The organism is Luteibacter mycovicinus, from assembly GCF_000745235.1.
GTDB lineage: Bacteria > Pseudomonadota > Gammaproteobacteria > Xanthomonadales > Rhodanobacteraceae > Luteibacter > Luteibacter mycovicinus.
The window spans coordinates 3,427,922-3,889,294 of the sequence record NZ_JQNL01000001.1 but is presented as its reverse complement, the minus strand read 5'-3'; the positions used below and the strand labels follow the sequence as shown (position 1 = coordinate 3,889,294).

Here is a 461,373-nt window from a genome sequence, read left to right as displayed (position 1 = left end):
CGGTAGGCTCGGGCTGTCCGCCGGTGATCAAGCCGGCGTTAGGCGGTACGGTGTCGAACAAGGGCAACTGCAGCGAGAGCCGCAGCGAGGCAAGGTGCATTTCGGCAGCGACCAGCTGCTCGGGTGTCGGCCCATGCGCCAGCACGGCGGGCACGAGGGCGCGCGCGAGCTGATAGCCACGGGACGACTGGCGGTTCATGGGGTGAAGGCCTTTAGCGCGCGCAGCGTGGCGAACCAGAGGTTCCACTCAGCGGCCGTGTACGGCGAAACCATCAGCCAGCGCTCCGCATGCGCAGCACGTTGTCGTGCTCGTCGGGCAGCGCGGCTGCCAGCTGGGCTTGCATGCTCGCCAGGCTGGCCATGAGGTGAGAGACCGCCTCGAGCGCGGGCTTCAGGTACGGCTGGTCGCGCTCGTCGACACGACCGTCGGCAACGATCGGCGCCATGGTGTCGGTCATCCGAGCGGCGTGCTGGAGCACCTCGCTGAAGCACGACAGGCCCTCATCCGGGCGAAGCTTCTTCGCCGGCAGGCGGTCGTAGCGATCGAACAGCGCCAGCAAGGCACGCTCGCGCACGGACTCGGGCAGCGCCATGACCCACGGCTCCTCGAACTCGGCCGGGAACTCGTTTACCGCGCCGCGCAGCCAGCGATCGACGATCTGGCGGTTATGTGCGCGGTCCTTCTCGTGCTGCACGCCGTCGGTCGGGTGCGGAAGGCGCAGGTTCGACTCATCGAATGCCGCGGCGGACATCGTGTGCGCCAGCCCGACGAATGCGTCGGCGAAGGCCGTGACGACCAACACGCGATCAGCCTGGGCTTCCCGGGCGATGCGGCGCACCAGCTCGATACGGGTTTCGTGAAAACGCTTCGTCATGGTCGTAAATCTCACTGGTTGCGACACTCTCGCCATGGAGATCACGACGAGTAGGGAATCAGGGGTGAAACACGGTGGGCGTCAGGAGCGCCCTGCCCTCTCGCGCCACGCCTGCCAGACCAGCGGCGCCAGCGCGAACGGGGTAATGAATGCCAAGGCGAGGACGTCGCGGAGCACGTCAGGCCACCTTCTCGCCGAAGACATCGGGGCGGAGCTCGTATCGCAGCCGCAGTTCCTGCTTCTCGGGGATGGGCTGGTCGTCAGCCCACTGGGCTACGGCCGACCGAGACACGCCGAGAAGACGGGCCAACTGGGACTGGCGCATGCACAGAAGGGTGAGCAATTCGGACTTGGTCATGGTGGCACATGATAAGTCCACTAATCACTGCCCTGTCAAGCGACATAATCACTTTGCCAAGTATTCTTAGCAACATGAATACGTTCGCCGACAGATTTCGCGCAGCTCGTGAAGAGACAGGCTTGTCGCAACGCGCGTTCGCCAAGCGTATTGGCGTAACAGGCGCGACCATCAGCAACTGGGAGTCAGGGGTTACGGACCCTGACAATATTCGCAGCGCGCTGCTCGAGCTGGCTGCCGGGGTGTTAGGGAAACCGGTCGCGTTCCTGCGAACCGGAAAGGACCGGCGAGAAGCCGCTGACGCGCCTCCTGGCCTCACGCTGGCGGAAGACGCGGTGAGGATGGTTCCTGTGATCAGCTATGTGCAGGCTGGTTACGGCAAGGGTGCCGTGGATCCGTACGCCCTAGGCCAAGGATCGGAGCAGATAGGCGTGGATCGAGATATGGCCGCAGAACTCGGGCGTTTGGCCTTCGCCCTGGTCATCGACGGTGAGTCGATGATGGATGAGTTTCGCGAGGGCGACGTGGTCATTATCGATCCTGCAGTGAAGCCGCGGCCTGGGGACTTCGTCGTCGCGAAGGTAGACGACGACGAGTCGGCCACGTTCAAAAAGTACCGATCCCGTGGCATCGACCAAGCCACAGGTGTCGAGTTATTTGACTTGGTGCCGCTCAATCCGGACTGGCCTACAATCAGCGTCTCGCCATCGAATCCGGGCCTGATCATTGGCACGATGATGGAGCACCGGCGTCGCCGCCGACGCTAGCGTTGAGAGGTCGCGACCGCCATCCGTAGGACTGCAAGTGTCTTGGCAGGAGCCTTCGCTACAATGCGTCGCCGGTCGTGGAGGATCATCAGGAAGGTGACGTCTACGGTGTTGCGCGCGGCTCCGATGACCGCACCTGCGATCAATCCTGCGGGGCCGAATATGGCAAGGCCGCCCAGCGCCCAAGCCACTTGCGTGCGCAACTGAGGCACAGTCGCCGTATTCACTTCGTCGATGCTGTAGACCGACCCCGGATCAAGCTTTCCTGCATAGCCCGGCAGCCGCAGCCACCCGCCCTGCAGCAGCGCGGCGGCTCCAGTGAGGAAGTCACCCTCTAGGACGTCGACCCGCGGCCCGATTTCCGAGAAGTTGGTGGGCTCAATCACCACGTCTTCCAACCCCTGCTTGTCGTCGCAGGCAGGGCACTTGCCCGAAACATTGAGCACGCTGTCGCACCGATCACAAACCAGAATTTCCACGCTGCCTCCATTCATGAGCAGGGATTTTTACGTATCGAGTGATTAGAGTGCTTGACACGATGTGATTAGTTGTCTTATCGTTCCTGACAAGCCGGCTTGACGGCGATGGGAGAGGACGATGGGCACCAACGAACGCAACGCGAAGTACCAGGCGCTCGCCGAGAGGGCGCAGGCGCTGGTCACGATGACCAACCAGCTGATCGCGGATATCGAGTCCGACATCGCCGCTCCGGCTGATGCAGCTTTCCATGCCAAGGACGCGTTCGCGGGCCTCTGCCGCGTGCATCACGCACTGCTGGATGCCATCTCCGAAGTCCGCGTCTACCACTACGAAGCCATGGCACGTAATGCGCAGCAGGCGGCGGCATGAGCTTCTTCAACGGCATGAAGGTGCCTAGCTCGCTGATGGTGCTGGAAATCTGCCAGTCCTACGTCGACGACGCCGCGCAGTTCCCCGAGCAATTCAAGCCGGGCGTCGTCAAGGCGCACCAGAGGGCATACGCGCAGGCGCAGGCTGATCTGGCGGAGCTTCTTCTGGCGATCGAGCCATTCGCTCGTCACAACAGCAGCGAGGCGACGGTTTCTGTCACGCTGAATTCGAAGGACGTGACGCGCCTGCGCTCCGCCCTGGCTCGAGTGGAGGGCGTCGCATGAGCACCCAGACCGTCCAGCAGCGCCGCGCGCTCCGCTACGCCACCTTGAAGACCGAGGGCGATCGCGAAGTCCGCGCCGCCCAGCAGCTCATGCACTCGGAATCGTCCACGCCCACCCTGCAGCGGTACGGCGAGAGCCCGGTCGGCATCTTCCTGATGCTCATGATCGGCCTGGCGATCTTCGCCCTCGCCGCCTGCGGCAACTTCCGCCCGAGCACCACGCACCCGGCGTCCACGATGACGCTGCCGAACATCCACGCCAACTGTTCGCACGGGTTCAAGACGCGGCAGACCGGCTCTATCGGTGCGTACGGGACGCCTGTTGTCGAGGTGACCGACGAGCCGTGCGAGGGGCGCCGCCGATGAAGCGCGCAATCGCCTGGTGGATGTCCGCGCCGTTTGACGAGCGCACCGCCGCCCTTCTCGTCCTGACCATCTGGACCCTCGGCGCTCTCGCCTGGGTCATCGATCCCGCCGCTTCCCACTCCTCCCCCTGAGTGGCTGCGGGAACCGCGGCTGTATCCCCCCCCCCCTGCTGCCGCTGACGGCCCGGAAAGACGGGCAACTTTTTTCAACACGCCGGCCTCGCCGGCAAAGGAATTCGCACCATGAGCAAGACCCCGACCCGCATCTACGCCGTGAAGCACCAGAGCGAGAAAGGCCCGCGCCTGGTGCGCGCCACCTCGCAGGCTGCCGCGCTGCGCCACGTCGCTATGGATGAGTACCAGATCCGCGTCGCCTCGCAGGATGACCTGGTCATCGCGTTGCACGACGGCGCCGAAGTGGAGACCGCCTCCGTGACGACCGAGAGCGAGCCCGCCTGATGGCTCGTGGCATCAACAAGGTGATCGTCGTCGGCAACCTCGGACAGGATCCCGAGACGCGCTACACCGGCAGCGGCACGGCGATCACCACGCTCAGCATCGCCACGTCCGAAGCCTGGACCGACAAGCAGACCGGCGAGAAGCAGGAACGCACCGAGTGGCACCGCGTGAAGCTGTTCGGGAAGCTCGCCGAGATCGCAGGCGAGTACCTGAAGAAAGGTCGCCAGGTCTACATCGAGGGCTCGCTGCGCACGGACAAGTACACCGACCGCGACGGCATCGAACGCTACACCACCAACATCATGGCCAACGAGATGCAGATGCTCGGCGGCCAGCCTTCGGACCGTCCGGCAGACCGTTACGGCGAATCGAAGTTCGGCGGCGGTGAGCGCGCCAGCGGCAAGTCTGGCAAGGGCCGTGCGCAGCGCGACCACGACCAGCAGCGCAGCCACGACACCCCGCCACCGTCCAACGGAGCCCCGGTCAACGACGACTTCGACCGAGACGACATCCCTTTCTGAGTAACCGCCGGCCGAGCCGGCAAGGATTCCGCACGTGTACGTGACCGTGGACATCGACCCCGAGGAAGTCATCGACGCGATGGAAGCGTCAGACCTTCGCAAGCACGGCGTGGTCCGGATGGACGCCCTCGGCTGGGACGAAGTCGCGGCACGCATCCGGCGCCGCGACTTCTCCGGAGCGGCCGACGCCATCAACGAGATCGCTCGCAAGACCGGCACCTATCTGCCGTCCTTCGCCCTCGCCGACATTCACTGAGGACAGCCCATGTTCTACCGCAACCTCACCCTGTTCCGCTTCTCGCCGCCGGTCGCTGACGACCTGTCACGCCTTGACGGTGTGCTTGCCGAGCACCGCCTGCGCGCCGTTGGCCCGATGGAATGGTCCACGCGTGGTTTCGTCTCGCCCTTTGGCCGTTCCGAGGTGGCTCTGACGCAGTCGATCGCCGGGCGCACGCAGTTCATGGCGGGCTTCCAGGACAAGATGCTCCCGACCTCGGTGGTCAACGACAAGCTGGCCGAGCGCGTGCAGAAGATCGTGGACGACGAGGGCCGCAAGGTCTCCGGGCGCGAGCGGAAGCGCATGAAGGACGACCTGCTCAACGAGCTGTTGCCGCGCGCCTTCGTCCGTAGCAGTCGCATGGCCGCCTACGTCGACGTGCGCGGCGGCTGGCTGGTAGTCGACACGGCGAGCCGCAAGGCTGCCGAGAACCTCCTATCCATGGTCCGCGAAGCGCTAGGCAGCTTCCCCGCCGTACCGCTCGCCCCCGAAGAATCGCCGCGCGTGCTGCTGACCCACTGGGTCGCCACCGGCGAGCTGTCGCCCGGGTTTGTCCTCGGTGACGAGGTGGAGCTGCGCGACCCGGCCACCGCGTCCGGCGCGATCGCACGTTGCCGCCGGCAGGATCTGGATACCGACGAGGTCCGCGAGCACCTCCGCACCGGCAAGCAGGTCTTCAAGATCGGCCTGGTGTTCGAGGACCGCATCAGCTTCGTGCTGGGCGAAGACCTAGTCATCCGCAAGCTGCGCTTTACCGACGTCGTGCTGGACGAGCAGCCGGACTCGCCCGAGAGCGCCGCCGCCGAGGCTGACGCCAACTTCGCGCTCATGGCCGCCGAGTATGCGCGTCTGCTCTCGAAGCTGGCCGACCTCTTCAAACTGCCGAGGCCCGAGTAATGGCCGCGGCGCCGATCTACGCGAACGTCCGTGACCACGAGCGTGACCAGGCGATCGTCGCCGCGCGCTCCAGCGCCACCACGGCCGAAGTCGCCAACCAGTTCAACATTTCGCCCGGCGCCGTGCGCGCCGCCTGCCGACGCGTGACGAAGGCCAAGGTCTACGACCTGTTCCTCGAGCGGGACGACGGCACGCGCATGAGCATCGGGCCGGTGATCACCCATAAGGGCTTCACGGCCGCATGCGTCGGCGCCTTCCGCACCTATGGCGAGTTTTTCCGCGGCTGCGAACTGCCCGGTTGGCGCATCGCCGACAGCTCGGGCAGCTGCAACACCCTCGAAACCATTCGCGAGAAGGCGTCACGGCACGAAGTGCTGTGGGACGACCTCGCTGAGATCCCGGAGAACGTATGACCGTCACTATCCACACAGGCGACTGCCGCGACGTGCTCCGGTCCTTGGCGGACTGCTCGGTGAATACGTGTGTCACCAGCCCGCCTTACTTCGGCCTGCGCGACTACGACGTGCATGGACAGATTGGCCTTGAGCAGACGCCGGAGGCGTTCATTGCCGAGCTGGTGGATGTGTTCCGCGAGGTTCGGCGTGTCCTGCGTGACGACGGCACGCTCTGGCTGAACATCGGCGATAGCTACGCCAACGACGGGAAGTGGGGCGGCGCCAGCGGCGGAAAGCACGCGAAGGCACTGCACGGCGATACCGGTGTCGGTCGCCGAAAGGTCGTTACGGGCCTTAAGCCCAAGAACCTCATGCTCCTGCCGGCTCGGGTCGCAATCGCGCTTCAGGCCGACGGCTGGTACGTGCGCCAGGACATCATCTGGAACAAACCTAACGCCATGCCGGAGAGCGTCACCGATCGGTGCACAAAGGCGCACGAGTACCTTTTCCTGCTGAGCAAGTCGGAGCGCTACTACTTCGATGCGGAGGCCATCAAAGAGCCGGCGAAGGAGTGGAGCGGTCGCGCAGCCACCTTCGATCGCGTTGGCAACCCGGTCTCAGAACACGTCCTGCCTGGGCAGAACGCCGCGCAGCATCGTCCGCGACCGTCCGTTAAGCGTGGCGGCTTCAATGGCAAGACCGAAGCCATGGCTTCGAGTGGCCGCAATGCGTTCCGCGCGGTTGTCCCGATGCGTAACAAGCGAAGTGTCTGGAACGTTGCCACTAAACCCTACAAGGGAGCGCACTTCGCCACTTTCCCGAAGGAGCTCATCCGCGACTGCATCCTCGCCGGATGTCCCGCCGGCGGCACGGTGCTTGACCCGTTCGGCGGTGCCGGAACGACCGGTGTCGCGTCCGAGGAGCTTGGCCGTGACTCGGTCCTGATCGAGCTCAATCCGAAGTATGTAGGCATGTCGAACACTCGTCTCGGCTTGGCCGGGAGCGCAGCATGACCGTCTACTACCCCACCATCAGCCCCGCCGAGTTCGAGAAGGCCATGGCCCGGGCGTGCGTGCGCGCGATCACGAAGGCCGAGCGCTACGAACCACTGCGCGGCGGCGACCAGACGGCAGTCCAGTACGGACCGCTGATCCGCGAGATCGCTGACGAGGCCGACCTCTCGGTTCCACAGACGCGGCGCAGGCTCCAGGCGCTGCAGCTCGCCGGCAAGGTGATTCGCGACGACCGCCGCGGCGGCACGACGGCTTGGTGGCTCGTGGGCCTGGCCGATGCCCAGCGCCCGGTCGCCCCGGCGGCGGTCGCCGCTGTTGCGCCGCCGGTCCGTCAGGCCCTCACGGCCCCGGTCGCCGCGCGCCAGCACTGGAGCGACGTCCTCGGCGTGCCGTTCGACTGCTCGACGAGCGAAGCCCGCGCTGCTTTCCGGTCCGCCGTCGCAGCCCTTGACCAGGCCGACCCGGACTATCCCAACCAGAGCCGCCGCGTGCGTGACGCCATCGATGCGTGCTGCCGCGACCACGAAATCCAGATCGAGGAGTGAGCATGCGACCCGATGCCGACGCAAAGATTATCGATGGCGAAATCGTCATCCGCCTGTCCTTGGACACCATGGCGTTCGCCGCAGAGCGGTCGCCTGCCCTCGAATCCTATTCCGAGGAAGCATCCGGCTACCTGATGCCCCTCATCACCGACCGGGAAGCCTTCGCCAAGGAACTGGTGCACTGCCTCAACAAGGAAAGTGAGGACGGCTCGACCATGGTCACGGATATGTTCGACGCCGCATTCAGCGCAGCCGCCGACGCAGGCGCTGCGGGAATTGTTTTCCCGGACGAAGCCGAGTACCCCACTGCCGCCAAAGAAAGGGAGGACTGACCATGGATACCCCCATCCAGCCGATCCACTTGTTCGAGCAAGCTCGCCTCCCTGCACGCGATGCAAAGGGCTGGGTCGAACACCCGGACCTCGCCCGCTTCCACGCGGTGCCGTTGCGAGACGATGAGGGCTTCGTGGACGCGCAGCGTCTCAAGGAAGCCGGGCTGACCTACATGTGGGTCGAGTTCGAATCCGACGCGCCCGACGCGGTGCGTGACGCCTATGACGCGAATCCCGCGGCAGGCGCTCCCTCCTGGGGGCCCACGCCGCCGACCGACCGCTGCCTGCTCGCAGGGATCTGGGAATGCGAGTTCGGCCCGGTCGCCTACTTCGTTTTTCCGGTGTCCCCATGAAGCCGACCACCGAACGCCCCGAAGCCTGCGCGATCGACGGCAAGGTCCACGTCTTCGTCGGCGGCTACCACCAGGTGATGTCCGTCGAAGCTGCCGAAACCCTCACCACCAAAATTTCCGACGCCGTCGCCCAGGCGAAGGCCAGCGCCAGCGAGGAACAGAAGGCATGACCAAGTACGCCCAGGGAACCACCGTCAGCAGCGACAAGAGCCGCGCGGAGATCGAGGCGACGCTGCGCCGCTATGGCGCGACGTCGTTCATGTACGGCTCGGCGCCGGACCGCGCAGTGATCGCCTTCGAGGCGTTCGATCGCCGTGTGAAGTTCGAGCTGCCGATGCCTGACCCCAAGGCGCAGGAATTCTCCCGGACCCCAGGCCGTGGCGACGTTCGCAGCCCCGCGGCAGCAGCTAAAGCCTACGAGCAAGCCGTACGCCAGAAATGGCGCGCGCTGGCCCTATGCGTCAAGGCCAAGCTCGAAGCAGTGGATGCTGGCATCACCACCTTCGAGGCCGAGTTCCTCGCGCACATCGTGCTGCCCAACGGCCGCACCGTGCACGACGAGGTCTCGCCCACCGTAGCCATCGCCTACCAGTCGGGGAAGGTCGTCCCGCTGCTCGGCAAGTTCTGAGGTAACCCATGAACGATGCAACGAATGCCGTACACGGCAAAGCGGATGTGCCGAATGCCGAGCCCTCGCCCGAGCGCCGCATGCTTCACGTCATGCGCGCCTACAACGACAGTCTGCTCGACCAGGGCGACGAGGGTCGCGCCAACGCTCGCGCGATGAAGGCGGCGCTCGATGCCCACCAGTCCATGGCGGGTGAGCCGGTCGCCGAAGTGGTCGAGTGGGAGGAGGATGACGGAACCACGAAGCACGTCGTCTCCTTTCTTTGCCCGCTTGCTGAAATACCGGTCGGCGCGAAGCTTTACGCAGCCCTTCCGAACGCCGAGCCTGCGCAGCCTGTAGAGGCGGTGGATGGCCTCGCGGCGACGACGTTCATCTGCCACCTGATCGACAACCACGAGGGCGAGAAGGTGACCGAAGAGTCGCTGCAATCGTGGCTCGCGGAAGCCCTCGCCCATCCCCGCCCCACGGTGACGCCCGAGCTTCGCGACTCTGATCTACACGCGTCCGCACCGGGCCAGCACCACGAGATTGCGCTCGCGGTCAGGGAGCACATGAACCGCCGCTCGGCTCCGGGCGTCATCATGTCGATGGCGTACACGGCCGTACTGCACGCGCTTTCGAACGCCGCCCCCACGGTCGAGCAGGCTGGGGAGGTGGTGGGCTACTTCTGTAATGACACTGGCGACTTCCTTTCGGTGCAGGGGTACGCCTGGCATACAGAGAGCGTTAGGCCCCTCCCTGGGTATGTCCCCGTAGGGCCAATGCCGCGCCCCGTGGGCGTGCCGGATGGTTGGAAGCTCGTGCCGGAGACGCCTACCGAGTCGATGCTGGATGCTGGCTGGCCCTATCCGGACGTGCGCGACTTCGATCGCAAAGGCGCCTATGCGGATCTGTGGGCCGCCGCGCCCGCTCCGGGTAAGGGTGGTGAGGCATGAGCACCGACAGCGCCACCCTCACCCAGCTGATCGCCATGTTCCGCCAGCGCGAGCAGGTCGGCCTGGCCAAGTACGGGACCACCGTCGACCGGGCGGACCTGACGCCGGCACAGTGGCGCCAGCATCATCGCGAGGAACTCATGGACGCCCTGCTTTACTCGCTGGCCGACGAGCGGGAGCAGGCCGAGCCCTTCCAGGCTCGCGTGTCGATGTGGATGGACCAGTGCTTCCTGCCGTCCCTCTACAGCAACATGACCGAGCGCGGCGATCGACTGCTCGAGGAAGTGCTCGAACTGCTCCAGTCGAAGGGTTACGACCGCGTACGCGTGGCCACGCTGGTGGACTACGTCTTCAGTCGCCCTGCAGGCGAGCCTTCGCAGGAAGTCGGTGGCGTCATGGTCACCCTTGCCGGCTACTGCTGGATCGCAGGGCTCGACATGCACGCTGACGGCGAGCGCGAACTGGACCGCATCAACCAGCCCGAGGTCATGGCAAAAATCCGTGCGAAGCAGGAGGCGAAGAACGCTCTGCACTTCGACACGCCGCTGCCTGGCTCCGTGCCGGAGGTGCAGCCGTGAGCCTCGACTGGATCAGGCGCAATTACATCGTGCCGGCGCGTCGCGGCGCGCGCATCGCTTATGAAGGCGGTATAGGGGCTCCGAGGTACGGGACGGTGGTGGGCGCACGCCAGCAGTACCTGAAAATCCTGATGGATGGCGACTGCAAGCCGGGTCTATACCATCCGACATGGTCAATCCGCTTCCTGGACGCAACCGCGCCGGAGGTGCCCCGTGGCTGACCTCTCACGCTCCATGCCCACGGTCGCCCGGCTGTACACGCAGGGCCGATATCGCCGCGCCAGCGTCAAACCCGGCCCGGGCCGCGCGCTCGTCCTTCGGGAAGACGCTGAGCGGGAGGCGCGCGAAGCCTATGCGGCAGGTGTCGATGCTGGCCGTGCCGAGCGCGATCATCTGCATGCCGAATATCCGGCAGATATCGGTATAGCGAATAACGGGGAGGGTCAACGTTGACGCCTATCCAGAGGACGCTCCGCATGCTTGGACTCAATCTTGTCGTCGATCGAGGCCCGGAGCGCGCCCGTTACCTCGCCTCCCTCCACAGCCTTGAAGATGGTGGATCCGACCTGCCAATGAACATTCCACTCGTTGTCCGGGGTTCTGGCACGAATCCACTCCAGCACCACGTTTTCCCCGTCAATCCGGTACTCCGCCGTCCACGTGACCGTCGTGCCGTCCTTCAAGATCGTTGTATTCGTGGCCGTGACCATGCGTAAACTCCCCATCCTGATGAATGGCGCCATGGTGCGCGACCACGCGGAGGCCGGCAACCCGTGAATCACCACATCATCGACACCGCCGAGCTGCGACGCATATCCGGGCTGACGCAGTCGGCTGCGCTGAAACGCTGGGCCAGCAATCAGGGCATCCCGCTAGCCGACGGCGCCGACGGTCCGTGGACGACGCTCGAGGCGATCAACAAGGCGCTGGGGGTATCCTCGGCTGCCAACGACCGAACCTATTCAGCGGATATCGTGTAAATGCCCCGAGGACGTCCCCGGCGGCCGGACGCCACCATTCCGGACCACATCGACCAGGCGAAGCTGCCGAAGGGCTGCTACTGGGATCGACGTGACCGGGTCTGGTACACGGTCCTGCCCGGGGCGAAGGCGTCACGCCGGAAGGTGGCCGACGCCTCGGCGCTGATGTCCGACCTGCACCGCGTCATGGAGCAGCTATCCGGCATCGATCGCCGGTCGCTGGACTACGTCATGGAGCAGTTCGCCGGCAGCGAGAAGTTCCGGAGCCTCGCGCCATCCACCCAGGCCGGATACGAGAAGTGCCAGCGGATCGCCAGCGCTTTCCCCACGGCGGCCGGCAAGCTCGGTACGCTCGCCGTGCGCGGCATGACCGCGCCGCTGATGCAAAAGATCGTCGACAAAATCGCCGACCAGGGCACACCGACGAAGGCGAACGCGCTGCTCCGCTACCTAAGGCGCATGTTCCGGTGGGCGAAGAACCGCGGCTACTGCGAGATTAATCCCTGCGCCGGCCTCGAGCAGGCGACCGAACGGAAGCAGCGCCGCCTCCCCGATGACCGCGCGCTGGCCAGCCTGCTCGGTTTCGCCATGGCGCGGGGCGCCTACACGGCGCACCGCGAGGGCGCCGTGGCGCCTTACCTGTGGCCAGCCGTCGAACTCATGTATCTGTGCCGACTGCGGGGCATCGAGGTGATCACCCTCGCCGATGATGCCGAGCTGCCCAACGGACTGATGACCAACCGCCGAAAGGGCTCGCGAGACAACATCGTGGAGTGGACGCCGCGGCTCCGGGCGGCGTGGGACGCAGCGAAGGCCAGGCGAGACGAGATCCTCGGCGCGCGGCGCATGCCAGTGCCCATGCAGGCAAAGGATCGTGTGGTCTTCGTCAACCAGACGGGCGGTCCGCTTGCAAAGAGCAGCTTTGACAGCGCTTTCCAACGACTGATGAAGCTCGCGATCGCCGAGGGCGTGCTCACTGCCGAGCAGCGCTTCGGCCCGCACGACCTGAAGCGCAAGGGCATCACGGACACGAAGGGAACGCGCGGCGAGAAGCAGCAGGCCAGCGGCCATAAATCCCAGCAGATGCTGGACGTTTACGACTTCGACGTGCCGGTCGTCGGCACATCCGAGAAGCCATGACTTTTACGGTGATTTTTACGGGTGTGACTTACGGCGGTCGTTGCGATGCGCGAAACCCGTTGGTAGGACTGGTGCCCGGAGTGGGACTCGAACCCACATACCCGTAAGGATGAGGGATTTTAAGTCCCTTGCGTCTACCGATTTCGCCATCCGGGCGTCACAAAGAAAAAAGGCGCAACCGCGTTAGCGGATGCGCCCTGGAATGCGATGGAGGCCGAGGTCGGAATCGAACCGGCGTACGCGGATTTGCAGTCCGCTGCATGACCACTCTGCCACCCGGCCATCGCTTGCGCAGCGCGAAGAGTATCGCGTGGCGCTTAAAAAACAAAACCTCGGGTGACCGAGGCTTCGTAAAATCTTTGGAGCGGGAAACGAGACTCGAACTCGCGACCCCGACCTTGGCAAGGTCGTGCTCTACCAACTGAGCTATTCCCGCGTCGTTGTCCAGCTATTCTAAATCACGACGGCAATGTGTCAACCACCTTGCACGGGTTTTTTTTCATTTTCGTTCTCATCCTCCGCATCGCCCCGCAGCGCGGGCCACGCGGCGCGCAGGTAGTCCAGACCGGACCAGATGGTCAGGATGCCCGCGATGACCAGGAGGGCCTCGCCGATGTGGTACAGGCGCAGGGTTTCGGCGTCGTGCTGCAGAAGCAGGACGACGAGGGCGACCATCTGCATGGCGGTCTTCAGCTTGCCCAGGAAGGCGACCTTCACCCGTGAGCGCGCACCGATCTCGGCCATCCACTCGCGCAAGGCCGAGACACTGATCTCACGCCCCACAATCACCGACGCCGTGACCGCCAGCAGGATGCCCTGCCAGCCGCCGGGGTGCGACTGCACCAGCAGGAACAGCGTCACCGCCACCATCAGCTTGTCCGCGACCGGGTCGAGGAAGGCGCCGAAGGCCGAGGTCAGATTCATGCGACGCGCGAGGTAGCCGTCGAGCCAGTCGGTGAAACCGGCCAGGACGAAAACCAGCGCGGCGGTCAGGCTCGCCCCGCGGAACGGCAGGTAGAAGACGACAACCATCACCGGCAACAGCAGCACGCGGAAGAGGGTCAGCCAGGTCGGGAGGTTGATGCGCATAGGTCAGCCAGTACGGGAGAGGTCGGTGCGAGCCGACACCTCCGTTCGATCAGGGATGCAGCATGGCATAGATGCGTTCGGCGAGCCCGCGATCAATGCCCTTTACGCTCATCAGTTCTTCGACGCCTGCCGCTTCCACGCCGGCGAGCCCGCCGAAAGCCTTCAGCAGCGCCGCGCGACGACGTGCGCCGACACCGGCCACGTCTTCCAGCGTACTGCGTTCGCGGGCCGCCTCACGCCGACGGCGATGCCCGCTGATCGCAAAACGGTGCGCTTCGTCACGAACCGCGGCAACCAGATGCAGTGCGGGCGACGATGTGCCGGGATGCAGGGTCTTCCCGCTTTCCGCGAGAACCAGCGTTTCTTCGCCCGCGCGGCGACCCGGCCCTTTGGCCACACCCACGACGCGAATGCCTTCCACGCCCAGCTCGCGAAGGACGTCCACCGCCTGCGCCACCTGCCCCGTGCCACCATCGATCAGCAGGATGTCAGGCCTGACGCCGCCTTCGACGACCTTCTTGAACCGGCGCGTCAGCGCCTGGTGCATGGCGGCGTAATCGTCGCCCGGGGTGATGCCTGCGATATTGAAACGACGGTAATGGGATTTTTCAGGACCTTCGGGGCCGAAGACCACACACGAGGCCACGGTCGCCTCACCCATCGTATGGCTGATATCGAAGCACTCGATGCGACGCGGCATGACGTCCAGTGCCAACACCTTCTGCAGATCGTCGAAGCGCGCCAGCAGGGTGTGCCGACTGGCGAGCCGCGACGTGAGCGCGGCGCCCGCGTTACGCTGGGCCATCTCCAGGAAGCGCGCACGCTCACCGCGCACGCTCGGCTTCAGCGAAACCGTATAACCCGCATGCTCGGAGAGGACGGACGCGAGCACGTCGATGTCCTCGACGGTGTCGCTGAGAATCAGCTCACGCGGCACCTGCCGCTCGAGGTAGTACTGCGCGATGAACTGCGCGAGGACGTCGCCCAGCGACGCATCGGTACCCAGTCGCGGGAAGAAATCGCGCGATCCCAGGCTGACGCCATTACGGAAGAACAGCACGCTGACGCACGCCATGCCGCCCTCCATGCTGCAGGCGATCACATCCATATCGGCGCTCGCGCCTTGCACGAAGTGCTGTGCCTGGAGCCGGCGGAGGGCGGCGACCTGATCGCGTAGCGTCGCCGCGCGCTCGAAATTGAGCGACTGACTGGCGGTTTCCATGGCCACGGCCAGTTCATCGATCACCGCACTGCTGCGCCCTTCGAGGAACATCTCGGCGTGGCGCACGTCATTCGCGTAATCCGGCACGTCGATCAGGCGCACACACGGTGCGCTGCAGCGGCCGATCTGATGCTGCAGGCAGGGCCGGGAACGATTCCTGAAATAGCTGTCCTCGCACTGGCGCACCTTGAACAGCTTCTGCATGAGGCCGAGGCTCTCGCGCACGGCGAACGTGCTCGGGTACGGCCCGAAATAACGGCCGGGGCCCGTCTTCGCGCCCCGATGGAAAGCCAGTCGCGGGTATTCGTCGGTGCTCGACAGGTAGATGTAGGGATAGCTCTTGTCGTCGCGCAGGACGATGTTGTAGCGCGGTTTCAGCGACTTGATCAGCTGCGATTCGAGCAGCAGCGCCTCGCCCGCGGTGCGGGTCAGCGTCACTTCCGCGCGCGCGATCTGCGACACCATCGAGGCGATGCGCGGATCCATCGGCGGCTTGAGGAAATAGTTACTGGTCCGCTTCTTGAGGTTGGCGGCCTTACCCACGTACAGCAGCTCGTCCTCCGCGTCGAAATAGCGGTAGACGCCAGGCGAGGTGGTGAGATGACGAACGAAGGCCTTGCCGTCGAACGGATGCGACTCGGTGTGCTCCATACCGGTCATTTTACCGCGTCCGTGTACGCCGGACGCGAAAACGCCGGCATGGGATGAATCATGCCGGCGCCGGACCTTCCGTGGGAGCGTCGCCGTCCTTAGGGGGAGAGCTTGGCGACAGGGATAGGTTACGTCGCCGCCCTATGCGGCGCGCCCGGCGGAGGCCGACGCCGGGCCTAGGCAAGCGCCTCGGCCCAGCGTCAGCGATCCCCTACACGCCGGCGCGACGGGATCGATTCTTACGCAATACCAAGGCCTCGGCGGGCCAATCGCGCCGGCTCAGCCCTTCAGCTGCGCCGCCACCCAGCGCTCGGCCCGCTCCAGATCCTCCGCCGTGTCGATCCCCGGCGGGAACGGCTCCGGCGTCGGCCGGACCGAGATGGCATAGCCGTGCTCCAGCGCCCGCAGCTGCTCCAGGGACTCGATCCGCTCCAGCGGCGTACGCGGCAGAGCCGCCAGACGACGCAGGAAGCCCGCACGGTAGGCGTAGATCCCGATGTGGCGCAGGAACGGGACATGAGGCGGCAGGACGCCGCGGTCCTTCGCGAACTCGTCCCGGGCCCAGGGCGCGGGCGCCCGGGTGAAATACAGCGCCCGGCCGTTCCCGGACCGGACCACCTTGACGATGTTCGGGTCGAAGAATTCCTCGGCGTGCTCGATCGGGGTCGCCAGGGTGGCCATCGGCGCGTCGTCCCCGGCCAGGGTGGCCACCACGGCACGGATACCCGCGGCGGGCGCGAACGGCTCGTCGCCCTGCAGGTTCACCACGATGGTGTCTTCCGGCCAGCCGAAATGGTTGACCGTCTCCGCGATGCGGTCGCTGCCGGACGCGTGGTCCTCGCGCGTCATGCAGACGAGGATGTCGCCGCAGCCGCGCAGCTCCTTCGCCACGCGCTCGTCGTCGGTGGCCACCACGACCTGGGCGGCACCCGCCTGCCCTGCCCGCGCCGCCACCCGACGAATCATGGACTCGCCGGCGATCTTCAGCAGGGGCTTGCCCGGCAGGCGGGTCGACCCGAAACGTGCGGGTACGACGACGACGAACGGGGGAATCTTCTCGGCCATGAGGGCTTCCGGTCTCGGGGAGACGGAAGCGTACCCCCTATGACCGCACGGCGGAATCAGACGACCGAGAGATTGAAGCCCAGACCGTTGGCCAGCTCCATGAACCCCGGGAATGACGTGGCGACATTCGTACAGTCGCCGATCGAGATCGGCGCGGAAGCGACGAGGCCGGCGATGGCGAAACTCATCGCGATGCGGTGATCGCCGTGGCTGTCGACGTTGCCGCCACCGATCGTGCCGCCACGGATCATCGCGCCGTCCGGCAGTTCGTCGATCAGCACGCCGCAGGCCTTCAGGCCGTTGGCCATGCTGGCGATGCGGTCGGACTCCTTGACCCGGAGTTCGGCCGCGCCACGGATCGTGGTCATGCCCTCGGCCACCGCCGCCGCGACGAACAACGCCGGGAACTCGTCGATCATGTCCGGCACGATATCGAGCGGCAGCGCCACCCCGTGCAGCTTCCGATAGCGAACGACGAGGTCGCCAATGTCTTCACCGCCGCTGCTGCGCTCGTTCTCGACCGCGATGTCCGCACCCATGAGTTCGAGCGCAGCCAGCAGGCCGGTACGACGTGGATTGAGGCCCACACCCTTGATCCGTACATACGAACCGGGCACCACGCAGGCTGCGACGATGAAGAACGCCGCCGAGGAGAAGTCGGCCGGGACGTCCACGTCGACCGCGGTCAGGCGGTGACCGCCCTCCAGTTTCGCCTTGCCCGGCGAATACTCGATGGGCCAGCCGAACGCCTTGAGCATGCTCTCGGTGTAGTCGCGGGTCGGATGCGGCTCGATGACCTCCGTCGTGCCTTCGGCGTACAGGCCGGCCAGCAATAACGCCGACTTGATCTGGGCACTCGCCACGGGCGGCCGGTAGCTGATGCCCCTGAGCTTCGCGCCGGCGTGGATGCGTAGCGGCGGCTTGCCGTCCTCGGTGTCGATGGTCGCGCCCATCAGAGCGAGCGGATCCGTTACGCGCCGCATCGGCCGGCGCGACAGCGATTCATCACCGACCAGCGTGCTGCCGAACGCCTGACCGGCAAGCAGGCCGGCAAGAAGACGCATCCCCGTGCCCGCGTTACCGCAGTCCAGATGGTCCGCCGTGCCGCGCAGGCCGTGCAGGCCCACGCCGTGAACGACACGCTCGCCCGGCGCCGGCGTTTCGAAGCGCACGCCGAGCTTGCCGAGGATCGCCGCCGTGGCGCGGGTGTCCTCACCTTCCAGGAAGCCGCGGATATGGGTCACACCGTCAGCCAGGGCGCCGAACATCAAGGCGCGATGGGATACGGATTTGTCACCGGGTACGACGATGTCGCCGTGCAGGCCGGTGCCTGCGCGGCTTTGCCAGTCCATGCGGCTCATGGCAGGTTCTCCAGAAGACGTTGTAATTCAGCGCGACTGCCGATGCTGATGCGTACCGTGTCGGGCAGGCGATAGCCACCCATGGGGCGCACGATGACGGCGCGCTCGAAGAGGTGCGCCTCGAACGAGGCGGCGTCGCGACCGAGATCGACGAGCAGGAAGTTGGTCTGCGATGGGAGCACGCGCATGCCGTGCGCCGTGAGCTCCCCGGTCAGCCACGCGCGATCGCGACGATTGACCTCGCGCACGCGGGCGCGATGCTCGTGATCGCCCAGCGCCGCTTCGGCCGCGGCGAGCGCCACGACATTCACGTTGAAAGACTCACGCAGGCGTTCGCACACCGCGGCCACGGACGGATGACTCGACATGTAGCCGATACGCAGCCCGGCCAGACCATGCGCCTTGGAGAAGGTGCGCGTCACGACCAGATTGGGGAAGCGACCCAGCAGGTGCAGCGCCGTGCTGAGGCCCGCCGCGTCGACGTACTCGTGGTAGGCCTCGTCGACCACCACGATCGTTTCGTCTGGCACGCGCTCGAGAAAGGCTTCGAGCGCGGCGTCGGTGAACCAGGTGCCGGTCGGGTTGTTCGGGTTGGCCAGATAGATCAGCCGCGTCGTCGGCGTGACCGCCGCGGCGATGGCATCGAGGTCATGACCGTACGGCGCCTCCGGATGATCGGCCGGCAACGCCGGCACGGCGATACCCGGCGCGCCGGCGGCAGCCGCCGCGATGGGAAACACCGCGAAGCCATACTGCGAGAACACCACCGGGTGATCCGCATCGGCGAAGCACTGCGCCAGCAACATCAGCAGTTCATGCGAACCGTTGCCCAGGGTTATGCCGGCCAGCGGGACGCCCAGTTCCGACGACAGACGCTCTTTGAGCGACTTGCCGCTGGGATCGGGATAGCGCCACATCTCCTCGAGCACGCGCGTCGCCGCCTGCGTGGCGAGGCGGCTCGGGCCGAGCGGATTCTCATTGGACCCGAGCTCGGAAATCACCGCACCGAAACGACGGCGCAGCGCGGGCAGGTCATGACCGGGATCGTAGGCACGCAGTGCCGACGTCGCCCGGTTGGCGAGCGCCGCCGCGTCGAACACGCCGGTCACGGCAAGGCGACCGGGTAGGAACCGAGCACGCGCACGTCGGCAGCCGCGGGCTTCATTTCCTCGAGGGCGGCCTTCATCGACTCGTCTTCGACATGGCCGGAGACGTCGATGAAGAACGCGTACTGCCACTTGCCCGTGTGCGCCGGACGCGACTCGATGCGGTTCATGCTGATGCCGTGATGCGCCAGCGGGCTGAGGACGTCGTACAACGCACCTGGCTTGTCACGCACGGACACCAGCAGCGACGTGCGATCGTTACCCGACGGCGGGAAGATCGAACGACCGATGACGAGAAAGCGAGTCGTGTTGTCCGAGCGGTCCTCGATGGGGCCGGCCACGGTCTTCAGACCGTACACACGCCCCGCCGTCTCGCCAGCGATGGCCGCGGACTCCGGCGACAGCTTCGCCGTGCGCGCAGCCTCCGCATTGCTCGACACCGCGATGCGCTCGGCGTTGGGCAGGTTGACACGCAACCAGCCCTGGCACTGCTGCAGCGACTGCGGGTGCGAGTAGATGCGCTTGACGTCTTTGAGCTCGCCCGTGAGCGAGAGCAGGTTCTGGTGGACGCGCAGCTCCACTTCGCCGCAGATGGTGGCTTTGGACACGAGGAACATGTCCAGCGTCATCTGAATCATGCCCTGACCGGAATTTTCGACCGGGACGACGCCGAAATCGGCATTGCCCGCGGCGACTTCCTGAAAGACTTCCTCGATGCTGCCCAGGGGCAGACCGTAGGCGGCGTGACCGAAATGCTTGCGCACGGCCTGCTCGCTGAAGGTCCCCTCCGGGCCGAGGAAGCCGATCTTCAGCGGCTGCTGCTGCGACAGACACGACGACATGATTTCACGGAACAGACGGACCAGCTCGGCATTGGGCAGCGGGCCGTCGTTACGGTCGATCACGCCGCGCAGGACCTGGGCCTCCCGTTCGGGTCGGTAATACTCCACCGCAGCCTTCAACGGGCCTTTGGCCCGGCCGACCTGCTGTGCCCAACGGGCGCGCTCGCTGATGAGCGACTGCAGTTGCTGGTCGATGCTGTCGATGCGCGTACGCGCTTCGACGAGCGTGGCTTGCTTATCGGTGGGGGTCTTGCTCATGGACTTCCAGGCGGCTAAGTGGTTGCAAATGAAACGGTTATCACCGCAAACGGCATGCTGCAGTGCGGTGACTCCCGACTTTAACCGTGCCGCGCCATAAAGTCCCGCATGAAATTCACGAGGACGTCGACAGCCTCCTGCGGCACCGCGTTGTAAAGCGACGCACGCATGCCACCGACGGCCTTGTGGCCCTTGAGCGCCAGCAGGCCGGCTGCCTCGGATTCGGCGAGGAAAGCCGCATCCAGTGCGCTGTCGTGAAGAGTGAATGGCACATTCATGCGCGAACGAGCGCTCACTTCGACCGGGCTGCGATAAAAACCGTCCGAGCCATCGATCGCGTCATACAGCGTCGAGGCCTTGCGCGCATTGCGTTCGCCCATTGCGACGAGACCGCCCTGCTCTTCCAGCCATTCGAACGTGAGCCCGGCGAGATACCAGCCCCAGGTGTTCGGCGTGTTGAGCATGGAGTCGTTCGCTGCATGCTCCGCGTAGCGAAAAATCTTCGCCATCGGACGGCCCGCGCGTGCCAGCAGGTCGTCCCGCACGATCATCACCACCAGCCCCGACGGCCCGATGTTTTTCTGCGCGCCAGCGTAGATCATTCCAAAGCGCGAGACGTCCACCGGCTCGCTGAGGATGTTCGATGACATGTCCGCCACCAGGGGAACACCACCGGCATCCGGCACGTCATGAAATTCGACCCCATGGATCGTCTCGTTTGGCGTGTAGTGCAGGTAGGCCGCTCCCGGATCGAGATCCCACGTGTCACGTGCAGGCAGCGCAAGATAATTCGCCGATTCCGACGTCGCTGCCACGCGTGCCGTGATGTACGGCGACGCCTCACGTACGGCCTTCTCGCCCCAGTGCCCTGTAACGACATAGTCGGCCGACGCGCCCCCGGGTGCCAGGTTCATCGGTATCTGCGCGAAATGCTGGGTCGCCCCACCCTGCAGGAAAAGCACCTTGTACCCGGCCGGCACGCTCATCAGCCGGCGAAGACGCGCTTCGGCCTCCGCTGCGAGGATCATAAAGGCCTTGCCGCGATGCGAGAGCTCCATGACCGATGCCCCGGAACCGTTCCAGTCCAGCATCTCCGCTTGCGCCCGTCGCAGCACCGCTTCGGGAAGCGCTGCCGGACCGGCACTGAAATTCCATGCTCGCGACATTGTGAGTCCACTCAGAAGGGAGGCCTCGATTATGCCGAAAAGTGCCCTCGATCGCGCCTGACTTTGCGTCAGGACATTAGCGAATTTCACGACGGCTGAATGCTTTAAGGACTGTAATCCAGACCGTAAGCGGTAAAGGATGCCGCCCTCGACGCAAGGAAGCGAACATGCCGACCCATGCCATCCCGAGCACCGGGATCTCCGCGAGTGACCTGGCCTCGGGCCTTAGCCGCCTCGGATTCATCTCCTGCCTGGACGTCGTCCGCCAGGGACGACAAGCCTTTCTCGAACACGCCCGAACGATCGACACGCCTGCGGGCGCCGACACCCCGACCGACGCCGATGCGCTCTACGACGCCGCACTGAGCCGTGCCTCATCGCTGGCCCAGTGGCACAACCGCCTCATTGCCCGCCAGTCCCCGACCACTCGCGCCCTCCGCAAGCTGGACGCGGGGGACGCGAGACAGCGAACCGTCGCCACCATCGGCGATGGCACGCAATACGACGACTGGTTCGCACGCGCCGGGAATTACGCCGCCACGGACTCGGTGGCCAGCCTGTTCTCGCCTGCGAGTTACCTCGTCGACCTCTATCGGCAGGCGAAAAAGCTGCACCTTGTGAGCAGCGTGTTTCACATCGACAAACGCCGACCGGATCTGGCGACGTTCGTACTCAGCCAGGCCAATATGGATGACGAGGTACCCAACCTGACCCTGGTCAATGAGATCCTCGCTACCGCCGTCGACGCCAAATGGAATCTCAAGGAAGAAAAGTCCCCGCCCTTCGAGCTTCCGTACGATGCCGACGCCGATCTCGTCGACGAGTGGATCCGGGGCCTCGGAACCACGGAGGCATCCATACTGGATGCTTTGTTCGATGATGTTGCCGACGCATTTGAACCGGCGGTGTCTTACAACGACAGTGCGCCCTGGCGCGTAACGCCGGAACTTTGCCGGGCGACGCTGCGCTGGGCCCCCGCGCGTATGGCAACCTTGGCCAAGGGCGCGACGCCCTGGCGGACGCCGACTCCCGATAGGGTGACCGACCTGACGCGACAGACCGGGTTATCTGTCGGGCAAGTGCACGATCTCCTGGCAGTCGAGCCAGCGTTCGGACCCGACGGGTTGCGCACGAACCCGAAAACCTACGGCGCCTATTTCATCCACGATGGCAACCACCCCCTCCCGCACGCCGCGTTCGAAATCGTGCATGACAAACCCGGCGACCCTGGCAAGATCGTCAACGGAGGCAGTGGCAACTGGGACCGCATGCTATGGTCGATCGCCATCCAGCGATCTCTCGGCATCTCGTTCGAAGACATCGACTGGATAGGTCGACAAATCGATTATGACGTCACCGACCTCCGTGCACATGCAAGGCTCTATACGGCCTTCAGCCAGATTCGCGATCTCCACGGCCTTTCCGCAAACGCATTCGCCGGACTCGTGGGCGACCTGAACAGTTACGGTCGTCCGAGAGAAGCGTCGTTCCTGTGCACCGTCTATTCACCTGCCATTCTTCCCATGCTCGGCAAGAAGTACGATTTCCTGGCAAGTGCCGGTTTGGCAGAGAACAGTCCCATGAAGTGCATTTGCGAGGCACTGGGCATGCTCCCGGACCAGGTCGAACGTTGCATACGAGAGGGCTTTGCGACGACCAGACAGGTCGAAGTCAATGTGCACCTGCTCAGTGGTCTCTACCGCGCCTCCCTTATTGCCAGGCTCGTCGGCCTGACCATGGGTGAAACCCTGGCGTTGTGGGACCAGATGGAAACGACTCTCCTTCAGCAGCTCTTCGAAACACGCGCATCCAATCTCGCGGAACGGTCCATTCGCATCCTCAAATGCACGTACACCGTCGCCTGCTGGCTTCGCGAACAAAAAATGGACGTGGACACTCTCGTCCGCCTGACGGCGCAGACGCACGCGACGACCGTCGACGACAACATCCTGAAGTTTGTCGCCAATCTGCATCAGAGTGCGCAGGAGGGAACCGACGCGGAAGCGCACGGTTTGACTGGCGCGCTTACGCAGGCCAGGATGATCTCGCAGCTGTCCCGACACGTCGCCACGCATTTCGGCATGAAGGCCGAAGCGGCAGCAGCCATGCTCTCCTGGGTCGACGAAGTGATCGTGGAAGCGGATCCGGAGCTGGAGGGATACGGTTCCGCGACGTTCTGGAAAGACGCATTCGCCAACCCGCAGACCAAGCATCCGCTGGGCCGCGAGGACCTGCCTCCAAACCTGATCCGGTACGTGCGCGTGCTCACCCAGTTCGCCGAAGTCTGCTGCCGCTATGGATTCGAGGAACAGGACATACGCCTCATCATCGCACCGAACGGATATAGCTCACCGATTTACAAGGGACAGACACCCGCACTGCGCCTGCCCACGCTTTTTCATCTGGCCTGGTACGCAGCATGGCGAGACGGCATTAAAGGGGATATCAGCCAGGCCAGACTGAAGCTCGTCGAGGCGGTACAGGCGATGGAAGGCGAATACGACATCACCGAGTTCGCCATCCTGAACGCGTGGCCCGTCGACGATACGCGACATATTTTCACCGGCGAACTCGAATCGAAAATAAGCACCTTGTCCGATATACGCCGAATTCAGGCGCGACTGGCTCAGTGCGACCTGCTGAGAATCGACCATCCGCAACTCACCGTTTTCGAGTCGACGTTCGCGTTGAAGGACTCAGCCGAGCCGACTTTCACCGATCGCGGCCAGCACGCAGCCATCGCGCGTGCCGCTCTCAACCACGCGCCAGCCTCCGTGCAGCGCGGGGTGAGTGAGGCCTGCGCCGAGCGTCTGCGCGATGCGCGGCTCGCCTGCTACATCCGACTGAACGACTGGGGCACATTGAAAGGCCGCATCAACACGCCGGACGACCTCTACGAGTATCTCCTGCTCGATCCGCTCGTCACCGCGAAGCCCACCACTTCCCGGCTGGCCGAAGCGATCGCCAGCGTGCAGCTCTATTTGCATCGCTGCAGGGAGGGCATGGAACCGGACGTGATCGCATCGGCACTCGCCGAGCTGAAGCGGCCTGGAGGCTATTTTGACTACTGGGACGCCTATCACAAGCGCTACGGCACATGGGCGGGCCTCCAGCGGCTTCTCAGGTACCCAGGCAGTTTTCTCGATCCCGCACTGCGATACCGAAAAACCGAAGCATTCAGCAAGCTGGAGAATGCATTGGCATCAGCCAGGCTGAGCAAGGAGCACACCGAAAAGGTGTTTCGCGAATTCGTTGCCGCTACGTGCGATCGTCTCGACATGCGGTACGACTCGGCGTTCCTCGTGGAGGACGGAAAAAATACTCACATATTCATGTTAGGTCACATGGAACAGAACCCACGGCGGTACTTCTGGCAGCGCGTGGACAATCCCTACGTTTCGGCGTGGAAATGGTCTGACTGGCACGAAGTTACGTTTCAACCGGGCACCAGGGAACTGGTGCGACCAAGCATCTTCGTATATCGGTCACGGCTTCACGTTGCGTGGTGGTGCATCCGTCCCAGCAGCGAGGCCAGCACTGAGCCGACACCCCTTTACGACATAACCCTGATGATTGCCGTCCAAACGACGGATAGCGGATGGACGTCCTACACCTATGACGTGGTGCGCGGAGAGAAGTTCACGCTCTACACGGACGGGACCGTAGGCGTCGCCGGAGATTACAGCTTCGGCATCGTAGCGGCCTTGTTCACGGGAACGGTGATGACACGCTTTCTTATCGTCTCCCCCGACATGACGAAGAAACCCGAGAGCGAATGGCCTTTACATAATAATTTCTCACTCACCGTACGTGACGTCCCCGGGCGAATCCACGTAAGGCAAACGCTTCATTACAGAGAGCTTGAAAATAGTAGTGACGACGACGGAGTCGTAGCAGACGACGAAGTCAATTCAATGAAAGTATCGAATTACCACGATGACTTTCCCCATGCGAGCCTTGTTTTCGAGTACCCAGGAAAAGCCTTTGGCAAAGTAACTCTTGACCTGATCGGTACGAACATTGTCATCGCCCATCGCTCGGTTTCCAGCCACCTCATTGCAGCGCTATCCCGAGGCATCGAGACGTTTCTGGCTTATCGTACTCAGCACGACATGCCGTCCGACTGGCCTGCCTGGCATACTGGATATGGGTACTATCTGTGGGAGCTCTTCCTCCACGCCCCGCTGCTCATCGCGAGCCGCCTGATCGACGAACAGGATTTCGACGAAGCCACTACCTGGCTAAGCCGGCTTTTTTCTCCGTCCGGGTATATCGGCACCAACGGCGCCCCGCTGCTCGACAGTGCCAACAAGCCGCTCTACTGGAATCCACTCCCGCTGCAAGACGACGTCAGCTGGGGTTCAACGGGGACGGAAAGCACCGACGACCCCGACATCATCGCGATGCTCGACCCCATGCACTACAAGCTGGCCATCTTCCAGCGCTGGCTGAAGCTCTACCTCGACCGCGGCGATCGCGCCTACCGGCAACAGACGCGCGACACGCTGACCGAAGCGAAGATGTGGTACGTGCAGGCGTCGCAGCTGCTGGGTGAGCAGCCATACTTTCACGAGGTGCCCGGATCGCTATGGCCCAACCCCTCGCTCTCGAGAGCTGCCACATCGACCCTCGGCGCGCTGGATGTTCTCGAGGGCACGGTCGAACCCGGCGAGGAACTGCCTGCCGACCCGGGCCCTCGTGGCCAGATCGATCTCATCGACGGCATGTTTCTCTCACCCCTGGACGACGACACCTTGCAGTGGTGGCCACGAATCGCCATGCGCCTGCGTTATTTGCGTGCCGGTCTGTCGCTCGATGGCCGGCCACTGGTTCTGCCTCTCTATGAGACGCCCGTGTCGCCACGCGAGCTACAGCAACGGCGCCTGGCGGCCGGTGCGAATGGCCGCAACCTCGGTGGACCAGTGCCGGCCATGCCTGTCTACCGCTTCCTTTATGCGCTCGAACGCGCGCGCTCGATCGTTCGCGAGGTCATGCAATTCGGCATGACCTTGCAGTCACTGATGGAACGAAAAGACGGCGATGCCATGGGCGCGTTGCGCGAGGATCAGGCGGTCGCTATCCAGGCGCTGGTCAAAGACGACTACCTCGATCGTCAGCGGCAACTGCAAACGACCGAGCGAGGGCTGAAACAGAGCCGGGCTCGCGCCGAACAGCGACGGGACCACTACCAGTCCCTGATCGATCGCAACCTTCTGTCCGAGGAGACGGCGGCGCAGATCATTCGTTACGCATTGCCCCCGCTCTACCATCTGACGGCCGGCGCAGGCGCCGCGGCGGCATTCCTGGACACCGTACCGAATTCGTACACCGGGGGAATGTCGTTCGGTGTCGGCGGCAGCAAATGGTCGGCCGTCGGCAACGCCGTCGTCCAGGGCATGCAGCTCGAAGCGGCCGGCATGGAGTCGGTCGCAGCCGGCCTTGAACAGAAAGCGGCCTACGCCGTACGCCGCGACGAATGGAACACGCAAAAGACACTGGCCGAAGGCGACATCGAACAAATCGACATCCAGTTGGAAATCAACGCCAGCGAACAGCGACAAGCCATCGATGCGAGCGAACTGCTCGACCTGCAATACGAGCATGCCAGGGCAACGCGCGACCTGCTCGCCACCCGTTTCAGTTCGCAGGAGCTGTTCGGCTGGCAGGCGAGCCGCGCCAGCACGCTTTATTACCAGTTGTACGACATGGCACTTGGTCTGTGTGGTGAGGCGCAAAGTGCCTACGCCTATGAAACGAGGCAGCCGGAGGGGTTCATTCTTCCCGGGGTCTGGGATGACCTGCATCAGGGCCTGCTGGCTGGAGAGGGATTGCTGCTTGGTCTGCAACGTATGGAACAGGCATTCCAGCAGCAGAACATCCGCCCACTGGAAGTGGAACGGACGGTATCGCTGGCGGCGCTCGCCGACCAGCCACTGGCCGACCTGATCGCAGAGGTCATGGGGGCAGACGCGGGCGAGGGCATGAGCATTCGCGACAGTGGAGCGCTCAAGGTGGAGTACGGCAAGCAGGGACTCGATATCTCATTCTCGCTCAAGGATGCGGGCATCGCGACGGATTACCCGGCCTCGATGAACCTGGGCACCGCACGACGGATCAAGTCGATGGCACTGACCCTGCCCGCCCTCCTCGGTCCTTACGAAGATATCCGCGCACTGCTCGGCTATGACGGCGCTTACGCCAGCGACATGCCGCGTGGATGCCAGGCGGTGGCTATCTCGCGGGGGCTGGCCGACAGCGGGCAATTTGTCCTCGATTTCAACGATGCGCGCTACCTTCCGTTCGAAGGCATCCCGGTCGACGACCCAGGCGAGATCCGCCTGAGTTTCCCCGACCCTGCCGACCGGCCGCAACGGGAGATGCTGCTGAGTATCACCGACGCCATCCTGCATGTGAGGTACACGATCCAGGAGGACGCTACGACACGACGGGTCAGAGCTTGACGAAGAGCACCAGCGCGATGCCGAGCGCGAGCAGCGCGGCGGTGACGATCAGCCACCAGACATCCCCGCGGGCGCCGCCGGACTCGTCGTTCGCCGCGTCGGCTTCGACTTCCGGCTCCGGCATGACGACAACCGGTTCGGCCGACCAGCCGGGACCGTCGACGACGAAGCGATGCGCGGCCAGGCCGATCTGGTCGCCTGGCTGCAGCACGGCGCGGACGAGCTTGACGCCATTGACCCTGACCGCATGCCTCGCAGGCACACGGGACCCGTCGAGGATGAGTTCACCGCCTTCCCAGGCGAGTACGAGCAAGGCGGCATCGTTGCCGGGCAGCTCGAGCGGCAGCGCGCCATGGGTGGCACCGAGCTCGAGCCGGTCGCCCACGGCGATGACGCGGCCGGACAACGGCCCCGCCACCGGGCGCAAGGCGACGGTGCAGCGGGCTTCGGTGGGCTCGACCGTCTCGCGGGCATCGAGGTCGGCATCGTCGCGCAACAACATGCGGCAGTCGCCAAGCGACAGGCTGTCGCCCGGACGCAGCAGCGCACGCTCGCGCACGGGACGGGCATTGACGTAGACACGGCCCGTCTCCGGGGCCACCTCGAGGACGAGGCCGCGGCGGTCGCGATGGATGGTGACGTGACGCGCGGCCACCTGGGTTTCGGACACGACCAGGTCGTTGTCCTCACCACGGCCGATCGTGAGCACGGGCCGTGACCAGTGGAAATCACCGCGAGCCGAGCTGACGAATTCGATGCGCATGGAGGAACCGGGACGTTGACGAAGCGACTTTAGCAGAGTGCGGTATCTGTTTGAACTTAAAGGTGTCGACGTAGCGTGATGCCGGTCCTGCTAGACTCCGTCGCTTTCCACACACAGGAGACTCCCATGGCGAAGATCGACATCCGCCGCCCGCACGGCAGGACCGTGGCCGAGGCGCGCGCCGTGGTCGAGAAAGTGGCCGCCCGCATGAGCGAGAAGTTCGGCACCGAAGGCAGCTGGAACGGCGACACCATGAGCTTCGCCCGGTCCGGCGTTAAGGGCGCCATCGCCGTCTCGGATACCGACGTGCACGTGACCGCCGAGCTGGGCATGTTGCTCTCGCCGCTCAAGGGCACCATCGAGGAAGAAATCCGCAGGAAGCTGGACGAGCACTTCGCCTGAGACCGCCCCGTGGGGTGACTCGGGCGGGCGGGCATGGCATACTAAGGGACTTATGCGGCCATTCCGGCCGTTCATCGACCCGGAACACATGGCAAAAGACGACGTCATCGAAATGGAAGGCACGGTCCAGGAGACCCTGCCCAACACCATGTTCCGCGTGCAGCTCGAGAACGGGCATGTCATTACTGCCCATATCTCCGGCCGTATGCGCAAGCATTACATCCGCATCCTCACCGGCGACAAGGTGAAGGTCGAGATGACCCCCTACGACCTGACCAAGGGTCGTATCACCTACCGTATGAAGTAAGCGCGTCTCGCGCTGCACCGGGTAGGTGCCGAAAAAAAGCCGCAGCTTTCGCCGCGGCTTTTTTGTTGTCGCGATTCCTGAGGGAATCAGTCGCGGCGCACGTCTTTGCGATGCTCGACGATGCGCGAGACCAGGCCGTACTTCACCGCGTCTTCGGCCGACATCCAGAGATCGCGCTCGATGTCTTCGCGCACGCGCTCGATCGGCTGGCCGCTCTCACGGGAGATGACGCCAGCGATGCGCTCGCGCGCCTTCATGATCTCCTTGGCCTGAATCGCGATGTCGCTGGCCTGACCACCCGCGCCGCCGCTCGGCTGATGGATGAGGAAGCGCGTCTGCGGCAGGCAGACACGACGCTCGCGCGGCGCACCGAGGTACAGATGCGTGGCGGCGCTGCCGACCCAGCCGGTGCCGATCATGTTGACGGGCGCCGTGATGAAGCGGACCACGTCGTGGATCACATCGCCCGACTCCAGGTGACCACCCGGCGAGGACACGATCATGTCGATCGGGGCGTCGGATTCGGCATCCAGCGCCAGCAGGCGACGGACGGTATCGGCGGCGACCGAGTCGGTGATCGTGCCGAACACCAGCACGGTACGCGCGCGGAACGCTTTCTCTTCGAGGAACGTGCTGCCCTGGCCCTGACCGGCGGTCGGCTTGGGCTCGGTTTCGTTGCTGAACATGTGCGTTATCTCCATGGGGCAGTATTTACTTCTGGCGGCAAAAAAGGGCGGCCCGCAGGCCGCCCTTTCTCTCAAGCCAGCATGTCTTTCAAACCATCATTCCAACTCAAGCCGTCAGAGCCGCCGGCTCAGCCGACTCAGTTTCCACGTGAAGCTCGTCGCCGTCCACCGACAGCGTCACCTTGCCGCCATCGGCGAGCTTGCCGAACAGCAACTCGTCGGCCAGCGCACGCTTCACCTTGTCCTGGATCACGCGAGCCATCGGGCGGGCACCCATCTGCGGATCGAAGCCGTGTTCCGCCAGCCAGCGACGGGCCTCCGGGGTCACGTCCACGCTCACCTTCTTCTCGGTCAGCTGGGCCTCGAGCTCGATCAGGAACTTGTCCACCACGCGCAGGATATGGTCGAAGTCCAGTGCGTTGAACTGGATGACCGCATCGAGACGGTTGCGGAATTCGGGCGTGAACATCCGACGGATGGTCTCCATGGCGTCGGTCGCGTGGTTCTGCTTCACGAAGCCGATACCGCGGCGCGAAGCCAGCTGCGCACCCGCGTTCGTGGTCATGACGATCACCACGTTCTTGAAGTTCGCCTCGCGACCGTTCGTATCCGTCAGCACACCGCGATCCATGACCTGGAGCAGGATGTTGTAGACGTCCGGGTGGGCCTTCTCGATTTCGTCCAGCAGCAGCACACAGTGCGGATGCTTGGTGATCTGCTCGGTGAGCAGACCGCCCTGGTCGAAGCCGACGTATCCCGGAGGCGCACCGACCAGGCGCGAGACCGAATGCGCCTCCATGTACTCGGACATGTCGAAGCGCACCATCTCGATGCCCAGCTGCATGGCAAGCTGCTTGGTCACCTCCGTCTTACCGACACCCGTGGGCCCGGCGAGCAGGAAGCTGCCGATCGGCTTGGACGGATCGCCCAGGCCGGAACGCGCCATCTTGATCGACGAGGACAGGGCTTCGATCGCACCGTCCTGCCCGAACACGACCATTTTCAGGTTGCGCTCGAGATTGCGCAGAACGTCACGATCCGAGGCCGAGACCTGCTTGGCCGGGATGCGCGCCATCTTGGCCACGATGTACTCGATTTCCGGCACGTCGACCTTTCCCGTGCGCTCGTCTTCCGGGAGCAGCCGCTGGCGGGCGCCGGCTTCATCGATGATGTCGATGGCCTTGTCCGGCAGCAGGCGATCCGGGATGTGCTTGACGGAGAGGTCCACGGCCGCACGCAGGGCTTCACCGGTATATTCCACCGAGTGATGCTCTTCGAAGCGGGTCTTCAGGCCCTTCAGAATCTCGATGGAGTCGGCCACGGTGGGCTCGACCACGTCGATCTTCTGGAAGCGACGAGCAAGTGCACGGTCCTTCTCGAACACGCCCCGGAATTCCTGGAACGTCGTCGAGCCGATGCAGCGCAGCTCGCCGGAGGCAAGCATCGGCTTGATCAGGTTCGAGGCATCCATCGTGCCGCCCGAGGCCGAGCCCGCCCCGATGATGGTGTGGATCTCGTCGATGAAGAGGATCGCGTTGGGCTGCTTCTTCAGCTGACCGATGACCGCCTTCAGGCGCTTTTCGAAATCGCCGCGGTACTTGGTGCCGGCGACAAGGGCACCCAGGTCCAGCGACCAGATCGTGCAGTCTTCAAGCACTTCCGGCACCTGACCCTCGACGATGCGCTTGGCCAGACCTTCGGCCAGGGCGGTCTTACCCACGCCGGCTTCGCCGACGTAGAGCGGGTTGTTCTTGCGACGGCGGCAGAGCACCTGGATCGTGCGCTCAACTTCGTCCTGGCGGCCGATCAGGGGGTCGATCTTGCCCTGGATCGCCAGTTCGTTGAGGTTAGCGGCGTATTCGCTCAGGGGGTTGCCCTTGCCTTCGCCGCCTTCCTCGCCGTCACGCTCCGGGTTCTGAGCGGCCGCTGCCGACTCGTCGCCAATCTTGGCGATGCCGTGCGAGATGTAATTGACCACGTCCAGCCGGGTGATTTCCTGCTGATGCAGGAAGTACACGGCGTGGGAGTCCTTTTCGCCGAAAATAGCGACCAGCACGTTGGCACCGGTGACTTCCTTACGGCCCGACGACTGCACGTGGTAGACGGCACGCTGGAGCACGCGCTGGAAACCCAGCGTGGGCTGCGTGTCACGCTCGTCACCGGCCGGCAGTACCGGCACCGTTTCAGCGATGATTCGCTGAAGATCGGCCGAAAGTCGCGGAAGATCGACGCCGCAGGCGCGCAGGGCGGCCAGGGCTGAGGTGTTTTCAGTGAGCGCGAGGAGCAGGTGCTCGACGGTCATGAATTCGTGGCGCTGCTCACGGGCCTGCTTGTAGCAGTGCCCGATGGTGACTTCGAGATCCTTGCTGAACATACGGACCGTCTCCGATAGCTGTGGGCGGCGGGGACCAGCCCCATGTTTCATTGCCGCATGAACACCAGATGGGGGAGCGCCTACATTTTTTCCATAGTGCACAAGAGCGGGTGCTGATTCGACCGTGAGTACTCGTTGACCTGAGTCACCTTGGTTTCTGCCACCTCGCGAGTGAACACGCCGCACACGCCCTTCCCTCGCGTGTGCACATGGAGCATCACCTGGACCGCCCGCTCCTGATCCATGCCGAAAAACGTACGTAAAACCTCGATCACGAAATCCATGGGGGTGAAATCGTCATTCAGCAAAACCACCTGGAAGAGCGGTGGCTTTGCCGTTTCCGGACGAACGGTCTCGATCGCCAGCCCGTGGCCGCGATCGCTTTCCTGATCGTGTTCGTGTTCCTGGGACATTAATTGACAACCTGTCGGTACGCGATTCGATTATATACACCGGAATTCCGTCGTCCTCCGGCTCGATTTCCACAGGTGATGGCACAATATGCCTTTTTCCAGAGCCCACCCGACCTTTCCGCCGATGCCGCCGACTTCCAACCAGCCTGAAAACGTCTGGCGCCCCCGTGCCACGGTGGCGTGCGTCGTCGCGCGCGGCGATCGCTACCTGATCGTCGAAGAGGACGTCTTTGGCGAAGTCGCTTACAACCAGCCGGCCGGTCATCTCGATCCGGGCGAAAGCCTGCAGGCCGCGGCGATCCGAGAAACCCTGGAAGAAACCGGCCACACCATCGCGCTCGACGCTTTCCTCGGCGTCTGGCAGTGGGCCAGCCCGGAGCACGGCGAACAAGTGCTGCGTTTCGGTTTTGCGGGTCATGTCACCTCATACGATGAGCATCGCCCCCTGGATGAGGGGATTCGCAGGGCCATCTGGCTGCGACGCGACGAGATCGAGGCGCTGGGCTCGCGCCTGCGCAGCCCGCTCGTGCTCGAGACGATCGACGCCTGGCTGGACGGACGCCGTTTTCCGCTGGACGCCGTCACCAGCCGCCTGCCCGAGCCCTCCGCGTGAAGGTGATCCTTGGTGTTTCCGGCGGCGTTGACTCGTCGGTCGCGGCCCTCCTGCTCCAGCAGGCCGGACACGAGGTCGAAGGCATGTTCATGCAGAACTGGGAGGAGGACGACCGCTCCGGCCCCTGCACCACCGACGACGACCGCAAGGATGCCGTGGCCGTCTGCGGCCGGCTGGGCATTCCGTTTCACGCAAGAAATTTCGCCGGCGAGTACTGGGACGGCGTCTTTGCCTACTTCCTTGCCGAGTACGCGGCGGGCCGCACGCCTAATCCCGACGTGCTGTGCAATCGCGAGATCAAGTTCAAGACCTTTCTCGAACATGCGCAGGCCCTCGGCGCGGAGAAGATCGCGACGGGCCACTACGCGCGCGTGGATTTTCACGAAGGGCGCTACCGGTTGCTCCGCGCGGTGGACGCCGCCAAGGACCAGAGCTACTTCCTGCATGCGCTTGGGCAGAAGCAACTCGCCGCCACGCTGTTCCCGGTCGGCGAGATCGAAAAGCCGCTGGTGCGCGAGATGGCGCGCGAAGCCGCGCTGCCCACGCATGCGAAGAAAGACTCCACCGGCATCTGCTTCATCGGGGAGCGCGACTTCCGCGCCTTCCTGTCCGCCTACCTGCCGGCCAGGCCAGGTCCGATGGTCGATCCCGACGGGCGCGTCATCGGTGAGCATCAGGGCGTGATGTATTACACGCTGGGCCAGCGCAACGGCCTGGGCATCGGCGGCCGCGCCGACGCGCCTAACGAGCCCTGGTACGTGGTCGGCAAGGACGTCGCGGCCAACACGCTGATCGTCGCCCAGGGCGGCGAGAACCGCTGGCTGCAGTCCACCCGGCTCACGGCCACCGATCTGACGTGGGTGGCGGGCGAGCCACCCGCCCCCGCCTTCCGCTGCACCGCGAAGACGCGCTACCGGCAGGCCGATCAGGCCTGCGCCGTCGAGATCCGTGGCGACACCTTATATGTGTCGTTCGACGAGCCCCAGCGCGCCGTCACCCCCGGTCAGTCCGTGGTGCTCTACGACGGCGAGGCCTGCCTCGGCGGCGCGGTGATCGCCGCCACGGACGCCACCTACGGCGGCCTGACATGACCCCGCGCCCTTACACGCCCCCTCTACGCTGTAGGAGCGCGCCTTGCGCGCGATCCCCTCTCATTTTTTCCAGGCTTTACCCATGAACGAAGAACGCGTCCTCGCCCTCGCGGGGGTTTTCCAGGGTGCCTCACTGGCCCAGCAACTGGCTACCGAAGGCCGTTGCGAAGATGCCGCATTCGAGGCGAGCGTGGGTAGCGTGTTCCGTATCGACGCGGATTCCGTCGCGTCCGTCTATGGCGGCGTCAGCGGCGTGCGCCGTGGCCTGCGCACCCTCGTGGCTCAGTTCGAGGACGAGACCCGCGATATCGCGGTGATGCGGATGGCGATCACCGTGCTGCGGCTGGAGCGCTCGTTGTCGCGCCATCGCGGTCTGCTCGATCGCCTGCGCGAGGGCATCGTCGCCACGCAGCGGCAGGTGGAGCATTTCGGGATCGAGCACCCGAATGTCGCGGCGCGGCTTGCGGAGATCTATTCGACCACGCTGTCGACGCTGAAGCCGCGCGTGATGGTGACCGGCAACCCGACGCACCTGCAGCAGAAGCCGAACGTGGATCGGGTGCGGGCGTCGTTACTGGCGGCTGTGCGGTCGGCGGTGCTGTACCACCAGATCGGCGGGCGGCAGTGGCATCTGCTGATCTATCGCAAGCAATGCGCGATGCTGGCGAGGGGGTTGCTGACGGGGTCCACGCTGGACGACGGGGGTTAAGGGCTACGAAGCGGCCGCATCCAGGCCCGGAATCGACCCCGCCAGCTCCCGCAACAAGTCCCCGAACCGGCCCAGATCCTCACGCCATGGCGTGGCACTCCGCCAGTAAAGCGCGATGTGACGCCCCGGCCGCGCACCCTCGACCTGCGCCAGCACCACGTTGCGGATCGACCCCAGCCGCTCGTGCGCAAGAATCGGCACCAGGGTGTAGCCGCCGCGCATCGCCACCAGCGACGCCAGGCTTTCCAGGCTCAGGTCCTGAATCCGCTCCGGCCGCGCCGCGCCGGCCATGCCAAGATCCGACACGCCATTGCCATGGCTCTCGGCCATCAGGGTGGCATCGGCGGCATCCAGCTCGGTGAGCGCCACGGAGGCCCTTCCCGCCAGCGGATGCGACGCGTTCAGCATCAACTCGTACGGCTCGAAGAACAACGCCGCGGATTCGAGTCCGGTGGCAGTCGTGCTCGGCGGCGCCAGCACGGCATCGAGCTCGCCTTCGTGAAGGCGGCGCAGCAACCCGCGTGGCTTGCCCTCGGAGATCGTCAGCCGCGCGCCAGGAAAACGCTGCGGGAACGGCTCGATGAAATGCGGCAGCAGATACGGTCCCAGTGTGGACGGCACGCCGAGGCGCAGTTCCCCGCCAAACGCCACGTCCCCGGCACGCGCGGCGTGCTCCAGGTGTTCGGCCGACCCCAGCACGGCCTCGATATAACCCAGCAGGCGCTGGCCGCCGACGGTCGGAACGACCCGCCGGCCACCGCGCTCGAACAAGGGGACGCCGAGGGCCTGCTCGACCTTCTGCACCTGATGCGAGAGCCCCGACGGGCTGATGTACATGGCCCGCGCGGCGCTGGTGAAGCTGCCTTCGCGCGCCACCGCCTGGACCAGCGCGAGGTCGCGCAGCGACACCGACGACAGGGCCATCGAAATCATCGAACGCTGCGTGCCATCAAATACGTTTGCGCCCATCCGCTTACCGCTCCATCCTTTCGCCGCCGAATCATCGCCCGGCCCTGCCCCGAAGCCCGCCATTCTAGCCCGACGCCAGACTCGTGGCGGTCGCACAGGGGCGGCGGACTGCGCGATAATCGACGCTTTGGCGGAACCCCTGCGGGGTTTCTCCAGGCCTCCCCAGCTAAAGAACGTCACGCCAGGAGTACAGCATGAAAGATTCGTTCTCGGTACGAGACAGCATCGAAGTCAACGGCAAGCGCCACACGATCGCCAGCCTCGCCAAGTTCGGCGCGCAGCACGACATCAAGCGCCTGCCGTACTCCATGAAGATCCTGCTGGAAAACCTGCTCCGCCAGGAAGACGGCGTGAACGTCACCTCGAAGGAAATCGAGGCCGTGGCCAAATGGGACGCCAAGGCCGAGCCGGACACCGAGATCTCCTTCATGCCCGCCCGCGTGGTGCTGCAGGACTTCACCGGCGTGCCCTGCGTGGTCGATCTGGCCGCCATGCGTGACGCCGTCGCCAAGCTCGGCGGCGACCCGAACAAGATCAACCCGCTGGCGCCGGCCGAACTGGTCATCGACCATTCGGTGCAGGTCGACGCGTTCGGTTCGGAAAGCGCGCTGGAAGAGAACGTCGCCATCGAATTCGAGCGCAACCAGGAGCGTTACTCGTTCCTGCGCTGGGGCCAGAAGGCCTTCAACAACTTCAAGGTCGTGCCGCCGCGCACGGGCATCGTCCACCAGGTCAACCTGGAGAACCTCGCCCGCGTCGTCTTCACCAATGAAGTCGACGGCGAGTCGTTCGCCTATCCGGATACCGTCTTCGGTACCGATTCGCACACCACGATGATCAACGGCATCGGCGTTCTGGGCTGGGGCGTGGGCGGTATCGAAGCCGAAGCCGCCATGCTCGGCCAGCCGTCGTCCATGCTGATCCCGCAGGTCGTCGGTTTCCGCCTGAAGGGCAAGCTGCCGGAAGGCGTCACCGCCACCGACCTCGTCCTGACCGTGACCCAGATGCTCCGCAAGCTCGGCGTCGTCGGCAAGTTCGTCGAGTTCTTCGGCAGCGGCCTGCAGAACCTGCCGCTGGCCGACCGCGCGACCATCGCCAACATGGCGCCGGAATACGGCGCGACCTGCGGCATCTTCCCGATCGACCAGGAAGCCCTGAACTACATGCGCCTGTCGGGCCGCGACGAAGCGCAGATCGCGCTGGTCGAGACCTACGCCAAGGCTCAGAACCTCTGGCACGACGCGAACACGCCGGAAGCCGAGTTCACCACCGTGCTCGAACTCGACCTGGCCGACGTGCGTCCGTCGATGGCCGGCCCGAAGCGTCCGCAGGACCGCGTGCTGCTCGAAGGCGTGCAGCAGAGTTTCCTCGACGTGGTCGGCCCGCTCACCGCCAACCGCAAGCCGAAGAGCCACGGCGAAGCCAGCTTCAGCAATGAAGGCGGCGGCACCGCGGTCGGCAACGAAGCCAACAACGTCGGCGAAGACGGCGGCGTGCTGGTCGAGAAGGACGGCAAGTCGTTCCGCATCAACGACGGCTCCGTCGTGATCGCCGCGATCACCTCGTGCACCAACACGTCCAACCCGGCCGTCATGCTGGCCGCCGGCCTCGTGGCGAAGAAGGCGGCCGCGCGCGGCCTGACCTCCAAGCCGTGGGTGAAGCCCTCGCTCGGCCCGGGCTCGCTCGTGGTCACCGAATACCTGAAGAAGACCGGTCTGCTCGAAGAGCTCGAAAAGGTCAATTTCTACGTGGTCGGCTACGGCTGCACCACCTGCATCGGCAACTCCGGTCCGCTGCCGGCCGAGATCAGCAAGGGCATCGCCGAGGGTGACCTCGCCGTGGCGTCCGTGCTGTCGGGCAACCGCAACTTCGAAGGCCGCGTGCATCCCGAAGTCAAGATGAACTACCTGGCGTCGCCGCCGCTGGTGGTCGCGTACGCCCTCGCCGGCACGCTCAACATCGACCTGACCAGGGATCCCATCGCCAACGGCAGCGACGGTCAGCCCGTGTACCTCAAGGACATCTGGCCGAGCAACCAGGAAATCTCCGACGCCATCGCGGGCGCCATCAATCCGCAGATGTTCAAGGACAGCTACGCCGACGTCTTCAAGGGCGACAGCCGCTGGAACCAGATCGCCTCGCCGGATGGCCAGACCTACGCGTGGGATGACTCCACCTACATCAAGAACCCGCCTTACTTCGACGGCATGTCCGCCGAAGCCGGCACCATCGAAGACATCCACGGTGCGCGCGCCATGGGCATCTTCGGTGACTCGATCACCACCGACCACATCTCGCCGGCCGGCTCGATCAAGAAGGACAGCCCGGCAGGCCGTTTCCTGATCTCGCGTGGCGTCGAGCCGAAGGACTTCAACTCCTACGGTTCGCGTCGCGGCAACGACGACGTAATGGTGCGCGGCACCTTCGCCAACATCCGCATCAAGAACCTGATGCTCGACGGCGTCGAGGGTGGCTTCACCCGGTACATCCCGACCGGCGAAGAAATGGCGATCTACGACGCCGCCATGAAGTACAAGGCCGACGGTACGCCGCTGGTCGTGCTTGCCGGCAAGGAGTACGGCACCGGCTCGTCGCGTGACTGGGCGGCCAAGGGCACGCTGCTGCTGGGCGTCAAGGCGGTGATCACCGAGAGCTTCGAGCGCATCCACCGGTCCAACCTGGTTGGCATGGGCGTGCTGCCCTGCCAGTTCCAGGACGGCGAGAACGCGCAGACGCTCGGTCTGAAGGGCGACGAAGTGTTCGACATCACCGGCCTGAATCGCGGCGAGTCGAAGACGGCGACGGTGAAGGCCGTGCGTCCGGACGGTTCGGTCAAGGAGTTCACCGTGAAGGTGCTGCTGCTGACCCCGAAGGAGCGCGAGTTCTTCCGCCACGGCGGCATCCTGCAGTACGTGCTGCGTCAGCTGGCCAAGGCCGCTTAAAGCACCACCAGGAGGCTGGCTCCTGCCAGAGCAGGCATCGCGCCGCTCTGGCAGGAGCCAGCCCCGCTGGCGATCTCATTTACAACGCCCGCTTCCAGCTAGCCGTAAAACACCGCCACTCCCCACCGTCCTTACGCCATCCCGTCTCGACGTCATACGCCCCCGCGTTATCCGGCAACACGCCGCTACCGGAGGTAAGCGTCACGGTGAACCTCGCCACTCTCCGCTCGCCACGCGGCTCGACCGTCACCGGCCCCATCAGCACGTGGATGCCCTGCCCGCGCAGTGCGAACAGGCGAACCATGTTCGACAACGCCCGCTTGTCGAATTGTCCGGCGTTACCGTCGAAGTCATCGCTAAGCGCGGCGACCGTGTCGGACGCCTTGCCCGCTTCGGCTCCCGCTGCCGTCGTCGCGATGGCCTCACGAATCCGCTCGTCATCCGGGGTGCGATGACACCCGGACAGCGCGATGACAAGGGCGAAAACGAAGGCGAGGATCGACGGCAATCTCATGGCTTCTCCGGTTGATTTCACGCTGCGTTGCGGCTTGCCGCTATACGCACGCGTATGCTCCAATGCCGCATCGTACGGGACGTGTGCCGTGCGACAGTCATTTTACGGAGCGCGTCCGATTCATGAGCATTGAACGTCCCTGGCTTGCCCACTACCCGGCCGGCATCCCCGCCGATATCGACGTCAACGCCTACCGCTCCGTGGCGGCCGTCTTCGAAGAATCCTTTAAGAAATTTCGTGACCGTCCCGCCTACAAAAACTTCGGCAAGGTTCTGACCTACGGGCAGATCGACGAACTCTCGACCGCGTTTGCCGGCTACCTTTCCGGCGAACTCGGTCTGGTCAAGGGCGATCGCATCGCGATCATGCTGCCCAACCTCCTGCAGTACCCCATCGTGCTGTTCGGCGCACTGCGCCTCGGCCTGACGGTAGTGAACACCAATCCGCTCTACACGGCCCGCGAACTCCATCACCAACTGGAAGACTCGGGCGCGAAGGCGCTGGTCGTCCTCGACAACTTCGCGGCGACGGTGCAGCAGGCCCTTGACGGCACCAAGGTGCACCACGTCATCACCACCGGCGTCGGCGACCTGATCGGGTTTCCCAAGGGCAACATCATCAACTTCGTCGTCAAGCACATCCGCAAGGAAGTGCCTGCGTACAAGTTGCCGTCCAGCATCCGCTTCAAAGACGCGCTCGAGCGCGGCAAGTCGCACGCTCTGCCGCCCGTGGAAGTCGGTCACGACGACATCGCCTTTCTGCAGTACACCGGCGGCACCACCGGCGTGGCCAAGGGCGCGATGCTCACCCACCGGAACATGGTGGCGAACATGCTGCAGGCGGATGCCTGGATCAGCGGCTCGGCCAAGGCCGGCGAAGAGATCATCGTCACCGCGCTGCCGCTGTATCACATCTTTTCGTTGACGGCGAACGGCCTGGTCTTTACGCGCATGGGAGCGATGAACCTGCTGATCACCAACCCACGCGACATGAAGGGCTTCGTCAAGGAGCTCTCGAAAGAGCGCTTCACCGCCATCACCGGCGTGAACACGCTCTTCAACGGCCTGCTCAACACGCCGGGCTTCGCCGACCTCGACTTCTCGGCCCTGCATCTCTCGCTCGGCGGCGGCATGGCCGTGCAGCGCGCGGTGGCGGAGCGCTGGAAGAAGACGACGGGCGTGACGCTGGCGGAAGCCTACGGTCTCACCGAGACGTCTCCGGCCGCCTGCATCAACCCGCTGGATCTGAAGGAATACAACGGCTCGATCGGCCTGCCCATCTCGTCCACCTACGTGCAGATCTGGTCCGATGACGGTGACGTGCTCGGATTCGGCGAAGTCGGCGAACTCTGCATCAAGGGCCCGCAGGTGATGAAGGGCTACTGGAACCGTCCCGACGAAACCGCCAAGGTGCTCGACGCCAACGGCTGGCTGCGCACCGGCGACATCGCGAAGATGGACGAAAACGGCTACGTCTACATCGTCGATCGTAAGAAGGACATGATCCTGGTCTCCGGTTTCAACGTGTATCCGAACGAGATCGAAGACATCGTCGCTCGCCACCCCGGCGTGAACGAAGTGGCCGCCGTCGGTATCGACGACGAGCATTCGGGCGAAGTGGTGAAGCTCTTCGTCGTCCGCAAGGACCCCTCACTGACCGAAGCAGCCCTCAGCGAGTACTGCCGCGAGAACCTCACCGGTTACAAGCGTCCCAAGCAGATCGAATTCCGCGACAGCCTGCCGAAGACGAATGTCGGCAAGATTCTCCGTCGCGAGTTGCGCGACGAGGACCGAAAGAAACGCGCTGCCGCAAAAGCCTGACAAGTGTAGGAGCGCGCCCTGCGCGCGACGCCTTCTGACGCTGGCGCTGCCTTCAAGACTACGCGCGAGCTCCCGGACATGGCCCTGAAACATGTCGCGCGCAGGGCGCGCTCCTACTCGTCCTCCCAGCTACTCGTCTTGCCAGGCCTCAAGGGTGTCGGCGTAGCCGCCCAGCAGCTCCCACAGGGGGGCCTGCTTGTCTTCCGGGATCAGCGTGTATTCCAGGCCGATCTGGCGGGCGGACACCCGCGCGACGCACGCTTCCATATGAATGTGGAGGTCGTGGCCGAAGATCATGTCCAGCACCCAGGTCTGGCCGGCCTCGCCCCGCCAGCCCATCGGGCGACGAAGCAGTGCGCCGGTGGCCGAGATGTCGACAAGATCGGTCGGGTGCGCTTCACCGCCGCGACTCATGAGGACGGCACTGTGGACTTTCATGCGCGCGTGGCGATAGCGCGTTCCTTCCTTGTCAGACGACATCAACGTATTTGTCCATACCGGTTTAACGTCTGTACTCGTGGCAACGTGCATGAGCGCACCTCGACCGACTTACCTTGCGTGTCACAAACGGACACATTAGCGCAGTCGTAGGTTCCGCCCATACTGTCGGCGTTCACTCGCTACCACGCGTTTTCAACACACCAGCGCGGACCAGCGCCCCGGCGCCAAAGCGGCCGTTTATCAAATCCTGTACGCCATCCGAAGGCTTTTTAGAAGCCGGAGCCGCGAACATATCCTGTTGCTCGTCGCCGCGCCGTGCATCGAACCCCGAAAGCGTCACCCCGAGCAGCCGCAAACGCGGACGGGGGTGCTGGTCCCACCAAATGTGAAGCAAGCGGCGTGCCACCTCAAAGATTTCGGGGGTTCCGTTGCCGGGCACGGGAAGCTGGGCCTGTCGGCTGTGCGTCACGAACGGTGGCTCTCGCAGTTTTACCGAGACGGTCCGCGCCTCGACCGCCCTGCTCCTGGCGCGGGCGCCCACCCGCTCGCACTGGCGCAGCAACCAGGCTTCCGCCACACCGAACTCCTCGACGTCGTACTCGAAGGTCCACTCCGAGCCGATCGACACTTCGGGTGCGTCCGTAACCACCGGGCGGCGGTCCTCGCCCTGGCACAGCAGCCGCAGCTGAGCGGCATGTCGCTCGCCCACGGCCTTGTTCAGACGCCAGGCGTCGGAGCGGATCAGGTCGCCGATGGTGCGGATGCCGACCTTCTGCAGCGACTCTTCCGCCACCTTGCCCACGGTCCACATGCGCCCTATCGGCAGGGGGTCGAGGTAACCGCGCACCTGATCGGGCGGGATGACGAGAAACCCGTCCGGCTTGGACAGCTCGCTGGCCAGCTTGGCGAGCAGCTTGTTGTGCGCCATTCCGACCGAGGCATTCAGACCGGTCCGCGCCTTGATGGTTTCCTTCACCCTGCGACCGATGGCCTCGATCGATGCGAAAAGTCTCAGGCTGGCGGTGACATCGAGGAATGCCTCATCGAGGGACAGGCCCTCGATCACCGGCGTGACTTCGGCAAAGACACCGAAGACGATCGCGGAAATTTCCGCGTAACGTTCGTGCCTGGGGAAGATGTAGACCGCGTCCGGGCAGCGCCGACGGGCCTCGGCGGTAGCCATGGCCGACCGCACGCCGTACTTGCGCGCCTCGTAATTACAGGTCGAAACGACGCCGCGGCGCCCCAGACCGGCGACGACCACCGGCTTGCCGATGAGCGTCGGGTCGTCCAGTTCCTCCACGGACGCGTAAAAGGCGTCCATGTCGACGTGGATGATGGCGCGATCGGGAGCTGGCATAACGCGTATTGTGCCAAAACGATGAAGGACGGGCGTCTACGCCCGCTGGACTTGCGCGGAAACAGGCGATACCCTGTGTCCATTCGGGTGAACTTATTCGGGCGTCACGCCCTCACCGGTCCGACAGACGGGACCGGCGGCGGACAGCTTCCGACGATTCTTCACAGGCGGTGACCCTCCTGGGGTGTCCAGCGGCAAAGCCTTCCGCTCGTCGGCGACGATGCGAGGCATGGCCGGGCGAGGTGGCGGTAAAGCCGCCGGACGGCATCGATTGTTGCGTTCCCGGTCGCACTCGCGGCCCTTCTGACGTGTGCCGATGACTAACGAGACAACCGACGTCCAGGTGGTCGAAAACATTCAGGGTGCCTTCGCGGGCATTCCGCAGCAACAGGAAATGCCCCTTGCGCTCGTGCGCGGGCAGCCGGTGCTGCAGATGCCTCAGGACCTGTACATTCCGCCGGACGCGCTCGAGGTCATTCTCGAATCGTTCGAAGGCCCGCTGGATCTCTTGCTCTACCTGATCCGCCGGCAGAACCTGGACATCCTCGACATCCCTGTCGCCGAGATCACCCGGCAGTACATGGACTACATCGAGATGATGCGCGAGGTGATGCGGCTCGAGCTGGCGGCGGAATACCTGCTGATGGCCGCGATCCTGGCGGAAATCAAATCCAGACTGCTGTTGCCACGGCCGCCCGCCGAGGAAGGACTGGAGGAGGATCCCCGCGCCGAACTGGTCCGTCGGCTGCAGGAATATGAACGCTTCAAGAAGGCCGCGGCGGATATCGACGAACTGCCCCGGCTGGAACGCGATACGGCGGTGGTCCACGCCTTCGTCGGCGAGCAAAACGTGGTACGTGTGCCGCCGCCGCTGGACCTCAGGGAGATGTTGCTCGCGCTCAAGGATGTGCTCGGCCGTGCCGACCTGTTCACCCACCATGCGATCCAGCGCGAACCGCTCAGCGTTCGTCAGCGCATGGGTGACCTGCTCGGCACGCTGAGTGAAGGCGGCGGTTTCCGCCGGTTCGAAACGCTGTTCGACGTCAGCGAAGGCCGACTCGGAGTCGTGGTCACCTTTCTGGCCATGCTCGAGCTCGCAAAGGAAATGCTCGTCGAGATCGTTCAGGAAGAGGCCCTCGGGCCGATCTACCTGAAAACGAAGGTACAGACGGAGGCCGCGCGCGACGAAGCGCTCGCCTGACCCAAGCACGCATCCGAAAGGCCTATGCAACCCGAACAACTCAAACCCATCGTGGAAGCGGCGCTTCTCGCGTCGACCCAGCCGATGACGGTCGCGCAGTTGAAGGCGATCTTCGTCGACGAGGATGAAGTGACCGACGACGACCTGGTCGTGGCGCTTAAGTCGCTGACGCATGACACCGACGGTCGCGGCGTGGAACTGATGGAGGTCGCCACCGGCTGGCGCTACCAGGTCCGCCGCGACGTTCATCCCTGGGTTTCGCGGATGTGGGCCGAAAAGCCGAGCCGCTACTCCCGCGCACTGCTCGAGACGCTGGCACTGATCGCTTACCGCCAGCCCATTACCCGCCCGGAGATCGAACAGATCCGCGGCGTGGTGGTTTCCTCGAACATCATCAAGACGCTCGAAGAGCGCGAATGGATCCGTGTCGTCGGACACCGCGACGTTCCCGGCAAGCCGGCCTTGTTCGGCACCACCCGGCTGTTCCTCGACTACTTCAACCTGAAGTCGCTCGATGCCCTGCCCCCGCTCTCCGAGATCCGCGATCTGGAGGAGCTCAACCCCCAGCTTCGCCTGGGCGATGCGGACGGCGTTCCCGCCAAGGCGGCGATGCCGACCGATCTGCCCGTCGACGTGGAAGACGACGAAAGCCTGACGAATACCGAAGACAACGATGATGTCGTGGCCGAAGCCACGACGATCGAAGACACCGCCGCGGAGACCGCGCCCCCCGAGGGCGACGACGTCGAAGTCGCGACCCAGCTGCCAGCCGGCGACGATGACGTCGCCGCGGCTTCCCCCACTGCCGAAGAGGCAGAGAACCCCGAAGGCGACGTCGAAGACGACGACGCCGGCAAAGATACCGAGGAGTCACGCGCATGAATGCGCCGCAACGTTCCCTACTCAGCCTGAAGCGCGGCGAGAGCCGCACCACCGAAGACGGTCCGCAGCTCGAAGAGCGCCTGCACAAGGTCCTGGCCAACGCCGGCCTTGGCTCCCGCCGGATGCTCGAACAACGCATCCAGGCCGGCGAAGTCGAAGTCAACGGCACCGTCGCCACCATCGGCGCCAGCGTGCATGCCGGTGACCGCGTGGTCCTGGACGGCAAGCAGTTCGTCGTCGCCACCGACAACCGCAACGACGCCGAAGTGCTCGTCTACCACAAGCCGGAAGGCGTGGTGACCACCCGCGAAGACACCGAAGGCCGCCCCACCGTGTTCGAACAGCTGCCGCGCCTGAAGGGCGCGCGCTGGGTCGCCGTGGGTCGCCTCGACATCAACACCACCGGCCTGCTGCTGCTCACGACCGACGGCGAACTCGCCAACGCGCTGATGCATCCGAAGAGCGGCCTCGAGCGCGAATACCTCTGCCGCGTCCACGGCGAAGTGCCGGACGAGACGATCGAGCGCCTGAAGGCCGGCGTGGAGCTGGAAGACGGCCCCGCCCGCTTCGACGAAATCGCCACGATCAGCCGTGGCGGCAGCCACAGCTGGTTCCGCGTCACCATCCGCGAGGGCCGCAACCGCGAAGTCCGTCGCCTGTGGGACTCGGCCGGCTTCCTCGTCAGCCGCCTGAAGCGCATTCGCTACGGCACCGTCGAACTGCCGCGCGCCCTGCGCCGTGGCGACTGCGAGTCGCTCGACGAAACCGCCATCAAGGAACTGCGCGAGCGTTCGGGCCTGGGCGCACCCGCCCCGGTGCTGACGCTGAGCGCCGTGGTGCACCAGCGCCGCGCGCCGCGCCACGTCACCGAGTACAAGCCCAACGCCGGCGGTGCCAGCGCGTGGAGCTCGGCACGTCATGACGAAGCCCGTGAGCTGACCGCTTTCGATCGTCTGCGCGATGACAATCCGCGCGGCGGCCGTGGTGGTCGTGCCGGCGGTGCCGGTGGCCGTGGCGGCGCTCCGCGTCGCGAGGTCAACGGCAACGTCGATCGTCCGGAGCGCGGCAACGCCGCGGGTGGCCAGCGTAAGCGTCGCGTCGCCCCGGGCCAGGAACTGCCGGGCGTGCGCACGTGGTTCGCGGGCGACTCGCGCACCGGTGGCGGCCAGGGCAACGCCGCAGGCAACAGCACGGGCAACCGTGGTCCGCGTCCGGGTGGCCGCGCTGGCGGCAATACCGGCAACGCCGGTGGCGGCGGTGGCTACGGCAACCGTTCGGCCGGTCCGGGCGGCAGCCGCACGGGCGGTCCGCGCACCGACGGTAATCGTGCCGCTGGCGGCGGTCGTGCCGACGGCAACCGCGCTTCGTCCGGCGGTTCGCGCTTCGAGGGTGGCGGTAATCGCGCCGCTCCGGGCGGCGGCGCCCGCTTCGAAGGCGGCGGCAACCGCGGCGGTCGTCCTGGTGGCGGCGGCAACGCGGGCAACCGTGCCGGCGGCGGCAATCGTACCGGCGGCGGTCAGCGCCCCGGTGGCGGCGGCAATCGCGGTCCGCGTCCGGGTGGCAGCGGCGGTAATCGCAGCGGCGGCGGTGGCGGTAACCGCGGCGGCAATCGCTAAGCGGTAAACGCCGAACGCCCGTGTAGGAGCCAGCCCTGCTGGCGATTCAGGTCTCCCGAGAGATCGAATCGCCAGCAGGGCTGGCTCCTACAGAAGCCGACTACCGGAGGGTTTTACCCTCCCGCATCGGGTCAGCGGTGTCTCTCGATCAGCTTCTTCGCCACCGCGTCGAAGCCGATACCGCGGGCACGCAGTACCACCATCAGATGAAACACCAGGTCGGCCGCTTCGCCGATCAATGCGTCGTCGTCTTCGGCGACGGCGGCGAGCGCGGTTTCCACACCTTCCTCGCCGACCTTCTGCGCGATACGCCGGATGCCACCCTCGAACAGCTTCGTCGTGTAGCTGCCCTGGGGCCGCTCGGCATGCCGCGACGCGACCAGCGCGTCGAGCTCTCCCAGAAAACCGAGCGACGGCGCCACGTCATCGCCGAAACAGCTTGTCGTGCCGTTGTGGCAGGTGGGCCCGGCCGGCACCGCACGCACGAGAAACGTGTCCGCGTCGCAGTCCAGACGCACGTCGACCAACGTCAGCGTATCGCCTGACGTCTCGCCTTTCGTCCACAGACGCTGCTTGCTGCGGCTGAAGAACGTCACGAGACCCACCTCGCGCGTCTTCGCCAGGGCGGCCTCATCCATGTAACCCAGCATCAGCACCTCGCCGGTCCGCGCATGCTGCACGATGGCCGGGAGCAAACCGTCGCCCTTGGCGAAATCCGGTGTCGTCGTCTCGCTCATAGTCTTACCTCGATACCCTGCGCACGCAGTTCGCGCTTGAGCGCGGGAATGCCGATGTCGCCACTGTGGAAGACGCTGGCGGCGAGTGCCGCATCGACGTCCGCGAGGCGGAACACCTCGGTGAAATGATCCGGCGCGCCCGCGCCACCCGACGCGACCAGTGGCACGCGACTCAGTGCGCGCGCGGCTGCCAGTTGTTCGATGTCATAACCCCGGCGCACCCCGTCGGTGCCCATGCAGTTCAGCACGATTTCACCCGCACCCAGCGCCTGCACTTCCTCGATCCAGTCGAGAGTGCGTTTGCGCAGCGCTTTCGTACGCGACGGATCGCCCGTGTACTGGCGCACACGCCACTCCCCGTCGTCATCGCGCAGGCTGTCCACGCCGACGACCACGCACTGCACGCCAAAGGCGTCGGCGATTTCGGCGACCAGTTCAGGACGCTCCAGTGCCGGCGAGTTGATGGAAATCTTGTCGGCACCCGCATGCAGCACGTCACGCGCGTCATCGACGCTGCGGATGCCTCCGGCCACGCAGAAGGGAATATCGATTTCGCGCGCCACGCGTTCGACCCAGTCGCGATCCACACGGCGGCCTTCCGGGCTCGCGGTGATGTCGTAAAACACAAGCTCGTCGGCGCCCTCATCGCGGTAACGCAGTGCGAGCTCGACGATCTCGCCGACCACCACGTGATCGCGGAATCGCACACCCTTGACCACCTGCCCGTCGCGCACATCGAGACAAGGAACGATACGACGGCTCAGCATGATGCGTTCGCCTTCTCGGCGGTCACGAAGGCATCGGACAGGGCGAACGCCCCTTCCAGCAGCGCACGCCCGAGAATCACGCCGGCGACGTCCTGCAGCGCGAGCGTGGCGATATCTTCCAGCGAACGGACTCCGCCGGAGGCCTGAACATCCATGCCCGGCGCCAGCTTCGCCAGGTGGCGATACAGCGCGAGATTGGGCCCGGTCATCGTGCCGTCGCGGTCGATGTCCGTGCACAGCAGGTGGCGCGCACCGGCGGCGCGATACCAGGGCACCAGGTCGTCAAGCGTGCGCTCCTCGTCGGCGGTCCAGCCCGCACTCGGCAGCTTCCACAGGCCATCGCGGAAACGCGTATCCAGCGCCAGCACGATGCGTTCCGCGCCGTAGCGACCGATCCATGCGGCGACGGTTTCAGGATCGCGCATGGCGATGCTGCCGACCACGACGCGCTGTACGCCGGCGTCGATCAGGCGACGGACACCGTCTTCATCACGCACGCCACCACCGGCCTGTACGCGTAGACGTCCGCTGGAAGCGATACCCGCGAGGGTTGAAAGGTTCTCGAAGCGGCCCGTGCGGGCACCATCGAGGTCGACCACGTGCAGCCACGAAGCGCCCTCGTCGGCGTAATGCGCGGCAAGCGCTTCAGGCTCGAAGGCGAAGGTCGTCTGCTGGGCATAGTCACCCTTGAACAGACGCACGACTTTGCCTTCGCGCAGATCGATGGCAGGAATGGGAAGTGTCATAGCGAGAGAAAATTCCGCAGGAGCTGCGCGCCGACACCGGCCGAACGCTCGGGATGGAACTGCATACCCATGAAATTACCGGACGCGACGACGGCGGAGAACGGGGTCCCGTGCTCGCTCGACGCCAGCGTGTAATCGCCCGTGGGCACGGCGTAGCTGTGGACGAAATACGCGGTGTCGCCTTGCCTCAGACCGGCCGTCAGACGATGATCGCCGGTCGCCACCAGAGTGTTCCAGCCCATGTGCGGGACACGTAAACCCGGCTGCTCCGCGAAGCGACGCACCGTCGCGGGAATCATGCCCAGGCACTCCGTGTCGCTTTCCTCCGAACGGGCACACAGCAGCTGCATGCCGAGGCACACGCCAAGCACCGGCTGAGTCAGCCCGCGCATGACATCGACCAGGCCCGCCTCGCGCAGCATGCGCATGCCGGGAGCCGCCGCACCCACGCCCGGCAGGATCACGTGCGTGGCGTTACGGATGCGATTCGCGTCGGAGGTCAGTTCGGCATCGGTGCCGAGACGCTGGAGCGCGTACCGCACCGAACCGATATTGGTACCGCCCGCGTCGACGAGGACCACGCGCATCAGAGACTCCCCTTGGTACTCGGCAGGTCCGCACCCTCGCGACGGATCGCCTGGCGCAGGGTACGCGCGACCACCTTGAAGCAGCCTTCGACCATATGGTGCGCGTTATCGCCGTGCACGGTGAGGTGCAGGTTGGCGCCCAGCGTCTCGCACAGCGAACGGAAGAAATGCGGCACGAGCTCAGTGGGGACATCGCCGACGCGCTCACGCGGGAACTCGCCTTCGAACACGAAATACGGACGCCCCGACAGATCCAGCTCAGCGCGCGCCGCGCTCTCGTCCATCGGCAACGCGAAGCCGTAGCGGCCGATGCCACGCTTGTCGCCCAGGGCCTGCTTCAGAGCCTGCCCCAGCGCCAGCGCGGAGTCTTCGATGGTGTGGTGTTCGTCGATGTGGGTGTCGCCATCGCAGCGTAGCTGCAGGGCGAAGCCGCCATGCTTGCCGATCTGTTCGAGCATGTGATCGAAGAAGCCCAGACCCGTGTGAATCTCCGGATCCGCCACGCGGTCGAGATCGACCGACACGCGAATCGACGTTTCTTTCGTCTTGCGCACGACCTCGGCGGTACGCGGCGCATCGAGCAACGCGTGCGCCAGCTCGGCCCAGCTCATGCCCTCGGGACCGACGCGGAGACCCCGCACGCCCATGTTCGCGGCGAACGCCAGATCGGTCTCCCGATCCCCGACCATGGCCGACTGCGCACGGATCCAGCCGTCGTCCGCCAGCCAGTGCCGTGCGAGACCGACACCCGGCTTGCGCGTATCGAGATTTTCATGAGCGAAGCTGCGGTCGATCAGCTGCTCGCGAAAGGTAATGCCCTGCGAAGCGAGAATACGTAGCAGCAACGCATGCGGACCATCGAACGAGGCCTGTGGGAAGGCATCGGTTCCGAGGCCGTCCTGGTTGGTGACCATCACCAGTTCGTAGCCGGCCGCGACACAGCGCTGAAGCGCCGCGATCACGCCCGGCAACAGCGCCAGCTTTTCATAGCTGTCGATCTGCTGGTCCGCGGGCTCTTCGATGAGGCAGCCATCGCGGTCGACGAAGAGGATCTTGCGGCTCATGCCCCGGCTCCCAGCACGGCAAGCACGCGGTCGTTCTCGTTGCCCGTGCCGATGGTGATGCGCAACGCGTCGCCGAGGCCCGGGTATCTCGTGATGTCGCGCACCACGACACCGGCGGCGAGCAGTCGGCGATACGTACCCGCCGCATCGTCGAAGCGTACGGCGAGGAAGTTCGCGTGCGACGGGAGGACTTCACGCACACCCGGCTGCGCGGCGAGCGCCCTGGCCATCCGGGCGCGCTCGTTGAGCAGTTCGTGTACGTGATGGCGCTGCACGCGGCGTCCTTCGTACGACAGCGCCGCCAGCGCCGCGTCCACGCACGGGGACGGCAGCGGATACGGCGGAATGATCCGGCGAAGCAAGGCCACGACCTCGGCCCGTGCGATCAGGGTCCCGACTCGCGCACCTGCCAGCGACCAGGCCTTGGACAGGGTTCGCAGCACGGCGATATTGTCGAAGTCGTCGATCAGCGAGGCGGCGCTGCGCGTGCCGCTGAACTCGAGATAGGCCTCATCGACCACCAGTAACGCCCTGCCCTGCAGCTCGCGGGCCAGGCGTTCGATGGTGGCGAGTTCGACCAGGTTGCCGGTGGGGTTGTTCGGCGAGCAGACGAAGACGAGCTTCGTCGTGTCGGTGACGGCGGCGAGCAAGGCGTCGGGATCGAGCTTGCCGGACGCATCCAGCGGCGATTCGATCACCCCGGCCGCCTGCACACGTGCGCAGACGGCATACATGCCGAACGTCGGCGGCGAGATCGCGATCGAGTCCTGACCTGCCCGGCAGAACGCGCGGACCAGCAGGTCGATCGCTTCGTCGCTGCCCCGGGTGACCAGGAGGCGCTCGCTGGTGCTGCCGTAAAGATCGGCCAGCGTTTCGACGAGACCGCGCGGCTGCGGGTCGGGATAACGATTCAGGCCTTCGCCGCCTGGCACGTTCGGCGAACGGGCCGACTCATTGGCGTTGAGCAGCACCGTACCTCCCTGCGCTTCCATGCGGGCGCTGGAATACGGCGTGATGGCACGGATATCGGGACGGGCGAGATCGAGCACGCTCATGCGACGGCATCCATAACGGCAAGGCGCAGGGTCACCGCGCGACGATGGGCTTCGAGTTGTTCCGCTTCGGCGAGGATCGCCGCGCACGGACCGATGTTGCGCAGGCCTTCGGCGGTGACTTCCTGCACGGTGACCTGTTTCTGGAAGCTGCCCACGGAGACACCGCTGTAGCTGCGCGCGTAGCCGTAGGTCGGCAGGACATGGTTGCTGCCACTGCAGTAGTCACCGACGGATTCGGGCGTCCATTCGCCGAGAAAGACCGAGCCGGCGGATTCGACGTCGTCGAGCAGCGCGCGCGGTTCGGCCGTCTGGATGATCAGGTGCTCAGGGGCGTAGCGGTTGCTTACCTCGACGGCTTCCGCGAGATCGCTCACGAGGATCAGGCGGCTCTCGTACAGCGCCATGGCGGCGACATCGGCGCGCGGGAGTTCCCGGCGTTGACGCTCCACCTCCGCCTCGACGCGGTCGAGAAGACCGGCCGACGGACTGACCAGCAAGACCTGAGAGTCCGGCCCATGCTCTGCCTGCGACAGCAGGTCGGCGGCAACGAAGCGCGGGTCGGCGCCGGCGTCGGCGATCACCAGTACTTCCGACGGGCCAGCGGGCATATCGATGGCGGCACCGGAAGGATCGCCGGCCGCCTGCAATTTGGCTTCGGTCACCCAGGCATTGCCGGGACCGAACAACTTGTCGCAACGCGGAACGGACGCCGTGCCATAGGCCATCGCGGCGATCGCCTGCGCGCCGCCGAGCTTGTAGACGCGGTGCACGCCCGTCGTTTTCGCCGCGAACAGCACGGCATCGTCGCAGCGGCCGTTCGCCTGCACCGGCGTGCACAGCACCACATCGCGGCAACCGGCGATGGCGGCGGGGACGCCGAGCATGATCGCCGTCGACGGCAGCGGCGCGCCACCGGCCGGAACGTACAGGCCAACGCGGCGAATGGGACGAAGCACGCGTTCGACGCGTACGCCCGGCGCCGTATCCACACCGACTTCGGTCGGAGCGGCGGCACGGTGGAAGGTATCGATACGTTCCGCGGCTTCGCGCACCGCCGCTTTCAGTTCAGGCGACAGACGCGCTTCCGCCGCGGCGAACTCCGCCTCGGTGACCGCGAGGTCCTCGAGCGTCGTGCCATCGTAGCGTGCGGTGAGTTCGCGCAGCGCATCGTCACCGCGCGCACGCACGTCGGCGATGATCGCCTCCACGCCATCACGCAGTTCCGCCGCGCGGGACTGCGCCGGGCGGGCGAGCGCGGCGTCGCGGCCATTTTCGTCGAGGGTTTTCCAGTCGATCCGTTTCATGCCAGCATCTTCTCCACCGGCAGCACCAGCATGTCGCGGGCACCGGCGCGTTTCATGTCTTCCAGCTGGCGCCAGCTCACCGAGCCGGCACACAGCGCCTGCAGCACGACCTGATCGGGCGAGCCGTCGACCTGCGTGAGCGTGGGCACCGGCGTCCCTGGCAGGAGGCGGGTGATCTCCGCCAGCGCGGCGCGCGGCGCCTGCATCAGGATCAGGCGCGAGTCGCGCACCTGGATGACGCCATCCAGGCGACGCAGCAGCAGTTCGGCGATTTCACCGCGCTCGTCCAGCGGCAATTCCGCGTGGCCGGCGAGGACGGCTTCGCTCTCGATCACCACGGCGGTCTCGCGCAACTGGTTCGCGACCAGCGTCGCGCCACTGGAGACGAGATCGCAGATGGCGTCGGCGGTGCCGAGGCGCGGCGCGATTTCCACCGAGCCATTGAGCATGACGACTTTCGCATCCACGCCGTGCGCGCGCAGCCATTCGCCGGTCAGTCCGGGGTATGACGTCGCGATGCGCTGTCCTTCGAGCTGCGCCGGGCTTTCGTATGCGTCTTCCTGCGGCACGGCGATGGACAGACGGCAGTGACCGAAACCCAGTGAGCGCAGTTCGTCGATGCCCGTGCCGGCCTCGGGATTGGACAGCTGAAATTCGCGCAGGACATTGCGACCGACGATACCGAGGTCGCACACGCCTTCGGCGATCAGGCCGGGAATGTCGTCATCGCGAACGAGCAGGAGGTCCACCGGCTCGCCTTCGCCGAAGCAGAACAGCTTGTCGCGGCTCTGGCGGAACTTGAGGCCGCAACGGGCCAGCAACTCCTGCGCGGGCTCCGTGAGGCGCCCCGATTTCTGCATGGCGATGCGCAGTCGATCACGCGGCTTCATACGGCACTCCCGGCATTGCGGCGGGCGGCGGCGGCCATGTAGCCCCCGCTGCCCTGGTTGAGGTACCGGGCAACCCGGCCAATGGTGGTGATGCTGACGGCCGTACGCTCATGGATTTCGCGGTACGAACGGCCCTCGAGCAGGAATGGCACCACGCGCCAGCGATCGACCATGACTTCGATCTCGGCCGGCGTGCAGAGGTCATGCAGAAAGGCTCGCATCTCCTCGATCGTGGCCAGGCCGGCCAGGGCTTCGCACAGACTGGTTTCCGCCGAATCGGCGGGCGTCTCAGGGTCGAGTGAGCGACGCTTCATAGTGTACTAATGCGTTAATACGATAACGCATCCTAACTTGAGCAACCGGTTCGTGGCAAGCGCCGACAGAGAATTGCGCTTTTCTTCCATATACCGCATCGCAGCACCCGGCCAACATGGCGGCCATCTCCAAGCTGTGAGCCTTATCCATGCGTAGTACCGTGATCATCGCGGACGACCACCCGGTCGTGGTCGCGGGGGTCGAAACCGTGCTGAAGTCGCATCGCTACGACATCGTCGCGCGCGTCCACAACACCGACGCCCTCTTCCACGCCCTGGCCGATTACCCGTGCGACGTCGTCGTGACGGACTTCTCCATGCCCGAAGGCAGCCGCCCGGATGGCATGCCCATGATCCGGCGCATCCGTGCGATGCGTCCGGACACCGGCATCGTCGTACTCACCATGCTGTCGAACACGGCCATGCTGCGCAGCCTGCTCGACGCGGGCGTGGCGGCCATCTTCGACAAGCGCACCAATCTGCGCGACATCCCGGTCGCCGTGCATGCGGCCAACGTCGGGCGCTCCTACCTCAGCCCGGCCATCCGCCGCCTCTTCCACGAGGCGGACTGCGCGGCGGCGCAGGAAGAAGAACTCGCTACCCGGCTGTCCCCCCGTGAAATCGAGGTCCTGCGCGGGTACGCGCAGGGCTACCAGCTACCCGAGATCGCCTCGGCCATGGGGCGCAGCATCAAGACGATCAGCCGGCAGAAGCGCTCGGCCATGAGCAAGCTGGGCCTCGTCAACGACGCCCAGCTCTATCATTACCTGGCCGGCATCCGCGCCGACAAACTCGACGACTGGTCCCCGACAGACGAGGCCGCCGCCAGCCTCAACTTTTTCCCGCCGTGATCAGGCCGCGGCGACGAGACGCCCGGAGGCCACCAGTTCGCACATCAGGCGGACTTCGCCATCCATCGCACGATCGCGCTGCATGAAGGCGATGTGCTGGCGAAGAGCCGCCAGTGCCTCGCGCACGGCGACACCGCCATGGAAATCCTCGGCGACAGCGAGGGCGTCCATCAGCGCGCGCACTTCGGTTTCGAAGCGCGCGTAGTGCGGCGAGTCGGTACGCGGCGCTCCGGCGATTTTCGACGCCAGCGCCTGCCAGTCACCGCGCATCGCAAGGGTACGCGCGGCGTTGAGCATGTCCTGGCGGTATTCGAGCGCCTGCGCGGCGGTATACAGCTCCATCGCCAGCACGTGGCCGAGGTCCTCGGTCATCTCCAGCACGTGACGGGCCTCGTTGGCACCCATGGACACGTGGTCTTCCGCGTTGGCGCTGGTCGGCACCGAATAGACGGAGGCCGGGTGCGCGCGCGTGGCGAGGTCGTTGACCAGCGCCGCCGCGGTGTACTGCACGATCATGAAACCGGAATCCGTGGCGTCTTCATTGCCGATCAGGAAGGCCGGCAGGCCGTCGTTATTCGCGGGATCCACCAGCTTGGCGGTCCGACGCTCCGAGATCGAGGCGAGTACCGGAATCGACGCCTTGACGTAGCTCATCGCCAGCGCGAGTGGCATGCCATGGAAGTGACCGGCGGAAATCACCTGATCCTCGATGACCTCGGCGTTCTCGGCATCGGGGAAGACCAGCGGATTGTCGGTGACGGCGTTGAGCTCGACGTCGAACACGCGACACGCCTGCTCCCACGCGTCGCGCACGGCACCATGCACCTGCGGCGCGCAGCGCAGGCAGTACGCGTCCTGCGGCTGATGCTTCTTGCCGCCCTTGAACGGGAGGAAGCGGGAGTAGAACGCCTCCTTGCCATGCCGCTGCGTGGCCGGCACCCAGTCCCAGCCGATGTCGAAGCGATAGGCCTGGTCGGCGGGATCCGCCCACGAGTCCGACAGCCACGGACGGAAGCGCGGCACCATGTGGTACGCGATGTCCGCCAGCGTCGAACCTTCGAGCAGACCGCGTATGTTGCGTGCCGCCGCCACCTGCCCCGGATGGGGGCGCAGCGCATGCACCTGTTCGGCGTAAGCGCCCGTACGTCCAGCGAACGCGTCGAGCGTCATCGCGGCCGCCAAGTCCGCCGTGCGGATCAGCATGTCCATCGTGTCGAGCGCGAGCACGCCCGTGGCCAGCATCTGCGTCGTGCCGTTGTTGAGCGCAAGACCTTCCTTGAAGGACAGGCGCACCGGCTCGAGACCGGCACGCTTCAGCGCCTCGGCACCGGGCAGGCGCTCGCCCTGATAAAAGGCTTCGCCACCACCCAGCAGCACGATGGCCAGATGCGACAACGGAGCCAGGTCGCCACTGGCGCCGACGGAGCCCTTCTCCGGAATCACCGGGATGACGTTGCGGTTGAGCAGCTCGGCCAGCGCACCCAGGGTTTCCACGCGAATGCCGGAGTGTCCCTTCATCAGCGTGTTGACGCGGATGGCGAGCATCGCGCGTACGACGTCTTCAGCGAAGGGCTTACCCACGCACACCGCATGGGTGATGATCAGGTTGTGCTGCAGTTCTTCCAGCAACGTGCCTTCGCGCGGCTCCGGATTACCGCCGGGCAACTCGTCGCGCACGCGATGCGCGCCGAGCAGCTTGTCGGCATTGCTGCCGAAGCCCGTGGTCACGCCGTAGATCGGCTCGCCGCCACCGACCTTCTCGGCGAGAAAGTCGGCCGCGCGCCTGACCTTCACCAGCTGCGCGTCGTCGAGACGAATCGAAGCGCCGTGGCGAGCGATAGCGGCGACCTGGGCGCGCGTGAGGCTACGTCCGTCGAGAAGAATGCTGCTGGTCATGGGGATGCCGTGCGGTGGGGGTAAGAGAAAGCTCAGCGACCGATTTCGGCCTGGGCCAGTTCGACGCGCAACGTCTTGACCAGGTCGGCGCGAGCCACCTCGAACTGATCTTCGCGACGAAGATCCTTCACGGTGACCACGCCCTTCGCGATCTCGTCTTCGCCCAGCACCACGACGAAGCGAATGCCCGCCCTGTCCGCGTACTTGAACTGCTTGCCGAGCTTGCCGCCCTCGAGCACGACCTCGGTGGCGATGCCTGCGTTGCGCAGTTCCGTCGCGACGGCGAGATAGGTCGGCAACTGCGCCGCGTCCATCTGCGTCACCAGCACGTCCACCGTGCTCTGCGCGGTCGAGATCAGGCCGGCGTCACGCAGCTGCCAGTAAAGGCGCGTCAGGCCGATCGAGATGCCGACGCCCGGCAGATGCGACTTCGTGTACTGACCGGCCAGATTCTCGTAGCGGCCACCCGAGCAGATCGAACCGATGCCGGGATGATCGTTGAGCGTGGTCTCGTAGACCGTCCCCGTGTAGTAATCGAGGCCGCGGGCGATCGACAGGTTCAGTGCGAAATGCGTCTCCGGCACGCCGAAGTCGCGGATCATGGTCAGGACTTCCTTCAGCTCGGCCCTGCCCTGCTCGAAGGTTTCCGAACCGGCACCCAGCGCGTCGAGATGCGCGAAGGCGTTATCGACCGAGGTGGAACGTACCTGCACGAAGGCGAGAATCTTCGCCGCCACGTCGGCCGACAGGCCGAACGCCTCACCGGTCAGCGTGTCGCGCACATAGTCCGGACCGCGCTTGTCGAGCTTGTCGACTTCGCGCAGCACGAGCATCTGCTGCTCGGCGTCGGCGATGCCGAGGTTTTCGAAGTAACCGCGCATCAGCTTGCGGTTATTCAGCTGGATGGTGAACGGACCGATGTTGAGGTCGCGGAACACGCTGTAGATGACCGCCGGAATCTCGGCGTCGTAACGCACCGACAGCGAGTCCTTGCCGATCACGTCGATGTCGCACTGGTAGAACTCGCGGAAGCGTCCGCGCTGCGCGCGCTCGCCGCGATAGACGCGCTGCATCTGGTAGCGACGGAACGGGAAGCTGAGGTCGTGCTCGTGCTCGGCCACGTAGCGCGCCAGCGGCACGGTGAGGTCGAAACGCAGCGCCAGCTCGGGTACGCCGCCCTTGTCCTTCTCCGCCGCCGCGCCCAGCGCACCGGTGGACTGCACGAAGTAAACCTGGCGCTCCGTCTCGCCGCCGGTCTTGGTCAGCAGCACATCGCTGTGCTCGATCACCGGCGTCTCGATCGGCAGGAAGCCGAATTTCTCATAGTTACGGCGGATCGTGTCCAGCATGCGCTGAAACGCGATCTGATCGAGCGGCAGGAGCTCGAGGACACCGGGCATGGTGCGGGCCGGGGTGAGTGCCATGCAATTCCTCTTCGGACAGGCTTATACGGAGGCCGCCACGCGGCAGCCGCATAGATTAGCAGATGGCCACAGCCCGCCCCGGTAGGCAATGCGTGAAAAAAGTTGAAGCGACCTGTTGCCATTGATCGGGAGCATGGCTAATATACGCGGCTCCCGTCGGGGTGTAGCTCAGCCTGGTAGAGCGCTACGTTCGGGACGTAGAAGTCGCAGGTTCGAATCCTGTCTCCCCGACCAATGAATTCGTTCATTATGAAAACGCCGGCCTAGTGCCGGCGTTTTTGTTTGCGCGGGATCCGGCCTGCGAACGACCCGCAGGCACAGCCGCCTGGCGATCCGCGTCAGTAGGCGACGGCGAAGGCGTGGGTCACGGCGCTCATCGCCTCACGCCAGCGCGCCTCCAGTTCCGGCGTGAGCTGCTCGTCGCGCTCACGCACCGCCTGCAGCAGACTGTCGAGCCAGTACGTGTAGTACTCCGGCGGTACCGGCGCCCTGCCCGTGCGGGCATGGACGCGGATCATCTCGTCGACCGGGCGTTGCGCCATACCGTCGCCGGCGGCCCAGGAGATCGCCAGGCTGATGCCGCGGCGCAGGGCCATGTGTTGCTTCTGGAAGTCGGTCGTGGCGAACAGGAGCGCGAGACCAGGGTCGCGGGACAGGAGGATCTCGTAGAAGCGCCCGATGAAACCGCGCGTGCGCAGGCAGCGACCGTAGCTGACCTGAAGGTCGTCGTATCCGGAGGACATGGGAGGCTCGCTTTGGACAAAAGCTGCGAGCTTAGAAAGGTGCGGTGCGGGCTGCCCCGACCTCGGTCAAATTATGGGGCGCGAGCGTCACGGGTCGCGCGCGGGGCGCGCTCCTACATGACTCCGGAAACGGTGGTCTGGAAACGCAAAACGCCCCGTTAGGGGCGTCTTGCGTAACTGGCGGAGAGTGAGGGACATCATTTCCCCCTTCTCTCCCAACCCGTCCAAGCCCAGCCCGGGTGTTCCGGGTGGTGTCCCGGATTTTTGAGCGGATAAGACCCTAACGTCAAGGCACAAAAATTTTTCGACTACCAATCTATCTCTTGAAGAAATTTTCCGGCCACAAGGCTTCCGGCAAGTACTGCCTGATTAGCTTCGCTTGGCCGTGGTAGCCCCTAGCGTCGAGCTCTCTCAAGAAAACCGGCCAAGGCGGGATGTTGCTCATGTAGACATTCCCTGACGACGTAGACATGCCCCCGCCTTGTGACGTTGATAATCCGCCATATTGGGACGTCGAAAGCCCCCCATATTGTGAAGTCGACAGTCCTCCATACTGTGACGTGGACAATCCACCATATTGCGAGGTTGATAAACCACCGTACTGGGACGTCGACATACCCCCGTATTGCGAGGTCGACATTCCGCCATATTGGGATGTTGACATGCCTCCATATTGCGAGGTCGACATCCCACCGTATTGCGAAGTGGACAAACCGCCGCCCTGCGAGGTGCTCAGGTTGCGCGGCCACATCCTCACGCTGGGAATCACTGGTCTGTTCAAGGGCACTCCTTACTTTCAGGCTTACCTTCAAAACCTGGCAGTTCTAAAGGATGTAATTGGACACATTCTGCATTCGTCTTGGCAGGTTGGAAGGTCGCAACGCATGCGTCCAGCATGGCCTAGACTAGCCGCAAAAATCGGGCTGCTTCTCGTGCGAGTCACGGCCCACTGGCAGCATCGCTTTCTTGAAGAACGAAGACCCGCTCTCATAGATACAAACGAGAAAGCCGCCCCCTACGGGGCGGCCTGTTGGTTATGCAGCGATGACGTCAGGAGTCATGGCCAAGGCCGTTCCCACCGCCTTTCCGAAGGAGGTGTCAAAGTGCGCCATCGCCATCTCGATGAAACGACCGTGGTAGACGGCATAGACCTCCTTGGTCGCCTGATGCCCGCGCGGGAACAGGATTCCGAGCTGGAGTTCCCCAGCCACAACCTTAGGACGGAGCCATGCCTTGCCGCGCCACTGGTCGGGGGTATGGGTGAAATCACCGTCCGAATCGTACTTCCACGTCGTGACGTGGCCCTGGTCGATGGCCTTCTTCATCGCGGCGAGAAGCCCCTGGGGATTGCTGGTCGTAAAGCTAATCATGGTGTTTTCCTTTTGGGATGGAGGTCCCGGAATCCATGAAGCGACAACCTGTCTTTCATGCCCTGCGCTTGCCTATCGATACACAATAGGACTAATTTGCAGGGGCATGCCGTTCCCAAGACTGGCTGCGCCGCGCGCCTCCGGGTGCGCACCGGAGGGTTGAGTTCCTAGGCTCAACCCTCCTTTTTTTTGCCCCGAACCGGCGGCCCGTTCCTTCACCTGAACCTTATGCCCGCTGGCCGGTCTCGTAAAGACTTGACAGCAGCTTGATTTTTCTTCAAAAAAATGCTACTTAGTTCTTGTTTTTTCGCTCTTTGAAGGTGAGCTCAAAAAACAAGAACCTTCCCACATCGTGAAGGCTGAGCGAAACCTGAACAACTAGAGCGCCTTCTTGCCCGCAAGTCCGCCCTTCTTCTCCACGTCGGTCGACGCCTTCGCAGCCGCCTTAAATTCCGGGGCAAGAGCCTTGAGCCTAGAGACCAGACCGGAGAGGTCGTAGCCGTTGGGCCGTTTGCCGTGGTTGGTTATTTTCTCCACCCGCTGAACCAGTTTTGCCTTTTCCAATTGGGCCACCTGCCGTTGGAGCTGCCGTTCGGAAATGCCGATACGGACGGCCAGCGTTTCTTTGCTGGACCAGGGATGCTTTTTTGCATCCATCCACCAGTCGATGAGCTGGAGAAGAATGGCAAGCTGGGTCCCGGAGAGGCCAAGGCGTCCTTGGGCACGGAGCAGGATGGAGGGGACGATGACAAATCCCCTTCTCATGACCGCCTTGCCCCACTTGGCCTCTGCCGAGTTGGAAGAGGCGGCCTTTTTCGGTTTGGAAGATGCCGATGTTTTCTTTTTTAGAGTCGTCGCCATACAGTTATCCTTGCGTCACACCTTCAATCTAGGGCTGTGGAGACGCCGCCGCAAGGATTTGGGAGGAGGCAACCATGCCTCCTCCGACCAGACCTTAAAGCCTCCTTCTAGGAGGGGGCAAAAACGCCCGGTAAGCATTACCCCACTACCCACCACGGTTAGCAGGACCACAGAACCATAAGCGACTGGACACCAATGACCAGTCGAGAGGCACGAAGGGCACGCCAAGAAAGGAAAGTCTTTCTTAGACGGTCAGGCCCGGCTTTTGCAGCCGCTCCAGTTTTTCCAGTCGATGCACCAGCAGCTCCGCTCCTGAGTGGTCGACAAAGTCCTCATACAGGACTGTGGTGTCCCGGTAATGGTGATGGAGGGCGTTGAGAACCTTGCGCAGTGAATCGAGCATGCGTTCCACCTTAGCCCGACTGATGCCGGAAAGCGGATGGGCCTTTTGGTCTACTGCGTGACGATGGTCACGGTGGGCGATTCGCTTGTTCCGGTGTTCCCTGGCGAATTCACATTCATCCAATGCGTCCGCACACAGGGCATCGACTCGGGACCGGAAAGCCATATCGGCAATCAACGGACCAAGGGAGTGGATGGTGAGGTTCCTGTTGCTTCCGCTTTTGGCCGGGTCCGTCATCCGGGCAATCCCGAGCAGGACCCCATCCCATAGCTGGTCCTGGACAATCTGGAAAAACAGCCCTGCTGCACGGTTCAGGAGATGGACCGTGTCTTCGTTCGTGCCAAAGAGTTGCCGGTACTGGAGCCACACCACTTGCAGTTCAACCAGCTTGTTGTCGAGGACAGCCATAACCTCGCCAAGGTCGTCGCCCATGACTTCGGCAAACCTGTCCGGCCCGTCTGCGTACTGCATGTTCAACTCCTCGCGGTTTAGGCACGTGTACTGAAGGACTGTCGGCCGTGCAGGCCCGGCACAACCAGAGGCATCCGGAAATCAGGCAGCGGTATAGGGCGCCGTTTCGGGAGTGGTCCGGGTGACGGGCAACACGGATGACTGGAGGACTGAAAAGGGTTCCGGTTTGTTCGGAAACTTGCGCTTCAGTTCGGCGAAGGTGGCCTCAAGCTTGCCAGGCTCCCTGGAGCCGAAAACGACCGTCCCGAATGCCTTGCCGAAGACCGTCTGCAAGGCAAAGACCTCATGAGTCCTGTCCATGGTGAGCTTGTAGGAAAACTGGTCATTGAGGTGCCGTCCGGTCCTTACAAGGTCAGGCACCAGCCCATCGAAATGCTCCATCTGCTTGAGCATCGGATAGTGCCCCTTCTCATAGAGATGGACGTTGGTGAACCAGTGGAGCAACAGGCAGCCCTCCACCGGAAAAATCCGTTGTGAGTGGAGGAAATAAACGGCCTTCGCCAGCTTGGAGGAAAAGGTGCAGACAGCGTTGGTCATCTCGGGAGGAACCCGGACCACTCCGGCCTCCTGATGGAGTTGCCCCGGTGTCGGCGTGATACCAAGCTTGCGGTTATTGCGCCTTGCCTCGGCCGCAGAGAGTTCCATGCGGCTGAAGATGCCCGGGAACTGCTTGACCACCCTACGCACAATACCTTCCGTTTTCCCATCCGAGTCACTGGAATCATCAAACGGATTCATTCTCGCTAGCATGGAAAGCAGGAGGTCTTCATTCGACGTACCGCCATTGCATCCATGACATGCCGCAAATTCGAACCCTTCGGGCCATTGGCGGTTCTGGAAAAGGGCACGTGGTGGACAATGCTCCACCGTGGTCGCCAAGGCGGCCCCACCACAAAAGATGCAGTTGGGATTGGTCTTGAGAAGCGCCTGTTTGTGTTTGGTTGCAGCACCCATGGATTTCCCCTTTGAACTCTTACAGATTACCAAGGACCCTCGGTGACAATCCTTGTTGTTGGGGTGAGCCTTGTTCGACCCACTTCATCCGGACACCCAACCCATTCCTCATCCAATCCTCCTATCGGCTTATGTCAGATACAGGCGCCAGCACTCGGGCCACCCTGCGGTGCCCGTGCTTTGCCGCGCGCCAAAGGGCTTCGGCGTTATGGGCATTCGGGTCACTGACAGGCAGGAGCAGCTCGACACACCGCCAATGGCCCCGGTGGGGGGCGTGGAGCAGCGCGGCGTAGTGATGCGCGGCGGGGTCGACCCCGGGATGGTTGATGAGGGCGGACACGGTGACGTGGTCCCCGTCCCATGCGGCGTCCGCCAAGGCTCGTTGCATTTGGTAGTTCATTGAACGGGCCTCCCTGCCCTGGCTTCTGCCTGACAAAAAAACGTCAGCGCGACATTCTGTCTACCCTGGATTTTCGACCCGTCAAGTGGACAACCAGACGGGCTTTGCAGGGGAAGCGTCTGGATGTACAGAGCTAAATTAGCTTTGAAAATATGGGCTTAAAAAGTTTTGTTGGACCCATCAGTATTCCCTGTCTTTGGTCGGCCGATTGCTGGTGAGGTCCTCTGCGTGGCAGGGACTGTTCGCGTTGTTGTCCGTTCTCACAATGGGCACAGCAGTCCTATGGGCGGCGTCGTGCCTAACCCTGGCTCCGTAAGCTGAACCCCTTTCATACGCAAGCGGGGCCGGCCTTCCGGCCCCTTTTTTTGCCCAACGCCGCGCAGAGAAAAAGTACATGCCGCCGCCTCGACCGATATCCGTCTTGCCTAACATTGAGGTCGGCGACGACCGGCGAAGCCCCCCTTACCGGTTGTGGGGGACCCGGCCGCAGGCCTAGCGGTCTCGCCTGCAAGCCTCATGAAGAGCGGCGAGCTCCCTGGAGTGATGGCCGGACATCCAGCGGACAAGTTCAGCATCGTCGAGCAATGCCCGCACAACCCCAGCCAGCACCACGCCTTCGAGAACCGCGAGACCTTCTGCCCGCCCGTTCTCCGCGAGCCTCGTCGAACGGCCCAGCGCGACCCGGGAAATATCATGCTGGGCGAGCATGGGCGCAGCCCGGGTGTCGGCCAGAAGCACCCTAAGCGCAGCGGTCACGCTGGCAAAACGGGCCTCGGCGTCTCGGGCAGCGGCCGCAAGCCCCTCCGCCTCCAGCTTCCGCGTCCACTCGCGCTCGGACCGGGTCACCCACACAGTTGCGTGTCCTGCCGTGACAGACGCGCCAAGTCTTCGAGAACGGCCAGGGATGGGTACCGGCAGCTTTCGAGCAACGGACCGTTTCTTGTATAGATGCAAGAAGGCCAGGTCGGGAACATAACTCTTGGAAGAACAAAGTAGTCCTTGGGGCCGGGCTCCCCAAATTCGGAGCGCGCAAAGACGACAACGTCGGTGTCTTCGGGTTTCCGGTGGTTGAACCACTGCTGGCGTGACTCTCTCGGCCGCGCCCCGTGCACCACCATGAAAGACAGTGACCAAGCGTCATCGACTGTCAGGCACCACCCTTCCCGCGTCACTGTCGAACCCGCCTCTTCCAGTTGCCCAACGGCGAAGGCCGTCAGGCTTTCCCGCCACCGGGTGAGCCACAGTCGGATGTCGGCGTATCGCGGGTTCCTTCCAGGGACAAACCCTACTTCACGATACAGCGCGGTCAGGCCACCGAAGCGGCGGGCAAAGCCGTGACTCGACAGGATGCCTGGCTCCGCATCAAGGAGCGGAGCACTCAGCCTGCCTTCCCTCTTGAGCAACCGCCGCGCTTGGTCGAGCAGTTCGGTCCTCGTATCCCTTTTTCTCAGGGCAACCCGCCTGGCCGCGACCGCTCGGAACAGCTCTGGTGCAATCACTGCCTCGTAAGCGCCTTCCTTCCTGACCCAATCGGACTCCGGATTCTGGACAAGGGGCCCTGCGAGCTTCTTGCTCGCCCGGCAGTACACGGCGTGCCCGACATATTTCTCGCCGTCGAGAATGGTCCGCACCGTGCCATAGACCCAAGGCTTCCCCCTGTGCGTCGGCACGCCACGGTCATTGAGCTCCCGGGCAATGGCACTGCAGCCCAGTCCCTCCAAGTAGCGCTGGAACATCCAGCGAACGGTTTTGACTTCCTCCGGTGGGCCCGGGACGAGAATGATGCGGTCGGTGAGGATGCTCTTGTGGTCGCCGTCGCCAAGGAGGAACTTCGCCTCGCCGTCGGCACTGACAAGCAGACGCCGGAGCCCATAACCCGCAATTGCGCCCTGGCGGTAGCCGAGGCTTGCCAAGTGCCGCTGGCCCGCCGAGGTCTTGGCTGAGAGCTCCCGGCTGTACTCGGCGGCCATGGCCCTTTTCAGTCCTTTGAACACCATCGAAAAGGGCGACTGGTCATTCTCAAAGGGCTCACCAACGTAGATGACCTGGATGCCGGAGCGCCAGCACATGAATTCATGGAAGGCTGCCTCATCCGTGTTCTGGAACCGTCCCCATCGCGTGACATCGAGCACCAACACGCCATCGAATCCCGCACGGCCGCCCCGGACGTCGTCCATGAGCGACGTGAGCCCCGGCCGTCGCTCGATGGTCAGCCCGCTCCGCCCCGCGTCTTGATACACACGCACGATGTTCATGCCATGGCCGGCGGCATAAGCATCGATGGCGCGCGTCTGGTTTTCCAGCGAGTAGCGTTGCATGTCCGTCGACATGCGCATGTAGGCCGCGACGATGACGGGCTGGGCGGTGGATGCGGTTCTCGGTCGGATAAACACGGGCATGTCACCGTGCGGCCGTTCGACGGTCAATCTACCCACTCTAGGCCGAGTCGGCACGCATAAAAAGCCTGTAACAGTGGTGATACAGGTCCGGGCCAACCTTGACCGCGTGCCTTTTCAGCGCGGCGCAAAACTCCACGTACCATTCGCCGATATACTCTCGACATGGAATCCCGGGAAAGCCCCATCCTCGATGTTGCCGTCCTCGTCAGTGAGGCGGCTGCCATGGGTGATGCCGCGTTGGAAAAAGACATGGACGAAGCACGCTTCCGGGCGCAGCTGATTGCCGCCAAGGCAGACTTGGCGGGTTATGTCGACCTCGCCATTGCCGCCGCTCACCTCGTCGCGGTCCTCGGGCCAGTTGGGACTACGCCAGGCCCGGGATACGGCGCGGGCATTTTGCGCGTTGCCGATGAGCTCGATGCATTGGGCTTCGAGCCGCTTTGAAGCATCAAGGCCGGGCCCTCGGCAGGCCTGAAGCCAAGAGGCAGTAAAATCTCACCTGCAAGGCATCGCCGCCGAGAGCTCTGGCAGGGAAATGCCAAGTGCGCGTAGCTGAGCCCGCCCCAGCGTCACAACCAGGCTTTTCACGCCAAGGGCAAAGAGTGCCTTCGTTCGCTTGATGTAGCCCGCCCTTCTCAGGTCGTAGTCGTCCGGTGTCTCTCCCTCCGCCACGCCATAGGTGGGCATGACATGAAGAATGTCCTGGATGGAATTGAGGCTCTCGACCAGCGGTTTGAATCGGTCATCCACGAAGTCGACCTTCGCCTGGGAATGCGCAAATTCGTTTCGGATGCGGCGGATGAGCTCAAGGTCGTCGAACACTGCGCGGTCAATAAAGCCCATCCCGTACGCCATCTTTATTTTGGCCGAAAAGGTCGACAAAGGGCCGTTGGCGTCAAACAAGGCTTTTTCGACCTTGCCCACGATGGCGTTCTTCTTGAAAACCGCTTTGAACAGTTCGGCAAGGCTGTCTTCGAGCATCGCTGCGCCTACGAGGACGCATCCCCTGTCGGATTCTTCCATCAAGTCAGCGGCGGGAGCGGTGTCGGTCATGCCAGTCATGCCACCCTCGATATGGTCCTGGTTGCGCATCATGACCAGCCCCCACTTCAACATTGAAGGTCGGCGGGGGCCGGCGAGTGCTTTCCTTGCCGGGCCGCGCCGGCCACGACTGCACCGGCACGGTGCCCAGCGGGAAATCACGCGAGCAGGTGTTCCCTTCTAGGTGCCCCCGTAGACCGTGGGGCGGTGGGCATTGCCTCGACGACATCACAGTCAGGTGCACCGTTTTCTTGCCGGTTTGCAGGCAAACGGCGAGCGCATTGACCGCTACGATGCGCTTTTCTTTCGGAGACCAGCGATGTCAGACGAAGGTTTCGCCCTCGATGTCGAAGCACTTGTCCTCGATGCAGTTGCCTTGAACGAGGCATTGCTCGACGGCGACCTGCAGGAAAGCCGGTTTCGCGCGAACCTCATCGAAGCGGTTGCACGCGCCGGTGGTCTTCCCGCTTTGCAGAAGGCCGCCCAGGCGGTCATCAATCGCCTGGGAAAAGAGGGCGAGACGCCCAAAAACGGATACGCCAAAGCAGTGCAGGACCTCTCCGTGGAACTCAGCAAAACCTGACCCGTCTTCGCTGCTGACAAGTGTGTCGCGTTGCCCGGCAAGAAGACAGTCCAACGGAAGTCCGACAACCAGTGCGGCGCAAATAGAGGGTGGTGTCACTGCCCGCAGCTCATCCTGTGTCGAACGTTCCCACACAGATGTGCCCGATGGGCGCCAGCACGCAACCCAGTCCCGGGATCTTAATCCGGCAGTCCGCTGGCCAGGGGCCGCATAAAGGCGACGCTCCGCTTGGCCTGGACCGCAAGGTACACCGCCATCAGTGTCTCGGTCAGTGCCATGCCCCACCCAAACTCCGTGGTTACATATACCGCCTGCCCCTCTCTCGCCGTCATGGCATCAAGAACCCCCTGCACCAGGATGTTGTGGCTGGCATGGAGGAGCACACAGGGCCACACACTGCCGGACACTTCCCGCAGCCACGCCATGGATACCCCCATTGCCACCACCATGACCGTAAAGCAGCTGACCGCGTACAGCGGCGGCGTTCCTGCGTTGTAGTCGGCGCCCAGCAGAATCGGATAATGCCAGACCGCCCACACAAGGCCGACAACCAGCCCGGCACCCGTCACCCCCATGTGGTCCGCCAGACGGGGCGAGAGAAATCCGCGCCAGCCGAGCTCTTCCCCAAGCGTCCAGACCACGGTCGACAACACGCCGAAGGTCAAGGTGGAGGGAATGCCAAAGAGGGCCGAAAAGAGGGCCTGATGGGTCGCGATGTGGTACATGCCCGATTGGGACGCCACGTAAGACATCCAGCCCCATCCGCCCGCGACGAACGTCCAGACCAGAAGATACACAGGGATGGCATAGACCCATGGAATGAAATAGCCCGCCAGCCAGAATCGTCGTTCTGGCGCCCGCAAACCGAGAGCGCCCCACGGCAGGCGCAGTTGGACGGTGGTGATGACCGCCGCCACTCCCGGGCACCACATGCTGATGCGCGAGAGCATCGGTGGGGTGACGCCGGCATGGATGCTAAGGAGGTCGACCGGCGCGCTCAGGACCACCAGCCAGAAAAGAAACCAGCCGATGGGCTGCCATGTGCGTTGGGGAGTCACGACGCGTCTCACCGTAAGGACCGACGGGTGATGATGGCGTCCGGGAACGCCAAGGACGCCTGCCAATGGTCACGTCGTCTCGGGGAGGACCTTCTTCCGCATCCATGCCATACGCCCCGCGAGCGAGTTCACGGACGTGTAAGAGACTTTGACGCAAGAAATGTCGACTCCGGCCATAGTCGCACCACCCTTTACAAGTTTGCGTCCATGCGGGTCTTCGACATTCCGCTCGCCCCACCAGACCATACCTGGGCTGTTTCAATTCCCAACGGCGAGCGCAGGCAATTCGGTGCGCGGCACGAGGCCGTGGTCTACGCCGCCAAAGTTGCCGCCCAGATTGACACGATGAGTGGAGGCGCCTATCTGAGTATTGAAGGGGAAGACGGGAAGTGGAGGCTGTTTACGCCTGACCTCAAAGCGCCTCTTTGATTGGCATTTCCGGCGTCAGGCGTTGGTTTCCGGGTTCCTTCGCCTTCCTCCCCCGAGTCATTGACGAATGTCGGCCACGGATGGCGTTTCAGAGTATCCGGGCGTCTGCCAAATCGTGTTTTGCGCATGTTGTAGCGCCGCACTTTCGACTGGAGCCGGCCCGATGCATGCCGGCCGTTGCCGCTGTCGGGTATACCCGTTAAAAATGCCCTCAGCCAGAGCGAGGGGAGGCATCTTGGAACGCATCATCATAGTTACTTATCGTCCCCAGACCGGGCGACGCGAGGAGCTGTTGGGGCTACTCGCCAAACAACACATACGGGGGCGCGAGCTCGGGTTGATTGGCACCACCCCTCCGCTGCTGGGCGAGGGCGTTCACGGCGAGATACTGTATGTCGTCAAGCTGGCGGCGGGAGCCAACGTTGACCTTCTTTGGGAAGACCCTGTCTTTCAGGACATCGACGCGCAGGTGGCCGTGATTGCCCGCATGGTGCCGATTCGAACGCTCGATGAGGCGAGCGCCTCGTATATGGACCTCGCGTCCCTCCCCATCCTGGGTGGGCCCATGGGCGGGCACGCCTTCGGTCCTTAACTCGCCGGCCCCGCCCCTGAGGGCCGGCGAAATCGGAGGCTTAACGGTTAAAGCCGCCATCAGGGTCCTGCTGGCCGACTTGGTCGGGGTCGCCCTCTTCCGGCCCACCCCCCGAGCCGGGGGCACTTGGCCCGGGTCGCTGTCGGGTTACCTCGGCTTGCCGTCGCCGGGCTGTGCGGGCTCCTTGCCTGGATCCACGACGCCTGTTTCGCTCATTCTGGCTTCATCGCTCATGGTCTTTTCCACCGGTTGGGAGCTCGATGGGGCGCCGACCGCCGTGACGGGGACGGCAGGCTCGGGTCAGCAATGAGTGAGCAATGCATCATCAGGTGCTGACCTTCGCCCATGCCGCACCCGCTGCAAGGAAGTCAGGGCACAGGTGTAAGCACCGGCACCAAGGCGAGGATGAATCGAGGGACCGCCACGCTGGCGGCCGGTATGTACTCCGACCTGACCCGGTACCGGCCCGGACGAAGCGGCATCACTCGGGACTCGGAAATGCTGGCAACTTCAAGCTCCGCAATTCTGCCGATGTCAAGCATCACTTCGATAGACCGGACAGCGTCCGGTGCCGGCTCTGGAAAGGTGTCATCCACGATGACATCGACTTGATGGGCCCCATCCTCATCCGCGCTGAATGAGCAGCTTTCCGGTCGCCACGAGAAGCCAACGGCGAATGCTTCTTCCGTCCAGTCCTTGAACGGGTTGTCCAGGTCCGGCGAGAAAATTGCAAGCTGGCGGTAAGAAACGTCGATGTTGAAAGACTGTCTCATTGTGTCAGGTCCACCCTTATCCGGAACGCCTGGACCCACGCCGAATCAGGCTCCACATCAAGCACGGCAACACTGGGTTCACGCTTCTCGACCGACGGTCCCGCGCTGGGCATGTCGAATCCGGTGATTCGCGGCTTTCTTGGAATGTTCAACCCTTGCCCTCAGGGAAATGCGCGCTGAGAAGGTGATTGCGGGCTCTCCGAAGTTCAATCCCCCCCCGGCTTCGGCATGGCAAACAGACCGTGACCGCCGACCCCAGTCGAGCGACCCGGGCCGGGCAACCGACGTCAGCTCAGGCGCGCAACCGCCATCTGACCAAGGCTCCAGACACTGACCCATGCCTTTTGCAGGGTCGCGTGAGCCGCGGAATCCGTCCCGGAATCAACGATGGCCCCTTTCTGGTCAAACACCTCGAAAGCGCCTCGGAACCCCTCGCCTGATGTGGCGAGGACGGAGTATCCACATGTAAACCGGACGGACATTGTACAAATGTACCGCATCTTTTCTCGTTTCGTCATCCATCCTTGTCACCCAAGCCAAGCTCTGCGTCGAGTTTGCAGCAGCAGATATCTTGCAAAGCCCACCCCACTGGCACTGTGGTTTATCAGGCGGGGGACAACGCTTACCGGTCGACGCCCTTGCCAGTCCCGACGGCCGACCTGGTCTACATCTTCCTCATACGGGCCGCCGTTTGACCCTGGAAGAACGTCACCGGCTCAAGGCCTGGTGACTTCAACCGGCCACCCATGATTGCCCTTCGTGCCATGTGTGCATCCACGCTACCCGTTTCGCGACGCAAAGTCGGGCTGACTTCTTGGCGGGAAGACCACCGTGGCCGCCGGCTTTGATTGGCTTGGCGCGTGGCTTCATCCAGCGGGGTCACCGCGTGCATTTTCATCGTTGCAGCGAGGTCCCTGTTCCGGAAAACACCAGTGGGGCTTCAGGACCGTGTCGCCGGGTCACATCGGAATGTCGAAACTGGACCCGCCGCCATCACTTCAAAGGCGCGAGCGCTCAAAGGCTCGGCGTAAAAATACCCCTGGCCTTCCTGGCAACCGGCCACGAACAACGCGGAGTGCTCCTCGACCGTCTCGACCCCCTCAGCCACCGAGACGATGCCAAGCCTCGAACACAGCCGGATGATGCCGGTGAGCATCGCCTCCTGCCTCGCATTGGACAAGAATCCGCGCACCAGCGCCTGGTCGATTTTGAGGATGTCGAAGGGGATGGTGTACAGGTACGAGAAGTTGCTGTATCCCACGCCGAAATCATCGATGGCAATCCGCACGCCTTCCCGCCGAAGCTTCGCCAATTGCTCAAGCACGCCGGGACTGTGCTCGAGCCAGTCTCCTTCGATGATTTCGAGCTCGATGCAGCTTGGGGAGACCCCGCTTGCAACGCAAGCCAGAAACACCCGGTCCGGCAAGTCGCCGCCGTCGAAATCAGCCGCAGTGACATTGACCGACACCGTTGTGACCACGCCCTCGGCTTGCCAGGACGCCAACTGGCGGCAAGACGAAGTGAGAACCCAGTCCGTCACTTTTCGCATGAGGGCGGTGCGGGCCACGATGGGGATGAACTCGCCCGGGGAGAGGTCGCCAAGCTCCGGGTGCTTCCACCGAAGCAGGGCTTCGCATCCGCGAACGTCTCCGGAGGCAAGGTCGACACGGGGCTGGAAGAGAAGATGGAGCTGATGGTCTTCAAGCGCCTTTGGCACATCCGCTGCGAGGCGGTACTGGCGACGCATACGCTCGTCGCGGACAGCGTCGTACACCCGCCATGTGGCACGGTCATCGATGGCATCCTGGGTGGCCGAGACGGCCCGACGGAGCGCGTCAGCGGCGTCCCTTGCATCAAACGATACAAATCCGGCGTGGCACGTGGGGTGCAGGGCAATGCCTTCCGCATCAAGCGGCATGGCAACGGCACGGGCAATTTCATCGAGCAGCCATTCGCAGGAAGCGCCGGGCAGGGGCCGGAGAAAAAATGCAAACCGTGCCACGGCCACATGGTAGAGCGTTCCGAACGGGCGGACGATGGATTCAAGCCTCTGGGCGACTTGGCGGATGACCGACTCGACAGGGCCCATTCCGAGTGCCTGGGCAAGTCGGTGGGCAAGTGGCAAATCGATAACATCGACAAGCGCAAGGTCGAAGGTACCGGAAAAGCCGGCGCCGGCCATGGCGTGGATGTCGGCATAGTACTGCTGCCGGTTCGGCAGCCCGGTGATGGGGTCACGGCGTCCGACCATCTGGGCCAGGGCAATCTGGTCGAGAACCAGAGCGGCGAAATCGGTCAACCGCTGCTTGTCTCGGTCGGTGAAGCGGCGCGGTCGATGGTCGAGAACGCAAAGGGTGCCCACGGCATGACCGGAGCTGGTCACGAGGGGCGCTCCTGCATAGAAGCGAAAACCCGGCGCGCCGCAGACGAGGCGGTTGGATGCAAAACGGGTGTCTTTCGTCAGGTCGGCGACGACGAAGACGTTGTCTTGTTCGATGGCCACCGAACAGATGGAAGCGCCCCGCTCCGTGCCGGACTCCTCCATGCCCACCCGGGAGACGAACCGCTGTTCGGCTTCGCCAACGAGCGACACGAGGACGGTTGGCATATCAAAGGCCTCGGCCACCATCGAGGTAAGCCGGTCGAGGCCGGGCAGCGGTCGGCTGTCCCAGACCCTCAGACTGCCGAGGGCGCTCAGGCGCGCCCGCTCGTTCTCATCGACGCGCCCAGCGGCGGCGTCCGCCATCCCATCTCCTCGCTCCATTGTCGCCTCCGCCATGGCAGCCCCCTGCTGGGCAAATCGCACAAGCCCGTCCGGGACTCGCGTACCCGGGATGGAGCCCTTGCCGCCATCTTTGCGCAGCTCCAGGAGGAATTCATCCAGCACGCTCAGAACTCCCGCCACACCGAGGCGGCCAGGGCCAAAGTGGCCGGGGGGGTGGTCGACCTGACCGCCGGGGCGGGGACGGGGTGTACCAAAGGAGCCGTGGCTGGCGCGATGCTCGCATCGGTGTTGCCAGCAAAGCGGAAGACCGCAACCTGGGTCATCAACCCGTCCGCCAGTTCGCTCGCTTGCTGGCTGGCGGCACTGGCTTCTTCGACCAGGGCTGCGTTCTGCTGGGTAACGGCGTCGAGTTCGGTGACCGCCATGTTGACCTGGTCAATGCCGGCCGCCTGCTCGGCACTGGCGGTGGCAATCTCCCCGACAAAACTGGCGACCTTCACGGCCGCGCCCTGCATTTCAGACAGCGCAGCAGTCGTCCGCTCAAGCAGGACCACGCCTTCCTCAACCCGCTCACTGCTCGACGCAATCAGGTTCTTGATGTCCTTCGCTGCCACGGCACTTTGGTGTGCAAGGCGTCGGACCTCGCCTGCAACCACTGCAAACCCCCGGCCCTGCTCCCCTGCCCGCGCAGCCTCGACCGCCGCGTTGAGGGCAAGCAGATTGGTCTGGAAAGCAATCTCGTCAATGACCGACACGATACCGCTGATTTCCCGGCTGGCGGCACTTACCCGCCCCATGGCCTCGGAGGTTTCGCCGGCCAGCCCGCTGGTGGTCGAAGCCTGAGTGGCGAGATGTTCGGCGAGCCCCCGGGCGGCCACTGCAGAATCAGCATTCTGACGGACCGATGCTGTCATCTCCTCCATGGATGCGGCCGTCTCTTCAAGACTCGACGCCTGCTCTTGTGTTCTCGAGGACAGTTCATCATTGCCTGCGGCAATATCCCGGGCCGCAGCACTGACTTGCCCGGCGTTGTCACGGACCTTTCGGACGATGCCGGCAAGCGTCGTGTCCATGGCCACCAGCGAGCGGAGGGTGTCACTGACCTCGTCTTTGCCACTCACCGCGATGGCGTGCCCCAGTTCGCCATCGCTGATGGACGCTGCCAGCTCGCGGGCCTGCATCAGTGGACGCATGACGGAACGGGCAAGGAAGAAACCGGAAACGACAAGGCCGATACCGCCCAGCACGACGACGAGGGCGACCAAGACGACGGCCGTCTTTTCCCGGCGCTGGGTCTCGGTGTAGGCGACGGCTGCCTCATCCACATTGGCCTTGACGATGGCCTGGATAGCCCTGGATTCCTCGGTGAAAGCCGGGCCTACAGTCCCCAGCATGAACGCCACGGCCTCCTCGTGCCGCCCGCTGGCCATGAGTGGTTCAAGCTCTGCCTTTACGGCACGAGCGTGCTGACGGGTCTTGAGGAAAGCTTCGGCGGCCGCGCGTTCCGCACCCGACGACACCAGCGCCGGATAGTAATGGTCCCAGAGGGCGTCCATCCGGCTCACCGACTCGGCACTGCTTGCCTTCTCCTCGGCAGCTGCTTCGACAGTCCCTTTCAACAACGCGCGGTTGAGGCCGGTGCGGTTGTCGTTGAACAGGTCACGGATGGCTGTGACCTCGACGATGGGGACGAGGGAGGTCTTATACAGGTCATCGAGCTGCTGGCCGGTCTGGCGAAGCGCGAACAGCCCTGCCGCGCCCACGGCCAAGGCAGTGACCACGGCGGAAACAATTAGGAAGGTAATGCGTTGGCGAACGGTCATAGGTAACTCCTGACGGATATTCCCCTATCGGCGGTAACGCGCTCGACTGAAGCAAAAATGACAAAATTGACGATTCCGTTCATGCACGATTTAGTCGCACACGTACAGCCGGCCTGTCCGGTTCAGCCTGCGACCGTCTATCGATTGCCCTGAAGGCCACCGGTGCCCGCGCCGCTGACCGAACCGACAATGCGGCAACGGACGCGACGAGCTCATTGCCGGGACGTCAGTGCAGTGTTCGTGGACCTCGCCGATTCGCCTATGAAAGACGCCCAAGACCGGGCGCCACCACGGCTGCGAAAAGCACGAGCAGGACAAGGGTCGTGCCGATGAACGCATGACTTCGCCGAATGAGTTCACCCACCACGTCATTGCGCTTTATGAAAAAAAGAAGCAGGAGATGCCCGAAGGGTGCAACGGCAAAGGTCATCAACCCATCAACCGCCGAAGCAAGAACCCCGCCGTGCCAGAGCGCACCAAGAAGCGGCGCAGTGAGCGCAGCACCAAGGTAGGGAACAATTAAACGCAGCCTGCGGCCGTCAATCACTGAAACGGCTGCATGCCTGAGGAAACGAAGTGTCAGCCAATACCCTGAAATTCCGACGGTAGCAGCGACCATGTGCCATTGGCTCGCCCAGCTCAAATCTCTTGCGACATGACCCCAGTCGTCGCTCCCGTCGAAGGCCTCCTTGACCATCTGGGCGAAAAACCAGAAAAGAAGCATGCTTGCGACCGTAAACAGGGCCAGCCTATACAGCGGGTTTTTAGCCCGGCTTCGGTTGAGCGAAACCAGTGCCAAGCCTCCAACAATCAGAGCTCCGACTGGACCGCCCCCATCGGCAACCCACCCCGCCCCATCGCACCTGAAAACCAGAAAGGTCAGAAGGGTGACGGTCCCGCCATCGAGTGCACACCCCAGCCCATGACCGATGGCTTCATGGGCCACCGAGCCGACAATTGTCACGAGCGTGCCGAGCATGGCCAGCACGACCCAGTCATCCCGCATGCCGCTGTCGTCAGTCTTACCTGTCAAGACATACCTTCTTGTAAAGAACGCCATCCCGAATCCAGTGCCGGGCGCGTGCCAGGCACGTTAACGCAGAGGGATAAGGTATGCAGTCTTCGGGACGGCAGGGTTGTCGAAAGAATCGAACAGGCTGTCGAAAATCTGGATGACTGCACAATCACGTTTGACGAGCTTGTAGACGTCAAAGCGAATGGACAAGGTCCTGACCAGTGTCTGGAGCTCTCTTGCGAACTCTCCCAGTCGCCCCTGTCCGAGTTCGGAAGCATGGAGCCGGCTGACGCCAAGGGAGGCCCGCATCTTTTCAACGAATGGCCGGGCTTCTACGTCCAAATCTCTCGGGCTGCTGACCGTGCCGTAGAAAATTTCCGGCTGCGATGGGTCGAGAAGATTCAACCCGGTCTGCCCACTTTCGTCGATGTAAAAGTACATGTCCCGCCCTCCCTGACTCTATTCAATAATCCGGGCTTCGCCGAGGTTGGGACCGTCTTCCGCATAAATGGCCCACCGGCTTTGGGGAAGTTCAGCGATGTCCATCCCCTCGACTTGGTCGGCAAGCCTGCGGAAAATGCGCGCAAGCTCATCGCCGACCGGCTTTACCGCCTGGTCGAAGGCACGCCCCTCAATCTTGAATGACACTTCCATCTTCATCATCAAATCCCCTGTTGTGGTTTGCCGATGATGCCGGGCTATGCAGGTAACGTCTGTCAGGGAAGGCCTACACACGGAGGAGCATGGCTGTCGACGACGCAGGGAGTTCTGCCCACTCCCACGCCTCCCATTCCCGGGTATCTGACACCGGGGCGAGCAGGCGCAGGCACCGGCGATGCCCGGCCGTCCTTCCCTTTGCTGCCCGGTAGAGCGCCTCGGACTTGCGCTCCATTGGGTTGCTGACGGGAATCAGCATGCCCACGATGCGCCAATGTCCTCGATGGGCTGCATGCAGCAGTGCCGTGGAATGGTGGGCAGCAGGGTCGATGTCAGGGTGCTGGAGAAGATGAGCGACGAGATTGGCATCGCCATCCCAACATGCGTCTTCGAGCGTTCGTTGCAGGTCGTGGTTCATTGAAAAGGGCCTCCTTGCCCAACGGTCATCCATGAGAAAAATCAGAGCCGCCTTGCCCGCGCTGTCACCGGAGCGCCTGCCCTTGGCATCTTCCGGTCGAACATTCGGCGGCGCTCGGATTCGACCAAGGCCCGGATGGCAGCGGTGTACCGGGTGGCCGACTGTCTGTCGAACTCGGCAACCTTCAGCGCACGCCGTGCCCAGCCATTGCCATCGGACCGCTTGGTGCAACGGCGGATGACCGCAGGCGTCGGCGCATCGGACCAGGGCCAGCCCGGCGTACTCAGGCGGTCGCGACGGTCCATGGACGTGGTGGCGGAGGTCCACGGCCAGCAATCGACGTCCACCTCGTCGAACTGCGCAGCGCGGGCCGTCGCCTTGTAGTCGAGCCAGGCGTTGAAGGGTTCGACATGGTCGGGCTCGTTCCGGAGGTAGAAGCGGACAAGCCGGAGGGCCTGGGCATGCTGGAGGTGCAAGGAGAGCTGATGGGCCTGCCAGGCCGACCAGAGCTCGGTGGTCGAGACAAAGCGCTTCCGCTCGCCTATCCAGTAGGGCTTTCCGTTCTCTGTATGGCTCAGGGCCCACGCGGTGTGGGCGACGCCATCGGGGGTGAAGCTGGCAGCGGAATGGAGGGTCAGGCGGACCTTGGCGAAGTAGCGGGCAAGGTCGGGGGTGGATGGTACGTTCAATGGAAAGTCCTTATTCCGATTTGGATAGAGTTTAGCCAATTGGCATTTTTATTAGCTTTTTGGTTGGATTAGTCAAATCAGTGAGTTAGGTTGGAGAAGTAGCATGTATACGTTAGACTGCGAATACTGCCCGACTCCTTTTCTAGTCGCGATTTTCGAGATTTTTTCTCAGTTGCGGCACTGGAGTGGACCTTTCTGAATTGACTTCCCCAATCTGCCAACGAAGTGGTTTTTGTCAAGCCAGCAATTGGCGATTATTTGACCAAAACAGGTCAATTGCCTCGAATTATCTTGCCGAATTTGCCTATATTCGTGAACGGCCGTTTCCTGACGCGGACCAAATCCCAAAAACCTTGATCGCCAAAATGGCGTCAAACAAGGCCCAGAGCCGAATATTTCGTTAAATAAATGTTATTTTGATCGGACTGGAAAATGCTTGACAGGCCTATTTTTTTCTATAAACCAGCGGCCAATTCAACAAGGTTCCGCTGCCATGCACTCCCCCTCCATTACCTCTGTTCTTAATGCGGCAAAAAATGCGCCGCGCTGGGAACTCGAATATCACGGCTTCCGTCTGACGGCGTCAGAAACGGACAGTGCCGACACGCTGGCCCATTTGCTGGACCACCTGCTGCCGGTACTCGACCATGTGGCGAGGAATGCTGCGGTCGCTGGCAATGGCATGCCCCGTTCCGGAGTGTCCACTCCGGCCCCTCCCTCGCCCGCACCGACCATCCCGCCTGCGGCGGTGCTCCCGACGATGGTCGAGGTACCGGCGTCTCCGTCCGCTCTGGAGCTTGCCGCTCCGCCCGTGGCCGCTCTTGTACCTCAGGAAGACAGGTCCACCCCCGTCAGCGGCACGGCAGAACCCGATGCGGACGAGCTGCCCTACGACCTTCAGGGGCTCTCCGACATCCACATGATGCAATACAGCCGGGGCGGCAAAGAGGACTCGACGTCGCAGGCCATCCGCATCTGTCTTGACCTCTTCATTGCTGCCAACGGCAACAAGGACTCGTCGCGGGTCAATGTCCTCGACATGGAGCGGTTCCTCGATGCGCTCGCGGTCTGGCCGAAGAATCGCCAAAACATCGTGGGTTACAAGGACATGAGCATGACCGAGTTGCTCGCCTATTCCCGGAAGCACAAGTGCGAACCCATCGCGGTGAGCACCCAGGAAAAATACGTCCAGCATCTTTCCGCATTCTTCAACCGGCTCAAACCATGGGACAGGTCCCCCGCCAATCCCGTCTTGCTCATCAACCGGCGCAAACACTTTGGCCCCCAGGTCATCCATTCGAAGCGGTCGTACAACAACCCGGAGTGGCAGCGCCCTTTCGACAAGGATGAAATGGCAGAAGCCGATGCGCCGTGGAAGTTCTTTGGCCATCTCATTCCAGCTTTTACAGGAGCGCGTTCGAACGAAATCGGACAGCTCAAGCGGGCGGATGTGCGCATCGAGAAAATGCCCGACCGCGACGGGGTCATTCACGATGTTCTTTGCATGTACTTAGGTCGGGGCAAGAAGCGCAAGGGCAAGAATGCGGTTCGCGTGGTTCCCATTCCGAAACGTGTTCTGGACCTCGGGTTCGAGCGATACCTCCAAGACCTCGACGCCTTCGGCGAGAAGGACCTCTTTCCGGGCCTGCGGAAATCCCAAGGCCGGCCCGGAGGCACCATCGAAAGCTGGTTCAACGGCAACCTGCGGACGATTTGGAACATCCTGGACCCGAAGGTGACCTTCCACTGCTTCCGCCACACCATCGCTACCTTGATGCGAAATGCCCGGACGCCTGCCACCGTTCGCCGTGCCCTGCTCGGGCACAGCGGCAAATCGCGTCCTGGCACGGTGCCCAGCGGCAATGAGGTGGCGGAGAACTTCTACGAGGACGAAATCACACCGCTCGACATCCTCATGGAACTCAATCGCCTGCCCTTCCCTGAGCTCGACGTCGTCCCCTACGAGCGCGGCCGTTTTGACCATTACCTCATGTGTGAGAGTGTGCGTGGCCGGTCCAATGCGGTCTTGGTGGCGGCGGGAAAGGAGCCTAAAGCGAAACGGGGACCGAATCCGAAGCCAGCGACGGGAAGCAAGAAGAAGCCGACGCAGGACAGCCTGGAAACCTGCTCAGAAAAAGAAGCCTGGCCGGCCACGCCGGACGCCTGACACGGGTGGCAGCTTCATCACCGTCATCGGGACGTCTGACATGGGCAGCGTGTCGCACCCGCGCTGAACGGGAAGTCCAGCCGACGACGGGTGTCGCGTTTTCGGTATCCATGTTTCGTCCTATTGCCGAATAAGCGCACAGGCCAGCGCGACGTGCTGGGCGGATTCCCGGCAGCCCACCTTCGCCGTACCATCGTGATTCCACAAATCCAGGGGAAGGACATGGCGGGGAATGCGTTCGAGGATGTCGTGCACCAGCTCGACAGTCACTTCAGTACCGCCAACCAGGCATGGCTGCTGGGTGCGGGTATCAGTGTCGAAGCCGGATTGCCGCTGATGGGAGCCCTGACCACCAGGGTCAGGGCTCTTGGAGCTGAAGGCGACCACGGCGCACTGCTGGAGCTTCTCATCGGAGAGCTCCCGGAAAGTGCCCACATCGAGCAGGTGCTCAGCCAACTCGCAGATTACTCGGCGATTGCAACGCGGCTGGAGGCCAAGGCCATTTCAGTCGGCGGTGAGGAATTCACCACCGATGCCCTGCATGCTGCCCATACCGCCATCCTCGATGACATCGCAACCACCATCCGGTGGGGATATGTTGAGGCAAAGGGCGAAGTAGCCGAACAGATTGGTACGCCAGAAAAGCCGCTTCCCGTGGCCACGCACCACCGGGAATTTGTGCGCGCTCTTTTTGAGAAGCGGCAGGCCGGCCGTGCCAACCGGTTCAAGCCAACCCATTTTTTCACGACGAATTACGACACGCTTCTCGAAGACGCCCTGGCATTGGCCCGCATTCCCGCATGGGACGGTTTCGCGGGGGGTGCCGTTGCATATCGGGCGCACCAGTACGGACAGGAGCCGAAGGTTGGCGGGTCCCGCGCCCTGGTCATCAAGCTCCACGGCTCCATTGACTGGGTGCTCGGCGAAGACGGCGGCGTGTGGCGAGTGCGGGACAGCGATGTCTATCCCGAAAAGAAAGGCCGCGTTCTCATCCATCCCCAGTCGACCAAGTACCTGTCGACGCAGCGGGACCCGTTTGCCTCCCAATTTGACCTTTTCCGCAGAACCATCGGCGCGCGCGACGAACTTGTGCTCGGCGTGGCCGGCTACAGCTTCGGGGATGAACACGTCAACGAGGAAATTGAACGTGCCTTGCTCTCGGCCGACAGCAAGCTGACCCTGATTGCGTTCTGCATGGAGGGAGCCGCATTGCCGGAAATCTTGAGGGAGTGGCTGAGGTCGGACGCCGCAGACCGCGTGTTCGTCCTGACGGAGCACGGTGTTCATTGGGGTCGTCGGGCAAGAATTGATGACGGCAACGGCACCGTGTTTGGATGGTGGAAGTTCACAGGAACCACCGCGTTCCTTCGCACGGGGAGTGCGACAGCATGAACAATTTCGACGTCGTCAAGGAACTGCGCATCGGACATATCATCGAGGTGTCAGGAACGACCATCCGGGTCGAACTCGATGGGGATGTTGCAGAACTGAGCAGAAGCCATGCAGGTCGTGTCTATCCCATCGGACAGATGGGGAGCATCGTCAAGGTTCATTTCGGTCGGAGTCTGGTGTTCGGATTTGTGTCGCTGCTTCGCATGCGCTCGGAAGACCTCATTGAGCAAGGGAAGGTCATTCCTCCGGAGGCCGACCAGCGCATCATGGAAGTCGAGCTTTTCGCCGAAGGCACGTGGCTGTCGGCGACTGACAAGCTCAACTTCAAGCGCGGCGTAACGACCTACCCCCTGCCTCGCCAGGGCGTGTATCTCCTGACAAGGGATGAGGGCGTCGCACTCTATTCGGCCGCCGAAGGCAAGCTAGCAGAAGATGGCATTGATGCGCTGGTTGGATTCGGCACATACGTCGGTGCGGAAGGCGTTTCCTGCCGGGCCAACATCGACAAGATGTTCAGCATGCACTGTGCGGTCCTAGGCTCTACTGGCTCGGGAAAATCTGGCGCCGTATCTGCACTCCTGCACGCAACCCTGATTCACAGAGCCAACGGGCTGGATGAATGTCGCCCCTGCATCATCGTCGTCGACCCGCATGGCGAGTACGGCACCGCGTTCGGGAATCGGGGAGTCCGTTACCGCGCCTATGACCCCGTCGGCAATGAAAATGCAGCAGGCACTTCGGTTGCGCTGCCTTATTGGCTCATGTCTGCCGAGGAGTTTCGGCTGCTGACCATTGGGAAAACGGAACGGGAAGCCACAAGCCAGCATAACGTCATTTACAAGGCACTGACGCATGCCCGGATGCAGGCTGCCGGGCTGGTCGCCGCATCTCCAACGACGCATGGAGGTCCCGCCCCGACCGATGGCCTTCCCCACGATTATCCCCGTCCCGCAAACGGGCACACGCAGGAAGAACTGGACAATTTTGACCGCGACAAGCCGCGTCCATTCAGCTTGAATGAACTGGTTAATCACATCGTCTACCTTCAGGCCGCGCGGCCGACGAAGACAAATGTTCTGGAGAGCGTCCCTGCCGGACAATTCGCCGACGAGTTCAAGTCTATCCTCGACAAGATTTCCGTGTTGCGGCAAGACCCCCGCATCCGGTTCATGATGAAGGACTGGCAACCGGGCGACCCGTCTTTGGGGGACATCATCGGTCAGTTTGTCGGTGTCAGGGAAGACGATGCTGACATCAAGGTACTGGACATCTCCGGGCTGCCCAACGAGGTCGCCGGCCCTCTCACAGCGTCGCTCGCCCAATTGCTGTTCCGGTACAAGGTCTTTCAGGCACCCGAGGAGCGGGAGAGGGACCCTGTCCTTCTCGTGTGCGAGGAAGCCCACCGGTATGTCCCCGACCGGGGCGAGGCCGAATATGCCGCCGCGCAGGGTGCCATCCGTCGGATTGCACGTGAGGGCCGAAAATATGGCTTGGGATTGATGTTGGTCAGCCAACGACCCGCCGACGTCGAGAGTACGGTCATTGCCCAGTGCGGCACCTGGCTTGTACTCCGGTTGACCAACCAGGCAGACCAGCAACATGTGGCCCGGTTCCTGCCTGACGGCTTGTCCGGCATGACCAAGTCCCTGCCGAACCTCGGACAGCAGGAAGCCATCTTTGTCGGCGAGGGCGCGGCCCTCCCCGCCCGCGTACGAATCAACGACCTGACCGAGGCCCAGTTGCCTCAATCGCGGAATGCCCGATTTGCGAAGGGTTGGAGCATGGACAGGCTTTCGAAGGACGAACTGGACGTTATCGCGAACCGGATGGCTGGCTGATGACGCCCGGACCATTCAAATGGGCGTTGAGCGGCTAAGGAGAAACCCGCACCCAATAGCAGGGCTTAGCAGCAACGAGAAGTCCAGCACGGGAGTCAGCCTTTCACTGGCCGGGTGAAGATAAAAGTTGAGCTTGCCCCCGTTCTTTCCAGGGAATCGTCGATGAAATACGAAACGAACACTTGTTACCAGTGCAGTGCTGAAGCGACAGGGCAAGAACACGTGCCCCCCAAGTGCCTGTTTCCGAAAGGCAAGGATTGGAATAGACGGCTGAAGGTCCCGTCGTGCGAGCTCCATAACAATAAGACGTCTGACGCCGACGACTATCTGAAATTTCTTTTGAGTGCGATTGCTCCAAAAATCCCCATTGACGTCAGGGCGAGTGCCGCCAGAGGAGCCGTCAGAATGGCTTTGAAAAAAAGCCACACCCTTTCCATGTACGGACTTTCACTTGACGGAGAAACGGTGGTCACGAACGGAACATTTCCACTCCGAGATGACCTTCTCGCCATGTCTTTGGAGAAGATGACCAGAGCTCTATATTTTCACCATCACTGCGGAAGGCGGAAGCTATTGGGAAAAGTGGTCGCTTGTCCCCTCTTTCTTCCCATCGAGCCGCTCGCCCATCCAAGGCTCGCGCCGGTGGTCGAAAACATGCGCAAGTGGGCGACTTTAGACTTTGAGAGAGAGCCCAAGCTCGGCGGTCATCCGGAAATATTCGTGTACCAGGTTCTTGAAAGGCAGAACTTCGTGACAGTGAACATGGAGTTTTATGGCGCACACCGGGTATCCGCAATAGCGCCGCTAGGGCCCGTGGCCTCTTTGGGAGAATGGCGTCTGACGTTGTCGTCTGTATGAGCTGAGGCGCGAGTTCAAACAGCGCCCTTTTCCTCCTTCTCTTCAGCCACCACCGACTTGATGGCATCACTCAACACTGCCCGCCGGTAACTGGCCCGAGACACGGCGTGACGGCTCATGGCGGCCGCGACCACAATAAAGACCGCGAAGGCGAAGAGAATCTCCACGGCTTCCGAGTTTGAACTGTGGCCGGGCTTTGCATCCATCAGAATTTTGGCCACGCCAGCCACTGCACCAAGCGTGGTCATGGTGACGACGCCAGTCCCGAACAGCGAGCCCAGGAACCCCGGAAGCCCCGCCGGGCGACTCTCGTAAAAGCGGTCCACCGATTGCAGCGCGGACAACGGATGTTTTAGAAGCAACCGGATTTGTTTGTCCCGGTGTCTGTATTCACCTCCTACATGGCGTGTCCTGTCGTCATGCCGTTTTCGGTACCGGGCGAAATACAAAACCGGATAGGCCCCCATGCAAAGGCCGGCGAACAACATCGACGTGTTGACCAGCACGTCACCCGCACGCGGCCAGCCCAAGGGGGACGAGTCGGCTATCCACAGCGCAAACGTGCAGGCAAAGGCAACGACCACCCCACCCACGCCGACGATGAGGGCAGCCCAGATGAAGACCATTACGCGCCGCTCGAAGGGGATGGTGTTTTTAATGGCGTTGTAGGGGTGAAAGCTTTCCACCTTCCGGATGACCTCTACCTCATCCCCTGATGGATCCAGTTCCTCCCTCGCAGCGGGTGCGACCGACGACAGGTCGAAGGCGTCTTGGCTTTCCCTGGCACAGGCCTTTTCGTTCATTGCAGGCTCCTAGTTTCGTGGCAACACATGCAAAATCAGATCACGCAGTGACCCCGCCCCCGACTTCTCCAGCAACGCCCGAACCTGGCTCCTGACCGTGCTGATTTTGACCCCGCGCCCCTCGGCATGGGCCGCCGGACTGGTCCCGGCCGCCAGTGACCGCAGCAAGGCTTCCTCGGCTGGCGTCAGGCCCCACGCCCGCGCGACGCCCGCCACGTCCTTCCTTCCCTCGCCGCCCATGTCGGTGACGGAAAGGACCACGCTGGCCCGATGATGCAGTCCCGACAGGTCTCCGGACGCCGCCGCCATCTTCCCGAGACCACCCGCGACGCCTGACGAGCTCCGTGGCAGCGGGGACAAGGTCAAGGCGAGGGTTCGCCCACCGCGCCGAACAGACAGCGTCGAGGGAACCCGAGTGAGGGCCACAGCCCTTGCAATGGCGTCAAGGCTGGAACCGGCGACCGTCCCCGACAAGCCGAGATTGACCCGGCCCATCTGGTCACCGAGCAGCTGGACAGCAGATGGGTTCGCATGAAGAACCCTGCCTGCGTCATCGAGAAAAACCAGTCCCTTGTCGAGCATGTCGATGCCCGCCTGACTACCCGCCGCTGCGTCCCTGAGCCAATCAGCCCGCACCATCATCCGCATCCACCGGGCAAGGTGCAACATCACCCCGCCCAGTGCCTCGCGCTTGGCCCCCTCGAAGCGGGACCGGCCGACCAGATGATTGAAGGCGATGTGGACATTCCGGCCCTGCTCCCGATAAATGTTTCCGCCAGCCACGTATCTCGGCCCATGGGGAATCAGGAAATCCTGATAGAACTCCGACCCCGACACGTACTTGTCATCGAGCTCGTCATGGCAGGCGATGACAATGCCTGTCGGGGACTTCAGGCCCATCTTTCTGCGTGGGTCGATGGCCTGGAAGTGCGACAGGTAGGCAGCTTCCGCGCCCTGGATGTGGTTGCCCGACACCATGCTCATCAGGATTTCGTTCTTCGACTCATCCCAGCCGACCATGTGGACGCCGTCGCAATCCAGATAGGTGTTGATGCGGGCAATGACTGCCGGAACGTCTCCGGGTGACAGGACCGACTCATAGAGGTCCGCAATCAGCCCGTCCTTTATCCCTGCCTTCTCACGCCATCCCTGCCGCACGCTGACACCCCTGTCATCCACACTTTTGAGGATGAAGACCGTAATCCCGCGCCCTAGGCTTTGGCAAGGAATTTCAAAAGCCACAGGGGGCTTTCATGCGACAAATTGCGCATCTCTTCTTTCCGGTCTTGTTGTTTTCGAGTGCGCCTGTTCTCGCGGCCACGCCGACGCTGACTCTCATCAATGCCGGCGACAGCCGGATGACAGATGTTGCCTATGCACCGAGTGGCACCGACCGTTGGTTTGCCATGGCCGGGGACGCCATCGACAACGGTGGAAAAGCATCGATAGCCCTGCCGCCTTCTGCCTGTGTGTATGACTTCCACTTCCGGTTCAAAGACCAGGTCATGGTCACGGTCAAGGCGTGGAACGCCTGCAAGAACCCGGTGATGGAAATTGGGCGGCAGGAGAGCCCGCCGGGACCGGGGGCCCATTAGGGCACCTGGCCCCATGCGGGGTCCGGGCTCAGCCTTGGCGCTTGCGCCGCCCAGCTTTTGCAGCACGGTCCATCCGTGCATAGAGCTCACCGTGCCACCCGACGGGGTCCACATCGAGCGCCTGGAGCCAGCGGTAGAGCTGGACCGCGTCGACGCGGACATCCCCATTTTCGACGTGGGAGATGTAGGGCTGGGAGACCCCCAGTGCCTTCGCCAGCGCCACCTGGGTGACACCCTGCTCCGTCCGGGTCTCAGTCAGCCACACACAGAACGCCGCGTACTCGGCGCTGTGGATGGACTTGGGACCGGTCTGGCGTTTGGGCATGGGGTTCACCTGAGGGTGAAGCCAAGCTAAATGCCAGTTTCGAATATTCCGTCTGAGAATATTCGGTGTTGTTATAGAATCTGGAAAACAGGGAGATTCCATGAAGACGTTCAGGCTTTTTGTGGTCACGGCAATCGTGTCACTGCTTGCCGCATGCACTGATAGAAAGCCCGGAGAGGCGGCAGGTCCGGCCGAATCACCCCACCCCGTTGCCGGGGCAACCAGCCCGGAAAAGACTTCTGACACCACACCGGAACCACCCGCTGACGTCCCGCTCGACCAGTACACCGATGCTGCCAGTGTGGGCGGCAAAGACTTTTTCACCATCGTCTATCTGTCCCGCGCCAAGACGGCGACCGACGAAGACAAGCTCAACACGCTTGCCCCCGGCTACTTCGCCGAGATGGACACTTTCAAGAAAGCGGATATCAAAGAGAAGGAACTGCCCCGCATCAATGAGTTGCTTGGCCGAGCCAGAGCCGCCTCCTTCTTTGTCACCGGCCCGGCGGTGATGCTCGATTCCGTTGACTCCTACGTCATGGCACCAAAGTCATTTCCGCTCTACAGCTGCACCCACAACGGCTGGGTCGCCGCCAGCGACAAACACAATACGAACCTGGTCGTCCGAACCCCCAAATCCATGTGTGCCGTGGCGGTTCCGGACGAAGGCCTTGCCCGCCAGATAGAGGAACGGCGAAACAAGGGTGAGATGCGCGTCGAGTCGAAAGATTACTTCCGTGTCGACAGCGTTGATGAGGGCCAGGGGCGAGGCCACGGGACCATGATGCACCGCCACGTCGAGCTCATCTGGGAGCCCATCGGCAAGCCCCGACAAGTGTTGGTCACTGCTGACCTTCCCTGACCCTGAGCCATAACCAGTAAGGGCCTGGACTGACCGGGCCCGGCTTTTCAGGCCAAAAGGACCTCGCCATGCCCGTGCTCTTTTATGTTGCGTCCGCCATTGCGGTCGGTGGCGTGCTGCTGCTCGCCTATGCCTGGCGGACTCTTGTCACCCTGCCCAACCGGCACGAGTTTGAAGGAAAAACGCTCCAGGCGTGGCTCGACACCGACAAGCGTGTCCTTTGCCTGATGCCGAGGGGGGATGTGAATGTCCGCTCCATTCCCTTTGGCCGGATGGACATGGCGTTTCGCGACCAGTCTTATGTTGCAGCCCGGAATGTCTATCACGCAGGCAGCCCGGACCGGGTCGTAGGACGGGTGCTGCCGGGCGGCGTCATCAACAGCACCGTGTTTTCCGGGACCCAAGGCCAGATGGAAACGGTCTTCGAGAAGGAATACACGGGCCTTTCCACCGTCACCCTCTCGGCCATCGATGTGCCGGGTTATTTGCACCGGAAATGGTGTGGTGAAGACACGAAGGGCACGAAGGCGGAGGTCTTCTCGGGACACTTGGGCGGCCGTGAGTCCCAGGCGTTTGAGCGCTGGCTCTCGCGTCATGCCAAGGTGCTGCGGCCTGATGTCGACGGCCTTCGGAAACAATGGGCATCGACCTGTGCCAACTGGCTTGCCACGTGCCGCCGCCAGCGGACCCACAAGGGAAAACCGGTGATTGAAGCGCACGGATTTGGCAGTGCCGGCATCCGGTATCTGTGCGTCGAAGACGACGGGACCCTCCATGCAGCCAAGGGCGACGCACCACTGCTGGTCGACGTTACCCGACTGACCCGGTGGGATGCCGGAAAGCTCACGGTGTCCAGGGGCAATGCCGACGAGATGGCCTTTGACCTCAATGAGGTCGAGGTTGCGGCCCTCCAGAAGCTGGTCCGCAAGGGCAAGCTCCGCTTCGACTGAATCAGGGAGCGGCTGGCTTTGGCTGGGCGGGTTGGTAACCGGCGTCCAGCTGTGGGAGCGACGTCCCCCCTGCCAGCTCATCTTCGACCGCGCCCGCTGCTTTCATCGCCTCCCGGACGAGCTCTGCCGAGTCCTGGGGAAGGAACGACAGCACCTGTTGAAGCAGGCCGGCATTCTCGTTGGCGAGGTTGACCACCGCCTCCTGCAGCGATGCCTTCCGGCGGTCGAGCTCCGCCTTGGCAACCTTGGCTTCTCGAAGTGCCTGGGCCTCCGTCGCCTTCAGGGTACGAACGACCTTCTTGCCCTCTTGCACATGGTTGTCGTGGCGCGCGAGCAGAGCTAACTTCGATTGCCTCGGGTCCCTTACTGGTAAACCCGAATCGGCGAGGCGGATGCGGATGGGATGCAGCGCTGTCAGGTCACGAACAACACGGCGGGCAGATTCCCGCGCGGTTCGGCTTCGGTCAATCTCATGGAGCACATCCAGCGCGGAAGACTGTGCACGCCGGACCTGCTCGGCCAGGTTTGCATGCTCTTTCATCTGAGCCGCCGCCGTCTGGAGAAAGCCTTCCAGAATGTTGACCAAGGCGACAGCCCGCTCCAAGGCAAACTGCTCGGCTGCGTTTGTTGGCTTCGGCCCAGCAGCAGCCACTTTCTGAGCCAGGGTTTCCCGCTGGACGGCACTTGTCCGGACCATCCGTTGCGGCCGGGCCATGATGATTCTTGGATTGGCAACGATGGGGATGGCACCGGCGGGCCGGCCCTTGGCGGCTCCGACTGCGGCGGTGGCGGTCCGCTCGACGCTGTTGGCAAGGCTGACAACCCGCACATCCCGCCCGGCCTGTATGGCGGTCCTCGTGGCGTCCTGCACGCGGCGCTGGACTTCAGCCATGACCAAGGCTTCCCGGAGCACATCACCGCGTGCGGTCGTCATGCCCTTCCGTTCCATCGCCGTTGCAGCGACACCCATTTTTGGCTGGGGGATGACGACGGCGCCCTGGCGGACGTAACTACGGTGGTCAATGACCTCAGGCTTGTTTGCGGCGGCAAGGTAGACGTTGGACAGCTCTGCCCACCTCGCATTGAGCTGCTCGACCCACTCGGCCGAGGTTCTCTTGTTCGAGAGCATGGAAAGCTTGGGGCCGAACCCCGTGCTTCCACCGGCGGCTGACCCGTCCGCCTGCCCCATATCGACGGCGCGGGTTGGGAAAAAAAGATGTGCGTGAAAGCCCTGTTTGTCGTTCGGCTTCAGGTTTCCCAGAGCGTCGCGGTCCGCATCGCGGTGCAAACCGATGGACACCGGCACCAACAGCGCGTCACTGATGTATCGGGCGATGTCCTCAGCGAGATCCCCGGCTTGCTCGTCGGTCAGGCCAATGGGGATGGGCACGCGGTAGTCCCGGGCGACCTGCGCGTCCTTCCGGTGCTCGGAGGCTTCCACGCGGTTCCACAGGGCCTGGGGGTCACTCGCCCAGGCCGGGGCACCTGAGGGCGCCACCGTGACCGCGCGGACGATTTCCTCCCCTGCTTTTCGCTTTCGGAAATCGTGGGTTTCCCCTGTGCGCTCGTCCGTCAGCTTCAGACCCAGCCGGTAGGCGGCACCGGCCACCGAGGAATGGCCCTGGGCCCGGTTGTGGGTGGTGAGGTGGGGTCGTGCGTGTTTGAAGGGGGTGGGAGCAACAGAGGTGGGGGTACTGGTCATGGCCTTCCTTGGCTGGTTGCGTCCTCGATTCCATTTGGACGTCCATACACAAAAGCACAAAACTAGAGACTGTCAATACATGGCTGCTGTTTTCACACTAATCGATGGGGCGAACCGCCAGACGAGGGCCCGGAACCTCATGGAGCTGCCCGCTGCTGAGGAAAAAGACGCGGTCTGCCAGGGCGATGGTCTCTGGCCGGTGGGCCACCATGATTCGTGTGATGTTCATCCGGCCGATGGTTGTTGCAATCTGCTGCTCCCGGGCGATGTCCAGATGGCTGGTCGCCTCGTCAAGAACGAGGATATCGGGCTTGCGATACAGTGCGCGGGCTAAAAAGAGCCGCTGCTGCTGGCCACCGGACAAAGACGAGCCCATGTCGCCGACGAGCGTGTTGTAGCCCATCGGCATGGCACAGATGTCGTCATGGAGTCCGGCAGCCTCTGCTGCGGCTTGGACAGCCTTCGGAAGGGCGTTGTCATCGAAAAAGGCGATGTTGTCGGCAATCGAACCGGCGAAGAGCTTGTCGTCTTGAAGGACGCAGCCTACCCGTTCCCGGTAGGCCACCTTGCCGAGCCGGGTGAGCTCCACCCCGCCCACGGCCACCTGCCCGGACTGGGGGTCGAGCAGGCCAAGAAGGAGCCTCAGCAACGTGCTCTTGCCGCACCCCGAGGGTCCAACAATCGCCACGGCCTCGCCCCGTCTCACCTCGAAATTGCAGCCATCGATGACCCAGGGCTCGGAATCGGAGTAGCGAAAGCGCACGCCCTTGAAGGCAACGGACGCCTCGGGTGGTGGTCCTTGATAGGCCCCTCTTGCAAACGGCTCAGCAGGTGTCAGCACAATGTCCGACAAACGCTCCCCCTGCAGCCGCAGAAGCCTGACCTGGATGAGGTAATCGGCCAGCGCCATCGACCTCGAGGCAAACTGCTCACCGTAGGCAGCAAACGCCATCAACATGCCGGCCGTCATCTGTCCTTTCAGGGCGAGCCACGCACCGAGCCAAAGGACCCCGACCCGCTGGAGTCCACCGGTAAGCCCCTGCATCATGCCAAAGACCATGCCGAGCCGCTGGACCTCGACCTGGGTGCCCAATGCCTCGCCTGTCTGGTTGAGATACCGCGCCGACCTTGCTGCGCCCTTGTTGTTCAGCCGGATGGTCTGCACGCCACGCACCGATTCCATCAGTGCGCTCTGCTGGTGTGCGTTGACCATGATTTGGCTGAGGTTGGCCTCCTGGAATGCCTTGAAGTAGGCAAGACGCAAAAGGGTGTAGACGACGACACCACTGACGATGATGGTGGTCAGCATGGGGCTGTAGAGGAGGAGCACGACAAGCGTTGCCACTGCCATCAGACCATCGAGCACCGCTCCGACCAACTGTGTGGTCAGGTTCTGCTGGATGACGTTGATAGCTCCCATCCGGGAGACCACGTCCCCGAGATGGCGGTTCATGAAATAGATTTGCGGCAACCGCATCAGGTGCTGGAAGACATTGCCCGTCCAGTTCATTGTGAAATGCGTACCCAGCCACACCACCGACCACGTCCGGAAAGCGGTGATGACGACCTGGACGATGACGAGCAGCACAAACCCGGTGCCGAGCAAGGTCAAAAGGTCGCGGTCTGAATCCGCGAGCACCTGGTCGACGACCACCTGGAGGAACTGCGGCATCAGCAAAGCCACCACCTCCAGGGCAAGCGCAAAGCCGAAGATGTTGCCCAGTGCGCCACGAAGGCCCTTGACCGACCCGGCAAGTTTCCTGAGCGAAAGGGTGGGACTGGCTTTCTTGGTCGTGAACGTGGGACCTGCGGCCAGCTCAAGCGCGACACCGGTAAACCGTCGGCCGACTTCGGCGACGTCCAGGGTCCGGGGGCCATGGGCAGGGTCGTGAATCGTAACCTTTCGTCCAGAAACAGACTTCAAAACCACAAAGTGGTCGAGGTCCCAATGGACAATGCAGGGGGTGACCAATTCGCCGAGCTCATCGAGCTCAAGGCGGACCGGGCGCGAGACGAGGCCCAGTGCATCGCTCCAGCCAACGAGGTCTTCGAGCGTCGTGCCCTTGGCCGACACGGAAAATCGGCGGCGGAGTTCGCTCAGGGATTCATGCCGGCCCCACCATGCGAGAACCATGGCAAGGCATGCGAGGCCGCACTCGGAGGCCTCGACCTGGCGGACGTCCGGGAGGTGACGGCGCCGGCGCCACAGAAGATGCCCTGAGAAATCGTCCCCAAGGGTTTCAAACGAGGAAGCATCGCTCATTGGTCATTCCCATACCGGCTCTTTGCACCCATTAGGGGCTCGAATATCCATTCGATTATGCGTCGCTTGTCGAGAAGGAGGTCCGCATCAACCACCATGCCCGCGTGCATGGCCCGCCGCTCGCCATAGGCTTCGATGTCCTGCTGGGGGACGTTTACGTCAATGAGATACATCGGTTCTTGCTGGACCTGTGGCTGATGGAGCAGCATGGCCGCATCTTCGGGAGACAGGGCACTGGTGGAGACCTGGTCGACCATCCCCTTGACCACACCAAACTTCTGGAAGGGGAAAGCGCGAACGCGGAGCATCACCGGCGTGCCTTTCCTGACGAACCCCACTGCTTCACTGGCCACCAGAAGCTGGGCCTGCAGCCGTGCGCCTTTTGGCACAATTGTCACCAGCGCCTGGTTCGGCCCCGCCGTCTCGCCGGGCTTGATGAGCACCGAGGAAACAACGCCCTCACCAGGGGCCGGCAGGACAGTTGACCGGTCGACCTCGGCTGCGGCAAGCGCCTGACGACTCGACGACAGGCGGCCTCCGACATCGGACAGTTTCTCGGACAATTGCATCGACAGCTGGGCGAGCTGTGCACTGGCCGTGTTTCGCTGCTGGACCACATCCGACCGTTGACGGTACAGCGATTCAAGGTCGGTTCGCGACGTCAGGAGCTGGGCTTTTTGCTGCTGGACCTGGAGGGCAGACACATACCCCTTGTCGAGCAAGGGAGCAATCTTGTCGAGCATGGTCTTTTGCAGCTCTATCTGGCTTTTTTGCAGGTCGACCTGCGCATCGAGGCGGGAGAGCTGGTCGGCATTTGTTTGCAACTGCAGACGCAATGCCGCTGCCTGAGATGCGCTGAGCTCCTTTGCCGAATCGAGGTCGGCGGTCAAGCGCGACTGGTCGGCGGTCAGGGTGGCAACGATGCCGGCGGACGTGTTTCCGAGCGCACTGCTTTTGCGCTCACCGGAGACGACGACGAGAGGCGAGCCCTTGGAGACAACCTGACCGACGGAAACAAACACATCGACAACGGTCCCTGGGGTTTGTGCCGAGACACTGAGCAACCCCTTGCTCGGGACCAGGCGACCAACGGCGGGAACACGGCGGGTATAGGTCCCGATACAAAGCCAGAGCAACACCCCTAGGGCAAACGCCACGGCGGCGAGGGCGGCGTACCGTTGAGGTACTGGTGCAACAATGCGGGGGGAACCGAGCCAGCGGTGCTGACGGCTTTGGAATACTTCTTTGCGAAACAGCACGGCAGCGGTCCTTGCAAGCATCCGTCCGGCGCGTGCCGGACGGATGCCCTGATGCATTGGGCATGGGTCAGTCGGGTGATTCGTCAGGCAGCGGGGATGAAACGGAATCCGACGCGAGTGACACACCCCCGGTGGAGAGCTCCGGTTCCAAAGAAGCTCTCGACCCTCGGCGTCCTGTGAATCCGGTACATGCTCTCCATGTCGGGCGGAACATTTGCATTGGACTCGGTATCAAGCAGGCCCGTGTACAGCGCATCGACCTTTGACTGGTCAAAGCAGGGCTCAGGGGCGAGAACCAGGTCGGCGCTGACGACAGTGCCGTCAGCGAGGACGTCCGCATCCACCGTCACCACCTTGGTATTGTCTTGCATGACGAAGCCCTGACCGACCCACTTGCCCCGCCCGTTGACCTTTGTGCTCTCAGCAGGTGGCGAGAGAGAGGGAAAAACGGCAAGCAGCTGCGTGATGTCGAGCCTTGAAGAGCGCTCTCCCACGGCTTGCACCTCGGACAAGACTGATTTCATCGATGGGCTGGCACGCCCTTTGTCGGTCACGGGCGCATCCGTCGCCGACACCGAGAGAGTGGTTGCCAGCAGGCAAAGCACAAGCCGTCTCATGGTCAGGGCCTGATTTCGCCGACGGTCACCGTCGGATTCATCACGGGTGACCAGGGAGACAGTTGCCAGCCATCGAACGGGTTGACGCTGACGCCGCCGGTACCGCTGTGAACAAAGCTTCCGCCACCGCCACCGGTGGCGCCCACCGTATTTCCCCCATTGACCGGAAATGAATGGTTATCGTGCCAAAACTGGTCGTAATACTGCATGTAGGTCATGCCGTTAGCCAGCTTTTCGTTGGCCATGAACTTGGAAAACTGCTGCTGCAGTAGACCCATCGCCTGGGGCATCTGCATGTTGCCGGACTGGACCTGGGAAAGGATGCTCAGGTACGAATGCATCTCGTTGGTCAGCGCTTCCTGGCTGCCGGGCAGATGCACTTGCAGCCCCGCTCCGCTGAGCACGGACGCATACTGCATGGCGGTCGTCTGGGCGGACGCCTCATTGAGCACTGACAGGCGCATGTAGTCAGCTTCGCTCAACTTTGTCACATCAGGCGGAGCGCCTGCTTCAATGTGACCGAGCTCATGAAGAAACTGGCCTGTAGCAACACTCGCGTTGTCGGTGTAGCGATTGTCGATGTAAACGGTGTGTGTGCTGCCAAAGACCGTAACGCTGCCGTTGTAGGGCGAGTTCGCCGGCGCGTACTGGAAAGTCCAGTGGTTCGGGCCGTTCATGAGATTGGCCACATCTGTTGCAAGTTTTGGGGTGGCATTGACGATGCCGTCGACGCCGACACCAAGGCCGGTTGTTACACCACCGGCGACCAGGGCGAGTTCATGGGATTCCAGCTTGCGCACGCTCATCTCCTGACAAAAGGATTTCGGGTCATCCCCACCTTGGGGACACATAATGCTGTGTGCTCGTCCTTAGGCTGACCGGGCGTTCGCTCGCAGCAGCAAAAACCATAGCAGGCGACACAAGACGTCTGCAACGGATTTTGAGTATTTTCTCACGAAACCCACGACTGCGTCGCACCGCCCGTGGAGCAGACACAGGAAATTTTTGCGCCTGGGTACTGCACGCCAAATGGGCGAGAGGTGGGACTGGAATCGCGGGCACGGCCTTCCTTGTCTGGTCGACGTCGGACCCGCCCTGTCTCGGAGTGGGCAATGTGTCGCACCAATGCGCGACCTGTCGCAGCCATCAAAGCAGAGAACCGACAGCTGTCAAGCGTTTGGACGTCCAAATGAATCAATGGGACGACCGCGGAGCGCCTGCCCTTTTCTCAAGAGAAAGGGCGCCGGTTTTAAGGGCACCCCTGCTTTGAAGGCTTTTTCTGCTCTTGTGCGGACCAAAGGAGCGGGACCGGACGGGTCTGCGATGCTCTTAGTGTCGTGTTGGGCAAAGCCAAACACTAAGACGCGCTTTTGATTCTATTGTTTCAAGGCTTGACAGTTGCCAGAAGCTCGCTAAAACAGATTATCAATCCCGACAAGGAGCAACCATGGAATCAATTATTCTCACGAACGCCTTGCTTGGCATCATTGCCTTGTGTGCTCTCACATTAACCCTAAGGTCATTTATTGGAAGCCGACGTGTTGAATGAGAAAAACCTCGCGCTCATGGCGTACGCCTTTTGGCAACAAGCATCACTCCTCTGGTGACAGAGAACCCCGTCTCTCCCAAGTAGCTGACTTTGCTTCCGGACTGCGAATATTCCGGACGCGAATTGCCAATGCTTAGCGGCATGAGTTGAATCACATCATACCCGTCAACGTCGAAGTCTTCATAAGCAGCCTCGACTTCGGCTCCGAGCGTATCGTAATCAGCAAGCTCGGGTGCGTTTTTGACTTCTATCTTGACCGTTCTTCCCAAAAAACCAGTTGTCTTCTTGACCTCAATTGTGCCCTCTCCTACAACGACAACTCTCGTGAGAAACTTTGCGGATTTCGTCATTTTCTAAGCCCTTTTACAAATCGGGTTGAAAGTCCAAGAACAACATTTGCTCCCTCACCAACGTAGTTGTGACACCTCCGCCAGCAGCTCTCCCATCGTCGGCTTCCGGCTGTACGAGCCATGATGCTCGTCCCCCAACTCATGCCCGACATACGCCGCACGCAGTTCTGACGCGACACCCACTGTTTGAAGGCCCTGAACAACAGACTTTCGCAGACTGTGGAACCCAAACTTGCCCTTCGCCGGCAAGGCCAGGTTTTTCTCCACATGCCGGGTGAAGGCCTTCGACAGCCAGTTGCCGGCGCCGTTGACGCCATCGAGCTTCACTTTGGGAAACAGCCTGGTTTCGCCCGATGCTCTTAGCATTGCCACACGGTCCAACAATCCGCGCTCAATCAGCGCCGGGTGGATGGGAATCGTCCGGATGCTGGCGTCATTCTTGACGCTCTGCCCGATGCCCTCGTTCGTGATTCGAATCGAAGGGGTGCCGTCCTGAACAACAAAGTCAGCCAACGCCAGTTGGCCCACCTCCGCCACACGGGCGCCCGTGTATAGCCCAATCCATGCACCCCATTGAGCGGCTTCGGACAGGCCTTCGAGCGCTTCAGGCGAGAAAAGAATCCGGATTTGGTCGACGCTAAACGCTTTGAAGCCGAGCACCCGGCGTGCCCGCTTCTCTTTTGCCCGGAACAGGATTTGCCCGGCCGCCGGGTTATCGTCCTTCGAGAACGGCGGGTAGTACCCGCGTGCCTTGACCCAATCGAAAAAACCACGCAGGTAACCGGCCTTGTTGACGATGGTCGGTGTCGACAGACCCGATGCGCGCAGTGCTTCAATCCAGCGACCGACATCCAGGCGCCCTGCCTCATGCAGAGGCTTCTTTTCACCGTAATGCCGGGCGAAGCTCTCGACCGCCGCCGCCTTGATGCTGAGCGTCTTGGGCAAGGTCGAGGACTTGATGTCGGCCAGCCACTGGGTCACCACCTTGCCGATGGGCAACACGGGGACCAATGGCTTGGCGGCGGCTTCACGTTCCGCCGCCTCCCGCATCGTTTTCTGGACAAAGGGCTCGTTGGCGAGGATGCCGATGCGCTCGATGGCGGCCATGCCGAGGTCATGGTCCGCCTTGCCCTTGGCTTCAAATTCGACGGTGCCGTCCGCGTGGCGGATGAGTTTGTACTTCTTCTTCCCCGTTGACCGGAGGATGGATTCAATCGATGGCACATCCTTGTCCGACACGTGCATTCCCCTTGCCTGTTCGATGAGCCGAGCATACCGGTCGGCGAATGCCAAGGCGAGACGCTGCGCCGCCAACACATCCCGGGTCCTGAGGGAATGTTTGAGAAACCGCCTGTTGAAGACGGGTAAGAGGTCGGCGGGCACACGTTGGCGAAAGTGCCAAACACCTGACGGTGCAAGTTGCAGATAGGAAGGCAGGCGCATCGGGTCCTCAATGTGACCCGGGCCGTGACCCGATGGGTTGATGCGCCGCCCACAAAAAAGCCCTGTAAAAACAGGGCTTTTTGCAAACTGGCGGAGAGTGAGGGATTCGAACCCTCGATAAGGCTTTTGACCCTATACTCCCTTAGCAGGGGAGCCCCTTCGGCCACTCGGGCAACTCTCCGGGATGTTTCGTAAAGGACCTGCCTTCACGAGCCGGCAAGGATACTTAACCTTGGTCGACTCGTAAAGCCTCAGACCTTACTGGTCGTGGTCGTCCCCGGAATGGCCGCCGGCGTCGCCTTCGTTCTTGATGCGCTGGTAAATCTCTTCGCGATGGACTGCGACATTTTTCGGTGCATTGATGCCGATGCGCACCTGGTTACCTTTGACACCCAGAACGGTGACGGTCACCTCGTCGCCGATCATCAGGGTTTCACCGACCCGGCGGGTCAGAATCAGCATGATTGATACTCCATAAAATCAGGTATTGGCTTCCCCACCAACGACAACCTCACCCCGAGTGCTTGCCGTCGATGGATTGACGTTTCGACCATCGAAGGCCGAACTGCCTTCCCCGGCTCTAGTTGTGTGTGTCGCTGACCAGCTGTCCTGCCATTCCGATCCGAAGGACCGACACCGAAAATTACGTTCGGCATTCGGATCATACTAGCTGAGCCAATCCAGCGTAAGCAACGCACACAGCCGTGAAGACGTGTACCAAAGCGCCTTTACGGCACTTTGGTACGGGTCCATCTATCTCCCGTTCAGCGCAGACGAGCTTCCACCCACGCAGGGATGCTTTCGAGAATACCGGGAAGCGCCGGGCTGTCGACGCCGCCACCCTGGGCCATGTCAGGGCGGCCACCGCCCTTGCCGTCGATCTTCGAGGCCACTTCGCCCACCAGATCGCCGGCCTTGACCCGGCCCAGCGCGGCGCCGCCGACGCCTGCCACGAGTGCAACGCGACCATCGACCGCACCTGCCAGCACGATGGCGCAATCGCCGAGCTGCTGCTTGAGCACATCGACGCTGTCGCGCAGCGACTTGGCATCGAGACCTTCAATACGGGCGGCGACGACTTTGATACCGGCGACATTCACCGCCGAGGCGGCGAGATCGGCCGAGGCGGAGCTGGCCGCCTTGGCCTTGTAGGATTCGATTTCGCGCTCGAGCTTCTTCTGTCGATCGAACAGCTGACGGAGTTTTTCGACAACTTCGTCACCGGTCGCGGCAAGCAGTCCGGAGACCTCGCCGAGGACGCGTTCTTCATCCGAAACACGTGCCATGGCTCCCGCGCCGGTGACAGCCTCGATGCGTCGTACGCCAGCGGCGACGCCGGATTCCGCCACGATCTTGAACAGACCGATGTCGCCCGTCCGGGACACGTGCGTGCCGCCGCAAAGCTCCGTCGAGAAGTCGCCCATCTTCAGCACGCGCACTTCGGCACCGTATTTTTCGCCGAACAGCGCCATGGCGCCGAACTCGATGGCTTCGTCGTACGCCATGTTGTGCACTTCGGCGGCGTCGTTGTGGCGAATCTCGTCGTTGACCATGCGCTCGATCAGCGCGAGCTCGTCGGCGGTCAGCGCCTTGAAGTGGGAGAAATCGAAACGCAGGCGCTCAGGAGCCACCAGCGAGCCCTTCTGCGAAACGTGGTCGCCCAGGACGGTACGCAGCGCAGCGTGCAGCAGATGGGTCGCCGAATGATTCAGCACCGTGGCCTGACGCTGCGAGGCGTCCACCGCGGCGCCGACGATGTCGCCCTTGTTCAGCGGCGCGGACCCCTGCCAGGTTCCGAAGTGCGCGAAGAACGCGCCACCGACCTTCTGCGTATCGGCCACGGCCAGCGCGCCCGAAGGATTGCGCAGGACGCCGGTATCGCCCACCTGGCCGCCCGACTCCGCGTAGAACGGTGTACGGTCGAGCAACAGGAAAGCTTCTTCGCCGTCGGAGAGGCGATCCACCGACTTGCCGTCACGGACGATCGCGAGCACCCGGGCATCGCTCAGCTCGAGGCTGTCGTAGCCGGTGAAAACCGTCGGCGACACCGCACTGGCGACTTCCGCCGGCAACTGGGCCCTGGTCGAGAAGTTGCTGGCGGCGCGAGCACGCGTGCGCTGCTCGCCCATGGCCTGCTCGAAGCCGTCCATGTCGACGCTCATGCCGCGCTCGCGGGCGATGTCGGCCGTGAGATCCACCGGGAAGCCATACGTGTCGTACAGACGGAAAGCGTCGACGCCGGGAATCACCTTTTCCGCCCGAGATGCGATGTCGTCGAACAGACGCATGCCGTGCTCGAGGGTTTCGCCGAAGCGCTCTTCTTCGTTCTTGAGCGCCTGCTCAACGAACGCCTGCTTCTTCGCGATATCCGGATAGGCCTCACCCATCTCGGCGACCAGCGGCGCGACCATCTTCCAGAAGAAATCGCCGCGCACGCCCAGCATCCAGCCGTGGCGCAGGGCGCGACGGATGATGCGGCGGAGCACGTAGCCACGACCTTCGTTGGAAGGCAGCACGCCGTCGACGATGAGGAACGAGCAGGCACGGATATGGTCGGCGATGACGCGCAGCGACTTGTTCGACAGATCGGCGGTGGCGGTCAGACGACCGGCCTCGGCGATCAGGTGGGCGAACAGGTCGATTTCGTAGTTGGAATGCACGTGCTGCAGCACGGCGGCCAGGCGCTCGAGACCCATGCCGGTGTCGACGCAGGGCGCCGGCAGCGGCGTCAGCGTGCCGTCCGGGGCACGGTCGAACTGCATGAAGACCAGGTTCCAGATCTCGATGTAGCGGTCGCCATCCTCGTCGGGCGAGCCCGGGGGGCCACCGGCCACGTCGGCACCGTGGTCGAAGAAGATCTCCGTACACGGACCGCAGGGGCCTGTGTCAGCCATCTGCCAGAAGTTATCGGAGGCGAACGGCGCGCCCTTGTTGTCGCCGATGCGGACGATGCGGTCCACCGGGACACCGACCTCCTTGTTCCAGATATCGAAGGCCTCGTCGTCCGTGTGGTACACGGTGACCCAGAGGCGCTCGGCCGGCAGCTTGTAGACGTCGGTGAGCAGCTCCCAGGCGAAGCGGATGGCGTCGCGCTTGAAGTAGTCGCCGAACGACCAGTTGCCCAGCATTTCGAAGAAGGTGTGGTGGCGGGCGGTGTAGCCCACCGCGTCGAGGTCGTTGTGCTTGCCGCCCGCCCGCAGGCAGCGCTGGACGTCGGCCGCACGGACGTAGCCTGGCTTTTCGCTGCCGAGGAACACGTTCTTGAACGGCACCATGCCCGAGTTCGTGAACAGCAACGTGGGGTCGTTCGACGGCACCAGCGATGCCGAAGGCACGATGGTGTGGTCCTTGGAACGGAAGAATTCGAGGAAGGTCGAACGGATTTCGGCGGTTTTCATGAGCGATCGTGGCTTGGAAGCTGCGAGACGCGTTACGTCGACGCCCCGTCCAGAATCAAGGCTCGTTGCCTTCAATCGTCGTCGGCGTCTTCCGCATCGGCGTGGGTTAGACCACGTACTGTGGCGGCGGCGAAGCCGCGACGCAAGAGGAATTGCGCCCGCCGCGCCCGTTCAGCGGGGTCGGCCGAGGATCCGCCATAGCGCCGACGCAGCTGACCGGCGGCCAGATCGTCCCAATCGATGTCCGTTTCCTCCATCAACTGGCGGATCGTGGCATCGCTGACGCCCTGACTGCGAAGTTCGGCCCGGATCCGTGCCGGCCCGTAGCCCTGCCCGGCCCGACTGCGAAACAACGAGGCGGCGAAGCGATCGTCGTCCTGGTACCCCTGGTCGCCCAGCCGCTCGACGGCGGCAGTCGACTCGTCACGCGTAAAACCGCCGCGATCAAGCTTCTGCCTGAGTTCGCGGCGGGAGTGTTCGCGCCGGGCAAGCAGCCCAAGCGCCTTGTCGTACGCGGTACGGGTGGGGCGATCGGCCTTGCCGTCGCCCTTCCCCGCGCCTTTATCAGACTTCCTCAAGCTCGTCGGCCTCGGTCGAGGCTTCGGACTTCGGACCGGCCTTGACCAGCAGGCGCGCGCGCAGTTCCGCGTCGACTTCGTTGGCCATGGCCGGGTTGTCGCGCAGGAACTGGCGGACGTTTTCCTTGCCCTGGCCGATGCGATCGCCCTTGTAGCTATACCAGGCGCCCGACTTGTCGATCAGGTTCTCCCGCACGCCCAGCTCGATGATCTCGCCTTCGCGCGAGGTGCCCTCGCCGTAGAGGATCTCGAACTCGGCCTGGCGGAACGGCGGAGCCACCTTGTTCTTGACGACCTTGACGCGGGTCTCCGAACCGATGACTTCGTCACCCTTCTTGACCGCGCCGATACGGCGAATGTCCAGACGAACCGAGGCGTAGAACTTCAGCGCGTTACCACCGGTGGTGGTTTCCGGGCTGCCGAACATCACGCCGATCTTCATACGGATCTGGTTGATGAAGATGACGAGGCAGTTGGTCTTCTTGATGTTGGCCGTGAGCTTACGCAGGGCCTGGCTCATCAGACGGGCGTGCAGGCCGACGTGGGAGTCGCCCATTTCGCCCTCGATTTCCGCCTTGGGGGTCAGCGCGGCCACCGAATCGACCACGACCATGTCCACGGCGCCCGAGCGAACCAGCATGTCGGCGATTTCGAGCGCCTGCTCACCGGTATCCGGCTGGCTGACGAGGAGATCGGCGACGTTGACGCCCAGCTTCTCGGCGTAGCTCGGATCGAGCGCGTGCTCGGCGTCGACGAAGGCCGCCGTGCCGCCGTTGCGCTGGCAGGACGCGATGGCCTGCAGGGTCAGGGTCGTCTTACCGGAGGATTCCGGGCCATAGATTTCGACGACACGGCCACGCGGCAGGCCGCCGATGCCCAGGGCGATATCGAGGCCGAGCGAGCCGGTGGACACGGTATCGATGTTGTCGTCGACACGGTCGCCCAGACGCATGACCGCACCCTTGCCGAACTGCTTTTCAATCTGGCCGAGGGCACTCGCCAGCGCCTTGCGCTTATTGTCGTCCATCGTGGTATCCGGTCTCGTGTGTAGGTGAGTATCTTGCCGGACCGTCGTCTCAGGGACTGCGATCCGCAATCCCCAAGTTTGCCATAGCCCGGACGGTTCAGCCCTTCAGTTCCGCGGTCATTCCAGCAAGTGCGGCCGCGACCGTCTGCCGCCGCACCGCCTCGCGGTCACCATCGAAATGGTGAAGCGTGGCGTGGGCATAGCCCCCGCGGCGCTTCCAGCCGATCCAAACGGTGCCGACAGGTTTGTCTGGCGTGCCGCCGGACGGGCCCGCGATGCCGGTCACCGCCACCGCGACACCGGCGCCGTACCGGGCCAATGCACCGGACACCATTTCCAGCACGGTCTCCTCGCTGACGGCGCCCGTCCGCTCCAGTGTGCGCGGGTTGACCCCGAGCAGCGACTCTTTCGCGCTATAGCTGTAGGTCACGACGCCGGCTTCGAACCACGCGGAACTGCCGGCCAGGTCGGTCAGCGTCTTGGCGATCCAGCCGCCCGTGCAGGACTCGGCGGTCGCGACCATCACCCGGCGCTCCTGCGCGGCGGCGGCGACCTCCTGGGCCAGCGCCATGAGTTCGGCATCGGTGGGCATGAGGTCAACGGCCATCCGGGGATCCTGTCGGGCAAAGAGAGAACTTCTAACCCGGAAGGTGGCGGGCTGTCGATGCGAAGCCAACCCCAATCCGGACGATTTTTCAGAAAAGTTCTATGTACGACGCATTGTCGCGTCCGGCCAACGCCGCTACGATGGCAACCCATGATTGGCATGCAACGACGATCCTGAGTTGCCGACTCGTCGTCGCAAGCCGGTCCAGAGCGCCGCCCTCCCCTACCAACGCGTACTGCCCATCAAACCGTCTGCTTCGGCAGGCGCAGGAAGAAGCACCCTCATGAAAAGGAACGTCACTCGCAACGTGGCGCGGCTTCGCGTCGCTGTCGCCACCGCCCTGTTCGTCAGCACGCGGCCGTTCGCGCTGCCCGCGCCGCCGCTGCCAACTGTCCCCGACGACGTCCGCGCCGCTCTCGCGCCCGACGACCTGGTGCTCGCCTTCAAAACCGGCGAGTTGACCGGCAACGGCACGAAAGGGCTCGTCGTTGCCGTCTACCCCGGCGCACGTTACGTGGAAGAGCCCCGTCATGGCGGAAACAACCCATGCAAGCTGATCGTGTTCACCGATCACGAGGGCACGTGGAAGGAAACGGCTCGCAGCGACAGCGCGGTTGACTGCGTCAACAACCCTTACATGAGTCGCCCGCAGGAAATGATGGGCATTTACGACCTGGAAATCGCCGCCGGCACCATCCGCTGGGCAAACGCGACCCATCGCCAACATCACACGTTCGAGTTCACTTACGACGGCACCAGAAAGCGGTGGATCGTCCATGCGATGACCCAGGACTTCCCTGTTGAGCGCTCAGCCGACCCCGACGCGCCGCTGGGCGCCGCCCATGGCGAAATCGTCTCGCCTCGCGACTTTCCCGTCACTCCGATGGAAGACCTCGATCCCGACCGCCTCTGGCCTCTGCTCGTCAAACACACCATAACCACGTTCTGAGCGGAGGGAACCTTGAGCACATTCAACCAACACTCGACGACACTGCTGAAGCGCGCGATCGACAAAGGAATCACCTCGCCCGCCGAGCTGGCCAATCTCATGGGCCAGGCCTCGGTGGAGTCGATGAACTTTCATCGCGTGAACGAAAGCATGATGTATTCGAGCGCGGATCGCGCGCTCAGCCAGATCAAAGGCCTTAGCTCCAGACACACCCGCGAGGAGGTCGACGCGGCACTGGCTACCCGAGATCCCGAGACCATCGCAAACCTCCTTTACGACACCCACCCCACGCTTGGTAACCGGGAGCCCGGGGATGGCTGGCGATTTCACGGTCGCGGCGTAATCCAGCTGACCGGACGCTCCAATTACGAAAAGTTCGGGCGACTCGTGGGCGTGGACCTGGTCGAGCACCCGCACCTTGCGAGCGATCCCGACGTTTCCGCCGATGTCGCCATCGCCTACTGGAAGGAACGATGCAGAGACATCGATCCTTCGGATGTACGCGCGGCGACCAAGGCCATCAATGGCGGCAGCAATGGCTACGCCGAGCGCGTCGCGGCGGTGAATCACTGGTCGACCGTCATCACGCCCGAACTCGTCGAAGGGATCCGTAACCAGACCATCGGCACCGAAGACCTCATGGCGATGAGTGCGTCGCACCAGGCGCCGGCTTCTTCCACGCTGCGCGAAGGCGCTCGTGGGGATCGGGTGCGTGAACTCCAGACGCAACTGCATGACCTCGGCTACGCGGTGCGCCCGGATGGCGCTTACGGCAACGCCACGCGCCTCGCCGTCATGGCGTTTCAGCAGAACCACGACCTGGTCGTCGACGGGATCGCGGGAGTGCGGACCGTCGATCAAGCCAGGACGGCGCATGAAACGCTCATGCAGAACAGGGGCCCATATGTCAGCGCACCCGACAGACCTGATGGAAATGTCACGCGGCAGACGTCGACGCACGACATGTTCGAGGCATTGTGCCGTTCGGGCGCCGAGGGCGACGTGGACGCCTTGTGCCGGGTCGGTCGGACCTATGGCGAAACGTTGGACGGGCAGACCTGGCTGCTTCAGGGTGAACGGAGCAACCAGCAGGCCCTGACCGATTCGCTCCCGGTGCAGCCCACAGCGGAACAGGTACCTACTCAGGTCGCGGAGCAAAGCGCTCCAGCGATGGCGCTCTGACATGCTGCCGATGACCCGGACCGACGCTGAAGAGATCACGGTCAAACTCGGCATGTTCGCTTCCGGCCTGCAGGGCCTGGGCGAGCGCCTGACGCGACAGGCGGAGTTGTCGCACGCCGAACTCGTCCGCGCGGCGGAGTCGCTCGCACTGACCGCGGAGACAAGCGCACGCGACGCGACCGCCGAACTTGCCATGCGCGCTGGCGACGCGATCGTCGCCAGCGCCGCCGCTGCCGCCGGCGATCTCGAGCGTGCGATGACGCAGGCGTCGACCCGGCTGACACGTGCAAGTACGGCGCTGGAAGCGAACGTCCACGCCCTGAGACGCCTGCACGCCATCAGCGCGTGGAAGGCGCTGGCCGCCGCGGGCGCGGCGGCGGTCTTCGCGATCTGTGGCGCTTGCGTGCTCAGCTGGACTATTTACAAGCGTATGGACGAAGCCGCGTGGTTCGACGAGGTTCAGGAAGCGCGCGCGCACGGGCGCCTGCAACCCTGCCCTGAAGGCGGCGTGTGCGTCTACGTCGGTAAACGCTGGCACCGCCTGGGCCACTGAGGGCAACGGTTGGCCGTTGCTCACATGTTTTTCAGGGCGGCGCACATTGCCATCACCGGCGCTCCTCCTTCAGCATGGCACCCCCGTTTTTGAATGCGGCAAAAACTCAGCCAGAGACACGGCTGTCGCACGAGTGACATCGCAAAGTGACAACGTTTGCATCCGCGTGGAAGCGTGCGCCTTGGTTTCAAGCGCAACCTTCACGAGACATACACATTCCAAACATTCTCGTAAGCCGTAACGCACGGCAAGAATGTGATCTGCGTCAACTTTCGGTTAGTTCAAGACATGATAAGGGCTGAATTTGTGTGATATTCGCCACAGAAAACGGTTATACAGCCCACTAGCCAGGAATGCGACGTTGCGCTATCTTAACAACGTGGACTGAGATCCGCAGAAACGTTTTGGGGAATCACTGGTTCGGTGCGGCAACTGCGAGTGGCGATATCTCTATCGCTCCGGGGGTCGTGCGGCCATTCTTTGCTGGCACGTAATGCAAGGGCGCGCAGGCGCTCGATACAGGATGTTCTATGGATGATTTGCATATCGCTCGGGGCCGGTTGGCCCGAGGTTCCAGCTCCTCCAGGGGAGTCCTTTGCCGTTGGCGCGCGTCGCGCCACGGCTCATCGACCGATACCGGCCTGGCAAGTCGCCAGGCCGCACGTTCCGTCGTCATTTTCGTAGCGATGTAAACGGTTTCTCGACCCCGCGTCCGGGCTTCCGCGACGAGGGCCGCTGATGTTTTCTGTTTGCTTTTCATGACTTACGAGCCACGCGTGAAAAAAATCCTGCACCCTGCCCTTACTCTCTTCCTCGTCTCCGGGTTTGTCCTGCTGCTGTCCGCATGCGGCACGCCGCCGGCGAAGGACTTCGGCGGTCGCTGGCGTCCGGTCAACAAGTACGACGACAAGGTGGTCGAGATCCCGCTCGCCGTGCCGTACACGTACTACGCGGCGCCGATGGACGGCACGCTGAAGGTGATGCTGACGCGCTGGTCTTCGGACACCGGCATGAAGCTCAACTACAAACTTCGGTCCGACTTCACGCTGCCGAAAAGCACCTCGTCGATCCATACGACCGAAGGACGCGACGCTGCCTCTCAGCTGAGCGCCATCTACGCGCCGCAGGGTGTCGTCGTACTTATCGACGGCCCGGTCATCGTGGTCGAGGAAGCGAGTGCCATCGTCCCGGCCGCCGGCACCCCCGCGTCGGCCTCTGAACGCAAGGCCAGTGCCGACAACGCCACGCCAGATGCTCCGCAGACGAACCACACTTCCGCCGCACCGGTTCCTGGTGCGAAGACGGCCGCTAACTGATCCGATCCAGCGTTGTGACCAAGGCAGGCATTCGTTAAATGCGTAACAAAAAAGAATCTCCGAAGATCGACGCCGCGGTAGCGAAATCCGTCGATTTCGAAATCGCGGTAGGCGACCTCGCCCGGCGCAGCGAACGTCGCGCATGGATGGTGGCGTTCGCCTCCATCATCATGTCGCTGATCCTCCTCGGCGGCTATTTCTACATGCTTCCGCTGAAGGAAAAAGTGCCGTACATCGTCATGGCGGACGCGAATTCGGGCCTTAGCTCAGTCGCCCAGCTGACGGACGACGTGTTCAGCCGCCGCGTCACGGCCAGCGAGGCCGTGAACCGCAGCAACATTGCGCACTTCATTCTCGCGCGTGAATCGTTCGACGTCGCGATCATCAATATGCGTGACTGGGCCACGGTGCTGACCATGTCGTCGCCTTCCGTCGCGCAGGTCTATGTCAACCTGCACGCCCAGTCGAATCCCGACGCCCCGTTCAAGACTTATGGTCGCGAGCGCGCGATCCGCGTCAAGATCCTCAGCATCGTATTGATCGGCGGTGGGAACGGTGCGACGCCCAAGGGCGCGACCGTTCGCTTCCAGCGGTCTGTTTTCAACAAGCAGACTGGTGTGACGGTGCCTCTCGACAGCAAGATCGCGACAATGGAATTCACCTATAAGCCGAACCTGAAGATGGACGATCAGTATCGCGTCGAGAATCCGCTCGGATTCCAGGTCACCACATATCGCGTCGACAACGATTACGCCGAAGGCCCGCCGCCGGAGGTACCCGCCACGCAGGATCCTTCCGCTGCGCCGACTGGCGCGCCGTCGACCGCTCCAGAAACGTCGGGCGCACCCTCCGCCATCCCGCAGGGCGCGCAGGCTGCGCCTCTCTCGGCACCGCCCATTCCCGAATCTGCCGCGCCGGTCGCGCCGCAGGCCGTCCCGCAAAACGCCGCCAATGGAGGGCGCCGTTGATGAAAGGTTCCAGCACACTCCGACTGGCCATGCTCACCTGCCTCGCGATTACCTCGCTGGCAGGCGCCGTCAGCGCCCAGGTCGTCACCCCTCAGGTCGTGACCCCGTATGAATACCAGCCCGACCACATCTACACCGTGCGTACAGGCCTTGGCATCACCACGCAGATCGAGCTGAACCCGAACGAGAAGGTGCTGGATTTCAGCACCGGTTTCAGCAGCGGCTGGGAACTGACGCGCCGCGACAACGTGTTCTATATCAAGCCGAAGAACGTCGACGTCGATACGAACATGATGATTCGTACGGCGACGCACTCCTATATCTTCGAGCTCAAGGTAGTAGCGACGGACTGGAAGACGCTTGAACAGGCGCGCCGCGCCGGCGTGCAGTACAAGGTGACGTTCACCTATCCGTCGGACACCAGCTTCATCGCGGAGACCAAAAAGGTATCCGAGACCCCGGAACTGGATACGTCGCTGGTCAAGGGTCGCGACTACAACTTCGACTACGACTACGCCAAGACACGCAAGACCGCACCGTGGATCGTGCCAGTCAATGTGTACGATGACGGGCGCTTTACGTACATCAAGATGCCAGACCTAAAGCAGTTCCCGACGGGCAATTTCCCCACGGTGTACATGCGCGAAAAGGAACACGGTGAAGATCAGGTCGTTAACACCACGGTCGAGGGCAATACGCTCGTCGTCCATGGCACGTACAACTACCTTGTCATCCGACACGACTCGAACGTCGTGGGCCTGCGAAGGAACACAAAGAAGTGACCCCGAACAATCCTTATCATCCGGACGACGAGAACCAGGCCGGTCATGTCCCGCCGCACGAGGGCGTGGGCGACCGTCCCGATCCTCTGGCCAGCAACCCCTATTCACAACAGCGCCAGCAAGCGCCGCAGCCGGACCTGGACGCGGGCGCGCCGACACTTGCCGCGAACGACGTTCGGCGGATGAACAGGCGGGCGCTGGTATTCCTCGCCGGCATCATCGTTCTGCTGCTTACCGCGGGATACCTGCTTCTCAGCGGAGGTAGCTCCAAGCAGCAGGTCGTGGAGAAGCCGCGCGAGGAACAGGTCAACGTTCCCGAAGCGCCACGCGTCATGCCGACGCCCGCCCTTCCCAACACAGAGAACCGTGCGCAGCCTATCGCGCTGGCTCCGCCCCCGCCTCTGCCGACCCCCGAACAGTTGCGCCCCGCCTCCATGCCCGAGGCGTCGCGCGGTCCGACCCTGCTCGAGCGTCGCATCATGGCCGCAAACGACGCAGCACAGATCGCCGGCAATGCGAATGGCGGCGGTGGCGGTCAGGCCGGCGGTGGCCCGCAGGGCTTCATGGGAGGTGCTGGCATTCCAGGCTTTCCAGGCGGCCCGCTTCCGAACAACGGCGTACCGGTCAACAGTGCCTATGGCGCCAAGGAACTCGCCGACGTCTCGAGTGCCGAACCGTTGACGCATCCGGACACGCTGATGCTGCGGGGCACGTTCATTCGTTGCGTGCTCGAGACCCGCATCATCACCGACATCCCGGGCTTCACGTCCTGCGTGGTCACCGAGCCGGTGTACTCCTTTACGGGTAAGCGCCTGTTGCTCCCGAAGGGCTCGAAGGTGCTGGGCAAGTATGAGATGGAACCGAACGGCCCGCGCGTCGCGGTGATCTGGGATCGTGTCGTCACTCCGACGGGGATCGACGTCAAGATGGCCAGCCCGGGTATCGATACGCTGGGTGGCGCCGGTCACCCCGGTTACTACAACGCGCACTGGGGTAGCCGCATCGGCTCAGCCCTGCTCATTTCGCTGTTCAGCGACGCGTTCAAGTACGAGGCCGCCGAGCATGGTCCCAAGCAGACGACGATCAGCAATGGCGTCGTGACGCAGAACCCGTTCGAGAGCAACACCGCCATGACCATCCAACAGATCGCCAACAGCGCAGTACAACGCGCAGCGAATCGCCCGGCCACCGTGACGATCAACCAGGGTACGGTCCTGGCGATCTATGTCGCGAAGGACGTCGATTTCAGCGGCGTGGTCGCCCGGTATTGATGCGGATTCGATAGAGCATGAACGAATCCGCCCTCGCCGCTGTTGGTAACGAATTCCTGGACTATCAGTACGAAGTACTGGGCGTCCGGGACTTCCTTGCCTCGCCGGATGTGACTGAAATCTGCATCAACCGCCCAGGTGAGCTTTACCTGGAGCGGCGCGGTGCATGGGAGCGGGTCGACATTCCGTCGCTGACCTTCGAGCGTGCGCGTCAGTTCTGCACCGCGGTGGTCAACGAGAGCAACACCGGTCAGCGCATCACGGATACCGATCCGGTCGTGTCACTGACCTTCCCGACCGGCCAGCGTGCCCAGTTCGTCATTCCCCCGGCCGTCGAAGCCGGACGTGTGTCGATCACCATCCGCCTGCCTTCCAAGCACAGCAAATCGCTCGCCCAGTACCAGGAAGACGGTTTCTTCGACGAGATTCTGGAGGGTGGCAACGCGATCAGCCAGGTCGATCGCGAGCTGCTCGAGCTTCGTGCGGAGCGTCGTTACGCGGATTTCTTCCGCCATGCCGTCGTCAGCAAGAAGAACATCGTCGTCGCCGGCGCCACGGGTAGCGGTAAAACGACATTCATGAAGTCGCTGGTCGGGCATATTCCTGTCGATGAGCGGCTCGTCACCATTGAAGACGCCCGAGAACTCTTCATCGACCAGCCCAACGTGGTCCACCTGCTCTATTCCAAGGGGGGCCAGAGCACCAGTAACATCACCGCGAAGAGTTGCATGGAGGCCTGCCTGCGCATGAAGCCGGACCGGATCATCCTTGCCGAGCTTCGCGGCGACGAGTCGTTTTACTTCATCCGAAACTGCGCATCGGGGCATCCCGGTTCGATCACAAGCTGTCACGCAGGAAGTGTGGAGCAGACCTGGGACCAGCTGGCCCTCATGGTCAAGGCATCCAATGAAGGGTCGGGACTTGAGTTTTCGACCATCAAACGTTTGTTGATGATGACTATCGACATCGTCGTACACATCAAAGCCCATGCCGGGCGTCGACACATCACCGGCATTGACTTCAACCCGGCTCGCGCACTATCGGCGGACGGGGGGTAACGCTCGGACAACCGGTGATTAATCAGGAGTTGTAACGGTGGTACCAGGAATGGAAATGATGGCGTGTCCCAACCTTGCCGTACCGGCGGAGGTGATGCAGCACGTGGTCAATGTCGAGTCGTCGCGCAACCCGTTTGCGATCGGCGTCGTCGGCGCGCAGCTCGTTCGCCAGCCTCAGAATCTCGATGAGGCCGTGGCGACCGTCCGCATGCTCGAAGAAAAGGGCTACAACTATTCCCTGGGAGTGGCCCAGGTCAATCGTGCCAATTTCGGCAAGTATGGCCTCGATAGCTACGAAAAAGCCTTTGAACTCTGCCCCAACCTCGTTGCCGGTTCAAAAATCCTCGCTCAGTGCTACACGAGCGCCGGTGGCGACTGGGGCAAGGCATTCAGCTGCTACTACTCCGGCAACTTCACGACCGGCTACCAGGATGGTTACGTCCAGAAAGTGTTCGCCTCCATGTCCCGCCAGGCCATGGCGACCAATGCCAGCGCAATCCCGATCCAGTTGGTGAACAACGGTGCGAGCAAAGCCGCCACGCGCGGAACACCGGTGATCCGCGCTGACGACGGCGCCTATCGCGTCGCGATGCGGAGTGTGGTCGATGCGGCGCTTTCCACCACGGTCGCTCCTGCCGTCGCGTCCGCCGCCGGCGTCAACGGTCAGGTGCAGATGCCGATGGTCAGTGCCGACCCAGCGGCTGTCGTCTACCCGCAAGGTAACGGGCGGATTCCAGCCGATTCGGCCACCGCGGCAGCCATGGCGCAGGTCGGCGCAGCCTTGCCCACCAATCTCCCTGCCCCGCAGCCGGGACGGATCCCCACCGACGCGGCGACCGCTGCCGCGATGGCGCAGATCGGCATTTCGGCCAATCAGGTGGGCAATGCTCCCGCCGCCGCCGCGGACGATCCCAATTCGGTCTTCGTGCCCGAAGTCCACGGTCCCAACGATCCTGCACCGGCGATCAGTCCGTCATCCGGTAGCGGAGCACCGGGGCAGAGGCGGGATCAGGCCGACCTTCGACAAGGAGGGGGCGATGGCGCTTTCGTCTTCTGAGTACTCCGGATCATCCATGCAAAGGATGTCCACCATGTGTCGCACGGTTATCGGCATGTCCGGTAGTCGCGATGGCCTTTGGGCCGCCCCGTGCGGGAAGAGGTTTTTCCCGCATGTCGTTTCGTCAGCCGGTGGCCTTCGCGCCGCCACCACCGCGCGGCGGTCATCCGACTTCCGCATTCACGTTTACACTGTCCACTAAGGAACTTTTGAGATGGCCCTGCCCTCCCTCAACACCATTTACGATCCGTCGAAAACGTCGCTGTCCCGCAAGATCGCCTTCTTCGCCATCGTGCTCGCCATGATGCTGCCGACCATCGTTTTCGGTGCCGACGGCGACGGTACCGGCGAAACCGGCACGAAGGTCTGCGGCTTCTTCCAGAGCATCAACGGCCTGCTGAATGCGGCATCCATCGTCGTCGTGACGATCGCCGTGATCTTCTCCGGTTACCAGATCGCCTTTGCGCATAAGCGCATCGCCGACGTGGCCCCCGCCCTGATCGGTGGCGTGCTGATCGGTGCCGCGGCGCAGGTCGCCAGCATGGTCGTAGGCGGCACCGGTTCCGGCACCGGCACCACCGCCTGCACCTCGTCCAGCGGTAAGGTCGGCATGATCCTCGATGCCGCCAACGCCGCCATGAGCCTGCTGCACCTCAGTGTATAAGAACGCGCTTTTTCGCGGCTGCACGCGCCCGCCCATGTTCATGGGCGTTCCTTACGTGCCGTTCTTTGTCGGTGCGGGCGGTGGACTGCTGATGGCGATGTACTTCAACATGTGGTTTCTCCTGCTGATTCCGGTCAACGTCTTCATCATGCGTCAGATGGCGCGTCGTGACGAAATGATCTTCCGGCTGCTGGGGCTGCGCCTGCAGTTCCGCACGAAAATCCGGAACGTGCAGGAGCACGACGGCATGTGGGTGTTCACGCCGAACAACTATCGCGAGCCCGGGAAGGCGAAGCGATAAGCGACACAGACGCCCTGGCAGATTTCCTGCCAGGGCCTTTTCGAGTTTCCCTACGGTAACCAGCCATGTTCACTCCAGACGCTCCGATCGGCGAACACATTCCACTATCCACCCACGTCTCGCCGACCGTCCTCAAGACGACCGGGGGCGATTACATGCTGGTCTGGCGACTGGCCGGATTGCCGTTCGTAGGTCGCGAAGAGTGGGACCTCGAGCACCGCCACAATACATTCAACCGCATGCTGCAGACCCTGCGCGCGCCGGACTTCGTCAATGTGGCTTTCTGGGTCCATGACATTCGCCGCCGTCGCAGTCTGAAGCAGAAGGACAAGTTCAACCACGCGTTCAATCAGACCATGTCGGACGCGTACTATGAGGCGCTGTCCTCCCAGAAGCTCATGCAGAATGAGCTCTACCTTACGATGCTCTACCGCCCGGTCGTCTCGGGCAAGCGTTTCGCGGAAAAATCCAGCGACGCCGCCCGCCTGCTCTCGGAGCAGAATCAGGCGATCGCCACCATTCTCGAGCTCGCCGGTAACGTCGAGGCTGTGCTGAAAGACTACGCGCCATCGCGCCTTGGTATGTACGAGGCCCCGAACGGTATCGTGTTCTCCGAGGTGCTGGAGCTCTTCGGCTACGTGCTCAATCGCATCGACGAGCCCGTTCCGGTGCTCAGCGCCCCCGTGAAGGATTACCTGCCGGTGAGCCGCCAGCGCTTTTCGGCAAAGACGGGTGACTTCGTTCTGACCACACCCAGTGGCATCAACCATTTCGGCGCCATCCTCAACATCAAGGAATTCGTTGACGGGACGTTCCCTGGCATCCTCAATGGCCTGAAATACCTTGACTTCGAATATATCGTCACCCACTCGTTCAGCCCGATGGGACGCCAGGATGCGCTGAAGGCACTCGAACGCACCAAGGGCATGATGATCTCCTCCGGCGATAAGGCGGTAAGCCAGATCGTCGAGATGGACCAGGCGATGGACCAACTGGCCTCCGGCAATTTCGTGCTGGGTGAATACCACTTCTCGATGACCATCTACGCGCCTTCCCAGGAAGCCCTGTCGCAGCAGATTGCCGCCACGCGCGCGGAACTGTCGAACGCAGGCTTCGTTTCAGTGAAGGAAGACCTGGCCGTCACGGCAGCCTTCTACGCGCAGTTCCCGGGCAACTGGAAGTACCGCACCCGGCTGGCGAACATCAGTTCACTGAACTTCCTCGGCCTGTCACCGCTGCACAACTTCGCCACCGGCAAGAAGGAAAACAACCCGTGGGGTGACGCCGTCACCACGTTGCAGACGACCAATGGCCAGCCGTATTACTTCAACTTCCACGCCACCCATCCCGCCGAGAATTCGTTCGGCGAAAAAGCTATCGCCAATACCATGGTGATCGGTAAGTCGGGTACGGGTAAGACGGCACTGATCAACTTCCTGCTGAGCCAGGTGCAGAAGCTCGATCCGTCACCGACGATCTTTTTCTTCGACAAGGACCGCGGCGCCGAGATTTTCGTGCGTGCCTGTGGCGGCAACTATCTCGCCCTCGAGAACGGCAAGCCCACCGGCTTCAACCCATTCCATTGCGAGCGTACCGAAGAAAACGTCCAGTTCCTTGCCGATCTGATCAAGGTTCTGGCGGCGAAGAGCATCTACAGTTCGCGCGAGGAAGAAGATATCTTCCGGGCAGTCGAGAACATGCTCGACACCCCGATGCACCTGCGTAACATGACCAACTTCCAGAAGAGCCTGCCTAACCTCGGCGACGACGGCCTATTCATCCGCATGCGCAAGTGGACGGCTGGCAACTCGCTGGGCTGGGTATTCGACAACCCGAAGGACACGGTCGACCTCACCCGGTCCAACATCATCGGCTTCGACTACACCGACATCATCGACAATCCGGAAGTTCGCGCGCCGGTCATCAATTACTTGTTGCATCGTCTCGAAGCGCTGATCGACGGTCGCCGCCTCATTTACGTGATGGACGAGTTCTGGAAGATCCTCGACGGCAAGGGCGGCCTGAAAGAGTTCGCGAAGAACAAGCAGAAGACCATCCGTAAACAGAACGGCATGGGCATCTTCGCGACGCAGAGCCCGGAAGACGCCCTGGCCAGCGACATCTCCGCCGCCCTGATCGAACAGACCGCAACGATGATCCTGCTGCCGAACCCGAACGCGAGCCGCGAGGACTACGTCAACGGCCTGAAGCTGACCGAAGCCGAATACCAGGTGGTCGTCAGCCTCGACGAGCGTTCGCGTCGGTTCCTGGTCAAGCAGGGTCACGCATCGGCCGTCTGCCAGCTCAATCTGCGCGGCATGGACGATTCGCTGGCCGTCATTTCCGCGTCGACCGACAACATCGAGATCATGCACGAGATTCTCGCGCAGCGTGCCGCTGATGAAGGCATCTCGTCCGACGATCTCACCCCCGATCAATGGCTCGAATCGTTTTACGAGCACCGCAAGGGCAGCGGCAAGAAGCCCAGGCCCTCCGGCCCGCAGTCCACGCGCCCCGCGCGCAGCGCTGCCATCTGACATTCCCTTTGACGATGGAGACTCTCATGCCAACGATCAATTCCGCCTCGCTGCTGTCACAGGCCCCTGGCCGCCGCTTTTGCGGCGCCGTGGTGGCCGTGTTCCTTGCCTGTGCGATCACACCCTCCGTGCACGCGCAGGACGCATGGTCGGTGCGAGATAAGGATGCCAATGATAAGTTGTCCGACATCAAGGACAACACTAAGGGCACGAACACCGACACTACCGCACTGAAGACCGCCATCGGTGATACGAACGCTGGCGGCGGCAACACCGTCAACGCCAACCTCGATGCGATCAACAAGAAGCTGATCATCGGCAACAGTGAAAACAACCAGCCCTACAAGGACAGCCAACCGGGAGCACGCGTGGTCGATCCCGATGAGGTGCTGCCGGCATCAACGTCCACGGCGCTGGACGACGGCGCGGGTTGCAAGGCCGTAGCTGATGCGCAGCAGGCGACCTGTAACAAGATCGTTGCTATCCAGAACGCGAAGTACAAGTACATGCTTCTGATGTACGAAACCAACAAGAAGCGAGACGACATGCTCCGCGAGCTCCTGCTCGAGCGCTCGAAGATTACGGGGAGCGATGCCAATCAGTACGGCAAGCTCGAGGACAACACCAACAAGCTCACGGCCCTCTACAACCTGATCTCGCTCGACCAGCAACAGATGGCCACGGTCAACTATGCATACGATGCCAACATCGAGTACCTCCGTAAAACCCAGGCGCTGATGGCACGGGGCGCGAATACGGGCAAGAAGGCCGACTCCTGGACGAACATCTCGCTCCCGACTGGCGACACGATCGATCTCGGTCCGGCGATCAGCGGACTGATCAGTGGCGCCGCCCTCCAGGCCGCGCTGCAGAGCGTCAAGTCGACCGCGCCCAGCGGCATGCAGAGGCTGTCCATCGGCGACTCCAATGGCCTATAAGACTCGCCAGCACCACATCGGTGCAACTCAAACCTGTTCGTTGCATCACCGCGACGCGACACTTCATCCGGAAAGGAACTCGCTCACATGATCGGCATGATGGGAAATCTTGTGAGTAAGTCGGCCGTGGCGCTTGCCGACCCGCTCGGCGGTGCTACCAACTTCGTCTTCTTCACGCAGATCAACAATTTCTTGCGCGATGAGATCGACTACATGCAGTGGCGCCTGCTTTCCAGCGCAGCGTCCATCATCGGCCTCGTCGCCGTGGTCGTGCTTACCGTATGGATCATGTTCCAGGGCTTCCGCATCGTTACGGGTCAGTCCCGCCAGCCCATGATGGTGCTGGTAGGCGACGCGCTTCGCGCGACGCTCATCGTCTTCATCGCTACCACTGCCGCTTACTCGTCGAGCTCGGTCTACTGGAAACTCAGTGACGGCATGTCGTCGACAATCGCCAGCTACGTTACAGCCGATAGCAGCAGCCCATTTCAGTCCATCGACGACAACCTCGCCCAGATGGAAGTCGCACTGGCCATCATTGACAGCGTCGATCCTGGCAACTCGGGGAAGAACGACGAGGAACAGGCGTCCAAGGATCGCAACCGCTGGTTTACGGGCATCGGCATCGCCGGCCCCAGCGTCATCGCTGGCTCGATGCTCTTGCTGAACAAGATTGCTCTCGCGCTTTTCATAGGCTTCGGGCCCATTTTTATCATGTGCCTGCTGTTCGAGCAGACCAAGCAACTGTTCAGCAAGTGGTTGCTATACGGCATAGGTACGGTGTTTTCTCTTGCCGTTCTGTCCGTCATGGTCGCCATCGCAATGAAGATGATGAAAGCCATCACCGCCGCCTTCGCCGCGAAATACCTCGCGACATTCGCCGACATCGGCAGCACAGATGGCATCAACAGTATGGCCTTGCAGCAGGGCGGCGTCGGTCTCTTGTTGTCGACACTGATTGTCATGGCGCCACCGATGGCCGCCGCATTCTTCCAGGGCACGCTGGGGCAGTTTGCGTCGTATTCGTCGTTCGGTAACGTCGGATCCCAGCTCGGGGGGCAGGATCAGCAGGCGATGGCTCAGGGGAGAATGGGCGTGGGGAATTCGGGGTACACCCCACCCCCAATGGGTGGCCAGGATGTAGCAAGGAATCCAGGCGGTTCAAATCGAAACATCCATGTTAGCCCATTAGAGCTTGGGAGCGGGAACCCCACTGCGAACACCGACTCGGTGAAGATGGGCACTCAGAACTCCAACCGAGCTTAGAGTATGAAGTCCAAGATCCTACTGTGGTTTCTGGCAGTCGCTTACACACCGCTTGGGTGGGCACAGTGCGGCGCCGGAATCCCTGGCGCCGGCAATCCAGGGTGCATCCCTCCAACAGCACCGGGCTCCCCGTACGCGCAACCAGGCGATCCGAATCTTCCGCCTCCCAACGCAGGTCCTGCTCCAGTGTGGGAGGACCGTTGGGGTGCGATCGCCATTGACTATCAAAACGGGGCGGCGGGCGGTGCCTACAAGGGAGCGTCGAAAGACGATGCTATCCAACTGGCGATGCAAAGATGCGAACATTCCGGTGGAACACAGTGTGAGGTCACCGTGTCGTTCGTTAACCAGTGCGCCGCAATCGCTCAGAAAACAAGCGGTGGATTGGTCTATCCAGCCACAGCGGCAGATACTAATGAAGCATCTGCGCGAGCTCTTCGCAAATGCGGTAACAGCAAAGATTGCGAAGTGACATCTACGCTATGTGCACATCCTGTACGCGTTCAGTAAGATCCTTTGCTAATAATTGTAGTGGCTTATTTTCCGACGCTTGGCAGAGCTAGTGAACTGAACGAGAGCTTTCGCCAGCATCGGCAACACCGGCGGCATCAACAGCGTCGTCCTGCAACCCTTGAGGACAATGCCAGCTTTTATAAAGCGCTTGCAGGCAGTACACCTGCTCAAGGAGTTCCAACAGGGTGAGTCGCAGTCGAGTGAAGCTTACAAAAATCCTGCTACTGACGATCACACTATTTTTTAGCAATGCAGTCTGGTCGCAGTGCGCGCCGGGAATTCCCGGCGCCGGGAACCCGGGATGCATTCCGCCGACGCAACCTGGCTCCCCTTACGGCCAACAGGGAGATGCCAATTCGTCCTCGTATAGCTCTCCACCTCCCGCAGCGCGATGGGCAGAACGCTGGGGCGCCGTGGCCCTGGATGCCAGCACAGGAAGTGCCGGCGTATCGACAGACATGAAGACGCAGGCCGAGGCAAAGCGTGAGGCTTTGGACCAATGCCGCGAGAACCGAGGCCAGGCCTGCGCCATTTCCGTCGCGTATCGCAATCAATGTGCCGCCGTCGCTCAGCGATCCACGGGAGGAGTGATGGGAAGTGCTAGCGGTCCGACCCTTGAAGTCGCCAAGGCTGCTGCCAAGGAAGAGTGTGGAGATACGGCTTCGTGCCAAATCGTCTACAGTGCCTGCAGCCTCGCTGAGAGAGTCGACTAACGCCTCGCAGTGTCCGCCGCGCCTCGTCCGTCAAGAGGTTGCAACAAGTTGGCCGCATCAGAGTCGACTAGGTACCGCACGACGGATCGCGAGCTGGCAAGAAAAACTTCATAAATACCCTCGTCTATCTTGCTTACGCTCGTTGGCATGGTCGCAGTGTGCTTCCCGCATATCTTGTGCCGGAGGGCGCTTTTACAATGTGAGGAGCAAGGCGGAACTCATTGCGAGGTCGTACTCACGTATTACAGCCAGTGTGCCGCTATCACGCAGTTAGCCAAGGGTATCTTAAGCAGCGCGACAGCAGCTACAAGATCTCGTGCGGAATCGCGAGTCGTGACGAAATGTGGGGACGAGCGAACATGCAGATTTCCTTACAGTCCGTGCGCACTGCCCGTCCGCGTTCAGTAGATCTCAACGGTCAACGGAAGAAAACATCAAATGGGACATGAAATGATGCGGAACGGTTGCCGAGCCGCGCTGTTATTCGTACTGCTTTCACCTCTGGCAGCATGGGCACAATGCGGCGCCGGAATTCCTGGCGCCGGCAATCCGGGGTGCATGCCTCCAACAGCACCGGGTTCTCCTTACCATCAAGCTGGAGACGCGCCGGGCATTAACGCCCCGCCTGCCGTGCACTGGGTTGGCGGTTGGGGCGCGATAGCTATGGACGCAGAAAACAGAGGTGGAACGGTAGAGGACCGGGATACGAAGAGCGAAGCAGAACGTATCGCACTGGATATGTGCCGGAGGAACGGTGGAAGCAACTGTAAAGTGTTGGCGACTTTTAATAATCAGTGCGCCGCCATGGTCCAGGAGGCTGGTGGCGGTGCAATAAACGGTAACACTGGTGCGACCCAGGAACGGGCGGAGCGCCGCGCATTGGATGGTTGCAAATCAGGAACGACTTGCCACGTGATCTATAGCAAGTGCAGTGTCCCCCACCCCGTACGCTAAAAGCCTGAGATCCAGGTCGGATAACTATCGTCGAATTACTGCAGCAGGGCGGAGTCGGTCTCTTGTTGTCGACACTGCTTGTCATGCCGCCACCGATGGCCGCCGCGTTCTTCCAGGGCACGCTGGGGCAGTTTGCGTCGTATTCGTCATTCGGTAACGTCGGATCCCAGCTCGGGGGGGGGGGGGGCAGGATCAGCAGGCGATAGCTCAGGGTAGGATGGGTGTCGGGAGTCCGGGTATATGCCGTCTGTGCGCACTTCGGGCGACGCAGGGGGTGACTCCAGTGGATATCGTGCGAATGCAGCGCAGAATCTGAATGTCGGAAATAATCTGGGAAACAGCTCACAGGTTGCGCAAGCCGACTCTATTAAATATCGTTCGCCAAATAGTGATGGATCATTCCGTTCATGACATCTCTTAGGTTATTTGCGATTCTTATGATCGCTTACTCCCCGCTGAGTTTTGGACAGTGTGCCCCGGGAATTCCCGGGGCCGGCAATCCAGGATGTGTACCTCCGAGTGCCCCCGGATCACCGTACGGTCAACCGGGCGAGACCGGAGCTGTTGCGCCACCCGCGCCGCCAGCTATCTGGGAGGATCGATGGGGAGCTATCGCGATAGATCGTATGAATGGAGCTGCTGGTGGCGACATCGACGGCACCTCAAAGAGCGAAGCGGTAAAGGTTGCGACGCAGCGATGCGTCGAATCTGGTGGAAGCAGCGACCACTGCACAATAGTCGTCAGCTTCGTTAACCAATGCGCAGCGGTCGCTCAGGAACCGGGCAGCAGTGTGATTAGCAGCGCCACCGCCGCCGACGCTACTGAGGCGACCGCTCGGGTACTAAACCGATGCGGAAGAAGTCACTGCAGCGTCCTGTACAACGTGTGTACATATGCCGTTCGAGTGAACTGATATGGGCGCTCAACGCACGGTCATACCACTCCGCCTTTCGTGATGGAGTGCCGCCAAGATACCTCGCGCGCCGTATCGAGCAGTAAACCAAGCGGCAGACCGTACCAGCCCGTTCCAGTCCATACGACGACCTCGCCCAGATGGAGAACGTTGCCACAGCCGACGCGCTGCTACTAAATAAGGCCAACTTGGCCTTCGTCGCCGGCTTAGGTCCTATCTCATCAATCCGCCTGCTCTTTGAGCAGGCCAAGGTACTATTGGGAGATAGTTGGTATGCGGCATAGACACCGCGCGCTCACTCGCACCTCCTGACCGTCGTGCTCGTAAGCGCGCTAAAGTACCTCGCGACGTTCGACAATATCGGCAGCACAGACGGTATCAACAGCGTGGCCTTGCAGCAGGAGGCGCAGGCCTTCTGTTGTCGACGCTGATTGTCATGGCGCCGCCGATGGCCGCAGCATTTTTCCAGGGCACGCTGGGGCAGTTTGCGTCGTATTCGTCGTTCAGTGGCGTCGGATCCCAGCTTGGTGGGCAGGATCAGGCGGCCATTGCTCACGGTAAGCAGGCTGCGGTGACTACGCCGCCACCTCAGCCTGCAAATACCATTGTGGAAAATAGGCACGATGGGCAGTCTAGCTATGATTCGCTCGATTCCGCCGCATGTTCCGGAGCGAGTAGCTCCCGATTCGTCCAGGACGGCAGTAAATTTACGTCACTCACCGGAACCGGAAAGACTCCACAATGATGAAACAGGTCCTGGCATTCGTTAGCGCGACACTGATGACTTGCGCGGTGTGGGCGCTGGAATCCCAGGCGCTGGCAACCCGGGCTGCGTACCTCCTACCCAACAGGGATCGCCTTATTATCAGGGGAGCGATCAGCTTCCGGCCCAACCTGCTCCGACTGCCAGATGGGAAGACAGATGGGGGGCGGTCTCGGTCGACCCACGGGGACACGTAGGTATCGTTACCGGGGCAGTGAGTAAGTCTTCCGCCGAACACGACGCGCTCCAGAAGTGCAGTTCAAGTGGCGGGACGTCGTGCGACATCGCAGTGTCGTATTACAACCAGTGCGCGGCGATCGCGCAGAAGCCATCCGGCGGAATCATGGGCACATCAACTGCGCCAACCGTCAGCATGGCAAAATCGAACGCACTGACCGAATGCGGCGATTCATCTTGCCGCGTTGTTTATAGTGACTGCAGCATGCCGGAACGAGTGAACTAACCGACTGCGTTCGCGTCACAGCTTTGCCTGGCAAGTCGTCGCATCCGACAGTTCGTGCCCATGCGTATCGACGTGGATATGAACGTCAGGATATTGGCTTTTCGGGTAGCGAACGCTTGTTACGCAGAATTCGGAAGCACTCGGGGATTCGGATCAAGCATGAACAAGCACTTCTCGCATGCTCCACACGACAGATCGTGGTCAAACCGACGGCCAACGGACGAACACATCCGATGGGACATCGAATGATTCCGAACGGTTGCCAAGCCGCGCTGTTATTCGTACTGCTTTCACCTCTGGCACCATGGGCACAGTGCGGCGCCGGCATTCCTGGCTCTGGCAATCCAGGATGCATCCATCCAACAGTACCGGGTTCTCCGCAAATCAGGAACGACTGCCACGTGATCTTAAGCAAGTGCAGTGTCCCCCACCCCGTACGCTAAAAGCCTGAGATCCAGGTCGGATAACTATCGTCGAAGCACTACAGCAGGGCGGCGTCGATCTCTTGCTTTCCACTTTCATCGTCATGGCGCCGCCGATGGCTGCCGCACTCTTCCAGGGTAAGCTGGGGCCATTTGCAGCGTACTCGTCGTTTGATACCGTGAGCAATCCTAGCTCGGTGGCAAGATCAAGTGCCAATGCTCAGCGTCGGCCGGATGCAATGAGTACGCGTGCGCCGGGTTTGAGCGGTAACACGCAGCCCGCGCAGCGGGATCAAGCGCGGCCGGTGACTCACGTTGGGTCATGTGGGAATAATCGACCCACCAATTCAGATACGGTGAAAACCGGCAGCTCCACGTAATTTGGGAAATCGCGTGATGAAACAGGCTCTGCCCTTCTTGCTATTTGCTTGCGCCTATGCCTCGTCAGCCTGGTCGCAATGCGCGCCAGGAATCCCGGGCGCTGGTAACCCAGGCTGCATTCCGCCAACGGCGCCGAATTCGCCGTATTCACAAGGTTCTGACAGCGGTGCGTCAGGTATCCAGTCCGTCGGCCCCCAACCGGTATGGGAGGAGACATGGGGGGCGTTCGCTATGGATGACGTCACCGGTGAAGCGGGAACTGTAGAAAACAGGCAATCCCGCAGTGAAGCTGAGCGATTGGCCGTTGAAACGTGCGCCCGCGGAGGCGGCGTAAAGTGCGAAGTGATATTTGCTTTTCACAACCAATGCGCGGCGTTCACCCAAAAGATAAACGGGGGCGGCCTGAACTGGGACACTGGTGAATCCACCGGAGTTGCGGAACAGCGAGCACTTTCTGCCTGCCGGGGGACCTGCCAGGTTATTTACAGTAAATGCACGGTACCCCGGCGAGTAAACTAATAGCGTAACCGTCTGGACCACTGGATTCTCTCGCGCGGCCGGGGCGCCGCGCATTGCGTGGTTGCAGATCAGAAAATACTTTCCACGTGCTCTATAGCAAGTGCAGTACCCCTAGAACCTACGCTAACGTCGTACGATGTGTTCGGATCACTGTCGTCGATTATCAGGATAGGAACCATGTTCGCGCTCGTCGTACGGTCCAAGATAGTCACTACAGAGATGCAAATGATGAAGGCCATCGCCGCCGCGAGATACCTCGCGACGTTCTCTTGCTTTCCACTCTCATGTCATGGCGCCACCGATGGCTGCCGCATTCGTTCGGTGACGTAGGTTCGCAGCTAGGGGTGGGCAGGGCTGGCAGGCGCAGGCTCCGCGCAGGCGCCAGAAACCCGCTCGATGAACACTGGTGGCGCGAATAGTGCCGCGCAAGCAGATGCAATGAAATATGTAACCACGCAAAATAACGGCCAATTATGATGATCGATGGAAACGTATTAAGTTCGTGCTCCTGATTTTGCTGGTTCATGCGTCGACTGCTGCTGCCCAGTGCGCACCCGGTATTCCCGGGGCAGGCAATGCCGGTTGCATACCGCCTACAGCCATTGCCTTGGCGATGAAGCCGAATTGCCCATAGTCGTTCACACAGGCACCACGGTCACAATGTGACCCAACGCACAATGCACGGACCGGAAGACGTCCCTCCGCAACCTCTTCCGGCTAAACTCACGTCCTAATGCGGTTGGTCCGGCTCCGACGCGAAAAGGATGAACGTGAAGCTTTCCCCTCATTACGGTTTGCTCTGGGTCGCCGCGTTGTCGTGGACGGGCTGGGCCGTGGGCGCGCCTGCTCCGGCGGACGATCTCAAGGCGTTCGCGACCGGTGGTGCCCGCATCCTTGAGTCGCAAAAAGGCGATCTCAATGGCGATGGCCACGCCGATGAGTTGTTGGTGCTCGACCCACCGGCACCCGCGGACGCCAAACTCGGTGAAGGCCCGGCACGCGAGGTGGTAGTACTGGTGCGCGATGCCTCTGGGCAGTTGCAGAAAGTCGCGTCCAATGCGCACCTCGTGCCATGCGAGCAGTGCGGCGGCAGCTCGGGCGATCCCTTCGGCTACAGCAAGGTCGCCCCGGGCAGCTTCACCATTGTCAACGGCGGTGGTGGTCGTGAACACTGGTCGGACGAATACACGTTCACGTATTCGGCAGAAAAGAGAGATTGGTTCGTCACCCAGGTAGCGCGAAAAGTCGAAGACAGCGTAACTGGCAGGCAGAAGGCCATCCAGCTGTCGGCAAAGGATCTGGGCTCCGTGAGTTTTCAGGAGTTCGATCCGTCGAAGCTGCCGGAGGTGACGCTTCCCTGATCCCTCGTGACACCTCGCCTGGACGGCGGGTAACGGCAACGCAGGGAGCAAGGCCGGCCGAGAGTCAAACAGGAGCTACACATGACGATTGACCGCGAAACACAAGTGTTGTCCGACGCTTATGCGGCGGGTATACGCTCTCCGAAGGAACTGGCCAACTTTATGGCCCAGGTTACCCATGAGTCCAATGGGTTGAATCGCCTTCAGGAGAGCTTCCGCTATACCAAGGGGATCACCCAGATTCCCGTGGAGGCTGCGTGGCGTCAGGGTGCGCATGCGCTCGATGCGGCTCGCAAGGACGCCTTGCGCGGCCAGCCTGAGAAACTTGCCGAACTGATGTACGGCGGCCGCAACGGTAACGATGAGCCCGGTGACGGGTTTCGTTATCACGGACGCGGCTATATTCCGCTGACTGGCAAGGCCAATTACCTGGCGGCTGGCAATGCCCTCAATATGGACCTCACTACCCAGCCCGAACTGGCCGCGGATCCGACGCACGCGTCGAAGATCGCCGTCTGGTACTGGCAAAACCGCGTGCCCGAAGACGCGCGCACCGATGTCCGGGCAGCGACCCGCGCCGTCAACGGCAAGCTCAACGGCCTGCAGGATCGTGCCGACCGCTTCAGCGCTTGGGAAAAACGGCTCACGCCTGAAGTGATGGATCGCCTGGCCAGTGGCGAGGTGGGTCATCCCCTGCCCTCGCCCGGCCACGACGCGAAAGGTCGCGCCGCTCGCGAAATGGCCAAGGCATCGAAGCGCCGTCTCCTGCCCGACGATAACACTGGCCCTGACAACGACCCCCTGATCGAGATGGAGCAACAGCGCAGCGTCATGGAGGAATCGGGTGAGTTCACGCCCGAGCCCGTGAAGCCGCACCACCGTCACCGTCAAGCCCCCGGCTATGGGTACGCCGTCGGCGAAATGCCGGGCATGTGCCAGGCCCCGATGATGAGCCAGCCGGAACACCCGCACCACGCCCTGTTCTCGCAGGCGCGCGATGCCGTGCACCGCCTGGACAAGCAACACCGACGCGCCCCTGATACGCAGAGCGAGAATCTCGCGGCCGCGCTGACCGTCGCCGCACACAGGGAGGGCATGCAGCGCATCGATCACGCGGCGCTTAGCGACGATGCCAGCCGCGCCTTCGTCGTGCAGGGCGATCCCGCCTCACCCCTTAAACGCGTCGCCGAAGTTCCCACTGAGCAAGCCGTGGCGACCCCCGTGGAGAAAAGTACCGAGGTACTCGACCGCATTGTGAAAGCTCCGCAGCAAGGCACGGAACACGCTCATCAACCGTTGCCCCATCTACCGGGAACGGGGCACGGTATGTGACGGCGGCGGCCTCCGGGTCGCGGCGAAGCGTCTTTTTTCGACAAGCTCCGGGGTCCGGGGCTTGCCACACGGCTTGATACTTTCAACTTCAGGGAACATCCATGATCTCTCCACGCATCTCGGGCCTGCTCGCACTGTGTGTGTTCGCCGGCACCGCCCTCGCGGCGACGCCGCAGGTCCCGACCGTCGCTGCCCAGCAGGCGCTGCTTCTGAAAATGGATCCGGGCGCGCAGGCGGAGTGCCACAAGGACAGCTATGGCAATGCCGCCTGTACGTCAGGCAGTCATGCCGTTGAGATCTCCGGTTGCGACAACGACATGCTGTTCGGCCAGGTGATCGACGCCGCAGGCGCCACGCTCGGCACGCGACTCGACGCCGACCACTCGAAGCCGGTGGCGAAACTCAAGGCACATCAGTTTCTTTGCATTGTCGGCGTGGCGAAGAAGTCGGGTGAAGTGCAGCGCTACTATGTTGAGGCATTCCCGGCGGATCGCGTACCGGACTGCAAGGGCAATCATCTGTGCCAGAGCTTTCCGGTGGAGTGGGTGGGTGCGCCTCCGGCCACGAAGTGCGAGTGGATCGGCACCTCGGGTGACTTCACCGGAGGCTGCGTCGCCGGGTGGGTCGACGCGGACGCGATCGACGTTTATTCCATGGGCCTGAAGTGACCTCGACGGAGACAATGCCATGAGTCGCGATATCTACGAACACGCCAACGATCACTTCTTCAACTCAGGCGTTGGGTATGAGTATGGCCGGCCCGACATGCAGACCTGGAACAAGGTCGGCAACAGGACGACCGACAGTAGCCGTAACGAGCAGGACAACGATCACGACGGTCTTCGCGGCGTCGATTGCTCGGCCTTTGTCTGGCGCGGCCTCAAGGACGCCGGGTACGACGTCGGCAACGAGGCGTTCGCTACGTCAAAGCTGTACAACGGCCATCACGTGACTCCCTATAGCCAGCAGCATTTCGATGTGATCCCACCCGCCGCAGGCGGTAAGCCGCCCGGCAATCTCCAGGCCGGCGACATCATCATGCTGAAAAATCGTACCGGCTCGGACCAGCACGTCGGCATCGTCAAGGGCTATGACGCGAACGGCAACCTCGAGTTCATCGGCTCGCAGACCCACGGCGGACCGGGCAAGGTGACGATGAAAGAAGGCAGCTACTGGCACACCAATATGGAGGTCGTAGGCGCCCTGCGTGCCAAGCCCGAGTTCCGTACGCACGAACCCGCCCCGATGCATGGCACACCGGCGAAGGATCAGGCGCCGGTGCGCTCCGCACCCTCCGCGCCAGCGGCAGAAAAGGCAGCCGCGCCATCGGCGCCACACGCACCGGAACACGCGACCGATGTCCTGCGCAAAGGTGATGAAGGCAAGCGCGTGCAGGACATGCAGGAAGCGCTCAAGCGACTCGGCTATCGTGACGAAAACGGCCACGAACTCAAGCCGGACGGCCATTTCGGTGCGCATACCAAGGCTGCCCTCGAGCGTTTCCAGCAGGCAAACCACCTGGAAAAAGACGGTGTCGCGGGCGACAAGACGCTGGGCGCGCTCAACAAGCTCAATCACGCGGGCCCTCGCCTGGATTCCGCCGATCACCCTCATAACGGCATGTTCCTGCAGGCACGCGATGCTGTGCACAAGCTCGATGCTCAGTACGGGCGGACGCCCGATCAGCAGAGCCACCAGCTGGCCGGCTCGGTGACCGTGGGCGCGGTGAGGGAAGGCATGACGCGCATCGATCACATCGCACTCAGCGATGACGCCAGCCGGGCCTACGCGGTGCAGGGACAGCTCAATTCGCCCTTCAAGCAGATCGCCGAGGTGCAGACCCAACAGGCGATGGCGACCCCGCTGGAACAGAGCACCGCAACGCTAGCCCAGCACACCGCCAGCCAGCCCGCCGTCGCCGTGCAGGGGCAGATGCAGCAGCAGGATCTGGCCCTGCAACAGCAGCAACCGCAGCGGTCGGTCTGATGTACGCCGGGCAGGCCCGCTACCGGAAGGTACTGGCGAATACCGTAAATGCCATTCCAGAGTGGACAGGCGGAGAACCCGGTCCATTAGAATCGTGGGACGGACAGGACGGGAAACGTGCCAGATGGATGAACTGAAGGCGTTCGCAACAAAGGGGGCGAAAATCCTCGACATGTTGATCGGCGATCTCACCGGAGACGGAAGGCAGGGCGCCCTTCTCGTGCTCGATCCTCCCGTTTCCGGCCTGCCAAGGCTGGGCGACGGTCCCGCGCGCGAGCTGATGGTTCTCCTGCGTGACGCGCAAGGCCGGTTTGAACGGGTCGGGTCCAGCCTCGCCGTGATTCCCAGCTCGACCAGTGGTGGACTCGCCGGCGATCCTTACGGGTACACGCGCATCGACGAGGGCGGTTTCACCATCGCAAACGGCGGAGGCAGCCGTGAGCGCTGGTCGGATGAATTCACTTTTCGCTACACGCCCGCGGCCGGCACCTGGCTGGTCGCCCGCGTGGTTCGTCAGGTGGAAGAGAATGAATCGGGAGAGCACCGGCAACTGGTGCTCACACCCGAGACGCTGGGCGAGGTGACCTTCGCCGACTTCGATCCGTCGCACCTCCCTGAGGTGACCCTGCCCTGACCGGGGCGATGACATGCCCGTCATGGCCGATGGGTGCTGTACTCGCAGGATGCGATCTCGAAAGTGGGTGTCAGACAGGAGCTACATATGGCGATTGATCGTGAAACTCAGGTGCTGAACGACGCAGCGGCGGCGGGCATCACGTCACCGAAAGAACTGGCCAACTTCATGGCACAGGTTACCCATGAGTCCAATGGGTTGAACCGGCTCGAGGAAAGCTTTCGCTATACCCGCGACATCTCGCAGATCCCCGTGCAGTCCGCATGGCGCGAGGGCCCTAAGGTGCTCGAAGCCGCGCGGAAGGAAGCCCTGCAAGGCAAGCCCGAGCACCTGGCCGAACTGATGTACGGCGGCCGTAACGGCAACGACGAGCCCGGCGACGGATGGAAATACCACGGACGCGGCTATATCCAGCTCACCGGCAAGGACAACTACCGCGCTGCGGGCGAGGCACTTGACCTCGACCTGGTCAAGCATCCCGAACTGGCCGCCGACCCGAAGAACGCCTCCAAGATCGCCACGTGGTACTGGGAAAACCGTGTTCCCGAGAACGCTCGTGAGGATGTCAGAGCAGCTACGAAGGCGGTCAACGGCAAGTACAACGGTCTCGAAGACCGCGAGGCCCGTTTCGAGCAGTGGCAGAAAAAACTGACGCCCGAACTCATGGATCGCCTGGAAAAAGGCGAGCGTCAGCCGGCGCAGGCCGACGCGGCACGTCACACCATGAAGGCAGGCATGCAGGGTGAAGATGTCCGCATGCTGCAGGCCAATCTTGCAAGGCTCGGCTACAAGGACGGTGCCGGTAACGCGCTGCATACCGACGGCAAATTCGGCCCTGGCACCGAGGCGGCACTGAAGTCGTTCCAGCGCGACCACCATCTCGAGGCCGATGGCGTTGCCGGCCCACGGTCGTTGGCCGCCATCGACCAGCAGAAACATGTCGACGCTACCAGGCAGATCCCACCCGCCCTCCGGCTCGATGACAAGAGGCATCCCGACCATGCCATGTTCACCCAGGCCCTGGACGGAGTACACCGCATCGACGCCCGGCATGGGCGCACGCCCGACCAGCAGAGCAGCCAGTTCGCCGGCTCACTGACTGCGGAAGCCAGGACACAAGGGCTTAGCCGAATCGATCAGGTCGTTTTGAGCGAAGACGCCGCGCGCGCCTATGCCGTGCAAGGCGACCTGAACTCGCCGCTGAAGAAAATCGCTGAAGTCGAGACGCAGAAAGCCGTCAGCACACCGTTGGAGCAAAGCAGCGCCACAGCGTTGCAGGCTCCCGCACAGGACGAGGCGCAGAAACAGCCGACGCGTCAGCCACAGGGTCCGGCCACGCCGGGCTTGTCCTGACCATGGCGGAGAGCAGCAAGCGAGTCGGGGCGCGTAAGCCGCTGAATTGGATACAATCGGCATGCGTCGACCAATCAACGGTCGTCCAGGGTGAAAAAGCGCATAGCCCGGCGCCGGGCGTGATGACTTCGACATTTCCGGATCGGTGCCGAGTCGCACCGGACCGATCATGGGACGTACAGGGACTTGCCACATGAAATATTGGATAGCACTCGCCGGGCTGCTCTTTTCAGCTGGCACGGCGGCGCAATACGACACCATTCGTTATCGTGACAACGATCCGTTTGTGTTTTGTCGGTACGGAATGAATATTCCTGATCCGTGCTGGATACCTATTGCGCCTTACACCGGTCAGTGGATGTACACGCTTGCCTGCGACCCGCCCAACTACCCTGATGGGCGTTCCTGGACGCCCCAGGACACGGACGCGCTAAGACAGTTGGAGACCGTATGTCCGATGACGAGTTCCAGCGGTCCATGGAAGGGCGCGGGCACTGGCGAGAACTCGCCCTATTCACATTAACAGCAAAGTCGGCGTGCGCTGACTGATGCTGGAGTGGGCGGCCCGAGCGGGTCGCCCACCGGTTGTTGAGTTTGTCAGCGACACAGGGCGTGGGGCGTCAAACAGAAGTTCCACGCAACGATAGCTACGCGGCACTCGCTGCTTACATCCGCCGTGCTCGCGCCGAAGACTCAGAAATTCCGCTCACCCCGTAAGCGGATGAGCGTTACGGTCTGATGTCGCGAATCCACGATGCTTCCGGGGCACTTCCTCTTCGTTGTTTTTCTCTTCACAGGCGATGTAGCGCCTGTCGGAGCATCAGTCCTTATGATGCCACTTGCAGACACTGCTGAGCACAGGGAAGAACCGACCGTTACCCATAGGCTTTACTACCACCCCGTCGACTACCTGACCGTCCTGCTTCACCGTGACATCGGCCTGCAGGACATCGGTTGCCGATGAGGTGGATTCCTCCTGCTCGGTCCACTCGTACACGGTGTTTCGGGACGGGTCGTAGGACGAGCGGAGGTTGTTGTGGATCTTGGTGGCCGATCCGCTGAAGACCGTCATAACCAGATAGCGGCCAGGCTTTAAGCGGGTAAAACGGAAATCGCCATTGCTGTTGGTTTTGCCGTCGAGTCGGGTGTCGAAGACACGCTTGTCGATGTCTACCTTCACTTTGGCACCCTTGTAGCGATTCGCGTCGACGAGGTCGATCGCCTCTTTCAGATACGGGCTATAGGGGAACAGGGTAATGGTCTGATCAGCTGCGGGCTGCTGCTGGCCACCCACCAGACCGCACGTGAAGCCACTGATGGTAGCGGTGCCCTCGGCAAGCGCGCTGGCGTCGACCGCCTTCGGATCTAAAACAGACCTGGGCGTAAGTACCTTGCGCTTGTCGGGAATGGCAGGTGCCGCGCCACGCGCGTTAGCCGCCTCCGCAGCGTCCAGGCCCCTGGCTGCCTGGCTTGCCATCGTTGTGTCCTGCGCCCCCTGTGCTTCGTTTAGCGTCCCGTTGAGGCTGCCAAGCAGCGGAAGAGCCAGCTGAGCATTGGCGACGCTCTTTTCGCCGCTTGCATTTGCAGCGGTGCCTTTCAGGCCAGCCGCGTCGAAGAACGAGCAAATGTTGCGCATCGCCGTCGCCGCGGTAACGCCCTTGGCCAGCTGGAACGCGATGATTGCCGAGTCGGTCTGGGGCGAAACAGCCATGACGATCGGAAAGCCGCGCGCCGTGACGGATGCCTTTTGGGCGACCGCCATTGTGATGAGCCCGTCAGTAGCGACGTGGGGCTCGCCGAGCGATTGGAACCCGATCTTTCGTGCGCTGGATTCAAGGCTCGTCATGGCCTGAGCAGTGTCGGCGCCGTAGAGACCGACGAAGCTCTGATGGATGGTCCCACCGTCAGCGCTGGGCCTGGACGAATAATTTTGCTCACATTCGGTTGCGGCGTGAGCGGTCAATGCCATCAATGAAGCGCTGGCGACAAGGGCCCGTACCCACATAACAGATCGCGACACCATCTGATCCTTCCCCATGTTGATATCTAAAGCGTCCTGATACAGTCTTACGGAACCTTCAGCGCGTAACGAGATTCTCCCGTCAGCGGGTCGCCCGTGCCCTCCACCACCTTAGCGGAAGGGTTCAGGCTCACCGGTACAGGCTTAGCGTCGCGCCATACCTTTGCCAACGGATCTTTACTGTCACCGTACGCACGGCGCGCCATCGAGATCAGGTTGCCGTCCGCCGCATAGCGCCAGATGCTGAACTGCGCGAGAGCACACGTTGCAACCTCGGTGCCGGCACCCATGCACGCTTTGGGATCGATCGTCGCGGAGTCTGCGTCGACCGCGAAGCCATCCACATAAGCGACTTGTCCCGCGCCCACCTTGAACGTTGCGAATGGTTTGGAGAGTGATGCCGTCAGCGTCAAACCCGGCGCGGTCCGCTTCCCTACCGAATTATGATATCCCTCCTCAATCACTTTGGGTCGGTACACGAGCTTCTCGGTCACGGTGCTCACGCACCGTCCCGAAGGCACATGCTCGGCCACACAATAGACGTTCTCATAGGGGATCGCGTCGTACATGGCATCGTGCCACTCCTGTGTCTTGAAGAAGCCCACATCCTGCGTAGTCGCCAGAGCAAGGGTTCCCAGCGATGCCGACGCACGCCATCGCTCGCCGCTGGTTGGCGGCAACGTGGCACGGCGCATGTGGCTGACGGCACCCGTCAGTTCGTAGGTGCCGGGTTCAACGATATACACGCCGTAAATCTTGCCAGGGCCGACCAGGGATCCTACGAAACCCCGGAGTCCTGAGCTCGCGATACCGGTGTGATACCCCGTTCGCAGCGGGGGCTCTTTCGTACTTCCTTGGCGTTGCCACAGGACGACAGCCGTCAGATCCATCCAGTAGTCCACCATGGCATCGACGAGCCGGTCGCGCTCGCTCATTTGCCAGTACTTGCCACTCACGTCCAGATTGGGCGTGACCACGATGGCTTTGTTCGCGAAAAAGGCCCGTTGATAGAGCCTCGCTTTGGCATCGACCTGCTGGCGTTTTGTGTCTGCGAGTATCGCGGCCGGATCGCTGGCCTTCTTGAACGGATTGCTGAAAAGTGAGTGTTTGGAGTTGTCCTTGGGCACTTCAGGCATCGCTGCGTGATTGACGACCGCCGCAAGCGTGCATGCGACATAGCGCAAAGGCGGATCCCTGACGAGCTGCTCCTGGTTAGGACGAACGACCACCGACACCGCTCCCATAGACGCGTCGTACTCCAGTTCCAGCGGGAACGGACGCATGTCGGGCAACGAGTTATCCAGTGGCCTCACGACATAAGCGTCAGGCTGCACGACATCGATGGTCAGCAACCCTGCCCTGTCGTGGTACGTTTCGTTGCGAAGTTTGAGATCAGGCATCCCTGCCAGTGCCTGCTTTACGCGACCGAGGGCAACGGTTGCCTCGTCCGATCCGGACCCGAGAGTCCACGTGCCGTACGTTGTGTCCCTCATGGCCACGTCCGTCATGGTGTTGGTCCAGTTAGCCATGCACAGCTGCGTCGACGCCTGGGACGTCACCGGGCCGGGTAGCGGTCCCGACGAAGCAAGCGCCGGCCTCAGAAGGGCTGCAGGAACCGAGACAACGGGAGCGCTATCGGCGGGTATTGTTCTAGCCTGCGCCACCGACGCCTGGCCTATGGGCTTGATCTGACCGAGCATGCGGCACATGACAATACGGACATCCTCGTCCTTGGCCTTCATGCCAGCGGGCATGCCGACATGCATAGTCACGGGTCCCCGATCCTGCGCGCTTACCTGGAACTCGAAGCCGCGGGCGACGGAGGTCGCTTCCTGTACGAGAACGAGGGTGGCGTTGGCACCGTTGGCGTGAGCCGGTCCCACCGTGAATTCCTCCGCCGCACCGATGACTTTCATCTGTTCGATGGCGTCGTTGGCATTGACATTGCCCGCGCTGGTACGCGCGTCGAACATTAGTCCCGAGGCTGGGCTACCCGAAGACTTGAACGTCGATTCGCACGTGTCGGCGGCGCGTGCCGTTATCCAGGGAGCCGTGCCAAGGGCCAGAACGGTAAACGCAAGGCGTCCGAATTGGGCCGAGCGCGGCCTGCCCTTCTGGGAAGTGTCTGTCATCGTGCTGTCCTTGTTCCTTGATGTCGGTTCTGGCGGTGCGCGCCCACAGGCGAATGATAGCGGAGCACCGCCAAAAAGAGACGGAGAGTGGAGGCATGCGCTAACATCATCCGCACCTCAGAATTGCGATACAACTCACGGAACGTGCCATTAGTGCGGCCTAGAATCGCGCCGCGACAGCTCCAGGATCCGCGTCGGACAACCGGACGTCGTTTGCAACTGGTGGCGTGAAGGTTCAGGAGTCCATCAAGGGGGATCTGACCGGCGAAACCGCGCCGATGTGCTGCCGATGCCGAGGGCTGGCGGGCGACCCATATGCCTATTCGCGCATTGCAAATGGCACATCACCATCGTAATCGGAGGGGACAGCCCAGAGCGATGGTCGCACAAGTACAATTTTATATAACTCAGTGCTAAAAGGGACTGTTTCGTCTTCAGGGTCGTTCACAGGGTGGCCGACTCCAGTACCGACAAGGAAACGCACATCGAGCTGACGGCCCGGGAGTTGGGCGCCGTAGCCTTCGCGGATTTCGATCCGAGTCAGCTGCCGGAAGTGACACTACACTGAAGCACCAACCGCGATACCCTGCCAGGACGGTGGGTTATGCCAGCAGGAGGCCAGGCAGCGCAGCAAATCAAACAGGAGTTACACGTGACGATTGACCGTTCCCCGCTGGCAGCCGCCAGCATGGCGCGACTCCGCGCCTTGTTCATGCCATGCCTCGTCGTGGCCGTCGGCATGCTGGCAACTCATGCGGCTGACGCGGCCGTCGTGGTGCCGAAGGCCTTTAGCGCCTACGGTTCGACGCCCGTCCCGGGCGGTGAATGCATAGCCGGCGACACGACGAAGGAAGGCATGAATGGCCACGCCTACGTCTATGTCAAAGACACCGGCAGCCAGCGACCGCGATGGATTACCGCCATCCCGGTGCCCGAGCACTACTACCAGAACCGCGCGACGCATTGCTTCGCGATGAACGGCTCCCTGTACGTACTCGTGCAGAGCGATACCAGCCAGGCCAGCTCCCTCTCGCAGACCGTCCTCAACGTCGTCGAGCTTTCCCCCGACACCGGAACAATCCTGACCGATCGCTATGCGGACGTTCCCGGCATCGAGGAAGCCTATTCGTCGTGGGTGGACAAAGGCAGCGAGGGTTTTCACGAGAACCGCGGCCAGATCGAGGTCTCGGGGAAGTATTTCATGATGAACGATCCGACCAAGCGGATGCCGTTCACCGTGATCCTGCCCGCTCATTCAACGCCCTGACCGGAGGCAACCGGCCACATGCCGCTCGACAGCGAAACCCAGGTCCTGACTGACGCCACGGCGGCGGGTATTGCTCGTCCTACGGAATTGGCCAACTTCATGGCCCAGGTCATCCATGAATCCAACGGACTGAACCGGCTCGAGGAAAGCTTTCGCTATACGCGGAATATCTCCCAGATCCCGCTGCCGGCTGCGTGGCGCGAGGGTAACGACGCCCTGGACGCCGCGCGCAAACAGGCCCTGATGGGCAAGCCCGAGCAACTGGCCGAACAGATGTACGGCGGACGCCTCTGCAACGACGAGCCGGGCGACGGATGGAAGTATCACGGCCGCGGCTATGTCCCCCTCATCGGCAAGGACAACTACCGTGCCGCTGGCGAAGCGCTTGACCTCGATCTGGTTAGGCGGCCGGACGTCGCGGCCGACCCGCAGCACGCCTCGAAGATCGCCGCGTGGCACTGGGAGAAGCAGGTGCCGCAGGACGCCCGAGAGGATGTCCGCGCCGCTACCCAGGCACTCAATGGCCGACCAGCTGGGCTGGACGACCGCGAGAACCGCTTCGAGGACTGGCAGCGACGACTGACGCCCGAAGTGATGCAGCGTCTCGCGGACGGAAACGTGGGCCAGCCCCAGGAGACGCCACCTGCCTCACAGACCCAGACCAGACCCGCCCGCCTGGACAACCCCGCTCACCCAGACCATGCACTCTTCGAAACGACGCGCGCCGCCGTCCATCGCCTCGATGCTCACTACGGACGCATACCGGATACGCAGAGCGATCAGCTCGCCGGTTCCGTCGTCCTCGAAGCAAAGAAACAGGGCCTGACGAAGATCGACCACGTCGTACTCAGTGACGATGGCAGCCGTGCGTATGGCGTGCAGGGCGACCTCAATTCACCGCTTAAACGCATGGTGGAGGTGGATACGGCGAAGGCCGTCAATACGCCTATCGAACAGAGGAGCGCCGAGTTGGCAAAGCTGAGCTCCCCGACAGCTGACGAACAACGTTCGAAGCAAATGCCAGACGCACCAACACCCGGTCGCTGAGAGCCCTCCCTTTCCTCCATTGAGTGACCTTTCTGGAAATCCATGATGCTAGATCGCAACCCGCACCATGCCACCGCACGATCCATCCCGAGGTCGGCATTTGCCTTCCTACTGGCCATGTTTTTGCCGATGACGCAGACCTTGGCTTACGGCGCTCCCGCCACCGCCAGGCCCACACCCGCCGCGCTCCAGGCACGACTGGCAAAAATGGATACCTCGTCCACTGTGGAATGTCACGCGGATAAGTACGGCAATCCCGCCTGCACAGCCGGTGGCTATGACGTCGATGTGACCGGGTGCGACGATCGCGGCGACACCTTCTTCGGACAGGTGCTTCGTAAGCCGGGAGCGACCCTCGGCAACGCAATTTCTCCCGACAAGGCAAAACCGGTGGCGCAACTCGCTGACGGGCAATTCCTGTGCATTGCTGCGACCGCGGAGAAGGAGGGAGCCACTACTCGCCTCTACGTTGAGGCGCTTCCCATCGAGCGTGTCGCGGCGTGCAAGGGCAACCATCTGTGCGCCTCGCATGCAGTGCAATGGATCGCGCCTAAGCCAGCCGACGAATGCAAGTGGATTGGCCACGATGGCGATTTTTCAGGTAGTTGCGCCGCAGGATGGGTAGACGAGGACAAAGTCGAACAGTTCTCCATGGGCATGCATTGACGCATAAGGAAGACCGCGATGAGCAAAGACATCCTCGACGCCGCCGAAGAACATTTTTTCCGCTCCGGGCTAAAGTTCGAGTACGGACGACCGGATATGCGCCACAGCAACAGCCGCGGCAACCATCAGATCGACTCCAGCCGCACGGAACAGGATCTCGATGGCGACGGGTACCGTGGCGTCGACTGCTCCTCGTTCGTCTGGCGAGGCATGAAGAACGCCGGTTACGACGTGGGTGATCAGCCTTTTAGTACGCACACGCTGTACAACGGCAATCACACGACTGCGTATGCGGAAAAGCATTTCGATGTGATCTCGAAGGCCGACGCGGGGAAGACGCCGGGCGACCTGCAGCCCGGCGACGTCCTCATGCTGAAGAGCAAGCATGGCTCTGACCAGCACGTCGCCATATTCAAGGGCGACGACGCCGAGGGCCACATCCAGTTTATCGGCTCCCAGACCTCGACCGGCCCCGCTCCCGTCACGATCATGCCGGACAAGTTTTGGGGCAAGGACATGGAGATCGTCGGCGCCCTCCGCGCCAAGCCTGAATTCCGTACCCATGAACCGGTTCACGGCGAAGCCCCGGCCGATACAGCCGCCCCGGTCGCAACGCACGCAAAGGCGGAGCCCTCCCACGCGGCCGCAAAGGCTGCAAACACTCCGACTCATCATCCCGACACCCTGCGCAAGGGTGACGAGAGCACCAAGGTCACGGCTCTGCAGGAATCGCTGAGCCGCCTCGGTTACAAGGACGAGAACGGCCACGCGATCAAACCCGATGGTCACTTCGGCGAACACACCAACGCGGCGGTGGAGAAGTTCCAGCGTGCGCACGGCCTCGAAGCCGATGGCATCGTCGGCAAAGCCATCATGCAAGCCCTGCACACGGCGACGCCACGACTAGATAGCGCGGCGCACCCCGCCCACCCCGTCTTCCAGACGGCGCGTGACGCAGTACATCGTCTCGACGGGCAGCATCAGCGCACGCCCGATGTACAGAGCGACCAGATTGCTGGCGTCCTTACCGGCAAAGCCATCGCACAGGGCATGACCCGGGTCGACCATGCCGTCCTCAACGAAGACGCCAGCGAGGTCTACGCTGTCCAGGGCGAGCTGAACTTGCCGTTCAAGCAGGTTGGCGAAGCGACGACACAGCAAGCGGCAAACACGTCACTCGAAGAAAGCGGCAAGCAGGCATTGCAAGCTTCGGCTCAGCAGTCGCAGCTCGCAACTAACGTCCCGACGCAGGCGACGCCCTCGCATGCGCCGAGCCAGACCGCCTGAGGCCTTCCGGCCGTCAGCAAGGATGTAACAATGACTATCGCCAGGCATCGCCTCACCCTCCGCCTCTGCATCGCCGCACCACTGCTAGTGACGGCCGCACCGGCTTTCGCCGCCGAGGCCGATTCACAGAACTACCAATCGCTGCTCCAGTCGTCTTCAAACGGTTCCAAGGTGGCATGCGGAAAGGATTCGTACGGCAACGTCGCCTGCACTATCGATGGCGAGGCTGTCGACGTCGGCGATGACTGCACGTCGAACCTGGCCTTCGGTGGCATCGCTAACGATAAGGGAACGATACTGCAGGACAACTTCAGGAGCGCCGGGGCCAGACCGGTCGCTCACGTCGGCAAGAACCAGCTCGTATGCCTCGTCGCGTCCCAGCGCAAAGAAGGCGAACTCATCCGCGCCCTCGTAAAGGTGATCCCCACAGCCACCGTGAAGAACTGCAAGGGCAACGACGCCTGCAAGGGCGCGGACACGCATGTGGAGTGGAAACGCCCGGTGAGCGGCACCGCTTGCACGCTCAAACCTGATGGCCACTACGCGGGTGATTGCGCGACAGGATGGATCGACGGCAAGGACCTCGAGGAATACTCGATGGGGCTGAAACCCGAAGATACGGGCGCGTGACCGCGCCTGTCCTATGAACAGCATTCGCATCAACCGTTTCGCGCGATTCGTCCCTGGCGCGTTTACCTGGGCTACCCACGCAAAGGTGGCCAGGAAGATCGTGAAGGTCGCCGTCCCCGGCCTGTTTCTGTTACTGACTGCATGTGGTGGAAACATGGAAGATCCAAAGATCGAACTAAATCCGCATCCAGCGATGCATTACGTCGTGACCATTGTTTTTAACGGAGCACCGGGCGCGTTCGATACCATCAAAGCATCGGCGCAATACGAGGTAACCAATCGCGACTGCGTTCCTGAGCAGCCCATCTCGGGCGCAACGATTCTTCCCAGCAAGCAACTGTGGCTAGACCTTCATCGAGTCAATGAGGGGGTATACGAGACCGATCTGTACATCGATCAAATCAAGGACGAGAACTACTTCTCCAAGGGACGGTGCCGATGGTCGCTGGTTGCCGTAAGTGCAAAGGCATCGCACGGAAGAATGCAGTTTGTCACGCCATTATTCGTTCCGCGGTTCTTCGAAGAACGCGGGATAGCCAACTACTTTTCTTTCGCCTCGTACAACGACGCAAATACTGCATTGCTGAACACGGGCAACGAGAACCGTGCAGCGTACCCGCATCCTTCTGAAACATTTTCAGTGCAAGTGTCGGCCAGGGAGGCACGCCGATGAGTACGCGCACCGGGGAGTACGCGGCACTGGCTCTCGACAGCTATACCCTATCTACCGAGGTGAAGGAACTTCGGCGCGGCGATCACGATAGCCCTATGAACAGCATTCGCATCAACCGTTGCGCGCGATTCGTCCCTGGCGCGTTTACCTGGGCTACCCACGCAAGGGTGGCCCGGAAAATCGTGCAGGTCGCCGTCCCCGGCCTGTTTCTCTTACTGACTGCATGTGGTGGAAACATGGAAGAGCCAAAGATCGAACTAAATCCGCATCCGGCGATGCATTACGCCCTGGCCGTGGTCATCGACGGCGCGCCTGGAGCGTTCGATAGCGTCGACGCGTCCGCAGACTATGGGGTGACAGATTACGGTTGTGTGCCGGAGCAGCCCGTATCGGGTGCACGGCATCTTCCCGGCAAGCACGTCCCGCTGCGGCTCGTTAAGGCAAGCGATACCACTTACACCACGGAAATATATGTCGACTTACTCAAGGACGAAGACTATTTCGGCAAGGGTGTGTGTCACTGGAAGCTGGCGGGCATTACTGCTGAGGCCGCCAAAGGACGCATGAGATTTATCACCCCGGTGTCCGCGAGGACCTTTTCGGAACGGAAGAGCGAGACCCGATATTTCTCGTTCGATGCCTACTATAACGACGAGTTCGAAACTCGGAACATGGGTAACAGGGATCGTCACGCGTACCCGGATTCTCATAAAACGTTTTCAATTAGTGTCACTGCAAAGGAAATGCAGCCGTGAACCCATCGACCAGTGATTATGCTTTTCTTGCGAACAACGTTTACTCGACAGGCCCGATGGAGCGGACCATCACAAATGGCGACCGAACGTTCTCCATAGAAGACACGGCGATGGATGGAGCAACGGGCTTCTTCGCGACCGCGTATCGCGACGTCGACACAGGGCAGGTCGTCATTGCCTACCGCGGAACGGATGATCCGCTGGACGGCATCGTCGATATAACCATGGCGTCATCGCGTCTGGATATCCAACAGCTGGAGTCCGAGCTCTTCACACGCGACGTGCTAGCTCGTGCTGCACGGGATGCCAAAGCCGCAGGGAAACAACCGGACGTCACCCTGACCGGTCACTCCCTGGGCGGCGGCCTGGCCGAACTCAATGCAGCAAAGTTCGGCCTCAGAAGCGAGACCTTCAATGCATACGGCGCCGCAGGTCTGATAGGTGGCGCACCTGAGGGTGGCAACCAGGTCATCAACCATGTTCGCGCCGGCGACCCCGTCAGCGCTGCGAACCGTCATTTTGGCGAAGTGCGCGTCTACGCGACAGCCGATGACATCAGCACGCTGCAGCGTGCCGGTTACGGCCGTGAGAACACCACCTTGGGCGACACGGTAAGCGCGATAGCGCTCAAGTCGCATTCCATGAGCAACTTCGTTCCGAGGGAGGGAGAAACGGCGTTGATCGGCCCTGAGGGTGAAGCGCGTTACCGGGCCAACAGCGGGATGATCGACCGTTACCGGTCCGATGTCCTTCGTGCGCGCGAGACGTACACGCACGCCTTGGAAAACCCGGCCATCGTCGGCCCGTCCCTTGCCGTGCACGCCGCGGCGTTGTACGCCAACCGCGTTGAACGGGATCTCCACGAACTCGCCGACCGCTCCGCGCCAGCGGCACGAGCGGCTGGACAGGGGGCCATCGAAGCCTCCCGGGCGATTGACGCAGGTGCAAGCCACGTCGCTGCCGCAGCCGTCCACGGCGCCCGCGCGTTCGACATGGTCCCCGGGTCAGTTGCACGGAGCGTGTGGGGTTCAGACACGGGCTCAGCGGAGCTCGATCGCCTGCTCCATCCCCCAAGGCTTACCGACGCGAGTCACCCAGACCATGCCATGTATACCGATGCACTCAAGCGAGTGCATGCGATTGACGCCAGCACCGGCCGTAAGCCCGATCACATGAGCGAGAACCTGGCCGGTGCGCTGACAGCCGAAGCACGCCTGCGCGGGCTTAGCCGGATTGACCATGTCGTGATGAACGACGACTTCAGCCGTACGTTCGCCGTCCAGGGCGATATGAACTCCCCTTTTAAAAAGATGGTGGAGGTGCCGACAGAAACAGGCATATCCACGTCCATCGATCGAAGCACCGCCGTGCTTCAGTCCGTCGCGGCGCAGATGCCCGAGGTAGCGCACCACAACCCTCTGACGATGCAGCAAACCGCGCAGACCGAAGCGCCGACGATTCATCACGGCTCCGCCATGGGCCGATAGGAGCACGAGCCAACCATGAACCGACGACTCGCCCTACCCTTTCTTTCTTTATTTGCCATCCATCTCAACGCTTACGGTGCCAACATGACCCAGCCCGACATCAAGCAGAATCCGGCCCCCAAAATGCGGTACGAGATCACCGCGACGATCGATGGCGCGCCGGGTCCGTTCGACCGAATCCACGGCATCGCCGACTATCGCGTCACGAACGAGCGGTGCGTCCCGCCGACGCCGGTCATGGGCGCGCGCATCGTCCCGGAAAAACGCGCCGACATCGAATTCCGCCACGATCACGACAACATCTATCGCGCGACGGTATATCTCGACCTGCTCCAAGATGAAGATTACTTCGGCAAGGGCACCTGTCACTGGGCGCTGATGGCGGCAGGTATCGAACTTACCCATGCGACGGTAACGTTCAGCGCATCGCTGTTCCATGACGATGTCCTTGCCGGAAATGCCATCCCTCGCTACTTCGCGGAAGGTTCGTACACGAAGGCGCAGACGGTCCGAATCGACACCGGTATTGCCGACCGCAGCCAGTTCCACGGAGCCGGCCGTTTGTTCTCGGTCACGATGAAGGCTGAGGAGCGTAAGCCATGACATTCAAGTCGACCGATTACGCCTTACTCGCGCAGGACGTATATAACGACCCGGTGCTCGACAAGAGCACCATCCTGGACGGCGTCGAGTACAAGGCCATCGACACCATGAACAATCCGCGGACCGGCTTCCAGGCCACCGCGTACGAGCGCGTGGACACCGGCGAGGTCGTGATTGCTTATCGAGGCACCGAGTTCGATCGCGAACCGGTCCAGGATGGTGGTGTCGATGCCGCCATGGTGCTTACGGGCATCAACCTTCAAACCGCGGACTCCGAAGCATTTACGAAGCGCGTACTTGCGGCGGCGAAGGAAAAGTCAGAGACCTATGGCACGCCTCTGAATGTCACCGTCACCGGCCATTCGCTGGGCGGCACGCTGGCCGAGATCAACGCGTCGCGGTTCGGCCTGCACGGCGAAACGTTCAATGCTTACGGCGCGGCCGGCCTGAATCAGGGCATTCCGTCAGGTGGCTCGCAGGTCATCGACCATGTTCGCGCCGGCGACGTTGTCGCCGCAGCGAGTCCGCACTTTGGGGAAGTGCGTGTCTACGCGACCGAGAAGGACATCGACACCCTAAGCAAGGCGGGATACCGCGACGACAGCACGCTGCTGAGTCCTCGCAACCCGGTCAAGGCCATCGATTTCGATGCGCATGCCATCGACAACTTCACGCCGATCAATCCGCGCCTCGGTCACTCCATCATGGATGCGGAAAGCCAGGCTCGGTATCGCGCCCACGAAGGCATGGTCGACCGCTATCGCAACGACGTCCGCGACATCCGCATGGGCTTGTCGGCCGCGTGGGAAATTCCCAAGGCGATCGGCGAGTTCAAGGACGCCGTTGAGCACCGCGTCGTCGACGCCGTGGGCGCAGGCGTATTGGCTGTCGAACACGGCTTCGAGCACCTGAAGGAAGGTGTCCAACACGTCGGCCACGAAATCTCCCAGGGCATTCACGCTGTCGAGGAAAAAGCCCACAGCGCCTGGAACACCCTCACCCACCCCGGTTCCTGGTTCGCGCACGACAAGCCGAGCGTGCCCCTGAACGACCCGGATCACCCCGACCATCCGATGTTCAGGCAGGCGCGCAGCGCCGTTCACGAACTGGACCGTGCCCAGGGACGTCAGCCGGACGGCATCAGCGAGAACATCGCCGGTAGCATGGTGGTCAAGGCGCGGCAGGACGGGCTTGAGCGGATCGACAAGGCGGTGCTCAGCGACGACGCCTCGCGCATCTATGGCGTGCAGGGCGCGATGGAGTCGCCGCTCAAGCGCGTCGCCGAGCTGCCGACGGAGCAGGCGGCCCGCACCAGCGTGGCCGAGAGCAGCGACGCCTGGATCGCCGCGGCACAAGCCGCGCAGGGGCGGCAGAGCGCGCAGGTGGCGCAGCAACAACCGCCGTCGCGCGATCCCTCCCAACCGAGCCATGGGCTTTGAGATGAGCCCATGCCAAAAACCAATCGCAACGTTACACTTCCGCCCGCAATCCAACCGTGCCAGGAAGGTAAATAGAGCATGAGTAAGACCAGGGGATATTGGGCCGCCGGCCTGTTCGTCATCGCGCTCCTCGCAGGTGAGGTGCTCTCGGGGTACCTGACCCTGCTGTTTCTCGGCCTGGGGCAGATTCCGCTGAGGTTCGCCACCTACTACGAATACGTCCGGGCACTGGGCCTGCCGCAGGTCGCGCCCTATGCGTGGAAGATCAAGACCGCAGGTGGCCTGGGCTTCGGCCTGCCGCTGATCCTGTGGTTCGTGGCGCTTTACTTCCTCATGAAGAAGAAGCAGCAAGCCATGCACGGCGACGCACGCTTCGCCCATGCGTCGGACCTGCGCAAGCAAAAGATGCTCTCCCCCGCGGACAACGGCATTCTCGTCGGCAAGTTCAAGGGAGACCTCGTCCGCCTGCCGGGGCAGCAGTTCGTCATCCTCGCCGCCCCGACCCGTTCGGGCAAGGGCGTGGGCGTGGTCATCCCCAACCTGCTCGACTACCAGGAATCCATCGTGGTCCTGGACATCAAGCAGGAAAACTTCGACCTGACCAGCGGCTGGCGTAAATCCCAGGGACAGGAAATCTACCTGTTCAACCCGTTTGCGGAAGACCGTCGCACGCACCGCTGGAATCCTTTGAGTTATGTCTCAAAGGACCCCGCCTTCCGCGTGTCCGATCTGATGAGCATCGCCACGATGCTGTACCCGGACGGCTCCGATGACCAGAAGTTCTGGGTCAGCCAGGCACGTAACGCCTTCATGGCCTTCTCGCTTTACCTCTGCGAGAAGTGGGAGTTCGACGAGAAGAACAACCTGCCCTTGATGCTGCGCAGCAAGCCCACGCTCGGCATGATCTATCGTCTGTCGTCGGGCGACGGTACCGACCTGCGGGAGCTGTACACCACCCTGTCGAAGCAGCCGTTCCTGAGTTCGAATGCCCAGTCGGCCTTCGCCAACATGCTTTCGCAGGCGGCCGAAACGTTCGCCTCGATCCTCGGTACCTTCAAGGAGCCGCTGAACGCCTGGATCAACCCGGTGCTGGACGCGGCCACCAGCGAAGACGACTTCCTGCTGACCGATGTCCGCAAGAAGAAGATGACGATCTATATCGGCATCCAGCCCAACAAGCTGTCCGAAAGCCGACTGATCGTAAACCTGTTCTTCAGCCAGCTGATCAACCTCAACACGAAGGAACTGCCACAGAACAACAAGGAGCTGAAGCATCAGTGCCTGTTGCTCATGGACGAGTTCACTTCTATCGGCAAGGTCGAAATCATCGCCTCGGCCGTTTCGTACATGGCCGGCTATAACATCCGTCTGCTACCGATCATCCAGAGCATGGCGCAGCTGGACGCGACCTACGGCAAGGACGTCTCACGCACGGTCATCACCAACCATGCCTTGCAGATCGTCTTCGCCCCGCGCGAGCAGCAGGACGCCAACGACTACTCCGACATGCTGGGCTACACCACGGTGCGTCGCGAGAACATCACCAAGAGCAAGAAGGGTGACGTCTCGACCAGCCATACCGAAGAGAAGCGCGCGCTCATGCTGCCGCAGGAACTCAAGGCGATGGGCACGGACAAGGAAGTATTCCTCTACGAAGGCATTCCGCATCCGGTCCTCTGCGAGAAGATCCGTTACTACGAGGACAAGTACTTCACCTCGCGGCTGATGGAAAAAGCCAAGGTCGAGCCACTTAACATCTGAGGTCGGCGCGAACGTCCCGCCACCACGTCATCCAGGAGTCGAATTCGATCATGAAGACCTGTGCAAGCGCGCTTCTGGTCGCCGCCACCCTCATCGCTCCCGCTGTCGGCGCCGCGCCCGCGCCGACGATGTGCGCAAGGGGCGACCAGCCGGTCTTCTCGTGTCCCCTGGCCGGAAGCAAGAAGACCGTTTCACTTTGTGCCGCTGCTGGTGCACCCCATGGTGGAGGTCAGTTTTACTATGCCTACGGAAGCGACGTTTCGAAACCGGAGTTGCGGTATCCCGGTGCGGGCGACGAGGCCAAGTTCACTCGAACTCACTTGATGTTCGGCGGTAATACCGGCGGCTTTGCATACGCTTTCACCAATAGGGGATTCAAGTACGTCATCTACTCGATTTCTGGGTCAAACAATCTGGAAGACCAGGGGCTGGTCGTGTTGAAAGACGGCGAGACGAAGCCCATCAGGCAATCCCGCTGCGAAGCCGGCAAGGTCAGCGTTGCGCCGGACCGTTCTTTGATAGAAAAGACCCTGAAGTGGGAGAGCGACCCGGTGCTCGAGGATCAGGGCATACCCACGCCATAACGAACCATCGATTACGGCGTTCCAACAGGAGTTACACCTATGTGCGGCATGACCCTGCAAAATATGTGCGCCGCGGACACCGATTTATCGGCTGGCACAGAATCCAGGCGAACAATGATATGCGCAGGCACAGATGCGCGACTGTCGAAAAATCCGCCATAAAATGACCACGATTCATCCCGTCGAACAGGACGTCCGCAGCATGCGCGTTGCCCTGGTAACCATCGCAGCGATAGCCCTCCCCGCTAATCTGATAGCGGCGGCCGCGCAGCCCTCTGCGCCAACGGAGGTTGCCGCCTTTGCTCCCGCGGGTACGAAGCTCGTCGCCTTCAAATCCAGCGGCGACGCCGACGGTGCCGATGCCGTAGCCGTTTTTGAGAATGAAAGCGGCGGTGCCACCAGGCAGCGCGACATCCTCATCCTGCATAAGGAAGCGGGGCACATCGAGGGCAAGGAGGGTGACGTACATCCGTCACTACGAAGACAAGTACTTCACCTCGCGGCTGATGGAAAAAGCTAAGGTCGAGCCACTTAACATCTGAGGCCGGCGCGAACGTCCCGCCACTACGTCATCCAGGAGTCGAGTTCCACCATGAAGACCTATGCAAACGCGTTTCTGCTCGCCGCCGCACTCATCGCCCCCGCTATCGGCGTTGCCGCGCCCGCGCCGACGATGTGCGCCAGGGGCGACAAACCGGTGTTTTCGTGCCCGCTTGCCGGAGGCGGCAAGACAGTCTCCATGTGCGCGGCGGGCGACGTTACGCACGGCAGCGGCCATTTCTACTACGCCTACGGACGCGATGCGGCAAAGCCGGAGCTGACCTATCCCGCTGCCAATGCTCCGGCCGAATTCACGCGTACGCACCTGGGCTTCGCTGGTAATACCGGCGGTTATGCCTATTCGTTCACCAACGCTGGGTTCAAATACGTCGTTTATTCGGTTTCAGGCTCGAACAACCTGCAAGACGGCGGGTTGGTGGTGCTCAAGGACGGCCAGGACAAACCGGTGAAACAGAGCGCTTGCCAGGCGGGCAAGGTCACCGACACGGATGACGATGCACTGATCGACGCGACGCTCAAGCTCAAGAGCGATCCGGCGATCGAGAAGAACGGCGTCCCGGGGCAATAAGCCGCGGACGACCTTCCCTTTTAAGTCAACCAGGAGTTACACCATGTCCGCGAAAGAAAACGCCGACTATCTGATGGACGCCGCCACGAAGGCGGGCATTACCGACCCCAGGGAACTGGCCAATTTCATGGGCCAGATGCAGGTGGAGTGCGGAGGCTACTCGAGCATGAACGAAGGCCTGGGCTACTCCGGCAGTCGCCTGCTCGAAGTCTTCCCCGGCCGCAACGGGATGAACACGCTCGCTGAAGCCAACAAGGTCGCCGCGGGTGGTCAGGAGGCGATCGCCAACGAAATCTACGGCGGTGGCTGGGGCAAGAAAAATCTTGGAAACACCGAGCCGGGCGACGGCTGGAAATTCCACGGTCGCGGCTATGTGCAGCTAACCGGCCGTGCGAACTACGAGGCCGTCGGCAAGGAGCTGGGGCTTGATCTGGTCAACCACCCCGAGCTGGCCGCCGATCGCGATGTCGCCGCAAAGATCGCCATCCACTACTGGAAGGATCGCGTCCAGCCCCACGGTCATCAGACCGATGTCACAGGCGCCTGCAAGGACATCAATGGCGGCCACAACGGCCTTGCCGAGCGTAAGAACGCCGCGCAGGCATGGGAAGGCGCGCTCGACAAGGGATACAAGCCCGGCGGTCCGGATCCGATCCCGCTGGCCGGTGGCGGCGGCCACCGGATGAGCAAAGAGAAAGCCGAGCACGTCCAGACCCTGCTCAACGCCCATGGCTACACCGACACCAACGGCAAGCCACTGGTCGTGGACGGCCACGCCGGCAAGGAAACCAAGCTCGCCATCGAGCGGTTCCAGACGGACCATCATCTCAAGGCGGACGGCATCGTTGGACCGGCCACGCTGAAGGCGCTCGAACAGAACCTGCAGCATGACAAGGCGCAGCCCGCCGCAACGCCGGCAGCACCGGCGGCACCGGCGGCACCGGCACCGGCACCGGCAACACCCTCCGCAACACACTCGCCGACGGCGGCTTCGCTGCGCGAAGGCGCCACGGGCGCGTCGGTCGAAGCGTTGCAAGCCCACCTGCGCGATCAGGGCATCACCGGCTCGAACGGGCGCCCGCTTGCCGCGGACGGACACTTCGGTACGCAGACCAGGGAAGCGTTGCAGTCTTTCCAGCGTGCGCATGGCCTCGAGGCCGACGGTATTGCAGGCCCGAAGACCTTCCAGGCGATCGATAGCGCGCAACGCCAGGCGGGCGTACCGTCACTCGCCGACGCAAGCCATCCCGCCAACGGCATGTTCCGTCAGGCGCTCGACCGTGTGCAGGGTCTCGATGCACAGCATGGCCGCGAGTCCGGCCCGCACACCACCAACATCGCGGGCTCGCTCACGTCGGCAGCGACCGTCGCCGGGATGAGGAGCATCGATCAGGTCGTGCTCAACCAGGACGCGACCAAGGTCTATGCCATGCAGGGCGCCGAGAACTCGCCCTTCAAGCAGCATGCGGAGGTCGATGTGGTGAAAGCGGCCAATACACCCTTGGCGCAGAGCAGCGCCGAGGCATTCGTTGCGAGCGACCTGGCGCGCCAGCAGGCCCAGCCGTCGCAGTCGATCACGCAGAACCACGAAGCTGTGCAGAGCGCCCCCTCCCGGACATGACGGGAGGGTGACCCGAGGGACGATTTTCAATAAGCGGATGCCGGTCACAGCACGCCATCCGCTCGTACCTCAGAATGCACATAAATGGCACGACTGGGTTGACCAGTCGTGCCATCTGGTCGCGCATAGCGAACGAAACCAGACGCCCCCTCCGGGGGCGTCTTCACATGTGCGGCCTAAAGCCGAGCCGAAGTCGGCCGTCAATGAGCACTGCATCACACTTAAGTAGTAAAATTCGGCAAAATCACCTAAATCGATCCAATCGCACGCCGGACAGGGGTTACGCGAGTCATGGACTATCTGGAAGCAGAGAACGCGCTTCTTCGTGAGGGATTACGGGCCACCCGGCTCGGCCTCTGCATCACCGACGCATCGGGTCGGGTCGTACAGACGGCCGGTGATTTCGCTGATCGGCTGGGCATCAATGAAAAGGACCTGCTCGGCGCGGAGCTGCGCCTTCGCATGCCGGCCACCCTCATGCTGCCCCAGGCCGCCCCCTTGCTGGACATCGACAGTGCGGAGCTGAGCACCGAAGGCCAGCTTCGCCGCGATGGCGCGATTGAGAAATTTCTTCTCTTCCAGGCGCGTACCGTCACTCAGCGGGGCGAGCGGTTCCGCGTCATCAGCGTCATGGATGTCAGTCTTTTCGGCGTCAGCCGCGGACGTCTCAGCGATCTGCAGAGCACGCTCGAGGCGATCGGTGCGGGCGTCATCATGGTCGACGCACAGGCGGTCGATCAGCCCATCGCTTTCGTCAACCGTCGCTTCGAACAGCTGACCGGTTACACAGCCGCGGAGTGCATCGGGCGCAACTGCCGCTTCCTGCAGGGTCCGGATTCGGATCCCCAGGCGATTTCGGCGCTGCGTCGTGCGATCTCACTCAAGCAGGCCACCCAGGTCGTGGTCCGCAATTACCGCAAGAATGGCGAAGCGTTCGATAACGAGCTTTACGTCTCGCCGGTGTCGGACGATCACAACGAGGTGCGCTGGCTCGTGGGTATCGTCCGCGAGCGTCGCGATCGCACCCTGGTCGGAACGGGGGCCGCATGAGCGAGGCCGCCCTTGCCATCGCCTTTGGCCCCATGCCGCTGGGCGACGCCATGTTGCTACGTGCGGGACTCCGTCTGGCGGGCATCACATGGCACACCGCGCCACGTGAGAAATGCGACGTGTTCTTCGCGGTGAGCCTGGGCGACCTCCCGCCCGCCGTCCGTGGCGGCCCGCGCTGTGTCATCGCGGGTCCGCGTCGCGCCTCGTCGGTTCCCGCCATCTTCCTGGATCGCTGGCCCAACATCAGCCAGATGTCCGATGTGATGTCGCTGCTTCGCACGCCGGTGCGCGACCTGCCCGCCGCCGCGAATTCGCCTCACATGACCGCCGCCCTTCCTCCCAGCCCGCTCGATCGCTGGCTGGACGAAGTGGCACGAGCGGAAACGCGCGACCGCATGGTCCACGTGTCTACGGCATCGGGCCCGACCGCTCTGCTCGACCCGGCCAATCGCTGCGCCTGGCTGGCGCCGTCGGCCGTAGGTCGCCTCGCCGAAGTACTTGGCGAGGGTCAGGTGATGCTGTCCAGCGTGCCACGCGGCATTCCGCCGTCGACGGCCGTACGCTCATCGCTAGCGCACGTGTTGTGGGCGCTGGCGCTGACCGGCAACTGGCAACCCGACGCGCTGGGCATTCCCGGCGACCGCCGCCTCAAGCTGCGGCGCTGGCCGGACTTCGGTTCGCTCGAGCGACGCGACACCTTTCTTCATGTGGCGTCCCGCCTGACCCGTCAGCCGACCTCGCTGCATGCCCTGCTCACGACCTTTTCGAAAGATCGCGACGATCTCCTCGTTTTCCTCGCCGGCTGCCGACTGTGCGGATGGCTGGAGGTCACCGCCGACATCGACGACACACCACCCCCGGTCATCGCTGCCGCACCGAGCCGCCTGTATGCGGCGGTCGGTGCGATCCGCCGCGCCCTGGGCATGAAGGAAGCGAGCCGATGAGCAAGGATTACAAGCTCGTCTTCATCGGCCCCATGGGGGCTGGCAAGACGACCGCGATTACCGCGATCAGCAGCAAGCCACCGGTCGTCACCGAGGTGCGCAATACGGACCGCGAGGCGCACGCCAAGGCGTCGACCACGGTCGCTCTGGACTACGGCGAGGTCGTGATCGAGGGCGGCGGTCTGTTGCGCCTCTACGGCGTGCCCGGACAGACCCGCTTCTCCTTCATGTGGCCCATGGTCGGCAAGGGCGCGCTGGGGGCGGTCCTGCTGGCCGACGCCGCGGCGCCCGACGCACTGGCCGCCCTCGACCCGTTCCTGGAGGCTTTCGGGCACCTGCTGCGCGATCAGCGAGCCGTGCTCGGTGTGGGTCGCGGTGACGTGCCCGGTGCCGTCCCGACGGACGACTTCATCGAACATCTCGCCTCCCGCGGTTACACCACCCCGGTTTTTTCCGTAGACGTGCGCCAGCGCGCAGACGTCCACCTGCTTCTCGACGTACTGTTCGTGCAGCTGGAAGGCCGCACGGACGGCGCTGCCCTGGAACTCGCCCCATGAACACCTCATTTGCTGCGCCGATGTCGTCGTTGTCCCGTACCCAGCGTTTCGTGCTCGAGCAGTTCCTGTCGGGGATGATCGAACGGATCAATGGAGCCGAAGGGGCGATGCTGGCCACGGCTGACGGGTTTCCATCGGCCTTCTCGGGTGCGCTGGACGAGACCATGCAGAACCGCGTCGCGGCCGTGATGAGCTCGCTTTGCGCGCTGGGTGAAGCGGCCGGCGCGCAGATCGATGCGGGCGGGCTGGAAATCATCAGCCTCCAGTTCAGCGACCGGCAGATGCAGGTCGTTTCCATCCGTGGCGAACGAAGCGACTACGTACTCGCACTCGTCGCCCGCGCGGACGTGCTCCTGGGCAGCAGCCTGTGGGCTATCCGCGAATGCGCCACCCAGATCCGCGAATCGCTCCGGCCCTGACCGGAACAACCTACGAACACAAACAAGGGGAAACACCATGGCTACTCTGCAAGAATCGCTCGCCGAACTGATGACCACCGATGGCGCCGTCTGCGCCGCGCTGGTCGACTCCAACAGCGGCATGTGCCTCGGCACCGCAGGCAACACCGGCACCTTCGACCTCGACATCGCCGCCGCCGGTAACACCGAAGTGGTCCGCGCGAAGATGAAGACGATGCAGTCGCTGGGCATCAAGGAAGCGATCGAAGACATGCTGATCACGCTGGAAAAGCAGTACCACGTGATCAATCCGGTCGCGAAGTACCCGGGCCTGTTCCTGTACGTGGTGCTCGACCGCGCCAAGTCGAATCTGGCGCTGGCGCGTCGCCGTACGGCTGACGTGTCGGCGGCTGTCGCGATCTGATGCAGCGATACGAAGCATCTCTGGCGCCCCCGGCGTTCCGCGCGCGCCAGAGATGCTTCGTCGTCGCCTAGTTCGATGACGAACAGTGCATGTCGAACGGTATCTCACCGTTCTGCGGCTTGCGATTCAGCGAGACATACTTCTCGAAGACGTGGTCGGAGGCTGGTCCACTCGAGCGATACCAGACAAGCTTGCCGGCCTCCGGCACGAAGTAAGCATCTTCATTGCCATATGCGGAGCAAACGGGATAGCCGCCTCGCTCTGCCGCGTTGGCGCAAAAGCGAACATACAAGCGACCACTGCGCCACGCGCCGCTGAACTCACCGTCGTTACCCCCGGTATCCGTGCCGTCCGACCAGGTGCCTTTGACGTCGGTTCCCTGCTGCGTAGCCGCGAATTCGACGAAATGACCCATGTCGCATCGGCTGCGGTATCCCCACTTTCCCACCACCGACGCGTCACCGGGTCCGAAAGCGTTGAGCCGCCCGTCAATGACATGAGCGCGCTGTAGCGTCCGGCTGACCGCGCATGCGTTCTTCGCAACGCCCTCGGGTGTGTCCGCGACCCCGCAGCTTTTCGCCCGGTCGGCTACCCACCGCTTCTGCTCGGCATCCAGTGCTTGCTGGGCCGCCGGGTCGAGTTTGCTGAAAAGTACCGAATATTCGATATCCAGCGTGGCCTGATGATGGTCAAATTCCGACGCCAGGCAGACGTTATGGTCGCCTTTGCCGGCGGCAAGGAGACAAGCGGTATAGCCCTCCGTGACTCCGCCCTGGGTGGGCAGATAGGGGTTTCGTACCTGCTCCGCTACCGCACTGCCGACGAACAGCAGCAATAAGCACCCGATCAGAATCCTGCTCATTCACTTCTCCTTGTTTGCGCTCCGCAACGACTCAGCGCTGAGTCCACGCCTCGCGACGTCGGGCGACCGGAATCCTAACTCAGCGCGTGATCTGTAGAGAATCGCGCCGGGCGGTATCATGCACGGCCAGCGCGCCATCACAGGCGCCCTGCCCCATCGCAACCCCTCGGAAAATCATGGCTTTACCAGACGACGACCGCTCGGCCGCCGGGCATACGCCCTTCATGCGCCAGTACCTCGGGGCCAAGGCGGAGTATCCGGACATCCTGCTGTTCTTCCGGATGGGCGACTTCTACGAGCTGTTCTACGACGACGCCCGCAAGGCGGCGCGGCTGCTCGATATCACCCTGACGCAGCGCGGCCAGTCGGCGGGCGCCCCCATTCCGATGGCCGGCGTGCCCTATCACGCGGTCGAGAATTACCTGGCGCGTCTGGTCAGGCTGGGTGAGTCCGTGGCGCTGTGCGAACAGATCGGCGATCCGGCCACCTCCAAGGGGCCCGTGAAGCGCGAGGTCGTCCGCATCGTCACCCCGGGTACCGTGACCGATGCGGCGTTGATGGAAGAGCGCCGCGACAATCTGCTGCTGTCCATCGCCGCTGGCCAGACAGGCTATGGCCTGGCATGGGTCGACCTGTCGACCGGGCGTTTTCTGCTGACCGAAGTGGGCAGCGCCGAAGGTCTTGCCGCCGAACTCGCACGCCTGCAGCCGGCCGAAACGCTGGTCGGTGAGGACGTCGCATGGCCGAAGCTGGTCTCCTCGCTGCCGGGCCTGCGCAAGCGCCAGCCGTGGCATTTCGACGGGGATGCCGCCACGCGTGAGCTCTGCCGCTTCTTCAGAACGCGCGACCTGCGTGGCTTCGGCGTCGACGGTATGCCGCTTGCCGTTGCCGCCGCGGGTTGTCTGCTCGGCTACGTCGAAGAAACCCAGAAGGCCGCCCTGCCCCATCTCACCGGCATGGCCGTGGAAAACGCGGGCGAGACGATCGCCATGGACGCCGCCACGCGCCGTAACCTGGAAATCGACACGCACCAGAGCGGCCGCGTCGAGAACACGCTGCTCGGCGTGCTCGACGAGACGGTGACGCCGATGGGTGCGCGTCTGCTGCGTCGCTGGCTCAATCGTCCGCTGCGCGATCGCACCGTCCTGCGCGGACGCCATCAGGCGATCGGGAGCCTGATCGATACGCGCCGTCATGCGACGCTGCGCGAACGCCTTCGCGGTATCGGCGACCTCGAGCGCATCCTGGCGCGCGTGGCACTGCGTTCCGCGCGTCCGCGCGATCTGTCCACCTTACGCGACGGCCTGGCTGCCGCACCGGCATTGCGCGAAGACATCGCCGGCCTGGACAGCCCCTTGCTGCACAGTCTGGTCGAGCGTATCGGCGACCACGCGGAAACCGCGGCACTGCTCGCCCGTGCGGTGATCGCGCAACCGCCGGTGCTCCTGCGCGACGGCGGCGTGCTCGCCGAAGGCTATGACGACGAACTCGACGAACTGCGCCAGCTCTCCACCAATGCCGACCAGTTCCTCGTCGACATGGAGGAGCGCGAGAAAGCGGCCAGCGGCATCGCCACGCTGAAGGTCGGCTACAACCGCGTACACGGCTATTACATCGAAATCTCCAAGGCGCAGTCCGAGAAGGCGCCACAGCACTACACGCGGCGGCAAACGACAAAGAACGCCGAGCGCTACATCACCGAAGAACTGAAGCAGTTCGAAGACAAGGTGCTGTCGGCAAAGGAACGGTCGCTGATGCGCGAGCGAGCCCTGTACGAACTGCTGCTCGACAAGCTCACCGAACGCCTGCCGGAACTGAAGATCGCCGCCTCGGCGATGGCTGAACTGGACGTACTGGCGGACCTCGCCGATCGCGCGGAGACGCTCGACTGGGCCGCGCCCGAACTCACCGACGTGCCCGGCATCCGCATTGACCGCGGCCGCCATCCCGTCGTGGAGAAGGTGCGCGACGAGCCTTTCGAGCCGAATGACCTCGCACTGGACAGCGATCGTCGCATGCTCGTGATCACCGGCCCGAACATGGGCGGTAAGTCGACCTACATGCGCCAGAACGCGCTGATCGTCCTGCTCGCGCACGTCGGCAGTTACGTGCCCGCGTCGGGCGCGACGATCGGACCGATCGATCGCATCTTCACGCGTATCGGCGCGGGTGACGACCTGTCGCGAGGCCAGTCGACCTTCATGGTCGAAATGAGCGAGACCGCTAACATCCTGCATAACGCGACCGAGTGCAGCCTCGTACTGATGGACGAAGTGGGTCGCGGTACCAGCACGTACGACGGCTTGTCGCTGGCGCGCGCGGCAGCGGTGCATCTTGCGGCGACGAGCTGTGCGTACACGCTCTTCGCCACGCACTACTTCGAGCTCACGGAACTGGCCGGCGATTACCGCACGATCGCCAATGTGCATCTCGACGCGGTCGAATACGGCGAGCAGCTGGTTTTCATGCACACGGTGAAAGATGGCCCGGCCAATCGAAGTTTCGGATTGCAGGTGGCCGCGCTGGCAGGTTTGCCCAAGGCCGTGATCGCGGACGCGCGTCGTTATCTGGCTGCGCTCGAGCAGGGCCACGAGGTCACGGCGGCCGTCGCGACACCGCCTGCCGCGGCGCCGCAGATGGGGTTGTTCGCGCCTCCGTTGCCGTCGCCGGTCGAGGAGGCACTGCGGGCGGTCGATCCGGATGACCTCACACCCAGGGAGGCGCTGGATCAGCTTTACAGGCTGCGGAAAATGCTGCGCTGAACCATTGAAGGACCCTATGGGATCGATCTGAACAATCGAATTCCACTAAGCGACGTCTGTTCTTATAGTGGGGTCGTTCCATTTCACGGAGTCTTACGACTCTCCATCTTCGGCTCCGTGACGCCCCCCGCTCCCATCCCGAGTCAGCAGCCCGGGGTTGGAATTCGGGGGGCGGTTTTTATCTACCTGCCTTCCAGAGCGTAGCGCGTCGCCCAACCGGACTCGAACGTACCTGGCTTCTGAGGCAGGGCGCTAACGCCGGCACCGAGCGTCAGCCTGGCCGGCTTCGCCGCGCGGAGCAGGTCAGCCAGCGATGGAGCAAGCAAACCGCTTCGTTGCCATTCCGCAACATGCTCAGCCGTGGCGGGGATACGCAACAGGTTGAACGACTTCAGGGCGCAGGTCGCCATGTCGCCATCGGACTGCCTGCATGCGTCGTGATCGATGACGACACTGGCGCCGTCCACGACAAAACCGTCGACATAAACCACATCGCCCTTGCCGACCCGGAACGACGCAAACGGATGCAACAGCTGCGTCGTGACCAGCAGCCCGCTGACTTGCTTGTCGCGCAGCACGGTCTGGTATCCCCCTGCGGTCGCCTGCTTCGAATAGCTTCGGGTGCCGACGTCGAAGCCGGCGCATCCGCCCGTCGTGGCATCCATGAGGGCGCAATAGGTGCCGGTATAACTGCCGTTTTGATACGTGGCGCTCTGCCACACCTGGGTCTTGTAGTACTCGGTATCCTGCGTGGACACAAACGATGCCGTGCCCAACGGCGACCTCGCCGAAGCAGCCTTCCCCGACATGTCCGGCATGGGCGAACGGCGAAACTCTGCGCTGGTGCCTTTCAAGTCATAGGTGCCGGGATCCACGATAAACAGGCCATACTCCGAGTTGCCGCTGCCGCCCGGGTACCTGTACGCAAACCCATGCAAGCCCTGCTCGATCATGCTCGACATGGAGCCCGTACGCAGTACATCGGCCGGATCATCCGTACGACGCCACTCAGTCGTAGCCGTGAGGTCGATCCAGTAATTGACCAGTTGTTCTTCCCTGAGCTTGTCGACTCCCATGGCCTGGTATTTCTTGGATACGAACAGGGATGGCACAGCGACAAACGCCTTGCCGGCATGGATCGCACGCACGAAAAGCGCTTCGATACCATCGTTGCGGCGTTTCAGGTCGTCCGTGCGTTTCGCCATCGCAGGATCTTCGGCCTGCTTGAACGGGTTTCGGAACCGCGAGGCACTCCCAGTGCGGCTGGGTGATGACGGGGCGGCGCCAGCCACTGCGGCTGCCACCATGGCGCAAGCCGCAGTGCGAAGCACGTCGCGCGACCCTTGCTGCTTCGAGAACGTACGAAGCACGAGAGATGCCGCCCCCATGTCGCCATCGAACTCCACTCGCACGGGAAACGGCCTGACATCGGGCACATCCATGATCGTCGAGCGAACGTAGGCGGCACTAGTGAGCGCAATGTCCATGGCGCCCTTCTTGCCGTGATACTCCTCCCGAACCATGCGCGCGTCCGGGGTCTTGGCGAGGAACGCCTTGAGACGAGCCAGAGCTTGCCGCGCGTCTTCTCCGGACGAGGTCAATGTCCACGTACCGAAGACGGAACGGGTTCCACCGACCACATCGGTTTCGTCTGTGAAGTTCGCCTCGCAGAGGCGTGTGGAATCCTCTGGGGAAATGGGGTCGGGTAACGCGCCCGATCCACTTTGTAGCGCAGGTGCGCCGGAAATGCCTGCAGCCGCGACGGACGGCTGTGATCCGCCGGACTTTACCCGCGCAAGAATGCCGCACATTGACGCGCGCATGTCCTTTTCACTGGCCCCCATCCCGGCGGGCAGACTGGCCTTCAGTACGAGTTGCCCCTTGTCATCAGCTGAAAACTCGACAGGAAATCCTCGCGCATTGGCCTGCGCCTTGTTGGTGAGAGCAAGCGTGGCAGTCGATCCGGTCAGCATATCCTGGCCGACTTCAAAGTCCTCGCTCGGTGCGACGGCCTTCATCTGCGCGACTGCGCCCTGCGCCGTGACGCCAGGAGCGATCGAATGTGCCTCGAAAACCTTCCCGGAAAACAGACTTCCGGAGGACTTGAACGTGGACTCACACGTGTCCGCGGCCCGAACGGCAGGACAGAGTGACAGAAAAACTAGCGCCGCCACGCCCGATAGGCACGTTGAAGCGATGGATCGAGGGGATCGCTCGCGTAGACCGTAAAACATCATGCTGTCCTTGTTCCCTGAAAATGATCCTGCCAGCCGGCATCCGCCGATTGGACACTGAAAGGGTCACGGGAACAAGCGGCGCCGATCCCAGAGGGCAGTCAAGGGTCATCGAAGTTTTTTCCGCCGCCCTATCACCCTGCCATGACCGATGGGAACGGTATTTACAGGGTTTTCTTCAGGTCCTGGATCAGGCGCCGTGCATGCTTGTCAGGGCGCGAGTCCGGGCGCAGCAACGCACCGCCGGTGAGGCGGCGATCCTCGCGCTGACGTTCGCGTTCGGCAACGCTTTCGTCGGTTTCCGTATAGAGCTTGCGCGCCTCTGGTGCGGGTCCGCGTTTGCCCGACAACGCGGCGACGATGCAGGTCAGGCGTTCTTCCCCGCGGGTGATCTTGAACGTGTCGCCGACGGCCACTAGCTTGGCGGGCTTGCAGGTGCCCTCATTGAGCTCAACCTTCCCGCCTTCAATCGCCTGCTTGGCCAGGCTGCGGGTCTTGAAGAAGCGCGCGGCCCACAGCCACACATCGGCACGCACACCTGCGGAACTGGTCTGATCGGTCATGCGAAGAGTGTGCGGACGGCCCGCCCGAAATCCAAGCGGTCAGCCGGCGGGGAGAAACAGGTTGCCCAGCGGAATGGTCACGAGTGACAGCAGAATGCCTGCGCCCAGGACGGTGTTCGCCAGACGCGGCTCCAGTCCGTGCTGGTCGGCGAGAATCGCCGCCGAAATCATCGGTGCCATGGCTGCCTGCAGCACGCCCACGGTGAGTATCAGGCCGGTTACCCCAACGGCGAGGCCGATACTCAGGACGATCAACGGCGCCAGCAGCAGCTTCCAGCCGAGGCTGGCGGCGAGAGGCCCGGCCTCCTCCCTGCGCAGGTGCAGCTTGAACTGCAAACCGACAGAAAAGAGGGCCAGCGGCGTCAGGGTCTGACCGACTTGCAGAAGAACCTTCTCGATCGCCGACGGCCAGCCCCCAGACACGCTCACGACGATACCCACGAGCAAGGCCAGAAAGGCCGGAAAAGTCAGTACCCGCCGGACGATGGTCGGAACACTCGCACCCTTGCCGGAGTAGATCGACGCGACCACGATGCCGCCCGCCGCCAGCAGGGGGAAGCAGCCCAACTGGTCGGCGATGACCGCGATCGACAGACCCGGCTTACCGTGCAGGGCTTCCATCAACGGATAGCCCATGAACGAGGTGTTGCCCAGGCCGCTCACCAGCGTGAGGCAGCCGATCCGCTGCGCCGACCAGCCCAGCACCCTGCCAAGCAGCGCGAAAAGCGCCCATGCACCGAAGAAGGTGACGTACATCCCCAACACCGGGAACCACAGGTGCGCATCGACCGTCACATGCGGCACCAGCGCGAGAACCAGCGCTGGCAGCGCGACGTTCAGCACCCACCAGTTGATCCCCGGCACTATCCCCTCGGGCAGGCTGGCGTAACGCCGGCAAAGGATGCCGAGCGCCAGACAGACGAAGAGGATGAGCAAGGCTGACATGGGGCGAACGATAGCAGCCCGCCCCGTCAGATGTAGGAGCGCCTCGCGCGCGACATGGCTCACCATCGGCACGTGGTCGCCAGGTGTGTCGCGCGCAGGCGCGCTCCTACATTTTTCGGCGCGTTTAGCCGAGCAGCACCCGGTTCATCCGCTGCACGAAGGCGGCGGGGTCGGACAGCTGCGCACCGGCGGTGATCTCGGCCTGCTCGAGCAGCAACCCGGCGAGATCGGCCGCTCTGGTGTCATCGGCTTCCGCGGCGAGACGCTTCACCAGCGGATGCTCGGGGTTGAGCTCGAGCACCGGCTTGGACTCCGGCACGTCCTGCCCGGCTTCGCGAAGCAGACGAGCCAGATGCGGGGCGAGGTCGAAGTCGGCGAGCGCGAGGCACGACGGCGAATCGGTAAGACGTGCGGACACACGGACGTCGCCGACGCGGTCGCCGAGCAGCGCCTTGGCGCGATCGATCAGCGGCGCGGCGGCTTCGCTGGCGGCTTCCTGCTTCGCCTTGTCGGCCTCGTCCAGCGGGAACTCGCCCTTGGCCACGTTACGCAGGCGCTTGCCGTCGTATTCGGTGAGGTAGCCGAGCATCCACTCGTCGACGCGGTCGAACATCAGCAGGACTTCGATGTCCTTCGACTTCAGCGCTTCCAGCTGGGGGCTGCCGGCAGCGGCGGCGTAACTGTCGGCGGTGACGTACCAGATGGTGTCCTGACCGACCGCGGCGCGGTTGATGTACTCGTCGAACGATACCGTCTTGGCCGAGCCCTCGCCCTTGGTCGAGGCAAAGCGCAGCAACTTGGCGATGCGGTCGCGGTTGGCGGTGTCTTCGACGATGCCTTCCTTGAGCGTATTGCCGAAACCGGCGAGGAACGTGGCGAACTTCTCCGGTTCGTCGCGCGAGATCTTCTCCAGCAGATCGAGCACACGCTTGGTGCAGGCCGCTTTGATGCGCTCCAGCTGACGGTTCTGCTGCAGGATCTCGCGGCTGACGTTCAGCGGCAGATCGTCGGCGTCGACCACACCGCGCACGAAGCGCAGATAGGTGGGCAGGAGTTCTTTGGCAGCGTCCATGATGAAGACGCGCTTGATGTACAGCTTGAGACCCTTCGGCTCTTCGCGACCGCCACCGCCCATGAGGTCGAACGGCGGCTGTTCCGGCACGTAGAGCAGCGTGGTGAAGCTCTGGCTGCCCTCGACGCGGTTATGCGTCCAGGCCAGCGCGTCGTTGAAGTCGTGGCCCAGGGCTTTGTAGAAGTTCTGGTATTCCTCGTCCGTGATCTCGCTCTTCGGGCGTGACCACAGCGCGGACGCCGAGTTGATCGTGGTCCACTCGGTCGGGTCCGGCTTGCCGTCCTTTTCGACGGGCATCCTGATCGGGAACGCCACGTGGTCGGAATACTTGGTGACCAGCGAGCGCAGCTGCCAGGCCTTGAGGAATTCGTCCTCATCCGCCTTCAGGTGCAGCACGACGGTGGTGCCGCGCTCGGAGACCGTCATGTCCTCGAGCACGTACTCGCCCTTGCCGTCGCTCTCCCAGCGCACGCCTTCGACGTCCGCGGCGCCGGCACGGCGGGTGATCACGGTGACCTTGTCGGCCACGACGAAGGCTGAGTAGAAACCGACGCCGAACTGGCCGATCAGGCGCGCGTCGGCTTTCTGCTCGCCGGAGAGGGCTTCAAGGTAGCGACGGGTGCCGGAGCTCGCGATGGTGCCGATGTTGGCGACCACCTCATCCTTGCTCATACCGATGCCGTTGTCGCGGATGCTGATGGTGCGGGCATCCGGATCCCAGGTGATCTGGATGCGCAGGTCCGCGTCGTCGGCGCTCAGGTCGGGCTGCGCCAGGGCCTCGAAACGCAGCTTGTCGCAGGCGTCGGAGGCGTTTGAGATCAGCTCGCGAAGGAAGATTTCCTTGTGCGAGTATAGGGAGTGGGTGACCAGATGCAGGACCTGGGCGACCTCGGCTTCGAACTTACGGGTTTCCTGGCTCACGATGCCGTTCCTTCATGGGATGGACTGGCAGCGGATTATGGGGGCGGCTCCGTGAGGAAAAAAGGTTAGGCCGCCCTCTGCAGTGCCGCGATCCGCTCCTCGATCGGCGGGTGGCTCATGAACAGCCGCTTGAAGCCCGAGGCCAGATGGCCGGAGATGCCGAAGGCCTGGATCGTCTGCGGCAGGGAGGTATCGCCATGGTTGCCGGACAGGCGCTGCAAGGCCGAAACCATCGATGCGCGCCCCGCCAGGCTGGCGCCGGCGGCATCGGCGCGGAATTCGCGCCAGCGGGAGAACCACATGACGATCATCGAGGCGAACAGGCCGAAAACGATCTGCAGCACCATGACCACGACGAAATACCCGATGCCGCCCTCCCCGTCGCGCTCGCGGCCGCCGCTCATCCAGCTGTCGACCACGCGGCCGACGATCCGGGCCAGCACGATCACCAGCGTATTCAGGACGCCCTGGATCAGGGTGAGGGTGACCATGTCACCGTTGGCGACGTGCCCGATCTCGTGGCCGAGCACGGCCGAGACCTGCTCGCGGTCCATCTGCTGGAGCAGCCCGCTGCTGACCGCCACCAGGGCGTTGTTGCGGCTCATGCCCGTGGCGAAGGCGTTCATCTCCGGGGCGTCGTAGACCGCCACCTCGGGCATGCCGATGCCGGCTTTTTCGGCGTGACGGCGGACGGTCTCGACGAGCCAGCGCTCGGTCTCGTTGGCTGGCTGCGTGATCACCCTGGCACCGGTGCTCATCTTCGCCGTCCACTTGGAGATGGCCAGCGAAATGAAGGCGCCGCCCATGCCGAAGACGGAGGCGAAGACGATCAGGCCGCCGATACCCATACCGCGCTGCGCGGCCCACTGGTCGATACCCAGCACATGAGTCACGCACATCAGCAGAAGGATGACGGCGAGGTTGGTGGCAACGAAAAGAGCGATGCGTTTGAACATGGGTTTCTCTCTTATGACGGCTGGCTGTGTGGCGCCGCCCTGGCGAAGTTTTCGGGGCAGACGCTGAACGATTCAATGCCCGCGTGCGCCGCGTTCAGCCGGGCCGCGCCCCGACGCGGGTCCGTCGTCGGCGTCATCGCCTACACTGAGTCATCCGCGTCCCGCACGCCTTGAGAAACTGCTCAACTTTTCGTGTCATCGAACCCTCCACGCTACCGGGGACGCTTCGCTCCCTCCCCCACCGGCGCCCTGCATTTCGGCTCGCTGGTGGCAGCCGTGGGTAGCTGGCTGATGGCGCGGCGCGCGGGCGGTGACTGGCTGGTGCGCGTGGAGGACATCGATCCGCCACGCGAGGTTCCCGGATCGGCCATGTCGATCCTCGCCACGCTGGAGGCGTTCGGCCTGATCGCCGACGAAGCCCCGGCGTACCAGTCGCGCCGGAACGACCTCTATGAGTCCGCCTTCGCACGCCTGCAGGCGGCCGATCGGGTCTTCCCCTGCTGGTGCAGCCGTACCGACCTGGCCACCCACGGAGGCATTCATCGGGACGGACGTTGCATCGCGCCGCCGGACCCGTCACGCCCGCCCGCGTGGCGCCTGCGCACGCCCGACCGGACCGTCACGTGGCACGACGACCTCCAGGGACCCCAGCGCGAAAACCTCCGGGAAACGGCGGGCGACTTCGTGATCCGCCGTGTGGACGGGCTCTGGTCGTATCAGCTGGCCTGCGTCTTGGACGACGGCAACCAGGGCATCACCCAGGTCGTGCGTGGCGCCGACCTGCTCGACTCGACGGCCCGGCAGATTCATCTCCAGTGCCTGCTGGGCCTGCCCACACCGGATTATCTGCATTTGCCCCTGGTGCTCGACGCGGAAGGCCGCAAACTGTCGAAGTCGGCTGCGTCCCTTCCGGTCGATGCCGGGGATCCGCTGCCCGCCCTGCGCCGCGCCCTGGCGTGGCTGGGCGTGGACATCCGCTCCGCGGCCACCCGTCCGGAGCGGATCCTGCGCGATGCGCTCGATGGATTTTCGCCTGCGTCGCTTCGCCGCAGTAGTCTTACCCCCGCCCCGACGCTATAAAAGTCGTTTGCCCGAAAAACGGGCCACCATCGAAACAGGTCAGAAATGAAGCAAGGGATCACGCAACGCACGGCCCTGGTCACCGGAGGCACCGGCGGCATCGGTACGGCGCTCGTGCGCTACCTTGCCCGCCAGGGTCATCGCGTGGCGACCAATTACCGCGACGAAGCCCGTGCCGCCGCCTGGCGCGAGGACATGATCCGCGACGGCATCGACGTGGTCATGGTGCCCGGGGACGTCTCCGAGCCGCACACCGCCGAAGCCATGGTCCGCGAGGTCGAGGCGCTGGCCGGTCCGGTCGAGATCCTGATCAACAATGCCGGCATTACCCGCGACACCACCTTCCACAAGATGGACTACCAGCAGTGGACCGAGGTGGTGAACACCAACCTCAATGCCTGCTTCAACGTCACCCGCCCGGTGATCGAAGGCATGCGCTCGCGTCAGTGGGGCCGTATCGTGCAGATCAGCTCGATCAATGGCCAGAAAGGCCAGTACGGCCAGGCCAACTACGCCGCGGCCAAGGCCGGCATGCACGGTTTCACCATCTCGCTGGCACAGGAAAACGCGCGCTTCGGTATCACGGTCAACACGGTGTCGCCGGGTTACGTGGGCACCGACATGGTCATGGCCGTGCCGGAAGACATCCGCGCCAAGATCGTTGCGCAGATCCCCGTGGGACGGCTGGGCCGCCCCGAAGAGATCGCCCACGCCGTGGCGTTCCTTACCTCGGAAGAATCCGGCTGGATCACCGGATCCAATCTCGCGATCAACGGCGGCCATTACATGGGCTGGTAAGTCCTAGAGCCCGAGGTCGTCCAGCGAGTTCGGCTCACCGATGGTGCGGTGATTGTGGTGCGCACGAAACTTCGACATCACCATGTACGCCACGCGCCTGGCACGCATCACCGAACCCAGTGGGCGATGTGCGGCCACGCCATGCCACGGACTGAAAGACAGACCGTCGTCGATCGCCTGCTGGCGCACTTCGTTCCATGCCTCCTGTGGCTGAAGCACGATGCGCGCCACGTCGATGTACGGGCTCTTTTCTTCCGACCAGGCCACCGAGGCGTCCTCGATCGGCATGCTCTCGACATCGGTACAGAACTGGACGCGCAGATCCCACTCACCGCCTTCGCGGGCGAAGTGCTCGACCATCGCGTCACGCAGGCCGTTGGGCTTGCCGTTGACGTTGAGCTCCGCACCCGTGAGCGCGGTCAGGTTCGGCGAGTGCGGTGCGACCGACACCTTCACCACGTAGTCGCCGAAACGAATCGGCGCCTGGCTGTAGTAGGTGTCGCCCAGCGGATGGGTTTCCGGCTGACCGCCCAGGGCAAGCAGCGTGGAACTCTTGCCGCCAAAGGCCTCGATCACGCGCTCGGTACCGCGCAACACGGCTGACAAGGCTTTTTTCGCGCCCTCGGCACGATCGGTCGTGGCAGCCACGAGCTTCAGCGTGCCGGCGAACTTCTTCGCGTTTGGCGCGGAGAACGCCGGGCCATTGACCATGACGAAGTCCTGCGTGGCGTCGCCGACACTGCCGGGAAGACGTTCGCCTTCGACACCCAGGATCTTGATCGCCATGCCGCGGGGCGTCGAAACGCTGTCGTCGAGGATGTCGCCCGGCACTGTGGAAAGGCGCATGACCAGCGGATACCGTCCGGGCTTCGAAAAAATGCCCTGCGCCAGTTCCACGGGGAGATCGTCCGGGACGATCAGCTCACCGGTGAGCAACCCATGGCTTTTCGCGTGCACCGAGCGGAACGCGTGCTTCTCGTGCTCCAGCGTGGTCTGGTTGATCTTCGTCAGTGTCTCGACGAGCTGCTCCGCGGTCTCCGGCTCATCCGCCTCGATGTGCTCGAGCGATTCGTCGAAAAGGATCGGCGGCGGGGTCAACGAGAGGGGCATAGGGCGGCTTCCGGTCAGGTGGCGTCGGTGGATCGTGCCGCCGCCGCTGTGAACGTCCGGTCGGCACGAGGCACGCCACGTGAAGGCGCATCGCCGCCACTACATCAGCTTGTAGCTGAAGGTGAGGTTCCACCGGGTCTTGCGGTCGTCGCTTTCCGGGGGACGGTCGCCCGTCGGCCTGGCCAGAGCGAAATCCAGGGAGTAGTGCTTGTTGTCCGACACGCGTACGCCAACGGCCGCCGAATCCAGCTTGTCGATCAGCGGACGTGAGCCATTGAGGTAGACGCGAGCGGTCTGGTAGACCAGATAAGGCACCACGGACTTGATCCACTTCGTACCGGAGACAAAGCCGCGATTGACCTCGGCCGACGCCGCCCAGCCGCTGTCCCCCGCGGCATCGCCCGGGTCGTAGGCATAGGCGTAACTCGGGCCGCCGAAGTTGATCTGCTCGGTCGAGGGCAAGGCGTTGTCGCTGTACTGGCCGGTCCCGCGAACCACGGTACCGAACTTGTGTTTCCACTGCTCCGACCAGGCGAAGTTCATGGTGTAGCGGGTGAAGCTGACGTCGGGGGTGGATATCGCCAGCGGTCCGTTGTTGCTTACCGCACGCGAGTACGCACCCATGCCGGCGAAGCCATGCGTCGCCGCAATGCTGAACTGCCCGGTACGCTGCGTGCCTGCCTGAAGCCATGCCAGTTCCGCATTAAGTACCCGGATGCTGGACTGCAGCGCCACCATCGCACCATTGTCCGTGTTGCGATAACGGTCGTCCTGTCTGGACGCATAAATGCCCATCGTGAGGCTCAGCCGCCGGGTATTGGTCAGCACGACGGGGTAGACGGTGGAGAGCGCCAGACGATCCTGCGTCAGCCGGTGATCAAGATACGCCGGCAACTGGTTATCGGTATCGGGGGAGCCCCAATAGCGGGTCGCATCGATCTTGCCCTGCCAGCCTTCCGAGCCGAACGGCTCCATATAACCGAGCGAATAGAGTCGCTGTCCTCCCCCGTTCGGGAACAGCGTGGACAGGCTGAGCTGCTCACCGAGCGGTGTCGCTCCGTTTTCCAGCAGGGTAAAGACACCCTGCGCGCCAGGATGGTTGAAGTCCATACCGTAGTTGACGTCGTAGCGCTGGCGTTTGGCGACGAGCTCGAGCTTCGTCGCGCCATCCGTCGTCGTCGGCGGGGGGACGTTGGCACCGACCGTGAGCCCGGGCAGTTGCCCGAGCAACTGGGTATAGCGCTCGAAGGTCTCCTGCCGCAGCGGACGCTCGCCGACGACGTGCGATGCGATGGCCCGGACGCGTGAATCCATGTTGCCGGTGTCGCCGGTCACGCTGACTTCGGAGACGTAACCTTCGACCACGGCGATGTGCACGACGCCGCCGGCGAAGCTCTGGTTCGGCACGAAGGCGAACGACAACGCGTAGCCGGCCTGCTTGTACATCGCCGTGACACGGTCGGCCGCGGCGATCAGTTCGCGCACCGAGGTGTCCTTGCCACGCATGGGCGCGAATTCCGCCGCGACTTTCGCGAACGGAATGGACCTGACACCGGTCACGTCGAAACGCGTCGGTGTCAGGTGGCTCGCGAGCAGAGCTTCCACAGCCTGGGTGGGCGCCTCCACGTTGACCTTCACGGGCGCCTGCTTCGGCGCTTCCGTTCGGGGAAGGGTCTGCAACGGATTGGCAGGGGCGCGGACCTGCCCTTGCGCGGAACACACGACGGTCATGCCAAGAAGGCACCCAAACCATCGATTCATGGACTTTCCCCTGATTTTTTCCATGTTGCTACGACAACGGGCGGCGCGTGTGCGCCGCCCGTTTTTCCCACGCTTTCAGTTTTCAGCGGTTGCCACCACCCAGCAGGCCTTTGAGGCCGAGCTTCGGGTTGTCGTTGTTGTTCTGCAAAGCGCCACCGGTGAGGCCACCGACCAGACCGCCGACCGAGCTGCCCACGGTATTGGTCACACCGGCCAGCGCATTGCCGAGGCCTGCCGAACCCGTCGAGCCGCCACCTGCGGTGGCACCCACGCCAGTGGCCGCGGCCACGGTGTTGACGACCGTGCTGACGCCGCCGGTCACGCCTGACAATGCACCGCCGCCAGAGACCGCTGCCGTGGCGCCGTTGCCGACGGCGGTGACCGTATTGCCCAGACCCGTGGTGACCGGTGCCAGCGGAGCGAGCGCGCCGGTGCCGAGACCGGAGACCGTGGCGCCCACGCCGGATACGCCACTGGTCACACCCGCGAGCGTCGTGCCGACCGTGTCGCCTGCGCCAGTGCCCGCCTTGCCCAGGCCGTTGGAAAGCCCGCTGCCGATCGGAGCCAGCGCCGCTCCCACGTTCTGTACCGCCGTTCCCGCTGTCGTGGTGAGGCCACCGGCCGCGCCCGGTGCCTGCACCGCGGCGATACTGGCGCCCAGGGCACTGATGCCCGTGCTCGTGCCACTGACAAGATTGCCGCCGCCCGTACCGACCGCCGCGACCAGGTTGCCCGAGTTGATCGGCGACGCGCTGTCACCCAAAGCCATCGCAACCGGCGTGACGACATTGCTGAGCGTTTGCGTCAGCCCATTGGCCGAGTTGGAATTGAGCGCGCCACCCAGCGACGAACCGAGCTGCTCGACGCCCGTGCCGACCATCGAGACCGCCGTGCCGACCGCCGCCGTGATCGGGGTGATCGGCGTGCCCGCGCCCACCGTGCTGACACCGCCACCCAGATCGTTCACCGCGCCGCCCACCTGGGTCACGACGTTGTCCAGCGTATCCGTGGTCGTACCGACCGGATCCGAGGTATTGCCGATCTGACCGAGACCGCTGGTCACGCCGTTGCCCAAAGTGGTGACCGCTCCACCAAGGCCATCGACGGCGTTACCCAGACCGTCGGTGAGGCCCGTGGCGCCACCCAGGACGCTCACGCCGGGAATGGTCGAACCGACGTCGGATACCGTGTTGCCGATGGCGGCAATGATGCCGCCAAGCCCCGACGCCGCGGTGCCCGCGGTGGTGCGAACGACCGGAGGAGGAACCGTACCGCCGCCACCCGTTCCGCCGCCATCGCCACCGCCACCGGTTCCGCCGCCGGTGCCACCGCCGGTACCGCCACCATCGCCGCCACCGGTGCCGCCGGTGCCGCCCGCTCCGCCGCCGCCCGCTCCACCACCGGCGGTACCCCCGGTGCCTGCGCCACCCGTACCGCCGCCGTTGTCGCCGGCGCCGCCGGTACCTCCCGTGCCGCCACCGTTATCGCCGCCACCGCCGGTTCCACCTTGCCCGCTCGGATTGACACTGGTACCCGACCCGCCGCCGGAACGCGTCGAACCATGACCGCTGCATGCCGTCATCGACACCGCGCCTGCGAGCAGGCAGCTGACGAAGAAAGTACGGGTAAGAACCTTGCTGAATTTGTGCTCGCTCATGATTCACTCCTCGAGCGCACAGCGCTCTGGGTAGCGCCCCCTGCCATGTGGGAGCTGAACATCGAATGTGACCCACGTCACAGCCGGTGAATTCATGAGACTCGCAGGCCCTGCGCTGAAATACGCAAAATTGGCGGATAAACGGGCATCTTCAACGCGATTTCGGCCAAATGTCGACGGGCGCCAAAGCCACGACGCGCTGGATCGAGCGAAACGCGAAATTCGTGTAAGCGGCGTTTTTTCTGTCGGAAAATCGGCTGGCGGATGGGAGAAGCGACGTGTTCTTCGTCGGGCTCGGCTTCGCCGTCGCAATTCACCGGGCCACAAAAAAACGCCCCGGCAAGCCAGGGCGTTTCCGTGAAACCGAAGCCGGTCTTTGAGCCGCTTTTAGTGCACGGTGAAAAGCTTATCGAAGCCAGCGATGCGCAGCGTATTACGCAGGTCGGCACCGGCGTTGACGATGCGGATCTCGGCGCGGTCGCCGCCGGCGTGCTCGCGCAGAAGCATCAGCATGCCCAGCGCGGAGCTGTCCATGCTGGTGACCTGCTCAAGGTCCAGCACGTAGCTGCGGGCCGCTGCCACGTCGCCCAGGCAGGCATCGTGGAAGGCACGATGGATGGAGAAGTCGAAGCGCTCGCCCAGGTGCAGGGTCAGGCAGCCGTGATCGGTATCGTTGTGGACGTTGATGGCCATGGTGTCTTCCCTCAGAACAGGTCGATGTCGCCGGCAGCCATCGACTGCTGGAGGGCGGGGCCGCGGGCACGCAGGCGGGCGCGTTCACGCTGTTCGGCCAGTCGCGAGCGGACGCGCTGGGCGCGGGCGCCGAGCTCGGACGGATCGGACGGCGCGCAGGCGAGTTCTTCGATGTCACGTGTGCAGTCGGCGGTGATTTCCTGCAGCTCGACAAGACGCGAGCGCGTCTGGTGCAGCAGCTGGCTGAGGATATCCTCGAACTGCAGGGAGCGGATGGTCGTCGAGACGTCCGTGCCGAGGCCGCGGTTGATCATGGCCGCCTCGTCCGCCGCGGCGCTGGTGCGCTGGTTGGACTCGGTGATGGTCGACATCATCTGGTCGATGTCGCCCTTGGCCGACAGCGCCACGTTCATGTCCTGCGAGGCCATGTGGCCGACCAGCTCGCGCAGCTGTTCCATCGCGGTGCGCGAACGCTCCACGTGGGTACCGATCTTTTCGTTGAACTGGTTGCTGTGCTGGGCGAGGTTGCGGATCTCGCCGGCCACCACCGCGAAGCCGCGGCCGGACTCACCGGCACGTGCCGCTTCGATGGCCGCGTTCAGCGCCAGCAGGTTGGTCTCTTCGGCGATCGTGTTGACGTTCTTCAGCAGCGCGAACACGGCGTCCATTTCCTTCGCCATGCCATCGATGCGGTAGACGATGCGCAGGCTCTCGCGCGACAGCTGGACGATCAGGCCGACGAAATGCTCGAGCAGTCCGGCGGTGCGATCGGCGAAGTCCTGCACCGAGATGCCCTGGCCGCCGCTTTCGATGATCTGGCTGAGCAGCTTCTGCTGCTTGCCGGTCTTGTGCGACAGGCCGTTGAAGCCGCCGCCCAGTTCGGCGACCGCGTCGCGGACCAGGTCGAGTGCCTGATGGAGTTCGCGGCTGGCGTGACCGAGCTCGTCGACGATGGCGCTGCGAACGTCTTCCATCGCTTCGCGCACGGACGCTTCGTCGTTGGATGCCGTCGAGCTGAGCACGACCTCGACGTCGGGCAGCGGTGCGGGCACGAGGCTGATCGCGATCCAGGTGGCCGTCAGCAGCGCCACGACGACCGGGGCGACCCAGGCGGCGTGGAACACCAGGACGGTGACCAGGGCGATGGCACTGGCGATGAAGCCGATGCTGCGTTCGTTCTTGGGATTGACCATGATGACGTCTCGTTCTTCAGGTGCCGACGCGCGCGGCGGCGGAAACGGGGGTTTGGGCGAGCGCGAGCAAGCGCGCGGCGATGGCGTCCAGCGGCAGCATCTCGCTGGCGGCACCGGCTTTCCAGGCGGCACCCGGCATGCCCCAGACGACCGAACTGGCTTCGTCCTGGACCAGCGTGGGTGCGCCGATTTCTTTGAGTTCACCGAGGCCGCGTGCACCGTCATCGCCCATGCCGGTCAGCAGCACGCCGATGGTGGCGGCACCGACGCTGGCGGCCATGGAGCGGAACAGCACGTCGACCGCCGGCTTGTGGCGATTGACCGGGGGGCCGTCGTGCAGACGACACACGTGCCTGGCCCCGTCCCACATCACGAGGAGGTGCTGGCTGCCCGGCGCGATGTACGCGTGGCCAGGCTGGATCGGCTGCCCGTCGCGGGCCTCGCACACGCGCATCGCCGAGCAGGTATCCATGCGCGCGGCGAACGGACCGCTGAACGCGGCCGGGATGTGCTGGGTAATGACGATGGGTGGTGCGGTCGGCGGCATGGCCGCGAGCACCACACGAATGGCCTCGGTACCGCCGGTGGAGGCACCGATGGCGATGATGCGCGTGCCGCCACGACTGCCGGCGGTCTGTGCGCGCGGCAGCACCGCGTCGGCGGAAAGGCGCGGCGGCACTTCGAGGCGAGCGGCGTCGTGACGCGGTTCGTGGCGCGGATGATCCAGCTGCATCACCTCGGAGCGCTCGCGCGGCTTGGCGCCGGCGGCAAGGCGAACCTTGGCGCAGATCTCCGGCGCGTGCTCCATGAAGGTGTTGGCGAGGTCCGCCGACGGCTTGGTGAAGAAGTCGATGGCACCGAGTTCGAGCGCGCGCAGCGTGACGTCCGCGCCCTTCTCGGTCAGCGTCGACACCATCACCACCGGCATCGGACGCAGGCGCATCAGGTTTTCGAGGAAGGTCAGGCCATCCATGCGCGGCATCTCGACGTCGAGCGTGAGCACGTCGGGATTGAGCTGCTTGATCTTCTCACGCGCGATCAGCGGGTCCGCGGCGGTACCGACCACCTCGATGCCCGGATCGGACTCGAGCATGGTCGACAGCACCTTACGCACCAGGGCCGAATCGTCGACGATGAGAACGCGTACTTTCTGCATGGGCTCTGGCAACTCGGGTGGCGTAACGTCCCTGTCGGTGGACCGACCGGCACTGAATGTCTTGAGGAAAGCTTTCCGCGCGGCGCGTCAGAAAAGCTCCACCTCTCCCTTTATCGGATCGTCAGCCAATCGCTTGAGGTATCGTTTCTCGCGATCGGCAAGATTGTTGTCGTGTGCGGCACGCAGCTGGCGCACACGCACCTTGCCGCTGACCGGGAAGAACTGCACCTGACGCGGGTAGATGTCGCCGACGTCGGCCGCGCAGAGGCGCAGCTTCTCGGTGGCGATATAGCGCTGCACGAAGGCGATATTGCGCTGACCGATATCGGTCATGGTCGCCAGCACACGCCCGCCGCCGAAGATCTTCACTTCGAGATCGTCACGACGGCCGCCGGCTTTGAGGATCGAGTTGATCAGCTGCTCCATCGCGTCGTTGCCGTAACGCGCGGCACGACCGACGGTGGAACTCCAGCTGTCACGCTCGCCCGCGGGCTCGGGCAGCATGAAATGGTTCATGCCGCCGATGCGCTGTTTCGTGTCGCGCACGCAGGCCGACACGCACGATCCCAGTACGGTGGAGATCATTTCTTCCTGCGTGCTGACGTAGTATTCGCCAGGCAGAATCTTGACCGTCACCACTTCCTGCGCGGGATCCCAGAACCGGCGGACGTGTTCGAATCCCGGCAGCACACTCTTTGGATCGAAGCCGACGAACGTGCGTGGCAGGGTCGCGAACGCGTCTGTCATGTGCGTTTCCGATAAACGGTTCGACCGATGAGGTCGAAGTCTTCGGACAGTCCGTACATGGATTCCGAGTGACCGAGGAAAAGGTAGCCGCGGCTTTCCAGCATGCCGGCATAACGGGAGAACAGGCGCTGCTTGGTCGGCTTATCGAAATAGATGACGACGTTGCGGCAGAAAATGGCGTCGAACTTGCCCTGCATGGGCCAGTCGTGAAGCAGGTTGAGCGGCTGGATGGTGACGAGCTCGCGCAGGCGCGGGTGCACCTGGGCGAAACCGTCGAACGAGCCTTCGCCGCGCAGGAACCAGCGCTTGCGACGCGCTTCGCTCACGCCCGTCAGGCGGTCGACCGGGTAGACGCCTTTGCGCCCGAATTCCAGCGCCTGCGGTGACAGGTCGGTCGCGAGAATCTTCGCGTCGATGTTGACGCCCATCCGCTCCATGGCCTCGGCCAGCACCATGGCGATGGCGTACGGTTCTTCGCCCGTGGAGCAACCGGCCGACCAGATGCGCAGGCGTCCACCGTTGCGCTTTTCTTCAAGCCAGCGTGGCAGGAGCTCGTCCACGAGCAGGTCGTAATGGTGCATCTCACGGAAGAACGAGGTGACGTTGGTGCTGATGCAGCTGGCCAGTTCACCCAGTTCGCCGTCCGGATCGCGACGAAGCAGATCGCAGTACGCCGAGAAACCGTCGAGGCGAAGCGTGCGCAGCCGGCGGAGCAGACGCCCCTGGACGAGCTGGCGCTTGTGCTCGCCTAGCGAGATACCGCAATGCTGAAGCACGAAGTCGCGAAGGAAGGCGAAGTCCGCGTCGCCCAGGCTCGGGCCCGCTGCGCTCGCCGGTACGACGCTGTCGCCGTTGTTGACGAGCGCATTCATCGATCAGAACTCCTTCCACACGCCGGAGTCAGCCGACTCGGCGGGACGCGACGGTCGCACGGGGGCGGCCGGCGTGCTGCGCACCGCGGCGAACACCGTTTCCATCTCTTCCTGCGTGGCGTCCTTGCGCGGCGCCCTGGCGGCCGGCGCGGAAGCCACTGTACCGGTGACCTGGAAGAACGACACCTGACGGCTCAGCTCGGTCGCCTGCTCGTGCATGGCACGGGCGGCGGCGGCGGATTCTTCCACCAGTGCGGCGTTCTGCTGGGTCATCTCGTCCATCTGCAGCACGGCGTGGTTGACCTGGTCGATACCGGCCGACTGCTCGGAGCTGGCGGCGGCGATCTCGGCGACGATGTCGGTCACTTTCTTCACGCTCTCGACGATCTCGGCGAGCGCCTTACCGGACTGGTCGACCAGCTCGGAACCGGCCTTGACCTTGCTCGCGCTGTCGTTGATGAGGCCCTTGATCTCCTTGGCCGCACCCGCCGAACGCTGGGCGAGGTTACGCACCTCGGTAGCGACCACGGCGAAGCCGCGACCCTGCTCACCCGCACGCGCGGCTTCCACCGCGGCGTTGAGCGCCAGCAGATTGGTCTGGAAAGCGATTTCGTCGATGAGGCTGACGATGTCGGAAATCTTCTTGCTGGAGCTGTTGATCTCGCGCATGGCGACAACGGTCTGGGCAACGACTTCGCCGCCCTTCTCCGCCTGCTCACGTGCACCGCGGGCCAGCTGGTTGGCGTGGCTGGCGTTCTCGGCGTTCTGCTTGACGGTCGAGGTCATTTCTTCCATCGACGAAGCGGTTTCTTCCAGGCTGGACGCCTGTTCCTGCGTGCGCTGCGAGAGGTCGTCGTTACCGCGCGAGATCTGCTGCGCGGCGGTGCTGACCGACGAGGAACCGTGACGCACTTCGGTGACGATGGCGCTGAGGCGCTCGTCCATCGCGCGGAACGCGCCCTGCAGCTGGCCGAGTTCGTCCTGACGGGTGACCTGCACGTCGTGACCCAGCTTGCCTTCGGCAATCTGGTTGGCGACGTTCACGGTGACCGACAGCGTGCGGAGGATCGAGCGGATCACCAGCACGCCGATCAGCAGGCTGACGATCAGGCCGAGCGACAGCGCAATGATGCAGAAGGCACGGATCGTCTTGTACTGGGCTGCCTGCTTTTCGTAGATCGCCGCGGCCTCGTCGCGCTTGGCGGTGACCAGCTTGGCGAGCTGCGCCTGACGATCCATGAGGATCGGGCGGACGGACATCTCCATGACGTCGAGCGCGCCCTCGTCACCCTGCTTGAGGGCGTCGAGCATGTCGTTCTTGGCCGAGTTGTACTCGTCGTTGGACGACTGCCAGCGGTCGTAGAGCTTCTTGATCTCCGGCGACATCGGCATCTTTTTGTAGTCGTCCTTCAGCTTGGCCATCTCGTCCTGGAGCTTCTGGAACTCGGCAAGCTTCTGGTTGACCTGATCCTTCTCGGACACCTTCGCCGCGGCTTCACCCATGACCACGAAGGCCATCAGGGCGCGCGTGCTCACCTGGCTGAGCATCTCGGACGGAACGAGTTCTTCCTCGTAGACCTTGCGCAGGCCTTCGTTCTGAAAGTACATGGCACCGAGGCCGACGGCGGCGCCGCCGATCAGCATGACGCCCAAAAGACCGAGCACACCGTAAAGGCGTCCACGGACGGTCAGGGCGGGCATCTTGAACTTGAACTTATTCATTGCGATTCCAATCGGCAAAGTGCGGCAGTGGCAAACCGGGCATCTCACGCCACGGCGACCGAAGCCGCCACGGCGCCTCTACGCTCAGGCGACGGCTTTGACGTCGGTGGAAGCCAGCGCGGCTTCCAGCATCTGGGCGTCCTGCGGCTGCAGGAGACGGTCGACGTCGAGCAGCAACACCATGCGCTCGCCGACGGACGTGAGGCCCTTCAGGTATTCGGTATCGACGGTGGTGCCCATGTCGGGAACCGGACGGATGCCGCCGGGAGCGACCTCCACCACGTCGGAGACGGCATCGACCACCACGCCGAACTGGCGACCGTTGACCATGACGATGACGGTCACGGTGGTGGCGGTGTATTCCTCGCGCGCCAGATTGAAGCGCAGGCGAAGATCGAGCACCGGCACGATCGCGCCGCGCAGGTTCAGCACACCCAGCACATAGGACGGTGCCTGCGGGATGCGCGTCACCGGTGTCCAGCCGCGGATTTCGCGGACGGCGAGGATATCCACCGCGTATTCCTCGTTACCGAGGTTGACGGTCAGGTACTGCGCGGCCTCGTCGGACGCGTCGATGGCGGTATTGGCTGCTTGATTCATGTCGTTCCCACGGCGGATCGGATCGGCGGTTCGGGACCCCTTCCCTTGGGGTATCGGCTATTCCGGTGGGGACTTGAGGGGCAATTTTGCGGTGCCGCATCCGGTGGGGTGTGGGGCGTGATGGGGCGGGATGGGCGGGGATGGGGAGACGGAATGGGGAACCGGGGCGTGCCGCTTCATTGCTTTGTCGGCTTTTCGCGCGCAGGGCGCGCTCCTACCGCGCGGCGGTACCGCACGGGCTTACCGGTTGGGGCACCGCGCGGCGGGGATGGCCGGCGGTTGTAGGAGCGCGCCTTGCGCGCGACCCCGTTCAACCCACGGCGATCAGGCCGCCTTGCGACGCGCCTGCAGACGCACCAGCCCGGCGACGTCGGCGATCAGCGCGACGGAGCCGTCAGCCAGGATCGTCGCGCCGGAGATACCGGTGACCCGGCGATAGTTGGCTTCCAGCGACTTCACCACCGCCTGCTGCTGGCCGATGAGTTCGTCGACGAACAGACCGATGCGACTGCCCTCGCCTTCCACCACGATGACGATACCGTCGTCGATGGCACGGCGCTGACCGGCGCAGCCGAACGCGTCGAACAGCCGCACGATGGGCAGCCAGTGATCGCGGAAGCGGAACAGCTCGCCGCCGCCCGCCACGCTGCGAATCGCATCCGGCTTCACCTGCACGGATTCGACGATGGAAACCAGCGGCACGATGTAGGTTTCTTCACCCACCGCGGCCGTCAGGCCGTCGATGATCGCCAGCGTCAGCGGCAAGGTGATGGTGAAGGTGGTGCCTTTGCCCTCGACGCTGCGGATACTGACCGTACCGCCCAGGTCCATGACGTTGCGACGGACCACGTCCATGCCCACGCCGCGGCCCGAGAGGTCGGTCGTGGCGGCGGCGGTGGAGAAGCCCGCTTCGAAGATGAGGTCGGCCACGGCGTCGTCGGACATGTGATCGCCCGAGGCGATGATGCCGCGCGAGACCGCCTTGGCGACGATGGCCTCGCGATTCAGACCCGCGCCGTCATCGGCCACTTCGACCACGATGGAACCGCCGCGGTGGAAGGCTTCCATGCGCAGCGTGCCCGTATCGCCCTTACCAGCGGCCTGGCGTTTAGCCGGTACTTCGAGGCCATGGTCGATCGCGTTGCGGACCAGATGCACCAGCGGGTCGCCGATCTTCTCCAGCACCGTCTTGTCGAGTTCGGTGGTTTCGCCGCGCATGTCGAGCACGACTTTCTTGTCGAGCTTCTGCGCGAGGTCGCGGACCAGACGCGGGAAGCGGTTGAACACCGTGCTGATCGGCAGCATGCGGATGCTCATGACGCTTTCCTGCAGTTCGCGCGTATGGCGACCCAGCTGGGCCAGCCCCTGGCGGAACATTTCCAGCTGCGAGGCGTCCACACCGTCGTTGAACTGGGTCAGCATCGACTGCGTGATGACCAGTTCGCCGACGAGATTGATCAGGGTGTCGATCTTTTCGATGCCGACGCGAACCGAGCTCGACTCGCTGTTGACGGCGGGCTCGCGCACGGCACGGGGGGCGGCCGGGGCCGCGGCCACGGCGGCAACCGGTGCGGCGGCGACCGGCGCGGCCGCGGCGATGCGCGGCGTCGCCGTCAGCTCGCAATCGCCATCGACCCAGTCGAATACACCTTCGACGGCGGCACGTTTGGCACCGGCGGCGAGATGGAGTGTCCAGCCGAGGTAGGACGACTCGGCGTCCATATCGGCCAGCGCGGGAAGCTTGCTCGCGTCGCAGGTGACCGAGAGCGGGCCCATGGCCTCGAGCTCACGGAACATGCGCGCGGGATCGTTACCGGTCTTGAGCAGGTAATCGAACGGACGGAACGCGATGTCCCAGCCTTCGATCGCCTCGACCGGCGCGGCGGCCTTGACCGCCACCGGTGCCGCCACAGGCGCACCGGAGACCATCGCCGAGAGTTCCGCCAGCAGGGCCTGGCTCTCCGCCGTGGCGGCCGGCTGGCCGGCCATCGACAGCGACAGCATGTCGCGCACGGTATCGCCCGAGCGCAGCAGCAGCTCCACGACGGCCTTTTCCATCGGACGGCGGCCGCTGCGGACCTCGTCCATCAGGTTTTCGGCCACGTGGGTAAACGCCGCCACATCGGTGAAGCCGAACGTGGCCGCGCCGCCCTTGATCGAGTGGGCGGCACGGAACACGACGTTGATCAGTTCCGGATCCTCGGCGCCTTCGTCCAGCGCGAGGAGCGCCTGCTCCATGGCGTCGAGACCGTCGAGGCTCTCTTCGTGAAACGCCTTGTGGAATTGCGCCAGATCGACTTTGGACATGGAAGTAACCCTGGATTACCGGAACTTGAGGAAGAGCCGTTTACGAAGAATCAGCCGAGCACGCGGCCGACGGTAGCCAGCAGCTGTTCCGGATCGAACGGCTTGACCAGCCAGCCGGTCGCGCCAGCCGCCTTGCCTTCCATCTTCTTTTCCGGATTGGACTCGGTGGTCAGCATGAGGATCGGCACGCCACGGTAGTCCGGACGGGTGCGGATCTCGCGGACCATCGTGATGCCGTCCATCACCGGCATGTTCACGTCGGCCAGGATCAGGTCGAACTTGTGCACGGCAGCCGAATCGAGCGCCGCCTGGCCGTTATCGGCTTCTTCGACGTCGTGGCCGGCGCCACGCAGGGTGAAAGCAACCATGCTGCGCATGGAGGCCGAGTCGTCTACCGCAAGAATCTTAGCCATCGAAGCACCTTCAGTTCACGCCGGCGCGAGCCGGCAGTTCAATCAAGCCGTTGAGACCCAGCACGGCCACGCCGCGCTGGAGGGAGTCGCTGACGCCCGTCCAGGTGACCGGATGCCCCGCCGCCTTTGCGTCGCGGGAAAACGCGGCGAGCAGCTGCAGGGCGGCGGTGTCCACCTGGACCACCGCGCCGCCGTCGATCTCGACCGAGCCGCCGGTGGCGAGCGCCGCCAACAGGGTATCGCGCAGCGCAGGCGCCGCGGCGATGCGCAGGTCGGCATCGAGCGTGAGCGGCGCGCTGGTCGCGTCTTTGGAGGATTTCTTCGCCATCGTCCGTACCGTGGGTGGGTCGTTCGATGGGCTTATCGGCCCACCCTGGCAAAGCTTTAGGCCAGGGCGGCTGCCTTGCCGCTTATGCGGGCGTCGCTGCCGGGTAGATCAGCATCGCGTCGCCGTAGGAGAAAAACCGGTACCGCTGGAGCACCGCGTAGCGATAGGCGTCGAGAATCGTTTCCTTACCGGCCAGCGCGGAGACCAGCATCAGCAGGGTCGACTGCGGCAGGTGGAAATTGGTGATCAGCGCGTCGACGCTGGTGATCTTGTAGCCGGGGAAGATGAAGATCTGGGTCTCACCGGCGAAGGGGCGAAGCACCCCTTCCACCGTCGCGCTCTCCAGTGCGCGGACTACGGTCGTCCCCACCGCGATGACCCGACCGCCCGCGGCGCGCGTCGCACGGATCTTCTCGACCAGCGCCGCGCCCACATTCAGCCACTCGCGGTGCATCACGTGGTCACGCACGTCGTCGGCGCGCATCGGCTGAAACGTGCCGGCGCCCACGTGCAGCGTGACGTAACCCATATCGACGCCCACGTCGCGCAGGCGCTGTAACAGGTGCTCGTCGAAATGCAGGCCTGCGGTAGGCGCAGCAACCGCGCCGGGCTCACGAGCGAACACGGTCTGGTACCGCTCCATATCCGACTGATCGGCGGTGCGCTCGATGTAGGGCGGCAGCGGCATCTCGCCGAGACGGGACAGCAGGCGCTCCAGCGGTTCTTCGGACTCGAAGCGCAGCAGGAAGAATTCGCCTTCCCGGCCGAGCACCGTGATCATGCTGCCGTCGGCCAGTTCGATCCTGCCGCCTTCCTTCGGCTTCTTGCTGACACCCAGTTGCGCACGGGCCTCATGGGGTCCGGTGACGCGCTCGATCAGGATCTCCACGGCGCCGCCGGACTCCTTGCGGCCGTAAAGACGCGCCGGCAGGACACGGGTGTCGTTGAACACCAAAAGGTCGCCGGGACGAACCATTTCCGGGAGTTCGTCGAACTTACGGTCTTTTTTGCTGCGCGCGGCGACATCGACCACGAGCAGCCGACTGCCTGAGCGCCTGGCCAGCGGGGCCTGGGCGATCAGGTCGGGCGGGAGTTCGAAGTCGAAATCGGATTTCTTCACGGCAAGGGCAACATCGGGTAACGGGTGGGGATTATCGCCCACACCCGCCTCCGGGGCGACCTCGTCAGACGCGGGGCTTCCGTCGACGCCGGACGATGACCCAGCCGAAGCCTGCGGCAACGAGCGCCAGCACGATGATTTCGACGATCAGATGCTTACGGATGAAGTGCTTCACCGCCCTCACCTGCTGCGCACGCTTGAGTTCCCGAGCCCGATCGAAATCCGGCTGCTCGCACGTCCGACCGAAGTCGTCGGCCCATTCGACGTACGGGCCCTGCTTCACGTAACGCGCGTAGTAAGCCTCGGCGCGACGCTGACGTTCGCTGACCGGTTTGCCTGCCTCGCCCTCTTCCGGCTCGTCGTAACCGGGCGGACCGTCGAGCATCCATCCTGCGGCGACGCACAGGCTCGCGGCGAAGGCCTGGGAGCGCGGCGGCAGCAGGTCGGCGGCGGATACGGCTTCATCGGCCGCGACGTAACGGTAGTGGAAGCGCTGGTCGGGTTGCGCCGTGCTATCCGCGAAGCGCTGACGCTCCCCGCCGGTTACCAGGTCGTCCTTCAGCGTCGCCGCCGTCTGGCCACTGCCGCCCGGGTAGCTGCCGCCTTCGTCGCGATAGTCCGGGCCCTGCTCGTAACCGAGCAGTTCCATGCCGTGCTCGCGGGCGATCCTCGCCGCCGCGAAACGCGCCTCGGCCTTGCCGATATCGGTCCAGCGGCGATCGCCATCATGCAGGTCGTCGGCGTAGGCCTTCGCGGTGGCGCGCAGGTCGACCTCCGCGTAACGCTTGTCCACACCGCTGGGGAAATACGTATAAGCATCGTCGAAACGGCCGGCACGCATCAGGCGACGCGCGAGCATCCAGCGCAGGCGATCGCCCAGCGTGAGCGAGTACGGCGACGCGAGCGCAGCATCCTTGTCATCGGCCTTCGGCGCAGGCGTCGCCGTGGGCGCGTTCGTATCCACGAAGCTCTTCAGTTCATCGACGGTGAGAACGCGCTCGCCGATGTACATCGTGTCGTTGCCGTAGCCTGCGCCGACGCCCTCGCCATCTTCGCCATAAACGTTGCCGTCGCCACCGACGGCGGTGGAAGCCTCATACATGCGCGTCATCGCTTCGACGTAGTCGCCGCGGGCCAGCGCGAGCACGCCACGTTCGCCCATCAGCTGATGCACGCTGGCGGGCTCGAGCGCGGCCTTGGGATCGTCTGCGCGAGGGAAGGCCTTCGCCGCCTCCGCATAGGCCCCGGCGGCCGCGTTGCGATCGCCCTTGCGCAGTGCCAGCTTGGCGCGAACCCAGGCGGCGAGCGGACCGTCCGCGTGCGCAACGAGTTTCCCGGCGTCGTCGTACCTGCCCAGCGAGTAAGTCAGCGAGGCCAGGCGATCCGCCGCGGCGACCTTGTCCGGCGCCACCTTGCCGATGGCATCGATGAGCGCGCTGAGTGTGGGATCGGGCTGGCCGTCGGTCGTCTGAGGAGCGACCCGAGCCAGCGCGTAGGTAACGAGCAGGCGCTGGGAGATCGGACCGTCGACGAGTGCCTGCGCCTGCACCGGCACGGCGAGGACCGCGCCGGCCAGGGCGGCAAGCGATTCAACCGCGATGCCGGAGCCGTGACCGGCTTGCGCGGCGTACAGCGCGATCGCGTGTTTGAGATCGGCGGCCGGGATATCGGCGATGCAGTCGTCGCCGCTGACCATCTCGGCCCAGAGGCACGGTTTCCCATTGGCGTACAGGCTCTGGCGTGCCTCCTCACCGAAACTGGCGACCGCCAGGCCCTGCGCATCCGAGGCGCCGGCGAGCACGCGGGCACGCGTGTCCTGGAAGGCCTTCACCGCCGCCGCGCGTTCGGCGGCAAACGCGGGCGTACCGAACGCCTTGCCAGCGCGCAGCGCGTGAACCTCGCCAAGCATGTAAGCCGCCCACGCGCCGCGCGCTTTTGCCTGGTCCGGTGCCAGTGCCGCCGCCGCTTCGAACTGGCCCTGAGCCTTGGCGAGCGCGTCACCGTCAAAACCGGTGCAGAGCGGCCGGCCGGCGACGTCGGGGTAGTCGACCTCGGGCGCCTCCGGGCAGTCGGCCACCGCGCGCTTCCAGTCGACCGCGCCGGCCACGTAGCCCCGCACGTCCGCCGGGAGACCCTCGCCCGCGACGAAGGCATCCGCGCCGCTCGCCGATGCCATGAGCGTTTTCACCCGCTCCGCCTGATCCGGCGGAAGATCGGGCTTCGTATCCCGTTCGCCGTAGCGGCTGGCTTCGACGGCGACCAGCGCATCGGTCGACGGCAGCAGATGTGCAGCCTCGAAAGCAAAGGTGTTCTGCGGCACGGCCGCCAGGGTGGCGGCGCGGTCGTCCAGCATCTGGGACGGGAACCACGGCCCGCAGGCCAGGGCGACCGCGCCTGCCAGAGCCAGCGCCGTGCCGACGGCCAGCGAATGGGACTTCATCATGAAAGCGGCGCTCCTTCAGCGCGGATGGATAAGGTGACGGGCGAACCCGCCGGGCAGCGCGCCCAGCCGATCGGCCGCTGAACGTGTGCGGGCAGTGGACGGGCTTGCCGTGAAACGAGTTCGAGGCCGTCGTCGGTGCGACGTACGACATATCCGTCGACACCATCGGCGACATCGCAGCCATGCGGAAGCCGCACGGCGACGGGCGCGACGGCGTCGATACCGCCGGGGTTGTCGATGAGTACGTCGGCGGCCGCGTCGCCGGTGCCGGGACGAAGCGTGGCCCGCAGCGCCGGTGCGTCCAGTTTCCCCGTCACCACGCCGCGCCATGTGGCGAGGCTCCAGGCACGCGTGTCCTCCGGTGTCGGAAGGCGGAACCAGGCCACGCCGACCAGACCTGCCGGCCGGGCGCGAGCGAGTCGGTCGACCACCCCGCGCACCGCGACGGGTGAGGCGTAGAGTTCGGAAGCGACGGCACCCGCGGCGCGTGCACCCTGCTCGCTTTCGACCGCGAGCAAGGTGCCGTCGGCGTTCCAGCTCACCCGGGATCCGTACGTAGGCAGGGCGACCCGGAACGGCTTATGGGTATGTCGGGCGAAGTCGGCGATCCAGCCGATCGCCACGTCCGGATCGAACAGACCCGCTTGCGGTGCCTGCACGGCGTGCACCTGCAGGACGGACTCATCGGGTACCGCGAGCACGGTGTCGAGATCGGGCGACCCTATCCAGGTGGGAAGTGCCGTGATCGATAGTGGCACGCCGCCAAGCTCGCCTTTCAGATGGCGCAGAAAGCTGGCATAGGCCGGCAGGCGCGCCGTGGGGCAGTCGTAGTCGATCTCGACGCCCGCCGCGGCTGCCCCCGCGTCGTGCACCAGTCCGGCCACGCGCGACACCAGAGACGCCTCGTCGAAATGCGAAAGACGGCCGTCGATACGCACCACGAACACCACCGGGCGTCCGGTGGCGGCCAGCGCGGCGCGGTCCGGGGTGAAAACATGATAGCCGCCGTCGTTGTCGGCCTGTGCGACCAGTACGCGCCAGTCGCGAACCAGATCCGACGAGGACGCCACGGACTCACGCAGCGATGGAGTCCACTGGCGCTGCCAGATGTAGGCGTCGTGGGTGAGTGGCGCGGGCGGGTGGGTGCAGGCGGACAGAAGCGTCCACAGCGCCAGAGCGATCGCCGGACGAAGACGCGGAGGCCGCGACCTGTTCATGCGTGTGTTCGCGAGCGGGCTCGCTCCTACATTGGGCCCTGAGTGCCGCCGCATGCGAGTGGATCTCCGTGACGCCGGCTGGCGTGGGCAGGTGCATTCTACCCGGCGGATCGCCCCTCAGAGCCACCCTTTTTGGCGGGCCAGGCGGTAGGCCTCGATCCGGTTCGCGGCGCCGAGCTTACCGATGGCTTCTGACAGGTAATTCCGAACCGTGCCATGGGAGAGGTTCAGCTGCGTACCGATGTCGCTGGCCGACTGCCCCTCCCCTGCCAGGCGAAGAACCTGCCGTTCGCGATCGTTCAGCGGGTCGGCATCGGACCAGGCTTCCAGCGCGAGCTGGGGATCGATGGCGCGACCGCCGCGATGCACGGTGCGCAACGCATCGGCCAGATTCTCCGCCGGTGCGTCCTTGAGCAGATAGCCACTGACGCCCGCGTCGAGGGCACGACGGAGGAAGCCCGGACGAGCGAACGTCGTCACGATGACGACCTTGATCGGCAGCTCATGCCGATGCACCCGCTGCGCGATCTCCAGCCCGGTCAGCCCGGGCATCTCGATGTCGGTGACCAGCACATCGGGCTTCAGACGCTGGAGCTCGCGCCAGGCCGTCTCACCATCGGCGGCGGTACCGAGCATTTCGATATCGGACTCCAGGTTGAGCAGCGCCGACAACGCGCCGCGCACCATCGCCTGATCTTCCGCAAGAAGTACCCGGATCATGCGGAGCGCTCCACCAGGCCACGGGCGCGTGGCAGGTTGATCGCGAGCAGCGTGCCCTGGCGCGCCGGGGACTCGATGGCCAGCCGGCCACCGATCCGCCGGATGCGTTCGCGCATGCCCGATACGCCGTTGCCATGGGCCGCCAGTCCTCCGCAGCCGTTGTCCGTGATGCGCATCGAAAATTCCTCTCCATTCCGGGTAATGACGACACGTGCCTCGGTGGCACTCGAATGTCGGTGAATATTGGTGACGGCCTCACGCAGGACGAGGGCCAGTTCGGCCTCCGCCGTGGGTGCGAGATCGAAGCGATCGGGTAGCTCGGCGGACAAGGCGATACCGGACGCTTCCAGCATGACGCGTGCGGAAACGATTTCCCCGGCAAGGTCACCGGCACGAAGACCGGTCACCGCGCTGCGAACCTCGGCCAGTGTATGCCGCGCGACGCGCTCGACTTCCTCCATTTCCTGCTGCGCCCGCACCGGATCGGCCAGCGCGAGACGCTTGGCCAGCTCGGACTTGAGGGTGATCAGCGACAACGTATGGCCCAGCAGATCGTGGAGGTCGCGCCCGATGCGCTCGCGCTCGGCCAGCGTGGCGAGACGCTGCACCTCGTCCTGCGAAAGCCGCAGCGCCGCATCGCGGCGGGCGCCGCGCACGTAGAGGTAGTTGCCGCAACCTGAGATCAACCCGGCGGCGAACACGATCGATACATGGAGAAAAGGGATGCCGAAGGCGAACGCCCAGGCCAGGGTCATCGCCGTGGCGGCCAGCGTGCCCACCAGCCAGAACCACGGTCGACGGGCGTACGCCAACAGGGACACGCCGAGCACGACGTAGCCCAACGAGATGGGATTGACCAGCCACAGGACGAAACCGAGTGCGACGATGGCAGCGGCGTAAAACGGCAACCGGCACAACGGGCCGATGAAAACGCCCACCGTACAAGCCACGTAGACCACGATCGAGGCAAGTGTCGGCGCCATCCACGACCACTGAAAACCGTGGACGGCCAATGGCCCCTGGACCAGGCCGATCAGCCAGAACATCTGCACGCCCGCCTGCCAGCGCAGGTAGGTCGGGGAACGGAAACTCGCCAGCAGCGAATCCGGGTGGGTAGCCGGCCAGTACTTCATGACGCGAGACGCTGGTTACCGGGCAGCGCGCCCGGCAGTTCGCCACGAGGCGGCGTCACCAGCCGGTCGCCGGGGTTCAACGGGACCGTGATGCGCACGCGCGTGCCGGCACCGCGAGCCGACTCGAACGAAAGCGTGCCCCCCAGCTTGCGCACGCGCTCGCGCATGCCACAGATACCGTTGCCTTCATCCGATACGCCACCCTTACCGTCATCGATGACGGTGAGTAACAGTTCCTTGCCGTGCACCTCGACGCGCGCTTCGGCGATCGACGCACGCGCGTGACGATGCACGTTGGTGACCGCCTCGCGCAGGACGAGAGCCAGCTCGGCTTCGATCCGCTCGGAAAGGACGGGCAGTTCGGTGGTGTACTCGAAGCCGACCATCGACGCATTCAGCAGAAGACGCGCCGAGGCCAGTTCGGCGGCGATGCCCGAGGCGCGGATACCGGTGACCGCGGAACGCACCTCGGCGAGGGCATGCCGGGCTACGCGCTCGGCTTCCTCCATCTCACGGCGCGCCGCCGCTTCGTCTTTGTCGAGCAGTCGGCGCGACAGCTCGAGCTTCAGCGTGATGAGCGACAAGGTGTGACCGAGCAGATCGTGCAGGTCGCGGCCGATACGCTCTCGCTCGGCCATCGCGGCAAGGCGGCGGACCTCGTCGTGGGACAGCTTGAGTTCCGCGTCACGCTGCGCGTTGTACCGGTAGATCACGTTGATCGAGCCGACGCACAACGCAATGAAGGTGATGCCGGCGATGATCGCCGGAGGCCAAGAATAGACGTACCAGCCCACGAGGACAAACGCACCGAGCACGCCGCCCATGCCACTGAATGACCGTTTTGGCGAACCGTCGAAGCCGACCATCGCGCAGGCATAGATGACATAACACCCCCCGGCGCTCGCATTGACCCCCATGACGGCAAAGCCCAGCAGCGCGGCCGCGCCGCCAAGCCAGGGCGACCATCTCAGCGACCGCGTGTAACAGAGCGCATACAGGCCGAGGAACACCGGAAACGAAGTCGCCGTTACGAGCCACCAGTGCGGCGAAAGTGTCCTTGCGAACGCAAGATCGCCGAAGACGTAGACCGTCCAGACCAGATGAAACAGGCTGGCAACGCGCAGGCGCGGCTTGTCGCGGAAGCGATTCCAGAGCGAGTCCGGTGCTGGCGTTAACCACGAGCGGGCCATACGGGTGTCCGAGGAAAGGCGTGGCGTCATGCTACTTCAACCGTAGCGGCGCAGGCGGCGCGTCGCGATCAGGAGAAAAACCGCGGTGAACCCGAGCAGGACAAGCGCGTGGATCGCGTCACCGCCCTCTCCGAGACCTACCACCGAGAGCGCCAGCCGGTCGAGATGATACGCAGGCCACAACGGCGCGATGGACTGCAGGAACGGCGGCAGCACCGGCAACGGAATCCACAGGCCCGACAGGAAAGCCATCGGCAGGTAGATCAGGTTGACCACCCCGGGCGCGCCCTGCCCCTTCACCAGCGTACCGATCAGCAGGCCCAGCGCGCAGAAAGGCAGGACGCCGAGCACCTGGAGTACGAAAAAGGCGGCGATGCGCGATGCGGGCAACGATACGCCGGCGACGAAGGTCGCCAGGCAAAGCAGGATGATCGAGATGATGGCGGCCACCAGCACGGCCATGCACATCTTGCCGATGAGGTATGCGCCGGGAGGCATGGGCAAGGCGCGCTTGAGTGTCAGTAGCCCCGTATCACGCTCCAGCGCCAGCGATACGCCGAAGCCGAACAGCCCCGGCGCCATGACGCCGAACGTGCCGTACGAGGCAAGTAGATAGCGTGGCGCATCGGCGCTGTTCGAATGCGCGAGGAAGATGCCGAACATCACGTAGAACACCGACGGGAACAGCAGCGTCGGCAGCAGGAACCCTGGATTGCGCAGGTAGCGCAGGCATTCCGCCCGGGCTTCCTGGAGATAAGCGTTGATCAGGCGCCCGGCGGTCATCACCGGCACGGCGGTACTTTGGATCGTGTTCATGCGGCCTCCCGGGCGACGTCGCCGGCTTCGGATTCGCGGGTGATTTCGGTGAAGGCCTCCGCCAGACCGGCACGCTGCACTTCCAGTTCGGACAGTGTCGGATCCGCATCGAGCAGGCGGCGCACGACGCCTTCCGCCTGCGTCGTGGCGACGGTCAGACGCCCCTGATGCGTGTCGACCGAGGAGACTTCGGGCCACTGCGCGATGATGTCCACCGGTGTCGTGGTATCACAGCGAACACGGCGCACAGCCACATGCGCGCGTAGCGCATCGACCGTCCCTTCGGAGATCACCTTGCCTTTGGCGATGACGCAGACGCGGTCGGCCAGCGCTTCGGCTTCTTCCAGGTAGTGCGTGGTCAGCACCACGGCACAGCCGCCGGCGACCAGCGTGCGGATGGCGGCCCACAGCGCCTGCCGGGCCGTGATATCCATGCCGACCGTAGGCTCGTCGAGAAAGAGGATTTCGGGACGCCCCGCCAGCGCCATGGCGAACTGCACACGGCGTTGCTGACCGCCCGACAGATCGCTGTACTTCCGGCCAAGCAAGTCGACGATGCCGGCCAGCGCGGCGGACTCCGGGACGGGGCGCGGCTCCGGGTAGTAGCTCGCCGTGAGGGTGAGCAACTCGCGCACCTTCAAGGTGGGCGGCAGACTCGCCGACTGCAACATGACGCCGATACGCCGACGCGCGTCGATGTCCTGCGGATCGCGGCCGAAAAGGCTGGCGGTACCGCTGTCGGCGCGGATGAGACCCAGCAGCAGACCGATGCTCGTGCTCTTACCGGCCCCATTAGGCCCGAGCATTGCCAGCAACTCGCCACGGTGAATGGAAAGATCGATGCCGTCGAGCGCGACGAGGTTGCCGTAGCGCTTGCCGACTTGGTCCAGACGTGCAATGCAGGTGTCGTTGTTCATGAGTGCCCTCCCTTGCGTCGCAACATATTCGTACGTAACCCCTTGGTGGCAGTCGCTTGCGTCATTGTGCGAATGTGACAAGCGTCACCCGGGGGTTACGGGGCCAAAAACCGCATGCTATGCTGGGTCATTAAACCCTTTACATATAAACACTTAGCGGTCGAAGGAGTGCGTTATGGACGTTATCGGTCATCTGCGTGAGCTGCGTGAATTCGGTGGCTCGGCGCGTACGCGGGGCCTCCCGGATACGACCATCGCCCGCTTCGCCTCCTCCGACCCCGCGCTGGTCCGTGCCATCGAAGAGGCGGTCGCCTATCACCGCGCGCTGCGTACCGACATGGCCGACTTCCTCCGCCTGGACGAAGCCGAACAGATCCACCAGCTGCAGTCGAGCCTCGTCAACTTCTATCCCGACGACGGTCTCAATCCGTATGTGCCCGCCGCGGCTCGCGGCCCGTGGGTCGTCACGCTGAAAGGTGCCGTGGTCCACGACAACGGCGGCTACGGCATGCTCGGCTTCGGTCACAACCCGGAGGCGATCATCGAAGCGATGTCGCGTCCGCAGGTCATGGCCAACGTGATGACGGCCAACGTCTCGCAGACGCGTCTTTGCGCCGCGCTGCGCAAGGAACTCGGTCGCACGCGCGGCGGCAGCCCGTATACGCATTTCCTCTGTCTCAACTCCGGCTCGGAATCGGTCACGCTGGCCGGCCGCATCGCCGACGTCAACGCACGCCTCATGACCGATCCGGGCGCGCGTCACGCGGGTCGCAGCATCAAGCGTCTCGCCGTGAAGGGCGCCTTCCACGGCCGCACCGAGCGCCCGGCCCTCTACTCCGATTCCTCGCGTCGCAACTACCAGCAGCACCTGGCCAGCTTCCGTAACGAAGACTCGCTGATCACGGTCGAGCCCTATAACGTCGCGGGTCTGAAGGCCGCGTTTGCCGAAGCCGATCGCCAGGGCTGGTTCATCGAGGCGATGTTCCTCGAGCCGGTCATGGGCGAAGGCGATCCGGGCCGTGCGCTCACGCCGGAGTTTTACGCCGCCGCACGCGAACTCACCCGCGAGCACGGCACCCTGCTGCTGGTCGATTCGATCCAGGCCGGCCTGCGTGCGCACGGCGTGCTGTCGATCGTCGATTACCCCGGCTTCGAGTCGATGGAAGCGCCGGACATGGAGACCTTTTCCAAGGCGCTCAACGCTGGCCAGTACCCCCTCTCCGTCCTCGCCGTCACCGAGCGCACCGCCGGCCTGTATCGCAAGGGCATCTACGGCAACACAATGACCGCCAACCCGCGCGCCCTCGACGTCGCCGTCGCCACGCTGGCCGAACTGACCGACACGGTGCGCGACAACATCGTGGCGCGTGGCCGTGAATTCGTGCAGAAGCTCGAGGGCCTCAAGAACGAACTCGGCGGCCTGATCACCAAGGTCCAGGGCACGGGCCTGTTGTTCTCCTGCGAGCTGGCCCCCGAGTTCAAGTGCTATGGCGAGGGCTCCACCGAGGAATACATGCGCGAGCGCGGCATCGGTGTGATTCACGGCGGCGCCAACTCGCTGCGCTTCACCCCGCACTTCCAGGTGACCAGCGCCGAGGTGGACCTCATCATCGAGGAGATCCGCCATGCGCTGAAGGAAGGCCCGCGCCGGGCGGAATCGTCAACCAAGGCGGCGTAACAGTCCCTGTAGGAGCGCGCCTCGCGCGCGATCCCCGACCGCGATGAGCCCCGACCGCCATTGCGTAGCCCCGAAAAATCGCGCGCGAGGCGCGCTCCTACAGGTTAAGCTCGGACCGCCGGATTGGCCCGGCGTCACGTAGGGGTTCGCCATGCGTACGCAGATTCGTGTCCTTGCCGTAGCTTCGCTTCTCGCCTTCGCCACAGGCGCCCTCGCCGCCTCGCCACAAGCGCCCGCCAAAAAGGACCTCACGCCGCAACAACAGCGGATGAGCACCTGCAATACGCAAGCCACCGGCAAGAAGGGCGACGAGCGCAGAGCCTTCATGAGCGGCTGCCTGAAGGGTGAGCAGCCGGCCAAGGCGACGCAGCAGGACAAAATGAAATCGTGTAACGCCGACGCATCGGCAAAGAGCCTCAAGGGCGACGAACGCAAGCGCTACATGAGCACCTGTCTCAAGGGCTGATCAACAGACCGGGCGCCGCGTGCGAGAATGGCGCGTCGCCCACTGCCCCGTTTCCGTCCATGAAAATCGTCGAAGTCCGTCACCCCCTCATCCAGCACAAGCTCGGCCTCATGCGCGCCGCGGGCATCAGCACGAAGGAATTCCGTGAGCTGGCCTCCGAGGTCGCCGCGTTGCTGACGTACGAGGCCACGGCCGACATGGAAACCGAGTGCAAGACCATCCAGGGCTGGGCTGGCCCCGTCGAGGTCACCCACATCAAGGGCAAGAAGGTCACCATCGTTCCGATCCTGCGCGCGGGCCTCGGGATGCTCACCGGCGTGCTCGAGATGATCCCGGCGGCGAAGGTCAGCGTGGTCGGCCTCCAGCGCGACGAGGAAACGCTCGAGCCTGTCGCCTACTACGAAAAGCTCAGTGGCGGCATGGACGAGCGCACGGCGATCATCGTCGATCCGATGCTGGCGACCGCGGGCACGCTGGTCGCCACCGTCGACATGCTCAAGGCGGCCGGCGCGAAGCGGATCAAGGGCCTGTTCCTGGTCGCCGCACCCGAAGGCCTCAAACGCATCGAGGCCGCACATCCGGACATCGAGATCTACGTCGCCTCCATCGACGACCATCTCAATGAACTGGGTTACATCCTGCCCGGCCTAGGCGACGCGGGCGACAAGATCTTCGGCACCAAGCAGAAGACCTGAGTCCTGACGAACGTCGCACCGCGAATCAGCCGGTGACGGCTTCGCGGGCGTCGAGCGCGGCGGCCAGCCGGGAGGCATGCTGCCGCGTCGTGTAAAGCATCTGCCCGAGTCCCGAGTGAGTACCACCGGCGACGCAGACGACGACATCGAGATGCTCGCCGCGCGCCTGGCAAAGCACGACGTGCCCTCCTTCCGCTTCGATGCATACGTGCCGGCACGCCCCCAGATGCGCTTCGTGACTGCCCAGCTCGCCGAGCGCGGCGAGCGAGCCCGCGACGGCGGCCAGCCGGGCCGGATCGTCGCCCGGTTCGACCCGGCACGCCAGCTGCAAGCCATCGCTCGTGGTCACGATCACGGCGCGTACGCCCCGGACGTCACGCAGCAGGCGATCGGCCGTCCGTTCGCATAATGTGCGGGATTCCTCGTCGACCGTCAGCACGCGACCTCCGCATGGGCGGTCAGCTGCCAGAGCAGCAGATCGATCAGCTGCAGGACATCGTCCTTGCGCGTCGCGTTGGCCGCGATCACCGGACAGGTGACGCCGTGGCGTGCCGCCACGCGGACGAAGGCATCGAGACCCGGCAGCGGATGCCCTTCGGTGCGGCCGATGCCCACCACGCAGGGTGCCGTGCGCAACAGATCGGCGAAGCCGGCGAGGTAGCGCGAGAAGTCCTCCAGCGGCGCCGGCCGGCTGTTGTCGATGAGTATGATCAGACCGAGCGCGCCGCGGCCGATGATCTTCCACATGAAGTCGAAACGTTCCTGGCCCGGCGTACCGTAAAGGCGCAGCGTCTCGCCATCGGCGAGCACCAGTTCGCCGTAATCCATACCGACCGTGGTGGTCGCCTTGGCGAAACCCGCATCCATGTTGCGTGCTTCGGTGGCCATCGGCGCGACGTCACTGACCGCGGCTATCGCGGTGGTCTTGCCGGCGCCGGTGGTGCCGGTGAACACAAGCTTGAATTCAGGCATCGCTATCAGAGTCCCAGTCGTGCACGGATACGCCCGATCACGCCGACGCGCTCACGCACGGTCAGGCTCGACAGAAACGGATTCTGGATATCGCGTTTTCCGGCGGTGAGCGGCTCGCTGGACAGCAACCCCGCGTCATGCAGGTCGGTGAGCAACTGGCGGCATTCGCCGGCGGTGCAGCCGATCATCCGGGTGAGCTCGCCGGCGCTGACGTCCGCACGCAGCAGGACCGCGGACATGCGCATGCGCTCCCGCGTCGCGACCAGTCCGGCTTCGGGCCAGTGGCGCAGCCGGAAGCTGTTGGTCGCCATCGCATGACGGTCGATGCGTGAGGGCAGCGCCGGCGATGCCTGCTCGAGCAGGTCGCCCAGTTCGTTCAACGTATCTTCGAGCGTGTGATAGTTGAAGGGGAACGCCAGCACCCGGCTGTGTTGGGTCGCGTCCGCGTAGGCACCCCTTCCGACAGGCTGCAGTGCGATGCGATTGTCTTCGCTGCGTACCACCAGATCGCCTTCGACCGCCGTAGCGATCCAGCGCTGACGAAGCCGGCCATCGATCACCCGCATCAGCGAGCGCAGCACCATTTCATGTCGCGTCTCGACGTCCCGGCACTCGAACGTCAGCCCTCGCCGTTCCTGCCGGAAAAGCGCATCACTGTTCACGAAATCCCCCGATAACGCGCTGAAAACGGTGTTTTCGCCACCGTGCTGGGAGTGAGATTAGCCAGCACGGCAGGCGAATAGCGCGACATTCGTCACACATCCGGTGCGTCACATTCCACTGTCATAAATTTGCGTCAGACTCGCCGGTACGGACCTTCACGGGGGGAACGTCGCGCGAGGACCGGGCGACGCTGTGGGTCGCGTACAACCAACGACTCGAGGGGACATTCGAATGCGTTTGACCACGTCACAGCGCGCCACATGGGCGGCGCTGGCAGGCCTCATGGCCGTCCTTCCGCTGCAGGCGGCGGACCTTTCCATCACCCAGTTCCGCGTACGCGGGCCCGCCGGCGGCAACGACGAATTCGTCGAGGTGCAGAACACCGGCACCGCCGCGCTGGACGTGTCCGGCTACAAGTTCAACGCATCCAACGCGAGCGGCACGACCGGCACACGCTTCACCTTCCCTGCCGGGACATCGGTCGCTCCGGGCTGCTTCCTGCTGCTTTCCAACAAGGCGGCATCGGGCTATTCGGGCACGGTAACGCCTGACCTGAGCTACTCCACCGGCGTCACCGACGACGGTGGCCTCGCTCTGCTCGACGCCTCGGGCTCGGTCATCGATCAGGTAGGCCTCAGCGCGGGTTCGGCGTACAAGCTCGGCACGGCGCTGACGACGCTGGGTACCGGCAATTCGGACCAGGGTTACCAGCGCAAGGTCAACGGCGCAGGCCTGCCGCAGTCCACCGGCGACAACTCGGCGGACTGGGTGAAGGTCGCACCGACCGCTCCGCGCGCAAGCACATCGCCGTGCACGGTCCAGGGCACCAGCCTGTCGATCGCCGATGCCACAGTGAGCCTGCGTAACGGCGACGACGTGCCGATGCCGTTCTCAGTCACGCTGAGCGAGCCGGCGGACACCGACGTCACCGTGCATGCCCGGACCGCCGACGACACCGCCACCGTGGCGGCCGGCGACTATGACGCCGTGGATACGACGCTCACGATTCCGGCCGGTTCGACCACGACGACCCTCACGGTGAACGTGCACGGGGCTAGGGCGGCCGGACCGGACAAGGCGCTGCGCGTCAACCTGTCCAACGCGACGGGTGACGTGACGCTGGCGAAGGACACGGCCGTCGGCGCCATCCTCAATCAGATCCCCATCGCCGCCGAAATCTGGCAGGTCACCGGTCGCGGTCAGGTCTCGCCACTGGTCGGCAAGCGTGTCGCCACGACGGGTAACGTGGTGACCGCCGTCGGCCCCGCAGGCTTCACCATCCAGACGCCGGACAACCGTGCGGATGACGACCGCCTCACCTCCAACGGCATCTATGTGTTCACCAGTTCGGCACCGACGGTCAAGATCGGTGACCTGGTGAACGTGGAAGCGACGGTCGACAATTATTACAACCTGCCTGAGCTGAAGAGCGCCACGGTCGTCACGACGATGCACGGCGCGAAGCTGCCGGCCGCCGTCGTCTTCGATGACAAGATCCCCTCCACGGATCCCAACGCCCTTTCCTGCGGCGACACCAACTTCCAGTGCTATGTCGGCATGCGTGTCGCCATCGACAACGGCATGATCACCACAGGCAACCTGCGCTTCAGCAACGAACCGTTCGCCGAGGTGTACATCACCGCCAATGGCCAGCGTTCGCTGCGCAAGCCGGGCGTGCGCTACACGGTAGCCGTGCCCGACGGCGTCAACCTGCCGAACTGGTCGGGCAACCCGGAAGTGTTCAAGATGAACACCGCCGACTACGGTGCCGTGCCGGCCAACACGCCATTCAACGCGGGCACCACGTTCCGCGCGGAAGGCGTCATGTCGTACGCGTTCGGTGCGTATACGCTGATCCCGACCAAGGTCACGGTGAAGAAAGCGGTCGAACTGCCGCGTCCCGTGGACTCGCGTGCGTTCTACGCGGTGCGGGTGGGCGCGCTCAACACCGAGCGTTTCTGCGACACCAACTTCAACACGACCTTTACCTGCAGCGGCGGCGACACCGAGCCGACGGCGGATCAGGTCAAACTTAAGACGCAGCGCCTGTCCGCATACATCGGCGGCGTGCTCAAGCTGCCCGACATCCTCTCTGTGGAAGAAGTGAAGAGCCTCGCCGTGCTGCAGGGCCTCGCCAGGCAACTGGGTGACGACTACCCGGCACAGTACGAAGCGTTCCTGCAGGAAGGCCACGATCCGAGCGGTATCAACGTCGGTTTCCTGGTGCGTACCGACCGCGTACGCGTGCTCGACGTGCGCCAGCTGGGCGCGGATGAAACCTGGGAGGATCAGGGTTCGACCGCCTTCGTGCACGACCATCCGCCGCTGCTGCTGACCGCCGAAGTACCGTCGATCCTCGGCAAGATGCGCATCAACGTGATCTCGGTGCACCCGAAGGCACGCCAGAACGTGGACAAGACCGGCACCACCGCCGATCGCGACCGCGAAAAGCGCTTCCTGCAGGCGAAGTCGCTGGCGACCCAGGTCCAGGCGATTCAGACCGACCGCAAGAACCTTCTCGCGCCGCTGCTGGTCGTCGGTGACTTCAACGCGTATCAGTTCAGCGATGGCTTCACCGACGTAGTCGGCCTGATATCCGGTCGCTACGACGACAGCCAGAACCTGCTGAAGCTGGGCAAGAACCTGGTCAGGCCGGCACTGTGGAACGCCGTGGATTCGGTACCGGCGAACGATCGTTATTCGTTCCTGTTCACCGAGAACTTCGGCAACATCCAGGGCCAGGCCCCGCGCTCGGTGCCGACGCACCAGGTGCTCGACCATGCGCTGCTCAACACGGTGGCCCGTGGCCTGTTCCTCAAGATGCAGTACGGCCGCGGCAACCTCGACGCACCGGTACAGACGCTGGACGATTCCGCGTCGGCGACCGATGTGAAGAAGGCGCTGGGCTCATCGGACCACGATGGTTTCGTGGTCGACATGGTGACGCTGCCGCTGGGTTTGTTCTAAACCCCGTGTAGGAGCGCGCCCTGCGCGCGAAAGGCTCTGTGCGACGCTCTGTCGCGAACGGGCTTTTCGCGCGCGGGGCGCGCTCCTACCTGTTTTGTCAGCCGGCAAACCGATCCGTAGCCCGTACCAGCTCCTTGATGATCCCCGGCTCGAACGCCGAATGCCCCGCGTCCTGCACGATCTTCAGATCGGCTTCCGGGAACGCGCGATGCAGATCCCATGCGCTACGCACGGGACACACCACGTCGTAACGTCCCTGCACGATCACCGTGGGGATATGGCGAATCTTGCTCACGTCGCGCAACAGCTGGCCGTCGACCTCGAAGAAGCCGGCATTGACGAAGTAGTGGCATTCGATCCGGGCGAACGCGAGCGCGAACTCGTCCTCGCCGCTTGACGCGATATGCCCCTCGTCCTGGTAAAGGTAGCTGGTCGCGCCCTCCCACACCGACCACGCCCGTGCCGCGGCCACGCGGACCGCCGGGTCTTCACTGGTCAGCCGGCGATGGTAGGCGCTGATCAGGTCGCCGTGCTCCGCCTGCGGAATGGCCGACAGATACGTCTCCCAGGCATCGGGATAGAGCTGGTCGCAACCGCCCTGGTAGAACCACTCCAGTTCCGAACGACGCAGCATGAAGATGCCGCGCAGGACGAGTTCGCTCACGCGATCCGGATGCTTCTCGGCATAGGCCAGCGCCAGCGTGGAGCCCCACGAGCCGCCGAAGACCTGCCACGTGTCGATACCCAGATGCTCGCGAAGGCGCTCGATGTCGGCGACCAGATCCCACGTCGTGTTATCGGTCAGTTCGGCATGCGGTGTGGACTTGCCACAGCCACGCTGGTCGAAGAGCACGATGCGGTACTTCTTCGGATCGAAGAAGCGACGGCAACGCGGATTCGTGCCGCCACCCGGGCCGCCGTGGAGAAAGACCACCGGCTTGCCCTGAGGATTGCCGCTTTCCTCGAAATAGAGCGTGTGCAGCGGCGAGACCGCGAGCGTGCCGCTGTTGAAGGGCTCGATCGACGGGTAGAGGTCGGGAGAATCCTGGGCCATGGGGGCGGGTCCTGTGGAGAGGCGGGCCCAATAGGCTAATGGGCGCACCGCCGCCTGCCAACCTGAAGCGCTTCGGCTACCGGGCGTCCCGCAGGTGACCGGCGGTGACGAAGCTGAAACCCATCGTTCGCAGCGCGGGTACGACGAGCCTGACGACCTCGGCGATCGCGGGACGGGCCCTTTCGCCCTCGTCACCATCGTGAAGCAGCACGATCGCGCCGGGGTGCACCTGCTCGATCACGTGACGCACGACACGGCCGGTGTGGTCCTTTGCCTCGACCTCGTCCCAGTCGCGCGGATCGATCGACCAGCCGACGAGCGTCACGCCTTCTTCGGCGAGGCGCCCCGTCTGGGCCGCGGAAATCTCGCCGAAGGGTGGACGAAACAGCGTCACTGGCGTGCCCGACACATCCTCCAGCAGCGCGCGGGCCGGCAGAACCTCGGTCATCCAGAACGTCCCAGGATCGAGCGCTCGCAGATCGCGATGAGTGAAACCGTGATTGCCTACCTCGTGCCCGTCACGTGCGATGGCCCGCACCGTGTCGGTCGCACGGCGTGCCTTCTCGCCCACACAGAAGAAGGTGGCTTGCACGTCGCACTCGCGCAGCGTCGTCAGCAAGGCCGATGTCGCCCGTCCCGGGCCGTCGTCGAACGTCAAAGCGATCTCGCGTCGATCGGTGCGACCACGGCCGATGTACGTATCCGGAAACTGGGAGAGAAATGCGTGGTAATCCATGCCGTGTCGTCAGGTAGAAGGGCAGCGTAGCCTGGTCTCGCCTTGCATCCGGCGCTGATCAGCGGGTCAGCCAGCTCTTGCGTCCGCCGCGCAGTTCGTCGACCAGGCCGATCACATTGGCCGGCAGCAACAAGGTATCGATGCCGGTGTTGTAGAGCGAAACCAGCAGCATGTCCCGCCAGCCGAGCTTCAGCCTGTGGCGTGCCTGCAGACAGGCGACTCCGTTCAGCAGAGCCATCACCACCCAGTTCGCGACAGCCAGACCGAACAGCAGCCTGCTGTCGTAGAGCCAGGCGGCGGCGATGCTCAGCAGTAGCGTCGGCAGAAGGGCCGACTGCGCCCAGAGCAGCCACCAGGGCAACATCTTCATCGTATGCGCGCGGGATATCCGCCAGGCGACACGGAACGATTCCAGCCTGCCACGGGCCCAGCGACGTCGCTGCCGGAACAGTCCGAACAAGGTCGAAGGACAGACCGTATAGGCGATGGCATCCGGCGCGTAGCCGATGGTGTAGCCGTGTGCCAGTGCTCGCCAGGTCCAGGCAATGTCCTCCACCAGCCACTCGCCCCAGCCACCCAGCTCCCGAATCACGGCGGTCTTGTGCAAGGAGAACGCGCCGGCGACGACGTTGACCATCCCCATGCGGCTCTGAACGAATCGGATCGTCGCCAGTGCGCCGACATGCTCGTAAAACTGGAAGCTGTGCAGCCAGGAATCGTGGCGACCGGCTGGCACGATGAGGCCACAGGCCGCCGCGTGCGTGGGCGACGCGTACAGCGCCTCCACCGCCAGCCGCAGGGCTCCCGGCAGAATGACAGTGTCGCTGTCGATCACCGTCACGACATCGGACTCGGCCGAAATCAAGGGGAGCGCCGCATCGAGCGCTCGCCCCTTGGCACCACTGTTTCGCGCGAGCGAACACAGCACGTAGTGCTTCCGTCGGGGATGTCGCAACCATTCGGCAAGACAGCCGGGTGTCGCATTGCTCGAACCGTCGTCGATGAGGATGACTTCCATCTTTCCGCGATAGTCGGTCGCCTCGATCGCGTCGAGCGTACGCAGAAACGAGTCCTCGGGTTCGTTGAAGAACGGCACGAGAATGGAAACGAACGGATAGGTCGCCGCCCCCGGGGTGGCGACCTGCACGGGACGAAACGCCTTCACCACCGACCAGACAAGCAGAAACAAGAGACACAGCGCCAGAAGCAAAGTCGAAAAGCCGATAAAGCCCAGAAGCACCGATAGACTGATCATATTGACAACGATGTCATGAGGTCGGCGTCGAGCATGTCGTTCCGGTCTGCGGCAATCTGTGAGGAGCCGCACAGTTTCCATCCCCCGACGAGTGTCTTTTATCCGGGCACCTTTTACGGCGGCGAAAGCTGCACCTGCATTGATCATCCGTCCTCGCGGAGTCCGGCGACATGGCACCCTCTTCTCAAAAACTTCTTTCCGAAAACGTGCCTTGCACGCCGTCGTCCGCAGGAAGATTTGACATCGGTGTCATTCTCGGCGACTGCGGCATCGAGCCAACGGTCGAACGCCATAACGCGGCCGCGGATGCCATTTCATGGCCACTGATCGATTATTCGTCCTGCCCGCCTACCGACGACCAGATCGCCATCAATCGCTGGCTGACGCACGCTCCGCTGGCGGGCAAACGCATCCTGCATGTCGGGGCGGGCAATTCGTCTCTCGCCAGTCTGCTGGCGGACAAAGTCGGCGCCATTGTCGCGGTCACGGTCTCCGTCGATGAATTGCGACATGCACAGATGCTCGACCTGCCCGGCTATACGCCACTGCTCATGAACAAGCATGGCGAAGCCTTCGCCAACGCTTTCGATGCAGGGTCGTTCGATTACATCGTCGACAACAACCTGAGCAGCTTTGCCTGCTGCCAGAAGCACTTCGAGCGTTACTTCGCTGCGATCGCCGAAGCACTGGCGGAGGATGGCGTCATCCTCACGCATTGGCTCGGTATGCGATGGGTGCTCGATGTCGGCGTGGACGATGTCGAGCCCGCCTGGCTGCTCGACGAGCGTAAACTGCGAACGGTCGCCACCGCGTTCGGCCTGCGACTGGACAGCGACGGCGATGTGTTCTTCATGCGGCACGCGGATCGATCCAGCGGATCGTGAGCATGATCGGAGCGATGGACCGGTTGCGGCGGGTGTGGCGCATTGGCCGCAGGGAGCCACGTTTCAAGCTGCTGCTTCTGGACAATCTGACGACCACGCTCGGAGCCAGCTTCACGCTGGTCGCCTTGCCGTTTCTGGTCATGCGGCTGACCGGAAAAGCATGGGACCTCGGCATCACGATGGCGATCGAGGCTGCGCCGGGCCTTTGTCTGTTGCTGGCTTTCCCGCGTCTGCTCGATCGCGTCGACCCGTTGCGAACGCTGCGCCTGTGTCGGTGGTTCTTCGTCGTCGCCAATGCGGCGATCGCGTCGCTGGTCTGGCTGGGTGGCATGTCGATCGTCGCCGTATACGTGTCGACCGCACTCGGTGGCGTCGTCTGGGCCGTGGCATTTCCCGCCGGGCGCGCCGTGTTCACTTTGTATGTCCGCAAAGGCTGGCTGTCGATCGGCAACGCGATCTTCGCGCTGGTCTCGGCGGCGGCGACCGTGGTACTGCCGCTGGTTGCCGGATGGCTGGTTTTCGGCACCCGGGGAGATGCGGGATTGGCCGTGGCATTCGGCATCGACGCGATCTGCGTCTTCTGCTCCCTGCCATTGCTGGCTGCGCTGAGCCGCCATGCCCCGATCCGCCGATCGCCCGGCGGGCCATCGAGCCCACGGGTCACACCGTCGGACACGACCGGGGCCGCAGCCATCCCACGCGTGTTCCATGCCTATGTCTTCGCCAGCTCGGTGCTCGTGTTCGGTCCGGTGCAGGTCCTGCTGCCCTTGATCCTGGCCAGATATCGAGGCGGGAGTTATCTGCTGATCTATGTCGTGCAGTGCATCGGTGTCGGCGTGGCCAGCGCGGTCGCCCTGCGCGTCGCGCCTTCCTTCCGAGGTACCGTGCGCCGGATGCTGGCCTGCTGGGCCGTCGCATCTTCCGCCTACCTGGTTCTTCATCAGGCAAGCGGTCCGGCGATGACGCTGCTGGCGTTCTTCCTGCTTGCCGTCGCCGCCGCCCGCCATGGCGTCCAGTCGCAGTCGTGGCTGCAACGCCATGTTCCGTCACGCGATGTGGGCCAGGAGATGACACGTTTTGCGGCGGCCACGTTGTGTGGCACGCCCATCGCTGCCTTGCTGACCGGCGGTCTCATGGACGCGCTGGGTTTCGAATCCGCGACCCTGATCCTGTCGCTGGCGATCACGCTTGGCGTGCTCCTGGGGGCACTGCATGTGCATCGACTCGGTGCCGCTTTACACGCTGACTCCCGCGCTCATCGGTCGAGTCCTTCGACGTCGAGACCGGTCGGATGACACCGCAAGCGGGTCGCTCGCCCGCCATGGACGTCACACGAGCGGTCGCCTGCGCCATGGTGGTGCTGGTCCACACCGCCGCCACCTATTTCTATGCGTTCGGGCCGATGTGGCTGCCATCCGTGACATACGACGCCGTCGCCAGGGCTGCGGTTCCGATCTTCTTCATGTTGTCCGGGGCATTGCTGCTGTGGAAGGACGAGCCGATCCCGACGTTCTATCGCCGCCGCGCGTCGCGCGTCGTGCCGCCCCTGGTGTTCTGGACCGTCGTGTATGTCGTCGTCTTCGGTGACCGCTCCGTTTCATGGACCGCTCACGTCGCCCATTACCTCATGGAGCCGTACCGACACCTTTGGTACTTCTACGTGGCTTTGGGCCTCTATCTTTCCGCACCCTTCCTGAGCAGGATGTTGCGAGCGTCGACGCCAGCGGAGACAAGGGTCTTCCTGATGCTATGGTTCCTGGTGTCCTGCGTGCTCAACCAGGTGCGCCTGCTGGTGTCGGAAGACTGGGATCCGCCATCGTTCCTGGGCGTGCAGCTGTTCTCAGGATTCGTCGGCTACTTCGTGCTGGGAGCCTATCTCACTCGCTACGCTTCGGTCGTCTCGCCGGCCGACCGATGGCGATGTCTGCTGGTCTTCGTGGCATCGGTGGGGGGTATCGTCGTGGCGACGTGCCTGTATTCGGGATACCGGGGCGAGCCGAACGAGTTCTTCTTCGCGTACCAGACGCCTCTGGTCGCGATGTCGTCCGTGTCCGCTTTCGTATGGCTGACGACCATCACCCGGGTACCGACACCGCTGATGACGCCGATCCGGTGGATCGCCGACGGTTCGCTCGGCATCTATGGGCTGCATCCCATGATCCTGTGGCTCTATGTGGAACACTTGCGCGTCGACAACGATCTGACCACGCGGTGGGCCCGCATCCCGATCGTCTGGCTCGCGGTCTTCGTTTCGACGGCTCTCGTGATTCACCTGGCAAGGAAAATACCGCTGTTGCGGCGCGTCGCCTGACGCTTGGCTCGGAGCGCCTTAGAGCAGCTTCCCGGGATTCATGATGCCGTTCGGGTCCCACACCGACTTGATCCCGCGCATCAGGGCGATCTCGGCTTCGCTGCGGACACTACCTAGCCAGGGCTTCTTGACCAGGCCGATACCGTGCTCAGCGGAAATACTGCCCCCGTGGCGCTGCAGCGTGTCGACCAGCAGCGAGGTGACGTGCTCGCACTGTTCGACAAAGGCCGCATTGTCGAGATCGGCCGGCTTCAGCACGTTGATATGCAGATTGCCGTCACCGATGTGGCCGAACCAGACGACATCGAAGTGGGGGTATTCAGCGGACAGCAACGCCTGCATCTCCGCCATGAACGCCGGGACCGCGGAAATCCGCACGGAGACGTCGTTTTTATACGGCTTATGCGGCGCCAGCGACTCGGTAATCCCTTCGCGCAGACGCCACAACGACGCCGCCTGCGCATCGCTGGAGCTGATCGCGCCATCGACCACCCAGCCTTCGCCCAGACAAAACTCGAAGAACGCCAGTGCCGCGGCTTCGGCGGCCTCGTCCGGGGTATCGAATTCGGTGACGACGTAGAACGGGTAGTCCTCGTCGAACGGGCGCTGCGTACCGTGCGCCGTCACGTGCAGCAATGCACGATCGGTAAAGAATTCGAACGCGCCGAGTGGGAGACGGTGGCGCGCCTCGGCGAAGACCTTCATCAGTGCGTCCATCGCCGGAACCGCGAGCAGCATCACTTGCGAGGGCGGCGGCGGTGACGTGAGGCTCAGGGTGGCTTCGACGACGATGCCGAGCGTGCCTTCCGAGCCGATCACCAGATGGCGCAGGTCGTAGCCGGACGCGTTCTTGATCAGGCCCCGGTTGAGATCCAGCAGCTCGCCGGTCCCGGTAACGACCTTAAGACCCGCGACCCATTGTCGCGTGTTGCCGTAACGGATCACGCGGATGCCGCCGGCGTTGGTCGCGATATTGCCGCCGATCTGGCAGGAGCCCCGCGCGGCGAAATCCACCGGGTAAAGCAATCCGCGTTCCTTCGCCGCGTTGTGCACGGCCTCCAGGGCGATGCCCGGCTGGACGGTCAGGGTGCGGTCGATCGGGTCGAAGTCGAGCACGCGGTTCATCCGGTCGAGGGTCACCACCAGCTCGCCGTTGGCCGCCACGGCACCGCCGGAAAGGCCCGTCCGGCCGCCCGAAGGCACCAGGGCCACGCCCTGCCCGCTCGCCCAGCGGACGATGCCCTGCACCTCTTCCACGGTCGCCGGGTAGGCAATGGCGAGCGGCGCGGGCGTCCAGCGACGGGTCCAGTCGCGGCCATGGTGCTCGAGGTCGCCCGGATCGGTCGACAGCCTGAGTTCGGGAAGGAGGCGGGCCAGTTCGGCCAGGCGCGGGTCGGTCATGGGAGTCTCGCTCGGGTATCCACCGAGGGTGCCAGTCCGCCGGGTGCGCTGCAACATGGGCGTCACGATCTGGCATAGTGGTCAGCCCTGAATCCGCGAAGCAGAAGCGTCAGCCATGAAGCGCACGTCGTACCCGAAAGAAGACATCAAGGTGCTGCTCCTCGAAGGCGTCAGCCGCAGCGCGCTCGACACCTTCCGCCAGGCCGGCTACTCGCAGATCGAGTTTCACGAGAAGTCACTGCCCGAGGACGAGCTGAAAGAGCGCATCGCCGATGCGCACATCGTCGGTATCCGCTCGCGCACGCATCTCTCCGCCGACGTGCTTGCGGAGGCCCGCCGCCTGATCGCCGTTGGCTGCTTCTGCATCGGCACCAACCAGGTAGATACGGTCGACGCCGAGCGACTGGGCGTGCCGGTCTTCAACGCGCCCTACTCCAACACGCGCAGCGTGGCGGAGCTGGTCATCGCCGAAACGATCATGCTGGTCCGCCGCATCCCGGAAAAGAACGCCGAGTGCCACCGCGGCGGCTGGTCCAAGTCGGCCGCCGGCAGCTTCGAGGTCCGCGACAAGGTGCTCGGCATCGTCGGTTACGGCCACATCGGTACCCAGGTCGGCGTGCTCGCCGAATCGCTGGGCATGCGCGTGATTTTCCACGACGTCGAGCCGAAGCTTTCGCTGGGCAATGCACGCCCCGCGGCCAGTCTGGACGACCTGCTCGAGCGCGCCGACGTCATCACGCTGCACGTGCCGGAAACACCGCAGACAAAGAACCTGATCGGCGCCGCCGAGATCGCCCGCATGCGTCCCGGCTCGATGCTGATCAACGCCTCGCGCGGCACCGTGGTGGATATCGACGCACTGGCCGACGCCCTGCGTACGAAGCACCTCGCCGGTGCGGCGATCGATGTGTTCCCGGTGGAACCCAAGGGCAATACCGATCCGTTCGTCTCGCCACTGGTCGGCATGGACAACGTCATCCTGACCCCGCACGTCGGCGGCAGTACGGCCGAGGCGCAGGAGAACATCGGTATCGAGGTAGCGTCCAAGCTGGTCCGCTATAGCGACAACGGCAGCACGCTCTCGGCGGTGAATTTCCCCGAAGTGTCCCTGCCCGGCCACCCGACCAGCCGCCGCCTGCTGCACATCCATCGGAACATTCCGGGTGTGCTGTCGCGGGTCAACGAGGTGTTCTCCAAAGCGGCGGTCAACATCGACGGCCAGTATCTGCAGACCTCGCCGCAAGTCGGTTATGTCGTGATCGACGTGACCACCAGCGAGGAGCATGCCGTGGCGTTGCGTAACGAGCTGGCGGCGATCGAGGGTACGCTTCGGGCACGCGTGCTTTACTGAAATCCCATGACTGGAAAAGCCGGCTGGATCAGCCAGCCGGCCTCTCAGACGGTCAGGTCATCCGCAACCACCCGGGCACGACCCCGCTGCTTGGCCATGTAGAGCCGCTGGTCGGCGCGCTTGATGAAGGCCGACAGCTCATCGCCCTCCTTCGGCACGATGCTGTTGACGCCCGCGCTCATGGTGATGCGCTTGCCCGAACCGATGCCCGCGTGCGGGATCAATGCCTTGTCGACCAGATCGAGGCAGCGCCATCCCAGCGCCAACGCTTCGGCCTCATCGGTATCCGGCAACAACAGCACGAACTCCTCACCACCGAAGCGGCACAGGAGGTCGGCGGGTCGACGCACGATGCCGGACAGCGCTGAAGCAACACGCTTCAGGCACTCGTCGCCCTCCAGATGCCCGTAGTGATCGTTGTACTGCTTGAAGAAATCGATATCGAGGACGACGAGCGAAATGGACTTGTGACTGTCTTTGGCGTCGCGCCATTCCGTCTCCATCATCGTGTCGAAACGACGACGGTTGGGCACGCCGGTCAGGCCATCCTTGAAGGACAGCTCTTCGAGCTCGCGCTGCATGTTGAGCAGCTTTTCTTCCGTGCGCTTGCGCTCGCTGATGTCGAACATGAAGCCGACCAGCGCATTCGGGGTGCCGTCCTCATTGCGCACCACATGCACGACATCGCGAATCCAGACGAAGGTGCCGTCCTTGCGCAGCGCGCGATAATCGGCCTCGTGATCGATGCCCGCCATCGACTGCGAGACACAGAAGTCGAAAACCCACGCGCGGTCCTCGGGGTGCATGCGATCGGCCCAGTCCTGCACGGTCATCCAGGATTCGGGTGCCCAGCCGAGCAGCTCCTCGATCTGCGGTCCCACATAGGCAAAACGCAGCGTCGCCCAGTCGATCTTCCATGGAATGGCGCGCGTCGATTCGAGCAGCGTCTTGTAGACCGCGACGTCGTCGTCGCGAACGATGTCCTGGATACTCATGCATTCCCCCCATGCGGCAGGCTCGCCACGGACGGAATGATCGCCTGCTGTCGACGTGGGCGCCAGTGGATCCTCGCCAGAACACCGCGCGACCGCCTCGGCCAGGTCTTCCATGCCATCTGGCCGAAGGCTGGAGCAAACTCTCGGCGGGTCATGCGGCGGGCAACGGAATAGCGAACCAGCCCATGCATGCCAGCCCCTTCACCGTAACGGGATCGTCGGTCAGCTCCGGGAAGTCCACGCGCGCCGAAACGATATGGCAGCCGCCCGGTGACTCGAGCAGGAGCTGCGGCCCGGGCCCACAGGGGCCGATGATTTCGTCGACGTCGCCCGTCCGGGGCGCCGTGACCTGCCTCGCCAGACGCGGCGCGTAGCGCTCGGCCTCGCCCGAATAGGCGACGTCAACCACCACCGTCGCCTGCCCTCCGCCGCTATCCCTTCGGGTCACGATCCGTACCCCATCGGCCAATTCGATGGGCGATAGCGGCGGACCGACGGCAACGCGGACCGATGGGGCGAAGGTCGAACCGGGCTGCGCTGAGCCGGAGATGGCGATCTCGTATACATGGCCCGACCTGAAGCCGCCCTCGGGCGCGACGAGGTAGTAGCCATCCCGGTCCGGGCGTTTCAGGCCCACGACATGCGTATGAAGGCGTTCAGTGGTCGTGCGGTCGGTGACGATGAAATCATCCGGCGAGGGCGCGTGAGGCACACCATCGCGAACGTCCACATACAGGGCACCCCGCGCATTCGACGGCAGGTTCTGTTCGGCGCCGCTGGCCGAGTAGCCGACGGAAAAACCGGTGGGCTGCCAGAACACGGGCTGGCAGGCGAACACCGCCGGAGAGGCGACGAAAGAGGCTGCAAGCAACAGGCGGCTTACGAAAGACTTCATTGATTTCGCGACCTCGACGGGGTGACCTCCTGTTCAACGCCCCTGCCGCCCCTCCGGGGTTAAAACGCTTACGAAACAAAACCAGCTATGCGCAGCACGCCTATGCTGCGCTGCGTTCTGGCGAACGGGCGGCGCTGCAGAGCCGCTGCGCCATTCCTTCCGCACCGCAGCATAAAGACCCGCCACGAGCGCTTGCCTGACAGGAAATTATTTCGTTCAGGCGCAGCGACCGCCTGCCTAGCATCCGGCAGGTTTTTCGTTTCGATGGTCCAGCATGCCCACTCCGATCACCTGCGTCGCCGACCTTCGGCATCTCGCCCGCAAACGTGTGCCTCGCGCGTTTTTCGACTACGACGACCGCGGCTCTTATGAAGAAGTGACGCTGCGCGACAACCGCGCCGTCTTCGATCGCATCCACCTGCGCCAGCGCGTCATGATCGATGTCGATCGCCGTGATCTGACCACCGAAGTGATCGGCCAGCCGCTGTCCGTGCCGCTGGCGATCGCGCCGACCGGCCTCACCGGCCTGACCCACGGCTCGGGCGAGATCCTCGCCGCCCGCGCGGCGGCGGCCGCCGGGATCCCCTTCTGCCTGAGCACCATGTCGATCTGCTCGGTCGAACAAGTCGCCGCGGCGGTGAAGGACCCGTTCTGGTTTCAGATCTACGTGATGCGCGACCGGGGCTTTACCAGGTCGCTGATCACCCGTGCCCGCGAGGCGGGCTGCTCCGCGCTGATGGTGACCGCCGACCTGCAGATCCAGGGTCAGCGCCATCGCGAGATCAAGAACGGCATGACGGTGCCGCCGAAGCTGACGATGCGCAATCTCGTCGACATCCTCGGCAAGCCACGCTGGGTGAGCGGCGTCCTGTCCGCGCCGAGTCGCTCGTTCGGCAATCTGGCCGGGCAGATCGACGGGGCGGATGGCCTCACTACCCTCGCGCAGTGGATCGGCAACCAGTTCGATCCGCGACTGACCTGGGACGACATCGGCTGGATCCGCGACCTGTGGCCGGGCAAGCTGATCCTCAAAGGGATCATGGAGCCCGATGACGCACGCTCAGCGGTCAAGGCGGGCGTCGACGCGATCGTCGTCTCCAACCATGGCGGGCGGCAGCTCGATGGCGCCGTCGCTTCCGCTTACGCCCTGCCCCGTGTCGTCGACGCCGTCGGCAACGACATCGAGGTTCTTTTCGACGGCGGCATCCAGACCGGCCAGGCGCTTCTGAAATCGCTGGCCCTTGGCGCGCGTGCCGGCCTCATCGGCAAGGCCTTCCTCTACGGCCTCGGTGCCATGGGCCAGGAAGGCGTGACCAGGGTGATCGAGATCCTGCGGCGCGAGCTGGATGTCAGCATGGCGCTGACCGGCAACACCTCGGTGCGCGCCCTCGATCGTTCCATTCTTCTCGACGAACGCGGTGAGCCCTGGCTCCCGCTTCGCCCCACCGCTTGAACACCCCGCGCCGCATGGCGCGCGTACCCAAGGAAACGATATGAGCAGCAGCTACCAGAATTACATCGGCGGACGGTTCGTCAGCGACTCGTCCGATGGCAGCGTCGAGGTCACCAACCCGGCAACGCAGGCCGTGCTCGGCCATGTGCCGGAAGCCTCCGCCGGTACCGTGGCCTCCGCCGTGGACGCCGCGCGCAAGGCGCAGCCGGCGTGGTCGAAGCTGCCCGCCATCCAGCGCGCCAATGCACTGCGCGCGATCTCGGCCAAGGTGCGCCAGCATCGCGAGCGCCTGGCCGCGCTGATCGTCGCCGAACAAGGCAAGACGCAGGGTCTCGCCGCGGTCGAGGTCGACTTCACCGCCGACTACATCGATTACATGGCCGAATGGGCGCGCCGTCTCGAAGGCGAGGTGCTCACCAGCGACCGCCCGGGCGAAAGCATCTTCCTGCTGCGCAAGCCGATCGGCGTCGTCGCCGGCATCCTGCCGTGGAACTTCCCGTTCTTCCTGATCGCCCGCAAGATGGCTCCCGCACTGGTCACCGGCAATACCGTGGTGATCAAGCCCAGCGAAGAAACGCCGCTCAATGCGTTCGAGTTCGCGAAGCTGGTCGCGGAGACCGACCTGCCCGAGGGCGTGTTCAACCTCATCGGCGGCACCGGTGCCAAGGCCGGCGCGGCACTGACCGACAACCCGGGCGTCGGCCTGATCAGCTTCACCGGCAGCGTCGAGACCGGCAGCCGCATCATGCAGACGGCGGGCAAGCACCTCACCCGCGTGAACCTGGAACTGGGCGGCAAGGCGCCGGCGATCGTGCTGGCCGATGCCGACCTCGACCTCGCCGCGAAGGCCATCACCGATTCGCGCGTGATCAACACCGGGCAGGTGTGCAACTGCGCCGAGCGCGTCTACGTCGACCGCAAGGTCGCCGACGAATTCGTCGAGAAGCTTCGCCGGAACATGGCCGCCACGACCTATGGCGATCCCGGCGCGGATGCGTCCGTCGGCATGGGCCCGCTGATCAACAAGGCAGGCCTGGACAAGGTACGCGGTGCGGTCGAGCGAGCCGTCGCCGCGGGCAACGAAGTGATCACGGGCGGCAAGGTCGCCGACCTCGGCCAGGGCTTCCATTACGAGCCGACCGTGCTGATCGCGAAAAACAACGATCAGGAAATCATCCGTAAGGAGACCTTCGGTCCGGTCCTGCCTATCGTGCTGGTCGACGGTCTGGAACAGGCGGTCGCCTACTCCAACGACTCCGACTACGGCCTTACCTCGTCGCTGTATACGCGCGATCTCAACAGCGCCTTCCGTGGTGTGCGCGATCTCGAATTCGGCGAAACGTACGTCAACCGCGAAAACTTCGAAGCCATGCAGGGCTTCCACGCCGGTCGTCGCAAGTCGGGCATCGGCGGCGCCGACGGCAAGCACGGCCTTTACGAATACACCGAAACGCACGTCGTCTACATCCAGCACGACTGATGGCGCGACACACGAGGGGAGACACCATGAAACCAGCAAGCGGAAAGCCAGCCCGGTTCCTGACGATGACGACGGCACTCGCCCTCGCCCTCGTCGGCGGGTCCACCACTTTTGCCCAGGATGCCGCCAGGGGACCGGCCGCCGTCGACGGCGCGCGCATCGTCAATGCCGACAAGGAACCCGGCAACTGGATGACCACCGGACGCACGTACGACGAGCAGCGCTACAGCCCGTTGAAGCAGATCACCGACAAGAACGTCGACAAGCTAGGCCTGGCATGGACGTACAAGATCGACATCGATCGCGGCGTCGAAGCGACACCCATCGTCGTCGACGGTGTGATGTACACCACGGGCCCCTTCTCCATCGTTTACGCACTTGACGCGAAAACCGGCCAGCTGAAATGGAAGTACGACCCGAAGTCGGACCGTGCACGCGCAGGCGAAGCCTGCTGCGACGCGGTGAACCGCGGTGTGGCCGTGTGGAATGGCAAGGTCTACGTGGGCGTGCTCGACGGCCGTCTCGAGGCGATCGACGCGAAGACCGGCACGAAGGTCTGGTCGGTCGATACGCGCTACGACACCACGCGAAGCATCTCGATCACCGGCGCGCCGCGCATCGTCGAAGGCAAGGTGATCATCGGTAACGGTGGCGCCGAGTACGGCACGCGCGGCTACATCACCGCGTACGACGCCGAGACCGGCAAGCAGGACTGGCGCTTCTGGACGGTGCCGGGCGATCCGGACAAGCCGGCCGAGAACAAGGCGATGGAAATCGCCCGTCCGACGTGGACCGGTCGTGCGTTCGTCACGCAGGGTGGCGGCGGTACCGTATGGGATTCGATGTCGTACGATCCCGAGCTGAAGCTGCTCTACATCGGCGTGGGCAACGCGTCGTCGTGGAATCCGAAGTTCCGCAGCGAAGGCAAGGGCGACAACCTGTTCCTGTCGTCCATCGTGGCGATCCATGTGGACACCGGCGAGTACGCATGGCACTACCAGACTACCCCGGGCGACGCCTGGGACTTCACGGCGACCGCGCACATCATCCTTGCCGACATAAAGATCGACGGCAAGGTGCGCAAGGTAGCCATGCAGTCGCCGAAGAACGGCTACTTCTACGTCATCGATCGCACCAACGGCAAGCTGCTGTCGGCGAAGAACATCATCCCGCTCAGCTGGTCCAGTGGCGTCGACATGAAGACCGGTCGTCCGAAGGTCAATCAAAGCGCCGAATACTGGAAGGATCCGGAACACAAGCCGCATCTGGTGCAACCCGCGTTCTGGGGCGCGCACGACTGGCAGCCGATGTCGTACAGCCCGGATACGGGTCTGGTCTACATCCCGACGCACATCATGTCGGCGTACTACCAGGATCTGGCCAAGGAACCGCCGCGTCGCAAGTTCAAGAGCGCCTATCAGCTCGGCGCGGATGCCGGCATGGTGCCCGAGGCGGAGAAGGAGCTGCGCGAACTGGCCAACACCTGGAGCGGCAAGCTCACGGCCTGGGACCCGAAGACGCAGAAGATGGTCTGGGAAGTCCCGTACAAGACGATCTTCAACGGCGGCGTGCTGTCCACCGCGGGCAACCTCGTCTTCGAAGGCACCGCCGACGGTCGCGTCGTGGCGTACTCCGCCGACAAGGGTAAAAAACTCTGGGAGCAGCCGGCCAACACGGGCGTCATGGCCGCACCGATCACCTATACGGTGGACGGCGAGCAGTACGTGACTTTCATGGTCGGCTGGGGCGGCGCGTTCTCGACCTTTGAAGGCGGCATCTCGCTCAACGCCGGTGTGCTGCCTAACGCACAAGTCCTTACCTATAAGCTCGGCGGCACCGCCAAACTGCCGGACTTCAAGTACAAGCACGCCGACCACAAGCTCGATCCGCCGCCTCTCACGGGCACACCGGAACAGATCGCCGAAGGGCAGAAGGCGTTCGGTGCCAACTGCTCGCAGTGCCACGGTATCAACGCGGTCTCCGGCGGCGTGCTGCCCGACCTGCGCCTCCTGTCGAAGGAAAACCACGCGCGCTTCGCCGCCATCGTCTACGGCGCCCGCGTCATGGACGGCATGCCCTCGTTCGCCGACAGCCTCACCATGCAGCAGGTGGAAGAGGTGCATCAGTACCTGATCAAGCGGGCCCACGACCTGAAGGACTCACCGACCAGGGAACCGCGCGCCGCGCAACAGCCGTAATAAATCCCGGGGATCGCGCCCCACGCGCGATTCCCCTTGATCGGTAGGAGCGCGCCTGTAGTGGCCGGGTATTTGAGGACCACGCATAGGAGCGTTAAGCCGCCATCCTCTCAAACTCGGCTGGCGGGCGGTAGTCGAGCGCGGAGTGCAGGCGCTCGTGGTTGTAATAGCGAACCAGATAGTCGATCGCGTCTTGTGATGCCAGAGCTCGGGTCGGGAAGGTTTCCTCGCCGAACCACTCCTGTTTAAGGCTTCGGAAGACGCGTTCGACGACGGCGTTGTCCCAGCAGTTCCCCTTTCGGCTCATGCTTTGAACGATGCCGTGCCGGGCCAGATGTTGGGTGTAGCGATCGGAGGTGTACGAGGCGCCCTGGTCGGTGTGGATGACTAACCCGGGAGCCGGCTGGCGCAAGCCGATGGCCAGTTCGTTGGCCTTGATGGCCAGTCGTGAATCGGGCGTGTGGCTTGTGGCCCAGCCGACGATTCGCCGGGAGTACAGATCGACCACGATGGCCAGATAGAGGAAGCCCTGGCCCGTTCGGATGAAGGTGATGTCGCCGGCCCAGGTCTGGTTGGGACGCGCCGGATCGAACTGTCGGTTGACGATATTTTCGGCCGGTGCAGGTTTCGTGTTGCGTCTGGCGTAATGAAACCGCTTCTTCCTCAGTCGAATGTCCAGCCGGCGCATCAGTGTCGCCGCCCGTTCGCGACCCACACGAAAGCCGTGCCGGCACAGGCTGCGCGCAAGGCGGCGTGCGCCATAGCTGCGGCGACTATCCCGATGAATGGCCAGAGCGGTCTGGGCAAGCCCTTCGTCGATGGCGGGAGCCGCCTTGACGGGGGCGTAGTGCCGGCTCCGGGGCCAGCCAAGAATCGCGTAGACCTGTCGTATCGACAAATCCCCTCTCACCTTTTGGACGATCTCGGCTTTCGCAAGATGGCGGCCAGGTGAGAGGGCAACTGTTTTTTTAGGACGTCACGCTCCTGTGCCAACACCGCACGAGCGTCTTCAGAGGCTTTCAGCTGTCCCTGAAGCTGCGCGATGAGGCGCCGCTGCTCCACCGGATCGTCCGGTATCGCCGCTTGCCGTTCACGCCATTCCTCCACCCATCGCCTCAGGGCCGTCGGCCCCAGACCCATCATCTGAGCGGCTTGAGGCGGGGTATATCCCACCTCGACCACCAGTCGTATTGCCTCGGCTTTGACCGCTGCCGGAATTTTTCTATGAGCCATGATTCACCTCGCAGGAGATTTTGCTCCTACTTGGTGGTCCTGAAAAACCCGGCCATTACAGCCCTGCGCGCGATGCCTTTCCACACGGAAAAGCATCGCGCGCGGGGCGCGCTCCTACATTTGGGTCATCGCGATTAAGGCCTCTGCGCCTCCACACAGACCTCCCGCAACCACGCGATAAACGCACCTCGCGCCTCGTCGGGCTCCGCCACGCGGTGCCAGCACAGGTGATAGGCGTACGCCGGTTCCGCTTCGACCGCGAACAGCTTGATCAGCTTGCCGTTCTGCAGATGACGCCGCGCAAGACTGCGCCGGACCAGCGCCACGCCATGTCCATTGAGCGCCGCCTCCATCAACATGCCGAGGTCCATCAGCCGATGGCCGTCCGTCGGTTCGGCGGTATCGCCCTGCCCCGTCTCGGTGCGGGCGGCACGCATCCATGGCCCCCAAGGCTCGAGCGGACAGCGCAGCAGGATCGCGCGACGGATCATGTCGGCCGGCGAGTCGAAACGAATCTGCGCGAGGTAAGCCGGACTCGCCACGGGGAAAACCGTCTCGCTGGTGAGGCGCTCACTGTCCACGCCCTCGAAGCGTCCGTCACCGAAGCGCACTTCCACATCCCAACCCGGCGCCGTGATGTCGAGATACGGGATGGACGGCATCAGCTCGAGCTCGATGTCCGGATACCGCTGAGTGAAAGCATGCAGGTGCGGGACGAGAAGATCGCGCCCGAACGTCGGTGGCGTGGCGACACGCAGCCGTCGACGTGATGATGAATCGCGGCGGTGATACGCGGAGCGCGTCAGCAGACCGAGCGCGACGTTGACCTGCTCGAGGTATTCGCGGCCGATAGCGGTGGGCTCGACGCCGCGGCCTGTGCGCGAAAGCATCTTTACGCCGAGGAGGGACTCGAGTCCGGCGACGCGTTTGGCGACGGCGCTGGGCGTGACTGCCAGCTCGTAACTCGCGCGTTCGAAAGAGCCTAATCGTGCGGCGGCTTCCAGCGCCCTCAGATGCGCCGTCGAAGGCAGACGTACGTTGTTCTGCTCGAGCGAGTGCAGCCGGTGATCGAGCCCGTCATTCGACGGACGGCGTGGAAAATTCATCCGCGGGCCTCTGTTTTTCAGAAGGTCACATTACCAGCGTACGCAAGGAATTGAAGATCAGCGCGCCCACGTTGCCAGCAGCGCTGCGACGTCGCGACGGAGCATTCGCGTCTGGAGGTCACGACGGAGTTCCAGCGGAAGTCGAAAAAGGTGCCGGTGGTCCGGGAGTTCACGGCTGCGCCAGTGGCTGGTACGGCCCCAACGAAAAAAGGCGCCCCGTGAGGGACGCCTTTTCGAATAATGGTCGGGGTGGCGAGATTCGAACTCGCGACCACTACACCCCCAGCGTAGTGCGCTACCAGGCTGCGCTACACCCCGACGAGCAAACGATTGTAACAGCAACGCCGCGATCTGCGGAAGCGGGTCAGCGACGAAGCAGGGTCAGGACTTCTTCGAGCTCCAGGCGGACCTGGCGGACGATCTGGTGGGACATGCTCGCTTCCATACGGGCCTGGGGGCCCTCGAGGCGTGCGCGCGCACCCGTAATGGTGAAACCCTCGTCGTACAGCAGCGAGCGGATCTGGCGGATCATCAGCACGTCGTGGCGCTGGTAGTAGCGGCGGTTGCCGCGGCGCTTGACGGGCTTCAGGGCCGGAAATTCCTGCTCCCAGTAGCGAAGGACATGCGGCTTGACGCCGCAAAGCTCGCTTACTTCACCGATGGTGAAGTAGCGCTTCGCCGGGATCGCCGGAAGTTCGGTGTTATTCCCTGGATCCAGCATAGCCCTCGACTCTTACCTTGAGTTTCTGGCCAGGACGGAAGGTGACGACCCGCCGGGCAGAGATGGGAATTTCTTCGCCGGTCTTGGGATTGCGACCCGGCCGCTGATTTTTCTGACGCAGATCGAAATTGCCGAAGCCCGACAACTTGACCTGCTCGCCCCGCTCGAGAGCTTCACGAACGACTTCGAAGTACGCGTCAACGAACTCTTTGGCCTCACGCTTGTTGAGACCTACGTCGAGGAAAAGCCGCTCGGCCATTTCCGCCTTGGTCAGCGCCATCTTATCCTCGCAATCTTGCCTTGCATGTCTTCTCCAATGCCCCCACCGCTTCTGCCACACGAGCGTCGGCATCTTCGTCGGTAAGGGTGCGTGAAGCGTCCTGTAAAATCAAGCCCATAGCGAGACTCTTTCGCCCTTCGTCGATCCCTTTCCCGGCGTATCGGTCGAACAGGCGGATCTCACGCAGGACCTCGCCGAGGGCGCCACGAACGGCTGCCTCGACGGCCGACCAGGAGACGTCGTCAGGCAGTTCGACCGCGATATCACGACGCACGGCGGGGAACCGGGCCACGCGCGCCGCGCTGGGCAGGCGTCGGGCCAGTACCGGCTCGAGGGCCAGCTCCATCACATGAACATCCGGACCGAGATCCAGGGCCTTCGCGAGTGCCGGGTGCAGGGCACCTAAGTAACCGGCCGGCAGTCCGTCGCGAAGTACGCGTGCGCCACGCCCGGGATGCAGCCAGGACGGCAGATCGTCAGTGTCGACCGACCAGCGGGCCGGCTCACCCGTGTGAGCGATCAGCGCGTCGAGGTCACCCTTGAGGTCGAAGAAGTCGACCGTGCGGGACGCTTCGCCCCACTGCTCCGCCCGTGCATTGCCTGAAGCGACGACGGCCACCCGGCCGATCTCGTCCGGGGCACCGCCCGTCGCGTGGAAGCTGCGCGCCACTTCGAACAGACGAACGCGCTCCTGCTGGCGGGCACGATTGTGACGCAGCGCTTCGACCAGACCCGGCAACAGCGAGGTACGCATGACGGCGAGGTCGGCCGACAGCGGATTGGCGAGCGGTACCCAGGCGTGATCCACGCCCCAGGTTTTCAGCAGGTCGGCGCTGAGGAACGAGAGCGTGACCGCCTCGAAATAGCCACGCGCGGCCAGCTGGTCGCGCAGCGCCATCTCGCTCAGGCGCGCTTCCGGCTCGGACCGCAGGGCGATCTGACCGGCGGGGATATGGGTCGGGATGCGCTCGTAACCATGAATACGGGCGACCTCTTCGATCAGGTCCTCCTCGCGCTCGATGTCGAAGCGGCTGCTCGGCGGCGTGACTTTCCAGCCGTCCGCGATTTCCTCGACGCCCATGCCCAGCGCGGTGAAGATGCGGGTCACTTCGGCGGCGGCGACGTCGATACCGAGGATGCGACGCAGACGCGCATGACGGAGGACGACAGGCGCGTGCTCGCGCAGGTCTTCGAGCCGCTCGGCGACCGTCACCGGACCGGCCTGGCCGCCGGCAATCTGCAGCAGCAGTTCGGTGGCGCGTTCCATCGCACGCTTCGGCAGGGCCGGGTCGACACCGCGTTCGTAGCGATGCGAGGCATCCGTATGGAGGCCGAGCTTGCGTGCGCGACCCATGATGGCCGACGGCGCGAAGTGCGCAGCCTCGAGAAAAATATTGCGCGTGGCATCGGTGACGCGCGAGTCGAAACCGCCCATGACACCGGCGACGGCAAGCGGCGCCGCCTCGTCGGCGATGACGACGAACGACGGATCGAGCTTCGCGTCGCTGCCATCCAGCAGCTTCAGAGTCTCGCCCTGCCCCGCATGACGGACGACGATCGAGCCCGTCAGCTTGTCGTTGTCGAACGCATGCATCGGATGACCGAGCTCGAGCATCACGTACTGAGTGACGTCGACCACCGCGCTGATCGGCCGGATACCCGCGCGGCGCAGACGCTCCGCCATCCACAACGGCGACGCCGTGCTCGCGTCGATACCTTCGATGATGCGACCGAGGTAGCGCGGCGCGTCGGCACCGGCTTCGAGACGGACCGGACGCGTGGCGCTGGCGGTGACGGCGACGTCGCCCACACCGATCGCTTTGACGCGGCTGCCGAAAAGCGCCGCCACATCGTGCGCCAGACCGTTGAGGCCGAGTACGTCCGGACGGTTCGGAGTGATCTTGAGTTCGATGCTGGCGTCGGGAAGACCGAGGTATTCGGCGAGCGGCTTGCCGACCGGTGCATCCACCGGCAGCTCGAGCAGGCCGGAGGCATCCGCATCGAGGCGAAGCTCTTTCGCCGAGCAGAGCATGCCGAACGACTCGACGCCGCGCAGCTTCGCGGCCTTGATATGGATCTCGCCCGGCAGCGTGCTGCCAACGGTTGCCAGCGGCACGCGGATTCCCACGCGCGCATTGGGCGCACCGCAGACGATCTGCACCAGCTCGCCCGTGCCGGCGTCGACCTTGCACACCTGCAGGCGATCGGCTTCGGGATGTTTGGTGGCTTCGACGATCCTGGCGACGACCACGCCGTCGAGACCATCACCCAACTCGGTGACTTCCTCGACTTCCAGGCCGGACATGGTGAGTGCGTGAACCAGCGCCGCGCGATCCGCGTCGATGTCGACCAGCTCGCGCAGCCAGTTTTCGGAGAATTTCATGGGAGCGACTCTCTAATCCGGAGGGCTATCAGGCGAACTGACGGAGGAAGCGCAGGTCGTTCTCGAAGAACGCGCGCAGATCGCCCACGCCGTAACGCAGCATCGCGAAACGCTCGACGCCAAGGCCGAAGGCGAAACCCGTGTAACGCTCCGGATCGATGCCGCAGTTCTTCAGCACGGTCGGGTGGACCATGCCGCAGCCCAGCACTTCGAGCCAGCGCGTGGAGCCGCCTTCGGCGTCCCAGCGGATGTCCACTTCGGCCGAGGGCTCGGTGAAGGGGAAGTAGCTCGGACGGAAGCGCATCTCGAAATCGCGCTCGAAGAACGCGCGGATGAATTCGGCCAGGGTGCCCTTCAGGTCGGCGAAGCTCGAGGTCTCATCGACCAGCAGGCCTTCGATCTGGTGGAACATCGGCGAATGGGTCTGGTCGGAATCGCTGCGATAGACCTTGCCCGGGGCGATGATGCGGATCGGCGGCTGGCGCCCCTGCATCGAACGGATCTGCACCGGCGAGGTATGCGTACGCAGCAGGCGACCGTCACCGAAATAGAAGGTGTCGTGCATCGCGCGCGCGGGATGATGCGGCGGGAAGTTGAGCGCCTCGAAGTTATGCCAGTCGTCCTCGATCTCGGGACCGTCGGCACGCTGGTAACCGAGACGACCGAAGATATCGGCGATGCGCTCGAGCGCGCGGGTGATCGGGTGGATGCCACCGTACTCGCCGTCGCGCCCCGGGAGGCTGACGTCGATTCGCTCGGAAGCGAGGCGGCGATCCAGTTCGGCCTGTTCCAGAGCCTGCTTGCGCGCGGCAATGGCGTCCGTGAGACGCTCCTTGACCCGGTTCACTTCGGCGCCACGCGCCTTGCGCTCGTCACCCGACAACTGACCCAGGGCTTTCAGCGCGGCGGTCACCGCACCGTTCTTTCCCAGCAGGGCGACACGCACGGCATCCAGCGCCTCGAGGGAGGCCGCCGACTCGATGTCGCGCAGGGAGGCGTCGATATGCTCGATCGATTCCATCGGTTTTCCTGACTTTTTCGAGGCACACAAAAAAGTGTGGGGAGAAGGCAAGGCCTTCTCCCCACGTCATCCATCTTCGCGCGATAAGACTACCGCGCGTTTAAAGCGGATTACGCAGCCAGACTGGCCTTGGCCTTCTCTGCGATCGCGCCAAACGCCTTGATGTCGTGCACGGCGAGGTCGGCGAGGACCTTACGGTCGACGGCGATCTCAGCCTTGGCCAGACCGTTGATCAGGCGGCTGTAGGACAGACCGAACTGACGGGCGGCGGCGTTGATACGCACGATCCACAGCGCGCGGAACTGACGCTTACGCTGCTTGCGGCCGATGTAGGCGTACTGACCAGCCTTGATGACGGCCTGGTTGGCTACGCGGAAGACCTTGCGACGGGCGTTGTAATAACCCTTTGCACGGCCGAGGATTTTCTTGTGACGACGACGGGCGGTAACGCCACGCTTAACACGAGCCATGGTTCAACCCTCCCTTAGAGATACGGCAACATGCGAGCTACACCCTTGGTGTCGCACGCTTTGACGTGGTTGGGAGCGCGCAGGCCGCGCTTACGCTTGGTCGACTTCTTCGTCAGGATATGCGACTTGAAGGCGTGACCGGCTTTGAACTTGCCGGATGCGGTCTTGCGAAAACGCTTCGCTGCCGCCCGGTTGGTCTTGATCTTGGGCATCGGAATGCTCCGTATTCGGTGACTGACTGATCCGGCGGCAAGCCCTTGCGGGACAAGCACTTTCCTTCCTGCCGGGTACGGTGATTCGGCCCATCCATACGGGCCGAGCCGGCGATCATACATGAATTCAAACGAAAAAGGGCGCCGGAGCGCCCTTCTCGTTCGATCAGATCTTTTTCTTCGGTCCGATCATCATGACCATCTGGCGGCCTTCGAGGCGGGGGAAGGACTCCACCACACCGTCTTCGCCGATGTCCGTCTGGACCCGGCGGGCCAGATTCTGGCCGAGGTCCTGATGGGACATTTCACGACCGCGGAAGCGGATCGTGACCTTGACCTTGTCGCCTTCTTCCAGGAATTCGCGCATCTTGCGCAGCTTGATCTGGTAGTCGCCCTCGTCGGTGACGGGACGGAACTTCACTTCCTTGATCTCTACCTGCTTCTGCTTCTTCTTGGCAGCCGAGGCCTTCTTCTGGGCTTCGAACTTGAACTTGCCGTAATCCATGATCTTGCAGACCGGCGGATCGCCGTTCGGCTGGATTTCGACGAGATCCATGCCCAGCTCTTCAGCGGCCTTGATGGCGTCATCAGTCCGCATGATTCCGAGCTGCTCGCCTTCCGCGCCAAGCACGCGGACCTGCGGGACACGGATGTCTCTGTTCTTGCGATTGCCCTTGTTATCGGTCGTAGCGATACCGCTATCCTCCAGAAGAATGATCCAAATACCGGACCCCCGCTCAGCGGCGGGTCTCGGCTTCCAAACGTTCGACGAACTGGGCCACGGTCATGCTGCCGAGGTCCTCGCCGCCGCGGGTACGTACGGAGATGGTACCCGTTTCTTTCTCGCGATCACCGACCACGATCAGATAAGGCACCTTCTGCAACGTGTGCTCGCGGATTTTATATCCGACTTTTTCGTTGCGCAAATCGGAGTTTACCCTGAACCCTTGTCCGACAAGGGCTTGGGCCACGTCCTGCACGTAATCGGCCTGAGCGTCCGTAATGCTGAACGCAACTGCCTGAATGGGGGCGAGCCAGGTGGGAAGCAAGCCCGCGTGGTGCTCGATCAGGATGCCGATGAATCGCTCCATCGAGCCGACAATGGCCCGGTGCAGCATGACCGGGTGCTGGCGCTGGCTGTTCTCGTCCACGTACTCGGCGCCCAGACGCTCGGGCATCATGAAATCGACCTGCATCGTGCCCACCTGCCAGGCGCGGCCGATGGAGTCCTTCATGTGGTACTCGATCTTGGGACCGTAGAAGGCGCCCTCACCCGGCAGTTCCTCCCACTCGACGCCAGCCGCCTGCAGGGCCGCCCGCAGGGCGTGCTCGGCCTTGTCCCAGACCTCGTCGGCACCGATGCGCTTGTCGGGACGCAGGGCGATCTTCATGGCGATGTCGCTGAACCCGAAGTCCTCGTAGACCTTCATGGCCTGGGCGTGGAAGGCCGCGACTTCGCCCTCGATCTGCGCCGGGGTGCAGAAGATGTGGCCGTCGTCCTGCGTGAAGGCACGCACGCGCATGATGCCGTGCAGCGCGCCCGAGGGCTCATTGCGGTGACAGCCGCCGAACTCGCCGTAGCGGATCGGCAGGTCGCGGTAGCTGTGCAGGTTGGTGTTGAAGATCTGGATGTGGCCCGGGCAGTTCATGGGCTTCAGGGCGTACGTGCGCTTCTCCGACTCGGTGAAGAACATGTTTTCCTGATAGTTGTCCCAGTGACCGGACTTCTTCCACAGGCTGACGTCCATGATCTGCGGACCACGGACCTCCTGGTAACCGCTCTTCTTGTAAACGCCGCGGACGTACTGCTCGACGGCCTGCCAGATCGCCCACCCCTTCGGGTGCCAGAAGATCATGCCCGGCGCTTCTTCCTGCATGTGGAAGAGGTCGAGCTGCTTGCCGATGCGGCGATGGTCGCGTTTTTCGGCTTCCTCCAGTTGCAGCAGGTAGGCCTTGAGGTCCTTGTCGTTCAACCACGACGTACCGTAGATGCGCGTCAGCATCTCGTTGTTGGAATCGCCGCGCCAGTAGGCGCCGGCGACCTTCATCAGCTTGAACGCGCGGAGCTTGCCGGTGTTGGACACGTGCGGCCCGCGGCAGAGATCGGTGAACTCACCCTGCGTGTAGAGCGAAAGCTCTTCGTTCGCCGGGATGCTCTCGATGATCTGGGCTTTGTACTCTTCACCCAGACCGCGGAAGAAGGTGATCGCCTCGTCGCGGCTCTTGACCGAGCGCGTGACCGGAATCTGTTCCTTGACGATCTTTTCCATCTCGGCCTGGATGGTCTCCAGGTCGTCCGGCGTAAACGGGCGCTCGTAGGCGAAATCGTAGAAGAAACCGTTGTCGATGACCGGGCCGATCGTGACCTGCGCGCCGGGGAACAGCCGCTGCACGGCCTGACCCAGAAGGTGGGCCGTGGAGTGACGCAGGATATCCAGCGCCTCGGGGCTCTTTTCGGTGACGATCTCGAGGGCGGCGTCGTGATCGATCGTGAAGCTGGCATCGACCAGCTTGCCGTCGACCTTGCCCGCGAGGGTGGCCTTGGCGAGGCCGGCACCGATCGAGGCGGCGACGTCCTGCACGGATACGGGGTGATCGAACGGGCGCTGGCTGCCGTCGGGTAGCGTGATCTGGATCATGAATGCGAATTCCGGACAAACAAAAAGGGCGCCATGCGCCCTTCGACAATGACGAAGACGTGGCGGGGGGTCAGATTGAAGAGCGCGTAGTCCGCATGTCGCACACTCGGCCAGCGTTGCCGCGGGCCACCTCGTCGGTTGGATACCCGTAAAAGCTAGATCAGGGGCGCTGCCGTGTCAATCCGGGCGTCCGCTACAATGGTCAACTCGCTCCACTGGCAGGACATCCCCATGCGCATCCTGGTCACCGGCACCGCCGGCTTCGTCGGCTCGGCCCTCGCCGAGCGCCTCCTTGCGCGCGGCGATACCGTGCTGGGATTCGACAATCACAACGATTACTACGACCCGGGCCTGAAAGAGGCACGCGTCGCCCGTTTCGTGGATCACCCGAATTACACCCATGTTCGCGCCGACCTCGCCGGGCAGGCGGCCGTGGACAAGGCTTTCGCGGAGTTCCAGCCCGAGCGCGTGGTCAACCTGGCCGCGCAGGCCGGCGTGCGTTATTCGCTGACCCACCCGCATGCTTACGTGCAGAGCAACCTGGTCGGCTTCGTCAACATCCTCGAGGCCTGCCGTCGCCACGCCGTGGGGCATCTGGTCTATGCCTCGTCCAGTTCGGTGTACGGCGCGAACCGGAAGATGCCGTTCGCCGTCGAGGACGCCGTGGACCATCCGGTCAGCCTTTACGCCGCGACCAAAAAATCCAACGAGCTGATGGCGCATACCTATAGCCATCTCTTCGGATTGCCCACGACGGGCCTGCGCTTCTTCACCGTGTATGGCCCATGGGGTCGTCCGGACATGTCGCCGATCCTCTTCGCCAACCGCATCGTGCGCGGCGAGGCGATCGACGTGTTCAATCACGGAAATCACAGCCGCGATTTCACTTACATCGACGATATCGTCGAGGGGGTGATCCGTACGCTGGACCATCCGGCGCAGCCTGACCCCGCCTACGATCCCGTGGATCCCCATGCGGGGAGTTCGGCGGCTCCGTATCGCGTGTACAACCTGGGCAACGATGAGCCCGTGCAGCTGCTCGATTTCATCGGCCTCCTGGAGAAGCACCTCGGGCGGACGGTGGAGAAGCGACTGTTGCCGATGCAGCCGGGCGATGTACCGGATACCTGGGCCGACGTATCGGCGATTCGCCGGGATGTGGGTTACGCACCATCGACGTCGATCGACGAGGGGCTGCGAAAGTTCGCCGAGTGGTACAACGACTTTTACAAGGTCGGATGATCAGATAAGACGACGCAACAGTCCGGAGGCGCGGCGGGTCTTGCGAGCGATGGCATAACCGAGGATGTCGGCCGATGCCAGCAGGGTGAATGCCTTCCGCGCCCGCGTCACACCGGTGTAGACGAGTTCGCGCGTGAGGACGGGAGACGGTTCGGGCGGCAAAGCGAGCGCGGTGTGCTCGAATTCCGAGCCCTGCGATTTGTGCACGGTCATGGCGAATACCGTATCGACGGCGGAGAGCCTGCTCGGAACCACGAAACGGATGCGCTCGCCCGCCTGCTCGTCCGCGACGGAGAACGCCACGCGCAACGCCATAGCGCCCTGCCCGTCCGGCACCCAGAGCGTCACACCCACGTCGCCGTTCATGAGGCCGAGCGCGTAGTCGTTGCGCGTCACCATGACGGGACGGCCTTCGTACCAGCCCGTGACGGCATCGATCAGGCCGCGCTCGAGCAGTCCTCTGGCGATACGTTCGTTTTGTGCGTCGACGCCGGTGTCGCCATGGCGGGTAGCGCACAGCAGCTGAAAGCGCGCGTACGCCGCGAGTGCCCCGGCGCCCCACGCCTCGAAATCACCGAACGCCGCATCGAGCGCAGGCCGTCGCTTTTCGATCCAGTCCAGATAATGCCGGTATCCCGGTGCCTGCCCGCGCCCCTCGATGGCCAGGCTGGCGATGGCGGACGTCGATGGCGGAAGCATCGCGACATCACCCGACGCGGCGGAAAAACTGGCCATCGCGCCGGCCATCTCACCCCGATTTATCCCGAGCGCCAGTGCGCCGATGCCACTGTCGGCACCAAAGCGGCGACTGCGACGAAGCATGGTGACCTGCTGGTCGAGCGGCCGGGCGTCGTCTTCGACGGTCCAGGCGGTGACGTCCACACCGGCCACCTCGCTCAACCACTCGCGCGTACGCTCGTCGTAGTGCCCGCGGTCGGCGCGTGCGCAGAGGTCGCCGAGGACGGCGCCCGCCTCCACCGACGAGAGCTGATCCTTGTCGCCCAGAAGAATGAGGCGCGCCTGCGGAGGCAAGGCATCGAGCGTTGCCGCCATCATTTCGAGGTCGATCATCGATGCCTCGTCGATGACGAGCACATCGAGGTGAAGCGGATTATCGGCGTCGTGGCGGAACCGCCGACTGTCCGGACGACTGCCCAGCAGACGATGCAAGGTCGTCACTTCCGCGGGGATCGCCTGCTTCACCGCCTCATCGACCCGCAACTGCTCGATCTGCAGGGCAATGGACGCGTTCAGTCGCGCCGCCGCCTTGCCTGTCGGCGCCGCCAGACGAATACGCAGGCGCGGCTGACCGGCGCGATGCGCGATCGTCTGGAGCAGCCCGAGCAAGCGGATGACCGTCGTGGTCTTGCCGGTGCCCGGCCCACCCGTGATGACGGCAAATGCGGCGCGCGCCGCGATGGCACACGCGATTTTCTGCCAGTCGGGACCGTCGTCACCGGCGGGGAACAGCCGGTCGAGTTCCCCGGCCAGATCGTCCGGGACCGCCACACGCGTCAGACGACTCATGATCGATTCGGCCACCCGCGCTTCGTCACGCCAGAAACGGCGCAGGTAGAGCAGGTGTCCATCGAGCACCAGCGGTGCGGCCGGATCGCCTTCGGGCCCCGCCACCAGCGGCGACATGGCGAGCGCGGCGTCGACGCCTGCCAGCGCGTCGCCGTCTTCCGCCCAGTCACGTACGTCGACGCAGATATGTCCGTCGCCGAGCTCGCGACTCAGCAGCGCAGCCGCCAGGAGAACCCGACGGTCACCCTCCGGGTCCAGCGTGAGGAGAAAACGGGCGAAAGCACGATCGACCGCCCGGAGGCGGCCTTCCGCCACCCCGGTGTCGAGCCAGCCGATGGCGTCGACAAGACTGACCTCGGTCGTCATGCGACGCCTCCTTCGAAAAGCGCATCCAGTGCGTCGATCATGGCCCGGGGCGGCCGCTCGACGTGCACACCGTGACCTCGGCCATCCACGCCCCGCAGGTACAGATAGACCGCTCCGCCGATGTGGGTGTCGTAGTCGTAGACGTCGCCGAGGCGCGCACGCAGCTGGCGATGCAGGGCAAGGAGATAGAGCGCGTATTGCAGTTCGTAGCGCGCGTCGAGAATGGAGCGACGCATGGCCTCGGGCGTGTATGACCCCTCATCCGGCCCCAGCCAGTTGGACTTGTAATCCGCGACGTACCAGCGCCCCTGGTGTTCGACGATGAGATCGATAAAGCCCTTGAGCATGCCATTGACGCGGTCGGCGGCGAGCGCGGGACGGGCCGCGCTTTCCAGCGTGTGCGTCCGGACGATGCGGTCCAGTGCGAGGGTATCGACACCCTTCGCCTCGAACAGGAACTCGAGTTCCGCGCGATAGCGGGCGGGGTCGTCAAGCGCACCCAGCGTCTGTGAACCCCCGTCCGGCAGCGCAAGCGGCGTGGCCAGCAACACGAGCAACCAGTCGGTCAGAAGGTCGATGGCATGCGACCAGCCACGCCGCTCGCAACGACGCGCGACCATGTCGCGCAGGCGCGCGGGATCGGCGGCAATCGTGGCGAATCCTTCTTCAGCCATCCATTCGAGCAGGTCGTGGAGAAAGGTACCGGCTTCCGCGCCGCGCTCGAACCCGTGAATGCCTCCGCCCGCGACCGGGGCGGGCACCGCCATCGGCTCGGCCGTGTATTCGACGATGACGTCGTCGGTGGCCGTTTCCGGAGCGACGATCTCATCTTCCGCGTGTCGCAGCGCGCTGTAGCTTGCGATCCACCAGCGCTCCGCGCGCGAGGCGCGCGCCGTCCGTGCAGGCAGGGGACGCTCGATCCGCGAGGGCGGTGTGTAAGGACGGTCCTCGGGCGCGGGCATATAATCGACGTTGATGAAGGGCTTGCCGTCGGCAAGGCGGCGCAACAGCCCCTCGATGGCGCCGTTGTCGATTTCGGCGCCGCCCGTCAGGAGGTGCCCCAGCGCCGCCTTGTGCAGCTGGGGTTTTTTCGCCGCCTGATGACTGACCGGCGCGACGCCGACCCAGCAGGCATGGCGGGCACGCGTCAGTGCGACGTAGAGCAGGCGAAGGTCTTCCTGCAGCGCGGCGCGCTCGGCGGCGTCCTTCGCATCATGCACGGAATCACCGGCCCCTTCCTGACTGGCCGACAGCAACTCGAGCTGCGCGCCGGTGCCGTCGTGATAGCGGTAGCCCTGCCCCGCCCGGACGCCCGCGGCGGCGGAGGCGAACGGCAGGAATACCAGGGGGTACTCGAGACCTTTCGACTTGTGAATGGTGACGACCTTGACCAGATCGTCGTCGCTTTCCAGCCGCACGATCTGATCGTCCCCGGAATGCGTCGAGGTATCGGCGATACGTTCGGCCAGGTGGCGAATCAGTGCCTGCTCGCCGTCGATGGTCGACGACGCCTGCTGGAGCAACTCCGCCAGGTGGAGCAGATTGGTCAGACTTCGCTCGCCGCCCCGTTTTGAAAGCAGTCGTGCCGGCAGGTCGAAGACGTGCAGGAACCGGTGCAGCATGGCAAGCACGCCGCCACGTCGCCACGTCTCCCGCAACTCGAACAGTTGCTGGCCGCGATGCTCCCAGTGCCGCTCGTCGACGTTGAGCCGCTCCAGTTCGCCATAGCCCAGGTCGAGGCTGCGCGTGGCCAGCGCGGCGCGCATGGCCGTGTCCGATGACGGCTCCGCCACAGCCCTCAACCAGAGAACGACGTCATGGGCTTCGATGCCTTCGAGGACGGAATCGCGATCGGAAAGGAACACGCTGCGAACGTTACGTGCGGACAGCGCATCGCGGATTTCGGCCGCTTCGTTGTGACTGCGCACGAGGACGGCGATATCGGCCGGCTTCAAGGGCGTGAGCACACCCTCGCCACCGACGAACCCGCAGTCGCCGCGCTCCGCGGCCGTCAGCAGATCGACGATACGGGTAGCGCACGCGCCAGCCATCTGCTCGCGATAGATCCGGACGCCTACCGGTTGTTCGTCGTCGAGCAGCCAGACCTGGAGTGCGGCGGGTGTCGCACCATCGACGACGAAGCGCTCCGCACGGCCACGCGCCCGCACCGGCACAAAGGGCAGACCCCGGTCGGCGAAGTGGAAAGCGCCCGTCGCGTGCGCTTCCGCGTGGCCGAACACGGCGTTGACCGCCGCCACCATGCCCTCGCTGGAACGGTGGTTCGTATCCAGGCTGTAGTGTGGCGCGATCGCCTCCGCACGCGCGGCCAGATACGTCTGGATGTCGGCGCCGCGGAATGCATAGATCGCCTGTTTGGGGTCGCCGATGAGCAGCAGACCCGTCTCTTCCCGGACAGCGTAAATGCCTCGGAATATCCGGTATTGCATCGGGTCGGTATCCTGAAACTCGTCGATCAGCGCCAGGGGAAACTGGCGGGCGATGGTGTCGGCGACACCGGCGCCGGCGTCCGATGCGAGTGCCTGATCGAGGCGCAGCAGCAGGTCGTCGAATCCGATCTGCGCGCGACGGCGCTTCTGCGCGGCGAAGCGCTCGCGCACCCAGACGAGGGCATCCGCCAGTACGAGGTGTCTGATGCTGACCTTGCCGGCCTGCCACTCCTGCCAGTGCTCCAGCGCCGCGAAAGCCGGGTGTTCCGGCCGGCTCTTGCCCTTGCCGGTGGCGCGGCCCAGGCGCGTTACCGAATAACGGGCGATATCGAAGTCGGCCCGCTCCGCGCCTTCGGCCCAGCGCCGCATGGCGGCGAGGTCGGCAGGCATGCGGTCGGGCTTGTACCAGCCGTTATGCAGAATCTTGTCGCGCACGGCATCGACGATGATGGATTCGATGCGTTCGCGATCCGCCAGCCAGCTGCGCGCGGCCTCCTCGTTCCGACGCCGGTCTTCCTCGTCCCACGCCGCGCGCTCGGCCAGCGCGGCATCGGTATCGCCACCAGGCGCGAGCACCTCACCATTGACGCGCAAGGTCGCCTCGCCACCGAACAACAGCGGTCGCAGCGCACGGGCGAGCGCATCGGGGGTACGCCACTCTTCCAGAATCGGCGCGAGCCGGGCCTCGTCGAGAGGATAGAACGCCTTGCGCCAGTAATCGCGAACGCACTCGGCGAGCAGCTCGCTTTCGTCAGGCTCGAGCGTCTGCGCGAAGGCGTGACCGCTGCCGAACGCGTGCTGCACCAGCATGCGCTGGCTCCAGCCGTGGATGGTGAAGATCGCCGCCTCGTCCATCCACTGGGCCGCGAGGTCGAGCCGACGCGCGCATGCGCCGTGCAGATCCGGCGCGTACGCCTCCAGCAATTCGCCGAGAAAAGGCTCCGCCGCGTGTCCCGTGCGGAACGCGGCCGCGGCCTCGACGAGACGCGCCCGGATACGCTCACGCAGTTCCTGCGTCGCGGCCTCGGTAAAGGTGACGACCAGAATCTGTGGTGGAAGCAAAGGCTGCGCCAGCCCGTGACCGAGCACCGCGCGCACGTAAAGCGCAGCGATCGTCCAGGTCTTGCCGGTGCCGGCGCTCGCCTCGATCAGGCGTACCCCGTCCAGGGGCATCGAGAGGGGCCGCAGGGGCTGAATATCGATGCTCACGACCGATCCACCCGCAACAGACCGAGAAGATCGCGGTAGGGCTGCAACCAGCCAGAGAAGCCCGCCTGCGCCAGGGCATCGAAGTTCGGCCAGGCACGTGTCAGATAGGGGTCGCCGTCGACTTCGCCACGCGCGCGATCGTGTACGCCGTCATAGGCGGTTCGTGCCGCCTGCAGGGCACCGTCCTCCGGCGCGGAAAGCGCCGCGATCGCCGTGCGCGCGGCGACCGGCAAGGGCGTGCGCATGCCTTCGCGCCAGGCGTTCACCAGGGTGTGCAGCATCGTGGTGGCGGGATCGAGCGGGACGGGAGCGAGGACGATCGTCGCGTCCGGTCCGACATACCGCGTCTCGACGGCCAGACCCGCTGCCTGCGCCACGAGGTGATCGATCCAGGGCATGACCAGCCGATGCGCACGCGGGCTGCCGTCCACATCCAGCACGTTTGATGGCGACAGGAGAAACGACGCGAGGTCGCCCTGCGCGTTCGCGCGCAGATCGGCGAGCCAGTCCTCGATGACCACGCCATCCACTTCGACACGAATCTCGCGTTTACCGGCATCGACCGGCCATGCGCGGCGCTCGGTGACGAACCTGCCGAAGACCGCGGAAGCCGCCGCCGTCAGATCCCTGCGCACGGGGGCGGCAAAGGCGCCCATCGGCAACAGGCCGCTGCGTTGAAGACGCGACGCGGCGACATCGATCGCACCCGTGGCGTCACGCTCATCGTGGAGGGCTGCACGCAGCAACGTATCGGTCATGCCGAAGCGCCCGAGCGCATCGACCGCAAACGGCTCCAGGTCATCGCCCGCGACGTCCGCCAGTTCGAACCGCACGCCCAGCCTTGCCTGGAAAAACTCTCTGACGGGGTGACGAAGAAACCGGCGAAGCACCGCCAAGCCGACCGGACGCTCGACCGCCAGAGCGGGAAGTTCGACATGGTCCGCATGCGGCGCCGCATCGTGCGCCTGACGCCATTCGCTGGCGTAGGTGAACAACCGCGCATCGCCCTCGCGAAAGTAAGCGCGACTGAACGGCTGCAGCGGGTGCTCGACGGAGAGCCGGTTCAGCAGGGTCTCCCCGACGGACGACGCGCGCCAGGCCGTGGCCAGGTAGTCGCGCAGCTGGCCCACCAGCACCGAGGGCGCGCGCTCGCTGTTGTCGCGGGCGCTGCGCGCCACCCAACCGATGTGCAACGCATCGCGTGCCGAAAGCAACGCTTCGAGAAACAGGTAACGATCGTCCTCGCGCCGCGACCGGTCGCCGGGGCGCCAGGCGCCGGCGCGCGACATCAGGTCGAAGTCCATCGGCGGCCGCGCGCGCGGGTAGTCGCCGTCGTTCATGCCGAGCAGACAGACCACGCGAAACGGAATGGCGCGCATCGGCATCAGGGTGCCGAAGCTCACCGCGCCAGCGAGGAATCGCTTCGACAGGCCGGCATCGTCGAATTGCCCGAGCCAGGCCTCGCGAACGACGTCCACCGGGAGCGCCTCGTCGAAAGCGGCTTCGGCGCAGGCACCCTCCCATACGTCCAGGGCGTCGAGCAGGCGCTCGACAAGTTTCGCATCGTCGGCATCGGACCGGTCGAAGAAGTCGTCCAGAAGCTGGCGCAGGCGTGTGGCCCACACCGTCGGCGGTGCGGGATCCGCCATGTGACGCCAGTGACGGCCGAGCGCGTCGAGCAGGTCGGCAAGCGGGCCCACGAGCGCCGCGTCGAGACCGCCCACCTCGTCGAACGGCTCGATGTCGCCCCATGCCTCGCCGGCACCGACCGCGTAGCCCAGGAGCATGCGACGCAGCCCGAACGTCCACGTGTTCTGCCCGAGCGCCGGCAAACCCAGTGAACCACGCTGGGCGGCGTCCAGTCCCCAGCGAATCCCCGCGCCCTCGATCCAGCGGTGAAGCAACGGCAGGTGGTCTTCCTTCAATCCGAAACGGCGACGCACCGACGGAACGTCGAGCAGGTCGGCCATCTCCCCTGCCGCGAAGCGCGACTCGGTCATGCCCATGAGCATGTCGAGCGCCATGACGAGGGGAACGGTGCCGCGCGCCGCCCGATCGGCGACGCTGAAGGGTATGAAGCGCGGATCGTCGCGCGGCACGCGCCCGAAGACCGCATCGATATGCGGGCCATAGGTTTCGATGTCGGGCACCATCACGATGACGTCGCGGGGCAGAATGGGATCGCCCCGGTCCGCCGACGCCTCGAAACGCGCGAGCAGCTGATCGTGAAGGATCTCCACTTCGCGCTGGGGACCGTGAGCGAGATGGAAAACGATGGACGTGTCGTCCGTCGCGACGGGTCGCGGTTCGGCCGGTAGCGGCTCGAGGTCGAGAATCGCTGCCTGCACCTGGCCGAGCAAGGTGTCGGAGGCAGGCTCGGCGAACAGGTCGATCCGCTGATCCCACGCCGTGAAGCGCTCACGGTAACTTTCGGGATGATCGAATTCATCAAGGAGACGAATGTAATCCCGGCCCTGCTTGCCCCAGGCGGCCAGCAGCGGATTGGCGTAGAGATGCATGTCGGCGTCGGACGGCAGAGCCGGCATGCCCGGCTTCGCTTCCTGCCGGCGACGCTCGGCGCGAAGGAGCTCGCGGTCGTCGACGATATCGGCCCAGTAGTGCCGACAGGGGTTCATGACCACGAGGACGACCTGCGACCAGCGCGCCAGTGCGGAAAGCGCTTCGAGCGTCTGTCGCGGCAGCGTGGACATGCCGAATACGACGATGCGCCGCGGAAGCGCCGAAGGCCTCTCGCTCGCGGCGGCCACGGCGCGCAGGAAGCGCTCATGCACCGCGGCGCGATGACCGTCGGCCTCCCCGGGCCCTACATCCTCGAGCAGGCGGCGCCAGAGCAGGGCCTGCCACCGATCGCCCTCGGCCATCGCCGGCGCCGCGCCACGCGCGTCACGCAGCACATCGCGTCCAGCGGCCCAGTCGTCGAGCCAGTCGGCGCGATACACCTGATAGCCGTCATAGAGATCGGCGAGTCGCTCGGCGAGCTGGTGGCATTTGCGCGCGTCGCCATCCGAACCAAGGAATGCGGCCAGGGGCGCGAACCCGTCCTCGCCCGCCAGCGACGGTAGCAGCCGCATCAGTCGCCAGACGAGCCGCGACTTGTCGAAGGGGGATTCGGGCGGTACCGCGTCCTTGCCGAGCACGGCGCGATACGCCACCCATAGGAAACGACCTGGCAACTGCACGTTGACGGCGGCGGCGATTCCGAGGCCACCGTCTTCGACCGCGCGCGCCAGCGCCAGACGGAACCACTGCGCGATACCGTTGGACTGGACGAGGACCCACTCGTCTTCCAGCGGGCGCAACGGTGCACGGCGAAGCCACGCGACCAGAACGTCACGTAGCTCTTCCAGTCGGTTGCCATGCAGGACCATGAGGCCCGGGGCGACGTCGTTCCCTGCGCTCAAGGTCGGACTCCGGTGAACAAGGGGGCGGCACGAAAGCTCAGAACGGTTTCCCGACCACGAGGTAGACGATGCCAAGCAGGACGAGCACAGGCAGTTCGTTGAAGATGCGCAGCGTTCTGGACGGCGGCAGCGCCCCGCCCGCCATGCTCCGCTTCAGGAGACGCCCCGACCAGATGTAATACGCCAGCATGACGGCGACCAGCGCGAGCTTGGCGTGCAGCCAGGCGCCGTAGATATGAAAATAGAACCACAGCACGAGCCCGAAGAGAACGGCCATGCCAAACATGCCGTGGCCGAACTTATAGAGCCGCCGACCCATCAGTTCGAGCCGCGCTTTTACGGCCGGCTCGTTGCCCGCCTCGACGATGTTGATCAGGATTCGGGGCAGGTAGAACACCGTCGCCATCCAGGCGATGACGAAGACGATGTGCAGGGATTTGATCAGCAGGTAGCCCACGGATGCCGCTCCACCGGAAATAGCGTGAGTGTAGCGACTCTCCGTCGCGGCGACCGGCGGCGTGAGGACGCATCGATGCCACGACACTTGCGCCCATAAGCCCTGGAACCTACGGGCCGCGCCGGGAAGTGCCGCAGGCGTCGCACGCGATAGCGAGGATCCGGAAAACAGGCACAAAAAAAGGAGCCTCAGGCTCCTTTTTTCAGCTTCTTCGTGCCACTTCCACAAAAGAAAGTGGTGGGCGGTACAAGGATCGAACTTGTGACCCCTACCATGTCAAGGTAGTGCTCTACCGCTGAGCTAACCGCCCGAAGAGCTGCGCAGTTTACCGACGCCCGCACGCGTCCGCAAGAGGTTCGGGTGAAATATTTCACCCGAACCTTTCCGGCGGCTCAGCGCAGGGCGCGCTCACGCAGCTTGTGGATCTCATCGCGGAGCTTACCCGCCTCCTCGAACTCGAGGTTCTGAGCGTGCTTGTACATGCGGGTCTCCAGCTTCTTGATCGTGGAGCCCACCTGTTCCGGCGTCAGCGAGCTGTAGTCGGCCTGTTCCTCGGCGACCTTCTTCGCTTCCTTGCCCTTGCGCCCCTTACCGCCTCGCGAGCCCAGATCCGAGCGAGCCCCCTCCATGATGTCCGCGATGCGGCGGACGACAGTCGTCGGGGTAATGCCGTTGGCCGTGTTGTACTCGATCTGCTTTTCCCGGCGGCGGGCCGTTTCTTCCATCGCCTCCTTCATCGACCCCGTGATGGTGTCGCCATAGAGGATGGCCTTGCCACGCACGTTACGGGCTGCCCGGCCGATGGTCTGAATCAGCGAACGGTTCGAGCGCAGAAAACCCTCCTTGTCCGCATCCAGAATCGCCACCAGCGAGACCTCGGGCATGTCGAGGCCCTCACGAAGCAGGTTGATGCCTACCAGCACATCGAACTCACCCAGACGCAGGTCACGGATGATCTCCGTGCGCTCGACCGTATCGATATCGGCATGCAGATAGCGCACGCGCACGTCGTGCTCGGACAGGTAGTCGGTCAGGTTTTCCGCCATGCGCTTGGTCAGGGTGGTCACCAGCACCCGGTCGCCCATCGCCACGCGCTTGTGAATCTCGCCAAGCAGATCGTCCACCTGGGTGCGCACCGGACGCACTTCGACCTCGGGATCGATCAGGCCCGTCGGACGGACGACCAACTCGACGATGTTGTCGTCGGAGCGATCGAGCTCGTACTTCGCCGGTGTCGCCGATACGTAGATCGCACGCGGCGCCCTGCGCTCCCACTCCTCGAAACGCAGCGGACGGTTATCCATCGCCGACGGCAGACGGAAGCCGAATTCCACAAGGGTTTCCTTCCGCGAGCGGTCGCCCTTGTACATGGCGCCCAGCTGCGGCACGGTGACGTGCGACTCGTCCACGACCATCAGCGCGTCCGGCGGCAGGTAGTCGAACAGGGTCGGCGGCGGCTCGCCGGCACCCCGACGCGTCATATGCCTGGAATAGTTCTCGATGCCCTGACAGAACCCGACCTCCGCCATCATTTCGAGGTCGAACCGCGTGCGCTGCTCCAGCCGCTGCGCCTCGACGAGCTTGTTGTCCCGATACAACTGCTCCAGACGTTCCGACAGCTCGATCTTGATCGTCTCCATCGCGTTGAGCACGCTCTGGCGGGTGCTGGCGTAATGCGTCTTCGGATAGACGGTGTAGCGAGGCACCTTGCGCAGCACTTCACCCGTCAGAGGGTCGAAAAGCGAGAGGTTCTCCACGTCGCCATCGAACAGTTCGATGCGCAGTGCCTCCGCTTCCGATTCCGCCGGAAACACATCGATCACCTCGCCGCGCACGCGATACGTACCGCGCCGCAACTCCATTTCATTGCGCACGTACTGCAGCTCGGTCAGCTGCTTGATGAGCGCACGCTGGGCGATATGCTCACCACGCGACAGGATCAACCGGAGGCTCATGTAGTCCTCGGGGTCACCCAGACCGTAGATCGCCGACACCGTCGCCACGATCAGTGAATCGCGGCGTGAAAGCAGCGCCTTCGTCGCGGCCAGCCGCATCTGCTCGATGTGGTCATTGATGCTCGAGTCCTTCTCGATGAAGGTGTCCGAGGCAACCACGTAGGCTTCCGGCTGGTAGTAGTCGTAGTAGCTGACGAAATACTCCACGGCGTTATGCGGGAAGAACTCCTTGAACTCACCGTACAGCTGCGCCGCCAGCGTCTTGTTCGGCGCCAGCACGATGGTCGGCTTCTGAATCTGCTCGACCACGTTGGCGATCGTGTAGGTCTTGCCTGAGCCCGTCACGCCGAGCAGGGTCTGCGCGGCCAGGCCGGACTCGAAACCCTCGGTCAGGCGACGAATGGCCTCGGGCTGGTCGCCGGAGGGCTTGTACGGGGAAACGAGCTGAAAGCGATCGGTCATGGCTGACGATATGCTGGTTCGGAGGTCGAGTTTAAAGCTCCAGCGCCTACATGACGTGACGTCTTCCCCCTACAGCTGACAGCAGGTGTCAGCAGTCACGATCAGGCGCCCTCCCCTCCCGGACGCGAGCCGCCATGCCTCCCTGGCCCCCTAAGGGTTTCACCCTGCCGGAACTGATGACCGTCCTGGCCGTGACGGCCGTGCTTGCCGTGGCCGCGGTATGCGGTGCCGGGGAGGCCATCGGGCGATATCAGCTCAGGGCGACCGGGGATGCCCTTTTCGGTTCTCTGGAGCGGGCCAGGGCCACCGCCATCCGCCGCGGACATTCCACCCGTGTGTGCGCCAGTGCGGATGGGCGGACCTGTTCGTCCGCTTCGGGCTGGAATCATGGCTGGATTTCACGCGACCGGGATGTCCTCGCTCTTTTCGACGCGTCCGACGTTGTCCCAGCGCGCATCGCATCCGCCCGACACGGCAAGCCGCCCGTGATCGACTTTCAGCCGGATGGAAGCGCTGGCGGCGGCAACCAGCGGATCACCCTCTGCCTGCGCGGCAAGCCGCAGACAGCGCTCAGCATCGTCATATCCAATGCGGGTCGCGTCCGGCGCGACACCGCTCCGTCGGACGATGCCACCGCCTGCTCCCGCCGTCCTTCACGAAATGCTTAGAGACGCTTGACAGCCCCCACCGTTATCAACAAAATACGTGGCTCCCCGCCCGAATAGCTCAGCCGGTTAGAGCACTTGACTGTTAATCAGGGGGTCGTTGGTTCGAGTCCAACTTCGGGCGCCAGGTTTTGAAAGGGTCTGCAGCGATGCAGGCCCTTTTCTTTTGTCGGCACGATGTTCGCCTACGGACAAGCGAAAGCTGCGCACCTATAGTCGGGTCTCGCACACACACATGGAGAGCGCGCGGACATGGACACCTTTGCCAACGACCGGAATGCAGCCGCGAATGGCGAGTCGACCACCTCCCGAGGTCCATTCCTGACCGACAACACCGCAACGTCCATCCTGCTCCAGATCAAGGATGCGATTCCGCGCATCGAGACCGAGCTCAGATACCTGACAGACCTGGCAGCGGCGACGAAAAAAGACGTTGACGATCTGAAAACGTGGAAATCGCTGATTTTGGGTGGCGCCGGACTTCTGGCCATGCTGTTCGGGCTCTACAAAGCAGCATCCGGCTCCATCCACGTTACATTCGGAGATACGCCACCGGTCGCCGCGATCGTTCGGAAGGTCTCTTAAGCGTCGGCGCGCCCGAAGCCGACTTCGATAAGGCGAGCGCACAGGGCGCTTCGGCCATTCGTCCCATGGAGGAAAAGCCCTGGGGTCAGCGCGTCGGCCATCTGCGTGACCTCAACGGCGTGATCGTCGAGATCTGCTCGCCCATGGGTGCCTGACCGGGCACTACGCGCTTAAAGCGCCATCCCGCCAGCGACCTCGATGCGCTGCCCGTTGACCCAGCGATTCTCGTCACCGAGCAGCGCGGCGATCATCTCGCCGATATCGTCCGGCTGCCCGATCCGCGCAAGCGCCGTGTTCGCGATCACCATCTTCTGCACCTCGGGGTTGTCGCGAACCATGCCGCCGCTGAAGTCCGTCGCGATGGCGCCGGGAGCCACCGCGTTCACGGTGATACCGCGCGGACCCAGCTCCTTGGCCATGTACCGTGTCAGTGACTCGACAGCGGCTTTCATTGCGCCGTAGGCGGCCGTCGGTGCCGCCGAGACACGTGCCAGACCGGACGACAGGTTGACGATGCGTCCACCGTCGCGAATCAGCGGCAGCAAGGTCTGCGAGAGCAGGAACGTGCCTTTGAAGTGGACGTTGAACACCGCATCCAGCTCGGCCTCCGTGGTCTCGGCAAACGCCTTGTGCAACGAGATGCCCGCGTTGTTGACGAGGTAATCGAAGCGATCGGCGCCCAGGGACGACAGCGTAGAAGCCAGCTCGGTTGCGAAGGCGCCGAAGGACGACGCCACTCCCACGTCGAGCGGGAGAGCCATGGCCCGCGAACCGAGGTCGGCGACAGCGGCGACCACGGCCTCGGCATCCGCTCGACGGCTCTGGTAGGTGAACACGCTGTCGACGCCGCGCCTGGCAAGGGCGAGCACGGTCGCACGACCCAGGCCACGGCTGCCGCCGGTCACCACCGCGATACGGCGGGCACTGTTATTGTCTTTTGAAGTCATGACGCCATGTCCATCAGGGAAAGAGTCATCACAGCTTAGGCAGACGGGGCGTTGCCCTGAATGCCGGAACCCACCCGCTTCCTGCCCGATCCTGCACGACGATTCCGGAGCCCCCATGCTTGCAGCCCTGCGCGACGCGATTCTTCACCAGACCGATCGCGCCATCGGGCAAAGCCCTCTGTCGACGGGCGTACCGGGCCTTACGTTGCTACGCTCGCCTCACGAGAAGATGCCCGCCCTGCTGATCTACAAGCCCGCGCTCTGCATCGTCGCCCAGGGGTCCAAATGGGCGCTGTTCGGCGACCGCCACATCGAGTACGGCGCGGGACAGGCGCTGGTGGTCAGTGTGGAAACACCCGCTCTCGGGCGCGTGACCGCCGCCAGTCCGGACGAGCCGTATCTGGGCGCCATCGTGGAATTCGATCTGGGGATCCTGCGCGACGTCCTCGTGGCCGTCCAGCCGCCGGATGACGGCGACGAGGAAGCAGGCGTATTCGTTGCCGACCTGGACCGCGGAATCGGCGACTGCGTCACCCGGCTCATCCGCCTCATGGACACCCCCGCAGCCATCCCCGTGCTCTATCCGGCCATCATGCGCGAGCTCAGTTACTGGCTGCTCGCAGGGCCACAGGGTGGTGCCATCGCACGACTCGCATTGGCCAACGAGCATCAGGCCTCGATCATCGGCGCGATCCACGCACTGCGCGACCGCTACGCGGAAACGGTAAGTGTCGACGACCTCGCCGATATCGCGCGAATGAGCGCGTCCGCGTTCCATCGGCAGTTCAAGCGCATGACCTCGATGACACCGTTGCAGTACCAGAAGCAGCTGCGGTTGTTCGAGGCGCGACGGCTGATGCTCGCCGAAAACAGCAATGTGGAAACCACCGCGTACCGCGTCGGCTACGAAAGCGCTTCGCAGTTCAGCCGCGAGTACGCGCGCATGTTTGGGGCGCCGCCACGGCGCGACGTCGAGCAGCTTCGTAGCAGCGCCGCCTGACCGGCGCGACGATCAGCTGTCGATCTGCGTGATCGAGCGAACACGGCCGTTGACGATCTCGATCTGCACCGACTTACGGCCTTTAAAATACTCGAGACGATAGCCTTCGAGCCCGCCGGAAGACGATTCGATCGGCGTTTCGCGATCTGGCTTACCCGCGACACTGCGGAGACGACCTTCGCTGTCACCGGTGGTCACCACCTGCGAACCGAAGCGATAGGTATCCGCCGCGGCGGCACTAATGGACAGGGCAGTGAGAACGAATGTGGTGACGATGCGCTTCATGCGAGCCTCCTTGTCATGAGTACCGGGAGCTTATACCGACGCACCACCCGGGCCAACCGAATACCACGCCGCCCTTCGCTGCGCTCAGGCACGCGAGACGTTGACATTCCCCGCGACGAACCAGCGCCATAACAGATCCGTACCCTCACGGATGCCGATGCGCGCGGAGCCGGGCACCTCATCGGGAGGCGGCGTGCCATCGTCCAGGATGGTGTAACCGTCTCGCGCCGCGACAAGGTCGATACCGTTCTGCTCGCCGGTAATGCCCATCGCCTGGGTCAGTCGTGCGGGGCCGCTGCACAGTTCGCGATCCTTGCGTATGCGCGGTCGTGCGGCACGCATGCGTTCGATGCCGTTGACGGGTTCGAGCGCACGAATCAACACACCCGAGCCCTCGCCTTCGTCGCCACACACCGTGTTGCAGCACCAGTGCATGCCATAGGTGAAGTACACATACATGTGGCCCGGGGGGCCGAACATCACCGCGTTGCGTCGGGTCTTACCACGAAAGGTATGCGCGGCGGGATCGATAGCCCCGACATAAGCCTCGACCTCGACGATGCGCCCTGCGCGCCCGTCTTCGCTGGCGAGAAGTTTGTTCAGAAGTTGGGGCCCTACCTCGCGTGCATCGCGATGGAAGAAGGATCGCGGAACGATGTCCCCAGGCCAACGACGGCGACGAGCCAACGTTAAGGCTCCACCGGCGCGCCGTCGGTATCCGGATCGGGACCCGGGCGCTTCACGGGCTCAGGGTCGTAGGGAGGCGGCGCGGTTCCCGGTGGCACGCTGTCGGTGTCGGGAACGGGTCGATGAGTTCGATGCATGACATTCTCCGGTGGTCGGTGCCCGCGTCTGGCGGGCACCGACGACGCGAAGCCCGATCAGAATACGCCGAGCAACCAGCAAATGAGGACGATGGCGAGAATGACGCCGATACCGCCGCTGGGACCGTAGCCCCACGAGCTCGAATAACCCCAGGTCGGAAGACCACCGATGAGGGCGAGAACCAGAACGATGAGCAGGATGGTGACAAGCATGGTGACTCTCCGGGCAGCGGTGCGTGGGAGCCATCGTCGCTTGTGGAACCGTCTAGAGCATGTGACGCGGAAGCCCCGTTTCCACGTCACGTTCAGCTAATGGCAGGCCGGATCGCCGCGGGCGAATCCGGCCTGAAAGTACTTAAGTAGCGACTTCAGGTACGCACTACATAGCACGGCTCGTACGCCGTACCGCCGGGCAGCTTCATACGGTGCTGCTCGACGAACGCCTTCAGCATCTCGTCCAGTGCGCGCATGATTTCCGGCTCGCCGTCGATCACGAACGGACCGAACTGTTCGATCGCACGCACGCCCTCTTCCTTGACGTTGCCGGCGACGATGCCCGAGAACGCGCGACGCAGATCCGCCGCGAGTTCATGCTTCGGCCGGTCGCGATGCAGGGCCAGACCGGCCATCGCCTCATGTGTCGGACGGAACGGCTGCTGGAACGGCAGCGGGATGTCGAGCGCCCAGTTGAAGAAGAACGCGTCCTTGTTGTCGAGACGATGGTTACGCACCTTCTCGATACCCGACACCATGGCATGCGCGACCGCCGCCGGATCGTCGACGATGATCTTGTACAACCGGGACACGTCGTCGCCGAGCGTCAGACGAAGGAAGCGATCGATCTGCTCGAAGTACGCGGCGGAATTCTTCGGGCCGGTGAAGATCAGCGGGAACGGAATGCCCTTGTTCTTCGGCAGCAACAGAATGCCGAGCATGTAGAGGATCTCTTCCGCCGTACCCACGCCACCCGGGAACACGATGATGCCGTGACCCAGACGCACGAACGCTTCGAGACGCTTCTCGATGTCCGGCATGATCACCAGGTTGTTGACGATCGGGTTGGGCGACTCGGCCGCGATGATGCCCGGCTCGGTCACACCGATGTAGCGGTTGCCCTTGCGACGCTGCTTGGCATGCGCGATGGTCGCGCCTTTCATCGGGCCCTTCATCGCGCCCGGGCCGCAACCCGTGCAGATGTCCATCCCACGCAGTCCGAGCTGGTAGCCCACGCGCTTGGTGTACTCGTACTCATCGCGCGAGATCGAGTGACCGCCCCAGCAGACGACGAGATTGGGATCGACCTGCGGACGCAGGATGCGCGAGTTGCGCAGGATCTCGAACACCGCGTGCGTGATGCCCACGGTGTCATCGAGATCGAACGCGCCCGTTTCGAGCTGGGTCGACACGTAGACGATGTCACGCACGACGGCGACCAGCAGCTCGTTGATGCCGCGGATGATGCGGCCGTCGACAAACGCCTGTTCCGGTGCGTTCTTCAGTTCGATCTTGATGCCGCGGTCTTCCTGCAGCACCTGGATGTCGAAATCGGGGTACTGCTCGAACAGCGTGCCGGGATCGTCCGACAGGTTGCCCGAGGTCAGCACGGCCAGTGCGCAACGGCGCAGCAGCTGGTGCAGGCCGGAGCCGCTGGCGTCGCGCAGGCGCGCGACCTCATTACGGGACAGGATATCGAGGCCGCCGGCCGGGGACACCCGCGCGCTGACTGTCCTGCCGTTGACCGGATCCCCGAAATGGATGGCATTCATGGAGTTACTCGTCCTTCTGACCGCGAATTAGCGGCGAACCCCGCTCCGGATCGGGAGCGGACCGCCTAGGATCACCGTCCGGCGGCGGAGGGTCAAGACCGGGCCCGGGCGGCGCAAAAAAAGGCCGGCACCCTCACGGGTACCGGCCTCGGGATCGAGCAGCGAGTCCTTCGCTTAGAACGTGTACCTGACGGTCAGCATGGCGGACCAACGCGAGACCGGGTTGACCTTGGTCGCGCTGTTGTCGGTCGGGGCGTCATACACCGCCTTCGTGCCCGGCTGGTAGTTGCCGTTGGCGTCGGTCGGCAGGTTGTAGATGTACTTGCCCGTGGCCGGATCCACGCCGCCGAAGGCCGCGAAGTTACGGGTGTACGGGAAGCCGACGTACGACTGCTGGCCCCAGTCCTTGTTAACCAGGTTCAGGAAGTTGTAGACGTCGAGACGGATCTCGCCCTTGTTGCCCTTGAAGATGCCCGGGATTTCCTGGCTGATGCCGAGGTCGATCTGGTTGACCCAGGCGGCCTTGGTGGCATTACGGCCGGCGATCTTGCCCTGACGCTTACGCAGGTAGTTGTCGTCCTGGATGTACTGGTAGAACTGGTCCTGCAGCTGCTGCGAGGCGCCCGCCGTGCCGGCCGCGTTACGCAGAATCACGTCGCCACGGTTCGGGATGTAGGCCAGGTCACGCGAGTAGCTGTCGCCGTTGGCATCGTTCGAGAACACCCAGCTGTACGGCACGCCGTCATGACCGTCGTAGAACGCGCTGATGGTCGTGGCGTAGTCGCCGAAGAACTTGTGCTGCCACGTCAGCGACGCGTTGAGGCGCTTGCCGATGTTGGTGTTCGACGTCGACGCGATGTCTTCGTTCGGGTTGGTCCACGCGTTGTTCGAGTAGTTCGAGCTGGCCTGGCTGGAGGTGCCCGGATTGACTTCCGTGGCGTGGCCGCCGGTGGCCGACACGCTCCACGCCCAGCCGTTCTCCATCGCCTTGCTGAACGACAGGGTGACCGAGTCCGCCTTGCCCTTCGAGGTGTTGGTCAGGTAGGTAACGGCCTGGGCGAAGCGGTTGTCCGAACGCGAGCGAGCCGTGTTGGTCGTGCTCCCCGCGGAAGGCGCGCCCGCCGGGAACGCCGCACAGTTACGGCCGGTGGCGCCGCCGACGGCCTGCGCACCGCCGATGCAACCGAAGTACGTGTTGCGACCGTCCGGCAGGATACCCGTCGGATTACCGATGTTGAGGTTCTGATAGAAGATGCCGTCGCGCGTATCGAGATGCTGCCATTCGATGCTCGCGATGATGCCATCCCACGGCAGTTCACGATCGAACGCCAGCGACGACTTCCACACGCTCGGAAGCTGGAAGTCCTTGTCGACGGTATCGACCGCCATCTGCGGAACCGTGCCCGCGCCGCTCGTGTTCTGAGCGAGCGGATTCGCGCTGAACGCCGGGCAGGGAATGGCTGGGCCATTGCCGAGCGTGCAGTTGTTACCCTGACGGTTGTACGAGTAGGTAACGATGTTGATACCGTTGTTCTGGTACGGGTTGGTCATCCACACGGTCGGCGGATCGGACTGGAACAGGCCGACGCCACCGCGCAGCTGAGTCTTGTATTCGCTGTCGAAGGTGTAGTTGAACGACAGACGCGGCTCGACGAGCTGGCTGCCATTGATGGTGCTGGCATTGCTGAAGCCGTACTTCGACGCGAACGTCGCGTTGTAGAGCGGCTTGTCGTCGGTCAGGTACTTGTTGACGCGCACACCGAACTGCACCGAGAGGTTGTCGCTCGCCTGCCAGGTATCCTGCAGGAAGAACGTGTTGCGACGCAGTTCCCACTGAGCCGCGATGTCGTTGAGCGAATAGCCCGGCGCCGGCTGGTACAGCGAATAGTTGGTGTAGCGACCGGCGGCGAGGTTGGCGTAACCGTCGTAGAGGTACGAACCGAACTCGGTACGACCGAACAGGTTGTAGATACGGTTACGTTCCCACTCGAAACCACCCTTGATCGTGTGGTCGCCGAGGTACAGGGTGCCCGCCCACATGGCGTTCAGCGTCTTCACCGACGCCGAGTTGTAGTGGCTGAACTGGTCTTCGCCGAGGTAGACCGACGGACCCGACGTGCCGACGCCCTGATTCAGGCGAACCTGGACCATCGGCTGCTGCTGATCGACCGAACGGTTCAGCGAGTAATCGCTGTAGCCGACCTTGGCCTCCGACGAGAACACGTCGTTCCAGTCGTCGAACGACTGCAGCGTGTAATTCTTGATGTCGGTATTGACGGTGTACCAGTAGCTCGAGAGACCGACGCTGTTGGTCGAGTTGCCCTGCGGATTGGGCTTGACTTCCTTGGTACGCGAGTACGCAAGGTTCATGCGGTGACCGTCAGTGATGTTCCAGTCGATCTTGGCGATGTAACGCTTGTCGGTCAGGGTACCGGCGTTCGCGCCGGTCGTGCCGGGCGAAAGACCACGACCGGTGGCGGCGGCGATGGTGCGGTCGAGATCCGTCTGCGAGATCTTGTTGGCCGTGGAAAAGCCGGTCAGCGTCGGGTCGAGGCCGGTGACGGCGCCCGAGCTGAGGCCCGTGACTTCTTCCTTCTCATAACCGGCGAAGAAGAAGAGCTTGTCCTTGATGATCGGACCGCCGACGGTGGCACCCGCCGTCCAGTTGCGGTCGAACTCGGTGTAGTCCTTGCCGCGGTCGAGCCAGCCGGCTTCGCCGACCATGCTGCTCGCGTTCTTGAAGCCGTAGTACGCCGAACCGTGGAAGTCGTTGGTACCCGACTTGGTGACGGCGTTGATTTCCGCACCGATGGTGTCGGAGCCGACGTCATAGTTGGCGGTGGAGATGTTGAACGAGTCGATCGTGTCCATCGACACCGGCGAGCCGACGGTCGGCATGCCGGTGGAGTTCAGACCGAACGGGTCGCCGACGCCCAGACCGTCGACCTTGATCGAGTTCAGACGGGTGTTCTGGCCGTTGGCCGAGATCGCGCCGGTGCCGTGGTCGACATTGACGCGCGGATCGAGACGCGCGATGTCCGCGATGTTGCGGCTCGGCGACGGGGTGTTCTTCAGCTGCTGCTGCGAGATGTTCGTGCCCAGACCCTTGTTCTCCGAAGAGAACTGGCCCGACACGGCCGACACGGTGACCGCATCCAGCGCGGTCGCGTCAGCCGCGTTGGCGGCGGCGCCGGCGCTAAGGTTGACCGAGGTGTCCGAACCCAGCTGCAGGTAGACGTTGTCCTGGCGGGCCGACGGCGTGCCGTCCTTGGTGGCGGTGACGTCGAACGGGCCGCCGACGCGCAGACCCTGGGCCGAATAACGGCCGCTGGCGTCCGTGGTGGTCGTCTTCGTCGTGCCCGACGGCTCGTGGACGATGACGACGGTAGCGTTGGCCACCGGCTGACCGGCGGCGTCGAGCACGCGACCGCTGATCGTGGAGGACGTTTCCTGCGCAAATGCAGGTGCCGCGAAGAGCGAGGCGATCGCCAGCGGCAGGAGTTTGGCGCGGATTCGGCTATTCATCTAATGGTCGACCCTGTGGCTTGCAACGAAAAAAGTTTTTGCCAAACGAAGGGCGGCTCGGCCGGAGCCGGGCGGTGCGATTCGCTTGAGCTTTCCCCAATCTGTGGCTGTGTCGTCTCGTGTGACCCGGTTCACATCCTTGCGACCGGTGGCGACAGTTGTTAAGCCAACTTTAACGGCATTGTATGACAGATTTGTAACGTTTTCACGCCAGTTTGATAAATACCACTTTTTCCTAGCCAGGCCGTTTTGTCGTCTAACTTGCCGTTTTTGGTCGATATTTATTTTTCAAAGGCAGGTTACGCGAGCTTCGTGTAAGAACCACTACAGCCGGTCGCAACGAATCGCGGTCATGTGAGTCGCAACAACACGTGGGCGCGTCGTGGATTGTCACGATCCAAATCGCGAAACGCTGCGGTATCCGGCCCAACACGAGGCCAACCGGACCATGTAGGAGCGCGCCCTGCGCGCGACCGAGGTGTCGACGGCACCGGTCGCGCGCAGGGCGCGCTCCTACAAAAAGCCGAATCCGGCGCCCGGGGGAAAGCCGAATCGTGCGATCGGAGAAAAGCCGTATCGGGCAAGCGGGGAGACGCCGGAACGGTGCAAACGCCGGGCAAAAAAAATCGCCCCTCTTTCGAGGGGCGATCGTCGTGTCGCTGAGAAGGGAGGGCGGTATCGCCCTCCCCCGGCTTTCGTCAGAAGAACGAAGCGCCGACCGTGACCATGAACGTGCGGTCCTGCAGCACCGAGTAGTACGGCGCCGAGGTGAACAGCGTGGTGCCGTTCGCGTCCTTGATCTTGTTGGGGTTGCTGGCGAGGAAGGCGCCGGCGTTGCTGGCATACGTGAGCGCCTGACGGTTGGTCAGGTTGTACACGTTGATCTTGATGAAGGGCTTGCGGAACGTGGTCGAGAAATCCGGGAAATCCCAGCCCGCGTTGAGGTTGAGCGTGGTGTAACCGCCGACTTTCTCGGTGTTCGACCAGTCACCCCAGATCGCGCCCTGGTACTTCGCGTTCAGCGCAGCCCAGAACGGGCCGTTCTTGTAGTTCAGCGCGACGTAGGCCGCATTGCGCGGAGCATTCAGCAGGGTCTTGCCCTTGGTGTAATAGATGCCGTCGCCCAGCGAGTCGAGGTTGTCTTCCATGCGCGACTGCAGGTAGGTGTAGTTGGCGTACACCGACCAGTTTTCGTCGAACTTGAAGCTACCCTCGAGGCTCATGCCGCGGTTGTGCACCTTGCCCAGCTGCGTGTAAACGCTGAGGCCGGTGACCTCGTCGTAGCCCGACACCTGCTTGTTGTTGAAGTTGGCCGCGAACGCGTCGACGCTGAGCGACGCGCGCTCACCGTAATAACGCCAGCCGAGGTCGGCGCTGGTCGACGACTCCGGCTTGTTCGGCAACGCGCCGGCGTTGGCCGTGCCATAGCCGTACAGCGAGTTGCTCAGTACCGCGCCGTTGATCGGCGCACGGAAGGTCTTGCCGATGCCGAAATACAGCTGGTTCTCGTCGTTGAGCTGGTACTTGGCGCCCGCCGTCGGCGTCCACTTGTGGAAGGTGTCCACCGGTGACGAACCGTAACCGACGTTGGTCGGGGTGACGGTGACCTTGCCGGCGGCATTGATCGCACCGGCCGAGCCGGGGAATTCCGCCACTTCGCCATCACGCTTGGACCAGATGTACGCCACGCTGCCGGTCAGGGTCAGCTTGTCGGTCGGGTTCCAGTTGTCCGTCACGAACGCCTTGGCGTTGGTGGTCGTCGTGTACTGGCTGTACGCCTTCTGCGTGCTGCCGTCCGGGTACTTGATGCGCGAGCCCTTCTCGGCCCACGTATCGATCGGCACGCCGGTGGCGTAGTCGACCGGGACGAAGACCTGACCCTGGCTCTGACGCGGACGCTCGGCCCACACGCCGTATTCCAGGCTGTTGCTGTCCGAGAGATCCTGATTGAACTTGGCGATGATGCCCGGACGGTAGGTCGTCGAGTAGCTGTACGAGTTGACCAGCTGCGTGCCGCTGATCTTGCCGTCGCCGTTGAGGTCGTACGGCACCGACTTGTAGTAGTTACCGGTGGCGAGCGGGTTCTCGGTGAACGTGGAGCCGGAACCGCCGCCGCCCAGGCCGTACTGGAAGTACGGGACCACGGACAGGCGCAGGTTGTCGGACAGGGTGAACTCTCCGTCCAGGCTGGCCAGGTAGTTACGGAACGGGTTCTGGTGAAGCGCGTAGTAGTTGCTGCTGGTGCTGCCCGGCGTGTAAGTGCCGAGGTAGCTCTGCTTATAGTCAGCAGCCGCCTGTGCCTTGGTCAGCGACTCGTAGTTGGTCTTCACTTCGCGGTTGTACTGCACCGAGAAGGTCACCGAGTTCTTGTCGTCGATGCGCCAGACCGACTTCTCGTCGACCTTGGTCACCTTCGACTTACCGCGGCCGCGCCACAGGTTGGTCTCGTTGTCCGAGTACGACAACCAAGAACGCACCGGACCGATGTCACCGGTGTTCAGACGAATGAAGGTGCGGTGGTAGCTGTTGCTGCCGCCCGACTGTGCGACGTCCAGACCCGCCGTGTGCGACGGATCGACCGTCACCCACGCGATCGAGCCACCGGCCGCGCCCGAGATAGGGGTGCTGTTATCCGGAAAACCCTGCTGCACGGTCACGTCGCCCATGTTCTCGGCGTCGCCGTACTCCGAGGCGTAGATCTTGTAGTTGCCGCTGTCGTTGATCGGCGCACCGTTGACGGTGACGCCCACCTCGTCGAGACCGAAGCCGCGGACCGAGGCGTTACCGTCGTTCAGACCGGTGTAGTCATCGGTGGACGACACGACGCCCGGGATCGAGTCGATGGCCTGGGTGAAGTTGACGCCGGGCGCCGCCTGAATGATGGCATCGCGGGAAACCGTGGACACGGCCTTCGGTGCGTCCTGGATCGACATCAGACCACCGCCGAGCGACAGCGAGTCGGCCTTCACCTGCACGGCTTCCATCGCCTGTGATGCGCGACGCGTAGCGTTGTCATTGGAGGTGTTGGACGTGCTGGTCGCCGTGGCGCGCTGGCTCTGCGTGCTGCTGGCCTGGGTGCTCTGGGCGTCCTGGGCCGAAGCGGCGCCGGTGGCCACAAGAAGGGTCAAGGCGATCGCGGCCGAGAGTGAGTTACGGGTCATCGCAGTTTCCTGAAAGAACGTGGTTTTGAGGGTGAAATCGTGAGTTCGCGCCGCACACCCCTCGTGCGCGTCGCGGCAGTCAAGCCAAAAGCCTTCCCTGACGAGCCTCTTATGAGGCCGTTATTTAATTTCCGCGTTTATGCAGTTAATACCCTGATCGTAAATAAGTTCGATTATTTCTCTTCGATATTTATTACGATCGCCGCAAGAAAAAACGTTTTGACCGGCCACAGCGAATCGCCCACTTCAATGAGCGGGACGAAAGGAAACGACCGGATTGGGGAGCCTTCAGAGCCGTTGCGCACCAAGCGCCGCGACCGGAGCGCTAAGCCTCACCTTAGCCTCACATAATGACAGTTTAGCGATTATCTGACCTTTTTTTACAGATCGGGAATAGGCATTTTTCCAGCGCGGCAAATCAGCGCGGCCATCACCCCGTAACCCCGGCTAACTATTACCCCGCGCCACCTTGTAGGAGCCAGCCCTGCTGGCGACAGCCAACGAAGCAAAGAAGCAGCCACAAAAAAACCGCCCAGTCTCCCAAGCGGTTCTCCAGGCGACGTTCGCAAGAGGACCCAGTCAGCCCTTCCCCAGATACCTCGACCGCTTCGCCGGCTTCAGCGACGCCAGATCCAGCATCACGAGTCCATCCACGCAACCGGCGAAGTCCGGGTCCTCACCGAAGGCGAGGAACTGCACGCCCGTCGGCTCCACCAGATCGACGTACTGACGGTAGAGCACCGGCAAGGTGACACCCAGGGCATCGAGGCGATGCTTGAGGCGGCCCAGGCCGCTCACCGGATCCAGTCCCTCGAGCTCCGCGCGCACCGACTCGATGGTGGACTGCGGGATCACGAACGGCTGGCGGGCCGCCGCGAGCCCCTGCACACCGAAGAAATGCTGGTGGGCGGCAGCGATCCACTCACGCGCCTCGCGCGGCATGCTGACCGACATGCTCACCGGACCGAACAGGTAACGCACGTCGGCATGGCGCTGCAGGTACAGGCCGATGCCCTGCCACAGCTGATCCAGCGCACGTGAGCGCCAGTAAGCGGGAGCGATGAAGCTGCGGCCAAGCTCGAGGCCCTGCGCCAGACGCGATTCCAGCGCCGGAGAGTAATCGAACAGGCTCGACGTATAGAGCGAGGTCATGCCGCGCTCGGCGATCAGGCGACCGCCGTGACCGAAGCGATACGCACCCACGATGCGCAACGCCTTGGCGTCCCACAACACCAGGTGCTCGTAGTACGGATCGTAGGCATCGAGGTCACGGCGCTTGCCGGTGCCCTCGCCCACGCGACGGAAGGTGAGCTCACGCAGGCGCCCGATCTCGCGCAGCGCGTAACTGTCGGGCGAACCTTGCAGCAGCAGGATGCGTTTGCCATCCGCCAGCTCGGCCAGCAGTTCGGCCTTGTCCAGCTCCGCCGCGACGCGCTCGACGGGCTCCGGATGCGCCAGCGGGGTCTGCCCGCCGAAGACCAGATCGCGGCCGCGGCCGACACGGTAAACGTGGCGGCGCATGAGTTTGGCGGCCTGCTCGGCCGACCCACCACTGACCTGCTTGAGTTCGTCGGCATCGACCAGCTTGCCGATGCGGAAGGTCACGCGCTGGTGGCCCGACGTGGCTTCGCGCGGAAGCATGGCGGTGCTCAGCGGCTTGGCCAGCATCGACAGGCCGTAGAAAGCGACGGAGTTGCGCGCGGCGATGTGCACCGGCAGCACGGGCACGCCGGACTTCATCGCGATGCGCGCGAAGCCATCCGACCATTTGCCGTCACGCACGCCGGAGGGACCGACACGCGACACTTCGCCCGCCGGGAACATGACCAGCACTTCGCCGGCCTGGATGGCGCGGAAGACGTTGCGCATGCGCGACGCCGAGCCCTTGCCGAAGACGTCGACCGGCAGCAGCAGCGGGCCCAGCTGCGGTACGGCAGCCAGTACGTCGTTGCCGAGAATGCGGACATCGCGGCGCACCGAGCCGATCATCTGCAGCAGCGCGATCGCGTCGACCATGCCCAGCGGATGGTTGGCGACGACGATCAGCGGGCCTTCGACCGGAATGTTCTCGCGCTCTCGCTCCGTGATGCGACAGCTGACCCCGAGATAGTCGAGGGTGCGTTCGCAGAAGTCGAAGCCCAGGGCGGCGCCGGCGTGATCCAGCGTCTTGTTGAAGCGGGTCTCGTGCGCCAGCTTTTCCAGCATGCCGACGAGCGGCTTGCGGATAAGCGGGTGCTGGGCCAGCCAGGGCAGACGTTCCTGGAGGGTCTGATCGATGCTCAGCATGACTTAGGCTCCCTTGACGTCGAACGGATCAAACCGAACGGGGCCGGTGCGCAGTCGTGGTTTCTCATAAGCCTTCGAACGTCCTCAGCTGCCCCTCGTCAGGGCCATCGACGCATGCCCCGGACGGACCGCGCCCGTCCCGTGCATGCTCGCGGGCAATTATGACAGCAACCCTACCGCCGCGTACGTTCCTGCGACAATGGGCGGAAGGTCACACGGCAATGTGCAGGTAGGCGGACAGCCCGGTCAGGAACATCTGCACCGACAAGGCGATCAGCAGCATGCCCATCAGCCGCTCCAGCGCGGTCAGGACGCTCTCGCCCAGCCACTTGAACAGGAAGGTGGAGCTGAGCAGGATCACCGAGGTGGCGAGCCAGGCCAGGAACAGAGCGATGCCCCACTCCGCTGTACGGCCCGGCTGGGAGTTGGTCAGCAACAACAGCGCCGCCATGGCCGACGGACCCGCGACACCGGGGATCGCCATCGGCACTATGAAGGGCTCACCCTCGCCCGGCTTGCCGAATACGCCACCTTCCACCGGCGGGAAGACCATGCGGATGCCGATCAGGAACAGCACGATGCCGCCACCGATGCTCACCGACTCCTGGCGCAGCTGCAGCACTTTGAGGATGTACTGGCCGCCCAACAGGAAGCCGATCAGCACGCCGAGGGCAATGAGCAGTTCGCGCACCATCACCTTGCGGCGGCGCTGGGGGGGCACATCCTTGAGCAGGGCCAGGAACAACGGGATGTTGCCCAGGGGGTCCATGATCAGGAAAAGCAGGATGCCCGCGGACAACGTCGTCATCTGCGCTTCCATGGGGTAACTCCTATAACGCGGTCAGTGGGTCGGGCGAAGATCGAGTACGGTGCCGCGGGTTTCCGCCCCGGCACCGGAAAGAAGGTAGACGATGGCCTCCGCCGACGCGGTCGGCATGGGCTTGTCGAGGGTGTTTTCGCCGAAGTACGCGGCGCGGCGCAGGGCCGTGCGCATCGGCGGCGGCAGCACGGCATGCACGCGCAGGGCGCCGCGCGCGTTCTCCGCATGGAGCACCGACGCCATGCGCTCGACCGCCGCCTTGGACACGCCGTAGCCGCCCCAATGGGCGCGGGAAAGCAGGTCCGGGTCGTCGAGCACGAAGACCACCGCACTGTCCCCGGCCTTGCCCAGCAGGGGCATGCAGGCCTGGGTCAGCGCGAACGGCGCCGAGACGTTGACCTGCATCGCGCGCAGCCAGTCGTCCGGCTTGTGCATGGCGATCGGCGTCAGTTCGTTGAAGTGCGCGGCGGCATGCACGATGCCGTCCAGGCGACCGAATTCCTTCTCGACGCCGTCGGCCAGCGACGCGTAGTCAGCCGGCGTGGCGCTTTCGAGATCCAGCGGATGGATCACCGGCTCGGTACCGCCGAGCGCGACCAGCTCGTCATAAAGCTTCTCGAGCGCACGCACCTTGCGGCCCGTGATCACGACGGAGGCGCCAGCGCGGATCGCCGCCTTCGCCGTCTCGCCGCCAAGGCCGCCCGTGGCACCGGTGATCACCAGCACACGACCCGCGAGCAGGCCCGGCGCGGGAGACCAGTCGTCAGGAAGACGCGTTGACGGCAACGGACTCACGAATCGGCTCCGGCGACGTCGGCCGCCATGCGCTTGAGTTCACCGGCCGAATGCAGGTCTTCCACGATGTCGCAGCCGCCGATGAATTCGCCCAGCAGGAACAGCTGCGGGAAGGTCGGCCAGTTCGAGTAATGCGGCAGCCCCGCACGGATGCGCGGATCGGCCAGGACGTTGACCGGAAAGAAGACCGCACCCGCGGCGTCGAGCGCTTTCACGGCGCGATCGGAGAAGCCGCAGGTAGGGAATTCCGGCGTGCCTTTCATGAAAAGCACGATCGGATGGGCCGCCACGATGGCCTTGATCTCGTCTACGACGTCCATAGGTCGGGTTTCATCATTAGAATGCGATTAGTTGCGTAGTGTAGCAGTGTGGGCCCCGCGCCCCTCGCCACGCCCTTTCCCCCCAGCCACCGCTAAGGAGTCCCGCTATGGCGTTCGAACTTCCCCCGCTCCCTTATGAAAAGAATGCCCTGGAGCCGCACATCTCCGCTGAAACGCTGGAGTTCCATTACGGCAAGCACCACCAGACCTATGTCACGAACCTCAACAACCTGATCAAGGGCACCGAGTTCGAAGGCAAGAGCCTGGAAGAGATCGTCAAGTCGTCCTCGGGCGGCATCTTCAACAACGCCGCCCAGGTGTGGAACCACACCTTCTACTGGAACTCGATGCGCGCCCCCGGCGGCGCCGAGCCGCCGGCCAAGCTCGCCGACGCGCTGACCAAGGCCTTCGGTGGCGTCGACAAGTTCAAGGAAGAGTTCGCCAAGCAGGCCGCCGGCAACTTCGGTTCGGGCTGGACCTGGCTGGTGCAGCGTCCGGATGGCTCGCTGGCCATCGTCAACACGTCCAACGCCGCTACCCCGATCACCGGCAGCGACAAGCCGCTGTTCACGGCGGACGTGTGGGAGCACGCCTATTACATCGATTACCGCAACGCGCGTCCGAAGTACCTGGAAGCGTTCTGGAATCTGGTGAACTGGGACTTCGCGGCCAAGAATCTCGCCTGAGGTTTCCTTCAGCTGCTCAATGAAAAGGCTGGGTCGTTCAGACCTGGCCTTTTTTGTTTGCTGCTTTGAGGGCTCGGCTTCGCCATCGCGCTTGGCTTGCCGCGTTCGCGCGGTACGAGCAAGAGCCGGCGGGTGTGACCCTCGAGGCCGGTAGCCGCAGGCGAGGGCTTCGACTGGACAAGGCCGCGAAGCGGGGCCGGTCAGGGATGACCGGCCGTTTTCGGGGAGGCAGGGACAGCCGACTCGAAAACCCCCAGGCGAAGCCCGACCCGGCCGAAGGCCATTGATACACGGCCGCGGTAGCGGCCCTTCCCTGAGGGGTCGCCGCAGGCGTGGCCTCGAGGGTCACACCCGCCGGCTCTTACCGCGACACCGAACGCTCGCGACAAAGCCAAACGCGAGGGCGAAGCCGAGCCCGACCACACCCAAACGCCCTAACCAATCACCCGAGCAGTTCAACAGCCGGAGCTACCTGACTCTCCCGTCCAAGGCCGACACCGACTTCGGCCAGCTTCGCCCGCAAGCTGCCGGCATCCGAAGCGCACAGCGTCGCATGGCCCACCTTGCGGCCCGGGCGAGCCTCTTTACCGTAGTCATGCCAATGGCCATCGGCCACGGAAAGCACCGGCGCCGGATCCGGCATGTCGCCGATCCAGTTCAGCATCGCACTCGCGCCGCGCACACCGGTGTCACCCAGCGGGAGGCCGAGCACCGCACGGATGTGGTTTTCGAACTGGCTCGTGTGCGCGCCTTCGATCGTCCAGTGGCCGGAGTTGTGCACGCGGGGCGCCATCTCGTTGCCAAGCAGGTCGCCGCCGCGGACGAACAGCTCCAGCGCGAAGACTCCGACGTAATCGAGCTTCTCGGCGATGGCGTGGGCATGCGCCGTGGCCGCCTGCTCCAGCTCGTCGGACGTACCCGGCGCGGGAGCGAGGCTCAGCGAGAGCACGCCGTCGACATGCCAGTTGCGCGTCAGCGGCCAGGCGCGGAACGAGCCATCGCGGCCACGCACCGCCACCACCGACAGCTCGCGATCGAACGGAACGAAGGCTTCCAGAATCAGCCCGTGCTTACCCGCCGCTTCACCCAGGGCGGCCCAGGCCGCGTCGATGTCGTCGGCCGTCTTCAGACGGAACTGGCCCTTGCCGTCGTAACCGAGCCGACGGGTCTTGAGAATGGCCGGGGCGCCGATACGGGCCACCGCGCGGACCAGGTCCTCTCGGGTGTCGACCGTTTCGAACTCGGGCGTGTCCAGGCCGGTCTCACGGAACAGCGTCTTCTCGCTGAGACGATCCTGCGCCACGGCGAGCGCACGCGGATTGGGGAAGACGTCGACCAGCCCGGCCAGACGCTCGGCGGCGGCGGCGGGAACGTTCTCGAAATCGAAGGTGACGACGTCGACCCGCCGGGCGAAATCAGCCAGCGCGGCGTCGTCGGACCAGTCGGCGACGATCAGTTCGGCCACCTGGCCGGCGCAGGCGTCGGACGTACCGTCGACCACCAGCGTGCGGATGCCGAGGGGTGCCGCGGCAAGGGTCAGCATGCGCGCCAGCTGCCCGCCGCCGAGGATGCCCACCGTGGGAAGCTTGCGGCTCACGAGCGCGGATCCGGGTTATCGAGGACGGTGCGGGTCTGATCGCTGCGGAACGTGTCGAGTGCCGTGGCGACGGACGGGTCGTGCAGCGCCAGGACCGAGGCGGCCAGCAGGGCGGCATTGGTCGCGCCGGCACGGCCGATCGCCAGGGTACCGACCGGGATACCGGCCGGCATCTGCGCGATCGAAAGCAGGGAATCCATACCGTTCAGCGCCTTGGACTGTACCGGCACCCCGAACACCGGCAGCGCGGTCTTGGCGGCGATCATGCCCGGCAGATGGGCGGCGCCACCGGCACCGGCGATGATCACCTGGATGCCACGGCCACGGGCCGCTTCGGCGTAGCTGAAAAGCAGGTCGGGGGTGCGGTGGGCGGAGACCACCTGGACCTCGTGGACGATGCCCAGACGGGACAGCGTGGCGGAGGCATGCTCCATCGTTTCCCAGTCCGATCGCGAGCCCATCACCACGCCCACGCGCGGCGCGCTCGCTTCGTTACCTTCGTTGGAAATCATGGCCCGGGCACCCAAAAGTCGCTATTGTAAGTGCATTCCCGATCTACAGGTTGGCCTCCGCGGCCGCTCTCATGGACAAGCGTCTCCTCGATATCCTCTGCTGCCCGGTCAGCAAGCGCCCCCTGCGTCCGCTGACGGCCGCCGAGCGCGACAACCTCAACGGCGCCATCCGCGCCGGCTCGGTCGACACCGTCGCCGGGGAAAAAGTGGCCGAGCCACTGACCGAAGGCCTGATCACCACCGACGGCCAGCTCGTCTACCGGGTCGAGGACGGCATCCCCGTCATGCTCCCCGAAGCGGGTATCGGCACCCTCCAGTTGACGGGCTTTACTCCGGAATCCGGTCTCGCGCAGAATCCGTGACGTCCGTCACAATTTAAAGCATTCGTTCCCGCACAATGGCCCCTCAGGCGGGGGCCGTTGAATCCAGAGATGCGCGATGAGTAACGCGAGCGAGCCGTCCAATGTGATCGATCTCAGCCAGCGCCTGGATCCGCGCAGCGAGAGTGTGGGCGCGCTTCTGGTCACGGTGCGTGGCCTGGCGACCAAGCGGCTGCACGCGCTGGCCACCAACATGTTCGAGAACATCGACGACGCTCTGTTCGATCTGGCCGAAAAGGCCGAGAACAACGCCGCGCAGACCCAGTTCTTCGACGGCATGCGTGAAGTGCGCAAGAAGCGCGCCATCGTCGAGCGCACCTTCCTGGGTCAGGTCGCCCGGGATCTGGCCGATTTTTCCGCCGGGCGCACGCGCGCACCCGATGCCGACGCCCACGCCCGCCCCCTCGCCAATATCGAGCTCAGCCTTGTCGGCGAAAACGAACTCGAGGAATCTCTCGCGATCACCAGCATGATCGGCAAGAACGAGCAGCGCCTTGCGCGCGCCCTCTTTGCCGTCAATCAGCGCCTGTCGGTGATCTGCGGCGGCGCCCGGATGGACGACGCGTCCAACCCGGTAGGCCCCGCCTCGCTGGCCGCCGCGTTCCGCCAGGCCATGCGCGAGCTGATGGTCGAGGTCCGGGTCAAGCTGATCATCTACAAGCTGTTCGATCGCTACGTGCTCGCCGGCATCGACGAGCTCTACGACGACATCAATAACGAGCTCGCCGCCGCGGGCGTCCTGCCGCAGCTGCGCCACGAGATCGTCACCCGTCGCAGCGATGCGCCCGCCCCGACGGGCCCGGCCTCGTCGGTGGTGGCCGCTCCGCAGGCGGCCGCACCGGTGACGGATGCCGCCGCGGCGGAGTTCATGCAGTCGCTGCACGCCATGTTCTCGGCGCGTCGCGGTACCACGGCCGGCACCGAGGGCTTCGCCGGAGGCGCTTCGATGCCTACCGGTCCCCTGCCCAGCGCAGCCGAGCTGCTCGGTGCGCTGACCCTGCTGCAGAGCCAGATCGCCGGCATGCCCGGGACTGCCGTGCCGATGGCGAGCCAGGCCGACGTCACGCGTGACGTCGCCCAGCTGAAGGAACAGCTGCTCGCGCAGATCGGCCAGCTGCGCGGTCAGCAGACCGCACACGTGTCGGGCGTGGACGAAGACACCATCGACCTCGTCGGCATGCTTTTCGAGTTCATCCTCGAAGATCACAACCTGCCGGCCGAGATGCAGGTCATGCTCGCGCGTCTGCAGATCCCCTACCTCAAGGTCGCGCTGCTCGACCGCCGGATGTTCGCGCACAAGTCGCACCCGGCGCGTCAGTTGCTCGACGCCCTGGCCGATGCGGCCAAGGGCTGGTCCGCCGAAGCCGATCGCGACGGCCGCCTGTTCGACAAGATCAAATCCATCGTCGAGCGGCTGCTGCATGACTTCGACGACGACGTCGCCGTCTTCAACCGTCTCGCGGCCGAGCTACAGGACTTCCTCGACATCAGCCGCAAGCGCGCGGAACTCGCCGAGCAGCGTGTCGCCGAATCCACCCGCGGTCGCGAGAAGCTCGAGCACGCGCGCCGCCGCGCCGCTCAGGAAATCGTCGGCCGCGTCGACGGTGCCGCGCTGCCGCCCCTGATCTACGGCGTGCTGACGCGGGCGTGGGCCAACTACATCGTGCTCACCCTCCTGCGTCAGGGCGAAGAAGCCCAGGAATTCCGCGACTCGCTGCGCTTCATCGACGATTTCATCGCCAGCGCGCGTCCGGTCTACGACCTCAACGGCCGACGCGACCTTCGGGCCATTCTGCCGTCGATCGAACGCTCGCTGCGTCGCGGTCTCGCCGCCGTCGCCTTTCAGGAGGCCGACACCGAGCAACTGCTCGCCCAGCTGCACGCGTTCTATCGCCAGCAGCTCGGCGAGTCCGTGCCGGAGACGGAATCGGGCACGCTCGTCACCAGCGTGATGCCCTTGCCCGAGGCCATCCAGGCGATCGAAGAACCAACGGTCGAACCGGAGCCCGAGGACGAATCGCTCCCTGACGAAGCCTTCGACGAGCGCAATCTCGCTCAGGCCCGTGAACTGAAAGTCGGCCAGTGGCTCGAGTTCACCGCCGAAGACGGCAGCACCGATCGCGCGAAGCTTTCGTGGGTCAGCCCGATCAGCGGCCGCTATCTCTTCGTCAACCGTCGCGGTCTGAAGGTCGCCGATCACAGCCTGGGCGGTCTCGCGCAGGCCTTCGCCAACGGCCACGCGCGCGTACTGGATTCGTCGATGCTGTTCGACCGTGCGATGGACGCGATCGTCGAGCGGCTGCGTACGCCCGAGGCCTAAGCCAGGGCCTGATCCGACCCGCGCGGGTTACACCGCGCGCGGGTCAGTCTTGATAAGGTAGCGCCCTCTTCCACGGACGCATCCTTCCGATGACCTCCACCGCTTCGCCATCGCTGACCGACGCACTGCCGCCGGCGGCCGACATCCTTGCCGATATCGATCGCGCCTTCGCCGAAGACATCGGCCCCGGCGACGCCACGGCCGACCTGCTCGATCCCAAGGCCACCGCCACAGCCGTCCTGACCTGTCGCGAGAATGCCGTGATCTGCGGCACCGCCTGGTTCGACGCCGCGTTCCGCAAGCTCGACCCGGATGTGCGCATCGAGTGGCTGGCCCACGACGGCGATCGCGTGACCGCCGGCTCGCCCATCTGCCGTCTCGCCGGGCAGGCACGTGCCCTGGTCACCGCCGAGCGGACGGCGCTCAACTTCCTGCAGCTGCTCTCGTCGACGGCGACGGTGACCTCGCGCTATGTCGACGCGCTGGCCGGCACGCCAACTCGTATCCTCGACACCCGCAAGACGCTGCCGGGCCTGCGTCGCGCGCAGAAGTACGCCGTTCGCTGTGGCGGCGGTACCAATCACCGCATCGGCCTGTTCGACGCGATGATGCTCAAGGAAAACCACATCATCGCGGCGGGCGGCATCCGGCCGGCGGTCAACGCGGCGCGCCTCATTCACCCCACGCTGCCGCTGATCGTCGAGGTGGAGACCATGGACGAGCTGGCGGAAGCCATCGCGGCGGGTGCCGATCGCGCGCTGCTCGACAACTTCACTCCGGCAATGCTGACCGAGGCCGTGGCGTATACCGCCGGGCGGATTCCCCTCGAGGTGTCGGGTAACGTGGAGCTGGACACGATTCACGCGATCGCGCGGACCGGCGTGGATTTCATCTCCAGCGGCGCGTTGACCAAGCATGTGCGGGCGATCGATCTGTCGCTGCGGCTGGATGTGAAGCATCCGGGGGATTGAGTTGGCTTTTCGCGCGCAGGGCGCGCTCCTGCGACGGAGCGCCCTGTCGTGCGCTCCTGCGGCAAGCTTCCAGCTCAGGGACTTGTAGACACGCGGAATCGGCCACACACTGACGCCATGGCATCTTTCAGCGATCTTTTCTGGCTTCTCGTCCTCGCAGGCGGTATCGCGAGCTGGTACCGACTGACGCGAGCCAGGGAAGTCGCCGTACGCGCCGCGACGGGGCTATGCAAACGCTACGGCCTGCAGCTGCTCGATCAGTCGGTCGGGCTGCGCGGCGTGCGGCTCCAGGGGGTCGATGGCGTCCGCCGCCTCGAGCGCTGCTACGGCTTTGAAGTAAGCATCGACGGCCAGTCGCGGCAGATGGCGCGTCTCTGGATGGCGGGGAACGAGATCGCCAGCTATTCGCTGCCGGGAACCGATTCGCCCGAGCTGGAGACCGTGGTGGCTACCGATTCGATCGTGCATGGGGCGAACGTGATTTCGCTGGCGGATCGGCGGCGGTTGCACTGAGGGATACGGAATCGCCAGCAGGGCTGGCTCCTACCGGAGCTGGCCTGTCGCCCGGCACAAAAAACCCGCCTCCCGGCGGGTTTCTTTTATTTGACGACCCGAAGGTGCGGCGCGCCGCGCTTGGGCCGGTCATCGTCGCCACCGGTGGGCGGTGGGGCGTCGGTGTCGTCGACCGCTTCGATCGCCGTGGCCGGCGCGGTGTCGTTCTCGTCGACCGGGAACATCATGCCCTGGCCGTTCTCCTGCGCGTAAAGCGCCAATACGGCCTGCACGGGGATGACGATCTGCTGGCTGACGCCTGAAAAACGGGCCTGGAAGCCGATCCGGTCGTTGCCCAGATCCAGATTGGCCACCGCGCGCATGGCGAGGTTCAGCACCACCTGGCCGTTCTTCACGACGTGGGCGGGCACTTTGACGCCCGGCTGCCCGGCGTCGACGAGGACGTACGGGGTCAGACCGTTGTCGCTGATCCAGTCGTAGATGGCACGCAGCAGGTAAGGCCGATTGGAGGTCATGCCTGCGGTTTCATTGGTATCCATGACGACAGTTTAAGGGATACGCGGCGAAAGACGCTAACCGGGCAGGAAATTGAAGTCCGGGCGCATGTCGCGCTCTTCCGGGGTGAGACTGCGGGCGAATCCCTGGCTATGGAACAGACGCTCGCCGTAGTCCACGATGGCCTTGCCTTCCTTGCCCAGCTCCACACCCAGGTGCGGCAGGCGCCAGACCACGGGGGCGACGAGGCAGTCGATGAGGCTCATTTCCGGATTGAGGAAGAACCGCGAGGCACGGAACAGCGGTTCCGACAGCAACAGATGCTCGCGCAATCGCTTGCGCGCGCCCTCCGCCGCCTTACCGCCCTCCCCGATCGTCTCGATCTCGGGCAGCCAGTCGTTCTCGATCCGCCACGTGGCCAGGCGCAGACGCGCCCGGGACAAGGGGTCGATCGGCATCAGCGGCGGGTGCGGATAGCGTTCGTCGAGGTATTCGACCACGACAAGCGTGTCGTAAAGGGTCAGGTCCCGGTCGACGAGGGTCGGCAGCGTGCCGTAGGGGTTGAGATCGAGCAGGTCGGGCGTGGGCTCGTCCGCCTTGAGGATGATCCGGTCATAGGCCACCCCCTTCGCGGCCAGGACCAGGCGCGTCCGGTGACAATGGATGTCGTCGGCGCTGGTGTACAGAGTCAGCGCCGCACGCGAACGAGCATTCTGGACCATGCATCGACCTCCCTAACTTAATGTTCTTCGTGAACGTCTTTCCAGTACTCGTGCTTCACCAGGTACAGGAGAAACGTGAGGCCAGCCAGGAAGAGGATCACCCACACACCGACCGACTGGCGCTCGAGTGCGGCGGGCTCGGCCGTGTACTCGAGGAAGGTAGCGAGATCGCGCGTGGCGCCCCTGAATTCGTCCGGCGTCATGCGACCCGGACGTTGCAGCTCGAGCTTCTCGACCGTGGCTTCCTGCCCCGGCTTCGCTTCACCGTGCACCGCCACCTGAAGGCCCTGCAATTCCCACAGGGGATTGGGCATGGAGGCATTCGGGAACACCGTGTTGTTCCAGCCCACCGGCCGGCTCGGGTCGAGGTAAAACGCGTTGAGGTAGTTGAAGATGAAGTCCACGCCCTTGGCGCGCGCCTCGAGCGAGAGATCCGGCGGCTCCTTGCCGAACCAGGCCTTGGCGCCGTCGGCAGGCATGTGCGAAAGCACCGGTTCGCCGAACTTCGCACCGGTGAAGTTGAGGTTGGACATCACCTCGTCTTCGGACAGGCCGAGGTCGGTCGCCAGGCGCGAGTAGCGCACGTACTTCAGCGAGTGGCAGCCCACGCAGTAGTTGAAGAAGAGCCTGGCACCGCGCTGCAGCGCGGCCCTGTCGTTGACGTTGGTGCCGGCGGACGGCAGGTCCTCGCCACCTTCGGCGGCAAGGACGGGCAGCGTGGCGACAAACAGACCCAGAGCAAGAGCGACTGAGAAAACATAGCGCTTAATCATGCATCGTCACCCGTTCCGGAACCGGCTTGGTCTTCTCGAAACCGAAGCGCGTGTAGACCCATACGAAGAGGAAGAAGCCGAAGTAACCCAGCGCCATCAGGCGACCGAAGGCGTTCTCCCACGTGGTGACGTCGGCATGCGGGAACCAGGCGGGAATCAGCTCCGCCGTGACGCCCGCACCTACCGCGCCCAGCGACAGGAAGGACACCACGAGCACGCCCAGGGCGATGCGGAAACCGAGGCCGCGGTAGCGCACGGAGCGCACCGCTCCCTTATCGATCCACGGCAGCAGCGCCAGCAGCAGGATCGAGCCGAACATGCCGATGACGCCCCAGATCGCCGTGCCGAAGAACGACGGAATCATGCGGAGGATCGCGTAGAACGGCGTGAAGTACCACGACGGTTTGATGTGGCTCGGCGTCACCAGGTTGTTGGCTGGCGTGAAGTTGTCATGCTCCAGGAACCAGCCACCGAAGGTCGGCGCGAAGAAGATGATGAACGCCGCGATGGTGAGGAAGAAGCCGACGCCGAAGAGGTCTTTCACCGTGTAATACGGATGGAACGGCACGGCATCCTTCGGCTTGTCGGCGTCCCAGCGATTGCCCTTCGGGCCATGCTTGACGTCGACGCCGTCCGGGTTGTTCGAACCCACCTCGTGCAGCGCGGCGAGGTGCAGCACCACCAGCAGCAGGAGCACCAGCGGCAGCGCGATGACGTGCAGCGCGAAGAAGCGATTCAACGTGGCGTCGGCGGGCAGGAAATCGCCCATGATCCATTCCACCAGCGACGAGCCGATATAAGGAATGGTGCCGAACAGCGAGATGATGACCTTCGCGCCCCAGAACGACATGTTGCCCCACGGCAGCACGTAGCCCATGAAGGCCTCGGCCATCAGCACGAGGAAGATCAGCATGCCCAGGATCCACACCAGCTCGCGGGGTCGCTTGAACGAGCCGTACATGATCCCGCGGAACATGTGCAGGAACACCACCACGAAGAACAGCGACGCACCCGTAGAGTGCATGTAGCGGATGAGCCAGCCCCACTCCACGTCACGCATGATGTACTCGACCGAGTTGAACGCTTCGAGCGCACTCGTCTTGTAGTTCATGGTGAGGAAGATGCCGGTCACTATCTGGTTGACCAGGACCAGCATGGCGAGCGAACCGAAGTAGTACCAGAGATTGAAGTTCTTCGGCGCGTAGTACTCGGTCATGTGCTTGCGGAACGTCGGCGCCAGGTTCGGCGCGCGTTCGTTGACCCAATCGAAAAGGCTGGCCATCAGCTTTTGCCCTCCGGGTCGACACCGATCTGGATGTGCGAGTCATCCACGAAGTGATAAGGGGGCACCGGGAGGTTCTTCGGGGCGGGGACGCCGGCGAAGACGCGGCCCGACAAGTCATAGCGTGACTTATGGCAGGGGCAGTAGAAGCCGCCCTTCCAGTTCGCGTCGAACGGCTCGGGCTTGATGTCGGGCACGAAGTCCGGCACGCAGCCCAGGTGGGTGCACAGGCCGATGACGACCAGCCACTCGGGCTTGATGGAACGGTTCTCGTTGGTCGCGTACTTCGGCTGTTGGGCCGAATCGGACGACTGCGGGTCCAGCAGACGGGGCTCGAGGCCCTTCAGCTGGGCCAGCTGGTCCTTGCTGCGATTGACGACGAAGACCGGAAGGCTGCGCCAGGCGAAGGTGACCTTCTGCCCCGCCTCGATGGCACTGATGTCGACCGTAACAGGCGCTCCTGCTGCCTTTGCCCTTGCGCTTGGTTCCCACGACTTAATGAAGGGCACGATCGCCGCGACTACCCCGACTCCGCCAACGACCGCGGTCGTTGTGGTGAGGAAGCGACGGCGGCCGTGATCGACGAATTCGTTCGCCATCAGGCTCTCCGGAACTTATGCCATTGAGAATGCGGACCCCTATCGCCGGCTCGTATCGGAAATCGGCTTCCGCTAAATCGAGTCAGTGTAACGGCAGCACCAGCCACGTACAATAAACTGAACCTTCCCCTGTCCCCCATGACGGATGGGGCTGCCAAGTGCCCGCCAGGATGCGGAAAATTCGGCAAAACCGGACGACAGGACCCCTCGCTACTCCATGAACCACGCCGCTCGTACGCTTGCCTTCGTCGCCCGTTTCGTCGTGCTCGGCCTTGCCGTCGCCTTCGTCATCGGCCTGTTCTGGCCAGGCAGCGGCGCTTTTCTTCGTGAGCGTTTCACGCCGCCGGTCACCGAACACGAGCCTGCCGCGGTCGAGCCGGCCGCTCCCGGGGCGGGCACGGGTCCCGTGTCGTATGCCGATGCCGTGGCCAAGGCCGCGCCGTCGGTCGTCAACATCTATGCGAACAAGCTGGTGACCGAGCAGCCGCGCGAGCTCTACTCCGATCCCGTGTTGCAGCGCATCTTCAGCGTGCCCACCGGCCCGGCGCGTACGCGGCGTCAGCAGAACCTCGGCTCGGGCGTCATCGTCAGGGAAGATGGCTACGTCCTGACCAACAACCACGTGATCGCCAACGCCGACGACATCCAGCTGCTGCTCTACGACGGCCGGGTGGCCAAGGCCCGGGTCGTGGGCTCGGACGATGAGACGGACCTCGCGGTACTCAAGGTGGACGCGGGCAACCTGCCGGCGATCCACATGACCGACGCCGAGAGCCGTCCCCGGGTCGGCGACGTGGTGCTGGCCATCGGCAACCCCTTCGGCATCGGCCAGACGGTGACCATGGGCATCGTCAGTGCCATCGGTCGCCAGCTCAATCTGTCCAGCCTGGAAAACTTCATCCAGACCGACGCCGCGATCAACTTCGGCAACTCGGGCGGCGCGCTCGTCAATGCGCACGGCGAGCTCGTCGGCATCAATACGTCGCTGATCGGTCAGGCGGTCGGCGCCGAAGGCATCGGTTTCGCCATCCCCGTGCAGAGCGCACGCGAGGTATTGGACCAGATCATACAGACCGGCCACGTCGTGCGTGGCTGGATCGGTGCCGACTACGGCGCCGTCCCGGTTTCCGCCGACAGCGGCCTGCCTTCGGCGGCGCGCGGTGTCGTGGTCAACGACGTGTCCCCGGGCGGCCCCGCCGCCCTCGCGGGCATCCAGCAACGCGACGTGCTGCTGCGCATCGGCGATGAGGACATCCTCGACCCGTCGGATCTGCGCCGGCACGAGGCCTCGCTGAAGCCGGGCGATCCGGTGCAGGTCTCCGGGCTGCGCAACGGTGCGGCGTTCAACACGACCGTAACGCTGGCGCAGCGGCCGCCCACGGCACCGATGCAGGCGCTCCAGGGCGCCACCAGGTAGGAGCGCGCTGCTACATTCGGTTGTCGGCCAGGGGGACGCCGGTGCTGGGGCGGCTCTTCAACATATCGCCGTAGCGCTTGCGCAGCACGCCGACGCGCTCGACATAGACCTGCGTTTCGTCATAAGGCGGCACGCCGTTGTACTTCTGCACCGCACCGGGTCCGGCGTTGTACGCCGCCGCGGCGAGGCGCTCGTTGCCGTTGAAGGTCTTCAGCAACAGCGCGAGATAACGCGCCCCGCCGCGAATATTCTGATTGGCGTCGAAGGCATCCAGCACGCCCATGTCGCGCGCGGTACCCGGAATCAGCTGCATCAGCCCCTGCGCGCCGGCCACGGACAGCGCGCGCGGGTTGAACGCGCTCTCGGCGTGAATGACCGCGCGCAGCAGTGCCTCGTCCACGCTGAACTCGCTGCTCGCCGAGCGGATCGCGTCGCCGTACGCGACCAGATTCAGACCGACGTTGTTCCAGTCGACCTTCGAATGCACGTCGCAGGCGGCGCAGGTGGCGATATAAGTAAAGAGCATCTTGATGCTCGATCCCTGACCGCCGCCGCCCGGCGGAATATTGGTGTACTCGACGCCGCCGTCCGCCCGGGTGATCCGGTAGACCGCGCCACGCAAGACCCGCGAGCCCTGAGGTGCGGCAGGCGCAACCGCCGCCGTTAAATCGGTACTCGCCGACTCCTTATAGTCCCACTGCCCTTTCGGCGCGGTCACGGGAGGCAGGGCCAGCGGTTCGCGCTCGGTACCATCCGCTCCGCCGACCACGCCACCGGTCACGCCGGCCAGCGAAGGCACGGCGGCGGCGGGCGCCAGTACCACGGAGCCGATCACGCCTTTAAGCGACGGGGGGCCGGCGACCGGTTCGAAGACGGCCTTCTGCGGCGCGTTGGGCAAAGCGATGGGCCGCGCCGGACGCGAGGAGCCCGTGCTGCCGATGCGCTTGCAGTCCTTGTAGCCCGTGGTGCCGCCGGAGAAAACCGTCTCTCCCGTACTACCGATGCAACGGTAGAGCGCACCCGCCGACGCCGGCCCGGCCAGCAGTCCCAGCAGCAGGACGCAGGCGCCCGCGACCCTTCGCAGGGCCGTCCGGGAGGTCAGGAAACGGCGGGCGTGATGGCCGGCGCTTTCCCCTGGCGTCGCGTCGTCAACCATGGGCGCGAGTTTGCCCGAGCACCCCAGCGCTGCCAAGGGCCGCAAACGTGACGTTCTTCACGCAAGTCATTGATCCACGGCGGCCAACTGGCAACGGACCCGGGGGCAGAGTAAACTGCGCGGTTCGGAAACTCCCCACGAAACACGGTAACCCGGCCCATGAGCGGCAAGCTTTTCATCAAGACCCACGGCTGCCAGATGAACGAGTACGACTCGGCCAAGATGGCCGACGTGCTGGCGGCGTCCCATGGCCTGGAACTCACGCAGAACGAGGACGAGGCCGACGTCATCCTCGTCAACACGTGTTCCATCCGCGAAAAGGCGCAGGAGAAGGTCTTCAGCCAGCTCGGTCGCTGGAAGGCGCACAAGGCCAACGGCAAGCCCGTACTGATCGGAGTCGGCGGCTGCGTCGCCTCGCAGGAAGGCGACGCCATCCTCAAGCGCGCGCCGCACGTCGACCTCGTCTTCGGCCCGCAGACCCTGCACCGCCTGCCGCAGATGATCGAAGCCCAGCGCGCCACCGGCAAGTCGCAGGTCGACATCAGCTTCCCGGAAATCGAGAAGTTCGACCGCATGCCGGAACCCCGCGCCGAGGGCCCGACGGCCTTCGTCTCGATCATGGAAGGCTGCTCGAAGTACTGCTCGTATTGCGTGGTGCCTTACACGCGCGGCGAAGAGATCAGCCGGCCGTTCGACGATGTGATCGTCGAGGTGGCCCAGCTCGCCGAACAGGGCGTACGCGAGGTCAACCTGCTCGGCCAGAACGTCAACGCGTATCGTGGCCCGATGCACGACGGCGACGTCGCCGACCTGTCGGTGCTGATCCACGCCATCGCGCAGATCGACGGTATCGGCCGCATTCGTTTCACGACATCGCATCCGCTGGAGTTCTCGGACTCGCTGATCGAGGCCTACGCCAACGTGCCGCAGCTGGCCAACTATCTGCACCTTCCGGTGCAGGCGGGCTCGGACCGCATCCTTGCGGCCATGAAGCGCGGCTACACGGCGCTGGAATTCAAGCAGCGCATCCGCAAGCTGCGCGCGGTGCGACCGGATATCTGCGTGTCGTCGGACTTCATCGTCGGCTTCCCCGGCGAGACGGACGACGACTTCGAGAAGACGATGAAGCTGATCGACGATATCGGCTTCGACCAGAGCTTCTCGTTCGTCTTCTCGTCGCGACCCGGTACGCCGGCGGCAAACCTCGCCGACGAGACTCCGGCCGAGGTGAAGCACGCGCGTCTGAGCCGGCTGCAGGCGGCGATCAACGAGAACGCGCGCAAGATCAACGAGGCCATGGTAGGCACCGTGCAGCGGGTACTGGTCGAGAAGCCCAGCCGCCGCGATCCCAACGAACTCAGCGGACGGACGGAAAACATGCGCTATGTGAACTTCCCGGGACATCCGCGGATGATCGGCCAGTTCGTGGACGTCACGATCACCGAGGCGATGAGCAACTCGCTGCGTGGTCGGGTGCTGCTGGCGGACGAGGTTGCGGTCGCATGAATCCTGGTCTTTCGCAACGCGATTTTACCCTCGATCCCGAAGACAACACCCGCCTGGCGAACCTGTGTGGCCCGCTGGATGAACACGTGCGCCAGATCGAACTGCGCCTGGGCGTCGAGGTGGATCATCGCGGCGCTATCTTCCGTGTCATCGGTGACGAAGGCTCGGCCCGCGCGGGCGAGAAAGTCATCCGCGCGCTGTACGCCGCGACGGAAACCGAAGTGCTCAACGGTGCCGCGATCAATCTGCATCTGGCCGAATCGGGCATCGACGCGATCAACGACGAGTCGGCGGAGTCTTCGCAGGAAGTCGTCATCAAGGTCAAGCGCGGCGTCATCAAAGGCCGTGGCGCCAACCAGGCGCGCTACCTGCACGCCATCACCACGCACGACATCAACTTCGGCGTAGGTCCGGCCGGTACCGGCAAGACCTATCTGGCCGTGGCCAGCGCCATCGAGGCACTGGAAGCCAACCGCGTACAGCGCGTGCTGCTGGTGCGCCCCGCGGTCGAGGCCGGCGAAAAGCTCGGCTTTCTGCCCGGCGACCTCAGCCAGAAGATCGATCCCTACCTGCGCCCTCTGTATGACGCGCTGTACGAGATGGTCGGCTTCGAGAAGGTCGGCAAGCTGATCGAGCGCAACGTGATCGAGATCGCGCCGCTGGCGTATATGCGTGGCCGCACGCTCAACGATTCCTACGTCATCCTCGACGAAGCGCAGAACACCACCGTCGAACAGATGAAGATGTTCCTGACCCGTATCGGCTTCGGCTCGGTCGCGGTGATCACGGGCGACGTCTCCCAGGTCGACCTGCCCCGCCACATCCGCTCGGGTCTTCGTCACGCGGTCGAAGTGCTGCGCGGCGTGGACGGCATCAGCTTCACTTTCTTCACCTCGCGCGACGTGGTCCGCCATCCGCTGGTGGCCAAGATCGTCCGTGCTTACGAGGCGTTCGAAGACAAGCAGGACGCCGCGAAGTGAGTCAGCTGGACGTGGCCGTCGGGTATGCCACCGCGCGCAAGGGTGTGCCGGCGCCGGCCAGCTTCCGTCGCTGGGTCGAGGCGGCGTTGAAGGGCGCGCGCCGTCGCAAGGGCACCGAGCTGTCGATCCGCATCGTCGATGCGGAGGAAGGCCAGTCACTGAACCTGCAGTTCCGCGGTAAGGACTACGCCACCAACGTGCTGTCGTTCCCGGCCGAACTGCCGCCCGGGGTCGACCTGCCGCTGATCGGCGATCTGGTCATCTGCGCGCCCGTGGTGACGCGCGAGGCCGCCGAGCAGGGAAAGAAGGCGGCGGATCACTGGGCGCACCTGACGGTGCACGGGACGCTGCATCTGCTGGGGTACGACCACATCGACGACGCCGAGGCCGAGACGATGGAAGCGCTGGAGACCCGCGTGCTGGCGGGTCTGGGAATTGCGGACCCCTACGAGACCGTGTAGGGACACGCCCTGAATCGTCACAGGAATTCCGTTAGACTGACCGTTCCGCTCATTTTGGGCAGAAACGCAAAGAGTGATGAACGAGGAACCTGGTAGTACCCATGGCCCGACTCACCGATCCTGGTGGGACCGTCTGGGCCATATGTTTTCCGGCGAGCCACGCAACCGCGACGAACTGATCGAGGAACTGCGTACCGCCCAGGCCAACGGCCTGCTTTCCAACGACACCCTGACCATGGTCGAGGGTGCCATCAAGGTGACCGAGCTCAGCGTCGACGATGTCATGGTGCCCCGCGCCCAGATCGTCAGCCTCGCCGCCGATGCCTCCCTCCCCGAGATCCTTTCCGCCGTCGTCGAGTCCGGGCACTCCCGCTTCCCCGTCCACGGTGAAGACAAGGACGAAGTGCTGGGCATCCTGCTGGCGAAAGACCTGCTGAAATACTACGGGCAGAGCGAAGGCGGCGATGTGCGCGCGCTGCTCCGTCCGGCCGTGCTCATTCCCGAATCGATGCGCCTGAACGTGCTCCTGGCGGAATTTCGCCTGACGCGCAATCACATGGCGCTCGTGGTGGACGAATACGGCGGCGTCGCCGGCCTGATCACGATCGAGGACGTTCTCGAGCAGATCGTCGGCGAGATCGACGACGAGCACGACGACGAGGAAGATCCGGTCCTGGTCCAGGCACTGGAAGAAGGCGGCTTCGCGGTGAGCGCCCTCACCCCCATCGCCGACTTCAACGAGATAGCGGGTGCACGGTTCTCCGATGAGGAGTTCGATACCATCGGCGGCATGATCACCTCGGAGTTCGGCCACCTCCCGGCGGCCGGCGAAGAAATCGCCATGGGCGATTTCCTCTTCCGGGTTACCGAAGCCGACGACCGTCGCGTCCAGCAGTTCCACGTCGCGCACGCCAACGGCGGCGCATGACGTCACCGCCGGCCGTATGGCCGGCGGCCCCTGACAGCCATGCCTGCGGGCAAGGATCCAAGCCCGACCATGCGCCACGCCCTGCTCTTCCTGCTCGCCCTCTGTGTCGTTCCCATGGCCCGCGCCGGCATCGTCGATGCACCGGCCTCGGACCTCGATATCTCCCTGATGACCTACGGGCCGGGCGACATCTACTGGGAACGGTTCGGGCACGACGCACTGGAGATCCGTGACCGCGTCAGCGGCGAAGCGATCGCGTTCAACTACGGCGTCTTCGACTTCGATCAGAAGGGCTTCATCCTCAACTTCGCGCGCGGCATCATGGCCTACCGCATGGATGCCGAGACCACGCAGTCCGATGTGGAGTTCTACGCGGGCGAAGGGCGCTATGTGCACCGCCAGCACCTGAGCCTGGATATCGCACAGAAAGACGCACTGCGCCGTTTCATGCTGTGGAACATCCGCCCGGAGAACGCGGGCTATCACTACGACTACTACACGGACAACTGCACGACACGCGTGCGCGACGCACTCGACACGGCACTCGGCGGCGCGCTTGGCCGCCAGCTGGGCTCCTGGGGCGGCGCCATGACCTACCGCGAGCACACCGCCCGACTGATGAGTAACCAGACCTGGCTGATGCTCGGCATGGATCTTGGCCTCGGGCCTTACGCCGACCAGCCGATGACAGCATGGAAGGAAGCCTTCCTGCCCATGGTGCTCGAAGCCGAGCTGCGTCGCGTACGTATCGGTGATGGCGCGAGCGAACGCCCCCTTGTCGACGGCGAGGAAATCCTCGCGAAGAGCCGGCTGCTGCCTCCGCCATTCGAGGCCCCGGACCTCCGCTGGCCCCTGCTGATCGCAGGGCTGCTCCTCGCGATTCCGCTGGCGCTGCCCGCGTTCACGCGGCATCGCGAGGCCCGGTTTACGTTCGTGATTGCCGGCACATTGTTCAGCGTCTTCTCTGGCCTCGCCGGTCTGTTCATGATCGGACTGTGGGCCTTCACACTGCACCGCTCGGCCTGGGGCAATTTCAATCTGCTTGCCTACCAGCCGCTGGCGTTTCTACTGATACCCGGCATCTGGCGCCTGCGTCGCGCCGGTCGCCCGATGGGGCGTTTCAGCACACGCATCGCAGCAATCTCGTTCGCCGCCTGCATCATCGGCCTGCTGCTGCATCTGTGGCCTGATTTCCCGCAGCGCAACATGCCGTGGCTGCTTTTCGCACTGCCCTGCTGGGCCGCATTGTTCGCCACATTCGGCCGTCGCCACGACTGACCCTCCCTCTTTCGGGTAATTGACGCCACCGCGTCAAAGCACGCAAATAGACGGCTAATTCCAGACGAAGCCCAGGGCATGAACGCACCCTGACGAGGCTTCGCCGCACGCGGTTGTGCGACGCAGGTCACGGACATCCCCCTCCCTGACTCTGACGGCCGTCGGTCACCGATTTCGTGCATGGCGAAAACGCGAAGTCCATCGCAAGAACGCGTTCCGCACGAAACGGACGGCTGCGTATGGTCGGTCATGACTGTCAGGATGTCACACTTGCCCGTCACGCTCGGGCCAGGTTTACGCAACTGCGGGTGGACGATGTCATGACCTATGTATCCACGTATAAACCCCGGCACGGAAGGAATTTGCGTTAGCGATGACGCGACTCACGTCGCGCATCGAATTGACTGACAAATAGCCGCAGCGCAACCCGAGGGTGCGTTTGCTTTCCCGCCACCTGCGCGCTTCCCCGACGCGTTTGACCAGCGGTATTCATGAATCTCAAACCGAGCGACCTGCCCCTACTCGTCTCTCTCGACATGCTGCTGGAGGAACGTAACGTCACCCGCGCGGCGTCGAAGCTTCACGTGAGCCAGCCTGCGCTTTCCGCGCAACTGGCGAGGCTTCGCCGCCTGTTCAACGACCCACTGCTCGTTCCGTCCGAAACGGGTCGCGGCATGGTGCCCACGCCCAAAGCCGAAGAAATGGCTGCGCCGCTGCGCGACGCGCTTTCACAACTCGGCACGCTGGCCGACCCGGGCGGTGTCTTCGATCCCGTGCGGGATGCGGCCACGTTTCGTATCGCCGGCTCGACCAGCGCCGTGGGGACCTTCGCGCTTCCCCTCATTCAGTCCTTTCAGGAAAAAGGCAACCGTGCCCTCAAGGTGGCGTTCCGCGCGGGATACGAAGACCAGGACGTGCTCGGCCTGTTCGAAAGCGGCGAGATCGACATCCTGCTCGTTCCGAACGAGGACGTACCCAGCTCGCTGAAAATGCGCCAGCTGATGGCCGACGAGTTCGTCATGGTGCAGCGTGCGGGGCACCCGCGTGGCACGCACCGTCTCTCCGTCGAGGAATACTGCTCGCTAAGCCACATGGTGGTTTCCTCCTCGGGCCGCCTCGAAGGTCTGCTGGACCAGCACCTGAAGCAACGGGGCCTGACGCGCGACGTCCTGGTCTCCGCATCCAACGGCGAAAGCATCGGCCCCATGCTCAATGCGACCGATCTCGTCTGCACGGTGCCGCAGAGCATGTTCGATTCGCTCGGCGCGGGTATCGAAGCTTACGCATTGCCTTTCGACATCCCCGACACCGCGCTGGCGATGGCCTGGCACAGCCGGCTCGACAAGCAACCGGCCCACCGATGGCTACGCGAGGAACTCACGCGCATCAGCCGTGGACTGCATCCCACGCGGCATACGGGCGGCCAGATCTATCCCTTCCCTCCACTGGAGCATCTCCGTGACGGATACCACTGATCACCTGCTGGAACCGCTGGACGCCGAAGCGCCATGCGGCCCCAATCTCGAATACGACGCCGCCTTCCTCACGCTGGAAAGCCTGGCGGCACCCCGGCCGGAGCGCGCGATCGGCGATACCGTGAAGCAGGCCGAGGAACCCGACTGGCGCGACGTCGCGCGACAGGCCGAACAGGTCGCCGGGCGTACGCACGATCTGCGGGTCGCCGTTCACCTGGGCAACGCACGGCTGAAGACCGCCGGTGTCGTAGCCTGGGCGGCGAGCATCGGCCTCATCGCCGGGTTGCTTCAGCGCTACTGGGACGACGTGCACCCGCGCCTCGACGGCGACGATCCGACCGAGCGGATCAATGCGCTCGCGTCGCTCTCGGCGGTGGATGGCACCGCTGGCTATCTGCGCGGTACCCCACTCCTGCGCGCCGAACGCATCGGAGCATTCTCCCTGCGCGACCTGCGTCTGCTCAACGGAACGCTGAAGCCGGGCGACGCACCGACGGCGGACGACGGGGCGGTCTCGCAGGAGATCGTCGACGCCGTCGTGCAGCACGTCGACATCGCGGAACTGCTGGCGACGGACGCTGCGATTGCTGAGGCCGTCTCACAGGTACAGGCGATCGGACACGTGTTCGAGATGCGCACGCCAGGTGCCGGCCCCGACCTCGACACGCTCGAACGCGACCTGCGTGAGTTGCATCTGTTCCTGCGTGCACAGGTCGCGTCGCGTGCACCGGAAGCCCTTGCCAGCCAGGACGCGGAGGCCGCGGGAGAAGGCGACGCCATCCGTCCGGAGACGGAGCATGTCGCCGCACGCGGTCCCGTGCGCAACACCGACGACGTACTACGGATGCTCGAAGAGATCTGCGCGTGGTATGCGCGGCACGAGCCGTCGAGTCCCGTACCGCCTTTACTCCGCCGCGCCAGTCGCCTGGTGGGACTGAGTTTCGCGGAATTGCTGCGGACGCTCGCGCCGGGTGGCCTGTCCGAATTCCAGTCGCTGGCGGGGGACGACGAAAACCCGTGACGTGTGTGGATCCGGCGTCAGAATGGCGGAAACAGCAGCAGCCAGACGACCGCTCCAGCACCCACGACCCCCGCGCCCACCCACCAGGCGATGCCGCGCAGACTTCGCCGCGAGCGCACCATCGCGCGGCGCGTCGGCATGTCGCGAACGGCGCGGATGCTCAGGGACGTCGCCGCGGCGGGGCGGCGCAACGTATGCGATGCCGTGCCCTCCTGCCGCAACGTCGCATTGAGCAGCGCACGGCGCCGACGACGATACTCAGGCGTATCGATACGCGCCGCACTGTGGGCGTCGTTGAGGTCGCTCAGCTCGCGATTGACGCTCCGCTCCCATGCCGTCATTTGATGTCCCTCACCAGCCGGAAGCCGACATCCCGTTCCGGCGAGCCGTTGCTCGGGCGCACGCTGGCGACGGAACAGACCGCCGGACCGCTTCGGAAACTGCCACCATGCACCACCAGCGCGTCGCCGCGGGTCACCCATTCCCAGACACTACCGGTCATATCGATCAGTCCCCATGGATTGACGATGCCCTTGCTGGTCAGTTCGTCGCTGCGCATCAGCCGTCCCAGGCCCGATGACGAAGCGCCGCAGTTGGATTCCTTCGCATCCCAGTTCTCGCCCGCCCGCGCGGCCAGCAGCCACTCGTCTTCGCTAGGCAGGCGATACACGTGCCCGCTGACCTGCGACAGCCACGCCGCATAGCGGCGGGCGAAGGCCGCGTCGATCGAGCGCGCGGGATCGGTCAGCGGGTTGTCCTTCTTGATCGCGCACGTCCGCGTGGCACGGCAGAACTGGTCGAGATCGGCGATGTGTACCTCGGTACGCATCATCGCGAACGGCTTGCGGCCACGAGGTACGACGACCATGGCCGGGCCGTGGGCGCCAGCGGAAAACGTGTCGAAACATTCGCGCCCGCTGCCTGCCAGCCCGCGCAGTGCGCATGGATCGGCGACCGGCGCCACCGTCCGCAGTTTCTTCACCACATTGGCCAGCGAGCCGTCCGGAAGCGCTTTCGACGCGGCCATGGCCGCTTCCAGATCCTTAAGGCCTTCCGGATCCTCCTTGCCCATCGCTTCGACCCGCTTACGCAATCCGTCCTGATCGGCCGCCGTGACGGTCGGCGCTCTGGCAGCCGTCATCACCGCGAGCGCCAGCTGGTAGCGATTGTTCGCGGCGGCCAGGTCGGCGCGCCCCGGAAGCTGGGTAACGCCCGCGGCGATACGATCGGCCGCTTCTTTCCAATGCCCGGCGGCGCAGGCGGCACGGGCCGCCCCCAGATAGGCGTGCGCCAGCAGATCGGCGGCTTCGTCGTTCACGCTTCCCGTGCCGTCCTGCGTCGCGCGGAGCTGGCGAAAGCTGTCGCTGGCCTTGTCGAGATCCCCTGCCGCGGAAGCGCGTCGCAGCGACTCCAGCCTCGACGCCTGCTCGGCGGCGCGGATATCAGGCGACGTGGGCGGTGGCGCAGCGGTCGACGCCGGTGCGACCGCGGCGAGTTTCAGTTTCAGCTCCGGGCTGGAAAGCAAGGGGCTCGCGGGATCGATGGCGCGGATCCTGGTCAGGATGGCCGGTACCGCGTCGTCGCCGCTGCCGGTAAGCCGATTGGCCAGCATGGCCTGGCTCAGTGATGTATCCAGTCGATTGAGCGCGTCGTCGCGTTCGTGCGCCACCTCTTCGCGGCGACGGTCCAGACGCGGTGCGAAGGTCTTCAGTTCACCGCGCAGACGGAACGCTTCCTGGGCCCCCGCGTAGTCGTAGCGGCCATGCGCGGGATCCCAGTCGTTCGCCACCAGCCGGACGAGGAAACCGTCGATGGCGTCCGCGCCATCGACCACGACGCGACGACGCTCGTCGCCATCGAGCGCCGCCAGGGCGACGCGCGCGTCGTCTTCGTTGCGGAAACCGTCCGCCTGACCGGGGCCGAAACGCCGCAATGTGTCGACGACATGCTGCTGGTGGATCCGCATCGCGCCATACCAGGCGAAGCCCACCGCGACCACCGTGAGCAACACCGCCCCGGCGAGCCACGGCGTCGCACGTTCGCGCCAGCGCCGCTTGCGCAGGCCGGCCAGAAGGTCGCCGATGTCGCGCGTGCGCTTATCCGCCGTAAACGCCAGCCCGTCACAGAGCGCCTTGTACTGGCGCTTGTCCAGTCCCGGTACCGCGGGCGGACGACGCCCCGCGTTCATGGCTTCTTCCGCGCTTTCCTTGTCGAAAGGGTGGCGCCCGGTGAGCAGTTCGACCACGACACAGGCGAACGCATACACATCGTCGCCGGGGGTCGGCGACCTACCCTGGAGCATCTCCAGGCTGGCGTATGCGGGGGTCATCGCACCCAGCGTGCCAGCATCGAAAACGGTGCGGTCGTCGGCCGCTTCGAGGCCGATCTGACCCGCGCGCGCGATGCCGAAGTCGAACACCTTGGCAACGCCGGATGGCGTGATCATCACGTTACCCGGCTTGAAATCCGAATGCACGATACCCGCCGCGTGCGCGCGGGACAGCGCTTCGCCCATACCGTCGATCAGGGGCCACGCCTGATCGAACGGCATACCGTCACGCGCGCGCGAGCGGATGACCGTGCGCAGGTCGTCGCCCTCGACGTACTCCATCGTCATGAAGACGTTACTGCCGTCCTTGTCGAAGTCGTACACACGGACGATGTGGTCGTTGCCCAGATGCTGCGCACGGCGCGACTCGCGTTGCAAGGCGATCAGTGCGTCCGGATGCTTGCGGAATTCGTCGTTGAGCACCTTGATCGCGACATACGGATCGCGGTCGCGTGCTTCGACCTTGCGCTCATCGCGCGCCAGGTACACCACGCCCATCCCGCCACGCCCGAGTTCGCGCTCCATGAGGAAACGACCCTTGAGCAGGCTGCCGACGGCGATGCGCTCGCCTTCGGCCATGCCGGACATGCGGCGCCAGGTATCGCCGGTGCCCTGCGATGCGGATGCCGTCGTAGCCGCGGACGATGCCGCGCCGTCACCGGCCTGGGCATGCAGCGGCTTGAACACCGTCGCATCATCGTCGTCGTCCGCGCGGGTCGGTGCCGACGGCGACAGCGGCAGCACGCGAGTTTCGTCGTCGCCAGGAGGCTGCGTCATGGGTGCGACTCCTCGTAATCGTCCAGTCGTATCGCCACGGCGGATACATTGTCCCTGCCGGCGCGATTCAATGCCGTACCGACCAGCGCATCGATCAGGCCGGCCGGGTCGGAATGACGCCGGCAGTGCACCTCGATCTCCGCATCGGTCAGCTCCTTGTTGATGCCGTCCGAACACAGCACGAAACACGTGCCCGGACGGCGCGGATGGACCACCCAGTCCACAAACAGGTGATCTTCCGCGCCGACCGCGCGCGTCAGTGCACCGGCGTTTTTCTGCGCCGTCTGGGCGCCGAAACGTGTCTCGTCGGCGCGGTCGCCGTGCACGTGGTCGTGGGTCACCTGCCACAGACGTCCATCTTCAAACGCGTACGCCCGGCTGTCGCCTACCCAGCCGACCACCACCAGATCGCGCGTATGTACGAGCACCACCACCGTCGAGGCGACGGCGTCCACGCGCCTGTCGCTGGCGAGCGCGCGCAGACGCTGATTGATGCGCAGCAGTTCGTCTTCGACCGCGTCCATCGTGTCGGTCACGTCGTGCGCGAGAGGCAACGCGCGCAGCCGCTCGGTGATCAGCGAACTGGCGACGTCGCCGGCGCTGTGGCCGCCGAGTCCATCGGCGACGGCCCAGAGGCCACGTTCTTCGGCGACGAGGATCGCGTCCTCGTTGTGACGACGCACATGGCCGGTCTCCGTCCGGCCGGCGGATACATAGGGCATGCTCACGCGAAAGGCTCCAGGCGGTCGACGCCGAGCAGGCGCAGGTAATCGGGAACACCGGGAAGACCCGACATGGCGATGCCGTCACCGGGAACATCGTCCCGCCACCAGAGACTTCGCGCGTGGTCGGGCATGCGGGGCAGATCGTGCTGGCCCGCGACCGGCTCGGGAAGCATGGCGACCACCGCGTCGAAGATCGACACGCTGACCGCATCACGCGAGCGCTCCATCGCGGCGTCGAGCGCGTGGAACCACGCGGGACGAGGCGGCCGCGGCCATCCGTTCTGTCCGCGCGGCACGGGGGCGCCGAGCATCAGCGGGAACGGCCGGTCGACGCGGTCGTGCGAAGACGCGATGACACCGGCCCACGCCAGCGGCCCGCATACGTGTGCGGCCAGAACGAATCGCCAGGATGGCGCCGCGCCGAAGCGGTCCTTCCAGCCCTCGCCCAGCGCCTCGGCGATACCGGCCAGTGCCGCCTGCATCGCGGTATCCCAGCGATCCACGAAGCCGACCGGCAGACGGCGCTGCACGAAATCTCCCGCGCAGGGCAGCTTGCCGTGGAAACCTACGAGTACCCGCGTCATGTCGGACACCGGAAGCGGCGCACGCTGGTGTCGCCGAACGGATTGCGCAAGCTGGACGCCTCGATGTCGACATTGGCCCGCACGCTGCCGAAGCCGAAGCTGGCACCGAAGCGGGTCTCCGTACGCCGCTGGAGCGACGCGGCATCGAGTGCGTGGAACCAGCCCCACTCGCCGGGGTACTCGAGGACCGGCAGCGGATTGCCGGCGGTGTCCCAGGCGCTGACGCGCGTGCTTCCCGGCGTCGGTCCCGGCCAGCGCATCGCGACCGGCGCGCTGTCCTCGCCCGCCTTGTACTCGAACTTCTGGCCGTCGATCTCCACCAGCAGGCGACCGATACCGGCCGGCGGCGTTGTGATCGACAGCGTGAAGCCGACCTGTGGCGCGGGGCCGTCGCGGAAATACGCCTGCCGGATCGCGTCGGCGAGCTGCGCCTGCGCCAGCACGGCGCCGCCGGAGCGGGCACCATCCGCGTCGCGGAACGTCCATGTGCTGCCACTGCTGTCGACCGCGCGCGCGAGCGTCTGCTTGAAGAAGGTGTCGAAGCGCCCCCCGTTACCGAACAGCTCGGCAAAGTTCTGCACCGGGATGTCGGATCGGCTCTCTGCCGCGAACGGATAGCGCCCCTGCACGAAGCGTGAGCAATCCCCGCCCGCCGCCTGACGGAACCCATCGGCGAGCGCGCCGTCGGCGCCTTTGCTCACCAGGCTCTGGCTCGAACCGACGAGACTGCCCAGCCACGTCGAGAGCGGCGGAGGCAACTGACCGGCCTCCTGCCGCGCCACCGCCAGAGCGGGGTCGGGTTGTCCGAAGGTGTCCACGCCCGGCCGCAGCGTCAGCAACGTCTTGCTCATCTGGTCCAGCACACCGAGCACGCGATCCACCGGCATGCTGCCGGGCGTGCCATCGGTCAACTGATTGAGCGTGGCGAAATGATCGGAAATGGTCGCGTCGGGACGTTGAACGGTCGCACGCTCGGCCGGTGCGCTGCCTTCGGCGATCACGCGCGCAATCTCGCTGCGACTCTTCACCCGGTCGACCACCCGGCGTTCGGCCACCGTCGCCACCTTGCCGCCGCCGTCCGGTGCGGCCTGGCGCAGCAGATCGCTGGTATTGTCGCGGACCAGCATCAGCAAGGCCTTCAGCGGCGACCCCGGCCCGGCCAGGCGTGCCGCCACACCACTGGCTTCCTGTACGTTGGTCACCGGCTGCAACTGCAGGTCGCCGATGAGTTTGTCCCACGCACGGATGTAGTCGGCGACGTATAGCGTCTGCACCTGAGCGACGAGCGAGGCACGACGCAGGGGATCCGCCGTCGTCGCACCGAACACCCAGTCATCCTTCACGAAACGATCCACCGCTTTGGCGATCCCGCCCTGCGTGCCCAGCGCGGCACTGCCGCCCTCCTGCACGAGGTTGGCGAACACGGGGCGCGTGTAGAGCGCCGGCAGCGGCCTGGCCAGGGGCGCACCGCTACGGCGACGAAATACATTGCCAAGCAGCCCGAGTGTGCGATCCAGGCGTACCGGCATGTCCTGACGCGTCTCACTGTCGAGCTTCAGACCGCCGTAGATCAGCGTCGCCAGGTCCGCCGCGCGCAACGAGGCACGCGCCGCTTCCACCAGCGCGACGTCGACAGGCAAGCTGCGCAGCCCGTCGTGCCCGTCGAACAGCAGACGGAAGTGTCCTTCGAGCGCATCCGCCAGCCCGTCCTCATCCGGGAATACCTCACGCCAGCGCTCGCGTGCCAGCAACGACAGCGCTTCGCCACCGCGGTGCTCCGGCTGGCCCAGCATGAGGTAGCCCTTCAGCACGTAATAGAGTCGCTGCGGATCGCCCGCCGCATCGCGCAGGCCGTCACGGAACTGCAGCGCCAGCCCCGGTACGACGCTCGCATTGATCTCGCGCACGTGCGCGGCACGCACTTCATCGAACAACGCGTCGCCCTGGAACAGGCCGAAGCGCATCGACCACTGTCGTTCCGTGCGTACCTGCGCCGCCACCTGTTCGGTGCGGCCAAGTGGATCGAGCCGCTGCAACGCCTGCGCATCGTACTGACGCAACGACGACGGCACCGGCACGCGCGAGTCGTCCGGATAATCACGTAAGGCCTCGTCGACACGGGCGATAAAATCCGCGTTGCGCGCGGCGCTCGTGAACATGCCGATCAGCAAGCCGGCCGTCAGCACGGCAATCGCCGCGATGGCGCCGGCTTCTGCCAGGCGGCGACGGCGCAGCCGCTGCGGGTCCGACCCCGCGAAACCCGCCTCGGGAAGAATCACGTCGTTGAGCAGTCGTTCGACGAAGAAGGTACGCCGTGGCGAACGCGTGGTGCCCTGGACCGACGAACGGATACCGAACGAATGACCGACCACCGAAAGCACACGATCGATCGGCGTGCCCTCCTGGGTGCCGGAAGTCAGGTACATGCCACGTAGCACGGGTGCACGCCCGTAGGCATGACTGCTGAAGATGGCGGCGGCCAGCGGCACCGCCAGTTCGCGCAGGTGACGCAACTGCTGCGGGAAGGAAAGTATCCTCGCGCGACGGCGCACGTCACGTTCGGCGTGCATGCGTTCGATGGTCCCCGCATCGATGCGCTCCAGCAGCGCATCGAACTCGCCGCCGAGCAGCGACGAGGCACCGCCGTCGAGGCTGCGCTCCGGCGTGAACGTCACACCCCAGACCTGTGCGCGTCCCGCGGCGTCGAGCGTGTCGACCGCTTCGAGGAAGCCGGCGACCAGATCGACCTTGGTGAAGACCAGATAGACCGGCAAGGTCACCCCCAGCCAGGTGCCCAGTTCGTCCAGACGCTCGCGCAGCGTGTCGGCGAGACGTTGCCGCCCCGCCACGTCCATCGTCAGCAGTTCGGTGACACTGACCGTGAGCAGTACGCCGTTGACCGGGCGACGACGACGGTACCGGCTCAGCAGACGCAGGAAATCGTGCCATGCCGGTGCATCCACGCCGGGATCGGAATCCTGTGTGGTGTAGCGGCCGGCGGTGTCGAGGAACACCGCCTGATCGGTGAACCACCAGTCGCACTGGCGTGTACCGCCGACGCCGGCCAGGGACTGCTTGCCCGCCGTGCTGGCCAGGGGAAAGTCGAGCCCGGAATGCTCGAGCAAGGTGCTCTTGCCGGAGCCCGGCGCACCGATCACGACGTACCAGGGCAGGTCTTCCAGCTTGCCGCCACCCTCGCGGCGCTTGCGCAGCACGGCGAGCGCGTCGAGGAAGCGCGCACGCAGACTGTCCCGCTCCGCCTGGATGCGGGCGTCGACGTCCTTGCGTCGCGCGTCGTCTTCGCCGGCCAGCGCATCGCCCATGCGCCGGTCGCGACGCCGCGCCAGCCATTGGCGCAGCAACACCACTCCGATCCACACCGCCGCCACCACGACGATCGCGATGACGCGTGCGGCCACGCTGGCGAACGGCTGGCGATCGCCGATTCCCAGATAGGGTCCGCCGAAGGCGATCAACAGCGCGCAGAGCAGGATGCCGATCGCCGTGCGCAGCCACACGTGACGGAACATGTCGTTGAAACGTTTCATCCGGCCTCCGGAACGAACAGAATCTCGACCCGGCGATTGCGCGCGCGGTTGGCCGGCAGGTTCGCCGGCGTGGCGATCGGTTGCGAGGCGCCCGCCCCACTGGCCTCCACGCGTCGCGGATCGTCCAGCTGCTTCGTCAGCAGTGCGCTGACGTTGCGTGCGCGTGCCGCGGAGAGTTCGAAGTTGTCCTTGAATCGCAGCGAGCGGATGGGCTGATCGTCGGTGTGCCCCACGACGATGATCCGGCCATGCACCTGGTTCAGCGCCCTGGCGACGCGCTCCAGCATCGCCGCGTGCGTGGGCGCCACATCGGCGCCTCCCGAGGGGAACATTTCCGAAGCAGCCAGGCGGATCGTTGCCTGGCCGTCCGGTTTCTCGTCGACGGAAAGCGCACCACTGCGCGCGTCGTCGGCCAGCAACTGACGCAGGCTCACCGCCTGCGGCTTCGGTGGCGCGGCCGCCACGGGCAACGGCACACCACGCAGGCCGATCGCGGCGAGCTTCGCGCTGACCGGCTCGGTACGTCCGTTGAGCCGTGCATGCAGGTAGATCCACGTCCCGCAAAGCAGACACACCGCCACCAGCGCGGCCATCCAGATGGGGATGCCACGCCGTGGCTTCAGTGGACGATCGACACCTTCCCAGCGCGGCGACAGCGCGACGGGCGTCGCCGCGCGGTAGGCCATGATCCGCCGGTAGACGTCTTCGCGGCGATCGGCGAGGCGCGCCACACCGCCGGGCTCGACGAGGTACTTGCCGCCGAAACCCAGGGCCAGGCACAGATACATCAGCTCCACCAGATCGGCATGCCGGACCATGTCCTGGCACAGCCGGTCGAGGATGGCGAAGAACTTCTCGCCGCCGTAGGTCTCACCGTGAAAGGTCACGAGCAAGGTCTGCCGGCTCCAGCCGGTCTGCTCCCCCCAGGGCGAATCGAGCACCGCCTCGTCGATCATCGTGCACAGCACATAGCGCGCGGCGACCGAGGTCTGCGCGTCGGCACCGGCGCGTGTGGCGATCTCTTCGAAGCGCCGGATATAGGCGATGGCGCGATCCCTCAGCAGGCCGGGATCGGGCGCTTCCGCGCTGTTGCGCAGCTGCGCGGCCAGCAGCAGTAACGGATTGGCGGCGCGAACGAGCGGATTTCCGCCCGCCGACGGCAGGTCCTGCACGCTGCGCGCGAGGTCACGCTCCGGTTCGCGCTCGCGTACCGGCGGGTGGGCGGGCACGTCCTGGCGCGCGGCACTGGGCCGTACCACGGTGGCGTCCGCATCGCGTTTCGCGTTGCTCTCGTCGTAGTTCATCGGCTCAGGTCCTCACGGCCCACAACTCGAGCTCCAGCCCCTCGAAGCCGTTGCCGAAATGCAGGGCCACGCCGCCGGAGGTACGCAGCGTCTTCCACATCGGCGAGGCCGTATCCAGTTCGAAATACTGGTAGCCCGCGTGATACGGAATCTGCCGCGGTGCCACGGCGAGCGACGCCACCGATACGCCGGGCAACTGCAGGTTGACCAGGTCGCGAATCTTTTCGACCGGCCCGATCTTCGACTGCGTGGGCAGACGCCGGCGCATGTCCGCAGCGGCGATATCGGCCTTCGCCGCCAGCACGAACGAGGCGCCATCGAGCAGTGTCGTGTCCGCCACCGTCCCCACCCACACGCCGTATTTGCGCTGTTGCAGCGGGACGGGTACGGCCGTCTGCTCGAGCACCGCGCTGAGGCTCAGTCGCAACGCGGCGATCACGGGCTCGAAGCTCTCGCGCAGGCGGTCGTGACGGTACGGAGGAAACGTCACGCTGCGTTTGCCCGGCGTGGTGAACGTAGCCAGTTCACCCGCCATGCCGAGCAGGAGGCGGTACAGATCCTCCGGGTGCAGAAGTGGCGCCTCGGCGAGATGCGCCAGCTGCGGCTGGTAGCGGTTGACCACCTGCAGCATGAGGAAGTCCGTGAGTTCCGCCGTGCTCGCACGGTCCGCACCGCCGACACGCCCGGCGAGCGCTTCGCCACGCTGGTGAAGCAGACCGAGCAGCTCGGTCAGGAACAGGGTCAGACGCTCCGAGGCGCGGCACGCGAGCGCGCTGGGCATGAAGCCGTCGTCGAGCACCACGCGCCGGTCGGCGCGACATTCGACCAGATGCGCCAGCGGCAGCTCGACCAGACCTTCGCGCGCCTGCGCGGTAGCGATCACCCGCGTACTGAGGCCACCGACTTCGAGCACCACCGTCCCCGTCGTGCTGCCCGAGGCATCGACCACCTCGGCCTCACGCACGGCGAAACGGGCAAGCTGGCCCGGCGCCTGCGTATCGGGCCACAGGCTTTCGGCCTGCGCGGGCGAACGCAGCGGCAAGGTCAGGTAGATCACCTGGTCACGCCAGTTGGCGTCGATCTCCAGCGGCGGCGGCAACGGATCGCGATCGGGCATCGAGAACGGCGTGCCGTCCGGGAACACGCCGCGTGCGCGACGAATGCCGAGCTTGCCGATCGCGAGCAGGTCGCGCTCGAGTTCCAGTTCGTCGAACCCCCAGGGGTACGAACGCAGGGTGGCGGCCCGCAACTCCACGTAGCGTTCGGTGTAGCGATCCTGCTGTTGCATGTGCTGCGGGCGAAGGAACAGACCTTCGCTCCACACCACCTTGTTGAATGCGGTCATCGTCGGTTCCGGTCAGCGGTTGTCGCGCTTGGCGCGCACGAGCTGGTCTTCATAGGCGCGGGCGAATTCGTCACCGAACAGGCGACGGAAACGTTCTTCGGGGTCGGTGGCCAGCTTCTGAAAATGCGCGCGGTAGCGTTCCCACGGGCCGCTGGCCGGCGCAAAACCAAACCGGGAGCGGCGCGTGTCCCCCTCTTCGAAACGCGCCGGGTCGAACTGCGCGATCAGATCGTCGAAGGCGGCCCTCACGCCCGCGAGCAAGGCCACCTGGTGTTCGCGGATGTCGTCCATGGCGTCGACGATCGCCGCCTCGCCGGAGAGAAAGGCCTCGTTGGGCGCGGCGAGCACACGTGCCAAGGCTTCGGTGCCGGTGGGGGCGAACTTCAGCGGGTTGTTCTCGCGTCGCTGAATCAGGGTCGCGGGGAGGCGGAACCCGTTCTTCAGTTCGGCGCGTGCGCGCAGAACGTCCATGACGCCGTCGAGGACGAGGGCGAAAAGGGGTTCGATGCCGGTGGTGGGGCTGGGTGGTGGCGGGGTTGGAGCGGGGACGGATGGAACGGGATCGGCGTTCGGGTCGCGCGCGGGGCGCGCTCCTACAGGGGGGGCTGGGGGTTCGGCGGGTGCTGCTGCCATGGGCGCTTCGGCCGTCGCGTCGTCGGGGGGCATCTGGAACAGGCTTCGGGTGCGGTCCCAGTGCTCGGGCAGCACGGGTGCCACGCGCGGTGGGTCCGCATCGACCGTGGGTGCATCGAAGCGGTCCGTCATCGGCGATGCATGGTTCCAGTGCCCGGAAGCCTCGACGGCGGCCGGCGCATGATCCACCACGGGCATCACGGTCTGGAACCACGCCATCGGGTCCAGCGGTGCCGCGGCGGTCCCGGGAATCAGCGACGACCCGCCGTGGGCATCACCGGTGATCAGCGATGGCGCCGTGCCCAGCGGCAACGGCGAGTCGTGATATGCCGGCGACGTGTGCGGCACACGAAGCGTCTGCAGGCTGCGGTCGTGCTCGCGTCGCGCCGTCGCCTGCTCGTCGACGGTTGACTCCAGCGCCACGAGAATCTCGAAGGTGTCCAGCTGGAGGCGGTCGCCGTCGCCGAGCGATACCGGCTCGCCACCGCGCAACGGCGCGCCGTTCAACAGCATGCCGTTGGTGCTGCGGTCCTCGATGAAATACAGCCCGTTGAGATGGCGGACGAAGGCGTGCTGACGGGAGACACCCTGCGCCTGCAAGACCCAGTCGCAATGTTCGGCGCGGCCGATGCTCAGATCGTGAGCCTCGGCACGTACGGAGGTGCGCTCGGCGATGTCGCCCGCGTGGTCGCCCAGGATGGAGAGCACGAGGCTCGGTCCGGTGGAACGGTTCATGCGAAATCCTCCGGTGGTAGCAGCTCCATCGCCGAGCCGACGAACGCGCGGCAATGGACATCGAAATCGGGAGACGACGAAGCCAGGGTCAGGAGCGCGGCCGCCGCGACCACGGCCATCAGGGGTACGGCGACAGGCGCCACGTCCCTGCCCTCTCCATCGAGCAGGAAGCCCTCCGACCAGCCCGCACTGGCCGCGATCAGCGCACCGGCCCCGACGTAGTGGCAGGCCGCCGCATAGGCCAGTGCGGCGCGGCGACGTGTCTCGCTGCGCTCATCGAGCCATGCCTGGGCCAGCGTCAGACCCTCGCGTGTGGCGTCATCGGGCGCGCTGTCGCGCACGCACTGGCACAGCCATGGCACGACGTAGCCGCGGGGCATGAGGCGCATCGCGAGGCGGAGCGCGGCGGGAACGTCGCCATGCGCAAGCAGCGTCCGGACCGCGGCGCGCTCGCTCATGTCGTCGCGCAGCAACGGCAGCAACGAGGAATCGAGACCCATCTCCCGCGCGGCGTTTCCGATCGTGAGGGACGGGCCGTTCATAGCAGCAGCGGCGGCATGCCTTTCAGCACGGCCGGTCCCAGCGTGGAAGAAAGCATCAGCGCGGCACCCGAGGTGACCGCGATCGCCGCGGTCGCATTGATCGTCACCGTGGCGCCGGCCGTCACCGAGACTGCCGCGCCGGACGTGAGAGACGTCGCGCCGCCGGACATCAGATTGATCGCCGCCATGGCGTTGACTCGCAGTGTGCTGCCGACGATCTGGATCTCGCCGGTCCGCTTCATCACGATGCGCGCCAGGCCGGTGACCAGTTCGATCTCTTCGCCCGCCTCGATACGCAGACGGCGACCGACCTTCAGCGTGTCGTCGCGACCGACTTCGTGCGAACGGTCGCGTTTGACTTCTTCGGTCTCGTCGCGATCGATCGTCGAAAAGTGGTCGTTCTCGGCCTCGTGCCGCAGGTCGCGCTGCGCGTGAAACAGCAGTTCCTCGGCGCCCTTGCGATCCTCGAAGCGAATCTCGTTGGCCTCCCCCGCCGCCCCGCGCAGACTCCGGCTGACCACGCCGCTGCGCGTCTTGTCCCCGGGCAGCGCGTAAGGCGGCATATGCTCCTGGTTGTACACGCTGCCCAGAAGCAACGGCCGGTCGGGGTCGCCTTCATGGAAGCCCACCACCACCTCCTGGCCGACACGCGGGATGAACTGCGCACCCCAGCGCTTGCCGGCCCAGCCCGACGCGACGCGGACCGGACACGACTGATCCGCCTTCGGCTTGGACGGCGCGTTCCAGAAGAAGGTGACCTGCACGCGCCCCTGGCTGTCGACCTCGATGTCCTCATCGGTCTGGCCATACACCACGGCGGTCTGTACGCCGGCAATGGAAGGGCGCGGCGTGACCTGCGCGGAACGAAACGGCTGGCGACTGCGGATCACGCGGAAATGGCAGGCGAACGGCGACTCGTCCTTGTCCGGTTCGACGCCGCCGCCCTGGTAATCGACCTCCACCAGACGCGTCGTGGCGCCGATCACGAGGTATTCCTGATTGGCCTGGGCCAGCGGAAAGTCCTTCAGGCGGAACAGCGCGCCCGTGGCCAGACCCACCGCATCCGTGAATCCCGACGAGGTCGCCTGCGGCACGCTGAGCGCATCGGCGCGCACCTGGGCGAATCGCTGGCCGTCGGCATTCTTCTGCGCGTAGCCCACGGAACCGTAGGGATAGTCGTAGATCTCCAGCCCCGAAACATTGTGAGTGTCGGCACTGTCGCTGACCTGCTCATTGGCCAGCAGCGAGAGTCGCGGTCGCTGGTAATCGTAGTCGTCCAGACGGACACGGGTGGGATTGACCGAACGGGCGGATGTCCAGTCGCTGATCGACGACTTCATCCGGTGGCCGCGCTCGGTAGGTGGTGCGTAAGGAATGGTTTCGAAGCCCGGCACCGTGGTGTGCGCACCGAGCGCATCGGCAAGCACCATGGTGTGCGCGCCGCTGGTGTGGGTGAAGAAATAATAGATGCCCTCCTGCTCCATCAGCCGGCTGATGAAGTCGAAGTAGCTCTCCCGGTACTGCACGCAGTACTCGCGGGCCGGGTAATTCGCACTGAGGCTCAGCCGCACGTCGCCATAGCCGAACTCCGAGAGCACGTCGCGGACGATCTGCGGTACCGTCTTGTTCTTGTAGATACGGCAGTCGGACGTGTTGCGCAGCAGCCACGGCCTGGGCACCAGGGTGAACGTATATACCGCGTAGCGCACGTTATCGATGTTGATGAAGGCACCCTGCGCCGCTTCCGATACGATGCCGTTGAAGTAGCGCACGTAGCCCTGGGGCGTCGTCACTGTGACCGTCATCGACGTCCCCAGAAGCGCGCGCAGGTCCACGCCGGGATCCTTGCTGATCGCTTCCAGCTCCCACGAAAACAGGCGGCCGAGCTCTTCCCCGGCCGTCATGTTGGCGAAGAGCAACGTCTTGCCCAGGCTGGACTTCAGCGTGATCGCGTGCGCCATGAATTCAGCCGCCTCCCTCGAAGAAGCCGAGGATCGGATTCAGCAAGTGGCGACGCACCGACGTTTCGGCCTCGCGCTGGCTCGGCTTGATCCATTCCATGATCAGGCCGTCGGTGCTGTGCAGGTGATAGCCGGATTCCTCGATGTAACTCGAGCTCCAGTTCTTCAGGCCGGCGATGTGCACGGCACCCGCGTCGTACTGTGCCTGGTTGATCGGTGCCTTGCCGTCGGGGAACATCTGCAGAAAGTGCATCTTGTTGCAGATGCCGCTGTTCAGCGCGAGGGCGGCGATCATCGGCGTGCCGAGCGCGTAGCCGCGGAACCAGCGATTGAAGGCGATGGGATGCGTATGCAGCTGCTCGGTATCGCGGCTTTCCCACTTCTGCTGCGCTTCGGCGAAGAACTTGCGCAGGCGGTGGATCTCGAACAAGCGCCATGCGGTCTTGATCAGGATCTCGATGATGGAGCTGACCAGGTTGACCAGGGTGGACGCGCCGACCGAGGCAATCTGCATGCCCAGCTGCGCGCCGCTCTTGAGGGTCGCGTAGAGGTCGCTGGCCACGGCCAGGTCGATCGCACGCTTGATGCCATCCACGATCGCGGTAGGCGTGCCCAGCAAGACCTGCGTTTTCTTACCCGTTGCCCAGACGCGATAACGCTCGAAGCTGGATTCGATGAGCTTGATCAGATTGGACGCCACCCCGAACGACCCGCCGATGGTGCCGGCGATCGCCTCCGACAGATAGCGCCCGGTGAGAAAGTCGCAAAGCTGCCGCAGGGCGGATCCCGCGTGCTCATCCCACACGCCAACGGTGAACTCCCACGCACGACGGAACTGCTCGTACAGAGCGTCGCTGGTCCGCTTGTCGTTGGGATTGAGCGACGGCTTGGGCGCGCCCAGCAGGCGGCGCGCGTCGACCGTGCGCATCTGCTCCATCTCCATGATGCCCACATCGCGACTGCCGCTTGGCAACGTCCTGCGCGTCGCGCTTCCTTTCCGGGCGTCGTCGAGGCGTTCGGCGGCGCTGTCGAATCCGGGACGGACCACACCCATGCCGGTCTTCACGTTGCCGATGACTTCCTTGGCACCGTCGCTACCGACGTCGTTACCGTAGTCCAGGCCTGCGCCGGCCATGTCCAGTACGCCGGTGGTGACGATCTTGAAATAGTCCCTGTCGCATTCGAGCCGACCGAACATGTACAGCAGGCCCAGACGCGTACTCACCAGGTCCGCCTGCATGAAGGACGGCACGTTGAGCGCGGCATCGGTATCGCCGTCCTTGTTGAGCGCCGCGTTGAGTGAAACGTACGGCAGGCTGGCGGGGTCGTTGCGCTTCGCCTTCATCCACGCGTCGCCGGCGCCCTGCGCTTCACACCAGTTCCTGAAACCGTTTTTCAGGTAACGCAGGTTGTTTCCGCTGGGCGTGCGGATATAGGCGTCGACCAGGATATCCAGCGCGACCTGTCGCGGACTGCGGGGACGCAGCGTCTTCGAGGTCTGCTGCAACCATTGCTGATACGTGAAGGGCAGCTTGGGAAGACTGGTGTAGAGATCCGGCATGTCGGGTTCCTTGGAGTCAAGCGTCCGTGGCGGAGGTGTGCGTCGCAATCGTGTCGCGCGGGATGGGTGTGAGGAACATGACCTCGCGGGTGCCACCTGTCTTAACGTTCCACACGGCGATCGTCGTCGCGTCGTCGAGCGAACGGGCGTCCCGGTCGAGCAGGAGCTGAGGCCAGAACGACGTCTGCCGCTGCGCCATGCCGGGCACCGCTTCGCTCCAGGGCACCACGCGCAGATGGCTCGTGTCGATGCGGTAGATCTGCCGCCCGCCGGCGTAACCGCCACAGGCGACGTCGGGGTCGGTCGAAACGGCCGGACCCGGAATCCGGCTCGCAATGATCAGCCGGACCAGATCGACCGGCGTATGCACGGCGGTGGGACTGTCACTCTCGAGAGTGATCCGGCGCTTCCTGACGTCCTCGGCGAATGCGCAGTCTTTCAGCTGCTTCACACCCGTATAGAGGCGTATGAAATCGCGCGCCGCTTCCAGTTCCAGCGGCACCCGTGCCTCGAAGCCACGCGGCAGGTCCGTCAACAGACGTGAGTCGCCGCGATAGACCACCCGTGGCGCGTCGCTCCCCCCTTCCGGAGCCACACTGGCTGGCGGCATGACGGGCGCGGGCCTACCGGTGGCACCAGGGCCACCGACCGGTGCGGGGGTGCCTGCACGCGGGGGCGGCGCAGCGGGTGTGACGGCCGCAGGCACAGCAGCCGGGGTGATCGCGGGGCGGATGGTCGCATTCGTTACGGATGCCGGACCGCCGACGGGCCGCGGCGCAAGCGCCGCCTTCTGGCAGTCGAGGCACCGGTGCCCGGTGCTCGCTGGACCCTGACAGAACCCGCGACCCGAAAGACAGGCTGTCATGCGGCCTCCGTCGTCGCCAACGATGCGTCGGCGGCTGCGTCGGCCGTGACCGCGTCGAATCTATAGACAAAACCGTCGTGCCCGGCGTCCACGACGACACGGCCCACAGGTTCGCCACCGATCGTGCGCATCAGCAGCTCGCGGCTGATTTCAGGCAGCATCGTGTTGGTCAGGATGGCGTCGATCATGCGGCCACCGCTCTCGCTTTCCGTGCAGCGACTGACGACCAGCGCGGTCGCCGCTTCCGTGCACTCGAAAGGCACGCGATAACGTTCCTCGACGCGGCGTTTGATCCGCGCCACCTGCAACCGCACGATTTCCCCAAGCATGCGCCGACTCAGCGGGTAGTACGGCACGGCGACGAGGCGCCCCAGTAACGCGGGCGGGAACACATCGAGCAGCGGCGCGCGCAGGGCCGTGGCCATCGCCTCGACCTCCGGCACGCGTGAGGTGTCCGCGCAAAGGCGCTCGATCGTCTCCGTACCGGCATTGGTCGTAAGAAGAATCAGCGTATTGCGGAAGTCGATGCGGCGGCCTTCGCCGTCTTCCATCACGCCTTTATCGAACACCTGGAAGAACAGCTCGTGCACGTCCGGATGCGCCTTCTCGACTTCGTCGAGCAACACCACCGAATAGGGCCGGCGCCTTACCGCTTCCGTGAGCACGCCGCCTTCGCCGTAACCGACGTAGCCGGGAGGCGCGCCCTTGAGCGTGGAGACCGTGTGTGCCTCCTGAAACTCGCTCATGTTGATGGTGATCAGGTTGTGCTCGCCGCCGTAAAGGGTTTCGGCCAGCGCCAGCGCGGTTTCGGTCTTGCCGACACCGGAGGTTCCCGCCAGGAGGAACACGCCGATCGGTTTACCGGGATTGTCCAGGCCCGCACGCGAGGTCTGCACGCGCCGGGCGATCATCTCCATGGCATGGTCCTGACCGATGACGCGCTGTCCCATCAGCGACGCGAGGTTCATCACCGTCTCGAGTTCGCTGCGGACCATGCGACCCACGGGGATGCCGGTCCAGTCGGCGACGACCGCCGCGACGGCCTGCTGATCGACCGCCGGCAGGATCATGGGGTTCTCGCCTTGCCGTTCCGCCAGCGTCGCCTGCAGGGCGCGCAACTCGGCGAGGACCGCGTCACGTCCGTCGTCATCGACAACGATCGCTGCGGCTTCTTCCCGCGCCGCCCGTTCCAGCGGCGTACCGGTGCCTTCCACGGGTTCGCCCGTCCCACGCAGCCGGGCGCGCAGTGCCAGGATTTCCTCGACCAGCCGGCGTTCCTCGTGCCACGCCGCCTCGAGTCCCGTCTGCCGGGACGTCTCGGTCGACAGCGCGGCATCGACGGCCGCCTGCCGCTCCGTCACATCGATGCCCACCGCTTGCTCACGTCGGACGATCTCGCGCTCCACTTCCAGCGCCTCGATACGACGGCGGCTATCGGCCACCCGCGCAGGAACCGCATGGTGACTCACGGCGACGCGGGCGCAGGCCGTATCGAGCAGACTCACCGCCTTGTCGGGCAGCTGGCGTGCGGGAATGTAACGGTGGGACAACCGGACCGCCGCCTCGATCGCCTCGTCCAGCACCTGCACACCGTGGTGCGTCTCCATCACGCCCGCCACGGTGCGCAGCATCAGCACCGCTTTCGCTTCATCCGGCTCACCGACTTGCACCGTCTGGAAGCGCCGGGTCAGTGCGGGATCCTTCTCGATGTGTTTCTTGTATTCCGCCCAGGTCGTGGCACCGATCGTGCGCAAGCTGCCACGCGCGAGCGCTGGCTTGAGCAGGTTGGCGGCATCGCCGGTACCCGCGGCGCCACCGGCACCGACCAGCGTATGCGCTTCGTCGATGAACAGGATCACCGGGGTCGCGGAAGCCTGCACCTCGTCGATGACCTGTCGCAGTCGGCTTTCGAACTCGCCTTTCATGCTTGCACCGGCCTGCAGCAGGCCGACGTCGAGCACGCGCAGTTCCACCTCGCGCAATGACGGTGGCACGTCGCCCGCGACGATGCGCTGTGCGAAGCCTTCGACGACGGCCGTCTTGCCGACGCCAGCCTCGCCCACCAGCATCGGATTGTTCTGCCGGCGGCGCATGAGGATATCGACAACCTGGCGAATCTCGTCGTCACGACCGACGACCGGATCGATCCTGCCCTCGCGGGCCTGTGCCGTGAGATCGACGGTATAGCGCTTCAGCGCGTCGCGCTTCCCCATCGCCGCCGGCGCGGGTGTGTCGCCTGAATCGGCGGCACCGTCGCCCATGCGAAACCCATCGGTCGCGCCGAGACGCTCTTCCGGCGAGCCGGCGATCATCGCGGGAAGGTCCTCGACCAGTCCCTCCACGCGGATCTTGGCGAACTCTTTAGAGATATCCATCAGCACGTGCCGCAGGCGCCGCGTACGCACGATGCCCGCCATGAGGTAGCCGGTGCGCACCTGTGATTCGCCGAAGCTGAGCGTCGCGTAGACCCAGCCGCGTTCCACCGCTTCCTCGATGTCCGCCGACAGGTCGCTGACGGACGACGCGCCACCCGGCAGCCGGTCCAGCGCTTCGGTGACATCACGCGCGAGACGCGACGGATCGATGCCGGCATGACGAATGAGACGATGAAGATCCGAATCCCCCAGTCCCAGGATCTGCTGCAGCCAGTGGACCAGCTCGACGTCGCGATGGCCGCGCAACCGGCAGGCCACGGTCGCGCTTTCAATGGTCTTGTACGCCACGCTGTTGAGCTTTCCGAACAGGGCGGTACGACGAATGTCGGTCACGATGGTTTCCTCGATCGATTCGGCAGAGTCATGGGTTGCACGACGAGGTCCCCGGCATCGCCGGGGCCGGCGAAGCGACCCATCCACGACGACATGCCGAGACGACCCGCGCGCCCCATGTGAGTGAGCGGTACTTCTTCACGGCGCAGGACCAGTTGCGCATCCCAGTCGACGGCGTCGCCCGCGTAGAAGCGCAGCGCGGCGATCAGCTCGTCCAGTGCGTCGCCGCCCGGGAGGAAACGGCGGTAATCGGCGAAACGCATCGGCCCCAGGCGCAGGCGAATCCGGTGCTGCGCGTCACGCACCCGCTCGCCCAGCACGGCCGTGGTGCCCATCCCGGCCATCGCGACGCCCATGCGCAGGCGACCCTCGTCCGGCAGCGTGAGCCACGCCACGGCGAACTCCTCCACGTGGACCGGCACCTCGAAGAACGCGCCGAGAAAGGCCGTAAGCCCTTCGGCATTGCGGGCCTGGCTGAGCACGCGGCCGGCCATATAGCGCTTGAAGCGATCCGGCAGAGCATCGCGTCCGGCCAGCGCCGGGCTGTCGATGCCCACCAGCGCGCCGAGGAAATGCGCAAAGGCGTCCTCATCGGGACGATCCATCTGCACGGTCGGTTGCGAGTCCGCCCAGGCCCGGTAGAACAAGCTCAGCATGCGGTGATGGAAGACGTCGGCGAAGGCGGTAAACGTACCGTCGCGTGCCACACGCTCGCGTTCCAGCGTGTACTCAGTCAGATGCAATGGCAGCGCGCCGTTGGGGCCCCACAGCCCCAGCATCAGGCTGTGAATACGCGGCGGGCGTCCGGCCGCGATTTCCACGCGGTCGATCGAACGGGGTGCGAAGTCGAGCGACGGGGTGTGCGCCAGACGCACCGGATCGTCCGCCGGTCGCACGGAGCGACCCAGCCGCGGGCGGTCGGCGTGCACACACTCCACGCGGCGCAGCGCTTCGAACCAGTCGAACGACGACGGGTCCCCGCGCAACGCTTCGAAGAGCGTCAGAGGATCGGGCGCGTGCCGGAGCGAGCCGTCCACCGGGCCACCTCGTTGCGTTCGTGGGTGTGCAGCACGGTCTCGGTGAACGAGTTCAGCGAGACGTACCGGGCGAAGAAGTGCTGCATGACCGACCCGAACAGGTAGGTACCCGTTCCCTCGAAGGCGCGGTCCTCGCAGGTGAGCGTGATCTGGAGTCCGCGGCCATACGTCACCGGACCGGGAATCGGCAGGCGACGCACGATCGGTGCCGAGCGTACGTCGCGCACGCCTTCGATCAAACGTCGTGAGGCGGCGTCGTACTCGTCGCTGTAGAGCGACAGCATCTCGCGAAGGGCGGCGGCGCCGTCACTGTGCTCCAGCAACGACAGATAGTTGAGCTGCAGATGACTGATGACCTTCCAGGCCGCCTGCCCTTCGGCCATCGCCGCACGCGGACGCGTCGGGCCCGCGACACAACGGATCGACCGGACCGGCGCATCCGTATCGAGCAGAAAATCGGTCGCGCCCTTCCCCACCGGCATGTGCAGCGGCAGGTCGCGGTTACTGCACAGCAGCCGCATGCCCAGCTGACGCAGGCTGCTCGCGTACGGCGCCTCGCGCCCGTCCACCAGCGAAAGGAACACTTCGCCGCCGACGTAGCTCGAACGCGGCCCGTCGCGGCGTTGCCGCTGCGAGGAAACGCGTGGTTCGCGCCTCAGCGTGTAGAACGCGGACGCCGGCTGGTGCCACGTGCGCGCGTTGCCGCCGTAAAACGGGAAAAACGTCTGCTCGGGATCCTGGCTGTCACCGAAGCCCTGTACATCCTCGACATCCACCACCTCGAAATCCATGGGGCGCGTTCGGTCGGCCAGCACGTGGTACTCCGCCGCCCCCTCACGCAGATGGATGCGATCCGAGCGGCGCGGGAAAAGGTTGATGGCCGGCGTGCAGTGCAGGCGCACATAGGAAGCGTCCACCGCGTTGTCCAGTCTTGCGACCGCGCGATCCAGCCAGACGACGATGTCGAAGGTATGGCCCGTGGAGCGAGGCAGTGCCCGGCGAAGCCCCGTGAACGCCGCAAACTGAAAGCGCTGCGGACAGGCGAAATATTCCTGCAGCAAGCGGTAACCGCTGAACGAACGGTCGCTCAGCGGCAGCAGGGCTTCGCCGTCGCTGAAGCCGCGCGCTTCGATCTGCGACGGCTCGAGATGCCGGATGTGCTCGCCGGCCACGACGGAAAAACCGATGCCGTTACCCAGTACCTGCTCGTGAAGCAGACTCGCCAGATCGCCGGACCCCGCGAAGAACACGGGCAGTTCGTCGCATGACAAGGCATCCAGAGTCACCCCCGGGCTCAATGAGAAGCGCAGGCGCAGGGCCGCGCGGGGCTGTTTGCCCGCCGGAACGGCGAGGCCCGCCGCGGCGATCGCCGCGGGCGTCGAGAAGTAACGGGCGTCACTCAGCGAAAGCGGCAGCAGCGTGACCGGATGAGCCGTGCGGTATTCGCAGGCGGTGCGCTCGCCAAAGCCGATCTGGCTGCGCAGCGCGGTGCCACGTGGCACCCGATGCCCTTCGCCCGGCACGCTCTCGGTATGGTCCGGCGTCATCTCGACCACCGCCATCGAGGGCACCGGTGCCAGGTATTGCGGGTACAGCATGCGCAGCAAGTGCTGGGTAAACACCGGGTGCTGCGCGTCGAGTTTCATCTGCACGCGCGCGGAGAGAAACGCGAAGCCTTCGAGCAGACGTTCCACATAAGGATCCGCACACTCCATCCCCTCCATGCCAAGGCGGCCGGCGATCTTGGGATAGGCGCTGGCAAACTCCGCACCCGTCTCGCGGACGTGCTGGAGTTCCTGGCTGTAGTAGCGGAGAAGTCGGGGGTCCATGATCTCAGCCGAGGCCGTCGAAAACACTGAAACGCGCGGTTTCCAGATCGACCTCGGTCTTCAGGTAAAGGTTGAGGGGCAACGGTTGCGCCCACATCGTCGACTCGATGCTGAAGGACAGCGTCAGGCGGTCCATCCGCGCGGTGTCGGCATGCACATCGACATGCAGCGTGGCCGGATCGAGCCGGGGCTCGAACGTGGCGATCGCGGCGCGGATGCGCTGGCGAAGTACCTCGATATCCATGCCCGCGATGGCCGCCCCGGTGAGATCCGGGATGCCGTAGTCGAGAACGGAAGCCTCGACGTACGGCAGCCCGGCCAGTTCCTCGGACGACCAGTGCCGCGTGCAGTTGAACAACCAGGCCAGGTCGCGCACCACGTACTCGCGCAGGCGTGCCGCGGTCATGACACGCTTTTCCCGGCTCTCCTGCGCGACGTGTGGCTCGTCGTCGCGCAGGCGATCCAGCAACGACGGCTGGAGACGCTCCTGGTTGGTCAGCTCGGCCATGCGGCGATCAGGCCTGACCCTTCACCTGCTGCATGTCGTACGTGAAGTCCTTGGTACCGCCCGTCGCCTTGCCCTTGTCGTCCTGCGGCTGGAACGAGTACTTGAACTTGCCGAAGTGCAGCGTGACGTTCTCGGTCAGACGCTCGTCGCCGCCGCTACCGCCGGTGGATACCGAGGTGATCATCACGCCCTCGGTGAGTTCGATGGTGACGAAGTCGGTCTGCTCACCCGTGGCGTTGGTGACGTACAGCGTGGCGCTGTCGACGCGCGCACCGGTGCACACCGCGTTGAGCAGCGCGTTGGAGCACGAGTCGACGTACTTGGTGATCACGATGTCCTGCACGTTGGCCTTACCGCCGGACGCGTAGCCCGCACCGGTGTGCAGGTTGCCGGCGTTGCTGGCGCCCCACGACCAGGCGATGATCGGCACCTGATCCTTATGCTTGGCGTGGTTGGACGCGCCCTCGATCTTGACCTGACCGGGGCCGAACTTGATGTGCATGTCGAATGCCATGAACGCTTTTCCTTGTGTGTCGCGTGAAGAGGGAGAGACTCAGGGTCAGCCGGTCTTGCCGGACGGCAGGCGTGCCACCAGACGCAGGGAGACGGTGAGGCCTTCCAGCTGGTAGTGCGGCTTGAGGTAGAACTTGGAGGTGTAGTAACCGGGGTTACCTTCCACTTCCTCGACTACTACCTGTGCCGCGGCGAGCGGCTTGCGCGCCTTGGTCTCTTCGTTGGAGTTGATCGGGTCGCCATCGACGTAGTTGAGGACCCAGCGGGTTAGCCAGTCCTGCATCTGCTCACGCGTGCTGAACGAACCGATCTTGTCCCGCACGATGCACTTCAGGTAATGCGCGAAGCGCGAGCAGGCGAACATGTACGGCAGGCGTGCGCTGAGCGCCGCGTTGGCCGTGGCATCCGGATCGTCGTACTCCTCCGGACGCGCCAGCGACTGCGCACCGATGAAGGCGGCCATGTCGGAGTTCTTGCGGTGCACGACAGGCATGAGGCCCATCTTGTCCAGCTCCGCCGAGCGACGATCGGTGATCGCGATCTCGGTCGGGCACTTCATGTCCACGCCGCCGTCGTCCGTCGGGAAGACGTGCGCCGGGAGGTTGTCCACCGTACCGCCCGATTCCACACCACGAATACGCGTGCACCAGCCGTACTGCTTGAACGAGCGGTTGATGTTCACACCCATCGCGTACGCGGCGTTCTGCCAGGTGTACTTCGACGAGTCGGCGCCGCTGGTGTCTTCTTCGAAATCGAACTCTTCCACCGGGTCCGTCTTGGCGCCGTAAGGCAGACGCGACAGCGTGCGCGGCATGGTCAGCGCGACGTATTTCGCATCCTCACCGTCACGCAGCGAGCGCCAGGCGGCGTAGTCGGGCGTCGAGTAGATCTTGGCCAGATCGCGCGGGTTGGCGAGTTCGCCCCAGCTGTCCATACCGAGCAGGCCCGGCGCGGCGGCGGCGATGAACGGGGCATGCGACGCGGCAGCCACCTGGGCCATGCCGCGCAGCAATTCGACGTCCTGCGGACCGTGGTCGAAGTAGTAATCGCCGATGAGGCAGCCATACGGCTCACCGCCCAGCTGGCCGTATTCCTCTTCGTACACCTTCTTGAAGATCGGGCTCTGGTCCCACGCCGTGCCCTTGTACCGCTTGAGCGTACGACCGAGGTCGTTCTTGGAGAGGTTCATCACACGGATCTTCAGCTGCGGATCCGTCTCGGTGTTGGTCACCAGGTGATGCAGGCCGCGCCAGGCCCCTTCCAGTTTCTGGAAGTCCGGGTGGTGAAGAATATGGTTGATCTGCTCGCTCAGCTTGCGGTCGATCTCGGCGATGTACGCGTTGATCGTCTGCGTGACATCGTCGGACACGATATCCGCACGATCGAGCACCTGCTCGGCCAGCGTACGCACTGCGGACTCCACCTCGGTACGAGCGCGTTCGCTCTTCGGGCGGAATTCCTTGGTAAGCAGTGCGGAGAAGTCGCTGCCTTCAGTCGTATCGACGAGGGCCTCGGCGGCCTGGGTCTGCGTGGTCGCCATCGGTCAGTCCTCCTTGGCGTCGTTAGTGGCCGGACGGTTCGCGGCAAGGGCCGCGAGCAACGCCGGATCCTGGATCGCCTGGGCGATCAGCCGCTCGGCACCGAGCTTGCCGTCGAGGTAGGTGCCCAGGTTGGCCAGCTGCATCCGCGCCTCGAGCAGCTTCGCGAGCGGTTCGACGTTGCGCGCGATGGCGGCCGGCGAGAAGTCGTCGAGATGGCTGAAGCGCATCTCGATGGCCAGGTTGCCTTCGCCGGTCAGCGTGTTGGGCACATCGAAGGAAACGGTCGGACGCGTCGACTCGAGACGGTCATTGAAGTTGTCGACGTCGATCTCCAGCGCCTTGCGCTCTTCCACCGGAGGCAGGTCGCCCGCGCTGGCACCCGACAGGTCGGTCATCACCCCCATGACGAAGGGAATGCTCACCTTCTTCTGGGCGCCATAAAGCTCGACGTCGTATTCGATCTGCACGCGCGGGGCGCGATTGCGCGCGATGAACTTCTGGCTGCTCGATTTGGCCATCGTGGTTTCCTACGGCTTCAATAGACGCAATGAATGAACATGACGGCTGTATTTCATGCCATCAATCGAAGGGTCATTGTCGGCCAGCCCCGGATTTCGCTGAAATCGTTGCTCGTTATGGGTGGCATAAGCACAGGTGATGGCCCCGGGAGGAACTTTTTGCACGGCTCACGGGGCGTTGAGCCGCAAGTCCCTGCGCTTTTTCGGTGGATCGCCGGGTCGCGATTGCCGCGTCACATCCGGCCCGGCATCATGCCCGCCATGGCTTCCGTCTCGATCCTTCCCGAATCCGCGCCCACCTACGTCCCCTCGGGCGGCATGGTGGTCAACTGCGTCGCTTACCGCACCGATGGCCGCCGTATCGGTGACATCAGCATCGAAGCCATCAGCGATGTCCTCAAGGAACCGGACACCTTCGTCTGGGTCGGACTGCACGAACCCGATGAAACCCTGCTGCTGAAGTTGCAGGAGGAATTCAACCTGCACGACCTCGCCATCGAGGACGCGCAGCTGGCCCACCAGCGCACCAAGATCGAGACGTACGGCGACTCGCTCTTTATCGTCGCGCAGACCGCGCAGCTGGTCGGCGGCAACATCGCCTTCGGCGAAACGCAGATCTTCGTCGGGCAGAGGTACTTCGTGACGGTGCGGCATGGGGCGTCGCTGTCGTATGCACCGGCACGCCGCACGTGCGAGCAGTCGCCCGAGCTGCTGCGCATGGGCCCGAGCTACGCGCTGTATTCGGTGCTCGACTTCATCGTCGACAACTTCCTGCCGATCGTGCGCGACTTCCGGGAAGAGCTGCACGAGCTGGAAAACGATATCTTCGCCGAGACGTACAACCGGCAGACCATCAAGCGCCTGTACGACATGCAGCGCGAACTGATGACGCTGAGGCTGGCGGTCGTACCGTTGCAGGACATCGTCGCGCAGCTGGTACGCCTGCATCCGCACCTGATCCACGACGACCTGCGGGCGTACTTCCGCGATATCTACGATCACGTGTTCCGCGTAAACGAGTCGATTTCGGCGATGCGGGAAATGCTCGGGGCCGCCATCAGCGTCAACCTGGCGCTGGTGACCTTCGGTCAGAACGAGGTGATGAAAAAGCTCGCCGGCTGGGCGGCCATGCTCGCCGCGCCGACGCTGATCACCAGCTGGTACGGCATGAACTTCACGCACATGCCGGAGCTCGATAAGCCCTGGGCGTACCCCGCCATCACCTGTCTGGTCGCGTGCATCGTCGGCGGCATCTTCATCGCGCTGAAACGGAACAAGTGGTTCTGACCACACGCTTCACCCCCTTTCACCGACAGACCGTCCAGGGCATATCCGATCCAATGTCGCCCGTCCCAATGAAGGGACGCCCCCGACACGGATGCCATGCACCTCAATTCCAAACTCCTGGCCCTCGCCCTGCTCCCTTTGCCGGCCGTGGCCGCCGACCTTCCCCCGGTCGATTTCCTCAAGGCCTATCTCGCGGAGCGCCACACGCCCGCTGAGGCCTACGATGCCGGCTTCAACGACGCGTACTGGAAAGAGCGCCTGCTCCGCCCGAGCCACCTGCCCTCACACGCTTATACCGAGCCGGCCGCCTTCGACGCCGCCCAGGTCGATCCCGCCTTCGCCGCCGCCGCGGCACGGCTCGATCGCCCGGGCCGACCTTTGTACTGGCAGCAGGCGTGGGAGATTCTGCAATGGGACCTGGGCTTCACGAAGGCGCACCCCGAGCACGTGGGCCTGCCCCACGCCTTCCCCGGCTACGGGTCCGAACATTCGGCCCTGAGCGCGATCAAGGCGGGCGTCGAGTCGGACATTTTCAACCAGTCGCTCACGATCTTCGGCAGCGCACACAGCACCTTTGCCGCCAAGTACGCCGTGGCGGCGCAGATTCTGCGCGAACGCATCGCCGGGACACCGGTCGACCAGCGGGAGGTCCGCAACGTCGAGCCCGACGTGCTCGAACGCTTCATGGCCACCCCGGCTGGCGGCTCACTCGATGCCTATGACGCGCAGTATCTACGCGACGTCCTCGAGAGCGAAGTGAACCGACACACCGTCGCCCGGCCATCGTTTCGCGGCCTGCGCGAGATCGGTACGCCGTTCCGCATCGCGCGCGTCGCCGCCGCGTATCGTGACAATCAGTCGTATGTCGCGCCGCCCTGCACGGAGACCTTCCGCTATCGCGAAGGCGTCGCGAGCCTCGACCCCACGCAGGGCCCGGTGTGCTTCGTCGACGCGAGCGACCGCGCGGTCTACGCCTGGTACAACGAGGAATTTCGCCGGCAGGCCGGCCTGGTCCGCGAACGCCAGCCGGAGAAGTCGCCGCTGGCGAACGTGCTCGCCCTCCTCGTCCCGTTCGGTATCGTGCTGGACGTCCTTGCCGCCGCGGAATTCGTCGAGACCCTGGCCGCGGAAGATCTCGCCGCCTCCGGTGAGATCGAAGAGGAGGAAGCCCTCGCGCTCCAGGAGCGCTCGTCCGGACTTCTCTGCCGCCGCTTCTGAATCTTCCATCATGGATGACTTACTTATGACATCGTTTCGCTTATTTCGCGCGGCTGCCGCCGTCGCCTTGCTTCTTACCTCGTCCATCACTGTCGCGGGAACGGTGAAGTACATCGAAGTGACATCCCCCGAGGCGATGCTCGCCGCGAAGGAAAATCTGGTCAGCACGTTCAAGTACCACCTTCGCGGTGCGCAGCGCTATGCGGCGGCACACGGGCCGGCGACCACCACGGAGCGCGCCTACACCGGGTTCCGCATGGAATGGGCCAAGGCCACCGCGGCGCAGGTGAAGTACAGGTGGATCGACAGCACGGGGCGCCCACGCACGACGCTTTATCACGGTCTGTCCGGGCGCGTGGCCGCGGCGGCCCTGCCGCGCGAGACGGGCGTACCGGTACCGAGCTTCGATATGCCGGACTGGGCCCAGTACTACTCCGATGTGAATCCGAACGTGTATGCGCGCATTCCCGACGGCGAGCACTCCATTCTCGAGGAGTCGATGGCGGGTGACTCGACCGCCCGTCTAGGGCGTGGGTATGACGCGGAGATGCGCGCGTTGCGCACGATCGAGCGCGATATTCTGGCGGGGAACATCCCACGGGGCGGGGTTATCGCGGCCTGGGTGTCACAGCCGCCATGTCAGGCTTGCCGGAAGGCGTTTCAGATTTTCTCGGATGCTTATCACGTGAATATCCATGTGATTCATCTGCCGGCGTATGAGCCGGGAGCGACCGGGGATGTGCGGTTGTTTCAGATGACGAAGAACCGGATGTTGCGGGACTTTCATCTGCGGGTGGAGAACGAGCGGGCGGGGAAGATTGCGGATAATTTTTGTCCGCGGATGTGACCTGCGGTTCTAACGGGCCGCCACACCCCGGTGCGGCGGCCCTGAAGCATCTCAGTCCGGATTTAGATCGCCTCCGCGCCGAAACCGTCCTCTTTGAATATCAGGGACGTCAGCGAGTCGGAGCGCTATTCGGAACCTGCGCTTGCTGTATGTCATGCTGCTGGCTTTGAGCCCGCGATGGTTGTTGCTGTTGCTCAAAAGATCGCATGGCTTCAGGCCATTGAAGTGATGCCTGCAGGATCGTCGTGTTCATCGCCTCTATTACAGGAACGCTCGTGCATTTATCGAAAAGCGCGTCTCGCGCTCCAGGCATGCGTTCGACGCCCCACAGCCGACTGCAATCGTCACTCAGCGCTATCTTGTCGACGCGAGCCAGGCCAGCGTCTCGTGCACGGACAATCAGCGACGCGGCCAGGTTGTCGCTTCGCTGATCCGGCTCACGGCCGTAACCTCGATCCAGATCGTGGACCAATGCACGGGTGCGCAGGAAGCTCGCATTATCCGGGTGTGCAGAGTCATCCAGGCGGCACACAGGACTCCGGGTATTGGCCTGCGACACGGCCTCGATCGCGTTGTTGCGAGCTTGCTCCTGATCCTTCAGAAGCAGCTGAGTCAGCGCACCAGCGTTCCCGCTGGCAGGAAGACCAACCGTCCGTTGAAAGCTCTGCACTGCCTCACGCGTCGATGGGCCATAGCTACCGTCGGCGACGACAGCCGCACCATCGTTTCGGTGGTAGCCAAGGTCGCGCAGCCTGGTCTGCAGTTCTGTAACACCTGGACCGGATGCCCCCTGTGCCAGCGGAGCGGACGCATGCCAGTACGCGTTCATTTCAGCAGAGCTCGCTGGCATCCCGCTTATGGCGAAGTGCGCAAGCGCTAAGCGCTCCGTAGCAATTCGCGTTTCCAGACCCGGAAGGTTTTGCGCTGAACCACGAAAATCGGTGGCGACATGTCGAAGCTTCGATTCTTGTACCGCATCCACAATGTCCTGATCGGACAGTTTCGACGCGTCGTAACTTTCTCCAAAGCGCTCCTTCAGTCCGCGTTGAATTTTGCTCGCCGTCAGGCCGCGGTACTGAACCGCCGTACTCCAGACCATGTCTTGCACGGCGGCCCCGCGGGCGTTCACATCAATACCTATGGAAAGGAGATCTCCCATTCGCGGGTCATAGTGTGTGCGCCTGATGAAATCGTGCTGATCGCCGCCGAAACCGGGTTCGTCTGCCGCCACTCGTCCCCATGCAACGCCAAATTCGGGTGTTCCGGGCGTCAAACCCTTGAACCGATCTGCGTAACGCGATTGCGCCACATACTCTGCTGCCGTACCTGCCTTACTAGATAATTGGTACGTTCCATATGAAACTCCCCCGTGATCGCCGGCGCCACTTGACACGGTACCGGGTCCGGCACTTCCAGATTCGAAGATGGAGGAGGTATGGCCAAGCTGCCATGCTTTTTGGTCCGTCATTGCTATCTCCTTGTTGAATCGGCTCTGCTACTTCAAACGATTGATTAGCTCGTTAGCCCGTTTCGCCGTCTCCACGACCTCACATGTCGCCGAGACTATCAGGTCACCTTGCCCGGGCTCCTCGCCGCTGGAACATTGAATCTTCTTCCCTGCAAGCCATTCTCGCTCTTCATCCCTGAGCTTCAGCCGCTGCTGCTCGTTGAGTGACGCGCGTAGCTTCTTGTACGCATCATTCAGCCGCCCATCCTGAAAGGCAAATTCGTTCGAACTGCATTCCAAAAGTAACGGAGTGGCAGCCATGCTGGCGTCGATACACTGTTGATACGACGGGCGAAGCCGGAGCTCCGCATTCCGAGCAACGAGAGTGGGGTCGGGAGGCAGGGTCATCTGCGAACGAGCGCTATCCGACATAAACAGCATACCGAGCGCGACAGACGTCCAAACCCTGGTGCCCTGGTGCATATCCTGATTTCCTGGCGAATAGCGATAAGTAGACTAGCGCCCACACCGCGGGTTCGTGCCCGCTCTGTAAGTGTGTCGCACGGGCACGTCAATCTCAAGCGGAGCGACAGCTCCGTAAGATGGACCGAAGATGTCCGCCCACTGCCCTCCTCGCTCAGCGCACGTCCGGATATGTGCTTGCGTAGTGCACGAATCACCATGTGGATCGGCGCACCAATGGCTTACAGACCGAGTGACACACACTAGCAGTCCATGGCGCAGGCTGTTTCAAATCAGGGCGACAGCAGGCCGGTGATGCAGCGCTGGTATTCGTGCGCTCGGAGCGTCCGCATCGCTACACGCCGCACAGGATGACACAGAAAATACTCAGCGAACGTCAGGTGTGCAGGTCATTCAGCCGCAATTGCGATACCGACAGACCGTGCGGTGACCGATGGATTGCCGCTAACGGGGAGACGCCGCACTGAGACAAGCTCGAAGACGCGGTGATAAATCCTTTCAGCAGCCCGGTGGAGATGGGCCTGCTTGATCGGGCCGACGTGGCTTCAAAAGTCGCATTCCTCAGCGACTACTCGCCGTGGATGCCGTCGGGCGTACCGACCGAGAAGCTCGCCCAGCAGATTTCCGCAGGGGTGACGGCCTGCCCTGCGCGGATTGCCGATGGCGCCAACCCGGCTTGAGCGATTCACGCGGGGCGAAACAACCGCGATCGACGAACGGAAAAGCTCGGCATGCGGCTCTTCGCCGGCAAGAGCCAATGTTGCACGTGCCATAAACTGTCGGACGCACGCCTGACAGACGATCTGTTCCAATCGATCGGGCGTCAGCATGGACGATATCGCGCTCACCCTTCCCGCTCTCACCCAGGGGGTGCTTGATCATAGTCTCTCAGGGAATGCACTGGGCGATCGCGTTGCGACGCATGCAAACGAGGCGGAACTTGGGCATTTCGCGGTAAGCCATAAAGTGGCTCACCTGAAATCCTTTGCCATGCCGTCTCTTCGCGAGGTTCGCCTAACGACACCGCACATGCACGACGTAAGCGTCAGAACACTGGATGATGCCGTGGACCGGGAGGTCTATTCGCGCGCTCAATACGGGGTACCGAATCGAACTGACTGCGCGGGAGCGTGGGGATTTGAAGGCGTTTCTTCAGACGCTTTGAGGCGAGGAAAGTAATCCAAGTAACCAATGACCTCCGACGGTGCGACGGCCTTTCACCACCAGTCATCCCCAGCTCGACGCTCGCCCGTGATACATCAGATCCTGTCCCGCTCCCAGCACATCCGGACGTGTGCCTGAGCGGTGCACTGGATCCCCATGTGCATCAGCGCTCCGACGGCTTCCAGACCAAGCGCCATGCGCTGGCAGTCCACGGCATCGGCCTCGTGGATCAGGTCCGATAGCAAGCCGGTAAGGCCCCGTGCGTACTGTAGCCACTCGGTGGCCTCGTTCATGAGGTCATGCGCCGTCGCCTCCGGGTCGGCGTGATAGATGAGGCCGCTCCCGCTCCTGTGCGTGTTCGATTCCGACATCGCGATCTCCTTGATGGTCGCCGCTTTCCTTCAGGTGCGGCACGCCGTGCACAACACGACGTGCCGCGGATCAGACGGATTCGCGGATTCACCGGCTGCCCGAGACCGGGCACCGGATGGCGTGATTGACGAAGTGTGTCGCGGCGGCTGACGTTCCGAGCATCCACATGACTACGCGCCGGGTAGGACGGCAGAGAAAATACTCAGAAAACGGCTGGCGCCGCGGTTATTCAACCGTGTCTGCGAGATCGGCAGACGGTCCGGTTACCGGTGGGGTTGCCGCCAGCGGGATTCGGCGGGCGAGCGTTTACCGTATGATCGTGGGTAGCCACAGATCGACTCCTTCGAAGTTATTTGTGGTCAGCGGGCCTTGGGTGTTGGCGCACCCTTGGCTCGCGCTTTTCACCGCTTGGAGCGATGGTTGCCTGCGAGGCTGGGATAGCGACGACGCAGGCAACGGGGAGACCGTAGCAAAACAACTTGCGGTTGTCTGTAGGGCGACCGGCCACCGCTGCATCCCACGAGATCCAATCACGGACAAGGGTAATCTCCCACAAAGAGACCGCCGATGCGCAAAAGCAAATTCACCAGGAGAATGTTACGTCGATCAGCATCTCAATGATGGCTTCCCAGCATCGGGAGCAATACGACAAAACAGCAAAGCATCACCACATACTCCGCGGATCTTCATCAGGCAACGGAATATGCAGCACCGATACCGGCCAGCCCATCTTCCGAATGAAGATCGGGATATCCCTCTTGGCGGCTTCGGCGCCCAGGATCGCAAGCAGTTCTTCAATGCCTTCGTGCTCACTGGTAAGGTTCAACCGCGCGCACCGATCCCTGTTCTCGATATAAATCCCGTAATAGCGGATCACCCATCCCCTGGCGCTCACATCCCGGACCCGGACGCTAGTGATCTCCTCCCATCGCACAAAGCCAGTACGAATCCCGAGGCACGACCGCGCCACACCGTCGGCTGTCAGCACGAGGTCCCGGGTCATAAGCGTCGGCAAAATGCCGAAGGCCGCCACAGAACCGACGGCGATCGACAAGGTGCCAAGGATATGAATCCAGTCGTCAGCCGGCCGGATCTGCGATACAGCCACCGCGAGCGCCCCGACGAGCAGCACTATCCCGCATGCCTGGAAGACACGCTTATCCGGCGTCGAAAAAATACGCTCATTGCCCCGGCCCCTCATACACCACCTCCTCGTCCATGAAAGAACGGCGACCCTAGGGCCGCCGCTCAATGATTACGCTTACTTCGCGCCAGCCCCGGGAGCCGTCCACTCCTTCAACCACGCATTCACCGTCTCATGCCACTGAACACTGTTCTGCGGCTTCACCACCCAATGGTTCTCATCCGGGAAGTGCAACAGCTTGCTCGGAATGCCACGACGCTGCAGTGCAGTGAACGCACCCAGTCCCTGCGTTTCCGGAATGCGGAAGTCCTTACCGCCGTGGATCACCAGCATCGGCACGCGCCAGTCCTTCACGTGATTGATCGGGTTGAAACGCTCGTAGTTCTCCGGATGGTCGAACTGCGTACCGCCGTTCTCTTTCTCTTCGAACCAGAGTTCTTCAGTGTCGTAGTACATGGCACGCGCATCGAAGACGCCGTCGTGATCGACGAGGCACTTCCAGGGCTGGTTCCACACACCGGCGATCCAATACACCATGTAACCGCCGTAGCTCGCGCCCAGAGCGCAGGCACGATCGCCATCGAGGAAGCTGTACTTCGACAGCGCGGCACTCCAGCCGAGCTTCAGGTCTTCCAGCGGCTTGCCGCCCCAGTCGCCCGAGATCGCGTTCGTAAAGGCCTGGCCGTAACCGGTTGAACCGTGGAAGTTCACCGTCACCACCGCGAAGCCCTGCCCCGCATAAGTCTGGGCGTTCCAGCGATAGCTCCAGCTATTGGTCATCGCGCCCTGCGGGCCGCCATGAATGATGAAGGCGACCGGATAGGTCTTGCCTTTCTTGTAGCCGACCGGCTTGACCACGTAGCCCTGCACGCTGTCGTTGTTCGCGCCCTTGAAGGTGAAGAACTCGAAGTCACCGGTCTGCGCGCCCTTGATGCGCTTGGCGTTGAAGTGCGATACCTGCTTGAGGCCCTTCCCCTTGAGGTCGGCGGTGTACAGATCCGCCGGACGCTTGAGGTCGTCGCGCGTCAGCAGAATCTTCTTGGCGCCTGCAGAGAAGCCACCCACCGCACCGTCGGTCACCAGGATGGTCGCCTTACCGGTCGCGACGTCCACAGCGAACAGCGGATGCTGGCCTTTGTCGTCGGTCGTCGTGTAAAGCGTCTTGCCGTCCGCCGAAATCTGCAGGCTGCTTGCCGAAGCGTCCCACGACGGATCGATCTCGCGCTTCGCGCCCGTGGCGATATCCAGCGCCCAGATACCGAAGCGGTCCGCTTCCGAGCCCGGATCCTTCATGGCTGTATAGAAGAGCGTCTTTCCGTCCGGCGACACCAGCGGGTTAGCGTCCCACGCGAGGTTGTCCGCCGTCAGGTTGGTCGGCGTGGCCGATCCATCAGCCGGAACGCTGTAGACGTCGAAGTTGGTCGACCATGGCTCGGTCGTGCCGGCGATGCGGGCATCGAAGTAGACGGTCTTGCCGTCGGGCGAGAAGGTGAACTCATCCTCGCCACCGAACGGCTTGCTCGGCACTTCGCCGTCGATGCCGCGGCTGAGCAACAAGGGCGGCGAGGGGGCCGACGCATCAGCGATATAAAGCTGGTTGCGGCGACCATCGGCCCAGGTATCCCAGTGACGGACGAACAGCTTGTCGTAGACCGTGCCAGTGGACTTGTCCTTTTCCCGGCCATCCAGACGCTCTTTGGTGCAGGCCAGGTCGGCGCAGTCGGTGAAGACCTCGTAACTCAACAGCAGCTTCGTGCCATCGGGCGACAGCTTGAACGAGCCGACGTCCAGCGGACCGTCGGTCACGGCGTCACCGGCGCGGACGGTCAGGGCCAGACCCCTGGTCTTGTCCGCCTCGAAGGTACGATGGAAAACCTGGGCCACGCCGTCCTTTGGCGTCGCGTAATAGATGGACTGGCCATCCGGCGCCCAGCGGGGCGACGAGCCCCTCTCCACCACTTTGACCGGCTGCGGCGGCTTATTGAGGTCCATCAGGTAGATTGAGGTCACACCCTTGTTCGCTGCGTAGTCCGTGGCTCGCACGGTGAAGAGCGCATAGCGGCCATCCGGCGAGAGCTGCGGATCACCCACCCGGTCCATCATGACGAGGTCGCGGATGGAGAACGGGTGCGTGGCGGCGCTGTCGGCGTCGGCGGCCAGAACGGGGCCGGACGCGAGGGCGAGGGCCAGCGCGGCGAGGAGTGGTTTCATGGGGTTCCCTTGCCTTAACGTGTGGGCGAGGACGGTACGGCGGCGCCGCAGGCTATGCAAGCGTCGGGGTAGCCATCGCCACCACTTCCAACTTTCGCGTATCCTCGCCGATTCAAGGCCTCGCCATCATGGGCGAGGAGAGGGAAGGACGCGCAGTGACTCGTGCAATCATCGATCCCGCCCCGGCCGTGACTGGCCGGTTACCGGTCCTACGCTCAGGCGTAGCAATTGCGCTCACTGCCGGCATGGTGTCGATCCTGGTGCGTTGGTATTTCGTCACCCACGCCTCTGGGGTTGGGGAATCGCGCTGGGAGCAGGTGACACCTACGCATACCCGACGCGCAACTCACCCTTCATGGTCAATCCAATGATGAAGGCCATCAAGGCAGCAGCCTATATCTCCAATGATGTACTGGCGCTGCTTACGCTCGCCGGCGTGATCATCGCGGTCAGGCAACGCGCGCCATCGGCGGCCATGCTCACGTTCGCGGTCACGCTGTTATGGGTAACCGCGGCGTATGGCGTGCTTCAATCGGACGCGCGTTACTCCATCCCGTTTCGGACGGCGGAAATCGCACTGGCTTGTCTAGCCGTGGGGACGGCTGGCGTATATCTGCGCAGGCGGGCTCGTGGAAACACGATGTCGCACCCATGAATATCGAGATACCTCTCGCCCGCTACGTGCAGGGCCCCTTCACATGCGACAGGCTGGCGGCGCAGGATGCGTTACCCCGATGGCCACTCGCCTCCCCGGCCTCACAAGCGGCCTTAGGCCGCGTCTGACCAGCACCCCCGCCTACGTCCTGGATAAAAAAAACCGACCGCACCACGGAGATCGATTTGGTCCAAGGCTCTTGGCCGACCATTAATTGCCAGCCCGCAGTATGCCCTAAACCCTCCCATCAGCGCACAGACGATCAATGCCATCGCCAACGAGGTGCTGCCGCTTTTTCACGATCACATCGGAGGTCTGAAACTCATGTTCCATCGCATGAACGGCGCACCCGGCGCATGCATCGCCTGGCATCTGAAGCCGTGAATACAGCAACAAGCGATGCGCAATCTGTGACTCCATTCTGGTCTGCCGCGCTGATCGCTGGCGTCAGCGGATTACTGGCACTGATGCTCCGCTGCTACTTTGTGACGCACGCGCACGTATTGCAGCCCGTCGACGAAAGTTCGTTGCGTGGAGACGCCATTCAGTACTACCGGTACGCGTGGAATCTCCTGCATCGGCACGTGTTTTCCAGCGCATCGTCAGTGAGCCTGATCGCCAGCCCCAACAGCTTCCGCGACCCCGGGTATCCCGCCCTCATGGCTATCGTCATGGGATGCACCAGAAACTTTTCCACCTTCTACACTGCGATGCTTCTCGTTCAAGCATCGCTCGGCGCCGCGACGGTTTCCATCATCGTTATGGCCGCCCGGGACTGGTTGCCAAGGTCAGCGCTGGTGATCGCCGCCGTATTGATCGCCGTATGGCCGCATAGTGTGTCGATCACGCTCTACCTTCTGTCCGAGACGTGGCTGGGCTTCCTCTGCGCGTGTGCCATGATGGCACTTTCATGGGCTTCGAAACGCCCGAGCGCGGCCCGAGTTACGGTAGCCGGTTTGCTCTTTGGCATGGCTGCGCTGACTAACGCAGTGGTTATTCCTTTTGCTTCCCTGCTGGCTGCGTTCCTGTGGCTCCGCAAGACCCTTGGCACGCAAGCGGCCATGGCCTTGGCGCTGGCGTCCCTTGCCCTACCACTTTCCTGGGGAATGCGCTCGCTGACCCTGCCACCAGGCGATAGCGCGACCAGCCGCGCCATTACCAACTTCGTCCAGGGCTCGTGGCCCACGTATCACGTAGCTTTCAAACTCGCGATCATCGGCGACGCGGACAGCAAGGATCAGCTGCGAGGCATGCAATATGAGATGGACCTGTTGCGAAAGGATCCAGCGGCCGGCCTTTCGCTCATGCAACATCGTATGAGCCAATTGCCGTGGCCATACCTGCGCTGGTATCTGGGCAAGCCCCGGCTGCTGTGGGATTGGGATATACAGATCGGCCAGGGCGACATCTACGTCTATGACACCGTTGACTCACCGTTCGCAAGGGGCGGCCCACTGGCCCCCCTCGAGACAGTGTGCTTTCTCCTCAATAACCTCATCATGTTGCTGGCCGCCGTCGGCGCCGCCGTGGCCCTGATCGGACAGCGAAGAAACGCGTTCGCCATCGCGTGTGCATGCCTCGCACTATTCGTCACACTTGTATATAGCGTGCTGCAGTCCGAGCCCCGCTATTCCATTCCTTTCAGGGGCATCGAGATGCTACTTGCTGCCGGCGGAGCAACATGGATTGTGAGCCGCTTCCGGAAGCGCGGGACAACCGACAACGTTAAAGAAGAGAATGCAGCTTGAACACGGCCGTAGATCCCAAAATGTCCACTTCGTTCCGGCTCGCTCTATGGATCGCCGCAATTGGAGCCCTGATAGCGCTTGCCCTGCGCGCGTACTACGTGCTGCACGCGCACGTACTTCAGCCGGTCGATCAGCCGCGCGTCTCGGGCGATGCGGTGGAGTACTACCGCTATGCGTGGAACATGGTGCACCACGGCGTTTTCGCTAGCAGCCGCCCCGGTAGCACTGAGGTAGTGGCGAATAGCTTCCGCGATCCGGGTTACCCCGCCCTCCTGGCGCTGGGCATGTTGGTTTTTCCGGACTTCGAGCCCTGGTATGGCGCCATGCTGCTTACGCAGGCGACTCTCGGTGCGCTGACCGTTTTCCTTCTCGTGCTCACCGCGCGACGCTGGCTTCCGATGTGGGCACTCGCCATGGCGGCCGTTGCCATGGCGATTTGGCCACACTGCGTTACGATCCCGAGCTTTCTTCTCTCGGAGAACCTGTTCGCGCCTCTGTGCGCAGCCGCTGCGCTTGCAACAGCCGAGGCGGCACACCGCCGGACAACAGCCTCATGGTGCATCGCTGGGTTCTTCTGGAGTCTGGCCGCGTTGACTAACGCAGTCATGGTCCCGGTGGCTGCCGTCATCGGCGTGATATTCGCGCTGCGCCGCATGGAAACCCGGCGATGCGTCCTTGCATTCGTCCTGGCGTCACTGGTGCTACCGGCAGCCTGGGGCGTGCGCTCGACGCTCATCCCTGCGTCCAGCACTTCGGGCAGCCGCATCGTCATGAATCTCGTGCAGGGGTCGTGGCCGTCATACCACGACGACTATCAACGGGCAGCGCAAGGTAGCGTCGACAGCATCATTGCACTCGCCGCCGAGGGCGTCGAAATGCAGGCCCTGAGCAACAACCTCGGCGAAGGTATGCGCCTGATCGGTCAGCGGATGGGCGAGGACCCCGGCAAGTACCTCCGCTGGTACCTTTCCAAGCCGACGCTCCTGTGGAGCTGGGACATCCGGATAGGCCAGGGAGACATCTACGTTTACCCCACACGCGACTCACCGTTCAAGCCAGGGGGCCTCCTTGTTCCGCTGGAGATCCTCTGCTTCATTCTGAACCCTCTGATCGGGGTCCTGGCTTTGGCAGGGGCGGCATTTGCATGCCTCGCACGCCGCGCACGCGCAGACCTGATGGCTTTCGCTCTGGCACCTCTCTTCGCCACGGCGGTCTACACCGTCCTCCAGTCGGAACCCCGCTACTCCATCGCGCTGAGGGGCTTCGAGTTCTCGCTGGCGGCCTATGCGATCGCAGCCAGCACCCGCTGGGTCCGCGCGCGTACGTTGAAATAGCGACGGCTGTCACGAATCAGTTGCATCGCGGATCGGCGTCCCCTCACTGGTATGAAACGTGCTGGCCGCTGGCATTCACAGGGGAGTTCTGACGATGCGACACCGCCGCGTCTCTGCCGGCTTTACGTTGATCGAGCTGATGATCGTTGTCGCGATCATCGCGATTCTTTCGGCCATCGCCATTCCGCAATACCAGGCCTATACGATCAGGGTTCAGGCCTCGGAAGGCTTCACGATCGCCTCGGGTGCGAAGACAGCAATCTGGGAGTTCATGACCAATAGAGGCGACTTTCCGAAATCGAACGAATCTGCCGGCTTGCCTCGGTCCAGCTCAATGGCCGGGAAGTACGTCTCGGGACTTCTCGTCTCCAGTGGAGGGCTGGTGACGGTCAGCTACACGAACTCTGAGACTAACGATAAGTTAAAAAACAAGAACTTGCTACTTTCTCCCGTTGCCAATGGCGGAAGCATCTCCTGGGCGTGCAAGGGAACTATCGACGCCCAGTACCTGCCCACAGCCTGCCGCAAAACCTGACCTTGTGCGTCACCTTATGACCTTCTACGTCAGCCTAGTAGGTTGCTGCAATTCACTGAATACTCGAAATTTTCTTGTTGCTCCACAAGCGTGACACGTTGCACAATCCCGGCACCGGCAAATATGAGGAAATGCGCCGGTCGCGAACGCAATGGCATGTTCAATGCACGCTTTGCGGCGAGCTTCCTGGTCGTTCCTGACCAAAGCAAGTGAGGGAGCGCTCGAGCCCGGGTTACCGGGTGAGGTGCTAGGGCTCAGGGGGCGTCACTTTTTTCGGTTAGTCAACACAAACGAGGAATTTCCATGAAGAACGTCCAGAAGGGCTTCACGCTCATCGAATTGATGATCGTCGTCGCCATCATCGCGATCCTGGCTGCCATCGCCATCCCGCAGTACCAGAACTACCTGATCCGCACCCAGGTGTCGGAAGGCATGAACCTCGCTGATGGCGCCAAGACCGCCGTCTCCGAGTTCTACAACAACAAGGGCCACTTCCCGCTCTCCGGCGCTTCGGCTGGCCTGCCGGCCAAGTCGGCTTCGACCGGCGGTAAGTACGTTACAAGCACGCTCGTTGCGAGCGGCGTGATCACCGCTACGTTCTCGAACACCGGTGGCAAGGAAGCGAACGACAAGATCAATGGCAAGAACGTTTCGCTGTCGCCGGCCGACATGGGTGGCACGATCACCTGGAATTGCAAGTCGACCGCGAAGGGTGCCCAGAAGACCAACGTCGCAGAAGCCTACCTCCCGACCGCTTGCCGCGCGTCGTAAGTTGTAAGTCCCAAGCCGACAAAGTGTTACCTTAAGAAAGGGCCGTTATTACGGCCCTTTCTTTTTTGGATGACGACCTTGCTCTCTATGCGCCGACCGATCACGTTGCCTGCCGTTCTAGGCCTGCTCGCACTGATCGTTTGCTTTTTCGTCTATCAACCAGGGCTGTCGAGCGGCTTTTTCTTCGACGACGCCGCCAATCTGCCCACTCTGGGTGAATCCGGGAAGGTAGATAACGCCTCGGTACTACTCCGCTACGTGACGGCCGGTCGGGCCGATCCTACAGGGCGGCCCGTAGCACTACTCAGCTTTCTCATCGACGCCGACGATTGGCCGGCACCCCCGGCGCCATTCAAGCGCACGAACCTGCTGATCCATCTTGCCTGCGGAGTGCTGCTCTACGGCCTGCTGACTCGCCTTGGCCTGCTCTATTGCTTGGCCGCTGCGCGCGCGCGATACGCCGCACTATTCGCTGCGACAGCATGGTTGCTTCATCCCCTCTTTGTATCGACGGTTCTCTACATCATCCAACGCGAAGCCATGTTGCCGGCGTTATTCGTACTGAGTGGCCTTCATCTTTGGCTAGCTGGCCGCCAACGTATGCTCGACCAACGGGGTCTCGCGCCGTTATTTCTCTGCGGCATGATGTTTTGCACCTTGCTTGCTTTTCTGTCCAAGCCGAATGGCATCCTGCTGCCGCTGCTGGCCCTTGTGATCGAAGCCACGCTTCCGAACTCAAGTGCGAGACCCGGAGCGAGTCGATACCGCCGCTGGCGCAACGTACTATTGCTACCAGCATCGATCCTGGTGATCGCAGGTCTCGCTTGGATCCTGATCGGATCCATCGGCAAGGGTCCCGCCAACGCACGCACGTTTACGTTGGTGCAGCGGGTGCTGACCGAACCGACGATCCTGATCGACTATATGAAATTGCTCTTTTTGTTCGACCCGAACTACGGCAGTCTTTTTCACGATCAATACCCCGCGGCCACCGATGCGTGGCATCCCTGGTACACGTTGCCAGCCCTTCTTGCCTGCCTGAGTGCATGCGCCGCCTCCTGGATTTATCGGCGCCACTGGCCTGCGCTCGCTGCCGCCATCCTGTTTTTCTTCGCAGGGCACCTGATCGAGTCCACCTCTCTAGCCCTCGAGCTTTATTTCGAGCACCGCAACTACCTGCCTTCCATGCTGCTGTTCTGGCCGATCGGCATCGCTCTCACGACAGATCGCTGGCGCGTCGCGTCGCTGACCGTGGCGGTCGCGCTGATCGCCGGCATGGGCACGTTGACGTGGGCGACCGCCGCACTCTGGGCCAAACCACTTCGGCAGGCGGAATTCTGGGCCAGTGAGGCACCGGAATCACCCCGCGCCCAAGCATTTGCCGCCGCGCTCGAAGCGGGTAACGGCCAGCTTGATCAGGCCCTGCGCCGCATCACTGCTGCTACAGAGCGCCACCCGCATGAGCCACAACTCGCGTTCACCTTGCTCGACCTGCATTGTCAGCAGGGACGGATAGGCGATGAAGACTGGGCCACCGTCGAGAATGCATTAAGGGGTATGACCCGCGACCCGGGCGCGCTACTCGCTCAATGGACGGAGCGAACCATGGAAAGCCTCCCCAGCCGTCGCTGCAGTGGAATTGACGAATCTCGCCTGTCCCGCTTGCTTGACGTGGTCGAAAGCAATCCGCAGGTCACCCGACTGCCCGGTAGAATGCAGGACGTCAGCCATCTGCGCGGGCTGCTTGCGCTTAGTAATGGAGATGCCGCCCAGGCCTTGTCGTGGTTCAATGATGCCCTGCGGCGCGACCCTGCCCCGGCTGTCGCACTCGAACAGGCGGCGCGACTGGGAATAAATGGCCACCCCACGCAAGGGCTGGCCCACCTCGCTTTTTTCGACACATTGGAGGTAACACCCGTGCGGCCAACCCAGGGTATGCGATGGCTGCATGCGCAGGTGCTCGAACTCCAGGGCTACTGGCCCAGGGAGTTCGCAGCGCTGCACTCGACGCTCGAAGCCGATGCGCGCCGGGAGAGCCCGTGACCGGCGCGTTGATGCGGCGCGCTGGATGGATCGTAATGCTCGCAGGACTGCTCGCGACGTTCGCCATCTACATGCAGGGGACCGGCGGCGGCTTTCTGTTTGACGACTATCCCAACATTGTCGACAACAAAGACGTCCAGCCGAAAGAACTTGGATGGGTACCCCTGGTACGTGCTGCGCTTGCCTCGCCCGCCAGCGAGTTCAAGCGTCCACTGGCCTCGCTCAGCTTTGCCGCCAACTACCTGTTGACCGGCAGCGACCCCGAGCCGATGAAGGTGACCAACATTGTCATTCATCTGCTTAATGGCATCGCATGCTTCTTCCTTACGCGCCTGCTGTTGACTGCCGTCACACCACCGTCCGGTATCCCGCGATGGCGCCCTGACATCGTTGCAGCGCTCGTCGCAACCGGGTGGATGCTGTTGCCCATCAACCTAACGTCGGTGCTTTACATCGTCCAGCGCATGGAGAGCTTGGCCAACCTGGCCGTCTTCGTGGGAATGATCGGTTACATCAAGGGCCGGCAGAGCATGCGGCCCGGCCAGTGGAGCGGCCTTATCCTCTCTGTCGCCTCCATCACGATCATCCCCCTCATTGGCATCTTGGCGAAAGAAACAGCGGTCCTCGTCCCCTTGTACGCCCTTTGTATCGAACTGACCGTCTTCCGCGGACAGACTATGGGGCACGACGGCGTCGCCCGGCGAGACCGGCGCATACGCGCCGCCTTCGTCGTCCTGCTCGGCATTCCTTTCGTCGTAGGTGGGGCGTGGCTGTCGGTGAAGCTGGCCAATCCACGAGCCTGGGCCAGCCGCGATTTCACGCTCTACACGCGTCTGTTAAGCGAGTGCCGGATCGTCATCGACTACATCGCCTGGACCGTGCTTCCTCGGGGCACTGACCTTTCGTTCTATCACGACGACTTTGAAATCTCGAGCGGGTGGCTGCACCCGGCAACGACGCTTGCGAGCGCTCTGGGGCTGCTGGCGATCGCAACCGCCTGCGTGTACTGGCGTCGACGGGCTCCGCTGGTGTCGCTTGGCCTCGCACTGTTCCTCGCTTGCCAGTCGCTAACGTCGACGGTCATTCCGCTCGAGCTGATTTATGAACATCGCAACTATTTTGCAAGCTACGGTCTGATGCTCTCCCTGGTGCCGCTCCTGGTCACGTCGAGGGTTGATGGCGGCATAGAAACGAGCGGGAGACCTGGCAACTTTGTAGTGCCGCGGCGCGTTTTGCTCTGCCTGTTGATGGTGTACTGGGCGACCCAGACCTGGATGACAGCAGACGCATGGAATACGCCCCTGGGCCTCGCACGCGAACTAGCGGCCCGAGGCCCTGACTCGCCTCGGGCGCAGTACGAACTCGGCAGGACTTACATCATCCTGTCGCGATACGACCGAGAATCACCTTTCGTAGCGCTCGCAACTCCACCGCTCGAACGTGCGATGGCATTGCCCAAGTCATCCGTTCTTCCCGAACAGGCGCTGATCTTCCTCAACTCCCGACTCAGTCTCCCGTTGAAAGGCGCGTGGTGGGACAGCATGACCGGCAAGCTTGCCGTCCGGCGGCCAAGCATCCAGGACGAGAGCGCTCTCGGCGCACTGGGGAGCTGCGCGACCAACGATCTTTGTAACCTGCCCCGTGACCGGATGATCGAGGCCTTCGGCGTGGCTCTGTCGCATCCAAATCCAACCGCGCGCCTCCAGGCCATGTACGCCGATTACGCGTGGTCGGAACTCGGCGATCAGGCACTGGCGACCCGCATGATCCAGGGGGCGGCTGACACGAACGCCGGCGAGCCTGCGTATCGCATCACGTTGATCCAGTTGCTCGCGGCACAAGGCCGTATCGACGACGCGGATGCGCAGCTGAGCCGTCTTCGCCGCATGAACATAGGGGGCACCCTGAATCACGAGATCGACCAGCTTACCGCCCGGCTGGCGGGTGCGCGTCGCCAGCCGAAATGAATATCCGCCTGACTGACTGGGCATCGCGCTGGGCCTCGGGGAAGATCGCACGTGGAACACTGGCCGCCACGCTATGGCAACTGGTCCGCGTCGGCAGTCAGGCCTTATGGACGATCGCACTTGCCCGATCATTGGGGCCGTACGGTTACGGCGGACTCGCCGGGGTGGCCGGACTGGCGACCGCCATCGGATCCCTGTCCGGAGTAGGCTTCGGCCTGCTGATGCTGCAAGACGCTTCACGCGACCCTTCGAGCTTCTCTACCGCATGGAAGCACGCCGTCTGGGCTATCTTTCTTAGCGGCAGCGTTTTCCTGGTCGCTTTTGCGTTTCTCGCCCCCTTACTTGTGAGCTTGTCTGGCCCTGGCTGGCAGTTCGCCGCGATCGGGCTGCCTGAACTGATCTGCTTCCCGCTGACGATCACTGCCAGCTACGCATTTCAGACGCGCGAGCGGATGGGTTTCGCCGGCGCCATGTACGCTCTGGTGCCAGCCAGCAACTTGCTTGCAGCAACGCTTTACTTTGCCTTCGGCCAGACACGGTCGCTTGAAGGTTACCTACCCTGGCACGCAGGCAGCTCGGTGATCGCGGCTTTGACCGGGTACGTCCTGGTGACATCATTGCTACGCCCCGGGAAGGCGCGCGTCTCCATGACACGTCGCGATGCGGGCGAGGCGCTCGGATTCTCGTTGATGCGGGTCGTGGACAACGGCCTCGGCTCGCTGGACAAGACGTTGGTCCTCCGGCTAGCTGGCGCCGAGGCGGCAGGCATTTATACGGCAGCATTCCGCCTGGTTGCCGTGCTCGCCCTGCCCGTCACGTCAATGGCCATGGCCGCCTTACCGCGGCTCTTCCGGCTCGGCGAACTGGCCGAACCCGAAGGGCAGGCTTTCATCAGGCGCCTCACGCTGTTTGCTCTGGGTGGAGGTGTCCTCGCCTTGCTCGGAGTCTTCGTCCTGTCACTAGCCCTTCCCCTCCTCCTCGGGCAGTCCTTCGCGTCCTCCGCCGCCTTCGCCCGGTGGCTGTGCTTGTTCCCTCTATTCTTCGGACTCAGCTCCCTGGGGTGCAACGTCCTCGTTGCTTCTCGCCTACGCCGTTCCCGGATTGCCGCTCAAGTGGCGGGACTAGTCACGCTGACCCTGGCCATGGCGGTCAGCATCCCGGCGTACGGGCTGGCAGGGGCCGCCGGGTCGCTTCTTGCGGCCCACGGCGTTATCGTGCTCACGGTTTGGTGGGTCGTACACCGTGGGAGGCGACACGCGACCGGCTGAGCCGTTTATGATGGGCACCCACGCAAAACGGGCACGTCATGGCACGCATATCGACCCCTCCGGGGCAGGACGGGAAACCGGGAATCCAACGCGAAAAGGTCGCTTCATTTTTTGAGGAGCGCGCGCGGCGCATACCCGAACTCGGTCCAGTGAAGGCGGTTATTTATCAGGACAAGCATCCAACGCTTGCCGAAGAGCGCGACGCCCGAGAGAAAGAGACGCTGCTGCCCGCACTGAAGCTGGACGGCACGCAGCGATTGCTCGATGCCGGCTGTGGAACCGGGCGCTGGTACGAAGCACTCCGGCCGCACCTTGCGTACTACCACGGCGTGGACGCCAGCGGCGGGCTGCTGGCCTATGCTCGCTCCGCCCTTGGGGAAGACGCTACGCATCGATTCACGGAAATTTCGGCCGACGAGCTCACGTTGAACAGCCTCGGAGAATCAACTCGTTTCGACCGAATTCTTTGCGCTGGATTACTAATCTACCTCAACGATGATGAAGTCCTGGAAACGCTACGTCGCTTCGCCGATGTATGCGCGCCGACCGCGCGGATCGTTCTGCGGGAGCCTGTTGCGATCGACAACCGACTCTCGTTGGTCGACCATTATTCCGACGATCTGGAAAGCAGCTATAACAGCATCTACCGTACCGATGCGGAGTGGGCGGACATGTTGAACTCGACGCTGATCATCGCAGGCTTCCACCTCACGGACGAGCGCGACCTTTTTTCGGCGGCAGCTCTGAATAACAGGGCAGAAACGCGGCAACGCGTCTATATCCTGGATCGCGCTCCATGAAGAGCGCTTATTGCTTCGATCTCGATGGCACACTGACCTCCATCGAAATTCTTCCCTGCATTGCTTCCGAACTCGGTGTCGCCGAAGAGATCGCCACACTCACACGCGTGACGATGTCCGGGTTGATTTCCTTCGAGGAGTCGATGCGCCTTCGCTGCCTGATCCTGGGACAGGTACCACTGAACCGCGTCCACGAGGTGGTGGAGGCCGTTCCGCTGGACTCTTCCCTGACCGCCTTCATCGCTTCGCGCCGCGACCACTGTTTCGTCGTCACTGGCAACCTCGATGTATGGATCGAACCGCTACTTCGCCGCCTTGGCTGCCGAAGCTACAGTTCCATCGCGTCGTTTGACGGCGGAAAATTGAAGGTCGACCACATCCTCGACAAGGGTGTCGCCATAGGCGAGATCCGCGCCCTTGGCTACGAGCGCATTCTTGCCGTGGGCGATGGCGCAAACGATGTACCCATGCTTCGTCGCGCCGACGCCGCTATAGCCTTCGGCGGCGTTCATAGCCCTGTGCCGGCCGCCATCAAGGAATCTCACTTTGTCGTTCACGACGGAAGCTCACTGTGCAAGCTATTGACTGCGCTGTAATTGCCGCCGCGGGCCTGGGTTCGCGCCTGGGCCTCGGCCTGCCCAAGTGCATGCTGGAGATTGATGGCCGTACGCTGCTAACGCGTCTGGTCAACGCCCTTCGGCCGCACGTCCCTCGAATACACGTTGTTGTTGGGTACCGTGAAGAGCTCATCATCGAGCACTGCGCACTCCACCATCGCGACGTAATCATCGTTCGTAACCCGGATTTTCGCACGACCAATACAGCACAGAGCATGCGTCTTGGCGCTATGGGCGCCCCCGGGAAGGTACTGTTCCTTGATGGCGACCTGTTGATTTCTGAGGCGTCCCTGGCTGGCTTTATTGCCCGGGCCAATGCGATTCCGATGCTGATCGGCGTCGCTCCCACCCGAAGCGAGCAGGCCGTCTGCGTGACTCTCGGCGCTGAAAATCAGGTCACCGGCTTCACGCGCAGCGAGCAGCATCCTTTCGAATGGGCGAACGTGGTCTCAGGCCCCGCCTCGGTGCTCGACGACGCCACCGGCTACGTCTTCGAGAACCTGGCTACGTTTCTGCCCTTACCTTCCTTCGAGTTGAACCTGCGCGAGGTCGACACGCCTGCCGACCTGGACGTCGCGTCGGCATTCGCAGCGAGCCTGGACGCGACGTGACCATCGTTGCGCCAGATCCCTCTGCCGCGACGCGGAGTGCGCGCACTCCCTGGCGCGTCCTCTTCCTCATGCAGCGGCCCGAGAGTTGGCTGAACGTCCACGGCATCTGGCGAGAAATGCGTCGCGATCCCCGTTTCGAGCCTGTGGTGTGGATCATTGCAAGCGCTGGCGACCATGCGGAACGGAAGGCACTGCGCGCGCGTTGTCTTGAGACGCTCGCGCAACATGGGATCGACAGCGTCCAAAACGATCGCGATGCAGACCCAGTTTTGCCGGTGAATGAGTTCGCCGCAGCCATTTTCAACGCACCTTACGATCGCGAACGTGCCGAGGCGTTTCATTTCGACCGCGTGGCAGCTTCCGTTGGCGCGACCATCTATGTACCGTACGGTCTGGTCATGGGTGCGGGCTGGAAGAACCAGCGATTCCAGTATGCTCAGGCCACGCAGATTGGGGCGGACATGATCGTCGCCCGGTCATCCTTCGAGCGCGACCTTTACGCCAGACATTGTCCCGCAGGTTCCCAGCATGTCGTAGTGACTGGGCTACCGCGACTCGACGAACTGTATGACCTGGAGACGTTTGAGGTTGACTCGACGTTGGAGGCACAGATCGATGGGCGTTTTGCCATTCTCTGGAATTCGCACTTCAGCTTCGGTATGCGGCAAGCGCGCGACGCCAACTATTCGACATTCGATACGATGGCACGCGCTTTTTTTGCGTTCGCGAAGGAGCGCCCTGACGTCGCACTGATCTGGAGGCCGCATCCAGCGCTCTTCCGCAGCCTCGTCGACGAGGGTATTTTTCGACCGGACGAACTCGACGCCTTCCGCGCCGAAGTCCTCGCCGCCGGTGTGATTCTCGACCAGCGTCCCGACCACAGGCATGCCTTCGCCGCATCGTCCATGCTCATGACGGATCTGGGCTCCTTTCTGGTCGAGTATCTAGCCACCGGGAGGCCCATTGTCTACCTGGAGAACCCGGAAGGCGAGGGGCTCAACGACGAGGGTAGAGCACTAATTCAGTACATCGATGTGGCGCGCACGCCTGAACATGCTTTGCACCTCGCTACAGCCTACGCCGCAGGCAACGACCCGAAGGCTCCGATGAGGGCTGTCGCACGGGATCGTTTCCTGCCCATGCTTGACGGACGAGCGTCACGACGTGTGGTCGATGCGATAGCGGCAAAACTTGCGCCCGATGGCGATTGCCGATCCGCAATCGGATCTTCCTCCTTGATCGACAGAATGACTGACCATCTGGACCGCATTGCCGCACAAAAGAGAAGCTGGTCCGGCGATCGAAAGGCGCTTTCGCGAGCACTCGACCATGTGCGGCGACACCTCGTCGAGGCGGTCAAACAGCGCCCCGGGTTGCTCCGCATTGTTCAGAAATTACGCAGCAAGAAGCACTGAGCATGCCTTCCGTTGCCGTTGTGATTCCGATGTTCCGGACCGGGCAAACCACGCTGGACGTCGTCCAGGCGGTCTTGCGTTGTCGACGTCCGGACGATGTCACGCTCAAGATCATCGTCGTGGACGACTATTCGTGTGATGGCAGTGCTGAGTGCATTGAACAAGCCCAGTTGTCCCACGTCTGCGTGGTCAGACAGCCCATCAACATGGGACGAAGCGCCGCGCGTAATCGTGGCGCATTTATAGCCACAGCCGACTACCTGTTGTTCATCGACAGCGACTGCGTACCCGCAGACGATAGATTCATACTTAGACACATCGCGACCATCCAGGCGGGAGCTACCGTTTCAATGGGCGAGGTGAGCGGGAACAACGATGGATTCTGGCACGCCTATCAAGCGTCCGCTCTGGCACGTCGCAAACGTGCGTCAGTCTCGTATGGAATCGCGATGCAGGGTTCCTCGCAGAACTTTGCCGTACGCCGCGATGCGTTTCTGGAAGCCTCGGGATTCGACGAGGGCTACAGCAACTACGGCTTCGAAGATCGGGACCTCTTTCTTCGTATCGAGGCGCATGGTCACTGCTTCGCATGGACCCCGGACGCCGTCGTTAGACATTGCGATACGCTCGACCTTCTACGCGTCTGTTCGAAAATGGCGGAGGCGGGTGGACCGCCAGCGGTCCGTTTTTTTCAGAGGCATCCAGGCCCCTATGATCAGCTAGGGTATGGAAAGCTTGATGGCCGTTACCGGCGATGGCTAAGGGCACTTGAGCCGCTTACCACCTGCATCGCTCGCTGGTTCGCACCGTGGCTTTCACGACACCTCGAGTCGGCGTGGATCCCGATCCGACTCAGGACGGTGGCTGTGCGCCTCACGGTGGCCGCAAGCTACCTTCACGGAACGGTCGCACCAGACGATCAGAACTTTTTCAAAACATAGATCAGCGTAGGAATAACCGGCCGCCAAGGCAGCAGCCACTTATCAGATATGCGTCGCAACAACCGATCGCCGCGACTTCCCGGACGTTCGATCTCGAAGGTCTGACGCAAAGCCGGGACACACACGTTCTCGAAGGCAAAACCGCCCTCTCCCAGCATCCGCTCCAACGCTTCCATCTCCAGCGGTACGCAGTCGTAGAATGTGCCACGCCCCGACAGACGCAGGTAAGGCGAGCGCAACGACACTGGTAACCAGCTGAGAAAAGCAAGTCGGTAGTGCGGCTCGACCAGCATCCAACGATTTGGCACAGCCAAGTAGCAAACACCATCGGGCCGGAGGACACGGCGAATCTCGCGGAGATGATCCATTTGCTCCGCGTACTCCCCTACGTGCTCAATCACGTGATTGCTAAGCACCACATCGAACGTGTCATCGGCGAACGGCAGCTGCGTGTCAGAAACCTTATGGAAGCGATATCCGTCGGTCACGCCACGGCTATCCGTCACGTCGACAGCATCGACTTCGATGTCCAGTTCGGCATTCGTAGCGAAATAGTGCGAGATGCCGCCCGAGCCACACCCGATCTCGAGCAGACGTCGGCGTCTCGCACTAGGGCCGAGCCCCAGGAGGCGCTCGATCTTGATGCCTTTCTGCCGACGCGACGCCAGGTCCGATACGACGTGTCCATGACGCTCAGACGTCATCGCTTCTTGCCCAGGATTGAAAACAACCGCCGGTGAAATATCGGCCATGCAAACCGTGCCGCGAATTCACGCAGCGGTGCAGGCGCCATCCGGCGATCCAGAACGTCGCTGACCCGGCGAGCAAATGCGTCGTAGTCGCCTGGATTTACAAGGTACCCCGTCAGCCCTTCCGAGACCGCGTCGGGGACACCTCCGATGCCAAAAGCGACGGTGGGAAGTCCATGCGCCGCGGCTTCGACTGCGACCATCCCGAAGCCCTCCACATCACCAGATACCTCACGAATGGGAAAGACATGGGCGTCGCTCGCCGCATAAGCAATCGCGAGCTGATCATCGTCGAGCGCACCCAGATGCATCACCGCGTCACCAAGGCCCAGCACACCGGCTTCTTCGCGCAAACGCGACCAGGCACCCGTCGCCCGACCGGCCAGAGCGTCGGGCGCTTCGTCGCCGATGACAACAAGCACAGCATGCGGATGTCTACGTAAAATGTTCGGCATCGCACTGAGGACGAATTCCCGGAGACCCTTCCGTTCCGTCATGCGGCCTACGGAAAGCAGCACAGGTCGTCCGACAAGGTTATGACGCTCGCGGAACGCGCCAATCATGTCATCAGGCGGCGCCTCTACGGCGACTTCGACACCCGGGTGCACGATATCGATGCGATCCGCCGGCACGCCAGCTTGTCGGGCGAGACGCGCAGTATTGACGCTGTTGGCGATGCAGGCGTCGCACCGTCGGATGAAAGGCAGCCAGACCGATCGATAGACCGGATGCGGCACCACAATATCCAGGCCGTGGACGTAGGCAGCCACTCCAGCACGTGACAACCGGCCGACGATCCACGCGATGGGAACGGTCAGCCCACTACCTGCGAGCACCCAGGCCGGGCGGGTGTGGATAGCCGCACTCAGCGTGCGAAAAAACGCCACGAGCATGAAGGACGCCAGCGTGCCCCATCCGCACTCCCGGACGTCCATGGACGCTGGCAGCACTGCACGCGCGCCACGAGGCCCAATCACCACGACACGAAAGTGTTCCGCGAGGCCCTGAGCCATATGCAGGTTGAGCCGTTCCATACCGCCGCGTAGCGGCGGCAGGTTGCGACTTACCAGGATCAGCGTGCGGCGCTTGTCGTTCACGAGTCGGCGGGACGATACGTCAGTGCGGTGATCTGCTCGGAAACCAGGCCTATCAGAAACACGATCACCGCCGCACTCCACATCAACGTGCTTCCGTTCGTTAAGCGCCCGTGACTCAGGAAGGTGAAGCCGTAATTGACGCAGCCCAGAAGAAAGAATCCGGCGCTCACGGGCAGGAAAAGCTTCAGAGGCGAGTAAAGAGTTGCGATCTTGAAGATGATCAGGAGAAACCGGATGCCGTCTTTGAGCGGCTTGATGTGACTCTTGCCCACGCGGGTGTGAGCCTTGATCGGCTCGTATGCCACGCCGTACGCACTGCGGAAGAACGCCATCGTCGACGTCGTGGGATAGGAAAACCCGTTCGGCAGCAGATGAAGAAACTCGCGAAACCGCGATGCGCGCGCAGCCCGAAATCCCGAGGTCAGATCGGCTACCGCCTGCCCGGTCATACGGCTTGCCAACCAATTGTAGAGCGTATTAGCAAGACCACGACCGACCCCTGCCTGACTCTCCCAGTCACGCGCCCCCACCACCATGTCGTAGCCCTGCTCGAGCCTTGCCACAAGTCTGGCGATATCCGTCGGATCATGCTGACCATCGCCGTCCATGAACACGAGGATCTCGCCTGTCGCCGCGCGGGCGCCGCGCTTGATAGCCGCGCCGTTGCCCATGGAATAGGGCGACGACACGCATTTGACCGCGTTCTCCGCACAGACGTCACGCGTCTCGTCGGATGAGCCGTCATCCATGATGAGAACTTCGGCATCGGGCTGCAAAGCGCGAAGTCGCGGTAGCAGATCCGCAAGTGCGGCTGCCTCATTCTTTGCTGGAATAATGATACTGATGCGGCTCACGAACTGCTCCCGATGCACATGATTTCTATAAGAAACCTGCTTGTATAAGAAACCCACTTATGACGAACGTCGCAACCACCCGTCATCCGAGATAGCGCGCGTGAGCGCGTGGGTAAATCGCACTTTGTCACGCTTATCCAGATGAGAGCCGTCTGGACATTGAAACGTCGTCAGTGCCGGCACATCGAGATAGTGAACGCCCTTCGCTCCTGTTTCCATCCTGAAGCGATCCCAGAAGTCGGCACGCGGATAGCGCTTGGCGTCGGCTTCCCAGACCAGCCCCGAACGAGGAAAAACCACGAAAACTACCTCACCGCCGCGTGCTTCGATACGACGCACCATCGTCGCGATCCTCGCCGCATTGTCCTTGAAATCAGGGAAATTTGCGCTGGCAAGCCCCCTGATTCGCAAGCTGAGGGCAGACTCGACGTCCCTGGGTGCCCCCCTCAGCGCCACATCGTCAAAGCCTGCGTTACGAGCCGCTCGGTCGTAGTAGGTGTACGGCATACTCACCAGACTGTAGTCGGCGGAGCGTTCCCGCGAAGGTAGCGTCACGAGATACTGCGGTGTGGCGCGCGGCGAAAACGCGCGAGTCGTCAGCGCCACGAAGGGTCCAGCGCCATCCGCGTAGCTCCGCATGAATCGCTGCCTGAACGACGCGAGCGTCGCCTCTATCGCTAAGAAGTTAAACTTCACCGTAAGATTTCGCTCGCGCCGTGCTTCGCGGACAAAATCCTGTGCCTGGGCGTCGAACGCCGTATCTCCCAGCGCGCTGTCCTGATATTCGACGATGACTGCCCCTGTGACGCTATCGTCCGCCGCAATATCGGCGAGCACCGGGAGATATGAGTTTCCATCGATCCCCAACTGGACGGGTACACGTCCCGAGTCCTCGCCCAGTGCGGTGAGATCCAGATCGAGCAAGGCGCGCGATGCCCCGACCAGCACCAACGCACGATGGCCCAGCTCGCTGGCACGCTTCCGTTCTTGTGCCCAGCGTTGCGATGAGTCGACCACATTCGGCCGAAATCCCCGCCCCGCCAAGGCTGACTCGAGCATCAGAATGCCCGCGATCAAAAGGACTATCGACACCGCAAGCGGGCGCAGCCAGGCGCCTGCCGGAATGGCACGACTGCGTGTGTAAATGTCAGAACTGAAAATAGATGAACGCACGGTCGTCGCCTCCCGAAGCAAGGAATACGCCGACGAGGCAGAGGGTGATAAGGCTGGTGCGCACTGCCGGAGACCACGCAGCGGCGACCTCCTCGAGTGCGATGTCCCGCGTACGCCAATGCCAGGCCACTGTGCAAAGCATCAAAACGATCGCCATCCACTGATTCGCGTCGGCGCCAGCGGGCTGACGAAGCCCATCGAGCAGTGCTACACACGTCCACAAGTCCGGCGCCCGGAAGGGGATCCATGCGAGACAGACCAGAGTAAACGTCAGTACCGTAAGCACGGCGTCTGCCGTTTTGCCCTCGAAGCACATTGGGAAGCGGGCCCGAAGAGAACGCTCAGCGACGAGATACGCGCCGTGTAGCGCACCCCACGTTACAAACATCCATGACGCACCGTGCCAAAGACCACCAAGCAGCATGGTCAGCATGAGGTTCCTGCGCGTGGCCAACTCACCGCCACGACTACCGCCAAGCGGTATGTAGAGATAATCGCGCAGCCAGGTGGAAAGTGAGATGTGCCAACGACGCCAGAAGTCCGAGAACCCCCGGGCCGCGTACGGCGCGCGAAAGTTGTCAGGAAACGCATAGCCGAAGCACAACGCCAGCCCGATGGCGCAAAGTGAATAGCCGCCGAAATCGAAATAGATCTGTCCCGCAAACCCAAGGATCCCGGCCAGCGCAGCTACCCCGTGATATGAGCCGGGTGCGTCGTAAACCGCGTCCGCAACGGGTGCCAGCAACGTATCCGCCAGCACGCTTTTGAAGAACAGTCCGATCATGACAATGGTCAGGCCCCACCCGATCTGCTGGGCCGTCGCTTTTGGCGGATGGGCGATCTGGGGAAGGAGCGCCCGCGCACGGACGATCGGCCCCGCTACCAAGTGCGGAAAGAAGGCGACGAACAGCGCGTAGTCGGCCAAGGAGGTGTCCGCCTCGATCTCGCGGCGATAGACATCGATCGTGTAAGACAGCGACGCGAATGTATAAAACGAGATACCGACCGGCAGCACGATGTTCCAGGCAGGTGGCACGTAGGCCACCCCCACGGTCGCCAACAGCCCCTGGAAGTTATGCAGCGCAAAGTCGCCGTATTTGAAGAAGCCAAGCAGCGACAGATTCGCGATGAGACTAACGACCAACAGGGCACGCCGCTTTCCTGCACCGCGCTCACGCCAGATAAGCCGCGCCAGCAACCAGTCCAGCATGGTCGAGAACAGCAGAATCAGGAGATAGGGCGGGTTCCACGCGGCATAGAACGCATAGCTGGCCACCAGAAGGAGCAACTTTCGACCCGTGCCGACAGGGAGGCACTGGTGCAGCGAAAACACCACTGCGAAGAACACGAGGAAACTCAACGAATTGAACAGCACCAAGCGCCCCCGCAAACGTCCCGCCGTGCATTACGCACCCCTGTCTATCGCGGCGCCAAGCAGCGCGAGCGAGGCATCCTACCGGATTTGCTCTTCACACCGAAACCAACCGGCAGTTTCACGTTATGAGACGTGACCAAACCCACAATCTAGAGTAGATTCAGGCGCGTATCTCGGGGAAACGGGACCCAACATGGCTTCACAAATGCATTCGCCCATGCTGGCGGGTCTTACGGGCATGGCCCGGCGCCTCGTCACCGAGGGCGTCATGGCCGAGGCCGACGTTCGTAAGGCTGTCCAGGACGCCGCCGAAAAGCGCTCGTCCCTGTCCGCATGGCTGGTGGACCACAACCTGGTGGACAGCGCCAAGCTGTCCCAGGTGGCGTCGTCCGAGTTCGGTATGCCGCTGATGGACATAAGCGCGATGGTCCCGGGCAATATGCCCCTGGACCTCGTGACGGAAGCGCTCATCTCCAAGCACCAGGCGCTTCCGCTGTTCAAGCGCGGCAAGCGCCTGTTCGTCGGCATCGCCGATCCCATGCAGTCGCATGCGCTGGACGAAATCAAGTTCCACTCGAACCACATGGTTGAGCCGGTACTGGTCGACCGGGCGCAGCTGCGCCGGGTGATCGACAGTGCCCTGTCGGCGATGAACAACTCGGTGCCGGCCTTCGGTGAGGGCGACCTCGACGACCTGGCGCTCGAGGGGGCTGACGAGGACGGCGATGTCACCACCGGCATTGACGCCAACGCCAACGACGATGCCCCGATCGTCAAGTTCGTCAACAAGGTCCTGGTCGACGCGATCAAACGCGGAGCGTCGGATATTCACTTCGAACCGTTCGAAACGGTCTACCGCGTACGCCTGCGCATGGACGGTATCCTGCGTGTGGTCGCCACCGCGCCGATCAAGCTGGGCAACCGCATCGCTTCGCGCCTGAAGGTCATGAGCGGCCTGGACATCGCCGAGCGTCGCGTCCCGCAGGACGGCCGTATCAAGCTCAACCTGACCAAGACCCGCGCCATCGACTTCCGCGTCAGCACCCTGCCGACCCTGTTCGGCGAGAAGATCGTGCTGCGTATCCTCGATGGCTCATCGGCCAAGCTCGGCATCGACAAGCTCGGCTATGAGGAGGTCCAGAAGAATCTCTACCTCGACGCCATCGAAAAGCCCTACGGCATGGTCCTGGTGACCGGCCCGACGGGTTCCGGTAAGACGGTATCGCTCTATACGGCCCTGAACATCCTCAACACCGAGGGGCGCAACATCTCCACGGTGGAAGACCCGGTCGAAATCCGCGTCGAGGGCATCAATCAGGTCCAACAGAACGTCAAGCGCGGCATGACCTTCGCGGCCGCTCTCCGCTCCTTCCTGCGCCAGGATCCGGACGTGATCATGGTCGGCGAAATCCGCGATCTGGAAACCGCGGAAATCGCGGTCAAGGCCGCGCAGACCGGTCACATGGTCCTGTCGACCCTGCATACGAACGACGCGCCGCAGACCATCGCGCGCCTGATGAACATGGGCATCGCCCCGTACAACATCATTTCGTCGGTCACCCTGATCATCGCCCAGCGCCTGGCCCGCCGGCTGCACGACTGCAAGAGGGAAATCAGCCTGCCACCGGCCGCATTGCTTGCCGAGGGTTTTACCCAGGAAGAAATCGACGCCGGCATCACCGTGTACGAGGCCGTCGGCTGCGACAGCTGTAACGAGGGCTATAAGGGCCGCGTAGGTATCTATCAGGTCATGCCGATGGTCGAGGACATCCAGAAGATCGTTCTCGAGGGCGGCAACGCCATGCAGATCGCCGAGGTGGCCAAAAAAGCCGGCATCAACGATCTGCGGGCATCCGCCTTGTTGAAGGTCCGCAACGGCGTCACCAGTCTGGCCGAGATCAACCGCGTCACCAAGGACTGACGTCTCGTCAGGGGACGAGACGTGTGAAGATGTGCGCTGGATGGCAGAAAGCCACCTGGCGTTACGTTCACACTAGAATAAGAACAGGGGCCTGCCGCCAGGCGGCGGCCACCTGATGTATCAACCCGGGGGGAACACCGCGTCATGGCTATCGCCACCGCCAGCAAGAACATGCGCGCCGCAGGTGCCGCGCGCGCCGCTGTAAGCACGCTCGTCATGTACGACTGGACCGCGCTCGACAAGCGCGGTAAGCGCATGAAGGGCGAGATGCAGGCGAAGAACGCCTCACTCGTGAAGGCGGAACTGCGTCGTCAGGGGATGAATCCGCAGACCGTGCGCGAGCGCTCCAAGCCTCTGTTTGGCTCTTCGGGCAAGAAGGTAAAGCCACAGGACGTCGCCATCTTCAGCCGCCAGATCGCCACGATGATGGCCTCGGGCGTGCCGATGGTCCAGGCCTTCGACATCATCGCCAACGGCCAGAAGAATGTCCGTTTCAAGAACATGCTGATCGACGTCAAGACCGACATCGAGGGTGGTGCCGCGTTGCACGAAGCGCTTGGCCGGTACCCGGTTCAGTTCGACGAGCTCTATCGCAATCTGGTCCACGCCGGTGAGTCTGCCGGTGTGCTCGATACGGTGCTCGACACCGTGGCGACCTATAAGGAGCGGATGGAGGGCATCAAGAAGAAGATCAAGAAGGCCCTCTTCTATCCGATCATGGTGCTTGTGGTCGCCCTGCTCGTCTCAATGATCCTGCTGCTGTTCGTGGTGCCGGTGTTCCAGCAGACCTTTGCCGAGGCAAAGGCCGAACTGCCTGCACCCACGCAGTTCGTCGTAAGCGCCTCGCAGTTCATGCAGTCGTACTGGTGGCTGGTCATTGGCATGATCGTGGGATCAATCGCGGCCATCATCTTCGCCAAGAACCGCTCGGAAAAATTTGCCCATTTCTTGGACCGCTTGTCGCTGAAGATCCCTGTCATCGGCGACCTCCTCCATAAGTCGGCCATCGCCCGCTTCTCACGTACGCTCGGCGTCACGTTCCACGCGGGCGTACCCCTGGTCGAAGCCCTCGACGCCGTCGCAGGCGCCACCGGTAGCGTCGTTTACGGCGAGGCGGTCAAGCAGATGCGCGACGACATCGCCGTCGGTCATCAGCTCCAGCTCTCGATGCGCCAGGTCAACCTGTTCCCCAATATGGTGGTGCAGATGACCGCGATCGGCGAAGAATCCGGCTCGCTGGACTCGATGCTGTTCAAGGTGGCCGAGTTCTACGAGGAAGAGGTGAACACCGCGGTTGACACGCTGAGCAGCCTGCTCGAGCCCTTCATCATGGTCATTCTCGGCGTCCTCGTCGGCGGCATGGTCATCTCGCTCTACCTGCCCATCTTCAAGCTCGCCGGCACTGTCTGACCGAACACCCGCCGAGCCATGCACAATAGGAACCCTTCGCCCTCGCGGGCGGAGGGTTTTTTCTTGACCACGGATCTTCCATGCCCGACTTGCCCCTCGCTCTCTGGATCGGCCTCGCCGGTGTCTTCGGCCTGCTGTTCGGCAGCTTCCTCAACGTCGTGATCCTCCGCGTCCCTGCGCGCATGCAGGCGGAATGGCGCAAGCAGGCGCGTGAAGTCCTCGAACTGGACGCCGTGGACGAGGCGCTGCCACCCGGCGTGGTGAAAGAGTCGTCGCACTGCCCGAAGTGCAAGCATCCGCTGGCCGCCCGGGACAACATCCCGCTGTTCGGCTGGCTCATGCTGCGCGGCCGCTGCCGCTATTGCCACGAGCCGATCTCGATCCAGTACCCGCTGGTGGAACTGCTGGCGGGTCTGGCCAGTGCCGCGGTGGTCTGGCGTTTCGGGCCGACACCGGGCGCCCTCGCCGGGCTGGTGCTGACGTATTTCCTGATCGCGCTGTCCGGCATCGATGCGCGCACGCAGCTCTTGCCGGACGAGCTCAACTATCCACTGCTGTGGATCGGTCTCGGCCTGTGTCTGATCCCCTCCTGGCAACCCCTGCCGATCGCCCCGACCTCCGCCATCCTCGCCGCCCTGCTCGGCTACCTCAGCCTCTGGAGCGTCTACTGGCTGTTCAAGCTGCTGACCGGGAAGGAAGGCATGGGCCACGGCGACTTCAAGCTGCTCGCTGCGCTGGGCGCCTGGATGGGCCCGGTCGCGCTGCTGCCGATCGTCATGCTGTCGTCGCTGATCGGTGCCATCGTCGGCGGTGCGCTGATTCTGTTTCGTCGCCACGGACGCGAGGTGCCGATTCCTTTCGGGCCCTATCTCGCCGCGGCGGGCTGGGTCTGGTTTCTGGTGGGCGATCGCCTGCTCGCCCTCTACATGCAGGTCAGCGGCATTCGATGAGCGGCTTCGTCGTCGCGCTTACCGGCGGGATCGCATCGGGCAAGAGCGCGGTGGAGCGCCGCTTCGAAGCGCGCGGTGTGCACGCCTACGACGCGGATGCGGCGTCGCGCGCCGTGGTTGAGCCGGGGTCCGAGGCGCTTGCCGAGGTAGCGCGCGTGTTCGGGCCCGGGGCGCTGAACGACGAGGGCGGCCTGGATCGCGCGGCCATGCGCCGGCGCGTGTTCGACGATCCGTCGGCACGGACGACACTGGAGGGCATCCTCCATCCGCGCATTCGTGACTGGTTGCGGGAGGCTGTCGCAGCCGATACGGGCGCCTACTGCATCTTGTCCATTCCGCTGCTCGTGGAGAACCACCGCCATTACGCGTGGGTCGACCGGGTGCTTGTAGTGGATGCGCCGGAGGCGGTGCGGATCGACCGGCTGGTACGCCGGGATGGCATCGACGAGGCGCTGGCTCGGAAGATGATCGCCGCGCAGGCGAGCCGGGGAGACCGGCTGGCGATCGCGGATGATGTGCTGGTCAACGATGGCGACGAAGCAACCCTGGATGCGCAGGTTGAGGTGCTCGACCGCCGCTACCGCACCCTGTCGTTGTAGGAGCGCGCCCCGCGCGCGAAACGACCTCGCGAAACCTTGTCGCGCGCAGGCGCGCTGCTACACCATTGATGCGGCGGTCAGCCTTTCGCTGACGAACGACTCCGCCGGGGTGGGCCGGCCGATGTGATAGCCCTGCACCAGATCGCAGTCCATCTCGACGAGGCGACGCAGCGTGGCCTCGTCCTCGACGCCCTCGGCGATCGCTTCCAGCCCCAGGCGGTGGGCGACGTCGATCATCGCCTGTACCAGCAGTTCGGTGCGGCTGTCGCCGGTCATGGCATCGACGAAGCTGCGGTCGATCTTCAGCTCGGTCGCCGGGAAGTGACGCAGGTAGGCGAACGACGCGTACCCCGTGCCGAAGTCATCGATGGCGACGCGTACACCGCAGTCGCGCAGGCGACGCAGGACCCGCACGCTCATGTCCAGATCGGTGAGCAGCGCCGTCTCGGTAATTTCCACGATCACGGACTGGGGCGGCACGCCCCAGATATCGATGGCGCCCAGCACCTGTTCGGCGAAGCCCTGCTCGACGAACACACGCGGCGACAGGTTGATCGCCACGTCGAGCGCACAGCCGCCCCGATGCAGGGCCGCCGCATGACGCAGCGAGGCGTTGATGCTCCAGCGGGTCAGCGGCACGATGAGGTCGCTGCGCTCGGCAAAGGGGATGAAGTCGCTGGGCGGGACGATGATGTTGGCGGCGGTGGTCCAGCGCGCCAGCGACTCCACGCGGTTCATTTCACCCGAGCGCAGATCGTGCAGCGGCTGGAAGGCGACCTGCAGGCGGTTGGCTTCGATGTCCTCGCGTAACTCGCCGTAAAGGATTTCTACCGGTGTCACGTCGGGCTTGTAGATGGCGAAGGCCTCGCCGATACGCAGGGCTTCGTCGTGAGCGAGCTCCGCGCGGCGGTACAACCAGTCGGCGGTCACACCATGCTCGGGATGGATGGCCACACCGACGACGGCGCGACCGTGCCAGGGACGCTCACCCTGCATCAGCGGGCCATCGAACGCGCCGACGATGCGGGTCGCCGCAAGCAACGCGTGCGTGCGGTTACGCACCATCGGAAGAACCACCACGAACGTGTCGTCTCCCGCCACGAAGACGGTGTCGACATGGCGCAAGGCATCGACGATGCGTTCGCGCGAGGCGAGCATGATGTCGCTACCGAAGTCATAACCGAAACGCAGTTGCGCCTCGCGCATACCTTGCAGACGCACGATCAGAACGGCGCACGGACCGGCATCCGGCGACGACCGGTCGAGAATCGACTGGACCGCCGGCAGGATGTAAGCCCGCTCGCTCATGCGACGAAGTACTCGCGCGGATCGATACCGTGCGAACCGGCTGGCAAGGTGCGGAGAATCTCACGGCGCACCAGATCCACCTGGCGCATGAGATCGACGATCAGGAAATCGTCGAGCGCGCTCTTGTCGGGCCGGGAGAGAATCGCGACGCGCGGCTGCAGGCGGCGCGACTGGTTCTGCACCATCACGATGGCCACCTCACCGGTGTTGAGTTCGACCAGCGTGCCCGTGGGGTAGACGCCCAGGCAGGCCTGGAACTGTTCGACCAGCTCGCCCTGGAATTCGCGGTCGCGGCCGGCGTACAGCTCGCGTAAGGCGACGTGCTGTGACACGGCCGAACGGTACGGACGCGGCGTCGACATCGCGTGGTAGGTGTCGATGATCGCGGCCATACGCCCGGCGAGCGGAATGGCGGTGCCGGCCAGTCCCGAGGGATAGCCGGTACCGTCGTAACGTTCGTGGTGGGTGAGCACCATGTCGCGCACTTCGTTGTCGACGACACCGGAGTGATCGAGGATGGCGACGCCTTCATTGACGTGCTGACGTGCGAGGCCCCATTCATCGTCGTTCAGCGGTCCGTCGCGACTAAGCAGTTCCTCAGGCAGCTGCGACTTGCCGACATCCATCAGCAGGCCGCCGGCGGCGAGACTGACGATGGCGTCGCTTTCGAAGCCCATGTGCCGCCCGAACGCCGCGGCGAGCGTGCTGCAGCCGATCGCGTGCTGATAGGTATAGCCATCGCGCCGCCGCAGGCTTTCGATCCAGAAGAACGCGTCACCGCTGCGCAGCACACTCTCGACCATGGGGCGCACCGCGTTCTCGACAGCCTGCGGCTCGACCGGCCGACCATGCCGCAAGTCGTCGACCATGCGCGTGGCGAACTCGGCGACGGTGTCGAACGCCTCTCTGGCGCGCGGCATCTCATCGTCGAACGAGGCCGTGTCGGTATACGCGTGTCGACTGACCAGACGCAGGCTCGCCGCAGCACGCGGTGCGGGGGTGGCAACGGCCTTCGGCGCGATGCGCTGCGGGGTGAACCGGCTGTCGGGGACGACCTGACGGTGCATGTCCACGAAGACGTATTTGCAGAAACGACTGAGCGACTCGATGTCCTCACGGGACTCGATGGGCAGGCCCTGCAACGGAAAGGGCGTGTCGGACCAGTCACAGTCCAGGCGACTGACATACATGCCGACCTCCAGGTCGGACACGAAGACACGTCGCTCCACTAAATCGTACGCCACGTTTCCCCTCGCTCCTTTAGCCACGCTGGCCGAATACGCGCACGACTCTAGCGTGTTGCGCGTGTCGATGGCTTATCGGCCCTGCATCCCGATTCTGTAGGTACAGAGTTGTGAAGGTGGCCTTCACGCCGTGTGAGGTTTTCCCGGGTACACCGGTCTGGTGTATCAGGTCATGTCGACCGGGAGAAACTCATGCCGCGCCTTTCCCTGATCCCCGCTCTGCTCCTCGCCCTCACCGCGTGCTCGGCCGCTTCGGCGCGCGACGAGGGTGTCCGCCTGCCCGCCCCCACCGTCGATGCCGCACCGGCCGCTGGCGACGCCACCGCCGTGTTCGCCGGCGGGTGCTTCTGGGGCGTTGAGGGCGTGTTCCAGCACGTCCGCGGCGTGAAAAGCGTCCGCACCGGCTACTCGGGTGGTGACGCCGCCCATGCCAATTACGACGATGTCAGCGACGGCGATACCGGACACGCCGAATCGGTAAAGGTCGTTTACGATCCGGCACAGGTGTCGTACGGGCAGTTGCTGCAGGTGTTCTTCTCGGTGGCGCAGGATCCGACGCTGCTGAACCGGCAGGGGCCCGACTCCGGCACGCAGTACCGGTCGGCGATTTTCTATGCGACGCCGGAGCAGAAGAAGGTGGCGGAGGCATATATCGCCCAGCTGACCGCGGCGCACGCGTTTTCGTCGAAGATCGTGACGGAGGTAACGCCGTTTAAGGGTTTCTACCTCGCGGAGGACGAGCACCAGGACTACATGCGTCTGAATCCGGACGCGATGTACATCGCGATCAACGATCGGCCGAAGGTGCTGGCCCTGCAGCGCATTTATCCGGAGCGGTACGTGGCCGGCTGGGCCAACGGCCGCTGAGAACCCCCAACCTCCTGTAGGAGCGCGCCTTGCGCGCGATAGCCGGGTCGCGCGCAGGGCCATATCCCGGTCGCGGAGCGCGATATCCGGGTCGCGCGCAGGCGCGCTCCTACATGGGTCAGATCATGGGCAGGTTCAGGCCCTGCTCCCTTGCGCAGGCCACGGCATCCTCGTAGCCCGCATCGGCGTGCCGCATCACGCCGGTGCCGGGGTCGTTCCACAGCACGCGGGCCAGCCGCTTGTCCGCCGCCTCGCTGCCGTCGGCCACGATCACCACGCCGCTGTGCTGGCTGTAACCCATGCCGACACCGCCGCCGTGGTGCAGGCTGACCCAGGTCGCTCCGCCGGCCACGTTGAGCATCGCGTTGAGCAACGGCCAGTCGCTGACCGCGTCGCTGCCGTCGCGCATGGCTTCGGTTTCCCGGTTCGGGCTGGCGACCGAGCCGGAATCGAGATGGTCGCGGCCGATCACGATGGGCGCCTTCAGTTCGCCGTTGCGCACCATCTCGTTGAAGGCGAGCGCCAGCCGGTGCCGCTGCCCCAGACCCACCCAGCAGATACGCGCCGGCAGGCCCTGGAAGCTGATCCGCTCGCGCGCCATGTCCAGCCAGCGGTGCAGATGCGGATCGTCGGGAATCAGCTCCTTCACCTTGGCGTCGGTCTTGTAGATGTCTTCCGGATCGCCTGACAGCGCGACCCAGCGGAACGGCCCGACGCCGCGACAGAACAGCGGTCGCACGAAGGCGGGCACGAAGCCGGGGAACGCGAACGCCTCGCTCAGCCCCTCGTCCTTGGCCATCTGACGGATATTGTTGCCGTAGTCGAAGGTCGGCACACCCTGCCGATGGAAGGCGAGCATGGCCTCGACATGACGGCGCATGGAGGCCTTGGCGGCATGGGCGGTGCCAGTCGGATCGGCCTTGCGGCGCTCGAACCATTCCTCGACGGTCCAGCCGGACGGCAGGTAGCCGTTGACGGGGTCGTGGGCGCTGGTCTGGTCGGTGACGGCATCGGGACGGACGCCCCGGCGCACGAGCTCCGGCAACACGTCGGCCGCGTTGCCTAGCAACGCCACGGACACGGCGCGGCCTTCCTTCGCGTAGCGATCCAGCCGCGCGAGCGCGTCGTCCAGGTCGCTGGCCTGCTCGTCCACGTAGCGCGTCTTCAGGCGGAAATCGATGCGGCTCTGCTGGCATTCGATGGTCAGCGACGAGGCGCCGGCCAGCGAGGCGGCGAGCGGCTGCGCGCCGCCCATGCCGCCGAGGCCCGCCGTCAGAATCCAGCGACCGGCCAGCGATCCGCCGTAATGCTGACGCCCCATCTCGACGAACGTCTCGTAGGTGCCCTGCACGATGCCCTGCGAGCCGATGTAGATCCATGAGCCGGCGGTCATCTGGCCGTACATCATGAGGCCCTTGCGGTCGAGCTCGTTGAAGTGCTCCCAGTCGGCCCACGCCGGCACCAGATTGGAATTGGCAAGCAGCACGCGCGGCGCGTCGGGGTGCGACGGAAACACGCCGACCGGCTTACCGGACTGAATCAGCAGGGTTTCGTCGTCGCGAAGTTCGCGCAGGCTGCGCAGGATGGCGTCGAAGCATTCCCAGTTACGCGCGGCACGACCGATACCGCCGTAGACCACCAGTTCCGCCGGGTTTTCCGCCACCTCGGGATCGAGATTGTTCTGCAGCATGCGGAACGGCGCTTCCGTCAGCCAGCTGCGGCAGGTCAGTTCGGTGCCGCGAGGAGCGCGGACGGTACGGGTGGTGTCGATGCGCGTGACAGCCGTCATCGGGATGCTCCGGAGCTCGGGAATTCCGGATTATGGCCGCGCCGCGCCGCCACCCGCCAGCGGCGGCGCAGCAAAGGCGGCGATTACTGGCCGCTGGTGGACGGTCGCGACGGGGCGACGGCGCCGCGGTTGGAGGGCGTGGTCTCGTACTGGCGCGCGGCCGAATCCTGCTGCGCGCGGTTCAGTTGCTGCTGGCTGCGCTGTGCGTTGTCCAGCTGGTTGCGCATGGCCGGGTCGGTCGTATTGGTCCGCTGGATCGCCGTGTTGTTCTGCTGCAGCTGCTGGCGCACGTTGCTCTGGTTCTGCGCGTTCTGCAGCTGCTGACGATCGACCTGACGCTGAAACTGCGCCGTCTGCGACGGCGTGGACACCACCGCGCGGGGACGCGGTGTCGCAGCCGGAGCGGCCGCGGCGGGCCGGGCGGGCTTGGCGGGCGGGGTTTGCGCGACCGCAAGCGCGGGCACGGCGACGAACAGCACCGACAGCAAGATGTTGCGTGATGAATTGGTCATGAGAGTCCGCCATGATGGTGGGTATTGATTAGCTCAGAGCCTACGTTTTCCGTCATGAACGTCACGTTTTCCCGCCTCGCCGCGATCTTCACGCTGATCGCCACGCTGGCCGTCACCGCTTGCGCCACGCGTCCGGTTACCGCTCCCGCCCATCCCCCCGTTCTGCTGGTTTCGATCGACGCCTTCCGCCCCGACTATCTCGACCGGGGACTGACCCCGAACCTAATCGCCATGGCGAAAGACGGCGCCCGTGCGCCTTACATGCTGCCGTCGTTTCCGTCCCTGACCTTCCCCAACCACTACACGCTGGTGACGGGACGCGTGCCGGACCACCACGGCATCGTCAACAACACGATGAGCGATCCGGCGCTGGGCAGCTTCAGCCTGGCCAACCGCGCGGCGACGAGCGACGGCCGCTGGTGGGCCGATGCCGAACCGATCTGGGTGACGGCGCAGAAACAGGGTCTGCATACGGCGACGATGTTCTGGCCAGGTACCGAGGCCGCGATTCACGGCGTGCGCCCGGACCACTGGATTCCGTTCGACGATTCGCTGACCTCACGCGCCCGCGTCGACAAGCTGCTCTCATGGATCGACGAGGCGGGTCCGAAGCCGGTGTTCGACACGCTGTACTTCGACGCGGTCGATCACGCGGGCCATGAGTTCGGGCCGGATTCCCCCGAGGTGAACGCCGCACTGCGCGAAGTGGATGATGCGCTCGGCTACCTGATCGCCCAGCTGCGCCAGCGCGGGCTCTACGACCGGATGAACCTGATCGTGCTGTCCGACCACGGCATGGCCGACGTGCCAAGGGGCAACATCGTCTTCGCCGACCAGGAGACCGACCTCGACGCGCTCGACGCGGTGTCGTTCGGTGTCATGGCCACCTTCAACCCGAAGCCGGATCGTGACTCGTCCGCCGCCGTGGCGCGGCTGCTCGGTCCGCACGAGCACATGCATTGCTATCGGAAGGAAGACCTGCCGGCGCGGCTGAACTACGGCACCCACCGCCGCGTACCGGCGCTGCTGTGCCTCGCCGACACCGGCTGGGCGATCACCAGCCACGAGCAGCTGGCGAAGCGGAACGGGCCGATGTCGCGCGGCGAGCACGGTTACGACAATCTCGACCCGACCATGCGCGCGCTGTTCGTCGCCCACGGTCCGTCGATCGGCCATGGCGTCACCATCGCGCCGTTCCCTAACGTCGACGTCTACCCGCTGCTCGCCCACCTGATCGGCATCGAACCGCTGCCGAACGACGGGCACCTGAAGGATGTCGAGGGCGTGCTGGCGACACCGGCTCACTGAACGGCGGACGGGGCGGCAATCCCGTAGAATCGGGCCATGCGCCAGATCTATACCTCCCCCCGCCCCGAAAACATCGACCGGATCGTCGCGTTGCTCGCCGAGCACGCGATCGAGACGACCGTCACCAACCGTTCGACCTGGAATCGCCCGACCTACCAGCGCTTCAGCTATTCGCAGCGCCAGTCCGACCGCGATACCTGGCCGCAGGTGTGGGTAAAGAGCGCCGACGATTTTCCGCAGGCCCGCGCCTTGCTGAAGGACATCGGCATCGAACCGGTCGTGCGTTTCCAGGAGGAACTCCAGCTGCACCGCACGCCGGACCGCCGTCCGGTCGCGCAGCGCACCGCGTCCCGCGTGCGCCTGATGGTGCTGACCATCGTCGCCGGGGTGATGCTGGTGGTGTTCCTCAAGGCCACCCAGGTCCTCTGAGTGGACGACATCGTGGCGCCGCGCCCCGCCCATCTCCTGCTGCGCGAGGAAACCCGCGAAGCGCACGAGGACACCGAAGCCTCGGGCGGCATGCGTCGGCTGATGGACGGTGAGCTGGACGTGGCGGGGTATGAGACGCTGCTGCGTGCGCAGCTGGGGTTGTTCGAGGAGTGGGAGGCGGAGCGCGCGAGGTGGCTGGCTGACGTCGTGCCTCGGGCGGGTTGGAGCTATGTGTCGCGGGCGTCGTTGCTGCGGGGCGATCTGGCTGTCGCGAGCGGGGCTCGCTCCTACACGAGCCGCCCTGTCGAAGGTCGCGCCCCCCCTGTAGGAGCGAGCCCCGCTCGCGATGTTCCTGCCCCTGCCCCTGCCCCTGTAGGAGCGAGCCCCGCTCGCGACGCTCCTGCCTCTGCCCCTGTAGGAGCCAGCCCTTCCGGCGATTCGACCCGCGACTCCGCGACCTGCTGGGGCGAACTCTACGTCATCGAAGGCTCCGCCCTCGGCGGTCGCCTGATCGTCCGCCGCCTGCGCGAACTCTACCCGGACCGCGACCACCGGTTCTACGCCATCGGCGAGGAAGCCCCCTCGGCCTGGCGCCGTTTCCAGCACATCCTCGACACCCAGCTGCATGACGACGCCTCGCGTCGCGCCGCCGTTGACGGTGCGCGACGCATGTTCGCCCGCTTTCGACAGACCCTGATGGAGCCTGCCGCGCATGTCTGACCTGCCCGACCTCAACGCCTGCGACCGCGAGCCGATCCACATCCCCGGCTCGATCCAGCCCCATGGGGTATTGATCGTGGCCGACGCGGCGACGCGGACGATCCTGCAGATCAGCGAAAACGCGGCCGACGTGCTGGGTGTCGACCTCGACGCCGTGCTGGACGCGCCGCTCCACGAAGTGATCGGTCTCCCCGACGACCTGTTCATCGACGATGAGCGGCCGGCGCACAGCTCCTGGGTCCCCGTGGTGTTCCCGCACGACGTGGACAAGTCGGGCTGGTATGCCACCGTGCATGCCTATGACACGCGCTGGATGATCGAGATCGAGCCGCGCGAAGACTATTTCGACGACGATCCGCTCCGCGTCGCCTACGACCTCACGCACAAGCTGGAAATCGACGGCAACGTGCAGCGCGCGGCGACGCGTGTCGCGCGCACCATCCGTGGCCTGCTCGGCTACGACCGCGTCATGGTCTACCGCTTCGATCACGACTGGCACGGCGAAGTCGTCGCGGAGTCGCGCAAGGACGAGCTGGAGCCCTATCTGGGCCTGCACTATCCCGCCACCGACATTCCGGTGCAGGCGCGCGCGCTGTACCTGCGCAACCGGGTCCGCCAGATCAGCGACTGCAAGTACATCCCTTCGCGCATTCTCCCGCCCTACGATCCGCAGACGTCCGAAGCCACCGACCTCAGCGATGTCTCACTGCGCAGCGTGTCGCCGGTGCATCTGGAATACCTCGGCAACATGGGCGTCACCGCCACACTGGTTGCCTCGATCATCGCGAACGGCCGCCTCTGGGGCCTGATCGCCTGCCATCACTACAGTCCGTTCTTCTGCGACCACCGCATGCGTCAGGTGGCCGATTCCGTCGCGCGCGCGTTCGCCACGCGCGTCGCCGCGATCGAGGAGATGGACAAGATCGAGGTCGAGAGCACCCTGCTCACGGTCCGCGAAAAGCTGATCACCGCGTTCAACGAAAGCGATCGCATCGATCCCGAACTGCTGGCCACGCTCGCACCGGAATTGCTCGAGGTGGTCGACGCCGATGGCGTGGCGATCTTCGCCGGCAACCGCGTCATCCGCCATGGCCATCTGCCCGACGAAGCCGCGCTACTGCGAATCCGCGATGTCGTCGGCACGTCGGATACGCCGATGATGGCCGACAGCATCACCGGCGTGCTCAATACCGACGAGGTCGGCAGGCACTATCCCGAGCTGGCCGGACCCGAATTCGCCGGCCTCGCGGCGGGCGTGATCTTCATGCCGCTGCAGGCCGACTCGCATAACGCGGTGGTCTGGACGCGCGCGGAGCAGGTGCGCAACGTGCGCTGGGCAGGCAACCCCTCACTGGCCAAGCTCGAGGTCATCCCCGGCGCGCGCCTGTCGCCGCGGCAGAGTTTTTCGTCGTGGCAGGAAACGGTGCGCGGTCGCTCGCGGCCGTGGTCGCGCCAGCACCTCGACTCCGCCCGCGGCCTGCGCGTGCTGATCGAGATGATGGAGCGCAAGCATTACCAGCAGAGCTTCGCGCTGATGCGCGCGTCGCTCTCCCGCCTGCCCGACGCCATCGTCATCACCGACGCGAGCCATGCCGACTGGCGCCAGTGCCAGATCGTCTTCGTCAACGACGCCTTCGTCCGCGCCACCGGGCATCGCGTCGAGAGCCTGGCGGGCCTGCATATCGGCAGCATTCTGGTGGGCGATGACGCCATGTTCGCCCGTCGCGCGGGTACGCTGGACGCCGCCGAAGCCGCGCGCATCGATGTCGCCCTGCGCAAGGCCGACGGCGGCGTGCTGCAGGGCCGCCTGGAACTCGAACCGGTCACCGATGCCACCGGCACCATCACGCACTGGATGTCCGTCCACCACCGGGCGTAATAAGATCGGTCCATGACCGATCGAGTCCGCCTGTTTCAGACATTGCCGCATTCCTGCGGTTATTTCGCCGAGCGGACGGCACAGAACCTGGTGGTCGATCCCGGCGCGCCGCATCTGGACAAGCTTTACGGGCCCGCGCTGGCCAAGGGCTTTCGCCGCGCCGGCGGGCACCTTTACCTGCCGCAGTGCGCCGCCTGCCAGGCCTGCGTGCCCTGCCGCATCGACGCCGATCGGTTCACGCCGGACCGCACCCAGCGCCGTTGCGCCTCGCGTAACGCCGATATCAGCGTGACCGAGACGCTGCCGGGCTTCACCAGCGAACGCCACGAACTCTACGAGCGCTATCTTCGCGCGCGACACCCTGGCGGCGGCATGGACACGGCGGATGCGGAGGATTTCCAGCGCTTTCTCGCCGCGCCCTGGAGCCCGACCGTGTTTCTGGAAATGCGCCAGGGCGAACGTCTGCTCGGCGTCGCGGTGACCGACATCGCGCTGGCCGGTGTCTCGGCCGTCTATACGTTTTTCGATCCGGATGAATCGGCGCGAAGCCTGGGCACCTTCGGCATCCTGCAGCAGGTCGCGCTCGCAAAGCGCCGCGGCATTCCGTACGTGTACCTCGGGTTCTGGATCGCCGGGCATCCCAAGATGGATTACAAGCGGCGCTTCCATCCGCTGGAAATCCGCAAGCATGGGCGCTGGATCGAGACGCCCTGAGCGGCGATCATGCGTGCATGACATCCCTGCCCCTGATCCGCGCGGCGTGGTTCGCCCTCGCCTTCGCCTTAGCCGACGCAGCCACGGCATCGCCTCCTTCTCCCACCGACGTCGCGCCCTCGTTCGAGCTGGTCGCGCTCGGCGTCGAAGGCGGCATCCGCACCGACAACCTCTCGGCGTACCTGCTCAAGGCCACCGGTGACGACAGGTACCTCGGTCTCGACGCCGGAACGCTGGTCTCGGGTATCCAGGTCGCCCTGGCGCACGGCGCGCTGCCGGAGGCCCATGGCAGCGATCTCGCGGCGGCCGGCAGCGTGTTGCGCAACGGCATCGCGGGCTATTTCATCAGCCACGCGCATCTGGACCATATCGCCGGCCTCGTCATCGCATCGCCCGACGATCGCGGCAGCAAGCCGCTGTACGGGCTCGCCTCGACCACCGAACGCCTCAGCGCCGATTACTTCAACTGGGACGCCTGGCCCAACCTGGCCAACACCGGCAAGGCACCCGCCCTCGGCCGGTATACGCTCACCGCCGAACCGCCCGGTCGCTGGTTCGAGGTCGCCGGTACCTCGATGCAGGCGGCCATCTATCCGCTGTGGCACGACAGCGCCGTGTCGTCGATGATCCTGCTGCGCCACGGGGACGCGTATTACGCGTATTTCGGCGATACCGGCCCGGACGCGCTTTCGAAAGGGCAGCATCGGCTTGCCGACATCTGGCAGGTGCTGGCGCCACTGGTGCGCGCCCATCGGCTGAAGGGCCTGCAGATCGAGGTATCGTCGCCCGGCGATGTACCCGACGCACAGCTGTTCGGACACATGACGCCCGCATGGCTTCACCGTGAGCTGGCGGCCCTGGCCACGCAGGCGGGTGACCCCCTTGCCCTGCACGGGCTTCCCGTCATCGTCGACCACATCAAGCCCAGCCTGGAACCGGGGCGCGACCCGCGCGCCCTGATCGCCCGCGAGCTGTCCGAAGGCGACACCACCGGTGTCCGTTATGTCGTTATCGGCCAGGGCGACCGGGTAAAGCTTTGACGCAGGCTGCCGATCTGTGAAAAGCCCCGCGTTGGCTCCCGGCTCCACGAGCGACGACAATCGGGGTCTGTCCCGCACCGGAACCGCCATGGGCCCGCGCCGCATCGTCTGCCTCACCGAGGAACCCACCGAAACGCTTTACCGTCTCGGTGAGCAGGACCGTATCGTCGGGATCAGCGGTTTTACCGTGCGCCCGCCGGAAGCGCGCCGCGACAAACCGAAGGTCAGCGCCTTCACCAGCGCGAAGGTCGACCGGATCCTGGCGCTGAAACCCGACCTCGCCATCGGCTTTTCCGATATTCAGGCGGACATCGCCCAGGCGCTAATCAAGGCCGGCGTCGAGGTCTGGATTTCCAACCACCGCAGCGTGGAAGGCATCCTCGATTACATCCGCCGCCTCGGCGCGCTCGTCGGTGCGGCCACCCGCGCGAACGCGCTCGCCGATGAGCTCGAGCGCGGCCTCGACGCCACGCGGGAAGCCTCCGCGCGTCTGGCGCGACGGCCACGGGTGTATTTCGAGGAGTGGGACGAGCCTTACATTTCGGGCATTCGCTGGGTCTCCGAACTGGTGACGCTGGCCGGTGGGGACGACGTGCTTCCGCATCGCGCGGCCCAGCCGCTGGCGAAGGACCGGATCATCGGCGACGCGCAGGAGATCGTCTCGACGGCGCCCGAGATCATCATCGGCTCGTGGTGCGGCAAGCGCTTCCGCCCCGAGCACGTCGCCGCACGCGCGGGGTGGGAGGGCGTCCCGGCAATCCGCGACGGCGAACTCCACGAGGTGAAATCGCCGCTGATCCTGCAGCCGGGTCCGGCGGCACTGACCGACGGCCTGGCCGAGCTGCGCCGGATCATTCACGGCTGGAGCGCCCGGCATGTCTGACACGCGCGCGCCAGACTGGTATGACCGCGGCGCGCCGGGTCCGGTCCCGCGGACGTGTCGGGAGGGCCTGTGCCGCAGCGCATGAAACGCGCGACGGGCAGCACCGCCCAGTGGTGCAGCGGCGTCCTCGTCGGCACGGCGGCCGCGCAGCTGCTGTCGGCCGCGCTGTGGAGTCAGCAGGGCGGCACGCACATCGTCTGGTTCCCGGGCGCCGTGCTGCTCGGCGCCCTGCTCGCCTCGCCGCCGTGTCGCTGGCCGTGGCTGACGGCATCCGCGCTGGCCGGTCTGATCGGCGCCTGCGTCGGCCTGTTCCGCCTGCCCGTGCTCGATACCTGCATGGTCCTGGTCGCGGCCATGGCCCTCGTCCCTCCCGCGGCGTGGCTGCTGCTGCAGGTGCGGGGCGACGCGCCGCTGCTGCAGGACTTCGGCAAGCTGACGGCCTTCGGCGCGATCGCCATCGTCGCCCTGCCGGCCGGGTCGGCGACGCTGATCGGACTGGTCGCCCCGTACACCGTCTTCCCCGGCGTCATCCTCAGCGACTGGCTCAACGTCGCGCTGGCCCATTCGCTGGGCTACGTGTTGTACGTGCCGGCCTGGATCAGCGTGCGCAGTTCCGACGCCGCCGTCCGTCACTCGGGCCCGCTGTCAGTGGTCTTTCTGCTGGGAATGGCCGCGTCCATCGCCCTGCTTGGCGCGGTCTGGTACGCGTTCGGCGACCGGCCCGGCCTGCTGCCGCTCTTGTGCCTTGCCCCGGCACCGATCCTCACGGCCGCCTGCCTGCGTGCCCAGATGGCCGGCAGCGCGGCGGCGATGTTCGTCATCGTGGTGATGGCCGCCCATCTGAGCGTCGACCGGCACGGCCCCTTCGTCTCGGACAGCCTGCAGAGCACGACCCTCGGCGTGCAGCTGTGGACGCTCGGCGCCACGTTCTGCGCCCTGGTCGTCAGCGCCATCGTGGAACAACGCCACGCCAGCCAGCGTGCCCTGGACCTCGCGCGGATCGACATGCGCGAGCTGGCCGGCCACCTGATCGCCACCCAGGAGCAGGAGCGCGCGCGTCTGGCGCGCGACATTCATGACGATATCAATCAACGACTTGCTGCAACATCCATCGGCCTGAGTGCCTTGCGGCGCCGCCTTCCGCCACCCGCCTCGACCGACGTGGACACCCTGCAGAACCAGGTCATCGAGCTGTCGGAGGACCTCCGGCTGATGTCGCACCAGCTTCATCCGGGCTGGCTGAGCCATGCCGGACTGCGCGAAGCGCTGCAGGCGTTGTGCGCCTCGCCGCGGCACGCCAGCGAACCCGATGTAAACTTGTCGGTACCGCCTGAGGTTGCCGCGTTACCCGGCGAGGTCGCTCTGTGTTTCTATCGGGTCGCCCAGGAAGCCTTACGAAATGCCCTGCGTCATGCCGAGGCCTCCCGTGTCGACATCGCGGTGGCGGTTTCGGACAGGCAGGCGGTATTGAGGATCGCGGACGACGGCCAGGGATTCGACCCGGACGAACTTCGGTTTCACCGCTCCGGCATCGGTCTCATCAGCATGAGTGAAAGGGCGAAGCTGCTGGGTGGCAGCTTCGACCTCCGCAGTGCACCAGGTAAAGGAGTCGAACTATGCATACGCATACCGTTGCATCACCCTTGAATCACGATGGACCACCGCGCATCGTCTTCGCGGACGACCATCGCATGGTCGCCCAAGGTATCGAGCGCCTGCTGGAGGACACCTACGACCTGGTCGCCCTGGTCGAGGACGGTGGCACGCTGATGGAAGCGATCGCCCGCGAGGCGCCCGACCTCGTGCTGTCCGACGTGAACATGCCACGCGGCAACGGGCTTGAAGTGCTCAAGGCGCTGCGCGCACGCGGCGACAATACGCCGTTCGTCTTCCTCACCATGCATGCCGAACCGGCGCTCGCCGCGATGGCGATGAAGGCTGGCGCCAACGGCTATGTGCTGAAGATGGCCGCGGGCGAAGAACTGCTGCTGGCACTGCGCGAAGTGCTCGCGGGAAGCACGTATGTCACGCCGTCGCTCGGCGTCCATTCCACCAGCCGGCCACCGAACGAGTTGCGCGAGCTCACGCCCAAACAGCGCGAGGTGCTGCGTCTGGTCGGAACCGGCCTGCGCTCGCGGCAGATAGCCGAACAGCTGGGCTTGTCGGCACGAACGGTCGAGGCGCACAAATACATGATCATGCAGATCCTCGGCGTACACAGCACGGTGGAACTCGTGCGTCGCGCCGAAGACCTGGGTTTGCTGCTGTAACTCAGGGGTACAACATGCGCGTGGACCACCGCGAATCGTCTTGGTCGTGCACGATGCGCTCGTGTAGACGGAAGGTGGCGCCGTACCAGAATTCCACGCGGTCGGGCTTCATCAGGTAGCCACCCCAGTGCGGCGGGCGCGGAACGTCACGCCCGGCAAACTCCTGCTCGAAATGCGCGACGCGCTCCTCGAAGGTCTGGCGGTCCGGAAGCGTCTGGCTCTGCTTCGACGCCCATGCACCGATCTGGCTGCCACGCGGACGGCTGGCAAAATAAGCATCCGATTCCGCGTCGTCGAGCCGTTGCACGCGGCCTTCGAAACGCACCTGCACACCCTCGCGGATCTGTTTCCAGTGAAAGCACAGCGCGACCTGCGGATGCTCGGCGATCTCCCGGCCCTTCGCGCTTTCGCGGTTGGTGTGAAAACGCAGGCCGTGCTCATCGATGCCCTTGAGCAGCACGATGCGCGAGTGCACCCGGCCACTGGCGTCGGACGTGGCGAGATTCATCGCCGTCGGCTCGCGGTCGCCGCTGGCTTTCGCCTCGTCGAGCAGGCCGCGGAAAGTATCGAGAATGTCGGAAGTCAGCATAATGTCCGGATGCTAGCACGCCCGGTCGAGGCGTCCCCGGACGTTTCGTCGCGCCCACCCGACCCGCGGGAGCGCGCCCGCGGGAGCCAGCGCCGTCGGCGATACGCCTCTCAGATCAACGCCGCATATCCATCCCGCGCATCCCTCCAGCGACACCGGAACCCCGCATCCCGCAACAACGCATTCGACAAGCGCTTGTTCCCCACGCCCGCCGGCCCCGGCCCCTCGCCCGGCAACGCCACGCCGAGCAATCCCGCCAGATGGTCATACAACACGTCGATCGGCAGGGGTGTGTCGTCCACCCCCACGTACACCGGCGCGGGCTGCTCCAGCGAAAGCACCAGCGCCAGCGCGGCCGCGGCATCGTCGACATGAATCCGGTTGGCGTAGATCCCGCGCCCTCTCGGCACCACGACCTTCCCCTCACGTAGCCGGTCGAGCAACTGCGTCCTCCCCGGTCCGTATAAGCCCGCCAGACGCACGCTGACACCACCGATATCGCGCGACGCGAGCCACCGCTCCGCTTCGAGCAACACGCGCCCGTTGAATCCCATCGGCGCGGGCACGGTCGTTTCATCGACCCAGTCGCCGCCATGCTCACCGTAAACAGCCGTCGACGAGACGAATACGGTTCGACGCGGCGGCGCAGGCAACGCATCGACCAGATGACGCAGACCGTCGGGGAAGATGGCGCGGTAAGCCTCTTCGTCCCGCGCGCCGGGCGTGGGCGCGTAGACCACGGCATCAGCGTGAGGAAGGGCCTTCAGGGTGTCGGGGCGCGTGAGATCGCCACGCAGCCAGCGGATGCCGTCGCTGTCCGGCTGTTCGCTCCGGCGCAGGGCGAAGACGCGATGCCCCGCCTCGACGAGACGCCGGGCAAGACGCGTGCCGACGTCACCCGCGCCCGCGACCAGCACGGTTTCATACCTCTGGGGATGGCTTGTTGCTAGCATGGATGCGATGAATCCCTCGCCCAACCTGTTTCTGGTCGGCCCCACGGGCGCCGGCAAGACCACGATCGGACAACGCCTCGCGGCGCACTATGGCCTGCCGTTCGTCGATCTCGACGTGGAGATCGAGGCCCGCCTCGGCGTGACGATTGCCAGCCTCTTCGAGAGCGAAGGTGAGGCGGCGTTTCGCGCGCTTGAATCCGCGCATCTGGACGAGTTTAGTCGCGCCGACGGCATCGTGCTCGCGACGGGCGCGGGCGCCGTGCTCGACGAGGGCAATCGCGCGGCGCTGGCGGAGCGCGGCACCGTGCTGCTGTTGTCAGTCGACGTCGACGAACAGTTCGACCGTCTGCGGCACGACCGGGCACGGCCGATGATCGCGGGCATCGACCGGCGCGGCAAACTCGAAGCGCTGGCCGGACATCGCAACCACCTCTACGAAGAGATCGCCGACCTGATCTTCCACGGTCGCCACGAACACGTGGACGCCGCGGTGCCCCGCGCCGTCGCCCTCCTCGACCGTCACTGGAAACGCCCCTGATGGACATCGCAACCGTCGACGTCGACCTTGCCGGTCGCAGCTACCCCGTCTGGATCGGTCCCGGCCTGCTGGCCGACAACGCACGCTGGCGCACGGCGATCCGCGGCCGCCACGTGCTGGTGGTCAGCAATACGACCGTCGCGCCGCTCTATCTCGACGCGCTGGCCCAGGGGCTGGATGGTCTGCGCTGGTCGTCGTACCTGCTCGAGGACGGCGAGACGCACAAGACCTTCGCCAACGTCGGCAAGGTGCTCGAAGCGCTCGGTGAACTCGGCGCCACACGCGACGCCTGCGTGATCGCGCTGGGTGGCGGCGTCGTCGGCGATCTTGCCGGTTTCGCCGCCGCCTGCTGGATGCGCGGCATCGACTTCGTGCAGATCCCGACCACCCTGCTGGCGATGGTCGACTCGTCGGTCGGTGGCAAGACGGGCGTGAACCTGCCCGCGGGCAAGAACCTGGCCGGGGCCTTCCACCAGCCGCGGGCCGTGGTGGCCGATACCTATGTGCTCGATACGTTACCGCAGCGCGAGTTTCGCGCGGGGCTGGCCGAGATCGTCAAAGGCGCGGCCATCGGCGATCCGGACTTCTTTGCCTGGCTGGAAGATCACGCCGATGCGCTGAGCGGACGCGAAACCGGCCCCCTTATCGAGGCGATCGCCCGCAAGTGCCGCTACAAGGCGGGCGTGGTGGCGCGGGACGAAACCGAGCAAGGCGAGCGCGCGTTGCTCAATCTCGGCCACACCTTCGGGCACGCGCTGGAAACCGCGGGCAATTACAGCGAGATCCTGCACGGCGAAGGCGTCGCCATCGGCATGGTGCTGGCGGCGAAACTCTCCGAACGGCTGGGCATGGCCCCGGCGACGGATACGCAGCGTCTGGTCTCCCTGCTGCGGCGACTGGACCTGCCCACGGAACCCTCGGGCAAGCATGCCGCCAGCCGGCTTCTGGAACTGATGCGGCTGGACAAGAAGAACACGGCCGGAACGCTGCGACTGATCCTGTGGCGAGGTATCGGCCGGGCGGAGATCGTCGCCGGCGTGGCCGAGGACGACGTCCTCGGCGTGCTCATTTGACGCACAGGGTGCGCCCTTCCGGGGGAGCGCCTACAATGATCGGCCCTGCGCCAGCCCGGATCGCTCGATGCGGATCTACATGCAAACCATGCCCGAAGCGGGGACCGAAGCACCCCGCTACGTTCAGATCACGCTCGAACAGGACCTGTTCGGCGGCTGGACCCTGTACCGCGAAAGCGGCGTGCAAGGCGGCAAGGCCTCGCTCAAGCGCGAGGTACACATCGAACGCGACAGCGCGCTGGCGGCATTCGAAAAAGCGCGAGACGCGCAACTGAAGAAAGGCTTCAAAGTGATGTTCAGCCAAGGTCAGGAGTCGGCGCATGGCCGCTGACGTCCTGCGTAACGACCGTTTTCTCCGCGCGCTTCGTCGCGAACCCGTCGACACCACCCCCATCTGGGTCATGCGCCAGGCCGGCCGTTACCTGCCGGAATACCGCGCCACCCGCGCGCGGGCTGGCAGCTTCATGGGCCTGGCGACGAATCCTGAATTCGCCTGCGAAGTCACGTTGCAGCCGCTCGAGCGTTTCGAGCTGGATGCCGCGATCCTGTTTTCGGACATCCTGACCATTCCCGATGCGATGGGCCTCGGCCTGTCCTTCGAAGCGGGCGAGGGCCCGCGCTTCGCGCGCCCCGTCCGCGACGCCGCCGCGATCGACAAGCTGGTCGTGCCCGATATGGATGGCGAGCTGCGCTACGTCATGGACGCGGTGCGCCTCATCCGCAAGGAGCTCGACGGACGGGTGCCGCTGATCGGCTTCTCCGGCAGTCCGTGGACGCTCGCCTGCTACATGGTCGAGGGTCAGGGCTCGAAGGACTTCGCGCAGGTCAAGGCGCTGGCCTGGAACGATCCCGCGCTGGCCCACCGCTTGCTCGACACTATCGCGCGTTCGGTCGCGGCCTACCTGGTCGCTCAGGCCCACGCCGGGGCGCAAGCCCTCATGATTTTCGATACCTGGGGCGGGCTGCTCGGTCCCGCGCCGTTCCGCGAGTTCTCGCTGCGCTACATGGCCCGGGTCGTGGACGCGCTCAAGGCCGACCCGGTCAGCCGCGACCTGCCGGTCATCCTGTTTTCGAAAGGTGCGCACGGTCAGCTCGAAGCGCTGGCCGACACCGGCTGCGACGGCCTGGGTGTGGACTGGACCATCGACATCGGCGAGGCGCGCCGTCGTGTGGGCGACCGGGTCGCCCTGCAGGGCAATCTCGACCCCGCCGTCCTGCGCGCGTCACCCGAGATCGTGGCGCGTGAGGCCCGCGCGGTGCTGGATTCGTTCGGCAACCATCCAGGCCACGTGTTCAACCTCGGCCACGGCATCACCCCGGAAGTGAATCCGGAGAACGTAAAGGTTCTCGTCGATACCGTGCACGCCCACGGCCGGGCGATCCGGGGGCCCTGAGGCCCCCTCTACCCCTGTAGGAGCGCGCCCTGCGCGCGATGCTTCTGACCGCGAACGTGTTCGCGCAAGAGCATATCGCGCGCAGGGCGCGCTCCTACGGGGTCTGATCTCAGAACCGGTTCGGTCCCGCGATGTGGCATTTGTTGAGCTCGGTCTTCGCCGACGCGGCGCCGGCCTGATCGTTCGCCTGCAGGCGCATCTCGACCACCGTCTGCCAGTTACGTGCGCAGAGGCTGCCGGACTTCGGACCCATCTCGAACGACTGTTTGGCCAGCTGCTCCGCGCGGGGGAAATCCTGCATGCGCACGGCGATTTCCGCGCGGTCCTGGATCAGCTCGGGCGCGTCCGGCGCGCGCTTCAGCGCTTGCGCCAGCTTGGCGTCGGCATCGGGGTAATTGCCCGCGCGCTCGTCGGCCGAGGCGGCCTGCTGCAGGCCCTGGACGCCCGGATCGCGCAGCGGCGCGACTTCGATCGCCGACTTTTCACGCTCACCCGCGGCGCGAATCTGCGCCACGATGTCGTAAGACGGCTTGCTGGGGCGGGTGGCTTGCGGCGGCGCCGGCTGGCTGCAGGCGGCGACGAAGGTGACGGCGGCAATGGCGCAGAAGCGAAAGCGATGCATGGGTCAATCCGTAGGATTACTGGGAACGGGCGGCGCGGGCTGGGCAGCTCCGTCACCGCCGCCGAACATACCCTTGAATCGCTGCCAGAAACAGCCCTCTTCCGCTTCCGGCACGTAACCGGATACGAACGGGAACTGACGCGCGCCTTCGCACGACGGGTCCGTGCGCTTACCCGTCTGCGGATTCACATAGGCCATTTCCAGGCCCTCGCCCGGCGCCGCTGACAGCGGACGCGTCGGCAGCTTGCGGAACAGCTCCTGCCAGACCTTCATGCTGCCGGTGGCGCCGTAGAGGCCGGTGGGCTTGTTGTCGTCACGGCCCATCCAGATCACCGCGAGACGGTCGCCCGTAAAGCCGGCGAACCAGGCATCGCGCTGGCTGTCGCTGGTGCCGGTCTTGCCCGCCGCGTGCAGGTAGGCGAGGTTCGAATTGCCGATGGCCGCGGCCGTGCCGCCGTTGACCACCTGCTGCATGGCCCACGTCGTGAGACGCGCGGCGGTCTGGTACTCGCCTTCGCCCTCCTTCACTTCGTAGCGCTTGATCGCCTGGCCCTTGCTGTCCATGACGCCGCGCACGGCCACCAGCGGCAAGGCGTGCCCGTCGGCGGCGATGTACTCGTACAGCTGCGCCACCTGCAGCGGCGAGATGTCGATGGCGCCGAGCAGGAGCGACGGACTGGGATTGACGCCTTCGAGCCCGAACGACTCGAGAAAGCCCTTCACCCGGCCGACGCCGACCTGCATGCCGAGGTTGACCGTCGCCAGGTTCCACGAATGGACCAGCGCGTCCAGCATCGGTACCTGGCCGTGGACCTCGCGGTCATCGTTCTGCGGCGTCCATGGGGTACCGTCGGGCTGACGCATGTTGATCGGCGAGTCGTCGACGATCGACGCCAGCGACCATTTGGACGGCTGCGCCAGCGCGACGAGATACACCAGCGGCTTGACCAGCGAACCGATCGAGCGACGGGCATCGAGCGCACGGTTGAAACCCTGCTCGCCCGGATCGCGCGAACCGACCACGGCCAGCACGCTGCCGTTGGTGGTATCGGTCACCACAGCGGCGGCTTGCGCGGCGGCGCCCCGCTTGCCGAGGCTCTTCATGGTCGTGACGATGGCCTGCTCGGTATAGAGCTGCGCCGTCGGATCCAGCGTGGTGAAGATGCTCAGGCTGCCGTCGCGCAGCGCGGCTTCGTCGAAGTCCGCCGTGATCTGCGACCGCACCAGTTGCATGAAGGCCGGGAAGCGGTTGTGCGGCAGCTGTGCGTTGGGCGCGATGCCCAGCGGCGCGGCCTGCGCCGCCCTGGTCTGCGCGTCGTCGAGCAGGCCGGTGTCGTGGAACTGCTGCAGGACGAGGTTGCGACGCGACAGGGCACGGTCCGGATAACGACGCGGATCGTAATAGCTGGGGCCCTTGACCAGGCCGATCAGCAGGGCGATCTCCTGAGGACGCAGGTCTTCCAGACGGCGGCCGAAGAAGAACTCGCCGCCGGCGGCAAAACCGTGCACCGCCTGATTACCTTGCTGGCCCAGGAAGACCTCGTTGACGTAGGCCTCGAGGATGCGTCCCTTCGGATAATGCGCTTCCATCAGCAACGAGAGAATGGCCTCGTTGACCTTGCGCAGCATGTTCTGGTCGCGGTCGAGGAACAGGTTGCGCACCAGCTGCTGGGTCAGCGTCGAGCCGCCCTGCACGGTGTGACCGGCGCGGATGTTGGCGACCGACGCGCGCGCAATGGCCGAGAAATCCAGACCGATGTGATTCTTGAAGTCGCGGTCCTCGACCGCCTGCAGGCCCTGCACGAGCAGCGGCGGCACGTTCTCCAGACGCACGATGCGACGCTCTTCCTGCTGCGCGCCATACAACGTCGCGATACGTGCGGGATCCAGATGGATCGACTTGATGGGCTTGTCATTGGTGTCGTCCACCACCGAGGCGACCTGACCATTGGCCAGGACGACACGGATGCGGTGCGGCAGCTCGCCGCCATCCGGACCGAAGTAGCCATGCGAAGCGATGATGAAGCGCGAGCCGTTCTTCGAGTAGCTGCCCTGGACCTTGCCGGCTCCTTCGGTGGTGTAGCCGGCAAAGGTCAGTTCCAGCTCGAGGGCCGCCGGCGTCAGTGCCCTGCCCGGTTCCAGTGGCAGCGGCCGCGCATAGACGCGGGTGGGGACCGCGAACACGAGGTCGTTGAAGCGCTCCTGCAGGCGCGCATTGAGAATCAGCGTGTAGGGCAGCAGGAAGCCGAACAGCAGTCCCATCACCAGCCAGAAGGGAATACGCAGCCACGGCCAGGCCGTGCGCAGGAGGGAGCCAAGACGATTCAGGAAAGCCAACGCGGGAAAGTCCTGCGAGAGAGGTCGGGGACCGATGATAGGGGCAGCTCACCGGCGCCCATCTGAACGGATGCGGGCAAAGTGAGGGCGATGCGGATCAGCGGACCGGCTGCCAGGTCCCGGGCTGCGGCCGGAAGGGCCGCGGATGCACACCCAGGATGGCCTCCAGATCGGTATTGTCGGCAATCAGGTCGGTATCGAGCCGGTTCACCGGTCCGCGCATGAGCGGCGACACGGATGCGGCAAGTTCGAGCACCAGACGAGGGACCGGGAGCGGCACGACGAAACCGCCCGCGCTCCGCTGCGTCCGCCGGAACATGTCCGCGGCCGTGAGCCGTTCACCGCCGCCCATGGAGAGGGTGCGGCCGCGCGCCGCCGGTGTCCGCAGAGCGGCGACGACGGCAGCGGCGATATCGTCCGCGTGCACCGGCTGGCGCTGCCCCCGACCTGCCGGCAGCGGAAAGATGTGGCGCCGGCGGGCGGACGCCACGATAGGCGTCAGGCTCTTGTCCATGCCGGCCCCGTAAATAAGCGTCGGCCGGAAGACGGTCCATGGCATACCGCGCGATGCGCAGGTCGCGATCAGCATCGTTTCCGCGTCCCGCAGGCGGCGCGACACTTCCCGCTCTTCGGGCACCTGCGATTCGCGCTTGGTTTCGGCGCTCATCGACGACGTGGCGACGATGTGGGGAATGCCCGGCAACCGCATCTCGGCAAGCCACTTTGCCAGCAGATCGATGGGCCCCAGCGAGACGACGGCCTGCAGCGGCGGCAGCTCCGGCATGCCGTCCGGAAGATGACCCGACCGCCAGCGAGAGTCGTGGCCCGGCGGGCGCCGGCTGACCGCCATCCATGCATACCCCGCCGCCTCGAGCCGCGGAAGTAGGAAGTGCCCGATCTGGCCGGACGCGCCCATCACCAATACCGTCATCGTGCTCAGCGCCCTGTCGCGATGCGCTCATAGGCGCTTTGCAGCCGCGGATCGTCCGGCACGTAGCGTCGTGCGTGGTCGAGCGACTGGAAGGCGCCCTGGCGATCGCCGCTGGACGCGCGCTGCAGCGCGTTATCGATGAGGGCACTGCCGAGGCGATGACGCATCTCGCCCTGGGAAGCATCGCCCGGCGCCAGGTCCGACAGGGTGCCGTACAGATCTTCGGCGCGCTTTACGTTGCCAGCGGCGACGGCCTGCTGCATCTGCTTCTCGACCTGTGCGGGCAAGCCCTGCAGGCCCGCGCGAGCGGTCGGGTCGTTGCCGTCGATCGCCAGGGCGTTTCGGTAGAGGTCGTAGGCGCTGTCGCCCGGGGGATCCATGATGTCGCCGCGCGACGCCGCGGCCTGTGCACGACGAACCAGATCGGCGACCTTGGCTTTCTGCTCCGGACTGACCGCGAGCGAGGCTTCCGGTGCGTTGTCGTCACCTGCCTGCGCGCCCGCCGCAGGCGGGACGCTGGCGGCCGCATGCCCGTCGCCACCGCCCAGTCGTGCGCGAGCGGCGGCGAGTTCGGCGGATTTCGGGGCGAGCTTCGTCGCCTGATCGAGCAGCTTCGCCGCCTGGGCGTCGTCATTGCTGTCGAGGGCGGCATTGGCTTGCACGATCAGCGCCTGCGCCACCTGGCCGAGCCCGGCCTTCGCGCCCGCGTTGTCGGGGTCCGCGGCGAGCGCGGCGTTGAAGCGCGCCAGCGCGGTGTCGTCGCCGTCACCGGTGAAGCGCCCCGCGCGCATCGCATCGTTGCCCTGCTGGATGAGCGTGGCGATCGCCTGGTCGTCCTGCTTGCGTGTTTCCGCCAGCGAGGCGCGCAGCGACGGAAGGTCGCTGTAGCCGGGCACCAGGATGGCGATACGATCGACCAGCGCATTGGCCCTGGGGCGGTCGTTGTCGGAAATCGCCTGCCTTGCCTGCGCCGCCAGCGCGTCGCCCACACGATCGAGACCGCGTGCCGCCACCGTGTTGTTGCGGTCGGCGTCGAGCACCCGGCGGTAAAGCGCACCCGCACCGTCGTCACCGTCGAACTTGCCGGCGGCGAACGCCGCCTGCGCCCGGTCGATCAGTGACTCGGTGTGGCCCTGCGGATTACGTGCCTGCGACAGCTGCTGGGTGAGGCGTTCGACGTCGCTGCCACCGCCGAGCAGTTCGCGGGCGACGTTGAGCGCGGCTTCGGCTTCGTCGAGGTTGCCCGCGCTGAGGGCCGCGTCGGCGCGAGCCACTTCCGCCATGCCGACGCGGCGCAGGCCGTCGCGCGCCTGATCGCTGTCGGGCTGCTGGTCACGCGCCTTCTCGAACAGTTCGCGGGCGCTGTCACCCGCCGTGCCATCGAGCTTGCCGGCCGCGAGGGCCTGATTGGCCTGACCGAGGAGATCGTTGAGCTCCGTCGCCGGCATCAGATTGCGCAGCCGGTCCTGCTGCAACCACAGGCCGGTGACGCCACCGATGAGCAAGAGGACCAGCACCGGAATGAGCCAGCCGCGTTTGCGCTCGCGCCGTGGCGGCGGTGGCGTGGGTCCGCCCGTACGCCGACGCGGCTCGTCGACGACGATGTGAGGCAGGCCGTCGTCCACCGGCGCGGCCGGACGGTCGAGGTCATCCAGCCGGCCGAGCGTCGGCTCGGTGCGACCGCGATGGTCGTGATCGTGGTTGTCTTTGCGTCCGCTCATGGGCGTGGGTCTTCCCTAGGAGCGGAGCAGCTTAACATTCAGGCGTGAACGGCCGTTGTAGGCCGCGCACGTCAGATTTCGACGCGGATCCGGCTGGCCGCGCGCTTGGCCTTGTCGAGCGCCTCGTCGACCGTCGCGGCGCGGGCCAGCGTCACGGCCATGCGGCGACGGCCGCGCACTTCGGGCTTTCCGAAGATACGCAGCATGGTGCCGGTCTCGGCCAGGGCTTCCGCCACGCCATGGTAAGTGGGCGAGTGCCCCTCCCCTTCCACCAGCACCGCGCAGGAGGCGGCGGGCGAAAAGGCGTGAATCTCCGGCACAGGCAGACCAAGGATGGCGCGCGCATGGAGGGCGAACTCCGACAGATCCTGCGAGATCAGGGTGACCAGGCCGGTATCGTGCGGCCGCGGGCTGACTTCGGAGAAGATCACTTCGTCGCCACGGACGAAGAACTCCACCCCGAACACCCCCCAGCCACCGAGCGCGGCCGTGATCGCGTCGGCTTGGCGTTCGGCGGACGCCCGCGCGGTATCGCTCATTGGCTGCGGCTGCCACGACTCGCGATAGTCGCCGTCTTCCTGGCGATGGCCGATGGGCGCGCAGAACGACACGCCGTCCCGGTGGCGTACCGTCAGCAGGGTGATCTCGTAATCGAAGTCGATGAAGCCCTCGACGATGACCCGGCCCCGGCCGGCACGGCCGCCGGCCTGGGCGTAATCCCACGCCGCCTGCGCATCGGCGGGCGTGCGCAGCACGCTCTGACCCTTGCCCGACGAGCTCATCACCGGCTTGGTGACGCACGGCGTACCGAGCACCTTCACCGCCTCGACGAACTCCTCGTAGGTGTCGCAGAACCGGTAAGGCGAGGTCGGCAGGCCGAGCTCCTCGGCGGCGAGGCGACGGATGCCCTCGCGATCCATGGTCAGCCAGGCCGCCTTCGCGGTGGGGATGACCCTGAGACCTTCCTTCTCCATCTCGATCAGCGTGGGCGTGTGGATCGCCTCGATCTCCGGCACCACCAGATGCGGCTTCTCTTCCTCGATCAGCGCGCGCAGGGCCTTGCCGTCCAGCATGTCGATGACGTGGCTGCGGTGGGCCACCTGCATCGCCGGCGCATTGGCGTAGCGGTCCACGGCGATCACCTCGACAGCGAAGCGCTGCAACTCGATGGCGACTTCCTTGCCCAGTTCGCCGGAGCCCAGCAGGAGCACCTTGAGGGCGGTATGGGAGTGCGGCGTACCGAAGGTTTTCATGCGGGGGAGGTCCAGGAAAGCGTGATCGCACATTCTAGGTGTCGCGCCACAGGGGTGCCAGCGGGCCTTACATGAAGGTTTGCATCATTGACACGACAGCTAATCGTGCTTTCATGCGATCTGGCCTTACAACGTGGATGTATGCCCATGCGTCGTCTGTTCGTCGCGCTCGCCGCTCTGTCGAGCCTTACCAGCGTCTATGCTCAGGACTCGAAAACCTGGATGAGCGTCATGCTCGACGGGCGCAAAGTCGGCAAACTGGTCACCGAACGCTCGGTCGCAGGTGACACCGTGACCACCCGCCAGACCATCGATCTCCGTGTCACGCGTGGCACCACGCCCCTGATCACTCACAACGACGCCGCTGCGACGGAGACCCTCGCGGGCAAGCCGCTGGCCTTCCATGCCAGCAAAACGGGATCGTCGGACGAAAACACCGTCGATGGCGAGGTACGTCCCGATGGCACCTTTCAGGTCACCACCCGTGTCGGCGCCGACTCCCACGTCGGGCTGCTGGCCTGGACGCCCGGGGCGGTGCTGAGCGAGGGGCAACGGCTTGCCATCGTCGCCGGGGGCTTCAAGGCAGGCAGCCACTACGAACTGAAAACCTTCGACGCCATGAAACAGGAAGTGGCAACGGTGGATGTCGAAGTCGTCGGTGATGAAATGATCGACCTTCCCAGCGGCACGGAGCGTCTGCACCACCTTCGCCAGCGCCTCGCCGGCACGACCGGCAAGCAGGGTCTGGACATGTGGGTGAACGACCACGGTGAGGTACGCCGTGGCATCTCGCCATTGCTCGGCTTCCGCATGGAAGTGGCGGCCTGCGACGAGGCCTGCGCATCCGCGCCGGATCAGAACATCGACGTCCTCAGGTCGGCGATGCTGCAGTCCCCGCGGATCATCCCGAACGGCGCGCAGAACCAGTCCATGACGTACCGCTTCCACTTGCGCGACGACCTGCCCGCACCGTTCGTCACAACCGACGAACAGCAGGTGAGGAAACTCTCCGAAAGCGACTACGAAGTCACCGTCGGGCACTCCCAACGTCACACCGACGAGCAGGGGCCGGCCCCTGAGGACACCGCCTCCAATCCGTGGGTTCAGTCGGATGCGCCCGAAGTCATCGCGATGGCGAAGGAGGCGGTGGGCAGCGCTTCCAACGACCTCAATCGCATGCGACGACTGCGTAGCTTCCTGACCAGCTATATCGACCAGACCGGCCTCGAAGTCGGTTACGCGTCCGCACTGGAGACCATTCAGACACGCCATGGCGATTGCACCGAACACGCGGTCCTGCTGGCCGCCCTCGCGCGCTCCCAGGGCATCCCTACCCGCATCGTGACCGGACTCGTCTATGCGCAGCGCTTTGCGGGGGCTTCGCGCGTCTTCGTACCGCATACGTGGGTGCAGTCGTGGATCGACGGACGCTGGGTGAGTTTCGATTCGGCCCAGGCGCGGTTCGACTCGACGCACATCGCCATGGGCGTCGGCAGCGGCGATCCATGGCGGTTCTTTGCCGCCATGGCATCCCTCGGACGCATACAGGTCGACACCGTCAAGATCGCCGGGTCGATGAGTGACTTCGGGCCGCCCCCGTTGCAATCGCAACCGACTCCCTCGCCTTCATTCAATCCCGTTGCACCCGTGAGTCCGCCCAGCGGTCGCCGCTGATCCGCGAGCGCTCGCCCCCTGCCCCACGGGGACTTGACTGCGGCTGTAAAAGTGCTGTGATGGAGCCGTCCCCGCCCATCCGGACGTACGCACATGAGACGGTATCCAGTCGTTCTCGCCGTACTGCTGTGTCTCCTGCCCGCGTGTGCGCTGGCGACGGAGACCTGGATGACCGTGTTGCTCGACGGGCGCAAGGTCGGCAAGGTCCGCATCGAGCGTGACGTCGTCGGCGACCGGGTGACTACCTCGCAGAGCCTGGATTTCCGCCTCACCCGCGTGAAGACGCCGCTTGCGATGCATACCGATGTTCGCTCGGTCGAGACCATCGCCGGTGCTCCCCTCGCGTTCTACGCGCGTAGCAAGATGTCCGCGCAGGAGAACACCGTCGAGGGCACCGTGCGCGACGACGGGGCCTTTCAGGTATCCAACACCGTGGGCGGCCAGTCGAAGGTAAACCTGCTGATCTGGCCATCCGGGGCGGCGCTTATCGAAGGCCAGCGACTGACCATGGCCACTCATGGTTTCAAGCCGGGCACGACGTACCGTATGCGCAGCTTCGATGCGGTGAAGCAGCAGGTCGCCACCGTCGACATGGAGGTGATCGGCGACGAGATGGTCGACATGCCGCTGGGGCGCGAGTCGCTGCACCACCTTCGGCAGACCCTGGCCTCGGGCAAGAACAACCCGTCGGTCGATCTGTGGGTCGACGACCAGGGCTTCGTCCGTCGCGGCATCGCACCGTTGCTCGGCTTCCGCATGGAAATGACGGCATGCGATGAGGCCTGTGCCAGTGCACCCGACCAGGACGTCGACCTGCTGCGCGCGGCGATGATCGGCGCACCCCGCCCCATGACCGCCAACCTTCGCTTCGCACCGGTCCGATATACGATCCTCGTGCGCGGCGGTTACACCAGTCCGTTTGTGCAGACCGACGAGCAACGCGTCACCCCGGTCGGCGACGGGCTCTACCAGCTGGACATCGGGTTTTCCCAGTCGCACAGCGGCGAGCCCGGCCCGCTTCCGGAGGACACGGCGCCCAATCCCTGGGTGCAATCCGACTCGCCTGAAGTACTCAGCATGGCGCGATCGATCGTGGGCGACGCGGCGACCGATATTCAACGCATGCGACGCCTGCGCTCCTACCTCTCGGACTACATCACGGAGAAAGGGCTGGACGTCGGTTACGCCTCGGCGCTGGAGACGATCCAGACCCGGCGTGGCGATTGCACGGAACACGCGGTGTTGCTTACCGCCCTCGCCCGCTCGCTGGGCATTCCCACGCGCGTGGTCACCGGCATCGTCTACGTCGAGCGATTTGGCGGCGTAAACCGGGTCTTCATCCCGCATGCCTGGGCACAGGCGTGGATTGAAAACCGCTGGGTGAGTTTCGACTCCGCGCAACGCCGCTTCGACGCCACGCATATCGCACTGGGCGTGGGTGACGGCGAACCGTGGCGCTTCTTCTCGGCGATGTCGGTCCTGGGCAGGGTCCGCATCGAGCGCGCCATCCCGGCATCGTCGCTGATGGACATGCCGGCACCGAGCATGGGTGACATGGGCGGCGGAGCTGGCAAAGGCGGGTGATGGAGACGCTCTTGCAGGGAGCCGGCCCTGCTGGCGATCCTACGGCGCCCGCCGCAAGGACAGCCCGACCGCGATCCACGCAACGATAAACGCCACCCCGCCAAACGGCGTAATCGCCCCCGTCCACCGTGGCGCCCCCAGTGCCAGAGCGTAGAGGCTCCCCGAAAACAGCACGATGCCCACCGCGAGCAGCGCGACGGCGACCGATCGCGCCCGTCCCGGCGCCAGCCCGACCACCGCGACGAACATCGCCAGCGCATGCCAGAAGTGATACTGCACCGCGGTGTGCCAGACCTGCAGCCCGGCATCATCGACCACGCCACGCAGGGCGTGCGCACCGAAAGCACCCAGTCCCACGGCCGAAGCACCGGCCACGCCGACGAGAAGAGCATGGGCACCACTGACAGGTTGTCGCATTCGATTCGTTCCGGGTGAGGGCGTGCCTGGGAACCGGCACGGGTGTCGTATCCTGCGCAGGATATCCCGCGGAGTGTCGCATGAAGCCGTTCCTTGCCCGCCGGGTCATGCTGACCCTGCTCGCCCTCGTCTCACTGGCCGCGCTGAGCGCCTGCCAGCACGAGCCTCAGCCCGAGTGGCGACTGAACGATGTGTCGGGCCACCTTCCCGACCTGGACTTCAGGCTGACCGACGACAACGGCAAGGCGGTGACCGGTGCCGACTACCGCGGCAAGGTGACGCTCATGTACTTCGGCTACACCCACTGCCCGGACGTCTGCCCGCTGACCCTGACGCAGCTGCACGTCGTGCTCGGCCGCCTCGGGCCTGCCGCCGACAAGGTCCGCATCCTTTTCGTCAGCGTGGATCCGGCGCGCGACACCCCGCAGATCATGCACGACTACGTCAACGCCTTCGACAAGCACGCCGTGGGCCTGGTCGGTTCCGATGCCGATGTGGAAGCGCTGGCCAAGCGATATCGCTCCGCATTCACCCGTGAGCCCGACAAGGGCGACGGCGCTTATGATGTCAGCCACAGTTCGGCCATCTACTTCTTCGATGCCCAGGGCAAGGCACGCCTGCTTGCCACACCGTCGGCGTCACAGGACGACATGGTCCACGACCTGACCCTGCTCACCTCGCTGGAACCCCACGCATGATGCTTCGCTCGCTCGCCGCCGCTCTGCTCGTTTTCGCCACGACGGCGCATGCCGCCGATACCGCGCCTGTCGTCGACGCCAGCGCCGCATGGATCCGCGTCCTCCCCGGCAGCCTGCCCGCCGGCGCGTACGTGACGTTCGAGAACCGGTCGACGACCGCACTGAAGATCGTCGGTGCGGAGAGCGCCGACTACGCCGAAGCCATGATCCACCGCAGCAGTACCGAAGGTGGCATGGGGCGCATGGAAATGGTGGACAGCGTACCCCTGCCCGCGAATGGCAAAGTCGAGTTCAACCCGGGCGGCTATCACGTGATGCTGGAGAAGCCGAAGCATCCGGTGAAGGCGGGCGATACGCTGACCATCACCTTCGATTTGTCCGACGGGAAGAAGCTGCCGGTGACGTTCATCGCGCGGCCGGCGAATGCCACGGGCCCGAAGGACTGAGGCGCGCTCCTACCGGATGAGGAAATCCACGGGCGCATCGTGCGCCCCGATGTCCTCGCGATACATCTCGTCCACGCGCGCGTGTTCCGGTCCGTCACGCAGCCAGACCTCGAGCTGGTCGATCGCTGCGGCATCACCGTACGCGACCACCTCGACGCTGCCATCCGGCAGATTGCGTGCATGGCCGGTGAGCTTCAGCGCCACGGCCCGCTCGCGCGCCGAAGCGCGGTAGAACACGCCCTGCACCTTGCCTCTCACGATGAAGCGTGCGGCTTTCATCTCATGACCCCCTTGGCGATGGCCTCGCTCAGTTTCTCGCCCGTCACCGGGCCGACGAAGCGCTGGGCGACGTGGCCGTCCGGCGCGATCAGGTAGGTGGTGGGCAAACCCTTGGGCGGGTCGAAGTCCTTCGGCGGTGCCGTGACGTCGAGCTGAGCGATGGGGTAGACCACCGGATGCTTGTCGACGAAGGCCTTGATCTCCTTCGCGTCGGTGTCCTCGAAGGCGAGACCGATCGCCACGACGTCCTTGCGGCTCTTCACGAACGCGGAAATGTCGGGCATCTCCTTGATACACGGCACGCACCAGGTGGCCCAGTAATTCACGATCACCCACTTGCCGTGCTGAGCGGAAAGATCGAACGGCTTGCCCTCCAGCGTGGTGACCTTGAGCTCGGGTTTGGCGGCGGTGGCCGCCATCGCGGGCGTGGCGAGTACCAGGGCGACGACGGCGAGTGTGCGCAGGATCATGCGGGGGAATCCTCGATGGAAACGGGTGCGGGTGTCGGAGGGAACAGCTGGTCGAGACGCGCACCGAGCGTGGCGTCGAGCGCCGCCGCCAGGTTGTCCAGCAACACCAGCAGGTCGGGCGGAAGGTAGATGCCCATGCGCTCGACCTGCTCGCGCGGACGCAACGGCAGACGGTACTGCGTGCAACGGTACACGCGCAGGAGTTCGGTCGTATCGAGGCTGCGACTGAGCAACCAGCCACCGGCCTCGCCACGCTGAATCATGTCGGCGCGCTGCAGGTCTTCGAAATAGCAGGCGATCGCGCTGGATGGAAGATACGGCTCGCGCAGGCGGATGATGGCCGGATCGACGCTGTCACCGCGACGCTGCGCCTCGACGAAATGCTGCAGCACGACGAGCAGACCGATGAACTCCGCGCCTTCCGGCAAGGCTTCGGTCGGTACGACGTACTCGAAAGCGGAAATCGACGCGGCGATGGAGGCGCCGAGGATCACGATGATCCACGACAGGTAGATCCACAGCAGAAAGATCGGGATCGCGGCGAGCGCGCCGTAGATCTCTTCGTAGTTGGGCGAGTTGCGGATGAACTGGGTGAAACCCCAGCGCGCGAACTCGAACAGGATCGCCCCCAGCAGCGCACCGATGGCCGCATGCCGCCACGAGATGCGGCGGTTGGGCACCATCGTGTACATCAGCACCAGTGTCACGAAGGTGATGACGAAGGGCAGCAGGCTGATCAGCCGGAACTGCGAGGCGATCTGATCGGCCGCCGCGTGCAGCAGCGGAAACGCGGTGATATAGGACGACAGGGCCAGACCGCCGACGACGAGGATCGGCCCGAGGGTGAGGGCCGCCCAGTAAAGCAGCAGCCGCGAGGTCCAGCCGCGCGGCTTGCGCACACGCCAGATCCGGTTGAGACGATCCTCAATGCTGATCATCATCGAGACCGCGCTGAACAGCATGACCAGGATGGAGATGCCGGTCAGCTGGCTGGCCTTGTCGGCAAAGGCCAGCATGTACTCCTGGATCTTCATGCCGGTGGCCGGCACGAAGTTCTGGAATGCGTAGTTGGCCAGGGAGCCGCGCCATTCCGCGAACACGGGGAAGGCCGAAAGGATGGCGAAGATCGCAACGGTCAGCGGCACCAGCGAGACCAGCGTCGTGTAAGACAGTGCGCCCGCGGTCTCGAAGCATTTGTCGTCGACGAAACGCAGCCAGGTGAAGCGGGTGAAGCTCAGGGCGCGGTCGCGGTCGAAGCGCAGCGGCATGGTGGTCCTTGAATCCTGGTCCCGGTGGTTTGGGAACGTAAACAGTTCTGCGAGACTAGTGCCTTCGCAAAGGCACTCATCCATGTCCCACGACGTTCTCGTACTCTACTACAGCCGCACTGGCCACACGGCCCAGCTCGCCCGACTCGTTGCCCGCGGCATCGAGGAAGTCCCCGGCATGCGCGCCCGGTTGCGCCAGGTACCTCCCGTGGCCCCGGTGACCGAAACCGCCATGCCGCCGGAACCCGAGGAAGGCGCGCCGTACGTCAGCCGGACGGACCTGGTCGAGTGCGTCGGTCTGGCCATGGGCAGCCCGACCCGCTTCGGCAACATGGCGGCCCCGCTCAAGCATTTCCTCGACACGACGGGCGCCGAATGGGCATCCGGCGCGTTGGCCGGTAAGCCCGCCGCGCTGTTCACCTCGACCAGCACCATGCACGGCGGGCAGGAATCGACCCTGCTGACCATGGCCCTGCCCCTGCTCCACCACGGCATGGTGATCGTCGGCCTGCCCTACACGGAGCCGGCGTTGTCCAGCACGACCACCGGTGGCACGCCGTACGGCGCCAGCCACGTCGCCGGCTCCCGTGGCGACAACGCGATCAGCGAGCACGAACGCGACCTTGCCCGCGCGCTGGGCAAGCGTCTGGCCGACATCGCGCGGCGGCTCGGCACCCCGGCATGAACGAAACGCCACAGGGCACGGGCGGCTCAGCCGGGCATCGCACGGCGCGCATGGGCGGGATGAACGGCCTCAGCGCCAGCCAGAAGACCGGACTGACCGCCTGGGCGGCACTGATCGTCATTCAGCTGCTCTGGTACTCGCTGTACCCGCCGGTCTCGATACCGACGTGGGTGGCCTTCGCGATCACCGTTCCGCCGCTGCTGCTCCCGCTGATGTCCCTGCCCCGCGTCACCCGCGCGCTGCTCTGGGTGGGCATCCTGGCGCTGTTCTACTTCTGCCACGGCGTGGCGGAAACCTGGAGCTCCGCGAACGATCGCTGGCTCGGCATCCTAGAAATCGTCGTGACACTGCTGCTGATCGGCACCCTCGGCGCAGGTGTGCGCCGTCGCCGATAAGGTCCAACCGGGCGTCATGCTGCTCCGCGTATCGACGCGGGCGTCCGCAGGATGCAGGCTTGGCTATCCGATCGACACGCCAAGGACGTCACGATGGCATTCGTGCAGCACGCGCCGCAGCTGGCGCACCCGTTTCAGCATGATCGCGTGCTCCAGGCATGGCTCGCGCAACGGCTTCCCGCGGAGCGAGCCGCGGCCGTGCGCCCGGACCTCGATGCCCTCGGCGACTACGCCGTCATGGCCTGGGAACGGCGTAACCGCACCCCGCGCACCGAACCGGTGCTCACCTCGTGGGATGCGTGGGGTAACCGCGTCGACCGGATCGCCCTGACGCCGGCGTGGGAAGAAGGCCCGGCCATCACCACACGCCACGCGGTGCTCGCTTCAGGTCACGAAGCCTCGCCCTGGGCGCGCGTCGAGGAGTTCTTCCGGGTTTACATCTACCACGTGTCGAGCGAGTTCTATTGCTGCCCGCTGGCGATGACCGACGGCGCCGCCACGGCGATCCGCGCCTCCGGCAACGCGGCGCTGATCAAGCGGGCACTGCCGCACTTCCTCAGCCACGACCCGGCCTCGTTCTGGCTCTCCGGCCAGTGGATGACCGAGACGCCCGGCGGCTCGGACGTCGGCCGTACCGAGACGGTCGCCCGGCAGGACGCGAACGGTCAGTGGCGGCTTTACGGCCGCAAGTGGTTCAGCTCCGCCGTCGTCGGCGAGGCCGCGCTCGCCCTTGCGCGCCCCGAAGGCGCTGGGCAGGGCACCGCCGCGCTGGGGCTCTTCTACGTGGAAACGAAGGACGACCACGGTGCGTGGCGTGAGATCACCATCGACCGGCTCAAGAAGAAACTCGGCACCCATGAACTGCCCACCGCCGAGATCCATCTGAACGGTCTGCCGGCCATCCCGGTCGGCCCCGTCGACCACGGTGTGCGCCAGATCGCACCCATGCTCAACGTCACCCGTACCTGGAACGCCGTCTGCGCGGTCGCGAGCATGTCCCGCGCGATCTCCCTGGCGCGAGACTACGCGACACGCCGATACGCTTTCGGTGCGCGTCTCATCGACCACCCGTTGCACGCGCGCACGCTGGCCGACATGCAGGCCGAATACGAGGCCGCCTTCGCCCTGACCTTCCACGTGGCCGAATTGCTCGGGCACGTCGAGCATGGCCAGGCCGGCCCCCTGGACGCTCCCCTGCTCCGGCTGCTGACGCCACTGGCCAAACTCTGGACGGCCAAGGTGTCCATCCGCGTCGTTTCCGAAGCGCTCGAGTGTTTCGGCGGCGCGGGCTACATCGAAGACACCGGCCTGCCGCAGCTCCTGCGCGACGCGCAGGTCTACGCGATCTGGGAAGGCACCACCAACGTGCTGTCGCTCGACATGCTGCGCGCGCTGGGCAGCGTCGGCGTCGCCCCGATCCGCGGCGCGGTCGCCGCGCTGGCCGACGAAGGGAGCCCCGAACGGCGCGCCATCGACAGGACGCTCGATGCGACCGAAGCCCTTCTGGGCGACGTGGCGGCCGACCGGGCGTCCCTCGAGGCGTCGGCGCGAGGCATCGCCTTCACCCTCGCGCGCTGCATGGCGGCGGCCCTGCTCGCCCGTGCCGCACGGGCAGGCGATTCGGCCGGCGACGCCCGCCCGGCAGCCGCTCTCCGCCGGTTCGTCGCCCGCGGCCTCGATCGTCTGGCTCTTCCCGACAACGAGGGCGACAGCCTGCTCGCCGGCAGCATGTAAGATAGGCGCCCGTTTCACCCGGCTTCCCAGGTCAACCATGCAGCAGCTCACCATCGTCACCACCGGCGGCACGATCGACAAGGTCTACTTCGACGACAAGTCGGATTACCAGATCGGCTCCCCGCAAATCGGCGACATCCTGACCCAGCTCGGCGTCGCGTTCCGCTTCGATGTGATTCCGATCCTGCGCAAGGACAGCCTGCACGTGACGGACGAAGACCGTGCGCTCATGCGCAGCACCATCGAGGCCCAGCCGCATCGTCATGTGCTGGTGACCCACGGCACCGACACCATGGTGGAAACCGCGCGTGTACTGGCCGGCATCCCCAACAAGGTGATCGTGCTGACCGGCGCTCTGAACCCGGCTCGTTTTCAGGGGTCGGACGCCGTGTTCAACATCGGCTGCGCGGTCGGCGCGGTACAGACGCTGGCCGATGGCGTGTACATCGCCATGAACGGCCGCGTGTGGAATCCGGAAAGCGTCCGCAAGAACCGCGACGCGAACCGCTTCGAAGCCATCTGATTCGAAGCGATCCGATACGCCGGCCTGAACGCGCCGGTCAGGGCTTGCCACGATCTTCGACGACGGCGTCCACCGTGGCGCCCGCATCCATCAGGCCCGCACCACAGCCTTTCGGGCAGGGACCGGGTAAAGGCCGCGCATTGTCGACGAGCTGACGCGTGATGGCTTCCACGCCGATCGCCGGATCCGCCGATCGCATCAGCGCCACCAGCGCGGAAACCTGGGGCGCTGCCATGGATGTGCCCGCGTAGTACTTGAGAAGAGGCCTGCCCTCACTGCCGCGCTTGCCGCCATCGACGGTCGACAGGATGTCGTCGGCACCGAACGTCGTCAGCGAGCCACCCGGCGCAGCCAGGGTGACGCCGTCGCCGTGGTTCGAGCACCAGGCCATCGATCCGTCGCGTGCCAGCGCATTCACGCTCACGACGCCCGCGCAATTGGATGGAGAGACCGCGGAGGCACGGATGCCGTCGTTACCTGCCGCCGCTACGACGGCGACACCACGCGAGCGCGCCTGTCCGATGGCCGTCGCCAGCGCCGTCCCGCAGGCACCGGGCGTCCTCAGGCTCAGGTTGATGACGTCGGCGCGGCGGGCGATCGCGGGAACACCCGGCAGTTCACCACCGCTCGCCCAGACGATCGCATCCGCCACATCCGAGAGACGGCCTCCGCACTTGCCCATCACCCGCACCGGGATCACCTTGGCCTCGGGCGCGACGCCCAGCATCCCGCGACCATCGGGTGACCTCGCCGCCACGAGTCCGGCGACATGCGTGCCGTGCCACGATGATTCGGACGCCGTTGACGATCCACACTCACCCGCGTCGCTCCAGTCGCCTTCGTCCGCGGGATTCGCATCGCGCCCGTCACCATCGCGTGCCGCGGCGGCATCGCTGACGAAGTCGTAGCCCGGCAAAAGCTGACCGACGAGTTGCGGATGCGGTGCGATGCCGGTGTCGAGTACGGCCACCACGGATCCGGCGCCTTTCGTGTAACGCCAGGCCACCTCCGCGTCGATGCCGACACGAGGATCGTGCATGTACCACTGGCGATGCCATAACGTCGTAAGGCGGCCTGCGGGCGTGACGATGCGGTCTTCTTCGATATCGATGACACCCGGCATCAATGCGAGTACGGCCGGATCCAGGCCGCGCAGGTCGAAGACCTCGCCGCCCGCCGCAAGGGTGCGCACATGCACGGGCTGGGCGATGCGCGTGGAACGCGCGTGCGATACACGTGGATGCCTTGCGGTTGCCGCACTCACCCTGTCGCTGAAGTGCACGATGTATCGATCGGCGGGCATCTCGCCAGCCATGGCGACAGGTACGGGCACGCAGGCCGCGGCGACGAGTAAAGCTAAACGGGGATACGTCAACGATCGCATCTCGGACACCCTGGGAAAACGCGGCGACGCCGCAGTCGGTACAACGTAGGACGATCCGTTCCCGGCTAGTACGCGCCGACGCTCATCAAGGCATGTAGGCGAAATGGGGATGCACGTTGAAGGGTTTGCGAGCAGCGAAGTGTGCAGACGGGCATCCTCCCGACGCGGGCACAAAAAAGGGCCCGGACGTTTCCGTCCGGGCCCCGACGCAGCAAGCGAGAGGGGTCGCTTACGGCGTCCAGGTTGCCTTGAGCGAGACGCCCGAGAACGTCGAGTAACCGCGGACCTTCACGTAATACGTGCCCGCCTGGGTGGTGGCGAAGGTGCAGGTTTCGTTGTTGCCCGAAACGTACGGACGGCAGTTGTAGCTGGAGGTGGTCGGTGCGGAACCGAACTTGACGTAGAGATCCGCATCACCGGTACCACCGCTGGTCACGATGCTGAGGTTCTTCGCGCCAGCCGCCACCACGACGGTGTAGCTGAGTTCGGTACCCGAGCTGCCGGCAAGGCCGGTCTTGGCCACACCGTTCTGCAGCGCCGTGCCACCGGTACCGCCACCGCCGCCGGTCGAGCAGCTGACACCCACGCCGGTGAAGGCGGTGGCGACATCCGTCGCGGAGTAGCCGAGATCGGTCGCCGCGCTGGCGACACCGCAGGCACCGGAGTTGAACGTGGAGCTGGCGGTCCAGTACAGGGCATTGGCGCGGGCGAACACCTTGAACGCCTTCACCGTGTCCCAGCCACTGGTCTTGGCCAGCAGGCAGAACGCCTTGTTGTAGACACCCGACGAGTAATGCACGTCGAGACCGCTGTAGTAATCGGACGCATTGTCGATCGAGCCACCGTCCTGCGACGGCGTGCACATGTAGCGCAACGCGTTACCGATACCGGCGCTGGTCTTGACGATGTCGGCACCGACGAGGAAGTCGTCGCTGCCGCGGTCGTAGTATTCGGCCGCTTCACCGGCGATGTCCGAGTACGCCTCGTTCATGCCACCCGACTGTCCGCTATAGGCCAGGTTGGAGTGCTGTTCGGTGTAGCCATGGCTGATCTCGTGCGAGGTCACATCCAGGGCGACCAGCGGGTAGAACGTGCTGGCACCGTCGCCGAAGGTCATCGAGCTGCCGTCCCAGAACGCGTTCTCGTAGGAGCTGCCGTAGTGCACCTTCATGATCAGAACCTGGTTCAGCGGCGCCGCGCCGGTGTACGAGGTGTACATGTCGTGCACCACGCCACCGAAGTGGTGGGCGTCGTTGATCGGGCCGTAAGCGCCGTTGACGGCGTCACCGCTCGATCCGGCGCTACAGGTGAAGCTCCACAGCGTGCCGGTTCCCGACGTCGCCTTCTTCATGTTGTACGACTTCACGTAGGCATTCTGCGCCGTGCAGGTCGTGCCGGACTGCGTCACGCGCAGCGCGGGCTTGCCGCCGGCACCCCAGGTGTATTGCCCGGTTTTCTGATTGCCGCCCGGACCGGTCGCATCGATCTCGGCGTAGGTCAGGCCTTCCCACTGCTCGATGATCTCGCCGGTGTTGGCGTCGATCAGGGCGGTCGGGCGGGTCGGATGGTCACCGCCGGAGAAGAACGAGGTGAGATAGACCAGACGCGCGGGAGCGCCGTCACCCGGATAGATGTACAGATCCGCCTTGACGTTCTCCGGTTTGACGGTGGCGACGCCGGCCAGCGACGGCGCCTGCTTGCTGAGCAAGGCGACGGCGCGCGTGCCGTCCAGCCTGGGGGTGACCGAGGCGATATCGACCTGAAGGTCGGAGGTGACCGCACCATTGGCGACCAGCGCATTCCCCTGCGTGTCCTGCTCGACGGCGATGCTGCGGCCATAGACCGGCACGCCCTTGAAGGTCTGCTGCATGCGGACGGTCTGCGTGCCCTTCACCGTGGGCAGCGAGGCTTGTGCGACGAATCCGTTGTCGGCGGAAAGTCCCAGTTTTGTCGCCAGCTGGTTGGCCGGTACGGCACCCAGGCTCTGCGCACGCAGTGCCTGTTCGGTAGCCGCCGATGCGACCGAGGTGGCGGCGATCCCGAGGGATGCGACCAGGAGTTTCAAGCGAACATGAGTTGCCATTAACGTTCCTCCTCCAGGAATGGGCCGCACTCCGCCATGGCGGACCGTGAGGACCACACTCCGAACGATTTGAATTCGCGCCGCGGCGCGATGCCCGTTTTATGTCGCGACGACCGGTCCCCCAACCGGAAGTCCTCACCAACCTAGCGCAAGAATTCGCGACCGACTACCTAGGGATTTCCCTAGGGCGGCAAAAAACGCGATGCTACGCACGAATTGCGAACACGAACTTGCGGAGGGGGCGACGCATGGCGCGATTACCGGATCTGGACCTTGACCTGCGTCGACTGACGCCGACGGTGCGCGCGGCGTTCCGTCTCACGTCGGAGCGGCACACGCTGGATCATCTGCTGAGAGAGGTCGGCATCGAGGGTGCCGTCACGTGGCAAAAGGGCGAAAGCATCGCCTCGACGGCGTTGCAGCGGCGGACCAACGGCTGGTGCTTCGAGCTACCGCCGCAACGCACCTACATGCTGGATGACGCGCTGACGCAGCTGTTGCACGCGCTTGCGCCGCATCGCGACCAGATCGTCGCGCTGTCCAGAGCACTCGAACTCGACGCACACGTCGCGCTCGACACCGACATCTACGAAGACCGTGTGCCGACCGGCTACCTGTCACCCGCCAACGTCAAAGCCATCGCGACATACGGTGCGTCGCTCGGCACGGAAATTCATCTCGCCGAGCCGAACGGCTGAGGACGGCGTCGCCGGGATCAGAGCATCCCGGTTTCGAGCTTCGCCGCATCGGACATCATGGAGTGATTCCAGGGCGGGTCGAATACGAGGTCGACATCGGCCTCGATGATCGTGGGAATGAGCTCGACCTTGGTGCGGACATCGTCGACGAGGATGTCGCCCATGCCGCAGCCCGGCGCGGTCAGCGTCATCTTCACGTAAACGCGGCGCGAGCCCTCTTCGGTGGATTCGAGGCTGACGTCATAGACCAGACCCAGTTCCACCACGTTGATGGGGATCTCGGGATCGAAGCAGGTGCGCAGCTGCTGCCAGACCAGCTTCTCCACGTCGTCGTCCGTCGCGCCGTCCTCGAGTTCGATCGGGCGCGGCGGCTCCTTGCCCAGCGCGTCGGCGTCGTCGCCGGCGATGCGGAACAGGTTGCCTTCCACGTAAACGGTGAAACTGCCGCCGAGGGCCTGGGTGATGTAGCCGATCTGCCCGGCGGGAAGCGTCACCGTCTCACCCTGCGGCACCATGACTGCCTGGCAGTCACGTTCGAGGGTGAAGGGCTCGCTGCTGAGGCTGAAACCGCTCATTGCTGTCCTGTAAAGGCCGCGCCGCGGCCGCAAAGTCGTCGATTATGCGCCTGCCCGCGAGGCGGGGGTAGGCACCTACCGGCTTAACGTCGGGGCGCACGCGTCGGGGCACAAGAGCGCCCGGCCCCTTGCCCCGCTATGATGGCCCCCTTTTTGCCGCACCCGGGATCCCATGCGCGACCTGACCGAAATCCATGCCGGCTGAGCGCACAGGCCTTCCCGGTTTCCTCTTCGGTGCACTCTGCGCGGCCATGTTCGGCCTCGCCGCGGGCGCCGTCTGGATGCTCCCCTCGATGATGTTCGGCCGCGCCCTACCGGCCCTCGTGCTGCCGGTGGGCTGGGCGCTGGGTCTCGTCGTGCGCCGCTGGCTGCGCTTCCGCGGTCCTGTCGGCGCCGTCCTGGCCGGCGCGGCAACCCTGCTGGCGGCCCTGTACACGGCGTGCCTGGTGGTCGCCGCCACGATCTCCGGGATGATGGGCATCGGCTTCGGCCAGGCCATCGCCGACGCCGGACCGGCCATGCTGCTGGACCTCGCCCGTCTCGCGCAGCGCCCGGTCGACCTGTCGCTCTACCTGACCGGAGCCCTGATCGCGGCCTTTACCGCCTGGCCGCTGGGACGGCGGAAGCCGCGCGGCAACTGACTTTCATAAGCGGTAAATCCCCCTACGGGAAAGATATTGCGGGGAAGTAACAGTCAACCGGCGGTCGATGACCGCGTTTACCGGAGTGAACCTGGCGATATGGAGCACGAGGATGCGAAACACGACGATGCGGAGAAAGCCGTGAACGGCTCCCTCGCACTCGACAGCGCATCGCTCGAGGATCTGCGCGAGGTCCCGGCGAACATGGACGCCTTCCTGGCGGGTATCGAGCGACGCGCCTGGCGTATGGCCGAAATCCACCTGGGCAACAAGGACGACGCCATGGATGCCGTCCAGGACGCCATGCTGCGACTCGTCAACCATTACGCGGGTAAGCCCGCCGGTGAGTGGACGCCGCTGTTCTGGGGCATCCTGCGCCGACGCATCGTCGATCTGCAGCGGCGCCGCAAGGTCCGGTCCATCGTCGTCAGCTGGATGGGCGGCGGTCGCGACGACGAAGGCGACGAACTCCCGATGTGGGAGCCGGCGGACGACGCGCCGGATCCCTCGGCCCGGTTGCAGGACACGCAGGCCTACGGCGACATCGTGACGGCCGTGCGCAAGCTGCCCCGGCGCCAGCGCGAAGCGTTCACGCTGCGCATCATGGAAGGCCTGGATGTGGCCGAGACGGCCGCCGCGATGGGCTGCTCGGACGGCAGCGTGAAAACCCACCTTTCGCGCGCGATGCATGCGCTGCGCGATCAACTGGAGGCTTGGCGATGAGCCAGCACGATCGAGAACTCGAACGTCGCGCCCGGGACCTGTACCTGCGGGCCAGCCGCGACGTGGATCCGGCCACCGCGGGCCGCCTGCGCGCGGCGCGGCGCACCGCGCTCGCCCGTCCGCAACCGTCCATGACGCGACGCCTGCTACTCCCCGCAGGTGCCTTCGCCGTGGTCGCTCTCGCTTCGCTGATGATCTGGCAGCCGCGGGTATCCCCCTCGGACATGCCGGTGGCCACCCAGCAGTCCGCCGAGGCGGAGCCCAGCGATCTGCCGCCCGATGCCGACAGCGCGGACCCCGCGCTGTACAAGGACATGCAGTTCTACAGCTGGCTCGCCTACAACGACGCGCCCTCGTCCCCGTCCCGCAAGTGAGCCCCATGCGCCGCCTTCCGCTCGTCCTCGCCCTGTTCATGGCCTTCGCGGCGCCGCTGACGGCGAGCGCGCAGGATCGCCCCCCACCGCCGCCCGGCGGTGAGATGCCGCTGCCGCCGCCCCGTCCGTGGAGCGCGCTGTCGGCCGACGAAAAGGACATCCTCGCGCCGCTGGCGCATGACTGGGACACGTTCCCGCCGCAGCGCCAGTCGCGGATGCTCGAGAAAGCCCAGCGCTGGCGCGGGCTGCCGCCGGATCGTCGTGCCGAGATCCGCGACCGCATCGAACGCTGGCAGCACATGACGCCGGAGGAGCGAGCCGAGGCACGCCGGAACCAGCAGAAGTTCCAGGACCTCTCTCCCGACCAGCGTGCCCGCCTGCACGACGCCTTCGAGCGTTTCAGGAGCCTCACGCCCGACCAGCGGCATGCGCTGATCGAAAAGTGGCGCAACATGACACCCGATCAGCGCCGCGACGCGGTGGACCACGCGGGCCCGAACGACATCGTGCCCCCGCCCCACGGCGGTCCGGGCGGCCCGACGGCCCGGGCGATCGCCGGCCGCCTCCCCCTCCGGGGGAGTGAGCTAAACTGGGGCAATGACCGAAAACGACCTGGCTTTCCTCAACGACCGCCGTTCGGTGCCTTCGCGCCAGCTCGGCGAACCCGCCCCCGATGACGCCACGCTGCGCCGCCTCCTCGAGGCCGCGATCCGTGTGCCCGACCACGGAAAACTCGAACCCTTCCGCATCCGCGTGCTGCGCGGCGAGGCCAAACTGGCCTTCGGCCGCAAGCTCGCGAAGCTGGCCGTCGAAGCCAATCCGGGCCTGTCCGAATCCAAGCGCGAGAAAGAACAGCGCCGCTACGAATTCGCCCCCCTGGTCCTGGTCGTTTCGGCGAAGATCGACACCGACAGCAAGGTCCCCGAGCTGGAGCAGGACCTTACCGCCGGCTGCGTCGCCTATAACATCCTGCTCGGCGCGCAGGCGCTCGGCTACGGAGCGCAGTGGCTCAGCGGCTGGGCCGCCTACGACCGTGAGGTTGCGAAGCTGCTCGACATGAAGAAAAGCGAACACATCGTCGGCTTCATCCACATCGGCACGGCCGCCATCGACGCGCCGGAGCGCGATCGTCCGTCGTACGACGACATCGTGAGCGTGTGGTCGCCGTGAGCGACGACTCCCTCGTCCACCTGGTCGACGGCAGCCTGTATGTGTTCCGGGCATGGCACTCCATGCCCGACGAATTTCACGACCACGAAGGCGAGCCGGTCAACGCCGTGCACGGCTTCACGCGATTCCTCTGCGAGCTGCTCGAGCGCAGCCGTGCGGAGCACATCGCGGTGGCGTTCGACGCGTCGCTCACCACCTCGTTCCGCAACACGATCTATCCGGCGTACAAGGCCAACCGCGACCTGCCACCGCCCCATCTGGTCCGTCAGTTCGGGCTGTGCCGCGAGATCTCCGCGGCCCTTGGCCTCACCGTGCTCAACGATCACCAGTACGAGGCCGACGACCTGATCGGCAGCGCGCTGTGGGGCCTGCGCTCGCATGGCTTCCGCGGCGTCATCGTTTCCGCCGACAAGGACTTCGGTCAGTTGCTCGGCGAGCACGACGAGCAATGGGACTTTGCGAAGAACGTGCGCTGGGGGCCTTCCGGCGTCTTCGACAAGCTCGGCGTGCATCCACACCAGGTCGCAGACTATCTGGCGCTGTGCGGTGACGCGGTCGACAACATCCCCGGCGTGCCTGGCATCGGCGCGAAGACCGCGGCGGCCCTGCTTGCCCACTTCGGCAGCCTGGACAACCTGCTCGATCGCATCGACGAGGTGCCGTACCTGCGCATCCGCGGCGCCGCGGCCTGTGCGGCTCGTCTGCGTGAACATGCGGAACAGGCGCTGCTGTGCCGTCGCCTTACCCGCATCGCGCTGGATATCGCCGTCGCCGAGACCGCCGATGCCCTGAGCCGCCGTCAGGGCGAAGCCGCCACGATCGACGAATTGTGCGAGCGCCTGCGCTTCGGACCGCTGACCCGGTCACGCCTGCGCGCCTTGATGTAATACGTCACCCAGTCGATATACCCTTGGTCGGATATTCCCTATATCCCTCCAAGGAACCCGCCATGCAGACCAGTCCGCTGCCCCATGCCTCGCCGATCCCCGATGACGCCAGTGCGCCGGAAGAGGTCCTGCACAAGGCGAAGTGGCTGACCCTGAAGAAGCGCGGCCGCTGGGAATACGCCGAACGCAACAACCCGGGTGGCGCGGTGATCATTCTCGCGGTGACGCCCGACGACAAGGTCGTCTTCGTCGAGCAATACCGCGTGTCGATCCTGAAGAACACCATCGAGATGCCCGCCGGCCTCGTCGGCGATCTTGCCGGTGCCGAGGACGAGGACGTACTGCTGGCCGCTCGCCGCGAACTGGAAGAAGAAACCGGCTACGCCTGCGGCAGCATCGAGTTCGTGCATGAGGGCCCGTCGTCGGCCGGCATGAGCACGGAGATGATCGCCTTTGCACGCGCCTGGGACCTGTCCAGGGTGGGCAAGGGCGGCGGTGACGAGACGGAAAACATCATCGTTCACGAAGTGCCACGTGCCGAAGCCGGCAAGTGGCTGTTCGACCGTGCGAAGGAAGGTTTCTCCATCGACGCGAAGCTGTTCGCGGGGCTCTGGTTCATCGAGCATCCCGAAGCGCACATGCGCTGACAGCGACCGGCAAACCCACTCCGGCCGGGTGGCCGGAGTGGGTGACGATCAATTCGCCGCGGTCGGCTGGACGCTGACGTGCACGTTCTGGATCGACACCGAGCCGCCTTCCATCCACATCTCGTGGCCTCCCGGCGTCGAGAGCCGCTCCTCCGACTGGATGTCGACATACAGGAAGTTGGGATCGAACCCGACGTTCTGGCCCGGCACGGTGAAGCGGAACGTGCCGACGGCATCGCCGCCGAACGTGGCCTTTTTCTCGCCAAGCTCCAGTCGGTGACGCCCCCGATCGTCACCCAGCCAGAAATTCACTCGCAGCTTGCCGAGCGCGCCGCCCTGGACCTGCGTGAGACCTGCGTTGAACTGGACGGTGTAACTGACGTCGCCGCCGTAATACGTCGTACCGAGGGGCGTAAACCCACGGACCGTCATGGTCGGAGCGCGCCACGCCGGGCCTACGCCTCCGTCGATCTGCTCGCCAGGGTGGCCGAACGATTGCCACATCGAGGTCCGATCGAATAAGCCGTGGTCGGTCTTCAGTCGGCAGGCTGCCTGTGCCATGGCATCGATCGAGCCGCTGCAACCGGGGAGATTTTCCAGTGACGGAGCCGCCAGCGCGTGACCGGTGAAGAGCAGGGTCGCGATCGCCGCCGTGGCGACCCACCGACGGTGAGAAGAGTGCTTGCGCATGACTTACATTCCTTTGTGAGTGATGAGGGGTAGTACGGACACTGGCGCCAGGGCGAGGGAGGGGGATAGCTCAGGCGCCAGCCGACGGGATTGTCGGCCGATTGCCCAGGAAACTGTGGCCTGCTGACAGGCCTGACGGCATAGGCCGCAGCAACCTCGCGGCGACCACCTACACGGACCCGCTATATCACGTGCCGAGGCCGCCAGATGGCTGCCCGGCGGACAAATCCGTCCTGTCAATTCTTGTCCCCGCCCCCTTCCCGGCGTAGCCTTCCCTCTGCTCTGCCCGGCGCCGCCCATGTCCGTTCGTTTCGCCCATCTCCACCTGCACAGCGAGTACTCGCTGGTCGACTCGACCATCCGCATCAAGCAGCTGGTCGCCGCCTGCGCGCGGGCGGGTATGCCCGCCGTCGCGCTGACGGACGAGAACAACATGTTCGGGCTGGTGAAGTTCTACAAGCAGTGCACGGCGGCGGGCATCAAGCCGATCGGTGGCTGCGACATCTGGGTCTCAAGCCCCGATGATCCGCGCCCCTGGCGTCTCACGCTGATCTGCCAGGATCGCGACGGCTACCTCAATCTCTCCCGGCTGGTTTCACGCGCCTGGCGCGAAGGCCAGGGTACCGGCCGCGCGCTCGTCGATGCCGCCTGGATGCATCCGGAGAGCGTACGCGGCCTGATCGCCATCGCCGGTCGCGAAAGTGAAGTCGCGCGCGTCGCGCTGACGGCGGGTCTTCCCGCCGCGACCCTGCGCCTCAGCTTCCTGCAGCGCCTGTTCCCCGACCGTCTTTACCTCGAACTGACCCGCACGGGCCGTGAGAACGAAGAAAACTGGGTGCGCGCCGCCATGGCGCTGGCAGGCGATCACGAGCTGCCCGTAATCGCGAGCAACGACGTGCGCTTCCTGCTGCGCGAAGACTTCGATGCGCACGAAGCCCGCACCTGCATCAACCAGGGCCGCGTCCTCGCGGATCCGAAGCGCCCGAAGGATTACAGCGAAGAGCAGTACTTCAAGTCGCCCGAGGACATGGAGGCGTTGTTCGCCGACATTCCCGAGGCGCTGGAAAACACGGTCGAACTGGTCAAGCGCTGCAATCTCGTGCTCGAGTTCGGCACGTATTACCTGCCCAACTTCCCGGTCCCCGAAGGCCACACGCTCGACACCTTCATCCGCGATCTCGCACAGAAGGGACTCGAAGAGCGCCTCAGCCAGCATCCCATCGCCGCCGGCAAGACGCTGGAGGATTATCAGGCGCGCCTGGATCGCGAAGTCGACGTCATCATCCGGATGGGCTTCCCCGGCTACTTCCTGATCGTTGCGGACTTCATCGGCTGGGCGAAGGACAACGGTATTCCGGTGGGCCCGGGCCGAGGTTCGGGTGCGGGCTCGCTCGTGGCGTGGGTGCTGAAGATCACCGACCTGGATCCGCTGCAGTTCGAGTTGCTTTTCGAGCGCTTCCTCAACCCCGAACGCGTGTCGATGCCCGACTTCGACATCGACTTCTGCATGGATCGCCGCGACGAGGTGATCGACTACGTGGCGCGCAAGTACGGTCGCGATCACGTCAGTCAGATCATCACCTACGGCTCGATGGCGGCGAAGGCCGTGCTGCGCGACTCCGGTCGCGTGCTCGGCATGGGCTACGGTCAGGTCGACCGTCTCGCCAAACTCATTCCCAACCGTCCGCTCGACCTCACCCTCGGCGACGCGCTCGGCCGTACGGAAAAAGCCAGGAAAGAACCCGATCGCGTCGTCAAGGAATTCTGCGACGTCTACGATCAGGAAGAAGAGCCGCGCCAGCTGATCGATCTGGCGCTCAGCCTCGAAGGTCTCACCCGCAACGCCGGCAAGCACGCGGGTGGCGTGGTGATCGCGCCCACACCGCTGACCGACTTCGCCCCGCTGTACTGCGAAGCCAGCGGCGAAGGCGTCGTCACGCAGTACGACAAGGACGACGTCGAGGCGGTCGGCCTGGTGAAGTTCGACTTCCTCGGCCTGCGCACGCTCACGATCATCGACTGGGCGGTCAAGGCGATCAACAGGCGCCGGGCGAAGGAAGGCACGGACGCGCTGGTGATCGAATCGCTGCCGCTGGACGATCCCAAGGTCTACGACCTGCTGAAGAAAGCGCAGACCGTCGCCGTCTTCCAGCTCGAGTCGCGCGGCATGCAGGGCATGCTGAAAGAGGCCCAGGCCGACCGTTTCGAAGACATCATCGCGCTGGTGGCGCTGTACCGCCCCGGCCCGATGGATCTGATACCGAGCTTCTGCGCGCGTAAGCATGGGCGCGAAGCGGTGGAGTACCCGGATCCGCGCGTCGAACCCATCCTGAAAGAGACCTACGGCATCATGGTCTATCAGGAGCAGGTGATGCAGATGGCGCAGATCGTGGGCGGTTACACGCTCGGCGGCGCCGATCTGCTGCGCCGTGCGATGGGTAAGAAAAAAGCCGAGGAAATGGTCAAGCACCGCGCGACCTTCCGCGAAGGCGCCGCCAGGGACGGGATCGTGGGCGACAAGGCCGACGCGATCTTCGACCTGATGGAGAAGTTCGCCGGCTACGGCTTCAATAAGTCGCACGCCGCCGCTTATGCGCTGGTGTCGTATCAGACCGCCTGGCTGAAGGCGCACTACCCCGCCGAGTTCATGGCCGCGACGATTTCGTCGGACATGGACAACACCGAGAAGGCCGTCACCTTCCTCGAAGAAACGCGGGCGATCGGCATCAAGGTGCTGCCGCCCGACGTCAACGCGTCGGACTGGATGTTCGAAGCGGTGGAACCGCGCGTGGTGCGTTACGGCCTTGGCGCGATCAAGGGCGTCGGCCAGGGTATCTGCGAGGAAATCGTCGCCGAACGCAAGGCGAAGGGGCCGTTCCGCGGACTGGTCGACTTCTGCCAGCGCGTCGGCTCGAGCAAGCTCAACAAGCGCACCATGGAAGCGCTGGTCCAGTCCGGCGCGCTCGACGCGCTCGGCGAGAACCGCGCCACCCTGGTCAAGCACATTCCCGAAGCGATGCGCGCCGCCGACCAGGAAGCGAAGAACCGCGCTTCGGGGCAGGTCGACATCTTCGGCAACGCGTTCGGTGAGGCGGAAGCCCCCAGCATCATCGAACTCTCCGGTTCGGTGCCGGAGTGGCCACTCGAACAGCTGCTGCAGGGCGAGCACGACACGCTCGGCCATTACCTGTCCGGTCACCCCACCGACCCGTGGAAGGCCGAACTGGCGCAGCTGGGCAGCTGTCCCATCGGCGAGATTCCGCAGCGCTACCAGCCGCCCAAACCGCGCCGTAACGACGACGACGAAAACGCCAACCGCTTCCGTCGCGGCCCGGATACGCCGTGGACCGTGGCCGGGATGGTGGTGGGCATGCGCAAGCGTGGCGAGAGCGATGCGTTCGTCCAGATCGAGGACGCGACCGGCATGCTCGAGACGAGCTTTTTTCGTGACGTGTTCACCGACGCCGCCCCCCTGCTTACACGCGGAAGCATGATCGTGGTCGAAGGGGGCCTGCGTATCGACGACTTCGCCGGCGGCTATCAGCTGCGTGCCCGCAAGGCCTACGCGCTGTCCGATGCCATGGAGCACTTCGGCCGCCTGCTCACGCTGAAACTCAACGGCGTCGGTCCGGACTTCCCGCAGCACCTGCGTCAGGCCCTGATGGGTTATCGCGGGGGACGTACCCCGCTGATGCTGGCCGGCTACCGCAACGCGGAAGGCCAGGCCAGCCTGGAGCTGGGCGATCAGTGGCGCGTGCGCGCCCTCCCCGACCTCGTGCGCACCTTGCGGACGATCCCCGGTGTTCTGGGGACCGAGCTGCGCATGGTACGGCCGGCCGACTGAGCGCCGGCCGCTCCTGCCGGCCGGGCGATACGCCGCCTATTCGGATGCCGACAGCTGGACGGGAATCTGGCCGGGGTAGGAACGGACGACGACGACATCGTCCGCCTTGATCGCACCGACGCCGTCGACTTTCTGGATCCTCACGCCGATATGCCGGACATGCGAGCCTGCCGGGACGAGGACGCTGTCGACAAGTTCGCCCGAGGGCCAGCCCCCCGAGTTCAACTCGCCCTTGATGGCCTGTGTCTTATGCGCCGCGTTCCACTTCTTGTCGCCGTCGTCGAACGCGGTGGCTATGAGGACCGTGGCACCGCCCTGCTCGGCACCGACATGCGCGTGGACGGTGTAGACGAAATCGTCGGCGTCGGCGTCGGCGGGCGGGAGGGCGACCCACTGGGTCACACTGTCTTCCGGCTCCGCCAGGCGCACCGTCCGATAACGGTTATTCGCCGTGTCGTAGAGCGCCAGCGACGCGTTATACCTGTCGGCGCCAGGTCCTTCGAAGACCCAGGGCGCCAGGTGATCGGCCATCGCGTGGCGCTTCGTGTTGAACCCGAACCACTGGTACTCGCCATGCCAGAAGGCGTCGTTTACGCCTTCAAAGTCACCGTTTGGCACGGTGAGCCGGCAGATCTGGCCTTCCGCGGCGATGTCGCACTCGGGCATGCGATGGATCGCGTAGGGGCCGGGGATCTCGGCGAACGCCACGTTCGCCCCGGAGACGCTGGCGACCAGGCCGACCATCAGAAGCGAGAAGCGGCGGCGTTTTGCGATACGGTGAATTGCACCGGGCATGATGATTCCTTTCGTCAGAAGAGGTGATCCTCCCGTCGACGCGAAGGTCGAGGCAGGGCCGCGGGCAGCCGTGCCCGCCGACGCATTGAAGCAAAGATCACACGTCCCGGGGGACCGCCTCACAGCGGCGCCAGTCGTACCTACATGAATTTCGGGCAATTCTTACCTCCCGGGCCGACCGTACCCTCGCGCACGCGTCCCAGGGCGCCACTGGGTATAATCAGCGGTCTTGTCCGGATGCTTCGTATTCATGAATCCCAACTTCCTCGATTTCGAACAACCCATTGCCGAGCTGGAAGCGAAGATCGAAGAGCTTCGTCATGCCAGCAGTGGGCAGGCTTTCAACATCGACGAGGAAGTGGGCCGTCTGCGTGAAAAGCTGAAGATCAAGACCAACGAGATCTTCCGCAATCTCACCCCGTGGCAGATCAGCCAGGTATCGCGCCACCCGGCACGTCCGTACACCCTCGATTACATCCAGGCGATGTGCGAGGAATTCCACGAGCTCAAGGGCGACCGCATGTTCGCGGACGACCAGGCCATCGTGGGCGGCCTTGCCCGTATCAAGGGCCGCTCGGTCATGGTGGTCGGTCACCAGAAGGGCCGCGACACCAAGTCCAAGGTGAAGCGCAACTTCGGCATGCCGCGCCCCGAGGGCTATCGCAAGGCGCTGCGGCTGTTCAAGATGGCCGAGCAGTTCAGGATCCCGGTCTTCACCTTCATCGATACGGCCGGCGCGTGGCCGGGCATCAATGCGGAAGAACGCGGTCAGTCCGAAGCCATCGCCCGCAATCTGCTGGAGATGGCCGAGCTGCGTGTGCCGATCATCTGCACCGTGACGGGCGAAGGCGGTTCCGGCGGCGCGCTGGCCATTGGCGTAGGCGACCGCACGCTGATGCTGCAGTACTCGACGTACTCGGTCATCACGCCCGAAGGTTGCGCGTCCATCCTCTGGAAGAGCGCCGACAAGGCCAAGGATGCCGCCGAGGTCATGGGCCTCACCGCGCCGCGCCTGCTCGAGAACGGCCTGATCGACAAGATCGTCCGCGAGCCCCTGGGCGGTGCGCATCGCAGCCCGCAGTCGATGGCGGTTCGTCTCAAGGCCGTGCTGCTCAACGAGCTGGACGCCCTCGAAGCGCAGCCCGTCGAAGCCCTGCTCGAAAACCGCTATAAGCGCCTGCGCGGCTACGGCGCCTTCACCGAGGGCTGATCGTCCCGGCATTGCGGTTACCATCGGCGCATCTCCCCAGCGGACATGCGCCATGGCCGACGTCCTCGTCAAACTCGCCGTCCTGATCGACGCCGACAACGCCCGCCCCGCCATCGTCGACGGCCTGCTCGCCGAAGTGGCGAAGTACGGCACCGCGCACGTGAAGCGCATCTACGGCGACTGGACCGGCCCCAACCTCAACGGATGGAAGGCCGCCCTGCTCGATCACTCGATCCAGCCGATCCAGCAGTTCGCCTACACGTCCGGCAAGAACGCGACGGACTCCGCGATGATCATCGACGCGATGGACCTGCTGTACTCCGAACGCTTCGATGGCTTCTGCATCGTTTCCAGCGACAGTGACTTCACGCGGCTGGCGTCGCGTATTCGCGAGGCGGGGCTGATCGTTTACGGCTTCGGCGAACTGAAGACGCCCAAACCGTTCGTCTCCGCGTGCGACAAGTTCATCTACACCGAGGTGCTGGTGGGCGCCAGCGAAAACGAGGGCGATGAAGCGCCCGCACCGAAGTCCGCCAGCGAGCTGCGCGGCGATACCAAGCTCGTCAATCGCCTGCGCAACGCGGTGGAAGCCGCTTCCGATGAAAATGGCTGGGCCGCGCTCGGCGGCATCGGCAGCATCCTCAGCAAGCGCTCACCCGACTTCGATTCACGCAATTACGGCTACGCCAAACTGAGCGGCCTGATCAACGGCATCGGCCTGTTCGACGTGGACGAGCGTCAGTTCGGCAACGCCAAACACCTTTACGTGCGCATGCGAAGCAAGGGCAAATGAGTCGTTCCCTGACCGATCACGTGGCGAGCGCTCTCAGTGACGCGCCCAGGGCTGCGCTCGTCGTCGCGTTCAGTGGCGGGCCGGACTCGAGCGCCCTCCTGCACGCCCTGGCGACCCATTCGCCACGCCCGCCGTTGCGTGCGCTGCACGTGGATCACGGGTTGCATGCAGAAAGCGGCGCGTGGGCTTCCCACTGCCGACGATTCTGCGACGGTCTGGAAATACCTCTCGAGGTATCCCGTGTCTCCGTGGATCTCAGTCGCGGCGAAGGGGTCGAATCCGCCGCGCGACGTGCGCGGCACGCCGCCTTCGCTGCATCGCTGCGTCCCGGCGAGCGCATGGTGCTGGCACATCATCGGGACGACCAGGTCGAGACCGTGCTGCTGAAACTTCTGCGTGGCGCGGGGCCCGACGGCCTGGGCGGCATGCGTCCGCTGCGTCCGTCAGGCGCGGGGATGCTCTGGCGGCCACTCCTCGACCTGCCGCGCGACGCGCTGCTCGAGCATGTCGCCACGCATGCCCTGTCGACGATTCACGACCCGTCCAACGACGACCCGTCGATCGCCCGTGGCTACCTGCGCGGCAGCGTGCTTCCCGTGCTTCTCGAACGTTGGCCTCAGGCTGGCACCAGCATCGCGCACAGCGCGCGGCTATGCATGGAAGCGGCCGACAGCCTGCGCGATGCCTGGGTGGATGCACTGGAGACCGTGCGCCGCCCCGAGGGAACGCTGGACGCCGAAGGCTGGCTCGCGCTTCAGCCGGCGTGGCGGACGCCACTGCTCGAGCACTGGCTACACACGCAGGGCCTGTCCGCCCCCACGACCGGACAGCGGCTGCAACTGGAACGTCAGGCCCGCGAAGGTGGCGCCGAAAAGCTTCCGCTGGTCGGCTGGCTGGATACCGAGGTACGTGTCTGGCGCGGCCGCCTGTGGGCCATGCGGCGCCTGCCCTCGTTCGATACCGAATGGTCGGCCATATGGTCGGGTGAGCCGCTGGCGCTGCCCGGTGGGGGCACGCTCACCCTGGGCTCCGCGCGACTACGGGAGCCGCTACAGGTGCGCTATCGCTCCGGCGGCGAAACCTTGCGTCCCGAGGGGGACCGGCACACCCGCGAACTGCGTGACCTGTTCCAGCAGGGCGCGGTGCCGCCGTGGCGCCGTCCGCGCATGCCGCTGCTGTGGTCCGGCAAGGAACTGGTCGCCGTCGGATCCCGCTGGATGAGCGAACGCGGCCGACGGCTGTTCCAGGAAGCGGGTGGCGTCCTCACGTGGGATGAGGACGCCTGATTCGCCGCGCGATTGATCAAAAAGCCTATGTGAGCTAGTTTTGCGGCCATGCCGAAGTCGTCCGCCCCTGTCGCCGCCACTCCCTCGATCGCCGAGTTCGAGCATTCGCTCGACGAACTCGAGCAACTCGTCACACGGATGGAAGGCGGCGAACTCAGTCTCGACGAGTCCCTCAAGTCCTTCGAGCGCGGCATCGGCCTCTATCGCCACTGCCAGACGGCGCTGGAGCAGGCCGAACTGCGCGTGCGACTCCTGCTCGATCCCGAAGCCCCCGAAACCGCCGAAGCCTTTGACTCCCGCACCGACTGACCTGCCCGCGCCGCTCAAGGCGCTGGTCGGCCGTGCAGACGACGCGCTCGCGCGCGCGCTGCCCGCCGAAGATCTCGCCCCCACCGAACTCCATCGCGCCATGCGCTACGCGGTGCTGGGCGGTGGCAAGCGTCTGCGCCCCCTTCTCGTCTACGCGGCGGGCCATGCCCTCGGTCGCGACGGTGGGATCCTCGACGCGCCCGCGAGTGCCGTGGAAATCATCCACGCGTATTCGCTCGTGCACGACGACCTGCCGGCCATGGACGACGACGACCTGCGCCGCGGCCGCCCGACCTGCCACATCGTCTTTGGCGAGGCCATGGCGATCCTCGCCGGGGATGCGCTGCAGGCGCTGGCGTTCGAGATTCTGGCCACGCCTTTCGGCGCCGATGACGACGCCATGGCACGGATCGCCATGCTGCGCACCCTCGGTGCGGCCTGCGGTGCCGAAGGTATGGCCGGCGGCCAGGCCTTCGATCTTTCGGCGGTGGGTACCCGGCTGTCGCTCGATGAGCTCGAGCGCATGCACGCCTACAAGACCGGCGCCCTGATCCGCGCCTCGGTTCGCCTCGGCGCTCTCGCGGCCGGGTGCCGTGATGACGCCTTGCTGCAACGACTGGACCGTTACGGCCATGCCGTCGGACTGGCGTTTCAGGTCCGCGACGACATCCTCGATATCGAGGGCGAATCCGCCGTCATCGGCAAGACCGCCGGCAAGGACGCGGCAGCCGACAAGCCGACGTTCCCGTCGATCATCGGCCTCGACGCCTCGAAAGCACACCTGACCGCCCTGGTCGACGATGCCCTCGACGCCATCGCCCCGCTCGGTCCTCGTGCCGAATGGCTGGCGGACCTCGCACGCTATTCCGCCAACCGCGGCCACTAACCGCCCACGGCGCGAGGCAACGCGACGGTGAGGGCCAGCCCTGCCGCCGAACGAAAAAAACCCGCCTGAGCGGGTTTTTTTCTTTCCGTCACACGGTTCGAATCAGCTCACCAGCCGCAAGGCGAACGGATACCGATACGTTCCCGTCTGACTCACCTTTATCGCGGCGAGGATGCAGAAGACGATGTTGACGATCCACAGAACCAGATGCAGGAAGGCACCGATGAGGATCACCGTGAGGATCCAGCAGATCACGTAACCGATAAGCACGGTCAGCTGAAAGTTCAGCGCTTCCTTGGCCTCGGCCACTAGGTAGCCCTTATCCGCCTTGTCCTTGTTGATCAGCCAGACGACGAGCGGCACGATGATGCTGAGGATCAGCCCGGACAGATGCGTGAGCATCGCCAGGTTCTTGTCGTCGTTGGTGTGCGCGGAGGCGGGCGGCACCGGTTCGTACGGCGGGGCGCCATACGGGGGCGGCGACGGCGGCGGAGATGCAGGCGGCGGTGTCGGCGGGATGTGGTCGGACGGCGTACTCATGGCGCTGCTCCGTAAGATGTCGCGCCCACTGTCGGAGAGCGCCGTGAGCCTGTCAAGCAGACTTCCGGCAGGGTCGGGCCGTACGTCACGACGGCCCGGACCCGGTCATTCGCCGGCGATGGTCATCTTCTCGATGAGCCAGGACCCGGTCAGCACGTGCGAGCGCCGGTCCACGTCGGCACCGACCGCCGCCAGGCCGGCGTACATGTCGCGCAGATTCGCCGCGATGGTGATCTCTTCGACCGGGTAGGCGATTTCGCCGTTTTCTACCCAGAAACCCGATGCACCGCGGGAATAATCACCCGTCACGATCGACACACCCTGCCCCATCACCTCGGTGACGAGCAGGCCGGTACCGAGCTGGCGCAGCATGCCGGCGAGGTCGTCGTCACCCGTCTTCACGACCAGGTTGTGCACGCCACCGGCGTTGCCGGTGGACTGCAGACCCAGCTTGCGTGCCGAATAGCTGCCGAGGATGTAACGCTGCAACACGCCATCCACGACCAGCGGCGACTCGACCGTGGCGACGCCTTCGGCATCGAAAACGGACGAGCCCAGACCGCGAGGAATGAGCGGTTTCTCATCGAGCCGGAACCACGACGGCAGGATCTGCTTACCCGCGTGGTCGACGAGAAAGCTCGACCGGCGGTACAGCGATCCGCCGCTGATCGCGCCGAGCAGGTGTCCGAGCAGGCCGCGGGCGACTTCCGGTGCGAACAGCACCGGCGACTGGCGTGTACCGAGGCGACGCGCATTCAGGCGCGACAGCGTGCGCTCGGCGGCCTTGCGACCGATCTCGGCGGGGTCCATGAAGTCCTGCGCGCGGCGGCCACTGTCGTACCAGTAGTCGCGCTGCATGGCGTCGTCCTCGCCCGCAATAAGCGCGACGGACAGCGAATGGCGCGTGCCTCGCTCGCGGCCGAGAAAGCCGTGAGAGTTGGCGTAGACCGACAGGCTCCGGCCCGTGTTGACGCTGGAACCGTCGGAATTGGTGATGCCCGCCACCTCGCGACCGCCGTCCTCGATGGCCTGGCCCAGCGCGATGGCCTGGTCCACGTCAAGGTCCCACGGATGCCAGAGGTCCAGGTCGGGGAAGCTCGTGGCCATACGGTCGGCGTCGGCCAGACCGGCCGCCGGGTCTTCCTCGGTGAACCGGGCGATGGCGCAGGCCTGCTCGATCGTGGCCTGGATCGAGTCCGGATTGAGGTCCGCCGTACTCGCGGAGCCCTTGCGCTGGCCGAAGTACACGGTCAGCGAGAAGCCGCGGTCACGGGTGTGCTCGACGGTCTCGACCTCGCCCAGACGGACGTTGACACTGAGTCCCGTGTCGATGCTGGCGGAGACCTCCGCCTGGCTGGCGCCGGCCGCGCGGGCCCGGCGGATGGTGTCCTCGGCGAGGGTGGCGAGGCGGTCGAGGTCCTGCTGGCTGCTGTCGGCGGTGGAAACGAGGCTCACTTAGGGCTTCCCGGAGGGCTGGGTTAGAATGACGGGCCGCACGCGGCCAACCCATCGGATATGGGGCCGCGTGACCCGATCAAAAGCAACGCAGCGCACCGTCCATGGTGCCATGGAACCGTTATGAGCATCCGTGTCGGCTACTACCGCCACTTCAAGGGCATGCCCTATCGCGTACTGGGCACCGCCCGGCACAGCGAGACGATGGAAGAACTCGTCGTCTATCAGGCCCTCTATGGCGAACACGGCCTCTGGGTACGCCCGGCCAGCATGTTCGCCGAGACCGTCCAGCACGACGGCAACACCGTACCGCGCTTCGCCTTCGAGCGTGACGCCACCGATCCGCTCGCCATTCAGGAGACCCAGGCATGAGGCCGCATGACGACCGTCCGCGCGCGGACGAGGAAGAAGAAGACTTCGGCCCCAGCCGCAGCGAACTGCGCCGCAACGCGCTCGATATGCTGAAGCTTGCCGGCCAGCTGATGGACCTGCCGCCCAGCCGCATCCCCAAGCTGAAGCTGCCCGATGACATCGTCGACGAGATCGGCCGCACCCGGAAAATCACGGCGCACATCGCCCGCAAGCGTCAGCTCGCCTACCTGGCCAAGCAGATGCGCCGCCATGGCGACGCCGCCTTCGTCGACGCCCGCGCCGCGCTCGGTGAAGACCGTGATCGCCAGCGTCAGGAAGCCGCGCACATGCATCGCCTGGAGGCCGCACGCGAAAAGCTGCTGACCGGTGGTGACGAAGCGCTCGGCGAGCTGTTCGACAAGTACCCAGATCTCGATCGCCAGCACGTACGATCGATCGTGCGTCAGGCACGCGTCGAGCGCGACGCGAACAAGCCACTGCATGCGTTCCGCGAGATTTATCGGCTGTTGAAAGAGCTCGAAGCTTCGCAGGCAGACGACGCTGCGGAATGAAGAGGAGCCCGGCCGATGCCGGGCTTCTTCTTTGTGGTGTTCGTGTTGGTTTCATGCACGACGGCATGGATCGCGCCCTGACTTCGGGGCAATGCTGAAAAATGCGACTGATTTTGGGGGTTGCTGTAGTCCCGTGTCGCGAGCAGGCTCGCTCCTACAACAGCGGTAGCGGGTGCGCGGTGGCGGGCGGGTGGTCGCGGGCGGGCGGTGGCAGGCGGACGGCCGCGGGTGAGCGAGCGGTCGCTTTCAGCTCGGCATACTTCACCGATCAGAGGTGACGTCGGTTGCCGTTCCTGAAGCGCTTCCGCACGAAGGCGAAGGCCGTAGGAGGACTTAGCGACAGGAATGGCAGCCGGCGGCGCCCTCCCTCAGTGCGAACGCTCCGAAACGAACCGCGATGGCGAAGCCGAGCCGAGCCGAGCCGTCCAGAGAAAGACAAAAAAAGGGCGACGGATCACTCCGCCGCCCTTTTTCCTTTTCACGTACTCAACTTACCAACCAATCCCCAGATCCAGATGCTCCGGCTGGGTCTCGATCAGCGTCGAGCTCTGATCCGACACATCGTCATACGCAAAACCGTACGCCTTGCCGTTCACCCCATGCAGGTGCCAGAAGCGCGCGTAGTAGTTCGCCGGCGACTGCAGGTAGAACGCGCCGGCGTCCTTCCACTCGCTGTTGTCTTCCATCACATGACGGTTGAACGCCGCACAGATCTGCGCCTCGAGCTGGCCTTCCACGCCCCACGGATCGTTCGATCGCGCCAGCGTGCCCTTACCTTCGAGCACATCCTGCGTGGTCGGCTTCTGCACGTTGAAGAGCATGCCCTGCGGCTCGTCCGGCTCGTGCGTGTCCGCCCAGTTCGTGTGTCTGAACACCAGCACGCCATCGACCACGGAACCTTCGAACTGCTTGGCACCGATGCTCATCTGCAGCACGTTGGACTGGTAGTACGTCCACGACTGGTCGATGTAATCGTCGAAGTAATGCTCCTGCGGCTTGCCCACATCGAACGCCGCCTTGCCCGGGGCCAGGATCCGGATCGGATCGGCATCGGCGATCTGGAACTCCGCCGGCACCTCCTGGTTGTACTCGGCGAAGATCTGCGCACGTGTCTGCGTGATACCCGAGTTCACGTGACGGGTCTTGTTACCGCCGTACACATCGAGCGACAGCGGGATGGAGAACTGATCCACCTGCGTCGTATTGATGAAGATGGCATCGTCGTTCCAGGTGAACTCGTACCAGTCGTAGTACACGTCGATGTTCGGGTCCGTCGCGTTGAGCGGGTTGGGACCGGCAAAACCGATGGTGTTATCGGCCGCCTTGAGCACCTTGATGTACATCGGCTCGCCGACCGAGACGAAGATACGCCCCGAACTCAGCTTCGGCAGCTTGAGCAGTTTCGACTGCGCGAGCGTAAAGAAGTAGTTCGGATAGTTCTGTCCGTTCTTGGTCAGGTGACCCGAACCATCGTTGTCCTCCACGGCGAGCGGCACGGTCGTGCCGTCCGGCTTCACCCATGAGAACACGTTGGTGGTCGGGTCGCGGCCGATGACGGCGACGAACACCTTGTCGTCGGGCCACTTGCCGTTGGTCGCGTTGCGCAGCTGCGTGCCGATGAAGCCCGGGTACACGTCGTAGTCGAAGCCCGTCGACGGATCGTTCGTGCCGGTGCCCGGATTGGACGGATCGGTCGGCGTCGTGCCTGCATCCGCACCGTACACCTCGAACTCCCACAGCGAGTAGCCGTACTGCGTGGAACGCGTCTGGCCGTGCATGCGCACGTATCGGGCCGAGACGGCCGGGAAGGTCAGCGTTTCGACCCCACCCGTGCTGCCGGCCTTCGCGTACGCGGTGCTCCAGGACTGGCCATCCATCGACACCTCGATCAGGTACTTGATGGCATGCGCGTTTTCCCAGTTCAGTACCACCTTGTTCACCGACTTCACCGAGCCGAGGTCGACGCGGATCCACTGGTCGTCCGTGAAGCCCGAGGACCAGCGCGTACCGGCGTCACCATCGTTGACGTTGGCTGCCTTAAATGCCACGGCGTTCTCGGTGTCCGATGCCAGCACCGGTCGATTCAGTGCCAGGTTGCCACTGGCCGGTGCCGGGTCCTGCGAGGCGACCGGCTGCTGCACCGTCAGCGTCGCCGCGCTGCTGGTGACGCTGCGGCCCGACGCATCGGTGACGACCACATCGTAGCTACCCGCATCCGCGGTCGTCGCGGTGAAGCCGAAGGTCGCCGATGTCGCACCGGCCACCGACGCGGCGTTACGTCGCCACTGATAGCTGACCGCGCTGCTCGCCTTGACGCTGACGCCGAAGCTCGCCGCCTGCCCCGCCGTCACGCTCTGCGACTGCGGCTGGGTGATGAACGACGGCGGCGGCGCGGCGGCATACACCTCGAACTCAAACATCGAGACACCGTAACCGGTGTTGCGCTTCAGGCTGTTCATGCGCACGTACTGCGCCGTCTGCACCGGGAACGTCTGCGTGTCGACGCCTCCCTTGCCCACGACCGGACCCACGATGGTGTTCCACGACTTGCCGTCGCTGGAGACATCGATGGTGTACTGCGCCGACGACGCGTTCTCCCAGCGCATGATCACGTGGTCGAAGCTCTTCACCGACCCCAGGTTGACCACCAGGTCGACCGGATCCACCTGCTGCACCGAACCCCAGCGCGTATCGAAGTCCCCATCGATAGCGGCGGACGGACTCAGGTCCGGACGTTCGGTACCGAGGGACGACGACGCGGATGCGCCGGCGGAAGCGAGCGCGATGTTCACTCCCCCCTTGCCGTCACCCGGCTTACCCGGGCTGGCCGGATTGCCACCGCCGTTGTCGTTGCCGCCACCCGGCTGCGTCACCGGACCGGCCCATGCCGGCGGATCGAAGCCGGCCGTCGAATTATCGACGGTCAGCACGACGTTGTTGCTTGCCGCGGTGATGCCCTGCGCGCTGACGACATTGACGCGATACACCGTGCCGTTCTGCGCGGCCGTGAGGGCACGCGTGGCATAGGTACCGTCGGCCGTGCTCGAGACGAACGTGAGCACGTCCTGGTCGTTGGCGTCCCTGGTCACCGTGTACCAGTCGTAGCTGAGCGGACCCACGCCCGTCGCCGTCACGGCGAAGTGCGCGGAACGACCGACACCGGCCTTCTGGGCGCCCGGCTGAGCCGTAATCGTCGGCGCGACCACCTTCGTACCCTTGACGCAGAGCACATGGCCCGGATTGTTCTCGGCCACTTCGCGACGGATATCGCCCAGCGAACTCACCTGGAAGGCGAACGTCGCGTCGGTCGGATCCTTGCCATCGGTCCACGTATTCCATGCGCCCGGGAACGCGGCACTGGAGTAATGCTGACCGCTGATCGCCAGCGCCTCGTCGACGGTAGGCAGACGCATGCCGCCCTGCGCACAGGTCTGGATCGCGACGGATTGCGTGAACTGCGCACCCTGGTCGGCGAAGCCACGCTGCACGCGATCCCACTGCAGGCCACTGAGGTTGTCCGTCACCAGCGTCGAGCCCGTCGCGGACGTGTAGCGATCCGTGATGGCGCAGCAACCGGGCGAGTTGTACACCTCGAACTCATACAGCGAGTAACCGTAGTCCGTGGCACGCTTGACGCCCTGCATGCGGACATAGCGACCCTTCACCGGGTGGTCGAAGGTGAAGTCCTCGGTGCCACCGTTACTCGTATCGGTGTGATACGCGTCCTGGAAGCCGCCGTCGGGGCTGTCGGAGTACTGGATCCTGTACTCGCTGGCGTGCGCGTTTTCCCACTTCAGCACGACGCGGTTGAAGGTCCGTGACGAGCCGAGATCGACTGTGATGTTCGCGTTGTCGTCGCCGACCTTCGAACCCCAGCGGGTGGTCTCGTCGCCATCCACCGCCTGCCATGCGGCGGTGCCGTTGACGTTCTCCACTTCCGTGGACGAGGTCGCCTTCTCGCGGGCGAGATTCGCGCCCGGCGGTGCCAGTGTGAGCTTCGCCGAGGCGGTCGCGACCACGCCGGTGATGTTGGTCACCGACACGGTATACGTGCCGACATCGCTCTGCTGCACGGAGGGCAACGTGAGCGTGGGCAGATCGTCGCCCACCGCGACGCCACCGACCGACCACTTGTAGTGGAACGGCGAGGTGCCCGCTACGAGCGTGGACGCGTCGAACGTCGCCGGCTGACCCGGGTTGGCACGCACATCGGCCAGCGCACCGGTGAACACCGGCGGACGCGCGGCATTCACCGTGAGGTGAGCGGGCACCGACGACGCATCGCTGCCGAAGTTCCTGATGACGACAGCGTAGTTCACGTTGTTGTCGGCCACGGTCAGGCTCGGCGTGACATAGCTCGGGCCATTCGCACCCGGGATCTCCGCCGCGCCTTTCATCCACTGGTAGCTGAGCGTGGGCGAACCCGACGCGACCACCTGGAAGTGCGCCTGCTGGCCCTCGTCGACGTTCTGCGCGATGGGCTGCGTCGTGATGGTCACCGGGCTGAAGGCGAACACCTTCAACAGCGCGGGGGCCGACTCCTGATCCGGGCCCTGTCCGTGCACGACCACCGTATAGCTGCTGCCGTCATCCGCACGCGTCGACGCCGGTGTCGCATAGCTCGCGCTGGTGGCGCCCGCGATGGCGACGCCGTTCTTCTTCCAGGTGAACGTGAGCGGCGGCGTGCCGGACGCGGTCACGGAGAAATGACCCACATCGCCCTCGGTCACGTCCTGCCCGATGGGCTGCGCGATGATCGACGGCGGACCCGAAGCATTCGGAGCCGCGGGAACGTCGACGATGTTGAACGTCGCGGTGCCTGACGCGAGGCCGGCCGCCGTGGCGGTGACCGTGACCTGGCCGGCGGTGAACTTCGAGCGCAGGGCGATCTTCTGCAGGCCACCTTCGAACTGCAGCTCCGGCGAACCCGGTGAGTGATAGCTGTGAATCGGCTCGGGGATGCCGCCATTGTTGTCCGGCACTTCACCGGCGCTGTAATCGACGTACTGCTGCGTACCGCCCTGATAGGTCACGATGGACGCGCCGCCGGTGACTTCGAAGGTCACCTTCTGCGCCGCCGTCGGAACGACGACACCGTTCTTGTCGACCACCTTCGCCACGATGAACGCGGCGTCGGAGCCGTTGGCGGTGACCTGGAAGCGCGAGCCATCGGGCTTGACCACGTTCGGCACGACGTCGAGCTCGATGTGATCGGCGGTGCCTGCCGTGGTCAGCGTATCCTGCACGGACTGGCCGTTGGCATCGGTGCGCACGTTGCCCAATGCGTCGAGGCACTGCGCGGTCGCCGTACCCGACTGCCACGTGAGGTTCCAGTGCACCTGACCGGGCAGCTTCGTGGTGGCCTGCGCCTTGTCGGCACCGACCATCTTGCCGGTTTCTTCGTCGACCGGGCCGTTCTCGAGCGCGTAAGACGCTTCGTCGATGGTGTCCCAGGTATTGGGCACCTGATCGCTGCCCTGCGGCACGCCATTCACCAGCAGGCGCACCTTCGGGCAGTTACTGAATGCATTCACCTGGATATTGCCGGGGCGATTCCAGTGATTGGCCAGCTTGACCACCGGCCGCAGTTCGTACGGTACCCACACCGATTCATAGATGTAGTACAGCATGCGCGGAAAGCGGTTCGCATCGGTCATCGATGCGTTGTTGCCGCGCACGTTGTGGCGGAAGCCCTTGATCGGCTTGCCGTCGGCGTGCGTCGCGATACTGCCGTCCGGGTTGCGCTGGTAGGTCCAGTGCGTCGCGTCCTCGAGACCTTCGACCATCTCGATGACTTCGCCCGGCGTATCCGACATGTACCACTGCGCCATGCCGAACGTACCGACCTTGCGCGCCTGCGAATACGGCACGAGGTAGTTGAGCGCGAAGGCCAGCTCGTAGTCGTACGAATGACGCAGCGTACCCGGACCCCAGTATTCCGCGCCCCAGGCCGGTTTGTTCGGGAATTCGTTCGAATGCAGGTAGGTTTCGCAACCGGCCTTCGAGCAGCTGAGGATGTCGCCATTGGCGGCATCGGGCGTGCGGTCCGCCGCGGCGCGCGGTGCGATGCTGTCCCACGTGCGTGCCAGCGCGCGAAGTTCCACCGCGAACGGTGTCGACATCACGCCATTGTCGTGTTCCCACGCGAGGATCGACGGGTGGCTGCGATCGCGGATCACGATGTCACGATGGACCTCGCGCTTGATCGTCCACATGTCGTTACACGCCCGGTCGCCGGTCGCGCAGGGCGTGGCGAAGCCGTTCTCGCCGTCGCCGCTGGGCTGCACGATGAATACGCCCAGCGCATCCGCCGCCTCGACGAATTCGGGACTGGACGGCGAGTGACCCGGGCGCCACAGGTTGCCGCCACCGGCGGCCAGCTGCTGCAGATCGCGCCATTGCTGTTCTTCCGGCACGGACGAGCCGAGCGCGGGGTAGTCGTAGCGGCCGGAGCCGCCCCACATGTATTGCTTCTTGCCGTTGATGTACGGGAAGTCCTTGTCCCAGGTGATCACGCGAATGCCGAGCGTGCTCTGCTTCGCATCGACCACGACGCCGTCGATACTGACCGTGTGCAGCACCTTGTACAGGTACGGCTTGCCGTCCAGGCTGTTGTTCGGAAACCACAGGTGCGGGTTGCTCACCTGCAATGTTTCGTCGAAAACGGGTGTCTGGTCGCTGGGCACGTAGTTTGCCGGCAGCGACTTCTGCTGCTGGTCCGACGTCACGACGTTGCCGTCGGCGTCGACGATCTGGGTCGTCAGCGTGACCGTCTTCGCGGCGGCGGTTTCGTTCGCGACGTTGGTCTGCACGCGTACGACGGCCGAGGTGTGGTCGGCACTCAGGCTCTGCGTACCGACGTAGGTACCCCAGGTGTTCTGACCCGCATAGACGTTTTCCGGGATGTGCACGAAGTTGGTGACGTGCAGCTTTACCGGGCGAAACAGGCCCGCTTCGGCCTGGCCAAAACGGAAGGAACCGGAGAAACCCGGGTCCTCGAAGAAACCGCCGCCGCTGCGGCTGACCTTGACGGCCAGCACGTCGGTGCCGTCGAATTTGAGGAAAGGCGTCAGGTCGACGATGTGCGGCACGAAGCCGATGACGTGGGTCGCCTGCGCGTCCTTCTGGCCTGGCTGGTTGAGCACGCCGGTGCCGGGAACGAAATGGCCGTTGATGTAGACACGGTCACCCGTGTGCGCACCTTCGAACTCGACCATGACCTTCTTGCCGGCGAACTTCGCCGAGTCGTCGAGCCTGACGCGATACCAGCTGGTCTCGCCGTCCAGGCTGCCCTGGCCACCGCCGGACTCCTGGTTGATGAAGGTGGTGAAGTCGTTGGCCGCGTGCGGGATGCCGACGGTCAGCCACGCGCTGTCGTTGTAGTTGACCAGGGCGCCGTCGTCGCCGTTGGGCAGCGGCGCGTAGGTCACCGGATCATTGGGGTTGGTGATGGCCTGCTTGGTGTATTTCCAGGGCCGGGCACCGAGATTGATGTCCTGCCGGTCCGAGGGCGCGAGCGTGACGGCTTGCGCCGTCGCGGTCACGCCCAGGAGCGCGATGACGAGCAAGGCGGACAGCCTCGCCAGCCTCGGCGTACCGTGGGGTGATGTGGGTTGTCGCTTCATGGACGAGGGGTCCCCTGTATGTGCCACGTGTGAGGTGAGCCGCGTGATCGACAGCACATTCCCAGGCGCGCACGAACGCCTGCGCCAGCGCATGTCGCGCCGGCGGTCTTCGTTCGTTTCGCGGTGAGTGGAGGCGGACCCGCCTTGCCCCGGGCTTTAGCCATCCATACGCTGTCAGCGCGGATCTTCCGCTTGCTGAATGTCACTCACAATACTAGAGGGTGCTCGAAGCACGACTTTTCGCAGAGTGAGTTCGCATTCCGTGACGGGCGTCCGGTTTGCCCGGCAGAGGATTGCTTCGATCAAGACCGGAACGCATGTTGCATGCGTTCCTTGGTGACATACCTCTTGCGAGGTATGTCACGAAAACGTTCCACGTCAACGTATTGGCGGTCAGGCCGCGGTGCCGCCGACGGTCATGCCATCGACACGCAACGTCGGCTGGCCCACACCGACGGGCACGCTCTGCCCGTCCTTGCCGCACACGCCCACGCCTTCGTCGAGCGCGAGGTCGTTGCCGATCATCGAGACGCGCGTGAGCACCTCGGGGCCGGAGCCCACCAGGGTGGCACCCTTGACCGGACGCGTGACCTTGCCGTCTTCGATGAGGTAGGCCTCGCTCGCCGAGAAGACGAACTTGCCGTTGGTGATGTCGACCTGACCGCCGCCGAAGTTCACGGCGTAGAGGCCACGCTTGACCGACCGGATGATCTCCTCCGGCTCACGGTTACCGGCGAGCATGTAGGTGTTGGTCATGCGCGGCATCGGCAGCTGCGCGAAGGACTCGCGACGACCGTTACCGGTGGACCTGACACCCATCAGCCGCGCGTTGAGCTTGTCCTGCATGTAACCCTTGAGGATGCCGTTCTCGATCAGCGTGGTGCATTCGGTCGGCGTGCCTTCGTCGTCGATGCTCAGCGAGCCACGGCGACCCGGCAGCGTGCCGTCATCGACGATGGTCACTCCGTCGGCCGCGACACGCTGGCCGATGCGACCGGTGAAGGCGGAACTGCCCTTGCGGTTGAAGTCACCTTCGAGACCATGGCCGATGGCCTCGTGGAGCAGCACGCCCGGCCAGCCCGGGCCAAGCACGACGGTCATGTTGCCGGCCGGCGCATCCACCGCTTCGAGATTGACCAGCGCCTGGCGCACCGCTTCCTCGGCGAAGGCGTGGGCGCGACCGTTATCGATCAGTTCGCCATAGCCGTAACGACCGCCGCCACCGGAATGACCCTGCTCGCGGCGGCCGTTCTGCTCGGCGATGACCTGGACGTTGAGACGCACGAGCGGACGTACGTCGGCGGCCAGCGTGCCGTCCGAGCCGGCGATGAGGATCGTGTCGAGCGTGGCCGCCAGGCTGACGATGACCTGCCTGACGCGCGGATCGCGCGAACGCGCATAGGCATCCACCTCGCGCAGGAGCGCGATCTTGGCTTCGTTGGGCAGGCTCTCGACCGGGTCGATGGCCGGATACAGCCCGCGCCCGGTAGCGATGGCCAGCGGTTTGCCGGCACCCGCGCCGCCCTGCGCGATCGCGCGCGCGGCACGGGAGGCTTCGAGCAGCTGCGGAAGCACGATTTCGTCCGAGTAGGAGAAACCGGTCTTCTCACCGGAGATGGCGCGCACGCCCACACCCTGCTCGATCGAGTGGCTGCCATCCTTGACGATGCCTTCCTCCAGCACCCACGACTCGCTGCGGGAGTGCTGGAAATACAGATCCGCCGCGTCGATCGACGGCCCCATCAGCTGGGAAAAGACGCGATCGAGGTCGGTGGAAGCCAGGCCGCCGGGGGTGAGCAGGCGCCGTTCGGCAAGGGAAATCAGGGAATCCATCAGGTTCGCCGGTAGAGATGGGGAACCCCACAGGTGGGGTCGGATGGGGTCAGCTTAAACCCTGGTCCCTCCTGCGTCACCGGCGGCGGACGGCCCAGGCAACCCCCAGGCCGGCCGGGTGCTAGGATTCGTCCAAACTCACCGGAACGGAGCCTCCATGAGCAGGGGAAAGAAGCGGGCCATCGCCCGTCGTGTCGCGACGGCGCCTGTCCGTCGTGCGGAAGCGGTCGTCGACGAAACACGCGACCTGCTGAACAAAAGCGGTCACCTCGACCCCCGCAAGGCCATGGTCAGCACGGCGATCGCGCTGTCGCTCGGCTTCCTCTGCCTGTTGGCCGTCATTGCCTTTCATTTCCCCCAGTACCTGACCACGCCCGATCTGCGGCACAAGTATTCGGTGGATGTCCTGCGTCAGGCACTGCTGGGTGCGCTGCTGATCGCCGGCGGCCTGTCGCTGGCGAACGTCATCCTCGGCCGCCGCCGCAACCTCAATATCGCCGCGTTCGCCATGGTACTCGCCGCCGTCGTGCTCGGCGGGTCGCGCGTGCCGGTAGGCGCATTTCCCGACCACACGCCCTACATCGGCCTCGACTGGTTCATCCTCGACCTGCTCGGCTCGACGGTGTTGTTCGTCGTGATCGAAAAACTGTTTCCGCTTTACCGTGGCCAGTCGGTGTTTCGCTTCGAGTGGCAGACCGACATGAAGCACTTCGCCGTGAATCACTTTGCGGTGGGCCTCGCGCTGCTCGTGGTGAACTTCCTGATCCACCACGCGTTCACCTGGCTGGTGAACAGCGACTTCCAGCGTATGGTCGCGAGCATCCATTTCGTGCCACAGCTGTTGTTGTGCATTCTCGTCGCCGACCTGGCGCAGTATGCAACGCACCGTGCGTATCACGAGGTGCCTTTCCTCTGGCGCTTCCATTCCGTACACCACAGCGTGAAGACGATGGACTGGCTGGCGGGTTCACGCCAGCACATGCTGGAACTGCTGTTCACCCGCGTCTGCGTGCTGGCTCCGCTTTACGTGCTGGGTTTCAGCGAAGCGGTAACCAACGCGTACATTCTGGTGGTCGGCTTCCAGGCGGTGTTCAACCACGCCAACGTGCATCTGCCGTGGGGTCCCTTGAAGTACGTCCTCGTGACACCTGATTTCCATCACTGGCATCACGCGTCGGACGACGAAGCGATCGACAAGAACTATGCGGCGCATTACGCCTTCATCGACTATGCGTTCGGTACCGCCGTGAAGTCGACGAAGCAGTTTCCGGAGAAATACGGCGTGGTGGGTGACTACATGCCGGATGGGTTCGTGAGGCAGCAGCTGTTTCCGTTCAGCAAAACGAAGACCTGAAGCGCGTCCGGATCCGGCATGCGTTTCGCGCGCAGGGCGCGCTCCTACAACGGCTTGGTGGCCGTGGAGGGCTCGCCCTTCTCGATCGGGGTGAACACGGGTTTATCCCAGCTGCCCGTGACGTGGTATCGCTTGCGCGCCGCCTGGTTCAGACCGCGGCCCAGGATGCCCTGAACGGCGAGACCCGCCGCGGCGCCGACGGGACCGCCGGCCAGCGCACCGACGACCGGCAGGCTGTTGCCGAGGTGCGGCACCACCAGCACCTCCTGATCGTAATCACGAGCCTTCAGGCCCGCCCGGCCGGTGATGGTGATCTCCGCGGCGGGGCCGCGAATCTTGAGGTTGCTGGTGCTCGCGTCACTGTTGGCGAAGCGGAAGTCGCCGGTGATCGAATCGAACGCGAAACCCTTGCCGAGCACGTCACCGAAATCCAGCGCCATGCGACGCGGCAGATCGGTCACGGATACCAGTCCGAACAGACGACCGACGCCGGGCTGCACTTCGAGGATCCGGCCCTTGGCCACGTCGACCTTCAGCGTGCCGTCCATGTTCGCCAGCGCAAGCGCGGAAGGGCCACCGGGCCACGTCGCGTCGAGCCGTGCCGACGTGCGCCCGCCCTGCAGGATGCCTGCGAAACCGAGCGCGTCGAACATGCGCGCCACGTCCTCGGAGGCGAAGTCCATCGCCAGATGCGTCCTGCTGCGCTTTTCGTCACCGTTCCAGTCACCCGACGCGGTGATCTGTACGTTCTTCGACTGCGCGCGCAGCTGATCGATGTGCATGCCTTCGTCCGTCGGCCAGGTTTCCAGCCGGGCTTCGCCGAGCTTCGCCTTACCCAGACGCATATCGCTGACCTGCAGATGCATCGGTGGCAGGCTGGACGGCGCGACACCCGCCTCGTTCGCATCGGCCGGCTTCTTGGCGGCAGCGGCATTGTCTTTGGCTTCTTCGGCCCTCGCCGCCGTGGAGGCGACCGTAGCGGCCGCACCCGCGGCGGCCTTGCCCTTCTTCGCGGCGTCCGCGGCATCGTCGGCCGATGGCCACCAGATGCGATCCATCCGTGCCGTGATGCCACGGCGCCGCATTTCTTCGTTAGGTACGGTCATCTGGCCGGCGAGAGCGTCGCTCTCGACCTTGAGCGCCAGCGCCTGCGGACCGGGATTGGCGACGATATGCATGTCGGCGAAATGCTGGCCGAAAACCTCGGCGTCGTCGGTAACCAGGTCGAGCGAACTCAGCCCCGGCCCTGTCCCGCCCGTCGACAGGCCTACGACGTACTGCACCCATCCGGATACGTCGAGCTTCGCGGCATGTCCACCGATGAGGTAACCCTGTGCAGGCAGGGCGGCCGGCACACTGGTGCCGAGATTGAAGGCGGCGGCGATGGGTACCTTGTCGGTGGGCAGACGCAGGCGCCCGCGCACGACATCGCCGATGGCGACATCGAGACGCGCACCGTCGACCGGCAGACCGACGCGCACCGATAGCGGCTGGGGCACGCTGGCGGCTTTCTTCACCGGCGTCGGCATCAGCAGCTCGACGCCGCGTAGGTCGGAGTCGACCGTCAGGGTCTGCGCGGTGGCATCCCCCTCCTCTGTCTTGCTGAGGTCGAAACCGACCCGGAACGTGCCGCGGCCCCTGGCGATGTCCGCCAGCCATTTGAGGTTTTCGTACTGGCCTACCAGTTCGTCCATCGTGAACGCGCCCGTGACCGCCGCGTCGACGATCTTCGCCGGATCACCGGTGCCGCCCGCGATGGCAAGGTCCAGGTTCGCGGGCTGGCCGCGGAACAGCGTCTTCAGACCCTGCGCCGTGAACCCCTTACCGTCGAAGCTCATGGGGCCGGTAATCTTATCCAGGCGCAGCTTCCACGCGTCGGCGACGAGATCCGCATCCTTGATGGTCGCCCTGCCGTCGAGGGTAAAGTCCTTCGTGTCCTTCAGCGGCAACAGCAGGTTGAATCCGAATTCACCAGTGCCACCGAGCTTCATCTTGTCCAGCGTTTCGCGGCTGCTGGTGCCGACCGGACTGTTCTTCACGAAATCGAGGTAGCTGCCACCTGTCCCGGCGCCGCTCAGCTTCAGATCGAGCACGCCCTCACCGAAGTCGGCGATCACCGCCGATGCCGCGCTGATGGCATTGCCGAGCGAATGGCCTTCCGTAGCGTCGATAGACATGCCGTTGTCGACAAAGCTCGCGACCGCGGAAATGCCTTCGGCACGTGGCCAGCCCGTGCCGTAGTCGAGCACGGTGTCGTCGATGACGGCGCGACCTTCAAAGCGCCCCTCGTGATTCCTGAACGGAAACTCGCGCAGGTTGCCGCGAATGAGGGCCGAGCCGCTTTCGATACGCCCGGAAACGATCGCGCGGTTGAGCCAGTTCTGCGAGCCTTCCGACATCGAGTGAATCGGCCAGAACAGCTTCGCCGCGGCCACGTCGCCTTCGCCCAGCGCGACGTACATATCCATGAAAGGCCCCGTGTCGGCGGCGGGCAGAACGAATTCCCCCCGCGCCTGACCGCTGAAGCCTTCGCCGCGAAAATCGAGCGGATCGAGACCGATGTGCCAGTCGCCCTCATCCTTGTACACGGCGATGTCGCCGCCCAGTGACTTCATGACGAAGGGCTTGCGGAAGATGCCGGTGGCGTCGATCGTCGTCGTCTGCGTCGGCAGGCTGAGCGACATCGCCTCGGCGTCGCCAAGCACTTCGCCCTTGAGCGATGCGATGCCGGGCAGCGTGCCGCTCGCGTCGATGCCCAGGCCGGAGAAGCCGGCGCGGACGAATTCGATACCGTCGATGGAATTCCAGTCGGCACGCAGGTCGTCGAAGCGACCGCGCGGGTGCCCTTCGCCCAGCCATCGGGCGAGCGACGGAGACATCTGCGGAAGGATGCCCGCCCACGGCAGCAGCGGCGCGAGATCGACACGGCGCCCCGCCAGGGTGCCATCCGTCCGGTCGCCGACCGTGTTCAGCAGCAGCGCGAGATCGCCACCGTCACGCCCCGCCCAGTCCACGCGCTGACCGTTGGCCGTGCGATGCAGGCTGACGATACCGTGCAGGCCTGCCGTGGTCACCGTGCGCGCAGGGCCACGTACCGCGAGACCATCGAGATCGATACGCGACGTCATGCGCACGACCCTGGCGTCGCGCCAGTCCAGCCAGGTCTCGATATTTCCTTTGCCGCCGGCGAGTGCGTAGCCACCGGCCTCGAAGTCGCCGGTGAGCGCGGCAAAATCCACGTCCGCACCCTTTACGTACACCCGGCCATGCGAACCGTCGGCGGCGAACCGCCCCGCGGCCGTGAGCACCGTGCTGACGTTTTCACGGCGCAGGGTGCCGCCGATGCGCAACGCGTTGTCCTCAAGACTGACACGCAGCTGATCGGCGATCAGCCCGTAGTGTCGTTTCGTGGTCTCGTCATTGATGTCGAGGCGCAGGTTGCTGAGCCACAGGTCCGCTGACAGGTTGTCCAGCGAGACTTTCTGCGTGCCGCCGCCGGTGGCGAAACCGTCGATGCTCCAGCGACCGTCGGGCGCGCGGCGCAGCCCCAGTCGCAGATCGCGGAGCCGCAGGTTGATCAGGTGACGCGACGGAAGGATGAAGGCGCCGAAATCGAGTTTGACCGCCGCCTGGGGCAGACGCAGCGGGTCACCGCCGTCGGTGGGCGACACCGTCACATCGCGCATCACGAACAACGGCCCGGAAGGTCGCCAGAATCCTTCCAGGGACGCGAAGTGAACCGGCCTGTGTAAGGCGTCGCTCAGCATCGCCGCGACACGATCGGGATACCGCGCCGCCAGCGGCAGCAGCAGCTGGCCAAGCGCCATGATCAGCGCGAGCACGACCAGCACGCTCGCGACCAGACCCAGAAGGAAGAACCGCAGGCGTCTCAGGCGATGGCGCCAGCCGGCACTCACCGGCCGACGTTCCGGCGACGATCGCCGGGCTTAAAGAAGAACGACATCGAACTGTTCCTGCGAATAGTGTTCTTCCGCCTGGAAGCGGATGCTCTTGGCGATGAATTCCTCGAGCTCGGCCACCGCCGCCGATTCTTCTTCGAGAATGCGGCCGACGACTTTCGGGCTGGCCATGACGAGCAGCTTCTGCGCATTGAACTGGCGCACGGCGCGGGTGATCTCGCGGAAAATCTCGTAGATCACGGTCTCGGCCGTTTTCAGCGTACCGCGGCCGCTGCATGCGGGGCATGGTTCGCACAGCTGCCGCTCCAGGCTTTCCGTGGTGCGCTTGCGGGTCATCTCGACCAGACCCAGCGCCGACATCGGATAGACCGTGGTCTTGGCGTGGTCTTTGACCAGGCCCTTTTCGAGCATGCGCAGCACCTGCCGCTTGTGCTCGTCGTCGATCATGTCGATGAAGTCGATGATGATGATGCCGCCGAGATTGCGCAGGCGCAGCTGGCGCGAGGCCGCCTGCGCCGCCTCGAGATTGGTGCGGTACACCGTTTCCTCGAGGTTGCGGCTGCCGAGGTAGCCGCCCGTATTGACGTCGATGGTGGTCATCGCTTCGGTCTGGTCGACGATCAGGTAACCGCCGGATTTCAGCGGGACTTCCTTGCGCAGCGCGCGCTGGATCTCGTCCTCCACGCCGTAGAGATCGAAGATGGGACGCTCGCCCGCGTAGTGCTCGATGCGGTCGGACAGCACCGGCATGAACTTGGCCACGAATTTGACGGTTTTCTCGTAGGTTTCGCGTGAATCGACGCGTACCTTCTCGATGCCGTCGTTGAGCGAATCGCGCAGTGAACGCAGCGGCAGCGAGAGTTCCTCGTAGACGCGCTCGCCGACCTTCGCCTTCTGAATGTTCTCCTGCACGACGCGCCAGACCTTGCTGAGGTAGGTCACGTCGAACGCCAGCGATTCTTCCGACTGGCCTTCCGCATTCGTCCGCACGATGTAACCGAGGTGGTTCTCGCCGATCAGCGGAAGGATGATGTCCTTCAGCCGCTGGCGCTCGGCTTCTTCCTCGATGCGCACGGACACGCCCAGCGTGCGTGAATGGGGCAGCAGTACCAGGTAACGCGACGGGATGGAGAGATGCGTGGACAGCCGCGCGCCCTTGCTGCCGATCGGATCCTTGACCACCTGAACGACGATTTCCTGGCCTTCGTGCACCAGTTCGCTGATCGGCGGCACCGGACCGTGTCCGTTGGACTTGCCTTCGGTGGCATCGGTCGGCGGCAGCGACGGACGGACGATGTCGGAAGCATGCAGGAACGCCGCGCGCTCCAGTCCGATCTCGACGAACACCGCCTGCATGCCGGGCATGACGCGCTGCACCCGGCCCTTGTAGACGTTGCCCACATAGCCGCGCTTGGTCGCACGTTCGACGTGGACTTCCTGCAACATGCCGTTTTCGACAACGGCCACGCGCGTCTCACGCGGCGTGACATTAATCAGGATTTCCTCGCTCACCGCGCGCCCTTTTCCTTGAGTCATCGTGCTTTATAGCCCGCGCGTCCCGCGCCTGTCACGGTCCGCGAAGCAGTCGGGACGTTTCGAACAAAGGCAAGCCCATGACGCCCGTGTAGCTTCCGGAAAGATGTTCCACGAAAGCGGCGGCACGTCCCTGGATGGCATACGCGCCGGCTTTGCCGAAGCACTCGCCCGTATCGATGTAGGACGCGATATCGGCCTCCGGGAGCGCCGCGAAGCGCACCATCGATACCGACACCACCCGACGCTCGCCGACAGCCTCTACGAGCCACACGGCGGACACCACACGGTGTTCGATACCCGAGAGCCGCCTCAGCATGTCGGCCGCGTCGGCCGCATCGCGGGGCTTGCCGAAGACGTCGTCACCGAGCACCACCTCGGTGTCGGCGCCCAGGACACGGGCGCCCGCCTCCGCGGCCACCCGCGCGAAACCGGCACGGGCCTTGTCCAGCGCGACGCGGGAGACGTAATCGTCGGGCGATTCGCCGGACTGACGGATTTCTTCGACATCGACGTCGAGGGTGCGGTGGGATTCGCCGATCTGCGCGAGAAGTTCCCGACGGCGCGGGGATTGCGAAGCCAGGTACAGCACGGCGATTCCTTCAGGCCCGGTGGTAAGGGTGACCGGCCACGAGCGTGGTCGCGCGGTAGAGCTGCTCCGCGAGCACGAGGCGGACGAGCATGTGCGGCAGCGTCAGCGGGCCGAGCGACCAGCGCTGGTCGGCCCGTGCCAGCACATCGGGCGCGTGGCCGTCGGGACCGCCGATCAGGAAGGCCAGATCGCGACCGCCCATGCGCCATTGTTCGAGCTGCCGGGCGAGGTCTTCGCTGGACCACGTCCTGCCCCGGCCATCGAGTGCGACGACGTGGATGTCGCGCGGCAGCGCCGCGAGGATCGCCGCGCCTTCGTCGAGCGTGGCACGCACGTCATCGCGGCCCTTGCCACGCGTGCCGGGTTTGATCTCGGTCAGATCGAGGGGCAGCTCGTGGGAGAGCCGCTTGCGGTATTCGGCGAAGCCCTCCGCCACCCAGGCCGGCATGCGCTCGCCGACGGCGATGAGGCGGGCCCGCACGACGGACTCAGGCGTGGTGCGAGGCTTCGTAGCCGTCGTCGCCGACGGTCCACAGGCGCTCGAGGCCGTAGAACTCGCGGATACGCGGCATCATGACGTGGACGATGATGTCGCCCAGGTCGACGAGGACCCACTCGGCCTCGGTCTGGCCTTCGACGCCCAGCGGCATGACGCCCGCTTCCTTGGCGAACTTGATGACTTCGTCGGCGATCGACTTGACGTGACGGGCCGAGGTGCCCGAAGCGATGAACAGGATGTCGGCGATGGAGGTCTTGCCACGGACGTCGATTTCGCGGACGTCCTTGGCCTTGAGGTCTTCCAGGGCCGCGACCACGCGCTGGCGGAGGTGCTCGTTGCTGACGGTGGACTTGGCCTTACGGGATGCGGACGAACTCAAGATGCGAAAACCTCGTACGGCGGAATGCCGGCGCTGGGGCGGAGTATACCTCCGCCGGGCACGGGGCGCGTCAAATGCCTTGGCAGCTAAAGCGGCGCCGGCGGGGCCCAGCTGGCGGGCGATCAGCGCCCGAGGGCACGGTAAGGTGCCAGCAACGCGTCTTCGGCAAAACACTCCGACGGCATCAGAAAGCGCGGTTCGTTCCCGCCCGCGAACGACTCCCGGATCGCCGTCGCGGCGATATCCAGCGGCGTGATGGCGATATCGAGCACCCGCCCCGCGGGCCCATGCGGCCGTGGAGCGCGGCGACCGGCGATAAACGCCGAGAGTTCGGCCGACGGCTCATGCGTGACGCCCGGCCGGTTGAGCACCCCGACATGCGCCAGCGTGAACAACTCGCGCCAGAGGTGCCACGACGCCAGACCGGCGAAGGCGTCGGCGCCGACAAGCAACACCAGCGGACGATCCGGGCCGATCTCCGCGCGCAGCGACGCCAGGGTGTCCACGCTGTACGAGGGACCGTCCCGGTCGAGTTCGCGGGTGTCGATGCGCAGCCGGTCCTGACCGGAAAGGGCCGCGCGCAACAGCGCCACGCGGCCGGCCGCATCGGCCACCGGCGGCGGACGGTGCGGCGGCGTGCGGGCCGGCACGAGACGAACCTCGGCATCCAGGGCCTCGGCGGCCTCCCAGGCGGCACGCAGGTGACCGTTATGGATCGGGTCGAACGTGCCGCCGAGAATGGCGAGCGGTCGCGCCTCGCTCATGCGAACGCCACCGCGGCGCGCGGCTCGGCGATGGCCGCGATGAGCCGCTCGGCCTCGAGCCAGGGATTGCCCTGCTCGCGACCCTTGGCCATGCGGTCGATCCGCGCGGCACGGGCAAGGCAGGCCATCCAGTGCTCGCGCGGCGCACGACGCAGCGCCTTGCGGAACAGTTGTTCGCGCGCGGGCCACAGGCGCTCGACCTTGGCCTGCGCCGCGAAATCGCGGGCATTGGCCAGACGCAGCGCCAGCTGCAGCTGGTTGACGATCCAGCCCATCAGCGCGATCAGCTCGTCGCCCTCGGCATGCAGGCCGGCGAGAATGCGCAGTGCGCGCCCTCCCTCGCCCGCGAACGCCGAATCGGTGAGCTTGAAGGCATCGAAACGAGCGCTGTCCGCGACCAGGCTTTCCAGCGCGGCGGCGTCGAGACGCTGATCGCCGGCGAGGACGACCAGCTTGTCGATCTCCTGGGCGGCGGCGAGCAGATTTCCCTCGACACGCTCGGCAAGCAGCGCGACGGCGTCAGGACTGGCCTTGACCCCCCGCGAGGCAAGACGATGGCCCACCCATTGCACCCATTCGTTCGGCCGGGGCGCATTGAAGACCACCTGGATGCCCGCCTGGTCCACGTTTTTGGTCCAGACCGCCTCGTGCTTGGTGCTCCACTCGGTAGCCGTGATGAGCAGCGTCGTATCCGGCGGCGGATGGCCCGCGAATTCGCTGATCGCCGCACTGCCGTCCTTGCCCGCGCGGCCGCCGGCCAGACGCAGGTCGAGCAGGCGCTGCGTAGCGAACAGGGACAGACCCGCGGACGAGCGGGCCAGATCGTCCCAGTCGAAGCGGCTGTCCGCTTCCAGCACTTCGCGCTCGCTGTAGCCCAGCCTGCGCGCCATCGCGCGCACGGCATCGGCCGCCTCGAGGACGAGAAGCTCTTCGCCGGCGAGCAGGTAGACCGGGGCCATCCGGTCGCCTGCAAGATGTTTCTGCCACTGGGCCGGGTTGAACGGCACGTCGCTACCCGGTCAGTTCGACGATGCGGGCGCGGCCGGCGCACCCGCGGCTGCCGCCGCCGGATGCACGGTGGCCGCTTCGAGCCGGAACAGGATGGCCTGGACCATGTCGCCGATCAGGCTGCGCTGCAGTTCTTCGGTCTGGCTGGCGGTGCCGATCGTATTGGTGGCGTCGTAGCTGAATTCACGGGACATATCGACACCCTGCGGCGCGATGATCACCGTGCCGTCGCCCGCCTTCGCATTGAAGTCGACGTGGTAACGGACGGCGTATTCCGTGACACGCGCGGTGCCGCTGACGGTGAGCGAATCCGTGCGGAAGTTGTTCGACGTGATCGCCAGCTCGGCCGCGTCGACCGCCGCATGATCGACTACGGTGACGTCGGCGTTCGACAGGGCGCGGGACAGTTCGCGCTCGAGTCGGCCGCCACCGGCCACCGTCAGGTGGATCTTCTGCATGCCGGGCGGCAGCGCCGCGGACTGTCGCAGGTGGAAACCGCAGGCACTGAGCGGTCCCACGATGGCGACAAGGGCGGCGACACGAAGCAAGCGAAGCGGGTTCGGGCTCATGATTATCCTGCGACGATGTTGACGATCTTGCCGGGCACGACGATCACCTTGCGCACGGTCTGCCCTTCCAGCAACCGCGCCACGGCGGGCTCGGCGCGGGCCATGGTCTCGGCCTCATCCTTCGAGGCCGAAGCCGGCACCTCGATGGTAGCGCGAAGTTTGCCGTTGACCTGCACCGCGTAGGTCAGGGAGTCGCGGACCAGGGCGGCCGGGTCGACGGCGGGCCAGCCCGCGTCCTCGACCAGGGTCTCGCCGTGACCCAGCACCTGCCACAGCGCATGTGACAGATGCGGGGTGAACGGGTTGATCAGCTGGACGATGGCCGTGAAGGCCTCCTGGCGAAGCGCGCGACCGGCGACACTGGCATCGTCGAACTTGCTCAGGGCGTTCAGCAGCTCCATCAGCGCGGCGATCGCCGTGTTGAAGGACTGGCGACGGGCGATGTCGTCGGTGACTTTCTGGATCGTTTCGTGCAGCTGACGACGGACGGTCTTGCGCACCGACTCGCCGGCCGGGTTATCGCCCTGATCGCCAGCGGCGGCCTCGGCGTGAGCCGAGACGTCCCGCCACAGGCGGCGCAGGAAGCGCGCCATACCTTCCACGCCCGCCTCGTTCCACTCCAGCGACTGGTCCGGCGGCGCGGCGAACATCGAGAACAGACGCACCGTATCGGCGCCGTACTTCTCCACCATCGACTGCGGATCGACACCGTTGTTCTTCGACTTGGCCATCTTCTCGATGCCGCCGATCTCCACGGGCTCGCCATCGGTGCGCAGGATCGCGCCCACGATGCGCGCGCGCTCGTCGCGCTGCACGTCCACGTCCGCCGGGTTGAACCAGGTCAGGCGACCGTCGTCCGCCTTGCGGAAGTAGGTTTCGGCGATGACCATGCCCTGGCAGAGCAGGTTGGTGGCCGGCTCGTCGCTGTTCACCAGGCCCTCGTCACGCATGAGCTTGTGGTAGAAGCGGAAATACAGCAGATGCAGGATCGCGTGCTCGATGCCGCCGATGTACTGGTCGACCGGCATCCAGTAATTGACGCGTTCGTCGACCATGGCGTCGGCACCCGGGCTGGTGTATCGCGCCGGATACCAGCTGGATTCCATGAAGGTATCGAACGTATCCGTCTCGCGCTCGGCCGGACCGCCGCAGTTCGGGCAGGTGGTCTTGCGCCATTCCGGGTCCGCCTTGATCGGCGACTGCACGCCGGAGAACGCGACGTCCTCGGGCAGCACCACGGGCAACTGATCCTCGGGGACCGGCACGGCGTCGCAGTTCGGGCAGTAGATCACCGGAATCGGGCAGCCCCAGTAGCGCTGGCGGCTGACGCCCCAGTCGCGGATGCGCCAGTTGACCCGGCGCTCGCCACGACCCGCCGCAGCCAGCTTCGCCGAGATGGCTTCGAACGCTTCCCTGAATTCCAGGCCGTCGAACTCGCCCGAGTTGATCAGCGTGCCGTAATCCGTATAGGCGCCGGCCGTCTGGATGCTGGTTTCGAAGGTCTTGATCGTCTCGACCGCGGCCGCGGACTGGTAAGCGTCCGACGAACCGCCGTCCAGCGCGTTCTGCACGGTGTCGGTGCCGTCGGCGGCGAGGTCGCGCCTGAGCTCGGCGACGGCGTCGACGACGCCACGATCCACGACGACCATCTTGATCGGCAGCGAATACTTCTGGGCGAACTCCCAGTCGCGCTCGTCGTGACCGGGCACGGCCATCACGGCGCCGGTGCCGTAGCCCATCAGAACGAAGTTGGCGACCCACACGGGCACCTTCTCGCCCGTGAGCGGATGCGTGGCATCGATGCCCGTGTAGTAGCCGCGCTTTTCCTGTGTTTCCAGCTCGGCCTCGGACACGCCGCCGGCCTTGCAGCTTTCGATGAATTCGGCGAGGCCGGGATTGCCCTCGGCGGCGCGCCTGGCGATCGCGTGCTCGGCGGCGACCGCCAGGTACGAGACGCCCATGAGGGTATCCGGACGCGTGGTGAACACCGTCAGCGGCTCAGCCTGACCGTCGACGTCGAAGGTGATTTCCAGGCCTTCGGAGCGACCCAGCCAGTTGCGCTGCATCGTCTTGACCGCGTCGGGCCAGCCCGGCAGCGTGTCCAGGCCGTCCAGCAGCTCCTGCGCGTAAGCGGTGATCTTCAGGAACCACTGGGGGATCTCGCGTTTCTCGACCACGGCGCCCGAGCGCCATCCCTTGCCGTCGATGACCTGCTCGTTGGCAAGCACGGTCTGGTCGACCGGGTCCCAGTTGACGACGCTGTTCTTGCGATACACCAGGCCTTTCTTCATCAGCCGGGTAAACATCTGCTGTTCCCAGCGGTAGTACTCCGGACGGCAGGTGGTGACCTCGCGGGTCCAGTCGTACGCGAAGCCCATGCGCTTGAGCTGCTCGCGCATGTGATCGATGTTCTTGTACGTCCACTTCGCCGGCGCGGTGTTGTTCTTGATCGCGGCGTTTTCAGCGGGCAGACCGAACGCATCCCAGCCCATGGGCTGGAGCACGTTCTTGCCCTGCTGGCGCTGGAAACGGCTGATCACGTCGCCGATCGTGTAATTGCGGACATGGCCCATGTGCAGCGCGCCGGAGGGGTACGGCAGCATCGAGAGGCAGTAGAACTTCGGCTTGCCGGCGTCTTCGACGACTTCGAAGGCACGCGTTTCATTCCAGAAGTGCTGGGCGGCGGTCTCGACGGCGGCCGGCGTATAACCGCCCTGCTCGCGCGTGCCCTGGTCTTGGGTGTCCTGCATGGTGTTCGGTACCGGTCGGATGCTCAGGTGGCCGCACGAAAAAGCGCGGCGCTCAATCGCGGGAGACTAGCTTACGGGGGGTGTTCAAGGCAAAAGCGTCTGGCGGGACTGAGGCAAGGGGGGCGTGGGCTGCCATTCCTGTCGCTAGGTCCTCCTACGGCCTTCGCCTTCGTGCGGAAGCGCTCCAGGAACGGCAGCCCACGCCCCCCTCCGCGCGCAACGGCAGGTTGTTAGGCGAGCAAGGCACGACGGGTGCCTCGTCTGGCCTCGACGAGCACGGCTCCGGCCTGAGTTTGTCGCAATCCCAGAGCGCATGAGGGCCCTGCGCCCGTCAGCTTTTCGACACGAAACGACACCGGTCGGAGGGTGCCGCCGGGTGTCGTTCTCGGAGCGCTTCCGCACGTAGGCGAAGGCCGGAGGAGGACTTAGCGACGAGAATGGCACCCGGCGGCGCCCATGCCTCGACGCGAATGCTTCAAACGCGATGGCGCAGCCGAGCCCGCCCGCTTATTGGCAAGCCCCCGCCTGCCCCGCCGCCACGGCCCTGACGGCCGCCGCGACCTGGTCGGCGGCCTTGGCCAGCGCGCGCTGGTGGGCGTCGACCAGGCTGTCGTAGGTGCTGCCGGCCGGCTCGCTGACGCGGGAAGCGCAGGTGCTGGCGGCATCGGCGGCGCGGACCGACCAGCTGGCCTCGAGGGTGGCATTGCCGCCCACCTCCGAATCGAAACGACGGACATCGAACTGCACGCGGACGACCTTGCTGTCCTTGGCGCGGGGCAGTCCATGGACATCGTGGGTACCGAGGCGCGTCGACAGGTCGGCCGCGAGGGCACCGCGGATTTCGTCGCCCAGTGGCGACGCCCAGCGTTCGCCGTCGAGCACGGCGATGCCGCTGGCACCCTGACGGAGCACCAGGGCCGGCTGGTCGACCTGCGGCGGGACGGCCACCGCCTGTACGTCGATGACGAACGGGGCGGCGGCGGACGCCAGCGCCGCGGACGGCGGGATCAGCGTATGGAAATGCGTGGGCGCCGAAGAGCACGCGGCTAGCGTGCCCAGCAGGGTGACGGCGGTGGCGAGGCGGAATGTGCGGATCATGGCTGTACGTCCTTGCCCTGCTTCGGAGTCGACGGGAGGATGACCTTCGGCGGCGCATCGGCACCGCGTCCGCGCAACAGCGCTTCCGGGTGACGGCCGAGGTAGTCGGTGAGCGCGCCCACGGAACGTACCGTGCGCTGCAACTCCTCGAGCGTATTGGCAATGTTCTGCTGCAGCGGCGAGTCTTCGGACAGCGCGTCGTTGGCCGTGCCGACCGTCTTGTTCACACCCTGCAGGGTCTTCTTCGCCTCGGGCAACAGCTCGCCGTTGACCTGCTTCAGCGTGCCGTGCAGCTCCTGCAGGCTGCCGTCGAGATTCTTGCCGATCGAGTCGAACGGGATCTTCTCGACCTTGTCGACAATGCTGGATATCTGCTCCTGCAGGTGATCGAAATCGCCCGCCATCGTGGGTACTTCGAGCGGCTTGGTGCTTTCGTTAAACGCGACCTTCGGCGCCTTCTTGTCGAAGTCGATCGCGATATAGAGCTGGCCGGTGAGCAGGTTGCCGGTGCGTGCCTGCGCGCGCAGCCCGTGGTCGACCATGCCGTGCAGGATGCGAGGCATCTGCTGCTCCTCGTTGCCGCCCACCGCCGCGCGCAGTTTCTCGTCGGCCTTGCCGAGGCGCTGCGGGTATACCAGGGCACCCACGACCACCGGGAAGGTCTTGTTGACCGGGTCGTAGTCGAGATTGACCGACACCACGCGGCCGACCTTCACCCCGAGGAATTCCACCGGCGCATCCGGTGCGAGGCCACGCAGGGAGTGCTGGAAGGTCATCCGGATGTAGAGCGGCTTGCCGTCGGGCGGCGCCAGCGCGGTCTGCTGGTCGTTGAAGAGGGTGAACTCGGCCATCTCGTCGGCCGGCGTCTCGTCGTGCGGACCCGGTGCGGACTGGAAAGCCACGCCGCCCGCGATCACCGTGGCGATCGACTGCGTGTTGAGCTTGAGCCCGTCGGCGCCCAGCGACACGTCGACGCCACTGGCGTTCCAGAAGCGAGCATCCTTGCTGACGAAGCGATCGTTGGGGCCGTCGATGAACAACTGCAGGGAGACGCCCTTACCGTCCTTGTCGAGCTCATAGGAAACGATGCGGCCGACCTGGATGCGGCGGTAATAGACAGGCGAACCGATGTCCAGCGAGCCCAGATCCGAGGAATGAAGCACGAAGCGACGGCCTGGCGCGCCGTGGGTCACGGCGGGCGGCGTTTCGAGGCCGGTGAAATCGGCCTGGTCTTCCTCGGAGTCGCCCGCGTCGGCGCCGATGAACGCGCCGGAAAGCAGCGTGTCGATGCCCGACACGCCGCTGGCCCCGATACGCGGACGCACGACCCAGTAGCGGGTGCCCTTGGTCGCGAAGGCCTTCGCATCCTTCTCGAGGTCGATTACGACCGAGATATGCGTGCGGTCCTTCGACAGGCGCATCGTGGTGACCTTACCGATCACCACGTTCTTGTACTTGACCTGTGTCTTGCCCGCTTCGATGCCTTCGGCGGTCAGAAAGGTGACGGTGATCTGCGGGCCGGCGGACAGCGCGTGGCTGACCAGCAGCGAGATACCGACCAGGGCGGCCACGATCGGCACCAGCCAGATGAGCGAGAAGCCCAGCTTGGACTTGCGCACCTCCGGCTGCGGAAGTTCGTCGGGAGACGGCGTGTTTCCCTCGTGGGTGTCGCTCATTGCGATTTCCTTTTGTCCCAGATCAACCTGGGATCGAAACTCATGGCCGCCAGCATCGTCAGCACGACGACGATGCCGAAATACACCACGCCGGGCAGGGGCTCGACGCGGCTCAGTATCTTGAAATGCACCAGCGCGGACAGGATCGCGACGACGAAAACGTCGAGCATCGACCAGTACCCGATCAGCTCGACGAAGCGATACAGCTTCGACCGCTGGCGGGCCACCATGTCGCTCGATCGCTGAACCGAGACGAGCAGGTAGCCCATGATGATGAACTTGAGCATGGGGACGATGATGCTCGCCGTGAAGACGATGACCGCCAAGCCCGGCGACCCGGCCCGCCACAGCTCGATGATGCCGCTGAGGATGGTGTTGTCGTCTTTCGAGGACAGGCTCTGCGTGCGCATGATCGGGAAGATGTTGGCCGGGATGTAGAACATCGCGGCGGCCAGCAGCAGGGCCCAAGACCGGGAGACGCTGGCGTGTTTACGACCGTGCAACGGGCTGCCGCAACGAGGGCAATGGGCGTGCTTGTCGTCGGTATAGGCGGTGACCAGTCGGCAGACGTGGCAGGACATGATGCCCATGTCCACGGCCCGGGGTGGCGCGTTCATGCGTTGGCGTCCTTCGTGACATCCCACAGGTGGCGCGGATCGTGGGTGGAGAAGACCGTGATCAGCAGGGTGAGGAAGCCAAACGCCCAGATACCCGGCCCCGTGACCACGTCGAAATAGGTGTGTGCCTTGACCACGGCGACCAGTGTGCCGAGCATGAAGACCTCGATCATGCTCCAGGGCTTGACCCGGACCAGCGACGACATGGCCCGGGAGAACCCCGGCGCCCGCCGACCGTCGCGGGCGAAGAACAGCACCCAGCCGAAGATCATGATCTGGGCCAGCGGGAAGAAGAACAGGGTCAGCGCCGTCAGCACCGCGACGATCTGCGCCCCGTCCTGCCACATGGCGATCACCGCGCCCCATAAGGTGGTCGCGGCGGTCATCCCCGAAAGACCCAGGGTAACGATCGGTGACACGTTGGCGATGACGAAAACGATAAGGGAGGCGACGATCAGGGCGAACTGGCCATCCACGCTCAGCCACTGATGGCGATCGAGCACGGCCCCGCAGACGACGCAGTCGGAAACCTGTCCACGGGCCAGCGGACGCTTCCGGTAAACGGAGTCGCAATGCTCGCAGATGATGAGGTCCTGACCCTTACGCATGCCAACCCGGCGGTTCCGGGCCGGCTGGCCCACCGGCGTATGATCGCAAATCCGCGTAAACGGCGCATGACGAGCGCCCTAGGTCTGATCCTAAAAGCGCGTGCGACCTTGATATGCTCCCGCCCTTCCCCGATCTTGGGGGCATCGACATACCGTCCCAGGAGTTAGCCCGTGAGCAGTGCCCCGACCCGCAGTGAACACGTCTTCGACGCGACCACCGCCGGTTTCGAGACCGACGTCATCCAGGCCTCGCTCGAAACGCCGATCCTCGTGGACCTCTGGGCCGAATGGTGCGGCCCCTGCAAGTCGCTGGGCCCGATCCTCGAAAAGCTGGCGGGCGAGTTCAACGGCGCTTTCCGCCTGGCCAAGATCGACGTGGACGCCGAGCAGCAGCTGGCCGCCATGTTCGGCGTGCGCAGCATCCCCACGGTGATCCTCATCAGCGGCGGGCAGGTCGTCGACGGTTTCGCCGGCGCGCTGCCGGAAGGCCAGATTCGCGAATTCCTGACCAAGCACGGCGTCCAGCCGGCGGAAGCCGCCAATGACGACGTCGCCGCGGACGTGGCCCCGCCGGAAACCGCCGAGGACGCGATCAACCGCCTGCAGCAGGCGATCGCCGCCGAGCCCGACCGCGCGGAGCTGAAGCTCGATCTCGCGCTGGCCCTGATGCGGGCCGGTCAGGTGCAGCCGGCACAGGCGGAGCTCGATGCCCTGCCCGCCAACCTCGCCACCGATGCCCGGGCCGTCCGCCTGCGCAGCCAGCTCGAGCTGGCTCGTGCGCTCGAGGGCGCCCCGCCGCTCGAGGCCCTGCGCGAGCGCGTGCAGACCAACGACAACGACTGGGAAGCCCGCGACCTGCTCGGCGTGCGTCTGCTGATCGAAGGCGATAGTGCTGCTGGCCTCGACCAGTTCCTCGACATCCTCAAGCGCCAGCGCGACTGGCAGGACGGCCAGGCAAAGAAGCGCCTGCTCGCCGCCTTCGCCACCCTCGACGACGCGGCGCTGGTCAGCGTCTACCGGCGGAAGATGGCGTCGCTGGTCTTCTGATCGACACCCGCGCGGCATTCGCCGCGCGCTTCACGCCAATTGCGCTTCGATGGCCGCCTTGTCGATCACCGACCAGACGTCGACGATTCGGCCGGCCTCGAATCGATAGAAGACGTTTTCGTTGAAAGCGATTCGCCGACCATCGACCGCGACGCCCATGAACCGGCCCGCGGGCGTCACGTCGAAGCGCAAACGGCAGGCGATATGCGGTGGCTCCGCCATCACGAACGCGATGTCGAACCGCAGGTCGGGGATGTCGCGAACGTCGCGCTCGAGCATCGCCCGGTAGCCCGGCAGGCCGACGCACTCGCCGTTGTAGCGCACGTCGTCATGCACGTGTCGACCGAGTTCGGGCCATGCACGCCGATTGAGGCAGTCGATGTACGCGCGATAGAGGTCGCGAAGCGTGTCGGATTCACTCATGAGCACGATGCCGATGGGAATATCGACCGAGCGTAGCTCAGCGCCGCTTGCGGCGCACGTACAGTTGCTTGCGGACCGTAGCGACCAGCTCGCCCGACGCGGTGCGGATGTCGGTGTCGAACCAGCGCAGGTGCTTCTCACCGTCGGCGGTCATCTCGCGGATCTCATCGAGCAGCGCGTCGTCGACACGGAACTCCGCGAAGACATCTTCCCGACCGGGCGCGACGAAGCGGATTTCGCCAGCCTGGTCCCAGACGATGTATTCGCTGCCGAGCGACTTGAGCACCATGATCATCCAGAACGGATCGGTCATCGAGAACAGGTTGCCGCCAAAGTGTGTGCGCACGTAATTGCGGTTGTACCAGGCAAGCCTGAGCTTCACCCTGACGTAGCGGTAGTCGTCCATCTTCACCACGCGGATGCCGGCGAACAGGAAGGGCGGCCAGGCATTGAAGATGCGGCGCAGGGTCGATGCTTTCATGGCGCCATGCTAGCCGCGGCTGAGCGGTGGGCGAAGTACCCCGTTTAAAACAGGTATGACCTTTGGCACAGGTCGCTCCGGGACGCGGCCCCGACTATCGGGCGACAACGATCTCGTCCGCCAAGGGGAACCCAGAGCCATGCGCCTGCCGCTTCGTCGTGCCACCCTCGCCGCCGCCGTCTTGTCGGCGATGGCTATCTCCGCCGCCGCATCCGCAGCCCCGGCCGTTTCGCCACCCATTCCCGCCGCCGTGGACAAACCTTACGCCGGCAATCTCACGCTCAACGTCGACCTGTCCGACGCCGCGAAGAACATCTTCCGGGTGAAGGAAACCATCCCGGTGACCGCCGGACACGTGGTGCTGCACTACCCGAAGTGGATCCCGGGCGTGCACGGCCCTTCGGGCCCGTTGTCCAACGTCGCCGGCATCCAGGTCACCGCCAACGGCAAGAAGATCCCGTGGCGTCGCGACCTGCAGGAAATGTATGCCTTCCACGTCGACGTACCCGAAGGCACCGACAAGCTCGAGCTTTCGTTCGTTTATCTCGCCCCGGCGACGCCGAACTACGTGCCGCTCTCCTTCAATGAAGTGTCGTTCTATCCGGCCGGCTACTACGCCAGCCAGATCAAGGTCGATCCGAGCGTGACCCTGCCTGCCGGCTGGAAGTACGCATCCGCACTGGAGACCGCGTCTCAGAGCGGCAACACGGTCAGTTTCAAGACCGTGAGCTACGAGAACCTGGTCGACTCGCCGGTCATGAGCGGCAAGTACTTCAACCGGATCGACCTCGCTCCGGGCCAGGAAACGCAGGTGCACCTCGACATCACCGGCGATACCGCCGCGGGCGTCAAGGCCACCGACAAGCAGATCGAGGTACAGCGTAACCTCATCGTGCAGGCCAACAAACTGTTCGGTGCGCACCACTACGGTCATTACGACTTCCTGCTGGTGACCTCGGATCACACGGGCCATTTCGGGCTCGAGCACCACCAGTCCAGCGACGATCGCCTCTTCGCCAACTTCCTCACCGACGCCGACGTCAACGTGGCCGCGGGCACCCTCCTTCCGCACGAGTACATCCATTCGTGGAACGGCAAGTTCCGTCGTCCGGCGGACCTGTGGACGCCGACCTTCGCCGAGCCCATGCAGGACGACCTGCTCTGGGTCTACGAAGGGCTGACCGACTACTGGGCCGGCGTGCTGACCGCCCGCTCGGGCATCTGGACCACCGACCAGTGGCGTGACTCGCTGGCGGGTATCGCCGCCGACATGTCCGCACGCACGGGCCGTTCGTGGCGCTCGCTGCAGGACACGGCCGACGGCATCCCGCTGTCCTCGCGTGGCGGCAGCCCGGGCTGGGGCAATCTGCGTCGCAGCTCGGACTACTATCCGGAAGGCCAGCTGCTCTGGCTGGACGTCGATACGAAGATGCGCGACCTGTCCGGCGGCAAGCACACGCTGGACGAATTCGCGAAGGCCTTCTACGGCATGGACAACGGCAGCTACACGCCGAAAACCTATACGTTCGAGGACGTCGTCTCGACACTCAACGGCATCCAGCCGTTCGACTGGGCGAGCTTCCTGCGCCAGCGCCTCGATTACACGGGCGACACCCTGCCCGAGCACGGCATCGAGGGCGGTGGCTGGAAACTCGTCTACGACGACAAGCCGACCGCGTTCGCGAAGACGGCGGAAAAGATCCGTAAGTCGGTCAACCTCGCATACTCACTCGGCATCGTGGTTAACGACAAAGGCTCGGTTACCGACGCGCAGTGGGACGGTGTAGCCGCGAAGGCCGGTCTCGTGCCGGGCGTGCAGCTGGTCGCGATCAACGGCAAGGATTACTCGGCGCAGGTCCTGAAAGACGCCGTGACCGCGGCGAAGGGTACGAGCACGCCGATCGAGTTCCTGATCAAGAGCACCGACGACTACGCCACGATCAAGGTCGATTACCACGAGGGGCTGAAGTATCCGCATCTCGTGCGTGGTGAGGGCAAGGACCTGATCGGCGCGATCGCTACGCCCAAGAAGTAACGAGGCGCGCGGGGAGACATAGGGTCGGAGCGAATGGCGGCGTATGTTCCGCCATTCGCGCTGGCTTTTTTTTTTGCGTCGCTGGTGGCGTTATTGAGGGCTCGGCTGTCGCCTTCGCGTTGGGCTTGCCGCGGCGTGTGGTGTCGCGTTGAAGAGCCGGCGGGTGCCACCCTCGCGTCCACGCCTGCGGCGACCCCTCAGGGAAAGGCCGCTCCGCGGCCGTATCTCAATGGCCTTCGGCCGGGTCGGGCTCCGACTGGGGGTTTTCGAGTCGGCTGTCCCTGCCTCCCCGAAAACGGCCGGTCATCCCTGACCGGCCCCCTGCGGGCCTCTTCCAGTCGGAGCCCTCGCCTGCGGCTACCGGACGCGAGGGTGGCACCCGCCGGCTCTTTGGAGGACTGAGGCAGCGTGGGGTCGAGCGGCGGTGCGCTTCGTTGGCTGGGAACGCTCGCTTGCCTGTTTCGGATGGCCTCGTTCGCCTTAGCCGGGCTGAGGGTTCGCGAACAGGGTTCGCTCCTACCGCACGGCGACCGCAATAGTGGGATACATGGCGACCTGTAGGAGCGCGCCCTGCGCGCGAAAAGCCAACGAAGCGAAGAAGCCACACCCCGCTCGACCACCAACCCTCCTCGGTACACCAAAGAGACGGCGGGGGTGACCCTCGCGGCCGGTAGCCGCAGGCGAGGGCTTCGACTGGACAAGGCCGCGAAGCGGGGCCGGTCAGGGATGACCGGCCGTTTTCGGGGAGGCAGGGACAGCCGACTCGAAAACCCCCAGTCGGAGCCCGACCCGGCCGAAGGCCATTGATACACGGCCGCGGTAGCGGCCCTTCCTTGAGGGGTCGCCGAAGGCGTGGCCTCGAGGGTCACCCCCGCCGGCTCTCCAACGCGACACGACACACCGCGACAAAGCCAAACGCGATGGCAAAGCCGAGCCCTCAGCTCTCGCGCGCCGCCTCAAAGAGGAACCACACGCGACGTTCCGTCTGGTCGATCCAGTTTTCGATCAGGCTGGCCGTGGCGACGTCGTTGTATTCGTCGCACAGCGCATGCGTCTCACGCATGAAGCCCGTGAGGCGCTGATTGTCCTCACGCAACTCGGCCAGCATGTCCTGCGGCGTGACGAAGTCGGCGTCGTTGTCGGACAGACGTTGCAGACGAGCGATGTGCCCGATCGAATGCAGCGTGGTGCCGCCGAGCTTGCGCACGCGCTCGGCAAGATCGTCCGTCATGGCGAAGATCTGCTCGCCCTGCTCGTCCAGCAGCAGGTGCAGGTCGCGGAAACGCGGGCCGGACATGTGCCAGTGGAAATTCTTCGTCTTCAGGTACAGCGCGAAGGTATCCGCCAGCAGGGCATTCACCTCGGCGGCGATGTCACGTGTCGCGTCGGCACCCAGACCGTTGGGCGTGCGCAGGTCGGCCTTGCGAAGGTTTTTGGTCGCTTGCGGGTTCTTCATCGGAGCGCTCCTTGGACAGGGGCTACGAGTATGCGCCGGGGTTTGTTAGCAGAATTGCACGGACTTCCTGTCGGTCAGACCGCCGGCAGCGTCACAACGACGCGCAGGCCTGACCCGCCATGGCGATCGAGCAGTTCGATGGACGCACCATGGAGTTCGGCGGCGCGCTGCACGATCGACAGGCCCAGGCCATAGCCCTCGCCGTGGGTGTCCACGCCCCGCTGGAAACGGGTGAACATGGCCGCGCGGCGGTCCGGCGGGATGCCGGGGCCATCGTCGACCACCTCGATCCGCGCCATGCCGTCCACCGAACCGATGGCCAGTTCCACATGACCGCCCTGCGGCACATGGCGGAAGGCATTCTCCAGCAGGTTACGCAGCAGGGCGCCCAGAGCGACGCCGTAGCCCTCGACGAACAGGTGGTCGGGCAGTTCGCGGACACTCATCTCGACACTGCCCTTGCCGACCAGGGGCGCCAGTTCATCGATCACCTCGAGGGCCAGTTCTCCGAGATCCACGCGACTGCGCGGGCCGGATGCGGCACCCACTTCCAAGCGCGCCAGCGCCAGCAGCTGCTCCGTGCGCCGGGCCAGCGAGACCAGACAGGCGCGTGCGGCCTCCAGCGCGGACCGCGTAGCCTCGTCCGGTTGTGCGGACGCCATCGCATCCTCGAGGTTGATCATGGTCGAGGCGAGTGGCGTACGCAGTTCGTGCGCCACGTCCGCACTGAAGCGGCGTTCGCGATCCAGCGCGCTTTCGAGCCGACTGATCTGGTCGTTGAGAGCCGTCAGCACCGGCTGCAGTTCGGTCGGTGCGTCGGACAGGTAAATGGGCTCGCGACTGCCGGGTTCGCGTCGGGCAAGCGCACTGGCCAACGCCTCCAGCGGTCCCAGACCGCGACGGATGGCCCAGCCCACCAGAATCGCCAGCAGCGGCAGACCGAGCAACGTGGGCAACCCGTGCTCGATCCACAGCGCGCGGGTAATCTCGTGACGGCTGTCGTAGCGCTCGCCGGCACGGATCGTGATGTCTTCGTTTTCCATGATCAGCGTGAACACACGCCACTCGTGATGCCCGGTCTCGACATCCTCGAACGCGCCATCGGCGGCGTGCGTGTTGGGCAACCCGGCGAGATTCTCGGTACCCAGCAGCAGATGGCCGTCATGATCGAAGACCTGGAAGCCCACTTCGGATTCGAACGTGCGCCCCTGGACGGTGAGTTCCTGCGGATGATTCGACACGCTCGGCACGAGTAGCCGCGCATCGCGCTGGCTGCGCAACTGATCCACACCGATGCGGCCGACCAGCACCTCCAGCGTGCGGGCCGCCTGCGCGAGACGACCGTCCGATAGTTCGTCCACTTCTTCGAGTGTGCGCTTGGCGCTGAGTACACCCAGCGGCAGCAGCACGGCCGCCAGAACGATGACGATCAGGATCAGCAGCCGCGATCGGAGACTCAGCGGCGTCAAAGCGGTTCCCGCGGAATCATGTAACCGAAGCCTCGCACCGTCTGGATCGCCTCGTGGCTCAGCTTACGGCGCAGGGAGTGCACGAGCACCTCGAGTGCGCTGGTGCTCATCGCACTGTCCGGCCCATACAGCGAGGTCTCCAGCGACTCGCGACGGACGATCCGGCCCGCCCGCTCCATCAGCGCCTGCAGCAGCGCGAATTCACGCCGTGTCAGCTCCACCTTCTGGCCGTGCCAGACGACATCGAACGTGCCCAGGTCGAGGCTCAGAGCGCCGGCTTCGAGTTTGTTCACCGCCGCGCCACGCACCCGACGGGCCAGCGAACGGATGCGCGCCGCCAGCTCATCGAGATGGAACGGCTTGATCAGGTAATCGTCCGCACCCGCATCGAGCACCTGGATGCGCGAATCGAGGGCATCGCGCGCCGACATGACGATCACCGGTGTGGTGACGCGCAGACGACGCGCCTCGCTGAGCACGTCCATGCCATCGCGCCCGGGCAGTCCCAGATCGAGCAGGACCAGGTCCGCGTCGTGGTCGCGCAGCGCGGACAGCGCCTCGTTGCCGTCGCGGTACCAACTGATCGTATAGGCCAGTCGTTCCAGCGCGCGGCGGATGGCATCGCCCAGCTGGGCGTCGTCTTCGACGAGGATGATGTGCAAGGGAGAGCCTCCGTATGGGCCCAAATTATCCCTATGCCCGGCTTAGCGCCAGCTTATGGATCCGTTGTCCTTGCCCGGGTCGCGACCCGGTCACCCCAAACGAAACCGCTCGATCTCGTCCAGCCGCTCCTGCGCCCGCCGTACCGCGGAACCTTCCGGCTTTCCGTCCAGTCGCGAGACCACGATGAAGACGCCGAGGCATACCACCGCCGTGATCAGCTGCAAGCCGACGAAGGCCGGATTCGCCGCCACCACATCCACGCCCAGCAAGCCAAACGCCCAGATCACCATCGCGACCCACATGAAACACCCGACCACACCGAACCAGCGGCCCTCGCGGATGCGCCACGCCCGCAGGTCGGCGATCCGCGCCTGCAGCGTCAGCACGGGCGAGTCCTCGTCCACCCGGGCTACGAGGACGAGATTGCGGACGGCGGCGACGATCATGGCGACGCCATAAAGATGCAGCAGAACGCCGGTCACCAGAAGGCTCGGCTGCGCCCGGTGATCGACCCAGAACGACCCGGCCGCTACCGCCAGCATCAGGCCCGCGATCAGCTGTATCAGCTGCCAGGCCACGAGCGCGCGCAGTTCCGACTTCACGCCTCGGCGCGGGCCCGACACCACGACGGCCGCCTCGATCCGGTCCAGCCGCCGGTCGAGCTCCGCCCATCCCGCCTTCAGTTCGTCGAGTTCCATGATCAACTTCCTCTCGTGGATGCCCGGCCGGTCATATCCCGGCGCAGGCGTTGCTTCAGGCGCGCGATACGCGTGCCGACGTTGGACTCGCCGATACCCAGCACCGCCGCGATCTCGGCATGCGGCAGCTCGTCGAGGTAAAGCATGGCCAGCGCCCGGTCGAGTGGCGCGAGTGCTTCGATGGCCCTGGCCAGCAGCGCGAGCCGCTCGTCCGGCTCATCGATGGGGGTACCGCCATCCAGGGTGTCGATCAGCGCTTCGTCCAGCGGCTGGTGCCGCTCGCGTTCGCGCCGGGCATGCGAAAGTCCGACGTTGAGCGCCACGCGATACATCCACGTGGAAAACGGGCGGGCGACGTCATAGCTGGCGAACGAGCGCCAGACCTGCAACGCGATCTCCTGAGCGAGGTCGCGCCGGTCCTCCTCGCCGCGGGCGTACACCGCCGCGACCTTGAACAGGATTTTCCGATGGGTGTGGAGCAGCGCCTCACACTCGCGCCGCCTCGCCTGATCCGCCATGACGCCTCCTCTTTCCCCCATGATTCGCCGTGGCGCGGAAAAAATCACACAATGACCCGATTCCCTTTCCGAAGGCTGGCCTGACCGTGACGCTTCAAGCACGACTTCTCCTCGCCCTGATCGCGGTGACCCCGATGACGATCCACGCGAAAGACACCTGGACCACGCCCGCCGAAGCGTCCTCGTTCCGCACCACGCCATCGTATGCGGAGACGCAGGCGTTCCTGCGCCGGCTGGCCCGCGCCGCGCCGGACACGATCCGTCTGGAGACGTTCGGTACCACGCCCGAAGGCCGCCCGATGACCGTGGTCATCGCCGGCAAGGACGGCGATCTCACACCCGAGCGCGCCCGCGCCGCGGGCAAGCCCATCGTGCTGCTGCAGGCGGGCATCCACCCGGGCGAGATCGAAGGCAAGGACGCGGGGCTGATGCTGCTGCGCGACTTCGCCACCATGGGCCGCCTGCCCCATCTGCTCGATCACGCCGTGCTGGTTTACATCCCGGTGTACAGCGTGGACGGGCACGAGAACTCCGGCCCGTACTTCCGCATCAACCAGAACGGTCCCGAGGAAATGGGTTTCCGTGGCCAGTCGCAGTACCTCAATCTCAACCGCGACTACGTCAAGGCCGACGCGCCGGAAACCCGCGCGTGGCTGACACTGTGGAACGCATGGAAGCCCGACCTGCTCATCGACATCCATACGACGGATGGCGCGGACTATCAGTACGACCTCACGTGGTACGCGGAGGATGCACATAAGCTGCCACCGTCGATCGCCGCCTGGCAAGCGAAGGCCTTTGCCGGTCAGACGATGCCGCGCTATGAAAAGCTCGGTCATCTGGCTTCGCCCTACCTCGAGTTCCGCGACGGGCGCGATATCACCAAGGGCATCGAAAACTTCGGCTCGGGTCCGCGCTTCTCCACCGGCTATGCGGCGATTCGCAATCGCGCCGGGTTGCTGATCGAAACGCACATGCTGAAGTCATACGAAGTTCGCGTGCGCGCGACGTACGACGTCGTGCGCAGCATGTTCGAGGTGATCAACGCCGATCCTGCCGCGTTGCTGCAGGCGTCGAAGGATGCGGATCGCTGGGCGTCGTCACTTTCCGCGCAGCCGGGTGCCTCGTTGCCGGTCACGTTCAAGCTCGACCCGACGCCGAAACCGTTCCAGCTTAAGGGTTACGCGTTCACCCAGACAAAGAGCGACATCTCCGGCGACCTCTGGGTCCAGTACGACCCGAAGACCAACAAGACCTACGACATCCAGAGCTGGAACGATCTGCTGCCGGATGTCTCGGCACCGATCCCTGCCGCATGGGCGATTCCGCCGCAGTGGACCGACATCATCGAGCGGCTGGATGCGCAGGGCATCCCTTATACGCGGACGACCGCCGCGACGAAGGTCGCCGTGACGCGCGACGAGCTCACGCAGCCGAAGTGGGCGGATAAGCCGTTCGAGGGTCATCACATGTTGAAGGACGTCGTGGTGACGCCAGCGAAGGAAACCGTCGAGTTACCCCCGGGTACCGTGATTGTCCGCGCGGATAACGTCGATGCGGTGCTCGCGCTGAACCTTCTGGATGCGCGTGCGCCCGACTCGGTGCTGCGCTGGGGCTATCTCAACGGGATCTTCGAGCAGAAGGAATACGGCGAGCCTCGTGTGCTCGAGGCCCTGGCGAGGAAGATGCTGGCGGAGAATCCTTCACTGAAGGCGGAGTTCGACGCGAAGGTGAAAAGCGATGCGGCGTTTGCCGCCAGCCCGCGCGCGCGGCTGACCTTCTTCTACGAGCGCAGCCCGTGGTACACGGTTCAGAAGGTGGGTGCTTATCCGGTGTTGCGGCTGGATGCCCCCGCGTTGCAACAACTCGCCCATTGATTGTAGGAGCGCGCCTTGCGCGCGATGCTTCTGATCGGAAGCATCGCGCGCAAGGCGCGCTCCTACACCACCACCTCGAACGGTCGCATCATTTCATTCGCCTCGTGCTCCGCCAGGTGGCAATGCCATGCATAACGCCCGGCATAGCCATCGAAGGTCGCCACGATCCGCGTAATCATCCCCGGATACACCTGCACCACATCCTTCCAGCCACGTTCATGCGCCGGCGGCTCCTGCGCCGGCCCGACGTAGCGGATCGTCTTCTTTTCCATGTACTCGTCGACGTCATAAGGCCGCCGGTCGAGAATCTGGAAACGAACGAGGTGCAGATGGATCGGATGTGTGTCCTCGGTGAGGTTCACCAGATTCCACATCTCCGTCGTGCCCAGCTTCACTGTCTCGGTCACCGGGTCGTGCCAGCGCTTGCCGTTCAACAGCATCAACATCGGCGTCGCGACGCAGTCGCTGTATTCGTCCAGCGTGAGCTCGCGTGACCTCGACGCCGTGGTTTCAGTGACACGCGGCAGATCGCGCAGCACGTCCGGTACCCGACTGACGTCCCGCACCTCGCCCTGCCCCACGGCAAAACGCATCAGCGGCAGCGCATCGTTCATCAGTTCAACGTCGCCGCCACGCAACGAAGCGAAGTCGACGACGAGGTCCGCCCGCTCGCCCGGTGCGAGAAAGATCGACTTCACCGTCGCCGGCGCGGCAAGCAGCCCCTGGTCCGATCCGATCACCTGAAACGGTCTGCCGTCGCGAAAGCGCAGATGATAGAACCGCCCATTGGCGGCATTGAGCACGCGCAGGCGATAACGACGCGGCTGCACGTCGGCCCGGGGCAGGATCGCACCGTTGACCAGTGTGAGGTTGCCGAACACCTCGGGCACCCACGGCGCATTCGCGTCGCCGGAATCCGGGTAGTACAGCCGCCCGTCCGTACGTAACCATCGGTCGGCGAGCACCAGCGGCAACTCCTGCTCGCCCGAGGGCAAGCCAAGCGACAGCTCATGGTCATCGCGCAACAGGTAGAGACCCATCAGCCCGGCATACATGTTCAGCCGGTTGATGCCCATTGCGTGATCGTGATACCAGAGCGTCGAAGCATCCTGGACGTTGGCGTAATGGTGCTTGCGTGACTTGCCGGGGACGTACCAGTCCTCCGGAAAACCATCGTCCGCGCGCGGCACCCTGGCACCGTGCAGATGGACGATGGCACGCACTTCGGGCTTGTCCGCCTCCGCACCGCAGATCGCGTGATCCACCGGCAGGAAATGCTTCGTCGGCAGCGCGTTCTCCCAGACCACATCCACCGGCTGACCCGTACGGGCTTCGATCGTCGGCCCGGGATAATGGCCGCCGTACGTCCATAGCGTCGTCGGCGGCAGATCGCGGTGCAGCTTCTGCGTCGTCTCGGCCATGCGGACGTGCAGCGGCTTATCCTTCCCGGCGTGCAATGTCGGGGGCAACGGCAGCGGATCGACAAAGGCGGCGAGCTTGCCCGGATCGACCAGACCCGGCATCCGCGTCGTGTCACCCATGGGATGCATGCACAGGTTGTTGCCCACCTTCGCGGCGGGCGCGGCCTGCATGCCGTGCATGTCATGCGCGAGCAGCCGCGACGGGATCCACCCCGCCGCGGCCGCCCAGCCCGCCGTGGTCAGAAACCGGCGGCGATCAACCATGCCCACCGTTCCCGAACGGCCAGTGCGGCCAGCCACCACCGCCCGCCTGCTTCGGCTGACCGGTCGACTCGTCGAGGATCAGCTTGCGATCGAACAGACGCGGCAGGAAGAAATCGAACATGCCGTCCAGGCGACCGGCCTGTGCGTCTGTGGAACCGCCGCCGATGCGCTTGCCCGACAGCCAGTTGTCTTCGATGAAGCGCGTAATCGAGCTCTGGTCGGTAACGCTGTGATCGACCATGTTCTCGCGCGCCCACGGGGACACCACCAGCAAGGGCAGGCGCGGACCGAAACCGCAGCGGCCCTGCGCCGGTGTCTTGCCATCGAGGCCCGGCAGCGTGCCATGGCCCTTGCACACACCGTCGCCGTCGAGCGCGTCGGTGCTGCCGACGGATGCGTTCATGCGCGGCGGGGCCTGGTGGTCGTACCAGCCATCGGAATCGTCATAGGCGATGATGACCGCCGTGTCCTTCCACTCGGCGCTCTGCTGCAGGGTATTGATCACGTGGACGACAAAGGCCTGTTCGTCGAGCGGATCGGAATACCCCGCGTGACCGTCCTGATACGCCGGTGCCTTGAGGAAGCTCACCGCCGGCAGGTTGTTCGCATCGAGCGCGTCGTAGAAGTCTTCGATATCGTACTGATGGTTGGCCGCGTCGGTCTTGCCGATCGTCGCCACCGAGGTCGGACGCGCATGCGTCGGGTTCGCGGTGGACGGGTAGTACTGGAACGGCTCGTGATGCTGGCTGTAATCGTTGGACGTGGTGTGGGTCACACTCGACAGGTGGCGACGCGTGCAGCCCGTGCTGCCGTCGGGGTTGGTCCGGGTAAGGTCGAAACCGCCCTGGAACCAGCCCCATGTGATGTTGCGCTCGTTGAGCAGGTCGCCGATGTTGCGACCGCCCATCGTCACCTGATTGGCCGTGGGCGACGAGCAGACATCGCCGATCGGATCGGGATCGCCGATCATCGTCAGACCGCCGTGCCCGTCGTCGGTCTCGGCACCGGTACCGTTGAGCGTGTCGGTCACGCCGGCGGTCTGGCCGGCGATGAGGTTGACCGCGCCCGGCGTGGACGGGCCAAACCCGGTGCCATAGTGGTTGTCGCTCATCGAGAAGTTCTGCGCGTAATTCCAGTACGCGGTGACCGTGTTGCCGTCGTAGTAACCCATGACCTGGCCCTTGCCCTCTTCCGCCGCGTCGCCATCAGGCAGTGTTTCGCCGCGACCGGTGTACAGCGGGAACAGGTCCATGCGACCGCCGTGGAAGGCCCGCTGCTCCGATGTGTAGCCGTGGTCCTGATCGGCCGTCGCCGCTTGCGCGCGGGTCAGGCGGAACGGATTGATGGCGGCATCCGCGTTGCCTGTGTTGCTGGCATTCGGATTGTCGGTCAGCAGGCGATGCGTCAGACCGTTGACCGGCGGTGTGAACGGCCGCGCGTAGAACGCGGGCTCGCCTTTCGCATTGACGGCGAACGGATAGGTGCCGAAATAGTGGTCGAAGGAGACATTCTCCTGAAAAATCACGACCACGTGCCTGATCGGGGTGGCCGTGCGCGGATCGCTCCCGTGGCCACCGTGACCGAAACCGAGGGCTTCCGTGGCCGAGGTCGCTTCCGCGGGATCGGTCTGCTGCGCGACGACGATCGACGCACCGGACAGGGTGAGCACGCAGGCAATGCCCGCGGCCAGTAACTTGCGCATGACGTAGCTCCTCGGTGTAGACGTCCGAATTGCGTGGGTGGGCCGCATCCCCTGTCATGCGGTCCTGCCGATTCTGCGAACCGCCTGTGACAGTCCGGGGTCACTGCCTCGCGAGAACTTGCGAAGTTCACTAAACCATGACCTTCGTCACGGTTGGCCCTGCGGCCGCCCTTCAGCCGTTATCCTCGGGGAGTGCGGTGCCCGGGGGCGCCGTTGCAGCCACTTTCACAGAGGGACACCCATGACCCAGCAGTACCTGAAGCCGCTCGCCCTGGCGCTGACCATCGCGCTCGCCGGCACCGCCTGCAGCAAGCACAACGACGCCGATACCGCCGTCCCGGGCGGCAACACCCCGTCCCCGTCGACCACGGCCGCGCCCGCGCCCGCGCCGGCCGCGACGACCGCCGCCGCACCGGCCGGCCCCACGTTCAATGTGGCCGACATCGATACCAGCATCGACGCTTGCGACGACTTCAACGGCTTCGTCAATGCCAAGTGGGTGGCCGCCAACCCGATTCCGGACGACCGCACCCGCTGGGGCGCCTTCGACCAGCTGGCCGAGAACAGCCTGAACACGCAGCACGAAATCGTCGATGCGATGGACAAGGGCGCCGCCAGCGCCACCGCCGGCTCGATCGAGCAGAAGATCGGCCTGCTGTATCGCTCGGGCATGAACGAGGACGCCATCGAGAAGGCCGGCATCGAGCCGCTCAAGCCGGAGCTGGCCAAGATCGACGCGCTGAAGTCGCCGCAGGACATCGCCGATTTCCTCGACGCCAGCTTCAATGATGGCAACAGCTACGTCTTCGGCTTCGGCGCGGGCGCCGACTTCAAGAACGCCAAGATGCAGATCGGTTTCGCGCAGCAGGATGGCCTGGGTCTGCCGACCAAGGACTACTACACCGATCCGAAGCAGGCGGATAACCGTAAGGCTTACGTCGACTACATCGTCAAGACGCTGACCCTCGCCGGCGTCTCCGATGCCGACGCGAAGACCCAGGCCGACGCGATCATGAAGTTCGAAACCCAGCTCGCCGCCGCCTCGCTCGCGCCGGTCGAACTGCGTACCCCGGAAAACCAGTACCACTTCGTGACCGTCGCCGACGCGGACAAGATCACCCCGCACTTCAACTGGGAGAAGTTCTTCGCCGCCCAGGGTGTAACGGTCGACAAGGGCTTCTCGCTGTCGCAGCCGAAGTTCTTCAAGGAGTTCGACAAGATGCTGGCGTCCACGCCGGTGTCGACGTGGCAGGCCTACCTGCGCTTCCACGCCATCGACGGCGCCTCGCCGTACCTGTCCAAGGCCTTCCAGGACAACAAGTTCGACTTCTACGGCAAGACCCTTGCCGGTCAGCCGCAGCAGAAGCCGCGCTGGAAGCGCGTGCTCGGCACGGTCAACTCGTCGATGGGCGAAGGCCTCGGCCAGCTCTATGTGGCCAAGGTGTTCAAGCCGGAAGCCAAGCAGCGCGCCAACGAACTGGTCGACAACGTGCGCAACGCCCTCAAGGCGCGCATCGAAAAGCTCGACTGGATGAGCGACGAAACCAAGCAGAAGGCCATCGCCAAGTGGAATACCTTCCTGCCGAAGATCGGTTACCCGGACAAGTGGCGCGACTGGTCGGGCCTGGACGTGTCCGGCGAAAACTACTTCGGTAACGTCGAAGCCGCCAGCAAGTTCAACTACCACTACGACATCGCCAAGATCGGCAAGCCGACCGACCGCCTCGAGTGGGGCATGACCCCGCAGACGGTCAACGCCTACTACAACCCGACCGACAACACGATCAATTTCCCGGCCGCGATCCTGCAGCCGCCGTTCTTCGACGCCAACGGCGACGACGCGATCAACTACGGCGGTATCGGTGCCGTGATCGGTCACGAAGCCAGCCACGGCTTCGACGACGAAGGCAGCCAGTTCGACGGTGAAGGCAACAACAGCAACTGGTGGACCGCGGCCGACAAGAAGAAGTTCGAAGAGCGCACCGCGAAGCTGGTCAACCAGTTCAACGAGTACGCGCCGATCAAGGACAAGCCGGACCTGCACGTCAACGGCAAGCTGACCCTCGGTGAGAACATTGCCGATCTGGGTGGCACCGCCGTGGCGTACGACGCCCTGCAGGAAGCCCTGAAGAAGAACCCGAAGGAAGCCGAGTCCAAGATCGACGGCTACACCCAGGACCAGCGCTTCTTCCTCAACTGGGCCCGTGTGTGGCGCGGCAGCGTCCGCGAGAAGCAGGCGATGCTGTACCTCAACGTCGACCCGCACGCACCGGCCTCGCTGCGCGCCATCGGCGCTCCGTCGAACATGGAATCGTTCGCCACGGCGTTCCAGTGCAAGCCGGGCGCGAAGATGGTCCGCGCCGGCGATAAGCAGGTGAAGATCTGGTAAGTCGGTTCGATTACGCGATCTGAAAACGAAAGCGCCGCACAAGAGTGCGGCGCTTTTTTTTATGGCGAACGGCGACGTTGCAGATGCGCCGCCGTTCGCGTCGCCGCGTGTCGCGGACACCCGTCATCACAGGCGATGGCGGCGTTGTTACGCCCGTACGGCGCATAACGCCCCGGGTCGGTAGGCCCGAATAAACCGACGGTGGTCGCGTTCGTAGCGGCCGCCAGATGCATCACGCCGCAGTCGGCACTGATGTAGGTTCCGGCGGCTTCGATGAAGCTGGCGAGCTTGCGCGGATCGCTCGTGTAATACGTGGGATAGCCGCCACCCAGGCGCGACTGACCATCGGCGGATACGAGCTCGACGATGCAGACATCGCCGATGCGTGCGAGCAGTTCGTTCGCGAAATCGCTCCACCAGTCGGTCGGCAGGCGCTTCGAGCCGGTCGCGTTCGGGAAGATCGCCATCACCGGCAGGCCGCGTTCGTTGGCATCGCGAAGCACCCGCGTGAGGGCGTCCTGCCCACAGCGACGTTCCGCATCGGTCAGCCTGACATCGAGCAACGGAACCTCCCCCTCACCACGGGCACCCAGTGCCCAGCGCAACGCCTGCACCGGCCGTGCCGCGAGGTGCGTCACCGGACCCTCGTTCGGCATGGCGTCGGTACGTAACTGAAAACGGGCCTTCGCCATGGCACTGGCGATACGCCCGGATGACGACCCCGCCGCCGCGTCGATGACCAGGTCATAGCGACGCGAGCGCAGCTTGCGCAACGCGCCGATCGTGGCGAGGGGGCGCCGCGCCGCGCGTCGATCGAGGGTCATGCAGTCACCGACGATGTCGAACCCGCGAAACACCGAGTGCGCCGCGGGACCGGCGGAGAGCAGATCCACTTCAGCGCCCGGGAAACGACGTTCGATTTCGACCAGCAGCGGGGTGAGCAGCAGCGTATTACCAAGCCGGTGGTTGGGACGGCAGACCAGGATGCGCTGGATGCCCGAGGCAGGAAGCTGTCCGGCGCCAACGAGGTTTTTCGGCGGGGCGACCAGGTGCCGCGCCAGCCAGGCCGCGACCCGGCGACGCCAGAGCGCGGCGTTGCCGTGCATGGGCGTGCGAGCCGGCTCGTTCGATGTGGTCGATGACAGCGACGCGACAGGAGGCATGGGCGAACTCTCTGGAAGTCTGCCGCCAACGATGCCGCAGCAACCTTATGCCTTGCTGTCCGTGGGATGACGATTCGACGTCCGTGCGCCCGGGCGCATGGGAACGGGAATGCACGATGTCGTGCTGCGAGGGCAGCTTAGCCTTCGCGCCCGGCTCGCCGAGGCTCAATGGGGCAAGCCGACCCTGACGAGTAGTCCGGGCCCATCCGGTGGGTCGAGCAGATCGACGCTTGCGCCGTGCAGCCGCGCCGCCCGCTGCACGATCGACAGGCCGAGACCAAAGCCATCGCCCAGGCTGGTCGCCTCACGATGAAACCGTTCGAACACCGCTTCACGTCGTTCCGGAGGAATTCCCGGACCGTCGTCGCGGACTTCGATCACCGTCGCCTTCGCATCCTGCTTCACGGTCAGGCATACATGTCCACCCGCCGGTGCATGCCGAAGGGCGTTCTCCACAAGATTGCGCATCAACGCATCGAGTGCGGGTCCATGCGCTACAAGCCAGACAGGCAAGGTCGGTACCGACACGTCGAGATGCCGCGCGTCCACGCGAGCCGTCGCACGCAGCTCGTCGACGACCGCCCGCGCGGCGGCGCAAAGGTCGACCCGGCCACGCGGCATATCGTCCGCATCGTCGAGTCGCACCAGCAGCAACAGCTGATCGGTTCGTCGAGCGAGCGATTGCAGGCTGGCGTAGGCGTCCGGAAGCGACGCGGCCGCTCTCATGCCTCGCTTTTCCGCGATCGCGCTGTCGAGATTGATCATGGTCGAAGCGAGCGGCGTACGTAGTTCGTGCGCGACGTCGGCGCTGAAACGTCGCTCACGCTCGAGGGCATGACCGATCCGGCGGAACTGTGTGTTCAGAGATTCCACGATGGGCCGTATTTCTTCGGGCGCTCCGGCGAGCAACAGCGTGTCGCGACTCCAAGCCGTGCGGATCGTCAGCAGGGAAGTCAGCGTATCCAGCGGCCGCAGCGCACGTCGCACCGACCAGCGCACCGCCACTGCCAGCAACGGAATACCCAACAACAACGGCAAGGCGTGCTCGATCCACAGAGCACGCAGCACGTCACGCCGGCTGTCGTAGCGCTCACCCGCCGTGACCGTAATGCCCCGGGCAGAATCCCGATGCGTGTAGATGCGCCAGTGGCGGCGATCGATGTGCACGTCGCCGAAAGCACCATCGCCTTCCGGCGGCGCACCCAGCGCGCGCATGTTCTCGGTAACCAGCAGCACACGGCCATCGGCGCCAAGTACCTGATAGCCCACCTCGACCTCATGGGTCGGCGTCTCTCCGAGATGCCCTGTGACTGGCACATCGGGCAACGACTGACTGTCGTGCGCCACCTCGATATGCGCAAGACCCGTCTGCGCGATCATCGCGTCCATGCCCAGCGCCGCCTGAGCCAGCCGGGCGTCGCATAGCGCGTCGACATCGGCGAGCGTGCGCCGTGCCGCGAACCAGCCCATCGGAATGAGCACCGCCACCGCGAGCAGGCCGATCGACCAGCGCAACCGCGATGCGATGCCGCGTTGGCTCACGTCAGGTCTCGCGGCACCATGTAGCCAAACCCACGCACGGTCTGGATCGCCTCGGGGCTGAGTTTCCGCCGCAGTGAATGCACAAGCACTTCCAGCGCATTGGGGCTGACGTCCGACTCCATCCCGTAGACCGAACTCTCGATCGATTCCCGGCGGACGATCTTGCCGTGCCGCTCCATCAGGATGCGCAGCAGGGCGAACTCGCGGCGGGTGAGTTCGACACGACGCTCCTGAAAGGTGACCTCGAGCGTGCTCAGGTTGAGCGACAACGCACCCGCGTCAAGCTGATTGTCCGCGAGGCCCTGCGCGCGCCGCGCCAGCGAACGGATCCGTGCGGCCAGCTCGTCGAGATGGAACGGCTTGGTCATGTAGTCGTCGGCGCCCGCGTCCAGCCCGCGCACGCGCGATTCCACGCTGTCACGCGCGGTCATGACGAGAATAGGCGTCTTTACCTTCAGCCGGCGGGCCTCGGTGATCACCTCGATGCCGTCTTTTTCCGGCAGCCCGAGGTCGAGCAGGACCAGATCGACGGACTGGCTGCGCAGCGCCTCCAGGCCTTCGGCGCCTGTGCGCAGCCACGTGACCGTATACGCCAGATGCTCCAGCGCGCGCTTGATGGCTGCGCCGAGCCGTGCGTCGTCCTCGACCACGATGATGTTCACGTTGTACGTCCTCGGTAGCGCACTGAGATTCTGGTATCGCATCCGTGCGCGGCGGGGCACCCACGTTTCCGGCGACCCCGGCGCATTATCCGAAGGGCTGCCTTAGGCGTCACTGAGTAGAGGCACCTAAGGCTCAGCTAAGCGGTGCAGGCGACCTTGGTCGCGAAACCAACGGTGTTCACAAAGGTTGTCGCATGAGCTTATTCGTCGAAGGCTTGCGTAGCGTGCACGCTGGCCCCTTCTCTTTCGAGGTGCCGACCGGGCAGTGCCTCGCCATCACCGGCGCCTCGGGGTCGGGAAAAACGCTGCTGTTGCGCATGCTCGCCGACCTCGACCCTCACGAGGGCGCGGTCAGCTTCGAGGGGGTCGAACGGGCGTCGCTGCCGGCGGCGGAGTGGCGGCGGCGAGCGGGATTGGTACCGGCTCGCAGCGGATGGTGGGCCGACAACGTGAGCGACCACTTTCCCGCTGGCGCTGATGCGACTTACCGCCGCCTGGCTGCGGAGCTGTTCCTGCCCGAGCGCCTGTTCGAACGCCCCATCGAGGAGGCATCCACCGGCGAGCGCCAGCGCCTCGCCCTGATCCGTGCACTGGTGGCCGAGCCGCGCTTGCTCCTTCTCGACGAACCCACCGCATCCCTCGACCCCGCGTCCACCCGGGCGGTGGAAACCGTCATCTCGCGACGGATGGCCGGTGGGGCTACAGTGATCTGGGTCACCCACGACGCCGCGCAGGCGGCACGCGTGGGCGACCACGCGTTGAAAATGCAGATCGGCGGAGTGCTCACCGCATGACGTCGCCTCTCTCACTGCATGCCGGCGATATCGCCCTGGCCTCCCTCCTGCTCGTCGTGGACGCGGCCTTGTCCATCGCGTTGCGCCTGCGCTTTCATCGCGCGCTGATCGTCGCCTCCGTGCGTATGGCCGTCCAGCTCGTAGCCGTCGGTTACCTGCTGCGCTATGTGTTCGCGGAACACTCGCCCTGGCTTACCGCGGTGCTGGTGCTGGCGATGTCACTCGTCGCGGTCCGGGAAGTGGCCGTACGACCGGTACGGCGTCTCCGCGGCGGCAACGTCGTGGTCGCCTTGCCTCACGTGCTCGGCGTGGTCCTGATCACCGCGTGCTTCGCCCTGCTCACCGCGATTCGTCCGCAGCCGTGGTACGACCCGCGCTACGCGATTCCACTGGTGGGGATACTGCTCGGCAGCATCCTCAATGCGGCAAGCATCGCGCTGGCCGGGGTACTGGACAACGTCCGCCATCAGCGCGACGCGATCGAGGCGCAGCTGATGCTTGGGGCCACGTTTCGCACCGCCGGCGCACCGCTGCTGCGACGATCGATCCGCGCGGCCATGGTGCCGGTGATCAACCAGATGGCCGCGGCGGGCGTCATCACCCTGCCCGGGACGATGACCGGTCAGCTGCTGGCCGGTGCCGATCCGGTGGATGCGGTGAAATACCAGATTCTGCTGCTGATCCTGTTAACGGGAGCCAGTTGCCTTGCCGCGGTGGGTACCGCCTATGGAGCGATGGCGCGACTCCATGACGACAGGATGCGGCTTCGCCTCGATCGACTTGGCTAAAGCTCGCATTAGCATTGCGAATCGTTCTCATTAAGTTTACGATGCGGCGCATACCGGGTTAAGTCCCGCGCACCGCCACCGATCAGGGGCAACGACCAGCATCTCACGTGAGTCCATGACTCGCGACGGGCGAGTTCGTGCGCGCGACGGGTCCGGACCTTTTTTGTCCAAGCCTCGCAAGGATCATCATGGCCTTCATCAAGAGCCGCAAGCACGCCGCTCCCGCCGCACGAACCGTCGGCGCCGCCGTTCTCCTCTCGCTCGCCCATGGCGCCATCGCCAGCGACGCTTCCGTGGATGTCGCCCCGCCGCAGCAGGCCAAGGTCAACGACGCCCAGGCGCTTCCCGGCATGCAGGTCGAGGCGGATCGTTCCAGCGACTACCGCGTGGACAAGGTCTCGTCGCCGAAATTCACCCAGTCGTTGCTGGATACGACGCAGACCGTGCAGGTGATCAACCGCGAGCTGATCCAGCAGCAGGGCGCCACCACGCTGACCGAAGCGCTGCGCAACAGTCCGGGCGTGGGCACGTTCTACGTCGGCGAGAACGGCTCGACCAATACGGGCGATTCGATCTACATGCGTGGCTTCGATACGTCGGGCAGCATCTTCGTCGACGGCGTGCGCGACCTCGGCACCGTGTCGCGCGACGTGTTCAATATCGAACAGGTCGAAGTCACCAAGGGTCCGGACGGCACGGAATACGGCCGTACGGCGCCGACCGGTGCGGTGAATCTGGTCACCAAGCAGCCCGTACTCGGTAACGGCGTGTCCGGCTCCGTGCAGATGGGCAGCGGCCAGCGTCGGCGTGGCACGGCCGACCTGAACCAGCAGATGGGCGATACCGGCGCGTTCCGCCTGAACGTCATGGACCAGAAGAGCCACGTGGCGGGTCGCGACCGGATCGAAAACAACCGCTGGGGTATCGCTCCGTCGCTGGCCTTCGGCCTCGGCACCCCCACGCGCGTATACATCGATTACCTGCACATCAAGCAGAACAACGTTCCCGATGGCGGCGTCCCGACCATCGGCCTGCCCGGTTATACCTCGCCCGATACCCGCGCTTTCCTCACCAGCGCCGGCAAGGTCGACGAGGACAATTACTACGGTACCAATCAGGACCATGACCATGACACGCAGGACATGTTCACGGTCATCGTCGAGCACGACTTCAGCGACAAGGTCGCGCTGCACAATACGTCACGCTGGGGCCGCACGACGCAGGATTATCTGCTGACCTCCTTCATGGGTTCGACCGCCAACCTGCTCACGCCGAACGCGACCGATCCCTCGACCTGGACGCTGGCTCGCAGCACACCGACGTTCAAGCACCAGACCAACCGTATCGCGACCAATCAGACCAACCTGACGGCGACGATCGAATCCGGCGCGGTGACACAGGACATCAGCACGGGCATCGAGCTCACCAACGAGGAAGCCCGCACGATCGGCATGGGCGCCCGCGCGGGAAGCACATGGCCCGCGGCGAACCTGTATAAGCCGTATTCGAACGTCGGTGGCCTTCGCTATGGCGAAACGGGCGCCTCGTCCGGCGGCAAGACCAACACCGCCGCAGCGTATGTCTTTGACACCGTGAAGTTCGGCGAAAGCTGGCAGGTCAACGCAGGCGTCCGCTTCGATCACTACAAGACCGACTTCAGCAGTCTCGTGGTCTGTGGCGGTCGTGGCGGCCCGGTCTGCGGTGCCCTGCCCACCGGCAGTGTCTTGCCGGGCGTCGACACCAGCAAGAGCGACAACCTGGTCAACTACAAGGTCGGTGTGCTCTACAAGCCCGCCGCCAATGGCAGCATCTACGTCAACTTCGCCCAGTCCCAGGAGCCGCCGGGTGGCAACACCCTCACGCTGTCTTCGTCGGCGAACAGTGCGGACAACCCGAACTTCGATCCGCAGAAGGCGCGCACCGCCGAGATCGGCACGAAGTGGGATCTGCTCGACTCGAAGCTGCTGTTGACCGGCGCGCTTTATCGCACCACCGTCACCAACGAACTGGTGCAGGATCCGACCGACCTGCTGTATTACCAGATCGGCAAGAAGCGCGTGCAGGGCATCGAGATCTCCGCCCTCGGCAAGCTGACCGAGAACTGGGCGATCAGTGCCGGCTTCACGACCATGGACGCCACCGTCGAGAAGGGTGCCAACGTCACCCAGAACGGTTCGGACGATCTGGCGTATACCCCGAAGAAAGCCTTCACCTCGTGGACCACCTACCACCTGCCCTTCAACCTGACGATCGGCGGCGGTGCGCGTTACTCCGGCGAACTGCAGCGCGGCACGGACGGTGCGGTCGGCACGCCGCAATACACCAAGGCCTACTGGGTGTTCGACGCGATGGCCAGCTACCCGATCAACCGCAACTTCGATCTGCAGCTGAACGTGTACAACCTGTTCGACAAGAACTACGTCGCGGCGATCAACAAGAGCGGCTACCGCTACACTCCGGGTACACCGCGCTCGGCGATGCTCACCGCCAACGTCCGCTTCTGATCGATCGAGGAAACCGTCATGTTGCTGCACATCCCGGAAGTCCTGACCAGGGAACAGGTCGCGGGGATGCGCGCCGCACTGGCGGAAGCCGAATGGACCGACGGTCGCCAGACCGTCGGTCCGCAGGGTGCGAAGGTCAAGCGCAACCTGCAACTGCCCGACGCATCGCCCTTGCGGCGCGAACTGGGCGACCAGGTGGTCGCGGCGCTGACACGGCACCCGCTTTATCATGCGGCGGTCTTGCCGTTGCGCACGATCTCGCCGCGCTTCAATCGCTACGAAGGCGGCGGCGAATACGGTTTTCATATCGATGGCGCGGTGATGTCGACCGGGCGCGGCGAGGAGCATGTCCGTAGCGACATCTCATGCACCCTTTTCCTGGCCGATCCCGATGAATACGACGGTGGCGAGCTGATCGTCAGCGACACATACGGTGAGCACGAGGTCAAACTGCCCGCCGGCGATGCCATCGTGTATCCGTCGTCCAGCCTTCATCGCGTGACCCCGGTCACACGGGGAGCGCGCATCGCGTCGTTTTTCTGGATCCAGAGCCTTGTGCGTGACGACAGTGGCCGCCGCTTGCTGCTCGAGATGGACACCGCCATCCGCACCCTCTCCGCCGCGGGCGCGGATCAGGCCGCGATCCTCCAGCTGACAGGCGTTTATCACAACCTTTTGCGGCGCTGGGCCGAGACCTGAGGCGTAAAAGGTAGGCATCGGGGCCCCGGGGGCGGATAATCAACGCCCCCTTGTAGTCCTTGGCTCCCCTAGCATGTTCCAACCCGGTCAACGCTGGATTTCCACCGCCGAGCCCGAGCTCGGCCTCGGCACCATTCTCCGCGTCGAGGGACGCAGTGTGCAGGTTCTGTTCGCCAAGGCGGGCGTCCTGCGCCCCTATGCATCGGACAGCGCACCCCTCATCCGCGCCGAATTCCGCGCCGGCCAACGCGTTTCCGGGAAGGGCATCGCTTTTCTGGTCGAACGTATCGACGAGCGTGAAGGTCTCTTCGTCTATCGCGGCGAAGGTCGCGAGCTCGAAGAAGGCCAGCTGGATGACGAGCAAGCCCATTCCCAGGCCGACGATCGTCTGATCGGCGGTCGTACTGACACCAACGATCGCTTCGACCTCCGCCTCGAGGCCCTGCGTCGTCGCGCCGACGCGCGCCGCTCGCCCGCCTGGGGCCTGGAATCGGCCCGTATCGGCCTGGTCCCGCATCAGCTGCGCGTGGCCGGTATCGCCGCCGCGCGTCGGCCCCCACGCGTCCTGCTCGCCGACGAAGTCGGCCTGGGCAAGACCATCGAAGCCGGCATGATCCTTTCGCGCCAGCTGGCCGCCGGTCGTGCCGGCCGTGTGCTGGTGCTGCTCCCCGAGACCCTGGTCTACCAGTGGTTCGTCGAGCTGCTGCGCCGCTTCAACCTCTCGTTCTCGATTTTCGACGAGGAGCGCTGCGAGGCCATCGAGCAGTCGAACGACGGGCGCAATCCGTTCGAGGACGAGCAACTGGTCATCGCCGACTTCGCCTTCCTCGAGTCGTCACCCAGGCGGGCCGCCCAGCTCACGGAAGCCGGCTGGGACCTCATCGTCGTCGACGAGGCTCACCATCTCGAGTGGACGCCGGAGGGCGCCAGCCCGCGTTATCGCCTGGTCGAGGAACTGGCCGCCGCGACGCCGGGTGTCATCCTGCTCACGGCGACACCGGAACAGCTGGGCCGCGCCGGGCATTTCGCCCGCCTGCGCCTGCTCGATCCGCAGCGCTACAGCGATCTGGACAGCTACCTTGCCGAAGCCGAGGGCTACGGCGCGCTGTCTGAAATCGCCAACGTGCTCGTCGCGGGTGAGCCGCTGGGCGATGCGCACCGCGACCTGCTCAAGGCCCGCTTCAAGGGCGACCGTGAGTTGCTCGGGCTGGTCGATCGCAACGACGCGAATGAGGAGCTCCTTGCCGCGCTGATCGATCGTCACGGCACCGGCCGCGCGATGTTCCGCAACCGACGCGCCGGCATCGGCGGTTTTCCGCACCGTGTGCCGCAGATCCGCGTGCTCGATCCGGACAGCCTCGACGAAGGCCGTCGCGATGCCCTGCTCGCCGAATTCCGATCGGACCTTCAGCAGCCGCCGACTCTGCACGAATTCGACTACCACGACGATCCGCGTCTGGCCGCGCTGCTGAGCCTGCTCGACGCGCATCCCACGGACAAGTTCCTCCTTCTCTGCCGCAGCCAGGCCAAGGTGCTGGCGATCGAAGAGGCACTGCGTACGAAGAGCGGCGTCGGCGTGGCGCGTTTCCACGAAGGCCTCGGCATCGTCCAGCGCGACCGCAACGCCGCGTTCTTCGCTCAGCCCGATGGCGCGCGCCTGCTGATCTGCTCCGAGATCGGTTCGGAAGGCCGCAATTTTCAGTTCGCCCACCGTCTGGTGATGTGGGATCTGCCGCTGGATCCCGACCTGCTCGAACAGCGCATCGGCCGTCTGGACCGTATCGGCCAGAAACACGACATCAGCATCCACGTACCGGTGGTCGAGCAGAGCGCGCAGCACATCCTCGCGCGCTGGTACGACGAAGGGCTCGACGCCTTCCGCTCCAGTCCCGCCGACGGCCGTGAACTGCTGCGCCGCTTCGGCAAGCTGCTGGCCACGCTGGCCGACGAGCATGCCCGCGAAGACGACGCCCGCGACCAGGAGCTCGACGCGCTGATCGCGGAAACGCGTGGCGCGCACGAGGAGCTGTCCGCCCTCATTCACGCCGGTCGCGACCACCTGCTCGAACTTGCGGCCAGCCGCGATCCGCACGCCGACGATCTCGCCGGCAGTTTCGCCGCCGAGGACGACGACGAGGCACGCGACACGTTCATCCAGCGGCTGTTCGAGACCTACGGCGTGCACGCCGAGGAACTCGCGAGGGACATCGTGCTGCTCGACCCGCAGTACCTCTCGACGGATGGCCTCACCGGCTTCGGCGATGGCCCCCTCTCGGTGACCTTCTCGCGTGAGCTCGCTCTCGCCCGCGAAGATCTGCCGCTGCTGCGCCTGGATCACCCGATGGTGCTCGCCGCGGTCGACCTGCTGGTCACCGGCGACAACGGCAACGCGGCCTTCCTCGTCGACGACGCCCTGCCCGTGCGTACCGCGCTGCTGCAGACGGTGTTCGTGCTCGAGATCGTCGCGGACCGCACGCTGGATCCGGGCCGTTTCCTGCCGACCACGCCGCTGGCACTCACGGTCGATACGAAGCTCAGCGAGCGCGCCGGCTTCCGCCCCAGCGATGTCGCGATGCGGCGTGCGCCCGACCGCAACATCGAAGTCGCGCGCTATCGCAAGTTCCTTTCCAAGCTGGTGCCGCCGATGCTCGAGCGTGCGCAGGATCTCGCCGAGGCACGTGCGGAAGTGATCAAGCTCGAGGCCATGGAAGCGGCGCGACGAGAGCTCGATGGCGAGTACGCACGCCTGGTCGCGCTGCACGCGGTGAATCCGTCGATCACCGACGCGGAGCTGGAAGCGGTCGAGGCCGAACGCGATGCGTTGCTGGCGGCGATTCCCGAAGCACGCTTCCGCCTGGATGCTGTGCGGTTCGTGGTCAGCCCGGACTTCCTCGCGCTGCGTTGAGTGCGTCTGTGCCGGTCCTTCGCAGGTTCACTGCGGGGGGCTCGGCTTCGCCATCGCGTTGGGGCGGGCGCCGTGGGGCGAGGGAGCGGTTGGCTGCCGTTCCTGTCGCTAAGTCCTCCTACGGCCTTCGCCTTCGTGCGGAAGCGCTCCAGGAACGGCAGCCAACCACTCCCTCCCAGCGCGACCGTGTACTTGACGGAAGAGCAGAGCCTGAGGCCGCGGAGCGCTCGGCGATCGACGATCCACGCATCCATTGGCGCGATGCACCGCTTCGCGCCTAGTGCTCGCGCTTATCGCTTGTGCTCGTGCTCGTGCTATCGCTTGTGATCCTCGCTCTTGCAGCCCGCAACCTCATGAGTCGGAGGGTGCCGTTGGGTGTCGTTCTCGGAGCGATTCCGCACGTAGGCGAAGGCCGGAGGAGGACTTAGCGACGAGAATGGCACCCAACGGCGCCCATGCCTCGACGCAAGGGAGCCCATGCCTCGACCTCAATAGCCTAAAAAGCCCGCCGCGGCGGCGGCCTCACTCCCCACGCCCAAAGCAGGACCAGCCCCGCAAAAAGCCCACCCAGATGGGCGAAATGCGCCACACCCGACACCGTGCCGGTCACGCCAAAAATCAGCTCGGCCGCACCGTAAAGCGTGACGAACAGCCACGCCGGAATGCCCACAGGAATCGGAATCAACATCAGCTTCTCGCGCGGGAACAACATCGCGAACGCGCCAAGCAGACCGAACACCGCGCCCGAGGCACCCACCGTCGGGAACATCTTCTCCGGCTCGAAGAAATACACCACCGCCAGCTGCGCCACGGCCGCCGCGATCAGGCACGTGAAGTAATAGATGACGAAGCGCCGCTTCCCCATCACCCGCTCGATCAGCCCGCCGAACATGTACAAGGCGTACATGTTCAGCACGATGTGCATGACGCTTCCGTGCATGAAGCCGTAGGTCACCAGCTGCCACGCACGAAACCCGAGACCGGCGATATCCCCGCCCCCCATGTCCACCGCGATGTCGTGACCGATCGGCCACAGCGCGAACCATCGGCTCACCGCCATGGTGCTGTCGTCGCCGAGCAGCATCTGCACGATGAAGACGAGGACGTTCGCGATCAGCAGATTGCGGGTGATGGGGGGCAGGTTCGTCGGCATCGGGGTGCGTTCGTCAGACGGCGAGCGGCGTGGGCTGAAGGATCTCGATCCAGTACTGATCCGGATCGCGGATGAAGGCGATATGACGCATACGGCCATCGCTCAGGCGCTTCTGGAAGGTGACGCCGAGCTCTTCGAAACGCGCGCATGCGGCGTTGACGTCGGGTACGCTCACGCACAGGTGACCGAAGCCGCGCGGTTCGCTGTTGCCATTGTGGTAGGCGAACTCTGGATCCTTTTCGGTGCCATGGTTATGCGTCAGCTCGAGCACGCCCGGCTGTGCCAGCACCCAGCGCTTGCGCTCTTCGTCGTTATCCGGAATCTGGCTGCGATCGCCGACCAGCACCAGGTAGACGATGGTGAACGCGGCTTCCTCGTAGACGTGCCTGTACACCGGGGTGAAACCCAGCACGCGCGTGTAGAAGTCGAGCGACACGTTGAGATCGCGCACACGGATCATCGTGTGGTTGAACACGTAGCCATGGGTGACGGCGTCCGGGGTCGCAGTGACACCGGGGAGCGAAGTCAGGTCGGAGAGGGACATCGGAGTTTTCCTTGGGACAATACCCAAGGGTGGCTGCCCGCACGGCCCAATTCAAGCGCCTGCGCGGACTTGCCTCGCTATCGGGCGACCGGACGTGAGGCCGCCTGCTCGCCGCCCAGCGACAGCGCCAACAACACCGCCGCCAGCGCGCCATAGGCCGCCACGAACTGCCATACCAGCGCCTGCGACGCGGCGTCGAGCAGCCACGGCAGGTAGACGGAGCCGATCGGCGCGACGGAATGGATGACGCCGAACGCCGTCAATACACCGCCCAGCGCCACGATGCCCGCGGCCTTGCGCACCTGCCCATCGATCATCGCCACGACAAAACTCGCCCAGACCATCGAGGTGATGATGAAGCCGTTGCCGAGGATCACGATCACCGCCATCGCCGAGATGCCATGACCGTTATCGGCGAACAGGGCACCGAAATGCGCCGGGTCGACGATGGTCGGATCGCCCAGCTTGATCGCCAGCAGCCTCGCGATCGGCGGGAAGAAGCTGAAGACGACCGCGCCCGCGTACCGCAGCGGCGTCGCTTCGAAGGCCTGCGTGGTGATGCTGATGGAAACGAAAACGAGGATGGGCGCGAGCACCGCGACCGGCAGCAGTTCGACGAGGTTGGACAGGTAGCCGAGCACGCCGCCGAGGCCGATGATCATGCCCGTGGCGAGCGTGTAACCCCACCGCGCGCCCATCGCCTTGTAGGCCGGCTGGCCGATATACGGCGTGGTCTGCGCCACGCCACCGCAGACACCGGCCACGAGCGTAGCCAGGGCTTCCACCAGAAGAATGTCGCGCGTTGCGTAGTCGTCGCCCGCCGCCCGGGCACTTTCGGTCACGTTGATACCGCCGACCACCATCAGCAGGCCGAACGGCAGGATCAACGGAAGGTACGGCACCGTGGCAGGCAGCGCATCGATAAACCCGAGGCTCGGCAGCGGCAGGCCCACGCGCCATGTCCATGGGGCCGGCGCGTGGTATCCGCTACCCAGCAGCCCGACCGGGCCGAGCCCGTAATACAGCGCCACACCGACGACAAAGGCACCGAGCACACCCGGCAGGCCGAACGGCAGACGGCGCTTCGCGATAAGCGCATAGAGAACGATGCCAAGCCCGGCGAAGCCCACCACCGGCACACGAAGAATCTCAACCAGCGGCAGCAGACCCATCAGCACCAGCGCGATACCGGCGATCGAGCCGAGCAGGCCGGCACGGGGGACCGAACGCTGCACCCACGCGCCGAAGAACGACAGCACGAACTTCAGCACGCCCATGACGACCAGCGACGCCATGCCGAGGTGCCAGGTCGCCTCACCGGCGGTGGCGACGTCCATACCGGCCTGACGGTAGCCGGCGAAGGCGGGACCGAGCACCAGCAGGGCCATACCGATGGTCGTCGGTGCGTCGATGCCAAGCGGCATCGCGGTGACGTCACTTCGACCCGTGCGGGCCGCGAGCCTCCGTGCCATCCAGGTGTAAGCGAGGTTGCCCAGCAGGACGCCGAAGGCCGTACCCGGGAACATCTTCCGGAAGACCAGATCCGCCGGCATACCGAAGATCCCGATGAGTGCCGTGGCGAGAAACGCCAGGAGCGAGAGATTGTCGACGACGAGGCCGAGAACGCCATTGAGGTCGCCGCCACCGAAACGACGACGCGGTGCGATCGTGGTGGCCATCAGAACGACACATCCGCAGGCTGGGTGACGCGGAGCACCGACTGGTCACCGGTCTTTGCCTTCCAGGCGCTGCGAATGGCATCCACGGCCTCACGCTGCGCCGGCGTGTCCCGGTAGAGCAGCACCAGCAGTTTGGAACGCAGGCGCTCGGGGCGCGACTGCTGCTTCCCCTGCCACTGACCGTAGGCATCGATGACCGTGAGGCCGCTGGGGAAACGCGGGGTTACTTCCTTGTCCAGGAAGGCGCGCCATGCGGCTTCGTCGACGCCATCGCGTCCGTCCGCCAGCCCGAGACCGAAGTACAACTCGGTGCGAACCCAGCCCGTGGTCGCATCCGGATGGGCCAGGTCACCACTGAGCGTCGCGCTCGCGTTCACCGCGCCCGGCGCCCGCTGCGCGGGACTGGCACACCCCGCCGTGGACAGCGAAACGGCGAGTATCAGACCGGCGAACAGCTTCATAAGAACCCCTTGCACATGCATTCTGAAACGGACGTCCATACGGCTAGGCGTCCGAGCTATTGACACAGCGTACACCGCAATGCAACAAATAGTGAAAGGTTCGCACGTTCCTGCGACCACTGGAACCACCCGCCGTGATCCCGCGCCCAACCCGTCCCGCCATCGTCGTCCGCCGCCCCGCGGCCGATCCGCGATGTCGCCCGGGCCGCGCCGCGCACGACTGACGTCGCAACCCGTCAGCCCCCTCTTCTTGTCGTCCGCCCCTCGGCGGCAACGACCCCGTGTGCCCGCCAGGACCCTCCATGCGCCCGTCCCGCCTTACCTCCGCCGTTCTCATCGCCCTTGCCGCCCTGCCCGTCGCCGCGCAGGAAGCCGACCGCGCCAACGCGTCGACCCTCGACCAGGTCGTGGTCACCGGCACCCATGCCAAGGATCGCACCGTGCTCGATTCGCCGGTGCCGATCGATGTGCTCACCCCGGAAGACCTGCGTTCCGCGGGCGCGGTCAACGGGGAACTCGGCCAGGCGCTCGCGACGCTGCTGCCCTCGTTCAACTTCCCGCGCCAGTCGAACTCGGGCGGATCGGACCATGTACGCGCCGCGCAGCTTCGCGGCATGAGCCCGGATCAGGTCCTCGTACTGGTCAACGGCAAGCGTTTCCATACCTCCGCACTGGTCAACAGCGACACCAAGATCGGTCGCGGCACGACACCGGTCGACTTCAACGCGATCCCGATCAGCGCGATCAAGCGCATTGAAGTGCTGCGCGACGGCGCCGGCGCGCAGTACGGCTCCGACGCCATCGCCGGCGTGGTCAACATCATCCTGGACGATTCGCCGGACGGTGGCGAGGTCAACGCCACATACGGCGCGTATCACACGAACTTCCGCCCCGGCGATCGCACCATCACGGACGGCCAGAGCGCCTACGTGAGCGCCAAGGCCGGGACGAAGCTCGGCGGCGACGGCGGCTTTTTACGGGCAGGTTTCGAGGGCAACGACCGTCAGGCGACCAACCGCGCCGGTCCCGATCAGATCCCCTCGTGGGAGAACCAGTCACCCGCCAATCTGGCGCTCCAGGGCAGGCGTAACTACGCCGCGGGCGACCCGCGCAACGAAAACTACAGTGGCTGGTTCAACGCGGAACTACCCTTCGGCGACAGCGTGCGTGGCTATGCCTTCGGCACGTACACCCAGCGACGGACGATCGGCGACAACTACTTTCGCTATCCGGACAGCGACGCCAACGTGCCATCGATCTACCCGGATGGGTATCGTCCGGAGTCGCTGGGCTACAACCGCGACGTCAACCTCACCGCCGGGGCGCGTGGCCGCGCGGGCGAATGGGATATCGACGGCAGCCTGACCTGGGGACGCAACACCTTCGACTACGACCTGCGCAACACGGTCAATGTATCGCTCGGCGATGAGAGCCCCACCCGCTTCAACATCGGCAAATACGACAACACCCAGGGGACCGCCAATCTCGATCTCAGTCGATCCGTCGAATGGGGCTCGAAGCTGTTCACGCTGGCGACGGGCGCGGAGTTTCGTCATGAAGGGTTCCAGACGTATGCGGGCGACCCTGCCTCATACGCGGTCGGACCCATCGTCGGTGCCCCGACGGGAGCCCAGGCCGGCGGTGGCCTCACGCCACAGGACACGGCGGACCTGCGTCGCAACGTCAGCGCTGCCTACGTCGACCTCTCCGGCGACGTTACCGACCGTTTCTTCGCCGACGCCGCCGCGCGCTACGAGCACTACGATGACTTCGGGTCCGCCTGGACGGGAAAGCTGAGCGGGCGATACGCCATCACCGATGCAATCGCGATTCGTGGTGCCGCATCGAACAACCTTCGTGCACCATCATTGAGCCAGGTGGGTTTCGAATCGACGTCCACCGGCTATGGAGCGGACGGCACGCTGGTGCAGGGACGGATTCTTTCCGTCAACAATCCGGTGGCCCGCGGCCTCGGCGCGAAGGATCTCAAGCCGGAGAAATCGCGCAACTACAGCCTCGGATTGACAGCGCGCATCGGGGATCGCTTCGACGCGTCGCTCGATGTCTATCGTATCGACGTGGATCACCGCGTCACGCTGTCGGAGACCATCGCACCCGATGGCCTCGAGGACTACATCGCCACGCGCTTCGGCGTCCCCGGCGTACAGAGCGTCGCCTTTTTCACCAATGCGGTGGACACGCGCACGCGCGGCGCGGAACTGGTGACCAACTATCGGCAGCCGGTCTACGGCGGCAACCTGACGCTCACCGCGACGTACAGCTACAACCGTACGTCGATCCGGAAGGTCCGCGACACGCCTGCAGAACTTGCCGCACTAGGCGCAGACGCCGTGCTCTTCGGTCTGGAAGAACGCAACACGTTGACCGACGCGGCGCCTCGCCAGCGCGGGTCATTTACCGCGAAATGGGACAGCGCGCGCTGGTCGCTGCTGACGCGTGCCACGCGCCAGGGGACGACGACGCGCGTGTTCGATTTCGGCGATGGCTATGTTCCGAAGCAGACGTACGCCGCGCGCTGGCAGATCGATGCCGAGGCAGAGTGGCATGCGACCGACCGACTGTCGATCGCGCTGGGCGGACAGAACATCACCGATCAGTACCCTGACCGGTCGATCCCGGACATCGCGTATGCGGGCAATTTTCCTTACGACGTGATCTCCCCGATCGGGAGCAATGGTGCCTACTGGTACGGGCGGGTTCGTTACGCCTGGTGAGTGAGGCACAAAAAAAGAGCCCGGCTTTCGCCGGGCTCTTTCATGGAACAGTTACCGATCTTGCAAGGATTACTGCTGAACCTGCAGTTCCGTGCGACGGTTACGAGCGCGGCCTTCGGCCGTGTCGTTCGTGTCGATCGGGTTGTTCTCGCCGTGGCCGATCGGGCCTTCCAGACGATCCGCACCGATACCGTGCGAGGTCAGGTAGTCGAACACGATCTTCGCGCGACGCTCGGACAGGCCCTGGTTGTAAGCGTCCTTACCGACGCTATCCGTGTAACCAGCGACCGTGACCTTGACGGCCGGGTAGCGCTGCAGGGTGTCGACAGCCTGGTCGAGGACGCCCAGCGATTCGCTGGTCGGCTCCTGCAGGGTCGGACCGATGTTCGTCTCACCCTTCTTCGGGCGATCGAACTTGAAGTTGACGCCGCGCAGGTCGATGACGACCTTCTGCGGGCAACCGTCCGGACCGACGATCGTGCCAGCCGGGGTGGCCGGGCACTTGTCGTCGCAATCGTTCACGCCGTCGCCGTCGCTGTCGAGCGTCGAGCAATCCGGAGCGGTCGGGACAGCAGCGGCAACCGGAGCGGGAGCTGCCGGCGGCTCGCCGAAGCGCGAGACGATCGAGAAGCCGAGGAACCAGTCACCGTAGCCATTCTCGGACTCGACAGTCTTGTCGTCCCAATCGTAGCGGTAGCCGGCTTCGACGCGGAAGTCGGAGCTGTCGGTGATGGTCTTGGACACGCCGACGCCGAGCTCGGCAGCCGGGGACCAGCCGTTGTCAGCCGGGTTGTGGTGGTACGAGCCCATCACGCCAGCCAGCAGGTACGGACGCCAGCTGTCCCACGCGCCAGCGTAGAAACGAGCGGCAACGCCGTAGCTGTTGTTCGACCAGTGGCCGTTGCCATCGTTATCGCGCTTGGTGCGATCGGCAAAGATGTCGATCGACGCGTTGTTCGAGATGAACTTGCCGAAGCCCAGGCCGTAGTAAACCTGGCGGCTGTTGGTGTTGCGGTCGGTGTCGTTGTAGTAACCGCCAACCGTCGGTGCGATGTACCAGCGGCCGTCATAGCCGTTACCCGCGGTGTCAGCGGATTCCTGCGCATGAACGGCACCCACGCCGCCCAGGGCCAAACCGATCAGCAAAAACAAGCCCTTACGTTTCATCGGTGTCTCCTCATTATTGGTATTCGCGTCCGCGCTCCACCCCAGACGGAAATCGCGCGTAAATCTCATATCGAATCCGGGGACTTCATGCCGTCCCTCGCTTTGATACCCCTTCAACGGGCGGCGGCAGTTTAGCAAAAATCAAACAATTGAACACGTGCTAAAAACCGCCGTTCATACTTGAGTCACGGCCATTATCAAGCCGTGAAGAGCGTCATGAACTCGTGAATGGGCATCGCGTCCAGCTTTTCGGCCGACGAAGTGACCTCGAGAACCCGCTCAACCCGCTCCGCAGGCCACTCGGCACGCAGCGCGGACTCGAATTTCTTCAGCAGGACCGGAATGCCTTCGGCGCGACGCTTACGGTGTCCGATCGGAAAGTCGATCGAAACCTTTTCGGTTTTCGACCCATCCTTGAAGAAAACCTGCACCGAATTGCCGATGTAGCGCTTTTCAGGGTCGAAATAATCCTTCGTAAACTGCGGATTCTCGACCACGGTCATTTTGTCGCGCAGGGCGTCGATGCGGGGATCGGCGGCGACGGAGTCGTTGTAGTCGTCGGCCGTGAGACGGCCGAAAATCAGCGGCACGGCGGTCATGTACTGGATGCAGTGGTCGCGGTCGGCGTAGTTGGCCAGAGGGCCCGTCTTGTCGATGATGCGAACGCCGGCCTCCTGGGTCTCGATCACCACCTTCTCGATCTGGTCGATACGGTCGGCGACCTGACCATGCAGCGCCATGGCGCACTCGACCGCCGTCTGAGCGTGGAACTCGGCCGGGAAGCTGATCTTGAACAGCACGTTCTCCATGACGTAGCTGCCGAACGGACGCTCGAACTCGAACGCGTTGCCCTTGAAGGCCACATCGTAGAAGCCCCAGGTCTTCGCCGTGAGCGCCGACGGGTAACCCACCACGTTGCGGTAAACCGCGTTGATGGCGTGCGTGACGGCGCGGCGGCAGGCATCGCCGGCGGCCCAGCTCTTGCGCGGGCCGGTGTTCGGAGCGTGGCGATACGTGCGCAGGGCCCCGTTGTCGATCCAGCTGTGCGAGACCGCCGTGGTGATCTGCTCCTTGTCGCCGCCCAGCATGGCCGTGGCGACCGCCGTGGACGCCAGGCGCACGAGGATCACGTGGTCCTGGCCGACGCGGTTGAAGCTGTTCCTGAGGGCGTAGCAGCCCTGGATCTCGTGCGCCTTGATGGCGTAGCCCAGCACGTCACGCACGGTGAGCGGCTTGCCGCCTTCCTTGACCGCCTTGCGCGAGAGGTAATCGGCGACCGAGAGAATGGCACCGAGGTTGTCCGAGGGGTGGCCCCACTCGGCAGCGAGCCAGGTGTCGTTGAAGTCGAGGTAGCGGATCTGGGTGCCGATGGCGAACGCCGCCTGCACCGGGTCCAGCTCATGCGCGGTGAAGGGCACGCGGGTGCCGCCCGGCATCACGGCGCCGGGAACCAGCGGGCCGAGATGCTTGACGCAATCCGGGAACTTCATCGCGAGCGCCGAGCAGGCCAGCGAGTCGAGAAGCATGTAGCGCGCGGTGTCGTAAGCCTCCTGCGAGTCGATCTGGTAGTCGGCCACGTAGTTGGCGATGTCCACCAACGGCTGGTCCGGATCGGGACGCGTGGCGGAACGGATGTCGTGTGCGCTCATGGATTTCACTCGCGAGGGGTTGGGTTAGCCGCCGATTTTAACCGGTGCCCCCGGGGGAATGTCTTGCCGCAGTGCATCCCAAGCCGCACAATGCGCTCCACTACCAACCCGAAGGGGAGTAGTTCCACGGAGTCCCCGGGCTTCGTGCGCGACGGTCGTCAATACGGGTGCCCCACGCACCCCGGTCGTCGCGGTGGCTTCCGTGCCAGGAACGAGACTTTTGTGGTGACGACGGGCGCGCGTACCCGTTGCCGCCGCATTCGATCTCACCACGCGCGAAGGCCACCAAGCATGGATTTCCTCACCCCCGAATTTTTCTCCGGCCTCGCCGCCATCATCCTGCTGGACCTGGTCCTGGCGGGCGACAACGCGATCGTCATCGCCCTGGCGGCGCGCAACCTGCCTAAAGAGCTCCAGAAGAAGGCCGTGTTCTGGGGCACCTTCGGCGCCATCGCCCTGCGCATCCTGCTGACCTTCGCGGTCATCTGGCTGCTGAAGCTGCCTGGCCTGATGCTGGTCGGCGGCGCCCTGCTCATCCCGATCGCGTGGAAGCTGCTCAAGCACGACGACCACGACCCCGAGGTCAGCGCCGCGTCGGGCTTCTGGGCCGCCATCCGCACGATCGTCGTTGCCGATGCCCTGATGGGCCTGGACAACGTCCTGGCGATCGCCGGGGCGGCCAAGGGCCACATGGGTCTGGTCGTGCTCGGTCTGGCCATCAGCGTGCCGCTGGTGGTGTGGGGATCGACGCTCATCCTGAAACTGATCGAGCGCTTCCCTGTCGTGATTTACATCGGAGCCGCGGCCATCGCATGGACGGCGGCGCGCATGATCGCCCACGACGGTCTGGTGGCCCCCTGGTTCGATGCACGCCCCTGGGCGCCGTGGCTGCTCGACGCCGTGCTGGTCATCGGCATCTGTGGTGGCGGATGGCTCCGGGCCCGTCGCAACGCGGCGAAGCACGCCTGAGCGCTAAAAAAACGGGCCGCCCGAAGGCGGCCCAGGATTCCCCCCGGCGAGGCGGACGGCATCACGCCGCCCGCCAACCGGCTGGTCAGAAGCGGAAGCGGACGTAGGCAGCCGGTCCGTTGAGCTTCATGTCGAGGTCCAGGTCGTAACGGCTCTTGTCCTGGTTGAGCTTGATGCGGGTATAGGCGTATTCCGCACCGAAGCCGACGTTCTGCCACGGGAACCACTCGAGGCCGAGCGCGACGTCATAGATATGGCCGTTGAGCGAGCCACCGTTCTTCTTCACGCCCGACGCATTGAGGTACATGCGGAGCTGATCGCTGAACGCGTGACGCCAGCCGATCTGCAGGTTGGGCGCCCAGGCATTCGTCTTGGTGGAGTTGCTGCTGGAGAAGTTCTGGCCGAATGCCGACGCGTTCGCGTCGATGCTGGCGTCGATCTTGTAGTACGCCGCACCCAGACCGAGGCCGAACACGTCGTTGCCCGTGCCGAACCACCACTTGTAGGCGGCGCTGCCGAAGGTGAACTTCAGGTCGCCCTTGACCTGCGCGGCCGCGCTGATCGGGTTGCCGAGGAAATTGATCTGCTCGTCCAGCGACTTGGAGTGCGAACGATCGACCTCGTAATAGTCGAACGCGAAGCCCTGGTGGGCGCCGATGAGGAAATCGAGGCGGACGCGCGGCACCGTCTTGTGCTTCTTGAAGTCGAGATCGTCTTCGAGATTGACGTCGCCGCTGGTGTTCAGAATGCCGGTCTTCGCGCCGATCGTGGTGTCATTGTTGGTGTAGTAACCACCGACCCAGACGCTCACGTTATCGAGAGCCGGCGACTGCGACTTCTTCTCGCTGTCCTGCGCATGCGCGGCCGCTCCGAAGGCGGCGAGCGAAGCGATGGCAAGACCCGCGGTGAACTTGCCGTAACGATTGTGACCAGTGCGCATGAACAAAACTCCCTGCAAATGTTTCAAGATTGTTAGTAACCCCCGTTTGAAATCTTAACGAACGGTTGTGTGTGCGCGGCGTGCACGGGAACCTTCGCGTGTTTGAAACGCGAGGCTTTTTTTCATGAAATTCAGGTGAAAGTGCGACCGGCATCACAAGGTGATGGGTAGGCGCACCGTAATCGTCGTATCCGGCGTATCGCGGGTAACACCGACACCGAGGGTGACGTTGAGCGTTTCTTTCGCGTTGTAGCGATACGAACCGCCGATCAGGAGCGACCCCAGCGTGGCGCGCGCCGAGCCCGGCAGCGGATGCCCGTTTTGCTCCGTACGGGCAACGAAGGCCTGGTCGTAGCCGATACTGATCGACGCCTTTTCATTGAGTGACAGGCCCATGCCGATGCTGATATCCGCGATATCGCCCGCTTTCACGTCGCCAAGAAACTGCTCTCCGGCAAGCAGGACGTTGCGGCTGACGTTCTTCCGCTCGAAGTTGTGCAAATAGCTGATGTTGCCGAAAAACACGACCGGATCGGACGGATACAGCCACGTCATGCCCAGCTGCGCCGAGTAGAAGCCCGACCCGGTCGGACTCTGCAACGGAAGCCCGGTGCCCGTGACATTTTGTACGCAGCGCGTCACACAGTCGCTGGTGACGTCGAACGGATCGCGACCGGTGCGCGACTTTGCGCGGAACCAGCCGATGTAATACGGCTTGTCCGCACCGCCGTCGTTGATCTGGTAGCGCAACGTGGCCTCCACGTCGCCGATACCTTTGCCGCTGGTGGTAAAGAGATTGTCCTGTGCCGTCCCGGTGAAGATCTCCCGGCTGATCGTGTCGGTGTGCGTGTCCACGTAAGGCACGCGTATCTCCAGCTCCATGCGGTTGGTCAGTCCGTAGCGAAAGGCCAGCGCCCCGGTCTGCGTGGTCGTCTTGACCTGGCGCACATCGACCAGGCCGATGAGGATCGCGGGAATGACGGTGTAGCCCACCAGCGCAACGCGGTCACTCGATGAATAACCGTACTGGTACGACGGTTCGATGATGAGCTTGCCGCGTGGCGTGAGCACACCCGGCTGGTCGAAGATGGGCGCGACCTCGGGCGGCCTCTCGTCCTCTTCGGGTCGCTTGCCGACCGGCTGCGTCGCGACCGTCTGCGGGGATGTCGCCATCACGGGAGTCGACGGCGGAAGACCATCGGACCGTTCCTGCGGCAAGGGTGCCTGTGCATCGGGGTTGGCGACCGCCGCCGATCCGCCGCGTGCGTTCTCCAGGGCGTTCAGGCCGATCGCCTTGCGCAGGTCGTTGTACTGCACCTCCTGCGACGCCAGCTCGCGCTTCATCTGCTCGAGCTCCGCCAGCTGCTCGGCCATGCGGCTGCGCATCGCGTCGATCTTCCGTCCCTGCGATTCGATCTTCTCGCGCAGCGCCGGATCCACCGCGGATCCCTGCGCGAGGCACGCGCCGATCCACATCGGCAGAACCGCAAGCACCAGGGCGCCCGCGCACGTTTTTGCCTGCATCACCCTGCCATTGCGATACATGCGTCAGTTCCCCCGAGATTGAATCACCGCATCGTTGACCGACTCCGCCACACGCATGTTCTGCAGCATGCGTGCCGTGTTCACGGACGCATCGATCGTCGTGTTGGCCGTGATGGCCTGGTTGTCAAGCGAGTTCTGGATGACGAGACCCGGCGTTATCGAGTTCGGCAGGACCGCGGTAACGACCGCCGCGGTCGCTGGCGCAGGCGACACCGCCGGCGACTGACTCCCGATGCCACCGGCACCATTGGTGATGACCATGGTCTGCAGTGCGCTCTGCAGCGCCATCGCCTGATCGTGGGTGATCGCGGCGACGTCCGGCACCGAGATGGTGGTGCGCAGCGCCTCCATGCCATTGATGAGTACCGTGCGCTGGAGCACGAACGACACCTTGAGGTTGTCCCCGAGGTCGAAACCGCCGCGGATGCGGTCCAGCTCGGCGTCCGCCACGGCGCGATTTACCGGAAAGTCCACTGCGTGCGCGCTGGCGCAGGCAAGTGCGCACGCGATCGGCAGCCGCCGGAAAAGTCGGGTGTTCATATGTCCCCCGGTCCGCGCTTGGGCATCACGATCGGCGCGAGCCCGTTACGCTCGATACTCCCGGAGATCGGTGCCACGGGAGCGACCGCCCAGTCACGCGGACTGTTGAAGATGGCGCGGTCGCGTTCGTTGTGAATGACGAAAACGATGTGATTGGTCCACATCGCGTCGAAACGGCGCCTGGACATCGAGCGCGTTCCGCGTGCCGGGTCGCCGACCAGGACACGTCCAGCCTTGTACCCTTTCACCACCACGAAATGGTGATACCCGCGCTCGTTGATCAACACGATGGCAGGGATGCCGTCGACGTCCAGTTTGTCGAGCGGGACGTCGAAACCATCCGCCTCGAAGCCGCGCGACGCGAGAAAGCGTTTGATGTCCAGCAGGGAGAATCCCTCGCGCCCGATCTTCGCGCGATCGCCATTCGCGTACATCACGTCGAACGCGGATTGCTCGTCGACCGGATAACCGTACTGATACGTAAGCAACGTC

Annotated in this window: 420 protein-coding genes, 8 tRNA genes and 1 pseudogene (2 of these 429 only partly in view); 196 read left to right on the top strand and 233 right to left on the bottom strand. The window is 64.4% G+C overall.

Going from position 1 to position 461,373, the window contains the following annotated elements; all coding sequences use genetic code 11:
• The 3 genes from FA85_RS17220 to FA85_RS17210 all read right to left on the bottom strand — a co-directional run.
• A protein-coding gene (locus FA85_RS17220; RefSeq protein WP_036114504.1) for a hypothetical protein crosses the window boundary here: on the bottom strand, positions 1–199 show its 5' portion. It extends 32 nt beyond the left edge of the window; 199 of the gene's 231 nt are visible here — the first part of the coding sequence; it begins with the start codon at positions 197–199; its stop codon lies beyond the left edge, outside the window.
• Between the two features lie 73 nt (positions 200–272).
• A complete protein-coding gene (locus tag FA85_RS21165) occupies positions 273–875 on the bottom strand; it encodes a hypothetical protein (RefSeq protein WP_051943790.1) in 603 nt (200 codons plus the stop codon).
• A 178-nt stretch (positions 876–1,053) separates the two neighbouring features.
• Positions 1,054–1,233: a helix-turn-helix domain-containing protein gene (locus tag FA85_RS17210; protein WP_036114506.1), complete on the bottom strand. Its 180-nt coding sequence runs from the start codon at positions 1,231–1,233 to the stop codon at positions 1,054–1,056.
• 74 nt (positions 1,234–1,307) lie between these two features.
• Here FA85_RS17210 and FA85_RS17205 point away from each other — a divergent pair, with 74 nt between their 5' ends.
• A complete protein-coding gene (locus tag FA85_RS17205) occupies positions 1,308–2,000 on the top strand; it encodes a LexA family protein (protein WP_036117962.1) in 693 nt (230 codons plus the stop codon).
• On the opposite strand, the gene FA85_RS17200 is transcribed toward FA85_RS17205, so the two are convergent.
• The gene (locus FA85_RS17200) at positions 1,997–2,479 is read right to left on the bottom strand and encodes a hypothetical protein (protein ID WP_036114508.1); all 483 of its coding nucleotides are present in this window, start codon (positions 2,477–2,479) and stop codon (positions 1,997–1,999) included. The genes FA85_RS17205 and FA85_RS17200 overlap by 4 nt on opposite strands.
• A 118-nt stretch (positions 2,480–2,597) precedes the next feature.
• On the opposite strand from FA85_RS17200, the gene FA85_RS17195 reads away from it, so the two are divergent.
• The 18 genes from FA85_RS17195 to FA85_RS17120 all read left to right on the top strand — a co-directional run bounded on the left by FA85_RS17195 (position 2,598) and on the right by FA85_RS17120 (position 10,651).
• The gene (locus FA85_RS17195) at positions 2,598–2,849 is read left to right on the top strand and encodes a hypothetical protein (protein WP_036114511.1); all 252 of its coding nucleotides are present in this window, start codon (positions 2,598–2,600) and stop codon (positions 2,847–2,849) included.
• Complete coding sequence (locus FA85_RS17190) at positions 2,846–3,133, top strand: hypothetical protein (RefSeq protein ID WP_036114514.1); 288 nt, start codon at positions 2,846–2,848, stop codon at positions 3,131–3,133. The genes FA85_RS17195 and FA85_RS17190 overlap by 4 nt, the downstream gene beginning before the upstream one ends.
• Positions 3,130–3,498 carry a hypothetical protein gene (locus FA85_RS17185; protein ID WP_036114517.1) on the top strand — a complete coding sequence of 123 codons (369 nt, stop codon included), beginning with the start codon at positions 3,130–3,132 and terminating at the stop codon, positions 3,496–3,498. The genes FA85_RS17190 and FA85_RS17185 overlap by 4 nt, the downstream gene beginning before the upstream one ends.
• Positions 3,495–3,629, top strand: a complete 135-nt coding sequence (locus FA85_RS22580; RefSeq protein ID WP_255349734.1) for a hypothetical protein — start codon at positions 3,495–3,497, stop codon at positions 3,627–3,629. The genes FA85_RS17185 and FA85_RS22580 overlap by 4 nt, the downstream gene beginning before the upstream one ends.
• Positions 3,630–3,740: 111 nt before the next feature.
• Positions 3,741–3,956, top strand: a complete 216-nt coding sequence (locus FA85_RS17180) for a hypothetical protein (RefSeq protein ID WP_036114519.1) — start codon at positions 3,741–3,743, stop codon at positions 3,954–3,956.
• A complete protein-coding gene (gene ssb / locus FA85_RS17175) occupies positions 3,956–4,477 on the top strand; it encodes a single-stranded DNA-binding protein (protein ID WP_036114522.1) in 522 nt (173 codons plus the stop codon). The genes FA85_RS17180 and ssb overlap by 1 nt, the downstream gene beginning before the upstream one ends.
• Before the next feature lie 34 nt (positions 4,478–4,511).
• Positions 4,512–4,733, top strand: a complete 222-nt coding sequence (locus FA85_RS17170; protein ID WP_036114525.1) for a hypothetical protein — start codon at positions 4,512–4,514, stop codon at positions 4,731–4,733.
• Positions 4,734–4,742: 9 nt separating this feature from the next.
• Positions 4,743–5,651 (top strand): recombination-associated protein RdgC, encoded by a 909-nt coding sequence (locus FA85_RS17165; protein WP_036114532.1) that lies wholly within the window; start codon positions 4,743–4,745, stop codon positions 5,649–5,651.
• Positions 5,651–6,064 carry a hypothetical protein gene (locus tag FA85_RS17160; RefSeq protein ID WP_036114539.1) on the top strand — a complete coding sequence of 138 codons (414 nt, stop codon included), beginning with the start codon at positions 5,651–5,653 and terminating at the stop codon, positions 6,062–6,064. The genes FA85_RS17165 and FA85_RS17160 overlap by 1 nt, the downstream gene beginning before the upstream one ends.
• Positions 6,061–7,059, top strand: coding sequence for a DNA-methyltransferase (locus tag FA85_RS17155; RefSeq protein WP_036114542.1), 999 nt, complete (start codon positions 6,061–6,063; stop codon positions 7,057–7,059). The genes FA85_RS17160 and FA85_RS17155 overlap by 4 nt, the downstream gene beginning before the upstream one ends.
• On the top strand, positions 7,056–7,604 hold the full coding sequence (locus tag FA85_RS17150) for a FaeA/PapI family transcriptional regulator (RefSeq protein WP_036114546.1): 549 nt from the start codon (positions 7,056–7,058) through the stop codon (positions 7,602–7,604). The genes FA85_RS17155 and FA85_RS17150 overlap by 4 nt, the downstream gene beginning before the upstream one ends.
• Positions 7,605–7,606: 2 nt before the next feature.
• Entirely contained in the window at positions 7,607–7,936 is a 330-nt protein-coding gene (locus tag FA85_RS17145; RefSeq protein ID WP_036114549.1) for a hypothetical protein, read from the top strand.
• A 2-nt stretch (positions 7,937–7,938) separates the two neighbouring features.
• Complete coding sequence (locus FA85_RS17140) at positions 7,939–8,289, top strand: hypothetical protein (RefSeq protein ID WP_036114553.1); 351 nt, start codon at positions 7,939–7,941, stop codon at positions 8,287–8,289.
• A complete protein-coding gene (locus tag FA85_RS21990) occupies positions 8,286–8,459 on the top strand; it encodes a hypothetical protein (protein WP_156108767.1) in 174 nt (57 codons plus the stop codon). Before FA85_RS17140 ends, FA85_RS21990 begins: the two co-directional genes overlap by 4 nt.
• Positions 8,456–8,917, top strand: a complete 462-nt coding sequence (locus FA85_RS17135; protein ID WP_036114555.1) for a hypothetical protein — start codon at positions 8,456–8,458, stop codon at positions 8,915–8,917. The genes FA85_RS21990 and FA85_RS17135 overlap by 4 nt, the downstream gene beginning before the upstream one ends.
• A gap of 8 nt (positions 8,918–8,925) precedes the next feature.
• Positions 8,926–9,852, top strand: coding sequence for a hypothetical protein (locus FA85_RS17130; RefSeq protein WP_156108768.1), 927 nt, complete (start codon positions 8,926–8,928; stop codon positions 9,850–9,852).
• The gene (locus FA85_RS17125) at positions 9,849–10,430 is read left to right on the top strand and encodes a hypothetical protein (RefSeq protein ID WP_197056576.1); all 582 of its coding nucleotides are present in this window, start codon (positions 9,849–9,851) and stop codon (positions 10,428–10,430) included. Before FA85_RS17130 ends, FA85_RS17125 begins: the two co-directional genes overlap by 4 nt.
• Positions 10,427–10,651, top strand: coding sequence for a hypothetical protein (locus FA85_RS17120; RefSeq protein WP_036114561.1), 225 nt, complete (start codon positions 10,427–10,429; stop codon positions 10,649–10,651). The genes FA85_RS17125 and FA85_RS17120 overlap by 4 nt, the downstream gene beginning before the upstream one ends.
• 4 nt (positions 10,652–10,655) lie before the next feature.
• On the opposite strand, the gene FA85_RS21985 is transcribed toward FA85_RS17120, so the two are convergent.
• Together FA85_RS21985 and FA85_RS17115 are read right to left on the bottom strand one after the other, a co-directional pair.
• Positions 10,656–10,877 (bottom strand): hypothetical protein, encoded by a 222-nt coding sequence (locus tag FA85_RS21985; protein WP_156108769.1) that lies wholly within the window; start codon positions 10,875–10,877, stop codon positions 10,656–10,658.
• Positions 10,874–11,140 carry a hypothetical protein gene (locus FA85_RS17115; RefSeq protein WP_036114565.1) on the bottom strand — a complete coding sequence of 89 codons (267 nt, stop codon included), beginning with the start codon at positions 11,138–11,140 and terminating at the stop codon, positions 10,874–10,876. Before FA85_RS17115 ends, FA85_RS21985 begins: the two co-directional genes overlap by 4 nt.
• Positions 11,141–11,203: 63 nt before the next feature.
• On the opposite strand from FA85_RS17115, the gene FA85_RS17110 reads away from it, so the two are divergent.
• Together FA85_RS17110 and FA85_RS17105 are read left to right on the top strand one after the other, a co-directional pair.
• Positions 11,204–11,410 carry a hypothetical protein gene (locus FA85_RS17110; protein ID WP_036114568.1) on the top strand — a complete coding sequence of 69 codons (207 nt, stop codon included), beginning with the start codon at positions 11,204–11,206 and terminating at the stop codon, positions 11,408–11,410.
• The gene (locus FA85_RS17105) at positions 11,411–12,550 is read left to right on the top strand and encodes a site-specific integrase (RefSeq protein ID WP_036114572.1); all 1,140 of its coding nucleotides are present in this window, start codon (positions 11,411–11,413) and stop codon (positions 12,548–12,550) included.
• A gap of 69 nt (positions 12,551–12,619) precedes the next feature.
• Here FA85_RS17105 and FA85_RS17100 read toward each other — a convergent pair.
• The 10 genes from FA85_RS17100 to serC all read right to left on the bottom strand — a co-directional run bounded on the left by FA85_RS17100 (position 12,620) and on the right by serC (position 21,310).
• Positions 12,620–12,706 (bottom strand) — tRNA-Leu (locus tag FA85_RS17100).
• A gap of 52 nt (positions 12,707–12,758) precedes the next feature.
• Positions 12,759–12,832, bottom strand: a tRNA-Cys gene (locus tag FA85_RS17095).
• Between the two features lie 78 nt (positions 12,833–12,910).
• Positions 12,911–12,986 (bottom strand) — tRNA-Gly (locus FA85_RS17090).
• A gap of 38 nt (positions 12,987–13,024) precedes the next feature.
• A complete protein-coding gene (pgsA, locus tag FA85_RS17085; RefSeq protein WP_036114575.1) occupies positions 13,025–13,639 on the bottom strand; it encodes a CDP-diacylglycerol--glycerol-3-phosphate 3-phosphatidyltransferase in 615 nt (204 codons plus the stop codon).
• A 49-nt stretch (positions 13,640–13,688) separates the two neighbouring features.
• The gene (gene uvrC / locus FA85_RS17080; protein ID WP_036117967.1) at positions 13,689–15,512 is read right to left on the bottom strand and encodes an excinuclease ABC subunit UvrC; all 1,824 of its coding nucleotides are present in this window, start codon (positions 15,510–15,512) and stop codon (positions 13,689–13,691) included.
• A 279-nt stretch (positions 15,513–15,791) separates the two neighbouring features.
• Positions 15,792–16,577: a 3-deoxy-manno-octulosonate cytidylyltransferase gene (kdsB, locus tag FA85_RS17075; RefSeq protein ID WP_036114578.1), complete on the bottom strand. Its 786-nt coding sequence runs from the start codon at positions 16,575–16,577 to the stop codon at positions 15,792–15,794.
• Between the two features lie 56 nt (positions 16,578–16,633).
• Positions 16,634–17,938 (bottom strand): 3-phosphoshikimate 1-carboxyvinyltransferase, encoded by a 1,305-nt coding sequence (aroA, locus tag FA85_RS17070; protein ID WP_036114582.1) that lies wholly within the window; start codon positions 17,936–17,938, stop codon positions 16,634–16,636.
• Complete coding sequence (hisC, locus tag FA85_RS17065) at positions 17,935–19,047, bottom strand: histidinol-phosphate transaminase (RefSeq protein WP_081907534.1); 1,113 nt, start codon at positions 19,045–19,047, stop codon at positions 17,935–17,937. Before hisC (FA85_RS17065) ends, aroA begins: the two co-directional genes overlap by 4 nt.
• Positions 19,044–20,144 carry a prephenate dehydratase gene (gene pheA / locus FA85_RS17060; RefSeq protein WP_036114583.1) on the bottom strand — a complete coding sequence of 367 codons (1,101 nt, stop codon included), beginning with the start codon at positions 20,142–20,144 and terminating at the stop codon, positions 19,044–19,046. The genes hisC (FA85_RS17065) and pheA overlap by 4 nt, the downstream gene beginning before the upstream one ends.
• 80 nt (positions 20,145–20,224) lie before the next feature.
• On the bottom strand, positions 20,225–21,310 hold the full coding sequence (gene serC / locus FA85_RS17055) for a 3-phosphoserine/phosphohydroxythreonine transaminase (RefSeq protein WP_036114585.1): 1,086 nt from the start codon (positions 21,308–21,310) through the stop codon (positions 20,225–20,227).
• Between the two features lie 167 nt (positions 21,311–21,477).
• Between serC and FA85_RS21160 the strand changes: the two genes are divergently transcribed.
• Positions 21,478–27,771, top strand: coding sequence for a Tc toxin subunit A-related protein (locus FA85_RS21160; protein WP_051943792.1), 6,294 nt, complete (start codon positions 21,478–21,480; stop codon positions 27,769–27,771).
• Here the strand turns inward: FA85_RS21160 and FA85_RS17045 are convergent.
• A complete protein-coding gene (locus tag FA85_RS17045; protein WP_036114587.1) occupies positions 27,761–28,534 on the bottom strand; it encodes an FHA domain-containing protein in 774 nt (257 codons plus the stop codon). The genes FA85_RS21160 and FA85_RS17045 overlap by 11 nt on opposite strands.
• A gap of 126 nt (positions 28,535–28,660) precedes the next feature.
• Here FA85_RS17045 and FA85_RS17040 point away from each other — a divergent pair, with 126 nt between their 5' ends.
• Positions 28,661–28,936, top strand: a complete 276-nt coding sequence (locus FA85_RS17040) for a polyhydroxyalkanoic acid system family protein (RefSeq protein ID WP_036114590.1) — start codon at positions 28,661–28,663, stop codon at positions 28,934–28,936.
• 88 nt (positions 28,937–29,024) lie between these two features.
• Complete coding sequence (infA, locus tag FA85_RS17035) at positions 29,025–29,243, top strand: translation initiation factor IF-1 (RefSeq protein WP_019466733.1); 219 nt, start codon at positions 29,025–29,027, stop codon at positions 29,241–29,243.
• Positions 29,244–29,329: 86 nt separating this feature from the next.
• Here infA and FA85_RS17030 read toward each other — a convergent pair whose 3' ends face one another.
• From FA85_RS17030 to clpS, 3 genes are all read right to left on the bottom strand, one after another.
• Positions 29,330–29,929 (bottom strand): ATP-dependent Clp protease proteolytic subunit, encoded by a 600-nt coding sequence (locus FA85_RS17030; protein ID WP_036114591.1) that lies wholly within the window; start codon positions 29,927–29,929, stop codon positions 29,330–29,332.
• A 106-nt stretch (positions 29,930–30,035) separates the two neighbouring features.
• Positions 30,036–32,303 carry an ATP-dependent Clp protease ATP-binding subunit ClpA gene (gene clpA, locus FA85_RS17025; protein ID WP_036114594.1) on the bottom strand — a complete coding sequence of 756 codons (2,268 nt, stop codon included), beginning with the start codon at positions 32,301–32,303 and terminating at the stop codon, positions 30,036–30,038.
• An 80-nt stretch (positions 32,304–32,383) separates the two neighbouring features.
• A complete protein-coding gene (clpS, locus tag FA85_RS17020) occupies positions 32,384–32,716 on the bottom strand; it encodes an ATP-dependent Clp protease adapter ClpS (protein ID WP_036114597.1) in 333 nt (110 codons plus the stop codon).
• A gap of 88 nt (positions 32,717–32,804) precedes the next feature.
• Here clpS and FA85_RS17015 point away from each other — a divergent pair, with 88 nt between their 5' ends.
• The 3 genes from FA85_RS17015 (at position 32,805) to hflD (ending at position 35,129) form a co-directional block, all read left to right on the top strand.
• Complete coding sequence (locus FA85_RS17015) at positions 32,805–33,329, top strand: NUDIX hydrolase (protein WP_343122856.1); 525 nt, start codon at positions 32,805–32,807, stop codon at positions 33,327–33,329.
• Positions 33,326–34,420, top strand: a complete 1,095-nt coding sequence (gene mnmA / locus FA85_RS17010; protein ID WP_036114603.1) for a tRNA 2-thiouridine(34) synthase MnmA — start codon at positions 33,326–33,328, stop codon at positions 34,418–34,420. Before FA85_RS17015 ends, mnmA begins: the two co-directional genes overlap by 4 nt.
• 82 nt (positions 34,421–34,502) lie before the next feature.
• A complete protein-coding gene (gene hflD / locus FA85_RS17005; protein WP_036114604.1) occupies positions 34,503–35,129 on the top strand; it encodes a high frequency lysogenization protein HflD in 627 nt (208 codons plus the stop codon).
• A 3-nt stretch (positions 35,130–35,132) separates the two neighbouring features.
• On the opposite strand, the gene FA85_RS17000 is transcribed toward hflD, so the two are convergent.
• On the bottom strand, positions 35,133–36,062 hold the full coding sequence (locus FA85_RS17000) for a LysR family transcriptional regulator (RefSeq protein WP_036117981.1): 930 nt from the start codon (positions 36,060–36,062) through the stop codon (positions 35,133–35,135).
• 230 nt (positions 36,063–36,292) lie between these two features.
• Between FA85_RS17000 and acnA the strand changes: the two genes are divergently transcribed.
• Positions 36,293–39,040 carry an aconitate hydratase AcnA gene (gene acnA / locus FA85_RS16995; RefSeq protein WP_036114606.1) on the top strand — a complete coding sequence of 916 codons (2,748 nt, stop codon included), beginning with the start codon at positions 36,293–36,295 and terminating at the stop codon, positions 39,038–39,040.
• 79 nt (positions 39,041–39,119) lie between these two features.
• Here the strand turns inward: acnA and FA85_RS16990 are convergent, their stop codons facing one another.
• A complete protein-coding gene (locus tag FA85_RS16990) occupies positions 39,120–39,554 on the bottom strand; it encodes a hypothetical protein (RefSeq protein WP_036114607.1) in 435 nt (144 codons plus the stop codon).
• Between the two features lie 122 nt (positions 39,555–39,676).
• Between FA85_RS16990 and FA85_RS16985 the strand changes: the two genes are divergently transcribed.
• On the top strand, positions 39,677–41,374 hold the full coding sequence (locus FA85_RS16985) for an AMP-binding protein (RefSeq protein WP_036114608.1): 1,698 nt from the start codon (positions 39,677–39,679) through the stop codon (positions 41,372–41,374).
• Positions 41,375–41,503: 129 nt separating this feature from the next.
• Here the strand turns inward: FA85_RS16985 and FA85_RS16980 are convergent, their stop codons facing one another.
• Positions 41,504–41,854, bottom strand: coding sequence for a PilZ domain-containing protein (locus FA85_RS16980; RefSeq protein WP_036114609.1), 351 nt, complete (start codon positions 41,852–41,854; stop codon positions 41,504–41,506).
• A 133-nt stretch (positions 41,855–41,987) separates the two neighbouring features.
• Entirely contained in the window at positions 41,988–43,175 is a 1,188-nt protein-coding gene (gene dinB, locus FA85_RS16975; protein WP_036114611.1) for a DNA polymerase IV, read from the bottom strand.
• A gap of 394 nt (positions 43,176–43,569) precedes the next feature.
• Here dinB and FA85_RS16970 point away from each other — a divergent pair, with 394 nt between their 5' ends.
• The 3 genes from FA85_RS16970 to FA85_RS16960 are packed head-to-tail and all read left to right on the top strand — an operon-like array spanning position 43,570 to position 46,874.
• Entirely contained in the window at positions 43,570–44,376 is an 807-nt protein-coding gene (locus FA85_RS16970) for a segregation and condensation protein A (protein ID WP_197056691.1), read from the top strand.
• Positions 44,377–44,400: 24 nt separating this feature from the next.
• Positions 44,401–45,258 carry an SMC-Scp complex subunit ScpB gene (gene scpB, locus FA85_RS16965; protein ID WP_036114613.1) on the top strand — a complete coding sequence of 286 codons (858 nt, stop codon included), beginning with the start codon at positions 44,401–44,403 and terminating at the stop codon, positions 45,256–45,258.
• A complete protein-coding gene (locus FA85_RS16960; protein ID WP_036114616.1) occupies positions 45,255–46,874 on the top strand; it encodes a pseudouridine synthase in 1,620 nt (539 codons plus the stop codon). The genes scpB and FA85_RS16960 overlap by 4 nt, the downstream gene beginning before the upstream one ends.
• A 131-nt stretch (positions 46,875–47,005) precedes the next feature.
• Here the strand turns inward: FA85_RS16960 and hisIE are convergent, their stop codons facing one another.
• From hisIE to FA85_RS16915, 9 genes are read right to left on the bottom strand one after another with little or no spacing between them, the layout of a single operon-like run.
• The gene (hisIE, locus tag FA85_RS16955) at positions 47,006–47,611 is read right to left on the bottom strand and encodes a bifunctional phosphoribosyl-AMP cyclohydrolase/phosphoribosyl-ATP diphosphatase HisIE (RefSeq protein WP_036114619.1); all 606 of its coding nucleotides are present in this window, start codon (positions 47,609–47,611) and stop codon (positions 47,006–47,008) included.
• Positions 47,608–48,378 carry an imidazole glycerol phosphate synthase subunit HisF gene (gene hisF / locus FA85_RS16950; protein ID WP_036114622.1) on the bottom strand — a complete coding sequence of 257 codons (771 nt, stop codon included), beginning with the start codon at positions 48,376–48,378 and terminating at the stop codon, positions 47,608–47,610. The genes hisIE and hisF overlap by 4 nt, the downstream gene beginning before the upstream one ends.
• Entirely contained in the window at positions 48,372–49,124 is a 753-nt protein-coding gene (gene hisA, locus FA85_RS16945; RefSeq protein ID WP_036114625.1) for a 1-(5-phosphoribosyl)-5-[(5-phosphoribosylamino)methylideneamino]imidazole-4-carboxamide isomerase, read from the bottom strand. Before hisA ends, hisF begins: the two co-directional genes overlap by 7 nt.
• A complete protein-coding gene (gene hisH / locus FA85_RS16940) occupies positions 49,121–49,711 on the bottom strand; it encodes an imidazole glycerol phosphate synthase subunit HisH (protein WP_036114628.1) in 591 nt (196 codons plus the stop codon). Before hisH ends, hisA begins: the two co-directional genes overlap by 4 nt.
• Entirely contained in the window at positions 49,711–50,775 is a 1,065-nt protein-coding gene (gene hisB / locus FA85_RS16935; RefSeq protein ID WP_036114631.1) for a bifunctional histidinol-phosphatase/imidazoleglycerol-phosphate dehydratase HisB, read from the bottom strand. Before hisB ends, hisH begins: the two co-directional genes overlap by 1 nt.
• Positions 50,772–51,830 carry a histidinol-phosphate transaminase gene (gene hisC, locus FA85_RS16930; protein WP_036114634.1) on the bottom strand — a complete coding sequence of 353 codons (1,059 nt, stop codon included), beginning with the start codon at positions 51,828–51,830 and terminating at the stop codon, positions 50,772–50,774. The genes hisB and hisC (FA85_RS16930) overlap by 4 nt, the downstream gene beginning before the upstream one ends.
• Positions 51,827–53,134 carry a histidinol dehydrogenase gene (hisD, locus tag FA85_RS16925; protein ID WP_036114636.1) on the bottom strand — a complete coding sequence of 436 codons (1,308 nt, stop codon included), beginning with the start codon at positions 53,132–53,134 and terminating at the stop codon, positions 51,827–51,829. The genes hisC (FA85_RS16930) and hisD overlap by 4 nt, the downstream gene beginning before the upstream one ends.
• The gene (gene hisG / locus FA85_RS16920; protein WP_036114639.1) at positions 53,131–54,024 is read right to left on the bottom strand and encodes an ATP phosphoribosyltransferase; all 894 of its coding nucleotides are present in this window, start codon (positions 54,022–54,024) and stop codon (positions 53,131–53,133) included. The genes hisD and hisG overlap by 4 nt, the downstream gene beginning before the upstream one ends.
• The gene (locus FA85_RS16915; RefSeq protein WP_036114643.1) at positions 54,021–54,338 is read right to left on the bottom strand and encodes a YerC/YecD family TrpR-related protein; all 318 of its coding nucleotides are present in this window, start codon (positions 54,336–54,338) and stop codon (positions 54,021–54,023) included. The genes hisG and FA85_RS16915 overlap by 4 nt, the downstream gene beginning before the upstream one ends.
• Before the next feature lie 149 nt (positions 54,339–54,487).
• Between FA85_RS16915 and FA85_RS16910 the strand changes: the two genes are divergently transcribed.
• Complete coding sequence (locus FA85_RS16910; RefSeq protein WP_051943797.1) at positions 54,488–55,189, top strand: response regulator; 702 nt, start codon at positions 54,488–54,490, stop codon at positions 55,187–55,189.
• Here FA85_RS16910 and FA85_RS16905 read toward each other — a convergent pair whose 3' ends face one another.
• Positions 55,190–57,085, bottom strand: a complete 1,896-nt coding sequence (locus tag FA85_RS16905) for an HAL/PAL/TAL family ammonia-lyase (RefSeq protein WP_036114646.1) — start codon at positions 57,083–57,085, stop codon at positions 55,190–55,192.
• 32 nt (positions 57,086–57,117) lie between these two features.
• Entirely contained in the window at positions 57,118–58,509 is a 1,392-nt protein-coding gene (gene hisS / locus FA85_RS16900) for a histidine--tRNA ligase (protein WP_036114648.1), read from the bottom strand.
• A 157-nt stretch (positions 58,510–58,666) separates the two neighbouring features.
• Here hisS and FA85_RS16895 point away from each other — a divergent pair.
• Positions 58,667–58,743, top strand: a tRNA-Pro gene (locus FA85_RS16895).
• 104 nt (positions 58,744–58,847) lie between these two features.
• Here the strand turns inward: FA85_RS16895 and FA85_RS16890 are convergent.
• From FA85_RS16890 to FA85_RS16850, 7 genes are all read right to left on the bottom strand, one after another.
• Positions 58,848–59,252, bottom strand: a complete 405-nt coding sequence (locus FA85_RS16890) for a globin (protein WP_036114649.1) — start codon at positions 59,250–59,252, stop codon at positions 58,848–58,850.
• A 1,034-nt stretch (positions 59,253–60,286) separates the two neighbouring features.
• On the bottom strand, positions 60,287–60,622 hold the full coding sequence (locus tag FA85_RS16880; RefSeq protein WP_036114654.1) for a hypothetical protein: 336 nt from the start codon (positions 60,620–60,622) through the stop codon (positions 60,287–60,289).
• Between the two features lie 378 nt (positions 60,623–61,000).
• The gene (locus FA85_RS16875) at positions 61,001–61,483 is read right to left on the bottom strand and encodes a helix-turn-helix domain-containing protein (protein WP_036114657.1); all 483 of its coding nucleotides are present in this window, start codon (positions 61,481–61,483) and stop codon (positions 61,001–61,003) included.
• A gap of 244 nt (positions 61,484–61,727) precedes the next feature.
• A complete protein-coding gene (locus FA85_RS16870; protein WP_051943799.1) occupies positions 61,728–62,357 on the bottom strand; it encodes an AbiU2 domain-containing protein in 630 nt (209 codons plus the stop codon).
• A gap of 81 nt (positions 62,358–62,438) precedes the next feature.
• Complete coding sequence (locus FA85_RS16865; protein WP_156108771.1) at positions 62,439–63,311, bottom strand: hypothetical protein; 873 nt, start codon at positions 63,309–63,311, stop codon at positions 62,439–62,441.
• 121 nt (positions 63,312–63,432) lie between these two features.
• A complete protein-coding gene (locus FA85_RS22795; RefSeq protein ID WP_036129179.1) occupies positions 63,433–63,699 on the bottom strand; it encodes an ankyrin repeat domain-containing protein in 267 nt (88 codons plus the stop codon).
• An 854-nt stretch (positions 63,700–64,553) separates the two neighbouring features.
• On the bottom strand, positions 64,554–66,110 hold the full coding sequence (locus FA85_RS16850; protein WP_051943800.1) for a recombinase family protein: 1,557 nt from the start codon (positions 66,108–66,110) through the stop codon (positions 64,554–64,556).
• A gap of 162 nt (positions 66,111–66,272) precedes the next feature.
• Between FA85_RS16850 and FA85_RS16845 the strand changes: the two genes are divergently transcribed.
• Positions 66,273–66,554, top strand: coding sequence for a hypothetical protein (locus FA85_RS16845; protein ID WP_036114667.1), 282 nt, complete (start codon positions 66,273–66,275; stop codon positions 66,552–66,554).
• Positions 66,555–66,605: 51 nt separating this feature from the next.
• Here FA85_RS16845 and FA85_RS21155 read toward each other — a convergent pair whose 3' ends face one another.
• On the bottom strand, positions 66,606–67,205 hold the full coding sequence (locus tag FA85_RS21155; RefSeq protein WP_197056570.1) for an MltR family transcriptional regulator: 600 nt from the start codon (positions 67,203–67,205) through the stop codon (positions 66,606–66,608).
• A 184-nt stretch (positions 67,206–67,389) separates the two neighbouring features.
• Between FA85_RS21155 and FA85_RS16835 the strand changes: the two genes are divergently transcribed.
• Positions 67,390–67,734: a hypothetical protein gene (locus FA85_RS16835; RefSeq protein ID WP_156108772.1), complete on the top strand. Its 345-nt coding sequence runs from the start codon at positions 67,390–67,392 to the stop codon at positions 67,732–67,734.
• Between the two features lie 179 nt (positions 67,735–67,913).
• Here FA85_RS16835 and FA85_RS21150 read toward each other — a convergent pair whose 3' ends face one another.
• Positions 67,914–68,792 (bottom strand): CPBP family intramembrane glutamic endopeptidase, encoded by an 879-nt coding sequence (locus FA85_RS21150; RefSeq protein ID WP_051943804.1) that lies wholly within the window; start codon positions 68,790–68,792, stop codon positions 67,914–67,916.
• A gap of 207 nt (positions 68,793–68,999) precedes the next feature.
• On the opposite strand from FA85_RS21150, the gene FA85_RS22230 reads away from it, so the two are divergent.
• Together FA85_RS22230 and FA85_RS16820 are read left to right on the top strand one after the other, a co-directional pair.
• Positions 69,000–69,221 carry a DUF2188 domain-containing protein gene (locus FA85_RS22230; protein WP_197056569.1) on the top strand — a complete coding sequence of 74 codons (222 nt, stop codon included), beginning with the start codon at positions 69,000–69,002 and terminating at the stop codon, positions 69,219–69,221.
• A gap of 235 nt (positions 69,222–69,456) precedes the next feature.
• Positions 69,457–69,813, top strand: coding sequence for a hypothetical protein (locus FA85_RS16820; protein ID WP_156108773.1), 357 nt, complete (start codon positions 69,457–69,459; stop codon positions 69,811–69,813).
• A gap of 368 nt (positions 69,814–70,181) precedes the next feature.
• Here FA85_RS16820 and comJ read toward each other — a convergent pair whose 3' ends face one another.
• The 8 genes from comJ to FA85_RS16780 all read right to left on the bottom strand — a co-directional run bounded on the left by comJ (position 70,182) and on the right by FA85_RS16780 (position 77,913).
• Positions 70,182–70,586, bottom strand: coding sequence for a competence protein ComJ (comJ, locus tag FA85_RS16815; RefSeq protein ID WP_051943806.1), 405 nt, complete (start codon positions 70,584–70,586; stop codon positions 70,182–70,184).
• Between the two features lie 940 nt (positions 70,587–71,526).
• A complete protein-coding gene (locus FA85_RS16805) occupies positions 71,527–73,473 on the bottom strand; it encodes a putative bifunctional diguanylate cyclase/phosphodiesterase (protein ID WP_051943807.1) in 1,947 nt (648 codons plus the stop codon).
• A 2-nt stretch (positions 73,474–73,475) separates the two neighbouring features.
• Positions 73,476–75,134, bottom strand: a complete 1,659-nt coding sequence (locus FA85_RS16800) for a methyl-accepting chemotaxis protein (RefSeq protein WP_051943809.1) — start codon at positions 75,132–75,134, stop codon at positions 73,476–73,478.
• 259 nt (positions 75,135–75,393) lie between these two features.
• Positions 75,394–76,194, bottom strand: coding sequence for a hypothetical protein (locus FA85_RS16795; RefSeq protein ID WP_036114683.1), 801 nt, complete (start codon positions 76,192–76,194; stop codon positions 75,394–75,396).
• A 33-nt stretch (positions 76,195–76,227) separates the two neighbouring features.
• Entirely contained in the window at positions 76,228–76,590 is a 363-nt protein-coding gene (locus FA85_RS16790) for a DUF3800 domain-containing protein (RefSeq protein WP_036118010.1), read from the bottom strand.
• An 18-nt stretch (positions 76,591–76,608) separates the two neighbouring features.
• The gene (locus tag FA85_RS16785; protein WP_036114685.1) at positions 76,609–76,812 is read right to left on the bottom strand and encodes a hypothetical protein; all 204 of its coding nucleotides are present in this window, start codon (positions 76,810–76,812) and stop codon (positions 76,609–76,611) included.
• A 64-nt stretch (positions 76,813–76,876) separates the two neighbouring features.
• Complete coding sequence (locus FA85_RS21975; RefSeq protein WP_156108774.1) at positions 76,877–77,224, bottom strand: ankyrin repeat domain-containing protein; 348 nt, start codon at positions 77,222–77,224, stop codon at positions 76,877–76,879.
• A gap of 41 nt (positions 77,225–77,265) precedes the next feature.
• Positions 77,266–77,913, bottom strand: a complete 648-nt coding sequence (locus FA85_RS16780; RefSeq protein WP_036114688.1) for a hypothetical protein — start codon at positions 77,911–77,913, stop codon at positions 77,266–77,268.
• A gap of 493 nt (positions 77,914–78,406) precedes the next feature.
• Here FA85_RS16780 and FA85_RS16775 point away from each other — a divergent pair, with 493 nt between their 5' ends.
• The 4 genes from FA85_RS16775 to FA85_RS16760 all read left to right on the top strand — a co-directional run bounded on the left by FA85_RS16775 (position 78,407) and on the right by FA85_RS16760 (position 84,168).
• Positions 78,407–80,080 carry a site-specific integrase gene (locus tag FA85_RS16775; RefSeq protein ID WP_036114690.1) on the top strand — a complete coding sequence of 558 codons (1,674 nt, stop codon included), beginning with the start codon at positions 78,407–78,409 and terminating at the stop codon, positions 80,078–80,080.
• Between the two features lie 153 nt (positions 80,081–80,233).
• Positions 80,234–81,472 carry an SIR2 family protein gene (locus FA85_RS16770; RefSeq protein ID WP_197056568.1) on the top strand — a complete coding sequence of 413 codons (1,239 nt, stop codon included), beginning with the start codon at positions 80,234–80,236 and terminating at the stop codon, positions 81,470–81,472.
• Positions 81,469–83,310, top strand: coding sequence for an ATP-binding protein (locus FA85_RS16765; protein WP_036114694.1), 1,842 nt, complete (start codon positions 81,469–81,471; stop codon positions 83,308–83,310). Before FA85_RS16770 ends, FA85_RS16765 begins: the two co-directional genes overlap by 4 nt.
• A 162-nt stretch (positions 83,311–83,472) precedes the next feature.
• The gene (locus FA85_RS16760) at positions 83,473–84,168 is read left to right on the top strand and encodes a hypothetical protein (protein WP_036114696.1); all 696 of its coding nucleotides are present in this window, start codon (positions 83,473–83,475) and stop codon (positions 84,166–84,168) included.
• 14 nt (positions 84,169–84,182) lie between these two features.
• On the opposite strand, the gene FA85_RS16755 is transcribed toward FA85_RS16760, so the two are convergent.
• Positions 84,183–84,971, bottom strand: coding sequence for a hypothetical protein (locus FA85_RS16755; protein ID WP_036114699.1), 789 nt, complete (start codon positions 84,969–84,971; stop codon positions 84,183–84,185).
• Between the two features lie 9 nt (positions 84,972–84,980).
• On the bottom strand, positions 84,981–86,213 hold the full coding sequence (locus FA85_RS21145; RefSeq protein ID WP_051943810.1) for a helix-turn-helix transcriptional regulator: 1,233 nt from the start codon (positions 86,211–86,213) through the stop codon (positions 84,981–84,983).
• An 11-nt stretch (positions 86,214–86,224) separates the two neighbouring features.
• Here FA85_RS21145 and FA85_RS16740 point away from each other — a divergent pair, with 11 nt between their 5' ends.
• Positions 86,225–86,566, top strand: a complete 342-nt coding sequence (locus FA85_RS16740; RefSeq protein WP_036114705.1) for a hypothetical protein — start codon at positions 86,225–86,227, stop codon at positions 86,564–86,566.
• A gap of 28 nt (positions 86,567–86,594) precedes the next feature.
• On the opposite strand, the gene FA85_RS22225 is transcribed toward FA85_RS16740, so the two are convergent.
• Positions 86,595–86,891, bottom strand: a complete 297-nt coding sequence (locus FA85_RS22225; RefSeq protein WP_036114708.1) for a helix-turn-helix domain-containing protein — start codon at positions 86,889–86,891, stop codon at positions 86,595–86,597.
• Positions 86,892–86,991: 100 nt separating this feature from the next.
• Here FA85_RS22225 and FA85_RS16730 point away from each other — a divergent pair, with 100 nt between their 5' ends.
• Both FA85_RS16730 and FA85_RS16725 read left to right on the top strand, forming a co-directional pair.
• Positions 86,992–87,753 (top strand): hypothetical protein, encoded by a 762-nt coding sequence (locus FA85_RS16730; protein ID WP_036114710.1) that lies wholly within the window; start codon positions 86,992–86,994, stop codon positions 87,751–87,753.
• A gap of 68 nt (positions 87,754–87,821) precedes the next feature.
• Positions 87,822–88,703, top strand: a complete 882-nt coding sequence (locus FA85_RS16725) for a hypothetical protein (protein ID WP_036114712.1) — start codon at positions 87,822–87,824, stop codon at positions 88,701–88,703.
• A gap of 1 nt (position 88,704) precedes the next feature.
• Here the strand turns inward: FA85_RS16725 and FA85_RS16720 are convergent, their stop codons facing one another.
• The 13 genes from FA85_RS16720 to FA85_RS16660 form a co-directional block, all read right to left on the bottom strand.
• Positions 88,705–90,405: a MobA/MobL family protein gene (locus tag FA85_RS16720; protein WP_036114715.1), complete on the bottom strand. Its 1,701-nt coding sequence runs from the start codon at positions 90,403–90,405 to the stop codon at positions 88,705–88,707.
• Positions 90,406–90,502: 97 nt separating this feature from the next.
• Entirely contained in the window at positions 90,503–92,668 is a 2,166-nt protein-coding gene (locus tag FA85_RS16715) for a peptidase domain-containing ABC transporter (RefSeq protein ID WP_051943812.1), read from the bottom strand.
• On the bottom strand, positions 92,665–93,927 hold the full coding sequence (locus FA85_RS16710; protein ID WP_051943814.1) for a beta-barrel domain-containing protein: 1,263 nt from the start codon (positions 93,925–93,927) through the stop codon (positions 92,665–92,667). The genes FA85_RS16715 and FA85_RS16710 overlap by 4 nt, the downstream gene beginning before the upstream one ends.
• Positions 93,928–94,010: 83 nt before the next feature.
• The gene (locus tag FA85_RS16705) at positions 94,011–94,481 is read right to left on the bottom strand and encodes a hypothetical protein (RefSeq protein ID WP_156108775.1); all 471 of its coding nucleotides are present in this window, start codon (positions 94,479–94,481) and stop codon (positions 94,011–94,013) included.
• A 65-nt stretch (positions 94,482–94,546) separates the two neighbouring features.
• Positions 94,547–95,344, bottom strand: coding sequence for a hypothetical protein (locus tag FA85_RS16700; RefSeq protein ID WP_156108776.1), 798 nt, complete (start codon positions 95,342–95,344; stop codon positions 94,547–94,549).
• A 763-nt stretch (positions 95,345–96,107) separates the two neighbouring features.
• Positions 96,108–96,443: a hypothetical protein gene (locus FA85_RS21140; RefSeq protein WP_051943815.1), complete on the bottom strand. Its 336-nt coding sequence runs from the start codon at positions 96,441–96,443 to the stop codon at positions 96,108–96,110.
• 54 nt (positions 96,444–96,497) lie between these two features.
• Positions 96,498–97,886: a DUF6538 domain-containing protein gene (locus FA85_RS16690; RefSeq protein WP_156108777.1), complete on the bottom strand. Its 1,389-nt coding sequence runs from the start codon at positions 97,884–97,886 to the stop codon at positions 96,498–96,500.
• Positions 97,887–97,974: 88 nt separating this feature from the next.
• A tRNA-Ser gene (locus tag FA85_RS16685) sits at positions 97,975–98,067 on the bottom strand.
• 77 nt (positions 98,068–98,144) lie between these two features.
• A complete protein-coding gene (csrA, locus tag FA85_RS16680) occupies positions 98,145–98,348 on the bottom strand; it encodes a carbon storage regulator CsrA (protein WP_036114720.1) in 204 nt (67 codons plus the stop codon).
• Positions 98,349–98,650: 302 nt separating this feature from the next.
• Positions 98,651–101,284, bottom strand: a complete 2,634-nt coding sequence (gene alaS, locus FA85_RS16675) for an alanine--tRNA ligase (RefSeq protein WP_036114722.1) — start codon at positions 101,282–101,284, stop codon at positions 98,651–98,653.
• 71 nt (positions 101,285–101,355) lie between these two features.
• Positions 101,356–101,862: a regulatory protein RecX gene (locus FA85_RS16670; RefSeq protein WP_036114731.1), complete on the bottom strand. Its 507-nt coding sequence runs from the start codon at positions 101,860–101,862 to the stop codon at positions 101,356–101,358.
• Positions 101,849–102,889: a recombinase RecA gene (gene recA, locus FA85_RS16665; RefSeq protein ID WP_036114733.1), complete on the bottom strand. Its 1,041-nt coding sequence runs from the start codon at positions 102,887–102,889 to the stop codon at positions 101,849–101,851. Before recA ends, FA85_RS16670 begins: the two co-directional genes overlap by 14 nt.
• 97 nt (positions 102,890–102,986) lie before the next feature.
• Positions 102,987–103,496 carry a CinA family protein gene (locus FA85_RS16660; protein WP_036114736.1) on the bottom strand — a complete coding sequence of 170 codons (510 nt, stop codon included), beginning with the start codon at positions 103,494–103,496 and terminating at the stop codon, positions 102,987–102,989.
• A gap of 283 nt (positions 103,497–103,779) precedes the next feature.
• On the opposite strand from FA85_RS16660, the gene FA85_RS16655 reads away from it, so the two are divergent.
• From FA85_RS16655 to FA85_RS21110, 29 genes and pseudogenes are all read left to right on the top strand, one after another.
• Positions 103,780–104,445 carry a hypothetical protein gene (locus tag FA85_RS16655; RefSeq protein ID WP_036114738.1) on the top strand — a complete coding sequence of 222 codons (666 nt, stop codon included), beginning with the start codon at positions 103,780–103,782 and terminating at the stop codon, positions 104,443–104,445.
• Between the two features lie 12 nt (positions 104,446–104,457).
• Entirely contained in the window at positions 104,458–105,627 is a 1,170-nt protein-coding gene (locus FA85_RS21135; RefSeq protein ID WP_051943817.1) for a peptidoglycan-binding protein, read from the top strand.
• Between the two features lies 1 nt (position 105,628).
• The gene (locus FA85_RS16645) at positions 105,629–106,180 is read left to right on the top strand and encodes a hypothetical protein (protein ID WP_036114740.1); all 552 of its coding nucleotides are present in this window, start codon (positions 105,629–105,631) and stop codon (positions 106,178–106,180) included.
• A 776-nt stretch (positions 106,181–106,956) separates the two neighbouring features.
• Positions 106,957–107,496 carry a hypothetical protein gene (locus tag FA85_RS22470; RefSeq protein WP_239739837.1) on the top strand — a complete coding sequence of 180 codons (540 nt, stop codon included), beginning with the start codon at positions 106,957–106,959 and terminating at the stop codon, positions 107,494–107,496.
• A gap of 38 nt (positions 107,497–107,534) precedes the next feature.
• Entirely contained in the window at positions 107,535–108,464 is a 930-nt protein-coding gene (locus FA85_RS16635; RefSeq protein ID WP_036114742.1) for a VirB8 family type IV secretion system protein, read from the top strand.
• Complete coding sequence (locus FA85_RS16630; RefSeq protein ID WP_051943819.1) at positions 108,464–109,246, top strand: TrbG/VirB9 family P-type conjugative transfer protein; 783 nt, start codon at positions 108,464–108,466, stop codon at positions 109,244–109,246. The genes FA85_RS16635 and FA85_RS16630 overlap by 1 nt, the downstream gene beginning before the upstream one ends.
• On the top strand, positions 109,243–110,517 hold the full coding sequence (locus FA85_RS16625; protein ID WP_036114745.1) for a TrbI/VirB10 family protein: 1,275 nt from the start codon (positions 109,243–109,245) through the stop codon (positions 110,515–110,517). Before FA85_RS16630 ends, FA85_RS16625 begins: the two co-directional genes overlap by 4 nt.
• A gap of 17 nt (positions 110,518–110,534) precedes the next feature.
• Positions 110,535–111,575 (top strand): P-type DNA transfer ATPase VirB11, encoded by a 1,041-nt coding sequence (gene virB11 / locus FA85_RS16620; RefSeq protein ID WP_036114748.1) that lies wholly within the window; start codon positions 110,535–110,537, stop codon positions 111,573–111,575.
• A 49-nt stretch (positions 111,576–111,624) separates the two neighbouring features.
• Complete coding sequence (locus FA85_RS22680; protein WP_197056567.1) at positions 111,625–112,632, top strand: transglycosylase SLT domain-containing protein; 1,008 nt, start codon at positions 111,625–111,627, stop codon at positions 112,630–112,632.
• Between the two features lie 214 nt (positions 112,633–112,846).
• Positions 112,847–113,296 (top strand): TrbC/VirB2 family protein, encoded by a 450-nt coding sequence (locus FA85_RS21595; RefSeq protein WP_081907540.1) that lies wholly within the window; start codon positions 112,847–112,849, stop codon positions 113,294–113,296.
• Positions 113,289–113,597 carry a VirB3 family type IV secretion system protein gene (locus FA85_RS16605; protein WP_036114751.1) on the top strand — a complete coding sequence of 103 codons (309 nt, stop codon included), beginning with the start codon at positions 113,289–113,291 and terminating at the stop codon, positions 113,595–113,597. Before FA85_RS21595 ends, FA85_RS16605 begins: the two co-directional genes overlap by 8 nt.
• 65 nt (positions 113,598–113,662) lie before the next feature.
• Complete coding sequence (locus FA85_RS16600) at positions 113,663–116,134, top strand: VirB4 family type IV secretion/conjugal transfer ATPase (protein WP_036114754.1); 2,472 nt, start codon at positions 113,663–113,665, stop codon at positions 116,132–116,134.
• Between the two features lie 26 nt (positions 116,135–116,160).
• Complete coding sequence (locus FA85_RS21125; RefSeq protein ID WP_051943823.1) at positions 116,161–117,072, top strand: hypothetical protein; 912 nt, start codon at positions 116,161–116,163, stop codon at positions 117,070–117,072.
• Positions 117,073–117,159: 87 nt separating this feature from the next.
• A complete protein-coding gene (locus tag FA85_RS16590; RefSeq protein WP_239739840.1) occupies positions 117,160–118,338 on the top strand; it encodes a TrbL/VirB6 family protein in 1,179 nt (392 codons plus the stop codon).
• Between the two features lie 3 nt (positions 118,339–118,341).
• On the top strand, positions 118,342–118,848 hold the full coding sequence (locus FA85_RS22790) for a DUF4189 domain-containing protein (protein WP_081907541.1): 507 nt from the start codon (positions 118,342–118,344) through the stop codon (positions 118,846–118,848).
• A 188-nt stretch (positions 118,849–119,036) separates the two neighbouring features.
• Positions 119,037–119,564 carry a DUF4189 domain-containing protein gene (locus tag FA85_RS22785; protein ID WP_081907542.1) on the top strand — a complete coding sequence of 176 codons (528 nt, stop codon included), beginning with the start codon at positions 119,037–119,039 and terminating at the stop codon, positions 119,562–119,564.
• 147 nt (positions 119,565–119,711) lie between these two features.
• On the top strand, positions 119,712–119,972 hold the full coding sequence (locus FA85_RS22780) for a DUF4189 domain-containing protein (protein WP_428977065.1): 261 nt from the start codon (positions 119,712–119,714) through the stop codon (positions 119,970–119,972).
• Between the two features lie 30 nt (positions 119,973–120,002).
• Complete coding sequence (locus FA85_RS22775; protein WP_081907544.1) at positions 120,003–120,518, top strand: DUF4189 domain-containing protein; 516 nt, start codon at positions 120,003–120,005, stop codon at positions 120,516–120,518.
• 38 nt (positions 120,519–120,556) lie between these two features.
• Positions 120,557–120,703: pseudogene (locus tag FA85_RS22770) on the top strand (type IV secretion system protein); the annotation flags it as partial.
• A gap of 222 nt (positions 120,704–120,925) precedes the next feature.
• Positions 120,926–121,432, top strand: a complete 507-nt coding sequence (locus FA85_RS22765; protein ID WP_081907545.1) for a DUF4189 domain-containing protein — start codon at positions 120,926–120,928, stop codon at positions 121,430–121,432.
• 418 nt (positions 121,433–121,850) lie between these two features.
• On the top strand, positions 121,851–122,177 hold the full coding sequence (locus FA85_RS21970) for a hypothetical protein (RefSeq protein ID WP_156108779.1): 327 nt from the start codon (positions 121,851–121,853) through the stop codon (positions 122,175–122,177).
• Between the two features lie 49 nt (positions 122,178–122,226).
• Positions 122,227–122,658: a DUF4189 domain-containing protein gene (locus FA85_RS22760; RefSeq protein ID WP_197056561.1), complete on the top strand. Its 432-nt coding sequence runs from the start codon at positions 122,227–122,229 to the stop codon at positions 122,656–122,658.
• Positions 122,659–123,476: 818 nt separating this feature from the next.
• On the top strand, positions 123,477–123,980 hold the full coding sequence (locus FA85_RS22755) for a DUF4189 domain-containing protein (RefSeq protein ID WP_081907547.1): 504 nt from the start codon (positions 123,477–123,479) through the stop codon (positions 123,978–123,980).
• Between the two features lie 770 nt (positions 123,981–124,750).
• Positions 124,751–125,341, top strand: a complete 591-nt coding sequence (locus FA85_RS16575; protein WP_156108780.1) for a hypothetical protein — start codon at positions 124,751–124,753, stop codon at positions 125,339–125,341.
• A gap of 81 nt (positions 125,342–125,422) precedes the next feature.
• A complete protein-coding gene (locus tag FA85_RS21120; RefSeq protein ID WP_051943829.1) occupies positions 125,423–126,673 on the top strand; it encodes an XVIPCD domain-containing protein in 1,251 nt (416 codons plus the stop codon).
• A gap of 101 nt (positions 126,674–126,774) precedes the next feature.
• Positions 126,775–127,341 carry a hypothetical protein gene (locus FA85_RS16565; RefSeq protein WP_036114763.1) on the top strand — a complete coding sequence of 189 codons (567 nt, stop codon included), beginning with the start codon at positions 126,775–126,777 and terminating at the stop codon, positions 127,339–127,341.
• Positions 127,342–127,360: 19 nt separating this feature from the next.
• Positions 127,361–128,659 carry a peptidoglycan-binding domain-containing protein gene (locus FA85_RS21115; RefSeq protein ID WP_051943831.1) on the top strand — a complete coding sequence of 433 codons (1,299 nt, stop codon included), beginning with the start codon at positions 127,361–127,363 and terminating at the stop codon, positions 128,657–128,659.
• Positions 128,660–128,783: 124 nt separating this feature from the next.
• Positions 128,784–129,293 (top strand): hypothetical protein, encoded by a 510-nt coding sequence (locus FA85_RS16555; RefSeq protein WP_036114766.1) that lies wholly within the window; start codon positions 128,784–128,786, stop codon positions 129,291–129,293.
• An 87-nt stretch (positions 129,294–129,380) separates the two neighbouring features.
• The gene (locus FA85_RS21110) at positions 129,381–130,646 is read left to right on the top strand and encodes an XVIPCD domain-containing protein (RefSeq protein ID WP_051943833.1); all 1,266 of its coding nucleotides are present in this window, start codon (positions 129,381–129,383) and stop codon (positions 130,644–130,646) included.
• 820 nt (positions 130,647–131,466) lie between these two features.
• On the opposite strand, the gene FA85_RS16545 is transcribed toward FA85_RS21110, so the two are convergent.
• Positions 131,467–132,684, bottom strand: a complete 1,218-nt coding sequence (locus tag FA85_RS16545) for a hypothetical protein (protein WP_156108781.1) — start codon at positions 132,682–132,684, stop codon at positions 131,467–131,469.
• Positions 132,685–132,713: 29 nt separating this feature from the next.
• Positions 132,714–134,798: a hypothetical protein gene (locus FA85_RS16540; RefSeq protein WP_036114771.1), complete on the bottom strand. Its 2,085-nt coding sequence runs from the start codon at positions 134,796–134,798 to the stop codon at positions 132,714–132,716.
• Positions 134,799–135,450: 652 nt separating this feature from the next.
• On the opposite strand from FA85_RS16540, the gene FA85_RS16535 reads away from it, so the two are divergent.
• The 12 genes from FA85_RS16535 to FA85_RS16480 all read left to right on the top strand — a co-directional run bounded on the left by FA85_RS16535 (position 135,451) and on the right by FA85_RS16480 (position 146,997).
• Positions 135,451–136,065 (top strand): hypothetical protein, encoded by a 615-nt coding sequence (locus tag FA85_RS16535; RefSeq protein ID WP_036114773.1) that lies wholly within the window; start codon positions 135,451–135,453, stop codon positions 136,063–136,065.
• A gap of 18 nt (positions 136,066–136,083) precedes the next feature.
• A complete protein-coding gene (locus FA85_RS16530) occupies positions 136,084–137,112 on the top strand; it encodes an XVIPCD domain-containing protein (RefSeq protein WP_051943835.1) in 1,029 nt (342 codons plus the stop codon).
• Positions 137,113–137,154: 42 nt separating this feature from the next.
• Positions 137,155–137,778, top strand: a complete 624-nt coding sequence (locus FA85_RS21105; protein ID WP_051943837.1) for a hypothetical protein — start codon at positions 137,155–137,157, stop codon at positions 137,776–137,778.
• An 18-nt stretch (positions 137,779–137,796) separates the two neighbouring features.
• Positions 137,797–139,065 carry an XVIPCD domain-containing protein gene (locus FA85_RS16520; protein ID WP_051943839.1) on the top strand — a complete coding sequence of 423 codons (1,269 nt, stop codon included), beginning with the start codon at positions 137,797–137,799 and terminating at the stop codon, positions 139,063–139,065.
• A 30-nt stretch (positions 139,066–139,095) separates the two neighbouring features.
• The gene (locus FA85_RS16515; protein WP_036114776.1) at positions 139,096–139,695 is read left to right on the top strand and encodes a hypothetical protein; all 600 of its coding nucleotides are present in this window, start codon (positions 139,096–139,098) and stop codon (positions 139,693–139,695) included.
• Positions 139,696–139,708: 13 nt separating this feature from the next.
• Entirely contained in the window at positions 139,709–140,368 is a 660-nt protein-coding gene (locus FA85_RS16510; RefSeq protein ID WP_036114779.1) for a hypothetical protein, read from the top strand.
• The gene (locus FA85_RS21100) at positions 140,365–141,123 is read left to right on the top strand and encodes a hypothetical protein (protein ID WP_051943844.1); all 759 of its coding nucleotides are present in this window, start codon (positions 140,365–140,367) and stop codon (positions 141,121–141,123) included. The genes FA85_RS16510 and FA85_RS21100 overlap by 4 nt, the downstream gene beginning before the upstream one ends.
• A complete protein-coding gene (locus tag FA85_RS16500; protein WP_036114781.1) occupies positions 141,120–142,610 on the top strand; it encodes an XVIPCD domain-containing protein in 1,491 nt (496 codons plus the stop codon). Before FA85_RS21100 ends, FA85_RS16500 begins: the two co-directional genes overlap by 4 nt.
• Positions 142,611–142,625: 15 nt before the next feature.
• Positions 142,626–143,213, top strand: coding sequence for a hypothetical protein (locus FA85_RS21095; RefSeq protein WP_051943846.1), 588 nt, complete (start codon positions 142,626–142,628; stop codon positions 143,211–143,213).
• A complete protein-coding gene (locus FA85_RS21090; protein WP_051943848.1) occupies positions 143,210–144,652 on the top strand; it encodes an XVIPCD domain-containing protein in 1,443 nt (480 codons plus the stop codon). Before FA85_RS21095 ends, FA85_RS21090 begins: the two co-directional genes overlap by 4 nt.
• A 78-nt stretch (positions 144,653–144,730) precedes the next feature.
• Complete coding sequence (locus tag FA85_RS16485; RefSeq protein ID WP_036114784.1) at positions 144,731–146,413, top strand: type IV secretory system conjugative DNA transfer family protein; 1,683 nt, start codon at positions 144,731–144,733, stop codon at positions 146,411–146,413.
• 50 nt (positions 146,414–146,463) lie between these two features.
• Positions 146,464–146,997, top strand: coding sequence for a hypothetical protein (locus FA85_RS16480; protein WP_036114789.1), 534 nt, complete (start codon positions 146,464–146,466; stop codon positions 146,995–146,997).
• 37 nt (positions 146,998–147,034) lie between these two features.
• Here the strand turns inward: FA85_RS16480 and FA85_RS21965 are convergent, their stop codons facing one another.
• Positions 147,035–147,466, bottom strand: coding sequence for a hypothetical protein (locus FA85_RS21965; RefSeq protein WP_156108782.1), 432 nt, complete (start codon positions 147,464–147,466; stop codon positions 147,035–147,037).
• Positions 147,467–147,589: 123 nt separating this feature from the next.
• Between FA85_RS21965 and FA85_RS16470 the strand changes: the two genes are divergently transcribed.
• The 7 genes from FA85_RS16470 (at position 147,590) to FA85_RS16440 (ending at position 153,120) form a co-directional block, all read left to right on the top strand.
• Positions 147,590–148,126 (top strand): hypothetical protein, encoded by a 537-nt coding sequence (locus tag FA85_RS16470; RefSeq protein WP_036114795.1) that lies wholly within the window; start codon positions 147,590–147,592, stop codon positions 148,124–148,126.
• 43 nt (positions 148,127–148,169) lie between these two features.
• The gene (locus FA85_RS22640) at positions 148,170–149,747 is read left to right on the top strand and encodes a peptidoglycan-binding protein (protein WP_051943850.1); all 1,578 of its coding nucleotides are present in this window, start codon (positions 148,170–148,172) and stop codon (positions 149,745–149,747) included.
• A 291-nt stretch (positions 149,748–150,038) separates the two neighbouring features.
• The gene (locus FA85_RS21080) at positions 150,039–150,797 is read left to right on the top strand and encodes a PAS domain-containing protein (RefSeq protein WP_051943852.1); all 759 of its coding nucleotides are present in this window, start codon (positions 150,039–150,041) and stop codon (positions 150,795–150,797) included.
• The gene (locus tag FA85_RS16455; protein WP_036114800.1) at positions 150,794–151,741 is read left to right on the top strand and encodes a hypothetical protein; all 948 of its coding nucleotides are present in this window, start codon (positions 150,794–150,796) and stop codon (positions 151,739–151,741) included. Before FA85_RS21080 ends, FA85_RS16455 begins: the two co-directional genes overlap by 4 nt.
• Positions 151,738–152,298: a GTP-binding protein gene (locus tag FA85_RS16450; RefSeq protein WP_036114803.1), complete on the top strand. Its 561-nt coding sequence runs from the start codon at positions 151,738–151,740 to the stop codon at positions 152,296–152,298. The genes FA85_RS16455 and FA85_RS16450 overlap by 4 nt, the downstream gene beginning before the upstream one ends.
• The gene (locus tag FA85_RS16445; protein WP_036114805.1) at positions 152,295–152,717 is read left to right on the top strand and encodes a roadblock/LC7 domain-containing protein; all 423 of its coding nucleotides are present in this window, start codon (positions 152,295–152,297) and stop codon (positions 152,715–152,717) included. The genes FA85_RS16450 and FA85_RS16445 overlap by 4 nt, the downstream gene beginning before the upstream one ends.
• A 37-nt stretch (positions 152,718–152,754) precedes the next feature.
• A complete protein-coding gene (locus tag FA85_RS16440) occupies positions 152,755–153,120 on the top strand; it encodes a hypothetical protein (RefSeq protein ID WP_036114807.1) in 366 nt (121 codons plus the stop codon).
• Between the two features lie 67 nt (positions 153,121–153,187).
• On the opposite strand, the gene FA85_RS21075 is transcribed toward FA85_RS16440, so the two are convergent.
• Positions 153,188–153,982: a lysozyme inhibitor LprI family protein gene (locus FA85_RS21075; protein WP_051943854.1), complete on the bottom strand. Its 795-nt coding sequence runs from the start codon at positions 153,980–153,982 to the stop codon at positions 153,188–153,190.
• A 176-nt stretch (positions 153,983–154,158) separates the two neighbouring features.
• Between FA85_RS21075 and mutS the strand changes: the two genes are divergently transcribed.
• The gene (gene mutS / locus FA85_RS16430; protein WP_036114809.1) at positions 154,159–156,744 is read left to right on the top strand and encodes a DNA mismatch repair protein MutS; all 2,586 of its coding nucleotides are present in this window, start codon (positions 154,159–154,161) and stop codon (positions 156,742–156,744) included.
• A 182-nt stretch (positions 156,745–156,926) separates the two neighbouring features.
• Here mutS and FA85_RS16425 read toward each other — a convergent pair whose 3' ends face one another.
• The 5 genes from FA85_RS16425 to htpX all read right to left on the bottom strand — a co-directional run bounded on the left by FA85_RS16425 (position 156,927) and on the right by htpX (position 163,435).
• On the bottom strand, positions 156,927–158,762 hold the full coding sequence (locus tag FA85_RS16425; protein WP_156108783.1) for a hypothetical protein: 1,836 nt from the start codon (positions 158,760–158,762) through the stop codon (positions 156,927–156,929).
• Between the two features lie 380 nt (positions 158,763–159,142).
• Positions 159,143–159,541, bottom strand: coding sequence for an RNA-binding S4 domain-containing protein (locus FA85_RS16420; protein ID WP_036114816.1), 399 nt, complete (start codon positions 159,539–159,541; stop codon positions 159,143–159,145).
• A 39-nt stretch (positions 159,542–159,580) separates the two neighbouring features.
• The gene (locus FA85_RS16415; protein ID WP_197056558.1) at positions 159,581–160,486 is read right to left on the bottom strand and encodes an AEC family transporter; all 906 of its coding nucleotides are present in this window, start codon (positions 160,484–160,486) and stop codon (positions 159,581–159,583) included.
• A 124-nt stretch (positions 160,487–160,610) separates the two neighbouring features.
• A complete protein-coding gene (htpG, locus tag FA85_RS16410; protein WP_239708994.1) occupies positions 160,611–162,479 on the bottom strand; it encodes a molecular chaperone HtpG in 1,869 nt (622 codons plus the stop codon).
• 65 nt (positions 162,480–162,544) lie between these two features.
• Positions 162,545–163,435 carry a protease HtpX gene (gene htpX / locus FA85_RS16405; protein WP_036114822.1) on the bottom strand — a complete coding sequence of 297 codons (891 nt, stop codon included), beginning with the start codon at positions 163,433–163,435 and terminating at the stop codon, positions 162,545–162,547.
• A gap of 192 nt (positions 163,436–163,627) precedes the next feature.
• On the opposite strand from htpX, the gene gluQRS reads away from it, so the two are divergent.
• Positions 163,628–164,515: a tRNA glutamyl-Q(34) synthetase GluQRS gene (gene gluQRS, locus FA85_RS16400; protein WP_036114825.1), complete on the top strand. Its 888-nt coding sequence runs from the start codon at positions 163,628–163,630 to the stop codon at positions 164,513–164,515.
• 57 nt (positions 164,516–164,572) lie between these two features.
• The gene (phbB, locus tag FA85_RS16395; protein WP_036118085.1) at positions 164,573–165,313 is read left to right on the top strand and encodes an acetoacetyl-CoA reductase; all 741 of its coding nucleotides are present in this window, start codon (positions 164,573–164,575) and stop codon (positions 165,311–165,313) included.
• 3 nt (positions 165,314–165,316) lie between these two features.
• On the opposite strand, the gene FA85_RS16390 is transcribed toward phbB, so the two are convergent.
• The 21 genes from FA85_RS16390 to FA85_RS16290 form a co-directional block, all read right to left on the bottom strand.
• The gene (locus FA85_RS16390; protein WP_036114827.1) at positions 165,317–166,423 is read right to left on the bottom strand and encodes a catalase family protein; all 1,107 of its coding nucleotides are present in this window, start codon (positions 166,421–166,423) and stop codon (positions 165,317–165,319) included.
• Between the two features lie 99 nt (positions 166,424–166,522).
• A complete protein-coding gene (locus FA85_RS16385; protein ID WP_197056556.1) occupies positions 166,523–168,184 on the bottom strand; it encodes a ShlB/FhaC/HecB family hemolysin secretion/activation protein in 1,662 nt (553 codons plus the stop codon).
• An 82-nt stretch (positions 168,185–168,266) separates the two neighbouring features.
• Positions 168,267–169,841, bottom strand: a complete 1,575-nt coding sequence (locus FA85_RS21070) for a collagen-like triple helix repeat-containing protein (RefSeq protein ID WP_051943856.1) — start codon at positions 169,839–169,841, stop codon at positions 168,267–168,269.
• 387 nt (positions 169,842–170,228) lie between these two features.
• A complete protein-coding gene (locus FA85_RS16375) occupies positions 170,229–170,534 on the bottom strand; it encodes an STAS domain-containing protein (RefSeq protein WP_176167735.1) in 306 nt (101 codons plus the stop codon).
• A gap of 11 nt (positions 170,535–170,545) precedes the next feature.
• On the bottom strand, positions 170,546–171,727 hold the full coding sequence (locus FA85_RS16370) for a methyl-accepting chemotaxis protein (RefSeq protein WP_036114832.1): 1,182 nt from the start codon (positions 171,725–171,727) through the stop codon (positions 170,546–170,548).
• A 16-nt stretch (positions 171,728–171,743) separates the two neighbouring features.
• A complete protein-coding gene (locus FA85_RS16365; RefSeq protein ID WP_036114835.1) occupies positions 171,744–172,883 on the bottom strand; it encodes a protein-glutamate methylesterase/protein-glutamine glutaminase in 1,140 nt (379 codons plus the stop codon).
• Positions 172,884–172,970: 87 nt separating this feature from the next.
• Complete coding sequence (gene cheD / locus FA85_RS16360) at positions 172,971–173,630, bottom strand: chemoreceptor glutamine deamidase CheD (RefSeq protein ID WP_051943858.1); 660 nt, start codon at positions 173,628–173,630, stop codon at positions 172,971–172,973.
• Positions 173,627–174,502: a CheR family methyltransferase gene (locus tag FA85_RS16355; RefSeq protein WP_036114839.1), complete on the bottom strand. Its 876-nt coding sequence runs from the start codon at positions 174,500–174,502 to the stop codon at positions 173,627–173,629. The genes cheD and FA85_RS16355 overlap by 4 nt, the downstream gene beginning before the upstream one ends.
• 3 nt (positions 174,503–174,505) lie before the next feature.
• Entirely contained in the window at positions 174,506–176,224 is a 1,719-nt protein-coding gene (locus FA85_RS16350; protein ID WP_036114842.1) for a methyl-accepting chemotaxis protein, read from the bottom strand.
• 84 nt (positions 176,225–176,308) lie between these two features.
• A complete protein-coding gene (locus FA85_RS16345) occupies positions 176,309–176,824 on the bottom strand; it encodes a chemotaxis protein CheW (RefSeq protein WP_036114845.1) in 516 nt (171 codons plus the stop codon).
• 324 nt (positions 176,825–177,148) lie between these two features.
• A complete protein-coding gene (locus FA85_RS16340) occupies positions 177,149–179,131 on the bottom strand; it encodes a chemotaxis protein CheA (RefSeq protein ID WP_036114848.1) in 1,983 nt (660 codons plus the stop codon).
• A 50-nt stretch (positions 179,132–179,181) separates the two neighbouring features.
• Positions 179,182–179,544: a response regulator gene (locus FA85_RS16335; protein WP_036114852.1), complete on the bottom strand. Its 363-nt coding sequence runs from the start codon at positions 179,542–179,544 to the stop codon at positions 179,182–179,184.
• Between the two features lie 10 nt (positions 179,545–179,554).
• A complete protein-coding gene (locus FA85_RS16330) occupies positions 179,555–179,872 on the bottom strand; it encodes an STAS domain-containing protein (RefSeq protein WP_051943860.1) in 318 nt (105 codons plus the stop codon).
• Between the two features lie 82 nt (positions 179,873–179,954).
• On the bottom strand, positions 179,955–180,992 hold the full coding sequence (queA, locus tag FA85_RS16325) for a tRNA preQ1(34) S-adenosylmethionine ribosyltransferase-isomerase QueA (RefSeq protein ID WP_036118098.1): 1,038 nt from the start codon (positions 180,990–180,992) through the stop codon (positions 179,955–179,957).
• A gap of 64 nt (positions 180,993–181,056) precedes the next feature.
• Positions 181,057–183,435 carry a hypothetical protein gene (locus FA85_RS16320; protein ID WP_051943862.1) on the bottom strand — a complete coding sequence of 793 codons (2,379 nt, stop codon included), beginning with the start codon at positions 183,433–183,435 and terminating at the stop codon, positions 181,057–181,059.
• The gene (locus FA85_RS16315) at positions 183,432–184,652 is read right to left on the bottom strand and encodes a DUF3142 domain-containing protein (RefSeq protein ID WP_051943864.1); all 1,221 of its coding nucleotides are present in this window, start codon (positions 184,650–184,652) and stop codon (positions 183,432–183,434) included. The genes FA85_RS16320 and FA85_RS16315 overlap by 4 nt, the downstream gene beginning before the upstream one ends.
• A gap of 117 nt (positions 184,653–184,769) precedes the next feature.
• Positions 184,770–185,372 (bottom strand): response regulator transcription factor, encoded by a 603-nt coding sequence (locus FA85_RS16310; RefSeq protein WP_036114856.1) that lies wholly within the window; start codon positions 185,370–185,372, stop codon positions 184,770–184,772.
• Positions 185,369–186,505 carry a sensor histidine kinase gene (locus FA85_RS16305; protein ID WP_051943865.1) on the bottom strand — a complete coding sequence of 379 codons (1,137 nt, stop codon included), beginning with the start codon at positions 186,503–186,505 and terminating at the stop codon, positions 185,369–185,371. The genes FA85_RS16310 and FA85_RS16305 overlap by 4 nt, the downstream gene beginning before the upstream one ends.
• A complete protein-coding gene (locus tag FA85_RS16300; RefSeq protein WP_051943868.1) occupies positions 186,502–187,725 on the bottom strand; it encodes a sensor histidine kinase in 1,224 nt (407 codons plus the stop codon). The genes FA85_RS16305 and FA85_RS16300 overlap by 4 nt, the downstream gene beginning before the upstream one ends.
• A gap of 6 nt (positions 187,726–187,731) precedes the next feature.
• On the bottom strand, positions 187,732–188,511 hold the full coding sequence (locus FA85_RS16295) for an ABC transporter permease (RefSeq protein ID WP_036114860.1): 780 nt from the start codon (positions 188,509–188,511) through the stop codon (positions 187,732–187,734).
• The gene (locus FA85_RS16290) at positions 188,508–189,428 is read right to left on the bottom strand and encodes an ABC transporter ATP-binding protein (RefSeq protein WP_036114862.1); all 921 of its coding nucleotides are present in this window, start codon (positions 189,426–189,428) and stop codon (positions 188,508–188,510) included. Before FA85_RS16290 ends, FA85_RS16295 begins: the two co-directional genes overlap by 4 nt.
• Positions 189,429–189,603: 175 nt before the next feature.
• Between FA85_RS16290 and FA85_RS16285 the strand changes: the two genes are divergently transcribed.
• The 3 genes from FA85_RS16285 (at position 189,604) to upp (ending at position 192,267) form a co-directional block, all read left to right on the top strand.
• The gene (locus FA85_RS16285) at positions 189,604–191,106 is read left to right on the top strand and encodes an aminotransferase class III-fold pyridoxal phosphate-dependent enzyme (protein WP_036114867.1); all 1,503 of its coding nucleotides are present in this window, start codon (positions 189,604–189,606) and stop codon (positions 191,104–191,106) included.
• Between the two features lie 151 nt (positions 191,107–191,257).
• Entirely contained in the window at positions 191,258–191,572 is a 315-nt protein-coding gene (locus FA85_RS16280) for a PsiF family protein (RefSeq protein ID WP_036114869.1), read from the top strand.
• Positions 191,573–191,631: 59 nt separating this feature from the next.
• Positions 191,632–192,267 (top strand): uracil phosphoribosyltransferase, encoded by a 636-nt coding sequence (upp, locus tag FA85_RS16275; RefSeq protein ID WP_036114872.1) that lies wholly within the window; start codon positions 191,632–191,634, stop codon positions 192,265–192,267.
• 25 nt (positions 192,268–192,292) lie between these two features.
• On the opposite strand, the gene FA85_RS22195 is transcribed toward upp, so the two are convergent.
• From FA85_RS22195 to FA85_RS16260, 3 genes are read right to left on the bottom strand one after another with little or no spacing between them, the layout of a single operon-like run.
• Positions 192,293–192,706 (bottom strand): roadblock/LC7 domain-containing protein, encoded by a 414-nt coding sequence (locus FA85_RS22195; RefSeq protein WP_051943869.1) that lies wholly within the window; start codon positions 192,704–192,706, stop codon positions 192,293–192,295.
• A complete protein-coding gene (locus tag FA85_RS16265) occupies positions 192,700–193,239 on the bottom strand; it encodes a GTP-binding protein (protein ID WP_036114875.1) in 540 nt (179 codons plus the stop codon). The genes FA85_RS22195 and FA85_RS16265 overlap by 7 nt, the downstream gene beginning before the upstream one ends.
• 5 nt (positions 193,240–193,244) lie before the next feature.
• Positions 193,245–193,901 (bottom strand): hypothetical protein, encoded by a 657-nt coding sequence (locus FA85_RS16260; protein ID WP_156108784.1) that lies wholly within the window; start codon positions 193,899–193,901, stop codon positions 193,245–193,247.
• 232 nt (positions 193,902–194,133) lie between these two features.
• Here FA85_RS16260 and FA85_RS16255 point away from each other — a divergent pair, with 232 nt between their 5' ends.
• Positions 194,134–196,869: a lamin tail domain-containing protein gene (locus tag FA85_RS16255; RefSeq protein WP_081907549.1), complete on the top strand. Its 2,736-nt coding sequence runs from the start codon at positions 194,134–194,136 to the stop codon at positions 196,867–196,869.
• Between the two features lie 97 nt (positions 196,870–196,966).
• Here the strand turns inward: FA85_RS16255 and pip are convergent, their stop codons facing one another.
• From pip to FA85_RS16240, 3 genes are all read right to left on the bottom strand, one after another.
• Positions 196,967–197,923, bottom strand: a complete 957-nt coding sequence (pip, locus tag FA85_RS16250) for a prolyl aminopeptidase (protein WP_036114880.1) — start codon at positions 197,921–197,923, stop codon at positions 196,967–196,969.
• Between the two features lie 76 nt (positions 197,924–197,999).
• A complete protein-coding gene (locus FA85_RS16245) occupies positions 198,000–198,659 on the bottom strand; it encodes a polysaccharide deacetylase family protein (RefSeq protein WP_036114883.1) in 660 nt (219 codons plus the stop codon).
• A gap of 58 nt (positions 198,660–198,717) precedes the next feature.
• The gene (locus FA85_RS16240; protein ID WP_051943870.1) at positions 198,718–199,914 is read right to left on the bottom strand and encodes a glycosyltransferase family 2 protein; all 1,197 of its coding nucleotides are present in this window, start codon (positions 199,912–199,914) and stop codon (positions 198,718–198,720) included.
• A gap of 170 nt (positions 199,915–200,084) precedes the next feature.
• On the opposite strand from FA85_RS16240, the gene FA85_RS16235 reads away from it, so the two are divergent.
• Genes FA85_RS16235 through FA85_RS16225 form a run of 3 tightly spaced genes read left to right on the top strand, consistent with a single transcriptional unit; the run spans position 200,085 to position 203,109 of the window.
• Entirely contained in the window at positions 200,085–200,798 is a 714-nt protein-coding gene (locus FA85_RS16235; protein WP_036114888.1) for an SAM-dependent methyltransferase, read from the top strand.
• A 2-nt stretch (positions 200,799–200,800) separates the two neighbouring features.
• Positions 200,801–202,093, top strand: coding sequence for an MFS transporter (locus FA85_RS16230; RefSeq protein WP_036114889.1), 1,293 nt, complete (start codon positions 200,801–200,803; stop codon positions 202,091–202,093).
• The gene (locus FA85_RS16225; protein WP_081907551.1) at positions 202,090–203,109 is read left to right on the top strand and encodes an acyltransferase; all 1,020 of its coding nucleotides are present in this window, start codon (positions 202,090–202,092) and stop codon (positions 203,107–203,109) included. Before FA85_RS16230 ends, FA85_RS16225 begins: the two co-directional genes overlap by 4 nt.
• Before the next feature lie 18 nt (positions 203,110–203,127).
• Here FA85_RS16225 and FA85_RS16220 read toward each other — a convergent pair whose 3' ends face one another.
• On the bottom strand, positions 203,128–204,510 hold the full coding sequence (locus FA85_RS16220) for an FAD-binding oxidoreductase (protein WP_036114895.1): 1,383 nt from the start codon (positions 204,508–204,510) through the stop codon (positions 203,128–203,130).
• A 115-nt stretch (positions 204,511–204,625) separates the two neighbouring features.
• Between FA85_RS16220 and serA the strand changes: the two genes are divergently transcribed.
• Positions 204,626–205,861 carry a phosphoglycerate dehydrogenase gene (serA, locus tag FA85_RS16215; RefSeq protein ID WP_036114897.1) on the top strand — a complete coding sequence of 412 codons (1,236 nt, stop codon included), beginning with the start codon at positions 204,626–204,628 and terminating at the stop codon, positions 205,859–205,861.
• Between the two features lie 44 nt (positions 205,862–205,905).
• Here the strand turns inward: serA and FA85_RS16210 are convergent, their stop codons facing one another.
• Together FA85_RS16210 and FA85_RS16205 are read right to left on the bottom strand one after the other, a co-directional pair.
• Positions 205,906–206,856 (bottom strand): GGDEF domain-containing protein, encoded by a 951-nt coding sequence (locus tag FA85_RS16210; RefSeq protein ID WP_036114900.1) that lies wholly within the window; start codon positions 206,854–206,856, stop codon positions 205,906–205,908.
• A gap of 151 nt (positions 206,857–207,007) precedes the next feature.
• Positions 207,008–207,751, bottom strand: a complete 744-nt coding sequence (locus tag FA85_RS16205) for a hypothetical protein (RefSeq protein ID WP_036114901.1) — start codon at positions 207,749–207,751, stop codon at positions 207,008–207,010.
• Positions 207,752–208,025: 274 nt separating this feature from the next.
• On the opposite strand from FA85_RS16205, the gene FA85_RS16200 reads away from it, so the two are divergent.
• The 3 genes from FA85_RS16200 to FA85_RS16190 are packed head-to-tail and all read left to right on the top strand — an operon-like array spanning position 208,026 to position 212,882.
• Positions 208,026–209,204 (top strand): alpha-hydroxy acid oxidase, encoded by a 1,179-nt coding sequence (locus tag FA85_RS16200; protein WP_036114903.1) that lies wholly within the window; start codon positions 208,026–208,028, stop codon positions 209,202–209,204.
• Positions 209,205–209,244: 40 nt separating this feature from the next.
• Complete coding sequence (aldA, locus tag FA85_RS16195; protein ID WP_036114907.1) at positions 209,245–210,684, top strand: aldehyde dehydrogenase; 1,440 nt, start codon at positions 209,245–209,247, stop codon at positions 210,682–210,684.
• Positions 210,685–210,710: 26 nt separating this feature from the next.
• Entirely contained in the window at positions 210,711–212,882 is a 2,172-nt protein-coding gene (locus FA85_RS16190) for a PQQ-dependent dehydrogenase, methanol/ethanol family (RefSeq protein WP_036114909.1), read from the top strand.
• A gap of 94 nt (positions 212,883–212,976) precedes the next feature.
• On the opposite strand, the gene FA85_RS16185 is transcribed toward FA85_RS16190, so the two are convergent.
• From FA85_RS16185 to thrS, 12 genes are all read right to left on the bottom strand, one after another.
• Entirely contained in the window at positions 212,977–213,780 is an 804-nt protein-coding gene (locus FA85_RS16185) for an IS3 family transposase (protein ID WP_239739737.1), read from the bottom strand.
• An 8-nt stretch (positions 213,781–213,788) separates the two neighbouring features.
• Positions 213,789–214,115, bottom strand: a complete 327-nt coding sequence (locus FA85_RS16180) for a transposase (protein ID WP_036109331.1) — start codon at positions 214,113–214,115, stop codon at positions 213,789–213,791.
• 134 nt (positions 214,116–214,249) lie between these two features.
• Positions 214,250–215,221 carry a LysR substrate-binding domain-containing protein gene (locus FA85_RS16175; RefSeq protein WP_081907553.1) on the bottom strand — a complete coding sequence of 324 codons (972 nt, stop codon included), beginning with the start codon at positions 215,219–215,221 and terminating at the stop codon, positions 214,250–214,252.
• Positions 215,222–215,462: 241 nt separating this feature from the next.
• Positions 215,463–215,539: transfer RNA gene (locus tag FA85_RS16170), tRNA-Pro, on the bottom strand.
• Between the two features lie 46 nt (positions 215,540–215,585).
• Positions 215,586–215,942, bottom strand: a complete 357-nt coding sequence (locus FA85_RS16165; protein WP_036114913.1) for a MerR family transcriptional regulator — start codon at positions 215,940–215,942, stop codon at positions 215,586–215,588.
• Positions 215,923–216,222 (bottom strand): integration host factor subunit alpha, encoded by a 300-nt coding sequence (gene ihfA, locus FA85_RS16160; protein WP_036114917.1) that lies wholly within the window; start codon positions 216,220–216,222, stop codon positions 215,923–215,925. The genes FA85_RS16165 and ihfA overlap by 20 nt, the downstream gene beginning before the upstream one ends.
• Before the next feature lies 1 nt (position 216,223).
• Positions 216,224–218,605: a phenylalanine--tRNA ligase subunit beta gene (pheT, locus tag FA85_RS16155; protein ID WP_036114920.1), complete on the bottom strand. Its 2,382-nt coding sequence runs from the start codon at positions 218,603–218,605 to the stop codon at positions 216,224–216,226.
• A 28-nt stretch (positions 218,606–218,633) separates the two neighbouring features.
• The gene (pheS, locus tag FA85_RS16150; RefSeq protein WP_036114923.1) at positions 218,634–219,626 is read right to left on the bottom strand and encodes a phenylalanine--tRNA ligase subunit alpha; all 993 of its coding nucleotides are present in this window, start codon (positions 219,624–219,626) and stop codon (positions 218,634–218,636) included.
• A gap of 110 nt (positions 219,627–219,736) precedes the next feature.
• On the bottom strand, positions 219,737–220,096 hold the full coding sequence (gene rplT / locus FA85_RS16145; protein ID WP_036114926.1) for a 50S ribosomal protein L20: 360 nt from the start codon (positions 220,094–220,096) through the stop codon (positions 219,737–219,739).
• Between the two features lie 14 nt (positions 220,097–220,110).
• Positions 220,111–220,308, bottom strand: coding sequence for a 50S ribosomal protein L35 (rpmI, locus tag FA85_RS16140; protein ID WP_036114929.1), 198 nt, complete (start codon positions 220,306–220,308; stop codon positions 220,111–220,113).
• A gap of 166 nt (positions 220,309–220,474) precedes the next feature.
• Entirely contained in the window at positions 220,475–221,017 is a 543-nt protein-coding gene (gene infC, locus FA85_RS16135; protein ID WP_176167743.1) for a translation initiation factor IF-3, read from the bottom strand.
• A 28-nt stretch (positions 221,018–221,045) separates the two neighbouring features.
• Positions 221,046–222,947, bottom strand: a complete 1,902-nt coding sequence (gene thrS, locus FA85_RS16130) for a threonine--tRNA ligase (protein ID WP_036114935.1) — start codon at positions 222,945–222,947, stop codon at positions 221,046–221,048.
• Between the two features lie 231 nt (positions 222,948–223,178).
• On the opposite strand from thrS, the gene FA85_RS16125 reads away from it, so the two are divergent.
• Positions 223,179–224,189 carry an NAD-dependent epimerase gene (locus tag FA85_RS16125; protein ID WP_036118122.1) on the top strand — a complete coding sequence of 337 codons (1,011 nt, stop codon included), beginning with the start codon at positions 223,179–223,181 and terminating at the stop codon, positions 224,187–224,189.
• On the opposite strand, the gene recD is transcribed toward FA85_RS16125, so the two are convergent.
• The 6 genes from recD to uvrB all read right to left on the bottom strand — a co-directional run bounded on the left by recD (position 224,190) and on the right by uvrB (position 236,034).
• Positions 224,190–226,082 carry an exodeoxyribonuclease V subunit alpha gene (recD, locus tag FA85_RS16120; protein WP_036114938.1) on the bottom strand — a complete coding sequence of 631 codons (1,893 nt, stop codon included), beginning with the start codon at positions 226,080–226,082 and terminating at the stop codon, positions 224,190–224,192. It lies immediately after the preceding gene.
• Complete coding sequence (recB, locus tag FA85_RS16115) at positions 226,079–229,738, bottom strand: exodeoxyribonuclease V subunit beta (RefSeq protein ID WP_239739842.1); 3,660 nt, start codon at positions 229,736–229,738, stop codon at positions 226,079–226,081. The genes recD and recB overlap by 4 nt, the downstream gene beginning before the upstream one ends.
• A complete protein-coding gene (recC, locus tag FA85_RS16110; protein ID WP_239739844.1) occupies positions 229,735–233,160 on the bottom strand; it encodes an exodeoxyribonuclease V subunit gamma in 3,426 nt (1,141 codons plus the stop codon). The genes recB and recC overlap by 4 nt, the downstream gene beginning before the upstream one ends.
• Before the next feature lie 37 nt (positions 233,161–233,197).
• The gene (locus FA85_RS16105; protein WP_036114943.1) at positions 233,198–233,617 is read right to left on the bottom strand and encodes a CopD family protein; all 420 of its coding nucleotides are present in this window, start codon (positions 233,615–233,617) and stop codon (positions 233,198–233,200) included.
• A 235-nt stretch (positions 233,618–233,852) separates the two neighbouring features.
• Positions 233,853–233,927 (bottom strand) — tRNA-Val (locus FA85_RS16100).
• Between the two features lie 82 nt (positions 233,928–234,009).
• Positions 234,010–236,034 carry an excinuclease ABC subunit UvrB gene (gene uvrB / locus FA85_RS16095; RefSeq protein WP_036114946.1) on the bottom strand — a complete coding sequence of 675 codons (2,025 nt, stop codon included), beginning with the start codon at positions 236,032–236,034 and terminating at the stop codon, positions 234,010–234,012.
• Positions 236,035–236,168: 134 nt separating this feature from the next.
• On the opposite strand from uvrB, the gene FA85_RS16090 reads away from it, so the two are divergent.
• The 3 genes from FA85_RS16090 to FA85_RS16080 all read left to right on the top strand — a co-directional run bounded on the left by FA85_RS16090 (position 236,169) and on the right by FA85_RS16080 (position 237,284).
• Positions 236,169–236,702: a GspH/FimT family pseudopilin gene (locus FA85_RS16090; protein ID WP_081907666.1), complete on the top strand. Its 534-nt coding sequence runs from the start codon at positions 236,169–236,171 to the stop codon at positions 236,700–236,702.
• Between the two features lie 47 nt (positions 236,703–236,749).
• Positions 236,750–236,826, top strand: a tRNA-Asn gene (locus tag FA85_RS16085).
• A gap of 125 nt (positions 236,827–236,951) precedes the next feature.
• Positions 236,952–237,284, top strand: a complete 333-nt coding sequence (locus FA85_RS16080) for a hypothetical protein (RefSeq protein ID WP_036114951.1) — start codon at positions 236,952–236,954, stop codon at positions 237,282–237,284.
• Between the two features lie 170 nt (positions 237,285–237,454).
• Here the strand turns inward: FA85_RS16080 and FA85_RS16075 are convergent, their stop codons facing one another.
• Entirely contained in the window at positions 237,455–238,231 is a 777-nt protein-coding gene (locus FA85_RS16075; protein WP_036114954.1) for an SDR family NAD(P)-dependent oxidoreductase, read from the bottom strand.
• Between the two features lie 115 nt (positions 238,232–238,346).
• Here FA85_RS16075 and FA85_RS16070 point away from each other — a divergent pair, with 115 nt between their 5' ends.
• Positions 238,347–239,231, top strand: coding sequence for an AraC family transcriptional regulator (locus tag FA85_RS16070; protein ID WP_036114957.1), 885 nt, complete (start codon positions 238,347–238,349; stop codon positions 239,229–239,231).
• 12 nt (positions 239,232–239,243) lie between these two features.
• Here the strand turns inward: FA85_RS16070 and FA85_RS16065 are convergent, their stop codons facing one another.
• The 11 genes from FA85_RS16065 to grxD all read right to left on the bottom strand — a co-directional run bounded on the left by FA85_RS16065 (position 239,244) and on the right by grxD (position 253,013).
• Positions 239,244–239,516 (bottom strand): hypothetical protein, encoded by a 273-nt coding sequence (locus FA85_RS16065; protein WP_036114960.1) that lies wholly within the window; start codon positions 239,514–239,516, stop codon positions 239,244–239,246.
• 84 nt (positions 239,517–239,600) lie between these two features.
• A complete protein-coding gene (locus FA85_RS16060; protein ID WP_036114963.1) occupies positions 239,601–240,203 on the bottom strand; it encodes a DNA-3-methyladenine glycosylase in 603 nt (200 codons plus the stop codon).
• 2 nt (positions 240,204–240,205) lie between these two features.
• Positions 240,206–240,340, bottom strand: a complete 135-nt coding sequence (locus FA85_RS22570; RefSeq protein WP_255349733.1) for a hypothetical protein — start codon at positions 240,338–240,340, stop codon at positions 240,206–240,208.
• 57 nt (positions 240,341–240,397) lie between these two features.
• Positions 240,398–240,553 carry a DUF3309 family protein gene (locus FA85_RS21555; RefSeq protein WP_079520847.1) on the bottom strand — a complete coding sequence of 52 codons (156 nt, stop codon included), beginning with the start codon at positions 240,551–240,553 and terminating at the stop codon, positions 240,398–240,400.
• A 155-nt stretch (positions 240,554–240,708) separates the two neighbouring features.
• Positions 240,709–242,106, bottom strand: a complete 1,398-nt coding sequence (ppnN, locus tag FA85_RS16055; protein WP_051943872.1) for a nucleotide 5'-monophosphate nucleosidase PpnN — start codon at positions 242,104–242,106, stop codon at positions 240,709–240,711.
• 174 nt (positions 242,107–242,280) lie between these two features.
• A complete protein-coding gene (locus FA85_RS16050) occupies positions 242,281–245,631 on the bottom strand; it encodes a TonB-dependent receptor (protein WP_036114965.1) in 3,351 nt (1,116 codons plus the stop codon).
• Positions 245,632–246,329: 698 nt separating this feature from the next.
• Positions 246,330–248,792, bottom strand: a complete 2,463-nt coding sequence (locus FA85_RS16045) for a TonB-dependent receptor (protein WP_036114967.1) — start codon at positions 248,790–248,792, stop codon at positions 246,330–246,332.
• Between the two features lie 579 nt (positions 248,793–249,371).
• Positions 249,372–251,078, bottom strand: coding sequence for a bifunctional ornithine lipid synthase OlsF (gene olsF / locus FA85_RS16040; protein ID WP_036114970.1), 1,707 nt, complete (start codon positions 251,076–251,078; stop codon positions 249,372–249,374).
• Positions 251,079–251,289: 211 nt separating this feature from the next.
• Positions 251,290–251,886 (bottom strand): YhgN family NAAT transporter, encoded by a 597-nt coding sequence (locus FA85_RS16035; protein WP_036118129.1) that lies wholly within the window; start codon positions 251,884–251,886, stop codon positions 251,290–251,292.
• A gap of 33 nt (positions 251,887–251,919) precedes the next feature.
• Positions 251,920–252,693, bottom strand: a complete 774-nt coding sequence (locus FA85_RS16030; RefSeq protein WP_036114971.1) for an SDR family NAD(P)-dependent oxidoreductase — start codon at positions 252,691–252,693, stop codon at positions 251,920–251,922.
• Positions 252,690–253,013 carry a Grx4 family monothiol glutaredoxin gene (gene grxD, locus FA85_RS16025; protein ID WP_036114973.1) on the bottom strand — a complete coding sequence of 108 codons (324 nt, stop codon included), beginning with the start codon at positions 253,011–253,013 and terminating at the stop codon, positions 252,690–252,692. Before grxD ends, FA85_RS16030 begins: the two co-directional genes overlap by 4 nt.
• Positions 253,014–253,120: 107 nt before the next feature.
• On the opposite strand from grxD, the gene FA85_RS16020 reads away from it, so the two are divergent.
• Positions 253,121–253,699, top strand: a complete 579-nt coding sequence (locus FA85_RS16020) for a superoxide dismutase (RefSeq protein WP_036114975.1) — start codon at positions 253,121–253,123, stop codon at positions 253,697–253,699.
• Positions 253,700–254,141: 442 nt separating this feature from the next.
• Here the strand turns inward: FA85_RS16020 and FA85_RS16015 are convergent, their stop codons facing one another.
• Together FA85_RS16015 and purE are read right to left on the bottom strand one after the other, a co-directional pair.
• A complete protein-coding gene (locus FA85_RS16015; RefSeq protein ID WP_036114978.1) occupies positions 254,142–255,296 on the bottom strand; it encodes a 5-(carboxyamino)imidazole ribonucleotide synthase in 1,155 nt (384 codons plus the stop codon).
• Positions 255,293–255,808, bottom strand: coding sequence for a 5-(carboxyamino)imidazole ribonucleotide mutase (gene purE, locus FA85_RS16010; RefSeq protein WP_036114980.1), 516 nt, complete (start codon positions 255,806–255,808; stop codon positions 255,293–255,295). Before purE ends, FA85_RS16015 begins: the two co-directional genes overlap by 4 nt.
• A gap of 71 nt (positions 255,809–255,879) precedes the next feature.
• Here purE and FA85_RS16005 point away from each other — a divergent pair, with 71 nt between their 5' ends.
• From FA85_RS16005 to FA85_RS15990, 4 genes are all read left to right on the top strand, one after another.
• On the top strand, positions 255,880–256,170 hold the full coding sequence (locus FA85_RS16005; protein WP_036114983.1) for a Trm112 family protein: 291 nt from the start codon (positions 255,880–255,882) through the stop codon (positions 256,168–256,170).
• Positions 256,171–256,246: 76 nt separating this feature from the next.
• Complete coding sequence (locus tag FA85_RS16000) at positions 256,247–258,508, top strand: DUF1631 domain-containing protein (RefSeq protein ID WP_036114986.1); 2,262 nt, start codon at positions 256,247–256,249, stop codon at positions 258,506–258,508.
• An 89-nt stretch (positions 258,509–258,597) separates the two neighbouring features.
• Positions 258,598–259,479, top strand: a complete 882-nt coding sequence (gene nadC, locus FA85_RS15995) for a carboxylating nicotinate-nucleotide diphosphorylase (RefSeq protein ID WP_036114988.1) — start codon at positions 258,598–258,600, stop codon at positions 259,477–259,479.
• A 117-nt stretch (positions 259,480–259,596) separates the two neighbouring features.
• Positions 259,597–259,992 carry a DUF3301 domain-containing protein gene (locus FA85_RS15990; protein ID WP_036114991.1) on the top strand — a complete coding sequence of 132 codons (396 nt, stop codon included), beginning with the start codon at positions 259,597–259,599 and terminating at the stop codon, positions 259,990–259,992.
• A gap of 86 nt (positions 259,993–260,078) precedes the next feature.
• On the opposite strand, the gene FA85_RS15985 is transcribed toward FA85_RS15990, so the two are convergent.
• From FA85_RS15985 to petA, 5 genes are read right to left on the bottom strand one after another with little or no spacing between them, the layout of a single operon-like run.
• Positions 260,079–260,507, bottom strand: a complete 429-nt coding sequence (locus FA85_RS15985) for a ClpXP protease specificity-enhancing factor (protein ID WP_079520840.1) — start codon at positions 260,505–260,507, stop codon at positions 260,079–260,081.
• Positions 260,508–260,564: 57 nt separating this feature from the next.
• A complete protein-coding gene (locus FA85_RS15980) occupies positions 260,565–261,209 on the bottom strand; it encodes a glutathione S-transferase N-terminal domain-containing protein (RefSeq protein WP_036114998.1) in 645 nt (214 codons plus the stop codon).
• 17 nt (positions 261,210–261,226) lie between these two features.
• Positions 261,227–261,982, bottom strand: a complete 756-nt coding sequence (locus FA85_RS15975) for a cytochrome c1 (RefSeq protein WP_176167731.1) — start codon at positions 261,980–261,982, stop codon at positions 261,227–261,229.
• Positions 261,975–263,264: a cytochrome b gene (locus FA85_RS15970; protein ID WP_036115002.1), complete on the bottom strand. Its 1,290-nt coding sequence runs from the start codon at positions 263,262–263,264 to the stop codon at positions 261,975–261,977. Before FA85_RS15970 ends, FA85_RS15975 begins: the two co-directional genes overlap by 8 nt.
• Positions 263,264–263,863 (bottom strand): ubiquinol-cytochrome c reductase iron-sulfur subunit, encoded by a 600-nt coding sequence (petA, locus tag FA85_RS15965; RefSeq protein WP_036115004.1) that lies wholly within the window; start codon positions 263,861–263,863, stop codon positions 263,264–263,266. Before petA ends, FA85_RS15970 begins: the two co-directional genes overlap by 1 nt.
• A gap of 217 nt (positions 263,864–264,080) precedes the next feature.
• Between petA and FA85_RS15960 the strand changes: the two genes are divergently transcribed.
• Positions 264,081–265,280 (top strand): S1C family serine protease, encoded by a 1,200-nt coding sequence (locus FA85_RS15960; RefSeq protein ID WP_036115008.1) that lies wholly within the window; start codon positions 264,081–264,083, stop codon positions 265,278–265,280.
• Between the two features lie 10 nt (positions 265,281–265,290).
• Here FA85_RS15960 and FA85_RS15955 read toward each other — a convergent pair whose 3' ends face one another.
• Positions 265,291–266,436, bottom strand: a complete 1,146-nt coding sequence (locus tag FA85_RS15955) for a lytic transglycosylase domain-containing protein (protein WP_051943874.1) — start codon at positions 266,434–266,436, stop codon at positions 265,291–265,293.
• 159 nt (positions 266,437–266,595) lie between these two features.
• Here FA85_RS15955 and miaB point away from each other — a divergent pair, with 159 nt between their 5' ends.
• The 7 genes from miaB (at position 266,596) to tssA (ending at position 274,085) form a co-directional block, all read left to right on the top strand.
• Positions 266,596–267,942, top strand: coding sequence for a tRNA (N6-isopentenyl adenosine(37)-C2)-methylthiotransferase MiaB (gene miaB / locus FA85_RS15950; protein ID WP_036115011.1), 1,347 nt, complete (start codon positions 266,596–266,598; stop codon positions 267,940–267,942).
• The gene (locus tag FA85_RS15945; protein WP_036115013.1) at positions 267,939–268,922 is read left to right on the top strand and encodes a PhoH family protein; all 984 of its coding nucleotides are present in this window, start codon (positions 267,939–267,941) and stop codon (positions 268,920–268,922) included. Before miaB ends, FA85_RS15945 begins: the two co-directional genes overlap by 4 nt.
• Positions 268,919–269,383, top strand: a complete 465-nt coding sequence (gene ybeY, locus FA85_RS15940; protein WP_036115015.1) for an rRNA maturation RNase YbeY — start codon at positions 268,919–268,921, stop codon at positions 269,381–269,383. The genes FA85_RS15945 and ybeY overlap by 4 nt, the downstream gene beginning before the upstream one ends.
• Positions 269,384–269,459: 76 nt before the next feature.
• Positions 269,460–270,311, top strand: coding sequence for a CorC family transporter (locus FA85_RS15935; protein ID WP_036115017.1), 852 nt, complete (start codon positions 269,460–269,462; stop codon positions 270,309–270,311).
• A 69-nt stretch (positions 270,312–270,380) separates the two neighbouring features.
• A complete protein-coding gene (locus FA85_RS15930) occupies positions 270,381–271,589 on the top strand; it encodes a lipoprotein N-acyltransferase Lnb domain-containing protein (protein WP_036115021.1) in 1,209 nt (402 codons plus the stop codon).
• Positions 271,590–272,080: 491 nt separating this feature from the next.
• Positions 272,081–273,064 carry a LysR family transcriptional regulator gene (locus FA85_RS15925; RefSeq protein ID WP_081907554.1) on the top strand — a complete coding sequence of 328 codons (984 nt, stop codon included), beginning with the start codon at positions 272,081–272,083 and terminating at the stop codon, positions 273,062–273,064.
• Positions 273,048–274,085 (top strand): type VI secretion system protein TssA, encoded by a 1,038-nt coding sequence (gene tssA, locus FA85_RS15920; RefSeq protein ID WP_051943878.1) that lies wholly within the window; start codon positions 273,048–273,050, stop codon positions 274,083–274,085. The genes FA85_RS15925 and tssA overlap by 17 nt, the downstream gene beginning before the upstream one ends.
• A gap of 17 nt (positions 274,086–274,102) precedes the next feature.
• Here the strand turns inward: tssA and FA85_RS15915 are convergent, their stop codons facing one another.
• From FA85_RS15915 to tssB, 19 genes are all read right to left on the bottom strand, one after another.
• Positions 274,103–274,426, bottom strand: coding sequence for a hypothetical protein (locus tag FA85_RS15915; RefSeq protein WP_036115023.1), 324 nt, complete (start codon positions 274,424–274,426; stop codon positions 274,103–274,105).
• On the bottom strand, positions 274,423–277,191 hold the full coding sequence (locus FA85_RS15910; protein ID WP_036115026.1) for a bifunctional serine/threonine-protein kinase/formylglycine-generating enzyme family protein: 2,769 nt from the start codon (positions 277,189–277,191) through the stop codon (positions 274,423–274,425). Before FA85_RS15910 ends, FA85_RS15915 begins: the two co-directional genes overlap by 4 nt.
• A complete protein-coding gene (locus tag FA85_RS15905; RefSeq protein ID WP_036115027.1) occupies positions 277,188–277,919 on the bottom strand; it encodes a PP2C family protein-serine/threonine phosphatase in 732 nt (243 codons plus the stop codon). The genes FA85_RS15910 and FA85_RS15905 overlap by 4 nt, the downstream gene beginning before the upstream one ends.
• Positions 277,916–278,500, bottom strand: a complete 585-nt coding sequence (gene tagF / locus FA85_RS15900) for a type VI secretion system-associated protein TagF (RefSeq protein WP_051943880.1) — start codon at positions 278,498–278,500, stop codon at positions 277,916–277,918. Before tagF ends, FA85_RS15905 begins: the two co-directional genes overlap by 4 nt.
• Positions 278,497–282,048: a type VI secretion system membrane subunit TssM gene (gene tssM, locus FA85_RS15895; protein ID WP_051943882.1), complete on the bottom strand. Its 3,552-nt coding sequence runs from the start codon at positions 282,046–282,048 to the stop codon at positions 278,497–278,499. The genes tagF and tssM overlap by 4 nt, the downstream gene beginning before the upstream one ends.
• Positions 282,045–283,352 (bottom strand): type IVB secretion system protein IcmH/DotU, encoded by a 1,308-nt coding sequence (icmH, locus tag FA85_RS15890; protein WP_036115029.1) that lies wholly within the window; start codon positions 283,350–283,352, stop codon positions 282,045–282,047. The genes tssM and icmH overlap by 4 nt, the downstream gene beginning before the upstream one ends.
• A 4-nt stretch (positions 283,353–283,356) precedes the next feature.
• Complete coding sequence (tssK, locus tag FA85_RS15885) at positions 283,357–284,697, bottom strand: type VI secretion system baseplate subunit TssK (RefSeq protein ID WP_036115031.1); 1,341 nt, start codon at positions 284,695–284,697, stop codon at positions 283,357–283,359.
• Positions 284,698–284,709: 12 nt separating this feature from the next.
• A complete protein-coding gene (gene tagH / locus FA85_RS15880) occupies positions 284,710–286,065 on the bottom strand; it encodes a type VI secretion system-associated FHA domain protein TagH (protein ID WP_036115033.1) in 1,356 nt (451 codons plus the stop codon).
• Positions 286,062–286,607 (bottom strand): DUF6931 family protein, encoded by a 546-nt coding sequence (locus tag FA85_RS15875; protein WP_036115036.1) that lies wholly within the window; start codon positions 286,605–286,607, stop codon positions 286,062–286,064. The genes tagH and FA85_RS15875 overlap by 4 nt, the downstream gene beginning before the upstream one ends.
• Positions 286,604–288,568 carry a type VI secretion system Vgr family protein gene (locus FA85_RS15870; RefSeq protein ID WP_036115038.1) on the bottom strand — a complete coding sequence of 655 codons (1,965 nt, stop codon included), beginning with the start codon at positions 288,566–288,568 and terminating at the stop codon, positions 286,604–286,606. The genes FA85_RS15875 and FA85_RS15870 overlap by 4 nt, the downstream gene beginning before the upstream one ends.
• A gap of 4 nt (positions 288,569–288,572) precedes the next feature.
• Positions 288,573–290,129, bottom strand: a complete 1,557-nt coding sequence (locus tag FA85_RS22450; protein WP_239739848.1) for a hypothetical protein — start codon at positions 290,127–290,129, stop codon at positions 288,573–288,575.
• A gap of 16 nt (positions 290,130–290,145) precedes the next feature.
• The gene (locus tag FA85_RS15860; RefSeq protein ID WP_156108785.1) at positions 290,146–290,739 is read right to left on the bottom strand and encodes a hypothetical protein; all 594 of its coding nucleotides are present in this window, start codon (positions 290,737–290,739) and stop codon (positions 290,146–290,148) included.
• Between the two features lie 251 nt (positions 290,740–290,990).
• Entirely contained in the window at positions 290,991–293,762 is a 2,772-nt protein-coding gene (gene tssH / locus FA85_RS15855) for a type VI secretion system ATPase TssH (RefSeq protein WP_036115044.1), read from the bottom strand.
• Positions 293,759–294,799, bottom strand: coding sequence for a type VI secretion system baseplate subunit TssG (tssG, locus tag FA85_RS15850; RefSeq protein WP_036115047.1), 1,041 nt, complete (start codon positions 294,797–294,799; stop codon positions 293,759–293,761). Before tssG ends, tssH begins: the two co-directional genes overlap by 4 nt.
• Positions 294,763–296,628, bottom strand: a complete 1,866-nt coding sequence (tssF, locus tag FA85_RS15845; RefSeq protein ID WP_036118153.1) for a type VI secretion system baseplate subunit TssF — start codon at positions 296,626–296,628, stop codon at positions 294,763–294,765. Before tssF ends, tssG begins: the two co-directional genes overlap by 37 nt.
• Before the next feature lie 4 nt (positions 296,629–296,632).
• Complete coding sequence (tssE, locus tag FA85_RS15840) at positions 296,633–297,136, bottom strand: type VI secretion system baseplate subunit TssE (protein WP_036115049.1); 504 nt, start codon at positions 297,134–297,136, stop codon at positions 296,633–296,635.
• A gap of 7 nt (positions 297,137–297,143) precedes the next feature.
• On the bottom strand, positions 297,144–297,650 hold the full coding sequence (locus FA85_RS15835; RefSeq protein ID WP_036115052.1) for an Hcp family type VI secretion system effector: 507 nt from the start codon (positions 297,648–297,650) through the stop codon (positions 297,144–297,146).
• 45 nt (positions 297,651–297,695) lie between these two features.
• Entirely contained in the window at positions 297,696–299,189 is a 1,494-nt protein-coding gene (gene tssC / locus FA85_RS15830; protein ID WP_036115055.1) for a type VI secretion system contractile sheath large subunit, read from the bottom strand.
• A gap of 3 nt (positions 299,190–299,192) precedes the next feature.
• A complete protein-coding gene (gene tssB, locus FA85_RS15825) occupies positions 299,193–299,708 on the bottom strand; it encodes a type VI secretion system contractile sheath small subunit (RefSeq protein WP_036115058.1) in 516 nt (171 codons plus the stop codon).
• A gap of 261 nt (positions 299,709–299,969) precedes the next feature.
• Here tssB and FA85_RS15820 point away from each other — a divergent pair, with 261 nt between their 5' ends.
• From FA85_RS15820 to FA85_RS15810, 3 genes are all read left to right on the top strand, one after another.
• Positions 299,970–300,995, top strand: coding sequence for a magnesium and cobalt transport protein CorA (locus tag FA85_RS15820; protein ID WP_036115060.1), 1,026 nt, complete (start codon positions 299,970–299,972; stop codon positions 300,993–300,995).
• Positions 300,996–301,091: 96 nt separating this feature from the next.
• Positions 301,092–302,213, top strand: a complete 1,122-nt coding sequence (locus FA85_RS15815; RefSeq protein ID WP_036115063.1) for a hypothetical protein — start codon at positions 301,092–301,094, stop codon at positions 302,211–302,213.
• A 25-nt stretch (positions 302,214–302,238) separates the two neighbouring features.
• Positions 302,239–303,060 carry a hypothetical protein gene (locus FA85_RS15810; RefSeq protein ID WP_036115067.1) on the top strand — a complete coding sequence of 274 codons (822 nt, stop codon included), beginning with the start codon at positions 302,239–302,241 and terminating at the stop codon, positions 303,058–303,060.
• Positions 303,061–303,169: 109 nt separating this feature from the next.
• On the opposite strand, the gene FA85_RS21065 is transcribed toward FA85_RS15810, so the two are convergent.
• Positions 303,170–304,528, bottom strand: coding sequence for a peptidoglycan-binding domain-containing protein (locus tag FA85_RS21065; protein ID WP_081907556.1), 1,359 nt, complete (start codon positions 304,526–304,528; stop codon positions 303,170–303,172).
• 27 nt (positions 304,529–304,555) lie between these two features.
• Positions 304,556–304,990, bottom strand: a complete 435-nt coding sequence (locus FA85_RS15800; protein ID WP_051943885.1) for a lysozyme inhibitor LprI family protein — start codon at positions 304,988–304,990, stop codon at positions 304,556–304,558.
• 539 nt (positions 304,991–305,529) lie between these two features.
• Here FA85_RS15800 and FA85_RS15795 point away from each other — a divergent pair.
• Positions 305,530–305,670 (top strand): hypothetical protein, encoded by a 141-nt coding sequence (locus FA85_RS15795; RefSeq protein WP_156108786.1) that lies wholly within the window; start codon positions 305,530–305,532, stop codon positions 305,668–305,670.
• Positions 305,671–306,249: 579 nt separating this feature from the next.
• Here FA85_RS15795 and FA85_RS15790 read toward each other — a convergent pair.
• The 3 genes from FA85_RS15790 to FA85_RS15780 form a co-directional block, all read right to left on the bottom strand.
• A complete protein-coding gene (locus tag FA85_RS15790; protein ID WP_036115072.1) occupies positions 306,250–306,525 on the bottom strand; it encodes a hypothetical protein in 276 nt (91 codons plus the stop codon).
• Positions 306,526–307,190: 665 nt separating this feature from the next.
• The gene (locus FA85_RS15785; RefSeq protein WP_036115076.1) at positions 307,191–307,727 is read right to left on the bottom strand and encodes a hypothetical protein; all 537 of its coding nucleotides are present in this window, start codon (positions 307,725–307,727) and stop codon (positions 307,191–307,193) included.
• 60 nt (positions 307,728–307,787) lie between these two features.
• Entirely contained in the window at positions 307,788–309,881 is a 2,094-nt protein-coding gene (locus tag FA85_RS15780; RefSeq protein ID WP_036115079.1) for a S9 family peptidase, read from the bottom strand.
• Positions 309,882–310,248: 367 nt separating this feature from the next.
• On the opposite strand from FA85_RS15780, the gene FA85_RS15775 reads away from it, so the two are divergent.
• The 13 genes from FA85_RS15775 (at position 310,249) to FA85_RS15715 (ending at position 324,586) form a co-directional block, all read left to right on the top strand.
• The gene (locus FA85_RS15775) at positions 310,249–310,536 is read left to right on the top strand and encodes a hypothetical protein (protein ID WP_036115081.1); all 288 of its coding nucleotides are present in this window, start codon (positions 310,249–310,251) and stop codon (positions 310,534–310,536) included.
• A gap of 356 nt (positions 310,537–310,892) precedes the next feature.
• Positions 310,893–312,284: a dolichyl-phosphate-mannose--protein mannosyltransferase gene (locus FA85_RS15770; protein WP_156108787.1), complete on the top strand. Its 1,392-nt coding sequence runs from the start codon at positions 310,893–310,895 to the stop codon at positions 312,282–312,284.
• Positions 312,281–313,618 (top strand): glycosyltransferase family 39 protein, encoded by a 1,338-nt coding sequence (locus tag FA85_RS15765; RefSeq protein WP_156108788.1) that lies wholly within the window; start codon positions 312,281–312,283, stop codon positions 313,616–313,618. Before FA85_RS15770 ends, FA85_RS15765 begins: the two co-directional genes overlap by 4 nt.
• Before the next feature lie 94 nt (positions 313,619–313,712).
• Entirely contained in the window at positions 313,713–314,153 is a 441-nt protein-coding gene (locus tag FA85_RS15760) for a pilin (RefSeq protein WP_036115089.1), read from the top strand.
• Positions 314,154–314,456: 303 nt separating this feature from the next.
• Complete coding sequence (locus tag FA85_RS15755; RefSeq protein WP_036115092.1) at positions 314,457–314,924, top strand: pilin; 468 nt, start codon at positions 314,457–314,459, stop codon at positions 314,922–314,924.
• A 69-nt stretch (positions 314,925–314,993) separates the two neighbouring features.
• Entirely contained in the window at positions 314,994–316,967 is a 1,974-nt protein-coding gene (locus FA85_RS15750) for a hypothetical protein (protein ID WP_051943887.1), read from the top strand.
• A complete protein-coding gene (locus tag FA85_RS15745; RefSeq protein WP_255349732.1) occupies positions 316,964–318,934 on the top strand; it encodes a hypothetical protein in 1,971 nt (656 codons plus the stop codon). Before FA85_RS15750 ends, FA85_RS15745 begins: the two co-directional genes overlap by 4 nt.
• Positions 318,931–320,202: a lipopolysaccharide biosynthesis protein gene (locus tag FA85_RS15740; RefSeq protein ID WP_036115095.1), complete on the top strand. Its 1,272-nt coding sequence runs from the start codon at positions 318,931–318,933 to the stop codon at positions 320,200–320,202. Before FA85_RS15745 ends, FA85_RS15740 begins: the two co-directional genes overlap by 4 nt.
• A gap of 38 nt (positions 320,203–320,240) precedes the next feature.
• Positions 320,241–321,002, top strand: coding sequence for a class I SAM-dependent methyltransferase (locus FA85_RS15735; RefSeq protein WP_036115098.1), 762 nt, complete (start codon positions 320,241–320,243; stop codon positions 321,000–321,002).
• Positions 320,999–321,598 carry an HAD-IB family phosphatase gene (locus FA85_RS15730; protein ID WP_036115102.1) on the top strand — a complete coding sequence of 200 codons (600 nt, stop codon included), beginning with the start codon at positions 320,999–321,001 and terminating at the stop codon, positions 321,596–321,598. Before FA85_RS15735 ends, FA85_RS15730 begins: the two co-directional genes overlap by 4 nt.
• Positions 321,574–322,230 (top strand): NTP transferase domain-containing protein, encoded by a 657-nt coding sequence (locus FA85_RS15725; RefSeq protein ID WP_197056554.1) that lies wholly within the window; start codon positions 321,574–321,576, stop codon positions 322,228–322,230. Before FA85_RS15730 ends, FA85_RS15725 begins: the two co-directional genes overlap by 25 nt.
• The gene (locus tag FA85_RS21060; protein ID WP_051943889.1) at positions 322,227–323,645 is read left to right on the top strand and encodes a CDP-glycerol glycerophosphotransferase family protein; all 1,419 of its coding nucleotides are present in this window, start codon (positions 322,227–322,229) and stop codon (positions 323,643–323,645) included. The genes FA85_RS15725 and FA85_RS21060 overlap by 4 nt, the downstream gene beginning before the upstream one ends.
• A gap of 2 nt (positions 323,646–323,647) precedes the next feature.
• Entirely contained in the window at positions 323,648–324,586 is a 939-nt protein-coding gene (locus FA85_RS15715) for a glycosyltransferase family 2 protein (protein WP_036115104.1), read from the top strand.
• On the opposite strand, the gene FA85_RS15710 is transcribed toward FA85_RS15715, so the two are convergent.
• The 5 genes from FA85_RS15710 to FA85_RS15690 are packed head-to-tail and all read right to left on the bottom strand — an operon-like array spanning position 324,565 to position 329,834.
• Positions 324,565–325,338: a class I SAM-dependent methyltransferase gene (locus FA85_RS15710; protein ID WP_239739850.1), complete on the bottom strand. Its 774-nt coding sequence runs from the start codon at positions 325,336–325,338 to the stop codon at positions 324,565–324,567. The two genes, FA85_RS15715 and FA85_RS15710, sit on opposite strands and share 22 nt — an antisense overlap.
• Positions 325,287–326,432, bottom strand: coding sequence for a glycosyltransferase family 4 protein (locus FA85_RS15705; RefSeq protein ID WP_036115105.1), 1,146 nt, complete (start codon positions 326,430–326,432; stop codon positions 325,287–325,289). The genes FA85_RS15710 and FA85_RS15705 overlap by 52 nt, the downstream gene beginning before the upstream one ends.
• Positions 326,429–327,286, bottom strand: coding sequence for a glycosyltransferase family 2 protein (locus tag FA85_RS15700; RefSeq protein ID WP_036115107.1), 858 nt, complete (start codon positions 327,284–327,286; stop codon positions 326,429–326,431). Before FA85_RS15700 ends, FA85_RS15705 begins: the two co-directional genes overlap by 4 nt.
• 57 nt (positions 327,287–327,343) lie before the next feature.
• Positions 327,344–328,459: a hypothetical protein gene (locus FA85_RS15695; RefSeq protein WP_156108789.1), complete on the bottom strand. Its 1,116-nt coding sequence runs from the start codon at positions 328,457–328,459 to the stop codon at positions 327,344–327,346.
• Positions 328,434–329,834 carry an MBOAT family O-acyltransferase gene (locus tag FA85_RS15690; protein WP_036118175.1) on the bottom strand — a complete coding sequence of 467 codons (1,401 nt, stop codon included), beginning with the start codon at positions 329,832–329,834 and terminating at the stop codon, positions 328,434–328,436. The genes FA85_RS15695 and FA85_RS15690 overlap by 26 nt, the downstream gene beginning before the upstream one ends.
• A gap of 193 nt (positions 329,835–330,027) precedes the next feature.
• Here FA85_RS15690 and pilB point away from each other — a divergent pair, with 193 nt between their 5' ends.
• The 4 genes from pilB to coaE all read left to right on the top strand — a co-directional run bounded on the left by pilB (position 330,028) and on the right by coaE (position 334,714).
• The gene (gene pilB / locus FA85_RS15685) at positions 330,028–331,755 is read left to right on the top strand and encodes a type IV-A pilus assembly ATPase PilB (protein ID WP_036115112.1); all 1,728 of its coding nucleotides are present in this window, start codon (positions 330,028–330,030) and stop codon (positions 331,753–331,755) included.
• Positions 331,756–331,899: 144 nt separating this feature from the next.
• Positions 331,900–333,165 (top strand): type II secretion system F family protein, encoded by a 1,266-nt coding sequence (locus FA85_RS15680; protein ID WP_036115117.1) that lies wholly within the window; start codon positions 331,900–331,902, stop codon positions 333,163–333,165.
• A gap of 80 nt (positions 333,166–333,245) precedes the next feature.
• Positions 333,246–334,115 (top strand): prepilin peptidase, encoded by an 870-nt coding sequence (locus FA85_RS15675; RefSeq protein WP_036115119.1) that lies wholly within the window; start codon positions 333,246–333,248, stop codon positions 334,113–334,115.
• Positions 334,112–334,714, top strand: a complete 603-nt coding sequence (gene coaE / locus FA85_RS15670) for a dephospho-CoA kinase (protein WP_036115122.1) — start codon at positions 334,112–334,114, stop codon at positions 334,712–334,714. The genes FA85_RS15675 and coaE overlap by 4 nt, the downstream gene beginning before the upstream one ends.
• Positions 334,715–334,771: 57 nt before the next feature.
• On the opposite strand, the gene FA85_RS15665 is transcribed toward coaE, so the two are convergent.
• Positions 334,772–336,022 carry a putative bifunctional diguanylate cyclase/phosphodiesterase gene (locus FA85_RS15665; protein ID WP_036115125.1) on the bottom strand — a complete coding sequence of 417 codons (1,251 nt, stop codon included), beginning with the start codon at positions 336,020–336,022 and terminating at the stop codon, positions 334,772–334,774.
• Complete coding sequence (locus FA85_RS15660) at positions 336,019–337,266, bottom strand: HD-GYP domain-containing protein (protein ID WP_036115129.1); 1,248 nt, start codon at positions 337,264–337,266, stop codon at positions 336,019–336,021. The genes FA85_RS15665 and FA85_RS15660 overlap by 4 nt, the downstream gene beginning before the upstream one ends.
• Positions 337,267–337,458: 192 nt before the next feature.
• Here FA85_RS15660 and msrA point away from each other — a divergent pair, with 192 nt between their 5' ends.
• Complete coding sequence (gene msrA, locus FA85_RS15655; protein ID WP_051943891.1) at positions 337,459–338,133, top strand: peptide-methionine (S)-S-oxide reductase MsrA; 675 nt, start codon at positions 337,459–337,461, stop codon at positions 338,131–338,133.
• Between the two features lie 118 nt (positions 338,134–338,251).
• Here msrA and hutU read toward each other — a convergent pair whose 3' ends face one another.
• The gene (gene hutU / locus FA85_RS15650) at positions 338,252–339,922 is read right to left on the bottom strand and encodes a urocanate hydratase (RefSeq protein ID WP_036115132.1); all 1,671 of its coding nucleotides are present in this window, start codon (positions 339,920–339,922) and stop codon (positions 338,252–338,254) included.
• Positions 339,923–340,005: 83 nt separating this feature from the next.
• Positions 340,006–340,434 carry a hypothetical protein gene (locus FA85_RS15645; protein WP_036115135.1) on the bottom strand — a complete coding sequence of 143 codons (429 nt, stop codon included), beginning with the start codon at positions 340,432–340,434 and terminating at the stop codon, positions 340,006–340,008.
• A 54-nt stretch (positions 340,435–340,488) separates the two neighbouring features.
• Between FA85_RS15645 and FA85_RS15640 the strand changes: the two genes are divergently transcribed.
• The 9 genes from FA85_RS15640 to FA85_RS15600 all read left to right on the top strand — a co-directional run bounded on the left by FA85_RS15640 (position 340,489) and on the right by FA85_RS15600 (position 349,677).
• On the top strand, positions 340,489–341,742 hold the full coding sequence (locus tag FA85_RS15640) for an alkaline phosphatase family protein (protein WP_036115138.1): 1,254 nt from the start codon (positions 340,489–340,491) through the stop codon (positions 341,740–341,742).
• Positions 341,743–341,778: 36 nt separating this feature from the next.
• On the top strand, positions 341,779–342,171 hold the full coding sequence (locus FA85_RS15635) for a putative signal transducing protein (protein ID WP_036115141.1): 393 nt from the start codon (positions 341,779–341,781) through the stop codon (positions 342,169–342,171).
• The gene (locus tag FA85_RS21055) at positions 342,172–342,891 is read left to right on the top strand and encodes a biliverdin-producing heme oxygenase (RefSeq protein WP_051943892.1); all 720 of its coding nucleotides are present in this window, start codon (positions 342,172–342,174) and stop codon (positions 342,889–342,891) included. It begins immediately after the preceding gene.
• Positions 342,884–344,770: a PAS domain-containing sensor histidine kinase gene (locus tag FA85_RS15625; RefSeq protein ID WP_036115144.1), complete on the top strand. Its 1,887-nt coding sequence runs from the start codon at positions 342,884–342,886 to the stop codon at positions 344,768–344,770. The genes FA85_RS21055 and FA85_RS15625 overlap by 8 nt, the downstream gene beginning before the upstream one ends.
• 12 nt (positions 344,771–344,782) lie before the next feature.
• Positions 344,783–345,484 (top strand): arginyltransferase, encoded by a 702-nt coding sequence (locus tag FA85_RS22190; RefSeq protein WP_036115146.1) that lies wholly within the window; start codon positions 344,783–344,785, stop codon positions 345,482–345,484.
• 17 nt (positions 345,485–345,501) lie between these two features.
• Entirely contained in the window at positions 345,502–346,524 is a 1,023-nt protein-coding gene (locus FA85_RS15615) for a 3',5'-cyclic-nucleotide phosphodiesterase (RefSeq protein ID WP_036115151.1), read from the top strand.
• 88 nt (positions 346,525–346,612) lie between these two features.
• Positions 346,613–347,407 (top strand): ABC transporter substrate-binding protein, encoded by a 795-nt coding sequence (locus FA85_RS15610; protein WP_036115154.1) that lies wholly within the window; start codon positions 346,613–346,615, stop codon positions 347,405–347,407.
• 81 nt (positions 347,408–347,488) lie between these two features.
• Entirely contained in the window at positions 347,489–349,054 is a 1,566-nt protein-coding gene (locus tag FA85_RS21050) for a sensor histidine kinase (RefSeq protein WP_156108790.1), read from the top strand.
• The gene (locus tag FA85_RS15600; protein ID WP_081907558.1) at positions 349,024–349,677 is read left to right on the top strand and encodes a response regulator; all 654 of its coding nucleotides are present in this window, start codon (positions 349,024–349,026) and stop codon (positions 349,675–349,677) included. Before FA85_RS21050 ends, FA85_RS15600 begins: the two co-directional genes overlap by 31 nt.
• A 1-nt stretch (position 349,678) precedes the next feature.
• Here FA85_RS15600 and pdxH read toward each other — a convergent pair whose 3' ends face one another.
• Positions 349,679–350,266 (bottom strand): pyridoxamine 5'-phosphate oxidase, encoded by a 588-nt coding sequence (gene pdxH / locus FA85_RS15595; RefSeq protein WP_036115160.1) that lies wholly within the window; start codon positions 350,264–350,266, stop codon positions 349,679–349,681.
• Between the two features lie 110 nt (positions 350,267–350,376).
• Positions 350,377–351,219 (bottom strand): NAD-dependent epimerase/dehydratase family protein, encoded by an 843-nt coding sequence (locus FA85_RS15590; RefSeq protein ID WP_036115161.1) that lies wholly within the window; start codon positions 351,217–351,219, stop codon positions 350,377–350,379.
• 7 nt (positions 351,220–351,226) lie between these two features.
• Here FA85_RS15590 and FA85_RS15585 point away from each other — a divergent pair, with 7 nt between their 5' ends.
• The 4 genes from FA85_RS15585 to hemE all read left to right on the top strand — a co-directional run bounded on the left by FA85_RS15585 (position 351,227) and on the right by hemE (position 354,224).
• On the top strand, positions 351,227–351,757 hold the full coding sequence (locus FA85_RS15585; RefSeq protein ID WP_036118184.1) for a shikimate kinase: 531 nt from the start codon (positions 351,227–351,229) through the stop codon (positions 351,755–351,757).
• A complete protein-coding gene (gene aroB / locus FA85_RS15580; protein WP_156108791.1) occupies positions 351,757–352,830 on the top strand; it encodes a 3-dehydroquinate synthase in 1,074 nt (357 codons plus the stop codon). Before FA85_RS15585 ends, aroB begins: the two co-directional genes overlap by 1 nt.
• A gap of 67 nt (positions 352,831–352,897) precedes the next feature.
• On the top strand, positions 352,898–353,161 hold the full coding sequence (locus tag FA85_RS15575) for a WGR domain-containing protein (RefSeq protein ID WP_036115167.1): 264 nt from the start codon (positions 352,898–352,900) through the stop codon (positions 353,159–353,161).
• On the top strand, positions 353,151–354,224 hold the full coding sequence (hemE, locus tag FA85_RS15570; RefSeq protein ID WP_036115170.1) for a uroporphyrinogen decarboxylase: 1,074 nt from the start codon (positions 353,151–353,153) through the stop codon (positions 354,222–354,224). The genes FA85_RS15575 and hemE overlap by 11 nt, the downstream gene beginning before the upstream one ends.
• 109 nt (positions 354,225–354,333) lie before the next feature.
• Here hemE and FA85_RS15565 read toward each other — a convergent pair whose 3' ends face one another.
• The 5 genes from FA85_RS15565 to purT form a co-directional block, all read right to left on the bottom strand.
• Positions 354,334–354,846 carry a tetratricopeptide repeat protein gene (locus FA85_RS15565; protein WP_036115171.1) on the bottom strand — a complete coding sequence of 171 codons (513 nt, stop codon included), beginning with the start codon at positions 354,844–354,846 and terminating at the stop codon, positions 354,334–354,336.
• Positions 354,847–354,849: 3 nt separating this feature from the next.
• Positions 354,850–357,183, bottom strand: coding sequence for a penicillin-binding protein 1B (gene mrcB / locus FA85_RS15560; RefSeq protein WP_036115175.1), 2,334 nt, complete (start codon positions 357,181–357,183; stop codon positions 354,850–354,852).
• Positions 357,184–357,280: 97 nt separating this feature from the next.
• Positions 357,281–358,099, bottom strand: a complete 819-nt coding sequence (locus FA85_RS15555; RefSeq protein WP_343122868.1) for an NAD(P)H-binding protein — start codon at positions 358,097–358,099, stop codon at positions 357,281–357,283.
• Positions 358,100–358,119: 20 nt separating this feature from the next.
• Positions 358,120–359,835 (bottom strand): tetratricopeptide repeat protein, encoded by a 1,716-nt coding sequence (locus FA85_RS15550; protein ID WP_036115180.1) that lies wholly within the window; start codon positions 359,833–359,835, stop codon positions 358,120–358,122.
• 71 nt (positions 359,836–359,906) lie between these two features.
• A complete protein-coding gene (purT, locus tag FA85_RS15545; protein WP_036115184.1) occupies positions 359,907–361,088 on the bottom strand; it encodes a formate-dependent phosphoribosylglycinamide formyltransferase in 1,182 nt (393 codons plus the stop codon).
• A 147-nt stretch (positions 361,089–361,235) separates the two neighbouring features.
• Between purT and FA85_RS15540 the strand changes: the two genes are divergently transcribed.
• Positions 361,236–362,762: a transglutaminase-like domain-containing protein gene (locus FA85_RS15540; protein ID WP_036115187.1), complete on the top strand. Its 1,527-nt coding sequence runs from the start codon at positions 361,236–361,238 to the stop codon at positions 362,760–362,762.
• 93 nt (positions 362,763–362,855) lie between these two features.
• Entirely contained in the window at positions 362,856–364,346 is a 1,491-nt protein-coding gene (locus FA85_RS15535; protein ID WP_081907560.1) for a transglutaminase-like domain-containing protein, read from the top strand.
• Between the two features lie 39 nt (positions 364,347–364,385).
• On the opposite strand, the gene FA85_RS15530 is transcribed toward FA85_RS15535, so the two are convergent.
• Positions 364,386–364,763 carry a DUF423 domain-containing protein gene (locus FA85_RS15530; protein WP_036115192.1) on the bottom strand — a complete coding sequence of 126 codons (378 nt, stop codon included), beginning with the start codon at positions 364,761–364,763 and terminating at the stop codon, positions 364,386–364,388.
• Between the two features lie 80 nt (positions 364,764–364,843).
• On the opposite strand from FA85_RS15530, the gene FA85_RS15525 reads away from it, so the two are divergent.
• Together FA85_RS15525 and FA85_RS15520 are read left to right on the top strand one after the other, a co-directional pair.
• The gene (locus FA85_RS15525; RefSeq protein WP_036115195.1) at positions 364,844–365,461 is read left to right on the top strand and encodes an SCO family protein; all 618 of its coding nucleotides are present in this window, start codon (positions 364,844–364,846) and stop codon (positions 365,459–365,461) included.
• Entirely contained in the window at positions 365,458–365,907 is a 450-nt protein-coding gene (locus FA85_RS15520) for a copper chaperone PCu(A)C (protein WP_036115198.1), read from the top strand. The genes FA85_RS15525 and FA85_RS15520 overlap by 4 nt, the downstream gene beginning before the upstream one ends.
• 9 nt (positions 365,908–365,916) lie before the next feature.
• Here the strand turns inward: FA85_RS15520 and FA85_RS15515 are convergent, their stop codons facing one another.
• Genes FA85_RS15515 through FA85_RS15505 form a run of 3 tightly spaced genes read right to left on the bottom strand, consistent with a single transcriptional unit; the run spans position 365,917 to position 367,924 of the window.
• Positions 365,917–366,186 carry an acylphosphatase gene (locus tag FA85_RS15515; RefSeq protein ID WP_036115200.1) on the bottom strand — a complete coding sequence of 90 codons (270 nt, stop codon included), beginning with the start codon at positions 366,184–366,186 and terminating at the stop codon, positions 365,917–365,919.
• Positions 366,183–366,656, bottom strand: a complete 474-nt coding sequence (locus tag FA85_RS15510; RefSeq protein WP_051943897.1) for a TlpA family protein disulfide reductase — start codon at positions 366,654–366,656, stop codon at positions 366,183–366,185. Before FA85_RS15510 ends, FA85_RS15515 begins: the two co-directional genes overlap by 4 nt.
• Entirely contained in the window at positions 366,653–367,924 is a 1,272-nt protein-coding gene (locus tag FA85_RS15505) for a YihY family inner membrane protein (protein ID WP_036115203.1), read from the bottom strand. The genes FA85_RS15510 and FA85_RS15505 overlap by 4 nt, the downstream gene beginning before the upstream one ends.
• Positions 367,925–368,006: 82 nt before the next feature.
• On the opposite strand from FA85_RS15505, the gene wrbA reads away from it, so the two are divergent.
• The 4 genes from wrbA (at position 368,007) to FA85_RS15485 (ending at position 371,261) form a co-directional block, all read left to right on the top strand.
• Positions 368,007–368,609, top strand: a complete 603-nt coding sequence (gene wrbA / locus FA85_RS15500; protein WP_036115205.1) for an NAD(P)H:quinone oxidoreductase — start codon at positions 368,007–368,009, stop codon at positions 368,607–368,609.
• Complete coding sequence (locus FA85_RS15495; protein ID WP_308847161.1) at positions 368,606–369,004, top strand: DUF2069 domain-containing protein; 399 nt, start codon at positions 368,606–368,608, stop codon at positions 369,002–369,004. The genes wrbA and FA85_RS15495 overlap by 4 nt, the downstream gene beginning before the upstream one ends.
• A gap of 93 nt (positions 369,005–369,097) precedes the next feature.
• Positions 369,098–370,738: an acyl-CoA dehydrogenase family protein gene (locus tag FA85_RS15490; protein WP_036115209.1), complete on the top strand. Its 1,641-nt coding sequence runs from the start codon at positions 369,098–369,100 to the stop codon at positions 370,736–370,738.
• Positions 370,739–370,775: 37 nt separating this feature from the next.
• Positions 370,776–371,261: an asparaginase domain-containing protein gene (locus FA85_RS15485; RefSeq protein WP_036115212.1), complete on the top strand. Its 486-nt coding sequence runs from the start codon at positions 370,776–370,778 to the stop codon at positions 371,259–371,261.
• 37 nt (positions 371,262–371,298) lie between these two features.
• On the opposite strand, the gene FA85_RS15480 is transcribed toward FA85_RS15485, so the two are convergent.
• Positions 371,299–372,564 (bottom strand): S8 family peptidase, encoded by a 1,266-nt coding sequence (locus FA85_RS15480; RefSeq protein WP_197056553.1) that lies wholly within the window; start codon positions 372,562–372,564, stop codon positions 371,299–371,301.
• Positions 372,565–372,874: 310 nt separating this feature from the next.
• On the bottom strand, positions 372,875–374,728 hold the full coding sequence (locus tag FA85_RS15475) for a M4 family metallopeptidase (protein ID WP_081907562.1): 1,854 nt from the start codon (positions 374,726–374,728) through the stop codon (positions 372,875–372,877).
• 248 nt (positions 374,729–374,976) lie between these two features.
• Between FA85_RS15475 and FA85_RS15470 the strand changes: the two genes are divergently transcribed.
• Positions 374,977–375,426, top strand: a complete 450-nt coding sequence (locus tag FA85_RS15470) for a DUF4279 domain-containing protein (protein ID WP_036115215.1) — start codon at positions 374,977–374,979, stop codon at positions 375,424–375,426.
• Between the two features lie 17 nt (positions 375,427–375,443).
• Here FA85_RS15470 and sufT read toward each other — a convergent pair whose 3' ends face one another.
• Positions 375,444–376,001, bottom strand: a complete 558-nt coding sequence (gene sufT, locus FA85_RS15465) for a putative Fe-S cluster assembly protein SufT (RefSeq protein ID WP_036115217.1) — start codon at positions 375,999–376,001, stop codon at positions 375,444–375,446.
• A 194-nt stretch (positions 376,002–376,195) separates the two neighbouring features.
• On the opposite strand from sufT, the gene FA85_RS15460 reads away from it, so the two are divergent.
• The 7 genes from FA85_RS15460 (at position 376,196) to FA85_RS15430 (ending at position 380,443) form a co-directional block, all read left to right on the top strand.
• A complete protein-coding gene (locus FA85_RS15460) occupies positions 376,196–376,642 on the top strand; it encodes a hypothetical protein (protein ID WP_051943901.1) in 447 nt (148 codons plus the stop codon).
• A gap of 99 nt (positions 376,643–376,741) precedes the next feature.
• A complete protein-coding gene (locus FA85_RS15455; protein ID WP_176167723.1) occupies positions 376,742–377,365 on the top strand; it encodes an RNA polymerase sigma factor in 624 nt (207 codons plus the stop codon).
• Positions 377,362–377,739: a hypothetical protein gene (locus FA85_RS15450; protein ID WP_036115221.1), complete on the top strand. Its 378-nt coding sequence runs from the start codon at positions 377,362–377,364 to the stop codon at positions 377,737–377,739. Before FA85_RS15455 ends, FA85_RS15450 begins: the two co-directional genes overlap by 4 nt.
• 5 nt (positions 377,740–377,744) lie before the next feature.
• Positions 377,745–378,416, top strand: coding sequence for a DUF3106 domain-containing protein (locus tag FA85_RS15445; RefSeq protein ID WP_051974354.1), 672 nt, complete (start codon positions 377,745–377,747; stop codon positions 378,414–378,416).
• Positions 378,337–378,909, top strand: a complete 573-nt coding sequence (locus FA85_RS15440; protein ID WP_036115224.1) for a nitroreductase family protein — start codon at positions 378,337–378,339, stop codon at positions 378,907–378,909. Before FA85_RS15445 ends, FA85_RS15440 begins: the two co-directional genes overlap by 80 nt.
• Before the next feature lie 62 nt (positions 378,910–378,971).
• Positions 378,972–379,796: a 5'-3' exonuclease gene (locus FA85_RS15435; protein WP_239709149.1), complete on the top strand. Its 825-nt coding sequence runs from the start codon at positions 378,972–378,974 to the stop codon at positions 379,794–379,796.
• A gap of 62 nt (positions 379,797–379,858) precedes the next feature.
• Positions 379,859–380,443 carry an NUDIX hydrolase gene (locus FA85_RS15430; protein WP_036115229.1) on the top strand — a complete coding sequence of 195 codons (585 nt, stop codon included), beginning with the start codon at positions 379,859–379,861 and terminating at the stop codon, positions 380,441–380,443.
• Positions 380,444–380,491: 48 nt separating this feature from the next.
• Here the strand turns inward: FA85_RS15430 and FA85_RS15425 are convergent, their stop codons facing one another.
• Entirely contained in the window at positions 380,492–381,133 is a 642-nt protein-coding gene (locus FA85_RS15425) for a hypothetical protein (protein WP_036115233.1), read from the bottom strand.
• Between the two features lie 298 nt (positions 381,134–381,431).
• Between FA85_RS15425 and dnaE the strand changes: the two genes are divergently transcribed.
• Positions 381,432–384,977: a DNA polymerase III subunit alpha gene (gene dnaE, locus FA85_RS15420; RefSeq protein ID WP_036115236.1), complete on the top strand. Its 3,546-nt coding sequence runs from the start codon at positions 381,432–381,434 to the stop codon at positions 384,975–384,977.
• A gap of 36 nt (positions 384,978–385,013) precedes the next feature.
• On the opposite strand, the gene FA85_RS15415 is transcribed toward dnaE, so the two are convergent.
• A complete protein-coding gene (locus FA85_RS15415; protein ID WP_036115238.1) occupies positions 385,014–385,772 on the bottom strand; it encodes a hypothetical protein in 759 nt (252 codons plus the stop codon).
• A gap of 250 nt (positions 385,773–386,022) precedes the next feature.
• Between FA85_RS15415 and FA85_RS15410 the strand changes: the two genes are divergently transcribed.
• Genes FA85_RS15410 through ispA form a run of 5 tightly spaced genes read left to right on the top strand, consistent with a single transcriptional unit; the run spans position 386,023 to position 390,256 of the window.
• Positions 386,023–386,982 carry an acetyl-CoA carboxylase carboxyltransferase subunit alpha gene (locus tag FA85_RS15410; protein WP_036115241.1) on the top strand — a complete coding sequence of 320 codons (960 nt, stop codon included), beginning with the start codon at positions 386,023–386,025 and terminating at the stop codon, positions 386,980–386,982.
• Between the two features lie 52 nt (positions 386,983–387,034).
• Positions 387,035–387,775 (top strand): NYN domain-containing protein, encoded by a 741-nt coding sequence (locus FA85_RS15405; RefSeq protein WP_036115245.1) that lies wholly within the window; start codon positions 387,035–387,037, stop codon positions 387,773–387,775.
• Complete coding sequence (gene tilS / locus FA85_RS15400) at positions 387,772–389,061, top strand: tRNA lysidine(34) synthetase TilS (RefSeq protein WP_051943905.1); 1,290 nt, start codon at positions 387,772–387,774, stop codon at positions 389,059–389,061. The genes FA85_RS15405 and tilS overlap by 4 nt, the downstream gene beginning before the upstream one ends.
• 48 nt (positions 389,062–389,109) lie before the next feature.
• Positions 389,110–389,370: an exodeoxyribonuclease VII small subunit gene (locus FA85_RS15395; RefSeq protein WP_036115247.1), complete on the top strand. Its 261-nt coding sequence runs from the start codon at positions 389,110–389,112 to the stop codon at positions 389,368–389,370.
• Positions 389,351–390,256, top strand: coding sequence for a (2E,6E)-farnesyl diphosphate synthase (gene ispA / locus FA85_RS15390; RefSeq protein WP_036115250.1), 906 nt, complete (start codon positions 389,351–389,353; stop codon positions 390,254–390,256). The genes FA85_RS15395 and ispA overlap by 20 nt, the downstream gene beginning before the upstream one ends.
• A gap of 102 nt (positions 390,257–390,358) precedes the next feature.
• On the opposite strand, the gene FA85_RS15385 is transcribed toward ispA, so the two are convergent.
• Positions 390,359–390,796, bottom strand: coding sequence for a DUF4870 domain-containing protein (locus FA85_RS15385; protein ID WP_081907564.1), 438 nt, complete (start codon positions 390,794–390,796; stop codon positions 390,359–390,361).
• Between the two features lie 105 nt (positions 390,797–390,901).
• The gene (gene pmbA, locus FA85_RS15380) at positions 390,902–392,251 is read right to left on the bottom strand and encodes a metalloprotease PmbA (RefSeq protein ID WP_036115253.1); all 1,350 of its coding nucleotides are present in this window, start codon (positions 392,249–392,251) and stop codon (positions 390,902–390,904) included.
• 123 nt (positions 392,252–392,374) lie between these two features.
• On the opposite strand from pmbA, the gene FA85_RS15375 reads away from it, so the two are divergent.
• Both FA85_RS15375 and yjgA read left to right on the top strand, forming a co-directional pair.
• Positions 392,375–392,623, top strand: coding sequence for a DUF1653 domain-containing protein (locus tag FA85_RS15375; RefSeq protein ID WP_036115254.1), 249 nt, complete (start codon positions 392,375–392,377; stop codon positions 392,621–392,623).
• Positions 392,620–393,174 (top strand): ribosome biogenesis factor YjgA, encoded by a 555-nt coding sequence (yjgA, locus tag FA85_RS15370; protein ID WP_036115257.1) that lies wholly within the window; start codon positions 392,620–392,622, stop codon positions 393,172–393,174. Before FA85_RS15375 ends, yjgA begins: the two co-directional genes overlap by 4 nt.
• Before the next feature lie 491 nt (positions 393,175–393,665).
• On the opposite strand, the gene FA85_RS15365 is transcribed toward yjgA, so the two are convergent.
• Both FA85_RS15365 and tldD read right to left on the bottom strand, forming a co-directional pair.
• Complete coding sequence (locus FA85_RS15365; RefSeq protein WP_197056552.1) at positions 393,666–400,799, bottom strand: beta-1,3-glucanase family protein; 7,134 nt, start codon at positions 400,797–400,799, stop codon at positions 393,666–393,668.
• 393 nt (positions 400,800–401,192) lie between these two features.
• Complete coding sequence (tldD, locus tag FA85_RS15360; RefSeq protein WP_036115260.1) at positions 401,193–402,632, bottom strand: metalloprotease TldD; 1,440 nt, start codon at positions 402,630–402,632, stop codon at positions 401,193–401,195.
• A gap of 157 nt (positions 402,633–402,789) precedes the next feature.
• Between tldD and FA85_RS15355 the strand changes: the two genes are divergently transcribed.
• Positions 402,790–403,986, top strand: a complete 1,197-nt coding sequence (locus FA85_RS15355) for a sterol desaturase family protein (RefSeq protein ID WP_036115264.1) — start codon at positions 402,790–402,792, stop codon at positions 403,984–403,986.
• Positions 403,987–404,030: 44 nt separating this feature from the next.
• On the opposite strand, the gene FA85_RS15350 is transcribed toward FA85_RS15355, so the two are convergent.
• The 13 genes from FA85_RS15350 to FA85_RS15290 form a co-directional block, all read right to left on the bottom strand.
• Positions 404,031–407,903, bottom strand: coding sequence for a YhdP family protein (locus FA85_RS15350; protein WP_051943908.1), 3,873 nt, complete (start codon positions 407,901–407,903; stop codon positions 404,031–404,033).
• Positions 407,904–407,933: 30 nt separating this feature from the next.
• Positions 407,934–409,418 carry a ribonuclease G gene (rng, locus tag FA85_RS15345; RefSeq protein ID WP_036115267.1) on the bottom strand — a complete coding sequence of 495 codons (1,485 nt, stop codon included), beginning with the start codon at positions 409,416–409,418 and terminating at the stop codon, positions 407,934–407,936.
• A gap of 55 nt (positions 409,419–409,473) precedes the next feature.
• Positions 409,474–410,031: a Maf family protein gene (locus FA85_RS15340; RefSeq protein WP_036115268.1), complete on the bottom strand. Its 558-nt coding sequence runs from the start codon at positions 410,029–410,031 to the stop codon at positions 409,474–409,476.
• A 10-nt stretch (positions 410,032–410,041) separates the two neighbouring features.
• Positions 410,042–410,512, bottom strand: coding sequence for a 23S rRNA (pseudouridine(1915)-N(3))-methyltransferase RlmH (rlmH, locus tag FA85_RS15335; RefSeq protein WP_036115269.1), 471 nt, complete (start codon positions 410,510–410,512; stop codon positions 410,042–410,044).
• A gap of 7 nt (positions 410,513–410,519) precedes the next feature.
• On the bottom strand, positions 410,520–410,909 hold the full coding sequence (gene rsfS / locus FA85_RS15330) for a ribosome silencing factor (protein WP_036115271.1): 390 nt from the start codon (positions 410,907–410,909) through the stop codon (positions 410,520–410,522).
• Between the two features lie 122 nt (positions 410,910–411,031).
• Positions 411,032–411,673 (bottom strand): nicotinate-nucleotide adenylyltransferase, encoded by a 642-nt coding sequence (nadD, locus tag FA85_RS15325; protein WP_036115272.1) that lies wholly within the window; start codon positions 411,671–411,673, stop codon positions 411,032–411,034.
• Positions 411,670–412,680: a DNA polymerase III subunit delta gene (gene holA, locus FA85_RS15320; RefSeq protein ID WP_036115275.1), complete on the bottom strand. Its 1,011-nt coding sequence runs from the start codon at positions 412,678–412,680 to the stop codon at positions 411,670–411,672. The genes nadD and holA overlap by 4 nt, the downstream gene beginning before the upstream one ends.
• A gap of 12 nt (positions 412,681–412,692) precedes the next feature.
• Positions 412,693–413,250, bottom strand: coding sequence for an LPS-assembly lipoprotein LptE (locus FA85_RS15315; protein ID WP_036115282.1), 558 nt, complete (start codon positions 413,248–413,250; stop codon positions 412,693–412,695).
• 2 nt (positions 413,251–413,252) lie between these two features.
• Positions 413,253–416,000 carry a leucine--tRNA ligase gene (leuS, locus tag FA85_RS15310; RefSeq protein WP_036115293.1) on the bottom strand — a complete coding sequence of 916 codons (2,748 nt, stop codon included), beginning with the start codon at positions 415,998–416,000 and terminating at the stop codon, positions 413,253–413,255.
• Between the two features lie 507 nt (positions 416,001–416,507).
• Positions 416,508–417,098, bottom strand: coding sequence for a PqiC family protein (locus tag FA85_RS15305; protein WP_036115296.1), 591 nt, complete (start codon positions 417,096–417,098; stop codon positions 416,508–416,510).
• Positions 417,095–418,774, bottom strand: a complete 1,680-nt coding sequence (locus tag FA85_RS15300) for a PqiB family protein (RefSeq protein ID WP_036115299.1) — start codon at positions 418,772–418,774, stop codon at positions 417,095–417,097. The genes FA85_RS15305 and FA85_RS15300 overlap by 4 nt, the downstream gene beginning before the upstream one ends.
• Complete coding sequence (locus FA85_RS15295; RefSeq protein ID WP_036115302.1) at positions 418,771–419,391, bottom strand: paraquat-inducible protein A; 621 nt, start codon at positions 419,389–419,391, stop codon at positions 418,771–418,773. Before FA85_RS15295 ends, FA85_RS15300 begins: the two co-directional genes overlap by 4 nt.
• Positions 419,388–419,999 carry a paraquat-inducible protein A gene (locus FA85_RS15290; RefSeq protein WP_036115305.1) on the bottom strand — a complete coding sequence of 204 codons (612 nt, stop codon included), beginning with the start codon at positions 419,997–419,999 and terminating at the stop codon, positions 419,388–419,390. Before FA85_RS15290 ends, FA85_RS15295 begins: the two co-directional genes overlap by 4 nt.
• A 171-nt stretch (positions 420,000–420,170) precedes the next feature.
• On the opposite strand from FA85_RS15290, the gene trxA reads away from it, so the two are divergent.
• Positions 420,171–421,046, top strand: a complete 876-nt coding sequence (gene trxA / locus FA85_RS15285) for a thioredoxin (protein ID WP_036115308.1) — start codon at positions 420,171–420,173, stop codon at positions 421,044–421,046.
• A 30-nt stretch (positions 421,047–421,076) separates the two neighbouring features.
• Here trxA and FA85_RS15280 read toward each other — a convergent pair whose 3' ends face one another.
• Positions 421,077–421,469 (bottom strand): ester cyclase, encoded by a 393-nt coding sequence (locus FA85_RS15280; RefSeq protein WP_036115311.1) that lies wholly within the window; start codon positions 421,467–421,469, stop codon positions 421,077–421,079.
• A 37-nt stretch (positions 421,470–421,506) separates the two neighbouring features.
• Positions 421,507–421,950, bottom strand: coding sequence for a DUF4442 domain-containing protein (locus tag FA85_RS15275; protein WP_036115314.1), 444 nt, complete (start codon positions 421,948–421,950; stop codon positions 421,507–421,509).
• A gap of 139 nt (positions 421,951–422,089) precedes the next feature.
• On the opposite strand from FA85_RS15275, the gene FA85_RS15270 reads away from it, so the two are divergent.
• A complete protein-coding gene (locus FA85_RS15270; RefSeq protein ID WP_036115317.1) occupies positions 422,090–423,985 on the top strand; it encodes a M61 family metallopeptidase in 1,896 nt (631 codons plus the stop codon).
• A gap of 937 nt (positions 423,986–424,922) precedes the next feature.
• On the opposite strand, the gene FA85_RS15265 is transcribed toward FA85_RS15270, so the two are convergent.
• The 5 genes from FA85_RS15265 to FA85_RS15245 form a co-directional block, all read right to left on the bottom strand.
• Positions 424,923–425,441, bottom strand: coding sequence for a Dps family protein (locus tag FA85_RS15265; protein WP_036115320.1), 519 nt, complete (start codon positions 425,439–425,441; stop codon positions 424,923–424,925).
• Positions 425,442–425,515: 74 nt separating this feature from the next.
• The gene (locus tag FA85_RS15260; protein WP_036115322.1) at positions 425,516–426,910 is read right to left on the bottom strand and encodes a sensor histidine kinase; all 1,395 of its coding nucleotides are present in this window, start codon (positions 426,908–426,910) and stop codon (positions 425,516–425,518) included.
• A complete protein-coding gene (locus FA85_RS15255) occupies positions 426,907–427,572 on the bottom strand; it encodes a response regulator (protein ID WP_036115329.1) in 666 nt (221 codons plus the stop codon). The genes FA85_RS15260 and FA85_RS15255 overlap by 4 nt, the downstream gene beginning before the upstream one ends.
• A 90-nt stretch (positions 427,573–427,662) precedes the next feature.
• Complete coding sequence (locus tag FA85_RS21045) at positions 427,663–428,271, bottom strand: hypothetical protein (protein ID WP_051943910.1); 609 nt, start codon at positions 428,269–428,271, stop codon at positions 427,663–427,665.
• 2 nt (positions 428,272–428,273) lie between these two features.
• The gene (locus FA85_RS15245; protein ID WP_036115335.1) at positions 428,274–428,789 is read right to left on the bottom strand and encodes an RNA polymerase sigma factor; all 516 of its coding nucleotides are present in this window, start codon (positions 428,787–428,789) and stop codon (positions 428,274–428,276) included.
• An 86-nt stretch (positions 428,790–428,875) separates the two neighbouring features.
• On the opposite strand from FA85_RS15245, the gene FA85_RS15240 reads away from it, so the two are divergent.
• Positions 428,876–430,666, top strand: coding sequence for a M14 family metallopeptidase (locus FA85_RS15240; protein ID WP_036118217.1), 1,791 nt, complete (start codon positions 428,876–428,878; stop codon positions 430,664–430,666).
• A 62-nt stretch (positions 430,667–430,728) separates the two neighbouring features.
• Here the strand turns inward: FA85_RS15240 and FA85_RS15235 are convergent, their stop codons facing one another.
• Together FA85_RS15235 and FA85_RS15230 are read right to left on the bottom strand one after the other, a co-directional pair.
• A complete protein-coding gene (locus FA85_RS15235; RefSeq protein WP_239739860.1) occupies positions 430,729–432,351 on the bottom strand; it encodes a multicopper oxidase family protein in 1,623 nt (540 codons plus the stop codon).
• On the bottom strand, positions 432,344–434,053 hold the full coding sequence (locus FA85_RS15230) for a phospholipase C (protein ID WP_081907566.1): 1,710 nt from the start codon (positions 434,051–434,053) through the stop codon (positions 432,344–432,346). The genes FA85_RS15235 and FA85_RS15230 overlap by 8 nt, the downstream gene beginning before the upstream one ends.
• Before the next feature lie 241 nt (positions 434,054–434,294).
• Here FA85_RS15230 and FA85_RS15225 point away from each other — a divergent pair, with 241 nt between their 5' ends.
• Positions 434,295–436,442, top strand: a complete 2,148-nt coding sequence (locus FA85_RS15225; RefSeq protein ID WP_036115338.1) for a M13 family metallopeptidase — start codon at positions 434,295–434,297, stop codon at positions 436,440–436,442.
• Positions 436,443–436,501: 59 nt separating this feature from the next.
• Here the strand turns inward: FA85_RS15225 and FA85_RS15220 are convergent, their stop codons facing one another.
• The 3 genes from FA85_RS15220 to FA85_RS15210 form a co-directional block, all read right to left on the bottom strand.
• The gene (locus FA85_RS15220) at positions 436,502–437,605 is read right to left on the bottom strand and encodes a glycosyltransferase family 9 protein (RefSeq protein WP_081907567.1); all 1,104 of its coding nucleotides are present in this window, start codon (positions 437,603–437,605) and stop codon (positions 436,502–436,504) included.
• A gap of 165 nt (positions 437,606–437,770) precedes the next feature.
• On the bottom strand, positions 437,771–439,147 hold the full coding sequence (locus FA85_RS15215) for a sensor histidine kinase (RefSeq protein ID WP_036115340.1): 1,377 nt from the start codon (positions 439,145–439,147) through the stop codon (positions 437,771–437,773).
• The gene (locus FA85_RS15210; protein WP_036118228.1) at positions 439,144–439,809 is read right to left on the bottom strand and encodes a response regulator; all 666 of its coding nucleotides are present in this window, start codon (positions 439,807–439,809) and stop codon (positions 439,144–439,146) included. The genes FA85_RS15215 and FA85_RS15210 overlap by 4 nt, the downstream gene beginning before the upstream one ends.
• Positions 439,810–440,003: 194 nt before the next feature.
• Here FA85_RS15210 and FA85_RS15205 point away from each other — a divergent pair, with 194 nt between their 5' ends.
• From FA85_RS15205 to rapA, 5 genes are all read left to right on the top strand, one after another.
• A complete protein-coding gene (locus FA85_RS15205; protein WP_036115342.1) occupies positions 440,004–440,603 on the top strand; it encodes an ABC transporter ATP-binding protein in 600 nt (199 codons plus the stop codon).
• Positions 440,600–441,391 carry an ABC transporter permease gene (locus tag FA85_RS15200; protein ID WP_036115346.1) on the top strand — a complete coding sequence of 264 codons (792 nt, stop codon included), beginning with the start codon at positions 440,600–440,602 and terminating at the stop codon, positions 441,389–441,391. Before FA85_RS15205 ends, FA85_RS15200 begins: the two co-directional genes overlap by 4 nt.
• Before the next feature lie 188 nt (positions 441,392–441,579).
• Positions 441,580–443,895 carry a catecholate siderophore receptor Fiu gene (locus FA85_RS15195; protein ID WP_036115349.1) on the top strand — a complete coding sequence of 772 codons (2,316 nt, stop codon included), beginning with the start codon at positions 441,580–441,582 and terminating at the stop codon, positions 443,893–443,895.
• An 18-nt stretch (positions 443,896–443,913) separates the two neighbouring features.
• Positions 443,914–444,594 (top strand): Fe2+-dependent dioxygenase, encoded by a 681-nt coding sequence (locus tag FA85_RS15190; RefSeq protein WP_036115351.1) that lies wholly within the window; start codon positions 443,914–443,916, stop codon positions 444,592–444,594.
• A gap of 73 nt (positions 444,595–444,667) precedes the next feature.
• On the top strand, positions 444,668–447,499 hold the full coding sequence (rapA, locus tag FA85_RS15185) for an RNA polymerase-associated protein RapA (protein ID WP_036115352.1): 2,832 nt from the start codon (positions 444,668–444,670) through the stop codon (positions 447,497–447,499).
• 496 nt (positions 447,500–447,995) lie between these two features.
• Here rapA and FA85_RS15180 read toward each other — a convergent pair whose 3' ends face one another.
• The 4 genes from FA85_RS15180 to FA85_RS15165 all read right to left on the bottom strand — a co-directional run bounded on the left by FA85_RS15180 (position 447,996) and on the right by FA85_RS15165 (position 451,336).
• Positions 447,996–448,652 (bottom strand): rhomboid family intramembrane serine protease, encoded by a 657-nt coding sequence (locus FA85_RS15180; protein WP_036115354.1) that lies wholly within the window; start codon positions 448,650–448,652, stop codon positions 447,996–447,998.
• A 13-nt stretch (positions 448,653–448,665) separates the two neighbouring features.
• A complete protein-coding gene (gloA, locus tag FA85_RS15175; RefSeq protein ID WP_036115356.1) occupies positions 448,666–449,196 on the bottom strand; it encodes a lactoylglutathione lyase in 531 nt (176 codons plus the stop codon).
• Between the two features lie 77 nt (positions 449,197–449,273).
• Entirely contained in the window at positions 449,274–450,875 is a 1,602-nt protein-coding gene (locus FA85_RS15170) for a hypothetical protein (RefSeq protein WP_036115358.1), read from the bottom strand.
• A complete protein-coding gene (locus tag FA85_RS15165; protein ID WP_036115360.1) occupies positions 450,875–451,336 on the bottom strand; it encodes a DUF3574 domain-containing protein in 462 nt (153 codons plus the stop codon). Before FA85_RS15165 ends, FA85_RS15170 begins: the two co-directional genes overlap by 1 nt.
• A 302-nt stretch (positions 451,337–451,638) precedes the next feature.
• On the opposite strand from FA85_RS15165, the gene FA85_RS15160 reads away from it, so the two are divergent.
• Entirely contained in the window at positions 451,639–454,071 is a 2,433-nt protein-coding gene (locus tag FA85_RS15160; RefSeq protein WP_036115362.1) for a TonB-dependent receptor plug domain-containing protein, read from the top strand.
• Positions 454,072–454,140: 69 nt separating this feature from the next.
• Here the strand turns inward: FA85_RS15160 and FA85_RS15155 are convergent, their stop codons facing one another.
• Positions 454,141–455,238 (bottom strand): OmpA family protein, encoded by a 1,098-nt coding sequence (locus tag FA85_RS15155; RefSeq protein WP_036115365.1) that lies wholly within the window; start codon positions 455,236–455,238, stop codon positions 454,141–454,143.
• Positions 455,239–455,435: 197 nt separating this feature from the next.
• Positions 455,436–456,887, bottom strand: a complete 1,452-nt coding sequence (locus FA85_RS15150) for a bifunctional 2-methylcitrate dehydratase/aconitate hydratase (RefSeq protein ID WP_036115368.1) — start codon at positions 456,885–456,887, stop codon at positions 455,436–455,438.
• A gap of 291 nt (positions 456,888–457,178) precedes the next feature.
• Between FA85_RS15150 and FA85_RS15145 the strand changes: the two genes are divergently transcribed.
• Positions 457,179–457,856, top strand: a complete 678-nt coding sequence (locus FA85_RS15145; RefSeq protein WP_036115371.1) for a TerC family protein — start codon at positions 457,179–457,181, stop codon at positions 457,854–457,856.
• Positions 457,857–457,941: 85 nt separating this feature from the next.
• Here the strand turns inward: FA85_RS15145 and FA85_RS15140 are convergent, their stop codons facing one another.
• From FA85_RS15140 to FA85_RS15125, 4 genes are all read right to left on the bottom strand, one after another.
• Positions 457,942–458,796: an outer membrane protein gene (locus tag FA85_RS15140; RefSeq protein WP_239708983.1), complete on the bottom strand. Its 855-nt coding sequence runs from the start codon at positions 458,794–458,796 to the stop codon at positions 457,942–457,944.
• A 153-nt stretch (positions 458,797–458,949) separates the two neighbouring features.
• Entirely contained in the window at positions 458,950–460,341 is a 1,392-nt protein-coding gene (locus tag FA85_RS15135; RefSeq protein ID WP_051943913.1) for an acetate kinase, read from the bottom strand.
• A 3-nt stretch (positions 460,342–460,344) separates the two neighbouring features.
• On the bottom strand, positions 460,345–460,881 hold the full coding sequence (locus FA85_RS15130) for a hypothetical protein (RefSeq protein ID WP_036115377.1): 537 nt from the start codon (positions 460,879–460,881) through the stop codon (positions 460,345–460,347).
• A protein-coding gene (locus FA85_RS15125; protein ID WP_036115380.1) for a C39 family peptidase crosses the window boundary here: on the bottom strand, positions 460,878–461,373 show its 3' portion. The gene runs 188 nt beyond the window's last position; only the last 496 of its 684 coding nucleotides appear in the window; the start codon falls outside the window, past its right edge; its stop codon occupies positions 460,878–460,880. The genes FA85_RS15130 and FA85_RS15125 overlap by 4 nt, the downstream gene beginning before the upstream one ends.

What these genes read in the sequence shown, in the direction of transcription:
- FA85_RS21165 (WP_051943790.1), bottom strand. Translation starts at nt 875, where the DNA reads ATGACGAAGCGTTTTCACGAAACCCGTATCGAGCTGGTGCGCCGCATC.
- FA85_RS17210 (WP_036114506.1), bottom strand. Translation starts at nt 1,233, where the DNA reads ATGACCAAGTCCGAATTGCTCACCCTTCTGTGCATGCGCCAGTCCCAG.
- FA85_RS17205 (WP_036117962.1), top strand. Translation starts at nt 1,308, where the DNA reads ATGAATACGTTCGCCGACAGATTTCGCGCAGCTCGTGAAGAGACAGGC.
- FA85_RS17195 (WP_036114511.1), top strand. Translation starts at nt 2,598, where the DNA reads ATGGGCACCAACGAACGCAACGCGAAGTACCAGGCGCTCGCCGAGAGG.
- FA85_RS17190 (WP_036114514.1), top strand. Translation starts at nt 2,846, where the DNA reads ATGAGCTTCTTCAACGGCATGAAGGTGCCTAGCTCGCTGATGGTGCTG.
- FA85_RS17185 (WP_036114517.1), top strand. Translation starts at nt 3,130, where the DNA reads ATGAGCACCCAGACCGTCCAGCAGCGCCGCGCGCTCCGCTACGCCACC.
- FA85_RS22580 (WP_255349734.1), top strand. Translation starts at nt 3,495, where the DNA reads ATGAAGCGCGCAATCGCCTGGTGGATGTCCGCGCCGTTTGACGAGCGC.
- FA85_RS17180 (WP_036114519.1), top strand. Translation starts at nt 3,741, where the DNA reads ATGAGCAAGACCCCGACCCGCATCTACGCCGTGAAGCACCAGAGCGAG.
- ssb (WP_036114522.1), top strand. Translation starts at nt 3,956, where the DNA reads ATGGCTCGTGGCATCAACAAGGTGATCGTCGTCGGCAACCTCGGACAG.
- FA85_RS17165 (WP_036114532.1), top strand. Translation starts at nt 4,743, where the DNA reads ATGTTCTACCGCAACCTCACCCTGTTCCGCTTCTCGCCGCCGGTCGCT.
- FA85_RS17160 (WP_036114539.1), top strand. Translation starts at nt 5,651, where the DNA reads ATGGCCGCGGCGCCGATCTACGCGAACGTCCGTGACCACGAGCGTGAC.
- FA85_RS17155 (WP_036114542.1), top strand. Translation starts at nt 6,061, where the DNA reads ATGACCGTCACTATCCACACAGGCGACTGCCGCGACGTGCTCCGGTCC.
- FA85_RS17150 (WP_036114546.1), top strand. Translation starts at nt 7,056, where the DNA reads ATGACCGTCTACTACCCCACCATCAGCCCCGCCGAGTTCGAGAAGGCC.
- FA85_RS17145 (WP_036114549.1), top strand. Translation starts at nt 7,607, where the DNA reads ATGCGACCCGATGCCGACGCAAAGATTATCGATGGCGAAATCGTCATC.
- FA85_RS17140 (WP_036114553.1), top strand. Translation starts at nt 7,939, where the DNA reads ATGGATACCCCCATCCAGCCGATCCACTTGTTCGAGCAAGCTCGCCTC.
- FA85_RS21990 (WP_156108767.1), top strand. Translation starts at nt 8,286, where the DNA reads ATGAAGCCGACCACCGAACGCCCCGAAGCCTGCGCGATCGACGGCAAG.
- FA85_RS17135 (WP_036114555.1), top strand. Translation starts at nt 8,456, where the DNA reads ATGACCAAGTACGCCCAGGGAACCACCGTCAGCAGCGACAAGAGCCGC.
- FA85_RS17130 (WP_156108768.1), top strand. Translation starts at nt 8,926, where the DNA reads ATGAACGATGCAACGAATGCCGTACACGGCAAAGCGGATGTGCCGAAT.
- FA85_RS17125 (WP_197056576.1), top strand. Translation starts at nt 9,849, where the DNA reads ATGAGCACCGACAGCGCCACCCTCACCCAGCTGATCGCCATGTTCCGC.
- FA85_RS17115 (WP_036114565.1), bottom strand. Translation starts at nt 11,140, where the DNA reads ATGGTCACGGCCACGAATACAACGATCTTGAAGGACGGCACGACGGTC.
- FA85_RS17105 (WP_036114572.1), top strand. Translation starts at nt 11,411, where the DNA reads ATGCCCCGAGGACGTCCCCGGCGGCCGGACGCCACCATTCCGGACCAC.
- pgsA (WP_036114575.1), bottom strand. Translation starts at nt 13,639, where the DNA reads ATGCGCATCAACCTCCCGACCTGGCTGACCCTCTTCCGCGTGCTGCTG.
- uvrC (WP_036117967.1), bottom strand. Translation starts at nt 15,512, where the DNA reads ATGGAGCACACCGAGTCGCATCCGTTCGACGGCAAGGCCTTCGTTCGT.
- kdsB (WP_036114578.1), bottom strand. Translation starts at nt 16,577, where the DNA reads ATGGCCGAGAAGATTCCCCCGTTCGTCGTCGTCGTACCCGCACGTTTC.
- aroA (WP_036114582.1), bottom strand. Translation starts at nt 17,938, where the DNA reads ATGAGCCGCATGGACTGGCAAAGCCGCGCAGGCACCGGCCTGCACGGC.
- pheA (WP_036114583.1), bottom strand. Translation starts at nt 20,144, where the DNA reads ATGAGCAAGACCCCCACCGATAAGCAAGCCACGCTCGTCGAAGCGCGT.
- serC (WP_036114585.1), bottom strand. Translation starts at nt 21,310, where the DNA reads ATGTCGCGAGCATGGAATTTCAGTGCCGGTCCGGCAGCGCTTCCCGAA.
- FA85_RS21160 (WP_051943792.1), top strand. Translation starts at nt 21,478, where the DNA reads ATGCCGACCCATGCCATCCCGAGCACCGGGATCTCCGCGAGTGACCTG.
- FA85_RS17045 (WP_036114587.1), bottom strand. Translation starts at nt 28,534, where the DNA reads ATGCGCATCGAATTCGTCAGCTCGGCTCGCGGTGATTTCCACTGGTCA.
- FA85_RS17040 (WP_036114590.1), top strand. Translation starts at nt 28,661, where the DNA reads ATGGCGAAGATCGACATCCGCCGCCCGCACGGCAGGACCGTGGCCGAG.
- infA (WP_019466733.1), top strand. Translation starts at nt 29,025, where the DNA reads ATGGCAAAAGACGACGTCATCGAAATGGAAGGCACGGTCCAGGAGACC.
- FA85_RS17030 (WP_036114591.1), bottom strand. Translation starts at nt 29,929, where the DNA reads ATGTTCAGCAACGAAACCGAGCCCAAGCCGACCGCCGGTCAGGGCCAG.
- clpA (WP_036114594.1), bottom strand. Translation starts at nt 32,303, where the DNA reads ATGTTCAGCAAGGATCTCGAAGTCACCATCGGGCACTGCTACAAGCAG.
- clpS (WP_036114597.1), bottom strand. Translation starts at nt 32,716, where the DNA reads ATGTCCCAGGAACACGAACACGATCAGGAAAGCGATCGCGGCCACGGG.
- FA85_RS17015 (WP_343122856.1), top strand. Translation starts at nt 32,805, where the DNA reads ATGCCTTTTTCCAGAGCCCACCCGACCTTTCCGCCGATGCCGCCGACT.
- hflD (WP_036114604.1), top strand. Translation starts at nt 34,503, where the DNA reads ATGAACGAAGAACGCGTCCTCGCCCTCGCGGGGGTTTTCCAGGGTGCC.
- FA85_RS17000 (WP_036117981.1), bottom strand. Translation starts at nt 36,062, where the DNA reads ATGATTTCGATGGCCCTGTCGTCGGTGTCGCTGCGCGACCTCGCGCTG.
- acnA (WP_036114606.1), top strand. Translation starts at nt 36,293, where the DNA reads ATGAAAGATTCGTTCTCGGTACGAGACAGCATCGAAGTCAACGGCAAG.
- FA85_RS16990 (WP_036114607.1), bottom strand. Translation starts at nt 39,554, where the DNA reads ATGAGATTGCCGTCGATCCTCGCCTTCGTTTTCGCCCTTGTCATCGCG.
- FA85_RS16985 (WP_036114608.1), top strand. Translation starts at nt 39,677, where the DNA reads ATGAGCATTGAACGTCCCTGGCTTGCCCACTACCCGGCCGGCATCCCC.
- FA85_RS16980 (WP_036114609.1), bottom strand. Translation starts at nt 41,854, where the DNA reads ATGTCGTCTGACAAGGAAGGAACGCGCTATCGCCACGCGCGCATGAAA.
- dinB (WP_036114611.1), bottom strand. Translation starts at nt 43,175, where the DNA reads ATGCCAGCTCCCGATCGCGCCATCATCCACGTCGACATGGACGCCTTT.
- FA85_RS16970 (WP_197056691.1), top strand. Translation starts at nt 43,570, where the DNA reads ATGCCCCTTGCGCTCGTGCGCGGGCAGCCGGTGCTGCAGATGCCTCAG.
- scpB (WP_036114613.1), top strand. Translation starts at nt 44,401, where the DNA reads ATGCAACCCGAACAACTCAAACCCATCGTGGAAGCGGCGCTTCTCGCG.
- FA85_RS16960 (WP_036114616.1), top strand. Translation starts at nt 45,255, where the DNA reads ATGAATGCGCCGCAACGTTCCCTACTCAGCCTGAAGCGCGGCGAGAGC.
- hisIE (WP_036114619.1), bottom strand. Translation starts at nt 47,611, where the DNA reads ATGAGCGAGACGACGACACCGGATTTCGCCAAGGGCGACGGTTTGCTC.
- hisF (WP_036114622.1), bottom strand. Translation starts at nt 48,378, where the DNA reads ATGCTGAGCCGTCGTATCGTTCCTTGTCTCGATGTGCGCGACGGGCAG.
- hisA (WP_036114625.1), bottom strand. Translation starts at nt 49,124, where the DNA reads ATGACACTTCCCATTCCTGCCATCGATCTGCGCGAAGGCAAAGTCGTG.
- hisH (WP_036114628.1), bottom strand. Translation starts at nt 49,711, where the DNA reads ATGCGCGTGGTCCTCGTCGACGCGGGCGGTACCAATATCGGTTCGGTG.
- hisB (WP_036114631.1), bottom strand. Translation starts at nt 50,775, where the DNA reads ATGAGCCGCAAGATCCTCTTCGTCGACCGCGATGGCTGCCTCATCGAA.
- hisC (WP_036114634.1), bottom strand. Translation starts at nt 51,830, where the DNA reads ATGAGCGTGCTCGATCTCGCCCGTCCCGATATCCGTGCCATCACGCCG.
- hisD (WP_036114636.1), bottom strand. Translation starts at nt 53,134, where the DNA reads ATGAAACGGATCGACTGGAAAACCCTCGACGAAAATGGCCGCGACGCC.
- hisG (WP_036114639.1), bottom strand. Translation starts at nt 54,024, where the DNA reads ATGAAGCCGCGTGATCGACTGCGCATCGCCATGCAGAAATCGGGGCGC.
- FA85_RS16915 (WP_036114643.1), bottom strand. Translation starts at nt 54,338, where the DNA reads ATGAAGCGTCGCTCACTCGACCCTGAGACGCCCGCCGATTCGGCGGAA.
- FA85_RS16910 (WP_051943797.1), top strand. Translation starts at nt 54,488, where the DNA reads ATGCGTAGTACCGTGATCATCGCGGACGACCACCCGGTCGTGGTCGCG.
- FA85_RS16905 (WP_036114646.1), bottom strand. Translation starts at nt 57,085, where the DNA reads ATGACCAGCAGCATTCTTCTCGACGGACGTAGCCTCACGCGCGCCCAG.
- hisS (WP_036114648.1), bottom strand. Translation starts at nt 58,509, where the DNA reads ATGGCACTCACCCCGGCCCGCACCATGCCCGGTGTCCTCGAGCTCCTG.
- FA85_RS16890 (WP_036114649.1), bottom strand. Translation starts at nt 59,252, where the DNA reads ATGTCCTCCGGATACGACGACCTTCAGGTCAGCTACGGTCGCTGCCTG.
- FA85_RS16880 (WP_036114654.1), bottom strand. Translation starts at nt 60,622, where the DNA reads ATGATTAGCTTTACGACCAGCAATCCCCAGGGGCTTCTCGCCGCGATG.
- FA85_RS16875 (WP_036114657.1), bottom strand. Translation starts at nt 61,483, where the DNA reads ATGGCGACGACTCTAAAAAAGAAAACATCGGCATCTTCCAAACCGAAA.
- FA85_RS16870 (WP_051943799.1), bottom strand. Translation starts at nt 62,357, where the DNA reads ATGCAGTACGCAGACGGGCCGGACAGGTTTGCCGAAGTCATGGGCGAC.
- FA85_RS16865 (WP_156108771.1), bottom strand. Translation starts at nt 63,311, where the DNA reads ATGGGTGCTGCAACCAAACACAAACAGGCGCTTCTCAAGACCAATCCC.
- FA85_RS22795 (WP_036129179.1), bottom strand. Translation starts at nt 63,699, where the DNA reads ATGCAACGAGCCTTGGCGGACGCCGCATGGGACGGGGACCACGTCACC.
- FA85_RS16850 (WP_051943800.1), bottom strand. Translation starts at nt 66,110, where the DNA reads ATGCCCGTGTTTATCCGACCGAGAACCGCATCCACCGCCCAGCCCGTC.
- FA85_RS16845 (WP_036114667.1), top strand. Translation starts at nt 66,273, where the DNA reads ATGGAATCCCGGGAAAGCCCCATCCTCGATGTTGCCGTCCTCGTCAGT.
- FA85_RS21155 (WP_197056570.1), bottom strand. Translation starts at nt 67,205, where the DNA reads ATGATGCGCAACCAGGACCATATCGAGGGTGGCATGACTGGCATGACC.
- FA85_RS22230 (WP_197056569.1), top strand. Translation starts at nt 69,000, where the DNA reads ATGCGGGTCTTCGACATTCCGCTCGCCCCACCAGACCATACCTGGGCT.
- comJ (WP_051943806.1), bottom strand. Translation starts at nt 70,586, where the DNA reads ATGAGACAGTCTTTCAACATCGACGTTTCTTACCGCCAGCTTGCAATT.
- FA85_RS16800 (WP_051943809.1), bottom strand. Translation starts at nt 75,134, where the DNA reads ATGACCGTTCGCCAACGCATTACCTTCCTAATTGTTTCCGCCGTGGTC.
- FA85_RS16795 (WP_036114683.1), bottom strand. Translation starts at nt 76,194, where the DNA reads ATGGCGTTCTTTACAAGAAGGTATGTCTTGACAGGTAAGACTGACGAC.
- FA85_RS16790 (WP_036118010.1), bottom strand. Translation starts at nt 76,590, where the DNA reads ATGTACTTTTACATCGACGAAAGTGGGCAGACCGGGTTGAATCTTCTC.
- FA85_RS16785 (WP_036114685.1), bottom strand. Translation starts at nt 76,812, where the DNA reads ATGATGAAGATGGAAGTGTCATTCAAGATTGAGGGGCGTGCCTTCGAC.
- FA85_RS21975 (WP_156108774.1), bottom strand. Translation starts at nt 77,224, where the DNA reads ATGAACCACGACCTGCAACGAACGCTCGAAGACGCATGTTGGGATGGC.
- FA85_RS16775 (WP_036114690.1), top strand. Translation starts at nt 78,407, where the DNA reads ATGCACTCCCCCTCCATTACCTCTGTTCTTAATGCGGCAAAAAATGCG.
- FA85_RS16765 (WP_036114694.1), top strand. Translation starts at nt 81,469, where the DNA reads ATGAACAATTTCGACGTCGTCAAGGAACTGCGCATCGGACATATCATC.
- FA85_RS16760 (WP_036114696.1), top strand. Translation starts at nt 83,473, where the DNA reads ATGAAATACGAAACGAACACTTGTTACCAGTGCAGTGCTGAAGCGACA.
- FA85_RS16755 (WP_036114699.1), bottom strand. Translation starts at nt 84,971, where the DNA reads ATGAACGAAAAGGCCTGTGCCAGGGAAAGCCAAGACGCCTTCGACCTG.
- FA85_RS16740 (WP_036114705.1), top strand. Translation starts at nt 86,225, where the DNA reads ATGCGACAAATTGCGCATCTCTTCTTTCCGGTCTTGTTGTTTTCGAGT.
- FA85_RS22225 (WP_036114708.1), bottom strand. Translation starts at nt 86,891, where the DNA reads ATGCCCAAACGCCAGACCGGTCCCAAGTCCATCCACAGCGCCGAGTAC.
- FA85_RS16730 (WP_036114710.1), top strand. Translation starts at nt 86,992, where the DNA reads ATGAAGACGTTCAGGCTTTTTGTGGTCACGGCAATCGTGTCACTGCTT.
- FA85_RS16725 (WP_036114712.1), top strand. Translation starts at nt 87,822, where the DNA reads ATGCCCGTGCTCTTTTATGTTGCGTCCGCCATTGCGGTCGGTGGCGTG.
- FA85_RS16720 (WP_036114715.1), bottom strand. Translation starts at nt 90,405, where the DNA reads ATGACCAGTACCCCCACCTCTGTTGCTCCCACCCCCTTCAAACACGCA.
- FA85_RS16715 (WP_051943812.1), bottom strand. Translation starts at nt 92,668, where the DNA reads ATGAGCGATGCTTCCTCGTTTGAAACCCTTGGGGACGATTTCTCAGGG.
- FA85_RS21140 (WP_051943815.1), bottom strand. Translation starts at nt 96,443, where the DNA reads ATGACGAAATCCGCAAAGTTTCTCACGAGAGTTGTCGTTGTAGGAGAG.
- FA85_RS16690 (WP_156108777.1), bottom strand. Translation starts at nt 97,886, where the DNA reads ATGCGCCTGCCTTCCTATCTGCAACTTGCACCGTCAGGTGTTTGGCAC.
- csrA (WP_036114720.1), bottom strand. Translation starts at nt 98,348, where the DNA reads ATGCTGATTCTGACCCGCCGGGTCGGTGAAACCCTGATGATCGGCGAC.
- alaS (WP_036114722.1), bottom strand. Translation starts at nt 101,284, where the DNA reads ATGAAAACCGCCGAAATCCGTTCGACCTTCCTCGAATTCTTCCGTTCC.
- recA (WP_036114733.1), bottom strand. Translation starts at nt 102,889, where the DNA reads ATGGACGACAATAAGCGCAAGGCGCTGGCGAGTGCCCTCGGCCAGATT.
- FA85_RS16660 (WP_036114736.1), bottom strand. Translation starts at nt 103,496, where the DNA reads ATGGCCGTTGACCTCATGCCCACCGATGCCGAACTCATGGCGCTGGCC.
- FA85_RS16655 (WP_036114738.1), top strand. Translation starts at nt 103,780, where the DNA reads ATGAAAAGGAACGTCACTCGCAACGTGGCGCGGCTTCGCGTCGCTGTC.
- FA85_RS16645 (WP_036114740.1), top strand. Translation starts at nt 105,629, where the DNA reads ATGCTGCCGATGACCCGGACCGACGCTGAAGAGATCACGGTCAAACTC.
- FA85_RS16635 (WP_036114742.1), top strand. Translation starts at nt 107,535, where the DNA reads ATGCGTAACAAAAAAGAATCTCCGAAGATCGACGCCGCGGTAGCGAAA.
- FA85_RS16630 (WP_051943819.1), top strand. Translation starts at nt 108,464, where the DNA reads ATGAAAGGTTCCAGCACACTCCGACTGGCCATGCTCACCTGCCTCGCG.
- virB11 (WP_036114748.1), top strand. Translation starts at nt 110,535, where the DNA reads ATGAACGAATCCGCCCTCGCCGCTGTTGGTAACGAATTCCTGGACTAT.
- FA85_RS22680 (WP_197056567.1), top strand. Translation starts at nt 111,625, where the DNA reads ATGGAAATGATGGCGTGTCCCAACCTTGCCGTACCGGCGGAGGTGATG.
- FA85_RS21595 (WP_081907540.1), top strand. Translation starts at nt 112,847, where the DNA reads ATGGCCCTGCCCTCCCTCAACACCATTTACGATCCGTCGAAAACGTCG.
- FA85_RS16600 (WP_036114754.1), top strand. Translation starts at nt 113,663, where the DNA reads ATGTTCACTCCAGACGCTCCGATCGGCGAACACATTCCACTATCCACC.
- FA85_RS21125 (WP_051943823.1), top strand. Translation starts at nt 116,161, where the DNA reads ATGCCAACGATCAATTCCGCCTCGCTGCTGTCACAGGCCCCTGGCCGC.
- FA85_RS16590 (WP_239739840.1), top strand. Translation starts at nt 117,160, where the DNA reads ATGATCGGCATGATGGGAAATCTTGTGAGTAAGTCGGCCGTGGCGCTT.
- FA85_RS22790 (WP_081907541.1), top strand. Translation starts at nt 118,342, where the DNA reads ATGAAGTCCAAGATCCTACTGTGGTTTCTGGCAGTCGCTTACACACCG.
- FA85_RS22780 (WP_428977065.1), top strand. Translation starts at nt 119,712, where the DNA reads ATGGTCGCAGTGTGCTTCCCGCATATCTTGTGCCGGAGGGCGCTTTTA.
- FA85_RS22775 (WP_081907544.1), top strand. Translation starts at nt 120,003, where the DNA reads ATGGGACATGAAATGATGCGGAACGGTTGCCGAGCCGCGCTGTTATTC.
- FA85_RS22765 (WP_081907545.1), top strand. Translation starts at nt 120,926, where the DNA reads ATGACATCTCTTAGGTTATTTGCGATTCTTATGATCGCTTACTCCCCG.
- FA85_RS22755 (WP_081907547.1), top strand. Translation starts at nt 123,477, where the DNA reads ATGAAACAGGCTCTGCCCTTCTTGCTATTTGCTTGCGCCTATGCCTCG.
- FA85_RS21120 (WP_051943829.1), top strand. Translation starts at nt 125,423, where the DNA reads ATGACGATTGACCGCGAAACACAAGTGTTGTCCGACGCTTATGCGGCG.
- FA85_RS16565 (WP_036114763.1), top strand. Translation starts at nt 126,775, where the DNA reads ATGATCTCTCCACGCATCTCGGGCCTGCTCGCACTGTGTGTGTTCGCC.
- FA85_RS21115 (WP_051943831.1), top strand. Translation starts at nt 127,361, where the DNA reads ATGAGTCGCGATATCTACGAACACGCCAACGATCACTTCTTCAACTCA.
- FA85_RS16555 (WP_036114766.1), top strand. Translation starts at nt 128,784, where the DNA reads ATGGATGAACTGAAGGCGTTCGCAACAAAGGGGGCGAAAATCCTCGAC.
- FA85_RS21110 (WP_051943833.1), top strand. Translation starts at nt 129,381, where the DNA reads ATGGCGATTGATCGTGAAACTCAGGTGCTGAACGACGCAGCGGCGGCG.
- FA85_RS16545 (WP_156108781.1), bottom strand. Translation starts at nt 132,684, where the DNA reads ATGGGGAAGGATCAGATGGTGTCGCGATCTGTTATGTGGGTACGGGCC.
- FA85_RS16540 (WP_036114771.1), bottom strand. Translation starts at nt 134,798, where the DNA reads ATGACAGACACTTCCCAGAAGGGCAGGCCGCGCTCGGCCCAATTCGGA.
- FA85_RS16530 (WP_051943835.1), top strand. Translation starts at nt 136,084, where the DNA reads ATGCCGCTCGACAGCGAAACCCAGGTCCTGACTGACGCCACGGCGGCG.
- FA85_RS21105 (WP_051943837.1), top strand. Translation starts at nt 137,155, where the DNA reads ATGATGCTAGATCGCAACCCGCACCATGCCACCGCACGATCCATCCCG.
- FA85_RS16520 (WP_051943839.1), top strand. Translation starts at nt 137,797, where the DNA reads ATGAGCAAAGACATCCTCGACGCCGCCGAAGAACATTTTTTCCGCTCC.
- FA85_RS16515 (WP_036114776.1), top strand. Translation starts at nt 139,096, where the DNA reads ATGACTATCGCCAGGCATCGCCTCACCCTCCGCCTCTGCATCGCCGCA.
- FA85_RS16510 (WP_036114779.1), top strand. Translation starts at nt 139,709, where the DNA reads ATGAACAGCATTCGCATCAACCGTTTCGCGCGATTCGTCCCTGGCGCG.
- FA85_RS21100 (WP_051943844.1), top strand. Translation starts at nt 140,365, where the DNA reads ATGAGTACGCGCACCGGGGAGTACGCGGCACTGGCTCTCGACAGCTAT.
- FA85_RS21095 (WP_051943846.1), top strand. Translation starts at nt 142,626, where the DNA reads ATGAACCGACGACTCGCCCTACCCTTTCTTTCTTTATTTGCCATCCAT.
- FA85_RS21090 (WP_051943848.1), top strand. Translation starts at nt 143,210, where the DNA reads ATGACATTCAAGTCGACCGATTACGCCTTACTCGCGCAGGACGTATAT.
- FA85_RS16485 (WP_036114784.1), top strand. Translation starts at nt 144,731, where the DNA reads ATGAGTAAGACCAGGGGATATTGGGCCGCCGGCCTGTTCGTCATCGCG.
- FA85_RS16480 (WP_036114789.1), top strand. Translation starts at nt 146,464, where the DNA reads ATGAAGACCTGTGCAAGCGCGCTTCTGGTCGCCGCCACCCTCATCGCT.
- FA85_RS21965 (WP_156108782.1), bottom strand. Translation starts at nt 147,466, where the DNA reads ATGTACGTCACCCTCCTTGCCCTCGATGTGCCCCGCTTCCTTATGCAG.
- FA85_RS16470 (WP_036114795.1), top strand. Translation starts at nt 147,590, where the DNA reads ATGAAGACCTATGCAAACGCGTTTCTGCTCGCCGCCGCACTCATCGCC.
- FA85_RS22640 (WP_051943850.1), top strand. Translation starts at nt 148,170, where the DNA reads ATGTCCGCGAAAGAAAACGCCGACTATCTGATGGACGCCGCCACGAAG.
- FA85_RS21080 (WP_051943852.1), top strand. Translation starts at nt 150,039, where the DNA reads ATGGACTATCTGGAAGCAGAGAACGCGCTTCTTCGTGAGGGATTACGG.
- FA85_RS16455 (WP_036114800.1), top strand. Translation starts at nt 150,794, where the DNA reads ATGAGCGAGGCCGCCCTTGCCATCGCCTTTGGCCCCATGCCGCTGGGC.
- FA85_RS16450 (WP_036114803.1), top strand. Translation starts at nt 151,738, where the DNA reads ATGAGCAAGGATTACAAGCTCGTCTTCATCGGCCCCATGGGGGCTGGC.
- FA85_RS16445 (WP_036114805.1), top strand. Translation starts at nt 152,295, where the DNA reads ATGAACACCTCATTTGCTGCGCCGATGTCGTCGTTGTCCCGTACCCAG.
- FA85_RS16440 (WP_036114807.1), top strand. Translation starts at nt 152,755, where the DNA reads ATGGCTACTCTGCAAGAATCGCTCGCCGAACTGATGACCACCGATGGC.
- FA85_RS21075 (WP_051943854.1), bottom strand. Translation starts at nt 153,982, where the DNA reads ATGAGCAGGATTCTGATCGGGTGCTTATTGCTGCTGTTCGTCGGCAGT.
- mutS (WP_036114809.1), top strand. Translation starts at nt 154,159, where the DNA reads ATGGCTTTACCAGACGACGACCGCTCGGCCGCCGGGCATACGCCCTTC.
- FA85_RS16425 (WP_156108783.1), bottom strand. Translation starts at nt 158,762, where the DNA reads ATGAAGGCCGTCGCACCGAGCGAGGACTTTGAAGTCGGCCAGGATATG.
- FA85_RS16420 (WP_036114816.1), bottom strand. Translation starts at nt 159,541, where the DNA reads ATGACCGATCAGACCAGTTCCGCAGGTGTGCGTGCCGATGTGTGGCTG.
- FA85_RS16415 (WP_197056558.1), bottom strand. Translation starts at nt 160,486, where the DNA reads ATGTCAGCCTTGCTCATCCTCTTCGTCTGTCTGGCGCTCGGCATCCTT.
- htpX (WP_036114822.1), bottom strand. Translation starts at nt 163,435, where the DNA reads ATGTTCAAACGCATCGCTCTTTTCGTTGCCACCAACCTCGCCGTCATC.
- FA85_RS16390 (WP_036114827.1), bottom strand. Translation starts at nt 166,423, where the DNA reads ATGCCCCTCTCGTTGACCCCGCCGCCGATCCTTTTCGACGAATCGCTC.
- FA85_RS16385 (WP_197056556.1), bottom strand. Translation starts at nt 168,184, where the DNA reads ATGAATCGATGGTTTGGGTGCCTTCTTGGCATGACCGTCGTGTGTTCC.
- FA85_RS21070 (WP_051943856.1), bottom strand. Translation starts at nt 169,841, where the DNA reads ATGAGCGAGCACAAATTCAGCAAGGTTCTTACCCGTACTTTCTTCGTC.
- FA85_RS16375 (WP_176167735.1), bottom strand. Translation starts at nt 170,534, where the DNA reads ATGGCCATCAACGTCCACAACGATACCGATCACGGCTGCCTGACCCTG.
- FA85_RS16370 (WP_036114832.1), bottom strand. Translation starts at nt 171,727, where the DNA reads ATGGTCAATCCCAAGAACGAACGCAGCATCGGCTTCATCGCCAGTGCC.
- FA85_RS16365 (WP_036114835.1), bottom strand. Translation starts at nt 172,883, where the DNA reads ATGCAGAAAGTACGCGTTCTCATCGTCGACGATTCGGCCCTGGTGCGT.
- cheD (WP_051943858.1), bottom strand. Translation starts at nt 173,630, where the DNA reads ATGACAGACGCGTTCGCGACCCTGCCACGCACGTTCGTCGGCTTCGAT.
- FA85_RS16355 (WP_036114839.1), bottom strand. Translation starts at nt 174,502, where the DNA reads ATGAATGCGCTCGTCAACAACGGCGACAGCGTCGTACCGGCGAGCGCA.
- FA85_RS16350 (WP_036114842.1), bottom strand. Translation starts at nt 176,224, where the DNA reads ATGAATAAGTTCAAGTTCAAGATGCCCGCCCTGACCGTCCGTGGACGC.
- FA85_RS16345 (WP_036114845.1), bottom strand. Translation starts at nt 176,824, where the DNA reads ATGAATCAAGCAGCCAATACCGCCATCGACGCGTCCGACGAGGCCGCG.
- FA85_RS16340 (WP_036114848.1), bottom strand. Translation starts at nt 179,131, where the DNA reads ATGTCCAAAGTCGATCTGGCGCAATTCCACAAGGCGTTTCACGAAGAG.
- FA85_RS16335 (WP_036114852.1), bottom strand. Translation starts at nt 179,544, where the DNA reads ATGGCTAAGATTCTTGCGGTAGACGACTCGGCCTCCATGCGCAGCATG.
- FA85_RS16330 (WP_051943860.1), bottom strand. Translation starts at nt 179,872, where the DNA reads ATGGCGAAGAAATCCTCCAAAGACGCGACCAGCGCGCCGCTCACGCTC.
- FA85_RS16320 (WP_051943862.1), bottom strand. Translation starts at nt 183,435, where the DNA reads ATGATGAAGTCCCATTCGCTGGCCGTCGGCACGGCGCTGGCTCTGGCA.
- FA85_RS16315 (WP_051943864.1), bottom strand. Translation starts at nt 184,652, where the DNA reads ATGAACAGGTCGCGGCCTCCGCGTCTTCGTCCGGCGATCGCTCTGGCG.
- FA85_RS16310 (WP_036114856.1), bottom strand. Translation starts at nt 185,372, where the DNA reads ATGATCCGGGTACTTCTTGCGGAAGATCAGGCGATGGTGCGCGGCGCG.
- FA85_RS16305 (WP_051943865.1), bottom strand. Translation starts at nt 186,505, where the DNA reads ATGAAGTACTGGCCGGCTACCCACCCGGATTCGCTGCTGGCGAGTTTC.
- FA85_RS16300 (WP_051943868.1), bottom strand. Translation starts at nt 187,725, where the DNA reads ATGACGCCACGCCTTTCCTCGGACACCCGTATGGCCCGCTCGTGGTTA.
- FA85_RS16295 (WP_036114860.1), bottom strand. Translation starts at nt 188,511, where the DNA reads ATGAACACGATCCAAAGTACCGCCGTGCCGGTGATGACCGCCGGGCGC.
- FA85_RS16290 (WP_036114862.1), bottom strand. Translation starts at nt 189,428, where the DNA reads ATGAACAACGACACCTGCATTGCACGTCTGGACCAAGTCGGCAAGCGC.
- FA85_RS16285 (WP_036114867.1), top strand. Translation starts at nt 189,604, where the DNA reads ATGGACGTTATCGGTCATCTGCGTGAGCTGCGTGAATTCGGTGGCTCG.
- FA85_RS16280 (WP_036114869.1), top strand. Translation starts at nt 191,258, where the DNA reads ATGCGTACGCAGATTCGTGTCCTTGCCGTAGCTTCGCTTCTCGCCTTC.
- upp (WP_036114872.1), top strand. Translation starts at nt 191,632, where the DNA reads ATGAAAATCGTCGAAGTCCGTCACCCCCTCATCCAGCACAAGCTCGGC.
- FA85_RS16265 (WP_036114875.1), bottom strand. Translation starts at nt 193,239, where the DNA reads ATGCCTGAATTCAAGCTTGTGTTCACCGGCACCACCGGCGCCGGCAAG.
- FA85_RS16255 (WP_081907549.1), top strand. Translation starts at nt 194,134, where the DNA reads ATGCGTTTGACCACGTCACAGCGCGCCACATGGGCGGCGCTGGCAGGC.
- pip (WP_036114880.1), bottom strand. Translation starts at nt 197,923, where the DNA reads ATGGCCCAGGATTCTCCCGACCTCTACCCGTCGATCGAGCCCTTCAAC.
- FA85_RS16245 (WP_036114883.1), bottom strand. Translation starts at nt 198,659, where the DNA reads ATGGATTACCACGCATTTCTCTCCCAGTTTCCGGATACGTACATCGGC.
- FA85_RS16240 (WP_051943870.1), bottom strand. Translation starts at nt 199,914, where the DNA reads ATGATCAGTCTATCGGTGCTTCTGGGCTTTATCGGCTTTTCGACTTTG.
- FA85_RS16235 (WP_036114888.1), top strand. Translation starts at nt 200,085, where the DNA reads ATGGCACCCTCTTCTCAAAAACTTCTTTCCGAAAACGTGCCTTGCACG.
- FA85_RS16230 (WP_036114889.1), top strand. Translation starts at nt 200,801, where the DNA reads ATGATCGGAGCGATGGACCGGTTGCGGCGGGTGTGGCGCATTGGCCGC.
- FA85_RS16225 (WP_081907551.1), top strand. Translation starts at nt 202,090, where the DNA reads ATGACACCGCAAGCGGGTCGCTCGCCCGCCATGGACGTCACACGAGCG.
- FA85_RS16220 (WP_036114895.1), bottom strand. Translation starts at nt 204,510, where the DNA reads ATGACCGACCCGCGCCTGGCCGAACTGGCCCGCCTCCTTCCCGAACTC.
- serA (WP_036114897.1), top strand. Translation starts at nt 204,626, where the DNA reads ATGAAGCGCACGTCGTACCCGAAAGAAGACATCAAGGTGCTGCTCCTC.
- FA85_RS16210 (WP_036114900.1), bottom strand. Translation starts at nt 206,856, where the DNA reads ATGAGTATCCAGGACATCGTTCGCGACGACGACGTCGCGGTCTACAAG.
- FA85_RS16205 (WP_036114901.1), bottom strand. Translation starts at nt 207,751, where the DNA reads ATGAAGTCTTTCGTAAGCCGCCTGTTGCTTGCAGCCTCTTTCGTCGCC.
- FA85_RS16200 (WP_036114903.1), top strand. Translation starts at nt 208,026, where the DNA reads ATGCCCACTCCGATCACCTGCGTCGCCGACCTTCGGCATCTCGCCCGC.
- aldA (WP_036114907.1), top strand. Translation starts at nt 209,245, where the DNA reads ATGAGCAGCAGCTACCAGAATTACATCGGCGGACGGTTCGTCAGCGAC.
- FA85_RS16190 (WP_036114909.1), top strand. Translation starts at nt 210,711, where the DNA reads ATGAAACCAGCAAGCGGAAAGCCAGCCCGGTTCCTGACGATGACGACG.
- FA85_RS16180 (WP_036109331.1), bottom strand. Translation starts at nt 214,115, where the DNA reads ATGGCTCATAGAAAAATTCCGGCAGCGGTCAAAGCCGAGGCAATACGA.
- FA85_RS16175 (WP_081907553.1), bottom strand. Translation starts at nt 215,221, where the DNA reads ATGAATTTTCCACGCCGTCCGTCGAATGACGGGCTCGATCACCGGCTG.
- FA85_RS16165 (WP_036114913.1), bottom strand. Translation starts at nt 215,942, where the DNA reads ATGCTGGATCCAGGGAATAACACCGAACTTCCGGCGATCCCGGCGAAG.
- ihfA (WP_036114917.1), bottom strand. Translation starts at nt 216,222, where the DNA reads ATGGCGCTGACCAAGGCGGAAATGGCCGAGCGGCTTTTCCTCGACGTA.
- pheT (WP_036114920.1), bottom strand. Translation starts at nt 218,605, where the DNA reads ATGAAATTCTCCGAAAACTGGCTGCGCGAGCTGGTCGACATCGACGCG.
- pheS (WP_036114923.1), bottom strand. Translation starts at nt 219,626, where the DNA reads ATGGAATCGATCGAGCATATCGACGCCTCCCTGCGCGACATCGAGTCG.
- rplT (WP_036114926.1), bottom strand. Translation starts at nt 220,096, where the DNA reads ATGGCTCGTGTTAAGCGTGGCGTTACCGCCCGTCGTCGTCACAAGAAA.
- rpmI (WP_036114929.1), bottom strand. Translation starts at nt 220,308, where the DNA reads ATGCCCAAGATCAAGACCAACCGGGCGGCAGCGAAGCGTTTTCGCAAG.
- thrS (WP_036114935.1), bottom strand. Translation starts at nt 222,947, where the DNA reads ATGATCCAGATCACGCTACCCGACGGCAGCCAGCGCCCGTTCGATCAC.
- FA85_RS16125 (WP_036118122.1), top strand. Translation starts at nt 223,179, where the DNA reads ATGCGCATCCTGGTCACCGGCACCGCCGGCTTCGTCGGCTCGGCCCTC.
- recD (WP_036114938.1), bottom strand. Translation starts at nt 226,082, where the DNA reads ATGACGACCGAGGTCAGTCTTGTCGACGCCATCGGCTGGCTCGACACC.
- uvrB (WP_036114946.1), bottom strand. Translation starts at nt 236,034, where the DNA reads ATGACCGATCGCTTTCAGCTCGTTTCCCCGTACAAGCCCTCCGGCGAC.
- FA85_RS16090 (WP_081907666.1), top strand. Translation starts at nt 236,169, where the DNA reads ATGCCTCCCTGGCCCCCTAAGGGTTTCACCCTGCCGGAACTGATGACC.
- FA85_RS16080 (WP_036114951.1), top strand. Translation starts at nt 236,952, where the DNA reads ATGGACACCTTTGCCAACGACCGGAATGCAGCCGCGAATGGCGAGTCG.
- FA85_RS16075 (WP_036114954.1), bottom strand. Translation starts at nt 238,231, where the DNA reads ATGACTTCAAAAGACAATAACAGTGCCCGCCGTATCGCGGTGGTGACC.
- FA85_RS16070 (WP_036114957.1), top strand. Translation starts at nt 238,347, where the DNA reads ATGCTTGCAGCCCTGCGCGACGCGATTCTTCACCAGACCGATCGCGCC.
- FA85_RS16065 (WP_036114960.1), bottom strand. Translation starts at nt 239,516, where the DNA reads ATGAAGCGCATCGTCACCACATTCGTTCTCACTGCCCTGTCCATTAGT.
- FA85_RS22570 (WP_255349733.1), bottom strand. Translation starts at nt 240,340, where the DNA reads ATGCATCGAACTCATCGACCCGTTCCCGACACCGACAGCGTGCCACCG.
- FA85_RS21555 (WP_079520847.1), bottom strand. Translation starts at nt 240,553, where the DNA reads ATGCTTGTCACCATCCTGCTCATCGTTCTGGTTCTCGCCCTCATCGGT.
- ppnN (WP_051943872.1), bottom strand. Translation starts at nt 242,106, where the DNA reads ATGAATGCCATCCATTTCGGGGATCCGGTCAACGGCAGGACAGTCAGC.
- FA85_RS16050 (WP_036114965.1), bottom strand. Translation starts at nt 245,631, where the DNA reads ATGAATAGCCGAATCCGCGCCAAACTCCTGCCGCTGGCGATCGCCTCG.
- FA85_RS16045 (WP_036114967.1), bottom strand. Translation starts at nt 248,792, where the DNA reads ATGACCCGTAACTCACTCTCGGCCGCGATCGCCTTGACCCTTCTTGTG.
- olsF (WP_036114970.1), bottom strand. Translation starts at nt 251,078, where the DNA reads ATGCTGAGCATCGATCAGACCCTCCAGGAACGTCTGCCCTGGCTGGCC.
- FA85_RS16035 (WP_036118129.1), bottom strand. Translation starts at nt 251,886, where the DNA reads ATGACGACGTTGTCCGCGGGCATCCTGCTTTTCCTGATCATGGACCCC.
- grxD (WP_036114973.1), bottom strand. Translation starts at nt 253,013, where the DNA reads ATGGACGTCGTAGACGAGATCAAGGCCATCGTGGCGGCCCATCCGATC.
- FA85_RS16020 (WP_036114975.1), top strand. Translation starts at nt 253,121, where the DNA reads ATGGCGTTCGAACTTCCCCCGCTCCCTTATGAAAAGAATGCCCTGGAG.
- purE (WP_036114980.1), bottom strand. Translation starts at nt 255,808, where the DNA reads ATGATTTCCAACGAAGGTAACGAAGCGAGCGCGCCGCGCGTGGGCGTG.
- FA85_RS16005 (WP_036114983.1), top strand. Translation starts at nt 255,880, where the DNA reads ATGGACAAGCGTCTCCTCGATATCCTCTGCTGCCCGGTCAGCAAGCGC.
- FA85_RS16000 (WP_036114986.1), top strand. Translation starts at nt 256,247, where the DNA reads ATGAGTAACGCGAGCGAGCCGTCCAATGTGATCGATCTCAGCCAGCGC.
- nadC (WP_036114988.1), top strand. Translation starts at nt 258,598, where the DNA reads ATGACCTCCACCGCTTCGCCATCGCTGACCGACGCACTGCCGCCGGCG.
- FA85_RS15990 (WP_036114991.1), top strand. Translation starts at nt 259,597, where the DNA reads ATGGCATCTTTCAGCGATCTTTTCTGGCTTCTCGTCCTCGCAGGCGGT.
- FA85_RS15985 (WP_079520840.1), bottom strand. Translation starts at nt 260,507, where the DNA reads ATGACCTCCAATCGGCCTTACCTGCTGCGTGCCATCTACGACTGGATC.
- FA85_RS15980 (WP_036114998.1), bottom strand. Translation starts at nt 261,209, where the DNA reads ATGGTCCAGAATGCTCGTTCGCGTGCGGCGCTGACTCTGTACACCAGC.
- FA85_RS15975 (WP_176167731.1), bottom strand. Translation starts at nt 261,982, where the DNA reads ATGATTAAGCGCTATGTTTTCTCAGTCGCTCTTGCTCTGGGTCTGTTT.
- FA85_RS15970 (WP_036115002.1), bottom strand. Translation starts at nt 263,264, where the DNA reads ATGGCCAGCCTTTTCGATTGGGTCAACGAACGCGCGCCGAACCTGGCG.
- petA (WP_036115004.1), bottom strand. Translation starts at nt 263,863, where the DNA reads ATGGCGAACGAATTCGTCGATCACGGCCGCCGTCGCTTCCTCACCACA.
- FA85_RS15960 (WP_036115008.1), top strand. Translation starts at nt 264,081, where the DNA reads ATGAACCACGCCGCTCGTACGCTTGCCTTCGTCGCCCGTTTCGTCGTG.
- FA85_RS15955 (WP_051943874.1), bottom strand. Translation starts at nt 266,436, where the DNA reads ATGGTTGACGACGCGACGCCAGGGGAAAGCGCCGGCCATCACGCCCGC.
- miaB (WP_036115011.1), top strand. Translation starts at nt 266,596, where the DNA reads ATGAGCGGCAAGCTTTTCATCAAGACCCACGGCTGCCAGATGAACGAG.
- FA85_RS15945 (WP_036115013.1), top strand. Translation starts at nt 267,939, where the DNA reads ATGAATCCTGGTCTTTCGCAACGCGATTTTACCCTCGATCCCGAAGAC.
- FA85_RS15935 (WP_036115017.1), top strand. Translation starts at nt 269,460, where the DNA reads ATGAACGAGGAACCTGGTAGTACCCATGGCCCGACTCACCGATCCTGG.
- FA85_RS15930 (WP_036115021.1), top strand. Translation starts at nt 270,381, where the DNA reads ATGCGCCACGCCCTGCTCTTCCTGCTCGCCCTCTGTGTCGTTCCCATG.
- FA85_RS15925 (WP_081907554.1), top strand. Translation starts at nt 272,081, where the DNA reads ATGAATCTCAAACCGAGCGACCTGCCCCTACTCGTCTCTCTCGACATG.
- FA85_RS15915 (WP_036115023.1), bottom strand. Translation starts at nt 274,426, where the DNA reads ATGACGGCATGGGAGCGGAGCGTCAATCGCGAGCTGAGCGACCTCAAC.
- FA85_RS15910 (WP_036115026.1), bottom strand. Translation starts at nt 277,191, where the DNA reads ATGACGCAGCCTCCTGGCGACGACGAAACTCGCGTGCTGCCGCTGTCG.
- tagF (WP_051943880.1), bottom strand. Translation starts at nt 278,500, where the DNA reads ATGACGCGGGTACTCGTAGGTTTCCACGGCAAGCTGCCCTGCGCGGGA.
- tssM (WP_051943882.1), bottom strand. Translation starts at nt 282,048, where the DNA reads ATGAAACGTTTCAACGACATGTTCCGTCACGTGTGGCTGCGCACGGCG.
- icmH (WP_036115029.1), bottom strand. Translation starts at nt 283,352, where the DNA reads ATGAACTACGACGAGAGCAACGCGAAACGCGATGCGGACGCCACCGTG.
- tssK (WP_036115031.1), bottom strand. Translation starts at nt 284,697, where the DNA reads ATGACCGCATTCAACAAGGTGGTGTGGAGCGAAGGTCTGTTCCTTCGC.
- tagH (WP_036115033.1), bottom strand. Translation starts at nt 286,065, where the DNA reads ATGAACCGTTCCACCGGACCGAGCCTCGTGCTCTCCATCCTGGGCGAC.
- FA85_RS15875 (WP_036115036.1), bottom strand. Translation starts at nt 286,607, where the DNA reads ATGAACGGCCCGTCCCTCACGATCGGAAACGCCGCGCGGGAGATGGGT.
- FA85_RS15870 (WP_036115038.1), bottom strand. Translation starts at nt 288,568, where the DNA reads ATGGCGCACGCGATCACGCTGAAGTCCAGCCTGGGCAAGACGTTGCTC.
- FA85_RS22450 (WP_239739848.1), bottom strand. Translation starts at nt 290,129, where the DNA reads ATGCCGGATCTCTACACCAGTCTTCCCAAGCTGCCCTTCACGTATCAG.
- FA85_RS15860 (WP_156108785.1), bottom strand. Translation starts at nt 290,739, where the DNA reads ATGCCGCCAGCCAGTGTGGCTCCGGAAGGGGGGAGCGACGCGCCACGG.
- tssF (WP_036118153.1), bottom strand. Translation starts at nt 296,628, where the DNA reads ATGGACCCCCGACTTCTCCGCTACTACAGCCAGGAACTCCAGCACGTC.
- tssE (WP_036115049.1), bottom strand. Translation starts at nt 297,136, where the DNA reads ATGGCCGAGCTGACCAACCAGGAGCGTCTCCAGCCGTCGTTGCTGGAT.
- FA85_RS15835 (WP_036115052.1), bottom strand. Translation starts at nt 297,650, where the DNA reads ATGGCATTCGACATGCACATCAAGTTCGGCCCCGGTCAGGTCAAGATC.
- tssC (WP_036115055.1), bottom strand. Translation starts at nt 299,189, where the DNA reads ATGGCGACCACGCAGACCCAGGCCGCCGAGGCCCTCGTCGATACGACT.
- tssB (WP_036115058.1), bottom strand. Translation starts at nt 299,708, where the DNA reads ATGGCCAAATCGAGCAGCCAGAAGTTCATCGCGCGCAATCGCGCCCCG.
- FA85_RS15820 (WP_036115060.1), top strand. Translation starts at nt 299,970, where the DNA reads ATGGCTTCCGTCTCGATCCTTCCCGAATCCGCGCCCACCTACGTCCCC.
- FA85_RS15815 (WP_036115063.1), top strand. Translation starts at nt 301,092, where the DNA reads ATGCACCTCAATTCCAAACTCCTGGCCCTCGCCCTGCTCCCTTTGCCG.
- FA85_RS15810 (WP_036115067.1), top strand. Translation starts at nt 302,239, where the DNA reads ATGACATCGTTTCGCTTATTTCGCGCGGCTGCCGCCGTCGCCTTGCTT.
- FA85_RS21065 (WP_081907556.1), bottom strand. Translation starts at nt 304,528, where the DNA reads ATGACGGACCAAAAAGCATGGCAGCTTGGCCATACCTCCTCCATCTTC.
- FA85_RS15800 (WP_051943885.1), bottom strand. Translation starts at nt 304,990, where the DNA reads ATGCACCAGGGCACCAGGGTTTGGACGTCTGTCGCGCTCGGTATGCTG.
- FA85_RS15790 (WP_036115072.1), bottom strand. Translation starts at nt 306,525, where the DNA reads ATGTCGGAATCGAACACGCACAGGAGCGGGAGCGGCCTCATCTATCAC.
- FA85_RS15785 (WP_036115076.1), bottom strand. Translation starts at nt 307,727, where the DNA reads ATGAGGGGCCGGGGCAATGAGCGTATTTTTTCGACGCCGGATAAGCGT.
- FA85_RS15780 (WP_036115079.1), bottom strand. Translation starts at nt 309,881, where the DNA reads ATGAAACCACTCCTCGCCGCGCTGGCCCTCGCCCTCGCGTCCGGCCCC.
- FA85_RS15775 (WP_036115081.1), top strand. Translation starts at nt 310,249, where the DNA reads ATGATGAAGGCCATCAAGGCAGCAGCCTATATCTCCAATGATGTACTG.
- FA85_RS15770 (WP_156108787.1), top strand. Translation starts at nt 310,893, where the DNA reads ATGCATCGCCTGGCATCTGAAGCCGTGAATACAGCAACAAGCGATGCG.
- FA85_RS15760 (WP_036115089.1), top strand. Translation starts at nt 313,713, where the DNA reads ATGCGACACCGCCGCGTCTCTGCCGGCTTTACGTTGATCGAGCTGATG.
- FA85_RS15755 (WP_036115092.1), top strand. Translation starts at nt 314,457, where the DNA reads ATGAAGAACGTCCAGAAGGGCTTCACGCTCATCGAATTGATGATCGTC.
- FA85_RS15750 (WP_051943887.1), top strand. Translation starts at nt 314,994, where the DNA reads ATGACGACCTTGCTCTCTATGCGCCGACCGATCACGTTGCCTGCCGTT.
- FA85_RS15740 (WP_036115095.1), top strand. Translation starts at nt 318,931, where the DNA reads ATGAATATCCGCCTGACTGACTGGGCATCGCGCTGGGCCTCGGGGAAG.
- FA85_RS15735 (WP_036115098.1), top strand. Translation starts at nt 320,241, where the DNA reads ATGGCACGCATATCGACCCCTCCGGGGCAGGACGGGAAACCGGGAATC.
- FA85_RS15730 (WP_036115102.1), top strand. Translation starts at nt 320,999, where the DNA reads ATGAAGAGCGCTTATTGCTTCGATCTCGATGGCACACTGACCTCCATC.
- FA85_RS15715 (WP_036115104.1), top strand. Translation starts at nt 323,648, where the DNA reads ATGCCTTCCGTTGCCGTTGTGATTCCGATGTTCCGGACCGGGCAAACC.
- FA85_RS15710 (WP_239739850.1), bottom strand. Translation starts at nt 325,338, where the DNA reads ATGGCCGATATTTCACCGGCGGTTGTTTTCAATCCTGGGCAAGAAGCG.
- pilB (WP_036115112.1), top strand. Translation starts at nt 330,028, where the DNA reads ATGGCTTCACAAATGCATTCGCCCATGCTGGCGGGTCTTACGGGCATG.
- FA85_RS15680 (WP_036115117.1), top strand. Translation starts at nt 331,900, where the DNA reads ATGGCTATCGCCACCGCCAGCAAGAACATGCGCGCCGCAGGTGCCGCG.
- FA85_RS15675 (WP_036115119.1), top strand. Translation starts at nt 333,246, where the DNA reads ATGCCCGACTTGCCCCTCGCTCTCTGGATCGGCCTCGCCGGTGTCTTC.
- coaE (WP_036115122.1), top strand. Translation starts at nt 334,112, where the DNA reads ATGAGCGGCTTCGTCGTCGCGCTTACCGGCGGGATCGCATCGGGCAAG.
- FA85_RS15665 (WP_036115125.1), bottom strand. Translation starts at nt 336,022, where the DNA reads ATGAGCGAGCGGGCTTACATCCTGCCGGCGGTCCAGTCGATTCTCGAC.
- msrA (WP_051943891.1), top strand. Translation starts at nt 337,459, where the DNA reads ATGCCGCGCCTTTCCCTGATCCCCGCTCTGCTCCTCGCCCTCACCGCG.
- hutU (WP_036115132.1), bottom strand. Translation starts at nt 339,922, where the DNA reads ATGACGGCTGTCACGCGCATCGACACCACCCGTACCGTCCGCGCTCCT.
- FA85_RS15645 (WP_036115135.1), bottom strand. Translation starts at nt 340,434, where the DNA reads ATGACCAATTCATCACGCAACATCTTGCTGTCGGTGCTGTTCGTCGCC.
- FA85_RS15640 (WP_036115138.1), top strand. Translation starts at nt 340,489, where the DNA reads ATGAACGTCACGTTTTCCCGCCTCGCCGCGATCTTCACGCTGATCGCC.
- FA85_RS15635 (WP_036115141.1), top strand. Translation starts at nt 341,779, where the DNA reads ATGCGCCAGATCTATACCTCCCCCCGCCCCGAAAACATCGACCGGATC.
- FA85_RS15625 (WP_036115144.1), top strand. Translation starts at nt 342,884, where the DNA reads ATGTCTGACCTGCCCGACCTCAACGCCTGCGACCGCGAGCCGATCCAC.
- FA85_RS22190 (WP_036115146.1), top strand. Translation starts at nt 344,783, where the DNA reads ATGACCGATCGAGTCCGCCTGTTTCAGACATTGCCGCATTCCTGCGGT.
- FA85_RS15615 (WP_036115151.1), top strand. Translation starts at nt 345,502, where the DNA reads ATGACATCCCTGCCCCTGATCCGCGCGGCGTGGTTCGCCCTCGCCTTC.
- FA85_RS15610 (WP_036115154.1), top strand. Translation starts at nt 346,613, where the DNA reads ATGGGCCCGCGCCGCATCGTCTGCCTCACCGAGGAACCCACCGAAACG.
- FA85_RS21050 (WP_156108790.1), top strand. Translation starts at nt 347,489, where the DNA reads ATGAAACGCGCGACGGGCAGCACCGCCCAGTGGTGCAGCGGCGTCCTC.
- FA85_RS15600 (WP_081907558.1), top strand. Translation starts at nt 349,024, where the DNA reads ATGCATACGCATACCGTTGCATCACCCTTGAATCACGATGGACCACCG.
- pdxH (WP_036115160.1), bottom strand. Translation starts at nt 350,266, where the DNA reads ATGCTGACTTCCGACATTCTCGATACTTTCCGCGGCCTGCTCGACGAG.
- FA85_RS15590 (WP_036115161.1), bottom strand. Translation starts at nt 351,219, where the DNA reads ATGCTAGCAACAAGCCATCCCCAGAGGTATGAAACCGTGCTGGTCGCG.
- FA85_RS15585 (WP_036118184.1), top strand. Translation starts at nt 351,227, where the DNA reads ATGAATCCCTCGCCCAACCTGTTTCTGGTCGGCCCCACGGGCGCCGGC.
- aroB (WP_156108791.1), top strand. Translation starts at nt 351,757, where the DNA reads ATGGACATCGCAACCGTCGACGTCGACCTTGCCGGTCGCAGCTACCCC.
- FA85_RS15575 (WP_036115167.1), top strand. Translation starts at nt 352,898, where the DNA reads ATGCGGATCTACATGCAAACCATGCCCGAAGCGGGGACCGAAGCACCC.
- hemE (WP_036115170.1), top strand. Translation starts at nt 353,151, where the DNA reads ATGGCCGCTGACGTCCTGCGTAACGACCGTTTTCTCCGCGCGCTTCGT.
- FA85_RS15565 (WP_036115171.1), bottom strand. Translation starts at nt 354,846, where the DNA reads ATGCATCGCTTTCGCTTCTGCGCCATTGCCGCCGTCACCTTCGTCGCC.
- FA85_RS15555 (WP_343122868.1), bottom strand. Translation starts at nt 358,099, where the DNA reads ATGGGCGCGTCCGGCCAGATCGGGCACTTCCTACTTCCGCGGCTCGAG.
- FA85_RS15550 (WP_036115180.1), bottom strand. Translation starts at nt 359,835, where the DNA reads ATGAGCGGACGCAAAGACAACCACGATCACGACCATCGCGGTCGCACC.
- purT (WP_036115184.1), bottom strand. Translation starts at nt 361,088, where the DNA reads ATGAAAACCTTCGGTACGCCGCACTCCCATACCGCCCTCAAGGTGCTC.
- FA85_RS15540 (WP_036115187.1), top strand. Translation starts at nt 361,236, where the DNA reads ATGCGTCGTCTGTTCGTCGCGCTCGCCGCTCTGTCGAGCCTTACCAGC.
- FA85_RS15535 (WP_081907560.1), top strand. Translation starts at nt 362,856, where the DNA reads ATGAGACGGTATCCAGTCGTTCTCGCCGTACTGCTGTGTCTCCTGCCC.
- FA85_RS15530 (WP_036115192.1), bottom strand. Translation starts at nt 364,763, where the DNA reads ATGCGACAACCTGTCAGTGGTGCCCATGCTCTTCTCGTCGGCGTGGCC.
- FA85_RS15525 (WP_036115195.1), top strand. Translation starts at nt 364,844, where the DNA reads ATGAAGCCGTTCCTTGCCCGCCGGGTCATGCTGACCCTGCTCGCCCTC.
- FA85_RS15520 (WP_036115198.1), top strand. Translation starts at nt 365,458, where the DNA reads ATGATGCTTCGCTCGCTCGCCGCCGCTCTGCTCGTTTTCGCCACGACG.
- FA85_RS15515 (WP_036115200.1), bottom strand. Translation starts at nt 366,186, where the DNA reads ATGAAAGCCGCACGCTTCATCGTGAGAGGCAAGGTGCAGGGCGTGTTC.
- FA85_RS15510 (WP_051943897.1), bottom strand. Translation starts at nt 366,656, where the DNA reads ATGATCCTGCGCACACTCGCCGTCGTCGCCCTGGTACTCGCCACGCCC.
- FA85_RS15505 (WP_036115203.1), bottom strand. Translation starts at nt 367,924, where the DNA reads ATGCCGCTGCGCTTCGACCGCGACCGCGCCCTGAGCTTCACCCGCTTC.
- wrbA (WP_036115205.1), top strand. Translation starts at nt 368,007, where the DNA reads ATGTCCCACGACGTTCTCGTACTCTACTACAGCCGCACTGGCCACACG.
- FA85_RS15495 (WP_308847161.1), top strand. Translation starts at nt 368,606, where the DNA reads ATGAACGAAACGCCACAGGGCACGGGCGGCTCAGCCGGGCATCGCACG.
- FA85_RS15490 (WP_036115209.1), top strand. Translation starts at nt 369,098, where the DNA reads ATGGCATTCGTGCAGCACGCGCCGCAGCTGGCGCACCCGTTTCAGCAT.
- FA85_RS15485 (WP_036115212.1), top strand. Translation starts at nt 370,776, where the DNA reads ATGCAGCAGCTCACCATCGTCACCACCGGCGGCACGATCGACAAGGTC.
- FA85_RS15480 (WP_197056553.1), bottom strand. Translation starts at nt 372,564, where the DNA reads ATGCCCGCCGATCGATACATCGTGCACTTCAGCGACAGGGTGAGTGCG.
- FA85_RS15475 (WP_081907562.1), bottom strand. Translation starts at nt 374,728, where the DNA reads ATGGCAACTCATGTTCGCTTGAAACTCCTGGTCGCATCCCTCGGGATC.
- FA85_RS15470 (WP_036115215.1), top strand. Translation starts at nt 374,977, where the DNA reads ATGGCGCGATTACCGGATCTGGACCTTGACCTGCGTCGACTGACGCCG.
- sufT (WP_036115217.1), bottom strand. Translation starts at nt 376,001, where the DNA reads ATGAGCGGTTTCAGCCTCAGCAGCGAGCCCTTCACCCTCGAACGTGAC.
- FA85_RS15460 (WP_051943901.1), top strand. Translation starts at nt 376,196, where the DNA reads ATGCCGGCTGAGCGCACAGGCCTTCCCGGTTTCCTCTTCGGTGCACTC.
- FA85_RS15455 (WP_176167723.1), top strand. Translation starts at nt 376,742, where the DNA reads ATGGAGCACGAGGATGCGAAACACGACGATGCGGAGAAAGCCGTGAAC.
- FA85_RS15450 (WP_036115221.1), top strand. Translation starts at nt 377,362, where the DNA reads ATGAGCCAGCACGATCGAGAACTCGAACGTCGCGCCCGGGACCTGTAC.
- FA85_RS15445 (WP_051974354.1), top strand. Translation starts at nt 377,745, where the DNA reads ATGCGCCGCCTTCCGCTCGTCCTCGCCCTGTTCATGGCCTTCGCGGCG.
- FA85_RS15440 (WP_036115224.1), top strand. Translation starts at nt 378,337, where the DNA reads ATGACCGAAAACGACCTGGCTTTCCTCAACGACCGCCGTTCGGTGCCT.
- FA85_RS15435 (WP_239709149.1), top strand. Translation starts at nt 378,972, where the DNA reads ATGCCCGACGAATTTCACGACCACGAAGGCGAGCCGGTCAACGCCGTG.
- FA85_RS15430 (WP_036115229.1), top strand. Translation starts at nt 379,859, where the DNA reads ATGCAGACCAGTCCGCTGCCCCATGCCTCGCCGATCCCCGATGACGCC.
- FA85_RS15425 (WP_036115233.1), bottom strand. Translation starts at nt 381,133, where the DNA reads ATGCGCAAGCACTCTTCTCACCGTCGGTGGGTCGCCACGGCGGCGATC.
- dnaE (WP_036115236.1), top strand. Translation starts at nt 381,432, where the DNA reads ATGTCCGTTCGTTTCGCCCATCTCCACCTGCACAGCGAGTACTCGCTG.
- FA85_RS15415 (WP_036115238.1), bottom strand. Translation starts at nt 385,772, where the DNA reads ATGCCCGGTGCAATTCACCGTATCGCAAAACGCCGCCGCTTCTCGCTT.
- FA85_RS15410 (WP_036115241.1), top strand. Translation starts at nt 386,023, where the DNA reads ATGAATCCCAACTTCCTCGATTTCGAACAACCCATTGCCGAGCTGGAA.
- FA85_RS15405 (WP_036115245.1), top strand. Translation starts at nt 387,035, where the DNA reads ATGGCCGACGTCCTCGTCAAACTCGCCGTCCTGATCGACGCCGACAAC.
- tilS (WP_051943905.1), top strand. Translation starts at nt 387,772, where the DNA reads ATGAGTCGTTCCCTGACCGATCACGTGGCGAGCGCTCTCAGTGACGCG.
- FA85_RS15395 (WP_036115247.1), top strand. Translation starts at nt 389,110, where the DNA reads ATGCCGAAGTCGTCCGCCCCTGTCGCCGCCACTCCCTCGATCGCCGAG.
- FA85_RS15385 (WP_081907564.1), bottom strand. Translation starts at nt 390,796, where the DNA reads ATGAGTACGCCGTCCGACCACATCCCGCCGACACCGCCGCCTGCATCT.
- FA85_RS15375 (WP_036115254.1), top strand. Translation starts at nt 392,375, where the DNA reads ATGAGCATCCGTGTCGGCTACTACCGCCACTTCAAGGGCATGCCCTAT.
- yjgA (WP_036115257.1), top strand. Translation starts at nt 392,620, where the DNA reads ATGAGGCCGCATGACGACCGTCCGCGCGCGGACGAGGAAGAAGAAGAC.
- FA85_RS15365 (WP_197056552.1), bottom strand. Translation starts at nt 400,799, where the DNA reads ATGAAGCGACAACCCACATCACCCCACGGTACGCCGAGGCTGGCGAGG.
- tldD (WP_036115260.1), bottom strand. Translation starts at nt 402,632, where the DNA reads ATGGATTCCCTGATTTCCCTTGCCGAACGGCGCCTGCTCACCCCCGGC.
- FA85_RS15355 (WP_036115264.1), top strand. Translation starts at nt 402,790, where the DNA reads ATGAGCAGGGGAAAGAAGCGGGCCATCGCCCGTCGTGTCGCGACGGCG.
- nadD (WP_036115272.1), bottom strand. Translation starts at nt 411,673, where the DNA reads ATGAGCGAGGCGCGACCGCTCGCCATTCTCGGCGGCACGTTCGACCCG.
- FA85_RS15315 (WP_036115282.1), bottom strand. Translation starts at nt 413,250, where the DNA reads ATGAGCCCGAACCCGCTTCGCTTGCTTCGTGTCGCCGCCCTTGTCGCC.
- leuS (WP_036115293.1), bottom strand. Translation starts at nt 416,000, where the DNA reads ATGCAGGACACCCAAGACCAGGGCACGCGCGAGCAGGGCGGTTATACG.
- FA85_RS15305 (WP_036115296.1), bottom strand. Translation starts at nt 417,098, where the DNA reads ATGATCCGCACATTCCGCCTCGCCACCGCCGTCACCCTGCTGGGCACG.
- FA85_RS15300 (WP_036115299.1), bottom strand. Translation starts at nt 418,774, where the DNA reads ATGAGCGACACCCACGAGGGAAACACGCCGTCTCCCGACGAACTTCCG.
- FA85_RS15295 (WP_036115302.1), bottom strand. Translation starts at nt 419,391, where the DNA reads ATGAACGCGCCACCCCGGGCCGTGGACATGGGCATCATGTCCTGCCAC.
- FA85_RS15290 (WP_036115305.1), bottom strand. Translation starts at nt 419,999, where the DNA reads ATGCGTAAGGGTCAGGACCTCATCATCTGCGAGCATTGCGACTCCGTT.
- FA85_RS15280 (WP_036115311.1), bottom strand. Translation starts at nt 421,469, where the DNA reads ATGAGTGAATCCGACACGCTTCGCGACCTCTATCGCGCGTACATCGAC.
- FA85_RS15275 (WP_036115314.1), bottom strand. Translation starts at nt 421,950, where the DNA reads ATGAAAGCATCGACCCTGCGCCGCATCTTCAATGCCTGGCCGCCCTTC.
- FA85_RS15270 (WP_036115317.1), top strand. Translation starts at nt 422,090, where the DNA reads ATGCGCCTGCCGCTTCGTCGTGCCACCCTCGCCGCCGCCGTCTTGTCG.
- FA85_RS15265 (WP_036115320.1), bottom strand. Translation starts at nt 425,441, where the DNA reads ATGAAGAACCCGCAAGCGACCAAAAACCTTCGCAAGGCCGACCTGCGC.
- FA85_RS21045 (WP_051943910.1), bottom strand. Translation starts at nt 428,271, where the DNA reads ATGGAACTCGACGAACTGAAGGCGGGATGGGCGGAGCTCGACCGGCGG.
- FA85_RS15245 (WP_036115335.1), bottom strand. Translation starts at nt 428,789, where the DNA reads ATGGCGGATCAGGCGAGGCGGCGCGAGTGTGAGGCGCTGCTCCACACC.
- FA85_RS15235 (WP_239739860.1), bottom strand. Translation starts at nt 432,351, where the DNA reads ATGGTTGATCGCCGCCGGTTTCTGACCACGGCGGGCTGGGCGGCCGCG.
- FA85_RS15230 (WP_081907566.1), bottom strand. Translation starts at nt 434,053, where the DNA reads ATGCGCAAGTTACTGGCCGCGGGCATTGCCTGCGTGCTCACCCTGTCC.
- FA85_RS15225 (WP_036115338.1), top strand. Translation starts at nt 434,295, where the DNA reads ATGACCCAGCAGTACCTGAAGCCGCTCGCCCTGGCGCTGACCATCGCG.
- FA85_RS15220 (WP_081907567.1), bottom strand. Translation starts at nt 437,605, where the DNA reads ATGCCTCCTGTCGCGTCGCTGTCATCGACCACATCGAACGAGCCGGCT.
- FA85_RS15205 (WP_036115342.1), top strand. Translation starts at nt 440,004, where the DNA reads ATGAGCTTATTCGTCGAAGGCTTGCGTAGCGTGCACGCTGGCCCCTTC.
- FA85_RS15200 (WP_036115346.1), top strand. Translation starts at nt 440,600, where the DNA reads ATGACGTCGCCTCTCTCACTGCATGCCGGCGATATCGCCCTGGCCTCC.
- FA85_RS15195 (WP_036115349.1), top strand. Translation starts at nt 441,580, where the DNA reads ATGGCCTTCATCAAGAGCCGCAAGCACGCCGCTCCCGCCGCACGAACC.
- FA85_RS15190 (WP_036115351.1), top strand. Translation starts at nt 443,914, where the DNA reads ATGTTGCTGCACATCCCGGAAGTCCTGACCAGGGAACAGGTCGCGGGG.
- rapA (WP_036115352.1), top strand. Translation starts at nt 444,668, where the DNA reads ATGTTCCAACCCGGTCAACGCTGGATTTCCACCGCCGAGCCCGAGCTC.
- FA85_RS15180 (WP_036115354.1), bottom strand. Translation starts at nt 448,652, where the DNA reads ATGCCGACGAACCTGCCCCCCATCACCCGCAATCTGCTGATCGCGAAC.
- gloA (WP_036115356.1), bottom strand. Translation starts at nt 449,196, where the DNA reads ATGTCCCTCTCCGACCTGACTTCGCTCCCCGGTGTCACTGCGACCCCG.
- FA85_RS15170 (WP_036115358.1), bottom strand. Translation starts at nt 450,875, where the DNA reads ATGGCCACCACGATCGCACCGCGTCGTCGTTTCGGTGGCGGCGACCTC.
- FA85_RS15165 (WP_036115360.1), bottom strand. Translation starts at nt 451,336, where the DNA reads ATGAAGCTGTTCGCCGGTCTGATACTCGCCGTTTCGCTGTCCACGGCG.
- FA85_RS15160 (WP_036115362.1), top strand. Translation starts at nt 451,639, where the DNA reads ATGCGCCCGTCCCGCCTTACCTCCGCCGTTCTCATCGCCCTTGCCGCC.
- FA85_RS15155 (WP_036115365.1), bottom strand. Translation starts at nt 455,238, where the DNA reads ATGAAACGTAAGGGCTTGTTTTTGCTGATCGGTTTGGCCCTGGGCGGC.
- FA85_RS15150 (WP_036115368.1), bottom strand. Translation starts at nt 456,887, where the DNA reads ATGAGCGCACACGACATCCGTTCCGCCACGCGTCCCGATCCGGACCAG.
- FA85_RS15145 (WP_036115371.1), top strand. Translation starts at nt 457,179, where the DNA reads ATGGATTTCCTCACCCCCGAATTTTTCTCCGGCCTCGCCGCCATCATC.
- FA85_RS15140 (WP_239708983.1), bottom strand. Translation starts at nt 458,796, where the DNA reads ATGCGCACTGGTCACAATCGTTACGGCAAGTTCACCGCGGGTCTTGCC.
- FA85_RS15135 (WP_051943913.1), bottom strand. Translation starts at nt 460,341, where the DNA reads ATGTATCGCAATGGCAGGGTGATGCAGGCAAAAACGTGCGCGGGCGCC.
- FA85_RS15130 (WP_036115377.1), bottom strand. Translation starts at nt 460,881, where the DNA reads ATGAACACCCGACTTTTCCGGCGGCTGCCGATCGCGTGCGCACTTGCC.